Here is a 461,373-nt window from a genome sequence, read left to right as displayed (position 1 = left end):
GTGCGGAATTTCCTCACGAGTCAGGTGTAGAACCTTCTCCCGAATCATCTCAGATACCAAGAAACGTTCTGGGTGGTCAGTGATTTGATCCGCTGGGAAATACTGGAAACCTTCATCCAGATTTTCCTTGAGAATTTCCATGAGACGATTAACATTGTTCCCTTGGGTTGCAGAAATTGGCACAATTTCCTTGAAGTCCATCTGTTGACGGAAATCATCAATCTGTTCCAAAAGCTGGTCTGGATGAACCTTGTCAATCTTGTTAACCACTAAAATGACTGGAACCTTGGCCTGTTTAAGGCGTTCCATAATCATGTCGTCACCCTTGCCTCGTTTTTCATCGGCTGGCACCATAAAGAGGACCGTGTCCACTTCACGAAGGGTGCTATAGGCAGATTCCACCATAAAGTCACCCAAGGCCGTCTTAGGCTTGTGGATTCCTGGTGTGTCAATGAAGACAATCTGCTCTTCTTCTGTTGTATAAATCCCCATAATCTTGTTACGGGTTGTTTGAGCCTTATCGCTCATGATGGCAATTTTTTGCCCCATTACATAGTTGAGAAAGGTTGATTTCCCAACGTTTGGACGACCTAAAATCGCCACAAAACCTGACTTAAATGTCATGTATTCTCCTTATATTCTAAAAAATAAAGTCCCAAATTTTCGGCACAAAGATAATCAATCCTGTCAACAAGGCAAATCCTGACACAAACAAGACTGCCCCTGCTGCCATATCTTTTGCATTCTTTGCCAACATAGAAAAATGATAGTCTGACGCCAAATCCACCACATTCTCAATAGCCGAATTCACAATTTCAAAAGCGATAACCAGACTAATGCTAAGCAAGAGGAAGAGCCATTCTGTCACAGATACTTGGAAAATAAGTCCCGCAAGCACAACAAGGACAGCAGAAGCAAGGTGCTTCTTCATATTGCGTTCTTCCTTGAAAGCCGTCAACAAACCCGTTACTGCAAATTCTAGACTTGCAATCAATTCCCGGTTTTTCCAGCGATTTTTTGAATTATTCTCTTGTAAGTCCATAGGCCGTCAAAATTTCTTCTTGTAAACCAAACATTTCTGCCTCTTCTTCTGGCGTATAATGATCATAGCCATTGATATGCAGAAAACCGTGTACAGCTAAAAAGCCCATTTCGCGCTCGTAGCTATGTCCGTAATCTTCAGCTTGCTCACGCGCCTTATCGATAGAAATATACAATTCACCAATATAGGCATCGAAATCTTCCATCATTTCAGCCAATTCAGGATTGTCCAGTAAGTCTTCCTCATCAAAAACAATCTCTGACTCTGGCTTATATTCTAGGCTGACAACGTCTGTAGGACGGTCAATTCCTCGGTACTCCAAGTTAACCTCATGGACACGCTTATTGTCCACAAAGGTCACAGCCATTTCCTTATTCTGCTTGCCAATTTTTTCGGCAGCAAACTGGAGCAATTCCGTAATCTGCTCCTGCATTTGAGCAGAAACCTGCCCTGTTTCATCAATCATTTCAATATACATAATCTTACATTCCTTTTACGTTTCCATTATATCATAAAACCTATCAATGAGGGGGTTTTAGTGGTATAATGTCCTCAGAAGCTATCAGAGGAATGGAAAATGTTACAAACACCGAAACACATCACTGCCATCATTGAGTCTCATCTGGATCAGATGACTAGACTTGAAAAGCAGATTGCTAGTTATTTTACTCAGTTAGATCCATCTAGCGCCAATCTTAGCCAAGAAAACACTATACAGCAACTCCACATTTCTCCATCTGCTCTTACCCGTTTTGCCAAAAAATGTGGATTTTCCGGTTATCGAGAATTTGTCTTTGCCTTTCAGAATAACCAACAATACTTGGATAAACATTTTGAAAAATTACAGCGGAGCCTAACAAAAAAAGTCTTGGTAGACTATGAGGAAATCCTAACTGCTACCAATAAACTAGTAGATGAAGAAAAATTGGAAGAGATTGCCAAACTGATTGACAGTAGCAAGCGTGTCTATTTTTACGGAATCGGCAGTTCTGGTTTGGTTGCAATGGAAATCAAATCCCGCTTTATGCGACTGGGTGTAGTCTGCGATGCAATTACTGATAAAAATAATCTTATTTGGACAACTACTATTTTAGACCCTAGTTGCCTGGTCATCGGTCTTTCTCTGTCTGGTCAGACAGAAGAGGTCATGGAGCATCTCCACCTGGCTGCTCAAAAGGGGATTCCTACCGCCCTGTTAACAACCAAGAGTTTTCCCCATCCGACTTTTGACCAAATCATTCCAGTCGCCTCTGTTCGCCACCTCAATTACGGCAATCGTATCTCACCCCAAATTCCCCTGCTCATCATGCTAGATATTATCTACGCCTATTTTTTGGCTATTGACAAGGAGAAAAAAGAGAATATTTTCAAGCAAACTATTAGAGAATAATTTATCCATCTTTCTATTTCACAACACTCTTAATAAGACAAAAAGCATTCAAAAATACCCGATAGGTACAGTTTGAATGCTTTTAATTCGCTTAAATCTAACTCTATTCTTCAAGACCAAGAATTTGATTGATTTCTTGGCTATACAGAATAGCCTTACCTCCGAAAATAGCCTGTATTCCTCCTTTTACATCCAAAACAGCCGTTGCACCTATCGACTGAATAACTCCCTTATCCACAAGACCACTATTTCTGAGCGATACTCTTAATCGAGTCGCACAGGCAGTCACATGCTCAATATTATCTGCTCCACCAAGAGCATCGATGATAGCAATTGCATTATCACGAAGACTAGAACCGTTTGATAAAACTTTTTCAGAATGTGATGCTTGATCACTGCTTTCCATACCAGGAACTAGCACGTGAAATTTGGTTACTAAAAATTTGAAAACTAGATAATAAACTGCTGCCCAAAGCAAGCCAACAGGAATCACGTAAATCCAATTGGTTTTGTCATTTCCTTGGAAAACACCAAAAATCAAGTAATCAATAAGCCCACCAGAAAATGAGTTCCCAATACGAATTTGCAGGAGATCCGCAACTAAGAATGATAGTCCATCTAAAAATGCGTGAACAACATATAGCCATGGAGCAACAAACAAGAAAGAAAACTCGATTGGCTCAGTAATTCCTGTCAATAAGGAAGTTAATGCACTACTTGAATAAAAACTACCAACCTTCTTACGATTTTCCTTAGGAATTGCGTGATACATGGCCAAACAAGATGCTGGTAGACCAAAAATCATCGTTGCAAATCGACCAGCAAAAAATCGAGTTCCATAAGTAAATAAGCCTGTATGGTTCGCATCTGCTAATTGAGCAAAGAAAATATTTTGCGCACCTTGGATTGTCTCACCTGCTACCACTTCACTTCCACCTAATGAAGTATACCAAAACATTGGATAGATGGTATGGTGCAAGCCAAACGCACCTGTCAAACGTAATCCAAAACCATATAAGAAGGTTCCAAAACTTCCCATCTCTGCTATTGCCTTACCAAAATCAACTAACAAATTCTGAATCGGTGGCCAAATTATATAAAAAATGGAGCCAATCGCAATTGCTGCAAATGATGAAATAATTGGAATAAAGCGAGAGCCTCCGAAGAAACCAAGAAAGGCTGGTAATTCAATTTTTCGGTATTTATTGTGTAAAGTTGCAACAGTGATACCAATCGCTAAAGCGCCCAAAACTCCAGTATCAATGCTTGCTCCCTTATCTGCAAAAAGAGTTAAAAATCCACTAATAGTAGCCGTATAAACCAAGTATGCAACCCCAGCAGATAGGCCAGCAGTCCCCTTATCAGCATCTGCCAAACCTACAGCAACACCAATTGCAAAAATCAACGCTAAATTCGCAAATACCGCACTACCTGCCGTACTCATGATAGTGAATACAGCTTGCAACCACGCTTGATCCAATACAGGAAATTGTGCTACAGCATTACTATTTGATAAGGCGCCTCCAATTCCCAGTAAGAGACCAGCCACAGGCAAAATTGAAATCGGCAGCATAAAGGCCTGCCCTAGCTGAGAAAACTTCTTAAAATTCATACTCCATTCCTTTCTATAACCTATTTATTATTTATGTAAAGCACTAATAAACCGCTCTGCGATTTCCTTTGGACGTGTAATTGCACCGCCTACAACAATTCCTGCCACACCTAAATCATGAATAATTTTTACTTGGTCAGGATAGTGTATTTTTCCTTCCGCTATCACATCGATACCTGCTCGGCACAAGCGGTCAACCAATTCAATATCCGGTCCCTCCTCCTGCCTACTATAGGATGTATACCCCGAAAGTGTTGTCCCAACAAAATCGATGCCTGCTTCATAAGCAGTTAAGCCTTCCTCAAAGGTTGAAATATCTGCCATAAAAAGTTGTTCGGGGTATTTTTCCTTGATTTGTTTAATGAAATCAACAACATCGAGTCCGTCATAACGCTCACGCTTGGTACAATCAAGAGCAATGACCTCAATATCTAGAGCTGCTAACTCGTCTACTTCTCGCATCGTAGCCGTAATAAAGGGCTCTTGTGGAGGATAGTCTCGCTTGATAATTCCGATAATTGGCAAAGTAGTTACTTCTTTTATCTCCTTAATATCTCGTACACTATTGGCCCGAATACCGACTGCCCCTGCTTCTTGGGCAGCCTTGACTAGTAAAGGCATAATACCGCCTTCTTCCCTATACAGAGGTTCGCCTGGCAAAGCCTGACAGGAAATGATAATTCCATCTTTTATCTGTTCTTTTAGAGCTTCTTTACCGATCTTGCCCATTAATTTCTCCTTTCTATTCTTGAATTCTGGATAGCGCTTACAATATTATTATATAGCACATTAACTTTTTTTCAATCCCAGTTCCTCATTTAAAATCTAATTTCTATTTTGAAAGAAAATAGTCTTCTTTTAAAACTAGTTTCAACATTTTATACCTCTTCTAAAACTAGTTTTAGAAAACAAAGGCCATCTCAAATGTATATTAGGAAAATCATACTTGGTTAATTCAAAAAAACTAGTTAGGATAACGTAAACGTCCTAACTAGTTTTTGATACATATTTTACTGGAACTCCTACAGAGCATAGGCCTGTAATTCTGGATTGATAGGAGTATTGATGAGATTGTTGGCATAATTACAAAGAGTTGCAAGACTGACTCCTAACACCACATCCAAGGCATTTTCAGCCGTGTAGCCCTCTTGGAAAAATTCCTCTAGCAAGGGCTGTCCAACCTTACCTTTTTCATGAATAACAGCCAGAGTAAATCGAGCGAGAACATCTAATTTTGCATCCGTTTCGATGGGAGTTCCCTGGCGTAGAGCTTGTAGAATAACATCTGGCATCTTAACCTGCTTGATAGAAATAGCCGTATGACCTGCCACGCAAAATCCACAGCCATTGGCAAGGGCAGCTGTAATTTGTACCACTTCACGCTCGGTCGGATTCAGACTACTACGGCGATTGATACCACTGACAGTTTGGTAGGTTTCTAGGGCTGTAGGAGAATTGGCTAAAAGACCGATGAGATTAGGAATATAACCGCCATTATTTTTCTTGACAGTCGCAAGGTTTTCTCGTAATTCTGGACTAACAGTCTCTAGAGTATGGATAGGAAAGAAAGCTTGTGTCATAGGCAACTCCATTTCAAAAAATTTCATAGAGTAGGAATAAAAATCTGCTTGGATTCACACCTATACTTCTATGCTTACATTTTATACTATCATAAAGACAGGTATGCTGCTAATATATTTTATCTATCACACCTATAAAAAATTGATAATCCCTTGCAGAAACCACTAGAAAGACTGGATAACTTCGACCAGTTCATCCCAAGCTGTCACCACTTTATCTGCTTGATACGGAGCTATTGGCTCTACTCTCTTTCTATGATTAAACCAAATTGCCTTCCAATTCGCAGCTTTCGCTCCTACCACATCATTTTCAAACGAATCCCCTAGATAACAAATATCTTCGCCTGACATCCCCAAACGTTCTTCCATTAGTTGAAAAATAGCAGGATTTGGCTTTGTGATACCAACTTGTCCAGAAATAAGGACATGTTCTAGCTCAAACCAATTAACTAACCCCATCGTGCGTATCTTTCTCAACTGATGTCTATAAGGTCCATTCGTAATAATCCCCATTGCAATTCCTTGCGCCTGACACCACGAAAATATTTCTGGAAACACTGGATTGAGCTCTATCTGCCCTTGAAAATAATCATAATCTATTTGAATAGCTAAGGCTGTTGCATCAGACACCTGATACCCAAAATCTGCCAAAGCATGTTTCATCCGATAAATATGACTGTCTTTCAGACTCATCTTTCCAATTGCTGTCGCTTCAAATACTTCATCCGCATATCTGCGAAAGGAAAGGTAGAGTGGTTCAATTTGCTCCCTTGCTACTTCAATATGTCTTTCCAAAGCACGTTCAAACGGTTGAATCTGATCATAAAGCGTATCATCTACATCAAAAATTAAGGCTTTCATGAGTCAATTATAGCAAAAAATTCCAGCCAAAGCTTGGAATTTTTAACTGCTTATTACACCTTTGCTTGAATCTCATGCATTTGAGCATATACTCCACCACGTGCAACCAATTCTTCATGTTTCCCATGTTCAATAATTCGACCTTGATCTAAGACAAGAATCTGGTCTGCATTTTGAATGGTAGAAAGTCGGTGAGCAATAATAAAGGTTGTCCGACCTTCTTTCACCACTTCCATAGCATGTTGGATAATTTCTTCCGTCTCCGTATCAATATGAGAAGTTGCTTCATCCAATATCAGAATTTTAGGATCAGAGTAGAGTGTCCGCGCAAAGGCAATCAACTGACGTTCCCCACTTGAAAAGGCCGCCCCCTTCTCAACAACCGGTTCATCAATCCCTTTCTCTAAGCGAGATAGCATAGGCCCTGCACCAACTTTTTCTAGCGCCTGCAGGATTCTTGTTCTATCTGCTTCCTCTTCATTCATGGAAACATTGCTGGCAATCGTCCCTGTAAAGAGATAGGGATCTTGCAAAACAATCCCCATGTGACTGCGCAGGCTTTCACGGGAATAATCACGGATGTTTTTCCCATCAATCAGTACACGTCCCTCCTGTGGATCATAGAAACGATAGAGGAGGTTCATAATAGAAGACTTACCAGACCCAGTATGCCCAACCAAAGCAACTGTTTCCCCTTTTTCTGCCCGAATGGTAATATCTTTCAAAACTGGTCTGTTTTCTTCATAGCTAAAGTTCACATGTTCAAATACGACTTGCCCTTGTTCAACTTCCAAAATACGATCACAGTCGTCCTCCACCTCTTCTTCTAGAAGGGCCATTAGACGCTTACCTGTTTCAAAAGAGCGAAGCATATTTGGGAACTGTTGAACCAGCGCTCCCAAAGCAATGAAGACTCCTTCGATATAGTTAACATAAACAAAGAGTTTCCCAGCTGTGACTCCATCCTGTCCCGCGAGAAACTGATAGCCGACTACTGTTAAAATCGCAGCAATGACTAAATTTTGCAGAAAACCACTCAGATTCCACGTGGCAAGAGACTGGGCCCAGATAATCTTATTATCTGCCCGACGCATCTTGTCAGCAGTCACTTCAAATTCTCTCATGATGCGCTCTTCTTGTCCAAAAAGTTGAATCAAACTTGCACCATTCATGGTCTCATTCACCTGCGTATTGACGTCACTCCTTGCATCATAAAAATCCTTCATTGGCTTGTCTGTCATTTTCTTGTAAGCAAATTGAATGCCGATATAGAGTGGTATTAAGAGTAACATCAGCCAACCGAGACTCCTATTCATGTAAAATAGGACACCGTATGTAAAGAGCAAACGAACAATATTGTTAAAGGCATTAACTAAGGTCCCATAAAATTGTGTCCGCAGGGTTTCTGTATCATTGACAATTCTAGTTGCAATTTTTCCAGCAGGCTTATCATCAAAATAAGAAATAGGCAACCGTTGCATAACATCGTAGGCTTGATTACGCAGATTTTCAGCAATACGATTGGCGCAATGCATGAGTAAACGCATAGATAGGTAGAAGCCAATAGCTCCTAGAATAATCATTCCCATGTATTGAGCTGACTGGTTTAAGAAAACAGCTTCATCAAAGGGCAATCCCTTGCTTAAATCCGTAATCGGTCCATCAATCGCCTGCTGAATCAGCAGAGGAGCCAATCGAACCATGGTCGAAGCCAATAGATAGAAGCCGACAGCTACTATAAATAGCCACTTAACACGACCGATTTGTTTTAATAAAAAACCTAAAATAGTCATTACTCTCCTCCTTCCTGGCTTTGTTGTCGTTGGTATTGTTCATAGTACCAACCTCTTTGGGCAAGCAAATCAGCTGGACGCCCCTCCTCAACGATACGCCCCTCATCCAAGACTAGTACCCAGTCTGCATGGTTGACAGCAGATAGACGATGGGTCACGATGACATTGGTTTTGCCTGCACGTTCTTTTTGAATATTTTGGATAATCTGGCGTTCTGTCCGAGCATCCACTGCCGACAAAGAATCATCTAGAATTAGCAAATCTGGCTTTCGCAGGAAAGCACGGGCAATGGAAATCCGTTGTTTCTGACCGCCAGAAATAGATACCCCACGCTCACCAATCATGGTATCAAGACCATCACTCATCCGTTTTAAATCTTGACTAAAAGCTGCTGTGGCAATGGCTTGTTCAATCTCCTCAGAGCTACTAGCTACTTTCCCAAGGGCAATATTTTCTCCAACAGACCTTGAAAACAAAATGTGTTCTTGTGGAACATAGCCAATTTTTTCCTCTATACTAGAACGTTTAAAGTCTAAAACAGATTGATGATTGATGAAAAAATTTCCCTGACCAATCGGATACTGGCGTAAGAATTGGCGAACCAAGGTCGTTTTTCCCGAACCAGTCTTCCCAACGATACCTACAGTTTGCCCTGCTTTCAGTGTCCAATTGATGTCCTGTAGGCTGGCTCTTTCCGCCTGTGGATAACTAAAGCTATAATTTTTGAAGGAAATACTAGACAGCTCTGCAATTTCCTTAGAACCATCAGCCTCCAAATCATCACCCGTCTCAATCAGCTCTTGTAGTTTTTCGAAAGATGTCTTACCAGTCTGATAAACAAGGATGAAATCTGCTAGTGTCCAAAACGGCTCTAAAAGCGAACCAACATACAATTGAAGGGCAATTACTTGTCCCAAGGTCAGTTGCCCTGCTTTCACGGCTTGTGCCCCCATGAGAAGCACGAAAATAGTAGATAATCCCAAACAGACTGTGGCTAATGGATTATACAATGATTGCAAGGAAGTGATGCGATCCCCACCCTGAGCCAATTGCTTGGTACGAGCTTGAAATTGAGCCTTTTGAGTTGCTTTTTTACTATAAGCCCTAGTCACTCGAATGCCTTCGATGACCTCCAAAACTTCATTATTGAGCTGGGCTACAGCTTCCCTATTGGCATCAATCGCCTTATCTTGTTTTCTCCCGATAAAAAATATACATAGTGTCATGAACAGCATCGGTAGTAAAGCTACTAGCGAAATTTTCCAATCAATAAAGAACATCGTGGGAATGATAAAAGCCAACATACCGCCTGCATAGACGACAATCATAAGACCGTAACCCACCATCTCCATCAGGCCATCCACATCCGTTGAAAAACGAGTCATGACATCTCCTGAGCGGAATTTTTCATAAAATGGAGTCCGCATGGTCACTAATTTTTTAAAGGCACGTTGCTGCATATCAAACTTGAAATTGACAGAGGCCTGAAATAATTTCAGATGCCAAATGAAGGCTGTTGCATAGTTCAGCACTGTTACCAATAACAATAAGGTCATCTCCTGAACCAATATGGCCTGAGTCAATTCATTCTTGGTCAGTATATCGACCATCCGCTGTATGATTTGCGTTGGTAGCAAAAGTGTGGCGTCATAAATAATCAAGGTCACAGCAACCAATAGATAGAGCCACTTATGACGCTTGATGTAGTCAAAAATTAATTGAAACATATATCTCCTTTACAAATCTATAACCTATCATTTGCCACTTTATTCAATAAGCAACAATTGATAGACGTTATACTCAATGAAAATCAAAAGTAGCCTAGGAAACGAAGCCGAAGATAGAACTGGAGTTCATCAAGGCAAGTTGACAACGGATAATTTTGATTTTCGAAGAGTATTACCTTTCTAAGCGCACAAAAAAGCCTAGGGAAGCATTTCACTCCACCTAGGCTTGCGTAAGTCCACAAAAATAGACCAGCTCTTGAACATAGTCGACAATTTTTATCACACCATGGCCACAGTGCTTGATTGTCTCAATGTTTCAAAATATAGCCCACGAAAAACTTCATCAGTTTATCAATGAGCCCTGTTTTCCTGCTTAGAAAGGAGTGTATGATAAAAAATAGCTTGCTGCATGACAAGTTGCTTGTTCATTTGTTTTACTCCTTTCATATTTCTAAGCCCTATTCTACCACAATAAACATTCATGTCAAGGGATTTTTTGACAATTGGGGCGAATTTAGGACAAAAATAAGAAAAAACCTTGTCAAACAAGGTCTTTTGATAGTATTCGATGCTAGTTGCCGGGATTGAACCGGCGACCTCATCCTTACCATGGATGCGCTCTACCGACTGAGCTAAACCAGCAGTACTTGACTAGTATATCATATCTCTAAAAAAAGTCAATGGATTTTTGGGAAATATGGAAAAAAATAAAGAGAAAATAAATCCGAAAATAAGTCGTTCCTAAAAATTATCTGACACTTTTAAGGAATTATGCTATACTATTGTTATAAAAATCACAAAGGAAACGATATGAAACTGCAAAACCTTCAAGTTGGACAATCTTATTTAGTCAAATATTGTCTAACGCAAGATGATATTCGTAAACACTTAGCGCACTTGGGTTTAAAAGTCGGAGAAGAGATTCGCATCATTTCAAAAACCAAGACCAATGCTATTTTCCAAGTCAAGGCAAGCCGTCTAGCCCTAGACAGAGAAATTATTGAATCTCTGGTTTTAATAGAAAAGTCAGCTACGGAAATAATCAATCTATCTGAGGCACCTATTGGTAGCTCAGCTAAGGTCATGGACATCTATGCAACAGGTGCACTCCGTCGTCGCCTCATGGATATGGGACTTACAAAGAACACGCAGCTATTTCTCAAAAAAGTCGCTCCCTTGGGCGATCCAATCGAAATTACCTTGAGAGGATACGAGCTGACACTACGCAAATCCGAAGCGCAAATGATTGGTGTTCAAATCACAAGCGAGGTGAAGAAATGACAAAACACATCGCCCTTGCAGGAAATCCAAATAGCGGAAAAACAACTCTTTTCAACCTCCTAACAGGGACCAACCAACGTGTTGGTAACTGGCCTGGAGTCACCGTTGAAAGAAAATCTGGAACAATCAAAAAGCGAAAGCATTTACTAATTCAAGATTTACCAGGTATCTACTCGCTGTCTCCCTACACACCAGAAGAACGGGTTGCCAGAGATTATTTGATAGCGGACCAACCAGCTGCTATCCTCAACGTCCTTGATGCAACAAACTTGGAGCGAAATCTCTATCTGACCTTGCAGTTATTAGAAATGGGCCTTCCTACTGTTATCGCCCTCAATATGACAGACGCCCTGAAAAGTCAAGGTCGCTCAATAAACAGCGACCAACTCTCCTATCAACTGGGAGTTCCTGTACAGCCTATCAGTGCACTAAAAAAGCTAGGTATATCCCAGCTCCTCCATGAAGTAGAAAAAATTACCAATCAGCAAGCCGAGCCAATCTATCCTCAGTATGATAAGCAATTTGAAGCCGGTCTCGCCCAAGTTATTGACCTATTATCGGATTCCATCCCAAATCATCAAAAACGCTTCTACGCCATTAAGCTACTCGAACAAGATCAAGTCATTCTGGACCAATTGCAACTCAATGCACAAGACATGCTTGATTTGACCGAAATCATTGCCATTTTGGAAAAAATTTACGCAGACGATATGGAAGCCATTATCGTCAATCAACGCTACCAATTTATCGAGAAAATCACAGAACTGGTCACAAAAGACAGCGATAAGGCTTTTAACCTGTCTGATAACATAGACCGACTTGTTACCAATCGTTTTCTTGCCCTCCCTATCTTTGCGGCAGTCATGTGGCTGACCTACTTCCTGTCTATTCAAACGGTTGGTACAATGGGGACGGACTGGGTAAATGATGTCCTATTCGGAGAGCTTGTTCCAGGCCTTATTCAGGAAAATCTAGATCGATTTGAAATCGCTGGCTGGCTACAATCACTGGTCCTTGATGGCATTATTGCAGGATGCGGAGCCATTCTCGGTTTTGTACCACAAATTTTCGTCCTCTTCGTCTGCTTGGGAATCTTGGAAGACATTGGCTATATGAGCCGAGTCGCCTTTGTCATGGATAGGATTTTTAGACGTTTTGGTCTATCAGGCAAATCCTTTATTCCCATGTTGATTTCCACAGGCTGTGGCGTTCCTGGAGTCATGGCAAGTCGGACTATTGAAAATGAACAGGACCGGAAAATTACCATTATGACAGCAACCTTCATGCCCTGTTCTGCCAAACTTCCTATCATTTCGCTGGTAGCCGGTGCTTTCTTTCCTGACAATCCTTGGATTGCCCCAAGCGCCTATTTTGTCGGTATGGCCGCCATCGTCCTATCCGGAATGGCACTAAAAAAGACCAAGCAGCTCGGTGGAGTCGCAAGCCCCTTTATCATGGAATTACCATCTTATCACTTACCGAAACTCAGTACGGTTCTCCGGTATGCATTCGATAAGGCCCTTAGTTTTATCAAACGAGCTGGTACCATTATATTTGTGACCAACATCATTATTTGGTTCAGTAGTTCCTATAATTGGTCTTTACAAATGGTAGAGACAGATGAGAGTATCTTAGCCTCCATTGGACGCAGTTTTTCTCTCCTCTTTGCTCCACTTGGTTTCGGAAATTGGCGAGCAACTGTTGCAGCCATTACAGGTCTCTTAGCCAAGGAAACCGTCATTGCCACCTTTGGTATCCTCTATAAATTAGGAGAAACAACCGAAGAAAATCCCGAACTCTGGGGGCTTTTACAACAAGACTATACAGCATTGTCAGCCTATTCCTTCCTAGTCTTCAATCTCCTCTGTGCCCCTTGTTTTGCGGCTATTGGTGCCATTCACCGTGAAATGGGAGAAGCCAAGTGGACATGGATTGCTATCGGTTTTCAAACAGGTTTAGCCTATGCAAGTAGTTTGGTTATCTATCAGCTTGGTCTTGTACTTATCTACGGACAATTACCAACCGTCTGGACATTTATCGCTATCTTTCTAATTATCACAGCCATCTACAGCCTAGTAAAAAAACCAGCCAATCCCCTTCCAATCGTCACACTAAAAACATTAGAAAAAGGAGAATATTAATGCCTACTCTTATCCTCTTTCTCATCATCGTCATCTTATTTTCTCTTGCTATTCGCAGTCTCATCAAAGGAAAAGGATCCTGCGGAGATTGTTCCTGCGACTGTACTATTAAGCAAGAGATGAACAAATCTTCTCACCATAGACATCCATAACAAAAAGGTCTGCCTCATTATTGTGCAGACCTTTTTACATGTAGCTTGTCTATTAAATTTTTAAGTAGCGGTTCATGGAAATGACTGATCCCAAGGAACCAATAATAATACCAATTACAAAAAGTGCGCCAATCATTCCTGGAACAAAGACATTCATACTAATCAGAGACAAATCTTGACTAGCAAGACTAGCATTTACTGAAGTATAGATCATCTTATAAAGAGAATAGACTAAAACAGAAGGTAAAATAGCTCCGAGGAACCCTACCCAGGCACCTTCCCAGAGGAATGGTCCACGAATATAACTGTTTTTAGCACCAACCAGACGCATAATCTGAATTTCACGGCTACGAGAAATAATGGTAATTCGAATAGTATTGGAAATCAAGAAGACCGCCGTAAAGAGCAATAAACCAGTCGCTGCCAATCCCCAAGTCCGAACTAAATCAGCCAACTTGAAAATACGCTCTGTCTCTACTTCACCATCTCGAACCTCTGTAACACCATCAATTTTTGCAATTTCTGCAGCCACAGATTTAACATAATTTGGATCTGTCGTATCAATGATATAAGCATCGTAAAGTGGATTGGCATCTCCTTGGAATAAGTTCCAAGTGTCTCCCAAGGTAGCTGTTAATTTCTGCAACTGTTCATCCTTACTCGAATAAGTAACAGATTGTACATTTTCTAAGGCTGTAATCTGATTATACACCTTTTGATAATCTGGATTAGCTACCGTCTCTCCTGCTTCGTTCACAATCGTCTCAGCTTGATCAGTTGAGTTCGCTCTCAAGTATACATTGATACGTACATTCTGTTCCAAATCCGAAGCGAGCTTTGCTGTGTTCAAAATAACTGAAGCAAATAGACCAACCAAGGTAAGGGTAATGGCTACAGATGAAATGGCTGCAATCGTCATCCAACCATTTCGCTTCAAACTCTTCAATGACTCAATAAAGTGTCTAAAAAATCGATTACTCATCGTATCCATATTCTCCTTCCGCTTCATCACGTACTACACGACCATCTTCAATCGCAATAACACGATGACGAAGTGTATTCACAATCTGACTATTGTGTGTCGCCATCAAAATCGTTGTCCCCTGCAAATTGATTCGCTCCAATAGATTCATGATTTCCCAAGAGTTTTCAGGGTCCAAGTTACCAGTTGGTTCATCAGCAATCAATACTTTAGGATTATTTACAATGGCACGGGCAATAGCAATCCGCTGTTGCTCACCACCTGAAAGTTCATTTGGGAAAGAACGAATCTTGTGCTTCAAACCAACCAAATCTAAAACTTCCATTACACGTTTCTTGATATTCCGTGGTTTCTCACCGATAACTTCCATCGCATAAGCAATATTTTCAAAGACAGTCTTTTTAGGTAAGAGTTTGTAGTCTTGGAAAACCACTCCTACACTACGACGTAGAAGAGGAACATCTCTCTTTTTAATTTTTGCAAGGTCAAACTTACCAACCTTTAGACTCCCCTTATCGAGCTTTTCCTCCCGATACAAGAGTTTGATAAAGGTTGACTTACCTGCACCAGAAGGACCTACAATGTAGGCAAATTCTCCCGCTTCAACATTGACTGATACTCCGCGAAGGGCAGTCGTTCCGTTTCCATATTTCTTGGAAACGTCTTTCATTTCTATTATTCCCATAGGATTTCCTGTCTTAGACAGTCCTTTCTTTAGATTTGAGAACGTTTTTTTCAAAATACAGTCCGTATTCTCTCAAAAAACTTCCTTGATGAGCGAAAAACTATCTCTTATATACAAGCACCTCACTTGTAAATACAGATTCTTAGCTAATTCGCCATTTTAAATAAGCATCTATAAAGCCGTCCAAGTCTCCGTCCATAACCTTATCGACTTGAGCCACCTCATAACCAGTACGGTGGTCTTTTACCATTGTATAAGGTGTAAAGACATAAGAACGAATCTGACTTCCCCAAGTGATCTCTTTCTTGTCTCCCTTGAGTGAGTCTACTTCTGCCGCTTTCTTCTCCTGCTCCAATTGATACAATTTAGCCTGCAAGAGTTTCATTGCACGGTCTCGGTTTCCATACTGAGTACGGTCAACTGTGGACTGAGTCACAATCCCTGTCGGAATGTGCGTCAATCGAACACCCGTTGAGACCTTGTTGACGTTCTGTCCACCAGCACCTCCTGACCGGAAGGTATCCATCTTCACTTCATCATCTCTGATTTCAATTTCAATGGTATCGTCCAACTCAGGCATTACCTCTACAGATGTAAAGGAAGTATGACGACGCTTAGCTGAGTCAAAAGGTGAGATGCGCACCAAACGATGAACACCCATTTCTGACTTAAGCAAGCCATAGGCGTTTGGCCCAGTAAAGCTTAGAGTCACGGACTTAATACCTGCCTCATCACCAGCTTGATAATCCAATGTTTCTACTGTAAAACCTTTGGCATTTCCATAGCGCTGATACATCCGCAGGAGCATTTCTCCCCAGTCTTGTGCCTCGGTACCACCCGAACCTGGATGGATTTCCAAGATAGCGTTATTGTGATCATAGGGTTCCGACAAGAGCAAGGTCATCTCATAGGCAGTCATGGCTTTGTCCAATTCTGCCAACTTTTCAACCAACTCTTCCCGAACAGACTCATCTTCTGCTAGAAAATCTAGCAAAATTTCAGATTCATCATATAAATCCAACATCTGATGGAAATTTCCATAAGTATTTTTTAATTCATTCAACTCCTGAGACGTCTTCTGGGCTGCCAAATTATCATTCCAGAAATCTGGCTCCGTCATCTTGTTCTCAAGAATGGCAATCTCTTCTTCCAGACCTTCTAAGTCAAAGAGACCCCCTAAAAGAAGTTAATTTTTTGCCAAGTTCTTCAATCTTTTGGCGAATTTCTGCTGTATCCATATACACCTCATTTTTATTCATAATCTTTATTATATCACATTTGTAAATCCTTGACCATGTTGAGAAAGGCTGCTTGCTCCGCTATAACATCATCATTGTCTGATGAAATACCTGCGATAAAGTCTACCATTTCATCATTGGGCTGTTTGACCAATTGCCCCAAGGCCCAGATAGCCGTTGCCATGTGGACCGGATTTTGTTTTTTATCGATGATTTCTAGGAGTTTGGGAATAGCAGAGCGATCATTACTATTAGCCAAGGCTATGATGGCATTGCGCTGGAGAATATTTTTCCCTCGCCAAGAACCAGCAATCATGCCAAATTTTTCCTTGAATTGCCCATTTGACAAGTCCAAGAATGGAATCAGCTCAGGCTCAGCCAAATCAGGGTCGATCTCCACCACAGGTGGACTGGAAATTCCCTTGTTGTAAGGACAACAAATCTGGCAAATATCACAACCATAGATGACCGTCTTGATTTTCTTACGAAACTCCAAGTCCATCATACCCTTATCTTGTGTCTGAAAGGACAGACAGCGACGGGCATTCATGGTCGTATCACCTAATAGACAAGACGTCGGACAGGCTGCAACACAGCGATTGCAATCACCACAATCGTAATCTACTGGTTGATCTGGTTCGATGTCCAGGTTGGTCACTAATTCTCCTAAGAACATGTAGGAACCAAATTCCTTAGAAATGACTAGCCCATTCTTACCGATAAAGCCTATTCCAGCTCTTCTGGCAACAGCAGTATCCACCATGGCACCAGTGTCCACCATGGCCTTATATTCCAAACCATCCGTCAGTTTCTCAATTCCCCGTGCCAAACGCTCCATCTTATCTTGCAAGATATAGTGGTAATCAAGTCCCCATGAACTAGGGGTAATCTTCCCACGTTTGTATTGGGTCTTCTGCGGTTTGACAGGCAGATGGCGTGGATAAGCCACCGCGATAGAAATGATGGTTTTGGCAGATTCTAACGACAGTTTGGGACGGATACGTTCTTCAATGTTCTTATGTTCAAATCCTGACGAACGCCCCTCTTCCTGACTAGCACGAAGTGATTTCTCCAAATAAGCAAAATCATCAGCCGTTGTAAAACCAATCTTCGAGATTCCAATTTCCTGAGATAATTTAATAATCTCTTCCTTAATATTCATTATATTCATTTTAGCAAACTTTGGATATATTTAGCAAGACCTACATAGCTAAATAAGTTATTAATATAACAAAAAGCGTTAGCGCAAAACAAAAAACATTCATACGAACATAGGCCTTCTCCCGCCAAATACTGGTCAAGACATACATGACATTAATACCGATTGCTCCCCCTAAGCCGTTAGCCAGTAAATCGGTTATATCTGCAACTCCAAGCAAAAGAAAATATTGCAGAACCTCAAAGCAGAGACTCACTAACATAATCAAACATAGATTAGCCACCCACGATGCCTTGCGAAATAGCATTTCCATATAAATACCAAAGGGAATAAAACTTACAATATTAAATAGAATTTCTGGAAAATCCAGCACTCCATCATAGACTGCTGTTCCTGCAAACGGAATTAAGTTTATACTAGCATAACCATAGCGTCCATATAAGATGCTCAAGTCCATCTTAAAGACAATCATCCAAGTAAGTAAAAGGAGATAGGCAAAAAATAAAAACATACTCATTTTCTTTGTCTGCATAGAAATTCTCCTCTCAACTAGCATATTTTATCATTATATCATAAATGCTGCTCCATAAAATGTCACTTCTGTGACAAAGCTCGTTCCATATTACAAGTACTTTACATCCTGCTAAAAAACAGAAAAGGAAGACAATACCAAGCCTCCCCTTATTCAAAAAAATATCTTACTTAAAATATCTGATTGCTATGCTGAAAAACCTTATATTGATGGATCTGTAGCATCAAACGCTCAAAGTTCGCCTCCTTACATGCTCGCATGATTAAGAAGCAATCAATAAACTTCCACAAATAAAGTCCCAAAAATAACAAGAACCCAATCAAGATAAATAGCGTAACAAAAGATACTGCAAAAGCAATCAGCTTAGCAAATCCCAATTCTTTATTCCCGACATAAAAACGGTCGACACCAAACTCACCGAAGAAAATAGCCAAAATAAGAGCGACAAGAGGGTGACGCATCTCAACCATCATAAGAACGTTTAAAGCCTCATCATCTAAATCTTCTAGTTCTTTTTGCAGAATGAATAACTTATCAGATGGCAAATAACTGCTTTTACTTAAAATATAATTCTGAAGATAATTCATATAAACTCCTACCTCTTCAAAATTATAGCAGTTTCTTATTCTTCAAGCAAGCCTACAGTGGAAAACAGTGTCAGAAATCGTTTACATATTTTCTTTTTTTGCTATAATGAAACTAGATTACAAGGAGGTTCATATGAGAGTTACTATTCATTATCCAAAACCTATCAAACAACTATCCTCCCAAAAACTTCCACTCCTGGTAGATGGAAAAATTGCTGGGACAGTTACTCAAGGAAAAATTCTAAGCTTACCAATTACACAATCATCTGTTACACTAAGCGTTCGAGGGGATAAAAAATCAAGCATTCAAGTTAAAGACGGCGATAGGGTCCAAATAGTGGAAAGTAGTAGGTACTTCTCCCTCTACTATTTCAGCTTGGCTGTCCTTCCAATTGTCATCTTTTTCCAATTTTCTACGATGATAAAGATAATCCTACTTGCTACATCTCTAATCTTTACATTTTGGGGACAAGGAATCTTCCCAAAATACATTATCAGTACAGAAAAAAGCTCAGACCACTAAATCTGAGCTTTTTCAAATGATATAGTCTTCAGTTTGCTTTTAGTACAAGGCAACGAGTCGCAGGAGGCTGGGCTCAAGCCCAGAACCACTACTCAGAGTTCGTGTCAACATCTCAGCGCAGTGGTTGATTGGCAGATTTGTTCGTGTTTTGCACTCCAAATCTGGCCTAATCAACTGTGCGGGGGTGGGAAGACGAACTCTTTTTATCTTGGTTGAGTTCTTTCCCACTCCCAAGGCGAGTTAACGAAGTAATAAAAGATAAGCTGAATAACTATATTAGATAGCTTTTTCATCCAAGCCCAACTTACGTTGAACAAATTTAACAATTTCTACAACGACAACCATGAGACCTGAACCGATTACTGTTACCATCCATTGAGTTGGTGTCAAGATAGATACCTTGAAGAAGGTATTGAATCCTGGAATCACAACAGTCGCCATCAAGAGCAAGAAGGCTGCTACGATAGACCAGTTAAAGAGCTTATTCTTAAATGGACCAACGGTAAAGATAGATTGGTAAACAGACTTAACGTTGAAGGCATGTACCAACTGAATCAATCCAAGAGTAACATATGCCATCGTAAGAGCATCTGCATGGATTTCTTCATAAGTGCTGTGTTCTGGGTAAAGCAGTGCAAAACCATAGACACCAAGTACTAATGCTGTTTGTAGAATACCCTGATAGACAATAGAGCTCAATACACCACCTGAGAAGAAGCTTGAGTTACGGCCACGAGGTTTGTGCTGCATAACACCTGGCTCAGCAGGTTCAACACCAAGGGCAATCGCTGGAAGTGTATCTGTTACCAAGTTAATCCAAAGAAGATGAACTGGCTCCAATACGTCCCAACCAAAGAGGGTTGCAAGGAAGATACACAATACTTCAGCAGTGTTAGCTGACAAGAGATATTGGATGGTTTTTTGGATGTTTGAGAAGACCTTACGTCCTTCTTCTACCGCTACGATAATAGTCGCAAAGTTGTCATCTGCAAGGACCATATCAGAGGCACCTTTAGATACTTCCGTACCTGTAATCCCCATACCGATACCAATGTCGGCAGTCTTAAGTGATGGCGCATCGTTAACACCGTCACCAGTCATGGCAACAACCTTACCATCATTTTGCCACGCCTTAACGATACGAACCTTATGTTCTGGAGATACACGAGCGTATACAGAATATTGTTTGAAGACTTTCTGGAACTCTTCATCCGTCAATTCATTGAGCTCTGCACCTGTAAATACATGGTCTTCTGTATCATTTGGATCAATAATACCAAGACGTTTCGCAATTGCTTCAGCAGTATCTTGGTGGTCCCCTGTAATCATGATTGGACGGATACCCGCTTCCTTAGCGACACGAACAGCTTCTGCCGCTTCAGGACGCTCAGGGTCAATCATACCAACCAAACCTGAGAAGACAAGGTCATTTTCAACAATGTCAGATTCCAATTCAGGAATAGCATCAACATACTTGTATGCCATCATCAAGACACGAAGGGCTTGTTTAGCCAACTCTTTGTTAGTTGCAAGAATGGCTTGTTTATCTGCATCGGTAATCGGACGAACTGTACCGTTTTCTTCAATTTGCGTTACACGTTTGAGCAACTGGTCTGGAGCACCTTTAACAGCTACGAAGAAGTTTCCAGCAGCTTGTTGGTGAACGGTTGACATCAATTTACGTGTTGAATCAAATGGCAATTCAGCCACACGAGGCTCAGATACCAAGACTTCACGAACGTCAAAGTTTTGATCCAAACCAAATTGAACAAGTGCCGTTTCAGTTGGATCACCGATCAATTTACCAGTTGGGTCAACTTTTGTATCGTTGGCAAAGTTCATAACACGAAGCGTTGTATTGCTTGCATCCAAAGCTTCTTTAGCATCCACCAATTGACCGTTTGTATAAACTTTTTCAACAGTCATCTGGTTCATAGTCAAGGTACCAGTCTTATCTGATGCGATGATTTCAGTTGAACCAAGTGTTTCAACAGCAGGCAACTTACGGATGATCGAGTTACGCTTAGCCAAGACCTGTGTACCAAGCGAAAGAACCACTGTAACAATAGCTGGCAAACCTTCAGGAATGGCCGCAACCGCAAGAGCTACAGAAGTCATAAGAGCAGGTAAGATACCTTCTCCACGTACAAATACCGAAACAGCCATCGTTACCGCAGCAATTACAAGAACTGCATATGTCAAGACTTTTGATAACTGGTGCAAGTTTTGTTTCAATGGTGTATCAGTCTCATCAGCATTGGCAAGCATACCAGCAATATGACCAACTTCAGTGTACATACCTGTATTTGTAACCACACCAAGACCACGTCCGTAAGTAACGTTTGAGTTTTGGTAAGCCATGTTGACACGGTCACCGATTGGTGCATCTTCAGCCAAAACTGCTGACAAATCTTTATCAACTGGTACAGACTCACCTGTAAGAGCTGCCTCTTCGATTTTGAGGGAGTTAGCTTCCAACAAACGCATATCGGCAGGAACAACATCACCTGCTTCAAGCAAGACGATGTCACCTGGTACCAAGTCTTTAGAATCAACCTCGACTACATGATTGTCACGAAGCGCACGCGCAACTGGGCTTGACATGTTTTTTAGCGCCTCAATGGCTGCCTCAGCTTGCCCTTCTTGATAAACACCAAAGGCAGCGTTCAAGATAACCACGGCCAAGATGATAATGGCATCTGTCAAACCGTGTGAACCTTCTGTAATCACCGTCAAGATTGCTGCTGCAATCAAGATAATGATCATCAAGTCTTTAAACTGATCCAAGAATTTAGCTAAGAGTGTGCGTTTTTCACCCTCATCCAATTCGTTACGACCGTAGTCTGCTAGACGTTTGCTTGCCTCATCACTAGACAAACCGTCCAAAGAAGACCCCATGCTTGACAATACTTGCTCTTCGCTCTGTGTATAAAACAAATCGCGTTTTTGTTCTTTTGACAATTTCCTTCTCCTTCTCGGTCTCTTTTTTACCTAACAAATAAAAAAGAGACCTGTCTTATTAAAACAAGTCTCGCTATTTAATATATTGCCGGAAACAAGTCGGATTGACGACAATATCACGGAACTTTCCGCTAGCTACTCCCTCGATTTGTTAACTATTATATCAAAAATCCCGAGAAATTCAAGAATATTTTTCTGGAAATAAGGGATTATTTCCACGAGATTTCCAAATCATAGGAAGCAAAAACTTGCTGGTTCTCCAATCCCTTTAATTCATATTGCAACTGGACACTTTGATCCGAATGGTTTAATTGGTAACGTTTTGTATCGGTCACAAAATGCTGGATTCCTAACGGTGTAGGAATGGTCACAATAGCTTCTTTACCAGAAATGAATCGCATAATAGACTTCGGAGTGGAAAAGCGTGTCATCACTAACTCTTCTTCGTCACATTTTATGACAACTTTTTCAGCTTCATCGTTACTATAAATGAGATAGAGAGTGCCATCTTTTTCCTTAACTTCCACTTGAAATTGCTGATCAACTACCTCAATCTGCCCATCCAAATCAATTTCATTTCGTAAATAAATATCCATAGGTCCTCCTACTATTTTTTAATCCTAGTAACAAAGGAAGAACGAAGCAGAGTAAAGCCTGTATACGCTGCAATGAAGACTACCAAAATTTTTAAATTATTAATATCCAAATTTGATAAGAAGAAAGCGGCTGTCAAAACACCCAGCACCCCACCGACAATGATTCCTGGAACTCCTGGCCAGTTTACTCGTCCTGATTGGATAAACTGCTTGGCACCCGCTGTCATAATCATAGCAGCATTCAACATCATAACTGGAAGAGCAACCGCTGGACTAATTCCCATCAATGAGAAGAAGATTAACTCAGGAGCATAGTTACCCAGTCCCATACTCATCAGCATTCCCACCATAAAATCAAAGGCAATACCAACAGCCAGTTTCCAACCAGTTAAGCCCTTTACTTCATTGGTAAGATCTGCGCCAGGGTTAGTAATCATGCGATAGACCATGAAACAGGCTGCAATAATTAGCAAAATCCCAAGAATTCGTTGAACTTTCTTTGTATCCCATTTTTGAGTTACCTTGGCACCAATAAAGGCACCTGTAAATGCCGCTACTGCCATAGCAATCAGAGTGACCATGTCAACCTCAACTATCGTAATAAACAATAGCGCCTCTACTAAGACTGGTATGATGTGCGCCGTTGTCATGGTCGCAGGAATTTTACGATCGTCTTCCACCAACTTTGTCAGTTTAAACATAGTGGTTGTCGTTGCAAAGGTTCCAATCCCCAAGGTGTCTAGCAAATCAGTAACATAACCGATACCAAACCCTGTCCAAAATTTCTCTTTTAGAGAAATATCGTGCTTTTTAGCATAGGATAGAATTGTGTAAAGCATCCAAAGAATCAGGGCTATAATAAAAACCTGAATAGTTAATAAGATAATTTGATTATTCATTTCTCCATTATACCAAAAGATTCCTTTGGATACATAGCAATATCCTTGTGTTTTAGAAAAATCAGGAATTTATCTCCCTTTTTTGTTATAATAAAACTATGATAGAAAAAGTATTTCGCGATCCAGTTCATAACTATGTACATGTTGATCATGAGCTGATTTATAAACTTATCAATACAAAAGAATTTCAGCGACTACGCCGCATCAAGCAACTAGGGACTACTTCCTATACCTTCCATGGTGGCGAGCATAGCCGCTTTTCGCACTGCCTTGGCGCCTACGAAATCGCCAGACGGATTACTCAAAAATTTGAAGACAAGTATCCACAAATATGGGATACAAATGAGTCCCTACTGACCATGGTTGCTGCGCTACTCCATGATGTTGGACACGGAGCCTATTCTCATACCTTCGAGCGTCTATTTGATACAGACCATGAGGAAATGACCTGTGCTATTATTACTAGTCCAGAAACGGAAATCAATGCTCTGTTGAAACAAGTTTCGCCTGAGTTTCCAGACAAGGTTGCTAGTGTTATCAAACACACCTATCCAAATAAACAGGTCGTTCAACTCATTTCGAGCCAGATTGATGTTGACCGAATGGATTATCTATTACGAGATTCCTACTTCACAGGAGCGAACTATGGTGAATTTGACCTAACTAGGATATTACGTGTCATTCGACCGACAGAAAATGGAATTGCCTTCAAAGAATCTGGTATGCATGCAGTAGAAGACTACGTTCTCAGCCGCTACCAGATGTACATGCAAGTCTATTTTCATCCAGCAAGCCGCTCTATGGAAGTCCTATTGCAGAATTTACTCAATCGTGCCAAACTACTATATACTAGTGAACAGGAGTTTTTTGCACGAACTTCACCTCGGCTATTACCTTTTTTTGAGCATCGTATCCGTCTAACCGACTACCTCAGTCTGGATGATGGAGTTATGAATACTTACTTTCAATCATGGATAGATGGACCAGATCGTATTTTATCTGACTTAGCCCAGCGCTATATCAATAGGAAAGTGCTCAAATCCATCACTTTCAAGGCCGAAGAAGAGGAAGCTTTGGACCGCCTGCGTAGCCTGGTCGCAGATGTCGGGTTTGACCCAGAATACTATACTGCTATTCACCACAACTTCGATTTGCCGTATGACATTTACCGACCGAATGCAGAAAAGAAACGGACTCAAATTGAGATTTATCGCAAAGATGAAACCTTGGTAGAACTATCCTCTCTATCACCAATTGTTCACTCCCTATCAGGCACAATCCACGGCGATAGCCGTTTCTATTTCCCAAAAGAAATGCTAGAAGAAACAGGGATTTTCGCACCTCAAATAGCTGATTTTAACAGCCATATACATAACGATCATTTTATAATTGGAGAATCAAATGAGCATTAAACTTGTCGCCATCGATATTGATGGTACACTACTAAATAGTCAACACCAAATTACAGCTGAAGTACATTCAGCAATCCAAGAAGCAAAAAAAGCAGGCGTTAAAATTGTTATTGCTACTGGTCGCCCCATTTCCGGTGTTCAAGCAATTTTAGAAGAACTCAATCTTACAGAAGCAGGTGACTACGTCATCACTTTTAACGGTGGCTTAGTCCAAGATGCAGCAACTGGTGAGGATATTGTCAAAGATACCTTGACTTATGAGGATTATCTCGACATCGAATCTGCCGCCCGTAAACTCAAGCTCCCAATGCATGCCAGCACCAAGGAAGGTATCTATACTGCCAACCGTAACATCGGTAAATACACCATTTACGAATCAACACTAGTAAGTGCACCCATTTTCTATCGCACTCCTGAAGAAATGGCTGACAAGGAAATCATCAAAACAATGATGGTTGATGAGCCAGAAATTCTTGATGCTGCTATTCCACTTCTACCGACCAGCTTGACTGAAAAGTACAACGTAGCAAAATCAGCACCATTTTATTTGGAAATCACCCCTAAAACTGTTAACAAGGGACAAGCTATCATTCATCTAGCTGAGAAGCTTGGACTAACAATGGATCAAACTATGGCCATCGGTGACCAAGAAAATGACCGTCCAATGTTGGAAGTTGTTGGTAATCCTGTTGTCATGGAAAACGGAAATCCTGAACTGAAGAAAATCGCCAAATACATTACGAAGTCAAATGATGAGAGCGGTGTAGCCCACGCTCTGAGAGAATGGGTACTGAAATAGCCTCTTAAAATATCAAAAAAAAGCATCGGATTCAAAATCCGATGCTTTTTGTTATAGTCTTTTAGTTTACTTTTAGTACTAGGCAACGAGCTGCAGACAGCTTGTACAGTCGAGTGACTGTGCAAGGTTGGAGATAGCACTTGCGGAGCAAGTCACCCCTGAAGAGTACGGCAAAGCGAGTTCACACAATCCAGTGGAGTGTGTGAAGTTGGAAATAAGGAAACGGAGTTTCCTCTTACTTCGAAGTAATAAAAGAAAAACTAAATGACTATATTAGAAGTTCAACAAAGCCAAGAAACTTTCTGCTTCAAGTGATGCACCACCAACAAGCGCACCGTCAACGTCTGGACATGCCATGTATTCAGCAACGTTTGATGGGTTTACAGAACCACCGTATTGAACGCGAACCTTGTCTGCAACTTCTTGACCGAAATCAGCAGCAACAACGTCACGAACAGCTTTACACATGTTTTGTGCATCATCTTTAGTAGCTGATTTACCAGTACCGATTGCCCAGATTGGCTCATAAGCAATAACAAGTGATGCTACTTGTTCAGCAGTCAAGTCTTTCAAAGCTGCAGAAACTTGTGCACCTACAAATTCTACTGCTTTACCAGCTTCGTAAGTTTCAAGTGACTCACCACAACAGATGATTGGAGTCAAACCGTTACGGAAGATTGCATGAGCTTTTTTATTAATATCTTCATCCGTTTCGTGGAAGTAATCACGACGCTCTGAGTGACCGATAACAACATAGTTAACACCCATTTCAGCCAATACTTTTGGAGATGTTTCACCAGTGAAGGCACCTGCATCTTCAAAGTAGCAGTTTTGAGCAGCAACTTTCAATTCAGAATCTTTAGCGAACCACAAAAGAGCGTTCAAATCTACAGCTGGAGCTGCGATAGCTGCTTCAATTTTGTCGCCAGCAGGCAATTTTCCTGCAATTGCCTCAACGAAAGCTTGTGCTTCTTGAGGATTTTTGTTCATTTTCCAGTTACCGGCAATGATTGGTTTACGTGACATTTCACTTACCTCTTCTATATTTATTGTACAAGGTACATTATAGCATAAACTTAGCTAAGATTAAAGAATTTCTGTGCATTTTATGAATACTTACAGAAAAACTCTCTACCCGAAAGTAGAGAGTTACAATTAAGTTGTCTGACTATAATTGTTATTTCTGGGAACTCAATCGAATTAAGCTTCGATTTCTGTAACCATACCTGAACCAACAGTACGTCCACCTTCACGGATAGAGAAAGTAGTACCTTGTTCAACGGCGATTGGGTGGATCAATTCAACGTCGATAGTAACGTTATCACCAGGCATTACCATTTCAGTACCTTCTGGCAATTTGATTGAACCAGTTACGTCAGTTGTACGGAAGTAGAACTGTGGACGGTAGTTGTCGAAGAATGGAGTGTGACGTCCACCTTCTTCTTTAGTAAGGATGTAAACTTCACCTTTGAATTTAGTGTGTGGGTTGATAGAACCTGGTTTAGAGATAACTTGACCACGTTCGATTTCATCACGTTGTACACCACGAAGAAGCACACCAACGTTATCGCCAGCAAGACCTTCGTCAAGTTGTTTACGGAACATTTCAACACCAGTAACAACTGCTTTAGATTTTTCTTCTTGAAGACCAACGATTTCGATTTCGTCGTTGACACGAACAGTACCACGGTCGATACGTCCTGAAGCTACAGTACCACGACCAGTGATTGAGAATACGTCCTCGACTGGAAGCAACAATGGTTTGTCAGTGTCGCGTTCTGGTTCTGGAATGTACTCATCAACTGTGTTCATCAATTCCATAACGATGTCTTCGTACTTAGAGTCACCTTCAAGAGCTTTAAGAGCTGAACCTTGGATAACTGGAAGATCATCACCTGGGAAATCGTATTCTGAAAGAAGGTCGCGGATTTCCATTTCAACCAACTCAAGCAATTCTTCATCGTCAACCAAGTCAACTTTGTTCATGAAGACGATAAGGTGTTTAACACCAACCTGACGTGAAAGAAGGATGTGCTCACGAGTTTGTGGCATTGGACCGTCAGTTGAAGCTACTACAAGGATCGCACCATCCATCTGAGCAGCACCAGTGATCATGTTTTTAACGTAGTCCGCGTGTCCTGGAGCGTCGATGTGAGCATAGTGACGTTTTTCAGTTTCGTACTCAACGTGTGCAGTGTTGATAGTGATACCGCGCTCGCGCTCTTCTGGAGCAGCATCGATAGACGCATAGTCTTTAGGTTGGTTAACTGATGAAGGCAAGCGACGTGCCAATACAGTTGTGATAGCTGCTGTCAAAGTAGTTTTACCGTGGTCAACGTGTCCAATTGTACCAATGTTAACGTGTGGTTTACTACGATCGTATTTTTCTTTTGCCATTTTGGTAAAAGCCTCCAATAAAATATATTTTATAGATAGACAGTAGGCAATACAGTCTAACTTTACCTTACTATTCTATCAAATTGTAGCAGAATTGCAAGCATTTTCTATCGTTTTTTATTTTATCCATGTTCTGCAAGGGCTATTAGCTTCGCTCATAACCTTTTTTATCATCCCATTTTAACCTATTACTCAACTAAAAACACCTCACTTCCGTAGGAATATTGATGTTACCATAGCTACAAGGTGCCACAAATACGAGACTACTGCAACAGACCTTTCTCCGTTCAGTCATCCTACGACTCCCTGGCAAGCCTCTTGCTATAGGTGTTGAAAATATATTGACTATTTTCACTTAATGATGCAGTTGATAATAAGGCTGAATAGGAATGGACGCGCCAATACTAGAAGAATAAATCCAGTCCTTGCCTTCCAACTGAGCAAAGTCTTCTGCTTTTCCTGTTAGGATAATGCCTGCGAACTCCAACTGATCAATCTCTTCTTGTTTGGTAAAGTCGGTGTTACCAAACTTATCGACAAAGGCTTGCAAGTCATCCACAGGTATGTCCAAATACTGCGCTCGTTTCTGATCTCCCGATTCTAAGAACTCTTTCATATAGTCCATACCTGACATATAGTCTCCAGGCATATCCGAAAAGACCAGTTGAATATCCTCTGGATCTAACCCCAAAAGCTGCTCTGGACGATAGTGATAGGTATTTTGTTTCCCTTCTGTCCCTATCCAATACCAATTTTGCTTGAGGTTGCTAGGAATCATCTCCTTGATTTTTGCCAAGCTGTACTTCTTATCAAAGGAAATAGCCACTTCTACTAGTTGACCGCTCATTTCTCTTAGATAAGGCAATTCTTTAGCAATCTCTGACTCACTCCACACGATCTGATTCTTATTGTAAAAAACAGGTACCTTGGTATTGGTTGTATGATCATATAGGTATTTGAGGGTATTCCCAGGTATATGCTGGGCAAAGTCATAATGACTATCAAACAGGTCATAGTAAATTTCATGCTGACCAAAAGCCATTGGGACACCGTCTAAATCCTTGTACAAATCGAAGTAGAGCTTTCCAGAAACATAACTTGTGCTTTGGATTTTAATGCCATCATGATTTATATTTGGATAGGCGATTTCCATTAGCATCGTTTGTTCCCACACCTCACGACCTTCTCGTGCACCGACAATTATTTTTACGGTTTGAACGCCAATCAATAATAAGATAAAACCGATGAGCGATGATAGCCCTATTGTCTTCCATAAATTCTTCCGCTTACTCTTTTTTGTCACTTCTTCAAAAGTCTTCATAGTCATATCCTCTCTCTTCTAATGCTTTCCTTAACTGTTTGCGTCCTCGGTAAAGGCTGATTTTCACCCAACTTTGACCAGCACCTAAAATATGCGCAATCTCCTTGATACTCATATCTTGGAAATAATAGAGGTCAATCACCTGCTGGTACTTACTGGGCAAACCTTCCACCGCTTGATAGAGTTCCTCATAGCCTTCTTGGTCATAGACCAAAAAATTTTCAGGTCTAAAAAAATCCTTTTGTAAAATTTCATGGTAGCATTTGTCTCGCCTGTATTTGTCAATGTAGGCCCGAACTGCAGAACGGTAAAGCCAAGCTCGTAGTTTTTCGAAAGGAAGGACAATATCAGATTCAAGCAATTTGACTAGAACATCTTGGGCAATATCCTGACTGTCAGCTGGGCTGGCTCCTGATTTTTGCAGATAGTAGGAAATCTCCTCTGCAATACCAATAATTTCTTTTTCATATTGATCCAGTTTGGTACTCATACTCAATGAAAATCAAAAGTAGCCTAGGAAACGAAGCCGAAGATAGAACTGGAGTTCATCAAGGCAAGTTGACAACGGATAATTTTGATTTTCGAAGAGTATTATCTCCTCCTTTCACTGATAAAATAAATAAGGGATAATTTGGTTACGCTTTCTTATAATTATTATATATTTTTAGAATAGAAAAAAACAACCTCCGAAGAAGTTGTTTTATGCCTATTAACCTGAGTTGCGCAAACCTGTCGCCACACCATTGATGGTAATATGAATGAGATTCTCTTGTTCTTTGCTCAATTCTCCACGACGAAGACGATGAATTAATTCAATCTGAATATAGTTGAGCACATTGAAATAAGGCATGCGATAATCAAGACTGGCTTTTAGGAACGGTAGTTCTGCTAAAAGCTCATCATTTTGCTCGATTGATAAAATGATTTCTTTGGTCAACTGCCATTCATCTAAAATAAGATGGAAGATATTTCGTACCTCTTCGCTTTCACACATTTTAGCATATTCAAATGCGATATTCATATTGGATTTAGACAATACCATATCCACGTTTGATAGAAGTGAACGGAAGAATGGCCAGGATTCGTACATTTTTTGTAACTTAGACAAATTATCAGGGTGCTTATCAATAAAGCGTTTGAAACTTGAACCAACTCCATACCAACCTGGCAACATAACACGGTTTTGTGACCAGGAGAATACCCATGGAATCGCACGCAAACCACCGATTTCTGTGATGGTTTTTCGAGCCGCTGGACGTGAGCCAATGTTCAGACTTGATACTTCACGAATTGGACTAGCGGCAAAGAAATAATCATAAAAATGTGGATTATTGAACACAAGATCTCTATAAATACGATAGCTATCTGATACAATTTCATCCATGGTTTCGCGATAGCCATCGATTTCATTTGGATCGGTAATCATTTGTGTGACCATACGGTCAAGCGTTGCAGATACCAGCATTTCTAAATTATAGTAGGCTGCGTCTTTGTTACCGTATTTATTGCCTATCACTTCGCCTTGTTCTGTCAAACGAAGTCGGTCCTTGATGGAACCAAATGGCTGAGATGTAATCGCATCGTAGGAAGGACCACCACCACGACCAACAGTACCACCACGACCGTGGAAGAAGGTGATGTTTACTCCGTAGTCTTGACCAATTTGCGTCAATTCATTCTGTGCTTTGTAGAGTGTCCAGCCGGAGGATAGGTAGCCACCATCCTTGTTGGAATCTGAGTACCCAAGCATGATTTCTTGGTAGTATTTATTGCCTGCAATCCAACGTTTCGCTAAATCTAATTGCAGATATTGACGCATGGTATCAGGTGCATTATCTAAGTCCTCAATTGTCTCAAAAAGTGGAACAATCTGAACACGGGCCTTATCGACATCTACTAGACCAACTTCTTTTAATAGGACAGCTAATTCCAGCAAATCAGAAACACTCTCCGAGTGTGAAATAATATGTTGCTTGATGATTTCTTCACCTAGCTTATCTTTCAATTCACGCGCAGCAGCAAAGATAGCCAATTCTTTTTCTAATTGTTCTGACTTTGGCATGTGCGTTGCAGAAAGAATGCGTGGATCAGTTTCCAACTGTTTCAAAAGAACATGGCATTTAGCTTCCTCAGATAAACGGGAGTAGTCTTCTACGATACGGGCAGAAGCCAATAATTCCGCAACACTTGCTTCATGAATAGAAGAGTCTTGGCGCATATCGATACTAGCTAGGTAGAAACCAAACGCTTCAACCGCTTCAAGTAATTCTGTAAAATCACCTTTCAATAGCGCCATAGATTTATTTTCAATCAAAGATTGTTTGATGGCTAATAAATCAGCTTTAAACTCGGCTACATTACTATAGCGAACATCTGACGGCTTATTGTGAACTAGATAATCTCTTGTATTTGCAAGTTTCATCTGAATATAGTGAAAAGCACGACGATAAGGCTCATTTTCACGGTAGACAGAACTATCTTCAGATAAATCCGCCAGCATCTTAACCGCTGTAGATACATTCACAATGGAAGTTGAGAGCGAAAAATTCCGATAGAGTTTATAGAGTTGCTCATCGTAATAATTCATAATGACTTCACACTGAGTCAAGGCTGACAGCTTCAAGGTCTCCGCAGTAACAAATGGATTCCCATCACGGTCTCCCCCGATCCACATCCCCATTGTAATTGGACGAGGGTTATTTAAGGCGATTCCTTTCTCAGCGGCCAAACGTTTGTATTCCCGCTGCAACTTAGTGACAGCCTTAATAAAGGAAGAATTGTAATACTCCATAACGTTTGTGATTTCGTTGGTTACCTTCAACTTCTTCTCACGAATCATATCCGTCTGCATGATAATTTCAATGTAACAACGGAGCTCATCTTCCCATTTGTTTTTATTGAGCAAGCCCAATTTTACATCGCGATAACGACGAAGCAACTCATGAATATGCTTGGTTAAATCAAGCATAGACTGGCGTTGAACCTGAGTAGGATGGGCTGTCAAGACTGGAACAACATTCAACTTTTCAAGGATTTCAGCTGCATTTTCTTGTTTGGAAACCATATCAATTGTTGTTGAAATCTTGCCAAGATAGTCTTGATCAATATTGTTTTGATGGTTGATTTCATAGGCCAAGTCAACATCTTCTGATATATTAATCAAAAGTGGCAAAACAGCAAAGTATCTAGAAATAACTGCTAGTTCATCATTATTCAACTGACTGATAATAGCAATCAATGCCTGATAATCATCCTGACGAGACAATTGAGATAATTCTACAATTTTAGCAAAAGTCTCTGCAGGCATCATTTGAGCTGCTACTTCTTCCAAAATAGATGTTAGAATCGTTACTTCTTCACGGATTGCTTCCTTGTTGTTATAGTTTTCTAATTTTTGAATAGCCATCTCCTACCTCTTTCCTATCTCTAAATTAGCGTACGCTCTATTTCTTCTTCAATTAATCGACGTTTTTCACTAGCATCAATATTCAGAACAAACCCTATCCCGATGGAAATAATCAAAAGACTCGATCCCCCCTGTGACAAGAAGGGGAAAGTTACCCCCGTTGCAGGAATAATTCCTGAAATTCCTCCGATATTGACAAATGTTTGAATCAGAAGCATACCTGCCATTCCAAGTGCCATCATCGCATTAAATGGACTACGAGCACGGACGCCTACAATAATAATTCGAATAATCAAAAAGAACAATAAGGCTAGAATTAAACTAGCTCCGACAAAACCGAGTTCTTCAATGACAATCGAAAACGCAAAGTCGGTGTGGGCCTCTGGTAGATACCCCTTTTTCTCAATCGAATTTCCCAAGCCACGTCCAAGCCATCCACCGTTACTCATCGCATAGTAAGAATGAGTCAATTGAAGACCTGAGTTGGTGGCATTACCAAATGGATCAAAATAGGCCGCAAAACGACGAGCAATATAACCAAAGAGCGGAATTTTTTCCACCGTTTCTACACCCAAAATACGAATCGTTCCTAGAATAACTGTTGAGGCGGCCACAATTCCCAAAACCGCTGTTGAAAACCAGCGATAGGCAATCCCACTCACACTGATCATCACGACCATAATCAGCACAATAATCGTCGCATTCCCCAAGTCTGGCAGTGTCGCAACTAGACCAAGGAGGAGCAGACTGACCACCCGCCAATCTGTAAACTCTTTCGGAATCCAACTTCCTTTAATCAACGATACATAGTCATAAGTCCGAATATCCGCCTGTTGTTTTGCAAACTCATGTGCCAGATACCAAATGATAATTAATTTCAAATATTCTGCCGGCTGCAAGGTTCCTGCGATCGGCAGAGGAATCCAGCCATGAGCCCCGTTAATCGGAGGAAACAACCGAGAAATAGCTAACAGAAATACTTCTACCAAAATAACCGAATAGATAACGGCTTTCTTGCGTAAAAAACTTAATTTCATACGATAAATCGTATAGATTGCTACCAAGCTGACAATCCAGAATCCTGCCTGGTTAATCACTGTTCTAAATGGATTTCCACCATTAATAATTTGCGTAGCACTGGTTGTCGAATAGACCATGACCAACCCAATCACCGATAAGATGAGATAGGGAATCAGTATGGAGTAATTCAACAACTGGCGTTTGTCAATCTTCATTGCTTATCCAACCTTCTTCGAGTATAGCTCTTATTATAGCATACTTTGTATAAAAATACTTATCACTTTCTAAGTTGCTCTGCAAACATTCGGAACTAACTTTTGTCAACAAGAAAAAGGCCGAAGCCTTTCATATCTATTCAAATGTTTCAAGATAAAATTCAATTTCATCCCCATTCGCAACTGTAAGGTCTTTCGCCCCTTTATCAGCCATTTGGCCATTAACTTTATACATCCAGTATGTATTGGTACTCGCATCTTGGCTAACACCATCAATTTCTGTTATCAAACCATTGTCTTCTACAATGTCATGATGTTCTTTAAGTACATCCATGACACTATCACCTTCTTCCGCAGTAACTTCCTGACGATTCTCTTTGTCCTTGGTTGTAATCTGCAAAGTGACTTCAATAGCCGAGTTGCTCTGTTTCTCAGTAGTGTTTGTACAAGCAGCCAAGAAGAGCGAGAAGACAACCGTCAACATAATACTAATTTTTTTCATTTATAAAATCTCCTAAAAATATAATCAATAATTGGATAAAACAAAACTGTTGAAGCAGCGTGTAAACTATCAAAGACTAGACCATTAAGCCAGAAGACGATAGGGGAAATCCCAAACTGTGTAGCAGATAAAAAACTTATCGTTAGCCCATACAAAAAGACAAGAATCCCCGCCAGAAGACTCTGTAGCCACAAGGGAATGCTCTCTTTTTTGATAGAAGGACCAATTGCCAACCACCATATAAATTGGATGAAAGCAAAACTAAGAACTTGCCACAAAACAACTGTTCCAAATCCAAAAAGCAAGCCACTCCCTACCATCGCTAGTATCATCAATGTCCAGCTCTCCAGCAAACTGAAATAGGACAGAACAATGAGGAAAATAGCCGTAAGAGGCTTTATATTGGGAAACGGCCCAAAAACCACCCTTAAAACAATCGTCAAAGAGGACAGAACAACTAGCTGACTAACACATCTTACTTTTTCACTTTTGTCATGCATACCAATTTAGCCTACCTTATTCCCTTTATTATGTCAAGTTCAGATAATCTTTTACTATTTCTTGAATCGTATTTTTTTGATTTTTTCATGATTTTACGGTAGAATTGAGGAGATGAGAAAGAAACTAAATCCGATGATTGTTGTTGGTTTTTTCCTATCCTTCTTTGCTCTTATTTTCATCACTGGGGTGACTGGAAATACTGTAAATAAGACGGAGGTAGCTAACGAACCCGCAGTCACACAATCAAACACCAGTACAAGTTCTAAACCAACAAATTCTAGCTCAAGTTATTACATTGCAAATGCGCTCGAAATGAAACCTATCGTCGACGTTTCTGCTTGGCAGAGACCTTCTGAAATTGACTACGATACCCTTAGCAAAAATATTTCTGGCGCAATCGTTCGTATTCAAAGTGGATCACACACTAAAAACGAAAATACAGCGACTGATAAAAACGGGTTAGATAAATCCTTTGATACCCATATTAAAGAATTCCAAGCAAGAAATATCCCTGTTGCTGTCTATGCCTATGTCACGGGAAATAGTATTGAGAGCATGCAGGAGGAAGCTCGAAGCTTTTATAAGGCCGCAAATAAATACAAGCCGACCTTCTATTGGTTAGACGTTGAAGAATATACCATGGATGATATGAATGCTGGAGTGGAGGCTTTTCGAAAAGAGTTAGAAACTCTCGGTGCTAAAAACATTGGAATTTACGTTGGAACCTATTTCATGGAAGACCACAGCATCAATGTGGATAAATTCGATGCAGTCTGGATTCCTACATATGGTGATGATTCTGGCTACTACAATGCCGCTCCAAATACTGATTTGGATTACGATCTTCACCAATACACATCACGTGGGTATGTCAACGGATTTGAACACCATTTGGATTTAAATCTCATTACTACACTCAAAGATCCTAACGAAGTTTATCAGAAACTATTTACAACACCCGAATAAAATGATACTATTTTACTAATTACATATACACAAAGGAGTGCTTCGGCTGAGATCGCAACTGCGAAATCCTCGAACCTGATCTAGTTAAAACTAGCGTAGGAATTGTGTGCTTTATAGAATGATACTATACTCTGCTATAAAGACTCCTTTGTTGACCATCTACAGAGGAGTCTTTTTATGTCCACATCAAAATTACCCATCCTAGCCGAAATCGCTATCTTTTCTGCAATTGCCCTCGTCTTTGACAAAATCCCGCTCTTTACAATGCCCCAAGGTGGATCCGTGTCTTTAGTCATGCTTCCAATCTTACTGCTTGCTCTACGCCATGGACTAGGGGTAGGGGTTCTTACTGGTAGTATTGTCGGAACTATTCAACTTTTCTACGGTGGCTACTTCCTAAACTTTTTTCAAGTTTTTCTTGACTACACACTTTCTTACGCCGGAATTGGTTTAGCAGGTTTAGTGGCCCCCACCCTATCCAAACAAAAAGATCTTAAAAATGCTACTCTCATCATTACTCTGGCTAGTTTTCTAGGAGGAAGCATCCGATTGATAGCCACCTTCTTATCAGGAATTATTTTCTACGCAGACTACGCCCCAGATGGTATGCCTGTCTGGTTCTATTCCTTTACCTACAATATCAGCTATATTCTTCCTTCCACTGCAATTGCCTCTATTCTGCTCATTTTACTCTATAGAGCAAGACCAGTTTTTTACAATCTTTAATCAAAACTGCCTGCTGGATTTTATCTAACAGGCAGTCTTTTTAATTATTTTTACTTGCTTTATGCTATAATAGGAGCGTTATAATACATTTTGGAGGAAATTATGGCTTCTTGGATTTCAAGAATTATTAAAGGTATGATTATCGCACTCGGCTTTATCTTACCTGGTGTCTCTGGGGGAGTACTCGCTGCTATCCTCGGAATTTATGAGCGACTAATTGGATTTTTAGCAAATATTCGAAAAGATTTCAAGGAAAACTTTCTTTATTTTGTTCCTGTAGGAATCGGTGGAATTTTGGGAATCGCACTCTTTTCATTTCCAGTTGAGTATCTCTTGCAACATTTCCAAGTCCCAGTTTTGTGGGCCTTTGCGGGAGCAATCGTAGGAACTATCCCTAGCCTGCTTAAAGAATCAACTCAAAAGAGCAAACGAGATAGCATTGATTTGGCTTGGTTGATTGGTACATTCATCATTTCTGGTCTCCTACTTTACAATTTAAGCGATCTTGTAGGAACTCTTCCAGCTACTTTTGCTAGTTTTGTATTGGCAGGTGCCTTGATTGCTTTAGGGGTACTTGTTCCTGGACTCAGCCCTTCAAACTTACTATTGATTTTGGGTATCTACACACCAATGCTAAATGGTTTCAAATCACTTGATCTATTCGGTACCTTCCTACCAATCGCAATCGGTGGCGTTCTTGCAATGGTTGCATTTTCAAAAGCAATGGACCACGCTCTGAAAGTATACCATTCACGTGTTTATCACTTTATTATTGGTATCGTCTCATCTTCTACTCTCCTAATTTTGATTCCACAAGCAAGTAATAAAGAATCAATTTCCTATGCTGGAGCGAACTTTGTTACATGGATTGCTGCTATTGTCCTATTTATACTAGGCGCATGGTTAGGGCTTTGGATGAGTAAACTTGAGGAAAAATATAAATAATGGCTAAAAAGGTTAAGATTAAGAAAACCTTGGTGGACCAAATATTAGACAAGGCTAAGATCGATCATGATAGCCTTGTTTTAAATGCCTTAGAAGGTCAACTTCCACCAGGAATTGAAGAACACGAAATTTACAAAACACTGGCATTAACTGGAGATAAAACTGGACCAATTATCGGCATTGTCCCAATCACAGAACACCTGTCTGAGAAAAAATTAGCCAAGATCTCTGGCAATAAAAAAGTGAGCATGATTCCGCAAAAGGCCTTGGAAAAGACAACTGGCTACGTCCACGGTGCCAACAATCCCGTGGGCATTCGTCAGAAGCATAATTTCCCAATCTACATTGATCAGTCTGCCCTTGAACTCGGTCACTTGATTGTCTCTGCTGGTGAAATTGGTCGGTCGATTAAAATTGATAGCCAGGTATTAGCTGATTTTGTAAAAGCTAACTTTGCCGATTTGATCGAGGGGAGGGACTAGACTTGAAAATCTACTTTGTCCGTCACGGTAAGACCGAATGGAATTTGGAGGGACGCTTTCAAGGCTATTCTGGAGATTCAGCTCTCTTGCCTGAATCTTATCAGGATTTAGAAAAACTGGGCAAATACCTTGCTGAAATCCCCTTTGATGCTATTTATTCTAGTGATTTGCAGCGCGCACATAGAACTGCCGTAGAAATTGCCAAAGCCAATCACCATTGCCAAACCGTTCTAACCACGCCACAACTACGTGAATGGAATTTTGGGACGCTAGAAGGAAGCAAGATGGCAATTTTTCGTGCCATCTACCCCAAACAAGCCTGGGCACTCAAACATAATCTAGCACGATTTAAACACGATGTCTTTGATGCCGAATCTGTCCATCAGGTCACACAGAGAATGGTCGATTTTATCCAGTCTCTTCAAGAAGAAAACCTGGAAACAGTCCTCATCGTCAGCCATGGTGCCTTTCTAACCGCTTCTATCCATCGCCTGCTTGGTTTTCCACCAGCCCAACTGCGTCACCGAGGTGGTTTGGATAATGCATCGGTTACTATTTTAGAAACAAGCGATTTCGAAAACTTTACAGAATTAGCTTGGAATGATACCAGCTATAAAGCAAAACAGTAGAATTTTCTGCTGTTTTTTCCTATCCTATTAGCAATTTATACTGATTTTTTCTCTCTTCTATGATAAAATAGAAATAACAGACTTTGGAGGAATAAAATTTTTATGTCAACTGAACATTTTGAAGAATTAAATGACCAACAGATTGTCCGTCGTGAGAAAATGACGGCTCTTGCCGAACAGGGCATTGACCCATTTGGAAAACGTTTTGAGCGTTCTGCCAACTCAGCTGAATTGAAGGCCCAGTACGAAGACAAATCAAAAGAAGACTTGGAAGAATTAGGGCAAACAGCTATCATTGCAGGCCGTATTATGACCAAGCGTGGTAAGGGTAAGGCAGGTTTTGCTCACATTCAAGACCGCGAAGGCCAGATTCAGATCTACGTTCGTAAGGATGATGTTGGCGAAGAAAATTATGAAATCTTCAAAAAAGCAGACCTTGGTGACTTTATCGGTGTCGAGGGAGATGTCTTCAAGACAAACGTTGGTGAGTTGTCTATCCATGCTCGCAAGTTGACTCACCTTTCTAAAGCGCTCCGCCCATTGCCAGAAAAATTCCACGGTTTGACAGACATCGAGACCCGCTACCGCAAACGTTATTTGGACTTGATTACTAACCGCGAGAGCTTTGACCGCTTTGTGACCCGCTCAAAAATTATCTCAGAAATCCGCCGTTACCTTGACGGACTTGGTTTCTTGGAAGTGGAAACACCTGTCCTTCACAACGAAGCTGGTGGTGCTGCAGCTCGTCCATTCATTACCCACCACAATGCCCAAAACATTGACATGGTGCTTCGTATCGCGACAGAACTCCACCTCAAACGCCTGATTGTCGGCGGTATGGAACGCGTTTATGAAATTGGTCGTATCTTCCGTAACGAAGGTATGGATGCGACTCACAACCCTGAGTTCACTTCCATTGAGGTTTACCAAGCTTATGCAGACTATCAAGATATCATGGACTTGACCGAAGGTATTATCCAGCACACTGCCAAGGCAGTTGTCGGTGATGGTCCAGTGACTTATCAGGGCACTGAAATTGCTATCCATGAGCCATTCAAGCGTATCCACATGGTTGATGCTATTAAGGAACAAACTGGCGTGGACTTCTGGCAAGAGATGAGCTTCGAGGAAGCAAAAGCCCTTGCAGCTGAGCACAAGGTCCCTGTGGAAAAACACCATACAGAAGTTGGTCAAATCATCAACAGCTTCTTTGAAGAATACGTTGAAGCAACTCTTATCCAACCAACCTTTGTCTATGGTCATCCAGTAGCCGTATCCCCACTAGCTAAGAAAAACGATGAAGACCCACGCTTCACAGACCGCTTCGAGCTCTTCATCATGACCAAGGAATACGGAAACGCCTTTACAGAATTGAACGACCCAATCGACCAATTGGAACGCTTCGAAGCCCAAGCCAAAGCTAAAGAACTGGGTGATGACGAAGCGACAGGCGTTGACTACGACTACATCGAAGCCCTCGAATACGGTATGCCACCAACAGGCGGCCTCGGAATCGGTATCGACCGCCTCTGCATGCTCTTGACAGACACCACTACCATTCGGGATGTGTTGCTATTCCCTACTATGAAGTAAGCAAGAGTAGCTTGCTAGTATTGTTTTTACTAGAATGTACCAATCGCTCTCCAGTTTTCTTAGCGATTGGCTGAAAAGGTCTACTAGACCTTTTCACTCCCTACAATGAAGTAAGAAACAGTAACCTTCTAGTATTGTCTTCACTAGGATATTCCAATCCCTTTCTAGTTTCTTGGCGATTGGCTGACAAGGTCTACCAGACCTTATCACTCCCGATGATGAAATAAAAACTACAAACTGTTTAACACCGTTACTTAAAACACTCTTGGAAATTCCAAGAGTGTTTTTGCATGCAAAAAATCCCACCCACTTGGTCAGGATTTTCAGGAGATTATAAAAAATATTTAGGATTGGGAGTGGGACAGAACTCAAATAATCATAGAGAGTTCCCCTCACTTCCCAACAGTAGTTCGAGCCTCTATGGTCACTTTCTTATTTTCAGGTGACCAGCTGAAACAGTTCCCCGAACTGTTTCACTCCACTAGACTATTTTGACACAAACTTCGTTTGTTTTATTTCCTCACTCAAACAGTCACTACTCTGACTGTTTGACCTCCCACCCCGCATAGCTCCAAAGGTTCGGGGAACCTTTAATAGTCCACTGGACTGTTAAAGCCAATCAACCACTTCGCTGAGATGTTGACTCCACTTTAGAGAAGTGAGGCTATTATAACGTCCCTCCTTTTTATCTCATCAGTCTTGGGACTGATTCTCTTCTTTCTTAGCAAAATAATCTCGGACAATTGGCGCGACTTCTGTTCCGTAGAGTTCGATAGCACGGAGGACATCTTCATGTGGCATAGAGCCGATTGGGAGATGGAGGAAGAAACGGTCCAAGTCAAGTGTTTCAATTGTCTTAATAATTTTTTCAGCGACTCGTTTTGGATCTCCGACGATGGTTGCACCTTCGTCTGTCAGGGAGTAGAGATATTGCGCCTTGGTCATCTCGCTCCAATGTGGGCGGTCTTTAGCGATATTGTCCATAATTACTTTGGTTGGATGATAGTATTCTTCCACAGCCTTGTCATGGTCGTCTGCAATCCAACCCCAAGAATGGGCTGCAACTTTCGTTTTCTTTGGATCATGACCTGAGTTGCGGGCAACCTTGCGATAAGCATCGACTAAAGGTTTAAAGCGATGGGCACCTGCACCAATGACAGCATAAACAATTGGCAAGCCTTTCTTAGCAATCTTGATGGTGGATTCTACATTGCCCCCAGTTGCGACCCAAATTGGAAAATCTTCCTGAACAGGACGTGGATAGACGGGTTTATTATCGACAGACTGAGTAAAATGCCCATCCCACTTGAGATTTGTTTCCTTGTCAATTTCCAAAAGCATATCTAGCTTTTCATCAAAGAGTTCTTCATAGTCATGGAGATCATAGCCAAACAAGGGGAATGACTCCGTAAAGGAACCACGACCCGCCATGATTTCCGCTCTGCCATTTGACAAAGCATCAATGGTGGTGTACTGCTGATAAAGTCGCACAGGGTCCATGGAGGAAAGGATTGAAACTGCTGATGTTAGTTTGATATGCTTGGTATTGACGGCACCAGCTGCCAGCACAATCTCAGGTGCAGAAACCGCAAAATCTTCTCGGTGATGCTCCCCAATCCCATAAACATCAAGTCCCACCGCATCAGCTAGTTCGATTTCTTTGACTAGCTGGCGAATCCGCTCGTCGTGGCTGTAAGTTTCCCCTGTTTTTTCTAGTGGAGTTGTTTCGCCAAATGTTGAAATACCTAATTCTACCATGATGTGTCTCCTTTGAAATCACTATTTCTTAATTGATGCGTTCATTTTATCTCTAATTAGTGATATAGTCAATTGATTTGCTCAAAAAATAAAACGACTAGGAAAACCTAATCGTTTCAATAGATTATTCATAGCGCAAAGCTTCAATTGGATCAAGCTTAGATGCTTTGTTAGCAGGTAGTACACCAAATACAATACCAACTACCGCTGAGAAAGCCAGACTTCCCAGAACAACAGGAATTGAAACTTCAGCAGTTATTCTTTCTCCCATCGCCTTGCTCACATTGAGCAAGAAGACTATTGTTTGGGCGATTGCGAGACCGATTGCTCCACCAAGAGTGGTCAAGACCATGGCTTCTATCAAGAATTGCATCAAGATATTGCCTCGGGTTGCTCCAAGCGCTTTTCGAAGGCCGATTTCACGAGTCCGCTCAGTTACTGATACCAGCATGATATTCATGACACCGATACCACCCACCAGCAAGGAGATACCTGCAACAGCACCGATAAACAAGGTAACACCAGACATTTGAGATTTAAACTCCTCCAACATGGCTGACATATCATAAATCTCATATCTCGCTTCTTTCAATCCAGTCGCTTTAGTCAGGTAATCTGCAGCGGCCTGACCAACTTCTGTTGCCCGAGTAACATCTTCAACATGGACATAGATTTGAGAATTCTCTTTCATACCTGTTTCAGCAGCCAGCTGCGTATTAGTCATGACGGCATTTCCACCTGAATTCATTCCATAAATAGCTGTCCCTGCTTTTGGATCTTTGTAAACCCCTATTACGAGATAAGCATTGCTATTGACACTAATCGTCTGATTGAGAGAGTCCTCTATAGAACCAAACAACTTCTCAGCTAGTGCCGTATCTAGCATAATCATACGTGAAAAACGACTATAATCGTTAGCTGTAAATTGACGACCAGCTAAAATTTCATATTCTTTCACAGCAAAGTAATTCTGACTGACACCAGTAATGGTGACATTCTCTGCTTTTTTATTGCCTGAGCTGACTTCAGCCATGTTACTGATACTGGAATAATAGCTCGATACACCATCAATCTCTAGCAATCCTTTTAAAGTAGAATCCGTCAAATCTGGCTCTTCTTCTAAGATTGGCTCTTCCGTCGATACTGTTCCAAATGGACCGAAGGCTGTGCTTGAGCTGGAGAAGGCAGTAAAGTAAACTTGAACATTATTTTGATCGCCAGCTAGAGACTTTTCTATACTCTTGGACATCCCTGTACCCATGGCGACAATAATGACAACTGCAGCCACACCGATGATGATACCTAACATCGTAAGAAGAGACCTCATTTTATGAGCCATAATAGATTTGAGGGCGAATTTCCAATTTTCCATCTAAACTCCCTCCCTTCGACTATCTTCGGTAATCACTCCATCACGTAGGACGATTTTTCGTTTTGCGTAAGCAGCAATCTCAGGCTCATGTGTAACCATGATAATGGTCTTTCCTTCATTATTCAACTCCGTCAGAAGTTGCATAATCTGCTCGCCTGTCTTGGTATCTAGGGCACCTGTAGGTTCATCCGCTAAAATAATAGCCGGAGTATTGACTAGTGCACGCGCAATAGCCACCCGTTGTTTTTGACCACCAGACAATTCCGATGGTAAATGCGTCATCCGCTCTGCCAACTCAACTTTTTCAAGATATTGTTGAGCTAGTTCCTTACGTTTGCTTGATGGAACTCCAGCATAAATCAAGGGTAATTCTACATTTTGAAGGGCGTTGAGTTTCGATAAGAGGAAAAATTGTTGGAAAACGAAACCGATTTGGTCATTCCGAACCTGAGCTAATTTTTTCTCAGAAAGTTGACTGACCTCTTTACCTTCTAACCAATAGTTTCCTGAACTGGAACGATCTAAAAGCCCGATGATGTTCATAAGGGTTGATTTACCTGAACCAGAAGGTCCCATAATGGCAAGAAATTCTCCCTCTTCCACCTCTAAATCAATATCCTTTAGAACTCGGAGCTCTTGATCACCATTTTTGTAGGATTTATTGATATTCGTTAATCTAATAAGCTGGTTCTTCATTGGCTTCAACCTCTTTGCCATCTTCGAGATCCGGAGTCGGAATGGTAATAACCTTATCACCTACTGCTATGCCAGCAGTCACTTCCTGGTTCAAAGCATCTGCGTTTCCGAGAGTGACTTCCACTTTCTTAGCTTTTCCATCAACCAGGGTCCACACATAGTTTTTATCTTCTTCTGGAACAACTGCGGACACCGGAATTAAAATGTTTTTACTTGTATTGACAACCTCAATATTTACAGAAAATCCTTGCTTCAACTCACCTAATTCACTAGTTAGAGCTGCCTTAAATGGATATTTAGCACCTGAACCACCAGTTCCTGTTGTAGCTGCGGCACCAGCTTGATCACTAGATGGGTAGTTTGAAATATAGGTAATTTTCCCTGTCCAAGTCTTATCAGGATACACCTTGCTAGTCAGCTTGACCTCTTGATCCACTGCAATATTAGCCAAATCGTATTCTGTCAAACTACCTGTTACTTGCAAACTACCTTGGTTTACAATATGTACAACTGTCTGGCTAGATGTAGAGTTCTTAGAAACAGCCTTATTCACTTCAACAACTGTACCAGCAACGGTACTAGTTACTGTCGCTTCAGTTAAGGCTGTATAGGCTTTATCGACCGCAGCTTGAGCATCTGCGTACGAATCATTCAAGTCTGCCAACTGCATATCTACTGAACGTTGTGCAGTAGCAGTTGCTGCAGCATCTGTTTCTGCATCACCAGTTGTTTGAACAGTTTGACCATTGGTTCTTAAGTCTTCAATTTGGCGACCAATCTTATCACGACCACGAACAGCAGTATCCAAAGCAGACTGCAACTCTGTAGCATCATAGCGAATCAAAGGGGTGCCTACTTCGACCTGAGTACCTGGAGCAACTAGAACCTCACTCAAATCTCCCTTAGACGGATCATAGTAAACATACTGCTCATCTGCTGCTGTAATCGTTCCTGTAAGTAGCGTTGAGGAAGCAATCGAGCCCTCTTTAGCAACAGTATAGGTCATACTCATGGCTACTTCTTCTGAAGACGGTGACGACGTTAGCATATTGCTAAAAATCAAGGCCCCACCTACTAGGGCAACTGCGACTACTCCAAGGCCGCCAAACAAAGCAATTTTCGCTTTCTTTGTCTTTAACATAACAAACTCCTTTTCTTTATAAAACATACTTATTTTGTGTTGTCTATATAATACACAAATACAAGAACAAATGCAAGTTTTTTCCTAACTATTTTATAAAAAGTTCGGCAATTTTCCCACTTACATTTTTGTAAGGTAACGTAGCGGATTTTTGATTGACACACAAAAAAACGTTACAATGAATATAGTTACTGATTTTATTGGAGGAAATTTATGAAAGTGTTTGATATTATCGCTATCGGAGGCGGAAGCGGAGGCATTGCTACCATGAACCGAGCCGCTATGTACGGTGCCAAGGCAGCAGTTATTGAGGGAAGCTATCTAGGAGGGACCTGTGTTAACCTTGGCTGTGTACCCAAAAAAATTATGTGGTACGGTTCTCAGGTAGCAGAAGCTATCCAGCATTATGGACCTGAATATGGATTTACTAGCCAAGAGGTGACCTTTGATTTTGCCACCTTGCGTAAAAATCGCGAAGCCTATATTGAGCGTTCACGCGCATCCTACGGTAATACTTTTAACAATAACGGAGTAGAAGTTATCCAGGGTTTCGCACGTTTTGTGGACAATCAAACGGTTGAAGTCAATGGTGAGCTGATTCGTGCAAAACACATTGTCATCGCAACTGGCGCCAAACCGGTAGTCCCTGCTATTCCTGGTAGTGAGCTAGGGATTGTATCTGACGATGTCTTTGCATGGGAAGAATTACCTTCTTCTGTGGCTGTGATTGGTGCTGGTTATATCGCTGTGGAAATGGCCGGTCTCCTACATGGACTCGGTGTCCAAACTGACCTCTTTGTTCGTGGCAATCGCCCTCTTCGTAGCTTTGATACCTACATTGTTGATGCCTTGATGGAAGAAATGCAACGTACCAATCTTCCACTCCATACCGGGAAAACTCCTGTCAGTCTTGAAAAAACTGATGATGGACAAATCCAGATTAACTTTGCTGACGGTAGTAACCATATTGCTCAGAAGGTCCTTTGGGCAATTGGACGTAAACCAAATATTGACAAACTCAACCTAGAAGCAACTAGTGTTCAACTTACTTCTTCAGGACATATTTCTGTCAATGAATACCAAGAAACAGCTGTACCAGGCATCTATGCCCTCGGTGATGTGACTGGTGAAAAAGAATTAACACCCGTTGCAATCAAGGCAGGTCGCCTTTTGGCAGAACGTTTATTTAACAATAAACCAACCGCAAAAATGGATTACACAACCATCCCAACTGTCGTCTTTTCTCACCCCGCTATCGGAACCGTTGGTCTAACTGAGGACGAAGCGATTGCCCAATACGGTCAGGACAATGTAAAAGTCTATACTTCAGCCTTTACTTCTATGTACACTGCCCTAGAAAACAACCGCCAAATGGCCAAGTTTAAATTAGTAACCGTAGGAGAAAATGAAAAAGTCGTTGGTCTGCACGGCATTGGCTATGGTGTCGATGAAATGATTCAAGGATTCTCAGTTGCTATCAAAATGGGAGCTACAAAAGAAGAATTTGATGCCGTTGTCGCCATCCATCCGACAGGTTCTGAAGAATTTGTTACTATGCGTTAACTCAATTGAAAAAGTCCAGACATGAAGGTCAGCACTGTCTGGACTTTTTCTTATGGTAATATAGCAATTGCTCGCACTGGTGAACCCGAAGCCTTCTCCCAATGAGGAAAAGCGATTGAAATCAATGCGCCTGTTGGTGGTACCTGATCCAAGTTTGCCAATACTTCCAACTGATAAATATCTTTTGATAGGAGATAGTATTCTTCTGGTAAACTTCCTCCGTGTTTGGCTGCAGATACTCCTGAATCGGTATCCAATGTTTCATGACCAACTGCTTTCACCTGACGTTCTTCAATCAAATATTCTAAAGCTTCATGGCTCCATCCTGGTGTACGTTGAACTCCATCTTCGTCTAGATTACGAATGGCATCTTGACTAGGCCAGCGCTTTGACCAATCCGAACGAAAGGCAACAAAAGATTCTGGCGCAATCGGGCCATATTCAGCCTCAAAGTCTAAAATATCCTGCTTAGTTATCTCATAGTCATTATTTTCTATAACAGCAGCTGATTTATCAATAACGTAGAGTGGCAGGAGTAAATCTTTCAAATCAATCTCATCAAGATAACGAGCTCCTTCTACAAAATGAATCGGAGGATCAATATGGGTTCCATACTGCCCCACAACCGTAAATTGTTCGACAAAGAAGCCATCCTTATGAGTAAATAGGGCTTTCTTTTCGAGAGCTGGTAGCGCAGGGAAATGCGGGCTCTTTTCATTGATTTGGTGAGTCAAGTCTACCCAAGTTTTAGATTTAAGAGTACGGTAAATATCAAGTAATTCTGTCATAGAAATTCTCACTTTCTTTTTTATTATTCTAGCATAGGTATAGATTGTTTTACATATAATTTGTTGTTTTTTTACTATATAAGTTTCTTATTAGTTGTTATAAAAATCACCTATAGAGTTGTTACAGCCGATGAAAGAGCATTGACTTTCTTATCCAATCTCACTATAATTTTTGTTAACCATAAATTTTTAAAAGGATAACAAATGAAAACAACTTCTATCAAATCACTTGTTTATATCGCTATTGGAACAGCCTTAATTTCCACCCTTTCACAAATCAGTCTGTCTATTGGACCTGTACCATTTACATTACAAACCCTGGCTATCGGCTTAGTAGCTTGTCTATACAAACCCAAGGAGGCAATTACAAGTGTCTGCTTATATCTAGTTCTTGGCGCTATCGGTTTACCTGTTTTTTCCGGTTTTTCTAGTGGCTTTGCTGCACTCACAGGACCGGCATCTGGCTTTCTATGGGGGTTTCTACTCTACACTATCATCACTTCTACCCTCACTAAATCAGACTCCTCACCAATTACAATTTTTCTAGCCTGCCTACTTGGAACAAGTATCTGTTTCCTTCTCGGCTGTTTTGTATTTAAGCTAGTTTCAGGTGCCAGTTGGACTGACACTATCGGATGGACTGTTCTGCCTTTCATTCTTCCTGATTTAGCTAAAATTACACTAGTCATGATTTGTCATCGTTTATTGCAACCTGTTATCAAAAAAGAAGCCTATTTTACTTAGGCTTCTTTCATTTATTTATTAGCAAACGCATCGAGTAAAACTTGAAATTCCTCATTGCTAAGAGTGATCCCTTTCCCCATCTTGGTATGGTCAGGACTCCAGGTACGGATGTCATACTTGGCTGGTGCTCCATTAAAAGATACTCGATTAAGCTCCTTGGTCCATCCTTTATCATTTTCAGATAAAACCAATAATTTTTCTTCAATTTCAAATGTAAATTCTGCCATTTGTTACCTCCTCACTTATCTATTCGAAAAAGCTTGTCATTTTTATAAAAATTAGATAATATAATTATATCAAGTTTGAAAGGATTATGCCATGAAGAGGTTTTTAGAAGTTATTTTCGAGCAGATCACCGTCTTTTTAGAACATGGCAAAGCTCCTAAGTCTATTGAGCCAGATAGCAAGGAAGAAATCAAGAATAACTTGGAGCTGGCTTTATATAAAAAAGCTGCAGTCCATGTCATCTATGGTGATCGTAGTTTCACAGGTGACATTGTGAAATATGATACCAATCGCCAACGGATTATCATGAAAAATTTCAAACGTCAGGTTACCAGCATTATAAAAATCGAGGACATCAAAAAAGTTACCTTGGTTCCAGATAGCATCAAGACTTCTCAACAACAAACAAAAGGCTGAAATTTCAGCCTTTTGTTTGTTTATGCACGAATAGTTAGGGATTGCCCATCTTCTTGGTAGAGGTTGATGAGACCTGATTTGCAGGCACGGATCATGTCGCCAGGATAGATTTCACGGTCCAGCTTAATAGTTAAGAGTTCCATCGGCTTGTTGGCACGGTCAATCTTTTCTCCATTTGAATCATGCAAGTCCTGAATAGTCGTTTCAAAATGACGGAAACCTGGTCCGTAAAACTCTACTTGGTCGCCTTCGTTGATAACATTACGCTGGCGAATGGTTGCAGTCATGGTTTCCTTGTCAAAAGCCACTACTTCGGCGATGAATTTGTATTCTGGAATCTTACGCCGGGCTCCAAAGAGCTGCTCATTTTCACTCGGCGGGCTATAGTAGAAACCAGTCGCCAATTCACGTTGGGCAACCTTCCACATTTCATCAATCAAATCTTGCTTGATGGCTTCAAACTTTTCTGGACTTTCCAGATAGGCATCTACCGCTGCCTTGTAGCAGTTGGTTACGGTTGATACGTAGTGGACGGATTTCATCCGGCCTTCGATTTTCAGGCTATCGACCCCGTTTTCAATCATGTCTGGAATATGGTCGATCATACACATATCCACCGCAGACATGGAGAACTCCTCTGGGATTTCCCCCTTAATCGAACGGCGTTCTTCGCCAAATGGGAGGTCATAGAGGTTGTACTTCCAGCGACAAGACTGGGAACAGCCGCCACGGTTGGCATCCCGTTTGCTCATGTGGTTGGAGAGGACGCAGCGACCTGAATAAGAAATACACATAGCTCCGTGGACAAAGGCTTCAATCTCCACGTCTGTGCGTTTGCGGATTTCAGCCACCTCTTCCATGGTCACTTCACGGGCTAAAACGACACGGGTTAAGCCCAATTCCTTCCAAAACTCAAAGGTTTCGTAGTTGGTAGATGATGCCTGGGTTGACAGGTGAATTTCAAGACCCGGTGCTTCGGTTGCACAGATAACGATGAGGGCTGGGTCGGAAACGATAACCGCATCCAAGCCCATGTCTCGTAGTTCACGGAACCAAGCTCCCGCTCCTTCTTCATTGCCTTCGTGGGTGACCATGTTGGCAGCTACATAGACCTTGGCTCCACGGGCATGGGCATATTCGATTCCTTCCCGCATCTCATCCATGGTAAAGTTCCCTGCACGGCTACGCAGACCGTAGGCCTGGCCACCGACAAAGACAGCATCAGCACCATAATCAATGGCTACCTTCAATTTCTCCAAAGTCCCAGCAGGTGACAAGACCTCGGGACGCTTTAATGTTTTTGACATAATAAACTTCTTTCTATTTGCAGGATAGAATAACGATGTTGTTTCATTCGGAAACTTAGGGCAGAGCTAACTCTGCCAGGATAGAGTAAGTAAAATAATAAATATATGATTAAACTGAAACTTATTTAACCTTATTGCGGTCAAATTCGTAGAAGCCTGTATCCAAGCCACGTTCAGCTGGATGGAGCTTGCGAACCTGTTCATCCAAAAGGAAGGCCTGATCATAAGTGAATTCGCCTTTTTCAATCAAATCTCTTGCTTGAACAAAAAGCTTAACAATTTCAACAAAGTTCTGACCAGGGCAATAGATACCATCCAGTTTCCAATTATGATAACCATGTTCATCTAATTCTGACAGCTTGGTCATCATATCAATGTCATTGTTGATAAAGATATGGGTACCGTGCTTGTCCTCAAAGATAGAATAGTGGCTATCTGGGTCGCTCGGCTCAGCTAAGAAAAGTCCGCGTCCACGTGACAAATCTGTTTCATCCGCCTTTGTAAAATTGTAGTAATTCTGTAACAAGGTTCGTTTAGAATGGTGAATAACAGAGGCCCCGTAGACCAAGATTTCCGCTGGCATTTCCAAGTTCTTAGCAATATCAAAGAGTTCTTCTGATGGAATCTCTCTTGCCAAAACAGCCTCTACTGCTCCATGATCTTTCCAAAAGTTAATCTGACGGCTGGAAGTCACAAAGACAGACGTATCATAGATTAACTTGAAATTGTAGCCATCACGTTTATTGATATAGAAAATTCCAGTATCTCCGACAACCAGATAATCAACCTTGATTTCCCTCATTAGCTCCATAAACGGTTTGATATTGTCCATCATATCTTGGTGCATGAGGGCATTAGCAGCGACCGTCAATTCCTTCCCTGCGCTATGAACTAACTCTGCTATTTCCCTGAGTTCATCATAGGTAAAATTTGTTGGGATGCGAAGGGCATGATCCTCTTCCCCAACATAAATACGGTCAACTCCTGCTGCAAGCAGTTCTTTGACCTGCTCAATACTTTCAGCTGTTGCTGTAATGATAATTTTTTCCATAAAGATAATTATATCAAAAAGAGAAATATCTGATAAGTGACTACTTGTATTTTAATGTTCAGACTTTTCTAATCTTTCTCTTGTAACATTATTGTAATATAAATGACATAAAAATTCAGCAATGTTATGGTATTCTTTAAGGAGCAGAAAAGGAGACGATATGGCATTAAGACACTATCAGTCCCATGAGTACCAGTACGAAGAGTATATCCCGAAAGAGAAAAAGGCTAATTTTCAAACCTATCAGGCAAAAAATACCAATAAAGAACGTCTAAAGGAATTGTTGTTTTTTGTTAATATCGCATTTTTTAGTTTGATAACAGTCATCGCTAGTTATGTCTATCTATCCGTAGGCATTCCTGTTTTTATTGCCATCATATTGGCAAGTGCGACGGGTTTTCTTGGACTACGTTTGGTTCAAATTGGGCTAAAGAAGAAATTTAAACCCAAACAAGTTATAAGAAAAAATGAATAATGAATTATAAAGGCAGAGAAGTTATCCTCTGCCTTTTTTGAATGAACTACTGCCGTCTGCAAACAATTGATTCTCCGCACCTCTTAATATAGTCTGGTAATTTTCTATTTTATAATCTAAACGATCTAGAGCTTGCTGAATTTCCGACAAACGTGACCGCAATTCTTCCTGTTCCTCTTTTAGTAAATCAATCCGAGCTTCCACAGTACTATCTCCAGCCTGCACCAAGCCCATATACTCAATCAAGCGCTCAATAGACATACCCGCACTCCTAAAACAGCGAATAAATTCCAAAATGGCTACATCATTTTCCGAAAAGTCTCTTACTCCAGAAGATTTTCTTGCAATTTTGGGAATAAGTCCTATCCGTTCATAGTAGCGAATGGTATCTGCCGATAGACCTGTCACTTGACTAACTTCTTTGATATTCATTCCAGGCTCCTTTCTTTGTTTTCGCTTATTATACACCTTGAAGTCCACTCCAAGTCAAGCCATTTTAAAAAAATCTGGGAAATCCCAGATTCTTGCTTACAAATATTCTCCCTTGACCACAAAGAAGGTGCCACGAATTTCGCCTGCTAGTTTGGAGCGTTGGCGGGCAAACTTGAATTTGCCTTCAAATTCTTTGGGAATATCAATGCCATCTGACAATTTGAAACCGACCGCTCGTTTGCCTCCTTCTTCTAGCGTATAGAGGACATTGACAGCCAGGCCATTGTCATAAAAAACAAATGACCAGAGAATACCGTCTACCTCAAGCTGAGCGACATTGAGTGGAGTGTAGGGGAGTTTGATAGTCAGGGGAGTGACTATCAAAGCAAAAGGAGTCTGCCAATACCTTCTCGATGAAGGGCAGGATTTCAGGCTTCTCTTCTGGTGTGTAAACCATATACTCCTGCTTGTATTTGTTCCAGAAATAGCGGGCTTCATTGGCACGCAGACCGGCCAAGACTTCTGCGACTGGACTAGTTTCCAAACCTGTCGTTTCGACTTCTTTGAAATTTACTGTATAAGACATGATTTTCCTTTTATAGTCTTTTAGTTTGCTTTTAGTACTCGCTTCAAAGGTTTGGGGAACCTTTGAAGGCTGGAGATAGTGCGAACCAAGTTCGCTTCAAAAGCCGCAGGCATAACTCAATGCTTTCTTGTTTCTAGGCATTGACTTGAAACAGTCCCCCAGACTGTTTCAATCAGGCAAGGCAAATTCAAACACTACAGTGGAATGTTTGAAGTTGGAAATAAGGAAACGACGTTTCCTCGATCGTCGACGTAATAAAAGATAAACTAAATGACGATAATGAAAAAAAGCACCCGAAGGTGCTAGGTAAGGTCTCCTACCGACTTCACGTTCGAGGTCGGTAGAAAAATTCATTAGGCGTTGAAAGCGTCAGTCAACTGTGGTACCACTTGTTTCTTACGTGAAACGGCACCTGCAAGGAAGGCATGGTTGTTTTCCAACTTGAAGTTGAAAGCTGCTTCTACCTTGTCCATGTTACTACCGAGCGCAAGGATTTCAGAGTTTGAGTTAACGATGTCTGTAATCATGAGGACAAAGTCAGAGTAGCCATTTGCTGCTGATGCTGCTGTCATAGCTGCTTCGATTTCTGCTTGGCGTTCCAAGACTTCAACAATGTCCACTGTGTTGACCTGTGCCACACGCACATCATTTCCGTTCAAACCAAAGGTTTTTGCGTCAATGTCAATCAATTCTTCTGCTGACTTGCTGGCAAGGTTGGTACCTGCTTTCAAGAGTGCCAAGCCGTATTCTTCCAAGTTCACACCAGCAATTTCAGCCAATTCAGCTGCTACTTGTGGATCTGTTGCATGAGTAGTTGGCGATTTGAGCAAGAGTGTGTCTGAAATCAAACCTGATAAAAGAAGTCCAGCTACTTCTTTTGGAGGTGTTACTCCGTTTTCTTTAAAGGCACGGTAAACGATTGATGATGCTGAACCTACTGGCTCCAAACGCATGTATAATGGATTTGCCGTTTCAAAGTTTGCGACACGGTGGTGGTCAATAACAGCTGCTACTTCCACATCCTTGATGTCTGCGATTGATTGTTGGAATTCATTGTGGTCTGTCAAGATGACTTGGCTAACGCCTTCTGCCTTAGCAGACTCAACCACGCGCGGTGCCGTAACTCCAAAATACTCAAGCGCAAAAGCAGTTTCTTCATTTGGTGTTCCTAATGCTACAGCTTCCGCATCACGACCAAACACTTCACGCTCCAAATGAGCCCAACCGTATGATGATGCAATGGCATCTGTATCAGGATTTTGGTGACCAAAAACTAAAAATTTAGACATGTCTACAACCTCATTTTCTAATAATCTTCTTCATTTTACCACAAATAGAAAGACTTGTGAACACGGACGAGTCCATATTTGCCAAACGTTTTCAAAAAGAGTAAGATAGAAGGTAGCAATGCAAAAGGAGAACTATATGAAATTTTCTGAATATACCTATGTCCGTCCAGATTATGAAGCTATCAAGGCTCAGTTTTCTGACCTAACAGACCAGTTGGCTCAAGCAAGTGACTTGGAAACAACTCGCACACTTGTGGCAGCCGTTACAAAATTAGTCAGCTTCATCGATACACAGTACAATCTTTGGATGATTCGTCACACCATTGACATGAACGATGAGTTCTACAATGAAGAAACCAAGTTTTGGAATGAATATTCGCCACTCTTTGAAGAATTGACCACCAACTACTACCGTGTCATTGTTCAGACGCCGTATAAGGAAGAGCTGTCAGACATCTTGCCTCAAACCTTCTTCATGCAGGCAGAAAACAAGCTCAAGACCTTCTCATCTGATGTGATTCCCTTGTTCCAAAAGGAAAATGAATTGACCGATGAGTACAGTAAACTGATTGCTGGTGCAGAGATTGATTTCCAAGGTCAGACTTACAACCTGGCCCAAATGGGGCCATTCGGTCAATCAACTGACCGCGAGGTCCGCAAGGCTGCATCTGCTGCCACAACTGCCTTCTTTGAAAGCAAGGAAGCTGATTTTGACCGTGTTTATGATGAATTAGTAAAAGTCCGCACAGAAATCGCCCAAAAACTTGGCTTCAAGGACTATGTGGAATACGGCTACCTCAAGATGAACCGTTTCGACTACAATCGTGACATGGTCAAGGTCTACCGTGAAGAAATCCTCAAGCACATCGTACCGATTGTGCAAGATTTGCGTCAACGCCAAGCCAAACGCTTGCAAGTTCCAAGCCTCAAGCACTACGACCTCAACCTTGAGTACTTGGATGGAAATGCTATTCCTCAAGGTGACCCTGACTTTATCGTCAGCCAAGCCCAAGACATGTACCGCGAATTATCCGCTGAAACGGGCGAGTTCTTTGATTTCATGATTGAGCATGAACTCTTGGATTTGGTCGCAAAACCAGGAAAAAACAGCGGTGGCTACTGTACCTATATCCCTGACTTCAAGAGCCCATTTATCTTCTCTAACTTCAACGGAACCAGCGGTGATATTGATGTTTTGACCCACGAAGCAGGTCACGCCTTCCAAGTCTATCGTTCCCGTTGGATTCAAAGTCCAGAAGTTGTCTGGCCAACCTATGAAACCTGTGAAATCCACTCCATGTCTATGGAATTTATGACTTGGCCGTGGATGGACCGTTTCTTCAAGGAACAAGTAGATAAGTATAAATTCACCCACTTGGCAAGCGCCCTACTCTTCTTGCCTTACGGTGTCTTGGTGGACCACTTCCAGCACGAAGTCTATGAACATCCAGAAATGACACCAGCAGAACGCAAGGCAACTTGGAAAAAACTCCAAGATCTCTACTTGCCAGACCGTGACTATTCCGAGTCAGAAGCCCTCAACCGCGGTATCTTCTGGTACCGTCAAGGTCATATCTTTGCTAGCCCATTCTACTACATCGACTATACCTTGGCCCAAGTTTGTGCCCTTCAATTCTGGAAACGTACGCAAGTAGATCACGATGAAAATGCTTGGGAAGACTACATCCGCATCTGTGATTTGGGTGGCACCAAGTCCTTCTTGCAAGTGGTTGAAGCCGCAAACCTCCAATCACCATTCAAAGAAGGTGCCCTCGAAAGTACCGCCAAAGCTGCGGCCGATTGGTTAAATGCAGTTAAGGATGATGAACTCTAAAACGCAAAAATCTGAATGAATCAAGTGACTCATTCAGATTTTTTTGATTTAACAAAGTTGATGTATTTTTCCCCAAATGTTTCGATTTGCTCCAAGACCAACTTAAATTCCTGGCCAATCTCACTCAGTTCATATTCCACTTTTGGTGGAACTTGAGCATAGACTTTTCGAGTAATTAAGCCATCTTCTTCTAATTGCCGCAACTGCTTGGTCAAGGTTGCTTGGGAAATCCCTTCTAACCGCCGATGCAATTCATTAAACCGAATCGGTCCGTCCTCAATATGATGCAATAGCAAAATATTCCATTTCCCTGACAAGACTGTCTGCGTTGCCAAGTAAGGACAGGCATAAACATTTTTTGTATGATAATCAGGCATCAAACTCCTCCTTCTTTTCCTTGAATCGCCACATTACTTTAGAAAAAGATAGTGACTATTCAAAAAAATCGTACTTGTATTTTGAACTGTATTTGCTACAATCATACCATAAACTACGAAAGTAGGAAAGAATTTTCTTAAGAGGAGGATATATGTCTCTTATCTCAACTTTCAAAAAAATCTTTACAAAGAAGGAAGAAAAACAAATGAAGAACATCTTATTTATCGTCGGTTCATTGCGTGAAGGTTCATTTAACCACCAAATGGCTAAACAAGCAGAAAGCATTTTAGAAGGTCAAGCTACTGTAAGCTACCTTGATTACAAAGATGTCCCATTGATGAACCAAGACCTTGAGACACCTGTCTTGCCAACAGTCCAAGCTGCACGCGATGCCATTATGGCAGCAGATGCCATCTGGATTTTCTCACCCGTTTACAACTTTGCTATCCCAGGTACTGTGAAAAACTTGATTGACTGGCTCAGCCGTGCCCTTGACTTGTCAGATACTCGTGGTCCATCTGCCCTTCAAGACAAAGTCGTTACCGTATCATCTGTTGCCAACGCTGGTCATGACCAAATGTTTGCTAGCTACCAAGCTCTATTACCATTTGTTCGTATGCAAGTCGTAGGTGAATTTACAGGTACAACTGTCAACCCAGAAGCATGGGGAACTGGAGAATTGGTCTTGTCAGAGGAAGCCATTGCCGGTTTGCAGACCCAAGCTCAAGCATTGTTGGAAGCTTAATGCCTATGTACAATTCCCAATTTGAACTGGGCCATGTCGCCCTCAACGTCCGCGATTTAGAACTCCAAAACCTGTTTTACCAACAAGTCTTGGGGCTCCAAGTTCTCTCCCAAAGCTCAAAGCAGATTGACCTTGGTGTTGGAAAAAACACCCTTGTCCGCCTGATTCAAACAGAGCAGAACGGCGAAGTCAGCCACAGCTACGGCCTCTACCACTTGGCCATTGTCCTACCTAGCCGTGAGGACCTCGGGACCATTTTCCACCACTTTATCGACAATAAGATTCCCCTCCAAGGCGCCAGCGACCACGGTTACAGTGAAGCCATTTACCTAGCCGACACCGAAGGCAATGGCATCGAGATTTACCGCGACCTACCTCAAGACACATGGGATGTCCGTCCAGACGGCCGCATCGTCGGCATTACTGAGCCTATGGATGCAGAGGCTATCTATGCTTTAGGAAAAAAAGCTGACGCTGCCTATCAGATGCCAGCTGGCAGTCGCATGGGCCATATCCATCTATCTGTCCGAGAAAGCGCAGCTTCTAGCCGATTTTACCAAGAGGTCCTAGCTATCGAGGATAAATTCTCCGTCCCATCTGCATCCTGGTTAGCTTCTGGCGATTACCATCACCACCTAGCTGTCAATGAATGGGGAGGAAAAAATCTGAAAACCAGACAAGAAGGCATGCCAGGTCTTGCCTACTATACAGTCATCTATTCCAATCCAGAAGTATTTGAAGCAACCTTGAATCGTGCCATTGCCGCAAACCTAAATCTTCAAAGACTAGACAATAGCGCAGCCTTTGTCGATGTGGATGGCATAAAAACTAAGCTTGTTTTAGAATAATACAAAAAAGGAAGTATCTAGCACTTCCTTTTCTTTGTTTATTTGATTAAGCCAAGATCGTATTTCATTCCCAAAATCCGTTTGACGGATTGGTCAATCCGCTCCTCTGTAATTGTACCAGACTTTACTTGTTCGATAATATAAGGAATTTGACTAGCATAACTTGAAGACAATATCATATCTGTCCCAGCTTGAATGGTCTGCAAGGCACCTGTATCTTGATCTACAAATTGGACCAAGCCTTGCATATCAAAATCATCCGTCATAATGACACCCTCAAAACCAAGCTCATTCCGAAGGATTTTATTGATTTCAGGTGAAATGGATGATGGAACATCATCAATGGCAGATACAATATTGTGGCTAACCATGATAGAGTCTGCACCCGCCTCAATACCAGCTTTAAAGGGAAGAAAATCATTGGCCCGTAATTCTTCTAAACTGCGGTTGTCATAGACCAAATCCGTATGCGAATCAGCATTGTCCCCATAACCTGGGAAATGCTTCAGGGTCGAAGCAAATTGTTCCTCTTTCAACAATGTAACCAATTGACCAATATAGTCTGCGGTGGTTTTTGCATCCTGACCAATGGTTCTATCGTAGATAAAAGATGATGGATTGGTGGATAAATCCGCAACTGGGAAGAAGCCTGCGTAAATTCCCTCTTCCTTTAAAAGACTGGTCTTCTGCTTGGCTTCCGACAAAATCGCCTCAATGCCACCAGCTTGGTACAATGCCAAAGGTGATGCAAAAGGTGTTTCCAGAAGTTGACTAATCCGCGTTACCGTCCCACCTTCCTCATCTGAAGCCATTAATAGCGGCACTTTTGAAAGTGATTGAGAAGAAGCAACCTCTTCTTTAACTTGCTCCAGTGTCTTACCTTCAAAATCACTTGCAAATAAGATATAACCCCCAAAATGATAGGTTTCCAATGCCTCAGTTTGTCCTGCAGATGGCATCCGAGCAAAGATCATCTGTCCGACCTTTTCTTCTAAGGTCATCTGATCTAGATAATTTGCAATCACTTTGTCCCTAGCAGATATTTCTTGGCTAGATGATGTCGTTGCAACTTTGGTTTGCTCCTTTTGTGTTCGATTTCCCAAAAAGAACAAACCTAACATAAGCCCAATAAACAAGAGACAAGTGATACTTGTCCCTAACACATTAAATCTTTTCCGCATCAATCTCCGACCTCTTCACTATTATCCCTTAATTCTATTCAAGTACTCCTGATAGGTTTCTGTCTCCATCAATGCCTTTGCATTTTCCACTCGAGCCTTCGTTGGGGGCTTAGTCCCCTCTAGTGGATAGGGTCTGCCCAACTCACGCCACTTAAATTCACCAAGATTGTGATAAGGTAACACCTCAAAACGTTCGACATTTTTTAAGGTTTTAACAAACTTACCAAGTTCAATCAAGTCCTCATCTCGGTCAGTCAAATTCGGTACCAGGACATGACGAATCCAAACAGGCTTACCAATGTCTGATAGATATTGAGCACATTCTAAAATAGTCTTGTTACTATGACCTGTCACAATGCGATGTTGCTCAGGATTCATTTCCTTAATATCAAGGAGCACCAAGTCTGTTACTTCCATAAGCTGACTATATTTTTCCAAGTAGCGCTCTGTCTTACGGAAAGTCAACGCACAGGTATCCAAAGTAGTGTGAATCCCTTTTTCTTTTGCAAGGGTAAATAGAGCAATTAAAAAATCAATCTGGATGGTTGCTTCACCACCTGAAACGGTAATACCCCCTTCTTTTCCCCAAAACATACGAAAACGCAGGGCTTCATTCAAGACATCTTCTGCCGTTCTCTCAGTCGCTGCTGGATTGACCAGATCCCAAGTATCTGGGTTATGGCAATACTGGCAACGCATGTGACAGCCCTGCATAAAGACTACAAAACGTACCCCTGGACCATCAACCGAACCAAAACTCTCTGTTGAATGAACCAAACCTGTCACTTTACGATAATCAATTTCTGTCATCATCTCATCCTCATCATTTTATAAGACTAGTATATCACAAAAATGAAAACGCTTCTATCATTTACTTTCTTTCTTTCATAACTATCATCTTCCGTAAAAAGAAAGCTAAAAGACTAGGTTGCCCTAGTCCTTATCGGTTTCTTCTTTCTCCAGTGGTGTAATCAAGAGTTTTAATTTTGTTACGCGACCATTTTTTACCTTATCGTTAATAAGAACTAGATGGTGATCTTTACTATCTACTTCAAAGGAAACCTTCTCGTCTTGGCTCGGAATGGTACCGACCCCTGTCAGATAATAACCAGCAATCGTATCAACGTTATCACTTTCCAACTCCATCTCAAAATGCTCATTGAAGTCATTTAAGGTCATATTTCCTTGGACGATATAAGTGTTGTCAGCAATTTCTCGGACAAAAATTTCTGTCTTATCGGTCTCATCATCGATTTCCCCGACAATTTCTTCCAGCAAATCTTCCAAGGTAACGAGACCTGCAACTCCACCATACTCATCTAACAAGATGGCCATTTGATTTTGGGTATTTCTCAATGATGTCAACAAATCATCCACGAAAATCGTTTCTGGAACGAAGAGAGGCTCCTGCATAATGCGGCGGATGTTGAGATTGTCAAAGCCATTACTGAAAGCTTCTGACAAGATTTTCTTGGTATGAATCAAACCAATGATATTGTCCTTATCGCCATCATAAACAGGGATACGTGAAAAATTCTGCTTGAGGATGGCTGCCATGATGGTTGCTGTATCATCCTCAATATCCACCATGAAAGCATCCGTACGGGGAACCATTACTTCACGTGCCATCAGCTCATCTAAAGAGAACACACCCTGAAGCATTTCGATTTCTTCGGCATCTAAGGTTTTCTCACTCTTTGTCAAAATATATTCAATTTCATCCCGTGTCATCTGCTCATCCGCATCATCAAAATTCATAGGAGTAATACGGCTGATAAGATTCGTTGCAGCTGATAATAACCACACGAACGGACTCACAATTTTTCCAAGGAAAATAATCACAGGTGCAGTGACTACTGCCAGATTTTCCTTCATATTCATGGCAATCCGCTTAGGGTACAATTCACCAAGAACGATTGAAACGAAAGTCAACATAGCCAGTGCAAGCCAGTATCCTGCAGTTTGCGCTGTTGTTGAATTCCCCATCCATTTGGCAAATACAGCTCCCAAATCATTAGCCAAGCTGGCACCTGAAAGGATAGAGATGAAGGTAATTCCAACCTGAATGGTTGATAGAAAATTGTTAGGATTCTCTAAAACTTGAAGCAAGCGAATATATTTCTTCTCACCGTCTGCCGCCTTTTGTTCTACTCTTGAACGATTTAGAGAAACAAGCGCCATTTCAGAGGCTGAAAAGAAGGCATTGAACAGGGTCAATAAGAATAAAATTAACAGTTGTAAATAGATGGTCTGACTACCAGGGTCTTCCATGATGTTCTCCTATAATAAAATTTATAACATTTCCATTATACCACAAATTCTAAAAATTAACATATTTCTTGTTATAAATAGTCCCTCATGTCTGTTTATGTTACAATAATCAAAAGGAATAGGAGAACAACTATGATTATTTCGATGAAGAATGTCCACTATAAACGACAAGGTAAAACTATTTTAGAAGACATCAACTGGGAATTTAGGAAGGGAGAGCGTTGGGCTATTTTAGGGCTAAATGGGGCTGGAAAGTCAACCCTCCTTCGTATTTTAATGGCTGAGTTTTGGAAGACATCTGGTGACCTGACTGTTCTTGGAGTGGAGTTTGGCAGGGGGGATATTCCTAGCCTACGCACTAAGATTGGGGTCGTCGGTTCCTTTCTAGCCGAACGATTTCCTATTGATTTGACAGCTGAGCAGATTGTCCTGACTGGAAAGTACAAATCCTCCATCCTCTACCGTGAATACGGTCAAACTGAATTGGATGAAGCCATAGACATGCTCAAAACCATCAAAGCCGACCACTTGATCGGTCGGACCTATGCTAGTTTGTCACAGGGTGAACGCCAACTCCTGCTGATTGCCCGCAGTTTGATGGAAGAGCCGGCTATTTTGATTTTAGACGAAGCAACTGTCGGCTTGGACCTGCTAGCCCGTGAACGCCTGCTCCACCACATTGACTACATCTGTCAACTCCCAACGGCTCCCGCCATTATCTACGTCACCCATCACGCCGAAGAAATCACTGATAATTTCACCCATGTCCTCCTGCTCAAAGATGGTATGGTCTTGGCACAGGGACCCAAAGAAGACATCCTGACACCTGAACTCCTCAGCGATTTTTATGGCAATCAGGTGAAATTGATTGACTTGGGTGAGGGAAGATTGTTCATTAAGCCGATATTATAGATGAAGTTGAATAAAATACCTCTAACCAGATAAATTGGTAAGAGGTATTTTTGTCAGGTGTCATAAGTCACAAATAATTTCAATGAGTCGTGCAGACATAGTAGATTCGCTAAAACAAATCACCTTTAAAGAGTTCGCTAATGGGTTTCCAATGAGCGCGATCCGACATATCTTCTTTCCAACTTGTATTGTTGAACAGCATGCCTATTACTTCTCCAATGCTATTCTTAATAGGGCGAACAAAAGCAAATTTAGCTCCATGGGGATTCGTTTTAGAGTTTTCAGACCATTCTCTCAAGGCTTTAAATTTTGCTTCTGAATATTTATCAATATTTTGTTTATTGCCACCTTTTGTTTCTACAATATATGTAATCCCATCTCTCCCTTTGAAAATATAATCTGGAAAAAATCCTTCTGCTTTGTGACCGTATGCAACTGAAAAATACTTTTCTCCTCTATCCTTACTGCGATACCACCAAGAAACTTCCGACGATTCTTCGAGCCATTTCTCAAATGCAATTTCAGGAGCTTTACTATTAGTCCAGTTGTTTTCGCCATAACCTTTATAGACATTTTTCGTGAAAACTCTCCCTGATTGCCCTTTTATAACTTGGTACATTTCATATTTGGGTAGAATGAACGGAACCAAATCGACTTCGTCATGACTGATACCATACTCCAAGGATAATTGTTTATCAAACAACCCCTGTGCATCTGCATTCTTTACTGTATTCCTGATTAAATGATAATTGTTAATGACAAATGCCATAAATTCTGAAGGTTTGAGGCTTAAAAATCTTTTCTGAGGATGCTCACTTCGGTTAGAAAAAAGCTCAACTAGAATCACGTTGACATCACTAGCTGTATCTCGATATAAATGAGACTGAAGTTTTTGCTGTGCATTAAGTAAATCAAGTCTATTATCTTTGAGATTAACTGTAACGCCTACTTGATAACTTCGAAGTTTGTCAGATAGAATATCTCTTTCTAACTTATCCGATTGAATGAGTTTTTGCCTAATATTTGTTCCAAATTGATAACCAAAACTCTCTAGTTTTTCCTGATTCTGATGACCGTTTTGCTCCACCAAACCGTAATCTTTCTTAAATTGACTTCTAAGGGCTGCAACAATCTCAGCATTCGTCAATCCTGTCCTAGCGTTAGGCTTAACTGACATCAATTGAAAATCTGGAGTACCCTCTTGTAATTCATAAGTCGCAATAAAACTCCCCTCTCCTTGTCTCAAAACATCAGCAATGTAAGATTGATCGTTGGAGTAGATAAAAGCATTATCTAAAATAGGATTATCGTAATGCTTCTGCTGAGGCATGCGACGAATACGTCCAATTGTCTGCAATGTAAAATTAGGTTCGGTATTTAATCTCAGTTTAACTAAAATCTTTGCCCTTGGCGCATCCCAACCAGTTGAGACTGCCTGCTTCATCAATAAGTAATTAACTGGACTATTCGCTTTTTCAATTGAGGAAACATTGATCTTTTCATTTGCCAGCCAGGTAGCTACCTGACTGTCGTCTTGACCAATTTCGGCTAAGTATTCTCGTACTTGAGAAATGAGATTATTACGCTCCTCCTTATTTGCTTTCTTTTCATCAGGAAATTGAATTAAAACCAAGGGATTGATATCTAATCCTAGCTCTTTATAAGCTTGTTTGATATTCCTACGCTTATCATCAGCCGAGTCTAAAAAGTACTGAACCATATTGTCAACTACATCCCCATCGACACCGTCAGGATTGAGTTCAACATTTCGGACAATTAGCCCTTGTGCAATCACGTCCTCATCATTGACTTGTACATTTTCGTATTCACTAGAAGAGGATTTCGGCGTAGCTGATGCTCGAATAATTTTATCCGCACCAAACATGTCAATTATCGGTTGTGCCTTCTCTGTTTGATTTCTGTGTTCCTCATCAATAATCAGAACGAAATGCAAATTTTGTAAACTTGCATCCCTGATAAGAGTTGTAAGATTTTTTGTATCTCCATCCTTCATGGCAAGAGCCTGCTTATTTTTGACCCTCTCCCAATTTAAAAACGTTGCTGTATTTTTTTCAAAACCTGAAATCAGCGCATCGTCTAATGTTTGTGCTTTCACAAAAGTAGCATAGTCTTTTGCCTTGGCCCAAGATTGCTCTTCCAACTCTCCATTACCAGGGGTCAACCATACAAAAACATAATCATAAGGATGTGGATTGTGCTCTATGATTTGGTCCATAAGTTTAATGAGCATCACCGTTTTTCCTGATCCAGTCGGTGCATAGAAAACTGTAGTTTGTTTTTGGGAATAGAAAAATTTATCTTGCAGAGTCTGGACTGCCTGCTCTTGAAAAGGAAATAAATCTATCATATACCTGCCTCTCTCATTTCTTTAGCAAAATAATATTCTGGTACATCAATCAATTCGATACCTTCGAAACGGACTAAATCTGACTTTTCCATCATGGCATGGGATTGCTGACGAACGTAGATCGTTTTTATACCACTCAAATCAAGTTTCCTCAATTCTGAAAGTGAAAATGCTGTTGCTTTATCACTCTCTTTCAAATCAATACCGTGTTCCAACTCTATAAGAGTCTGAACATGATGCAGGAGAGTGTTTTCTAGATCCTCGTCATCTTTGGAAAGGAATTTCGTTTTGAAATATTTTAGATTATGAGGCAAGTCATCTTGGATATTTGTCAATCGTTTGTAAGTCACCTCCTCACAAATATAATTCTCATTATTGGTACAAAGAATATATTTGCGATTCCCACCATCTTCCTTATTCAATTGTGCAACCGCATGACCCGTAGTACCCGAACCAGCGAAGAAGTCTAATACAACTATATTTTTTCTTTTGTTTAAAGTAAGGAGCAATCGTATCAATCCTAAATTCTTTGGATAATCAAATGGTGACTCACCTCCAAATAATTGAGCTAATTGTTGTTTTGCTGATGTCGTCTTTAAATCAATTTCAAATATCTGCTTTTTATTATCAATAATCGCTTCATATTTTCGATTAATCAGTAAATTCTTTATACGGATGGTACTCCTAAGATTTTTTTCATAAATTTTATCATCAGTAAAATCTAAGACATTATCATGGATTAATTCTTCCAGTTTATTCTGAGTATATGTATTCTCTACGAACTCTCCATCTCTGTGACTAATATATCTTATAAAACCTTGCTCAGATAAATCATAATTTAATTCGTCAATATTAATCTCTTTAATAAACCTATAAGCTCTGTCTTGTTTTCTAAAATAAAGTGAATAATGCTTTTCAGACAAAAAATTAGATACTAACTTATTAAAATTATTTTTTCCAACAACGACTCTCCTCCCACTATTATGTACATAATTCCCTTCTTCATCTAACCTCATATCAGATGAGGATTTTGGAATATTTTCAACAAAATATGCTACTTCTCTATTTTTAGAGTAAGCCAAGCAGTATTCGCTTGTGACTGAAGTAAAATTTGAATTTTTTCGTCCTTTTGGATTATTCTCAACAATAAATTGAGATAAAAAGTTTTTTTCCCCAAAAACCTCATCGCAAAGCAACTTCAGTTGTGCTTGTTCATTATCATCAATTGAAATAAATATAACTCCCGAATCTGATAATAGCCTTCTAGCGATTTCCAACCGTTTACTCATAAAGCTTAACCATTTTGAATGGGCATAACCATCTGTTTTATCTACAAACTTATCATTATACTTAAAATCCTTATTACCAGTATTATACGGCGGGTCGATATAAATTACATCTATTCTACCCGCATGAGTTTTCTCTAATAGATGCAAACTGTGTAAATTATCCCCCTCTAAGAGAAAATTGTAATCCTTATCCTCTGGATTTGCTCTTATTTTTCGGGTCTCGTCTTCAATGAAAACAGGAATCCTTGTTTTCATTTCTTCCTCGACCAATTCAGCGTGTTCTTCCCAAACTAATCCATATTTCTTACGATTAAGAAGTTTTATAATTTTATCGAGCTGAACTACATCTTCATTTCGACCGTCAATTCTTGCTTGGTCAATAAGAGCCCTCACATAATCCAAAGCTTCATTTTTCTCGTTTTGACGAGGGAGCTCATTAAAGTCTTTAGGCATTAGAAAACACCCCCAATCTCTATGATTGCAGGTGTTTTAGAGTATTCTGAAAAAAAGTAGTTGTTAGCTACTTGCTTGCTTGCTTGCTTGCTTGCTTGCTTGCTTGCTTGCTTGCTTGCTTGCTTGCTTGCTTGCTTGCTTGCTTGCTAATGGATTGTACCATTTCGTTCTCCTATGTCAAGTAATATTTCAACAATTATATAATTTTTTTCCTACTTTTTCAATCTCTCCACCATCACCAAAAATGGTGGGGTATTGACTTGATTGAGTGGTTTGTAGAGCATGGCTGTAAAGACAGTCTGGTCTAGCTGGCTGATAAAGTCTAAGACTGCATCCTTCTCAAGAGCTCCGCCCTCGTGACCATAGTAAACCATGATGGCTAGGCGACCACCCACCACCAGTCGGTCAAGAACTTTTTCTATGGCTTGAAGGGTGGTTGCAGGCAGGGTGATGACTGACTTATCCGCCGAAGGAAGATAGCCCAGATTGAAAATGGCTGCCTTGCACTCCTCCACATACTGGTCTAGGTTTTCGTGTCCTGTCAAAACCAATTGGGCATTGGTCAAGCCAGCTTTTTCTAGTTTTTCAGCCGTTGTGGTCAGGGCTTGTTCCTGAATATCAAAGGCCACCACTTTTCCTGCTCGCTGGGCTAAAAATAGCGTGTCATGCCCATTTCCCATAGTCGCATCGACCGCTAGGTCCTGATCTGTTAATATCTCATCTAAAAAGGCATGAGCCATGTGTAAAGGTCTAAGCATTTTCTCTCCTTATGCTAATAATCTTATATAATAATCGGTCAAGGTGGCTTCGTCCACCTTTTTGCGTTGCTGCAACCACCAGCTGACCGTCTCCACAAAAGTCGTCACGACAAAATGCACCAGCAAATCCTCTGGAAGATTTCTCTTATCCTGCATGTAATCTTCAGCCACTTTTGGAAAAATATCGTGTTTCAACTCCGCTTCCAGTTCTCTTAGAAAATAGGCATTGCGGGACAACAAAAGGCTGGCAACACGATCTTGATTGGTCCGAAAGTGTTTGAAAATATGAACCAGCAAGGTCTTCACATCCGCATCTTCACGACCTGTAAATAAGTGGTGAAAGAGGTCATGACAAAGTTCTTCCAAAAGAGCCTCTTTACTTGCATAGTGGGCATAGAAAGTGGAACGCCCCACATCTGCCAGGTCAATGACATCCTGCACGCGCATCTCGTCATAGCCCTTATCATTTAATAAGGTCAAAAAAGCCTGAAAAATAGCCCTTTTTGTTTTTGCAATTCGTCTATCCATTTTTCGTACATTTCAAACAATTTGTTCAGAAAAAGACAAACCGTTTCTCTTGTTTCTAGTTTTTCGGCTCATTACAGTGCATAATAAACCTATAAACAGTATAACACAGAAAGGGAATCTCATGTCATCTTCTAAAAATACATTTATCGCTTTTCTCCTCAATCTCAGCTTTTCTATCATCGAGTTTATCTTTGGCTGGCTCTTTGGTTCCAGCGCTATCTTAGCAGATGCTGTTCATGATTTGGGTGACGCCCTCGCCATCGGAAGCTCTGCCATCATGCAAACCTATGCCAACAAGCCTGCTGACAAGGTCTATCCCTTTGGCTACAAGAGATGGAATATTTTGGCCGCTCTCTTGACTTCTAGCATTCTGATTATCGGCTCCAGCTTGATCCTTGTGGAAAACATCCCCAATCTCTTCCATCCCCAGCCTGTCAATCAAGATGGGATGCTGGTACTTGGGATTATCGCTGTCATCATCAATTTCCTTGCTTCTCGTATTGTAAAAAATGGCTATAGCCATACTGAATCCATTCTCAGCTTGCACTTTTTAGAGGATATTTTGGGATGGCTGGCGGTCATCCTTGTTTCCATCATTCTTCAATTTACTGATTGGTACTTTCTAGACCCACTTCTCTCACTCTGCATTGCTATGTTCATCCTCTCCAAAGCCCTGCCAAAAGCTTGGAACAATGTTAAGATTTTACTTGAAACCAGTCCAGAGGGTGTGAACTTGGAAGAAATAAATAAGGCTCTCTTAACATTGGAAAATGTAGAAGAAATTTCTAAGCTGAATGTCTGGACCATGGATGGATATGAACATTGTGCGACTGTGACGGTCAAACTGACAAATCCTGCTGTAGCAGACAAGACCAAAGCAAAAATACGGAATTCTCTCAATTCCTTTGGCATTATCCAGAGTACCATCGAAATTTTGTAAAAAAATTTAAAAAAATATCTCATTTTCCTCCACCCATTTGCGAATAAATAGGTATGAAGACAATTATCCTATTTTTCCTTGGAGCTTCAATCGGCTCCTTCTTGGGATTGGTCATCGACCGTTTCCCTGAACAGTCCATTATCTCCCCCTCTAGTCACTGCAATGCCTGCAAGCGACGGCTCAAGGCTTGGGACCTAATACCCATCCTATCCCAGCTTTCAACAAAATCTAAATGCCGTTACTGCAAGGCCAAGATCCCTTATTGGTATCTGGGACTAGAAGTCTTAGCTGGTCTAGTCGTCCTGCTCTGCCATTTTCAAGTCCTAAACCTAACCGAAACCATTCTCAGCTTAGCAGGGCTAGTTTTAACCATTTACGACATCAAACATCAGGAATATCCTTTTGCTGTCTGGCTCGTTTTTACTTTTACAGCTCTGGTACTCTCCCAGCTCAACTGGCTCTTCTGTGGCTTTTTACTCTTGGCCTATCTAACTGAAAAATGGCAAGTCAATATTGGTTCTGGTGACTTTCTCTATCTGGCAAGTTTGGCCTTAATATGTGGATTTACAGAACTCCTCTGGATTATCCAGATTAGTTCCCTCCTAGGGCTTCTTGTCTTCACTATTTTCAAACCCAAGTCTATTCCCTACGTACCACTCCTTTTTCTTTCAAGCATTCCTATCATTCTGTGCATCTAAATCGAGTTTTTCTCGATTTTTTTGTTATAATAGAAGGCATATTAGAGTTCAACTCCATCAAAATAATTGGAGTGCCTTCTTGATCGGAAGGCAAAAGGAGAAACGTTATGACACTATTTAAGGATGACAGTCTAACCCTGCATACCGACCTTTATCAAATCAACATGATGCAGGTCTATTTTGACCAAAACATCCACAATAAACATGCTGTATTCGAAGTCTATTTCCGTTCACAACCTTTTAAAAATGGCTACGCTGTATTTGCCGGTTTGGAACGCGTTGTAAACTACCTCAACAATCTCAGCTTTAGCCAGACAGACATTGACTATCTGACAGAACTGGGTTATCCGCAGACTTTCCTTGATTACTTGTCCCAATTGGAAATGACTCTCACTGTCCGTTCGGCTAAGGAGGGCGACCTGGTCTACGCTAACGAACCCATTCTTCAAATCGAAGGACCATTGGCACAATGCCAACTAATCGAAACTGCCCTCTTAAACATCGTCAACTACCAAACCCTGATTGCTACAAAAGCTCGCCGTATCAAGGCCGTCATTGAAGATGAGCCCTTGATGGAATTTGGTACTCGCCGTGCCCAAGAAATGGATGCTGCTATCTGGGGTACACGGGCAGCCTTTATTGGTGGAGCATCTGTGACTTCCAATGTTCGAGCTGGCAAAATCTTCGGTATCCCTGTCGCTGGTACCCATGCCCACGCCTTGGTTCAAACATACGGAGATGATTACAAGGCTTTCAAAGCCTACGCTGAAACCCATCATGACTGTGTCTTCCTCGTTGATACCTATGATACGCTTCGTATTGGTGTTCCAGCAGCCATCAAGGTTGCCAAAGAAATGGGAGATAAGATTAACTTCAAAGGGGTTCGGATTGATTCAGGCGATATGGCCTATATTTCCAAGAAAGTTCGTCAGCAATTAGATGATGCAGGTTTTACAGATGCGAAGATTTACGCATCTAATGACCTGGATGAAAATACCATCCTCAACCTCAAAATGCAAAAGGCAAAAATTGATGTCTGGGGAGTTGGTACCAAACTCATCACCGCCTACGACCAACCTGCCTTGGGCGCTGTCTACAAGATTGTATCCATCGAAGATGAAGATGGAAATATGCGTGACACCATCAAGCTGTCTTCTAATGCGGAAAAAGTCTCCACTCCTGGTAAGAAACAGGTTTGGCGCATCACCTCCAAAGAAAAAGGAAAATCAGAAGGGGACTACATCACCTTTGCGGACACTGACGTCACACAGATGGATAGTATCTATATGTTCCATCCAACTTACACCTACATCAATAAAACCATCGAGAACTTTGATGCACGTCCACTCCTAGTTCCTATTTTCGAAAAAGGAAAACAGGTCTATGAACTTCCAAGCCTAGCGGAAATTCAAACCTATGCCAATCAAGAATTTGATAAGCTCTGGGACGAATACAAACGTGTGCTCAACCCACAGCTCTATCCAGTCGACTTGGCACAAGATGTTTGGGATAATAAGATGAACCTCATCAATCGTATTCGCAAACAAACTCAGACCAAATCCATCTAAGAAAGGTATGTTATGACCCTACAGGAAACAATCATCAAAGAATTAGGTGTCAAGCCAAGCATTGACCCCAAAGAAGAAATCCGTCGCTCCATCGACTTTCTCAAAGACTACCTAAAAAAACACCCATTTTTGAAAACCTATGTCTTGGGGATTTCTGGTGGACAAGATTCGACCTTGGCTGGTCGTTTGGCTCAGCTGACTATGGAAGAAATGCGGGCGGAAACAGGTGACGATTCTTATCAATTTATCGCTATCCGCCTCCCTTACGGTGTGCAAGCTGACGAGTCTGACGCCCAAGCAGCCCTAGCCTTTATTCAACCAGATGTCAGCTTAACCATCAACATCAAGGAATCAACAGATGCCATGGTGGCTGCAGTCAATGCAAATGGGCTTACTATGTCTGATTTTAATAAGGGAAATGCTAAAGCCCGCATGCGCATGATTGCCCAATACGCTATTGCTGGAGAACGCAAAGGAGCTGTCATTGGAACCGACCATGCCGCTGAAAATATCACTGGCTTCTTTACCAAGCACGGCGACGGCGGTGCAGACATTCTCCCCCTCTTCCGCCTCAATAAACGCCAAGGAAAACAGCTTCTAGCTGAACTGGGGGCAAATGAAAAACTCTACCTCAAAGTTCCTACTGCAGACTTGGAAGAAGACAAACCTGGCCTTGCTGACGAAGTCGCTCTCGGTGTTACCTATAACCAAATCGATGACTATCTCGAAGGCAAAACCATCGACCCTCAAGCCCAAACCATTATCGAAGGCTGGTGGAATAAAACAGCCCACAAACGCCACCTACCAATCACGATTTTTGATGACTTTTGGAAATAATACTCTTCGAAAATCAAAATCAGACGTTGTTGACTTGATTTGATGACTGAAAAGCTCCTGTGGAGGTTTTCAGCATGTTCCCTTGAAATATAAAAGGAACAGTGTTCTATCTACATCATATCGATACGAACTAGGTTCGCTCTATCTCCAACCTCCAAAGGTTCCCCGAACCTTTGGAGCAAGTCTGATTTTGATTTTCATTGAGTATAATCAAAACCACCAGTCGAACTGGTGGTTTGTTCTACGGCTATAAGCCGCTTGTTCCGGCCAGGGCCAAAGGCCCACTGAAATAGCTTCCTCGCGCACCACTTTCCCGAGCAGGTGCTAAAGCACCATCAGTTTTTTTTCCTGTTGGTTTCCCCTGTAAATGGGTCAACCGTTTCAAACAAAGTGAGCTGGTCCGCTAACCTGTCTTCTTGTAATTGGTTCTGTATGTATTCTGCTATCACTTTTTGATTGCGTCCTACCGTATCCACATAGTAGCCTCTGCACCAAAACTTTCTATTCCCATACCTATATTTCAGATTGGCATGTTTGTCGAAAATCATTAAACTACTCTTACCTTTTAAATAGCCCATAAAACTGGAAACACTCATTTTGGGCGGAATACTAACTAACATGTGGATATGATCAGGGCAGGCATTAGCTTCATGGATAGTGACTCCTTTTCGCTCACACAAATCTCGGATGATCTTTCCGATACTAGCCTTATACTTGCCGTAAATGATTTGACGACGATATTTAGGCGCAAAAACTAGATGATATTTACAATTCCAGCGAGTATGTGATAAACTTTCATTATCCTCTCTCATGAGGTACCTCCTATTTGATTCGATGTAGTGGCGGGGAAACCACTTCTATCTTATCACTTTGGGAGGTTTTTTTAATACCTCGCTAGAAGCTCTACTGAACCACTAGCATAGCTAGTGGTTTTCTGGGGACAAAAATTATCCCCTGACGATAGGCACAACCGTCAGGGGATTTCTTTTATCTACTCTCCAAATAATCCGCAATCGCTGCGACATCCTTGTCTCCTCGACCGGAAACATTGATAATAATGATTTTATCTTTATCTAGTTGTGGTGCTAATCGAATAGCTTCTGCAATCGCATGAGACGATTCAATGGCTGGAAGAATTCCTTCTGTACGACTTAAGGTCAGAAGGGCATTAACAGCCTCATCATCTGTTGCTGCGACATAATTAACACGACCAGTTTCCTTATAGTGGGCATGTTCTGGTCCAACGCCTGGATAGTCCAAGCCTGCTGAAATGGAATAAACAGGTGCAACTCCACCATTTTCATCAAAGAGGGAGATCGTCTTCATACCATCAACCACACCAACTGTTCCCTTAGTCATAGTCGCCGCATGTAGTTCTGTATCAACACCTTTACCAGCAGCTTCTACACCGATAAGCTTGACTGATTCATCTGGTAAATATTGAGAAAATGCACCGATGGCATTGGAACCGCCACCTACACAGGCAATGACATAGTCTGGCAAGCGACCTTCTTTTTCTAAAATCTGACGGCGAGATTCTAGACTAATAATCTTTTGAAACTCATGGACAATCGTTGGATAAGGGTGTGGTCCAACTGCTGATCCCAAAACATAGAAGGCATCCAAATCTGCCATCCAAGCACCGAATGCCGCATCAACTGCCTCTTTCAAGGTTTGCGTTCCATCCGTTACAGCATGAACACGCGCCCCCATCATCTCCATTCGAAAAACATTGAGGCGTTGGCGTTTGACATCTTCAGCTCCCATATAGACATCACAGCCCAAACCAAAGCGGGCAGCTACAGCAGCCGTCGCAACCCCATGTTGACCAGCACCAGTTTCTGCAATCACTCGAGTTTTCCCCATTCTTTTTGCCAATAGAATTTGCCCCAGCACATTGTTTAACTTATGAGAACCTAAGTGATTCAAATCTTCCCGTTTGAGATAGATTTTCGCTCCACCAAGCTCCTTGGTCAATGATTCCGCAAAATACAATGGCGTTTCACGACCAGCATAATCTTTCAGATAAGCTTGGTATTCCGCCAAAAATTCTGGATCATTGCGGTACTGTTCAAACGTTTCCTCCAACTGATCCAACAAAACCTGAATTTGCTCTGGTACAAAACTACCACCAAACTGTCCAAAATAACCTTTTTCTGTCATATAATTCCCTCTTTCAACATTCGCTACAAGAGACCAATAAGGTCAAGAGTTTAATCCTTCTTTACTTATCCTTAATTGCTACGCCATCGTTTCATCTTGATTACCTCGTTTAGATAATAGTCTTTCAGTTTGCTTTTAGTACTAGGCAACGAGCTGCAGGCAGTACTAAAGTACGGCAAAGCAAGTTAACGACGTAATAAAAGATAAACTGAATGACTAAAGGAAAAAGCCCACGCAGGAAAACACATCCTGCGAGGGCGTCAATGGACACGGTGCCACCTCACTTATGGACTCGACTAGAAAAGTCCATAACTTTTTCTCCTCTAACAAGGAGGCGCACGATAAGGGGTGCGGACCGAATTCTCATTGTTTCGAATTCATCGAACCAAACTCGCTTTACTAAACCAGACAATCCATAAAATGGATACGAATGCTTGTTTGGCATCAGCCCATTTCATAAACCTCTATCATCTATTCACACCAACCATAGACTCTCTAAAGACAAAGTGTTTATTACTTTTTCTGATTACTTGTAATTATACGTTACAAAATCGGAATGGTCAAGTAATTTTTAGAAATTTTCTAAACAATTTGAAAATTCAGTTTCCATTGTCTGAATCCATTAAAAACTAACAAAAAGCCACTCTGCTTAAGTGACTTTCTAAAAAACTGTACTCACGAGCGAAGCGCTTATATCAAAGATAGTTTTAACTAGTCAAGGTTATTTTTAAGGGAATACTGACTGTATTTCAAAAAAATAACGATGTGTAGCTTAAACAATAGCTTTAGATGGACATTCTGAACCTGTAACGATAGGTTCTAAGACTCCTATTTGGAAAGGATTATCCCTCTCTTTATCAATGAATAGGTAAAATAGGCTAGTATTCCCCCCATTGTATTGGTCCATAAATCATCGATTTCAAAGACGCGTTGGGCATCAATCAGCAAATCCAGTAGTAATTGTGTGCATTCAATAAAAAGACTGATACAAAAACTATAACGAATCACCGCTCGAAGGCTCCGCCATTCTTCCCTAAGAAACAAAAGAAGAAAAATCAGAGGGAAAAGTAGAAAAATATTAGTGATGTTTTGCAAGAAAATCCATCCTAGGTCCGCCAAACTATCTACCTTGTCCCCGTTGACGATGCTGTTGAAAGGCGTTGGTAAAAGATAGAGACAGCCGATTTGAATAATTCCTGGGGTCGAGAAATCCTTATACTGTGGGTACCAAGTCTGAGGTAGAAAACAAAGTAAAACAATAGCCAGAGCATAGGCTCCAGCTAAGATCTTACAAATCTGTCTTCCTAGCTTGGTCAAGTTTCCATCTGCTTGGAAGAATTTTCTCATGCTCGAATACCTGCCTTTGCTTTTGCGGCTGCAATACGAGCACGTGCTTTTTCACGGTCTTTCTTGAGCGTATTGGAGCGCAATTGACCACAGGCAGCATCAATATCTGTACCATGTTCCTGACGAACGACACAGTTAACACCATTTTTCTTCAAAACATCAAAGAAAGCAAGAGTACGTTCCTTGGTTGAACGACTGTACTGATCATGTTCGCTAACTGGGTTATAAGGAATCAGGTTGATATAAGACAATTTACGGATGTTCTTGGTCAAGTCAGCCAATTCCTGTGCCTGTTCCACTCCATCGTTGACCTCATTGAGCATAATATACTCAAAAGTCACACGGCGGTTGGTCACTTTGATATAGTCTTCGATTGCTTCAAAAAGAACTTCTATAGGGAATTTGCGGTTAATCCGCATAATGCTCGAACGAAGGTCATTATTTGGCGCATGTAGAGATACTGCCAAGTTAACTTGGACACCTTCACGTGCAAACTCACGAATTTTCGGTGCTAAACCTGACGTCGAAACAGTGATGTGACGGGCACCAATTGCCAAGCCCTTGTCGTCATTAACCACTCGCAAGAAGGTCATAACATTATCGTAGTTATCAAGCGGCTCACCAATCCCCATCACAACGATATGGCTAACACGCTCATTCTGATTGCGCTCATCCAAGTACTTTTGTACCAACATAATCTGAGCCACAATCTCACCGCTAGTCAAGTCACGTTGCTTAGGAATCAATCCAGATGCACAGAATGTACAGCCGATATTACAGCCAACTTGTGTCGTTACACAGACAGAAAGACCATAGTGCTGGTGCATAAGAACTGTCTCAATCAACATGCCATCTGGCAGTTCAAAGAGGTATTTGATAGTGCCGTCCTTAGACTCCTGTACAATCCGTTGTTTGAGCGGGTTAACTACAAAATTCTCTTCCAACTTTTCAATCAAAGATTTTGGCAAGTTGGTCATTTCCGCAAAGGATTGAACACGAGAACGGTAAAGCCATTCCCAAATTTGAGTGGCACGGAACTTCTTCTCTCCGTTTTCTAAAATCCAATCAACCAGATTGGCTTGACTAAATGCATAAATTGATGGTTTCATATTTCTCCCTATTTCTGGCGGATAACAAAGTTACGCTTCACTTCATTCATCTCACGCTTGCTCTGCTTACGCTCACGTTTTTGAGAACGCTCCGTTTGACTCGCCTTAACACCAGCATTTTTCATAGTAAAATGACGTTGTTCCGACTGTTTGTTCTGCTGCTTCCCTTTTTTCTGACGGTCATTGCGATTATTTTTGTTTTCTTTTGGCGCAATAGGCTCCGTCCGCTGCTGATTTCTGTTGCGATTGCGAGAACGACTCCGCTTGCGACGAGGTCTATCCTCCTCCTCAGCAGGCAAGTCTTGTGGATTCGGATTGGCTAAGACGAAATAAGCACAACCAAAATTACAATACTCCGTCAAATAGTCGTCCAAGCGGCTGATTTTTAAGTCTGATTTAACATTTTTATCGTCTGTATAGAATCCCCTTAATCTCAGCTGCTCATTGCCCCAATCTCCCACGATATAATCAAACTTGAGCATGAGTTGTGAAAAACGTTGACCAAAAATCGTCTGGTCAAAAGCATTCTTGTAATCTTCCAAAAGGTCCAATTCAATATTTTCAGATACAACCTTATCTCCGACACGAGCAAAACTCGGACCAGGGTATTTATTATAGTTATACATTTCAGGTGAAATTTCTTTTTTCATTTGTCCTCCTATCTTATAAAATCTTCATACGTAAAAATCATTTGATTAATAATCTATCTGGTCAGAATCTAAATTCTAACACTTAACCTTATCATTATAACACGATTTATCTGGAAATTCTTCTACTTTACCATTTAGGAGAAATTTCTGACAATTATAATATTATTCTCTAACAAAAAAGGACGATTTACTCGCCCTTTGTTTTCTTCAAATAATCAATAGCCTCTTGAACCGTTTTCACAGGAACTACCTCAATATCCAATCCTGCTTTCTCCGCAGCTTCCTTAGCTTCTTCATAGTTGGTTTTAGCCTTTGGATCTTCCTTCAAAACTTCCACATCAACTGGATTGTTTGGTACGAAAAAGATACTTGCACCTGACTTAGCTGCCGAAATAACCTTCTTATCAGCACCACCAATGTCACCTACTTTTCCATCCTGCTCGATAGTCCCCGTACCAGCAATAATCCGACCATCACGTAAGTCAGGCTCTGCGAGTTGAGTATAGATGGCAAGTGTAAACATCAGACCAGCACTTGGACCACCAATATCTCCCGTTTGGAAATCAATCGGAATCGAACTTTGAACCTCTGTATGATCTACGAGAGTGATGCCGATTCCGTTTTTGCCATTAGACAATTTGATAATCTTACCGTCCGCAGATTTCTCCTGACCAGCGCTAATATAACCAACTGTTACATCACTTCCTAGTTCCAAGCCACTCACATATTTAATCAAATCAGGAGAAGACTCAAATGTTTTTCCATTGATACTCACAACAGTGTCGGCAATATTAAGAACTTTTTTAAAGGTCGAATCATCCGCCAAGGCAAGTACATAGACACCAAAGAAATCAAGATTGACTTCTTTTCCTGCCAAGGTCAAACCTTGGTACTTCGCCATATTTTGCGATGTCTCCATGTAAAACTGTGCTATACGGAAATACTCTTCATTGTCGGCCCCTCCTGTCATCTCTTCAGAGGAACGAACTGTCGTATAGGGATCAAACTGAGCAGCAAATAGTTGTAAAGCTGTAGCTTGTTGGACTGATACATAGGTGAAGTTGTAAGAGCCATCCTCTTGGTCTATTTGATTGTTCACCGTTAGTACCTGACGAATATCGGCAGCTCCACCTGGACTTTCCAGATAATAAGGCAGACGAACAAAAACGGCAAACCAAATCAAAAGAGTTCCTAAAACAATAGACGCAATTAGGGTTAACTTCCTATTTTTCTTCATTCTTTCTAATCTCCTCACTAACAATTTCTGGAACATAAGGGCCTATGTCCTGTTTGAAATACAGCAATTCTCGAACCTGGCTGGATGATACGAACTTAAGCTCTGGCTTGGCGATTAAATAAATAGTTTCCAAATCTGGCGCCAACTGACGATTGTAAAAATCAAAACTTGACTCGTATTCCAAATCGGTCGCATTACGCAATCCTCGGACCAAATGTGTTACTCCATAGCGCTTAGCTACATCGACTACCAATTCATTTTCAGACAGAACGACCTCGATATTCTCCATTCCTACAAAAAGCTTCTCCAAAATGGCTTTTCTCTCCAAGCCCGTCAAGAGTCCTGCCTTTTTAGGATTGGTAAAAACTCCCACATATAATTTATCAAATAGTCCACTCGCTCGTTCAATTAAGTCCAAGTGTCCATTGGTAATGGGGTCAAATGAGCCCGTAAACAATCCAATCTTATCTGACATATACTGTTACCTTACTAATTCCGTAGAGTTTCTCTTTCCATATCCCCAGCTCTGCTATTTCTTCCGGAAGAGAGACCGCCTTATCCGTTTCGCAGACTACCATGACATCATCTGCTAGTAAGTCACGGCGACAAAGTTCTGTTATCACATCTTCAATTTCCTGCTCTGCATAAGGAGGGTCCAAGAATACCAGGTCGAAAGGACCTTCCACACTGTTCAAAGCCTGTCTAGCTTCCATTGCTAGAAGCTGAAATTTATCTGCTTCCTTAGTCATTGCAATATTTTCACGGATAATGGCTTGTGCTCGTCGATCTCGCTCAACCAGAACTGCTGACTCCATGCCACGAGATATAGCCTCGATAGATAAACCACCACTGCCGGCGTACAAGTCAAGAACTCTACCACCCTCAAAATAGGGACCAATCATATTAAACATGGCTCCACGGACCTTATCCGATGTCGGTCTGGTTGTTTTTCCATCTAACGTTTTCAGTGGTCTTCCACCATAGCTTCCCGATACAATTCTCATAAGGTATATTATAGCAAAAAATGAAGCTCGTTGCTGAAACCAAGTGCACTTCCTGCTTTCCTTTTTGCACCAACTTTTTCAACCTTCTGCTAAATACACTCTCAACCGCTATAGCAGGAAATCATTCTCGCGCTATTCAATAAAATGGTAAAAATAAAAAGCAAGGAAATTCTGTTTTACGCGAAATTCCTCACTCTTATCGTATGTATTTAAACTAGATCGTTACAAGAAAAAATTAGTGTTGAAATACAAATAGCTATTTTTTCCAGTATGCTAATACGCCATAAAGAACCAGTAGCTAAAAAGCCTACGGATTATCTGGTGAACTCTCGTCAGCTGTTGGAACTGTTTCCACTGACTCAACCAGGCTAGTTGTTGAATCTGTCGTTTCCGCCGGGGCTTCAGAAACTGTTGGAGTTTCTACCACAGGTGCTCCTTCACTAGTCGGAGGGACTGAAGTACTTGTACTAGTTGACGCCACGCTGCTTGTATACTGGCTTGTTGAACTCACACTTTGGTTTCCATATATATTTTGATTAGGTACTACATAAGATTCTTGTGAGGTCTCACTAGCTTCAGCAAGGTCCGTTGACTGACTGGTCCCTGTTTCAGATACCTTTTTCTCATCAGCTACTTTTTGGGCTGCTTCCGCCCTGACCAACTCCGCTTTTAGCTTAGCCTGTGTTTGAGCATCTGTCTGCTGTCCCACTAGCTCTTTTACTTGGTCAATCCGTTTCTGTAATGCTGCTTTTTTAGTCGCATCCGTAACCTTGTTTACTGCAGATTGTGCCTCTGCAAGTTTCTCTTCAGTATGTGTTCCTTCTAATACAATGACAGCATTCTCAGCATCCTGAAATACTGTATCAACCGTTTTTTTCTGATTGGGCACTTGCTGTACTGTCTTTGTATCACTTGTTTCGCTTTGAGCATTTTTATACCAACTAGCGCCTAAGCTAATCAATAAAATAAGTCCCATAAAAGAAATAATGCCAATTTCTGCCAATGACAACTTTTCAAATTTCTTTTCCATATTTTTGCCCTTATCCGTCTTATTGCATAAGAAAATACTCTAGCCTACTGACAATGTTACTTAGTCGTTTTTACCTTACCATTCCATCCATTTAGACCATAGCTTAAAATATAGATTTCGTTAAAGCCCTGTTTCTTCAGATGAAGGGCTGCAGGCGTTACCAACTGACCACGATCATTCTCATAGATCAAGACAGGTCTGTCCTTACGCAAAGCAGCTGTAGACTGGCGTAATTGCTGGTAAGGAATATTTCTCGCACCTAAGATATGCTTACGATTAAACTCACTCGGGTCTCGCAGGTCAATCAACTGACCTCCGTGTATCTTTTCTGCAAATTCTGCATTATCAATCACCGTTGCCGCACGGCGCAATCTCCAGTAATTAAAACCCATCCAGGCTCCCAATACTGCCAAAAATACTAAAAATACCCAAAATGTTTCCATCACTCATTCTCCCTTGATTTCTGATACTCTAATTCCAAACGATGTTCACGCCTCAAAACAAGCTCTGCTTCCATATATTCCAACCGATCTAAGACACCTGCCTGATAGATTCTATTTAATTCTATCTGCATCATTTCAATATCGTAGAGACGGTTGCCCATATAGACAATTATACCAAACCGTTTGAGTAATTGTTGTACATCATAAAGTCTTTTCATAAAAAAATTGTAGCAGAATTTTAGGTGTTTTTCAATATAAAAAATCAGTTGAAATTTATGAAATGCTTAAAAAGGATTGGATAAATCACCAATCCTTTACAATTTCATAACCAACCCTTTTCCTGTGCCACCTTAACAGCAGCCGTGCGGTTTTCAGCTCCCAGCTTGGCCAAGATAGAGGTCATGTAGTTGCGGACCGTCCCGTCAGACAGATAGAGCTGGCTGGCGATTTCCTTATTGGACAATCCATTCGCCACCAATTTAAGTAGGTGACATTCTTGTTCCGTCAAGGGACTGCGTTGGGTCAGGAGAATATCCATTAGCTCTGGCGAGTACTCCTTTCGACCCGCCAAGACCGTTTCAATGGTCCGCATAAGGTCCGAAATGGAGCGCTCTTTGAGCACATAGGCATCTACATCAGCCTTGACCGCTCGCTCAAAATAGCCTGGTCGCTTGAAGGTAGTCATGATGACAACCTTGACGGGCAGGGATTTCTCACGCACCCATTCCAGGACATCCAGCCCCGTCTTCTCAGGCATTTCAATATCTAAGAGTAACACATCTACTTGCTCTTTTTCCAAAAGAACAAGGGCCTGACTACCATTTTCTGCCTGTAAAACAGCCTCAACCGCATCTTGAAAGGCCAAGAGCTGACAGAGGGCGTCCCGCAGCATGGCCTGGTCTTCTGCGACTAAGATTCTCATTCTACCACCTCCTCAAGCGGAATTCGTATGGACAGGCGGGTGGGCTGTACCAGAGAAAGAAATTCCAAACTCCCCTGCACTGTCACCAGTCTATCCTTTATGGTATGCAATTCTTGACCGGTTAACTGGGCAAAGCCTACACCATTGTCTTCGTAGTGCAAGACTAATTCTTGCTGGTCTTCTTCAAATATCAAACGGCACTTGCTGGCCTGGCTATGTTTGAGCAGGTTATTGCCCAACTCTCTCAGCACCATGGCCAGTTTGTTCTGGACAGGCAAGCTGAGCTGCTCTGCTATTTCCCCACCCAAAACAACCAAATCCACTCCTGCTAAATCCAACATCTGCTGCAAAATCTGGAGTTCCTCTGCCACGGTATGCTGCTTGAGGGACTGGACAATCTGGCGGACATCCTGCATGGAGTCCTTGGCTAAGGTCTGGAGCTCCTGCACTTCCTTCTTGGCCTGATCTATCTGGTCGTGGTCCAAAAGGGTCTTGACCAGCTCTGCCTTGATGGACAGCATAGCAAAGACATGCCCAAGGGTATCGTGTAAGTCTTGACCGATGCGGTTGCGTTCGTTCTCAGCAAGCAGGAGGTTAATGGAAGCATTTTGCTCCTGAATCCGTTGCTGGAGAGCTTCCCGCTTGGTTTCAATCCAACTGAAAATCAGCAAGGCCAGGCCGAAAAAGTGAATGATGAGTGCAAAGGCCCGCATCTCAAAGGGGACAGGTCCAAAAAGAGCCCAGAGGATAATGGCCAGCAACAAAATCCCATAGGACACCGTTCGATAGGTCGGCCGAGTTTCCTTATAATACCAGCTCAGCATATTGGATAGGTTGAAGATGAAGAGTGAAAATTGCAGATTGCCCCAAAAACTCATGACGGCTATATAGCCAATCAGGTAAAACCAGCCCAGCATGGAATAGAACTTGTGGTCGGTGTAAAAGAGAGAACAATAGACCAGGGCAAAGAGAATGGTTGCTAGAATAACCGCCGTCGGATTTGGACTATACTGGGCGTAATAAAGTGGAAAATAGAGAAAGACCATGCCCACGAAGAACATGAGTGGTATCTTTCTTTTTTCAAAAATCATGGGTCACCTCACTGCTGTTCAGATTTTCTATGAATAGCCAGAGCAATTCCTAAGAAAATTATGGCATATCCTAGGACAATTAGCAAGGATTTCCAGAGAAAAACTCCCTCTTGGGCATAGGTGGTCACCAGCTGATTGACATGGTAGCTGGGCATAAGTTTGCAAATTCGCTGTACCCAGTCAGGAAAGAGGGAGACAGGCATCCAAGATCCACCCATGATAGCCAGAACAAAGTAGAGCAAGTTGGCTACCACCGACATGGTTTGTTCCGACTGGATTTGCACCAAAAGCAAGCCAATGGCTAGAAATACGATAGAAGTTACTAAAAGCAAGAGGGCCGAAATCACCCATTCTTGAGCTGTCATCTCAACTCCCTTGACCAAGCCTCCGACCGCAAAGACAATGGCAATAGAAGACACAAAGCAGAGCAAGACCCGCACCAGTTTGGACAGATAATATTGCCAGATTGGAAGGGGAGAATGCTGGATAAAGGTCAACCAGCTATTGTTTCGATCCTCAGCCAGCATCATAGGAAAGGTAAAGAGGGCAAAGCCCGACATGGAAAAACCTGTCATGGTCAGCATATAGGACTGGATAAAGGCCTTTTGCATGGTCGCATCATCAAACTGGACCGTTGATGAGAAAATCAGAAAAAAGATGACAGGCATGCCGATAGACAGGAGAAAAACTCCCAAACTTCTGGATAATTTGACCGCTTCTACTTGCACCAATGCTTTCATGATTCTTCCTCCCTTGTCTTGTCAAATAAGCTGTTGAGCAGGGTTTTGTTCTGCACTTCTAGGTCCGAAATCCGACAACCTGCTTCCTGCAAACAAGCCCAAACCTGCTCAATGGCACGGGTCTTGAAGCTGACTGTGTCTTGTTTATAGCTGATGTCGTCAATGGCATCTAGCCCCTCCACCACCGTCGCAAAGCGGATTGGCAGTGCTACTTCTTTTTCCTGCTCCTCACTCCGCATGGCAAATGGCGTCGTATCCCGCAAGAGCCTACTCTGGTGCAAGACCAAAAGCCGCTCCGCCGTATGCTCCACTTCCTCGATGTAGTGGCTGGTATAAAAAATGGTCACGCCCTTTTCCTTCAAGTCATGGACAATCTCCCAAAAACGCTGACGGGTCGACGTATCCATGCCCGCCGTCGGCTCGTCCAAAAAGAGCAACTTAGGCTTACCAATCAGGCAAATGACAAAGGCCAAAAGCCGCTTCTGACCACCTGATAGCTTGCCTGCCAGCTGATTTTTTTGCTCTGGGGAAAAGCGGAGCAGGCTGTCGATTTCCACATCTGTCAAACTATCCTTGTAGATAGCTTGGAAAAAGCGGAGCAATTCCTTTACCTTTAAGTCCGTTGGAATAGCATTTTCTTGAGGTAAGACTGCTACTGTTTCTTTATTCGACCGAGCCTGTGGGGCCAGACCGTCCAACAAGACCTGCCCTTTCGTCGCCTTTCTATCGCCTAACAAACAGGACATGAGCGTTGTTTTCCCAGCCCCATTGGGACCAATCAAGGCCACACATTCCCCAGACTGTATCTCAAAAGAAATATCAGACAGAATGGTCCGTCCTTTGATGATTTTTTCTAGTGCTTCTACTTCTATCATCTTGCTACCTCCTACTTCTTGAACATCTTACATAGACAGTATATCTCGAAAAAGGAGACCCCGCTAGAAGCCTTTGTCATGAACACATGTGACAAATGTCATATTATACTCAATGAAAATCAAAAGTACCTAGGAAACGAGGTCGAAGATAGAACTCTGTTACTATCTTGTTTCAAGGTAACAGGCTGAAAAGCTGCACCAGAGCTTTTCACTCATCAAGGCTCTTGACAACGGATAATGTTGATTTTCGAAGAGTAAAAAATAATGCAGCAAAAAAGAGTCCTACTGTGGACCCTTCATCTATTTACAACATAGGCGCTTGACCAAGTTCTGCCTGCAGCATCCAAATATGTTTTTCAATACTAGCCTTAGCCACATTGAAAATGTCGTTGGTTACGCTGTCACCTTCTTCATCACTGACATCAAATCCCTTTTGGAAAAGAGCAGCCAGATAGCGGAACACCTCTACCACACGCGCCAATTGCTCTTCAATCGTTACAGTGTAATCACCAGGAACTTCCTTGAGCTGACTATTTTCACTAAACTCTTTGAGGGTAGAAAATGGTGCCCCACCTAAGGTGATTAAACGCTCACTCATCTCATCCAAATAGCCATCAATTTCTTCCATATATTCATCCATCTTTGGATGCCAAATCATAAAGCCACGACCACGCATATACCAATGAACTTGATGGAGGATAGAATGGGCTACTGATAAATCGGCCACCGCTTGATTCAAAATAGCCTTAGAATCAGCCAGTGATGGACGCGGGCTGAAAGACGCAATTTCTGCTGGAGATTGATAATATTTTTGTTTCATCATATATCACCCTTTCTTTTATTTATAGTTATTATAAATAAAAAAAGAAAAAATTGCAAGAATTATCCCTCATCCTCCTCTGACCTATTGACAGACAAATTCCTTGCTATATTAAATTATATACGTTAGACTAGTAAGTAAGAATAGTATGTGATTTTCTTTTTAGAAAGTCATCGCCCCCATATGTGTATACCAAGGAGGGATTTTATGTCAGAAGAAAAATTTGACGCAAAACTAGAACAGCTATCTGGCTCTGCAAAAGAGGTAATTGGTAAGCTGACCGGCGACAAGGAAATCGAAGTTGAAGGACTTGTTGAGAAAGGAATTGGCAAAGCAAAAGAGCTAGTCGAAGATGCAAAAGATGGGCTTGAAGGTGCCATTAACGGCATCAAAAATGCTTTCGACAAAGAAGAGAAATAAACAAAGAGTTCAATATAGGTAGGATTGCTCGTGCACTGTTTGATAATGAACATTACACTCAATTTGGTCTTTTACCTGTAGCCCGAACAAAAATATGCAAGAGAGGGGAACTCAGGCATTTACCTGTCCAGTCTGCCCTCTCTTTTCGTATGCCACGAAAGGAGAATCTATGAAAAAAATCGTTTTTGTCTGTCTTGGAAATATTTGTCGTAGCCCTATGGCTGAATTTGTCATGAAAGATTTGACAAATCAATTTCATATTGAAAGCCGTGCTACTTCAAACTGGGAACATGGTAATCCTATCTACCCTGGAACTCAGAAAATTTTCCAAAAGCACAATATTCCCTATGACCAGACCAAAACCTCTCAACAAATCTCTCAAGCAGACTTTGAGGAATTTGATGTCATCATTGGTATGGACAGCAATAATGTCCGAGATTTACAGAAAATGGCACCAGCACATGCCCAAAATAAGATTTTTCAATTCGCAGAAAAATCCGTACCAGACCCTTGGTATACTGGAGATTTTGACGAAACCTACGAAATGGTAAAGAAAGGTTGCCAAGACTGGTTGGACAGGTTACAGTCATTTGACCAAGAATAAGATTTTTTATGTAATATTTTTGTAATATTTGTAAAAAAATGGTAAACTATTTCTGACTGAACTGATAATTTCTTACTGTATCCTAGAAAGAACTGATTAGCGTCGGTCAAATCCTATGAAAGAGTAAAACAATGAAAGAGTTCAAATTACCTAGTATAAAATGGCATGATATAACAAGTCATTTCACCCGTCCAAAACTTGAAATCCTCTCCCTTATTATCATCCTCATCTGTGCCCTCTCTGTATTTACAGGACGAATTGCCAGCAAGCAAGCCATGACTTTCAATAATGGCGCCCTACAGTACAACGGTTATGTGGTTGCAAATAAAATGAATGGTCAAGGAAAATTGACCTTTGATAATGGAGATGTCTACGAAGGACAATTTACAAATGGAATTTTCCACGGTCAAGGAACCTACACATCTGCAAGTGGGTGGGTTTATACCGGGCAATTTAAAAATGGCTACGCCGATGGAAAAGGAAAATTGACCACCGAAGGACAAGCCACCTACGAAGGAACTTTTAAACAGGGGATTTATCAATATGAAAATTAAATGGTTATCCGTTATACGTGTGATTGGATTAGTCTTTGTCCTACTCTATCATTTCTTTATCAAATATTTCCCAGGTGGCTTTGTGGGGGTTGACCTCTTCTTTACCCTGTCTGGATATTTGACAACCGCCCTTTTGATTGATGAGTTTGCAAAACATAAAAAAATAGATATTGTCAGCTTTTTCAGAAGAAGGTTCTATCGGATTCTCCCCCCTCTGGTTTTAACGATTCTTTTGGTTCTTCCACTTGCTCTGCTTGTCCGCAATGATTTCATTGCCAATATCGGCAATCAGATAGCCGCTGCGCTCGGATTCATGACAAACTTCTTTGAAATTCTATCAGGTGGTAGTTACGAGAATCAATTTTCACCTCATCTATTTGTGCATACTTGGACACTAGCCATAGAAGTTCAGTATTACCTTGTCTGGGCTGGTTTAGTTTGGTATCTGACTCGCATCTCAAAAAGTGTGGGGAAACTACGTGGATCAATTTTTCTAACATCTATAAGCCTCTTCTCGCTAAGTTTTTTAGCAATGTCTATCTCAAGTTTCTTTGTGGATAATTTCTCAACCATTTACTACTCGAGCTTCACACATACCTTCCCATTCTTCCTCGGAAGCATTCTCGCAACCATCGCTGGTATCGGAAATACAACAACTGCCTTCCAGCAACAAGTGAATACATTGACTATCAAACAAGCTATAGGTCTGTTTCTTGGAGGACTAGGAGTAGAACTTCTTCTTCTCTTTACTCTTCAATTCAGTTCCATCTGGACCTATCTAATTGGTTTTCTTCTATCCAGTTTAGCTACAGCAACTATGATTTTTGCTGCTCGGGTACTTCACGAGAAAACCGAAGATGTCAAAGAACCTGCAATTATCCTCTTCTTTGAAAGTATTTCTTATGGTATCTACCTCTTCCATTGGCCCTTGCTCATTATCTTTACACAACTGACAAATGCCACTATCGCTGCGGGATTATCCTTTGTTTTTTCTACTATCCTATCAACTATTTCCTTCTATATTCTAGAACCATATATTGCTGGTAAAGTAGGAAGCTTGTTTGGATTAGCAATAGACTTAAAACCCTATAAAAAATGGCTTCTTAGCAGCTTTGCTTGCTTGACCATAGTTGGCTTAGGTATCTGTCTGTTTGCACCAAAATTAGGAAGTTTTGAACAAGAGAGTATGGTTAGCAATCTTTATCAAGCTCAGACCCAACTAAATACAACACGATCTGCTGCTGAAAACGCTAAAGCTACTAGTTTTGAAATTCAAAAAGGAGTTATCATCTTTGGCGATTCTGTTACTGTTCGCGCAAGTGCTGCCATACAGACCGCGCTACCAGATGCACAGATCGATGGAACTGTCAGCCGAAATCTCTCTGAAATTGCTAAATTGATAAATCTTTATAAGCAAAATAATAGCTTGAAAGAGACTGTAGTTGTAGCCCTAGGTACAAATACTACGGATAATTATCAGGAACTACTAGACCAGCTAGTCAAAGATTTTCCTAAAGGACGTCGCCTTATTTTTGTCACTCCTTACGATGGAAACTTCACTCCAAGCGAATCCATTTCTTATCAAACCGGTCAATACGAGAAAGAATTGGCTGAAAAATATGATTACATTTCCATTGCAGACTGGTATCAAGTTGCAAAGGATAATCCACCAATTTGGTACAATACCGACCTTGTTCATTTCAATCTTGAAAGTAATGGAGGCGAAGTCTTCGCCCAAACGATAAAAAATGCTGTTGAAGCCGTTGCTGATGGCCCAATCAAAAACTAGATTTATACATCATCATCCTCTGAGAATTTCTCGGAGGATTTTTGCACTATTTTCCGATAAGTCCAGCGCGAACTCTAAGAAATGGCGCTGTGCCTGAGCTCAGTCTCAATAAATCTGCGAAATAAGCCACTTCTACAAAAGACGGCAAATTAAAACTCCTACCTTTTACAGTAGGAGTTGGTGTCAAATTGACTATTTTTGCTTACTTTGGAAACGCCATTCAAAGCGTTTCTGATCGTAAAATGGATACATCATTTGTAAAAGAGTGACGGCAAGTAGCCAACCGCCGATAATATCTGTCGGATAGTGAACCCCAATATAGATACGGGATACAGCTACCAGGACAGCAAGTAGAATCAACACGGCTTGTAGCACCAATCTAGCTATGCCTTTCTTCATCCTCTGGTGAACAATAATAACAACTGCTCCTGCAATCATCATAGTTGATGCAGTATGCCAGCTAGGAAATGAATAACCGATGGTATCAATCAACCATTCAATACTTGGACGCGGACGTTGGTAGACATATTTCAGGGCTGTGGATGCCACACCCATCGCCGCAAAACTAGCAAGTAGGAAATAAGCTTCTATCTTCCATTTTTTATAGTAGTAAAAGATAGCAGCTAGAACCAAGGTAATAGCTAAAATAATAACCGTATTTCCTAAAACAGTAATAGAGGTCCAAAATTGACTGGCTCCACTTGGTAAATTTCCACGAATGGCAGACTGGACAGTCGAGTCAAAACCTGCTAGGGTAGCAGGATAAAATTTTACTACATAGCCCAAGATCACAAAGGCCAGAGCAAAAAAAGATGCGTTTCGTAAATGGATTTGTTTATTCTTCATACAATATAGTTTACCTTATAAAGGTTAAACTTTCTTTAAAATAGGTTGGGCTGCTTTGTAACAGATATAAAATATTGCTGAAAGCACAATCCCTTGTAAAAGATTAAAAGGAAGCACCATCATCAAAAGATAGTTAGTCAGACCCAAGATTTCTTTAATATCAAAATTTGCAAAGGCTGCATAGACAGGCACCGCATAAACGTAATTTAATACCAGCATCACTGCTGTCGAACCAATTGTTGCAACAGAGGCTGCTTTTAAATAATTTTTTATCGCTTGGTCATTTTTCCAGAAATAAGCTACTGCTAAAATGAAAACTGACATAGCTGCAATATTCATCGGTAAGCCAATAATTGTCGATGGTCCCTGATTATTTAAAATCAGTTTGAGAAAAGTTCGTACCAAAAGGATAGCAAAACTAGACTTCATATCTAGAATAAGCAGACCAAATAAAATCGGTACGAGAGAAAAATCCACTTCCAAGAAACTGGCTGTTGGAATCAGCGGAAATTTCAAGTACATGAGCAGAAAGGATACTGCTGAGAGAATGGCGATAATCGTCATTTTGCGTGTGTTTGTCATAAGGTTCCTCCAATTTTTGAAAATTGAAGAAGCGTGGAAGAGCAGGCAAAAAGCCTCCACTTCGTCTTCTCCCATCCAGACTTTACTGTCGGTTGTGGAATTGCACCACATCAGCTTTCGCTCGCAGACTACCAACGGACTATTTTGTTCTAATACTGCCTTAGCTCATCTCGACATACATTCAGTATGGTCTTCGATTCGCTGCCTAGTCTTAAAATAAGATAGCCACGTTTTACACTGCCGGTCGGGAATTTCACCCTGCCCTGAAGACTATTTCATCATACCAAAAAAGCCTTGCATTTGCAAGAGCTTGGTAAGTTTTCACTATTTTAACTTGTCCCCCTCATAGGTGTGAACCAAATCTAGACCAGCAAACTGTTGCTGCCGAAGAGCCTCATATACAATCATACACGCTGTATTAGAGACATTAAGACTACGCACATGTTCATCATTCATTGGAATACGGATAGCCTTCTCTGGATGTTCACGCATAAAATCTTCTGGCAAGCCCTTATCTTCACGGCCAAATAAGAAATAATGAATGTTCCCATCACTATAGTCTTCATCCGAATAGGTTTTATCAGCAAATTTAGATACTAAGTGAACACGTCCTTGTTTGCTGGCATAATCCATAAATTCTGCTAAATTGTCATAGAAGCGAACATCTAACTTATCCCAATAATCTAGTCCTGCACGTTTCATCTTACGGTCATCAATTGGAAATCCCATAGGCTTAATGATATGGAGAGGACTATTGGTTGCAGCACAAGTTCGAGCAATATTGCCTGTATTCTGTGGAATCTGTGGTTCAAATAAGACAATGTGGTTTTTGGCTGTTTCTTCTATATACTCTAATGTTTCAATATTCATAAGGACCTCTCTGGTGACATTTCACTAAATACGAATACCCTTCGAAAATCAAATCCAAACCATGTCAGCTTCATTTTGCCGTATACCATGCTTGTTTTCTAGTTTCTTTTTTTGATTTTCATTGAGTAAAAAGACTCGACTGTCTCCTATGGCAAGAAAGACAAAAAAATAGCCACACTGCCCGGAGTCAAGCTCAGCAAACAGCATGGTGAATGATGATTCATTCACTTAACTCACAACAGGTTTGAGTTAAATCAATGAAATCGTGATACTATTGTAGCTTAAAGAAGGCTGAAAATCAAGAGTTTTGCCCCATTTTTTTCAAATTTTCATAGAAAATGAAAAAGGAGAGCAAATAAACTCTCCTTTCTTACATTTATTCTGCTGCAATCCCTTTTTCCGCAGTCAACTCAAGATTTTCATGGCCTGATTTGCTGTCCGAACCGATATAAACGTCGTAATATTTAACGCGTTTGTTAACGGCAGTAATACTTTCACGTTCAAAGGTTGGAATTGCAAAGGCTTGCTCGAAGGCATATTCTTGCCAAGCTTTGTAGTTTTCAATATTTTTCTGTTCGTCAAATGACTCAGCAGAGGTAATTTTATTTAAAAGTGCTGTGTTTTCATCTGAAACGAAGCGAGTATAGTTGTACATCGCTTCAGGTCCCCACAATGATGTTGGGTCTGGATCTAGGCCGGCAATCCAAGCAGCAAGATAGACATCAATCCCCTCATCATTGGCAGCAATTGATTCATAGAAAGTATTGTACTCAATGGTTCTTCCTGTATAGAGTTCCACATTCAAACCAATTTCTTTCCACCATGTAAGGTATTGTTGTACCATGGTTTCTTGCGTTTCGGTTGATTTCTGTGCTGCAACACTGATGGTAAGTGGTTTTCCATCAGCATCTTCACGCATACCATCTCCATCAACGTCTTTATATCCTGCCTCATCGAGAAGTTTCTTAGCCTTTTCAGGATCATAACTATAGCCAGCTAGTTCTGAATCGTGAACATCTCCAAAGAAAGAGATAATTAGTGAGTTTGTCGGGTGATACAAGCCGTTATATAATTTCTCTCCAATCACCGCATTGTCCAACGCATATCCCATTGCTTGACGCAATTTAACATTATTCATCTTAGCATTAGGATTGGTCACATTTTTACCGCTGGTCTCATCGTACTTACCAAGATTGAAGCCAATATAATTGTAAATACCATCCAGACTACCTAGCAAAGTAATATTTGATAAGTCCTTGTAAGATTCGTACTGGTCTGTTGGCATATCAGCAATATCATAATTGCCTGCTCTCATTTCTGCAACAATCGTATCTGGTGAAACAATATCAATCCTGTAACTATCTAGCTTAACTTTCCCTTTAAAGTAGTACTCATTTGGTACATAGGTCACCGACTCGCCATTGACAATTTCCTTGACCTTATAAGGGCCCATACCGACAACTTTTGCCGTACGAGAATACTCACTTGATTCCCAGTCTTTGACTGCAATATCTTTAAAAATGTGTTTCGGCATGACTAAATAAGGTACTCCCCCACCAGCATACATCATGGATGGAGACATGTCTTTCACTGAGAGAACTACCGTATAGTCATCAACTTTCTTAACACCTGAAATTTCACTTGCTGTTCCAGCCTGAAATTCTTCAAAGCCAACTATATTTGTATAGGTAGTGTCTGCACGAACCCCTGTATAGTCTGGACTAGCTAGTTGTTCGATTGTGAAAATATAATCATCGATGGTGAAGGCTTCCCCATCGGACCACTTATAGTCCTTGCCTGTCAAACTAACGGTAACTGTCTTTGCGTCTACATCAAACTCTGCCTTAGCAAGGCCTGAATCGTCTAACTTACGAGCTGCATCATATCCAAACATAGAAATATCAACCATGTCTGCAAAGGTTGAGTCTACCGCCGTTTGCGATAATTCATCAATTAAGATACCGGTCGAAGGTGCCGAAGCTACCAAGGCATATTTGAGACTCCCGCCTTCAATAGTTTGTCCTTCGTTTGTCACTTCTGAGTTAAATGTCAGAGCAACATCGCTCGTCTTTTCTTTAGTTTGACAAGCTGTTAACGCTGCAATAGAAAGCAGACCGATACCAGTTAAAGCGATGTTTTTCATTCTTTTCATATCTCTACCCCATTTATTTATTTTGAATAGTATAGCACGATTTAGCATAAATATGCAACTATCTTACCAAGAATATTCGCCTTTGAGTACTCTCACTTTCTTCCATTCTAACTAAAAATGATAAGGTATGAAGGTCAAGGCGAACTCCCCTCATCCCTACTGCTTCTTAGTTTTTAATGATAGTCCACCAAGCCCAAGACTCAATGAACTCGGATAAGTATAGTATAGTCTTGTTTGTAACAAAAAGGAGAGTCATTTGGTTTATCTTTGATTACTTTGTTAAATGGCAGACTGTACTTCACGATTGCTACCTAGTATCGTAAGTACAATGTTCAGCCTTCAGAGGCTCCCAAACCTTTTGAGAGAGTACTAAAGGCAACCTAAAAACCTATATTTATACAGAACAAAAAGTAGGTTGCCCTACTTCTGCCTATTTCTTTTCAGACTAAACCTGTCCGGCACAGGATCTTCCCCACCTTCCACAAAGGGATGACAGCGACCAATTCGAGCCAACCCCATCAAAAAGCCCTTGAGTCCATGTTTTTGTAAGGCCTCGATCATATAAGCCGAACAAGTCGGACGGTAGCGACAAGAGGGCGGAAAAAGGGGAGAAATAAATTTCTGATAGAATCGGACCAAGCCGATCAAGAGTCTAGTCATTATTTTTTAACTGGCTTAGTAACAGCCAGGGTATGTAGCTTACTGATGTCTTTCTTGTTGAGCTTGCGGTATTCTCCTGGACGTAGGCCGGTCAAGTCAAGATTACCAAAGCGAGTACGAGACAGCTTATCTACCTGCAAGCCGACAGCCTCAAACATCTTCTTAACCTGGTGGTTTCGACCTTCATGGATTGTTAATTCTACAACTGAGCGGTTCTTAACAGGGTCCACCTTGATAATCTCATACACCGCAGGCTTGGTCTTTTTGCCATCAATGACAACACCACGGGTCAAGGGACGCAAGACTTCCTTGTTGGCAACCCCTTTGACACGCGCCAAGTAAACCTTATCAATCTCATTCCGTGGGTGAATCATCTCATCTGTAAAATCACCGTCATTGGTCAAAATCAAGACTCCAGATGTATCCCAGTCCAAACGACCAACAGGATAAATCCGCTCCTTAACTGTTGGCAACAAGTCCACAACCGTCTTTCTTCCCTTGTCGTCTGACACACTAGAAATAACACCTCGTGGTTTATTGAGGAGATAGTAGACCTTCTCTTCGTTATAAATTGGTTGTCCCTCAACCTCTACCTTATCACCCGATTTGATAACTGTCCCTAGCTCACGAACAACCTGACCATTTACAGTAACTAGTCCTTGTTTGATTAGTTCTTCTGCCTTACGACGACTGGCAACTCCAGCATGGGCAATGTATTTATTAATTCTCATTTTCTAACTCATTTCTTTCTACGAATAGCTCTGTTTCTTCTTGAATCAAATCTATTTCAGACACATCAGGCAATTCTTCTAGACTATTAATTCCCATGTAATCCAGGAAATAATCCGTTGTCACATAGAGATTTGGTCTACCAAGAACCTCTTTCTTACCGTTCTCACGAATGAGGTCAAAGGCCTGCAACTTACTGATGGCACCGCTGGAATTGACCCCACGAATATCATCAACTTCAATCCGAGTAATAGGTTGCTTATAGGCTACGATTGATAAGGTTTCCAAAAGAGCCCGTGACATAGTCTGATTGATTGGTGTTTTGGCATAGATTCGCAAAAGATTTGCATATTCTTTTTTAGTAACCAACTTGTAGCGGTTGGAGGATTCTAAGATGGCTAAGCCTGAGGCTTTGTCTGCCATATATTTCTCACTAAGTTTCTCTAACTGCTGGCTGACAGCTGTCGGCTGCATTTCCAACATCTCTGCCAAATTTCGTAACGTCAAGCCATCCTCACCTGCCACAAAGAGCAGGACTTCGATTTCAGCTAAGCGATTCATCTTCACTCCTTACTAGATAAATATCTCCAAAAGTCTCTGTCTGTTCCAAGACGATTTCATGAACCTTGACCAATTCCAAAGTCGCAAGGAAGATCGTAATCATTTCATTGACATCTTGACTTTCTTGAAAAAGCTGACGGAGTTCAAGGCGTGGACCAGTCTCGAAACGACTGCGAACAAAGTCCATCATGTCTTCGATTTTATATTCATCACAGGCAATGGTCGCATGAGACTGACGAAGGCTTGCCTGTTTTTCAGCCATGACCTTAGAAAAAGCCAGGAAAATATCAATGACGGTCTTATCCTTGGCTAGCTGAACATCTTCATAAATCAAATCTAATTTAGGTTTTGAAAAATAGTTCGCCCGTTCATCATGTTGCTCCCCTAATTTCTCACTGAGAAGCTTGAACTTGCGGTATTCTTCCAACTGGTCCAAAAGGTCCATTTCAGGATCATCTTCGGGATCAATTTGCTCAACAACCTTCGGTAATAACCGACGACTTTTGATGACCATCAGCTGACTAGCCATGAGCATATATTCTCCCGCTACCTCTAAACGCATGGCTTGCAAGGTAGCAATGTAGGCTAAATATTGCTCGATAACCTCTGTAATCGGAACCTCGTAAATATCTACTTGATACTTGGACACCAGGTGTAGCAGGAGATCAAGTGGCCCTTCAAAATCTTTTAATTTTATATCCATTATCTAAATTTTTCCAAACTCATGCTTGTTTTCAGTCCCAACTGCTTGGCGATTTGGTCCAAGGATTTTCCTTCGTCTATCTGTTTTAGAATATACTGTTCTCGTAATTTTTGGGCTGTCCAATCAGGCTTGCCAATGGACTGGACAAATTCTGTCAGACGATTAAAAAACCATTGACGAGAATAGGTCTGTCCCTTCTTATCGAAGACATAGCATCCAGACAGATGAGGCTCCATATAGGGGATCAATTCCTTGGGTAGAGTGAGCACCCGCTTGGTTGCTCCTTTCTCAACTGTCAGGACTTTAAAATCCAGATTGACCTGCTGACTAGTCAGCTCTGCTATTTCACTAGGAGTCAGCCCTAGTAAGGCAATCAAAAGAGCAATCAGTTGCCCATCAAGCCAAGGACTTTCTTGAAAGAGGAGAGTTAAATCCTCACGCTCCAGCTTCTTTTTGACGCTGGCTGGACCTGACATCGTTTGCAATTTATAAAAACGATCCAGGAGATTATTTTCATAAAGAAAGTAGAGAAATTGATTGACCGCTGACATTTTTCTTTTCTGAGCAGCAGGTTTCAAGTCTAGAAGAGACTGCTGATAGACCAAAAGAGACTGTTGGCTAATCTCCCCCTTTGTTACTGTCACAAATTGCTGCAGGTCATAGGTATAGGACTTTTGGCTGTTGACACTGACCTTTTTGCTCTGGATAAAAGATTCAATAGCCTGCTTCATTTCTTGCCTTCTTTTGATGCTAGGGGGAAATTATGCAAGAGAGCATTGATTGCCTTTAAGATGGATTTTCGTGTAATGATTCCCATAAATTCTCTATTTTCCCCAAGAACGGGTAAGAAAGATTGATCTACTAGCTTGCGCATCACTTCTGTCAAATCATAATCCAGACCAACAGTCTCTTCATCTGTCTTTACAATCACAGAAATATCTCTGTTTAACTCATCATCCGATAGTTCATTTTCAGCTTGATATTTAATGATTTCCGTCAAGCCGATGGTGCCGAAGAAACGACCGTCTTCTGTTACCACAGGTACGCGTGAATAGGTCATGTGACTGAGTAACAGTTTTGCATGGTCAATATTATGCGTATCAATAATTACTGCCAATTTATCCGCTGGTGTCAAGAAAGTTTCTTCCTGGTCCAATAAAAAGGCTTCAAATTCTCTTGCAATCATCTTGAAATATCCTTTGTCAATGCTGGGTAAAGTTGGTGCTGTCGATTGTAGTAATCCACATGGAAGTGATCATCATAGATGGTCACAAGAGCATAGAGGCATTCTCTGACCAAACCACGAGGTTGACTAACGGAGCCAGGATTGAGGAAGAGGGTCTTGCCACGCACTTCGGCATCAGGCACATGCAGATGCCCATACAAACAAATATCCGCATCAACTTCCTGAGCCCAGTAGTCCAACCGTTGCCAGCCGTAATTAATGCCATAAAGATGACCATGAGTCTGAGCGATAGTCACACCATCCAATTGAGTAATGAGCTGGTCAGGGTAGCCACCAAAATAGTCGCAGTTGCCGTTGACCACTTGAATACCATCCCACAAGCTATCTTGACTATCTAACTCTGAATCACCATTGTGAAAGATAGCGTCTACCTTGCCAAGATAATGGTTTTTTATCTCTTCTACAATCTGTCTATCCCCATGAGAGTCGCTCATGACTAGGATTGTTTTGCTTGCTCCTGCCATACTGGAAATGCCTCCACTAATTTTTCTAGTGCTTGTGCACGGTGGGAAATCTTATTTTTTTCTTCTAAGGTCAATTCTGCCGAGGTCTTACCTGTTTCGCCTACGAGGAAAAGTGGATCATATCCAAAGCCATTTTCCCCACGGAGGTCCATACCGATAAAGCCTTCCCAGTCCGCTTCGACCACCAAACTCTCACGATTTGGAGCAGCCATGACCAGAGTACAATGGAATTGTGCCGAACGATTTTTCAAGTCGAAGACCATGGCCAACTCGTGCAAGAGCTTGGCATTATTGAGCTCATCTGTGGCATCTGGACCTGAAAAACGTGCAGACCAAACTCCTGGTAAACCACCTAAAGCATCAACCTTCAAACCCGAATCATCTGCCAAGACCATCTTGCCTGTCAGCTCTGCTATGGTTTCAGCCTTGAGCCGTGCATTTTCCTCAAAGGTCATACCTGTTTCTGCTACATCTGGCAGGGCAGGATAATTGTTGAGGTTCTCGACCTGGTAACCAAAGCGCTCAAAAAACTTACGGAATTCCTTAGTCTTACCTTCATTTTTTGTAGCGATCAAGATGGTATCTCCCACGCTTGCCAATCCCTTGTCTTGACCGAAGAAATCGGACATAGGCACACCATCCTTTGGTAAATGAACCAAGAGCAATTTGTCAGCTTCTGTTACCAGAATAGCTCCTTGATGTTGAAGAACTTTAAACTGGCAATTGTTTAACTCATTCAAAATATCACAGGCAAATTGAAAGAGGGCAAATTCAGACTGAAGTTTGATCACTTCAATGTTGACACACTGGTTGAAGTTGTCATCTTCATAATTACCAGCAATCAGTTTGTCAAACAACTGACCAATCTGGTAAATTTCCTGCTCTCTTCCATTTTCTCCAAAGGAACCAAATAGGTTGGCAAAACTAGCCTTTCCGATAAACCAATTGTGTTCATCTCTATATTCGTATATCTTGTCTGTCATAGTTCTACATGCTCCACATGAATATCAATGCCCATCCAGCTTTCAGCAATTTCCTTGAAGGCTGCTGGACTAGCTGTTGTGTAAAATCTGTGCTGAATATCCTTTTCGGTTCGGCTGCGGTTGATTTGAAAATAATTTAATAAAACAGAAATATCTCGCGCACACTCCGCACCACTGTCAATCAACTTGACATCCTTGCCCATGGCATTCTGGATGATGGGGCGAAGCAGAGGATAATGGGTGCAGCCCAAAACCAAGGTGTCCACTTTCCCAACGAGTGGTCGAAGTGTCTCATAAACAACCTTTTTGGCAAGACTGGATTGATGGCTATTGGACTCAACCAGAGGGGCAAACTTGGGACAGGCCAGACTGTCTACCTGCGTTTCCGGAGAAAGGGCCTGAATTTTTTCACGATAGATATCGGATTGAATAGTCATAGCCGTTCCTAAGACACCAACCTTACCAGTTTGCGTTGCCTTAATAGCTGCCGATGCTCCAGGCAAGATAACACCCAAAACAGGAATATCCAACTTTTCCTTGACTTCTTCCCAGGCTACCGCTGTTGCCGTATTGCAGGCAAAAACAATCATTTTTACATTTTTTGTCAAAAGGAAATTGACCAACTGCCAAGTATATTCTCTGATTTGTTCTGCTGGACGGGGTCCATAAGGTGCCCGTGCCGAGTCCCCGATATAAACGATTTCTTCATGGGGAAGTTGGCGCATTAACTCACGCGCAACCGTTAATCCCCCCACACCTGAATCTAAAAAACCTATTGGTCGATTATCCATAATACTGAGAATAGCCAGAAAATCTGACTAGCCTTTCTTTTCTACTCAAAAAATGGGATCTGGGAATGAATATCCCAGTCCCAGTTTGATTATTTTTTCTTGCTTGCCACTTTTTGTTGGCTCTTGATTTGGCGAAGTACTTGTTGTACTTTTGCCTCGCTTGGTTTTTGCCCCATTTGGCTCATCATCAAACGCAAAGCATTTTCATCCAAAACTGGCTTGTCAGCAATATAGTTTTCCACCTGTCTACGTGACAAGTAAATACCCAAGGCTACACCACCTGCAAATGCCAATACAATAAGTAAAATTGCTAAACCTAAGTTCATTTGTCAATCTCCTGACTCTTCTAAAAATAATTCATTCGGAATTGCCCTGCGACAATCTCTTAATGAATCTATTATACCAAATTCAGCAGGCTTTTCCAAGACTTACCTGTCAAATTCAAAACCGTAAATGGTTGCGAAATAATCCTCTGGTGTTTCAGCACGACGAATCATACGCGCTGTGCCATCTTCCTGTAAAAGAATTTCAGAGGAACGCAGACGACCGTTGTAGTTGTAGCCCATGGAGAAGCCGTGGGCACCACTGTCATGAATGACCAAGGTGTCACCTACTTCTGCCCGTGGTAATTCGCGATTAACTGCAAACTTGTCGTTGTTCTCGCAGAGAGAACCTGCCACATCCACCACTTCGATTGGGGCATCTGGGCGTGTGATATTGCTGATATGGTGGTAGGCGCCATAGAAAGCAGGACGCATGAGGTTGGCTGCCGATGCATCGACACCAATATAAGTCCGATAGGTTTCCTTACGATGAAGCACCTTTGTTATCAAGTGACCGTGTGGCGCCAACATAAAGCGTCCCAATTCCGTAAAGATTTTTATATGTCCCATACCAGCTGGCGTGAGAATTTCCTCATAAACCTTACGGACACCCTCACCAATGACAGCAATGTCATTCGGCTCTTGTTCAGGACGATAGTTGACCCCAATCCCACCTGACAGGTTGATGAAGTCCAAGGTCACACCTGTTTCCTCACGGATTTCCAAGGCCAATTCAAAGAGTTGACGAGCTAAGACAGGATAGTAGTCATTTGTTACTGTATTCGAAGCCAGAAAGGCATGAATACCAAACTCCTTGACCCCAAGCTCTTTCAATTCCTTATAGCCTTTCATGAGCTGGTCTTTGGTCATCCCAAATTTAGACTCTTCTGGATGGTCCATAATGTCCGTTCCCAGCGAGAAGACCCCACCTGGATTGTAACGGAGGCAGACCGTTTCTGGGATACCAGCAACGTTTTTCAAAAACTCAATATGCTCATAGGCATCAAGGTTAATGGTCGCCCCAACTTTTCTGGCATAGACAAATTCTTGCGCCTGGGTATCATTGGATGTGAACATGATGTCCTTAAAGCCCAATTTTTCACTCATCAGCACTTCTACATCTGTTGCACAGTCCACTCCACAGCCTTCTTCTTGAAGAATTTTTAAAATAGCTGGAGTCGGAGTCGCCTTGACCGCAAAATATTCCTTAAAGCCTTTGTTCCATGAAAAAGCTGCATTGAGAGCACGCGCCTTCTCACGAATGCCTTTTTCATCATACAAATGGAAAGGAGTCGGAAATTGCTCCGTAATGGTCTCTAAAACTTCTTTACTAACAAATGGTGTCTTGGTCATGTCGCTACCTCATCAAATATTTTTCATATTATATCACAAATATGTGAGGAACTGTAGCTTTCAACTCCACCAAATACTTGCAAAATAAATTATGAGCGCTATAATGTGAATATCATTAAAAAAAGGAGTAATATATGTCAACATTAGATTTTGATTTTACAGAACGCTTGTATGCCAACTATCTAGCTAATCCAAGCCTACAGGCAACCGAAAATGCCGTGAGCCACAACGGACTTTTGAAATCCTTAGAAACACGCCAAAGCGCCATCGACAATGACTATGTCTTTTCAATCGACTTGACCAAGGACGCTGTTTCAAACCAAAAGGCTTCTGGACGTTGCTGGATGTTTGCTGCATTGAATACCTTCCGCCACAAGCTCATCTCTGACTTCAAACTGGAAAATTTTGAGCTATCACAGGCCCATACCTTCTTTTGGGATAAATATGAAAAGTCCAACTGGTTCCTCGAACAAATCATTGCTACAGCTGACCAAGAAATTGGTAGCCGTAAGGTAAAATTCTTATTGGATACCCCGCAACAAGATGGCGGTCAATGGGATATGGTTGTTGCTCTATTTGAAAAATATGGTGTGGTACCGAAATCCGTCTATCCAGAATCTATCTCATCCAGTGCCAGTCGTGAGCTCAATCAGTACCTCAATAAATTGCTCCGTCAAGATGCACAAATCTTGCGAGACCTCCTTGCCAAAGGAGCTTCATCAGAAGAAGTTCAAGTACAAAAAGAAAACTTACTTCAAGAAATCTTTAACTTCCTAGCCGTCAACCTTGGACTCCCTCCACGCAGCTTTGATTTTGCATATAGAGATAAAGACAATGTCTATCACCGTGATACAAATGTAACACCTCAGGCATTCTATGAGAAATACGTTGGTTTGAAACTATCTGACTATGTCTCCATTATCAACGCTCCTACAACTGACAAACCCTACAATAAATCATATACAGTCGAATTGTTGGGGAACGTCGTTGGCGTCCCTGCTGTCCGCTACCTCAATGTAGAAATGAACCGTTTTAAAGAACTGGCTATTGCCCAACTCAAAGCTGGCGAGTCTGTTTGGTTTGGTTCCGATGTCGGTCAAAGTAGCAACCGTCAAACTGGTATTATGGCAACCAACACCTACGACTTCTCTTCAGGTCTGGGTATCCATTTCCATCAAGACAAGGCTGGAAGATTAGACTACTCCGAAAGTTTGATGACCCACGCTATGGTCTTAACTGGTGTTGATTTAGACGACAATGAGCAACCTCTCAAATGGAAAGTAGAAAACTCTTGGGGTGACAAGGTTGGTGACAAGGGATACTTCGTCGCATCAGATAGCTGGATGGACGAGTATACTTATCAGATTGTTGTCCGAAAAGAATTCCTCACACCAGAAGAACTAGCAGCTTATCAAGCTCAACCACAAGTCCTTGCCCCATGGGATCCAATGGGAGCTCTAGCATAACAGACGACATATAAAAAAAGAGGGCACCCCTCTTTTTTTATATGTCATAATTAGTCTCTACTCAAACCACCAAAAATACGGAGTAAGTTGAGGAAGAGGTTGATGAAGTCAAGATAGAGCTGAAGCGCCATGGATATGACCCAACCTTGGCCAACATTACCACCAGTTTGTTCGAAAACATTGCGGATACGTTGGTTGTCATAAGCAATTAAACCTGAGAACACCAAAACAGAAATGATAGACATCATAAAGCTTAGACCTGAGCTACGAAGGAAGATATTAATAGCACTTGCAATAATAATTCCCCATAGAGCTGCACGCAATGCCTGAGCCATACCAGAAAGATCCTTCTTCGTTGTCATCCCAATTACAGCCATGATAGCAAACATGAGAGCTGCTGACACGAAGGCGAGTACAACTGTTTCACTAGTATAGAACATCAAAATCATGCTGATGGTAATCCCATTTGTTACTGAGTAGGCAAGAAACATTGGTAGAGCCATTGGGCTATTTTTAGCTGCCATTGCTGAAGCAGAAACAACCAAGGCAATCTGACCAATCATAATCAGCATCATGATGATGGAACCTGCACTCAGCAGACTAAGCAATAAAGATTGAAAGACGGTCACAGCCAAGAAAGAAACTAGAGCTGATAGACCAATTCCCATGGCAACCACACCATAAATTTTACCGAAGAAACGGTTGAGGGCGGTATTATCCACCTGATTAATAATAAATGAATCGTTATTCATACTATTCTCCTTTAAATCATTTTATTGAAACCGAAAGACCTTACGATTTTTCCACTTGTGTTGTAAGGGCAGACTCCACTCTCTCACAGCCCAATACTTATCCACACATGTCACAATCCAAGATTCCTTGTAGCGAGGAGGAGCGATTGTCGCACCAAACATATGCTTCACAATGATGTCTTCTTCTAGTTTATTGAGTTGAATGAGTTTCTGAGCATTGCGTTTAGCAATTCGTGGATGAACCCAAGCATGGCTCTTGTTGAATTTGGTATCTCTCCAATCATAGAAGAATAAATCATGCAATAGACCACCACGAGCTGTTGACTTGGCATCCCAACCAAATTTTTTCGCAATCTTATAGCTTGTATAAGAGACATTGATGGAATGTTCCAAGCGCGTGGAGTAATAATGATGAGGAATTTTCCCCAATTTTTGCACCTTGGGTGTGGCAATCAAGTGCCCCACGTAATGCATGTATTCTTTATCTTGTTTATATGCAACCATTCGTTAACCTCGTTGGAATATTATACCACACTATAGTACACTTGGCTTAAATAAAGCTAAACAATAGAATGCCCGCCGCAATGGCTACATTGAGGCTTTCCGCCTGCCCTGGCATGGTAATATGGACAAGTTGATCCGCCTCATCGGCTACAAAAGTTGAAATTCCTTGACCTTCATTTCCCATGACCAAGGCAAAACTCGGATTTGGCGTAACTTCCTTATAGTCAACCGACTGACTAGAGAGGGTTGTTGCCAAGATTTGTATCTGATTGCTTTTTAAAGCAGAAAAAATAGCAGTCATCGGCATTCGATAAACTGGCAAGTGGAAATGACTCCCTTGCATGGAACGCAAAACTTTCATATTGTAAATATCTGCCGACTTATCCGATAGGAATACTCCATCAAAACCAGCTGCATCAGCTGTACGAATCATGGTACCAACATTTCCAGGGTCCTGCACATCCTCCAGAACCAAAAATTTTCCTGTTAAGACATCGGGTAAGGTCTGATTTGGTAAGGACAGTTGAGCTACTACCCCTTGCGGTGTCCGTGAGTCTGCCAAATCCTGCATAATATCTGAACTGACAACTGTTACATTGGATAAGCCAGCAACCCGATGAACATGTTCTTCTGATACCAAAATATGTTCAATAGGTACTTTGGCTGCCAAAGCCTCCTCCAACAAATGCCAACCTTCAATCAAATAAGAAGAAGTACGGTATTTTTTCTGTTGTAATTTCTTAACCTGCTTGACCAAATGATTGGCCTTTGAGCGAATGATCTCCATGAATGCCCCTTTTTCTTTTACTGCTCAGCAACTTCAATTTTCCAACGGCTAAATCAATTATCTTGATTTTTGAACAGTCTTACCCAACCATGATATAATAAAGTAAATGTCTTGTCAAAAGGAGAAACTTATGCGAAAGGTAAAAATGATTGCATCTGGTCGTGTGCAAGGAGTCGGCTTTCGTTGGTCTGTTCAATTTTTAGCTGTGGAAATAGGCGACATCTACGGCAGAGTTTGGAATAATGATGATGGAACTGTCACCATTTTAGCTCAGTCAGACAATGCTGAGAAGCTCAGCCATTTTATCCATGAAATTCGGAAAGGGCCTTCTCGTATGGCCAAAGTCACCTATCTCGATGTCACCCTAGCCAACTTCGAAGACTATAAGGATTTTCAGGTGGCTTATAGATAAAACTTGTATATTTTGAACAAAAAAAGTAAAATAGAATGTATCTTGTAAAAAAAGGAATGTATCATTTTGAAAAAGAATAAACGAATTTTATTAACAGGTCTAGCCCTGTCTACGCTAGTATTTCTATCAGGATGTGTGCAGACAAAGAACGGTGTTCCTACTGGTGAAGGTTGGGTCTACAACTTCCTTGTTGCCCCAATGGGAAACCTGATTAAATTCTTCGCGGAAAACCAAGGACTCGGTTTCGGTGTTGCTATCATTATCGTGACATTAATTGTTCGTCTCTTCATCATGCCACTAGGTATTTACCAATCTTGGAAATCAACCTATCAGTCTGAGAAAATGAATTACCTCAAACCAATTTTAGGTCCAATCCAAGAACGCATGAAAAATGCAAGTTCCCAAGAAGAGCAATTGGCTGCCCAACAGGAATACTTTGCTGCTCAAAAACAATATGGTGTCAGCGTGTTTGGTGGAATGGGCTGCCTTCCTATCTTGATTCAAATGCCATTCTTTACGGCACTCTTCTATGCGGCTCGTTACACGGAAGGAATCTCAGAAGCAACCTTCCTTGGCATTGATCTCGGTTCTGCAAGTCTCATTCTAACAGCTATTGCTGGTATCCTCTACTACGCTCAATCACTTCTGATGCAAGTCGGTATGGACGAAGAACAGAAGAAACAAATGAGAGCTGTGGCAATCATGAACCCATTGATGATTGTTATGTTCTCTTGGTCTTCACCTGCTGGTGTTACCCTCTACTGGGTAGTCGGTGGATTTATCGGTCTTGTTCAACAAGCTCTTACAAACTTCATCTTGAAACCACGTATCCGTGCTAAGGTTGAAGAAGAATTTAAAAATAATCCTCCAAAACCATATAAATCAACTATCAAGGATGTAACTCCTAAAGCATCCGCTATCATCGAAGAAAAAACGTCTAAGAAATCAAACCGTAACGCCGGTAAACAACGTTCTAGATAAAAAATCGCAACCATCTGTTTCAGATGGTTGTTTTCTTATATAGTATGTTTAGTTTACTTGCTCCAACTATCTGGGAAATAGTTGGAGGTTGGAAATAGGGAGTGGGAAAGAGCTCAAGCATTCATAGAAGAGTTCGTCAACAATTTTTCTTTTTAAGTTGTTGAGCTGAATCGAACTCTGTTCGCCTCAGTGCTCGTCGAAGAAATCAAAGATATACTAAACGACTATACAAAAAGAGAGAATCTTTCGACTCTCTCCACACCTTATTTCGTTTTTTCAACCTTCAAGATTTTTACATCATAGCTACCAGCAGGGGTTTCAATTGTTGCAATATCTCCTGTTTTTTTACCAATCAAAGCATGACCAATTGGACTTTCATTTGAAATCTTGTTTGCAAAGGCATCTGCACCTGCAGCACCAACGATATGATAGACTTCTTCCTCGGTCTCACCAACTTCTTGAACAGTCACAGTCTTACCAATTGCCACTTCATCCGCAGCAACTGCATCACTGTTTACGATTTCAGCATAGCGAATTTTTGTTTCGATTGTTGAGATTTGACCTTCAACAAATGCCTGTTCATCTTTAGCTGCTTCGTACTCAGAGTTTTCTGAAAGATCTCCGTAAGAACGAGCAATTTTAATACGTTCAACAATTTCTGGTCGACGAACTAGCTTTAGTTCCTCTAGTTCTTTTTCTAATTTTTCCTTTTCTTCCAAGGTCATTGGATATGTTTTTTCTGCCATTTGTCTTTCCTTTTCTTTTATTTTTCATGAAAACAAAATTATGTGGAAAACCACATAATTTTGTTGTAAAAATTTACTCATTATTAAGATGTGCATTTACATACTTAGCAACGTTTTGGTTATGTTCATCAATATTATTTGTAAAGTAAACATTTCCAGTTGTAACATCTGCTACAAAGTAAAGATAGTCTGTTGTGTTGGCATTAATCACTGCCTCGATAGCCGAAAGGCTTGGACTATCCACTGGTCCAGGCATCAATCCTGGTGTCCAATAAATGTTGTATGGTGACTCAATTGATGTATCAATCGCTGCATCTTCTGCTAGAGTTGTTTCTTGACCAAGTTTACCCTGAGCATACAAGATTGCAATATTGGATTGTAGAGGCATTGCTGCATTCAAGCGGTTAAAGAAGACACTTGCAATGTTTCGACGATCTTCATCAGTAGAACCTTCTTTTTCAACCAAAGATGCCAAGGTAAGAACTTCATTTACAGTCAAATTCTTAGCAGTAAGCGTTTCATAATATGGTTGTAAACGATTATCCATCGCGGCAATCATTTGCTCAACGAGCTCTTCGATAGTTGTTTCATCGCTGTATTCATAAACCGCTGGGAAGAGGTAACCTTCCAACTGATAAATAACTCCACTATCAGCAGCTGGTAAGCTGGCAAACAATTTTGGATAAGTAGCAACCATTCGATTAATAAAATCTTGGTTGGTCACAGTAGCCATAAATTGTTCTGTGGTAAATGGTGTTTTATCATTTTTATCTTCTGTCTTGGTATTATCTGTAATAGCCTGAGCAATTTGTGTCAGTGTATACCCTTCAACAATCAAAATCTTACCTGCGGCTTCTTTTTGAGCTGTCGGAGTGCCACTTTCTTGAAGTGCTTTGGCGATGTCGTCCACAGACATATTTTGTTTTAAATTATAAAAACCACTTTGGAAATTATTATAGCTCTTAATTTTAGAGTAGTAATTAAAAATAGTAGCATTCTTAATCAACTTGTTATCAACTAAAATTTTACCAATTTCTAAAGTTGAAGACCCTTCTGGAATCTCTACCTGAATAGCTTCTGTAGCTTTGGTATTGACTGGTTCCAGACTAGACTTTACCCACATATAGCCAGTAAGACCTGTCACTAGAACCGCCACTACAATAATCGACATGATAACAGAGACAATGCGTTTAGCGGCTTTATCCTGTTTTTTACGACGTTGCTTGTTTGCTCTGTGCGACGATGATCGTCTAGACTGTGTTGGTTGCATCTGCTCTTCTGTCGCTGCAACTGGAGCTACTGCCTTCGTTGCAACAATTGTTTCTTCCAGTGAGATAACCTCTGTATCACCCGTTACAGCTGATACATCTTCCGTTGGAAATTCCAAAAATGTATCTTCCAAAGAAGACTTCTCTGAAAGGACAGGCTCAACTGGTTCGGAAACCAATGAGCTTGATGGAGCCTCATCAAATTCTACAGTATTAGCCGCTACAAGGTTTCGTAGCTCTTCCAAGTTCCGCTCCACCGTATCTTGAGGAACCGGACTTGAAATGACTTCTTTTTCAATCACAAAAGTCTCTGGAGTAGCCAAAGTTTCTGATGTTTGCTCTTCAATACTTTCCGTCATCACTTCTGATTCTTGGTGTTCTTCTGGCAAGTATGAATCAGGGAAGGCAATACCTTCTACTTTTACAATTTCAGTCTCTCTATGGGGGGCTTTTTCTTCGGCAAGACTAGGCTGGAGCTCGTTGATAACTTCATTACGCTTATCAACAAGAACATCCGCTGATTGTTCCGCCAAACGTTTCACCTTCAATTCTTCCAAATCTCGTAAAATTTGATCGCGGAAGCTTGAAGACTGCGTGTTTTTTTCATTCGTATCCTTTGTCACGCTGTTACTCCTTTCACACAGTTACTATACATTATATCTTAAAGGCTTATGAATTGCAAGAACTTCCCTTTCTACAAGGCTTTCCAGTACATATCACTCCACATTTGTCCTCCAAATTGTGACAAGGAGGGGCCAAAGTCTTCAAACTGATTCATTTCATAGTAGCCAATCAAATACTCTTTACAGGTCAGGGAAACTCCTTCAAATCCTCCCGCTAAAGCCACTTCTTTTATGGCTGCCAACAAAAGTGTCCCCACTCCCTGGCCCTTATAGGTATCCGCTACGGATAGACTAGCAATAGCTAGGTGACTGCCTGTCGGCATGTCACTCTCTGTCAAGTAAAAAATATCGTCCGTAACAGTCTGCGAAACAGAAGGACAGGATAATAAATATCCTGCTATTTCCCCATCGTGTTCCATTATTAAGCAGGTTTTACTCAAAACATTCAGATATATGGCGAGAACAGACTCAGCTATTTGTTCTTCTTTGGAAAAATTGGCATTTTCAATCAAAACAACTTGTTCTAAATCCGAAGGAGTAGCAAAACGAATTTCCATAATTTTCTCCCTTATATAGCGGAAAAACAGGGGCCATAGGCCTCCGTCTTTCTTTTTATTGGACGTTATTTGTAAGATTTGACAAGAGTCTTTCGAAGGAATATTCATAGGACTGAATATCACCAGCTCCCATAAATACATATACTGCATTGTCATGATCTAAAAGTGGTGAAGTATTTTCAACTGTAACAAGTCCACCTTTTTTGTTGATTTTAGCCGCCAAATCTTCTACCTTAACCTGACCATTGTCTGTTTCACGCGCTGATCCATAAATTTGAGCAAGGTAAACTGCATCTGCTCCATTCAACGCATCTGCGAACTCATCAAGAAGCGCAATGGTACGAGTGAATGTATGTGGTTGGAAGATGGCTACCAACTCCTTGCTAGGATACTTCTGACGTGCCGCATCAATGGTTGCAATAATTTCCGTTGGATGGTGAGCAAAGTCATCAATGATAACAGTATCATTGACAATTTTCTCCGTAAAGCGACGTTTGACACCTCCAAATGTCTTCAAGTGTTCTGCAACCAGTTGCAAATCAAATCCAGCAATATAGAGATTGGCAATAACAGCTGTTGCATTCATCACATTATGCTTACCAAAGGTTGGAATTTGGAATTCTCCCAACTCTTCTTCACCATGGCGAACTTTGAATTGTGAACCACTTGTAGAAGGCTTCAAGTCATAGGCAACAAAATCATTATTGTCTTCCAAGCCATAATAGTAGATTGGAGCATTTGCCGTGATACGACGAAGTTGCTCATCTTCACCAAAAACGAAGAGAGCTTTTTTTACTTGCTTCGCATAATCATTGAAAGCATTGAAAACATCCTCTAGACTGGTGAAATAATCTGGATGGTCAAAATCAATATTGGTAATGATGCTGTATTCAGGATGGTATGGGGCAAAGTGACGTTCGTATTCATCGGATTCGAACACAAAATACTGAGCATTTGCCGAACCGCGACCAGTACCATCACCAATCAGGAAGGAAGTATCTGTGATATTGCGCATAACATGTGCCAATAATCCCGTTGTAGAGGTCTTACCATGGGCACCAGCAACACCGAGGCTCGTAAAACCTTTCATAAATTCACCTAGAAATTCATGGTAACGTTTGTAGGTATAGCCCTGGGCATCAGCATAAGCGATTTCCACATTGTTATCTGGACGAAAAGCATTACCAGCAATCAATTCAACATCTGCTGTAATATTTTTCTCATCAAATGGTAAAATCTGAATCCCAGCTTGTTCAAGCCCGCGTTGTGTAAAGTAGTATTTCTCTACATCACTACCTTGAACCTTATGCCCCATTTGATGCAACATAAGAGCAAGTGCGCTCATACCTGATCCCTTAATTCCGATAAAATGATAGGTTTTTGTCATGTTATTCCTCTTCTATATGTGTCAAATTCAATTCTTGTGCCACTTGGCGATCTCGTTGTTGTCTGCGCTCAGGATAGTTGTAAACCTGACTCTTTCTTAAAAAGTCATACGAATTTTTCTTTATAACCTGCTCCTGTTCTCTATCTTCTTTCTTCAAAGAATAGACAGCTGGCATATCAGCGAGAATATAGTCTGTCTGACGTAGGTTGTCCGCCAAACGTGTCAACCGACCTGCCTTAGATTCAGTTGTTGAAACGACAGGAGGTTTCACCACAACTTTAGCTGGTGCTGGTTTTTCATCTCTTAAGTAGGTTGCTGATCGTTTTTTCTTCAAGTCTTCTCTAGCCTGTTCACGAGCCAACTGCCCCTGTGTTTTCACTGGAGAAGGCTTCGTTTTAGTCAGTTGCTGAAGGCGTTCCTTGCGAGAATAATGGCTTGGCTTAGCTTCAAACAGAGGAGGCAGGAGCTCATCTTCCGTTTGTGCTACTGTTTTTGTCGACGCAACTCGCTGTGAATCGGTAGACCAGCTAAATTCCTTTTCTTGATAAGGTCCCCTGATATTGCTAATCAGGTCGCTCTCATCATATAAACTCATAATTGGATTTTCTCCAACTAGTACCTCATCATCTGCGACTAGTGGAAATCTTTTTTCATGTCTAATCATAAGTCATCCTTTCGAACCCTTATTATACCATACTTAGGCCTTATTTCCTAATTCTACGCTGAGTCAACTGTTTCCGTATCACTCAATCCCTAAAATCTCGCGAATATCCTCAACCGTCAAATTCGCTCGGCTTTCATTACCATCAAGGACTGTTTTGACAAGGTTCTTTTTATTTTCTTGCAATTCTTGAATCTTCTCTTCGATTGTCCCTCTAGTAATCAGGCGATAGCATTCAACCTTTTCAGTCTGCCCCATGCGATGAGCCCGACTGATAGCCTGAGCTTCCACGGCAGGATTCCACCAAAGATCGACTAGGATGACTGTGTCTGCACCTGTCAAATTCAAGCCAACGCCACCTGCTTTCAAGGAAATGAGAAAGGCATCTCGACTTCCTGCATTGAAGGCCTGTGTCATTTCTTGGCGTTGGTTAGCAGGGGTTGAACCAGTCAGAGTATAGGATGTCATCCCAATTTCTCTCAGCTGTTCTTCTATTTTTTCCAGCATATTTCTGAATTGGGAGAATATCAAGACCCTGTGTTCACCTTCTTTTAGCTGCAAGAGTAATTCTTTCAAACTATTAAGTTTGCCACTTTCACCACTAAACTCTTCCATGAAAAGGCTGGGGGTATCGCAGATTTGACGTAAGCGAGTAATTCCTGATAGGATTTCTATCTTGCTACGATTGATTTGAGCATCATCTGCGCCAGCTATTTGAGTCCGCATTTGTTGAAGCTGGGCCAGGTAGATGGCTTTTTGTTCATCTGTCAGTTCATTAAGTACATTGACTTCTATCAAATCAGGTAATTCCTGAAGAACGTCTTCCTTATGACGTCTGAGAACGAAGGGTTGAATGGTCCGCGCAATGTCCTTGGCTGCTAATTTACCGAAGTCTTGTTTGCCTGGCAATAAACCTGGTAAGACAATTTGGAAAATGGACCAGAGTTCCGTCAAATGGTTTTCAATCGGCGTACCTGAGAGGGCAAAGCAATTCCCAACCTCAAACTCACGCAGGAGCTGTGCAATCTTAGATTGGGCATTTTTCATGACCTGCGCCTCATCCAAAATGAGATAGTCAAAGCGTTCCTGTCTATAGAGTGCAACATCCTGTCTGAAGGATGGATAGGAGGTAACTAATACTTGGTGACCATTGGCAATGATCTCTTCACGCTGTTCCTTGTTTCCATGGACAACTGCCACATCTAAACTTGGAGCAAACCGCTTGCACTCATCTAACCAGTTATAAATCAAGCTGGACGGTGCCAATATTAAAACTTTGGAATCTTTTGTCATTCGACTGGACAGAAAGGCGATAGTTTGCAAGGTCTTTCCAAGCCCCATGTCGTCAGCTAAAATTCCACCAAAACCATACGTATCCAGCATAGTCAACCACTTAAGCCCTGTCTGCTGATAATCCCTAAGCGACGTTGTTACTTCCACATCAGGAAGCGGGAACAAATCTGGCTGAGCTAGATAGCTTGCCATTTCCTCAAATTCCTTGGAGAAACTGACTTGGTTAAATTGTGATAAGGATTGAGCCAATTGGTAACCGGCAAGAGCATGGACTTGTACCTGCCCCTCCTTACCATGACGGGCCCGCAGATAGATTAGGGTTTGACTAATTTTCTTGGTTTCCTCATCAAAAACAAATACCTTACCACTCGGGCTAGTATAGTGATCCTCTTGATTCAACAAGGCTGTAATCGCCTGATCGATTTCAGATTGTTCAATACCTGATAAGTCAAACGAAATATCCAAAAGTGAGCCGTTACGCACAATTTCTAATTGAGGTTTGGCTTCAATATATAAAGCCTGGAGCCTTTCTGCTAGATGAACCTGCCCCATTTTTTGTAATATAGGCAATTGTTGTTGGAAAAATGGATAGAGCTCCTGCTGACTAAGAGCCGCTCTCTGGGCATGATATGTCCCCCTAAAGCCAGCTAGACGAATAGCCTGATAAACCCTCTCCAAATGTTGGAAATGGCTGGCAAAAGGCAGGAGAGCCAAATCCTCCTCACTCCTTACCTTACGTCCATCAAAATCCAAAATCAATTGGAGTGATAAACTCTCATTTGCCTCCATCTGAATATGAAATTCTGGCTTGAAATCATGAATGATAAAGCGTTTAGGTGCCTTAACAGTCCCAATTGTCTGCAAATCCAGCAAGCTTAAAGCCAGACGATTTTGGTCAGGGAAATCCACCTGCACCTTTCTCAAACCTGATTCGGTTGGAACAAGTTCGGAAATTTGGTAAATCAGATGTTCTTGATGGCGATTGACACTATAAACCGTGCCATTTACTAAGAGATAGCGCCCATGAAAAAGTGGTCGGACTGTTTTTTCGTGAATAACCATTTCAATCATCTGCGTGTGAACGGTCACCTCAAAATGATAGAGCCCTTCCTCCCCTGTCAACGGAAGAACCATCAAGGAGGAATAGGACTGCTGTTGATAGGAAAAGTTAAAATGTTCTAGCTGATTTAACAGCTCCACCCCCTCCTCAAAATAGGCTTGTGGCAGACGAAAATGTCGTCCAAAATGAGTAAGAATATCCGAATCTATACCAACTTTCTCTGGCACCAAGTTCCAAAGAAAATCTAGGACTGCCTGACTAGGCTCATCAAAATTCTCATAGGCTAATTGCTCATAGTAATTTTTCCCAATTTGATAATGTCCATTGGTCTTGAGCAACCGCAAAAAAGAACCAATGTCCCGCACAATATAGGCACGGGTATCTGGCAAGCGACTGATTTTCAGGGTCCAGTCAATCTGCCGATCATAGGGCAAGAGATTTCCCTCTACAGACAGACGGTATTTGATGCCCAGTTCTTCTGGCTTTGACCCCAAAATCTCATCTAAAAAGAGCCCACCAAAATAGGTCCGACGCACCGTTTCCTTATGCTGATCTCCCTCTTCTTTCCGAGACTGCTCCATATCCTTTCCTGCACGATCATTTTTTAAATAATACTCCGTGGCAGCTAGATGTTGGCAGTAACCCTTTCTTTGAAATAAGTCACAACTACACAGTAAATCACTATCATCATCGCTATAAATAAAGCGTTCTCCCGCAATATCCAGCTCTATCTTTCCATTCTCGCTATGAAGAACGGTTAGTTTCCCAGCCTCATACAAATCAATTCCTTCCTGGCGAATTCGCCCAGGCATCATTCGACTCATTCAACTACCTCTTTTGACTTAGCGCAATCTAAAATATTATCTTTTCATTATAGCATATTTTGTGGCAGAATTCTTTGCCAAGACACCAAAAAAAACACCAGTTCAGTCAACTGATGTTCTTAGACATTTTTCTATAATATAGTGTAACCCGCCACATTTTCTTGATGAAACCAAGGGTTTTATAGAGCCAAAAAAACAGAATAGGCATGAAAAGGAGAGCTAAAACGAGAAAACTCCAGCCCCTTCCTTCCGCAAACATCAGGGAGAAAACTAGCGTTACAAATGTAAGAAAGAAGAGCATCAAGAGATTGGTCAGAAGACCCAACCAACCTAGCCAATAGCGAATTCCAAAGGGAGGGAGTTTCTTTTCATCGAAGTCTGCCAATCCAGTCAAAAACTCCACTAGCAACTCACCAAAAAATTCCATACTAGCCTTCCTTTCTGACCTGTCGATAATATTTGGTTCGTCGAACGAGAGTTTTAATCGCATGTAGGGATAGAAGGCTGAGTGCTGCAGCGCACACCAAAAAGAGGATGAACAGCAAAGTCATAGGTAGCTCAAAACGATTATAGACCATAATCGAACCACCTGTAAAGGCGATAAAATAGGATGCCAAAGTCACAAAATTGAGCCATATACAAGCCGCTAGTCCCAACCAATACCGAGAGCCAAAAGGTTTATACTGACTATCTTCATAGATAATAAAATAGAAAGCTGAGATAGAAAGCAGTATAAAGAAAATTCGCCAAATCGGAAACGCGACCATACTAACACCTCCTAGTCCCATTCTAGCATATTTGCGAATGATTGCAAAGAAAAAAGAGGTTCCCCTCTTTTCATTTCTTACTTACGTTTCCGTGCAATCAGATGAATTGGTGTTCCTTCAAAGACAAAGGCCTTGCGGATTTGATTTTCCAAGAAACGCATATAGGAGAAGTGCATGAGCTCTTCTTCGTTGACAAAGACCACAAAGGTCGGTGGCTTGGTCGCAACCTGGGTCGCATAGAAAATTTTCAAGCGTTTGCCCTTGTCGGTCGGTGTCGGGTTAATGGCAATGGCATCCATGATGACATCGTTAAGAACAGCCGACGGAATACGGGTATTCTGGCTCTCACTGATGGCCTTGATCATTTCAGGAAGCTTGTGCAAGCGTTGCTTGGTCAAAGCCGATACAAAGATAATCGGTGCGTATGACAAATACTGGAATTGGTCTCGAATATCATCTTCCCACTGCTTCATGGTGTGGTTGTCTTTTTCAAGCGTGTCCCACTTGTTGACTACGATAATCATTCCCTTACCAGCTTCATGGGCAAAACCAGCGATGCGTTTATCGTACTCACGAATGCCTTCTTCGGCATTGATAACCATCAATATGACATCGGAACGTTCAATGGCACGCATGGCACGCATAACAGAATATTTCTCCGTATTTTCATAGACCTTACCAGACTTGCGCATACCTGCGGTGTCAATCATGGTAAATTCCTGACCTTCTGGGTCTGTAAAGTGCGTATCAATAGCATCACGAGTCGTTCCCGCAACAGGCGACGCAATCACACGCTCTTCACCCAAAATAGCGTTAATCAAGCTGGATTTTCCAACGTTTGGACGACCAATCAAGCTGAACTTGATAATGTCTGGATTTTCTTCTGCTTCTTGGACTGGAAGATTTTCAATGATAGCATCCAAGACATCCCCTGTTCCGATACCATGTACAGAAGATACTGGATAAGGGTCGCCAAGTCCAAGTGAATAGAAATCGTAGATGTCGTTCCGCATCTCAGGGTTATCGACCTTATTGACAACTAGAATAACAGGTTTGTTTGTCTTGTATAAGATTCGCGATACATACTCGTCAGCATCTGTCACACCTTCCTTGCCTGATACGACAAAGACGATAACATCCGCTTCATCCATGGCAATCTCAGCCTGATGCTTGATTTGCTCCATGAAAGGAGCATCCACATCATCGATACCACCTGTATCAATTAGGGAAAACTTGCGATTGAGCCACTCACCAGTAGCATAAATACGGTCGCGGGTCACACCTTCTACGTCTTCTACGATAGAAATGCGTTCACCAGCGATACGGTTAAAAAGTGTTGATTTTCCAACGTTGGGACGACCAACGATGGCGATAGTTGGTTGAGCCATTGCTCCTCCTCTTCTAATATAGTCGTTTTCGTTTATCTTTTATTACGTCGTTAACTCGCTTTGCCGTACTCCAGTACTGTCTGCAGCTCATTGCCTAGTACTAAAAGCAAACAAAAAGACTATAACTTACAATAGTTTATTTTTTTCTAAAATTGCCCTCGTTTCAGGCTGCTCTGGCTGACCAAACTGGGCAACCATACGCTCCGACCAGGTTTCTGTCTGACGGGTACCTGCATAGTCTGTCTGGACTTGGTCGTAGGTTTGGATGACTTCCACGCTTTGCTCCACATATTCTTCCTGGAAGACAATGGCTTCCGCTGCCAAACGTGGTTTGACAGGGTGGTGTTGGGCTGGCCGACCCAGTGCAATACAGAAAATTGGATAGGTATAATCTGGCAAGTTGAACAGCTCTGCTATTGCCAAGGCCTTATGGCGAATCATACCGATAAAGACCCCGCCGTAGCCCAGGCTTTCAGCTGCTAAAAGGGCGTTTTGCCCTGCCAGGCTCGCGTCAACAGAAGAAATCAGGAGATTCTCTGTTCCTTTGGCATCAAAGTCTGAACCATGGAGTTGAGCCGCCTTGCTGGCACGATGATGGTCGCCCACAAAAACCAGAATGGCCTGAGCCTGTAAAATAGCTGGCTGGGGCACCAAATCAAAGAGAGCCTGTTTTTTCTCCTCCGACTGCACCACAATGATGGAATAAGACTGGAAATTCTTCCAGCTAGACGCAGCTCGCCCAGCTGAAAGAATAGCTTCCAAATGCTCCGCCTCAATGGGCTCTTCCGTAAAACGACGGACGGAAGTATGGTTGAGCATCAAATCAATGGTTTCATTCATCGGCGGTTATTTCCTTTCAAATGCAAATCGCGAGCCAGGTAGCGAATCCGCTCCATAACCCGTTTGGCCTGCCAGGTTTCATCACCAGACTTGCCAGATGCAAAATGCCGTTCCAAATCATCAAAGGAGAAATTGGACGTAAAGAAGGTCGGCAGATTCTCCTGCATACGGTATTGCAGAATAACCTGCAGAACATCATCACGCACCCACGGACTATGTTGCTCCGCTCCAATGTCATCTAGCACCAAGACCTGAGCCATCTTGATTTCATCAATCCGCTCCTTGACAGAACCATCTTTGATGGCATTTTTAATATCGACAACAAAGGTCGGATAGTGGAGCATGGTGGTAGAGAGGTGGTGAATGGTTGATAAACGGTGAGCCAAGTAAGCCATCAAATAACTTTTTCCAATCCCAAAATTACCATATATATAAAGACCTTTTGGCTGTTCATCAAAATGTTTAACAAAAGTAGCAATAGCATCATAAACTTCTTCACGATTAATATCCGTAAAATCCAAGTCCTCACCTGTAACTTTTTTGAGAGCTGGAGGCATATTGATGAGCTGGATACGATTCTTGATAGCTTCCAAACGACGGTATTCGACCAATTCCTCTGTCTCAAGATAGGACACATCCGCATAGCCCTCATTCATGACCAAAACTGGTTGATACCCCTTGGCAATATAGGCTTGGTCTTGCTTGACAAAGAGGTCCCGCTGGCTGATATATTCCAAAAACTTAGAAATGGAGAGGGTGATTTCCTTCTGAGTCAAACCTTCTTTTTTGATAAAAGCAGCGACTTCAGGATCACTCACTATCTCCTGATAGAGTTGCTGATAAGATTTTGGACTTGGATTGGTTGACTGCGACAACCTGTCTTGAACTGATTTCATCAGCTACCTCCCTTACTTTCGTTTTCTAACATTCGTTTTCTAAGTGCTTCCATTCTTGCCTGAGCTTCAGGACTGTTATCCACGACAACCTCTTCCTTACTCCACTCAGGCACATTGCTTTTCTGTGGCTGGCTCGGCTTGGTGACAGCTTGACCTGTCTTCAACTCTCTTAGGTAAAGAACAGCCGCCTCTGCACTGCCAATTCCCTTGTAGGAAAAATCATTGCCCAGCTTCATGGCATATTTTTCATTCAGATTGGCTGAGTCCACCTTGTTAAAGGTATAGAGGACCAAGACATTGATAACTTCATCAAGCAGACCCAAATTGGCCAAATCCGTCAAACATTTTCGTTCTGTTGCGGTCACCGCTGCCTTCCGTTGCTCCTTGATAAAGGACAGGAAGGTTAGGCTGGATTTTGATTTCGCTTCACGTACAATGGCCTGTTCTTGGGCAGTGAGGCTAGCGTTTTCTTTTGGCAATGACTGGCGTGACTGCAGCAAGCGTTTGGTCGAGATCGTCTGTCCAATAGCTGTTGCTTTAGCCTGCCGATAGGTTTCCAACCAGGTCCAGCCTGCCTGCTCTGCTATGTAACTAAGCCCAATAATATCCTCAGCTTCATCCTGAAAAAGAAGCTTGTCCTTGGCCATTAAGGCCTTGAAGGCAGACCAGTCAAAATCATGTTTCGGTTCAAAAACAACTGGAGCCTGCCCATCCATGGTAAAGACCTGAGAAAAGGTTTTGGAAATATTTTGTTCCTGATTTGGTTGGTGGACAAGCAGATTTTCTACACTCGTTTCACCAATTTTTCTAGCAAGAATGTTTTTATACAAGGGCTTGTCTAAAAAACTTTTCAGAGTCAAAGGTGCTTGCAAAGCCAGACCAGTCAACTCTTCTGCACGGTACAGTTGCAGGAGTCCCATGGCAGTCAAGACATCCAAAGCTGTCTCTAAGCGATTCATCCCAAAATCCATGTGGTTAAGTACGCTAGCCCATTTATAACGACCTTGGCCCTGATCGGCAAAACTATAGAAATAATAATAAAGTGCCAAGGCATCAAATCCAATAATGGGCTGGTAACATTGGCTAAGACTGACAATATCGGGGGTAAATGGACTGGTTTTTATATAGGCAAACAGATCATTTGGCTTCATCTTTTGATCCCGTTTTTACCTTACTACCCTTGGAAATCATCTGTTTGAGGAGATTCTCCAATTCTTCCACATCCTTGAAGGAACGGTAAACAGACGCAAAACGCACATAGGTGATTTCATCTAATTCGACCAATTCTTCCATGACCAAATTCCCAATAACATCCGACTCGATTTCACTCTCCCCTTGAGCCCGAACTTTTTGCTCAATCCGATTGACTACTTCATCGATATCATCCGTCGATACAGGACGTTTTTGAGCAGATCGAATAATCCCATTGAAGATTTTCTCCCGTGAAAACTGCTCTCTAGTCCCGTCTTTTTTCACAACGACTAGAGTTTTCTCTTCAATCCGTTCATAGGTGGTAAAACGTTGACCACATTGGTCGCAGGAACGACGACGACGGATGGTATTGCCATCTTCAGCCTGACGACTATCAATGACACTTGATTTCAAACTCTGACATTTTGGACAACGCATACTCTTTCTCCTACATAAACTTTATCACTTCAGTATAGCATAAAAATGACAAAAATAAAAGAAAGCGAGAATTACTCACTTTCTACCAATAATTCATCTTGCTTCTTCAATCGACTGGCAACCCATTCACGAACCAGGCGGTAGACAACCGCAAAGATAGGTGTAAAGAAGACCATACCAAGTAGGCCAAACAAATTACCACCAATCAAGGCTGCAGCCAGGGTAAAGAGGGTCGGAAGACCTACTGATTGACCAACCACGCGCGGATAGATAACATTTCCTTCTATCAGCTGAATAATCTGGAAAAGGGCGATAGACCAGAGTGCCAACAGCGGATTTTGCACCGCCACAAAGAGAGCACTAATCAAACACGCTGAAAAGGGACCGATATAAGGTACAAATGATAGGACCCCAGCCAAAATACCAGCCATGCTGGCATAAGGAATTCCTGAGAGCGAATAACTAACAAAGACAAGCGTCCCAATGATACACGCCTCAACAATCTGACTCATCAAGAATCGGTCATAGGTATCAACAACAACTTCTCCAATATAGTTCACTACTCTGACAGCCTTCTCTGGCAAGGTAGCCTGCAAGAACTTTCTCGTCATCGCCTGCAAGTGTTCCTTGCTCCCTAAAATCGCTAGAGTAAAGAAGAAAGCCATTATCAACGTCATAGTGTTCGAAAAAATCCCCGTCACATTGGACACCAAGCCAGATAAAATTGGTGTGACCAAACTTGAAATAAGTGTCAAATTCTTCAACTGATCCAAAAAGCTGGCAATCTGATCTCCGATTTGTCCCGACAAGAGACCATTTGATTCAAGAAAATTAGTTAGGGCATTTACCGATTTTGGAATGGCTGTGCTGCTAACCGAAACCAGTTCTGAAACAGTCGTCACCAATGTAGGAAGAACAATCACCACCAGTCCTGTCACAATTAAAGCAAATCCAATTAATACTCCAACAATTGCCAAAGACCGCTTGGATTTCTTTAAAAAAGAAATTTTTTCAAACTGATCTTCTAATTTTTTCATGGGAACATTGAGAATAAAGGCGAAAATAGCTCCAATAAAAAGCGAGTTCATACTGCCTAATAATTGTTGAATAGCCCCATAAATACTAGACCAGTTGAGAACAGCTAACAATGTCGCTCCAGATAAGAGTATCAATATGACTTTTTCTTTAAATGATGTATTCATAACTTTTCCATTCTTACTTATTGGCTATTATTTTATCACACGCTTATAGAAAAAGAAAGAGGGAAAGCTTCCCTCCTCTCTACTCTAAATCAATCGCGCATGGCATATCCGACACCACGAACCGTTTTAATATATGAATCTTGATGTGGCAAATCCAGTTTACCACGTAGATAGCGAATATATACATCGACGACATTGGTCTCAGAAGCCGCTTCATATTTCCAAACACGCTCAAGAAGTTGTTCTCGACTAACAGGCTCTGGGCTATTCATTAAGGTCGCCAACAGATCATACTCTCGGCGGGTCAAATTAATCAATTCATCACCTCGAGTCACTGTTCGATTTTGAAAATCAACCTTCAAATCACGATAGGCCGCATGCATGTGAACCTGCTTACAGTTATTGTCAATAAAATCACGACCACGAAAAATCGCAGAGATTTGCTCCACTAAATCACTGATGACAAAGGGCTTCACTACGTAGGAAACAGCATAAGAGAGGACTTCTTCCCCATATTGACTAACTTCTGTCGGCTCAACTACCACAATCATGACCGTGGCTGGTTTTATCGCTAACAGTTCTGTAGCCAATTCCTTGCTGGACATGTCTGAAAGCTGAAAACTCATCAGAATCAAGTCAAAATCCGTTTCATGTGCCAAGGACATAGCCTCTTTCCCTGTCGATGCATAATCAACAAGATAGTCTTTTTTCTGCAATTCCATGGAAACAAAATGCGAGAGATTGCGTTCTTTACCAGCAATCAAAATTTTCTTAGCCATTGTCCATCCTTTTCTATTCTTTCAAATGGTGTAGGAATCGTATTATGACTAGAAAGAAGGGCGCTTCCACGCCCATCTTTTCTATTTTGATTCGCTATACCAGTCGTAATGGAAGATTCCTTCTTTATCTTTACGGTTATAAGTATGAGCACCAAAGTAGTCACGTTGTGCTTGAATCAAGTTCGCTGGCAAGTTTTCAGCACGATAGCTATCGAAGTAGGTAATAGCTGCTGAGAATGTTGGTACAGGAACTCCTGCTTGAACTGCCAAGGCAACAACATCACGAACTGCCTGTTGATACTTAGCTGTTACATCAAGGAAGTACTCATCCAAGAGCAAGTTTGCCAAGTCTTCATCACGTCCGTAGGCATCTGTGATTTTTTGCAAGAAGCGAGCGCGGATGATACAACCTGCACGCCAGATTTTTGCGATTTCGCCAAATGGCAAGTTCCAGTTGTTTTCTTTAGATGCTACGCGCAACTGTGCAAAGCCTTGTGCATAAGACATGATTTTTGAGAAGTACAATGCTTGACGAATTTTTTCTACCAATTCAGCCTTGTCGCCTTCGTATGCAAACGGAGCTGGTTTTGGAAGGACCTTGCTTGCTGCCACACGCTCATCTTTGTAGGTTGAGATATAACGAGCAAATACGGATTCTGTAATCAATGACAATGGCACACCCAAGTCAAGTGATGATTGACTTGTCCATTTACCAGTCCCCTTGTTACCAGCCGCATCCAAAATGTAGTCAACGATTGGTCCATCTTGACCTTGGTCGTCTTTACGTTTCAAAATATCTGCTGTGATTTCAATCAAGTAGCTATCCAATTCGCCTTTGTTCCACTCGGTAAAGATGTCAGCCATTTCATCCACTGACAAACCGAGCAAGTGTTGCATGAGGTCATAAGACTCCGCAATCAATTGCATGTCGCCATACTCGATACCGTTGTGTACCATTTTTACGTAGTGACCAGCTCCATCTGGACCGATATAAGTCACACATGGTGCTCCATCTTCTGGTGCTTTTGCTGAAATTTCTTCCAAGACATCTGCCACCAATTCGTAAGCTTCTTTTTGACCACCAGGCATGATAGATGGACCTTCAAGGGCTCCTTTTTCACCACCAGATACACCTGTACCGATGAAGTTAATACCTGAGTTTGCCAATTCTTTTGAACGACGGATAGTGTCTTCGTAGAAAGTATTACCACCATCGATCAAGATGTCGCCTTCATCCAAGTGTGGCAAGAGCGCTTGAATGGTTGCATCTGTACCAGGACCAGCTTGAACCATAAGCATAATGCGACGTGGTTTTTCGATTGATGCCACAAAGCTTTCCACATCGTAACTTGGTACCAAGTTTTTACCTGGGTTGCTTGCAACAACATCTTCTGTTTTATCAGCAGAGCGGTTGTAAATGGCTACTGAATAGCCACGTGATTCAACGTTAAGCGCAAGGTTGCGGCCCATAACGGCCATCCCTACAACACCAAAATTTGCTTTAGTCATTTGTTTACTCCTCTAATTTGTATCTCTTTTATTATACACCGAAAGCTTAAAATTGACAAGAATTTTCAGATAATTTAACTATCTTGCCAATCTGAGTTAGTCCTCATCGCCAAACAACCCTTGTAATTGGGCAAAAGGACTATTGGCTTCTTTTTTCTCTTGAGCTTTTTGTTGAAAATCTTCCTCAGTCATTAAAGCCCAAGCTTGACCAGATGGTAGTTCCTGTCCAGCTTCTTCTTCAGGTGTCAAGACTTTGATTGGTATAGCCAGTAAAATATTATCTGCTACACTCTCATCAAGGACAATGTGGTCATTTTCTACTACCAGCACCATATCCTCATCAATCAAATCTTGTTCTTTAAGAACTGCTTCATTGGCAACAAAGAGTTCATTGACGTTTTGGACCTCATGCAAAACAACTGGTTGCAGAGAACGACTGGATGCCAAGGTAATATCATAAGTCATCTGATAGTCCAAGAAAAAGAAACCTGATTCAAAACGGATATTTCCAGTGACTTGGACTGGCGACAAGCCTAGAACTTCACCATTTCGAGCTTGCAATTCTTCCTGTAAATCCAAGGTTTTATCAAAGGAGATTCCATCTGGATTTTTCTGAATATCGTAAATATGAAACATTGTATTCCCCTATTCAGCTAGTTCTGTAATGTAGTTATAGACTTCTTGTCCAGCAACTGCACCATTTCCAACTGCCGTTGCAATCTGACGAAGTTGATTTTGACGAATATCACCGATGGCATAGATGCCTGATTGAGTCGTCTCCATCTTTTCATTAGTGATAACCCAACCAGCTTCGTCTGTAATTCCTAAGTCCGCAACGGTATCAGTCATCGGATCCAGACCGACATAGATAAAGACACCACCGAACTCAAGTTCACTGACTTCTTCAGTTTTCACATTTTTGATAACCACGCTTTGTACACGTAAGTCATCCCCCTTGATTTCTTCGACTACGCTATCCCAGATGAAGTTAATTTTTTCATTGGCAAAGGCGCGATCTTGGATGACTTTTTGAGCACGAAGTTGGTCACGTCGATGAACAATCGTCACAGATTCCGCAAATTGTGTCAAGAAGAGCGCTTCTTCAACGGCAGAATCTCCACCACCTACAACCAAGAGTTTTTGCCCACGGAAGAAGGCGCCGTCACAGACTGCACAATATGAGACACCACGGCTATTGTAAGTATCCTCACCTGGAATACCTAACAAACGGTGTTTTGCCCCCATGGCTAGAACGACTGTCTTTGTCTCCAAAACACCATCCTCAGTAATCACTTTCTTAATTTGTCCTTCTTCTTCGATACGGACTAGGGTGCCAAAAATATGGTCCACACCGAATTTTTCCAAGGGTTCAAACATTTTTTCAGCCAAGGCTGGACCTGAAATATGGTCATAGCCTGGATAGTTTTCAATTTCCGCGGTATTGTTCATCTGACCACCATAAATACCACGTTCCAAAAGAGCTACCTTTAAATTGCTACGCCCTGCATAAAGAGCTGCAGTCATCCCCGCAGGACCCGCACCAATTACAACTGTATCGTACATATACTTTTTCCTTCTACGCTTTAAACATTAATAAGATTCCCACTACTCCAAAAGCCGCAATGGGGATTGTCATCACATTAATCATCAACAAATCAAACAAGAAATCTTGTCGTTCTTGCAAGGTTTTATCTACACCCTTTGTCGCACGCCAGATAAACCAGACCAGACTAGAAGTGATAATCAACAAGGAAGCTATTAGCAATCCTTGTAAATAAAAACTTAGAATGTTTTGTAACATCTTTTTCCTCGATTACTTTAAAAGGTTTGACGCTTGGCTTTACGTTCTGCACGACCTTTTGCACGCGCTTCAACTCGCTTGGTCTTGCGACGTTTTTCATCAACAGCCCATTGAATTTTCTTCTTGTAGCCTGGTTTAACTTTTTTCTTTTTCTTCTTGACCAAGCCAATCATTTCCAAATCTAGTTTTTCACGAGATTTTTCACGGTTAGCACGGCGGTCACGGTCGTAGGTATCGACAAATTCGCCATTTTTCATTTCTTTTGGCAAGAATTTGATATTGAGTTTTTCTAGCTCTCGAATATCTGCATCATCGCTTGGCTGATAAAGGGTGATGGCAATGCCTGATAAACCATTACGACCTGTGCGCCCCACACGGTGAACAAAGAAGGAAAGGTCTTGCGGAATGGCATCATTGATGACATGGCTGACACCTTCAATGTCAATACCACGTGCTGCCAAGTCTGTCGCTACAATGTATTGATAATCCAAGTTCTTCACCTGGTTCATAATCCGCTTGCGTTCACGTGGAGGAATATCCCCATGAATCTTTGCAACGCGTAGACCATTCGCAGTCAAATAGCTATGCAATTCATCTGCACGTGTCTTGGTATTGACGAAAATCATGGCCAAATATGGTTGCATGAGCTTGGTTACTTCCAAGATTTGAGCATTACGGTCACGCCCCTTGGTTGAAATCAGCCAGTTTTCAATGGTATCTGAAATGACCGTATGGGTCTTGATTTGTTCCATGACTGGATTGGACAAGTATTTTTTCAAAAACGGTTGGAGTTTCTGCGGAATGGTCGCTGAAAAGACCATAAATTGCAAGTCTTTTGGCAGGCTGCCAGCAATCTTATCAACTGTTTCTAAAAAGCCCATGTCCAAGGTCATATCTGCCTCATCAACCACAAAGGTTTTGGCCTTATGGATAGCCAGGTCACCTGATTTGACCAAATCATAGATACGCCCTGGTGTCCCAACAACAATGTGAGGCTGCCCAGCTTGAAGCTTGTCAATTTGACGGTTCTTATCCGTACCGCCAACATAATTGGTCACACGAACTTCGATGTCCGAATGACTGGCTAACTGACGAGCTGCTTGGTAGATTTGAGTAGCCAGTTCACGAGATGGGGCTGTAATAACAGCCTGAACTTGGTCCAATTCCTCATTTAATTTTTGGAAAATCGGAATCAAGAAGGTATGGGTCTTACCCGAACCTGTTTTTGATTCCCCTATCAAGTCTCGCCCTGACAAAACAACAGGAATCAATTTCTCCTGAACTTCTGTCGGCTGGACAAAGTTAATTTCTTTCAAAGCCTCCTGAATATAAGGCTTGAGTTTCATATCTGTAAATTTCATAGTTCCCTCTTTGGAAGCTGTATTCACAAGCAAAGTGCTTATATAAGAAATCATTTTCGCTAATAAAGTCGTTTTACCGATTGTACTTTGAAAAAACTAACGATGAGTAGTTTGAAAACTAGTCCTATATGGAAACATTGAACTGTGAATACAGGTTCTTAATTATACTGCCTTCTATTATAGCACAAAAACAGCATTTCTGCTGTTTCTGACATTTTATAGATAAAGAATAGCTAGGGTAATCAAGCTCATGATGAGGCCGACTGACCAGAGGAAAAAGTCAACTTTCCACTCGCTCCATTTTTCAGCTTTTCCGGTCAAACCTCCAAGCTCCAAATGGTGATGGAAAGGAGTCATACGGAAGATACGACGACCTTCTCCAAAGCGTTTTTTGGTGTATTTAAAATATGAAACCTGCAACATAACAGAGGACGTTTCAATGACATAGACCAGGCCGATAAGGAGGAGGGTCCATTCCTGACGGAGGGCAATTGAAATAGTTGCCAACATACCACCGAGAGCCAAGCTTCCCACATCCCCCATGAAAATCTTCGCTGGTTTACGGTTATAAACAAAGAAACCGAGCAAGCCACCAATCATGGTCACACAAACTAGAAGAATATCAAATTTTTGCTCATTGAAGGCGATGACAGAGTAAGCTAGAAGGCTGATAACAACTGAGATAGAAGCCAATCCATCAATACCATCTGTCAAATTAACTGCATTTGAAAAACCGACCAGCCAGAACAGAACAAATGGGAAATAGAGAACTCCCAAATGTATCATGTGACCAAATACATTCAATTCTCCGCCACCTGCTCCTCTTACGTGGACAAAGTAGAAGACAATACCTCCTAAAATTTGTAGAGCAAGCTTTTGTTTAGGATTAAGACCTTCATTTATTTTTCGGAAAATTTTTAAAAAGTCATCCAAAAATCCTACTACACCATAAAGGGCAAGGATGAAGAGGATGGCAAGGACACCACCCGTCAACAGTTGAAAGGCCGTTGCAAACAACAAGCTGACAAGAATCGCAACAACGAGAAAAACTGTCCCCCCCATTGTTGGTGTACCTGCCTTAAACTGATGTTGTTTCACATCTTCGTGCATCTGTTGGCCCTCGATGCGTTTGGCTTGATAAAATGTAATAAATCGTGGGATTAAGAGAACGGTTGCTAGAAAAGCGACCAATCCCGACATAAGTGCGAATTGCATGTTAGTCTCCTAAGGTTATTGTTATTTTCTTTGTTTTATTCAAAGCGGTACCGACCTCTACACTTTGGTCGACCACTTTTGAACCCGTTCCTTTATAGGTCACTTCGATACCAGTCCATTCAGCAAATATATCCATATTCTCTTTGGTAATTGCGTACAGGTCTGGCATTTCTTCGAATTTATTTGTCAAGAGTAGAGCCTGTTGGTTGGCGATTACGTTGCTTCCTTTTTCGACTGAAACTTTTTTAATTTCAGCACCGTTTCCAAGGATAACTGGTTGAACTAATTGACGGCGAAGTTCCTCAGCCGACTCGCCTGGTGCCTTACCAATGAGGTCTGGCAATCGATACTCTGTCTCATTAACGACCTGTGCCAATGCTGGTGCAGGTGAATCCAGATTCAGATTGTCTTTCAACAGCATCGCTTCTTTCAATGTAGGACTGACAATGTCACGCCAAGACAGGACATTCAAAACTTCCGGTTGGCGAATGGTCACATACATGATAAATTCAGGATCCTCAGCAGGGATCATGGCTACTACAGAGTTGATGTAGGCACCTTTAATGTACCCTTGACCATCTTCACTGGCAATTTCCGCCGTACCTGATTTGACTGCAATATCATAGCCATCAACTTGAATTGCAGGCCCCTGTAAGTCATGTGAGTAGAGCGTACCATAAACAGGGTCAGTACCGACATTAATCATATAGCGAAGTGTATCATCGGCAGCTTGTTCAGAAACTGGATTTCCCACTTCTTCTTTCGAAGAAACTCTAGCTGTATCTGTATTAGGATTATAAAGAGCTGAGATGAATTTAGGCTCTAGCATAATACCGTTATTCGCAATGGCGGTAAAACTACGAAGCATCTGTGCCTGGTTTGCAGAAATACCCTGACCAAACGATGACATGGCGATAGAAACAATGTTATCCTCTGGTACCATTCCTGGTGCCTCGTCCCCCATACCAAAACGCGTTGGGTAGCCAAAGCGGAATTTAGCGAGGTAATTTAGCCATTTTTCATCTCCCATCTGTTGCTGCAATAAGGTCATCCCAACGTTACTGGATAGGGAGAAGCCTTGCGCATAATTGAGAGTCACAGCTGAATAACCTGCATTGAGGGTCCAGTCATTGATTTTCGCGTCTGCGATAACGTACTCATTATTGGTATAATAGGCATTTGGGTCAAAGGTTCCATTATCGATAGCTGACGCTACTGTTAGCACCTTCATTGTTGAACCAGGCTCAAAGGCCTCTTGGTATAAGAGTGACCGCTCTAGCAGTCCTTCTTGTCCCAGACCTTCTTTGGTATCTGAATCATAGCTTGGCCTTTGGGTCGTCGCCAGTATTTCACCCGTCTTGGCTGAAACCAAAGTTGCATTCGCATATCGCCCTTTGGCGTTATCAAAGAAGGTATTCATATTGGTTTCAAGAGAACGTTGCAGATCGGCTGAAATGGTCGTATAGACATCCTGCCCATTTACTGTCTCCGTTTCAACCTTTTCTGTCCCAGGTAGGACACGACCTTGGCTATCTTTCTCGTAGATAACCTTTCCGTCTTGACCAGCTAGAATATCATTCAGATAATATTCCAAACCACTCACACCCTGTAAACTATGACTACCATCCTTATTTTCAACCGGATTAGCTAACCCGACAAAAATTGAAGCAAAATTTCCATTCGGATACATCCGTCCTGGACTAGCATTGAAGGCAATCCCTTCAATACCTGCCGCCTTCATCTCTTCTTGGATTGAAGACATCGTACTATAGGAGATATTCTTACCTAAGGTCCCAAAGTATACCTGCTTCAGTTCAGGTTGATTCAGCTGCTCCATAACATAAGCCGTCTCCATTCCGAGATGCTTTTTAAAGATTTCTGCTACTTTGCTGAACTGAGAAGACTGCACATACAAAACTTTTTTCAGTTCTGACACATATTCTGTGTCAATGATGGCATAGACTGTATAGGTCGTTGAATCTTCTGCAATAGGAATTCCTGTACGGTCGTATATGGTCCCCCGTTTAGCTTGAACGGTAACTTCACGCTGGTGTACCGCATCAGCTCTTTCTGACAAATCCACCCCAAATTTACTATCGGTGCCGATAATATAGGCAAAGTTGATTAAAAAGAGAAAAAAGACGAAAACCGTCAAAAGAAGTAGGCTCTGTCCTACTCTTCGACGATTTTTTGACGGAACATATCGTTTTTTCAAGACATACCGCAAGAGTTTATTATTTCTTCTGGGCATTATTCGGCTACTCCAATATTGTCATTATTAAAAGTTAATCCAGCTTTTTCAGCAATTTCCATCAATCGAGCTGAACGTGTCAATTCATTGACAGCTTGCTTTGCATCGTTGATTTCAATCTGTTTTTGGCTAATATCTTGATTGATTTTGGCCATCCCAGATTGAAGCTGCAAAAGCCGCGTTTGCATAAAGATAATTCCTATGGCAAGGGCTAATCCAGATAATACGATGCTTGAATAGAAGGCTTTTTCTACACGTGTGAAGGTTCTAATTTTATCACCGATAACCCGCATAGTGGCTTCTCTACGTTTTTCTTGCAACATAGACTCTCTCCTATTTATGTACTTTCTTAGCTACACGCAGTTTAGCTGAATGCGCGCGATTATTTGCCTCTAATTCTTCTTGACTAGGTAAGATAGGCTTACGATTGACCAATTCAAGCGGCGCCTTCAAATCATCTGGAATAAATGGCAAACCTTTTGGAACATCAATCGTACTTGCTTCTTTGAAGAGTTGTTTGGTCAAACGATCTTCTAAAGAGTGGAATGTAATAACAGAAATCCGTCCATCCAGAGCCAATAAGTCAATGGCCTGCTGGATAGATTCATCTGCTGCTCCCAACTCATCGTTGACCTCAATCCGAATAGCTTGGAAAATCTGCTTAGCAGGATGCCCCTTCTTCTTAAGTTCCTTGGCTGGCTTGGCAGATTTGATCAGCTCTGCCAACTCAGTCGTTGTTTCAATCGGCTTGACCGCACGCGCCTGTTCAATCTTACGAGCAATCTGCTTGGAAAATTTATCCTCACCATATTTAAAGAAAATTCGTACCAAGTCGTGATAGTCATAGTTATTGACCACATCATAGGCTGTCAACTGACCATCTCGATTCATCCGCATATCAAGCGGAGCATCTTGTTTGTAAGAAAAGCCACGCTCCCGCTCATCCAACTGTGGACTAGACACTCCTAAATCATAACAAATCCCATCAATCTCTGTTACACCTAGCTCTGCCAAGCGAGTCTTGAGATTGCGGAAATTATCCCTGATAAAGGTCACTTGTCCCTTTTCAATGTAGGATGCCAAGCGAATATGGGCATGATCAATAGCAGTCTGATCCTGATCAAAGGCATAAAGATGCCCCCCATCCGTCAACTGACTGAGCAGATACTCACTATGCCCTGCTCCACCCAGCGTTGCATCCACATAAATTCCATTTGGTTTGATGTCTAACATATCGACTGTCTCATGCAAGAGAACAGTTGTGTGATTAAATTTCTTGGTCATATCTTTTCTATTGTACCACAAATTAAAATAAAAAGTTGTTGCAAACTTTTTACAAAAAAACTGTCAAATATAGTTGACAACTTATATGAACAGGTATATACTAACAGTAAAGAAACATGTCGCATATAGTTGACATCAACAGGGAGGTCTCCCTCATTTTTTACAATCAACTGTCGCATATAATTGACATCGTGCCTAAGGATAGCTAGTCTATCCTCTCTCTTTACCATAGAATGTCGCATATATTTTACACGAAAGGAGAACCAATGAACCGTGTCAAAGATTATCGCCTACTGCTAGGGATTTCCCAGCTGGATCTTGCCAAAGCCATCGGCGTATCCAGGCAAACCATCAACATGATTGAAAATAACAAATACAATCCCTCGCTAGACCTCTGTATCAACCTAGCCAAAGCTTTACAGACCGATCTTAACAGCCTCTTTTGGAATGAATAGAAAGGAAAATATCATGAAAAAGAATACACGCAAAGCCCTTATCTCTACCCTTATTTTTATCCCGCTCTTTGTCCTCTTTCAGCTTTGGGGCAATAGCAGAGCAGACATCCTGCACACCATCAGCCAAGCAACATTCTGGGTGAAAGTATTGATTGCTGGAACTGTCTACTTCCTAGGATTATCTTACCTGCCACTCATTTTTCGTCGTAAGTAAATAGGAGTATCGTATGAAAAAGGAAACCTTTCAAGATAAATTAATCAAACGATTTTACGGTATCGCTGGTCCCCTAGATGAATACCGCAAGCAAGAAGCCTTCCGACTAGGCAATACCTGCTTTATCCTGCTCTTTTGGGGCACCATGGCTCTTACCCTACTGGCACTTGCCCTATCCAAACGCTACCCAGAAGTCGTTGCCTATGGCTACCCAACTGCTCTACTCCTATCCACTCTTTCCTCCAGTATGTATATGACATCCAAGATGCGCCACAGCCAAGTGGACAGTTTAGATGTAGAAGAACTGACTAGTAAGGAACAGAAGCAGCTCAAGGGAGCAAGTTTCAAATTCGCCCTCTATTTCACTACCGTTATGTACATTTGGGTGGTTGTTTTCGGTGCCTGGATGGAGGGGCTCAACCCTCTCGACCATTTATTTGACCTCCGAAAGTTCCTAGCAGCCTGTCTAGGTGGTGTTTTCACGGGCATTGCTCTTGAAATCATGTTACGCAAACGCATGAAAAAGGCAGAAAAACTAACTGTCAGCTCTGCTATTTCCAAAGAAGAACCCAAGTGGCTCCAAACTATGATACGGCACTTCTATGGTATCCGTGGTCCTTTAGACGAGTACCGACGGACCAAGGCAGACACTATCGGCGGACAGGCCTTTATCTACTACTTCTACTTCCTAGCTCTTGGAAATGCCATCGCCTACTTCCTAGCTATCCGCTATTCTCTGGAGGTGGCTACCTACTATCCAATGATCATTGCCTTCTTCAGTATTATCCTAATTGGTATCGTTAATATGCGCACCCTCCATGCTGACCTGCCTCAATATGACGTGGACGAACTAAGCCCTGAGGAAAGACAAGCCCGGCCCCTTAACCCACTTCTCTGGGGATTGGGAGTTGCCCTGCTATCCAGCCTCTTTGCTGGGCTGGCAGACCTCTTTAGCCTCCAGCTTCCCCTACTGGATTCCATCTTCCACGTAAAATCCCTCCTCTTCGGTGGCATGATGGGCCTCTTTGCCAGTCTAGCCCTGTCTGCCATTGCCTATCTGCAAAAACTGGAAGCAGATACTGCCAAGAAAAAATAAGGAGCTGACACCATGAATAAACCTTTTACACCAAAACAAACCTGTCGATTTTTCGTTCTCTTTTATAGTTTACTTTCTGCCTTCTTCATCTACTCTTACATGGTCAATGAGCCAATTAGCGGTTCATTCTTGCTCATGCTACCGACCATTCAAATCATCAAATCCTATAAAACAGCCGAAGAAAAACGCTACTTTCTCATTCAATCTGTCTTTGCACTGTTTGCCATGACCTTGACTTATTCTGTAGGCATTTGGCTAGGGCATGTCAAACCACTTGCCCTCATCCTTCCTGCTGGATTTGCTCTTGCTATTCTTTATCGACTGTATTTCAAAAAGGAGGAAGATAGATGAACAACTTCAACACAAAATTAGTCCTTTCCTTGTTTGTTCTCGCCTATGCGACCATTTGTGGCTTGTTTATCCACAGTTTTCTGACTGGGGACGCCCCACCAATCTTAATCTTACTGTTCACTATTCTTCCAATCGTAAATAGCAACTGGCAAACTACCCGTCCAGAATCAAATGTTGTCCAAAAAGCTATCTATCTTTATCATAAACCGCTGCTCTGGTTTCTCTTTGCAGGTTTTGCCCTAACTTTCTCCATTGGATTTTTCGCTGGGAAAATACAACCACTGCATGCTGGATTTTGGGGAATGTTAGCCATCCTACTTTTCTCTAGATAATTGAAAAAGTAATCTGTATTCAAGATTTTACAAAGCAAATTTTTTTCTATACAATAGACTGTATATGACAATCAAATCTATTCTCAAACAACTCAAATTATTTGATTATATCTTAATCGGATTCACCCTCATCTTATCCTTTCTTCCAGCAATTTTTACCTATGCACATCTGACAACAGATACAAATGAGGCAAAAACGATTGCCTATGTCCGCATCAATGGTGAGGTGGTCGACCAATTTGAATTATCAAAGGACACACCACATCAAGAAAAGACCTACTATCCCAATGAAGGGCAATACAACATCATTGAAGTTGATGGCGAACGCATTCGGGTCAAGGAAGACAATAGCCCAGACCAAATTGCCGTTATGACCAGCTGGATTAGCCAGCCAGGAGAACTCTCCGTCTGCCTGCCACATAACCTATTGATTGAAATAAAATCCGTTGGCGGGGAAAGCACTGACGAAGAAGAACTCATTTTACCACTATAACAAAGAAGACACAGCCTGATGAACGACTGTGTCTTTCCTTTTTAGAAAATAAGGGCTAAAGCAAGTATCACCACATATAGCAGCGCAAAGAGTACAAAACTCTTTACTGCCTCGATAAAGGTTTCCCGTTTGACTTGCTTTTTCAAAAATGTTTCTAGACTCTTATAAGCAGGCAAAACACCGATTAAACCGATCAGTGCCCAGATTGGTAAGAATCCAGTCAGACAGTAGATTATCCACAGCAACCATGGTAAACTTGCCAAGACAAAATACAATTTAAGAGCATTTTTCTTGCCAATATAGTAAACCAGAGTATAACGATGGTTGCGAATATCTTCTTCTAAATCACAGGTATTGTTGGCCAACATGATATTGGCTATCAAACATACCAAGGGAAGGGACATGAAAATAATGTCTATTATTTTGGTCCAAGAGAATTGCAAGGTCATCCACTGACCACTCACCTGACTAAGTAGGAGTAAGTCTGGTTGCTGAATAAATACAGCAAGAAAGAAAATCCCAAATCCCATGGTTACTCCAGAGAAAACTTCACCCAGTGGCATTCTCGAAAGCGGAATAGGTCCAAAGGTATAAAAGATACCAATGAGGAAACAGAGAGCGCCCATCGGCAGGAGGAGCCAACTGGTCCGCCATACAAGGAGTAATGAAACCAGTAGAGAAAAAATAAGTAGGGCAAGGACGATTCCAATCATCTGACGGAAATCTAGAGAGAATTTTCCAATCACATTGCTTTCCTGACGATAGGTTTCATCCTTGGCCTTGTGGTAGTCCATGCTATTGTTGATGGCAGTTGTGCACATGTCAAAGCTAAGAACGGCAATAATGAACAAAAGTGTGTTGAGCCAATTGAAAGCTTGATAGCGATACAGGCTCCATAAAATCCCCAGGGTCATCGGGAAAACACTAGCTACCTTGGTCTTCATTTCAACAAATTCTAGAAATACGGGTAAACTGAGCCCTTTAGTTGATTTATTCATTGACAAGATGATACTCCTCATTTGTTAATTCAAAACTTTCCTTCAAGCCATCACTCAGATGAACGCCCTGCTCCTTATCGATGAAAACAGCTTCTACACCGTCAATCTGATTGATAAAGTCAAGACCTTTTTCCACACCTAGTAAGAAGAGAGTTGTGGATAAGGCATCTCCTTGGATAGATGTTTTGGAAAAGACTGTCACACCTGAAATATCGTTTTCCACAGGATAGCCAGTTTTTGGATCCAGAATATGGTGGTATTTAACTCCGTCCACCTCTAAGTAGCGCTCATAAATACCTGAGGTAACAACCGAATCATGTGTCCCTGGCACAGAACCGACCGTTGATCCACGCACTTGGTCTGGGTCTTGAACTCCAACATTCCAACCATTTTGTGTCGTTGGCGAATCCCCCATAACCACCACATTCCCGCCTAGATTGATGATAGCTGTCGTAATCCCTTTGCTGGCAAATAATTCTCTAACCTTATCTGCAATGTAACCTTTGGAAATGGCTCCTAATTCTAGCGTCATTCCTTCTTTGATAAAGACGGTCTTCTTCTCCTTATCTAAAGTAATGTCTTTATAATTGATAAATGGCAGAGCAGCTTTGATTTCTTCATCACTCGGTTTACGTGCATCCTCATCTCCAATTTTCCACAGATTGCTCACAGCTCCAATGGAAATGTCAAATAGCCCCTGACTTTCTTTACTCATGTCAATAGCTGTTTCAATCACTTCAAAGGTACGTTCATCCACCTTGACAGCTTCTTTTCCTGCTGCCTGATTGATACGGTAGACATCTGCCCCTTCCAAGTTTGTGGACAACAGACTTTCCATCTCCTTGATATAGGAGACAGCTTCATCCATCGCTTCTTCCTGATTTTCATGATAAATGCTCAATTGCACTACTGTGTGAAGTAAGCTTTCACTACGAGTCAACGGAGTTTTCACAACAGATAAACTTTCGTTTTGTTTACCACCACAGGCAACAAGCAAAACCATCAGTAGGCCCACGAACAATAGACTTGCAATTTTTTTCACTGATTTTACCTTCCCCAAAAAATAAGAAGACACAGTAGCCAAACAAGTGCGACTGTGTCTTTTCTGTATAGACTTAATTAGTCAAGTTTTACAGTTTCTGTTTTTCCTTCAGCAGCTGCTGCAAGAAGGGCTTCTGTACTCTTCTTGAAGTCTTCAGAAGTATGAGTTGCACCTGATACAACTTCAACAGCTGAGAGGTCTTGTTTCTCAACCAAAGCTGCATTGAGTTGTTCAATTGCTTCACCAGCAGAAACTCCAGCTTTATCTTTCATGTTTTTGTTGTACTCTTCATTTGCTGATTTAAGACTTCCATCTTCAGCTTCGTAGTCAAATTTTGACTCACTGATTTTTCCATCTTTAACAGTCAATGTGTGAACAATTTTGTAGCCATAATCGTCTTTGCCTGACTCAGCTTTGTAAGTACCATCTTTCAATACTACTGTTTCTGTAGTTGAAGATGAAGTTGAAGTAGATTCTTGTTTAGAACCGCAAGCGGCAAGTGCAAATACCGCACCAAGAACTACCAAACTTTTCAACACAACTTTAGTTGTTTTCATAACAATACTCCTTTTGTAAAGTAAATAGTTTTATATTTATAATGATATACCGAATAAACTAAATTGTCTAGTATTTTTTTAAAAATAATGACTAAAAACTATTGCCACCAAATTTTGCATAGATGCAGTCGATAACTGTGGTATTCTATCTACAAAATTCATCATTTTTTCCAAATAGCTAACAATCAGTTTCTCTGTTTTGGCAATAGCATGTGTTGCAAAAATCCTATCTGTAAGGCTTTCCAACCCTTCTGCCGTAGGGGATTGAATATAGGCCCGCAATTGCTGCTGGATAGACTTGTCTTCTCGCATAGCAAATAGTAGCGGTGCAGTATAGATACCATTTTGAATATCTTGCAATCTAGGTTTTCCTGATGCTGCTACATCCAGCTGATAGTCAATTAAGTCATCTCGTAGCTGAAAGGCCATGCCAAGTGCTTGCCCAGACCGAAAAGCCATGCTACTGTCTTTCCTAGATTGGCCTGGTACAAAGCTCCCCAACTGACAGGCAAGTCCAAATAGAAAAGCTGTTTTTCCTTGAATTTGCTTGAGATAGGCTTTCATAGTCATATTGGCATCAAATTGATTGAGTAGCTGAGATAATTCCCCTCGAAGAATTGTTTCCATCAGCTTATCATTGCCCAAATCCAAATCATCACGTGATACTTCTAGCAAACGAAGCCCTTTTCCAAATAGTCGACTTGAATAGGCAAGAAGATAATCACCCGTGTAGATAGCGATTCGATTAGAAAATTGTTGATGAGCCGCTGTGACTCCCCGCCGTTTATCCGCGCCATCAATCACATCGTCATGAATCAGAGTCGCCAGATGCAGGACTTCTAAATGGGCAGCAAAATATAGCTTTGAACGGCTAATCTTTCCTTCCGTCATTTGTGCAAAGAGCAGACAGAGGCCGGCACGCAGGTATTTCCCTGGTGCCTCTACATATTCAACAATCTTCGCTGTAACTGCTGGATGCAGGACCATCATCTCAGATAAGATGATGGATTTTACCTCTTCAAGTCCCCTCTCAATCTCAGGATAGGTATTCCAAATTTGATGTACCACTAACTTTCTATATTTCCTTTATTTTTTATCCTTGATACGGTAAATATGCTTCGGCTTTCCATAAATCTTCTTGTCTAGGAAACGACCCAACCATGGCATAATCCAGTAGTCTAGACCGAAGGCTCTACCCGCACCGTTCATAAGAGAAATAGCTGCTGGGATGAACCAAATATTTACCCAGTAGAACATGCCTGACAGGCTGAACATAACTACCAAAGCAACGGTTGCAGCAGATACAATCCATACAAAGGCACCAGCAATCAAAGCCAGACCAATACCGATTTCTGCTACTGTCATAAATTTTTGCATAAAGAGTGCTACTTCTTGGTTTGGCATCATAAATTCCATGATAGTAGCAAACCAATCAGGCATTTTGTCCAAAACAGCCATCGGTGCTTCACCATAGGCATAGCTCAAACCAAAAATCGGTTCAGCGGCTTCTGCTGTAGCAGTTGCCGCTTGTGAGGCACTTGAAACCGCCTCAGCAGCAGATGCACCAGATACTGGATCAGCTAACCAAGGGAATGGGAAGACAACTTGATCCCCAAACCATGATGTTGTTCCAAATAGACCAAAGGCTTTCTTGATACCTTCGTAGAGCCATACTGAACCATAAAGGACACGCATTGGCACAGACCAGAGAAGATTTCCTTTGCCTGAAGTATGACCTCCGAAAATGTTTCGCTTATTCTGAATGTCAAAGAATTCATGACGAACATAAGAACCCATGTAGAAGAAACTACGGATGGTAAAGAAGTAGAGTAGGTTTACCATGTGTTTGACAGCCATTGCCATAAAGCCTGACATGTGGTATTTGTCCATCAAGAAGGCTACACCGTAGCGTGCTCCAATAGATACCATAAACCCATCATATTTACCTTTGTAGCTATGTTTTTCGCCACCCTTGATTGCTGCAATAATATTACTTGCCGCAGTATGGCCTGTCTGTTCAGCTGCTTGTACAATCTGTGGAGTTGGTTTCCCTTCTGATTCTTCGAAGTAAACCAAGTCACCAGCTACATAGACATTTTCCTTGCCTTTCGCTTCCATGAACTCATTGGCTACCAAACGACCTGCACGTGCTTTTTCAATACCAAATTCACTTGCGTCTGTATTGGCTTGAACACCAGCTGTCCAAATAGAGGTATAGGTAGGAATTTGACGACCTGATGAAAGTGTCAAGCTATCTTCTTGTACACTTGCTACACCATCACCAAGAACCAATTCAACACCTTTTTTCTCAAGGTATTTGCGAGCCTTGACTTGCTCTTTTTCAGTAACCATAGCCAAGATATTTGGCGTTGCCTCAACAACCTTAAGTGAGAATTCTTTTGGATCCAACTTGAACTCACGTGCCAAAATTGGTACCCAGTCAATCAACTCACCGATCATCTCAATACCTGTGAAGCCAGCACCGATAACGGTAAAGGTTAAAAGAGCGCGACGTTTGGCTTCATCATGCTCACGCATGGCACGATAGCAAGCATCAATCATGTGATCATGCAAACGTTCTGCTGCTTCGATAGACCAAAGTGTAAAACCGTGTTCTTTAACACCTTTCACACCAAAGTCATTAGCCTCACCACCCATTGCAAGGAGCAGGTAATCAAAATCCAGAGTTTGGTGTTCCGCAACTACTTGTTTCTTATCGTAGTCAATCTCAACAACCTTGTCTGTTACTAATTGAACCTTTGGATATTTTTTGAAGATACGTTGAAGGTCATACTTGATTGCATTGGCTTCTACACGCCCTGCCGCAACTTCATGCAACTCTGTCATATAGGTATGGAAAGAGTTCTTATCAATCAAGGTAACTGTTACATCTTGATCCTTTTTAAAGGTTTTCCCTAGCAATCGAGCTGCTGCAATCCCCGCATAACCAGCACCGACAATCACAATATTTTTCGTCACAATGTTTCCTCCTTGTGAAAATCAAAACAAATTACATGTTTTCATTATACCGCATTCCAAGATAGTTGACAAGCGAATTTCAATAATTAGTAATATACAACAAACAAAACTTGCCATAGTGAACAAAAACAAGTATGATAGTAAAATAGATAATCGACTAGAAAGAGTTTTTTCTCTACACCATGAATTCTAAACGTCAAACACTTAACTTTATTACGATGCTGGCAGCTCAGGCAGTTGTCATTTCTTTGATTGAACGACTCATCACCCCCCCATTTGCTTTTGCTCCAGGTGCCAAGCTAGGACTGGGAAATTTGATTAGCTTAATTGCTATTTTTACCCTCCCTACAAAGGATAGCCTAAAGGTTGTCGCACTACGCTTGCTCATCTCAACCTTTCTGGGAGGCACCTTTTCAACCTTCCTCTATGGCTTTGCCGGAACTACTTTGAGTTATGTAGGAATGCTCTCTGCCAAGCAGCTCGGTCCAAACCGTGTCAGTCCTATTGGAATTTCTATTCTGGGTGGGATGTTGCACAATCTTGGTCAGCTTCTTGTTTTTGCTACCATCGCACGTTCTTTCTATGTACTGAACTACCTGCCAATCCTCGCTTTTACAGGAATTTTATCAGGCTTATTGGTCGGACTGGCTGCTACCTACCTCCTCCAAAAGGTCGGACCTTTACGTCACTATCATCAACAAGTCTTAGCAGAATGGAAATAAATCTCCCTAGGTCAACTAAGGAGATTCTTTTTATGGTCCGCACTACTTTTTCATTGCACATAATAATTTCCCCATAATCCCGTTGTCACAAATAAAATGAGCCACCTGAGCCACCACTTATAAACACCACTTATAAAATCCATGGTAATAAAAAATAATGAAACTTTCAAGAAGAGAAAAAATCAGGTTCTTTGCGTGTTTTAGTCGTACATTTTCTTTCTTTTGTGCTACAATATCTTCATCTTTTATTTTTTGAGCAAAGGTAGAATTATGTCACCATTTAGGATCAAACTTTCTCCCAGTCAGCGAATCATTATCAGTTTCTTATTCGTGATTCTGACTGGATCAATTTTACTAAGTCTTCCCATTTCACAAATTAGCACCTCTACAGCAAGTTATTGGGATCATCTCTTCACATCTGTCTCCATGGTTTGTGTAACAGGGCTATTTACCAAAGCCGTTGCTGAAACCTATTCTACTTTTGGACAGATTATCTGTATGATGCTAATCCAAATTGGTGGTTTGAGCTTGATAGGATTCATCGGTCTCTTCGCTTTACGCGGTGGCCGTAAAATGAATTTCATCAATATGGCAACCTTACAAGAGGCTCTAAACCGATCTGACACAAAATATTTTCGTAGCTTCCTCAAATCAGCTTTTGGTTTTACCTTGGCGGTCGAAGCCTTTGGAGCCCTCTTACTTTCCTTCCATTTTGTACCTGAATTTGGATGGGCGAGAGGTTTATTCACCTCGATTTTCGTAGCTATTTCAGCCTTTTGTAATGCTGGTTTTGATAATTTTGGTGCAACTAGCATCATGCGTTATGTGGATAATCCTCTGATTAACCTAACATTAGCCAGTCTCATTATTATGGGAGGTCTTGGATTCTCAGTTTGGTTCGACCTTCAAACACAAATCGGGCAAAAACGTAGCCTACGAAAACTAGGGTTCCATACAAAGATTGTTCTAGGGCTAACAGCTATTATACTAACCCTCGGAACTCTGACAACCTTACTCACCGAATGGAACAACCCTTCTACTATCGGGCAACTATCATTTGGCCATAAATTATTAGCCAGCTTTTTCCAGACGGTCACCATGCGAACCGCTGGTTTTGCCAGTATTGACTACACGAAGGCTGAACCAATCACCCTCTTGCTCTATATCTTTCAGATGATGCTTGGCGGAGCCCCAGGTGGAACAGCCGGCGGTATTAAAATAACCGCCTTCCTAACCTTAGTGCTCTATGCTCGTAGCGAGATTCTCGGTCTCCCTCATACCAACTTTATGGGTCGAACCATCGATAACCTCAGCATCCGCAAAGCTTTTGCGACATTCTCAGTCTTCCTTCTCATGTTCATCATCGGGCTCTTCGCACTTGCCCTAACAGATGACCGACAACCACTTCTATTTTTAATGTTCGAGGTCATGTCAGCACTAGCCACTGTAGGTGTTACGGCCAATCTGACTCCAAGTCTAACCATGGCCGGTCAAGCAGTCATTATGGCACTCATGTTCTTCGGCCGTATCGGTCCACTTTCTATTCTCGCAAGCCTTTCTGTTCGAAAATTATCTAAAACCGAAAGTCTTCAATACGCAAAATCATCTATGCTTGTCTAAAAGGAGAAATCATGCCAAACTATACTATCGGAATTCTCGGTCTGGGAGTTTTTGGTACTACCATTGCAAAAACATTACACAATTACGATTGCAATATCATTGCTATCGATAATCATGAGCAACGTATCAATCATCTAGAACCTATTCTCACGCGCGGTATTGTCGGAGACATCACCGATCGCTCGCTCCTACGTGCAGCAGGAATCGGTAACTGCGATGCTGTTGTTGTAGCTACTGGCGAAAACTTGGAATCCAGTGTTCTTGCTGTTATGCATAGCAAGGTCCTAGGTGTTCCTATGGTCATTGCCAAAGTCAAAGGAACAACTGCGAAAGAAGTCCTTCTTCGTGTTGGTGCCGACAAGGTTATTTCTCCCGAACGCGAAACTGGTATTTCCCTAGCAAAACAATTACTCCACCGCGACACAACCAGCCTCTTTGAGCTCGAAGGCAATGTTTCCATTGTCGAGTTTCACCCGCCAGTAAAATGGATTGGCAAAACACTCGGCGAATTAAAACTCCGCCAACATTATAAACTCAATATTATCGGTTACCGAAGTGGCGAAAATCAGGAATTAAACATCCAACTGACTCCTGACTATGTCTTCAAATCTGACGAACTCATCTTAGCAGTAACAGACCATAATACTGTCGATCATTTTGAAGAGCTGACAAATTAAATAACAAATTTACGCCCTATACTCCGTTCTCAGGAGAAATATTTTATCCCTAGAAAGCCTACTAGACTATCATTTATCTAGTGGGCTTATCATCTGTCAAAAGGAGACGTTATGAATGATTTAACCAAAGGAAAGCCGATTGCGGTTATCTTACAATTCGCTATTCCCTTGTTGATTGGATCTTTTTTTCAACTGGCCTATAATTTTGCTGATTCCATGATTGTGGGGCATACTTTGGGAAAGGATGCCTTTGCAAGTGTCGGTTCGACAGCCAGCCTGATTTTTTTAATCATCGGCTTTGCCCAAGGTGTCACCAATGGATTAACCATTATTTCTGCCCAACGCTTTGGAGCTGGCGACTTAGAGGGGCTTAAAAAATCTTTTGTCCACGGACTCTTCTACGCTTCCCTCATCAGCCTTTTACTAACAGTCTCAGCCTTAGCATTTTTGAAACCTATCTTGGTCTTAATGCAAACGCCTGTGAGTATCATCAACCACTCCCATGCCTTTCTAACGGCCATGTTTGGAGGATTGACCTTTACTATTTTTTATAATTTCCTGTCTTCAGCCCTACGCAGTCTCGGAAACTCTAAAACACCTCTACTTGCTCTAGTTATCGCTTGTTTTATCAATATTGGTCTGGATTTTTTCTTTATCTTAGTCATGAACTGGGGCGTTTTCGGAGCTGGCTTTGCAACTATCCTTGCCCAAGCCTGTTCGGTCCTCTTTCTTATTTTTTACATTATCCACAAGGTACCTCACTATCATATTGGACTAGCTGATTTAAAATTGGATAGGGATAATCTCAAGAAACATGCCCAGCTTGCTTTTCCAATGGGATTTCAAGCCAGTATTATCGCCATCGGAGCCATGACCTTGCAGTTTATGGTCAACCAACTAGGAACAGACGCCATCGCCGCCCAGGCCATTGCCCTTCGTACTGACCAGTTGGCTATGCTGCCCATGGTTAATCTGGGCTTGGCTATCGCAACCTTTACTGCTCAGAACTACGGTGCCAAACTCTATGACCGTATTCGAGAAGGGGTGCGCCACTCATTACTCCTCAGCATTGCTTGGGCCATTGTATTTGCGGTCATTCTCATCTTGGGCAATCGTTTCTTTTCTGGTCTATTTCTGCCAAACGCCAGTCAAACAGTTCTGGACTTGGCTCTTGTTTACTACATCATTAACGGCTCTTGTTACTGGATTGTTGCTTCCCTCTTTATTCTTCGTAGCTTTATTCAGGGACTTGGCAAGGGCTTTATTCCAACACTAGCAGGCTTTGGGGAATTAATTTTCCGAGCAGCAGTCGCCATCATCGGCATGCAGTATTTCGGCTTCTATGGAACCGCCGCCGCTAACCCCGCCGCCTGGATCGGAAGCATCTTGGTCCTCATTCCAAGTTCCATCATCTTTATGAAAAAATTAAAAGCTGACCAAAGTATATAAAGAAAGCGCATGAAACTCTCATGCGTTTTTAAAATAGTATTTTCGTAAGAATTGGATATGAAGGAGATTCCAAAACGTAGCATAGCTGATCGCCACTACAAAAGCTATGCCGTAATGCCAATTAAATTCCAGCACAAGGCTGACAAAAAGGATGATTCCAAGAAGGACCAATAACAAACTACTTGTCTTTTTCTTATCCCACTTAAAATAGGCTAACAAGGGTTGGTCAGGACAAGCTCGCACTTCCTTGAACTGTTTGAAACTAGCTCCAAGACTGGCTCCTGCCGCCCCTATAATTGCACCAGAATAATAGTGAGGAAGGAGGTGGACCGACAAATAAGCGACCGTAACATAGGCAAGCACCAACAAGGCATACATCAGTTTTTTCATGACAAATCCTCCCTGAACCTATTATATCTCTATTTTATCATTTACAAACTAAGTAAACAAGTAAATACATATTCTCAAAAGCACAAAAAAGACTAGAAAACCTAGTCTTTCCTTGTTTATTATCATTTATTCTTAGGAATTTGGATCATCCAAACTACGGCCATGCAAGCCCTTTTCACGTTGGACTTGACGGAGTTTCTCTGGCGTCACATCGTTACCGTCTTCATCAACCAGTTTAATCCCCTCAATATGATGACGGATTGCTCGACGATACCCCTCAATATATTCTTCCCTGAGCTGAGCCTGTTCAACTTTTTCCTCTGGTGTCAAGGTACCAGCTTTTTTCTTTTTAGCCAATTCATTGATCCGATCGATTTTTGCTTGTTCCATGTCTACCTCCTACTTACTATTCAAGAGATTGAAGACGGCCACTGCACTTGCCTTATCCGCCAAGGCTTTCAAGAGAGCCAAACGGTTGGCTTTAACCGCTGCGTCGTCTGCCATGACCATGGTATTGTCGAAGAAGGCCGCGATGACTGGACTCAAAGCAAAGAGTTTGTCCAAATTGCCCGCCATGTCTTCTGTCAACTCCAAGCTAGATACTGCCACAGCAAGGGCTTTTTCCTGGTCGTTTTCGAAGAGAGCCTCGTCAACCGCAGTTGCCTCCGCCTTTTCAGCCAAGTTGAAGACACGTGACAAGTTTTCCACGGCTTCCTTGTAGTCAGCCTCTTTTGATTTTTGGAAAATAGCAGAGCTGGCTGCCAGTTGTAGTCTGACCACAAAGGTTGAGCTGGCAAGTACAGCCTCACGGATGTCTTTCGGAATCGCCTTATCCATCATCTTCTCCACACGGGCACGGATAAAGTCCATCACAGCTGGCTGGTTGTCATAGGTCAAGCTGGCAAAGTTCAAGCTGTAGAGCTCCGCAATCAACTGATCCAATGGAATTTCCCAGCCAAAGGCTTCCAAAATCCGCACGATACCCTGTGTCGCACGACGAAGAGCGTATGGGTCGTTTGAGCCAGAAGGAATAAGACCTACTGAGAAGAAGGAGAGAAGGGTATCAAACTTGTCAGCCAGTGCCAAGACCGCACCGACCTTGCTTTCAGGCAATTCGCCTTCTGCTGAGTTTGGCAAGTAATGTTCACGGATTGCCGTTGCCACCGCAGGTTTTTCCCCTGCAAGCAGGGCATACTTCTCACCCATGATCCCTTGTAATTCGTCAAACTCGCCGACCATACCTGTCAAGAGGTCAAACTTGTAGATGTCCGCCGCACGTGCCACATCCGATTTTTCATCCGCAGACAAACCTGCCAAGTCAGCCAGTTTTTCTGCGATAACTTTGGTGCGTTCCATGTGCTCGTAAAGTGAGCCGATTTTCTCATGGAAGGTCACGACTTTGAGGCGTTCTACCAAGTCAGCAATCTTGAGTTTTTGGTCTTCACGCCAGAAGAACTCACCATCTTCCAGACGAGCCACCAAAACTTTTTCATTTCCTTTGATGACATTATCAATGTACTGGTCATTACCATTGCGGACGGAGATGAAGTTTGGCAAGAGTTTGCCAGCCTTATCACGCACCACGAAGTAACGTTGGTGATTTTTCATAGAAGTCACCAAAACCTCTTCTGGTACTTCCAGGTACTTGGTGTCAAAGGAGCCCATAAAGGCAGTTGGGTACTCGACCAAGTTGAGAACTTCATTGAGTAGGTCCTCATCAATCTCAACGGTCACATTGTGTTTGTCCTCGATAGCCTTGATTTGCTCAACAATCATATTTTGACGCTCTGCGGGGTCTGTAATGACAAACTGTGCTCGCAAGTCCGCCTCGTAAGAATCTGCACTTGCAATCTCAGTTTCATTTCCAAGGAAACGATGACCACGGCTGATGCGAGCGGACGAAATGTCCAAGAAGTCCATATCCAATGCCTCGTCATCCAAGAGAACGGTCAAGGTGTGGACAGGGCGGATGTAGGCGAATTTGTTGGAGGCCCAGTTCATGCTGACAGGGAAGGTCATAGCTTTCAAGACCTCTGGAATGCCCGCCAAGACTGCCTTAGCTGGCTGACCAGCTTCGTGTTTTGTCACGTAGACATACTCTTCACCCTTAATCTCGCGGAATTCGATGTCCACTGTCGTCAAGCCTTTGCCACGGACAAATCCTTCTGCAGCCTTGGTGAAGTTTCCGTCTGCGTCCAAGGCAATCTTCTTAGCAGGTCCCTTGAAATCTTCGGTCAAGTCTGTCTGCTGGTCCGCCAAACCACGCACACGAACAGCCAAACGGCGTGGCGTTGAAAAGACATCGATGCTGTCAAAAGCCAAACGGTTGTCTGTCAAAAAAGTCGCCATGCGGTCACGCAACTGGTGCATGGCTGGGGTTACGATGTAGGCAGGAATTTCTTCCAAGCCAAGTTCAACAAGTAAATTCTTTGTCATTATTCTGCGTCCTCCTTCAACAATTCTGCTCGTGTTGCTTCGTCTAAAAGTGGGAAGCCGAGTTTCTTCCGCTCTGCCACAAAGGTTTTGGCAACGACACGGGCAAGGTTACGGATACGGGCAATGTAACCTGCACGTTCAGTTACAGATACAGCTCCGCGGGCATCCAACAGGTTAAAGGTATGAGAACATTTGAGCACATAGTCAAAGGCTGGGTGAACCAAGCCCTCTTCCAAAGCCCGCTCTGCTTCTTTTTCAAACTTATTGAAGTTTTCAAGGAGCATATCCTGGTCTGATACTTCAAAGGAATATTTTGAATGCTCATATTCTGGCTGAATGAAAATTTCACCGTATTTAACGCCGTCTGCCCACTCGATATCGTAAACGGAGTCAACTTCTTGGATGTAGGAAGCCAAACGCTCCAAACCATAGGTTACTTCGGCTGTAACTGGACCTGTTGCCAAACCACCAACCTGTTGGAAGTAGGTAAACTGCGTAATTTCCATACCGTCCAACCAGACTTCCCAGCCAAGACCAGCAGAACCTGTTGACGGGTTTTCCCAGTTGTCCTCAACGAAACGAATGTCGTGCTCCAAAGGATTGATGCCCAAACGCTCCAAAGACTCCAAGTAAAGTTCTTGAATATTAGATGGCGATGGTTTCATGACCACTTGGAATTGGTGGTGCTGATACAAACGGTTTGGGTTTTCCCCGTAGCGACCGTCAGCAGGACGACGTGAAGGCTCAACATAAGCCGCATTCCAAGGCTCAGGACCGATCGCACGCAAGAATGTGTAGGGGCTCATGGTACCCGCACCCTTTTCCGTATCATAAGCCTGCATGAGCAAGCAGCCCTGCTCATTCCAAAATTGTTGTAAGGTCAAAATAATTTCTTGAAAGGTGAGTTTTTTAGACATATATTTCCTTCTTTCTATTATATTTCAAAATTGCTAGTTCTCCACACTCGGTATGGTTTCCACAAAAACAGCTTGTTCCGCCTGGTCCAGATAGGAACAGGTCATGGCTTCTAGGTCGATGACCCACTTGTAAATGCCTGCTTCTGCTGTTTCTTGGCAGAAGGTAGGGAAATCTGTTTGTCCTGCCTGGTGATTGCGTAAAATGGTCACAAACTGGTCCAGGTTGACTTGATCAGCAACAGGTATCGTTACCTGATAGCCCTGCTTTTCCAGAGTTTGGCCCGCCTTCGAACGATAGACAACCTGGCCAGACTGTATATCCACCGTATTTTCCACCATGCCCAAATTCTTGAAATAGGCAATCAGTTTAGGAAAATCAGGCCCAGTAAACTGTTCATGACCTCGATTGATATTTTCTAAGGTGAACATTGGTCTCCTTTCTTTATAGTAGCTGTCTTTCACCTTGAGATGAAAAACAAGAAATACTCGGTCGGCAGACAAAAAGAACCACATTCTCTTCCCCTGTCAACAGACATAGGGGCGTTGAGAACGCGGTTCCACCCTAATTTATTACTTCATTTGTATGATTCTGATTGAGTCGGACATGGTCACGACTGGGAAAGCGCCAATTATTTCAAGACTGGCTTGGCTTTCACTCTCCCAAGCTCGCTAGACAGGCTTTTGAAACAACCTTCTTTCATGCTTAGTATTGTAGCAGAAAAATCAGCATTTGTCTAGAAAGACCACTATTTATCCGAACACAATCCCGCTGACAAATCCTACAAGGCTATTGCAGGCGTATCGCGATCTAGTAGATATTTTTCTGGTACTACTCCCAAGAATTTTTCTGCGTGTTTACTGATAAAATCAAGGGCATTTTCCAAATCTTCTACTCTATCAGAATTGACCAACTCCATGACCAAGAAAGCATTCTTTGTCTCATCCGTAATCATGGTTCGCTCACCATCGCGCCAATTGAAACAGCGACAAACGGCGCCTTTATCATCCTTATAGCAAACTTCACCTGGTAGAGTTGGATTATTGTTTTCATCACCAATGAGATAGAATTCATCTCCACCCTCAGTGATCGTTAGTTGGAGATTGCCTACAAATGTATCTATATCTTCTGCACCACATGGAAGACCGAAACGCAAACTTGCTGCATTATAAATATCCACTAAGGGTGAGATTGTCGAAACTGGACGGTCACTAGCAGAACGCTTCAAAAGTGCTTCAATACTAGAACGTGCACCTTTTTTTGTTTTGAATTTTTGATAAGCTTGGCGATACGTTTGAATGACTTCATTTTCACTAAAAGTATCTTTTGTGAGAAATTTCTGGGCAATTCCGTTGCTTTCTTCCAGTAATTTCACTAAATCTTCTGGTGATTCTGATGGCGTTTTATAATCTTTCAATAATAGAACTCCAATTTTTGCGTCTGGAAATAGATTCCAAAAAGATGAATCAACAACAAATTGTGACATATTCTTACTCCTTTTTTATACAAAATCAGCACCCTATGAACATCTTCAAAGACCTAACGATGTTCATAAAATGCTGATGCATGACTACCCGGTGGCAGTAAATATTTGGTTGTTTTCATTATAAAGAATCACTATAAGAATGTCAAATATTATCTCAAAATTAGGAAATCTATCCTGAGGTTACCCATCATACAGTTAAAATTTATCCACAAAATTATCTTTATTGATGCGAACGTTTAAGAACATATAAAATGCCGAAAGGAGCGCACACAAAATTAAAACAATCCCAACTGGTTTTAATTCCGGAACGTCATAATTTGCCAAAGCCACTACAGGAATACTCAAAATAATGTAGGGAATTAGCATTGTTGACCCTGTAGCAACATCTACTAAATCTTTGTCGGGCTCCTCAACAAACCAAAGGAATGGTAAACATAAACGAAGCCACTTTGCTCTCTCTGTAAATTCTAAAATTGGTCGAATAAATAGTGTCAGCAACTTGTATCCAGCAAAAGCAACCAAACGATACCACCATAAAAAGACAAGTGCAAGAAAGAGACCAATTAGCCAGGTCCAAATATCAAAACTATCCTCCTTACGACTTTTTGGTGCAAACAAATTCGCCAAGATAACCCCCACTCCTATTTGCGGAACAAGACTGACCCAGGTATCTAAATTAGGATTATCATATCCAATTTTTATATACTCTAAGCCATCGTAATAATAGACATTATTGTTCAAATCAATGTAGGTTCCTTCTTTATAGGGCTGAAGTTCACCTATATTTTTCTTAGCATATTCGTTTGCTGTTTTACGGAATACCATATCCCCTTACCTCCATTTCTATTTTTTTAATACATTGTAAATGGTATTAAATGTAGTCATCTGTTGAATTTGTTCTGCTCGCTGTAGTGTGGCTGCTTGTTGGCGCAACAGTTGGTCATATTGACTTTCTTGATGATACAGATTTAGAGCTTCCTGTAAGGTATTGACACGCCCCTCATTGACATAACCAAGCATTGTTTCAAAAAAGAATGAAGAACTATGTTGCCCCTGTTGCATAATCAATGGATGTTCCTGAGCTTTATGATAGTGCCAACTTTTACACTCTTTTACTTCCTCAAGCCTTTGTTTAATCACTGCACTATCTTCTTGCTTCTTCTGACGCATTCTATTTGCAAAAATACCGATAATAGCTGACAAGAAAAAGAATGTCAAACTCCTTTGAAGATAGCCAGCCCTATCATTACCGAAAACCAATTCACCAATAGCGAAGAAGAGGGTCAAACCAAGAATCCACCACATCCAATTCCCCTTTTTTTCCCTGTTAGACCAGGCAATAAGCACCTCATTTTCCCAATGCAGAGTTGATTCCCATCTACTCATCAAAATTGCTGCATCATAAAGATACCACTTCAATTCATTCACATTGAATTTTTCAAAGAAACCTATTCCGTAAACAGAACGGTACCATTCCTCAGAGGTCATCACTTGGCTAGTCAGATGCCGAACCCTTTCAAGAGTTCCTGCGTTCTCGCCTAATTCACCAACGGCTTTCTCATCTTCCGGCGAGAATACTATTTTATTCATTAGGTAATGCTCGTAAGTTGGGGCATCTTTAGCCGCTTCACTCTTGTAACCGTCGGGAATATCGTAATAACGATACTCTTCAATAATCCTATTTTTCTTTTGCAAATTCTCTGCCTTAAATTGTTCGATTAGTTGCAAATCTTCTTGATCTAGAAACGTTGCCATTTTTACCTCCAAAATCCATCTCTTTTCAATCCATTTATGAGTGTAATATCTACATCAATAAATATTCTCTGATCTATATGCTATTTAAAAATAGCAATATAAGTGACTATCACCAATTCTAATAGCCTGATGATTGCCGCATTTCGAACACATATATTCTCGCTATTTTTGGCTTTTTAGAAAGGCTTGGCTGTAAAGTCAAGCCTTGTTATACTAGTATAACAAGAAATTTGTCAAGTATTTTGCATCAAAAAAGAGGACCAATTTGTCCTCTCAAAACATTTGAAAGTTCTATAATGAAGTTAGCCACCTTACCTTAGTCAAGAATTAGATGTTTCACTATGTTTGAGTAAGTTGATGATTTCATTTGATAACAGGTTTGAAGCTGTTAGGCTAGGTGGCCAAGGCTAATCATAGCCTTGGTTTAGCTGAAAAAACAGGTTCAAGGGTTCCTGTTGTCAAATGAAATGTGATTTAAGGTATAAGAAAACACCTCTGTGCTATACTTGTTGTTCACCACAAACACAAGGAAAGGCACAGAGATGCAAGAACATTATACCCCAAAAGGGAAACATTTGACAATAGATAACCGTCGCTTGATTGAGCGGTGGAAGAATGAAAATAAGTCCAATCGTGAAATTGCAGGCTTATTAGGAAAGGCGCCTCAAACGATTCATAATGAAGTCAAAAGAGGTACAACTTTACAACAAGTGAGAAAAGGGCTATACAAAAAGGTCTATTCTGCCGATTACGCACAAACTGTTTACCAATCCAATCGAAAACGGTCGGTGAAAAAGTTAATTCTAACAAAGGAAATCAGAGAGAAGATCTTACACTATCATAAGCAAAAATTTTCGCCTGAAATGATGGTTAAGAAGAAGCAAGTGAAAGTTGGTATTTCAACCATCTACTACTGGTTTCATAATGGTCATTTAGGATTGACGAAAGCCGACATGCTTTATCCCAGAAAAAGGAAAGGTGTCAAGAAGCAAGCTAGTCCGAACTTTAAGCCGGCAGGTAAATCTATCGAAGAACGTCCTGACGTTATTAATCTTCGCTTGGAAAATGGTCATTATGAAATTGATACCGTCCTACTAACTAAGATAAAAAATTATTGCCTGTTAGTCTTAACCGACCGGCGGAGCAGACACCAAATTATAAGGTTAATTCCAAATAAAACTGCTGAATCTGTCAATCAAGCGCTTACGTTACTATTAGGGGAGCATCGTATTCTGTCCATTACTGCAGATAATGGTTCGGAGTTCAAACGATTGTCTGAGGTATTTCCTGAGGAACATATCTACTACGCACATGCTTACTCTTCATGGGAGAGAGGTTCAAATGAAAATCATAATCGATTAATTCGGAGATGGTTACCTAAGGGAACCAAGAAAACGACTCCGAAAGAAGTCGCTTTTATCGAAAATTGGATTAACAACTACCCTAAAAAATGCTTGGACTACAAGTCGCCAAGTGAATTTCTTTTGGGTGGCTAACTTCAACTTGAAATTTGGGCTCTCAAAACATTACTTATCTATGACTAATCTTTCTCGTCAAGAAATCTCCAATAAACTGGATTACGAAGATGATAACCAAAATCAAAAGAGTTGCTAAAAAGGTCACATCATTATTATACCGTAGGTAACCATATGATAGCGCAACCTGTCCCAAACCACCTGCTCCGATAGCTCCTGCCATGGCAGTATAGCCGACCAAGGAAACCAGGGCAAAGGTCGTCACACGAATCAAGTCAGGCAGACCCTCACGCAGATAGACAAGGACAATATCCCAGAACGTCGCTCCTGAAGCCTGAGCCGCCTCAATGACACCACGGTCCAATTCTGACAAGACCACTTCAACCTGACGGGCAAAGAAGGGAAAGACTGAAAGGGCGAGCGGCACCAAGGCTGCCTCCGTACCAATCGTTTTCCCAACAATAATTTTTGTCAAAGGAGCAATGGCCGCCAACAAAATAATGAAAGGAATGGCACGGAAGATAGAAGCTACCTTATCCAAAATCCAGTAAACCGTCCTATTTTCAATGACACCGCGAGGACCAGTCAAGACCAAGAACAAACCTGAAACCAAGCCCATCAAGCCACCAAAAGCAAAGGAAACAAAGGTCATATAGAGGGTCAAATTAAAATGTGTTAACCAACCTGTCTGACCATCCCAGCCCAATTTATAAATATCTGGAAAATTCGTTTGAATCCATTCTAACATCTAATTTGCTCCTTTCAAAATCGTCACTTCCACGCGCGCCTCCGTCACTGCCTCAATCGCACGGTGCAACTGACCAGGTTCACCTGATAAGATCACTACCATCTCACCAACTGGCGTATGGTCCAAAATTTCAATATTGCCATACAAAATATTGGCAGATACTTGATAGAATTTATACAAATCATTGACAATGGCCGTATCCGTATTGGAACCAGCATACTTGAGTTGCACCAAAATACTGTTTTCAGGCAAATTCTGAACAATATCCTGCTGGTAAATTTTCACCAAGGCCTCATCAATTCCTGTTGCCGTTTTGATGAAATCCTGTGTCAATTCTTCTTTTGGATGAGAGAAGATTTCTAAAACTGAACCCTCTTCAATCAAGTGACCATCCTGCATAACAGCCACACGGTTACAAATATCTTTTACAATCTGCATCTCGTGGGTAATCATAACAATGGTCAAGCCCAATTTTTCATTCAATTCCTGCAAAAGTGCCAAAATCTGCTTAGTCGTTTTCGGATCCAAGGCAGAAGTAGACTCATCAGAAATCAAGATTTTAGGGTCATTGGCCAAGGCACGGGCAATGGCAACACGTTGTTTTTGACCACCAGACAGCTGAGCTGGATAGTTTTCAGCACGGTCAGAAAGCCCAACCAAGTCCAACAACTTAGCAACTTTTTCTTTCTTCTCTTCCTTGCTTAACCCCGAATGCTTAAGGGCAAAGGCTATGTTTTCTTCTGCCGTCATTTGAGCCATCAGATTGAAATGCTGGAAAATCATGCCGATTTCACGGCGTTTGCTCCGCAATTGAGCTGGGGTAAGTGTGACCTTTTCTCCCTCGTAAATCACATCCTCATCGATAGTAATTTTACCCGCTGTCGGCACCTGCAACAGATTGATGACACGGACAAGGGTAGATTTCCCTGCTCCAGAATAACCTACGATACCGTAAATATCCCCTTGATTGATATGGAGGGTCACATCCTTTACCGCTTCGATGGTCCGTTTTTTCTGCTGGAAGGTTACATCAATATTATCTAGCTTAATCATTTCCTTACTCATAACTTGCAATTAACTCCTCTACTAATTCAACATGGCTATAGTAGTCAGCGATGCTGACATTTTCATCACCGGCATGGTCACGACTGTTGGCATTTCCTAATCCAAATCCTGCAATCGGCACACCTAGAGCATGAAAGACTGTGTGCATGGGTCCTGTCCCCGGTGACGTCGGCAAGACAGCAACTCCTTCTGGCGTCAACTTTTTAGCCAACTCAATCACATTGACAATGGCAGGGTGGGACATGTCACTTCGGTAGCTCATTTCCCCCAAAGTGAAGATAACCTCAACTTTGTCAAATCCGTGCTTGTCCAAATGCTGGCGAATCTTGTCCAAAACATCGTGTGGCTCCAAACCAGGCACCAGACGAACTTCCATTTTTGCAGAAGCCTGAGCTGGTATGATGGTCTTGACACCTTGACCAAGATAGCCAGTTGACAAGCCTTCAATGGTAATAGATGGCTCAAAATACAAACGCTTCAGAAACTCACGACGGTCTTCTACCAAGGTTGGAAGAGTCAAGCCATAAATGTCTTTCATAGACTGACTGGTCGCCAGTGCAAATTCTTCCACCAAGGCCAATTCACGCTCATTTGGCTCTTGCACTTGCTCGTAAATACCATCTACCAGGATTCGTCCATCTGCAGCCCGCATGGATTGAAGTGCTGATAATAAATACCAGCTTGCCGAATCAATGACACCACCATAGGAAGAATGAATGTCCAAGTCAGCTGATTTGACCTGAAGATCAAAGGTCACAATTCCCTTATTTCCCCCAGCAATCTCTAGCTGATGTAGACTATTGCGATGCCCCTGCTCCCAGACAAGTAAATCAGCACCGATCAAATGTTCTTTATATTTTGAAAGGTATTTGTCCAAGTCGACAGAAGCTGACTCTTCTGCCCCTTCCATAATAAAAATCACATTGACTGGTAAATGGCCATTCTGTCTAGACTGATATTTTTTCAAGGCCGACAGACGAGCTGTGATATGGCCCTTATCATCATCTACCCCCCGACCATAGATATAGCCATCGGAAATGGTCAATTCAAAGGGGTTACCCTTCTCCCAGACCTGATCGGCATCTGCAGGTACTGTATCATAATGATTGTAGAAAATCAATGTTTTCGCATCTGGCACCGAAGCCTTAAACGTAGCCATGACAAAGGGTGCTGCATAACTATCATCCAAAACAACCTCTGCACCAGCTTCTTCAAACATATCTTTCAAGTAAGTCGCCACATCCAACAAACCAATCTGCTGAGCAAAAATAGATTTCTTTGAAATCAAGACCTTCAACTTTTCAAAATAAGTTTGAATAATCGCATCATTTTCAAATGCTTGAACTTTACTATCTGCCATACTTTCTCCTCATACTCAATGAAAATCAATCAAATCTACTAACCAAAATCAAATATTCTCCCACATATCTGACTTTGGTTAAGAGATTTTTTCTTATCTCTATAAAAACAGATAGAGGGCTGAACAATTCTGTCCAGTCCTCGACCTATTTACATTTTACCAAACTGGTTCATCCATACCGTCTGAAGTCTCTTCAATAACTTTTTTCACTTCATCCGTGTGGTAGGCTTCGATAATTTTCTTAATCGCTGCTGCTTGCTCTGATTTTTCCCAATCGCTACGAGCTGCAATCAAGTTGTACCACTGTTTTGAATTTTCATCTTTTTGCTCTTTGTAAAGGGCATTTTTGTAATCCAAACCAGCTTCCAACACAAATGTGTTATTTACAACTGCTGCATCAACTGAGCTAAGTGAGCTTGCTGTTTGGCTTGCATCCAACTCAGTAATTTTCAAGTTTTTCTTGTTTTCAGTAATGTCAGCAATCGTTGCCAATTCTGTACCAGATACACCAACCTTGATCAAACCAGCTGCTTGAAGAAGGTAAAGAGCACGACTTTCGTTTGTTGGGTCGTTTGGAACCGCAATTTCTGCACCATCTGGAATTTCTTCCACTTTAGTGTACTTATTTTTTCCATCAGCTGTACCTGAGTAAAGACGGATTGGTGCGATATAAGTATCCGCAATAGCAACCAAGTCTTCACCATTTTCTTCATTCCAGTTATTCAAGAAGTTATAGTGCTGGAATGCGTTGATGTCTACCTCATTTTCAGCTACTGCCTTGTTTGGTTGTGAATAGTCTGTAAATTGAGTGAATTCCAACTTCACTTCGTCCCCGAGAATTTCTTGAACTTTATTCCAACGAGCTTCTTCCGACTCACTCAAGCTCATCACACCTACTCGAACAGTTGTTGCAGATGAATCTGAACTTGAAGAAGAGTTACCACATGCAGCAAGTACACCTACTGATAAAGCAGCTGTTGCCAAACTAAACAATTTTTTTAATTTCATAAAATGATCTCCTTAAATTAGAACTGTATCTATCTTAACACAGAATTTTCTTTCTGACTAATTGACTTTTTTTATAGAAAGTTATAACTTTTCGTTATAACAAATACCCTTGCAATTATAAGCATTGATAATAAAAAGAGGGATACCCCTCTTAAAATATATCTACTAAATACTGAAACAGGTCTCGATGTTGCTTACAATCATTGTACAAAAATTCTGGATGCCATTGGATACCAAACAAAGCTTGGTTCCCCCTACTTTCATAAGCTTCTATCGTACCATCCCTAGGATCCAAACCTGTCGCCACCAGTCCTGGAGCCAATTCTTTGATTCGTTGCTGATGGAAGGAATTAATAGGGCTCCCCTGGGCAAACAGTTGACCGATTCGGCTTTTAGGTTTCACTTGTAAACGATGGGAGGTCCCCGCAATACCATCTTGCCAATGATGAGCCACCTCTTGCTCCAAGCTTCCGCCTAGAGCAACATTCAGCAACTGCATCCCTCGGCAGACTGCAAAAATTGGTTTTCCCTGACGAAGGGCTTCCTCAATCAAAGCCAGTTCAAATTCATCCCGTTCCAAGAGGTAATCATTACTATCAATCAAACGCTCTTGACCGTATAGACTTGGGTCTACATGCTGACCGCCTGATAAAATCAACTTATCAATCATGTTGATATAGTCCTTGGCTAAGTCAGGGGTTCCCATAGGAATAACCATCGGTATACCACCAGCCTGACGAACACCATCTGCCAATTCACTCGCAACAGTTACATAAGTTCTACCAGATTTAGTTGGAAATTCTTGCTCGTTTCCTGAAATTCCAATGATAACTTTTCCCATAAAAAGCCCCTTTCTTTCATTTTTTCCATTGTAGCATGGCTACCTAGCCCTGTCTAATATAGAAGTTTTATGGGCTGATAAAAAATAACTATCAGACCGACCAATAAACTATTGCCCACAAGCATGAGCTTGCCTGTTACCCTTCCATAGATAAAATCTATACCAGGCTTAAGAAAAGGCTATGCTGAATCCAGCATAAAAAAGGTAAGCTTGATAAACAGGCGTTTTTTCAAGCTTTTATATAGAAGAAATATCATAAAACGCAGTTCCCTTTCAATCCGTTATAGCCAAAAGTTATAACTTTCTCTAAAATTTTACAATTATACAAGAGTCGTTTTTTCTGTTAGGATAGGGGCATAGAAATATTTTGGAGGAAAAACCATGACTACTACTATTATCGGCTTCCCACGTATCGGAGAACACCGTGAGTTAAAATTTATCACTGAAAAATACTTTAGAAATGAAATTCCACAGGAAGAGCTTTTGCTTGCTGCCAAAGAATTGCGTGCTAAACATTGGAATATTGTAAAAGAGGCAGGCATTACTGAAATCCCAAGCAACGACTTCTCCCACTATGACAATGTTTTGGATGCAGCAGTACTATTCAACATCGTACCTAAAGCAGTTCAAGAACTTGACTTGACTGACCTTGAAAAATACTTCGCTCTTGCACGTGGTTATCAAGGAGAAAAAGGGGACGTTCGTGCTAGACCGATGAAAAAATGGTTCAATACCAACTACCACTATATCGTTCCAGCTATTGAAAAAGACACAGAAATCAAACTAGCCGGTCATAAGATTTTCGATGAATTCCAAGAAGCAAAGGACTTGGGTATCACAACTCGTCCAGTTTTGATTGGTCCATTCACACTCTTACAATTAACTGATTTTGAAGAAGGTTTAACTGCTACTGATTTCGTTGATAGCTTAGTTGCAACCTATGGACAAGTCTTTGAAAAATTGGCAGAGCTTGGTGCTGAAAAAATCCAGCTGGACGAACCTAGCTTGGTCAAGGATTTGACTGCTGAAGAAAAAGCCCTTTTCCTAAACATCTACCAAACTCTCTTGGCTGATAAGAAAGGCTTGCAAGTCCTCATCCAAACCTACTTCGGTGATGTGCGTGATATTTACACAGAATTGACAAACCTACCTGTTGATGCCATCGGTCTTGACTTTGTAGAAGGTAAGGAAACGGCTACACTTGTTGCGACAGGTTTCCCAGCTGACAAGACCCTCTACGCTGGTATCGTCAACGGTAAAAATATCTGGCGCAACAACTACGAAAAGAGCCTAGCTGTTTTGGATGCTATTCCAGCTGAAAATGTCGTCATAACAACTTCTTGCTCCCTTCTTCATGTACCATTTACAACTGCTAATGAAGAATTTGAGCCTGCTATCCTCAACCACTTTGCCTTTGCAGTTGAAAAATTGAGCGAATTACGTGATTTGGATGCCATCCGTAACGGTCAAGGCGAAGTTGCTCTCACAGCTAACAAAGAGCTCTTTGCTCTTGAACGTGTGGGGCGTGACACAGCACTTGCTGACCGTCTTGCAAGTTTGACAGACTCAGACTATACACGCCTACCAGTCTTTGCAGAGCGTGAAGCCATTCAACGCGAGAAGCTAAACTTACCACTTCTTCCAACAACAACGATTGGCTCTTTCCCTCAAACCAAAGAAATCCGTAGCACACGCTTGGCTTTCCGTAAAGGAAATATCTCAGAAGAAGAATACGATGCATTTGTTAAAACTCAAACAGATGAGTGGATTGCATGGCAGGAAGAAGTTGACTTCGATGTCTTAGTTCACGGTGAGTTTGAACGAAACGACATGGTAGAATACTTCGGCGAAAACCTGTCTGGTTACCTCTTCAGTAAGAACGGTTGGGTACAATCATACGGTATGCGTGGGGTAAAACCACCAATCATCTGGGGTGATGTAACACGCTTGAACCCAATTACTGTCAAATGGTCTAGCTATGCTCAAAGCCGTACAAACAAACCAGTTAAAGGTATGTTGACTGGACCTGTAACCATCCTCAACTGGTCCTTCCCACGTGAAGACATCTCTATCAAAGAATCAACACTTCAAATTGCTCTCGCTATCAAGGAAGAAGTTCTTGACCTTGAAGCAGCGGGGATCAAGATTATTCAAATTGACGAAGCAGCCCTTCGTGAAAAACTACCACTCCGTCGTAGCGACTGGTACAGCGAGTACCTTGACTGGGCAATTCCTGCCTTCCGTTTGGTACACTCAACTGTTGCACCAGATACACAAATTCACACTCACATGTGCTATAGCGAATTTACAGACATCATTCCTGCCATCGACAATATGGATGCGGATGTAATTTCCTTTGAAGCTAGCCGTTCAAATCTTGTTATCCTAGATGAACTCAAGGCTAAAAACTTCCAAACTCAGGTAGGGCCTGGTGTCTATGACATCCACTCTCCACGTGTCCCTGCCGTTGATGAAATTGCACACACTATTCAAGCCATCCTTGCCAAAGTACCGAAAGAAAAAGTCTGGATTAACCCAGACTGCGGACTCAAGACTCGTGGCGAATCAGAAACAAAAGCTAGTCTTATCCACTTGACTCAAGCAGCTAAGGCAGCCAGAAAGGAACTCTAATTTATGATCGGTCAAACCCCAAGTCTCTCATTTGAAATTTTTCCTCCAAAACCAGCAGTAGGCAATGAAAAGATTATCCAAACTCTCGATGAGATGCAAGGTTTGGCCCCTCATTTTATCAGTGTTACATGCAGCAATAACAATTTGAACGTAGAAGAGACGACTGTCAAGTTGGCTAACCATGTTCGCAATGAATTGCACATTCCAACTATCGCGCATTTGCCAGCTGCTTACTTGACAAAAGAAAAGGTCCGATCCGTTCTTCATTCTCTCGATGAAATTGGTGTGCATCAGATTTTAGCACTTCGTGGCGATATTATTGAAGGTCTTCCCCCTAAAGAGGACTTCCAGTATGCAACTGACTTGATTTCCTTTATCAAGGAAGAAGCTCCACATTTTGACATTATTGGAGCCTGTTATCCAGAAGTACATCCAGAATCACCAAATTCTGTCTCAGACATCAAAAATTTGAAAAAGAAAGTTGATGCCGGTTGCTCAACCTTGGTAACTCAACTCTTCTTCGATAACGAAGCATTTTATAACTTTCAGGAGAAATGTTCTCTAGCAGACATCGAAGTGCCTATTATCGCAGGTATTATGCCTATCATCAACAGGAATCAGGCACTTCGACTCTTGAAAACCTGTGAGAATATCCACCTCCCTCGTAAGTTTAAAGCCATTTTAGAAAAATATGAGCACAATCCTGAATCCCTACGCGCAGCTGGCCTAGCCTACGCCGTTGATCAGATTGTCGATTTGGTGACCAATGATGTGGCTGGTATCCATCTCTACACTATGAACAACGCTGAAACAGCACGCACCATCCATCAGGCAACTCATTCGCTATTCAAACATTATAGTTAGAAAACTCCCCCTGAGCCCAAGCTCAGGGGTTATTCTATGCCCTGTGACTCCCAAAGACTACATGATAAATTTTTCACCCCATCATGACATTAAACCAGCAGATGTCTAGGTATGTGACATCTTGCTTACAATAACGAACAGCCATTTAAAATACAGTCACAAGGAGTAAAAATGGCACTAAGAGAAGACAGAGAAACGACGAAATGGAAAAATAAACTCCGTCCGTTTGCAATTTACAACATTCAAGACCGTATTTTATTAACTGAAGCACATTGATTCCCATATATTTTAATCGTAAATAAAAAAACTGACCTTCAAATGAAGATCAGTTCAAGGATAATAAACAGATTACAAGATGGCTAGAATGATGAAATTCAGAATAAATAGAGCTGTGGCTCCCCAAAGGATTGGGTGAATTTCTTTAGCCTTACCTGTTGATACTTTCACCAAGCAATAGAAGATAAACGCTGCTGCAATACCGTATGAGATTGAGAAGCAAAGCGCCATGAAGAAGGCTGCAAAGAAGGCTGGAAGAGCGTCTTCGAATTGGCTCCAATCCACATCTAGGAATGATGAAACCATCATGACACCGACAATAATCAAAGCTGGAGCAGTTGCCGCTGCTGGTACAATACCGATAAATGGCAAGATAAGAATTGAAAGAAGGAAGAGAACCGCTGTTGTAACAGCTGTCAGACCAGTACGACCACCTGCAGAGATACCTGCAGCCGATTCAACATATGTCGTTGTATTTGAAGTACCAAATAGTGCACCGATAGAGGTACCAATCGCATCTGCAAAGAGGGCCTTGTCCATCTTAGAGTTAAAGCCTGTACCATTTTCGAGAGCTTTCTCATCTTCTTCTGAGAAAATACCAGTCTTACGACCTGTACCGATAAAGGTACCAAGTGTGTCAAAGGTATCTGACAAGCTGAATGCAAAGATAGTCATCAAAACAAGTGGTAGACGGCTTGAATCAGCAAAGAGAGATGACAAACCACCAAAAGCAGCCAAGAAAGTTGTACCCAACTCTGAGAAAGCAGAGCCGATATTGTTATTTGCAAAATCAATTGCTGAAAGGTCAACAACACCTGCTGGAATTCCAGCTACAGTCGTTGCAATAATACCAATCAAAATTGCACCACGCACGTTCTTAATAACCAAAACAGCTGTCAAGAGGAGACCAAACACTGTCAAGAGAACACTTGGTTCAGTAAAAGTTGAAATAGACGGGACAACACCTCCACCTGCAAAAACAGAGAAAACACCGTTTGAGAATGTTTCAGCTGTTGCATCTGCCGGAGCAACACCATTTACAGTAATAATATCTGAACCAGATGTCAAGAAGGTGATTAAATTAGAGTTTTTAAAACCAAGATAGGCAACAAAAACCCCGATACCTCCACCGATGGCATGTTGCAAGCTAATCGGAATCGCCTTAATAATGCTCTTACGAACCTTTGTAACGGTAATAAAAACGTTAAACAAACCGCAGAGGAAAACCATTGCCAAAGCTTCTTGCCAAGTAAAACCAAGACCGATAACCACTGTATAGGTAAAGAAGGCATTCAACCCCATGCCTGGTGCCAAGGCGTAAGGTACATTAGCAAATAATCCCATAACAAGCGTTGATACAGCACTCGCAATAATAGTCGCTAAAAAGACTGCCTGAGTCGGCATACCTGCCACACTCAATACGCTCGGGTTAACGAACAAAATATAGGACATGGCAAAGAAAGTCGTAAGACCTGCCATAATTTCTGTTGAAACCGTCGTTCCGTGTTCTTTCAATTTAAAAAATTGATCCATTTTTCATTTCTCCTTTAATTTACGAACGATAAAAACATTATAATCAAAAAATATTCTAATTTCAAGTTTTTTAATCTTGAAAACGTTATTTTGTTTATTTTCAGTCTTTAACATTCGTAAATAACGAACATTAAAAAGTTGCGGACGATCTATGAAAAATTTATTGCTTCTTTGCTTTTATTATCTCCTTTTGTTATACTGGAAATTATTAGTTCAAGATGTGGTTACCTACAAGTACTATTCTTTGACGCATAAAACAATTTCTCAGCAGTCTAGCTACTACCTAAACACTACTTGCTATTAAAAACTAGTATAACGAATCTAGAAAGGAATGCTATTAAATATGAAGAAAAAAATCATTGCTATCGATTTGGACGGTACATTGCTCAATAATGATAGTCAATTATCTGATTATACCATCTCAACTATAAAGAAGGTCCGCCAAGCAGGACACACCGTTCTTATCGCCACAGGTCGCCCCTATCGAATGGCTGAAAAATATTACCACCAACTAGAACTGGATACTCCCATGATTAATTTCAACGGTTCTTTAGTTCACATCCCTGGAAAGAAATGGCAATGGGAACAAAATATTTTAATCGACAAAAAATACCTACTCGAATTTCTAAAAGAAGAAGAAACGTTTGAGGCAGATTTTATTGCCGGTGAATACAAGAATAAATTCTACATCACTCAAAAGAACTTAGACAAGATTGATCCGGCTCTGATGGGGGTTGAACAGATTACTCCAGATACACTCATCAGACCTGAGTTAATCACTAGCGATCCTCATTCCATCCTTATGCAAACTCGTGCAACTGATAAGTATGAACTTGCAAAAGAAATGAATGCCTATTTCAAAGATGAATTAGAAATCAATACATGGGGTGGACCATTAAATATCCTCGAAACTTGTGCAAAAGGTGTCAATAAGGCAACTGCTCTGAGCTATGTTCTTAACCTCTACCAAGCCACTCCTAGCGACTTAATTGCCTTCGGCGATGAGCACAACGATGTTGAGATGCTAGACCTAGCAGGAACAGCCTATGCCATGAAAAATTGTAGCGATACACTTCGTCCACATGCCGACAGATTGACAGCATTTGCTAATTTTGAAGATGGTGTCGCACGTGAACTAGAAAACCTATTTTTATAGACATCAAAAAACCTGATAAACTGTCAGGTTTTTGTCATATTCGTTGCATATTTTTATCACTTTTCTGAAACCAACTTATGAAAAATTTCGGAAATATTTTGCACTTTTAACATAATTCCTCTTGACAAATGCACTGAAAACGTTTTATAATGTTACAGTTCGAACATGAAAGCCCATTCAATGGTTTTTACATGAACAAGAAAAATTTAGGAGGATCAATAATGAGTATTGGAATCATTATTGCAAGTCATGGCGAATTTGCTGCTGGTATTCATCAGTCAGGTTCAATGATCTTTGGCGAACAAGAAAAAGTACAAGTTGTTACTTTTATGCCAAGTGAAGGTCCAGATGATTTATACGCTAAGCTAAATGCTGCCGTGGACGCATTCGATGCCGATGATGAAGTTTTGGTTTTGGCTGACCTTTGGAGTGGTTCACCATTCAACCAAGCAAGCCGTGTAGCTGGTGAAAATCCAGATCGTAAGTTTGCTATCATCACCGGTCTAAACTTGCCAATGCTTATCCAAGCTTACACAGAGCGTATGATTAACGCTGCTGCTGGCGTGGAAGAAGTTGCGGCAAACATTATCAAGGAAGCCAAAGATGGTATCAAAGTTCTTCCAGAAGAACTTCAACCAGCTGAAGCTGCTCCTGTTGCCGATGCTGCTCCTGTTGCACTACAAGGTGCTATCCCTCCAGGTACTGTTATCGGTGATGGCAAGTTGAAAATCAACTTAGCCCGTATCGACACTCGTCTCTTGCACGGTCAAGTGGCGACTGGTTGGACTCCTGCTTCCAAAGCAGATCGTATCATCGTTGCATCAGATACAGTTGCCAAAGATGAATTGCGTAAACAACTCATCAAACAAGCTGCACCTGGTAACGTAAAAGCGAACGTTGTCCCAATCAAGAAATTGATTGAGGTTTCTAAAGACCCTCGATTCGGTAACACTCACGCCTTGATTCTTTTCGAAACTCCTCAAGAAGCTCTTGAAGCAATTGAAGGTGGTGTTGAAATCAAAGAATTGAACGTTGGTTCTATGGCTCACTCAACTGGTAAAACAATGGTTAACAACGTATTGTCAATGGACAAAGATGACGTTGCAACCTTTGAAAAATTGCGTGACCTTGGCGTTGAATTTGATGTGCGTAAAGTACCAAACGATTCGAAGAAAGACTTGTTTGAACTTATCAACAAGGCAAACGTTCAATAAATCGATCTGTTAGTATAGAAAGGATTACAACATGTCAGATATTACACTTATTTCTGCAATTCTCGTTGTCATCGTTGCCTTCTTCGCTGGTCTTGAAGGTATCCTTGACGAATTCCAATTCCATCAACCATTGGTAGCTTGTACCCTTATCGGTCTTGTGACTGGTAACTTGGCTGCAGGTGTTATGCTTGGTGGTTCTCTACAAATGATTGCACTTGGTTGGGCAAACATTGGTGCAGCCGTTGCTCCTGACGCTGCTCTTGCTTCTGTAGCTGCTGCAATCATCATGATCAAAGGTGGCGACTTCTCAACTGAAGGTATTGCCGTTGCAACAACAACTGCTATCCCTCTTGCCGTAGCTGGTCTTTTCCTTACAATGATCGTTCGTACTATCTCAGTCGGTCTTGTACACGGTGCTGACAATGCTGCTAAAGATGCAAACTTCGCTGCTGTAGAACGTTACCACTTGTTTGCACTTCTCCTTCAAGGTTTGCGTATCGCAGTTCCTGCAGCTCTTCTTCTTGCAATTCCTGCAGAAGCTGTTCAATCAGTACTTGAAGCAATGCCAGCTTGGTTGTCAGGTGGTATGGCCGTTGGTGGTGGTATGGTTGTTGCCGTAGGTTACGCTATGGTTATCAACATGATGGCAACTCGTGAAGTATGGCCATTCTTCGCACTTGGTTTTGCCTTTGCCGCTATCAGCCAATTGACACTTATCGCACTTGGTGTTATCGGTGTTGCAATCGCGCTTATCTACCTCAACTTGTCAAAACAAGGCGGATCAGGTAACGGTGGTGCTTCATCTAACGACCCAATCGGCGACATCCTTGAAGACTACTAAGAGAAGGGAGATTCATCATGTCAGAAAAAATTCAACTTTCCGTAAGCGATCGTAAAAAAGTTTGGTGGCGTTCAACCTTCCTTCAAGGTTCATGGAACTATGAGCGTATGCAAAACTTAGGTTGGGCTTATGCAATGATCCCAGCTATCAAAAAACTTTACACTAAAAAAGAAGATCAAGCTGCTGCTCTTGAGCGCCACTTGGAATTCTTCAACACACACCCATACGTTGCTTCACCAATCCTTGGTGTAACTCTTGCCCTTGAAGAAGAGCGTGCTAATGGTGCTGAAATCGATGACACAGCTATCCAAGGTGTGAAAATCGGTATGATGGGACCTCTTGCTGGTATCGGTGACCCAGTCTTCTGGTTTACTGTTCGTCCAATCCTTGGTGCTCTTGGTGCTTCACTTGCACTATCTGGAAATATCATGGGACCAATCATCTTCTTCCTTGGCTGGAACATCATTCGTATGGCCTTCCTATGGTATACACAAGAATTTGGTTACAAGGCTGGTAGCGAAATCACTAAAGACATGTCTGGTGGTATCCTTCAAGACATCACTAAAGGTGCTTCAATCCTTGGTATGTTCATCCTTGCCGTTCTTGTTCAACGTTGGGTATCTATTACTTTCGCTGTAAATCTTCCTGCTAAACAATTGTCAGAAGGAGCTTACATCGTCTTTCCAGAAGGTACTGTTACTGGTGCTGAGTTGAAAGGTATTCTTGGTCAAGCTCTTAGCGGACTTAGCCTTGAACCAACTCAAGCTCAAACATTACAAGGTCAGTTGGACAGCTTGATTCCAGGTTTGATGGGACTTCTCCTTACTTTCCTCTGCATGCACTTGCTTAAGAAGAAAGTAACACCAATCACAATGATTATCGGTCTCTTCATCGTAGGTATTCTTGCTCGTTTCTTCAACATTATGTAATCAAGGACCCCGCTCTTGCGGGGTTTTATGATATAATGAATATCTAGGAAGGGAAGCACTATGGCACAATCACAAAATACAAGCGTTGAACTCCAAACCACAGGGGTTTCCTACATGGGCTTTGGTGGCAAGGTTGGAAAATTTCTAATTGGTGACAAGGCACTTGAGTTCTACCCAGATAGCAACGTTGAGCGCTTTATCCAAATTCCCTGGTCAGAAATGACTAGCATTGGCGCAAACGTTTCTGGAAAAGTAATCAGCCGTCATTTTGAAATTTATACAGAAAAAAGTCGATTCTTGTTTGCCTCTAAGGATTCTGGTAAGATTCTTAAAATTGCCCGTGAGCATATCGGCAATGAAAAAGTTGTGAAATTACCGACTCTTCTGCAAACAATCGGCAGAAAAATTTCGAATCTATTTGCCAAAAAATAAAAAATCAAGTATAATAGTAGAAACGGATAAGTAGCTTCTAGCTCCTTTCAGAAAGTCTGCGGTCGCTGTGAGCAGATAGGAAAAAGTTGTGAAATTCTACCGTTATGAAATTATCAAAATACAATCAAGTGCACAGAATGTGAAGCTGGATGGAACCGCGGTAAATATCGCTCCAGCATCTCTCATTCTGTGTTTTTTTATTCTAAAGGAGACATCTATGCTAGATATCAAACGTATTCGTACAGATTTTGACGGAGTTGCTGCCAAATTAGCTACTCGTGGTGTGGCTGCCGAAACATTGGCAAACATCAAGGAATTGGATGCAAAACGCCGTGAAATCTTGGTTACCGTAGAAGAATTAAAAGCAGAGCGAAACACTGTTTCTGCGGAGATTGCCCAAGCAAAACGCAACAAGGAAAATGCCGATGACAAGATTGCGGCTATGCAAAAATTGTCTGCCGATGTTAAAAACTTGGATGCTGAACTCTTGGAAATTGATGAAAAACTAAATGCCATCCTTACAGTTCTTCCAAATACGCCGCACGATTCTGTCCCTGTTGGTGCAGATGAAGAAGAAAACGTGGAAGTTCGCCGTTGGGGAACACCGCGTGAATTCACTTTCGAGCCAAAAGCTCACTGGGATTTGGGGGAAGACCTAGATATTCTGGACTGGGAACGTGGTGCAAAAGTCACTGGTGCCCGCTTCCTCTTCTACAAGAACTTGGGTGCTCGCTTAGAACGTGCCCTCTACAACTTCATGTTAGACGAGCATATCGCAGAAGGCTACCAAGAAATCATCACACCTTACATGGTCAACCACGACTCTATGTTCGGTACTGGTCAATATCCTAAGTTCAAGGAAGATACTTTTGAGTTGGCAGACACTAACTTCGTCCTCATCCCAACTGCGGAAGTGCCATTGACCAACTACTACCGCAACGAGATTTTGGAAGAAAAAGACCTGCCAATCTACTTCACAGCCATGAGCCCATCTTTCCGTTCTGAAGCTGGTTCTGCTGGTCGTGACACCCGAGGTCTTATCCGCCTTCACCAATTCCACAAGGTTGAAATGGTCAAATTTGCCACACCAGAACAGTCTTATGATGAATTGGAAAAAATGACCGCAAACGCAGAAAATATCCTCCAAAAACTAGGTTTGCCTTACCGTGTTTTGGCCCTTTGTACAGGTGATATGGGCTTCTCAGCTGCTAAGACCTATGACTTGGAAGTCTGGATTCCTGCCCAAAATGCCTACCGTGAAATTTCTAGCTGTTCTAACACAGAAGATTTTCAAGCCCGTCGCGCTCAAATCCGCTACCGCGATGCTGCTGACGGCAAAGTTAAATTGCTCCACACCCTCAACGGTTCTGGTTTAGCAGTTGGTCGTACCGTGGCTGCCATCCTTGAAAACTACCAAAACGAAGACGGCTCTGTCACCATTCCAGAAGTACTCCGTCCATACATGGGTGGGGTAGACGTGATTAAGCCGTAACCTCTACGGGAGGTAAAAATGAAAAAGATGATGTTACTTGCCGGAGTCCTCTTGAGTCTGTCCTGCTTCTCTGCCTGCCAGAAGGAGACAAACTCTACTATCACTACTTCAACCAGTCAAGAAACCTCTAGTACCACTACTATCAGCTCTGAAACTAGTACTAGTTCGAGCAGTCAAGATGAAACAACACAAACTTCTTCCAGCCAGCACCAGCAAGCCCAACCTGTCCTTGATATCCTTGGCATTCAAGCAGGTGATTATTCTAGCCTAGTTGGCACTTGGAGAGACAACCTTGGAAATACATTGACTTTCGATAAATATGGAGCGTTGGCAGAATATCCTACTGTAAAAATGGGACCAAATTCTAATATTCGCAACAATGTTTTGGAACTATCTGTCCAAAATTCCGAACAAACGGGTAGCTTCAGGATAGTCTTTATCCCTCAAAACATCGCCTATTCTCCTACCTACGAAGATGGTACAAGTAGTCCAGATACTTCTGACACTAGTAAAGATCGGATCCTCATCGGACAAAATATTATCAATTCAAATCCAGACTATGTCTATTATCGTGTTGACACACCGTAGAAAAGTAAACAATCAGCTCTTCCACCTGAGAAGAGCTGATTTTCTTATGACTTATAAATAGTAGAAAGCCACTACCGACCAGGCATTATTATTGATAAAAAGTATTGCCCTAGGATCAATCAAAATTAGAACAAAAGATGTTGCCGTTGTCCATTTGACTAATAGAAATGTCTTTTTATTTCCCTGAAATCCACTTCTCCATATAGACCATATCCATGCCTTCCTGCTCAGGCTCGGTTTTGATAGCCTTGTAGCCGAGTTTTTCGTAGAAAGCAACTAATCTAGGCTCCTGCAAGACAGTACAGAGTACCCAACGCTTAACCGTTGGATAAAGTTGTTCTAACTCTAACATGGCCTTGTGACCATAGCCTTTTCCTCTGTGGTCTGGATCAATGCCAATCAGACCTAGCCAGCCCTGGTCTGCATCTTCAGCGACCGTTGTTCGCACTAAACCGACTGTGTGCCCTTCCTCAACAATCTTGTAGTAGGTGCAATTTGGTCGTGCAAAGCGTGACTGGAAATAGTCCATGGTTTCAATGGCAGGGTTGTATTGGTCCTGATAGGTTTCATACAAGGCTGCAAATGCTCGGTGTTGAATGGGCAATAATTCTTCTGCGTTGGATAGTTCTGCTTTTACTAACATGGAAAACCTCCCGAAAATTATTTTATCCATTGTATCAAATCTAGCAAAAAAATACTAGGTCTTCCTAGTATTTTCTAAAGCGTTGATAGCGGTTTTCGAGTAGTTGTTCAAGTGGTAAAGCTTGTAGGTGAGCCAACTGACTGACCAGGTTTTCCTTGATGTCAGACAAGACTTCCTTGGTCGCTCTGCCATTTTCCAAAACAACCCGATCGACCACTTGGAGTTTCTCCAACTCATAAGAAGTGATTTTCATCAGTTCTGCCGCTTCCATGGCACGACTACCATCTTTCCAGAGGATAGAGGCGAAACCTTCAGGGCTGAGGACGGCGTACATGGAGTTTTCCAGCATCCAGACCTGATCTGCGACTGCTAGGGCAAGGGCTCCACCAGAACCTCCCTCGCCGATGATAATGGCGATAATAGGCACCTTGAGGTCGCTCATCTCCATGAGGTTGCGGGCAATGGCCTCGCCCTGTCCACGCTCCTCAGCACCGACGCCTGGATAGGCTCCAGCGGTATTGATAAAGGTGACAACGGGACGACCAAACTTCTCCGCCTGCTTCATGAGACGAAGGGCCTTGCGGTAGCCTTCTGGGTGGGGCTGACCGAAGTTGCGTTTGAGGTTGTCCTGAAGATTCTTCCCTTTCTGGATACCGATAACTGTCACAGGCTGACCTGCTAGAAAGCCGATACCACCCACAACTGCTCCGTCATCGCGGAAATTCCGATCGCCGTGCAGTTCGATAAAGTCATCAAAGAGTTGTGTGGCATAGTCCAAGGTCGTCAGGCGAGCTTGGTCACGTGCCAAACGGATCATACGTGCTACATCACTGGTCATCTGACACCTCCATGCATTCTCAACAAGCGACTAATGGTCGTTGGCAAGTCCTGGCGTTTGACAATGGCATCGACAAAGCCGTGTTCTTGTAAAAATTCAGCCTTCTGGAAATCATCTGGTAGATTTTCACGTACAGTTGATTCAATCACCCTACGGCCTGCAAATCCAACCAGAGTCTGTGGCTCTGCCAAGATAATGTCGCCTTCCATAGCAAAACTAGCTGTCACACCTCCTGTTGTCGGGTCTGTCAAGACTGTCAGGTAGAAGAGGCCAGCATTGGAATGGCGTTTCACAGCTGCCGAAATCTTAGCCATTTGCATCAGGCTCATAATGCCTTCCTGCATCCGAGCACCGCCAGATGCAGTAAAAAGGACGACTGGCAATTTCTCTTCAGTAGCCAGTTCAAAGAGCCGGGTGACTTTCTCACCGACCACCGTTCCCATAGAAGCCATGATAAAGTGCGAATCCATGATTCCAAGGGCAACTGGTTGTCCTCCGATTGTCGCCTTTCCTGTCAAAATAGCCTCGTCCAAGCCTGTCTTTTGACGGGTGGCTGCCAATTTTTCTAGATAATTAGGGAAGTCCAAGGGATTTTTGGTTTCAATCCCTGTAAACAATTCCTCGAACGAGCCTTCATCTGCTGTCAAAGCCAAGCGTTCCTGGGCTGTAATCCGGAAATTATAGGAACAGTGTTGACAGGTTTTCTCTGGTCCCAAGTCCTTCTTGTAGAGGATTTCCTTACAAGCTGGACATTTGGAAAAGAGTTCGTCTGGCACCTCTGGCTTTGCTTGAGGTGCTGACTCTATCCGCGAACGATTGGGGTTGATGCGGATATATTTGTCCTTTTTGCGAAACAAAGCCATAGCATTCTCCTAGTTTACTTTTTTAGTTCTTCTTGATAGCGGGGTAAAAATTCTTCCATAAGGTAGGCGGTGTCGTAATCACCAGCTACCACACGCTTATCGGAAATCAAGTCCAGCTGGAAGTCAGTATTGGTCACCACTCCGTCAATTTCCAATTCGTAGAGGGCCCGCTGCATCTTCATCAGGGCTTCAAAGCGATTTTCCCCGTGCACGATAACCTTGGCAATCATGGAATCGTAATAAGGTGGAATGGTGTAGCCTGGATAAACAGCTGAATCCACACGCAAACCAACGCCACCACTTGGTAGATAGAGATTGGAAATCTTACCTGGACTCGGGGCGAAGTTGAAGGCTGGATTTTCAGCATTGATACGACATTCAATGGCATGGCCTGTAATCTGCACATCTTCTTGACGGACGCTGAGTTCCTGACCAGTCGCGATCTTGATTTGCTCCTTGACAATATCCACACCGGTCACAAATTCGGTAACTGGATGCTCCACCTGTACCCGTGTGTTCATTTCCATGAAGTAAAATTCGCCCTTGGCTTCGTCCAAAAGAAACTCAATAGTTCCTGCATTTTCATAGCCAACTGACTGGGCAGCTCGCACAGCTGCTTGACCGATACGGTCCCGCATAGTCTGACCAATGGCGATAGACGGAGCTTCTTCCAAAACCTTCTGGTTGTTGCGTTGAAGAGAACAATCCCGTTCTCCCAGATGAATGACATGACCATGCTGGTCTGCCAAAATCTGTACTTCAATGTGGCGGGCTGGATAGACGACACGCTCCATATACATGGCTCCGTTGCCAAAGGCTGCCTTGGCTTCGCTGGAAGCTGATTCAAAGGCAGGCACTAGGTCTTCGACTTTTTCCACCTTACGAATCCCCTTACCGCCACCACCTGCCGACGCTTTGAGCATGACAGGGTATCCAATCTTTTCAGCAATTTCAAGGGCTTCTTGGCTGGTCAAGACCTCGCCGTCTGAGCCTGGAATGACAGGCACTTGAGCCTTAATCATCTCTGCCCGAGCATTGATTTTATCGCCCATGGTATCCATGACCGTCCCAGAAGGTCCGATAAATTTGATACCAACCTCTTCACAAAGGGTGGCGAATTTGGAATTTTCACTCAAAAATCCAAAACCGGGATGAATAGCCTGGGCACCCGTTACAACAGCCGCCGAGATGACCGCCTGCATATTGAGATAGGAGTCTGTCGAACGAGCAGGTCCGATACAGATAGCCTCATCTGCCAACATGGTGTGGAGAGCTTCCTTGTCAGCTTCTGAATAGACAGCCACCGTCGCAATCCCCAACTCCCTGGCCGCACGAATAATCCGCACCGCAATCTCACCACGATTGGCAATCAAAATCTTCTCAAACATGATGAATCCTATCTCCTTTTAGATATTATTTACCAATAGCAAAAGTCAACACCCCCGACGCAGCCAGTTTTCCGTCCACTTCTGCCTTTGCCTCAACGACCGCAATGGTTCCACGGCGTTTGACAAATTTAGCTGTCATGATCAACTGGTCACCAGGTACAACTTGCTTCTTAAATTTAACCTTGTCCATGCCGGCATAAAAAACCAGCTTGCCCTTATTTTCTTCCTTGGACAATTCCAAGACACCTGCGGTTTGCGCCAAAGCCTCCATGATGAGAACACCTGGCATGACAGGATAGTCTGGAAAATGTCCGTTGAAGAAGGGCTCGTTAATGGTTACATTTTTGAGGGCGACAATCTCATCTTCTGATACTTCAAGGACACGATCGACCAAGAGCATAGGGTAGCGATGAGGAAGAGCCTCTTTAATTTTCAAAATATCAATCATTTGATGCGTACCAATCCTTGTCCAAATTCTACAACGTCCTGGTTGCCCACCAAAATCTCTGTGACCACACCGTCACGGTCAGCAGGCACTTCGTTCATGACCTTCATGGCTTCGATAATCATGAGAGTCTGCCCTTTTTTGACCGTATCGCCAACTGCTACAAAGGCTGGCTTGTCAGGGGCTGGTGACAAATAAGCCACGCCGACCAAGGGACTTTCCACTACCGTACCTTCTGCCACAGAGCTTGCACCTGCTTCTACTGGAGCTGGCTCACTCGTTTCAACTGCTGGCACAGAGGCTGGGCTTGCAGGAGCTACTGGAACAAGCGGAGCTTCTACCGCTGGACTCGGAACCGCTGTCGCCTGCTTGTTCTTACTAAAGTGCAAGGTTTCCCCAGCATTGCTATATGAAAATTCTCGCAAACTTGACTGGTCAAATTGACTCATCAAGTCCTTTATTTCTGTAATATTCACTTAAGCCTCCCAACGTTTGAAAGCAATCACCGAGTTGTGACCTCCAAAGCCAAATGTATTTGAAATGGCATGGCGGATTTCCATATCACGCCCCTGTCCATAAATGACATCTGCTTCAATATCTTCAGATAATTCTGTCGTACCTGCTGTCTTTGGTGCGTAAGAATGACGCATGGCCTCAATGACTGCTGCCGCCTCAACTGCACCCGCTGCACCCAACAAGTGACCAGTGAAGGACTTGGTGGAAGAAACTGGCGTGTTCTTGCCGAAGACGGATACGATAGCTTGGCTTTCCCCTTTTTCATTAGCCGGTGTCGAAGTACCATGGGCATTGATATAGTCAATATCAGCTGGCTCTAAACCTGCTTCTGAAATGGCCAACTTCATGGCCTTAATAGCACCCAGACCTTCTGGATGTGGAGAAGTCATGTGGTAAGCATCGCAAGTATTTCCATAACCAACGATTTCAGCCAAAATCGTCGCCCCACGCGCCTCTGCGTGTTCCAAACTTTCCAATACTAAAACCGCAGCCCCCTCTCCCATAACAAAACCATTGCGGTCCTTGTCAAATGGAATAGACGCACGTTCTGGATCCTCAGTAGTCGACATAGCTGTCAAAGCTTGGAAACCACCGATTGCAAATGGAGTAATGGCTGCTTCTGCTCCACCTGCCAACATGACATCTTGGAAACCAAACTTGATTTCACGGAAGGCTTCTCCTAAGGCATCATTTGATGAAGCGCAGGCTGTGATGATACACTTGCAGACACCATTTGCACCGACCTGCATAGCAATATTTCCAGCCGCCATATTTGGCAAGGCCTTTGGAAGAGCCATGGGACGAATGCGTTTTGGACCTTTTTCATTCATCCGAGCCACTTGCTCTTCAATTTCCAAAATACCACCGATACCTGTTGATAAGATAACGCCAAAACGGTCACTATCCACTGTCTCTGTATCCAGCTGTGCATTAGCAATCGCTTCTTTAACTGCATAGAGTCCATAGAGCGAGTAATTATCGTAGCGATTTGTATCCTTTTTAACGAAATATTTGTCAAAAGGAAAATCTTTTAATTCCGCAGCATTATGGACCGAATATTCACTGGTATCAAACTTGGTAATCTTTCCGATCCCAATTTTCCCTGATTTCAAACTATCCCAGAACTCCTCTGGCGTATTTCCGATTGGAGATGTCAGACCGTAGCCTGTTACTACTACACGATTTAATTTTGTCATTTTCAGTCCTTTCTCATTAGGAAACTTACTGCATGGTCAAGCCGCCGTCAACCGCAATCACCTGTCCTGTTAGATATTCTTGCTTGGCAAGGAATACAGCAACATCAGCTACTTCTTCTGTCGCACCAAAGCGTTTCATAGGAATTTGTGCAGTCATAGCTTCTTTAATCTTGTCAGATAAAACATCTGTCATATCAGACTGGATAAAGCCCGGCGCAATCGCATTGACACGAACATTTCGCCCAGCAACCTCACGGGCAATGGCTTTAGTAAATCCAATCACACCTGCCTTAGAAGCAGAATAGTTGGCCTGTCCAGCATTTCCAATCAAGCCAGATACACTTGATAGATTGATAATAGCGCCCTCACGAGCCTTTGTCATTGGTTTCAAAACAGCCTGCGTCATATTAAAAGTTCCAGTAAGATTTACCTTCAGAACCGTATCAAAATCCTCTTCTGTCATACGAAGAGCCATTCCATCTTTGGTAATCCCTGCATTGTTGACCAAAATATCAACGCTACCGAGGGTTTCGATAGCTTCTGCTACCATTCGTTTGGCATCTTCCGCGCTTGAAATATCTCCTGAAATAGCTAGGACTTTCACACCGTAATCTGCAAAGCTATCCAGAATATCTTGCCCTAATTGACCACGACCGTTCAGCACCACATTGGCACCAAGACTGGCAAACTTATGGGCAATAGCCAAGCCGATTCCTCGACTTGAACCTGTTACAAAAACATTTTTATTTGTTAATTCCATGATTCCTCCTCATGATTTATTCAATACTATTTGTAGCCCCTCTATATCTTCAATTGCTACAACATGCGCCGTCTTATCGATTTTCTTGACAAATCCTGATAAAACTTTACCTGGACCGATTTCAATAAAGTTAGTCACACCAGCTTCCTGCATGGTTGCGATTGACTCATAGAAACGAACTGGTTCCATCACTTGACGGGTCAAGAGGGACTTGATGTCCTCTTTTTTCATGACCTTGGCTTCCGTATTACCGACCAACTCTACTTGGAAGTCCGCAAATTCCACTTCTTCCAAGGCCTGAGCCAATTGCTCCGAAGCTGGTCGCAGGAGAGCCGTGTGAAAGGGGCCAGATACATTGAGCGGAATCATCCGCTTGACACCTGCTTCCTTCAGCAATTCAACCGCCTCATCCACTGCAGCCACCTCGCCTCCGATGACGATTTGGGCCGGTGTGTTGTAGTTGGCTGGGGAAACAATGCCAGAGGTAACTTTTGAACAAATTTCTTCAATCAAGTTGACATCTGTATTGAGAACAGCAACCATCTTACCAGTTCCTGCTGGCGCAGCCGTTTCCATATATTCACCACGCTTAGCGATCAGGGCAATCGCATCTTCAAAGGCCAAAGCTCCCGATGCCACCAGAGCTGAATATTCTCCCAAGGATAGACCAGCTACCATATCAGGTTGTACTCCCTCTTCTTCCAGCAGTCGAAAAATAGCCACAGAAGTGGTCAAAATAGCAGGCTGGGTATAGCGAGTCTGATGTAATTTATCCTCTTGATTGTCAATTAGGTCGCGAATGTCATACCCCAGAATCTGACTAGCCTGGTCAAACGTTTCTCTAACTATCGGGAAATATTCGTAAAGGTCGCGAGCCATCCCCACTGTCTGAGACCCTTGACCTGCAAAAAGAAAAGCTGGCTTTGTCATCCTATTCTCCAACCGAAGCCCAACGGCTTGCCTCTTCTTTAATCGCTTTGGCTGCTCCATAATAGATGTCCTTCAAAATATCTTCACAAGATTCTTCTTTAGAAACTAGACCAGCAATTTGACCAGCCATTACAGAGCCATTTGTTACATCACCATCAACAACTGCATTGCGGAGTGCTCCTGCACCAAGTTCTTCAATAGCATCTGCCGAAATTTTACCTGCCAAGAAATCTTTCTCTGCAGCTGCATAAGCAGATGACAACTTATTCTTGATAGCTCTCACAGGATGTCCAACAATAGAAGCAGATACAGTTGTATCAATATCCTTAGCTTTTAAAACTTTTTCCTTATAAGCCTGATGGGCATTGGACTCTGTAGCTACTACAAAACGAGTTCCAACTTGCACCGCTTCTGCACCCAACATGAATGCTGCCGCTGCACCTGCACCATCTGCAATACCTCCAGCAGCAATAACAGGAATAGATACGGCTTCAACAACCTGACGAACCAAGGTCATGGTGGTCAATTTACCAATATGGCCTCCGGCTTCCATACCTTCAGCAATAACAGCATCTACCCCTAATTTTTCCATGCGTTTCGCAAGGGCTACACTCGGTACAACAGGAATAACTGTAATCCCTGCAGCATGGAGACGTTCCATATACTTCCCTGGATTTCCTGCTCCTGTAGTGACAACTTTCACACCTTCTTCGATGACCAAGTCAACAATGTCATCCGCAAAAGGAGACAAAAGCATGATATTGACACCGAAAGGCTTGTCCGTGATAGATTTAACCTTGTCAATATTTGCCTTGACCACCTCTTTGGGAGCATTTCCTCCACCGATGATTCCTAGACCACCTGCATTAGATACGGCACCAGCCAAATCTCCATCAGCTACCCAAGCCATACCACCTTGAAAAATTGGATACTTAATATCGAGCAATTCTGTTATTTTCGTCTTCATAATTCCCTCATCTTTTTTCTTGCTTACCTAATCATTTGAATATCAAATCATTAGGTAAACAAGTGAAGGGTTGCCCCCTCACTCAAAAAATAGTTTGATATTTCAATGTTTTGATTATCAAAGTATTTGATTTAAGAAAAATGCTCACCAGCACTTTTCTTAGCTATCCTCTTCCTTATATTATCTTTGAAATAAGGAGAGGAATACTATAGTCTTTCAGTTTGCTTTTAGTACTAGGCAACGAGCTGTAGACAGTACTGGAGTACGGCAAAGCGAGTTAACGACGTAACAAAAGATAAACTGAATGACTATAATTATTTTGTTTTTTCTTCAACATAAGCAACCAAATCGCCTACAGTTGTCAAACCTTCTTCAGTATCGATTTGAATATCGAAGGCATCTTCGATTTCAGAGATAACTTGGAAAAGATCCAATGAATCTGCATCCAAATCTTCAAAGGTTGTTGTAAGGGTTACTTCTTCAGCATCCTTACCAAATTCTTCAACGATGATTTCCTGTACTTTTTCAAATACTGCCATGATAAATGTCTCCTTTTGGAAAATAAAATATTTTAATCTTGCCTAGGGCAAGGAATTAACTAAAGTTGTAAGAGTAGAGTTCCCCATGTGAGGCCTCCACCGAAACCAGCCATGAGAACAGTCTGGCTTCCATCCAATCGCAACATTCCGCTCTCTACACATTCTGATAAGAGAATGGGAAGACTTGCTGCGCTGGTATTGCCATATTTATCCATATTTGCTGGAAATTTTTCACGCGCCACTCCCAATTTACGCGCCATCTTATCTAGGATACGTATATTGGCTTGATGGAGCAGGAAATAATCAACACAATCCACAGTCATATCAGCTTGTTCTAGCAGCTCTGCCATGGTTGCCGTAACATCCCTCGTAGCAAATTCAAATATAGCTCTGCCCTCCATTTGGATAAAGGGTTGCTGACGGCTTTGTGTCGAGAATGGCGTCTCTTTCTGATCTATCCCTGCTGTCAGACTAGCCCCTCGACTGCCATCCGTTCGCAAGATTTCTGCTAAAAAGCTCGGTTGTTCACACGCTTCCAGCAAAACTCCTCCAGCACCATCTCCAAATAAAACAGCCGTTGATCGATCCGACCAGTCGACAGACCTAGATAGGGTCTCAGCTCCAATGACAAGTCCTCTCTTATAGACTCCTGAAGCAAGCAATTTTTCTGCTGTTGATAGCGCAAAAACAAATCCTGAACAAGCTGCAACGAGATCATAGGCAAAAGCCTTTTTCGCACCAATTGCTGCTTGGACCATAGCTGCCGTAGATGGCATTGAAGCATCTGGAGTAATCGTTGCTACGATGATGAAGTCAATTTCACTAGCATCTAGCTGAGACTTTTCCAGTAATTTTCTAGCAACTTGACTAGCCAAATCACTCGTCGTCTCTCCAGTAACAATGTGCCGTTGACCGATACCTGTACGGCTACGAATCCACTCATCACTGGTCTCCATTCGTTGAGCCAAATCATCATTGGTCACAATCTTCTTCGGAAGATAGTGGGCCACCTGACTGATTTTAGCATGGTTTCTCATTTCAAATCCTCCAAGAAGTGATAGAGTTTCATGAGTCCTTTCTTCATTACCTGATACTCTGCATCATCCATACCATCTGTAATCTGCTTAACCATTTCATTGTGAAATCGTTGATGCAAACGATAGACCAGTCGACCTTTTTTGGTCAGGTAGAGATGAACAACTCGCCGATCTTTGGTCGAACGAATACGTTCCACGTATCCTTTTCTTTCCAAATTATTCAAGCTAGTTGTAACAGTACCTAAGGTTACCATCAAAGTCCGAGCAACATCACTCGGAGTAGCTCCATCAATACTTCCTATCACATCAATCGTGTGCATTTCCTTAATCGAAATATCATTGAATCGGCTACCACGCAGACTTGTTTCTTCAATCACCAACACATTGTTAAAAATGGCCGTTAGATATTCATTTACTTTTGGATCTTCCAAAACAGGCCTCCTTTACTTTGATAGTCAAAGTATAAACCATAAAACTTTGATTGTCAAACATTTTTTACTAATTTAAAAATTAATCTCCCGTAAACACTGGTCTACGTCGTTCTGCATGCGCTCGAACTCCCTCTTTAAAATCCTCTTTATAGGCCAATGTTTCTTGCAAATCCAGCTCTAATCGGCGATAAGACTCCCAGTCTTTAAATTGACTTTCCCATGTCAGTTGTTTGATTGCTGCATAAGAATTTACTGAGCTTCGCAAGAGTTTTTTTATGACCTGGGCAACCGTCTTTTCTAGTTTTTCTGGCTCTGCCAATTTATAAATAATCCCATATTCTAAAGCCTTATCCGCTGATAAGCCCTCTCCAGTCATCGCCAAGTGACTAGCACGATTTGCCCCAATAGCACGACTCAGTAGAAAGAGCCCCCCCGCATCCGGCGCAAGTCCAACACCTACAAAGGCTTGGATGAATTTTGTCTTGCTGGAGGCAATAACAAAATCAGCTGCCACCGCCATATTAGCCGCGGCTCCAGCCACTGCCCCATCTGTCACCATAATGACCACTTTAGACAATTTCTTCATCGCAAACGAAATATCATTCACCAGCTCTGCTATTTTTACCAAAGAAGCAATATCATCATCATCAACTGCACGTTTCATCTCAACTAAATCTCCACCCACGGAGAAAATGTAACCCTGTGCTTGAATTTGTAAAATTTTGACGGAGGCATCCCCTTCTGCAAGGCGGATTGCTTCTAAGATTTCTTCACACATAGGAATATTAAAACCATTTGCCACTTCCGGTCTGTTTAAAGTTAGAATCGCTACGGAATCAATTACTTCATAACGAATTGTTTGGTAGGCCATTCCCTTGCTCCTTTCAAAATAGTTTGATTATTAAAAGATTTGAACATCAAACTTCAAATTCTTGTTTTCCATTGTAACACAGTTTTTACAATTGTCACTTTTTTTCTAGCAAGGAAAGTGTGACGTCCGAAAAAGATGGGGGCTATCCTCGAAATATAAAATTTAGATATGCTAGAAAATAACGTGTCTAAGAACCTACATTCACACACAAAGCGCCTTGGCTTTTTCGCTCATCAAGGCAATTTTTGAGGGAAATACTGACTGTATTTTGAAAAAAACAACCTCAATATGCAAGTCTGAACTGTACATATAGGCTCTAAGTTTAATTTACAACTTTCATTTTTTCACGTTAATACTTTTGGAAGATTGAACTGGATTCTGAGCTAGAAACACCATTTTTCACCGAGAACTAATACTTGGACTACAATATAATATTTCTTAAAATCGCAATAAATCAAAGGCATCTTCAAGATTGTCTACCAATCTATCTGCTTTCGACTGATCAATTCCATAATGCTGGTCTCGAATAGCCCAAACTGTCAAGCCTGCTTTTTTAGCCGCTTCAATTCCCTTAGCACTATCTTCGAATACTAAAATGTCCGATTTAGCTACTCCTGTTGCACTGGCTGCTTTCACATAAACTGCGGGATCTGGTTTTGGGGCCTCACAATCCATCGCTGAGAAAACATGACTAAAGTGAGAGCGTATACCAGCATCTAATAGAGCACGTTCGATTTCTGAACGGTCGGTATTTGAAGCCAAAACTACAGGAATACCTTGGATAGTTAGTCTCTCCAATACCGCTTTAACTTCAGGAAAAATCCTCTCTGCATAAGGGGTAGGTCGCTTTTCTTTATACACACGATATTCTTCTTCCAAGGCAGGGACATCCCAGTTATCATAATCATCCCCTAAAATCCGTTGCCAAATTTGACTAGCCCTTCCACCGACAAATATAGATGGATCCAAATGATCAACCGATAAACCTTTTGTCGCTAAAAAATTCACTCGACGTTGAAAATAGAATGTTTCTGTATCAAAAAGTACACCATCCATGTCGAAAATAATTGCTTTTACCATACTCGCCTCCTATTACTTTAATTGTAACACAGTTGAAAGAAAAAAATGTTTTTCTGAAATTTTCACGCTTGTCTCTTGTTCGTTTTTCGATAAAATTCTTGGCAAGATTTGTCTGAACATACTGACAATTTCACATCATTCTGCTATAATAGAAAAAAATATCCAAGGAGATGAGAATGAAAGTTATTAAATTTGGGGGAAGCTCACTTGCTTCAGCTGGACAGTTAGAAAAAGTTTTCAATATTGTTCAATCTGATTCAGAACGTCGCTTTGTTGTTGTGTCTGCACCTGGAAAACGCAATGCCGAGGATACTAAAGTTACTGATGCGTTGATTAAATATTATAAAGAATATGTTAACGGAAAAGATGTGACTGCCAGTCAAGAATGGATCATCAACCGTTATCAAGCAATGGTTGACGAACTTGGTTTCACAGCTAACAGCATGAAGAAAATCGCAGACAGCATCATCTCTTTGGCCAGCCTACCAATTGATGATAACGAATTCCTTTACGACGCATTCTTAGCAGCTGGTGAAGATAATAATGCCAAATTGATTGCCGAATATTTTACCCACAGAGGATTGCCTGCACGCTATGTCCATCCTAAAAAAGCTGGTATTATCGTCAGCTCCGAACCAGGAAATGCTCGCATTTTGCCTTCAAGTTATGACAAAATCGAAGAGCTTCGTGATACAGATGAAGTACTCATTATCCCAGGATTCTTCGGTGTAACTGTTGATAACCAGATTTGTACCTTCTCAAGAGGTGGATCGGATATTACAGGTTCCATCATTGCTGCCGGGGTCAAGGCTGACCTCTATGAAAACTTTACAGATGTCGATGGTATTTTTGCTGCCCATCCTGGCATCATTAAAAATCCACATTCAATCAAAGAATTGACCTATCGTGAAATGCGAGAATTAGCTTATGCAGGTTTCTCCGTCCTCCACGATGAAGCCCTCCTTCCTGCCTATCGCGGGCGGATTCCATTGGTTATCAAAAATACCAATAACCCAACTCACCCTGGTACCCGAATTGTACACAAACATACCGAGCAAACAGTTCCTGTTGTCGGCATTGCCGCAGACGATGGTTTTGTCAGCATTAACTTGTCCAAATACTTGATGAACCGTGAAGTTGGTTTTGGTCGCAAGGTATTGCAAATTCTCGAAGATCTCAATATTCGCTGGGAGCACATGCCGACCGGGATTGACGATTTATCCATCGTAGTCCGTGAGCGTGAATTGACTCCTATTAAGGAAGAAGAGATCCTTCGTCAACTCAATACGAAAATGGAAGTTGACAAGGCCGAAATCGAACATGGTTTATCTATTATCATGATTGTTGGTGAAAATATGAAGAGCCATGTCGGTGTAACAGCTACCGCTACCACCGCCCTCTCTAAACAAAACGTCAACTTGGCAATGATTTCACAGGGAGCCAGTGAAGTTTCTGTCATGTTCGTTGTCAAAACCGAAGAAAAGAAACGCGCCCTGCACGCACTCTATGAAGCTTTTTTTAACGAGCAATAATCACAACGAGGTCGATCATTTCCCTCTTCATACTCTTCGAAAATCAAAATCAGACATTGTTGACTTGATTTGATAAGTGTCAATCTCCAAAGTTTTCCAAAACCTTTGGAGATTGTCTGATTTTAATTTTCATTGAGTACCAATTAAAATTTGAATAAACAAAAATAGCTTAGAATCAACGTTTCTGACGATGCAATTCTAAGCTATTTTTTAGGCTTTTTATACGAAAACTCAAAGTTAAGTGTCAACATCTCAGCGCAGTGGTTGATTGGTTTTAACAGTCCAGTGGACTATTTTAGCCCGAGCCAACTGCTTGGAAGTGAGGGGAACTCTTTTTGACCTAGTCGAATCTTTCCCACTCCCCTTGCATCGAAGTAATAAAAGTCAACTAAATGACGATATTTGTATTATAGACAATATCTAGGTAACACTTCTATAATATTTTACCCTTCTATTCTAGCAAAAGAGGTGAATTATCGTCACTTTTACTATCGCTGTTATTCAAAAATTCGAGGTAGGCGATCTGTCAAAAGACAAACAACCTCGTAATTTATGGTTCCGATGCGATCAGCCCACTCCTGAACAGAGATCGTTTTATCTCCATCTTGACCGATTAGGGTGACTTTTTGACCAAGTGGATAAGCATGAGGTAAACGAATGGTGATCTGGTCCATCGAAATACGCCCTACAATTTCACAGGCCTGCCCATCGACTAAGACTGATAAGCCCTGTAAGCTTCGTACGAGACCATCTGCATATCCTATCGGAACGGTCGCAATCCATTCTGAGGCGGTGCTGTGATAAGTAGCTCCGTAGCCAATTGTTGTGCCAGCTTCAACCTGCTTTACATGAACAATTTCAGATACGAGAGATAAGGCTGGTTGAACCTCAAACGGGAGTTCTAGTACTCGTCCACTTGGATTAAGTCCATAAAGAATGTTTCCCAAACGAACCAGGTTAAATACTGTATCGGCATGCCAAATGCTTGTTGCTGAATTGCTGGCATGAATCCAGCGCGGAGTAATTGGTAGAACATCCAAAAATTCTTTAAAAACAGACAGTTGACTCTCGAAGTGCGCCTGATCAACCTCATCCGCAGTAGCAAAATGAGTATAGACTCCTTCGATGTCATACTCTAATTCTTCAAGGGTAGCAATCGCTTGTAGCAAATCGGCTATTTTTCTAAAACCAATCCGCCCCATACCAGTATCTAGCTTAAGATGGACAGTTAGACCAGATAAATCCGCCTCTAAGTCTTTTGCATCTTGCAACCAGTCCAGACTGGCAACTGTCACACTGATATTGAGTTGATGAGCTACTGGTAAAAAACGTACAGGAACCACTCCTAAAATCAAGATAGGGTGCTCGATACCTGCTTTACGTAGCTCTAATGCTTCATCCAAATTCGAAACACAAAAACCAGCTGCTTGACTGGATAACTTTTTCGCTACCGCAACAGCTCCATGACCATAAGCATTCGCTTTAACAACAGCAAATGCTTCGGTCTTCGGAGGCAAATTGGTCATTACTTGCTCGAAATTTTCCGCAATCGCATCTAAGTTAACCCGAATTTGCGTGGGTCGATGTTCACTTTCAATCATCTTTCTCCTCCAAAATCACACTAGCTTGTACAAAATTTCCTGAATGGCTAATGCTGAGCCAAATATTCCCATCAAAGGGACTCTTCGTCACATAGGGAACTCCTTTGCTGGTATTAAGAATTTCAATATCATGAAATCCTATCTTACCAATGCCTGTCCCCAAGGCCTTGGTCAGCGCTTCTTTGGCTGACCAACGTCCAGCTAAATATTCTAACTGACGGCGACCAGACAAACTTTGATACCGTTCAAATTCTTTCTCTGTGAGAATCTTTTTGGGAAACCCTTGGTGTTTGATTCTGGCACTTTCAATCGCCTCCATCTCCTGAAGGTCAATGCCATGTCCTACTATCATTAATCGGTCTCCTTTTGCATAGTCTTTTCATTTATCAAAATAAACGAACTGACTCTAGTGACTTGTCTAAAAATTGCAAAAGGACTGGACAGCCGTCCAGTCCACGCGTCATTCCTATTTACGGCCGTGACAATTTTTAAATTTCTTACCAGATTGACATGGGCATGGATCGTTACGATCAACACCTTCAAAAGATACATTCTCCTGAATTGCATGCGATTGGTTCGGCATAATATTCTTAACAGCTGTCGTATGTGCTTCTTGACTTGTGCGCTCACGCTCAATATTGTCATGAATTTGCGCCTTCATCATCAAGCGGGTTACTTCAAACTCGATAGCCCCAATCATATCGTTAAACATAGTAAATGCTTCTGATTGATATTCAACGATTGGATTGTTTTGAGCGTATCCACGAAGACTGACTGCATTGCGCAATTGATCCAAGGCATCAATATGGTCTGTCCATTTGTTATCCACAACACGAAGGATAAGAACTTTCTGGAATTCGCGTACACGTTCTTCATCGCGTAATTTTTTCACTTGCGAATCATAGACTCTCAAGGCACGTTCATAGAGCTCTTCGACAATCTCTTTCTGATTCATTGCTTCAAAAGTAGCTTTACTCAAGGTATCATCTTCAACGAGATTTGCATGCGCAAATTTGATAATGCCATCAATAGCTTCATCTTTCGAACCAAGGAAGTGACCAGCAACTTGGCGTTCAATCGTCCGTTTCATCATCGCTTTGATTTCAGGAGCCAAATCACGGTCAGCAGTAATAACATCCTGGCGTTGGCGATAGATGATTTCACGTTGCTCACGCATCACATCGTCATATTGAAGGACTTGTTTACGTGAGTCGTAGTTGTTCCCTTCCACACGCTTCTGAGCAGATTCAACTTGACGCGTCAACATTTTAGACTTGATAACAGACTCTTCTTCTGTTAGATTCATACGCTCCATAAATACTTTGATACGTTCTGAACCAAAGCGTTTCATCAAGTCATCTTCGAGAGATAGATAGAATTGTGATTCACCTGGGTCACCTTGACGACCTGAACGTCCACGAAGCTGGTTATCAATACGACGACTTTCATGGCGCTCAGTACCAATAACACATAGCCCACCAAGTTCACGTACACCTGGACCTAACTTAATATCGGTACCGCGTCCCGCCATGTTGGTCGCAATAGTGACCGCACCACGCTGACCAGCATTCATAATAATCTGCGCTTCACGATAGTGGTTTTTAGCATTCAATACTTCGTGAGGGACACCTGCAGCAACCAATTTTTGAGAAATCAAATCAGAAGTTTCAACCGCAACTGTACCAACCAAGACAGGTTGCCCTTTCTCATAGCGTCTCTTCACATCAGCAATAACGGCATTGAATTTGTATTCTAGACTTGGATAGAGTAAATCTTCGTGGTCAACACGCGCGATTGGGCGGTTAGTTGGGATTGGTACAACACGGATGTTGTAGATTTCACGGAATTCTTCCTCTTCTGTTTTACCAGTACCCGTCATCCCTGATAATTTTTTATACATACGGAAAAGGTTTTGGTAGGTAATAGAGGCACTTGTCTTAGACTCGTTTTGAACCGGTACACCTTCCTTAGCTTCGATGGCTTGGTGAAGTCCATCAGAATAACGACGCCCTTCCATCGTACGACCTGTAAATGGATCGATAATCATGACCTCTTGGTCTTCATTGACCAGATAGTCAATATCATAGGTCATGATGTAGTTGGCACGAAGTGCATTATCCAAGAAATGGGTAATGGCTACATTTTCAATATCGTAGAGGTTATCTAACTTGAAGAATTTCTCTGCCTTGTCAATACCTGAATCAGACAGACCAATCGTTTTAGATGGAATGTCAATGATGTAATCTTCTGTTGTCAAAGATTTAACAAGATTATCTGCCAAGAAATACAACTGGTTTGTTTCAGAACCTTGTGCACCAGATACAATCAACGGCGTACGAGCTTCGTCAATCAAGATTGAGTCAACTTCATCGACCAAGGCGTAATTGAGAGGACGTTGAACCATGTCCTCTGCGCGCACAACCATATTGTCTCGGAGGTAGTCAAAACCAATCTCTGAGTTGGTCGAATAAGTAATATCGCAGTTATAAGCCTCACGTTTTTCCAAGGGGGATTTAGCAGCTAAGTTGATACCAACTGATAGACCAAGCCATGAGTACAATTCACCCATTTCAGTCGCATCACGAGTAGAAAGATACTCGTTAACCGTCACTACGTGAACACCTTGACCAGACAAGGCATTCAAATAAACAGGCATCGTTGCAGTCAGAGTCTTACCTTCACCTGTACGCATTTCTGGAACGTCACCGTTGTGAAGAACGATTCCTCCCATAACCTGAACCTTGTAGGGATAGAGCCCCAATACACGTCGAGCTCCTTCACGGACTACCGCATAAGCTTCGTACAAAAGATCGTCGAGAGATTCGCCGTTATTGTATCGCTCCTTAAATTCTGCTGTCTTAGCTTGCAACTGTTCATCAGTCAGCGCTTCCATTTCATCGGCATACGAGAAGACCTTGTCTGCCATTTTCTCAAGTTTTCTTAGCTCTCCCTTATCATTTTCAATGAGAGAACGAAGTACATTTGTTACCATATCATTCATCCTATTTCAGTTTTAGTCGATAATATATTGTAGCAGAAAACCAGTCAATTTTCAAGGTTTGCCCCTAGGATACACAGTATTCTTAGATAAAAACACAATAAAACAAACAAATCTGGAAAAATTTCTACACAGTAATATTATATTACCAAAAAGTGTATGGTTAAGATGCTAATTACTAAAATAAATTCCAGGATACCATCCTCTATCTCTAGTAAAAATATACCATTTAAAATTTTAAAAAAATATGTACTATTGCCCCAAAAATGTGAACGATTTGGCATTTTTTTCTTCTTACAAGTAGTATAATCTGATTGTACAAGTAAATATGTAAAAAGGAGAGGAAAATGTATACCAAGAAAATCGCTCTTAAACAACTAGCCATATCTAGTACTACAGTGGCCATAGTGAGTAGCCTATGGGGAAGCCAGCCTCCTATAGTTTACGCAAATGATGCATCGACGGTATCTGTTCAATATCACTATATTGCACAAGATGAACTAACAAGTTCAGAGAAGGATTCTGTCTTATCTAAGCTGAAAACTGTCTCACCTTCCAAAGAAACAGCGACGGAAAATCAAACAATCTATCTCATCTACAAGACCGAACCTAAAAAAATATTTGGGATTCTTCCAGCTACAGGGGAGACTGGGATTAATCTATTAACGATTGGAGGGGGACTTCTTCTAGTTCTAGGAATAAGTTTGGCCGGAAAAGGCAAAAAGAAAAGGATTATTTCATCCATCCTTCTTCTGACCGCCACTGGTTCTGTTCTACCGATCCAGAGCATCCAGGCTCTAGAAAGCAATTTACTTGCAGGCTACAATCAGGTTCATCAGCTAAAAATCGGAGACCAACTTCCTGATCCAAGTAACATAAAGCAGTATCAGTATGTAGGCTATGTCACTGACAAGGATATAGGTCCGCAATCTACCGAGAATAAAGAGAGCTCTTCCACAACTGCATCATCTCAGCAGCAAGATAGTACCGATAGTGCTATAAATAATGAAACCTTGCTCTTCAATCTAAAAAAATTAGATCCAACAAGCGACAACCAGCAACTAAGAAAGGCTGCCAACAATATGGGCGCAGACCACAAATTGGCCAGTAGTAAAATGATCAGCCTTGTCCCCATGGCCGACAAAACCATTATTTCTGACATACAGGGAAGAGAGGAAAACATCAATACACTCCTAGCTCACTTTGAAGATGGCAGCATCTTATTTTTCCCACTCCAATATACAGAAAACAAAGATAAACGTGCTTACTACCAAGTAGCAGATTGGGGAGTTACTTATTCACCTCTCCAAACATTACAGGACTACTCTGACATTCTAGACAAGGTAGTTCCAAGCCTACAAGCGGTTGAATTTCGTTCTGAAAATATGTATACTGCTCTCTCCATTACAGAAAATCAAGAGCAGCAAATGGACCGTCTATATCTAGAAGAACCATTTAACAAAGTTAAGACAAATATTCGTGACTATCTAAAAAAAGCGTTAATAAATGATGAGTCTGTTAAACTAGATGATCCAGAATCAGTCACACAAACCATTCGTACCATCGAAGAGAATAAAGAAATTATCTTACTCAGTTTAGCCTACCTCGATAGATGGTATGATATTGATTACGGAGAAATTAATAGCAAGGAATTAACAATGTTCCATACGGATTTCTTCGGAGGAGAAGCGGATTCACTAGATGCTCTCATAACTTTTGGACAAAATGACTACCAGAGTTACAGTCCGCAAAGAAGTTATTTTTCCTATGCAGAGAACTTTGCATCTGTCACAGACAAGGCTTCCCTGACTGATTTCCTTGAAGCCTATCGAGAAATCTTTTTACCTGAAATGTCTGATAACGATTGGTTCAAACAAACGACAGATGCCTTTATCGTAGAGACTAAATCTACCGTTCTTAGCGATGAAGACAACAGCAGACTAAATGTCTATGAGCGATTAAAAGATCCTCAAATCCCTGAAGAAGTGATTACGCCTCGTATCCGCGATACCTATCCAAATATGTTGCTTCCACTATTAACAACGAGCGAGGACAATGTTTACATCATTTCAAACCTATCAAATCTCATCTTTAGTTCCTACGATCGTTACATTGATCAATCTCTAAAACTAAGCAATCCCGAAGTCTATCAGGCCGAACTCTCCAAAATAAAAGAACAAATCCTGGCAGATGCCGAGTTGTATCGTGCTCATTACGACATGTGGTACCGTATCCTGCCTGATTATCATAAGCATACCTTACTCTACTTCCAGCCAGTATAGGGAGGACACGGAAATTACGCCTACGACGCCTCTTCTTACGCTTGGAAAGGTGTTTGGTATTCCGATACAGGCAAACTCACTCCTGAATTTGTTGAGAAAATGCAAAATGACGCTAGCGCTGAGACAACAGCTGCCATTCAAGAGGTTTTCGGTCCTTCTGGAACCTACTTCCTTCCTGAACTCACTTGGGCCGGTGCTTATGCTTGGAGACAGGAAGTCAACTTTGTCATCACACCATTACTCGGAACAGATGGCGCCGTAACACTCACGCACGAGATGGTTCACGCATTTGATTATGATAAATTCTTACTCGGTCATAACCGAAGAGCTGGCATGCAACTTGAAGCATTTCCTGAAGGAATGTTACAAGCACCAGACCGCGTCGACTACCCAATCATCGGCTTTAATTCTCTATCTGATTATTCAGGTTATACTGGCACTCGCTACCACAATGTTAGTCCTGAACGCTTCCAAAATTCAACAGATTTACAACAATATATGCAGGGCTTATTCGATCTCATCTACACATTAGAATACGCCGAAGGTACAGCTATTTTAAAACAGGATAAAGATACTCAACGCCAATGGTTTCACAAGTTAGAAACGAAAGAAAAACTCATCCCAGGTGCGGAAGAGTATGGACCTTACGGAGTAAACCTTAAACGTGATTTCACAGATGAAGAATGGAATAGCATCGAGCTAAAAACTGTTGATGACCTTGTTGATAATGATGTGACCGTCCGTCGTGAATCTGCAAATCGCATTGAACGAGACCCTGATAATCCTGAAGAGGTGATGAACAACGGCTATCACAAACTAAGTCTCTTTGCTCCTATCTGGGCTACCGCAACAACCGAGCGTGTTCCTGGTGATCTTTCTTTTCGACGTACAGCATTTGAACTTCTAGCTGAAAAAGGATATGAAAATGGCATGGTACCTTACATGTCTAACCAATACAAACAAGCAGATAGCGATGTCGTTCCTGATTCACTCATCTTTGCCAATATTCTCCCTGAATACAATGGCGATTATAAGACTTTCAAGAAAGCGATGTACCAAGAACGCGTCCAAAAACTTGCTTTCCTAAAACCTGTTACCATCAACTATGATGGGCAGGAACTCACGGTAGCCAACTATGAGCAATTGCAAGAATTGATGGATCAAGCTGTCCTAGCCGATATTGCAGCAGGTAATTTTACAACAGAAAATACGAAAGTTTCTGAATTAAAAGGATTGTTACACGATGCCTATCTAAAACTTACCGATGATTATAGAACGAGTATTTTTACAGAATAAGAAAAAAGTTAGGGATTATTTCTAGTCCCTAACTTTTTATATTACTTTTCTGATACCTGTTTTGCCAAAGCAAAGTTTCCAAGAGTTGCAGAACCATTTTCAGCAACAGCTGGCGTTACGATATATTCTTTGACATCTGGTGTTGGGAGATAATCGTTCATCAAACCGACAAACTTCTCACGTACACGATTAAGCATGTGCTCTTGAGCCATAACTCCTCCACCAAATACAATTACTTGTGGACGATAAAGCAAGGTTGCCTGTACTGCTGCTTGAGCAATGTAGTAAGCCTGCACATCCCAAACGTCTGAATTTAACTCGATCAATTCACCACGAATACCTGTACGGCCTTCAAGAGAAGGACCCGCAGCTAAGCCTTCCAAACACCCATTGTGGAATGGACACATCCCTTTAAATTCATGTTTTACATCGTAAGGGTGTAGGGCAACGTAAGTATGACCCGCTTCGGTATGACCCAAGCCACCGATAAACTCACCATTCTGAATAGCACCTGCACCAATACCTGTACCGATTGTATAGTAAACTAAGCTCTTTACCCCTTTACGAACCAATGTTTCACCAAAAGCTGATGAATTCACATCTGTCGTGAAGTAGAATGGAATGTTAAATTCCTTAGCAATCAGACCAAGTAAATCAATATTTGACCAGTGTGGTTTTGGTGTCGAAGTGATATAACCATAAGTCTGTGAGTTTTGATCAATATCAATTGGACCGAAAGAACCTATCGCAATACCTGCCAAACGATCTTCATAGCGCTTGAAGAATTCAACCGTTCTCTCAATCGTTTCATAAGGAGTTGTCGTTGGAAATTGCGTTTTTTCAACAACTTGAAAGTTCTCATCGCCTACTGCACAAACAAACTTTGTACCACCAGCTTCTAAGCTACCATATAATTTTGTCATTTGATTGTCTCCAAAATTTTTATCACTTTTATTATAACATATAAGCAAACAGAAGAAAAAGGCTGAAAGCCTTTTTCCTGTTAGTTATGTAGTAGAGTCATGCTCTACAAATCGATTTTATATAAGATTACTTAGCTACTTTCAAGAACTCTACACCGTGAGCGATTGTTCCCTCTGCAAGTGGAGATACTTCTGCAAAATCAGCTGTGTTGGTCACGATGATCATGGTTGTATCATCAAGACCTGCTTCAGCAATCTTAGCTGCATCAAATTTAGCAATCGGAGTACCAGCTTTTACTTTATCGCCAGCTGCTACTAATTTTTCAAATCCGTTACCGTTCATTGATACAGTATCAATACCGATGTGAATTAAAAGTTCAGCACCAGACGCTGTTTTCAAGCCGTAAGCATGGCCTGTTTCAAAAGCAATTGTTACTTCTGCATCTGCTGGAGCGTAAACAACACCCTCAGACGGTTTAACAGCCAAACCTTTACCCATAGCTCCTGATGAGAAGACTGGGTCATTAACATTTTCAAGGGCAACAACATCACCTGAAAGTGGAGATACAAGAGTTTCTTCAGCTACAAGTCCTGTTTCTGCTTCTTCAAGCGTTTCAGCTGTTTCTTGTGCTGAAGTACTAGGCTTTTTTACTTCTTTCTCCTCATCTTCATAACCGAAGAGGTAAGTAAGAGCAAAACCAAGAGCAAATGATACAGCAACCATAAGGATGTATGGAAGAATTTGACCATTACCTGCGTAAAGTGTCAAACCTGGGATGATAGTAACACCCATACCTGTACCGGCAAGACCAAGAAGAGATGCTACAGCACCACCGATGGCACCAGCAACCAATGAAAGAAGGAATGGTTTGCGGAAACGCAAGTTAACACCGAAGATAGCTGGCTCAGTAATACCGAGGAAGGCAGAAAGAGCTGCTGGGAAAGCAAGAGCTTTCAATTTAGGATTTTTAGTTTTCACACCAACCGCTACTGTAGCAGCACCTTGTGCTGTCATAGCTGCAGTGATGATAGCGTTGAATGGGTTAGCACCAGTGTTTGCTACCAATTGAGCTTCCAAGAAGTTGAAGATATGGTGAACACCTGATACAACGATAACTTGGTGAACACCACCGATAAGGAGACCACCAAGACCCATTGGCAAGTTCAAGATAGCTTGTGTACCAGCCAAGATATAGTTTTCAACCACGTGGAAGACTGGACCAATGACAAACAAGCCAAGAATAGACATTACAAACAAGGTCACGAATGGCGTTACCAAGAGGTCAAGAACTTCTGGAACAACCTTGCGGACAGCCTTTTCAAATTTAGCACCAATCAAACCGATGATGAAGGCTGGCAATACTGAACCTTGCAAACCTACAACTGGGATGAAACCGAAGAAGATAGTTGGTTTCACATCGCCACCTGATGCTACAACCCAAGCGTTTGGCAACTGACCCGCAATGAGCATCATACCAAGAACGATACCGATTGTTTGGTTACCACCGAATACACGGAAGGTCGACCATACTACCAAGGCTGGCAATACGATGAATGCTGTATCTGTCAAGATTTGTGAGTAAACGTTCAAATCTTCTGGAAGAGTATAACCAAGAGCTCCAAGAAGACCACGAAGACCCATGAAAAGGCCAGTTGCTACGATAGCAGGAATGATTGGAACGAATACGTCACCGAAAGTACGGATAGCACGTTGGAAAGCATTACCTTGCTTAGCAGCTTCAGCTTTTTGCTCACCAGTAGTCGCTGTTGGCAAACCAAGGGCAACCACTTCATCGTAGATTTTGTTTACTGTACCAGTACCAAAGATGATTTGGTATTGACCAGAGTTGAAGAAAGCACCTTGTACTTTTTCGATGTCTTCGACTGTATCCTTGTCGATTTTTCCTTCATCAACAACCATGACACGAAGGCGAGTCGCACAGTGGGCAACACTGCGTACGTTCTCACGTCCACCAAGGGCGTCAATGACTTTTTTTGCAATTTCTATATTATTCATCTTGCAAAAATCTCCTTATTAAATATTTTTTTATTTTTTGAAAGTGTTTTCAAACTTTCGATGGTTTTATTATATCACTTTTATAAAATATGTCAAACGTTTATCACATTTTTTTTTGAATTTCTTAAAAACATTGTTAAAGCTTGATTTTTTACAAGAAAACGTTTACTATATTAATGAAAAACTAGAAAATTTGGAGAAAATTATGGCATTTACAACAGAGGAGCGTTACAGGGCTTATGCTGACTGGACACCCGAATATATTGAAAAAATAAAGAAGAATACAGAGAGTTCACCTTGGAGGACAAATTTCCACATTGAAACACCACATGGACTGTTGAATGATCCAAATGGATTTTCTTATTTTAATGGAAAGTGGACGCTTTTTTACCAATACTTCCCATTCGGTGCTGCGCACGGATTAAAATCTTGGGTCCATACAGAGTCAACGGATTTGGTCCATTTTGAAGAAACTGGTACGGTTATGTACCCAGATACACCACTTGATAGCCACGGTGCCTACTCTGGATCTGCCATGGAATTTGGCGACAAGCTCTTCCTCTTCTATACTGGAAATGTCCGCGATGAAAATTGGGTTCGCCATCCATACCAAATCGGTGCCTTGATGGATAAAGATGGTAAGATTGAAAAGATTGATAAAGTCTTGATTGAGCAACCAGAAGATACCACGGACCATTTCCGTGATCCACAAATTTTCAACTATAAAGGGCAATATTACGCTATTGTCGGTGGACAAAATCTGGATAAAAAGGGAATTGTCAAACTTTATAAAGCTGAAAATAACGACTACCTCAACTGGTCCTATGTTGGTGACCTAGATTTTGCCAATGATATGACCGCTTATATGATGGAATGCCCAAATATAGCGTTCGTTGGTGAGCAACCCATCCTTCTCTACTGTCCACAAGGCTTGGACAAAGAAGTATTGGACTATGGCAATATCTATCCAAATATGTATAAGATTGGTCAGAGTTTCAATCCTGAAACAGCAAGCATTGTCGAACCGAGTGAATTGATCAATCTGGACTATGGTTTTGAGTGCTATGCAACCCAGGCCTTTAATGCACCAGACGGTCGAACTCTATCTGTTAGCTGGTTGGCTCTTCCAGATGTGGAATATCCAACCGATGCTTATGACTACCAAGGCTGTCTGTCATTGGTTAAAGAATTAACCATCAAGGACGGTAAGCTCTACCAATATCCAGTCGATGCTATTACCAGTCTTCGTAAAGAAGCTCAGCCATTTTCAGCCCAAAAAGAAACCAATAATGTTTACGAATTAGAACTTGATTTTTCAGCGGGCACGAAGCATGAAATCGTATTGTTCGCAAATGAAGAAGAAAAAGGCTTGGTCTTGTCTGTAGACACTGAACAAGGCCAGATTACATTAGACCGTGGCAACTGTGGTCAGCCATTCGCACTCGATTTCGGTACAAGTCGCTCTTGCGAGATTTCTCCAGGAGCTCTTACAGCCAATATCTTCATCGACAAATCTGTCTTTGAAATCTTTATCAATAAAGGAGAGAAAGTATTTTCTGGTCGTGTCTTCCCTGATGCGGATCAGTCTGGTATCGTCATTACGACTGGTAATCCGACCGGAACCTACTACCATTTAGATTATGGTCGCAAAACTAACTGATGTCGCACAGTTAGCTGGGGTCAGCCCAACAACTGTCTCGCGCGTTATCAATAAAAAAGGATACCTATCTGAAAAAACCATTCGCAATGTCGAAGAGGCTATGCGTGAACTAGGCTACAAACCTAATAATTTAGCTCGTAGTTTACAAGGTAAATCTGCAAAATTAGTTGGTCTCATCTTCCCAACAATAAACAATATTTTTTATTCTGAATTGATTAGCCATTTAGAAAAAGAGCTTTTTGATCGAGGCTATAAAACCATTATTTGCAATAGCCAGCACGAGTCCGATAAGGAACGTGAGTATCTGGAAATGTTAGCAGCTAACCAAGTAGATGGGATTATCTCGGGCAGTCACAATCTCGGTATCCAAGACTACGACCGTGTCGTAGCTCCAATTATCGCTTTTGACCGCAACCTCTCTCCTTCCATTCCCATTGTCTCTTCCGATAATTTTGCTGGCGGGGTATTAGCTGCCCAAACCTTACAAAAAGCGGGATGTCACAATCCATTAATGATTACCGGAAACGATGATTCCAATTCACCTACCGGCCTTCGCCAAGTAGGTTTCACATCTATTTTGAACAAAGCCGAAGTTTTTCATATCTCCAGTGATTTCTCACCTGTGCGCAAGGAGATGGAAATCCGAGCCATTCTTGAAAAACAAAAACCAGATGGTATCTTTGTATCTGGCGATGCAACGGCTATGCTGGTATGGAACGTCATTCGTTCATTGAAACTGTCTATTCCAGAAGATATTAAATTGATTGGTTATGATGGAACAAGTTTCATCGAAAACTACTATCCTCAATTGACAACCATCAAGCAACCATTAACCGAAATAGCTAGACTGCTGGTTGAACTGTTGGTTGATAAAATCGAAGGAAAAAAACTGACAAAAACTGACTATATCCTGCCGATTAGCCTACTAGCAGGAGCTAGTATATAAAAAAAGCTGTGCCTAATAAAAATTAGGTACAGTTTTTTTATGATACATTCTCTTGTTTCTCAAGTAAAAAAGAAGCTCATCAGGCTTCTTCTTTAATAAACTGGCTCAAAACTCCATTGACAAACTTAGCTGAAGATTCATCAGAAAATTCTTTAGCCAATTCAATAGCCTCGTTAACAGCAACACGGTCTGGCGTTTCTTCGAAATGTAAGATTTCAAATAGACCTAGTCGCATGATATTCTTGTCAATCAAGGTTAAACGGTCTAAGGTCCATCCTGCTTTTAATCGGCTAGATAACTCCTTATCCAAGTCATCACGATAGTCTGCGACACCATTGACAAGGTTAAGGAGAAAGAGCGGAATTTCAACTCCTTCTTGCTCTTCCTCTCTATCATAAAGATAAGAAAACTGAGCTGCCTGAACAGGTTCTTGACCAAATTCAAGTGATACGATTGCCTGCAAAGCGCACTTACGCAGGGCATGTCTGTTATTCTTCATCAAGGAAATCCTCTCCGAATAAATCTTTCAATGCTGGTTTTGGTGTTTTATCAGGAACAATGCCGCTGACATGGATATTAACCGCAGCCACTTGAACTTCTGCATAGTTGTAAACTGCTGTCTTGACTGCACGCTGGATGTCCATTGATACGGCAGGAACATTTACACCATATTCTAGATAGACGTAAATATCCGCAGTCACTCGACCTTCCTCGTCAGTTTCAAGATAAACACCTTTATTTAACGATGTTTTTGACCAACTGTCTGCTACACGCTTATTTTGAAGGGAATGTACTCCATCAACTTTCGCTGCAGCAATGCCTGTAATTACTTCAAGGACGCGAGGTGCGATAACAATCTCGCCTTGATATTCTGTTGTCATAGGCTCTCCTTTCTTAAGAGGAAACGATTAAGCACGTGATACGTAAGTTCCTTCTGCTGTGTTGATAACGAGTTTTTGACCTGCTTCGATAAAGTCTGGTACGTTGACGACAAGACCTGTTTCCATCGTAGCTGGTTTACCTGAACCTGTAACAGTCGCACCTTTGATAGATGGTTGTGTTTCTGCAACGACCAATTCAACAGTTGTTGGTACAGTAACACCGATCACTTCTGTTCCGTAGAACTGGATCTTCACATCGGAATTCTCCAAGATATAGAGCAATTCTTCTTTGATGGTCGCTACTGGAATTTCATACTGATCGTAAGTCTCAGTATTCATGAAATAAGCTGTGTCATCCATTTGGTAAAGGTACTGTGCTGGAACTGTTTCGATAATAGCTTGTTCAAATTTTTCATCTGGACGGTAAGTTGTATCGAAGGTTGAACCTGTACGTACATCACGCAATTTCATACGCATGATGGTGTTTCCTTTACCTGGTTTGTGGTGGCTTGCATCCAAAACTTTAATCAATTTACCTTCAGCTTCGAAGGTCATACCTGCTCTAAGTTTACTTGCTTCAATCATTGTATTGAATACCTCTTCAAATTTTATTTATTCGTTTTATTCTACCACAAACTGTCAAATTTCTCAAATGACAATCAATTCCTTGGGTGCTAATGTCAAGACTTCACAACCGTTTTCCGTAATCAATAGGTCATCTTCGATACGGACACCATATTTGTCATCCAAATAGATACCAGGCTCATCCGTCAAGACCATACCTGCCTTGATAGTCTCGTCAGATTTTCCAAAATACGGATATTCATGAATATCCAAGCCGATACCGTGACCGATGCCGTGTGTAAAGTTGGCTCCGTAACCCGCCGCATTGATAATCTCACGAGGAATAGCATCAAACTCGCGGTAGGTGACGCCTTCTTTGGCCTGCTCAATTAAAGCCTTATTGGCACGCAAGACCACATCGTAAATCTCACGCTCTTGATCAGTCACATGACCGATATGGATGGTCCGTGTCATATCGCTGACATAATGCTGGTAATAGCAACCAAAATCCAGCGTCAAGGTCTCACCCGTTTGGATAACCTTTTCAGACGCTCTTCCATGAGGCATAGCAGAGCGGTAGCCAGATGCCACGATGAACTCAAATGATGCCCCTTCTGCACCGAGTTGACGCATGCGGTGGTCAAGGAAATGATTGACGTCCATCTCAGTCGTCTGACCTGGTTTGATAAAGTCAAGAACATCAATAAAAGCCTGATCCGAAATTTGACATGCACGGCGAATGGTCGCAATTTCTTTCTCATCCTTAATCATGCGCAAGTCTTCGATAAAGTTTGACATAGCAACTAGTTGATAACCTTCAAAAATGCTGGTCAGACTTTGATAGAAACCATAGGTCACCTCGCTATCAAAACCAATGGTTTCAAGTCCATCTTCCTTAATCACCTTTGCAATCTCTTCAAGGGCAAAACGACTCTCAATAATATCAAAACCTTTTACTGATGCCTTGGCTATCAAAGTATAACGCGAATCAGTCACAAACAAGCGACGCTTGCCACTGATGAAGACTGTCGCCTCCGTTCCCCAAAAACCAGTTAGGTAGTAAATATTGTTTTGACCAGTCACCAAGATTCCATCAACAGTTGATTGAGCTAATTTTTCTTCGAATTTTTCAAGTCTTTTTTGCATCCTATTCCTCCAATGATTTTTTAACTATTATAGCAGAAATACAGACAAATACCAATTCTTTCTAGCAGATAGAGAAAAAGCCGCCAGAGCGACTTTTTACTTCAACTTCGTTTTCAAATACTGGCCTGTAAAGCTGGCTGGGTTATCCGCCACTTCTTCTGGTGTTCCTGTCGCGACAACGGTACCGCCACCGACACCGCCTTCTGGTCCCATGTCGATAATGTGGTCTGCTGTCTTAATCACATCCAGATTGTGCTCAATGACAAGGACAGTGTTGCCGTCATCAACAAAACGAGCTAAAACTTTTAACAATTGAGCAATGTCTTCGGTATGCAGCCCTGTCGTTGGCTCATCCAAGATATACAAAGACTTACCAGTTGATCGCTTGTGAAGTTCAGATGCCAATTTCATCCGTTGGGCTTCACCACCTGACAGGGTTGTCGCAGGTTGTCCAAGAGTAACATAACCCAAGCCCACATCTTGAATGGTGCGGAGCTTCCGTTCAATTTTTGGAATATGTTTAAAGAATTCCACCGCATCATTGACCGTCATATCAAGGACCTGAGCAATATTTTTCTCCTTGTAGTGTACTTCCAAGGTTTCCGAGTTGTAGCGGTGGCCATGACAAACTTCACAAGGTACAAAAACATCTGGCAGGAAGTGCATTTCAATCTTGATAATCCCGTCACCAGAGCAGGCTTCGCAACGACCACCTTTGACGTTAAAGGAGAATCGCCCCTTCTTGTAGCCACGGATTTTCGCTTCATTGGTCTGGGCAAAGAGGTCACGAATATCGTCAAAGACACCTGTGTAGGTAGCTGGGTTGGAACGCGGTGTCCGTCCAATCGGGCTTTGGTCAATATCAATCAGGCGGTCCAAGTGTTCAATTCCTGAAATGGATTTGAACTTGCCTGGCTTGTCCGAATTGCGATTGAGCTTCTGAGCAATGGCTTTTTTCAAAATGGAGTTGACCAGAGTTGACTTACCAGAGCCAGATACCCCTGTCACCGCAACAAATTTTCCGAGTGGGAAACGAACCGTTACATCTTGCAGGTTGTTTTCCTTGGCACCTGTTACCTCCAGGAAACGACCATTTCCGACACGGCGTTCGAGAGGCACCGGAATTTCACGTTTGCCAGACAGGTATTGACCTGTGATGGATTTCTTGTTTTTAGCTACTTGGGCAGGCGTTCCAGAAGCCACGATTTCTCCGCCAAAGACACCCGCACCTGGACCAATGTCAATCAACCAGTCCGCCTCCCGCATGGTGTCCTCATCATGCTCCACCACAATCAAGGTATTGCCCAAATCACGCATCTTTTTGAGACTAGCAATCAGACGGTCATTGTCCCGCTGGTGCAAACCAATCGATGGCTCATCCAAGATGTAAAGAACACCAGACAGGTTAGAGCCAATCTGAGTCGCCAGACGAATCCGCTGACTCTCACCACCAGAAAGGGTTCCTGCTGCTCGTGAAAGAGTTAGATAGTTGAGACCAACGTTATTAAGGAAGGACAGGCGGTCCTTGATTTCCTTGACAATCGGTGTCGCAATGGTGGCTTCATTTTCAGACAAGGTCAGATTTTCAATGACTTCCAGATGATCCGCTACGGACAAGTCAGACAACTGCCCGATATGAAGTCCCTTCTCACCACCGACCTTGACAGATAAGGCTTGGTCATTGAGGCGATAGCCGTGGCAGGTCCCACATGTCAATTCATTCATGTAAGTCTTCATGACTGTCCGTGTATAATCACTATTGGTTTCACGGTAGCGGCGGTTAATGTTGGTAATCAAGCCCTCGAATGGAATATCGATGTCTCGGACCCCACCGAACTCATTTTCATAATGGAAATGGAATTCTTTTCCGTCAGAACCGTTGAAAATCAGGTTCTTCTCCTCTTCCGTCAATTCCTCGAAAGGCTTGTCCATATCCACACCAAAATGGTTCATAGCTTGCTCCAGCATCTGAGGGTAGTAGTTGGAAGAGATTGGATTCCAAGGAGCCAAAGCACCCTCACGCAAGGTCTTGCTGGCATCTGGGACAATCAAATCTGTATCCACTTCCAGCTTCATGCCCAAACCGTCACAGTCGCTACAAGACCCAAAAGGAGCATTGAAAGAGAAGAGGCGAGGCTCCAACTCAGGCACCGTAAAGCTACAAACTGGACAGGCGTAGTACTCGGAGAAAAGCAGTTCCTTATCATCCATGGTATCGATGATGACATAGCCGTCCGCAATCCGCAGGGCCGCCTCAATGGAGTCAAAAAGTCGCGAACGAATGCCTTCTTTGATGACAATCCGATCGACCACGACTTCAATGTTGTGAGCCTTGCTCTTGGACAACTCAGGCACTTCTGACACATCATAGACATCGCCATTGACACGGACCCGAACGTAGCCGTCCTTCTGCACTTTCTCAAAAATGGTCTTGTGCTGCCCTTTTTTCTTTCGCACAATCGGAGCTAGGATCTGCAAACGCTGGCGTTCTGGCAATTCCAAGACCTCATCGACGATCTGCTCCACCGAAGAAGCTGCAATCGCCCCGTGCCCATTGATACAGTAAGGCACACCGACCCGAGCATAAAGCAGGCGGAGATAGTCATTGATTTCCGTTGCCGTTCCAACCGTCGAACGCGGGTTACGCGAGGTTGTTTTTTGGTCTATGGAAATAGCAGGGCTGAGACCCTCGATGGAATCCACATCAGGTTTGTCCATGTTGCCCAAGAACTGACGAGCATAGGCAGACAAAGACTCTACGTAGCGACGTTGACCCTCGGCATACAAGGTATCAAAAGCCAAACTTGACTTACCAGACCCCGACAAACCAGTCACCACCACCAACTTCTCACGCGGAATGGTCACATCAATATTTTTCAAATTATGGGCACGCGCCCCATGAATCACAATATTTTCTTGCATAACTTAAGATACAAAGGGCGTCAAATGCACAGTCAAAATAGGAAACTGACGATGTGTCTGAAAGACACAAGGAAGTTTATCTTTTTGACACCGCATTTAGCCCGTGTTCATTTCCTTTCTAATATAAGTGCATTCACAAGATAACTGGTGACGGTCGATTAACTCCGCGTCACCAGACGAAACTGCCTATGGGCAATTCCTATATCTTGTATTAGCTCGATTTTCAAAAAATATCGTTTTGAAAATCTCACGTCAAGAAACCGTATAAAAACTCGACGCTTTTAGCACGCATTCAATTCCTTTCTAAAGATACAGAGGGCGTTGTAACAGTCTGGGAGACTGTTACAATCGGGAAATAAGAAAAACGCAGTTTTCCTCATTACACCAACATCATTAGCCCGTGTTCAATTCCTTTCTAATATAAGTGCGTTCACAAGATAACTGGTGACGGTCGATTAACTCCGCGTCACCAGACGAAACTGCCTATGGGCAATTCCTATATCTTGTATTAGCTCGATTTTCAAAAAATATCGTTTTGAAAATCTCACGTCAAGAAACCGTATAAAACTCGACGCTTTAGCACGCGTTCAAATCCTTTCTTAAGAGGCTATAAGCTATGGTATACGGAACAAGGAAAAGTCCGTACAACTTATTCGCTTAAATGTCTACATATTATAACACATTTCTATATAAAACCTTTCCGAAACTGCACATTTTTTGGTATAATAGAGGTTGCGTTAACGCAACAAAGATAAAAGGAGGGCAAAGATATGAAACAAATTTTTCTATCAACCATGACTGATTTAGAAGAAATCCAAACCTTTGAACCAGGGGCTTGGATTAATTTGGTCAACCCCTCCCAGAGCGAGTCTATGGAAGTGGCTGAACACTATAAGATTGACATCGCTGACCTGCGAGCACCGCTCGATGCGGAAGAATCCTCTCGTATCACCGTCGAAGATGACTATACACTCATCCTGGTCGACGTCCCAATTCTTGAAGAACGAAACAACAAGACATATTATATTACTATTCCTTTGGGAATTATTCTAACAGATGATGCGATTATCACGACTTGTTTGGAACCACTGCCACTGTTTGAGCAGTTTATCCATCGTCGTCTACGGAATTTCTTCACTTTCATGAAGTCTCGTTTCGTTTTCCAAATTCTCTACCGCAATGCTCAACTCTACTTGTCAGCCCTACGGACCATTGACAGAAAGAGCGAAGAGATTGAGAAGCAACTCCATGAGGCTACTCGAAATGAAGAATTAATTGTACTCATGGAATTGGAAAAAACCATCGTCTACTTCAAGGCTTCCCTCAAAACCAATGAGCGTTTGGTCAAAAAACTTGCTAGTTCCTCACGTCTACTCCGTAAGTATGAAGAGGATGAGGATTTGCTTGAAGATACCTTGGTCGAAACCCAACAGGCCATTGAGATGGCAGACATCTATGGTTCCATCCTGAACTCTATGACCCATGCCTTTGCTTCTATCATTTCTAACAACCAGAATACCATCATGAAAACCTTGGCATTAGTGACAATCGTTCTCTCTATCCCAACCATGGTCTTCTCTGCATACGGTATGAACTTTAAGGACAACATCATTCCTTTTAACGATATTCCCTATGCTTTTTGGTGGATTATCCTCTTCGCATTTGCAATCAGCCTATCACTTACCTTCTACTTCATCCGTAAGAGATGGTTTTAACCTAAGGAGATTAACATGTCATTTACAGAAATCAACGGATTAACAAAAAAGAACCAAGAATTTATCCATATTGCGACCAACCAACTGATTAAAGATGGAAAGTCTGATAGCGAAATCAAAGAACTCTTGGAAGAAATTTTACCAACTATCATTGAAAAGCAAAAAACTGGCGTGACTGCCCGCAATCTCTATGGAGCACCAAGTGAGTGGGCTGCTAGTAAGACAATTTCTGAACAGGAAAAGAAAGACCAAGTGGAATACAATGAAAATCCATGGTTGATGTGGCTAGATTCTAGTCTTTTCATGCTTGCAATTATTGCTGGTATCAATGGTTTGATGAATCTTTTTGGCCAAGGTGCACAGTATGGGCTATTAACTTTATTTGTCATCGGTTTCGGTGTTGGTGCAGGGATGTACTTGATGTACCATTTCGTTTATAGAGAACAAATTAAAACTGGGCAACGTCCTAAATTGCTGAAAGCTATCGCTTTTCTCGGACTTGCTACGCTGGCTTGGTCAGTCGTTTTCATTCTAGCAGCACTAATTCCAGCCGCATTTAACCCAGTTCTCCCTCCGCTTGTTACTATTCTTATCGGAGCTGCTGCTTTCGGTGCACGCTACCTCTTGAAAAAGAAATATAACATTCGCAATGCCATGTCCCCAGTTCAATAATAAAACAAAGCGATTGGAATATTCCAGTCGCTTTGTTTATCTATACAGTCCAGCTATCAAATCGCCCGAGAACTTTATTCGATGTCACTTGTCTATGCAATCTACTGAAACAGTCCATACTGTTATTGCGCCTTTCACATTTCTAGAGCGCAAGAAAAAATCGCCACACAGGGCGATTGCACCTTTCCAGTTTCTAGGGCACAAGCTAAAAAGACCCGTCAGGGTCTTTTTACTAATCTTCGTTTACGAATGGTAAAAGAGCCATAACGCGAGCACGTTTGATAGCTGTTGTTACTTTACGTTGGTTTTTAGCTGAAGTTCCAGTTACACGGCGTGGAAGGATTTTTCCACGTTCAGAAATGAAACGGCTAAGAAGCTCAGTATCTTTGTAATCAACATATTCAATTTTGTTAGCTGCGATATAGTCAACTTTTTTACGGCGTTTGAAACCGCCACGACGTTGTTGAGCCATGTGTGTTCTCCTTTATATTATTATTTTCAGACCTAGAATGGTAGGTCATCGTCTGATATGTCCATTGGATTACTTGTTCCAAATGGACTTTCTTCTCGAGCGAAGTTTGGTGTAGATTGTGCAGGCGCTTGATAAGGCGAGTTATAGTCATTTCCTCCAGCAAACGAGTTGCCAGCTGAATAGCCTCCACCTTGACCTTCACGGGCAGTACGGCTTTCCAAGAGTTGGAAACTTTCTGCAACTACCTCAGTAACGTAGACACGTTGCCCTTGCTGATTGTCATAGCTACGAGTCTGGATACGACCTGTAACACCAATCAGAGCACCTTTCTTAGCCCAATTCGCCAAATTCTCAGCTTGTTGACGCCAAATGACTACGTTGATAAAGTCCGCTTCACGCTCACCGTTTTGATTTTTAAAATTGCGGTTAACCGCCAAAGTAAAAGTCGCAACAGCTTGATTAGACGGAGTATAACGAAGTTCTGCATCACGGGTCATACGACCAACCAATACTACATTATTAATCATACAACACCTTCTTACGCGTCAAGTTTGACAATCATGTGACGAAGAATGTCGCCGTTGATTTTTGACAAACGGTCAAACTCTTTAAGAGCTTCATCGTTGTTAGCTTCAACGTTAACGATGTGGTACAAACCTTCGCGGAAATCTTTGATTTCGTATGCAAGGCGACGTTTTTCCCATGCTTTTGATTCAACGATAGTTGCACCGTTGTCAGTCAAGATAGAGTCAAAGCGTGCTACCAAAGCGTTTTTAGCTTCTTCTTCAATGTTTGGACGAATAATATAAAGAATTTCGTATTTAGCCATTGATATGTTCCTCCTTTTGGTCTAATGACTCATGGTCTAGCCACGAGTAAGTGAGGGATACTCACAGAAAATAATTATACCATAATATAGAAAATGTGCAAGCGAAAACAGTTTTCCGAAAACATTTTCACAAAAAATAAAGACTGCCCAAACAAAGGGCAGCCCTATGGATTAAGCTACAATTGCTTTTGCTACTTCTTCTGTTGTCATGCGTGAGAAATAGTGTGTTGTGTCGATTTCTTGGAGTTTCGCTAGGACATCTACGTACTCGTACCGAGTGCCAACCAGCAAATCTTCAATATCCGATACATCACCAATACCGAAGAAGTCTCCGTAAATCTTGATAGATTCGATCACAGATTTTTCAGCCTTGATGTAGGTTGTGATTTTACCAGCTGGGTAACGCACGCTACGCTCCACTGTGTATTCTGGTGTTTGACCGTAGGTCCAATCCCATGTCGCAAACTGGGTATCACGGATTTCTTGGATACGAGCCAAGTCATCTTCTGACAAGACGTACTCGTCCATGTCTGGGTATTCTTGCTTCATCTGGTTGAGAATGGCGTCCTTGAACTCCAAGACGGTCATCTTCTCTGGCAGTTCGTTGTTGATGTTGGTCACACGGGCACGGACTGACTTGACCCCCTTGGACTCGATTTTATCCTTGCTGACCTTGAGGGCACTTGCGAGGACTGACATATCCACATCAAAGAGCAAGCAACCGTGGTGCATCATGCGCCCTTTAGCATAGGCTTGGGCATTACCACAGATTTTCTTGCCGTCAATTTCCAGGTCATTACGGCCGGTGAAATTTGCCTCAACACCCAGTGTTGCTAGGGTATCAATCACAGGCTTGGAGAAGGTTTTGAAGTCAAAAGCTCCCTCGTCTGCCTTATTAGATATAATGGTATAGTTGAGATTGTTGAGGTCATGATAGACAGCGCCACCACCTGACAGACGGCGAACAACATGGATGCCTTTTTCGTCTGTGAATTCCTTGTTAATTTCTTCAATAGCATTCTGGTGCTTACCGATAATGATGGCTGGCTCATTGATCCAAAGGATAAAAATCTCGTCAATATCTGTTAATTCCTTGAAGGCATAGGCTTCGAGGGCGATGTTATAAGCTGGGTCATTGCTGTTGTTTACGATGTATTTCATGCAAAACTCCTTTATTGTTAACTAATTTTTATTATAGTGGAAACGATAACAAAAGACAAGTCCGAAGACCTGTCTCTCATATTTTATTCCACATCAGCTCCATTTGTAGCGATGACTTTTTTATACCAATCAAATGATTTTTTCTTAGAGCGTTTGAGAGTGCCATTTCCCTCATTGTCCCGGTCAACATAAATGAAACCGTAGCGTTTTTTCATTTCGCCAGTTCCAGCAGAAACTAGGTCAATACAGCCCCAAGTGGTGTAGCCCAAGAGCTCCACACCATCTTCGACAATGGCGTCGCGCATAGCTAAGACGTGTTGACGGAGGTAGTCGATACGGTAATCGTCTTCCACATAGCCATTTTCATCTGGCGTGTCAACTGCTCCCAGACCATTTTCCACCACAAAGAGTGGCTTTTGGTAGCGATCCCAGATAGAGTTGAGGGTAATGCGGAAACCGAGTGGGTCAATCTGCCAGCCCCATTCCGATGCGTCTAGGTAAGGATTTTTAATGGAAGCAAAGATATTGCCTGCTGTTTTTTCCTTCTCTGCTGGATCGCCAGATGCAACACGGCTAGAGTAGTAAGAGAAGGAAATGAAGTCCACCGTATGCTCTTTCAGGAGTGCTAGATCTTCGTCGGTCATTTCAATCTCAATGCCTGCACGTTCCCATTTCTTCTTGGCATAGTTTGGATAATAGCCACGCGCCTGAACATCAATGAAGAAATAATTTTCACGGTCTTCTTGCAGACCTTCCCAGACATCACGTGGGTGACAGGTGTGTGGGTAGTATTGACCTGCGGCCAACATACAGCCAACCTTGTTTTCTGGGTCAATTTCATGGGCCAATTTTGTGGCAATGGCTGAGGCAACAAGCTCGTGGTGGGCAGCTTGGTATTTGACCTGTTCCACATTTTCGCCTTCTTCAAAATAGAGACCAGCCCCCATAAATGGTGCATGGAGAATCATGTTGATCTCGTTGAAGGTCAGCCAATATTTGACCAAGCCCTTGTAGCGTGTGAAGAGGGTACGGCACAGGCGTTCGTAAAATTCAAGCATCTTACGATTGCGCCAGCCACCGTAGGCCTCAATCAAGTGCATTGGACAGTCAAAGTGGGTAATGGTCACAAGGGGCTCAATGCCGTACTTGTGGCACTCCTTAAACAAGTCTTCGTAGAATCGCAAGCCTTTTTCGTTCGGCTCTAGCTCGTCTCCCTTAGGGAAAATACGGGACCAGGCGATGGATAGACGATAGGTCTTAAAGCCCATTTCACCAAAGAGGGCAATATCCTCCTTGAAATGGTGGTACATGTCAATGGACTCTTTGGCTGGGTAGAAATAGCCATCCTCAAAATCAAACATCTTCTTACGACCAGTGATAATAGCACCACGGTCTTCACCAATTGGAACTACGTCAACATTGGCAAGTCCACGCCCGTCCACATCATAGGCACCCTCACATTGGTTGGCAGCTGTTGCACCACCCCATAAAAATCCTTCTGGAAATACTTTTGTTACTGTCATCTTTTCTCCTTTTCCTAGCTTTGTTGTTGATAAAGAATCTCTCTGTTCACAGGGTCAACGACACTGACTAGGTCATACTTTCCATCCTCATAATCAAAGCTCAATATGGCACAATTACGCATCCGAACTTGCGGATAATCTGTCAATACCTGTCTGAAAAATTGGGCTATGGCAGCTCCATGACTAACCACTAAAACGGATTGATTGTCAGCTTCTTCCATGATTCCCCCAATGGTTTCGACCATTCGTTGTCGGACATCTTGATAAGACTCTCCTCCAAAGGTGACAAAGTAATCACCGTAGCCAATATCTCCTTGGAGAGGTAGATTAAGATATTCCTGTTGACCCTCGAAAGCTCCAAAATCCTGTTCTTTCAAGCCTTTCAAGCGAATATAGTCCATCCTCCCTGTAACCAATTCAGCTGTGTCACAGGCACGTTCGGTTGAAGAATAGATTTTATCGAACTCAATCCCTTGCTCTTGAAAATACTGGTGAGCAGCTAGTGCTTGCTCTTTTCCCAAATCTGTCAAGGGAGAATCGCAGGCCCCTTGAATCCGACCCTGTTGATTAAACCGAGTTTGTCCATGGCGCATTAAGTACAATTTTGTTGCCATTTTCCTCCTCCTTACAAATCAATCACTTGATTGAGGACAGGATTGATTACTTTGACTAAGCGAATCTGGTCCCCATCGTATTCTAACTGGCAAATGGCACAGTTGCTAAATCGGAAATCAGCTGGAAGTTCGATTTTGTGGTGCAACATAAAACCCCACATGGCTGCACCATGACTGACAGCCAACACCGTTTTTTCATCCTGTCCTGACACCGTCTCTTCTACCGTCTGAGCTACTCGTTGTCCGACTGTACGAATATCCTCACCTCCGAAAGGCACCAAGAGGTCTTCAAATGAATTGGCTCCTCTTCGAAACTTGGGCAAAAGCATTTCAGGTTGTGCTTCGAAAATGCCGAAATCCATTTCTTTGAGCCCTTTTAATTGCTGGACATTCTCCTGACCTGACACAATCTTGGCAGTATCTGTCGCACGTTCCTGTGTGGAAGAATAGACTGCACCAAACTGGATACCTTGCTCAGCAAAGTAATTCTTAGCCGCCTGTGCTTGCGCTCTGCCATTTTCCGTCAAAGGAGAATCGCAAACGCCCTGTACACGACCTTGGGTGTTAAAAAGTGTTTCCCCATGGCGCATCAAATAGATTGTTTTTACCATAGAACCTCCTAGTCATTCAAAATGCTTGCTCCATTACTTGCGATAAGGTCCTTATACCAGAAGAAGGAATCCTTCCGTGAACGGTCAAAGCTGCCATTTCCTTGGTCATCCGCATCTACATAAACAAAACCGTATCGTTTGGACATTTCTGATGTTGAAGCTGAAACCAAGTCCGTACAACCCCACCAGGTGTAACCCATGAGTTCTACCCCATCTTCGATGGCTTCATACATTTGTTCCACATGTTTGCGAAGGTAATCAATCCGATAATGATCGTGAATGGAACCATCCTTCTCAACCGTATCCAAGGCACCTAGGCCATTTTCCACAATGAAGAGAGGAACTTGGTAACGGTCGTAGAGTTTATTGAGTGTGAGACGGAGGCCGACAGGATCAATCTGCCAACCCCAATCGGAGGCTTCCAGATATGGATTGGCTTCGCCTAGAATCAAGTTTCCTGCTGTCGCTTTTTGCTCTGGCGTTTGATTATTTGGATGGCGGGTAACAGAAGTCATGTAGTATGAAAAACTCATAAAATCCACGGGATATTGTTTCAAAATCGCTTCATCGCCTGGTTCAAAGTGAATGGTGATATTATTTTCCTTGAAGAAGCGATTCATGTAACGCGGATATTCCCCACGCACTTGAACATCCGAGTAAAAAAGGTTAGATTGGTCTTTTTGTAGCGCGTACATCATATCATCTGGATGACAGGTTGCTGGATAGGCTTCCATACGGGCCAGCATACAACCAACCTTGTTTTCTGGATCAATCTCATGAGCAACTTTTGTTGCTAAACTAGAGGCGACAAACTGATAGTGGACTGCTTGGTACATTTCATCCAAGTGCAACTGACCATCTTCAAATAGCAAGCCGCCTGATAAATAACCAGTCATACCAAGGATATTGATTTCATTGAAGGTTAGCCAATACTTGACCTTGCCCTTGTAACGATTGAAAACTGTTTCTGCATAGCGAACGAAGAAGTCAATCACTTTGCGGTTCTTCCAACCGCCATATTCCGTCACCAGATGAACTGGGAATTCATAATGCGAAAGGGTCACCAAGGGTTCGATGCCGTATTTATTGAGTTCATCAAAGACCTTGTCGTAGAATGCCAAGCCTTCTTCATTTGGCTCTAATTCATCACCTTTCGGGAAAATACGTGGCCAAGCAATTGAAAGTCGGAAGGTTTTAAAGCCCATCTCCGCATAGAGTGCAATATCTTCTTTATAACGATGGTAGAAATCAGAGCCCCAACGTTTTGGATAGAGTCCTTCCTGGTCTGCCAAGGCAAATTCCACATCGGTCCGCGAAACAGGCTTACCAAAGTGGCTCATATCCTTACGCTTGTCGGGATCGACTGCTACATAGGTATCGGATGTGGCAGGACCACGACCGCCCAAGTTCCAACCACCTTCGTACTGATTGGCTGCTGTTGCACCACCCCAAAGAAATCCTTTTGGAAATTGTTTTTTTGACATTACTTGGTTCCTTTACACTGTTAACTCAATTTGAACACCTTCAAATCCCAGCACACATGATTCGTAGTAGCCATCGCCAGTCACCCGTGGTCCACTAAGAAGTGGGTAACCTGCAGCAACAAGTCGCTCTGTTAATTCATTCACAGCTTCCTCACTCCTTAGACTAAAGGCTAAATGAATGAGTCCTAGATGATTGAGCTGGCTTGGTTTGTCTACCACATCGTCCCTGGTCATAATTTCCAGTCGAGCCCCGTCTTCAAAGGTAAGAAAATAGGATTTGAAACTGGTTTTCTGATTATGGTAGAGTTGATTCGATTGAGCATGGAAATAGGTTTCAAAGAAATTACGCATACCTTCCAAATCCTGAGTGTAGATTGCTACATGTTCTATCCTCATGTTGTACTCCTTCCTTAAAGAAAAACGGCAAGTAGCCGTCTTCTTTATTCGACATCTTCACCATTGCTGGCAATGACTTTCTTGTACCAATAGAATGAATCTTTTGGTGTTCGGTCAAGTGTTCCATTTCCAGCATCGTCCATATCCACGTAGATAAAGCCGTAGCGTTTCCGCATTTCACCTGTTCCTGCTGACACTAGGTCGATACAACCCCAAGTGGTGTAGGCAATCAAGTCTACGCCGTTGGCAATAGCATCTGCCATGGCATTAACATGGGCACGATGGTAGTCGATGCGGTAATCATCATGGATAGAGCCGTCTTCTTCCACCGTATCAAAGGCTCCCAAGCCATTTTCCACAACCATGAGTGGAATTTCATAGCGGTCGTACATTTTTTCAAGGTAGTATTGGAGTCCAGACGGATCGTGTGCCCAGCCCCAGTCAGAGTAAGTCAAGTAAGGGTTTTTGGCACCTGCCGAGAAGTTGCCAGAAACGGTATCCTCTGTCTGATGAGTCGTCACAACGGTAGACATATAGTAAGAGAAGGTGTACATATCAACTTTCCCTTTGGCCAGGACTTCTAGATCATCCTCCGCCATTTCAACTACTACATTGTGTTCTGCCCAGAGACGTTTGGCATAGGTACCGTATTTTCCTTTGGCCTGCACATCGCCACAATAGTAGATGTTTTGCTCCCAAGCGTGTTGGTTGGCAAGAATATCTGCTGGATCACAGGTGCCTGGGTAGAAGGTGATACCACAAATCATGTTCCCAATTTTATTTTCTGGATCAATCTCATGCCCAATTTGAACAGCCTTGGCAGAGGCAACAAATTGGTGGTGGAGGCTTTGGTAGGCATCTTGATAATCCTGGTCCGTCATGTCATCACCAAAGAGGTCCAAGAACATGATGCCACCGTTGATTTCATTGAAGGTCAACCAGTATTTAACAAGGCCCTTGTATTCCTTGAAAATGGTTTCCGCATACTTGACATAGAAATCAACAAGTTTGCGGTTTTTCCAGCCACCGAAACGTTGTTCTAGGCTAAGCGGTGTATCAAAGTGCCAAATGGAAACCAGCGGCTCAATGCCATACTTGCGGCATTCTTCAAAAACAGAACGATAGAAATCAAGACCTGCTTGGTTTGGCTCAGCATCATCACCATTTGGAAAAATCCGTGCCCATGAAATGGACAAACGGAAAACAGAGTAGCCCATTTCTGCGAAGAGCTTGATGTCTTCTTTGTAGCGGTGATAGAAATCCACAGCCTTGTGGTTTGGATAATAATGGTCTTCTAGGACTGCATAGGTTGCCCCTTCTGGCAGATGTCCGCCAGCATGCCCCATAGAAGCATACTTGCCTGGCTTGCCATCCTTGTCAATGTAGGTTGTATAGCGAGGGCTGTTAACAGAACCTCCTGTTGTAACGTCTGTCTGGACCAAACCGCGTCCGTCTACATTATAGGCACCTTCTGCCTGGTTGGCTGCAATAGCTCCTCCCCAGAGGAAATTTTTTGGAAATCGTGACATAAGTTTCTCCCTTATCTTTTTTCTGATAAATATAGTATAAACAGATTTGAAACCCTTTTCTTCTCAAATAATATGCTATAATGGTACTATCCTACGAATTGGAGAATTGTATGCAACCACCATTGACGGATAACAACTTCAAACACGCAGTTGACTATGATAGTCAATTATTGCCTTACAAGTTTTATCACACCAGTGTCATGAACGGGATTCCTGATGTTCTTTTTCATTGGCACAATGAATTTGAAATCAACTATGTTTACGGAGGGACAGCTCGCTACCATATCGACTACGATTATTTCAATAGTCAGGCTGGCGACATTATCCTTATTCGGCCCAATGCTCCGCATTCCATTCACCCGATTGAACAGCGGGGGCACGAGACCGATACCCTCCTCTTTCATCTGGATATGCTGGGGGCTTCTCACTTGGACAAAACCAGCATGCTCTATCTCCAACCCCTGCAGACGGATGTCTTCAAGTGTGTTCCACGCATCCAAGCCCAAGACCCAGGCTATGCAGAAATCAGACAGTGCTTACTAACCATTTTCGAATTGGTCAGACACCAGCCACCCTACTTTGAACTACCACTCAAGAGCCGACTATTTGACCTCTTCTACCTGCTCTACCGCCACCGCTACATTGTCCGAAAAAATACCGATGATATGTATCGGAAGAATGAAAAACTGCGGTTGTTGATTGAGTACATCCAGCAACACTATGCGGACAACTTAACCATCGAACAACTGGCAGACCGAATGGGCTATACCAAAACTCACTTTATGACAGTCTTCAAGCAACAAACTGGAACTTCCTGTATGGAATTTATCATCCAAATCCGACTGCGAGCCGCTACCGAGCTCCTGACTAACACCCTCAAACCAGTACTAGAAATCGCCACCGAAGTTGGATTCAATAACCTGTCCAACTTCAACCGCCAGTTCAAGCAATACTACCACACCACCCCTAGCAACTACCGCAAACAATTGCGGAAGAATAGGGCCTACACCAATTTTGATAAATAATAGAAAGGACTAGGGCCTCCGTATTTGGTTGAACTGAATACGGGCTACGGACTGGGACAAAAAGATAAACGAGAACTGGACGCTTGCGTCGTCGTTCTGTTTCCTACGTCATTTAGTTTTTCTTTTATTACTTCGTTAATTCGCTTTGCCGTACTTCAGTACTGCCTACAGCTCATTGCCTAGTACTAAAAGTAAACTAAAAGACTCTATTTTGTCTGTGTCCGCATAACGCCCTTTATATCTTAGATTATGATCACCATGCACCTCTACTATACTGGACCAGCTGACAATGCGCGTGCCTTCGCTCAGGAAATGGAAGCTAGTGGCATTGCGGACCGCATTCGCCAACAGGCTGGCAACCTGCGTTACCAATACTTTTCTCCGCTCGACGATCCCCATTCCATCCTCTTGGTTGATAGTTGGACGGACCAAGCCGCTCTGGATATCCACCATGCTTCCCCTATGATGCAGGAAATCCTAGACCTGCGCAGCAAGTACCAGCTGACCGTGACAGCAGAACGCTATAGCAGTGATGAAGATGGGATTCCGGAGCAAGATAAGGAGTTTCTTAATCGCTAAATAAAATTCAAAAATAAAGCGGTCGGCACAATTGCCAACCGCTCTATTTTTATTTCACAGTTGTCAACAGGTAATCACCACTGTTGATTTGGCTTTCTTGGGTTACCAAGATGTCCTCGTAGTCAGCTGTGTTGGTCACGATAATTGGAGTGATGACCGGAAGATCAGCTGCTTTAATTTGGTTGAGGTCAAATTCTAGTAGTTTCTGACCGGCTTCTACCACATCTCCTACTTGGACAAAGGACTCAAATCCCTTACCTGCAAGAGAAACGGTATCCATACCAATATGGATAAGAAGCTCTGCTCCATTTTCAGTACGAAGACCAATAGCATGTTTAGTTGGGAATACAAGAGTTACTTCAGCCTTGGCTGGAGAGACTAAGATGCCATCCAATGGATCAATTGCAATCCCTTTGCCCATAGCTCCTGAAGCAAATACAGCATCTGGAACATTTTCCAATTTCACAACCTTACCAATCAGGGGACTAGCAATAATTTCTTGCTTGATTTCTTTTAATTCTGGGATAGATTCCTTAGTTGATTCAACGGACTTTTTTTCAGTTGGCTCTCCGTACAAGTAAGGAACTGGAAGAGCCATTTGGATAGCAAATGAAGCGACGATAGCTGCTACTGTTAAACCGATTGCAGCAATCATTCCTGACATATCTCCGTTGGTTGGATTAACAAGCGATGGATACAAGAAGACCCCCATACCTCCGATTGAATAGCCCAACACATTAAAGAACATCATCGCAGCTCCGATTATACCTGAAACAGCACATGAGATAAAGAATGGAGTCTTCATTGGAAGAGTAACACCGTAAATAGCTGGCTCAGTGACACCAAAGATGGATGAAACAAAGGCAGGCATCGCAACTGTTTTCACCTTGGATTCTTTTGTCTTCAACATAATAGCTAGAAGAACACCTGTTTGAGTAAAGTTTGGAAGCAAGGCTGGAACAAGAATTGCAGACATACCGTTTGAAGCTACTTGCATGATTGCCAATGGTACTACTGCCCAGTGCATTCCAAACATAACCAAAACTTGCCACGCTGCTCCAAGAACCAAGCCGTAAAGAATTGGGCTGAAATTCATGATAGCTGTGAAGGTATTAGATAGAATATCAGAGATAAAGTTGGCAACTGGACCCACCACTAAGAAGGTTAATGGAACTGCCACCAGAATGGTCACAAATGGGACAACAAAAAGTTTGACAACATCTGGTGTGACTTTACGGATATTTTTCTCGATAATAGATGCCACCCAAGTTGCGAGAATAGCTGGAATAACTGTTGACAAGTAGCTACCTGCTGTTGGCAAAACAAATGGAATACCAAACACATTATCCAGTCCAGCTTCCTTCAATGTTGCAAGTGAGCCCGGTAAGGTTGGGTAGATCAAGGCCATACCGATTGCTAGGGCAGTAAATTCATTCATCTTGAATTTACGTGCTGAAGTTAGTGCAACTAGCAAAGGTAAATATTGGAAGAATCCGTCGCCCGCTGCGTTTAAGATTGCATAAACTGCGCTGTTATCACTTGTCATGCCTCTGGAAGCCATGATAGCAACAATACCTTTGATGATACCTGCTGCTGCAAGAGGACCTAGGAAAGCTTGAAAAATACCAGATAGGAGATCAACAAACCTCTCAAAGAGATTTCCTTTCGGTCCGTCGCCTTCGTCAATATCCAAAGCACCGTCCCCTGAAATCCCAGCAACTTTTTGCACCGCTGCATAAACATCTGGTACATGGTTACCGATAACGACTTGGTATTGTCCACCAGCTTGTACAACTGTCACAACACCATCACGCGCCTTCAAGTAGTCTGTATCTGCCTTGCTCTCATCTTTGAGACCAAAACGAAGACGAGTCACACAGTGCTTGAGACTGCTGATGTTTTCTTTTCCTCCGACATGAGCTACTATATCTGTAGCTAAATCTGTATAATCCTTTGCCATTTTCCGGCCCCTTTCTTTTCTGGAAAAACAGAAAAACCTAAACATATACCAAACACTACCTCTTGACCCAAGCCAAAAAGAGTATCTTGTATATATTTAGGTTTTGCCTGCTTACCAGTAACAATCCTTTTGTTGAGATTATAATAACACATTGCAAAATTTTTTGCAAGCGTTTTCTGAAGTTTTTTTTGACTTTTTTTCTAACTTGTTTTTAAACGCTGGATATGAATAGTCAAATAGACTTGTTCATCTTTTGACATCTCAAATTGATAAACCTCCGCAATATGCTGACGAATCTTAGTCGTACAAGCAAACGAGTCAGGATAGTTAGCCTTTACCTGTTCATACAGAAAGGCATCATTTTGCCCCTCTATAACACCATTGGCCACACGTTGAGCAAAATACTGGATATGTGTTACAAATCGATGATAACTTGTATCTTCTTCATAGCTGACAGAGCCAAAATGCAAGCGAACAATATCTAAAATTTGTGTGACAATCTTACTGATGATTTGAGTCTCTTTCCCAAATGCACCATTTTTCTGAGCATTCACCAGATGAAGAGCAATAGACGAGGCCTCTCCCTTTCCTAGTTCCAAGCCTAAACGTTCCTGCACCAACTGCAAGGCTTCTAAGCCAATTTGGTATTCCTTCGGATAAAACTTACGTACTTCCCAAGACAGCGGATTCTCAATAAAGATACCTTCACGGCATCGCTGAAATACAAAATGTAAATGGTCTGCTAAGGCTAGATACAAAGACAAATCAAACTGAACTTCTAAAGTTTCTTCTGCCCTATTGATAATGGCATTGACTACTTCCACTTCACTGCTCTCCATTTGCAGGTACAGACTTGATAAATCTGATTGTTGATAGTCATTTTGTAGCACAAAGGTTTTCTCGATTTTACTGGTGTCTAATTCTTCCCCTGCTTTTTTCTGAAAACCTAATCCTTTTCCCATGACAATCAACTCACGGCCCTGCTGATCTATTGCTTGAATGACATTGTTGTTATAAACTTTTTCAATCTGCATCTACTTTACCGCCTCTTTATTCAACTGATAAAAAAGAACCTAAACACATAGCAAATAAGACTGTCGCCAGACTATTCACTATCTGCTTAGGTTTTGCCTGCTTATCAGTAACAATCCTACTCTTATCTTATCAGATTACAAATCGTTTTGCAAGCGGTTTAAAAATCTTATTTGTAACGCAGTTTATAGAACAGAATAATACCAGATAAAACAAAGGAAATACTATTCGCAACGATGAGTGCCGCATCTCCTATCAAAATGCCATGGATTAACCATAGACCGATACCTGTGACAGACATACTATACATTCCGAGTGAAATAGCCTGAGTTTCCTTCGTTTTTACTACCTGTATGACCTGTGGCAAAAATCCAAAAGTTGTCAAGCAAGCCGCTACAAATCCAATCATATTACCCCCTCCTGTTTTTCTAACAATCCCAATTTTTCGAAAGCATTATAGAGACCGTCATGTTCTACATCGTCCGTCACCATATCAGCCATAGCCAAGATTTCCGCTCCGCCATTTCCCATAGCGACACCAATCGCACAGTAATCCAGCATAGGGATGTCAATCTTAGCATCTCCAAATGCGATGGTATCCTCTTTTTTAGCTCCAAGGTGTTCCAACAAAACATCAATCGCATGTGCCTTGTCAATATCTTTGACACCCAGATCTCCAAAAAGGGCTGTTTCTCCGCGGCCTCCCCAGGTATTAGCTACTAACTGTGGAAACGCCGCCTTGGAGTCCAAATGATCCAGATAGGAATCGAGTACAAAACTGATTTTATTCAAATCATTTCGGTACAATTCTCCATCAAATACCATTCCATGCATAACATCTTCTACTTCTTGATTAGCGACCTCCTCAGCTGTTTTTCCCTTGTTCATGGCATAAATTTTCATGGTTTCGCGAGCTCGTTCGCGGAAATTCTCACTTGCAAAGAGGCCATTGTTGCTTTCCAAGTAAAACTCTAGCCCTCGTTCATGGAGCCAGTCTACAACAGCTTTTGCATCTTCCTTAGAAATGAGTTGGTGCATAACGACCTTTCCCTGATGCTCTACATAGGAGCCGTTGCCACCAATCATTCCGTCCAGGCCAATTTCCCACAATTCTGGCTGCATCTCTGCCCGACTGCGACCAGTACAGACATAGACCATGTGCCCATTTTCACGAGCTTGTCGAATAGCCCGAACAGCTGATTCTGGAATCCGATTGTGGTAGTCTACCAAGGTCCCGTCAACGTCTAAAAAAATAATCTTGCGCATCTTTATTCTCCCTGCCTTTTTTCTACTATAAGTATAGTCTGTTTTTCTACCAAATAACAGTCAAAAACTGCGAAAGATTGATACTATTGTATGAAAAAATAGATGTGGATTTGTATGACCAATTTCATAATGCGGATGAGTTCTTTTCAGAGAGAAGGTGGTAGAGTGCCCCGATTAGATTTGCATCCCCCGCAAATTGACAAGGGAGAATATCAACAGGAGTAAGCATAGGACCAATAAACGGCAAGTCACTAATCAATTTATTATACCTGTTTTTAATTTCCTCAACTACAATTGGTTGCGCACTGATTCCTCCTCCAATTACTACTCTCTCTACATCAATAATAGCCTGCATATTATAGATGAATTGCGCTAGGTAATCACAGAATTGGTGAAATGGTTTCAACGCTCGCCCATTACCTTGATTAATGTACTCAAATACCTTTTTTCCATCTTTTTTATCAGGCAAGCTTAGTAGAGTTGCAACAGCTTCGATCATTCCAACTGGCGAATATTTTTTTCCTGCTAAGTGATCTAAATCTGAAAATTCATCATTTGGGAGGAAGAAACTAAATTCACCGGCTTGATAGTGACTGCCTTGAAGTAATTGGTGATTCAGAATAATTCCTCCTCCCAATCCTGTACCTAAAACTAAGGCTACTCCATTTGGAGTATCTGTCAAATTTCCTTTCCATTTTTCAGCAAGTGCAGCTGCTTTTCCGTCATTAATTACAGAAATAGGAAGTCCTGTCTCCGTTTTCAAATATGAACGCATCTGAAATTCATGAAGATAAGGTAAACTCCCACCAAAATATATAATCCCATTCTCACTGTCAACCTTTCCAGGACAGGATACTGCAATTCCTTCAATAACAATATCTTTGCTAAGATGTTGACAAATATCCTGTAGACATTTTTTAAAATCTGCTAAATTTTTAGGAGTGCGTGTTTTTTCTTTAAGCAGTATCTCACCATCTTCTAATAACAAGCCATACTTTATAAAAGTACCACCAATATCAATTGAAATATATCGACTCATATACTAGCCTCTCATTCTTTAAACTACTGAAAAGAAAGCTCTTTCGAGCTCTCCTTTCTAACTTTTCACTACACTAATTAACTCTTTGCGAAGACTAATCAGCTCTTCATGTACATCAATCAATTCCTCAGAAATAATCCTAAAGGACTCTGCACTCATCAGCTGATCTTCAGCATGCATTAAAATTAGTTTTAATTCTAGCGCCTCGTTACTAGCCTCTTTCTGAATCAGTCCAGCATGGGCCTTGTGCCCTTCAAGAAATGATTTTTCACCTTCCTGAAGCATTTCTTTAGCACGGTCAATATTTCCAATCTTTGCTTCTTGAATTGCTTCAATATAAAAAGAGCGTGCCGAACCAACAGAGGCAATTATTTGAAAGGCAACTAATTCTACTCCTTCCATAATGAACTCCCATCTAATCTCCTAATAGTTCCTGAACATGTTTTACAACTTTTTCACCATTCATTGTTCCATATGCCTGAATGTCTACTGCTTCAACAGGTTTATTCGGAAACATACCTTTTACTTTGTTCAAATTGAAACGAATTTGTGGACCAAGTAAAATAACATCCGCATCTTCCCCCTTTTCCTCTACAGAGGTTACTGGATGTGCCTCAACTTCCATTTCATAATTGATGCTTATTGCATATTCACGCATTTTATTCATTAACAAACTAGTAGACATACCCGCCGCACAAATCAATAATACTTTACGCATAAGAATACTCCTTTATTTTTATCTTCTAAGCTGCCTGTTCTTCTTTAAGAGCTTGGTTATCAGCTACTTTAAAGAATGGATACCAAAGGAAAAATTGAACGATGATAACAATAATAATTGCCAAACCTAATTTCCAACCACCTGTAATAAATGGGCCAATGAATGGTGGCATTACCCATGGAAGAGAAACAGTTGGATTAAATGCTGACCCTACGCCAAATACTTCTAATGCTACCAAACCAATAAGACCACCCACTAAACTATTTAAAATCATTGGAATGAAGAAAATAGGATTTAACATAATCGGAACACCGAAAATCATTGGCTCGTTAATATTAAAGATATTTGGAATAACCGCCACATTACGTAGGGCTTTATATCGCTCAGACTTCGCTGTAAACATAGCAAATGCCAATGAAAGAGTGCTTCCTGTTCCTCCAATATAACAGAAAGAGTAAATTAATGAGAAGGTTAAGAACGGTAATTCTGCAGATGGTGTTCCAGCCAAGAAAGCCTCTGTATTAGCTGTCCCGGCAGACATAAGAACAGGGATATATACACTAAGAATTGGTGCTGGGTGAATACCAAAGAACCAACAGAGGTTCATAAAGGCATGGAATGCAATCATGGACCAAGGGTTAGCTCCCAAAAGCATTACTGGTTTTGAAATAACATTTGCTACTAAATTAAAGATATCTCCATAAGGAGTTAGTGCAGCTAGATAACGAACAGCAAAGACACCAACAAATAAAATCATAGCAACAAAGGTTGGACTTAGTGACTCAGAAACATTCGGTGGTACTGAAGCGGGGAGTTTCAAGCGAATATTTTTCTTCATCAGTTTTGAGTAACTAATGGCCATAATAATCGCAGTTATCATACCTACAAATATACCATTACTTCCCAAATTGGTTTGAAGTAAACCTGCAATTGATTGTTCACCTAATACGATATTTTGAGGCTGAAGTACGATAAATGCTGCTAGTGCGAGCAAAGCAGCTGTCATACCATTTTCTTTTTCATTCTTCGCATAGTGGTAAGCAACAGCTGGAACAATATACAAGGCCGTCATACTTGAAGTACCTGCAACAATATCCAACATATGTTGTCCTAGACTAGTTGAAGTTAAGAATGCCTGCCATGCTGGAATGGGTAAGTTTCCTAATATCGCAAACGCGGCAACACCCAAGGTAATTGGCATTGTCGACATTAAACCAGCTGTTAGAGCACTAATAATCTTACTCTCACTTAGTTTTTGTGCAAATGGTCCCATCACACGCTCTAGACCTGATTGCATTGTATCTAACATTGACATTTTAGATTCCTCCTTTGTGGTAATTTATTTGTGTTGATCATTTAACCATTCAAATAGATTTTTGTACGTTTTTCCGTTGTAACTTGCTTCAGAAGCCCCTCCTTTTGCAGCATTATTAGGTATAAATCCTGATAAATCTTGCACTCCCTTAATAGCTGAAATATCCTGTATTCCCTCAACTTGATTATTGAAGAAATAAATCCACGACCAGTGTCCCAAATACGAAGTTCCCGGGAGGTCAGCCCCTTCAACAGTCTCAAAGTAAGAGAACCACTTATTATCTGCTCCGCTATCAAGTAATGCCTTATAAACAGGTAAAGCATAATTTTCTGGTTTTACAATCGTATCATCTGCCGAGTGAATAAACCACATTGGTAAATGCTTAATGGTTTCTAGTTTTTCTTGATTAAACCAAACAGTATCTTTTCGAACGGGTGCAAATCCTGTCAGTGACTCTGCACTTTCAACCATTTTATAGGTTCCGTCAGAATTCTTTTCATAGTCATAATAGGAGTACGCCGCCGCCTGCGGAACAAGGGCTGCAAAGTAATCTGGATTGTGAAGTGCCAAATTCAGTGTCATGTAACCTCCGTTCGAGCAACCTGCAAGATAGATACGATTCATATCAATATCCTCGTTTGTAGCCACATATGCTTTGATTGCATCCATTAATGCTTCCGTGTAACGTGATACACCTGCTCCTTGACCATTAGTCCCATCTCCTTCGTCCATCCAATAGGTAGGAGTTTGAACTGCTAAAACATATGCTCCTGTTTGCTCCCCACTTGTAAAGTAGTTTTGAATCTCTTCTCGTGCCAAAGCCACAACTTCATTACCAAGGAGAGTAATATCTGTATCAGTACCTCCCTCTCCTTGTCCATGTAACCAAATAATTAATGGATTTTTACTCTTACCTACTAAACTATCTGGTTGATAGGCTGTATAATGTAAAGTAACTTCTTCCTCCTTACCAGTAATTTCATTAAGATAATTACCCGAAAACTCTTCTCGGATTGCGAAGCGTTCTGTATCTTTTGAAAAACGCTGATTAATGAAATCTCCTTCTTTTTCTAAAACTACCGTTCCAGCTCCATTCGTTACTTCTAACCCTTCAATTGTAACAGGATAGGTCTCACTCCAATTGTTTTGAAAGGTTTCAAAACTAAATGTAAAAGGTAAAGCATTGGACTCTGGTTTCTCAAAATTATAAGTAATACCTAAATCAATTCCAACATATTGACTTTCACCAGAAGATACCTCGTTTCCTTTCTCATCTGCCAGATAGACTGACTTGATATCTCTGTCAACACTTGCAGTCGTTACCTTCAGGGATTCTGTACCAACTTCTTTAACAGCCTTGTCCAATTTTACTAAAACCTGTGATACAGCCGGTCCAAATTCATAACCCTCAACTTGAATACTCACACTTTCAATTGTGGGTTCCGATGAAGATGATACTCCACCGTCAGAACAGCCTGCTACAAATAAACATAAGCCTGACAAACATGTAGCCATTGTTTTATGTATTTTCATAGTCAATCCTTTCTATTGCTCAAAGTCTAGACCATTTGTTTCAATTACTTTTTTATACCAATAAAAGCTATCTTTCCGAGATCGTTTCAAACTTCCTTCACCGCTATCGTCACGATCAACATAAATCATGCCATACCGTTTTCTCATTTCTCCTGTCCCCGCACTCACTAAGTCAATGCATCCCCAAGGAGTATAGCCAATTAGATTCACACCATCCAAATTAATCGCATCAGCCATAGCCTGAATGTGTCCTCTCATATAATCGATTCGATAATCATCGTGGATACTGCCGTCCTCTTCAACCTTATCTTCATAACCTAATCCATTTTCAACAATCCATAATGGAAGATTGTACCGTTCCCACAAGGTATTCAAGGCGATTCGTAATCCAATCGGATCAATTTGCCAACCCCAAGCATTGGCTTTCAAATAAGGATTTTTTACTCCCATTGCAAAATTTCCACCTTGCTCAGCCGCTTTGACTGAGCTTGCAACGTGGGTTGAGTAGTAAGAGAAACCGATGAAGGCTACTGTTCCATCTTTTAAGATTTCTAAGTCCCCTTCCTCCATTTTGACAACTACACCATTGCGTTCATATTCTTTCAATTTATAGGTTGGATAAACCCCACGGCATTGAACATCTGAATAGAAATGACCCCAATGACTACCTTCCATGACCATTAATTGATCAGCAGGATTACATGTTTCACCATAAGTAACTCCATAAGCAATCATCATGCCAACTTTTGCATTTGGAGATAGCTCTCGGGCGAGTTGAACCGCTTTTGCACTGGCGATAAACTGATGATGGGCTGCTTGGGCCTTACTTTGTTCATCAGATTTAATCAAGCCACCTCCCATATAGGGAGCCATACCAATGATATTGATTTCATTAAACGTCATCCAATACTTTACTTTGTCCTTATACTCAGTAAATAATACGCGACAGAGATTAAGATAAAAACCGACTACTCTTCGGTCTAACCATCCTCCATATGTATTGGTCAAGTAAAGCGGAGTCTCATAATGTGAAATCGTTACCAATGGTTCAATATTATATTTTTGACATTCATCAAAAATCTTATGATAGAAGGCAATTCCCTCTTGGTTTGGTTCTGTATCGTCTCCATTTGGAAATATTCTAGCCCAATTGATAGATAACCGGAAACATTTAAAGCCCATCTCGGCAAATAATGCAATATCTTCCATGTAGTGATGGTAGAAATCGGTTGCAACATGTGAGGGATAGTACTCACCTTCTACTACATCAAGGATTGCTCCTTCCGGAACACTCATTGTTGCACCAAACCCCATCCCAGTACTTCCAGTTTCGCCGGTTTCTGGGATTCTCCAAGTCACTCTACGTGCAACTGTATGACTACCATTCGTCATGACATCACTGGTATTGAGACCTTTCCCCCCTTCTCGGTATCCACCTTCATATTGGTTTGCTGCAGTTGCACCACCCCACAAAAAATTTTTAGAAAACTGACTCATAGCCAAATTTCTCCTTTCACTTTGTTCTGTTCTATGTCTATAATATAGCCAATCATGATGAAAATAACAAACTAAACTATTTCCATTTAGTTCCTCATTTTTATACACTAAATCCAAATTCAATACACTAAAGCTAAAAAAATAAAAACTCTTGATAACTTTTCAATCAAAAGAATGAAAAATAAAACCAAGAGTTTTTATACACTAATTATTTTTTATACACTTAAAACAACTAGATTTCTTTTATTATACTTATAATATTTGCATATTCATCTTCAGGTATTTGAATTTCGAACTCCTCTTCTAAAACTAATAATATATCTTGTAGTTTATAGTATAGACGTTTGTGTTGACTAATAATCCGATTTTTGTTTGGATTTTCTGGTAAAAGACCTCCGGTTTGCAACCGACTTATCAAAGCAGCAATATGAACAAACAAACCTACTTCTTGGTCTGCTTTCAAACTACTAGATATTTTCTTTATTTTTCGAATACAAGTCGGCAAATACCTTTTTAGACTAGTAACATCTAATGAAGGTTGTTGCTCTTTTAAATAGAGATAAATTTCTTCATAGTTATGATTAAGTGACTCATCGCCTTTTCCTAAATACATTGCAACTTCAAGCTGTTCAACCGGCGTACTATATAAAGTCGCTATTGAAACAAATGGTATTCCAAATATATGTGGATTATAGGTTCCAACAATACAAACTATCTCAAAACGCTTTTTCAATCTCCGCAAAGTTGCAAAAAGCTGCCTCTTGTCACTCATTGCTAACGCTATGACATCCGTATCATTCAAATTACTTCGTTGCTCAATATAATCTTTCATGACCTTAGCTGCTCCCTCACCCGACATACAAAGTGTAACAATTGCTCTAGGCTTTGCCTCTCTAGAATGAATTTGTTGAGTAAGATGTATGGTAGAGTTCATTCCATCTAAAATTGTACTCTGCAATTCCTCCAATGAAAGATCATCATCAACTCTCCTAGCAGTTTCTAGTGCAATAAGAGTTACTGGTATCTGTATGAAACGAATATGGATACCAGTTTCTTTAGAAATCGTTTCAAGCATAGTACGTATAGAACCCATATCATAAATAACTAATACCCCTCTTCCTTCATCAATTTGCTGAACCAATTTTTTTAATTCATCATATACAACTTTCATTTCCTTATCCAGTTGCATATCATAAGAGTGTAATCGACTATATGTCAACAAGCTTTCAACAACTTGAACAATTGATTTTGCAATGCCACTTCCATGCATTGCCACTAAGGTCGCTACTTTATCGGATTTGGATTTGGACTGAATTAAAAAATAAGTTATAAAACCAACTTCACTTTTCTCCAATACCCTACCAGCTGAATCTTCTAATCGATGAAGAAAATTCTCAGCTAGGTGAAACTCTTCCGGATAGGAAGACTTTATCTCCCCTAATTTTTCAGCTGATAGTACCTGTCCTTTTATCTGAGACAAACTAGCATTTAAATGGAGAGCCAGAGCCTGAATCAGGGAGGTTGAAAAAATCTTCCCCAATTTTTGACTTGCCTCAAGTAAAAAATTTTCCACATCTTCTAGCAGTAGTGGTCCCACAATCTTTTCTAATGCTTCTCTTTCAAATAAATTCTCCTCTTGTTTTTGGGTAAACCTTTCTAATTGAACTGATATTGACTCAGAGATAACTGTTTGAATCTCAAGATTTGATAATCCTTGATTGTTCAACTCTAGCTCACGATTTTTTAACTCTAAATAAATATTGTCAAAGTGATTTTTCTCATTATTTGCAATTCTTACTTTTTCCTTACCTGAAAAAATATAGGTGTAGGTATCGGGAATAATCTCTTCGATTTCCTTTCTAAACTGGCCATAGAATAAAAAACCTTTTCGAACTTCCGCTGGAAAATCTCCTAAAAAAATACTCACTCGTTCCGCTTTTCTATGTAAATCACGCATAAATGCTGTTGCACAAGCCAACTGTATATCTTTCTGCAATTGATCAATATTGTTTTTACATTTATAGAGCATTAAGCAACGCAATATTTCTGAGGAAATAACAATTTCTCTCCCCATTCGTTCAGCTTCAATACTAAAAAAGAAATTTACAAATTCAAAGCGGTCAAGTAGAGGCCGGTTTTCTAAGGAAGGGAACTCCAACTTTACAGGAAAAACATCTGAAATGACATCCCACATCACTCCAGTGACTTTTTCTGACACAGAACAGACAAGATAAAAATTTTTTTGAGGGTTGGTTGCTAATTCTAGAATGCGATTTCTAGTTTCTGAAGGTAGATATTCCAAATTATGAATCACAAGCATCCCCAAACTTTCTAATTTATCTCCCTCTACTGAAGTTTGAGTAGATTTTTCTAAAATAGTAGATAATTTTGTAAACTGCTCCTCCTTCTTTCCATCCATTACTTTCAATATAGCATTTTTTGAAATCAACTCTGCACGAAGCGCAAATTGATACATAGACTTAGCAAAATAATCTCTCCCTGTCCCTAAATCTCCGACAAGAAGTACTGATAAGCTCTTACTTGGATATAGCATACTTGCCTTAGCCAATTCTATATTATTCTTCATGCTACCACTTGAATATCCTATTACTTGGTGAAATACATTTGGCTCATCGAGAGTTAATCCCTCTTCTGGCAATTTATAAAGTACAGGTCTTCCATTTATTTTCACTAATCTTTTTTCATCAACAAGTTCATTCAATATACTCGACATATTTGTACGTTGAAATGACAATATAGAAGCCAACTCACTTGTAGATATTCCATTTTCAAATTCCTTAGATTGAGAAAGCAAATACTTATAAATAATTTCTTTATTTTTTTTCATACCAATACCTCTTTATATGTAAAATTTTATCAAATATTAATCTAAAGAACAACACACATATATTTGCAAAAAAAAGAAAGCCACATGGACTTTCTTTTCATTTATTATATTATTTACGTTTTGGTGGGTTGTGAATCGCCACACCAAGCACATCTAGGAAGGCTTCGTACATCACTTCTGAGAAGGTTGGGTGACCGTGGATTGATGCTGCCACGTCGTCAACTGTCAATTCAGATTCCATGATGGTTGCTGCTTCGTTGATCATTTCAGCTGCAACTGGACCGATGATGTGAACACCAAGGATTTCATGGTATTTCTTCTCAGCGATAACTTTAACGAAACCATGTGCTTCGTTAGAAGCAATAGCACGACCGTTACCAGTGAAGCTGTTGCGACCGATAAGGATGTTTTCTTTACCGTGTTTCTCGATAGCTTGGTCTTCTGTCAAACCAACCATAGCGATTTCTGGGTGTGTGTAAACCGCTGCTGGTGTGAAGTCCAATTTAGCTTTATGGTGGTTACCGTGGATCGCATTTTCAGCCGCCACTTCACCCATACGGTAAGCAGCGTGTGCCAACATCTTAGTACCGTTGACATCACCTGGTGCGTAGATACCAGGGATAGATGTTTCTTGGTATTCGTTGACCTTGATACGACCGCGGTCCAATTCAAGGTTAAGATTTTCAAGACCAGCCAATTGTGGTACACGTCCGATTGAAAGAAGGGCTTTTTCAGAAACGATTTCTGAACCGTCGTTCAATTTGATTGTCAATTGGTTGTTGGCTTCAACGATTTCAGATACACCAACGGAAGTCAAGAATTTCATACCTTTCTTAGAAAGGACTTTTTGCAATTCAACAGACACTTCGCGGTCCATACCTGGAATGATACGGTCAGCCATTTCAACAACGGTTACTTCTGTACCGTATGATGCGTAAACCAAACCAAGTTCCACACCGACTACGCCACCACCCATAACAGTGAGTGACTTAGGAATTTCACGCAAGTCAAGAATATCATCAGAAGTCAATACCAACTTAGAATCAATACCTGGGATGTTGATGCGTGATACTTTAGAACCTGTTGCAAGAATGATGCTACGACCTTTGATAACCTTGTCGCCAATAACAACAGTCTTATCAGGATTTACTTGACCAAGACCGTTGAAGATAGTCACTTTATTAGCTTTCAAGAGACCTTGAACACCACCAGTCAAAGTCTTCACAACCTTGTTCTTGAAGTCAACTGTCTTGTCCATATCAACGGTGTAGTTAGTTGAAGCAAGGTTGATACCACGCTCAGCTGCGATCTTCAAGCCGTCAAGGATTTCAGCGTTCTTAAGGTAGGTCTTAGTTGGGATACAACCCTTGTTCAAGCAAGTACCACCAAATTCTGATTTCTCAACAATAGCGATTTTACCGCCCAATTGAGCACCACGAATAGCTGCGTAGTAACCAGCAGGACCACCACCGACAACAACCATGTCGTACTCGTCAGCTGCCAATTCAGCCTTAGGAGCTTGTGGAGCTGCTGCAGGAGCTGCAGGTACTTCCAAACCAGCTGCTTTCAAGTCAGCAGTTGCTTGAGCAACCTCAGCTGGAGCAGGTGCAGCACCCACTTCAACAGTTTCACCTTCTGCACCAAGGTAAGCAATGACTTCTGTTACAGGAACAGTTGCACCGTTACCGTGAACGATTTTCAAAAGAACACCTGATTCTTCCGCTTCCAATTCCATACTTGTCTTGTCTGACATCATCTCCAAGATAACATCACCCTCGTTGACAAAATCACCCTCTTGTTTTTTCCACTCGATGATTTCGCCTTCTTGCATATCTACACCAAGTTTCGGCATAATAATTTCAATAGCCATATTTAAGATACCAAGAGCGAAGAGAAAGCGACTGAAAAATTAGGAAATCGTAGAAAATCCTGATTTTCTAAACGATTTATCTATTTTTCCGAGCTTTCCGCTCGGGTTCAATTGCTAAAACTCTCTCGCTCTTATTCCCTTTCTTTATTTTCTATTCAGAAATCTACATTCCTTTATTTTTGACCAATAAAAACCTTATCAGATCAATAATTCCAATGGGTTTTCCAGCAAGTTCTTCAAGTCAACCATGAACTTAGCACCATTCATACCATCAATGATACGGTGGTCAATGGTCAAGCAGAGTGCCATGATTGGACGGATTTTGATTTCGCCGTCGATAACAACTGGTGTTTGAACAGTTGATGCTACACCAAGGATTGCTGAGTTTGGTTGGTTGATGATTGGGTTAAAGGTTTTAGTACCAAACATACCCAAGTTGGTGATAGAGAAGGTAGAACCTGACATTTCAGCCCCCTTCAACTTACCAGATTGAGCCTTCTTGATAACATCTTTCGAAGCCACCACAAAGTCAGACAAGCTCATCTTATCTGCGCCGTGAACAACTGGCACCACCAAGCCATCATCTAGACCTACTGCGATACCAAGGTTGACGAACTTGTGTAATTCGATTTCTTGAGCATCGTTAATCAAAGATGCGTTCATGTAACGGTGTTCTTCTTTCATCAAAGTACGAACAACCGCAAGACCAATTAAGTCTGTAAAGGTTACTTTCAAACCAGTCTTATTCATGATTGGCTCAAGGACTTGCTTACGAAGTGCCATGAGGTTGGTCATGTCAATATCGTAGTTAAGTGTAAATGTCGGAGCAGTCAAGTAAGAGTTGACCATACCTTTTGAAATAGCCTTACGCATTGGGCTCATCTTGATGATTTCAACGCCTTCTGGCAATTCTTTAGCTGGTTTTTCTTCTGCTTTTGGTGCTGGAGCAGCAGTTTCTACAGCTGCAGGAGCAAGTACTGCAAGAACGTCGTTCTTGACAATCTTACCGTTGACACCTGAACCTATAAGGGTTGACAAGTCAACACCTTGGTCTGCTGCAATACGGGCTGCAAGCGGAGTTGCTTTGGGAGCGGCTCCCTTGAAGTCTTCGACGTCAACCTTGTGGACACGACCGTTAGCACCTGTTCCTGGAACAAGACCCAAATCGATTCCAAGCTCACGCGCCAATTTACGTGCTGCTGGAGTCGCACGAACCTTGCCACCACCTTGTGGTTTGGCAGCCGCTGCAGGAGCAACAATCACTGGTGTACGACCTGCAGGTACTTCTTCAATAGCCGCTGCTGGTTCAACAGCAGGTGCAGCTGAAGCGTCGACTTCAACCGTCTCACCTTCAGCACCGATGTAGGCAATAACTTCTGTTACAGGAACGGTAGCACCGTTTCCGTGAACAATTTTCAATAGGACGCCTGACTCTTCTGCTTCCAGCTCCATGCTGGTCTTGTCAGACATCATTTCCAAGATGACGTCGCCTTCATTGACGAAATCGCCCTCTTGTTTTTTCCACTCGATGATTTCACCTTCTTGCATGTCCACACCGAGCTTAGGCATAATGATTTCAATAGCCATAATTATGATACAAAGAACGTCCAAATGCGACCGAATTTTAGGAGTCCAACGCAGGATGTTTCACATCCAAGGCGGACTATCTAAATTCCGAGCATTTAGTTCGTGTTCTAATCCTTTCTTTCAGTTTCTTACCTTGTCAAGAACCAAACCAGACTTCGATAATCGAAGTGGCTTAATTCTTTTCCAAGCATTCTTAGTCATGCTAGAACACTTTATTTCTAGCATATTAGGGTTATCGTCTTTCCGATTGCTTTTCTGGCAAGTCAATTTGGTGCAGGCATAACCGACCTTAGGCAAGCCAAATCAATACAGCCAGAAAAGATAAGCGAATGACGATAAGATTAACCCTTGTTTACTTGCTTGTAGATTGCCGCTTTGATTTTCTCTACGTTTGGCAATACTGCGTTTTCAAGAATGTTTGCGTAAGGAACTGGTACATCGTCTGAAGCGATACGGATGATTGGTGCATCCAAGTAGTCAAAGGCTTCGCTTTCTGTGATGATTGATGCGATTTCACCGATGAAACCACCTGTTTTGTAAGCATCGTTAACCAAGATAACCTTACCAGTTTTCTTCACAGATTCGATGATCAATTCTTTATCCAATGGGATAAGAGTACGTGGGTCAACCACTTCTACGCTGATGCCTTCTGCAGCCACTTCTTCAGCCGCTTTCAAGGCACGTTCCAACATACGACCGTATGAAATGATGGTTACATCTGTACCTTCACGTTTGATTTCACCCTTACCAAGTGGAATGTAGAAATCTGGGTCCAAGTTCACTTCTTCTTTTTTACCGTAAAGAGCTTTTGGCTCCAAGAAGATAACTGGGTTGTTGTCAAGGATAGATGACTTCAAAAGACCTTTTGCATCGTTAGCTGTACCTGGTGCAACAACTTTGATACCTGGGATGTGAGTCAACCAAGCTTCAAGAGATTGTGAGTGCTGTGCCGCTGAACCGATACCTGAACCAGATGCCACACGGAAGGTTACAGGTGTTTTCAAGCCACCACCAAACATATAGTTGGTTTTAGCCGCTTGGTTAACAATCGCATCAAGGGCAATTGTGATGAAGTCCATGAAAGTCAAGTCAACGATTGGACGAAGACCTGTTTGAGCCGCACCAACCGCAGAACCTGCGATTGCTGCCTCAGAGATAGGCGTGTCGCGAACGCGTTTTGGACCAAATTCGTCCAACATACCAACAGATGTACCGAAGTCACCGCCGTAGATACCGACGTCTTCACCCATCAAGAATACTTTTTCATCCTTACGCATTTCTTCGCTTTGAGCCAAGTTAATCGCTTCACGCAAGGCCATTACTTTTGTTTCAGCCATTTTAAAATTTCTCCTACTTATATCAAAAATTTTCTTCAATCTGAACAGTAGACTAGTCTACGAAAACATCTTCGTAAGCTACTGAGATGTCTGGATCTGGGCTTTCTTGTGCGAATTTCACAGATGCTTCTACTTGTTCTGCAACTTGTGCTTCGATGGCATCCAATTCTTCGTCTGTCGCAATCTTGTTTTCTGTCAAGTATTTGCGGTATTTCTTAAGTGGGTCTTTTGCTTTCCACTCGTTAACTTCTTCTTTTGTACGGTAGACACCTGCGTCGGCAGTTGAGTGACCAAACCAGCGGTATGATTCAACCTCAACCATTGCTGGTCCGTTTCCTGCACGAACGTACTCGATGACTTCTTGCATTTTTTCATAAACGGCAATAACGTCGTTACCATCCTCAACATAGTGACCTGGAATACCGTATGCTGCTGCACGTTGGTAGAGATGAGGAATCTTAGTTGAGTAAGAAATATCTGTTGAGATACCGTAACGGTTGTTTGTAATGAAGAAGATAACTGGCAAGTTCCAAACTGCCGCCAAGTTCATTGATTCATGGAAGGAACCTTCGTTAGTAGCTGAATCACCTGAGAAGGCAATAACAATGTTATCTGTACCAAGGTATTGTTGCGTAAGGGCTGCACCAACTGCAAGGGCATAACCACCACCTACGATACCGTTTGAACCAAAGTTTCCTTTTTCAACGTTTGCCAAGTGCATAGAACCACCACGGCCTTTTGATGTACCAGTTGCCTTACCAGCAAGCTCAGCCATCATGCCATTGATGTCAATACCTTTTGCAATAACGTGACCGTGACCACGGTGATGTGAGAAGATGATGTCCTCATCTGTCAATCCAGCAATAGGTCCAACAGCTGCAGCTTCTTCACCGACTGAGAAGTGAGTCATACCTTGTACGAAACCGCGACGCACTAATTTATTTAATTTCATATCAACATCACGGATTTGTTGCATTTTCAAGAACATGTCCAAATGTTGTTCTTTTGTGATAGATACCATAATTTCCTCCAAAGGTTTTTCTCTTTCTGTACTATGATAGACCAATATTTCACAAATGGCAAGTAATTGAACCGTTTTCTTTTTACAGAAATTTTCGTGAAAACCTTGATTTAGTGCGTTTTTTCACAAATTCCAAAAAGATTTATTTTCCTTGTTTGAAACTTTTTTCACAAACTTTAAAATGAGCTTGCACGCCGTCTTTCTTTCTGTTAATATAGGTACGGAGGTTCTTATGGAATTCGATTTATTTCTGATGATTTGTAACTACGTAGGCACTATCGCATTTGCTGTTTCGGGGGCCGTAAAAGGATTTAAGAAAAAGTTAGATATTTTTGGAATTAGCTTGCTCGGCATCATTACCGCCGTTGGTGGGGGAATTATTCGAGATACGATGGCCAATCGCATTCCTACTGCTTTGACTGATCCTACAGCCATCTATTTATCTCTCGGAGTAGCGATTAGCATGTACTTGATTGTTATCAATCTAAAGCAGGACAAACCACTTGATAAGAAGATGATTCATTTCCTTTCCCAGACAAACCTTATCTTTGATGCAATCGGTCTAGCCATCTTCGCCCTCATTGGAGCCAGTACTGGCATCTCTCTCCAGCTAAACGCTCTAACCAGTGGTATTCTGGCAGCTTTGACAGGTGTCGGAGGCGGAATCGCCCGTGATTTACTCGTCAATGAAACACCTATTGTTCTTAAAGAAGATGTCTATGCTGTCCTTGCATTTTTCTCAGGAGTCCTCTATCATCTTTGCGTTGTAAATTGGAAATTACCACAAATTCCAACCTTCATCACCATTTTTACCATTTCTTTAGTCATTCGATTATTGGTAATTAAATACAAAATCAATCTTCCCAATATGGAAAGCAAACGAAAGGTCTGAGTTCGTTAACTCAGACCTTTTTGTATTATTATTGATTACCAGCCACCGTGACCACCTGCACCTGGTCCTGTTGCTGTGATTTGAGTAATCTGCTCACCGTTAACTGTCACAGTACCTCCTGTCAATTCAGCAGTTCCATCGAAGTCAAAAGCAGATTGAGCTGTTACATCAATTGTACCACCGGAGATATAAATGTCTCCATTAGCATCAAAGGCATCCGTATCTCCACTACCTACAGCCACTTTCAAGTCACCACCAGTTACCTTGATAAAGATATCTGATGACGTTGTACTTGCCGCATTAATAGCATCATCTGAACCATAAACATCTAATGTACCACCATTAATCGTGATGTTAGTACCTTCAAGTGCCTCAGCAGATTCTGATACTGTAATGGTACCGCCATCAATTGTCAATGCTGTTTCTGCTTTAATAGCATCATCGCCTGCCTTAACCGTGATATCACCACCTGTAATCGTTGTGTATCCTTTGGTTGTATCTGTATCATTGGTTGACTTGATACCATCACCACCTGCTGTTACATTGATTGTACTACCATTGATTGTCAATGAATCCTTACCACGGATACCATCATCCACTGCAGTGACGGTAATGTTTCCTGAATTCACGACAAGGTCGTCCGTCGATACAATACCATCTTGGAAGTTCCCCTCAACTGTCAAGCTACCATTACCAGTGATGGTCAAATCTGCTTCAACATGGATAGCCCCCTCAATATTGGTGTCTGTATGATTGCTGCTATCTTTCACTGTATTCGTCGTACCATCTTTGATTTCCAATTCAACATTATCAGCATTAATAACATTGATTGCTGCAGTACCTGAACTTGAAATCTCAGCACCTGCTAGAATGATGCGAACATTGGCATCTGTTTCAACCGTTACACCAGCTGTTGTTGAACCAGTCAAAATATAGGTTCCTCCCTCAGTAATTTTCAAGCCATCATTTGAAAGCGTCACTTCTGTCGTTGGAAGGGCTGACCAGTCAATAGATGACGAGCTCGAATCTGATGAAGTGCTATTATTTGAAGTTGTCGCTACACTTGTCTGACTAGTTGCTGCTGAACTTGAAGTCGTCGTTGAACTTGAAGTAGATGAACATGCTGCTAAGACACCAAGACTCATAAGAGTAACACCAGAGTAAAGTAATTTTTTAAGATTTGTTTTCATAATAAAGATTCCTTTTCTTTCTTTAGGAAGTCGTATCCCTTCCTGATATGCTCCCAGTTTACCTTTCCTTCCTAAAAGAAAGATTAAAGATTGCCAAAAGAAAACTTAAAGTTCTTAGGAACTACAAAAGGCCGGGAAACCCAGCCTAGGAATAATCATTGATAAAATCTATAGCTTAACCCAATGCAAGCTTTTCAACTCAAGCAAAGGAGAAGTTTCAGGGTTGGTATCTGATTCAGAAATGCGTTTTAAACCTGGAATCATCGCATTGTATTGATAAATGCGAAAAATACCATCTCCTTCAAATAAGTATGTTCCATCCTGTAAAGGACGAAGTAGGGCGTCCGGTCCAATTTCAAATCCAAGATTGCGGAAATTATCCACCAAACGTAGACTCTCATCGGCAAGCTGAGTATAGAGGTCAATTAAGACATATTCTCCCGACTTGTCCAAAGCTAGAAGCAGCTCCTCTGTACCATCATGGTTGACATCATACAAACTATAAAATATTCCACTGTATTCTTGCCCCTGGCTAGTTAATAAGCTCAGATAGCTACTGACCTCATCCTGATTGATTGCCTCAGCAGGCTGCCCCATATTCGCTTGATAACGAGCAATAACTGATTGGTATACTTCACTTAGCTCAGGAGTGGTCACTGAGGATACTTGCGTTTCGGAGATAGATGCTATTGTTGACGCTTGCTGCAAACTAGAACTATCTGAAACTTGGCTTGAAGCACTAGAACTAGAACTCTCACCACCTTTTACCTGATTAGACTGACAAGCAGCTAATAGTACAACCGTGGACACTAACATCAGTTTACTAATAAATGTTTTCATAACTTCCTCCTGTGCTCTATCTTTGGTCTTAGTATAACATCTTTCCGAAGGCTTGTAAACGCCACCATATATGGACAAAGCATCCGAGCCAGAAAAAGCCGAATGTTTCCATCCGACTTTTGTTGTTAATCTTTCTGATCAAGAGCACGCAACATTTGGTCAATTTTATTGCCGTACTCAATTGATTGGTCTTTTTCAAAGACCAAATCCGGAATTTTATAAAGAGTTAACTTACGACCAAGTTCTCTCTTAATGGTTCCCGTCGCTTTTTCAAGACCCGTTTGTGCTTTTTGATTATCGGATGCCAAATTACTCATGATTGTGTAGTAAACCTTGGCCATTGACAAATCGCCGACCATCTGAACATCTGTAATAGTCACTCCCTGCACACGTGGATCACGAACTTTCTTTTGCAAAATCTCATTGACTTCGCGCTTGATTTCCATCCCGACACGGTCTGTACGAAAATGATTCGCCATATTCTTTCCTTTCTTAGATGATAGAAAAGCTGAGTTTCCCCAGCTTGAATAATCCAAGTAGATTAAAAACTATTGCTTTAAAACCTACTAAATCTATTAAATTATCACTTCCTCGACAAAATCACTTGTCTATGATTTTGACAATGAGAAAATATTATTTTTTGATTTCTTCCATGATATAAGCTTCAATGGTATCATCAACTTTCAAGTCGTTGTAGTTCTCAATCATCAAACCACCCTCTTGGGCATTACCAACTTCTTTCACGTCATCTTTATAGCGTTTCAAACTAGCTAGTTTACCATCAAATACTACAACACCATCACGGATAACTCGAACACTTGAATCACGGGTAACTTTACCACGAACAACCATGAAACCACCGATCGTTCCAACTTTGGATACCTTGAAGGTTTCACGAATGATTGCCTCACCAATGATTTTTTCTTCATATTCTGGGTCAAGCATACCTTTCATGGCGTCTTCCATCTCTTCGATAACCTTGTAAATGATGCTGTGAAGACGTACTTCAACATCATCTGCTTCAGCTTGGCTACGTGCTTCAGCTGTTGGACGAACGTTGAAACCAATCACAAGAGCATTTGAAGCTTCCGCAAGAGTAATATCTGATTCGTTGATAGCTCCGACTGCAGAGTGGACGATATTGACACGTACTCCCTCTACTTCAATCTTTTGAAGCGATGATGCAAGTGCTTCAACTGAACCTTGTACGTCAGCCTTGATAATCACATTAACTGACTTAACCTCACCTGCTTTAAGGGTATCAAAGAGGTTTTCAAGACTAACTCGTTGCGTTGCTTGACGCTGTTTAAGAAGAGCACGTTTAGCACGTTCTTCACCTGCTGCACGAGCTGATTTCTCATCCTCGTAAACTGCAAAGTGATCGCCTGCCATAGGAGCTTCGTTCAAACCAGTAATAGATACCGGTGTAGATGGACCAGCAGTTTTAACACGACGACCAAGGTCGTTTGTCATGGCACGAACACGTCCAAAGGTATTTCCGACAACGATTGGGTCTTGAACATTAAGTGTCCCTTGTTGAACGAGGAGGGTTGCAACCGCACCTTTCCCTTTATCCAAATGCGCTTCGATAACTGTACCAATTGCACGAACAGTTGGGTCTGCCTTCAGTTCTTGAATTTCAGCAACCAAAAGAACAGTTTCCAACAATTCATCAATGTTTTGGTTAAACTTAGCTGAGATTTCTACAAATTCAGATTCTCCACCCCAAGCGGTTGAGATAACACCGTGCTCAGCCAATTCACCGATGACACGCTCTGGGTTTGCACCTGGCTTGTCAATCTTGTTGATAGCTACAATGATTGGCACATTAGCTGCTTTTGAGTGGTTGATAGCCTCGATCGTTTGCGGCATGACACCATCATCTGCTGCAACGACTAGGATGGTCAAGTCGGTAACAGATGCTCCACGTGCACGCATAGAAGTAAAGGCCGCGTGTCCTGGAGTATCCAAGAAGGTAATTTTCTTACCAGCTTCCTCAATTTGGTAGGCACCGATATGCTGTGTGATACCACCAGCTTCTCCAGTAGCAACACGAGAATTACGTAGGGTATCCAACAAGGTGGTTTTACCGTGGTCAACGTGTCCCATGATAGTCACAACAGGTGGGCGTTCTGTCATCTCTTCTTCATTGAGGTAGCCCTCTTCTACGAAGAAACGCTCAATATCTGCGTTATCGACCTCTACCTTTTCTTTCGCTTCAATACCATAATCAACCATGAGGAGTTCGATAGTATCTCCATCCAAAGATTGGTTTTGAGTCGCCATAACTCCCATAAGGAAGAGTTTTTTCACAATTTCAGCAGGTTCACGTTTGATCCGTTTTGCAATTTCTGCGACGGTCATGCCAGCAGTGTATTCAAATTCAGTTGGCAATTCGTGGAACTTGCGTTCTGTGACAGGTTTGGCAGGTTGGTTAGCCTTGCCTTTTTTATTTTTCTTGTTGTTATTCCAGTTACTTGTTCTTTGATTTCTCACTTGATTTTGACTATTTCGATTTCTTTGTTGTTTCCGTGGACCATCTTCTTCGTCACTATTAAAGTCACGTTTTTTATCTGGTCGAGCTTGTTTTTTACGACGGGTATCTACAGTAGTTTCTGCAACTTGCTCTGGTACCGATGCAACAGGTGCAGGCTTCACAAATGGTTTGCTTTCCACAACCGGTTCTTCAAACTTAATTTCTTTTGGCTTCTTAGGTTGCTTTTTAGCTTCCTGAGCCTGACGAAAACGTTCTTCACTGGTACGAGCATACTCCGCATTTTGTTCTGCTTTCAAAGCAGCAGCACGCGCTTTGAAGTCAATTTTAGGTCCTGCTGGTTTTGCAGCCTCTCTTTGTTCAAAGCGAGCTGACTGACCTGAACGGTTGTCCTGACGACGGTTGTCACGATTATCGCGACGATCACCAAATCGGTTGTCTTTCCGCTCTTCTGAACGCTGGTCACGACGATTGTCGCGTCGATCATTTCGCTCATTGTTTGAACGTCCCTGACCTTGTTGACGGTTGTCACGACGGTCCTGACCAGATTTAGCTTGACCACCTTTTCCTTGACCCTGAGCTCGCTTAGCAGCCTGCTCTTTGGCACGTGCTTCACGTTCTGCCTTAAAGTTTCGACTCTGTGGACGATGTGGAGCTGATTGTACTGCACTTGTCGCAACTTCTTCTTTTACTACTGGCTGTGTTTCCTTAGCTTTTTCTACCTTAGCTGTTTCCACTTTTGGAGTTTCATCAACCTTCTCAGGCTTGCTAACTTTTGCCGCAACTTTAGTTGCCTCTGATTTTTGTCCACCAAAGCTTTCTGCAAGGCGTTTAGCACTTGCTTCATCTACGCTTGAAGCATGGCTCTTGACTTCAAAGCCCAATTCTTGAGCCTTAGCAACAACTTCCTTACTGCTTACGCCTAATTCACGGGCTATTTCATTCAATCTCTTTTTAGACAATGCCTTGTCCTCCTGTTCTATTCCATAATAGACCTCATCTTCTTTGTAAATCCAGCGTCTGTCACTGCAAGAACTTTTCTAGCCTTGCCGACAGCTGCACTCAATTCCAGTGTTGAAAACACTGTTACAACTTCTACTTGATAGGTATGACTTTTATCTGTTACTTTTTTACTTAAATTTCCAGCAGCATCTTCGGCTAAAAACACCAACTTTGCCTGCCCTTTTTGAATAGCTTCAACAACCAGGTCCTCACCCGAAACCAGGCGACCAGCTCGCTGGGCCAAACCTAATAAATTTAAGATTTTCTGTCTCTTATTCGAGTCCAAGTTCTCTCCTCTTGATCTTATGATCAACGTAGGCAATTAATTCATCGTAAAATTCTTCGGCCACTTCCATACTAAAGGAACGATCGAAGACACGACGTTTCTTAGCTTGGCTTGCCTCATCATTATCAAGCTTGATATAAGCCCCACGACCATTTGCCTTGCCTGTTGGATCGATAAATACTTGACCTTCTTTATTTTTTACAATACGGAGCAAATCCCGTTTGTCGATGATTTCACCGGACACCACAGACTTGCGCAAGGGTATTTTTCTAGCTTTTGCCATGGTTGCTCCTTTTGCCTTATTCTTGTTCTTCTTCGACTTCTTCTACAACTTCGTCTGTTGCATATTGAGTTGCTTCAAAAGCTTCATACTCCGATGCTGACTTGATGTCGATACGGAATCCCGTCAAATGCGCTGCCAAACGAACGTTTTGACCACGGCGACCAATTGCCAATGACAACTTATCATCTGGTACAACGACTGTAGCATGCTTCCCATCTTCCGTGTCAAACAATACTTGGTCAACTTCAGCAGGTGCAAGGGCATTGTAGATAAATTCCGCTTCATCAGCTACCCACTCGATAACGTCAATATTTTCCTCAGTAGGAATCATACGGTCATTCTTAGCATCATAACGAGCTGGATGGAATTTGCTAGTGATTTTCTTGATATTTGAACCACCACGACCAACGATAGTACCGATGGCATCCACGTTTGGATTATGGCTACGAACAGCCACTTTCGTACGGTCTCCAGCTTCACGGGCAACACTCATGATTTCAACTGTTCCATCGTATACTTCTGGAATTTCCTGTTCCATGAGACGTTTGATCATTTCTGGATGGCTACGGCTGACAAATACGTTAACACCACGACCATTGTCTTCTACCTTGTAGACATAGACTTCGATGCGATCATGGGATTGGAAAACCTCACCAGGAATTTGATCCTGTTTTGATAACTGAGCTTCAATTGTACCAAGGTTGACATAGATAAAGCGATTGTCGAAACGCTCTACCGTACCTGACATGATTTCATTTTCATGTTGCTTGTAAGTATTGAAGGTAATGGCACGCTTTTGTTTGCGCATCTTTTCCATGATGGTCTGTTTAGCTGATTGAGCAGCTACACGTCCAAATTCCGCTGGGTCTTCTTGGAATTTAATTTTGTCACCCATTTCATAAGCTGATGAAATAGCCAAGGCATCTTTTAGACTAATTTCTAGTCGGCTATCAAATACTTCATCTACTACTTCACGAACAGTAAATACATGGAAATCGCCTTTTTTCTCGTCAAATTCAATCACTGCTGATTCTGATTGACCATAACGGCGTTTATAAGCTGAACGAAGCGACTCTGTAACTGCATCAATGATATCCGCTTTGTTAATACCCATGTCTTCCTCTAAAATACGGAAGGCTTCTAGCATTTCTTTACTCATGTTGTTTTCCTTTTGCGCTCAAAAGGTCCTTTCTTAAAGTCTAATATCTTTTAAAATACTCATGAAAGAGCATTATAACTTAACAGCCAAACGGGCCTTAGCCACCGTCTGGTAAGGAATAGTCACTTCCTTCTTACGAGTTTTATCCATATACTCCATAATCAGGTCTGTTCCATCAAAGGAGAGCAAAGTTCCTTCGAAAACCTTGATTTTATCAATTGCCTGATAGAGCTTGACATGGATGTACTCTCCAACTGCCTTTTCAACAGCATCTGCCGTTTTTAAAGGACGTTCCAAACCTGGACTTGTTACTTCCAACATATACTGCTCCGGAAATGGGTCTGGCTTAATCGTATCCAAAATTGGGCTAATGACTTCTGACAAATCTGCCGTATCTTGAAGAGAAATCCCTCCCTCTTTATCGACAAAAATGGATAAAACGTAGTCACCGCCCATCTTACCATATTCCACATCTACCAACTCATATGGAGCTTGAATTGCGGGGGTAATTGCTGCTGTGACCAAATCAATAATTGATGACATAAACACCTCCTACTTTTACAGTCGCTAGAAATACATTACTCAAATAGTTCGCACTATCCAGGACTCTCTATTTCCTTTGACAGTAAACTCCCTTGTACTATCATTCATTCTATATACAGAAATCCGTGTACAGGGAAAGGGTTGACTGACGCCAACCCCTTTTCTCATTATTCACTTCCATTATTCTATCATATCTATCCCTATTTGTAAAGGAAAACGATGGATTATAGTCATTTAGTTTATTCGACAAAGGAAAAAGGTCTCTGCTAGACCTCTTCTCATTTTCCACTAAGGGAATTATTGAAACTGTGCTTCCACACGATAGATGACCTGACCCTTGTTTGAGAATTTCTCCTCATACTCTGTCATAACGTTGCCTTCCAAACCATCAGCATGCAAATCTAGCCAAACTTGCTTCAAGACCATGCCATATTGAGAAAAACTAGCCAGGCTATACTCAAACAGACCACGATTATCTGTTTTGAAGTGGATTTCTCCCTTCTCAGGTAGGATTTCCTTGTAGGTATCCAAGAATGACTTGTAGGTCAAACGACGTTTCTCATGACGTTTCTTAGGCCATGGATCTGAAAAATTCAGATAAAGCTGATCTATTTCTGCCGGTGCAAAATAGTTGGTCAAACTCGAACCATCCACCTGCAATAATTTTATATTTGGCAAGCCAGCTTCAAGCACACGGTCCAAGGCATAGCTTAACACGGTCATCTGAATATCAATACCAATATAGTTAATATCTGGATTTTGCGCAGCCATACCAGTGACAAAGCGACCTTTACCAGAACCAACTTCTATGTGGATAGGATTATTGTTTCCAAAAATCTCTGCCCATTTCCCCTTACATTCCTCTGGATTGGAGATAACATACTGGGGATTGTTTGCTAGAAGCTCACTTGCTCCCTTACGATTTCTAACTCTCATACTTCCTTATAGAAACTCTGACGGAATTGCCGTAGAGCATAAATTTCTTTATTTGCAGCCAAAACATTGTAGCTTTCTACATGCTTAGCAATTTGGTTTAGGTAGCCAAGCTGGCCATACCAATAAACCTTATTTAATACTGTGCTGTTATATTTGTAGCCATAAGCCCGAAGCCACTCTTCCCAGGACTGACGAGGAATATAATGCGTCAAAATATAGGCAACATCCAACATCCGATCCGTTACACAAGCGGTCTCCCAATCTGTCAAATACACCAAACCAGACGTCGTTTCTACCCAGTTACTATGATGCAAATCTCCGTGAACAAATGTTGCCACCTCTTGACGGAATCTTGGTAGATTATTCAATAAATCTTGGCAGATAGATTGCAGATAAGAATTCTGTCCCAATCTAGTTGGCGCCTCTTTTTGCCAACGATAAACCAAATCCTGAGGTTCCATATAGGTATAATTCATCTGCAAAGCCTGATTGAGCAAAATACGAGAATAGTGCATTCTCACCAGTATTTGACGAATCTGTTTACTAGTCATATCTTGACGCTCCAAGGTACGACCATTCAACCACTCCTGCTCTACACGATGCCCCATTCCTACTTCTCGATTTGCTGACAAAACGGGTGGTGTAATTTGCTCACGCGCAAGAGCAGACACTATCGGAGGCATCTCATACTTCACAAAGACTGGCGTTCCGTCTGACCGTAGGCCTTTAAACGCTTTGCCACTATTTCCTGCAATAGACTGTAATTGTAGCCCACTGGTATCAAACTGCATGCCTTTCCTCCTTTAAAAATTCCTTACTATTTTACTAATTTTCGTCTATTTAGTCAATCAATTTTTTTAATTTTAGAGGCAAATATATTTCATGCAAGAAAATCCCCACGAGAAGTAAGACGACTACCATAGTATTCTCTTTAGAAAATAGCAGAGCAAAGCCCAATTCTACCAGTAATAGACTGTATAAAATCACTCTAAGCAAATTCTGAAGACCGATTTTCTTGGAATCTTTCTCCAAAGGATACAGTTGTGTTACAAATTGATAATCATAGTGCTTGTAAAGCCCCAACAACTGGAAGACAAGCAAATAATGAAAGACTAAAACTAGGCCGATGGATAACCACGATTCTTCGATGGCAAATAGAGACAAAATCGCCAACAACAGTAGACGTATCGTCAAGCCCAAGTAGTCTCCTGAACGCAAGAAAGCCCGTAAGTAGAGATAAAACCAAGTCTGTCTCAACTTGACAAGACGCAAGATTCCATTGAGATAGCTTCTCGGTCTAACTGTCGTGCTGATGCCTTTAACCGTCGTAAACAAGGCAAAGAAACGTAAAATAGACTGTTTCCTTTTTTGTTCATCTTGAATAGCCTTAGACCAGTCCAATACTCCCTGTGACTGATAAGCCGCTAATTGGCGCTTGACAAGAAGACATTTTAAAGCCAACAAAGTAAGAAGACCAGCTACAATCATCCACACCGGTAAACCCAGTTTCAAATAGATTGGTAACAAAACAAGCTGAACCACCACCTGTATAGAGGACCAAAACAAGACCGTGCGTCTGGCCGCAACCTCGAGTCCTTGCAGAATGTCTTTTTCCTTGGTCAATAGGAAGATTTGATCAGCTTCTTCTAAATAAGTCGCAATTCTTCCGGACAATAGCACCAGTAGACTGATTGCAAAAACCACCAAAACAATCGGCAACGGATTCTCAGGGAATGACAACAATAATTGACGGTATTGCAAACTCAAAAAGCCTAATAAAACCATGAGAACCAAAACAAAATGGTCATTCAGAACATAGCGCAGATACTTGGAACAACGATTTAAAAAATCTAGTCGGCGTTGTTGAAACAATTCTTTCATCCAGCCACTCCTTCTTGCGTCAAGGCCAGATAAATTTCGTTCAGACTTGCACCATCCATACCAAATGCGCTTTGTAGTTCCTCCAAATTTCCAGTTGCACGGACCTGTCCCTGATGTAAAATCACAAAAGAGTCGCACATTTTCTCAGCTGAGTCAAGAACGTGAGTGGACATGAGAATGGAAGTGCCCTTAGATTTTTCTTCCTCCAAAAGAGCTATCAAGTCAGAGATAGCCACAGGGTCTAATCCCAGAAAAGGCTCATCAACAATCAGCAGACTCGGCTCCACCATAAAAGCACAAATAATCATGACCTTCTGCTTCATTCCCTTTGAAAAATTGACAGGAAACCAGTCCATTTTTTCATCCAAGCGAAATAGTTTTAACAAGTGCTCAACACGTCCCCAAGCTTGCTCCCAAGATAAATCATAGGCCATTGCTACCACTTCCAAGTGCTCTTTGAGGGTTAGTTCTTCATACAAACTTGGTGTTTCAGGGATAAACCCAATCTTCTTCCGATAATTTTCAGCCCCTTGTAGCAAAGTTAGGCCGTCAATTGCAATCTGTCCTTGATAAGGTGTCAAAAGACCGATAATTTCCTTAATAGTCGTTGATTTCCCTGCACCATTTAAACCAATTAGACCAACTAATTGACCATCCTCAACCGTAAAAGATACATCTTTCAAAACTGGGATATTGACATACCCTCCAGTTACATTTTTTACTTCTAACATACATTTCTTCCTACAATTTGATATAATTATTATAACAAAAATCCCAGAAAGAGGTTGCCATTATGTCGGATTGTATTTTTTGCAAAATTATCTCTGGAGAAATACCAGCTTCAAAAGTCTACGAAGATGACCAAGTATTAGCCTTTTTAGACATCACTCAGGTCACAAAAGGACACACATTGGTCGTCCCTAAAAAACACTACCGAAACGTGCTTGACATGGATGAAGAAGCTGCAGCTACACTCTTTTCTGTTGTGCCATCCATCGCCCGTCAGTTAAAAGAAAAACTTGGAGCTAGTGGTCTAAACATCGTTAATAACAACGAGGAGGCCGCTGGACAAACCGTCTTTCATACACACATCCATCTCTTACCACGCTTTAACAATCAAGATGGATTGAACATTCAATTTAAAGCCAACGACCCTGACTTCCCAGCCCTGGCTCAACTGGCACAAGAGCTCTATCTAGGAGAATAATATGAAACTTCGTAATATCATTTTAGCTGTAAGTGCCGCTACCGCCAGCTTCCTTGCAGTCACGCATCGGGATAAAATTGCCAAAGAAGTACAGGAAACCAAACAACTTCTATCAGATATTCAATTGAGCAAGGACAATATTCAGGAGCAACTTGTCATTATCCAAAGTTTTCAAGAACCCTTGCAGGAAATGGCTTCTGACTTACAATATAAGACTCGAGTCTATCAGCAAAGCATTGCAGGAAACTTGGAAGAAATCCAACAGATTCTCAAAAAATACCAGAATGAGAATAACACGAGGCCGGGCAAAAAGCCCAGCGCCACTTCTTAGAGTTCGAGTCAACATCTCAGCGCAGTGGGAAGACGAACTCTTTTTAGACCAGTCGACTTCTTTCCCACTCCCATTTCCAAACATCATCATTTAGTCTCTCTTTTATTACTTCGACGTAAGAGGAGACTCTGTTTCCTTATTTCCAACATCAAACACTCCACTGGATTGTTTGAACTCGCCTTGCCTAACTTCAGTTATACCTGCGGCTTTTGATGTGAACATCGTTCACTTTATCCCCAGTCTCCAACTATCTCCCAGATAGTTGGAGCGAGTACTAAAAGCCTATAAAAATATAAAAAATTGAAGAAGTTTGCGAAAGACAGCAAGTCATTAAACTCTTAGAAACATTGATATTTCGACGTTTCTGAGAGTTTTTTATTTTCAACATAAAGAAAAAAGATTGAAGAACATTGTCCAAAATGGACTTTTTCTTCAATCTGAGAGGTTGCAAACGCCCTCTATTTTTATAGGCTTTTTGTACTCGCTCGTCAAAGTAATAAAAGAAGAACTAGATGACTACATTATTGTGACCCGTTTTCATCACCAAGTACTGGCTCTGTTGAAAAATCGGTTACCTGCTCTTCTGTTGTCACAGTCGTAGTAGCCGATGGACTCCCTATTTCCGGATCCAAGCTTTCTGCCCATGGACTTGCTTCTAACAGCAAGAGATTTGTATATACATCATAAACGTTGATTGGACTTGGTAATCCCATCTGTCCTTCGTAGACCTTCACGTTTGTGACTAAGTCGGTCTTTTCTTCTAAGCCGATAGATTTTTTCAAAATATTTTGCATTTCCAATAGATGTTCACTGGTTGGTAATTGATAATAGATTTCATCAACCATTTGATCCACACCGCGCAACTGATAGGAATTCAACTTAGAGACCGAGTCTTTATAACCCAAAAGGCTTGGAATTGTCGCAGGACTAATCTCAATGTTGGTTCGCATATTATTGGAGATGGCGGTCAGAATCTTCTTATACTGGGTCAAACCATCTAACTGGAGGAGTTTTTTTATAATAGCCGTGATAACTTCTCGTTGGCGTCTCTGACGTCCGATATCCCCCTCAGGATCATCATAGCGCATCCGAGCATAAACCAGCGCCTGATCCCCATTTACCAACTGTTTCCCCGGCTGAACAATAGAGGTGTAGGCAGGCTCATGTTCCGAAATGGATATAGGGAAGCCAAGAGTATTGTTTACCTCAATACCTCCAACCGCATCAACAAGCTCAATCAGACCATCCATATTTATTTCGATATAGCGGTCAATGTTAATATCCATCATCTTTTCGATCGTGGCAATGGCCATCGGTGCCTGTCCGTAGCTATAAGAATGATTTAGTTTTTCAACCGTTCCTGAAGACTCCCCATTCGCTTCTGCAATCTCGACCATAATATCACGAGTCAAGCTCATCATATTGGTTTCCTTAGTCTTAGGATTAACAGTTACCAAAATCATCGAATCACTACGACCACCCTCCCAATCTCCCCCACGGGTTGCTTGGTCCATATCCACCCCCATCAGTAGGATGGTTAGGGGCTCTGTCGCATCAATAGGAGTGATTTCTTTTTCTCCATCTAGCTGCTTATAGGTTTTTGAAATAGTACCTGTAGAAAAATTTAACAAGCTGGCTCCATATATTAAGCCGGCACCTAGTGTTAAACCAACAATAGCCAAAGACATTAAGAATATTTTTTTTCCAATTGTCATACTTCACCAATTAACTTGCCCATATAATAAAGATCAAGCCATTCTCCTTCATCTGTTCTAGCCCCACGTACCTGGGTTCCTTCAATGTTGAATCCTAGTTTTTGGTATAAATGTACTGCCGCCTGATTGCGAACCTGAACCGTTAATTCCAAACGTTTCAATACATCCATTTCCTCTGCCCAATGCAATACTTCCTCCAGTAAAATCGTCCCTAGACCGTGACCCCAATAGGCTTTTTTTACTGCAATAAAAATATTTCCGATATGGCTAATGCGAAACTGCTTAGAGGACTTAACAGAAATTGCGCCGACGACTTCCGAACCAACCTTAGCCAGCAGGCACAATTCACGAGGATTTTCGATTCCTGCTTCGAAGATGGTCTCCATTTCATCAACACTAAATCGAAAACCAGTCTCATCCATGACCAGATAATCCGTTTCTCTAGCAACTTGATTCATAAAATCAATAAAAGCTGCTGCATCAGCTGGTTCAGCTTCACTAAAATACACTTCTTTTTCAGACATTTTGGAACTCCTTTGCTAAATCGCTACTTTGAGCCCCATGAGATTCGACTGTCAATCGTCGACCATCTCCCTCTTTCTCTATACGAATGAGCAAATAGTCATCAAATAGACTGACATCCAGTAATTCTCCCCACTCGATAACCGTTAGACCACCTCCATAGAGAAAATCATCCAAATCAATCGAGTCAGGATCATCTCCAATTCGATAAACATCTAAGTGATAGAGTGGCATGGTCCCCTCATACTCTCGAACAATCGTATAAGTAGGACTCTTAATCATCTGTTCAATTTTTAAACCCTTGGCCAAACCCTTGGTCAGAGTTGTTTTCCCAGCACCCAAATCCCCTGATAATACTAGAACTTGATTTGGCTTACAGGCTTTTCCAATTCTCTCACCAATGGCAATCAATTCATTTTCATTCTGACTATACATGTCTTTAATTATACCATAGCCCCAGTAGTTTGTCATAGGTCTACTGGAAATTGTAGACAAGTCAACAGAAAAAATCGCAAGCCAGAGCCTGCGATTTTGTTTATTCTACGCTGAAAAGATATGGGTAGACTGGTTGATTTCCTTGATGGATTTCGACCTCGACATCTTCAAATTGTTCTTCTAGCTGTTCAGCAAGAGTTTGAGCCAATTCTTCATTACCATCTTCACCGATATAGATCGTCACGATTTCGCTATCTTCATCGAGCATTTTCTCAAATGTAGCGACAAGTGTTTCCATCATATCTGGATTAGAAACCACAATCTTGCCATCAACCATACCAAGGTTGTCATTCTCATGGATTTCAAGACCGTCAATGGTTGTATCGCGGACCGCAGTTGTCACGCTACCACTTTTCACCTCTGCAAGCGATGCCGTCATGGCTTCAAAGTTGCTTTCCAAATCACGACTTGGATCAAAAGCAAGCAAGCTAGTAAAACCTTGTGGTAGGGTCTTGGTTTCCACAACCTTAACCGCAACTTCTGCAACTTCTGCTGCAGTCTGAGCCGCCATCAAGATGTTCTTATTGTTTGGCAACAAGATGACATTGCGGGCATTGACCAATTCAATAGCATTGACAAAATCTTCTGTTGATGGGTTCATGGTCTGACCACCTGAAATCACATAGTCAACACCTTGTGATTTGAAGATTTCTGTCAAACCGTCCCCAGCAGCTACCGCAATAATAGCATACTCTTTTTGTTCAGCCGGTTTTTGGAAACTTTCTTCTTTCTCAACCTGAGCTTCATGTTGCTCACGCATATTATCCACTTTTACCTTGACCAAGCTACCATATTGAAGACCCGCTTGCATGACCAAACCTGGATCTTCTGTATGGACATGGACTTTAACGATTTCATCATCGTTGACCACAAGGAGGGAATCCCCAAGGTCGTTAAGGTAGTTACGGAATTCTTCATAATCAAAGTCCTTGACATAAGTAGGACCCTGGCGAAGAGCCACCATGATTTCGGTACAGTAACCAAAGGTAATATCTTCAGTCGCTACATGACCTGCAACTGACTTGTGGTGCTCAGCATTGATCATTTCAGACATAACAGCAGGTGTCGCCTCAAAATCTTCCGAAGCAATATACTCACCTGTCAAAGCTGACAAGAAGCCTTCATAAATGTAAACAAGACCTTGTCCACCTGAATCGACAACACCAACTTCCTTCAAGACTGGAAGCATCTCTGGCGTTTTCTTAAGAGCACGATTAGCACCGTCAAGAGTAGCACGCATGACCTCAACCGCATCATCAGTCTCTTCTGCCTTTTTCAAAGCAGCAGTGGCTGCCCCACGAGAAACAGTAAGAATTGTACCTTCAACTGGCTTCATAACGGCTTTATAAGCCACTTCTACACCATGTTGAAAAGCTTGCGCCAAATCCTTACCGTCCAATTCAACCTTGCCTTTAACAGATTGACCAAAACCGCGGAACAATTGCGACGTAATAACACCTGAGTTTCCACGAGCTCCCATCAACAAGCCCTTAGAAAGAATTTGTGCAACTTCTCCAACAGTAGAAGCAGATTTATCTGCCACTTCTTTAGCACCATTGGTAATAGTCATCCCCATGTTGGTACCAGTATCCCCATCTGGAACTGGGAAAACATTGAGTGAGTTCACATATTCGGCTTGTTTATTCAGACGAGTTGATGCTGCCTGCACCATTTCTTGAAATAAACTAGTTGTAATTTTAGACACAATTATTCTCCTACGACTTTGATATTTTGGATAAAGACATTGACGGCATCTACAGAGATACCTAGTTGATTTTCCAAGTTGAACTTAACGCGTTCTTGGATATTGCGAGATACTTCACTGATTTTTACACCGTAGCTCATCACAGTATAAACATCGACTGCAATGCGACCATCTTCCAAGGTCTTGATCACAACACCTTTAGAATAATTTTCTTTTCTCAAAAGTGCTTGAAAATTATCCTTAATCGCAGACTTACTAGCCATCCCAACAACACCGAAAATCTCAGTCGTAGCACCGCCAACAACTGTGGCAATCACGTCATCAGTCAATTCGATTTGGCCGTCTTTAGTATTGATTTTAACAGTCATAATTCGTTACCTCAAATAGTTTTATCACTCCATTTTACCACATTTTCTGCTTTCTGTAAAAAACAAGCTTGTTACATCGGATTTTACAAAAAAAGAGTTCCCAGAGGAACCCTTTTCACAATTAACCTAAACGCTGCTTAGCATCTGCTGCACGTTGGAAAGCTTGTCCGACATAGTTGATACAGAGCATCATCACAAGGATGAAGATGGCTGCTGGCAACCAAATCCATGTCTTGTTTTCCAAAATATCTGCATTGCGGGCATTGGCAATCAAGGTACCCAAACTTGGTACTGTCGATGGTAGACCGAAACCAAGATAAGTCAACGAAGTCTCGATACCGATATTTCCCGCAAAGTTCAAGGTCAAGTTAACGATAATCAATGAACTTAAGTTTGGTAAAATTTCACGGAACATAATCATGAAGTCGCTTGTTCCCAATGTTTTTGATGCATTAACATAATCCAAGCTTGCCTCTGACAATGTCCTTGTACGGAATAGACGAGCCTTGGCTGTCCAGTAAAAGGCACTCATGATGAGAATGAAGTGATAGATCGTATAGTTCTTGATAACTGTCACGAACACAATGATCAACATAGTCACCGGCAAAATCATGATGAAATCGACAATACGCATCAAGAATCCGTCCAAGCGACCACCGTAATAACCAGAAATCAAACCGATAGAGATACCAACGATACTAGTAATAATCGTAATGGTAAAACCGATAATGATCGAGTTACGAGCACCGATAATCAGCTGACCAAAGATATCTTTACCACCTTCATCTGTCCCCAAGATATAGCCGTTAACACCTGGTTCCAAGTAACGTCCCAAAAGGTTGACTTTCATAACTTGTTCTTGATCCAACAGAAGCGCTCCGATAAAGACTGCCAAGAGAACCGTCACTAAGATAATCAATGAGGTCAATGCAAGTCGATCCTTCATAAACTCCCGCGCGATGACACGGAAGCCACCTGGAGGAGTTGAAGCAGATTGTGCTTGTTTTTTATTTTCTTTACTCACCTTACTCCTCCTTCTATTTCACACGGATACGTGGATCCACGATACTCATGATAATATCTGAAATCAATGTCCCCAACAAGGTACCCATACCAAATATCAACAACAAAGCCAAGATGACACTATAGTCACGACTAGAAATCGAGTTAAAGAATAACTGACCGATACCTGGATAAGTGAAAATATTTTCAATGAAGATAGAACCACCAATCAACCCTGTCAATTCATAGCCCAAGAAAGATGCAATTGGCAAGATAGAATTACGGAAGATATGACGGTTATAAACAACTCTCTCAGGAACACCTTTGGCACGAGCTGTACGAACATAGTCCTGGCTCTTCGCATCGATAATCCCCGTACGAAGATATTGAATAGTGACTGTTGTTGACAAAATTGCCATTGTAATCGCTGGCAGAATCATGTGGTGTAAGCGACTGAGAATGGCTGCAAATCCTGCTACACCACCGTCAATCGACCCACGCGTTGGGAACCAACCCAAACTAAAGCCAAACATCCAAAGCATAAGGATGGCAAAAACGAAAGTTGGAGTTGAAAATGTCAAGAAGTTATACACGCCAATGATTTTATCTGCAAGCGAGTTTTGGTAACGACCTGCAATCATCCCCAATGGAAGGGCAATCAAATAAGTCAACACCATCGTCAATAAAGACAACCAAATAGTGTTGTTTAAACGTTGCATGATAACATCAACAACAGGTTGCTTGAAGAGGATACTTTGACCAAAATCCCCCTGCAAAAGATTACCAATCCAACGGAAATATTGAACAGGGATTGGGTCATAGTAACCTGCCGCAATCCGTTTTTGTTCGATGATTGCTGGATCGATATTTGGGTCAATCAATCCTGTAAAGGGATCCCCCGGCATCATCTTCGCAACAAAGAAAGCAATGATGCTCAAGATAATAATCTGCGGAATCATCATGAGTAAACGACGTAATACTGTTTTCCACATCTTAGTTCTGACCTCCTTCTGGAAGGGCTACTTGATGAGTTTCTGAGAAGGATCTCAAATCGTACACACGACCGTTTTCATCATAGTATTGACCTTGCATTTCTTGATACTCTTTTTCAGCAGCCAAACGTTTTTCTTTATTCTTCAAACGGTTGACTGGGTCAATCGTTGGAATCGCAGACAACAAACGTTTAGTGTAAATATGTTGTGGATTATTATAAATATCGTTCTTATTTCCTGTCTCTACGAAACGTCCGCGATACATGATGAACAATTCATCACACATGTGTTGTACAACACCGAGGTCATGGGAAATAAAGAGATAGCTAAGCTTGAACTCATCTTGGATACGTTTCATATAGTTCAAGACCTGTGCCTGAACAGACAAATCCAAGGCAGAAACCGGCTCATCAGCAATAATCAAACGAGGGTTACTAGCCAAGGCACGAGCAACACCGATACGTTGGCGCTGACCACCTGAGAATTCATGAGGATATTTAATCAGGGCTTCTTCATTTAGACCGATTGTATCCAAGAGATGAAGAACCTTTTTCTTTTCTTCATCTGGAGATAAGCGGTCAAAGTTACGGATTGGTTCCGCAATGATGTCCAAAATACGTTTTTTCGGGTTAAAACTTGAAAGAGAATCTTGGAAAATCATTTGAACGTCACGATTAAAGTTTCCTTTTTTACCACGTGATTTGTTGGTTACATTTTGTCCCTCATAGATAATCTGACCAGAAGTGGCACGCTCTAAACCGATAATTGCCTTACCAATGGTTGATTTCCCAGAACCTGACTCACCTACCAAACCATAGGTTTTTCCTTCTTCAAACTCAATATTAACGCCATCGACAGCATAGACATGATCCGTCACACGGTTAAAGAAGCCACTACGAATTGGATAATGGACTTTTAAATCTTTTACTTCAATAAATCCCACTACTAGGCCTCCCCTTCAAAATAGAATGTCTCATGGCAGGTACAACGAACAAAGTGATTTGGACCTACCTCGTGCATGCTCGGATTCTCTTCATGAGCCTCTGCTCCAATCCACGGAATACGTGGAGCAAAACGGCAACCCTTACGAACCATTTTTGTAATCGGCGGCACAATACCTTCAATAACATGAAGATCGCCTCCTTCGCTACCTGATTGAGGATTTGACTTCAAGAGCGAACGTGTATATGGATGTTTTGGATTGGTAAAGAGTTCTTCTACTGGCGCTACTTCGACAAACTGACCACCGTACATGACAGCCACACGATCAGCAGTCTCTGCAACTACTCCCAAGTCATGGGTAATCAAAATAATACCCGAACCTGTCTCCGCTTGAATATCATTTAAGAGATCCAAGATTTGTGCTTGAATTGTAACATCCAAGGCTGTTGTCGGTTCGTCCGCAATAATAATTGGCGGTTTACAAGACAAGGCCATCGCAATAATGATACGCTGACGCATACCACCTGAAAGCTCATGTGGATACTGTTTAAATGTCCGCTTAGGATTTGGAATACCTACCTGAGCCAAGAGTTCCAAAACTCGCTCTGTACGAGCATTGGCATCCAAATCAGTGTGATAGAATAGCGCCTCATCAATCTGTGCACCAATCGTCATCAATGGATTCAGAGAAGCCAAGGGATCTTGGAAAATCATACCAATATCATTACCACGTACCGTATTGTACTTGGCTTCATCCATGCCAATCAATTCCATATCGTTGTACTGGATGCTTCCTGTGATTTTGGTATTCAACGGGTTATGCAAGCCCATAATGGTCGTTGCCAAAGTTGATTTACCACAACCAGATTCCCCTACAATTGCCAAAATTTCATTTTTTTGCAATGAGATGTCAACACCGTCAACAGCGTCAAAATAATCATCTCCAATACGGAAACCGACGTGTAAATCTTTAATGTCTAAAAGCGGTTTTTCGGTAGCCACGCTTTTTCCTCCTTTATGTGCCAGCTAATCAAGCTCAATCAATTCAATATCCTTACGATTATCAAGTTCATATAATGTTTGATTAACTGACTTTATATAACTACTCTAGAATAACATATTTCTATCAATTATCGTTTGATAGCGGTTACCCAGAAGTAAAAAATGTACGTATATCCAATCATAAATCAAGACCATCCCTATTACTGTCTCAATTAGAAATTGAGTAGGTTAATGTGATCCATCTTGAGTTTTTGTTAGTAGTGACTCATTTTTTGTGTACTGAGTCTACTATACCACAATTATCTGAAAATTCCAATAGCAATCTGAAAAAAGCCAACCAAGTTGGCTTTTTCAAATTCTATTGTCTTCTTGCAGACTATTCTGCTACACCTTTATCAGCTGTAAGTTCGATACCCTCATAAGCAATACCGTTTCCTGAAGCTGAACCATAGTTAGTGTCATAGTTTTTCACACGTTTGTTAAGTGCTGTAACCTTTTCAGATTCAAATGTTGGAATAGCAAATGCTTGTTCGTAAGCATATTTTTGCCAAGCCTTATAGTTCTCAACATTTTTCTTATCGTCAAATGATTCTGTTGAGCTAATTGCATTCAACAATTTAGTGTTTTCATCAGACACGAAGCGTGACATGTTGAAGGCAGCGATAGGACCCCAAGTACCTGTTGGGTTTGGATCATAACCTGTTGACCAACCACCAGCGTACATATCGATAGCAGGATCATTTGCTTGAACAGCTTCGTAGAATGTATTGATTTCAACTGTACGGCCTGTGTACAATTCAACGTTCAAGCCAACTTCTTTCCACCAAGCAATGTACTGTTGTACAAGCGCTTCGTTAGCTTCAGTACGTTTACGAGCAGCAAAGGTAATCTTGAATTCCTTACCGTCTTTGCCTTCACGGATACCATCGCCATCTACGTCTTTGTAACCAGCTTCATCCAAGAGTTTTTTCGCTTTTTCAGGATCGTATGAATAACCTTCCAACTCTGAATCATGAATATCGCCGAAGAATGAGATAATCAATGATTTTGCAGGGTGGTAAAGACCATTGTACAATGACTCACCAGCTGTCTTGGTATCAATCGCATAGGCAATCGCTTGACGAAGTTTCACATCATTCATCTTAGCATTTTTATCCATGACGTTCTTCTCAGCAGACTCGTCATATTTACCAAGGTTGAATGAGATATATTCATAAGCTGAGTCTAACTGACCAACGATATTCAAGTTAGAAGCATCCTTGTATGAATCCAACTGGTCAACAGGCATCTCAGCGATGTCATAGTTACCAGCTTTCATCTCAGAAACGATTGTATCTGGAGATACAATATCAACCTTCAATGAGCTTGTTTTTGGTTGTCCCTTGAAGTAGTATTCGTTTGGTACGTAAGTGATAGACTCACCGTTTACGATTTCCTTGATTTTCCAAGGTCCCATACCAACAAGTTTAGCTGTACGTGAGTACTCGCTCTTTTCCCAGTCTGCAACAGGGATGTCTTTATAGATGTGTTCTGGTTGGATATAGGCTGGGACATCACCACCCGCATACATCATTGAAGGTGACATTTCTTTTACAGTCAATTCTACTGTGTAGTCATCAATTTTCTTAAGACCAGAGATGTCAGAAGCTGTTCCAGCAACAAATTCTTTCATACCTTCAATGTTCAAGAATTTATCATCAAAACGAACACCTGTATAGTCTTTGCTTGCCATTGACTTGATAGTAAAGATGTAGTCATTGATAGTAAATGGCTCACCATCTGACCACTTGTAGTCCTTACCTGTCAAGCTAACTGTAATTTTCTTACCTTCTACATCAAATTCAGCTTTAGCAAGACCAGAATCATCCAACTTACGATCTCCATCGAAACCGAACAGTGAGATATCAACAAAACCACCAAATGTTGAGTCAGTTGTATTTTCAGTCAACTCGTCAATCAAGAGACCTGATGAAGTTGTTGGTGATACCCATGCGTATTTCAACTGAGCATCAGACACTGCTGTTCCATCTTGTTTTACTTCAGATGGGAATGACAATTCCTGTTTTGCTGCACCTGATTGTTTTGAACCACATGCTGCAAGAACAGATGCTGAAAGGAGAGTCACACCTGCAAGTGCAAAAAGTTTCGTTGTCTTTTTCATAAAACACCTCTGTTTTCTTTTTGTTTGACACTTATTACTATGTCTTATAAAAATCATTATATCATAAAATTTTCTTAAATAAAGTCTTTTTGTCAGAAAATTTTGTAAAAACATAATTTTTCAGCATTTTCTCATTTTTTACATATTTTTTCCAAATTTTTCTCACATTTCTTGTGATATAATAGAATAAAATAACAGCCAAAGGAATGATTATGCGTAAATTTTTACTAACACTCACTACAGTTATTGCTCTTTTTTTCACTTCCACACCTATTTTGGCAGAAGATTTTTCTGTTGCAGCCAAGCATGCTATCGCGGTTGAAGTAAGTAGCGGCAAAATCTTGTATGAGCAAGATGCCGAAACCAAAGCAAGCATTGCTTCTATCAGTAAGACATTGAGCATTTACCTGGTCTACGAAGCACTGGCAAAGGGGGAAATCACTTTAGATACTATGGTAGATATTTCTGATTATCCCTATAGCCTCACTTCTAATACAGAATTAAGCAATGTCAACCTAGATGAACGTTCCTATTCAGTAAGAGACCTATTAAACGCTTCTTTAATAACATCATCCAATAGTGCTATTATTGCTCTGGCAGAAAAAATAGCCGGTAGCGAAGCTGCATTCGTGGATCGAATGAAAGCAAAAGTCCAAGAATGGGGAATTACTGACGCAAAGATTGTCAATGTATCCGGACTAGACAATACCGACTTGGGTGAAAATATTTATCCAGGTTCCAGTCCCGAAGATGTAAATATGTTTTCAGCCTTAGATGTTGCTATCATTGCAAGACGATTAATACTCGACTATCCTCAGGTACTTGACATTACCTCACTAAACGCCTACGATTTTGGTGGCTACACTTACTATAGCACCAACCAAATGCTAAGCGATGGTACTCACGCTCGTGGAGGGGTTGACGGCTTAAAAACAGGGACCTCAAACTCAGCAGGTTCAAGTTTTCTTGCAACAACTCAACAAGCTGATATGCGCATTATCACAGTAGTATTGAATGCCACTGATGGGCTGACCTCTCCAGAAAATCGATTTGTCGCGACAAATGATTTGATGAACTATGTTTATTCTAACTTTTCGCTTGTTACGCTAGTAAAAAAAGGGGAAGCTTTTGAAGGTAGTAAGATAAAGGTTTTCAATGGTGAAAAAGAAACAAGTCCTGTTGTTGCGGCAGCAGATTTAACTGTTGTTCAACGAAATCAAACTGATAATGTCCCCACCGCAACTTTCACAACGGATATAAAAGAAATTGATGCTCCCCTCAAAGCAGGGACCTTGGTTGGCAAACTGCAACTGAAAGATCAAGACCTCATTGGAAAAGGTTATATTTCCGAGCAAGCTAGTGTCGATATGATTATCCCTAGCGATATGAAAGAAGCATCCTGGCCTTTCTCTTGGTGGAATCAATTTGTCCGCTATGTCAATGAAAAATTATAAAAAAATAGTATGTCGAACGATTTTCGACATACTATTTTTTTATCGCAGAGTGACATCCGCTACTCCTCTTCTCCTACTTCAGTAGGGAGTTTGACGGGCTCAAACAGCTTTAAAGCTGTTTGAGTCACAAGGTTAGCTGAATTACAAAGAGGAGCGTTGGCATTTCAATGTAGAGTAGCTTTCGCTACTCCTTATCTCCCACCTCGGTTGGAGATTGAGTTGGAGGGAGTTCCTGCGGAACTCCTCACTACATATCATTTTCTTACAGAAAATGACGAGCGTGGAAGGCATGGAATTGTGATAAGGTTATTATGATTACAAAGAAGAGCGACTGCCGTCGCTCCTCATCTACTACTTCCCTTCCTTGGAGAGAGTTCCTGCGGAACTCCTTATTACATATCGCTTCCTTACAGGAAGCGACGTCAGTAGGATAAAAATAGTCTCCCAGACTATTTTTATCCTACTGACCCCTCCATTTCATAGGCAATCAGTCTGTTGAGTTCGACTGCGTATTCCATTGGGAGTTCTTTGGTGAAGGGTTCGACAAAGCCCATGACAATCATCTCTGTGGCTTCGAATTCGGATAGGCCTCGGCTCATGAGGTAGTAGAGCTGTTCTTCTGAGATTTTTGATACTTTAGCTTCGTGTTCGAGGGCCACTTGTGAGTTGTGGATTTCATTAAATGGAATGGTGTCTGATTTGGAAATATCATCCATGATAATGGTGTCACACTCGATGTGGCTGATAGATTTGGCTGAGTTTTTAGCAAAAGTGACTTGACCACGGTAGTTAACTTCTCCACCGCCTCGGGCAATGGATTTGGATACGATAGAAGATGAAGTCCGTGGTGCATTGTGGATCATCTTGGCTCCGGTATCTTGGACCTGACCTTTGTTGGCAAAGGCAATGGACAACATAGTCCCTCGAGCTCCTTCACCCTCCAAGTAAACCGCAGGGTATTTCATGGTCGTCTTAGCACCAAGGTTTCCGTCAATCCACTCAACTGTGGCATTTTTCTCGGCACGGGCACGTTTGGTTACCAGGTTATAAACGTTATCTGACCAGTTTTGAATAGTGGTGTAACGCATATAGGCACCTTCGTGGGCAATGATTTCCACAATGGCAGCGTGGAGGCTGGCCGTTGAGTAAGTCGGAGCGGTACAGCCTTCTACGTAGTGAACGCTTGCTCCTTCATCCACGATGATGAGGGTGCGTTCAAACTGACCTGTTCCCTCGTTGTTGATACGGAAATAGGTTTGGAGTGGAATATCCAACTTAACGCCTTTTGGTACATAGATGAAGGTCCCACCTGACCAAACCGCTGAGTTGAGGGCAGCTAGTTTATTGTCTGATGGCGGAACGAGTTTTCCAAAGTACTTTTTGAAGAGTTCTGGGTGTTCCTTGAGGGCCGTGTCGGTATCTGTAAAGATGATACCGTGCTTGTCGTACTCTTCCTTCATGTTGTGGTAGACCACTTCTGATTCGTACTGGGCAGAAGCTCCTGCCAGGTAAGCACGCTCAGCTTCTGGAATACCGATGCGTTCAAAGGTTTCCTTGATTTTGTCTGGCACATCGTCCCAGCTACGTGCTGGCTTATCCGACGGTTTTTGATAGTAAACAATATCATCAAAATCCAGTTCAGACAAGTCGGCTCCCCAGGTCTGCATAGGCATTTTCTTAAAGGTTTCGTAGGATTTCAAACGGAATTCCAACATCCATTCAGGCTCGCCTTTGATACGGGACATTTCACGAATGACTTCTTCGCTCAAGCCCTTACCAGTCGAAGCCACCAGTTCCACGTTTTCATCATGGAAACCGAATTTGTATTCCCCAAGGTCAATCGGGGTTGGTTCAATTCTTTCTTCTGACATAATATAAGATACTAAGCCCAAAAAGTATGAAAATAACAGTTACGCTCTCTTAAATACTTGCTGGGCCTGTTCAATTTCAATTCCAATCAGAAACTGAACAATCCTTTCTGTATGATTTTCGTTTTTTGTTTATTCGATGGTGCTCAGTCAGCACTTTCACTATGTTCGATTGCTTTCTTCAAGACACTAAACTTGGTTGGGACTAAAGTCCCTAACCAAGTAACGCAAGGTTCTAATCAACCTTGCTAAGTGGCTTACTAATTCGCTGATTTTGGTATTGTCGACCAAAATCGCTCATGTCGCTGTCCCCCTTCATTCAGCACTGTCACTGCGTTCTAGTGCTTTCTTCAGGGCATTCCATGGAAGTGTAGCACACTTGATACGTTGAGGGAATTTGGCAACGCCTGCGAGAAGTGAGGCGTCTCCCAGTTCCTTCTGACGTGTGTCTTCTTGTCCCTGGACCATTTGTGAGAAGATTTCTGCCAGTTCTTGAATCTGACTGATTTCTTTACCAAGGACAGCCTCGGTCATCATGGAAGCCGACGCGGTTGAAATGGTACACCCAACTCCGTCAAAAGCGATGTCGGCAATCCGACCATTTTCAATCTTGACTGACAATTCAATCACATCGCCGCAGGTTGGGTTGTGGAGTTCTAGCTTTTCCACCCCATCCAAACTTCCGCGATGACGAGGCGACTTGGAGTGTTCAGACACAACTGCCATATAAAGAGAATCTAATCTAGATAGGGCCATTGAAAAACTCCTTTGTCTTGATGATTGCCTCAACCAACTTATCACAGTCGGCCTTGGTATTGTAGATGTAAAAACTTGCTCGCACGGTGGCTGGCACCTGCAAATATCTGAGAAGCGGTTGGGCACAATGGTGGCCAGCCCGCACAGCAACACCTTCATAGTCCAGAGCAGTTGCCACGTCATGTGGATGCAAGTCGTCCAAGTTAAAGGCGATAACTCCCGTCCGCTTGGACAGGTCCTGACTACCATAAATGGTCAAGCCTGGAATAGCCTGCAATTTTGGAAAGACATAGTCAGCCAGTTCCGCCTCGTGGGCCTGGATAGCGTCCATGCCAATTTCCGTTAGGTAATCAATGGCTGCTCCCAGACCAATGGCACCTGCAATGTTGGGCGTTCCTGCTTCAAACTTCCAAGGTAATTCTTTCCAAGTGGCTGACTGCTCATAGACAAAATCAATCATCTCGCCGCCGAATTCAACAGGCGACATGAGATTGAGCAATTCTTCCTTGCCGTAGAGAATGCCAATTCCTGTTGGACCTAACATCTTATGACCTGAAAAGGCATAGAAGTCCACGTCTAATTCTTGCACGTTGACGGCCATGTGGGGAACTGACTGGGCTCCGTCCACCACCAAGTAGGCACCGACTTGATGCACCAGCTCTGCTATTTCCCCAATAGGAGCCACGCTGCCTAGGACATTGGATACGTGTGCTAGGGAGACAAACTTGGTCTTAGAAGACAGTAGCGACCGCAGGTGGTCCATGTCTAGCTCGCCGTCTTTTAGGGTCACATAGCAGAGCTTAGCACCTGTTTGCTGACAGGCTTGCTGCCAAGGGATGATATTGGAGTGGTGCTCTTGAACCGAGATGATCACTTCCTGGTCTGGCTGGAGAATTTCCTTTGCAAACTGAGCCACCCAGTTAAGACCGGTTGTCGTTCCTCTGGTAAAGAGGATTTCCTTGCTAGACTTGGCCTGGATAAAATCAGCCACCTTCTGCCGAGCCGCCTCATAGCGAGCCGTTGCCCGTTCCGAAAGGGTGTGAACGCCACGGTGAACATTGGCATTATCCTTCTGGTAATAATCCGCCAGCACATCTAGTACCTGCTGCGGTTTTTGAGTGGTCGCCGCATTGTCCAAATAGACCAGCGGCTCATCGTTAACAACTTGGTCTAGGATTGAAAAATCCTTGCGAATGCGTTCCAAATCCATATCTTATCTCTTTGTTAGTTTTTCTTCAATCACGGCAATCAACTGGTCACGAACTTCCTTGACAGGAATTTCGGTAATGACTGCGCCAAGGAAACCGCGAACAACCAAGCGTTCAGCAGTTGCTCGGTCCAGACCGCGACTCATGAGGTAGTACATATCTTCTGGGTCAACCTGACCGATTGAGGCTGCGTGTCCGGCTGTGACCTCGTTCTCATCGATAAGGAGAATTGGGTTGGCATCGGAGCGAGCCTTGTCAGACAGCATGAGGACACGGCTTTCTTGCTGGGCATCTGCACCTTTAGCACCACGAACAATGTGTCCGATACCATTGAAGGTCAAGGTTCCGCTTTCTAAGATAACCCCATGTTGCAGGATGTGTCCGACCGAATTATGACCATAGTTGGTCACGCGGGTGTCAACACCTTGGACCTGACGACCAGATGAAAGGCCGACAACTTTGAGGTTAGCATGACTGCCGTTTCCTTTCAATTCGCTGTCCAAATCGGCAACCACATTTCCTTCGTTGAGCAGACCAATCGCCCAGTCAATCGTTGCATCGTTTCCGAGATAGCCACGACGGTTGAGGTAGGTATCCAAATGCTTACCAAGGCGGTCAATGGCCGCAAACTTGATTTGGCTACCAGCAAGAGCAATTACTTCTACAACAATATTGGCTGAAGTCACTGCTGCTCCGTCGCCTAAACTTTCAAAACGCTCCAGGTAATTAAGCTTGGCATTTTTTCCAGCGATGATGAGGACACGTTTGTTAAAGGCAACTGAACTAGTGCTGTCTTGGTAGAAAAGGGCCTCAACTGGCTGGTCGATTTCAACATTATCTGGTACGTAGAGGACAGCTGTTGCGTTAAAATAAGCTGTGTTGTAAGCCGCTAACTTGTGCTCGTCGTAGGCTACGGCAGCGCCGATGTATTTTTCAAGCACATCTGGAATGATGTCCATAGCCGATGCGAAGTCTGTAAAGACTACACCCTTCTCTACAAGGTCAACCGGCAACTGCTCTAGAACAGTTTGGCTGCCAACCTGTACCAACATAGGATTGTCACCGATAGCAGTAAAATCTGGAACAGCCCCGATTTCATCATTTGTGGCTAGGCTTCCGTCACCCAAATTCCAACGATGAAACTTGACCCGCTCGATAACCGGCAAGTCCAGCTCTGCTATTTTGTCAAAAGCCTTAAGACGCAGGTCTGTCAACCAAGTTGGTTCTGCCTGTAAGGCTGAAAATTCTTGAATTTTTTCTTTGGTCATAGCTTCCTCCAAAGACTTAAATGTCATCTTCTTTGTAGTCAATGCCAAGCTCAGCTGCAACTTGGACATAACCTTCTTTTTCCAAGCGTTGCGCCAATTCTGGTCCGCCTGAAAGCACGACACGGCCTTCCATCATGACATGGACAACGTCTGGTGTGATGTAGTTGAGCAAGCGTTGGTAGTGGGTGATAATCATGGCACCGAAGCCTTCACCACGCATAGCATTAATTCCTTTTGACACGACTTTAAGCGCATCAATGTCCAATCCTGAGTCAATCTCATCAAGAAGGGCAAAGGTTGGCTCCAACATGAGCAGTTGCAAAATCTCATTGCGTTTTTTCTCACCGCCTGAGAAGCCTTCATTGAGGTAGCGCTCTGCCATTTCCTCTTTCATGTTGAGGAGTTCCATTTTTTCATCCAACTTGGTAATGAAATCGCGGACAGAAATCTTGTCCTCATCTTCCTTACCAGCATTCATAGCAGCCCGAAGGAATTCTGCATTGGTGATGCCTGGAATTTCTGACGGGTATTGCATAGCCAAGAAGAGTCCCATACGGGCACGTTCATCGACTTCTAATTCTAAAATATTGACACCGTCAAACAGAATTTCACCTTGGGTCACTTCATAACTTGGATTGCCCATGATGGCTGCTGAAAGGGTGGATTTCCCTGTTCCGTTCGGTCCCATGATGGCTGCAATTTCACCTGTTTTAAGGGTCAAATTCACACCCTTCAAGATTTCTTTGCCTTCAATTTCCACATGAAGGTCTTTGATTTCTAATACTGACATGCTGTGCTCCTTTTCATTTTTGTCCTCTTCAAAAACCACATTAACTGACCAAGCAAACTAGATACACCGATAAGACTCAACTTTGGCAATAGGAAAGAACCCGACCATTCATAGAAGAGTTCGTCAACAAGTCTTTATTTCTAGTTGTTGAGCTGAAACAGTCTATTCCCAGACTGTTTCACTCCACTGGGCTGTTAACCACTACTGCGCTGAGATATTGACGCCAACTTTGAGAAGCGGTGCGGGGCTTGAGCCCAGCCTCTTTTCTTGTTAATGATGATTTTCAGTGAGTGTTAATCTATAAAATAGTCTTTTCTGACAATTTTAATTAACCATATCCACTATATTATATCAAAAAAAGAGCCTGACGGCTCTTATCTTGTTTAGAAAGATTCTTATTTTCTTTTTTTCTCTTCGTAGCACTTTTTATACTTTGCGATTTTTTCTTGACGGTAACTGCTATTACCAATAAAACGAAGAAGATTGAGCAACGGAGTTCTATTGACACCAAAGATGCCAATCAATTCACAGAGAATCTCAATCCCCAGTCCCATGGTCACCAATAGGAGAATACCCCCTATTCGACTCGAAACATTGAGCAAAAGAGAGGTCAGGGAGAATAAGAAAGAGATGGCGTAAATCACCAATACTGTGCCACGATGAGTAAGTCCCAGAGAGAGCAAGCGATGATGCAGATGCATCTTATCTGCTTCATAGATTTTTTGCCCAGACAATTTTCGACGAATGATAGCTACTACAGTATCCGTAATAGGCACTCCAAGAATAATCATCGGAGTAACCACTGCAACAGCTGTCGAATTTTTCAGTCCTTGAAGCGACAAGACTCCAATCATAAACCCAATGAAAAGGGCTCCTGTATCGCCAAGATAAATGATGGCGGGATTATAGTTATAGGGTAAAAATCCTACAATCGCCGCAACCAAAACAAAGATGGTTAAGGTCAAAAAAATATTGCTATCATGCAAAAAGAAATAAGACACAATTCCCATCGTTGTCAAGGAAATAATCGATACTCCCGAAACCAGACCATCCAGACCATCAATCAAGTTGACTGCATTCGTAATGGAAACAATCCAAAGGACCGTTAATAGAAAAGAGAGCCAGACAGGAAATTGAAGGAAAGGTCCTCCAAAAGGAATCTTAAAGCTATCAAAACGAAATTCCGTAAAAATCCAAATGATCGTCGCTGCAGCTAGAATACCAAACATTTTAGGAGCAGGCTTTAGCTCCTTGACATCATCAATGAATCCCGTAAGAACGATAATGCTGGATGCTAGGACCAGGGGCCAGATATAATGCAAGTAAGTGCCATGGTAATTGACACGGGTAACAATTCCTGGTAAAAACCATAGGACAGAAATGGTAAACGCCACAAAGATGGCCAGCCCTCCCGCTGAAGGCATGGGCACCTTATTTATCCGCCGTGCATTTGGATTATCGACTGCTCCAACCCTCAGGGACATAAAACGAACCAAGGGGGTCGCAATGGCTGATATGATCATGGTTGTAATAATGACCATTATGTATTTTAGAGCAAAAGGAATCATACTGTCGGAACCTTCCTAAGCTCCTCGATTGCCGCAAGCGGAAGCATCAAAGTTCCGTGTTCTTGTAAAGCAGGTCTGGTCAACTTCGTATCATTGGTAAATTCCAACATTCGTGAGAGAATGTAGCCTGGATACTGCTTGGAACGATTTTCTACATTGATAAGAACGGTCAAGTAGTAGTGACCATCCATTTTATATAATTCCGATTCTTCTACTGGATAATCAACCGTACCAACAAAAGTAAACAGATCCTCTATCGTTGGAAATTCCAAGATATAGTAAATATAGCGCTCCTGCTCCTCTTCATCTGCTTCTTCCTCTTGCTCTACCTCTTCCAAATGACGAACGGCTGTTGCATCCGGTGCACTTTTCTCACGAACGGTTTGCTCCAAACTCTTGAAAAACTCATCTGGAGTCATACTTGCGACATCACCAAGTTCCGACAAATCTGTAAATTCATCGAAATTCAAGCTCTGATCCAAATCAGACTTGGTAACAAAGATGTCCACCCGATCTGGCTTCGGAGTCACACGAAAACTCAGCATACCGCTTTCTCGGAAAGTCATTGGTAAATCCAATTCATCCAAAACAGTATAGAAGAACTCCTCTGTCTTTTCTTGCGGAATGAGAAAGTCCGAAAGTTCCATTCCTCTCTCTTCCAAATCATCTAATTTTATAGTGATTTTCAAGGTTGAATCACTAATTTGCTTTACTTTCATAACTACCTCATTCATTGATTCATCAATTTCTTAAAATTGATTGATCATTTTCAATACTCATACATATCTTCCACCATTATACTAAAACCAAGCTCGAAAGACAAAAGAAAAGCAGGTCTCCCTGCTCTTAAAATAAAAATGTGATAAAGGCATAAACCAATAAAATCGCACCTAAAATGATACGGTAGTAACCAAAAACTGTGAAATCATGTTTTTTAACAAAGTCTGTCAAGAAACGAATAACAACTAAGGATACCAAGTAAGCCGTCACACTAGCGACTAACAAGAGCCATACCTGCTCCATATTCAGGCTATTGCCATCTAAGAAATATTTAACAGCCTTCAAGCCACTATAACCAAACATGGTTGGAATCCCAAGGAAGAAGGTAAAATCTGCCGCCACAGATCGGCTGGTCCCCAAAATGATCGCTCCCAGAATGGTCGCACCTGAGCGACTAGTCCCCGGAACGATACTTAAGACCTGGAAACACCCAATCAACAAGGCAGTTTTATAAGACATTTTCGCTAAGTCCGTCACCTGTGGCTCTACACCTCTGTTACGGTTCTCAATCCAAATAAAGGCAATACCGTAGACAATCAAAGCAATCGCAATCGGTACCATAAAATTGAAGTGCGCTTCAAACCAATTATCCAACGGGACTGCAATTAGGATGGACGGAATACAGGCAATGACAACCTTGGCCCATAATTGCCAAGTCAATTGAATATCACGCTTGGTTTTTCCAGACTGGAATGGATTCAATTTTTTAAAGTAAATAGTCATAACTGCTAGAATTGCTCCTAGCTGAATGACAATATTAAACATTTCTAGGAAGTTCTTACTTTGGTTTAATTTCACGAACTCTTGAACCAAAATTAAATGCCCAGTTGAAGAAACTGGCAACCATTCCGTTACCCCTTCAATGATTCCTAAAAATATAGCCTTCAACAATTCCAATAGCATAAAAAGCTCCTTTTCATCAATTCTCTACATTATATCATAAAAAAACTCCCTATTCAATAGTACAAGGATATTGAAATTTGTCAGAATTTTTAATAAAATGGTGTAATAGCATTTTAAAGGAGACATTATGAAACGTAAACTCAGTATATTTCTGCTGATCCTAATCGCTGTTTTTTCTGTAACAACAGGGGTTCGGGCAGACGAATACCTGCGGGTCGGTATGGAAGCCGCCTACGCACCATTTAACTGGACCCAAGAAGATGATAGCAACGGTGCTGTTCCTATTGAGGGAACCAATCAATTTGCCAACGGATATGATGTTCAGGTTGCAAAAAAAATCGCTGCATCCATGGACAAAGAACTCTTGGTTGTTAAAACCAAGTGGGAAGGGTTGGTCCCTGCTCTTACATCGGGTAAAATCGATATGATTATCGCCGGTATGAGCCCGACAGAAGAGCGCAAGAAAGAAATCGCCTTCTCAGATAGCTACTACACTTCAATTCCTACCCTGGTTGTTCGTTCTGATAGTCAGTACGCAAACGCAACCAGCTTGGCAGATTTTGCTGGCGCAAAAATCACTGCCCAGCAAGGGGTTTACCTCTATGATTTGATTGACCAAATTGAAGGGGCTAACAAACAGACTGCCATGGGAGATTTCTCCCAAATCCGTCAAGCTTTAGAATCTGGCATTATAGACGCCTATGTTTCTGAACGTCCAGAAGGTCGTACAGCAGAAGCTGCAAATAAAGCTTTCAAAATGGTTGAATTGTCAGACAGTTTTGAAACCAATGCCGAAGACGTGACCATCGCTGTCGGTATGCGCAAAGATGACGCTCGTATCACTCAGGTCAACGAAGTCTTAGCAACTATTTCAGAAGAAGAGCAAATCGCACTTATGGATGATATGATTGAAAACCAACCCGTTGAAGAAGCCAGCGAGGGCGAAACACCTAGTTTCTTCGCCCAAGTTTGGAATATTGTTGTTAACAACTGGCAACAACTTCTGCGCGGAACTGGGATGACATTACTCATTTCCATCCTCGGTACAATTATCGGTACTGCTATCGGTCTCCTCATTGGTGTCTTCCGTACAGCTCCAAAAGCAGCAAACAAGGCACTTGCTATTGGTCAAAAAGTGCTCGGTTGGATTATCAATATCTACATCGAAATTTTCCGTGGTACGCCGATGATCGTACAATCCATGGTTATTTACTATGGTACCGCCCAAGCATTCGGACTCAATCTTGACCGCACACTTGCCGCTATCTTCATTGTATCCATCAACACAGGTGCCTACATGAGTGAGATTGTCCGCGGTGGTATCTTTGCCGTCGATAAGGGCCAATTTGAAGCTGCGACTGCTCTCGGATTTACCCATAATCAGACCATGCGTAAGATTGTCCTTCCACAGGTTATTCGTAACATCTTACCAGCGACTGGTAATGAATTTGTCATCAATATCAAAGATACTTCTGTATTGAACGTTATCTCAGTTGTTGAACTCTATTTCTCAGGAAATACTGTCGCAACCCAAACCTATCAATATTTCCAAACCTTTACGGTTATTGCTATTATCTACTTCATTCTAACCTTTACTGTGACACGTATCTTACGCGCAGTTGAAAAACATTTTGATACAGATACATACACAACAGGTGCAAACCAAATGCAAGTCGAGGTGCCACATGACTAAAAATGTAATTCTTGAAATCAAAAATCTAAAGAAATCATACGGACAAAATCAAGTCCTCAAAGACATCTCTATTAGCGTTGAAAAGGGCGAGGTTATCTCAATCATCGGTTCATCTGGTTCAGGAAAATCAACCTTCCTCCGATCTATCAACCTTTTGGAAACACCAACTGAAGGACAGATTCTATACCACGGACAAGATGTTTTGGCTAAAGGATATGATTTGACGACTTACCGTGAAAAACTAGGTATGGTATTCCAATCCTTCAACCTTTTCAACAATCTAAATGTATTGGAAAATGCCATTGTAGCACAAACTACGGTACTGAAACGAGATCGAGCTGAGGCAGAAAAAATCGCCAAGGAAAACCTCAACAAGGTTGGCATGACCGAACAGTACTGGCAAGCCAAACCAAGTCAACTCTCTGGTGGACAGAAACAACGTGTGGCCATTGCACGCGCCCTATCTGTTGACCCAGAAGTTATCCTCTTTGATGAGCCGACTTCTGCTCTCGATCCAGAGATGGTTGGGGAAGTTCTTAAAACCATGCAAGATTTGGCAAAATCAGGATTGACGATGCTTATCGTAACTCACGAAATGGAATTTGCCCGTGACGTATCTGACCGCGTTATCTTTATGGATAAGGGTGTCATCGCCGAAGAAGGCAGCCCACAGCAAATCTTTGAAAATCCACAAGAAGAACGTACACGTGAATTCCTTCAGCGTTTTCTTGGATAAACTCAATCTGTTCCATAGAAGACTATTACTTACCAGTTTCAAAGCTGGTAAGTTTTTTTATACAAAAAAAGAGGAATCGCAAAATTCCTCTTTTTGGACATCTCTAAATGAAACCATTTAGATTAGTTTTCAAATTTCTTGTGGTTTTTGTCGTAAAAATCAATCAGACCCAAGGCAGTTGCAAATGAAATATTGTCAATCTTAGCGCGACCTTGTGCAAGAGCGATAACTGACATTTCACGAGCATTTGTTTCCTTACTGATACGGTAACCTGTGATTTTCTTTTCACGAACCCAGCCGACAACAGCGGCTACTTTTTCGTAACTAGTCATTAGAAACCCCTTTCTTTTTTATTCGTGCAATTTAGTATAATATGTTTTAACCTATTTTGTCAAGTAAAATGTTCGCTTTTTACCATCATTTTGCCCTAAGAGATGATAGTATTTGCGTCCTTATGTCTTCGATCCCCTCCGGATTCCCCGGAAGGAAGATAGTTTGATTACCTCCTTGTGCAAAATTATTGAGAGTATCCAAGTATTGGTTGGTCAGCAAGATAGACATAATCTGCTCTTCAGATAGGCTAACATTTGATTCTTTCAGTTCACGAATCGAATCTGCCAGTCCGTCTACAATCGCCTTACGTTGTTGCGCAATACCTACACCATGCAAGCGATCCTTTTCAGCTTCCGCTTCTGCTGCTGTGACAATTTTAATCTTGTCAGCTTCTGCCAATTCCTGGGCCGCAACCCGTTTCCGCTGAGCTGCGTTAATTTCATTCATAGATTGTTTAACCTCGGCGTCTGGCTCTACCTTGGTAATTAAGGTTTTGACAATAACATAACCGTAGGTTGACATTTCTTCTGCTACTTGTTTTTGTACCTCAAGTGCAATCTCATCCTTTTTCTCGAAGAGCTCATCCAGGGTCAATTTAGGTACAGATGAACGCAGGGCATCTTCAATATAGGACTTAATCTGTGCTTCTGGGTGCATGAGCTTGTAATAGGCATCCGTCACATTATTTTCATTTACTCGATATTGAGTTGCCACATTCATTGTGACAAAAACATTATCCTGCGTCTTGGTTTCTACCACAATTTCACTTTGCAACATCCGCAATTGAATGCGGGCTGCGATGACATCAACTCCAAATGGTATTTTAAAGTTAATACCTGAAGTAGATGTTTTTTGGTATTTCCCAAAACGCTCAATAATAGCGACCGTCTGCTGCTTGACAACGTATAGCCCTGAAGCAATCAAAATCAAAGCAATCAGTACAAAGAACAAGAAACTACCAATAAAAACAATTGGACCAAGCACCATAATGACCTCCTAAACTAGCATTTTATAAAGCGAATCATTTTCATGAAGATTGATGTACTGGGGATCAAACTCTTCCAAGCGAGAAATAAACTGCGTATAATCTGTTTTATCTCCTAGGGCAATACCGATTAGAACCGGCCCTGTTCCCTTATTGGCACGTTTGATATATTCAAAACGAGTAATATCATCATTTGGCCCTAGAATATCATTTACAAATTCACGAAGAGCCCCTGGACGTTGTGGAAAATTAACAACAAAGTAGTGTTTAATTCCCTCGTAGATAAGCGCACGTTCCTCCATTTCCGGCATCCTGTTGATGTCGTTATTACCACCAGAAATGATACAACAAATGGTTTGCCCCTTGATTTGGTCCTTGACTACCTCAAGAGCTGCAATCGTTGCTGCTCCTGCTGGCTCAGCAACAATACCCAGCTTAGAATAGAGGTCTAAAATAGTCCCAGAAATCCATCCTTCATCCACACCAATCAGGCGATCTACGTATTTCCGAGCCACTTCGTAGGTCGACTTACCAACTTTCTGTACCGCAATACCGTCAGCAAATTTATCAATTTGGTCTAATTTAACCGGACGACCTTTATCAAAAGCCGCTTTCATTGACCGTGCCCCACTTGCTTCAACACCAACAATCTTAATTTCAGGTGCATGTTCTTTCAGATAGGCCGAAACGCCTGCAACCAGACCACCTCCTCCTATGGGAACTAAAATTTGGTCAAAACTAATGGTTTGCTCTTCCGCTTCTTCCAAGATTTCATAGGCTACTGTTCCCTGACCAGCCTGCACATTTTCATCATCGAATGGGTCTATAAAGGTTTTCCCACTTTCCTGAGTATAATCTTGTGCCGCCTTGGCTGACTCATCGAAGGTATCTCCTACGAGCCGAATCTCTACGTAGTCTCCTCCGAAAAATTTAACCTGCCCTATTTTTTGTTGCGGAGTTGTAATGGGCATGAAAATCGTAGCAGGAATTTGCATTTCCTGACAGGTATAGGCCACACCTTGAGCATGGTTTCCGGCCGAAGCACAGACCACTCCGCGTGACTTCTCATCATCTGTCAATTGTGAAATAGCATAATAGGCTCCTCGAATTTTAAAAGAGCGAACACGCTGTTCATTTTCTCTTTTTAAATAAATAGTTGCACCATATTTTTCCGACAAGTATCGACTATAATCCAAGGGGGTACGTACTACCACGCGCTTAAGAACGGAGTATGCTTGTTCTACATTTTTTGCTGTAATCATAGTTCCATTAATTTCTTTCTATATTTATTGTACCAATATTCCCTGAAAAATCCTAGCAATTAGACTTATATTCAAGCTACTAGCATGTTATTCAACAGAAAACGAATGTTTAATTTTATAAAAATCTATTTATGAACAAAATGGGCAAAAGAGCTGGGAAAACCAGCTCTTTTATTCATTTTCGGAGATAGGGGAAAAAGGGAATGACATCCCCTCATCTGCCAACTCAAACCTTAAATGTATTGCCATCACTCAAAGTAAAGCTGACTATCACCCTATCTACCTTGATAGTGTTTAATTATAGATTTTGAATGCGTCGTCATCATTGCGTCCGACAAATGGCATTGCTTTGCGGAGTTCTGCACCTACTTTTTCGATTTCAAGATTCTCTGCTTCTTTACGATAAGCTTCCATACGTGGACGGCCTGCTTTATAGTCATTTACAAAGTCATTTGCAAATTTACCAGATTGAATATCTGCAAGGACTGCCTTCATGTTTTCTTTGACTTGGTCTGTAATTACACGTGGGCCTGATACATAGTCACCAAATTCAGCAGTGTTTGAGATAGATTGGCGCATTTTCTTAAAGCCACCTTCGTAGACAAGGTCAACGATAAGTTTCATCTCGTGGAGAACTTCGAAATAAGCCAATTCTGGTGCATAACCTGCTTCTGTCAAGACTTCAAAACCTGCCTGCATAAGGGCTGTCAAACCACCGCAGAGAACAGCTTGCTCACCAAACAAGTCTTCTTCCGTTTCTTCCTTGAAAGTTGTTTCTAGAAGACCAACACGGGCTGAACCAACACCTTTTGCCCAGTCCATCGCAATATGTTTTGCATTGCCAGTTGCATCTTGGTAAACAGCATAGAGGGCTGGTACTCCAAAACCTTCTTCAAAGGTACGGCGGACCAAGTGACCTGGACCTTTTGGTGCACACATGAAGACATCCACATCTGCTGGTACCTTGATAAATTCAAAGTGAACGTTGAAACCATGGGCAAAACCAAGGGCATTGCCCGCTTCCAAGTTTGGAGCGATTTCTTCATTGTAAAGGTCTGCTTGGATTTCGTCTGGAGCCAAGATCATGATGACATCTGCTTGTTTTGCCGCTTCTGCTACTTCAAAAGTTTCAAAACCGTCTTCTTTTGCCTTATCAAATGACTTACCTGCACGCACACCGATGATGACATCGTGTCCTGTATCACGCAAGTTTTGGGCATGGGCATGACCTTGTGAACCATAACCGATAACGGCGATACGTTTACCGTCAAGTGCTGCTACTGTTACATCTTTTTCATATTGCATTGTTACTGTCATAAGATTCTCTTTTCTATTTTTTTATTTATAAGGTTGGATGCTCAAAGAAAATGAAGGCTAGACTAGGCGAAGTAGGCGAAGATAGAACTAACGTTCATCAAGCCAAGTCAACGCAGTATAGGATTGATTATCGAAGAGGATTAGTCTCTACTAAAGCCAGTCGCACCCGTTCTTGCGATATTCTTAATGCCGTAAGGCTGAATCACGCGCAGGAGGGCGTCAATCTTATCTCCATCACCTGTCATTTGGATGGTAATAGAGTGAGGTGCCACATCGACAACATTTGCTCTAAAGGGTTGGATAATCGCTAAAATTTCTGCTCGTTTTGTTGGCGGAGCTGAAATTTTGACAAGAATCACCTCACGCTCTAAGTGGGGTATGTCCGTTAAGTCACGTACTCGAACCACATCAATCAAGCGGTTCAGCTGTTTGATGATTTGTTCGACCTCATCGTGACTGGCCACGTCTACAATCACCGTCACACGTGAGATGCCATCTACTTCTGTTGGGCCGACGGAGATGGACTCAATATTGATTTGGCGACGAGATAGAATACCCGTAAAGCGGTTGAGGACGCCTGATGAATTTCGTAATTTAGCTGTTAACATTCTACGCATTGAACTTCACCCCCAACATCTCTGCATTACTCTTACCTGCTGGCACCATCGGTTGAACATGTTCACGATTAGAAATATGAACCTCTATGAGCATTGGTTTATCTTCTAAGATAACTTTCATGTCTTCACTTAGAGTCGCTGGATTGTCAAAACTATAATGACTAATGCCATAAGCTTCTGCCAACAATTGGAAATTCGGTTCATCGTCAAATACAGATTGGCTACGACGCTTTTCATAGAAGGATTCCTGCCATTGACGAACCATTCCAAGAGAGTGGTTATTGATCAATACAACCTTAATCGGTACACCATAGCCATTCAAAATAGCCAATTCTTGGTTGGTCATTTGGAAGCCGCCATCACCAACAAAGATGATTACTTCTTTATCTGGATTGGCTAATTTGGCGCCGATAGCTGCAGGAATACCAAAGCCCATGGTCCCCATGCCACCAGATGTTACAAGTTGACGTGCATGTTTGTAGGGGTAGAATTGGGCAGCCCACATTTGATGCTGACCAACATCTGTCACGACAATGGCATCCCCTTGCGTCAACTGACCAATTAATTCAATTGCCGCCTGTGGCTTAATAACCTTTTCATCTTCATCATACCAAAATGGCGCCCGACGTTTGTTTTCCAATACTTGTGCCGTCCAATCAGCATAGCCTGTTTCAACTGTTTCTAAAGCAAGTAGAGCTTTCAAAGTTGCCTTAGCATCGCCTACTACTGGAATAGCCGTTTTGACAACTTTACCAATTTCTGCGGGATCAATATCAATATGTGCTACCGTCGCATTTGGCGCATAGGTTGTTGGATTTCCTGTTAGGCGGTCATCGAATCGCGCTCCAATATTAATAATGTAATCAGCCTGATCCATAGCCATATTGGCAGCGTATGAACCGTGCATCCCCCCCATAGCCAAGGATAATTCATGCTCAATGGGCATTGCACCTAATCCAAGGAGGGTTGAAACTACTGGAATACGGTAGCGCTCTGCAAAGGCAACTAATTCTTTATTGGCATCTGCATAATTGACACCACCACCAGCCAATATTACTGGTTTTTGAGCTTGACTAAGCTGTTTCAAGATTTTCTTAACCTGCAAACCATTTGGTTCAATCGTTGGCTGATAACTTGGCAGGTGTAGAGTTGGGTCATGATAAAAATCAACAACTCTTTCTTGGATGTCTTTTGGAACATCAATAACAACGGGACCCGGTCTACCTGTTGTTGCAATATAGAGAGCTTCTGTGATGACTCTAGGAATATCTGCCGTATCCCGAATTTGGTAATTGTACTTGGTAATCGGCATTGTCATCCCCAAGACATCTGCTTCCTGAAAAGCATCTTTACCGATACCACGTGTTGCGACTTGACCAGTAAAAACTAAAAGAGGAACACTATCACCCATTGCGTCCGCAATTCCAGTAATGGCATTGGTAGCTCCTGGCCCAGAGGTTACAATGGCTACGCCCACCTTTCCTGATGATTTAGCGTATCCTTCGGCCTCGTGGACCGCTCCTTGTTCATGACGAGCCAAAATATGCTGGATTCCCTCATATTGATAGATAGCATCATATAGAGGCAAAACTGCCCCACCAGGATAACCAAAAACAAGGTCTACTCCCAGCTGATGCAGGGTGTCCAAAATGAGATAGGACCCCGAACGCGGTTGGTCTAGTTGAATTTCTTGCACGAATATTCCTCCTCTCTGCAAATTTGTTATCTACTATAATATCACAAGGAAGTAGAATGTCAAGGAATTTTCTGAAAATTCCTACATTTGTTCGTTTTCTTAACTATTTCCTAACATTTTCTTAAGCAAAACTTAAGCAAATCCCTTGACCGGCTTGGTTTCAGCTTGCTTTCAGAAAACATCAGTATAGTAGTTCCACTAAGAAAATTAAATGAGGTTTAGGATATGTATTATGTAGTGATACCGGCTTACCAGCCAGATGAAAAATTAATCCAACTATTAGAAATAATGAAAAACAGGCTAAATTGTCAGGTCATCGTTGTGGATGATGGTAGTACTGGCGCATCCAAAAATATTCTTGAAATCGCCAAAACCTATGCAATTGTTCTACACCATGATGTCAACAAAGGAAAAGGCCAAGCCTTGCGAACAGCCTTTAGTTTCATCCAAGATTTGAGAAAACCAAGTGTTATCGTAACTGCTGACGCAGATGGTCAACACGCTGTGAATGATATTGACCGCATCGCACGTGCAACTATGAATCTGCCAAGTCGCCTGATTCTTGGTGTTCGTCAATTTACCAAAGACATTCCCTTTCGGAGTCGTTTTGGTAACAAACTAACCAGAGTATTGTTTAGACTGCAAACTGGTGTCAATGTGTCCGATACACAAACAGGCTTGCGTGGATTCCATACTGACTTAATTCCATTCATGTTAGATATTGAAGGCGACCGCTATGAGTACGAGATGAACATGTTAACTCAGGCAAGTCAACGCTATAAAATTACGGAAGTCCCAATCCAAACCATTTATATCGATGATAATGCCAGTTCGCATTTTCGTCCCATAAAAGATGGACTGCTCATTTACAAAAATCTCTTCAAATTTGCCCTAGCATCTTTTGGTGGATTTCTAGTTGACTACGGAGTATATGCACTTGCCTTATTGCTACTCACTAGCTTACCAACTGCTGCACGCTTATTGGTCGCAAACACGATTGCTCGCATTTGTAGCGCTACCTGTAATTTTGCACTTAATAAGAAATTAGTCTTTAACAACGAAGAGAGCATCGCACGAACAGGCGCAGGCTACTTTACACTAACCTTTGTCCTCTTCCTTTGCGATACAGCCCTCCTCTATCTCTTCCACCAAATTCTAGGACTCAACCTCTACATTGTCAAACTTGCAGTTGGTATCTTCCTTTTCCTAGCTTCTTGGTTTGTTCAAAAGAATATTATTTTTAAAGAAAGGAAATCATTTTCCCATGAAATTGCTTAAAAAACCCTTTGTCTACGCATCCATCTTCGGAATGCTTTTGACAGGAGGCTTTACTTACTCCATGTTAAAAACCTTCGTCATTTCTGAAGCGATAACAACCGTCTCAGCAAGCAATGCTACTTCTACGAGCGGGCAGAATACGACCGTAGCTTCGTCTTCCACCACTGCCACAACAGCAACCAATGTATCTACCACTGATACTAGTTACTCTGATGATAATATTCAGATAAATTTAGAGACGATTACCACCAATAACACAACTGTTTACGTCGCAGATATTCAAGTCAGCTCACCCGAGTATTTAAAAACAGCACTTGCACAAAACACTTACGGTACAAACGTAACAGCTAAAACCTCAGAAACAGCGGCAGCAAACAATGCCATTCTAGCGGTTAACGGTGACTACTACGGAGCCAACTCAACTGGTTATGTTATTAAGAATGGGGTTCTATATCGAGACACCGTTCGGGACAATGCATCTTATGGCGACTTGGCCATCTACGCAGACGGCTCATTTGAGGTCATTTATGAAAATGAGATTACCGCCCAAGAATTGATTGACAAGGGCGTTGTCAACCTCTTAGCATTTGGTCCATCATTGGTCGAAAACGGCGAAATTGTCGTTGATACTTCAACAGAAGTCGGACGTGCAATGTCATCCAACCCTCGTTCTGCTATCGGGATTATCGATGAAAATCATTATATCATCGTCGTAGCAGATGGACGTACGTCTGAAAGCGAAGGACTCTCTCTCTATCAATTGGCTGAAGTTATGAAACAATATGGTGCTCAAACTGCCTACAACCTTGATGGCGGTGGTTCATCTACTCTTTACTTCAACGGTCAAGTTGTTAACAACCCAACAACAAATGGAAATACTATCTCAGAAAGGGCGGTGAGTGACATTGTCTACATCGGTTACTAATTCAACTACAAGAGTTTCAAGAACATTTATCTCCTACTTAGCAATAACAGCTTTCCTGTTTATTTTCAGTCGAATCTATGAAAGGCTCAGCTATGGCGAAGTCTCTGTCTTTATGCATTATATGTTCTGTGTACCATTAATAGGCGGAGCTGTGCTACTCGGTCTGCTGCAACTTATACCTACTCTTTCACGTCTCGCCTATAATTTGTGGAATTCTGGCGTTGCAACTATTACAGCTGGTTGTCTTCTCCGAGGCATTATCAACCTATCTGGACGTTCAACTACCTTAGATCAACCTTATTGGTACATCGGCGCAGCCTTCCTAGTTCTATCGTTAGTCGGTCTTTTCATCAATCCATCCGCAAACAATCGTCGAAAAACGACCACTTAATCTACAAATAAATGATAAGGGCACTTAAAATTCTTAGGTGCCTTTTACTGTAGAATAAATTGTTGAAAAATTCGGAAATTTCCAATTATTTATCAAATCTTTTATCGTTTCTTTCATATCTATGATATAATGGGTAAAATAAGATATGGAGAAGAAAATTATGACCGATACAAACAAACTTAAAGACTTTCGACATCGCAGTTCTGTCTATGATTCGATGGTCAAGTCACCCAACCGTGCCATGCTTCGCGCAACAGGAATGACCGATGATAGCTTTGAAAAGCCTATTGTTGGGGTTATTTCGACATGGGCTGAAAATACCCCCTGTAACATGCACCTTCATGACTTTGGAAAATTAGCCAAAGAAGGGGTAAAAGATGCAGGCGCTTGGCCTGTTCAATACGGTACCATCACCGTTGCAGACGGAATCGCTATGGGAACTCCTGGTATGCGCTTCTCCTTGACTTCCCGTGACATCATAGCCGACTCTATTGAGGCAGCTATGGGAGGGCACAACGTGGATGCCTTTGTCGCAATTGGCGGCTGTGATAAAAACATGCCTGGTTCTATGATTGCTATCGCCAATATGGACATTCCTGCTGTATTTGCCTACGGTGGAACCATCGCTCCAGGAAACCTCAATGGTAAAGATATTGACTTGGTTTCTGTCTTCGAAGGAATCGGAAAATGGAACAATGGTGACTTAACTGCTGAAGAAGTTCGTCAGATTGAGTGTAATGCCTGTCCTGGACCTGGTGGTTGTGGTGGTATGTACACTGCCAATACCATGGCTACTGCCATTGAGGTAATGGGCATGTCTATTCCTGGCTCTTCTTCTCACCCTGCTGAATCTCCTGAGAAGAAGGCTGATATTGAAGAAGCTGGTCGTGCTGTTGTACGCATGCTAGAACTTGGCATCAAACCATCTGACATTATGACGCGTGAAGCCTTTGAAGATGCTATCACTGTAACCATGGCACTCGGTGGCTCAACCAACGCTACGCTCCACCTTCTAGCCATTGCCCATGCTGCTAATGTTGAATTAACACTGGAAGATTTCAACGATTTCCAAGAACGAGTACCTCACCTAGCTGACCTCAAACCATCTGGTAAATACGTTTTCCAAGACCTCTATAATGTCGGCGGTGTCCCTGCTGTTATGAAATACTTGCTCAAAAACGGCTTCCTTCATGGCGACCGCATCACATGTACAGGTAAAACCGTTGCTGAAAACCTAGAGAATTTTGCAGACTTGACTCCAGGTCAAGATGTCATCATGCCACTCGAAAATCCAAAACGTGCAGATGGCCCACTCATCATCCTCAAAGGTAACCTTGCTCCTGAAGGTGCCGTTGCCAAGGTTTCTGGTGTGAAAGTCCGCAACCATACAGGTCCAGCCAAGGTCTTTGATTCTGAAGAAGAAGCAATCGAAGCCGTCTTGACCGATGAAATCGTAGATGGCGATGTAGTCGTTGTCCGCTATGTTGGACCCAAAGGCGGTCCTGGTATGCCTGAAATGCTATCCCTTTCTTCCATGATTGTCGGAAAAGGCCAAGGTGACAAGGTAGCCCTTCTAACAGACGGTCGTTTCTCTGGTGGTACCTATGGACTGGTCGTTGGACACATCGCACCTGAAGCTCAGGATGGTGGACCAATTGCCTACCTCCGTACAGGTGATTTGGTGACGGTTGACCAGGATACCAAAGAAATCACCATGCACGTTTCTGACCAAGAAATCGAAGAACGCAAGAAAACCACTGTCATTCCACCACTCTACTCTCGTGGTGTTCTCGGTAAATACGCCCACACCGTATCCTCTGCCTCTAAAGGAGCCGTTACCGACTTCTGGAGACCAGAACGTACGGGGAAAAAATAAGGAACTCAACGACCCTGTCCTCGCGGCAGGGTTTTCCAAAAGGAGAAAAATGAAACTAAACGTCGAACTCTCCCGCTTTCGAGTCAAAGAAGGGAAAACTGCCAAAGTGGATGAATGGATGGCCTTTCTCAACGAGCACATGGAAGACACCCTTCTGACTCTTGAAGGAGAGAAAATGTATATCGAAACCATCTTCCGTGAAGTACTGGACGACCGCGAATACCTCTACTGGTACTCTGTCCAAGCCGAAGGAGGGATTGAAGTCGAAGATTCAGAATCCTATATCGACAAAAAACATTTAGAATACTGGGAAGAATGCATCGACCCGAGCTATGGCATGGTCGATTTGGATCCGCAAGTTATCATGATTCCAAAGCCTGTTTATGAAACCATAGAAGAACTAAATAGACAATACGATGAAACATTTAAAAAGTGAGGCTGGACAGAAAGTCCAGCCTCACTTTTCAGAGTTCGTGTCAACATCTCAGCGCAGTGGTTGATTGGCTTTAACAGTCCATTGGACTGTTAAAGGTTGGAGATAAGATTTGCAAAGCAAATCTCAGCAATTCATGTTTTACACTCCAAAACTGACCATTACGACTGTTGCGAACAGAATTCGCTTTATCTCCAGCATCAAACTGTCAGGGAGACAGTTTTGTAGCGAACTCTGTTCGCCCTATCTCCAGCCTCCAAAGATTCCCCGAACCTTTGGAGCTATGCGGAGGTGGGAGTGAAATAGTCCAGTGGACTATTTTAGCCCGAACCAACATATTTGGAAGCGAGGGGAACTCTTTTGATCGTCGAGTTCTTTCCAGCTCCCATTTTCTTTTTATTTCGGACTGATACCAAGCGTAATACGTCCGAGACGGCTGATACGGGTCATCTTCCAAGCAGGAGACCAGACAATCTCTACCTGTGCATCGTTTATACCATCAATCGTTTTCAAGGCTGTAACCAATTCACCAGGCATAGTATCCGCACAAGAACAACCTGAATCTGTAAAGGTCATGACAACCTTACAAAAACCAGCTTCATCTAAATGAATCTCATAAATCAAACCCAAATTGTAGATGTCTAGTTCAATTTCAGGATCGTAAATGGATTCTAAAACCTCTATCAACTGTTCTGATACAGTTAAGGCTCGTTCATTAATCTGAATATCTTCTCTCATTAGCTTTCTCATCTTTCTAATTTGTATCATTTTCTCATATTTTTTATCAATTTTCAAGAAAAATTTGCAAATTCTGAATATTCAAAAAAGAGGTTTGATTGAAACCTCTTTTTAATGATTAGCCTTCTCTAGAATCGACGTAATAGAGAATAGAGAATGGCTAGTGTAACTAAGAAAATGATGGTTTTATAGAAAAGACCTCGTCTTTTCTTATCCGGTTTTGGTTCAACGTAACGAGCTTCTTGAATTTGTTGAGTGATTTCATCTTCTAATAGTTGATTTTTTTTTGTCATCAAAAGCCTCCCCTAGCCTAAGATAGCTACATAGTTTTCTACAAATTCATTACTTGTATGAGTGCGCTGTTCAACGACCTTGTCAGTCAGTCGCCCAGCATTCGCATTCAGTAGTTCTACTAATTTGTGTGGTTCTGCCTGTGGTACAATATGATTTTTAATAATTAACGAAGCATTATGAACAGTATTTTCAAAAGCAAAAATCACCATGTTTTGCTCAAAGGCTTTCCGAACCACTTCCATTACTTGACTTCCATGATTGATATCCAAATAGATGTCACAGGTATCATATAATCGTTCAAGCGCCCTTTGTGAAATATTTGGGTAAAGTTGAACATTGTCCTTGGTATCAAAAGCCATCAAACGCTGTGACATTTCAGTCAAGGCAGCAATATGGAATTTGAAATTCGGCAGAGAAGTCGTCAAATAGTCCAGTTGCTCAATCTGATCCGAGTTTGTAAAAATGAAAATGTCTTGCCGGTTCTGATTCTCACGTCTTTGAGGGTAGATATAGCCAAGATACACTAACTTTTCAGCCTGTTCTGCAGGCAGAAGCGTCCGCATCTTGTCAAAAGTAGCCTTATCCTGAACCACGACGGTCTGGGTGCGTTGAGTCGCACTAGCCAGTAAAATTTTCATATTACCAGGAATGTCATCTCCTATCGTTTCCTGCCAGAAAAGAATATCCTGTCCTGGTTGTGGCATATTGTAAGATAGGAAAAAAGGAGTCGACAGGGAATTATACCAAATTTGCGAAGTATCCCAGCCCATCTCTTTAAAGTAGTGTTTTAAAAATGCTACACGATTTTCAAAAAAATGAGTCTTTCCTTGCCAATTTAGGATAACATCGCCAGTCATAAAGTTTTCTACAATGACTTCCAAGCCTTCGCGAGTAAAATAACTACGCGTTGTTGCCTTTTGTTCTGCAGTAAAATAGGTCCGAGCATAGAGCCAGCCATATTGATTGTAGTGGTCTGTAAAACGAACTTTTTCATTCTTATCCATCCAATCAACATTCTTCACATGTCGTAAATGCTTGGGCTCTGCATAGAAAATTTTCGCACGTTTTTCGCTATATTCCCAGATTTCTCCCTCACCATTAGTACCTGTAATTTCCCAGAATGGTGGCACCTTTATCTGATTAAAATAAAGAGGTTTTCCGTGACCGGCTTCCATCTGGCAATAGTATGAATAAACGGATGTCACACCTTCTGGCAAAAAACCATCATCGTTGATGGCAACAGTAGAGCCTGTAAGCCCTGCTTGCTTCAAGGAGTAGTACAAATCTTGACTAGCTGTATGAAAATAATCAAATAATAAAATCATCGCTTACACCTCCTCGATAAATGTTTGCCAAGCTTCTTCTAGACGACTGGTTAGAAATTCTTCTGCCCGCTTGTAAGAAGCCTGATGCCAGGCATCCAATTGGTTAGATTGATACAGTTGAATCAAGCGCTTCGCAAATTCTTGTGCATAGATAATGGCATCATCTGGGTCCTGTCTCGGAATAAGAGAACCGTTTTTTTCATTTTCAACAAAGGTTTGGTTCCCGTACGGAACATCCAGACCAATAATCGGCAAACCTGAGCCGATAGCTTCCATCAGAGTCAAACCGAAGCCTTCACTAGTTGAGGCTGTCAGATATACTTGATACTGCTGATAAATATCAGTCAAATCATGGTGTCCTTTGAGATGAATATAACTTTGTGCTTGATGTTGCTCAATCATGCTTGCCAACTTCGATTGCTGACCACCAGCACCATAAATATCAAATGTTAGGTCAGGTAGTTGCTTCTGCGCTAAGACGACACCCTCAACTAACCAATCAATATGTTTTTCTGCAGCTAAACGTGAACAGGTAAGAAGCGAGAATGGACGTCTTCCTTCGGCTGAATGACGTAATTTATCTAAACTACCGACTGGCAAGACAAAAATAGCTGGATCTAAATTTGTATATTTTTTAAATTGAGCAGACAGCGTATCTTTCTGAGCCTGGGTGGATGTGATGAAGGCGTCAATTTTATCAGCATTGGTAAACTGATATTCATAATAATTATTCCAGAGAATGGTATCCTCTGTCATTGAATTAATGTTGTAGTGTTCTGCATGAATCACAACAGCAACCTTTGCAGCTCCCTTATGACGAAGAATAGCTTGACCTGTTCCCGTCGCTCGATCCACAAGAATAATATCTTGACTGGTCAACTGCAAACAATCCAACATATAGCCAATCAATTCTTCTTTTGAAAATAAAATCGTATCCTTGAAACGGAATAGAGACTTTTCACCATCACAGTTTTCTTCATAGGCTACACTGCCATCTTCATTGAAGAATGTCCGTTGATACAACTTAGGCTGATTGTCTACTGGTGCATAGTATTCAGAGAACATTTTTGTATAACTAAAATAGTCTTTACGAATAAGTTTCCCTTTGGATAGGTATTCGACACGTTGCACATAGTCTGGGTGATCTTTTCTCAAAAAACCAACGGCTACAATGCCCTTTTCCTTATCTTCATAGCGGATAGAGTCATTGTTTTGTGAGATTTTAACCATGCCAGATGATAAACTCGATTCAAACTGACCAATGGTATAGGTTGTCGATCTGGTTTTCACATCAGTAAAAAATCCATACAGCCATACTACTTCCTCATCTTGAAAACCAATATTAGCTGTATAATGTGCAAGGTTTTCACCTTGGAACATATCCGTAAAAATAAATTTACTGTCTTGCTGAATATTTCTTAGTATGCTCGCGCGATAGGCTTGAGCATACTCAACGCCACTACTGGCCCAACCGATACCTCGGTTGATATTGTAAATTGTCATTCACTTTCCTCACTTCACCTTATACAAAGTAAATAGAGAATCTTCCCTCTTTATCTACTTCGATAGTACTTAACATGATATTACGTACAATTTTCTGCTGAATTTGTCGAGTCATTTCCTTGTAGGAGCGCAAAGATTCTTTGTAGTACTCGGAGACACTTCCTTTTTGTGCTGTTGAACGCGTCGTTATCACACCTTTCAACTGTTGCAGCGTATCTACCTCTTCAATCCAAGCTTCATCAATAGCCTTTAAAACTGCCAATCGATAAAATTCAGACATCCCCTCATGTGTTTGAACAATACGAGCTTTCTTCTTCATTTCCTTTTTAAAGATTAGAAAAAGTAGGTCCTCAATTTGGGTATCACTAGCAAGAAGCAAATCTTCAGGTATTTTTTTAAATTCGTAGGTAAAGTTGTCCAAAATATAGCGTCTCAATTGATGAGGGCTACGTTTGGGATGGGTCTGTAAGAAATCTCCAATGACTTCAAATACAATTTTCTCTACCTTAGCCGACAGATCCACGTCTTCTAACATGAGTTTATCCCTAAGAGTATATACCTTATTCCGCTGGATGCGCATGCTCTCATCATATTCGATCGTAAAACGACGGGAACTAATCGCCCCATCCTCACTTTTTGTTTGAGCATGCGTAAGTGCACGTTTGAAGCGTTTCGATTTTAAGGGCTGTCCATAATTCCTTCGTTCGGTGTTGTTATTTTTCTTAAAGTACTTTTTAACCCACTCAGGTCCATTATTGACTAGCAACTCATCTTCCAATGAGACAAAAAATTGTGACATCCCCGGTTCACCCTGACGTCCTGAACGACCTCGCAACTGCCAGTCCATACGACTGTTGGGCATCCGCTCTGTTCCGATAACTGCTAACCCGCCAAGTTCAGCCACTCCTTGACCAAGTTTGATGTCCGTTCCACGACCAGCCATAATAGTTGCACAAGTTACAGTTCCATATTGTCCCGCTTCTTGAATAATAAGCGCCTCTTTGGCAACATTATTAGCTGTAAGGGTACTATGCGGAATTCCTTCTTGCAACAACATCTTAGAATAAATTTGCGTGATTTCTACAGTTCCTGAAATTAATAATACAGGCTGCCCCTTCGCATGAAGTTTTTTTACCATCTCAATGGTGGCATATAACTTCTCTGGTAGGGTGGCATATATCTTATCCGGGTAGTCAATGCGCTGGGTCGGTTTATTTGTCGGAATAGAAACTACAGGAACATGATACGTTTCAATCAATTCATCTTCAGCCTGATGTCCAGTTCCAGTCATTCCTGCGATTTTCGGAAACATGTTAAATAGACTCTGATAGGTGACTGAGCCCATCGCTCGACTTTCCTTAGTCTTCTTAACCTTTTCTTTTGTCTCGATAGCTTGGTGAATACCGGATTGCAAACGCGTTCCTTCTAATACCCGACCTGTCCGATTATCCAACAGTTTGATTTCATCATCCTGCACGACATAATCAAAGTTTTTCCGATAAAGATAATGAGCGCGGAGAGCCAAGTTAATATGGCGATTCAACTCCCAACTTTCGGATGAGTAGAGTTCATCTATAGCAAAGTAGGATTCTGCATAGTCATTCCCTTTATCTGTCAGATAAACTTCTTTTTTATCTGGGTCAAAAAAGAATTCCTCCCCTTCTTTTAAGGTTAGAATGAACTGATTACAAATATCAAATAGGTTTGACTGCACTCGTGGAAAACCCGAAATAATCAACGGTGTCTGAGCACTGTCTAGTAAGACGGCATCCGCCTCATCAACGATTACATAGTTAAAGTCTCGTAGGAATTTGCCTTCTGCAGATGACGCAAGATTATTAGAGAGATAATCGAAACCAAGTGTTGCACTAGTTGTATAGGTAATATCTGCCATATAGACACTTTCCCTATCTTCTTCTGAATCTTGATTTGTATCAGTATCTTCTTCCTTCGCACCAATCCCAACGGTCAAGCCTAGGAACTGATAGACTTTTCCCATTTCCTCCCCATCACGAACAGCGAGGTAGGCATTGGTGGTTACTAGTATCGCTCCCTTACCCATTAGTGCATTTAGGTAAAGGGGCATTGTTGCAGTTAGGGTCTTTCCTTCTCCGGTACGCATTTCTGCAATACAACCTTGGTGGAGGGCGATGCCTCCCATGACTTGAACTTCGTAGGGAAACTGCCCTAGTATGCGGTAGCAGGCTTCCCTCACAGTTGCAAAAGCCTCTACCAACAAATCATCCAAAGTCTCCCCTTGTGCAAGGCGTTCTTTGAATTTTATTGTCTGACCAGAAAGCTCTTCATCGGTCATTTGGCGATACTCAGATTCTAGTTTAATAATTTTTTTAGTGATACGCCTAATTTTAAACAACCTAATTCTATTTAAAAAAGATAACCTATGGTTCACATTTATTTTCTCCGTAGCGCCTTGACTCCTGTATTAAACACTTCACAAATTCCACATCCTCTGGGTATCTCTCCCGAGCATAATACCCTCTAGCCACTTTCGGCAATCGAAATGATTTTCTTCCTTCCTTACAATAAAGAGCAAGGTGAGAGAATGCAACACTCTGACAGCCAGCACTCTTCAAAGAAATGGTATAGGTATAGGCATCCTGCGGAAACATAAATACCTCCTCATCTTTTTTTAAAATCATTAGTCCAATCGCCTCCCCTTGACGGTTGAAAAAATCTAACTGAAGGTACGCCCGTCCCTCCGGCTCTACCTGAAATTTTTGAACGATAGAGTACGTTGCCCCCGGCTTCAACAAGGGCAAATCAGGTGCCTTACGACTCTGTTGATAATTAGTAGAAGATAACCATTTTTTAATAGTCTTTCCCGATGCAAATCTTTGATTTTCAAAATGTACAAGTTTACCTACACGGTGAATAACAGAACCATACAGATAGTCCAAACCACTCGCTGTATCCCCCCAATATATATTTTGAACCAAATACCCTTCCATTGGTCTCACTCCCTTCCAAAATCATTCTTCAGTATATCTCGATACTGAGCGCCAAACCATCGGTTTATCGCTCGGCTGTTGTCATTATGACGCCCTTCATATCCCTTCGCAAAAATATGAGCCTCCGTATTTGCTAAATGTTCTACCAGCCGTTCCAAAGCTCGACCATCGTAATCATCTTGCTCCATATAGGCAATCGCAAATTTAGTTCGTGCAAAATCTACCGGGGCAAATGTATCCCAGAAATATTGATTAAAACGATCAATAGCCATTTGATCTGAACCACCAACAATATTTCTCATCATATCACCACTTGTTTCAAATTCATCTGGTCTTTTCAGCTTTAAATTAGCTACAGTATCTCCAAGATTTGTAAAAGGTTTGCCGACGACTACTGCATGTGGTTGAAAATGCGCTGCATAATACAAGGCACCAAAAGCTCCCATGGATAATCCCGACAAGATTAACTGGTCCTTACGAAAACTCAAATAATCCAGAGCATTCTGTACCGCTGCTTTCACATAATTTTCCAATTCTTCCGTCCCTGAATAGAAACAACCTCCTTCAAGACGTGGATCCGCAAAGAGAATAAAAGGTGCCTTCATCAACTTCATCATGCGGAAACCTTCAAATCCTTCTGCTCCGCGAAAACCTGAAAAATAAACATTTAAAGGCGGTTTCAAATCTCCGGGATTAAAATAAGAAAAAATCTCCTGCCTTCGACTATCCGAATAACGTGTCCCACCAAGTACAAACCTCCCCAAACCTTCTCTGGAATAACGCCAATGCGTGACGCCACATTTTAAACGTCCAGTACCTTTTGCTGCTAGTGAAACTGCATAATAGCCAATCATAGCATCACTTTCTAAAACATAGGGTTCTTGGAGCTGAGATTCTTCAATATAATAAGTTTTATAAATTTCTCCAATTGATCCTTTTACAAAAGCTGTAACTTCTAAACGGATATGACAATCTCCTGACTTTATATATTCAGGCCACAATTCTAATGACATAGAAAAGGATGGTAGATTCAAACGAAAAGTAAACAGGTTTTCAAAATCCGAACCAAAATCACCATCAAATACCACTCCAACATTTCCATCATAATGGACAGCTCCATTAAAATTAGGATTCACATCTATTTCTGGAATTTTTAACTTAGCTCCATATTGACCTCTAAATAGATTTTTTGACAAATAAGCTATCAGATCACTAGGCTTATCAAATTGTGGTACCTCTCGCAAAACTTTTTGACGACAGATCCCCATCGCTTCTTGTTCCGTAACAAAAACACCTTGTACTTTGAACAAGGAATAAGCCTCAATGGCATTGGAAAGCCCCTTAAGACTATCCTCTTTTACCGAAGATGTCAGTAAAACACCATCAAAATGCAGATGAGGTTGTTGTGATTTTTCTAGCTCTTCTACTGATAATTTTTCTAAGGCTGCAGTTTCTAACTGATGTAAAAATGCCGAAACTTGCTCTTCCTTTACCCAGTGCCATTCCACTGCTTCCGGTAAAACAACTCCTTCCGACCAGTCCTCTTCACCAATTTGCAATAACTTCATTGTCTATCTTCCAATAATTCTTTCCATTTTGCAATAATACGACCACCAGTATAGTCACCCATTTTCTGAACAGCGTAAACCAGAGAACGATTCCAATTACTCAAACCATCAAAATAGAACTCAATTGCCTCTCCTATTTCTGTCACATCTTTGACAATCCAGCCATTTTCACCATGCGTTACATATTCTGTTGAGATACTATTAATTTGAGGAATGCCTGCACTAATACTAGCAATTTGCGTATATAAATGCGGAGTGAGACTTAAGTCAATAACTATCCTTGTCAGGTCTAACTCCTTAATAATTTGACTTTCATTTGTAAAAGCAGAAAAAGTAATAGCTGTCAATTCCAGCTTTTCATCTTCCTCTAGATTATTTTCGCCAACACCCTCCGACACTGATGTGAAGCGTTCAAGAGAATGGTGTTGACGAATTTCCTCCAGCACTTCCTCCGACAATCTATCCAAGTGATGAGTCGGTTCATAGGTTACTACATGAAGTTCTATGAGCGGATTAGCGGCCATTACGTTTAATAAAATCGATATCGCTGTACGATATACGGATTCTTCAATGCCATCAATCAAAAAATAAATAAGCAATTCTTTCACCGTCTGACTCTTTCCCAAACGAAGGCGGGTATCAAATGGCGTTACTCTCGTCACATTTCTAACTCCAAGAGAATGCTTATTGATCTCATCCAATAAAGCAACTTCCGTAGCTTCCGAATCTGTAACAACTAGACTAGCATCTTCTAGCACACGCTTCAGCGCTGATGTATCTGTCAAATCGAATCGGTATCCAAAAAAGGAGAAAATTTTTCTATAACCACTAAATTGCTGAATCATCAAATCATTATGTCTATGATCCGCTGCAATAACCAAGGTATCATCTGGCAATAACACTTTCTGCTTAAAAACAGTCAAACGCTCACGAAATAGCTCTTCCCAAGAATCATAAAATTTCTTTCGAAAGCTCTTGTCTGCTTCAGAATGAATTTCTATCCTATGCTGTTCTTCACTCAAATACTCACGTACCTGCCAGACACCAAATTCATTCAAATAATCCTGATGACTAGCTACCCCATTTGAAAAGTACTTTATGCTAGATAGAAAACCTCTATCATCAAAGAAAAACTGTTTTACATCTCGCCCCTCTTCCAAGAAATGAATACGAAGAAGATTTCCATCTTCTGCAAAATGTATATCTGCCAAGTGTTTATTACCCAGTCGCGCTATGACCATAAATGGTGTATAAGTAAAATTCACTCCATGCGGCCAACCTAACTCTTTAAACTGGATAGACCTTGTATCTTCTCTATGAATATTTTGAATATCATCAAAAAATGACCAATATTTACTATTCAGCAGATCCTGCTTATGTAAAAAATAACGTAACTGTGGTTGATAACAGAGAAGGATGAAAGCTGACTCCTCTTTAAAATCTTGAAACATCTTCATCTGGTTAATAGAATCGTCAAAACTCATACTCTCGAAAACACGAAACCATAGTGGCGCTTCCACAGACCATTGACGCTCACCACTATACCATGAAGGAATAAAATAATACATGCATGCTCCTCTAAATCAAATCACCGTACCGCTTCCACGTTAGCATAACATCAATTTGTTCAATAACTCCCAACATTAAGGTGGTTATGATATAAATATTATTAACCAACAAGGCAATCCCCACCTGTCCCGATTGCTTCCAAACAAAGACCATAGGAATCCCCCCAATTAAACAGGTATAGATTGCACCAATGACAGCCAGCCTCCATATATAACTTTCAATATATTTCTTCGTCGCAAGACCGGGTCGAACTCCTTCTATAAAATCTCCATTCTTTTGCATTTCTTCCGCAATTTCACCTGAATCTAAATTAAAATAGGCAAATCCGATAGCGAGAATAAATAAGAGGAAAATATAAAAGAGAATTCCTGGTAAATCTGATAGTCCGAATTGCAGCGAAAGATCATGAATCCATTCTTGCTTAGGAAAAAATGTTCCTAGTGCAGAAAAAACAAGTGTTGGGAGGACCATCAATGTCATAGCATACATGAATGGCATCCCCCCTGCAGGTGTAATTTTAATAGGTATGTAAGTCTCTTCCGCCAGCGAACTGACAATCATAATCCTTCGAATTGGAATACGGTACTCTGCTCGATAAACTTTAATTGTAAGAGCAATCAGCAGACTAGAACCAAGACCAATCAATAATAATACAAGCATCCATTCGACTATACTGAAGCGACTACTCTTAATCAGCTGCACCACATTTGTCAAAAATGCTAATGTCATATTCGAAATAATAATGACAGATGCTCCTCCTATCCCTTTTCGGACATTTAGATTTGCTAACCACATCAAAACAAAGCTTCCTGCAACCATCACAACTATTGAAGTCAAACGCGGTAACCACTCGCTGTTCATTCCCAAAAACGAAACATTGTAAAAATCACTAGCATAGGTAAGGCCTAAAGATTGAATAAACGCAATAAGAAGCAATAAAAACATCTGACTAACATGGAGTTGTTTTCTAGTCCCCGTCTTTACTAAGTCAAACAGACTTAAAAAACGCCATAAAATCATACTTGTCATCCAAGGTGCAAGTCCTAGTGAAAATAAATTATATGTAGAAAAATTTCCTCCCGATACCATGGCGAGAGCATCCAATGAATTAGTTAAATTATAGCTGTGGACTACTCCAGGATGAAGCGGTAGAGTGCCTAGTGGAGTATACTTTCCCAGCATATAGACTAAAACAATCCCTATAGCCCAGATTATCTTCTTCAAAACTAAAGACCCTTGTATTTTTCTAGCTAACTGTGCAAGCATTTTCTTCTCTTCAATCTTTCCATCATATCTGAAATACTATCTATTCTACACATAAGAATGATTCAAGTATGCAATTTTATCAAACCAATCCATCCTATGACTCACATCAGCCCAAGATAGATCCTTTCCACCTCAACGACTCCCCCACTTTTCCAGGATAGTTAGTATCTGCATGCATTTTTTGTACTCCTGCATTTGACCTGCTACTAAAAAACTTTCCTTGTGAAGTTGTAGCCTCCACTTATAGGCTATCAGTTCCTCTTTTATATCAAAACCAATCAGGCTGAGTAGTGTCACGCGCTCTTCTATACTCCGAAGCGGAAAAACCTGAGTCCTATTTACCGTCCTTGTAACACTTGTTGACCGTTTGCGGTGGTAATATAAGGCTACATTGCTAAAAACAATCCTATCTGCCACCAAGTATAATCTCCATGTTGTATAATCATCCTCCACTTGTTCGTCCTCTGGATAAGAAATATTCTCAAACAGTTCTGACTTATATAACTTCCCCCAAGGAACTGTAAAACATTGACAATGACCATTGTACTCCTGCCTAAACCATTCCTGTGGGGTATAGACTGTTTGAAAGTAGTCTTCACTACGAATATGAAATGCAAAACTACTTTTTTCTTCTATAAACTGCGTAAAATTCACAATAGCAATATCCGCAGCTTGCTCCTTTAAAGAATAATATAAATATTCAATATAATTTGGTTCCAACCAATCATCATTATCAACAAAGAGAATGTAGTCTCCCGTGACCATGGACAGGGCTGTATTCCGAGCCGCTCCTACGCCACTACCGGGCTTTTTGTGAACTAAGCGAATACGACTATCTATCTGGCGGTAGGACTCACAAATCTCTGCACTGTTGTCAGTAGAGCCATCATTGACCAATATCAACTCTATATGTGAATAGGTTTGCTGAAGAATACTATCAATACACTGGTTTAAATAAATTCCTGCATTAAAAACCGGTACGATAACTGACACTTTCTCCATTAGTTCCCTTTCTTTTGATACGCTTCATAAAGTTCTAATTTTGTACAAATCATTCTGTACAATTCGATTTGTCCTGCATATAAAGCATCGCTTCGGCACTTCTTCAAGCGTCCGACATAAGATTCAATTTGTGCTGAAGGATCATAACCCAATGCAACCAACAGAGTAATTCTTTCTTCTGCATTGGACACCATGGAAGCAATGTCCTTATTCATAGTCGTCCGCGATAAGCCTTCAGGGCGTTGGGAATAAAAGTATAACCCCTCATTGATAAAATGAATTTGATTAGCTTTCAAGTATACCTTATATATTGTTGCATCATCTTCTCTCAAGCGCCCCACTGGATAACGAATCCCTTCGAACAATTCTCGCTTAAAAAGTTTTAAATGGGAGAACGTAAAAGCAAGATGCATGTTATACCGCATAGTCCCTTCTAGGTCTAACCATTCTTGTATCGTATAGATTTTCTGAAAATAATTATCTTGATTATGGTAAAACATAAAACTTTTTCTTTCTTCATTGAAGGAAGTAAAGTTTGTCGCAGCAATATCTGAACCTGTCTCAATAGCAGCGTCATACAAATGTTGAATGTAGTTTTCATCTACAAAGTCATCTGAATCAATGAAAGTAATATAAGTTCCCGTTGCCTCTTCGATTCCTCTATTGCGAGCCGCCGAGACCCCAGCATTTTCTTGATGAATGACTCGGATACGACTATCTTTTTGGGCATATTCTTCTAAAATAAAGGAAGAGCCATCTGTAGATCCATCATTAACCAATATCAGCTCCAAATTATTATACCGTTGTTTAAGCAAAGAGTCCAAACAGCGTGCGAGATAGGTTTTTACATTATAAACAGGGACAATCACACTAACCACTTCCGAAACCCTTGCCCCATTTCCTGCTTCCCTAGGGATTTCTACCCCAACACATGACACAATTTGCTTAAAGTACTCATCATCAGCAACATCCTCAATATTTTCATCATAATTAAACTCTGCGGTATGCTTATGAGATAACTTCACTTTCGTCTGCGCATTCATCTTATACCATTCATATTCCGAATCAATATGTCCCAAATCAATTGCACGATAACCTCTTTTCGACAATTCCACTGTCAATAACTTAGCTGTAGGTCCAAGCATAAGAAGAATCAATTTTTCTTGACCATATTTCAAAATTTCATCTATAATTTGATCGTAAAAAGAAAAGGCATCATGAGACGGACAAATAATACGAGACACTGACTTAGCCTGAGCAAACAAATCGTTTCCCATACCTGAACGCGAAGTTACACCTTCAACTAACAAAATGTCTTTCCCACGCCAGAGTTCCTTAATTGCTTCAAAATATTCTCCTGATTGAGTTTTATCTTTCAAATCTATATACGGACGAGATAAGAAGGTAGAACCATACCAGTCTGACTGACACTCTTTCTCATAAAATTCATGGTACTTAGCAAAATGTTGCTCCCAAAAATAGCGTGCATTGCTATTATAACGCTCTATCTTTTGAAAAACATCGGGTAGACAAACCAGCAAATCCTTATCGCTTGGCGTCTGTAAAATGAATTTTAAGGCCCTAGCCAAATCATTATTGTAGGATTGATAAGGAATACTATTCCCCATAATTAAATCAATTTCACCATCTCCAAAACGGACAACTGAACTGTTATTTTCCTTAATATAGTTGAGACTTTCCAAAATGGTGAGCACTTTAATTTCTTCTAGTTTTTTCATAATTTCTATTTACATAAAGCTTTATAAACAGCGTCGACTAAGACTTTCCGGGTAAAGAAGCCCTGTCGCACCATAGGACTGAACTCTCGAACACATTCAACCATTGTCTGATAATGTTCCGGTCTCATAGCCTCTATCATTCCAGTCGCCTCTTCCAAACTGTCAACTAATATTCCTAAACGATTGCGCTCAATGATTTCCTGATTGGCAATACCTTTCTGCACAACAACTGGAATTCCTGCTGCAATAAACGCACCCAACTTATATGGACAATAGAGTTTTTGATACCCCTTATCATGATCGTCCATCCAAACCAGTCCAAAGCCACCCGCTGACATTTCCAGAAGCAATTGCTCATCCGGTCGATAGGAAAAATGTTGAACTCGTTCAGGCAAATTCTCTGCCTGTCGTGCATAGAGATTTAGTTGAAGACTTGAGGACCAACTTTTGACAAAAGAGAAACGTTCTGGTGAGCCTGGAAAATGAATTTCCTTTTTGAAGTGCGCAGGTAATTGAGGTGACTGAGTCGGATGATCCCACATCCCTTGGATGATTATTTTTTCCACGGATAGACCGTGTTCGCGCAATACTTCAAACATTTCCTGACTCGGTACTATGACTACATCAGCCTGATTATAATAAGCAATAGTACGATCCATCAAATAATAGTTACCCGCAAACATAAGAGGAACGACATCGTGAATAAAAACAATAATCTTTATCTGATAGGCACGCAGTTTCTCCATCACCTTTTCGTCAAAAGCAGTTGTATTCCAAGTAGGCGTTTGGAAAATAACGACATCCCCTTTGCGTAAACCTGCAACTATCCCATCTAAACGCTTACTCAATTCTTTAGGACTATCTATGTCTATAGGGTATGCGTGAATCGCCATTTCTCGATAACCTAATGACATAGCGATATCCGTTACCATATTTTGACATATTTGAGCTGTGCTGGAAGCCGCATGTCCGTTTAAATTTGTAATATATACTCGCATTAATCTTTCCTATACTTATCTAGTAAACGCATCCGCCACTCTAATTCTCTGTAAGCAGCAATATCTCCATTTTTTAATTTACTATCCCGATTGATTTGGGAACGCCATTTAAACGCCTTGACTTCTTGAGAAATATCAAACCCTATTAAAGAAAGGACTTCAAGCCGTTCTGCAACAGGAATTGTTGAATAGATTGTCGCCAGGTCTGCTTGCTGAGTCATGGAATTTCCACTAATCCGATAAACCAAGCTAGCCCTGTGCATATAGGCAATTTTATTCGCAAGCAAATAGAGTTTCCATGTCGTCCGATCATCCTCTCCAAAGCCATCTATCGGATACTGGATAGTATCAAATAAAGATTTTTTATATATTTTTGACCATGGTACAGTAAAACACATACTTAGATTATGACCTATCCCATATTGATAGGCAAACCATTCCTCGGGTGTATATACCGCTTCGTAATAGTCAACTGGCGCAATATGTAAATTGAAGCTACCTGTAGACTCATCAAATTGAGTAAAATTGCAAATAGCAATATCACTATCTGTCCGTTGCAATAGACTGTACAAATCACTAATATGATTTGGATCAACCCAATCATCTGCATCAACAAAAACAATGAATCCGCCAGTCGCAACCTCTAATAATGTATTTCTAGCCGCTCCAAGCCCTTCATTCCTTCTTTTATGCACAATTCGAATCCGACTATCCTGTTCTCGTAACTGTTCACAGATAAAGGCGGTTTTATCCGTAGACCCGTCATTGACAACAATAATTTCTAATTCACTGTAATCTTGTTTTATAACTGATTCTACGCATTGCCTCAGGTATTTTTCCCCATTATAGACTGGGATAAGCACACTAATTTTTTCCATTTACTTCTCCTACTCTCCCACTTAGCATATCACAGAAAGGACATTCCCTATATTCAATATGATGCAGTCTATCCAAAATCTCTGTTTTCCTTTTCTCACATATCCTATACCATTTCAGATAATATCAATAAGAACAAGGGAAATCCACATTCAAGCCTCGCTACTTTGTTTCGCTCACTATAACCTCCATTTTTGTAATTCCAATCAAATAACCTTGGTTATAACTATATAAACATAGATAAGACGACGCAACACCATCACTTTCTTCACTTACTCAAAAAAACAAAAACTATCCTCACTTTAAAACTAATTGATTGTGACTAGTATTCGATTTGGTCAATATCACTCCGTTTATTCTTATTCCTACCATCGCAATCTCTTGTTCATTATACTAATTTACCTGAGTTGATCCAGTAACGTTTCATAAAGCATCCAAGTCAAATACTTCTCATCATCTGTCAAACTATTATTTACAATATTACTTGCATTTGGCGGAAGATTACCACTCAATATACTCTCTGATAGTATTGGCGGAACTGCCGCTTCGCCCTCTGTTCGTTCAAGGCTTTCTATCAAATATCTATGAAAACCAGTATCACATGCTGTATACATAAAAATATCTGATTCTCCTTTGTCTGCAACATTGTTGCTTCCTAAATAAGTCGTCTTACTAAAATTAGAAGACCCTGTCGCAACGCCTGTAATTTTAATTTTTCCTATAAAATACCTTAGCGTAGAAATATTAACATCAATTTCATCAGGAAACATACACTCGCTATCAATCACTTTTCCCAAAAACACCATTTTCTTGTGATCTCTATTTGTTGCACAACTATGATTTTTTTTAAAATTTATAATATTTATTTGCTTGTTTCCTAACTCTGATCGGTGATTAGCTAAATTCCTATCATTCCCATTTTTATCCACCCCATTCATTCCTGCCGTAATTCCCATTATCTTATACTGACTCTGCTTGCACCATCCAGATAGCAAATCATCCAGAAATTGTTGCGTGGTAGTAATTCGATTACTTAAGTAACCTGGAGAAACAATGATAATCTCAGGTCTAGTATTACATATATAGTCCTTCAATGTCGTCGTTAAACGAAATGGCGCCTGTTCTCTTAATCCTTTATGAGTAAATAAAGTATACATACTATTCCTTTCTTTTCAGCTCATTAAATAACACCCAGTATTCTTTTCATTGATTTCGGAAACTTATCCACCAATAATCACTAGAGATTACACAAAATAATACCTTTACTTTCTTTAGTTAGAGCATCTTTTAACATGAAAACTACCAGCCGATAAACCTTCGTACCTTTATTGTATCACCACTTATAAAAATGTCAAATCATATTAATGCATGCCGTTAAAATAGAGGCGAATGTGCATCTTCTCCTCTACATTTTTTATCCATTCCCAATTTTCCTTAAACAGCACTTTTGATTCAAACACTATCATTCTTGTCAGTTTTCAAAAATAAAAAGCGTCCTCGAGACAATCTCATGAGGACTACAAAAGATTTGCATCCGTATTTGCGGAACAGGACTGCTGGTAATCTTATGGCGGTCTTGATTTACCATATAAGCACACCACAAAAACATGTATTATTAAATATAATAGATTAAAAAAGACAACTTAAGAAGAAAATTTCAGGAGCTACCATTATTTTATCACAGAAAAACACAAAAGTATTCCTAATTTCTCGGACAAAGGAGTTTTACTTATCTAAAACAACAACTTTGCTCAATTGGCATTCAATACCAACCGTGAATTGTAGCATCAGTCAAAAGTGTAAGATATTCCCAAAATATGGAACAAGCAAGAACACTATTTCAGAGACTCTAACGCATAGCGACACTATCACAACGAAGACTTATGTCAATACTTCAAACATTGTTCCAATGTCTGTTGGCGCAATTGCCTACCGCAATCTTAAAAAGTAATGGTGTGAATTCGGTGTGAAAAGTGGTGTGAATTTTGCTAAAAAAAATTCAAAAAAACACCCCATGGTGGCAACCATGAAGTGTTGTTCTGCTGTATTGTAGCTGGTTCTTAACGTTTAGAGAACTGGCTAGCTTTACGAGCTTTCTTAAGACCTGGTTTCTTACGTTCAACCATACGAGCGTCACGTGTAAGAAGGCCTGCGCGTTTCAATGAATCGCGGAAGTCTGGGTCTACTTGAAGCAATGCACGCGCGATACCGTGGCGGATCGCACCTGATTGACCACCGTAACCACCACCGTTCACGTTAACGAAAACGTCGTATGAACCTTGTGTTGAAGTTACTGCGAATGGTTGGTTGATAACCAAACGAAGGTCAGCGTGTGGGATGTACTCTTCTACATCTTTTTTGTTTACTGTGATTTTACCAGTACCTGGGACCAAACGTACGCGTGCAACCGCGTTTTTACGACGACCAGTACCTGTGTATTGTGCTTGTACCATTTAGATTACGTCCTTTCCCTTAGATAAGACCTGAAATATCAAGTACTTCTGGTTGTTGTGCAGCGTGAGTGTGCTCAGCACCTACAAACACTTTCAATTTCATGCCTTGTGCACGACCAAGTGTGTTGTGTGGAAGCATACCTTTAACTGATTTTTCAATCAAACGAACAGCGTTTTTAGAACGCAATTCACCAGCTGAGATTGATTTCAATCCGCCTGGGTGGTTTGAGTGAGTGTAGTAGATTTTATCAGTTGCTTTTTTACCAGTCAATTTCACTTTCTCAGCGTTGATAACGATAACGAAGTCACCAGTATCAGTGTGAGGTGTGAAAGTTGGTTTGTTTTTACCGCGAAGAACGCTAGCAACTACTGCTGAAAGGCGTCCAAGAGGTACATCAGTAGCATCTACTACATACCATTTACGTTCAACTTGGCCTGGTTTAGCCATAAATGTTGTTTTGTTCATGATTTCTCCTATACGAATCGTTTTTGTTTACTGGGCGGATGTTCCGGTCCGCGGGTATTTGGAAGGTTCCGGGGCCTTTCAAATGGGGTAAACAATACCGTCTACCATTTTATCAAATCTACTAGTCTCCGTCAAGCTATTTTACTTTACTTTTTTTATTTTTTGAAAGATAGCAGAGCTGCTGAGAATGAAAGCCTTATCAGTTTTATTTTCCTTACTGACCTAGCTGTCCAGGCAAGACCAGCTTTTCCTTATAAGGGAAGGTTTTATCAAATTCTTCCAAGACCAATTCATCCACCGTGTAACCCGGCGGATCTGTAAACCACCAGTCCCGGCCTTCCAGAACTTCTGGTCGGAACAACTTGACCAAGAAATAATCAGCTTCTGGGTCCGCCTGATAGCGAATGCCGACCTCCTTACCCTTGACAAAACCAAATTGACTGTAGTAATCAGGAGAGCCTGTAATAGCCACCAAGACTGCTCCGCTATTTTCCGCCAAAGCCAGCGAATACTCCAAAAGTGCCTGACCGTAACCGCGGCCTTGCTGGTCTGGCGAGATGCTAAAGGGACCAAAGGTCAGACTGGGCAGGCGAGTGCCGTCCGCTGTGACCTCCGACGCGACATAGAGGATATGCCCCACCAGCTGACCGTCGGCTTCCGCGACAAGATTGAGGTCTTTTATGACGTGTTTTTGCTTTCGTAACTGATGCACAATCAGATGCTCAGTAGCACTCAGATAATAGTCCTTCAGTTTACTTTTAGTACAAGGCAACGAGTTGCAGACAGTACTGGAGTACGGCAAAACGAGTTAACGATGTAATAAAAGATAAACTGACGGACGAAAGACATTCCAAAAAGCCTCCCGTGTTGGCTCTTCAACCGCCCGATGATCCTTTTCTTCTTCTTTTCTGATGATTAGTGACATCTTATCTCCTTTTGATTATCCTATTCTACATAAGTCGTCATCACACAAAAAGGGACACATCTTTGCAAGAAATATCCCTTAGAATCTAGGCTCTCATTTCTGTCCCAATTGATAAAATAGCTAGGACTCCTGTCCCTGTATGAGTGGCAATAACTGGTCCTAATTCTGTCAATAGAACATCAGAAACACGGTCGTCTTCCAATAAACTAGATTTGACGCCCTCTGCCGCCTCAATATCACCCGTATAAGCAACCATGACTGTAGAATGATCCAAGTTGTCCAAGGTCAGGTTCAGCATTTCTTTAATTCCTTTTTTACGACCACGGATTTTAGCAATAGGCACAAGTTTCCCTTCTACATCTAGCGAAAGCAGAGGTTTGATATTCACTAAGCCACCAATAAGGCCTGCTGTTTTCGATAAGCGACCACCACGCACCAGGTGGTTAAGGTCATCGACCAAGAGGTAGGTCCGTAAGCGCGGCACCAAATCTTCTACGATTGCCTTAGTTTCCGTCAAAGTCTTACCCTCAGCACGCGCCTCAACGGCCTTCATGACCAAGTAGCCTTCTCCAATGGTCGCTGCCTTTGTATCAACGATGGTGATGATTGCTTCTGGATATTGATCCATAACCATATCTCGTGCAATGACTGCACTCTGGTAGGTCCCTGAAAGAGCTGCTGAGAAAGCAAGATAAAGCACCTCTTGACCTTCCTTGGCTGCTGCCTCAAAAACTTCTTCAAACTGACCAACATTGACCTGACTGGTCGTAGGTTGACTGCCAGAAGCCATTTTCTCCAGCAAATCTGCTGAGGTCAAGCGGTTTTCACCGACTGTTTCATAGGTTACGCTGTCTAGGTTAATGGTCAAACCAAGCACGGTCACATCGTTTTCTTGGACCCAGCTGATTGGCAAATCCGATGTCGAATCGGTTACGATTGTAAATGTCACTCTTTCATTTCCTCCATCATTTCTCTTAAGGCTTGAAAATTCCCATCTGACCAGGGATTGAGCCGTGGGGTGTAGAGCTCTACCTGATCCACAAACTTGTCCAAGTCCTTTTTGATGACCCTGGTTCTTTCCTCCAACTCACGCGCCGAAACCCGTAAGGCCCCTTGTGAAAAGACCACCCATTGTTCGTTGAGGTCGCTGGTTGCGACGGAAACCTGCTTGCGACGGTCACTATTGAGCTGGGCACTGAGCCGTTCAATGTAGCTATCTGCCGTCTCTTCCTCTTCTGTAAAAATGACCGATACCTTGAATTCGTCATACTGCTGGCGAAGACCTGGCACATGGTGGGCATCAAAGACACAAATCACCTTGATCTGTTCAAAAGCTGCGTAGTGAGACAAGGTGCGAAGCAAGGTCGTTCTGGCCGCATCCAAGTCTCCCTTTTTAAAATCTTGCTTGGTGGCCTGCCAAAAGGCAATCATGTTGTAGCCATCTACAATGAGAACTTTTTCTTTCATTTAGATTTTCTTCCGAAATACTTCGTACATCAGCACGGCTGCTGCTACGCTGGCGTTGAGAGATTGGACATGGCCCTTCATAGGAATGGTAATCATCTCATCCACCTGCTTTTTGATATTACTGGAAATCCCTTTACCTTCGTTACCAATAATGAGGGCTAGTTTGCCAGCCGTATTCCACTTGTGGCTTGGGGTTCCGTTCATATCGGTACCAAATACCCAGAAACCTGCCTCCTTGAGCTTATCAAGGGTTTGGCTGAGATTGGTCACTCGGGCAATTGGGACATGGGCCACCGCACCTGTGGAAGTCTTAGCCACAACGGGCGTCACGCCAACTGCTCGGTGCTTGGGAATGATGATGCCTGCTACCTGAGTGGCATCTGCGGTCCGTAAAATCGAGCCCAAGTTGTGGGGGTCTGTCAGACCGTCCAAGATGAGAATGAGAGGATTGTCTTCCTGCTCTGCTTTTTCCAGAATGTCCGAAAGGTCTGCATAGGCGAACTCGGAGACCCGCAGGACAAAGCCTTGGTGGACGGCACCTTCTGTCATGTCGGACAGGGTCTTCTTCGGCGTCCAAGAAATCGACACCTTCTTCTCTGCCGCCAATGCCTTGATTTTTTCTACATTTTTTCCGCGCAAATCATCCTGAATGTAGAGCTTGTTGCCAGTGTTGGCCTCCAAACTCTCCACCACAGCATGTACGCCGTATACAATATCATTATGTTCCATAAGAGTATTATAGCATAGGTCGAGAGGATAAGAAAAGAAGAGTCCTCAAACTCTTCTCAGTCTTTGATTCTCCCCTCCCAATCAATCGCACCATTTTCATAGGCTTCTTGGTAGAGGAGTTGGGAAAGGGTGAGTTGGTCCAGTTGGGCGTAGAAGGCCGCTAGACCGTTTTCTAGGGTGGTGCGAATCTTGTTCTCACTCTCTTCGACATGGGCTTGGTCATCAAAGATGCTATGAGAGAGGTGCTTAAACTGAATGGTGTCCTCGTGGAGCTGCAAGGCATAGAAGACATCTTTCAGACTAATCTCCTCAATGGACCGCCCCAGCTGGTAACCGCCTGCCTTGCTGGCATTGGCAGAAACCAGACCTGCTTTTGAGAGTTTCATGAGGATTTTTTTCAGGTAAGAATCCGACACCTGTAAGACCTGGCTGAGCACGTGGCTCTTGACAGGGCGGTGATCTTCTTGTAAGGCTAGGATAATCAGTACATAGACTGCTTGTTCGACACTTTTGTTGATTTTCATTGATCCTCCAAGGCACGTTTGCCTGCTCTTAGAATGGTGGCATAGAGGGTCTTAGCCATTTTCCCTGCTAGGCGGTTGGCTAGCTTTTGACCGACTGGTGTGAGCACCTCAATCTCAATAGTCCAAGTGACATTTGTCTTCTGCTCTGCTATTTTTTCAAACGCAATCTCCGTAAAATCCTGACGGACAGCTGGAAAGGAGTGATTGACCTTGTAAGAAATTGAGTCGTTGGGGCTGACGGCCGTGATTTCCTCTCGATACCAACCTGCTATCATGATAATATCACGCTGGGAGCCTTTTGTCCATCGGCTTTTTCCCAGCCAAGCGGAGCGAAAAACTATGGCCGAGGCCGTAAAGTTTTCGGACTGGTAAAACCAGGTAAAGACTTTATCGAGAGGAGCCGCGATTTCCTGACTGATACGAACACGTTCGACCGGCATTTATTTCACCATTTTTGAAACCAGCTCGTCTGCCACCTCGGTCACCAAGACAGGTCTCATGTTTTTCACGAACAGACCAAAGAATTTGAAGACAGGAACGAGTTTAGCGAGGGCATCGCTGCGGCCATTACCATAGACAACTGTTGGCTCAACCACCTCGGTGCGAATGCCACTGGCACGGAGTTGGTCTGCGATGTGTTTTTTGCCGTCTAGGAAGGATTTTGGTCCCAAAAGACCGCCGATAAAGCCCATAGCTTTGACTTGCTTGTCCTTGGCAATCTGCAACATAACCTGAGCTGGCTTGTCATTGACCGCTTTAAAGGCAACTGGGTCGCTTTCTGGGCGACCAACAAAGTCCACAATGTAGTCAACTTGGTCTGGTAGGACGGCTGCCACTGCTTTATAATCCGACACATCCATCGCAAAATTATAAATACGAGAGTTGACAAGCTGGTTTTTGCCAGAGCGTGAGATGACATAAAAGACAGCACTTGGGTCTTTTTTGAGCCATTTTTCTGTTACATTGCGGCCGATATAGCCGTTTCCGCCGAGTAATATTACGTTTGTCATATTGTTTTCCTGCTTTCTTTCTCTTTCTTAGGACTTTTAAAATCCTTGGTTATCAGTATATATCCAAAGACTTTTTTTGTCAACGGTTTTGTTTGTATTTTTGAAAAAGAAATTTTAACATGTGATATACGATGTGGTATGCTAAGCTTTATCAACTTGTCCGTACAAACGGACGCAAAAAGGAGAATGTATGACACTTATTTTGGGAATTGTGGCAGGGCTGATTGCCTTTGCTATTGGTGGTTTATGGTATGGTTTGATTTTCCGTGATGCTTGGATTGAAGCCTCTGGCATTGACATGGCTAAGGTAGAAGCTGACCGTCAGGCTGGGAAAAACGGCCAAAAGGAAATGATGATTGCCTTGACCATTGAAGTTTTGACTGCTGTTGTGGCGATTTTCTTCATCAAGACCCTTGATGTTTCACCACTCCACGCAGCTGGCGGCATGGGCGTGATTGCAGTGCTTGCTTCATTGAAAAACTATGTCTTTGAGCAACGCCCTATTAAACTCATCCTCATCAACGAAAGCTACAAACTGGTCTGCTACTTGGTAGTCGGAATCATTGCCTTGTTTGTATAAATCAACAGTCAGGGGAGTGACTGTTGATTCTTTATGGTACAATAAAAAGAAGACTAAGACCAAAGGAGCCCCCATGTCCCTCTCCCTCCGAACGATTAAACTAATATTTGCTACCGTACTGGCTATTTACCTAGCGACCGCCCTAGGTTTGTCCTATGCGACGGCAGCTGGCATCATCGCCATTCTCAGCGTCCTCGACACCCGCAAGTCCAGCTTCAAAATGGCCCGCAACCGCCTCTTTTCCACCCTCCTGGCCCTGACCATAGCCGTCCTTACCTTCGCCCTCTTTGGCTTTGGCATCTGGACCCTAGGCATCTACCTAGCCCTCTACGTCCCTCTGGCCTACCGATTCAACTGGGAGGCTGGCATCGCCCCCTCGACCGTCCTCGTCACCCACCTCTTACTAGAGCAAGATATTTCTCTGATTTTTTTAGGAAATGAGCTGGCGCTTTTTCTGATTGGGGCAGGACTGGCACTCTTGTTTAACCTCTATATGCCCTCGCAAGAAAAGAAAATCGAGGCCTACCACGACCAAGTCGAAGACCTGCTCAAGCAGATTCTCCTCCGCTTTGAAGCCTTTCTGCTCAACGGCGATGGACGAAACGAGGCAGCATTGATTACGCAGCTGGATAAGACCTTGGATGAAGCCCTCAAAGTCGTCTATCTAGACCGCCACAACCAACTCTTCCAACAGACCAACTACCAGGTCCATTACTTTGAAATGCGAGCTGCACAAAACAAAATCCTGCGGACCATGGCAGGAAATATCAACAAATGTTTGCTAGAAGGCAGAGAAAATGTCATCCTGTCCAGCCTCTTCGAGCGAGCAGCCCAGCAACTAAGCCGAGAAAACTCCGCCAAGGAACTGCTCCTGGACATCGAACTCTTCCATGCCACCTTCCGCGAGCGACCTCTGCCACAAACCCGAGAAGAATTTGAAACCCGTGCCACCCTCTTCCAACTCCTACACGACATGGAGGCCTTTATTCGCCTCAAGGTTGACTTTTATGAGGTTTATAAAGATGAAGATGAGGGTAGTGAAAAAGGAAATTAAGATGAATCGCAATTTTTACTTCTATCTTTCAAAATTGATGTGCCTCTGTAAATAAATATCTATGACTACTATATTATACGGAGGGACCATGACTATTATTACTTATGCACTGATTCTCGGTATTTCAACAAGTATCGATTATTTCCTAATTTTATTCCTTTTATTTTCACAGGCAAAAAAACCAGGTGAAAGACGCACAATCTATTTTGGACAACTACTTGCTAGTTTTATACTCATTCTCTTAAGTTCGACCCTTAGCCAAGTTGCCAATGTTTTTCTAGCTGACTGGATCCTTGGTCTGCTCGGCTTCGTCCCTATTCTACTAGGGGTTAGAATCCTTTTTGAAAACGAAGCAGAAACAGAGATTCCTGATAGCAAAATCGGACTACTATCTATCATTTTTATTTCATTAGCATCGGGAGTAGATAATTTAGGAATATTCACACCCTATTTTACAACTTTAAGTACCTTAGAAACGCTCTTAACTGCTGGCCTGATCTTGCTAGAGACAGTCGCCATTTGCTACCTAGCAGAAAAATTTGGGAGTCTCCATAGCATTTCTGAATTCATAGAAAAATATGAAAAAATGATTCTTCCAACCATTTTTATCATATTAGGAATCTACATTTTATTCGAATTCGGAACAATGACCTACCTACTGCAATTACTAACATAAGAAAAAGAACCGTCAGTTTAAACCGACGGTTCTTCTATTTTCCCATAAAATTCATCCAATACTTGATTGTGCAAATGCAAGAAAGACAAGCCCATCATGACCGTATTCCCTGCGACTGCAATGATAAATTCCTCCTTGGCGGACACCTTCCCTAGCCAAATGGATATAATCAAAATGAGATTGTAAAGAAAGATATAAAGAGCTGTTAAGCGAATTTTTCTAAGTAGTATCTTCATAGGAACCCTCCTGTAAGTATCTTTTCTATATTTATTATATAGAATTCAGTAAACAAAAACAAGGAATTATATGTTCCTAGCCAAAAACCGCCAGATTTTCATCTGACGGTCAGGTGTTTTATGAACAAATTATAGAAGATTAAACAATGGCTTGATCTGTTTCATCATCAAAGAAATGAGCTTTATTGAGGTTGAAGGTCAAGCGCACCTTGTCTCCTGGATTGTGGTAATCACGCGCATCTACACGAGATACAAATTCTGTATTTCCTACTTTAGAGTAGAGCATGGTTTCCGCACCAAGAAGCTCTGAAACGACAACTTCTGCTTCCACGATAGAAGATGGATAAGTGTCCAACTCCAATTGTGAAGCTTTAATGTCTTCTGGACGGATACCCAATGTAAATGATTTACCATTGTAGCCTTTTTCTTCCAAGTGCTTGCGACGACCTTCTGGAAGATCTACTTTGAAACCATCTCCAACAAGCACACCCTCTTGAAGAGTCACTGTAAAGAAGTTCATTGCAGGACTACCGATGAAGCTGGCAACAAATTTGTTTACAGGTTTATTGTAAAGCTCTTCTGGGCTACCAATTTGTTCGATACGACCGATTGTACCTGTACCTGCTTCATTCTTAGTCGCAGACATAATAACAATACGGTCAGCCAAGGTCATAGCTTCTGTCTGGTCGTGCGTTACGTAAATCGTTGTTGCACCAATACGACGGTGGATTTTAGCAATCTCTGTACGCATGGATACACGCAATTTGGCATCCAAGTTTGACAAAGGCTCATCCATAAGGAAGACTTTTGCATCACGGACAATGGCACGACCCATGGCAACACGTTGGCGTTGACCACCAGAAAGGTCAGCAGGTTTACGTTGCAAGAATTCTGTCAAGCCAAGAATTTGTGCTGCTTCTTCCACACGTTTTTTGATTTCATCCTTGCTGTATTTACGCAATTTCAAACCGAAAGCCATGTTGTCAAATACAGTCATGTGTGGGTAAAGGGCATAGTTCTGGAATACCATGGCAATATCACGGTCTTTTGGTGCCACATCGTTCATCAACACGCCGTCGATGTAAGCTTCACCTTCTGTAATATCTTCCAATCCAGCAATCATACGAAGAGTAGTTGATTTACCGCATCCTGAAGGACCTACGAAAACAATAAACTCTTTATCTTTAATATCTAGATTAAAGTTTTCAACGGAATAATGCTCGCTATTTGGATATTTTTTATAAATATTTTTTAAATTAAGTTGAACCATGTTCAAGCCTCACTTTCTTTGATAGTTTTATTGTAAATGAAAGCGTTTTATTTTTCTAGGTCAAGGTGAACAAAAAGAACACAATCTTTTGTACAAGTTGCACAAAAGACTGTGTTACTGAAATAGTTTACTTTTCAAAAATTCAATGAGCCCTTTGGGATTTTCAGGAGAAAAAGGGACGATGCGATGGGCGGCATTCTCAAAGGCTACAACGCTTTTCTCATCATTAGCCCTATTAGATACTTAAATCCATGATAACCATGTAGCAAACTGCCAAATCCGTCAATTCCTTGAGCTGTAATCCCGTCCAATCAAACCATTTGTCCAAGCGATACTGCAACGTATTTCGATGGATATAGAGAGACTGGGCTGCCTTGGTTATGACCGCACCTTCTTGCCAAAGAGCTACAATTTCCTTTTCTAGCTGCTGGTGGGCAATCAAACTAGCAAGTCCTTCTCTCAAAACGGGGTGGAGTTGACCTGCCCAAAGATAGAGCTGACCGAAGGTAAGCAACCGTGATTGATGATGGCTGCTTCGCCAATGGTGAAAAAGGGATTGTTCAGCTTCGATTAATTGTGGCCAAGAGTGTACCAATTTGGCTGGCCAGATTTGCCCTAAAAACAATGTGATTCTTAGACCAAAATCGAACTCCATGGTAGCAAGGGTGTCACGCAGTATTTCTTTGACATCAAAAAGAGGTGCCTGATGTAGAATGAATAGGTAATCCTGTCCATTGCCTGTATAGTAGCCTTGGAGATTGGGGAGGAGTTTGGCCATCATATCAAGCCAGGCTACCTTTCCATCTTCATCGGATACATGGCCTACATGAGCATGAATAACCTGTAGCTTTTCCAAGGTTTGTGGAAGAGGACCTCCCCCTTGGAAATAGCGTCCCCAAGGATGACCTTGTTCTGCGCTCGAGTCATTCATCAGCAAGTCAATCAGTTCGATTTCTCGATCTGTCAAATCCTTGCGTTCAACGGAAAACCAAGTATGATCAGCCAGAGGCAACTGGATACTTGCTCCGCTTTCTGTCTTTTCAAATACAAGCCTTCCTTTTGGAAATAGGTGCTGCAATTCTTCCCTTTTGCTCATCTCGCCTCCATCTCATTCTGTCTGTAATTGACCGATTTTCTGTCGGTAATTTTTGGGAGATTCCCCACAAATGCGTTTAAAAATCTTATAGAAGTAGCCCACATTCGTGTAACCAACTTGAAAACAAATTTCTTCGATTCCCAACTGACTGTTCAAGAGAAGCTGCTGGGCTACCTTGATTCGCTGATGATTGAGCAATTCTGCAAAAGTATGCCCAGTCTCTTTTTTGATAAGTTGACCTAGGTAAACCGTATTTAGGTAGAGATGAGCACTCATATCTTTCAAAGACAATTCCTCTGCAAAGCGTTCACGAACAATCGTAACAACTTCCTGTACATGAGGACTATAAGTGGAACTCTCGGAAAATTTTTTCAGATAATGACAAAAATACTCCATTAGTTGATGTAAATCTCGACTAGCTTCTACCTTTACATAGAAATCTTCCAAGCGCTGATGGTCTTCTTCATTAAAATAGTAAAACACATCCGACATCATCTGATTAAAAAATTGTTTTGTTAGGTAGACTGCCGGAGTGGTTTCTCGCAATTTATCAGCCAAATGTGGTAAAACATCAACGATTTTTGCCAATTTTCCTGCACGTAGAAGCGGTTCCATATCTTTATAGAGTTCTGTGGTAGTAGCCGTTAAATCTTCTGATAGTTGCCTATAAAATAAGCGCCTCTCTACCTTATCAATCAACTGCCGTATGGTCATCGTCGGGGTGACTTCTTCTGTATATAGACTACCCTCTGGTCGACTTTCTGTCAACTGAAAATAGTAGACTTGATGTAAAATATTTTTTTCACGACAGTAGCCCATTGGGTTTGGAGTCTCTCTAGCGGCAAACCATGTTTTCTGGGAGTGACTTAATAACTCGCTCGCTGTCAGGGTTCCTGCCAAGAAGCCCTTGGTATATTCCCTATCTGTCTCTTTCTTCAACGTTGGTAGCTGTTGGAGCAGCTTAGCCAGTTCTTGTTTATTGATGGGCTTAAGGAGATAATCCATTGCCCCGAGGGAGATAGCTTTACGGGCATATTCGAATTCTTGAAAGCCAGACATGATGATAATATGGGTATCAGGCGATTGTTCTTTCATTCGTCGAACCATTTCTAGGCCTGTCATATCTGGCATGCTGACATCGGTCAGGACAAGGTCCACAGTATGCTGTGAAAAATAATCCAGCGCTTCTTCGGCGTTCTCTGCCGTATAAACAATCTCGACATTGTATTCATGATAAGGGAGAAGATGCTTCATCCCTTCCAAAATCATATATTCGTCATCAACTACTAACATCTTATGCATCATGCTCATCTCCTCGGGGGAAGACACCTTCAAATAAGATTGAATAGGTCACCCCTTCCCCTTCTTTAGAATCTAATTCTATCTGGTAATGGTCTCCAAAATAGAGAAGTAACCGCTCGTGAACGTTTCGTAATCCGATTGATTGTGACCGATTTTCTTGCGACAGTTCTCGACTTGCCAAGAGGTGTTTGTAGGCTTCTAGGGTTTCTGCGTCCATTCCCTTACCATTATCTCTGATGAGAATTTCCATATCCTGTCCACGCTTGAGAGCTTTGACACTAAGCGCATTGTCTTTTCGTTTGAGGTCTACTCCATGGACAAAATAATTTTCTACAAGAGGCTGGATGACAAAACGAGGAATTTCAACTCTTTCGCACCCAGGATCCATTTGATAGGCATAGGCAATGGAACGAGGATAGCGGATTTGACAAATGTAGCTATGTTTTTCGCAAAATGAAAGTTCTTCTGCCACCGTTGTCATTTTTGCCTGTGTCACACTACTGCGAAGCAAGCTTGAAAATTCATAAATCATATCCCCTAGCTCATCCATCTGCTTGCTGACTGCATACATACGGAAAAATTCCAAGGTATTGTAGAGAAAATGGGGGTTAATTTGGGCTTGTAAGGCTCGCATATTGGCATCTTTCTGAGCTAACTGCAAGCGATAGATGTCTTGAATACTCTGGTCCATAGCATCCAGCATCTGATTGATTTCTGATGAAATGACATACATTTCCTGCTCTTTATTGTCCGTCTGTAGACGAAGATGCCTGTCTTCGCCACGAATCTGTTGCATGGTATCAACAATGTCCAGTACTTGGACTTCATATCGTTTAAACACCCTTCTCAGGACCAGTAGTAAAAGAGCAACGAGGCAACTACTTCCTAGAAAAATGATTCCGACTAGGCTACCAACTTTTTCAATAGCATGTTGCTGGTCAACTCCAACTGCAATTTGCAAATCCCCACTCATTCGATAGGAGAGCGGAGGCGAGGCAACATCTGGTCGTAAGCTATAAAATTCCCGATCCAGAGAATCTTGAACTCTAACGGTCATGGGGAGATCCGTCTTACGTTGGATATATTGCTTCAGTAAATCCGCATCGATGGTGACATAGATGGTCGCAATACCTTCTGTTGTCGACGGAGAAAATAAGGTCATCGAGATACTATGTTGCGGAGCCTTGTAATTTTCGGCCGTGACCTTTTTACCAGACTTTAAGTCAGAGGTAGAAACAAAGACAGTATTTGCATCCATCGGAGCAATATCGACTCCTTCTACGAAGGGATAATAGAGATAAAGAGTGCGAACAGAATCCTGCAAGGAAATCCGTTTGACCATCAGGTGAGGGTGACTCAGTAACCAGACCTGGTACTGAGAAGGAGATAATTGAAAATAGTGATAAAGACTGTCTAGACGATCCCTGTCCGTAATGTAGTCTGCTAGATAATTCCCAACCCGTCCTTGATAATAATCCAACTCCTCTTTTAGACCATCTGCTACTTCCTGTTGAATGCGGATGCGATTGGTGTCATACTGATACCAGCTGATGTAGGAAAGAATACTGGCAAAGAAAATGACAATCCCAATCACTAATAAAGAATAACTTTTCAAAAGAGTATGAATTAAAACTTTTTTCATAAGTAATCCTTGTCAACTTGCTTGTACACTGGATCAAAGGCATCATAGAGAAATAAGAGCCATAGGACCGGTAGGAAGAAGAATAAAATCAAGGGAAGTTTGAATAGCATGAACCCACAGACGAGACTGCCTAACAAAAATTTGACCAGGGCTTTCCAATCAAGAAAAAGCGAGACAGCTGCCAACTGTAAGCCTGTTTTTAGACTAAATTCAAAATGTACTTGAAGTTTTAAAAAGAGAGCATAGAGCGCAAAAACATAGAAAAGACCAAAAGCATTTGTAATAAGAACTGCTGGCATCCACCAGGTCTGGGGCAATTGAATCAAGAGCCAAATGCCGCTAAATAAAAGACCAATCAATAAGAGGACAAGACCGAGGCCAAGGTTAAGCCGAATAAAATGCTCTTTAAAATAGCCAAACGCCTCTCGAAAATGGTACTTAGATGCATCCATATGATAGTTATCGTAGAGGTAAAGTATCGTTCCATTTGCTGGTGAAATGCCCAGCACTACGCCTCCTAGCAATAGAAGAACCAAATAGATGGCACTCAATTTCATGAGGAAGAAAAGAAGAGTAAAAAGCCTGTCTAACCACCCTAACATTGTATATTCCTCCTTTTTTATCTATTTTATCAAAAATCGGTGTTTTTTGTATATATTAACATAAAACAAATGCAAAAAGGTTGGATGTTGAACCCAACCTCTTTTCACACTTCATCACCTGTATCAAATTATTTATTCGCTAAAAACTCATCGTATTGTTTTTGCATTTCTTCTTTTACTTTTTTGTAGGATTCTTCTGCTTCCAATTTTTTCAGCATTTCTGGAACAGCAACATCAGGATCCACAGTACCAGTATTGATACTTGCTGCATATTGGCTCATGATATTTTGGATACTTGTAATTTCAGTCTTAACTGCATCAGCATTGAAGTTGAAGCCAAGAAGTGGAGACTCTTCTGCACCTGCCAGCAATTCTTCTGCTTTTTTCACATCTTCATCTGTTACCTTGTCAGTGATGTACAGAATTTGGCTATTACCTGTGTTCCAAGCTGACATACGAGTATCGCCTTTGTAACCATCCAACAACTTAATACGATTTTCAGCACTTGGGTCTTTTTCCCAGTTGACTCCCTCTGGACCAAATACCAAGCCGTTCAGCAATTCTGGATTTGTATTGATAAGAGTCAATACTTCCATAGCTTTTTCTTTGTTCTTAGATGTTTTTGAAATGACAAAGTTTGCTACTTGGGTAGAGCCGCTTGTCTTATAGGCAGATGTGATTGGTTTAGAAGTAATCTTATAGCCTGCAACTGTTGAAAGGAGGCTATCACCAAAGTCAGCTGGTCCTTGTGTTTCTTCACGAACGAACCAGTTGGCTACATCAAGTGAGAAGGTTGCGTCAGTAGTCGCTGCATCTGCCATAATGTAGCCAGCCTTATAGTATTTGTGAATGGTACGAAGGTTATCCATGTGACGGTCCACTTCAAATGGGTTTACCACTTTTGTAGTGTCGCCTTTCAAGTCGATAGCAAATGGTAACTCATTTCCAGCTGGATATTCCAAACCGTCTGTTGATGGTTTGCTAGATTTTACCCAGGCAAATGGTGTCACATCTGCTTCTTTTTCTTTGATGGTTGCCAACATGCTTTCCACATCATCGTAGCTATCTACTTTGGAAATGTCAAAACCATACTTATCAACCATGTCTTGGTTGAAGGAAAGCATCTGTTGACTAGCTACGTTACCGATGACAGGGACTGCGTAGATTTTCCCGTCGATGGTATTTCCTTTGATGTAGGCAGGGTCAATAATGTCATAGAGAGCCTTGCCTTCTTTCTTGTAAAGTTCTGTTAAATCAGCATAAGCTCCTTTTTGCGCATTGATAATATAGTTGTCTGCAAAGGCAATATCATATTCCTCACCAGATGAGGTAATAATGGCCATTTTATCCTTATAATCACCCCATGAGATATACTTGATGTCTAGATGGGCACCTGCTTCTTTTTCGATAATCTTATTGGCATTTTCCAAAAGAACATCAATGTTTTTCGGTGCGTCTCCGATTTGATACATGAGGATGTTTGTCAATCCATCTTCTGTTGTAGCGCTACTTGATGCGGTCTTATTTCCAGTCAGACTACCACAAGCGGCAAGGGCAGCTGCGGACGCAAGTGTCACGCAGGAGTAGGCAAATTTTTTCCATGTTTTCATTTGGCTGTTCCTTTCTATTTTTTTAGATAATGAAGTATGGAATACGATTGTTAAGATAGAGTGATGTCTCTACTCCTTGACTCCGCCAATTGTCAAACCTTTGACAAAGTAACGTTGGAAGAAAGGATAGAGACAGGCAATTGGTAGAGTCGATACGACCACAATAGCCATACGTGTTGCTTCTTTTGGAAGGGCCCCTGCAACTTCTGAGGACATGGCCGCTGCCGCGGCAGCATTTTCAGAAAGATATTGAATGTTTGCTTGAATTTTCATCAGCAGGTATTGGAGGGGGAAGAGGTTATCGCTCTGGATATAGAGGAGAGCGTTGTACCAGTCATTCCAAAAAGCGAGGGCTGTAAAGAGAGCGATGGTTGCGATACCTGGTAGGGTTAATGGCAAGCAGATTTGGAAGAAAATCCGAAATTCACTGGCCCCGTCAATCCTGGCGGATTCGATAATAGACTCAGAAATAGTCTTTCTAAAGAAGGACCTCATCACCATGATATTGAAAGGAGACAGTAGCATGGGTAGAATCAAGGCTGCCACTGTATCTTTGAGATTTAAAAACGAGGTCATGACGATATAGGTTGGAATGGTCCCTGCGCTAAACAGCATGGTAAAGAGAGCCATCAGGGTAAAAAATCGTCTGTATCTGAAACTGTTTCTCGAAATGGCATAGGCGTAAAGAACGGTGAAGAAGACATTCAAACTCGTCCCTACAATGGTCACAAAGAAGGTGATAAAGAGGGCTTGGAGAATCTGATCTTTCAATTGAAAGAGATATTCATAACCCGCCAAACTCCATTGCTCTGGCCAGAAAGAATAGCCGTTGATAGCCAAGCTTGTCTCATCTGTCATAGAAATGATGATAACAAATATGAAGGGAAGGGTACAAGATAGGGCAAATATCCCTAGTAAACTTGAGAAAAATAGATCTGTTTTCTTACTAAATGAATGAATAGAAACAGAAGTGATTTGTTTCTTTTTTTTCATACTCCCCTCCTAGAATAAGGCTGATTCCTTATCAAAGCGACGAACAATCAGGTTGGTCACTACCACCAAGATACAGCCGACAACAGATTGATAGAGACCTGCCGCGATAGCCATACCGATGTCCCCTGTTCCTGCAATGCCACGATAAACGTAGGTATCAAGGACTTGAGTCACATTGAAGAGAGGACCTGAATTTTTCGGAATTTGATAGAAAAGGCCAAAGTCTGCTCGGAAGATATTTCCGACAGCCAGAATCGTTAAAATAGTCATCAGAGGCATTAACTGAGGAAGGGTGACATAGCGGATGCGTTGCCACTTGGTCGCTCCATCCACAATCGCAGCTTCATAGTAGGTTGGATCAATGCCCATAATGGTTGCATAATAAATAATACTGTTGTAGCCCAAACCTTTCCAAATTCCTAAGAAAAGCAAAATGAAAGGCCAATAGGTCGGTGTGCTGTACCAGTTGATAGGATCCATCCCCATGCCTTTGAGAATATTGTTTATCAATCCTTTATCTGGACTCAAAAATGCGTAAACGAAGAAACTGATAATGACCCATGAAAGGAAATAAGGGAACAAGGTTGTGGTCTGGTAGATCTTTACCAGCTTCTTCGACCGCATCTCACTAAAGATAATGGCAATACCTACTGCAAATATTAGCCCTAACACGATAAAACCAAGATTATATAAGATGGTATTTCTTGTGATGATATAGGCATCGGATGACTGAAATAGAAATTTAAAATTATCCAATCCTATCCACTTACTTTGGATGAGACTATCCCAAAAGCCGTTTCCTGTATGACGATAGTCCTTAAAAGCAATCACATTGCCAAATACTGGAATATAGAAAAATAGAATGAGCCAGATGACTCCTGGCAATACCATTAGGAAAAAAATGGCATTTTGTTTTAGATTTTTTATGAGGTCTTTCATCATAGCTCCTTTCTATTATGAACCTTTACATTATTAGTTTACTCCTGATTGGGCCAACTGTGAATTGCCACATTATAGGCAAAATTCTACAAATTATAGGTGTATATAACAACCGATATATCTTCTGTAAAAAACAAAGAAAATCTGGGTTGCCAATCAACATTTGCATAAAAAATCGAGCCCTTTCGAGCTCGAATATCACTAGGTTGTGTAGATGGTCGAAGCCGTCGCAATAATCTGCCATTGGTTGGCAGTTGTCGCACGAAAGCCCTTGTCCTGATGGAAGTCATCGTAAGGGAGAAGAGGCACTTCTAGTTCATCTAGTTTAGGCACTTCCTTGTTCAGATAGGCTTGCAAGCGCTGGATTGCTCGGCGAATGCGGGCATCCAAGCCCCCTAGGCGAATGTCCACCGTATCCAGACCAAACACCTTCTTCTCTACCATCCATTGGTAGCTGAGCGCTTGATAAAAGCTTTCTAGGTCTATTCTTAGTTGCTGCAAACCGTCAACTTGCTCTGCCAAGACCTGACGATTTCCTTCCTGATAGGCCTGACGAATATCTGCCGAAATTGCCGCCTTGGTCGCCAAAACCTGACACAACTTAGCCTGAGTATCAAAGAGATAGGCATAGCCCTTGGCTCGGCTTCCAATCTCTGCCAATCTAGGCGCTAATTCCTGATAAAAGGCACTGTCTTTTTCGGCATCAATATGCTCTTGCAACAAGGGGCAGAGAATATCCTGATACAAGATATAGCGACTAGGGTTGAAGCCGTGATGACCTGGACCAGGGTGGCTAGGTGTCTTATTTGGCAAATCCAATTGCTGGAAGTCATCTAGGGAAACTTGGTGTAGTTGATAGAAATGCCCAGCCAGACAGTCCAAATTTCCTCGGTACTGGAGTTCTGCCCAGGCATGAAGACTCGGCAAGATCGAGAAGGTGGCGCATTCCCCACCATTATCTCCCCAAGCAGTCACCGTCACTTCTTGGACACCATACTCTTGGCAGGCAGCATGGGCTTCTGGCGCAATCCGCATACTGAAATCATTATCAGGAGTAAAACCAATCCACTTCCAAGCCCCACCAGCAAAGGCAATCTGTTCTCCCAACTGCTGATGACTTGCTAGTTTTTGAGCATAACTCTCACGACTGGTCTGATAGTAATCCCAATAAATCAAGGTCACTCTGTCCTTGAGGCGATCCAAGTAAGCCTGAATTTCCGAATCAATTTCCAACTGACCGGTGTAATCCTTGCTCGCTGTCAACAACTGGAAGAACATATCACTCCACATACTACAATGGAAGCCATACTTGTCAGCAATATCCAAGACCCGTTCCAAGTGTTGACACATAATCAGACTTCGTTTCTGATAGCCATGTTGATTGAGGTATTGACCCAGCCCAACCAAGTGAGCCTCATCCATACCGATGTTAATAGTCCGTGTTTTCAGATGGGACAAGGCCTCAAACATCTTATCAATCAAGGCATAGGTCCTCTCATCCCCAATCAAGAGAATATTGTCCACATCTCGAATGGCCTGAATAGATGATATATTCCACTTGAGGTAGGCAATCAGATGGGCCAAGGTCTGGATGCAGGGGATAAATTCCATACCGTAACGGTGGCACTCCTCCTCAATAGCCTGCAATTCTTCTCTTGTATAGGCTCCTCGGAAATAGCCAAAATAGGGTTCCTCACGCAGTTGGTAGGTATCTTCCATATAAAGTTGGAAATGGCTGTAGCCCATCAAGGCCAGTTGTCTAATCAAAATCTTACTGGCTTCAACCGTCAGGACAGCATTTCGAGAACAATCTTCCATAAAACCGAGTTGACGGTAGGCAGGTCTTTCCTGGATCTGTATATCAGTCTCGCCCTGAGCCAGCTGACTGGCCAAAGCAAGCAAGCCTCGATAAATCATGTGTTCTTTGGGCGCACGGACACGGTAAGAACCTGCTGAACCTTCAATCCGCAAACTCTCCTTGCCATCGACTTCAAGTTCTAACTGGCAATCCAAACCCAGCCCAGAACAAATCTCTTCCAAGACCCTCTCCGACTGCTGTAACGAATGGTTTATCTGTAACATCATCATTTCTCCTTATTGTAGGGTCTTCATATAAGCACCCATGAGATTGGCATCCTGCTGATAGTGACAGGCACGAATAGCAGGTAGATAAGGAAATTCTTCTGGATATTCCCTTTGTATAGCCTCTAGTTGCTCCTGAATGGCTTGGATAAAGACTAGACTCTGGCTGATAGAGCCGCCGATTGCCAGCACTTCTGGCTCCAGGAAATAGGAAATATTTAAAATGCCATAGGCCAGATTGCGTGTCATTTCTTCAATGGCTAATTGACATACCTCATCTCCCTGTTCTGCTAGTTCAAAAATCCGCTTCCCATTCCAATCTTCCACAGCTTCCTCATATTGACTAGCAACCTGTCTGACCAAACTTCCAGTAGACGCAAGTTGGGACCAGTTTTTGAGAAGTCCCTTTCCAGTAGCAATCAGCATATAGCCAAATTCGCCACCGAAACCTTGTTTCCCACGGATGAGTTTTCTATCCACAATCAAGGCACCACCAATGCCTGTCCCACAGACGACACAGGCAAAGGTCGATAACTGGTCATCAACAGCCAATTCACTCAGACCGACACAATTGGCATCATTTTCCAAATATACAGGACAGCCATACTGACTTAATAAGTCATACCAAGATACACCATGGATATAAGGAACGGCACTCAGCCCCTGGATAATACCTGTTTCAAGGTCTACCGCCCCAGGTATACTGAGGGAAATGGCCTCCAAGCCGTCTACCGGCTGAATAAGACTGTCCATAAGCGCCAACAATTCTGCTAAACTGGCCGGTGTTGCCCATTCCTGTCGATGGTTGATCTGCTTATCTGAACCAATCAGGGCCGCCTTTATGCCCGTACCTCCAATATCAAAACAGGCTACTACCATATTCTTTCTCCTTTTCAAGATAGCCAATGACCTCTGTTCGGATTGCCTGAGGTTCAATCCTAGCCGGCAAAACCTCTAGTGGTTCTTCTAGCAAATCAACCCCTTCAGTCCACTCACTCCAGCCTGCTAACTGTTCCTGGCTCATATTGTAGTAACGGAGCAGAATGCGGTCCGAAGTTTCTGCCACCTTCAAAGAAGTCACGCATAAGCGGTCCTCTTCCAGTGCTGGATGACTCAAAAACTGATGATCACACGGCAGATGCCCACTATGGCTGGTTACTTGTTTGGTTAGCAGGTTTCCTTGGAAGGCTTGTGCTCTTTGGAAGCTGGCAAAACCTTCCTCTACCGAGCAAATTTCAAGGGCATAGTCCAACTGACATTCCCTCAAACACTGGGCTTCTGGTGTTGGGAAGTAGCCCCAATCTCCCAGCTCTCCAGTCGCACGAAGTAGTGTCAAAGCTATCTTGCCCCTGTCTAGGATTTCATACTCATGTAGGCCCTTACTCGAAACGGTCATGGCTTGTCGACCATCTGATAGACAAATAAAGCTGCGGTGACGCTGAGGATTGGACGGATTTTCCCAGGCTCGATGAGGCTGATTTGGACGTTCAACGACTTCAAAGATGGAATCCGCCAAGTGGTTCTCAGCTTCTATACCAATATCAAAGACTGCTCGTAAGCGATGGTCCTTGATTTGGTTGTGGAAATTGGTCTGGATGCGGATTTGTGGTTGATGGCGGTAGAGGGTCAGATAGGTAGTAAGAAGCAGGTCTTTCTTTTCCTGACTCCTTTGAGAGGTTCGATGTTTAAATTCTACCAGGCGCTTCTGTTCATCTTCCAGACTTGTTTCCATAGCTATAGGCAGTCGCAAACGATGAATGACCTTGGCAATGCTGACTGCTTCTGTTTGGTAGACAAGACCGAAGTCCTCTATCTGACCATAGATCGGTTGATCATTTTTAGGCGCCATAAAGATGTATTCATTACCCAAATCTCCACAATCTTCAAACCCTAGCCAATCTTTATAGGCTTGACCAGTTCTCTTGTCTTCTAGCAAGAGCTGACCATCCACCACGTCGATACGGTAGTAATCATTCTCAAACTGTTCACTTAAACGGCTATTCACCCTAGTGTTACCAATCGGCTTGACCTGATAGGTCTGCCATGAAAATGGTGCCTGATTTTCCACTACAAAGCGGACACGAATCTGACGAGCAAAATTGGCAGAGCGAAAAGCATCTTTTGGTAAATCGTAGCGGAAGTTGACACCTAGATCTTCAATTGTTGCCTCAAGCTCTTGGCCTTGACTGGTAAAGAGACCCAAGGCTGGCAGAGAAATAGCTGCCATGGATTGGAAGTGTTGGTCTAACTGCCCATCTCGGAAATCTTCCTGTTCAACAAGCAAATCAACTTCCACTAGCTGGGTTTGTCGGCAGGCTGTAGTATTGAAAACCGTAAATAGCAAGCCGTCTAATTGGCTAGAATCCACCTGCTTTTCCCACCTGTCTAGGGAGCGCTGGCTCAGGAAATGAGCGACTTGCTTGACCTTCTTAAAGCGAGTTTCCATCTCACTATGCACCTGGTCTACGCTACAGCCACAGATGCTATCATGGGGGGCATTCTGCAACAAGAGTTTCCAGGCATAGCGCAACTCATCTCTGGGCACCTTATCTCCTGTCATCACCACCAAGGGTTCTACAACTTGTTCCAAGAGCTGACTGGCTTGGTCATTGGCCTGCTTGAGATAGATTCTCGAAGAGGCCGTATTTGCCAAGGTGTACCAGCCATCTGTTTCCTGGCTAGTCAATTCTCCCTTGACGCGGCTAAGGTCCTCGGGTAACTCTTCCTTGACAGCAGCTATGTATTCTTCAAAGCTTGAATGAACAAAGTCTATATCTGGGTACAGTTTTCGGGCCAGTCGTAATGCTTGGCTGAGATTTTTCTGGACAGGCTGGTGATCACAGCCATTCATCAGCAGATAGTGGGAGGTTGAAGCGTATTTGCGGACATCTGCCAATTTTTTCTCCCAGAAAACACGCGCTTCCTCCTCATCAACTGGGATTTCATTGCCATTGCTGTACCAGTTAGCAAATAAAATTCCCAGAACCTGACTGCCATCTGCCCCCTCCCAAATCATCTCCGAGAAAGTGGACTGGAATTGGTCATCTCCCAGAACCTGATTATCAAAGCCAACTGGTTTGACCCCACGACCAAACAAGGCCACATCTATACCAGCCTGACGCAGTAGCTGAGGAGCCTGACCCATATTTCCAAAAGTATCTGGATAGTAGCCAATCTTCGGAGCCCGTCCCCACTTCTTGCTTTCCAAGTGGCCCAGAAGGGTATTGCGCATATTGGCCTCGCTGGTGATGAGGTAATCATCCTGCAAGATGTAAAAGGGTCCAATAATCAGCCGACCGTCCTGAATGTATTTCTTCAATAACTCTCGATTCTGCGGACGAATTTCCAGATAGTCATCTAGGACAATGGTCTGACCATCTAGATGAAAACTCCGAAACTCAGGATCTGTTTCAAATAAGTCAAATAGGTCATCAAATAGCTCTACTAAGCGCATCCGATGTTCTTCCAAAGGAAGATACCACTCCCTATCCCAGTGGCTATGTGAAATAATATGAACCGTTTCTTTTCCCATTTTATTCCTCCGGTCGTATATCATAATAATCTAAAACCAATTCGCAAAACATCATATTTGCCCAGGAGAACCACTCCCTAGAGTAAAGCGTCGGATCATCCACATGGAAACTCTCATGCATCAGCCCAGTACCGCCATCACAGGCCACCATGGTATCCAATAAGCGCGCTTTTTCTTCCTTGTCATCCGTCGTCAATCCTTGAATAGCCAAGGCAATCGGCCAAATATAGCGATAGAAGGTATGACTGGAACCAAGACCCGCAGCATAGTCTCCCTCGTAGTAATAGGGATTTTCTTGACTTAAAATAGTCCGACGGGTTGCCAAATAGATAGGATCATCTTTGGAACAATATCCTAGATAGGGAGCCGCCAACAAGCTAGGGACATTGGGATCATCCATGATCGACTGATTGCCCAATCCGTCCACTTCATAGGCAAAAATAGTTTCTCCCGCCTGATTCTTGGTCAGCCCGAAGGTCCGAATCCCCTGGTCAATTTCCTGCGCCAACTGTCTGGCACCTTCAGCCAAATCTGAGAATTCCTCACTGGCAAACAGCTCTGCTATTTCTCCTAAATAGCCCAAGACGACGACCGCAAACATATTTGAGGGGATGAGGTAAGGGTAGATACAGGCGTCATCGCTTGGACGAAAACCAGACCAGGTCATCCCTGTATAGGCGCAGGGAGCACCTTTCCCTTGGTGCGTGAGGGTATCCTCTAGCCGGTCAGTGTCCCGTTCAAAGCTATAAGGGGAGTTTTCATGGTGTTGCTCCAATTTCCAGAGTTGAACAATTTTTTCAGCTGCCCCAAAGAAGGTCTGGTTAAAATGACTGGTTTCCCCTGTCGCTTTCCAAAGTAGATAGGCTAGTTGAAGGGGGTAGCAGAGGGAATCCACTTCATATTTCCGCTCCCAAATCCAGGGACCCATCTGAGTGTGGTCGGTCTGGTGCCCCCGCCCATTGGCTGCCTGATTAAAGGCATTGGCATAAGGATCCATCAAAATAAAGGCCATTTGCCTCTCTACCAGACCTACAATCATCTGGCGCAATGTCTCATCCTTGCCTGCTAGGGCTAGATAGGGTTTGACCTGGGCTGTCGAGTCCCTCAACCACATGGCTGGAATGTCCCCTGTTAAGACAAAAGTAGTCCCATCCTCCAGCTGACTAATGGTCCTATCAAGCGTATCCGTATAACACCTTTCAAATACACTCCCCCAACTTGGGTGGTCTGCTGTTTTCTTCTGAATGTCCGTTAGCCAGTGCTCTATGATTTCTTTTGTGTAAAACATGATTTCTCCTTTTCATCCTTTGCTCAGACTTCTTCCAACCTCTATCTGGCAAGTCCCTATCATTTTCATTAGACACAAGGTTCCTAGTATCAGTCTATACAATTCCATATGCAAATCCTATACACAAATTAAACGCATTTTTACACAAATATTGCCAGTTTCGGAAAACGCTTTCTTTTTGCTCGCTTTCTCTATATAATAAGGAGACACCACTTATTATCAATATCGTCTTTTAGTTTACTTTTAATACTCGCTTCAAAGGTTTGGGGAACCTTTGAAGGCTGGAGATAGTGCGAACCAAGTTCGCTTCAAAAGCCGCAGGCATAACTCAATGCTTTCTTGTTTCTAGGCATTGACTTGAAACAGTCCCCCAGACTGTTTCAATCAGGCAAGGCGAGTTCAAACAATCCAGTGGAGTGTTTGAAGTTGGAAATAAGGAAACGGAGTTTCCTCTTATGTCTAAGTAATAAAAGTCAACTAAATGATGATAAAATAAAAAAGAAAAGGATAACCTATGCATACCTCCATCGTTTCAACCATTGACACCCGCTATGGTACTTATAACTCACATGCCTTTTCAAATGGAAATACCCTACCATTGACAGGGGTCCCTTTCGGCATGAATTATTTTGCTCCCCAGACCAGCGACCAGACTGGAAACTGGTGGTTCAATCCCTATGAACCTGTCTATCAAGGCATTCGCTTGACCCATCAACCCAGTCCTTGGTTGGGAGATTTTGCCTCCCTCCTATTGACGCCTGTCACAGGCGAATTAAGCCGAGATAGCCTCTTTCACCGTCAATCTAGCTACCAACTGGATCAGGCTGTTTTCCGACCTGACCTTCTTCAATTACAATCCAACCGCTATCGCTTGATAAGCCGTTTAGCTCCCAGCCGATACGGAGCCAGTTTTGAGATAGCGTCTTTTGCTAACCAGCCTGTCGGAATAGTCTTCTATTCATCTGGAAAATCCATTTATCGACTGCTCAATCCTCATCAATTGCTCATTCAGATTTTTCAGGTCAGCGCCTGCCAATCCCCTGATTTCTGCATGTATGCTCTCCTAGAATTTGAAGAGGAAATAACAGAATGCTATCATCTGGTCAAGGATCGCAAGATAGCTAAAACGGAAGTGGTGGGAGAAGATTTGCACCTTCGCATCAACTTCTCAAACACTTCTATCAAGGGGCGTTTGGCTACCTCTTTTATCAGCCCTGAGCAGGCCGCCTTTCTATTGAAAGATGTTCCTGACTTCCCCCAAGCCCAAAAACAAGCTGAAAGCACCTGGAACCAACTACTGGGCCGTATTCAGATTCGTGACAAAAAAACAGAAGACATCAATTTCTTCTACCACTGCCTCTATCGTTGCCTACTTTACCCACAGACTTTCTATGAACCTAGTCCTGATGGACAAGCCATTCATTTTGACCCCATCAGCAACCAGGCCAAACTAGGCAAATTTTTCACCAACAATGGCTACTGGGACACCTTCCGTTCCTCCTATCCTCTGCTTTCACTTATCTACCCAGACTATTTGGAAGAGTTTCTCCACGGCATTCTCCAACACTATCGAGATACTGGATTTTTACCCAAATGGCTATCACCAGACGAACGCGGTATCATGCCGGGAACCCTTGTAGATGGAGTCATTGCTGATGCGGCCTGCAAGGGACTTGTTCCTGATTTGATGGAAGAGTTTCTCCAGGCCATGATTGAAACCAGTCAAAAGACCGATGCAGATCAACGTTACGGTCGCCATGGCAGTCAGATTTACCGCCAGTTAAACTATCTCCCTCTTGATTTCAATGAATCTGTGAGCCATTCTCTTGATTATGCCTACAGTGATTGGGCTATCAGCCAAGTAGCAGAAAAACTGGGGAAGGACCAACTGGCTAAGCAGTACGCTCAAATGAGCCTGGGCTACCGACAGCTGTTCGATGACCAAGCAGGGTACATACGCGCCAAGGATAGACAGAAACAATTCCGAGCAGACTTTTCCTCGCTAAGCTGGGGAAGAGACTATGCCGAATGTTCTGCCCTACAAGCAACCCTGTCCGTCTTTCATGACATCGATGGACTGATAGAATTGATGGGCGGAAAAGAAGCCTTTACCACCTACCTCATCCAACTGTGCAATCAGGAAGCTTATTTCTTACCTGAACAATACGGCTATGAAATTCACGAAATGTCGGAAATGGCGCAAGTCAATCTCGGTCAGCTGGCTATTTCAAATCAACCGAGCTTCCATATCCCTTACCTTTTCCAATGGTCCACCAAACCAGAATACACTAGTCTGCTCATTCACAAAATCAGACAAACAGCTTTCAAGACAGGTTTTCAAGCCTATCCAGGTGATGAGGATAATGGTAGCCTTTCAGCCTGGTACATTTTCTCCTGTCTAGGCTTCTATCCTGTCTGTCCAGGAAAAGCTGACTACCAAATCGGACTTCCGCATTTTAAGGAAGTAGACTTGCTACTTGCAGATCAGCACACGCTGACCATTTCTACTCCAAAGAGCGATGCAAATTTCCAGTTTGTCAAGCAAGTTTCATTAGACAAACAAGTCATCCAAACCATCAAGCATAATCAGTTAGTGACAGCTAAGTGTCTGGAATTTGACCTATCTATACTTCCAAGCATAGAGGCATACTCTTAGAAAAATAAATAGTCAGGGAGCAAACCCTGACTATTCATTTTATTCACCTTGCTTTCTGAGCTTAGCTAACTGAGATAGGCCAGCCAGAGCCATACCAACTAACCCAAGAAGGACATACTTCTCCTGATAGGTATCACCAGTTTGTGGAAGACCGCTCTTCTGCAGAGAAGCATCTCTGATCTGCTTTTCAACCTGCGGGCTATTTTCTACCATTAAAGTCTTCTCCTGCTGGATAGGCAAACCGCTGCCGACCTCCACTATTTTCGGCTGACTCTCATTAGCAACTGTTCGTGAATACAGCTCGCGACGGCCATCACTATAGACTAGGTGAGCTACCATCATTTGACCATCCGCCCCCTCCTGAACAATTCGCTCTTTGCCCAGTGGCAAATCAGTGCTGGTCCGTTTGATGACTTGTCTCGGCACCAGCTCATAGGTCAAATCCATCCTCGGTTTTTCAGGAGCCAGTAAATTCTTAGGTTCCATCGAATCTCTTGTACCGACATGCGTTACCAGACTAGACTGTTCAAACAAATCAGTCCATTCATTGAGCAGCTCCTTCATCTCATCTGGACGAATACTATCTGAACCCAAAATTTTCTCAGTTTTTTCAAGTAAAGAACTCAGCTCAGAAGAATTTATAGGCGTATCTATTCCTTTCACCTCTTGGATTAGCTGATTGAGACGCCCAAGATCTGCTTGGTAAAGTTTCTCCCCATCCAGCTCCCCTAACTGTTTCTCTAAAAGAGTTTGAGCGGCTTCAACCTGCTCGACTGTCCGATTGGTATCTGCTACCACAGACTTAGCTTCTTCCAAGGCAGTTTGCAAGGCAAGTTGTGTCTGCTCACTAGAATAGAGATAGGCTGTTTGAGTTTGTAGAGCCTCAATTTCTGCTATTTTCTGTTTTAGATACTCATCATTGACGATTGGCTTCGGTGAAACAAGGACATCAAATGAAGTCTCCAAACCAGCATACCGCAAACCTAGGCTCTGACGCCCCTCTTTACGGGAATCGAAACCAACAATTTCTACTCCAGCTTCTGTCAAAGAGAAGGACTGAGTTGACTCATCGTCATAGATAATAACAAATCGACCATTTGTGACATCCAAATCATCTCCTACAACATACTGCACTTTTGGTAACTGTTGGATTTCTAGACCGACTGCTTTTTTCTCACCTTGGGCTATATCTTCAACAACATATACCGTCAGTGGCTGAGCAAGTGTTTCGCCTAGATAAGAAACGGTCAATGTTTGTTCACCTAATTTTTGCGGATCATATCCCCTTACTGTAACTGCCGGATTGGTGGTATTCACTCGTTCAGCAGGCCAATCTCCTTCAAAAGCTACACGGAATTGTGCTCCTGCAAGCGATAAAGGACTACCTTGTCGGTAAACTTTTTTCTCTAGGGGAGCTATCCATTCCATCGCTTTCACGACTTTTTCACCTTGCGGTACGCGAATGGCCAATAGATTGCTCCAATCCTTTCCTTCCTCCAGAGTACGGTAGTAAATGAACTCAGGCAGGGACTCAAAGCGAATCGGGTCGAATATAAGATTTCCTGACTCTGTCGATTCCAATTCTGCCAGTGGTTTTACGGCATCTGGGCTAGAATAAAGCGCTATTTTCCGATTGGCAGGGACATCCTTGAAACCTACTTGAATCTGATGATTACCGAGATGGCGAGCAACAGCATGGGTCATCGGAATGTTTGGTGTCTCCATGTCCAATTCTTCATACATGCGCCAATTATAAATACGAATGGCCTTCCAAGGAGTACCATTATCAGAAGTCAAGACATCCAAACGCCATTCCTGCGCTCGAATTGGCTTGTCCAATACGATGTCTGTCACATGATCACGATTGCCACGAACTTCTTTGGCTAACACCCAATCACCATTCTCATTTTTATAATAGAGATCGAAATCCTTGGTGTTCATTAAGCCATCATTGACCGATTCACCACCTGCACCAGCATGATCCATAGCCCATCGCACGACTGTCCGAGGTTGGGTCAAACGAATATCTACATGGCCACTCAACTGATGGGAAGACCATTTATCTGACAGACTGGTGATGGTCCCATTCAACATGCCCTCAATGCCTTCTCCACCTTCTTTTTTTGCAAAACTTGAACCGATGACTTCTGCTCCGAGAACAATGTTTTCTGCCAATGGTTTAGGAAGGCTAGTATCTTTCACCGTCATTTCCCAATCAAAGATAAACTCCCCTGCTTCCGAACGCAAACCGTTTTTCCCAACGGCATGAACTTTCAAAGCTTGGGTTCGACCTTCTGCCTGAGCAGAACGAACTAGCTGAGGGAGGTAAATCCTTGTATTAGAAGAACCTGTCAGCAATTTCCACTGTCCGTCAACCTGCGCATAGACTTCATAATAGTCTGCATCATCTGTCCCTGTAAAGCTAATCACAGCTTCAGCATCTTGGGCATTCTTCAATCGCTTAGCAAGGACTTGGCCATCTTTCGGTGCAGTAGGTGAAGTTTCTTGGTCATAAATAGCCAACTGCCCTAAACGAAAATCAAAATCCGACAGCGCTGCTTCATTTTCAACAACCACTTGGATACCGTACACTGTCTTTCCTGCCAGACTAGATAAATCAAAGGTCTGATCTTGCCAATCTCCTGATAGTTTAAGCAAGCGCCACGCTTCTTTATTCGCAAATTGATAATCTGGTTCAAGCGCTAGAGCTAGGGAGATATTTGCACCTTGCCCTCCTTTGTGCGCAACCCTTAAACGACTTGTTTCTGATAGAGGAATCTTGGTGGAATACAACTTAACTTCCTGCTTACCATTTTTTTCCAAATCGCCTGTAAAACGAAGAGAGTTGCCCCCATTATAGGCATCATCAAAATCATAAGCCGCAGCAAGCTTTTCACCACTTGCTTCAATCCACCACCGCCAGGTTGGTAAAATACCAGACACAGAGCGATAATTCCATTCCCCATCTTTGGCAACCTTGCCATCTACAAACCATTTTTTCCCGTGCCCTGTATTAAAGGAACTATTGAAATTACTGCTTGTAATAGCCGTCTTATCCGCAATGAGATTGGCCAAGCCATACCAATTTTTATCCGAAGGTTTCTGCTTGGTTGGATCACCTTGATAGCCTGTAAAGAAGATATTCTCGTTCTCATGATAATCCTCACCCGTCGCACCCAAACTTGTAATGGTATCTGGCGCAAACAGACCGAGTGATAATTTCAATTTCCCATTTTCATCAAACAGAGCATCCCAGTTAATTTGCGTTTTGTAAGAGCCTCCCCGTTGCAATTCAAATCCAGCAAAAATATCAAATGGATCTCGACCGATTCGTTTCGCCACTTCAATTGAATAGTTATTTTTCGCCCGTGTCCAGTTAAAATTCGCAAAGAAACGATCCGCAGGGACCTTGTCTCCTTCCTTTTCCATAAACGGATAGTTGTATTCACCCAAACCATCTTCGTGATAGCGACCATATTCGTAGGTCATGGCATCATACCAAGAATACGTAATCGGATAACCAATCGATTCTGCATATTCCTTGGTATAGAGCATGAAGTTTCTCATTGTTTCCCCTAGTGGTTGAACCAAGCTTCCTGTAGTCTCTTGATTAATGAAATAACCATCGAAACCATAGTATTTTGCCATATCTACCAACTTACGAGCCACAGGAAAACTTCCATCAGGATCCTGTCTCATAGAAGCCACAAACTTCTCTTGGTCTTCAATACTACTGGACCAATTGTAGAAAATCGTTCCCAAAACAGGCACACCATTACGGTGTCCAGCATCAATAACGTCTGGGCTAGGAATCAAGCCTTCCCAAAACACCATTGAATCAATATACTGCCAATAATCAAAAGCATAGGCTTTAAACTCTTCTCCCCCAACAGAGGCATGGTCTTTCGCCTTAGAGTTGGTATTTGAAAGAGCTTCTACCTTTGCATTCTCATTGGCTCTCTCATTGACGACATGCCCTCTAAAGCGCTCAACCAACTCTACAGAAGCGCGGTTCAAATCATCATCTGGACGAGCCCCCGGCTCCCAAGCAAGCACCTGATCCCAGTTATCAAACTTAATCTCTTTCGGACGAATTCCTTGATCCTCTACCTGAGGAAAATCAGAAAGCAACAGACCAGAATCCGAAGAATCTACCTCTTTATCTTCCGCTTCCTCTGTTTCCTCTAGTTTATTTTCTGGATTATCAGACGGAGTTGAAGGCAGTTTTTCTTCGTTACTATCTGATACAGATGCTTCTCCATTCAACTCTTCGGTCACCGCTTTCTCATCTGCTGAAATTGGTGATATTCCTTCCTCAGCTTCGGTCTTTTCCACATGTTCGTTCCCTACCGAAGAGAGCTCAACAGCTGGCTCTGACAAGCTGTCCACATTTTCTAGCTGGTCCGCAGAAACCTGTGTTCCAAATAAGGTCGCACCAATCAAAACAGAACAGGCACCTATTGTAAATTTTCGAATACCAAATCGCTCACGTTTGTCGAAATCACATTTTGTCATATTTTCCTCCTACACAATTGTAGTGCAACAGCTGTTCTCACTTTCCTCCTTTCCAGATCATAGTTGGCACATGCTACCTTTGATAGAATAGCTATCACACGAAGTTTATCAGGTTTTATTAATTCCATTGTACAGAGGAAAAATATGACCTTCAAGCCCTCATGGTCCCCTTCTTTAAATCAGATAAAAAGAACTTTAGTTTAGAGAAAACAAAAAAGAGGAAGTTTCCCTCCTCATTGTCTTAGTTAATTATTTTCTACAAAATCAATACACCAGCCCACCAGTTCATCCAGGCGTTCCATCTGCTCGGTCATGTGCAAATAGCCCAAAACCGCCTCAAAACCTGTGGACATTCGATAGGTGACTACGTCCGCATTCTTAGCCTTGGTGTGGCTATGGCTATTCCTTCCCCGCTTGTAGATTTCTTCCTCTTTTTCGGTCAATAGCTGAGCTTCTAAGAGGGCAGAAATCAGACTTGCCTGAGCCTTGGCCGAGACGTATTTGTTAGCCTCACCGTGCAATTGATTGGGCTTGGTCAGCCCTTTGAAGATCAAGTGCCGTCTGATATACATGGAATAGACAGCATCCCCTTCAAAAGCCAGGGCAATTCCATTGATGAGATTGACATCTACTGCCTTAGTCACGTGTCCACCTCACACCATCCTTGGTATCCAAGAGCTTGATGCCCTGGGCCGCCAATTCATCACGAATGCGGTCAGCCGTCGCAAAATCACGATTGGCACGCGCTGCTTGACGTTCTTCTATTAATGCTTCAATCTCGCTGTCCAAGACTTCTTCTTCAAAGACAATACCGAACACTTGCAGCATGTTTCCAAAGGCTTCTTTTACAGTTTCATCGTAGTTGCCAGAGTTGATCCATTTGGCAAAGTCAAAGATAGCCGTAATCCCATTTGCCGCATTGAAATCATCATCCATTGCCGCTTCAAAGGCTGCCAAATGCTGATCAAGAAGAGACTTATCCACAGAGTTTTGCACAGGTTGTGTATAAGTATTTTTCAGATATTTGAGATTGATTTCCGCATCTGAAATAGCCTTCTCAGTGTAGTTGAGTGGACGGCGGTAGTGCTGGGTCGATAGGAAGAATCGCAAGACCTGACCGTCAATTTGCTCCAACATATCATGGGCTGTCAGGAAATTGCCCAAGGACTTGGACATCTTCTCATCATTGATATTGAGCATGGCATTGTGCATCCAGTAGTTGGCAAAGGTTTGCCCTGTTTTGCACTCAGACTGGGCGATCTCATTGGTATGGTGAGGGAATTCCAAGTCCGCACCACCACCGTGAATATCAATGGTATCTCCCAAAATCTCTGTCGCCATAACCGAACACTCGATATGCCAACCTGGACGACCTGCTCCCCAAGGACTTTCCCAAGAAACTTCGCCTGGCTTGGTAGTTTTCCACAGGGCAAAGTCGAAAGGATGCTCCTTCAATTGACCTTCTCCCTCAACACGACCAGAAGCCCCAGCTTCTAAGTCAGACAGGGTTTTGTTGGCCAAACGAGCATAATTGGCTGCCTTTTCCACACGGAAATAAACATCGCCAGCCGCTTCATAGGCGTAACCCTTGTCAATCAAGACCTGCACAAAATCAATGATTTCGTCCATGTAGTCAATAACGCGCGGATTTTTAGTTGCTGGTTTGACACCTAACTTTGCCACATCTTCCTTGAAGGCTGCGATAAACTTATCAGACAGTTCCTTGGTTGTCATGCCAGCTTCATTAGCAGCTTTGATAATCTTGTCATCCACATCCGTAAAGTTAGAAATGTAAGCTACATCAAAACCACGGTATTCAAAATAGCGGCGGATGGTATCAAAAGCCACGACACTACGGGCATTTCCGATATGGATATAGTTGTAAACCGTCGGACCGCAGACATACATCTTGACCTTGCCCTCTTCCAAGGGCACAAAGTCACGCAAACTGCGAGTCATGGTATCGTAAATTTTAATCATAGTTTCTCCATTACTTCTGAGTATTCTTTAGGACTTGATACTTTTGATACAATTTTACTAGCCAATAAGCTGTCACTGCCAGCCAAATCATCCCTAGCTGCCAGTTTCCTTGGGAAAACTTAAGGATAGATAGAATTGTTCCACCGATGGAGGTCAACACATAAGGCCAGTTTTGTCTTACTAATTTTTTTAACATGATGTACTTTCTAATTTTCTTGCAACGGTCTTATCCGTCGGTTCAATAACTACAGGACTTGATTCAAATTCTTCTAGAAGCATATCAACCTTCTTTCCTACAAATGCGACGAATGGTGGCTGGCTTCTCGTAATTCTGCAAGCTTAGTCGTGTAGTGTTCACGGCCATCTTCCATGTCATGAATGACCTTCTCATCTTTTTGACCATGCACACGGACAATCTTAGCTGGCATGCCGACCACTGTCACATCTGCTGGAACATCGGCTAGGACAACGGCAGCTGCACCCACTTTAGCATTTTCCCCGATTTCAACAGGTCCAATAACCTGTGCGTGTGCAGAGACAAGAGCACCCTTTCGGACAGTTGGATGGCGTTTACCCGTATCCTTTCCCGTTCCACCAAGCGTTACGCCGTGGTAAAGCATGACACCAGACTCAATAATAGCTGTCTCACCGATAACCAAACCAGCTCCATGGTCAATGAAGACCCCCGAAGCAATCTCGGCACCTGGATGAATCTCAATATTGGTCCAAAAGCGCCAAAATTGGCTGTGCATCCGAGCCAAGAGTTTAAAGCCTTTTTTCCACATCCAATGGGACAGACGGTGGGCAGCCAAGGCCTTGACACCTGGGTAGGTCAAAAGAACTTCCAAGGTCGTCCGTGCTGCCGGATCTTTTTCTTTTACAATCTCAATGGTGTCCTTCCACCAACCCATAGTCACTCCTTCTAGCGAGAAGACAAGCCCGCTACCGAACTTGTCTACTCAGCTTATTTCTTTTCAACCTTGTGGAATTTGAATTCACCAAAGTTGTTATCTTTTTTCTCTTTGTTGTCTTTATGACGGCGTGGTCTGTCAGAACGTTCACGTTTTTCTGGTTCCACGTAGCCTTCTGGTTTTGGTAGAAGAGCTTTCATAGAAGCATCAATACGTCCCTTATCATCAATTTTTATCACCTTAACATCTACAACATCGCCAACCTCAACCAAATCTTCTGGTTTATTGACACGTGTCCAAGCCATTTCAGAAACGTGAACAAGGGCATCTGTCTTGTCAAAGAGGTTAACAAAGGCACCGAATTTCTCCAAACGAACAACTTTTGCCTGGAAGACTTCGTCCACTTTTGCCTCACGAACAAGACCTGCGATGATTTCCTTGGTCCGCTCAATCGCATCGCGATCTGGTGAGAAGATCGCCACAAGACCGTCTTCGTCAATATCGATTTTCACGCCAGTTTCTGCAATAATCTTATCGATGGTTTCGCCACCCTTACCGATAACAATCTTAATCTTATCTACATCAATCTTGATAGTGTCAATCTTCGGTGCAGTTGGTGCCAAGTCAGGACGAACTTCTGGGATCGTCGCTTCGATAACATCAAGGATTTCAAAACGTGCCTTCTTAGCTTGTGCTAAGGCTTCTTCCAAGATTTGTGGTGTAATACCGTCAATCTTAATGTCCATTTGAAGGGCTGTGATACCGTCACGGGTACCCGCCACCTTGAAGTCCATGTCGCCAAAGTGGTCTTCAAGACCTTGAATATCGGTCAAGACAGTATAGTTGGTGCCGTCTGAAATCAGACCCATGGCAATACCTGCAACTGGTGCCTTGATTGGCACACCACCTGCCATGAGGGCAAGGGTCCCAGCTGTGATAGAAGCCTGTGATGAAGAACCGTTTGATTCCAAGACTTCTGCTACCAAACGGATAGCGTAAGGGAAGTCTTCCAAGCTAGGCAATACCTGCTCAAGAGCACGCTCACCAAGAGCACCGTGACCAATTTCACGACGACCTGGTGCACCATAGCGACCAGTTGAGCCAACTGAATATTGTGGGAAATTGTAGTGGTGCAAGAAGCGTTTCTTGTACTCATCATCCAAACCGTCGATGATTTGGGTTTCGCCCATTGGAGCCAAGGTCAAGACAGAAAGAGCTTGCGTTTGACCACGGGTAAAGAGACCTGATCCATGAACATTTGGCAAGAAGTCTACTTCTGCGTCCAGCGGACGAATTTCATCCACACGACGACCGTCTGGACGGACCTTGTCTTCTGTAATCAAACGACGAACTTCTGCGTGCTCCATGAGTTCCAAGATTTCATGGACATCACGCATGATACGGTCAAATTCTTCGTGCTCAGCGTATTTTTCTTCGTAGGCTGCGATGACGGTCTCACGAACGGCATTGGTCGCATCTTCACGGGCCAATTTTTCTTCTACCTGCACCGCTTTTTTCAAATCGTCATTGTAAGCTGCAACAATCTCAGCCTGCAATTCTGGATCCACTTGAAGAAGTTCCACATCTGCCTTTTCCTTGCCGACTGCTGCTACGATTTGATTTTGGAAGTTAAGGAGTTCTTGAATGGCCACATGACCTTTCAAAAGAGCTTCCAACATGATGTCTTCTGACAATTCTTTGGCACCAGACTCTACCATGTTGATGGCGTCCTTGTTACCAGCTACTGTCAAGTCAAGGAGAGACTCTTCCATCTGTGCCTTATCAGGGTTGATGATGAGTTCACCATTGACATAGCCGACCTGGACACCTGCGATTGGACCGTTGAAAGGAATGTCTGAGATTGCCAATGCCAATGAAGAACCAAACATGGCTGCCATTGGAGCAGAAGCATCTGGATCATAAGAAAGCACTGTGTTGATGACTTGTACTTCGTTACGGAAGCCTTCTGCAAACATTGGACGAATCGGGCGGTCAATCAAACGAGCTGTCAAGGTCGCATCAGTTGACGGACGGCCTTCACGCTTCATCCAGCCACCTGGGAACTTCCCTGCGGCATACATTTTTTCTTCATAGTTAACTTGGAGCGGGAAGAAATCGCCCGTCGCCATTTTCTTGGACATAACTGCCGCTGTAAGGACTGTTGAGTCGCCATAGCGAACAACAACCGCACCATTGGCTTGTTTGGCAACCTGGCCAGTCTCAACGACCAATTTCTTGCCAGCAAAAACCGTTTCAAATACTTGTTTTGACATGAATTGTCTCCTATTTTTTCTGAAATTTTTCTTGCGTGTTTTCTACAAAAGACAATCAAACAAGCTTGTTTCACTCTCTTTTGCACAAAACCACGCATACTTCTTATTTTATCATATTTGACGGAAAATGTGGGGAATTGAGGAAGGAATTTGGGGGAAAATATAACCTGCTATATAAACAACCGAACGAAACGAATACTCTTCAATCAAACGAAGAACACCCAGCTTTTTCCGAGTACTACACTTCCATAATGGAACATAAGAAAAACTGCCAATGTCCGAAGACATGGCAGTTTCCTATATTAACGACGGAGTCCGAGTGAGTGAATCAATTCACGGTAACGGTTTACGTCTGTGCGGCGTAGGTATGCTAACAAGTTACGACGGCGACCGATTTTTTTCATCAAACCACGGTAAGTAGCGTGGTCTTTTTTGTGTTGTTTGATGTGGTCGTTAAGGTGGTTGATTTCCCAAGTAAGTACTGCTACTTGTACTTCAACTGAACCTGTGTCGCCTTCATGACGAGCATATTGTGCCATGATTTCATTTTTTTTCTCTTTTGAGATTGCCATGATATGTTCTCCTTTGTTTTGAGCCTAATCCGAGTGACAGGTTGGCGACCTGTAACCAAGAAAAAGCTAGATTTGTCCTTCAGGACCTTATCCATTCTATCAAGGAATGGCTCTTTTGTCAACTGATTTGAGAAATAGCTGAGCTGCTCTGCTATTTTCAAAAAAGCCAGCCGAAGCTGACTTTCTGCTTGTATATCACATTTACTCAGCCTTTTCTGCTTTTGGCAAGATAAGATTGAGGATAATACCTACAATGGCTGAGAGGGCTGTTCCTGAGAGGGTGATGGCACCGATGTTGAGAACTGCTCCACCAAGACCCAATACCAGCATTGAGCTTGCAATAATCAGGTTGCGGACTTGACCGAAATCAACACGGCTTTCAATCAAAACTTTCAAACCGTTTGAGGCGATAACACCGTAAAGCAAGATAGACATACCACCAAGAACGGCACTTGGAATAGTTGAGATAAGGGCTGTAAATTTACCCAAGAATGAGAAGGCAATGGCAATCAAGGCTGCATTACGGATAACCGATACCGATGCGATGCGAGTCATACCGATAACCCCTGTATTTTCACCATAAGTCGTGTTAGCAGGTCCACCGATAAAGGCAGATACAGCAGTCGCTACACCATCTCCAATCAAGGTACGGCTGAGGCCTGGGTCTTTCAAGAACTGGCGGCCGCAGATTTGGCTGAGAACGGTGTGGTCACCGATATGCTCAGCTACTGTTACAACAGCAATTGGTAAGATAGCAATCATTTCTGGACCGAAGTAGAAATTGTACGACTTGAAGGCACCTGTTTCAAATGGTAGGTAGAAACCTGGTAATTCAAACCAAGCTGCTTCCAAAACGGGTGTGAAGTCAACCAGGCCAAGACAGAGGGCAATCACATAACCACCGATGATGGCAATCAAGAAAGGAACAATCTTGGCGAAACCTTTCCCTTTGGTATTGACAAAAGCAGCAATCAAGAAGGTTGCAATCGCCACGACGACGTTTTTCCAGTCGCCGTCTGCGACGAAGCCTGCTGAAGTCACGGCAGAGTTGGCAAGACCAAGTCCAATCACGATAATCATTGGTCCGATGACAATCGGTGGCAAGAGGCTGTCAATCCACTTAGTACCGATAACTTTGACAAGTGCAGCGATCAACACGTAAATCAAGCCGACGAAGAAAACACCTGTCTGGGCAGCTGACACATCCCCACCCATTTCCTTGATAGCAAGCGCCATAGCTGAGATATAGGCAAAGGAAGAACCTAGGTAAACCGGCACCTTAAACTGTGTCGCTACTTGGTAAATCAAGGTCCCGACACCTGATGCAAAGAGGGCAACCGATACGGGCATACCGAGAATCAGCGGCACCAAAATCGTCGCACCAAACATAGCAAACACGTGCTGGAAACTCAACAAAATCCCTTGAAGCGGTGCTGGTTTCTCATGGACATCAAACAAAAGATTGGCTTTTGTACTCATAATTCTCCCATTCTGGGTACACAAAAAGACCCAGACTTTCTAAATATACATAGTCATAGGCCCTTAATAATTTTTCCTGTTGTCTTTCTCACCTCACGGGATGAGTTTAAAAACCTACGCTTTTGGTATTGTAACACAAGCCCTTACTTTTGGCAAGAGATTTTTTATTTTTTGTTCTCTTAGGGGAAATGGCAGAGCGGGATGAGAACTCCATTGCTTATTCGAGTTCATCTGCCAGCTCTTTTTCCATCTGCTTCTGACGGTACTTATTCGCCCAAGAGAGAAGATTCGCCAGTAAGAAAATGAGACATGTGATAGAAAGAAAGAATATCAAAATCACCACCCAAAAATGCCAATCCCAGATACCAGTATAATGCTGTCCATAGGTCTGGTAGTTGGTCCAAGCCATTACAATCGTTGTCCCTGCAATCACCCCTCCTAAGTAAAGGTAAGCCTGCCAAGTAGTTCCTCTTTCCATATCAAGCCCCTTCCTCCAATAACCGTAAAAGAGATAGATTGAAACGACCAACATGGCAATCAGTTCAAAAACATAGGTATCAAACGGCCATTTTAATACCAGACTTTTGATGAGAAATGAGAGAGGCAAAAGAATATTCATTGTCCTGCCCACCCAGGCAAAGACTTGGTTTTCTTCTTGTTGAACACGTTCATCAGTCACAATTTTTTTCATCAGTTGGTTCCTCCCAAAATAATTGATCTAAACTTTTTCCTAAGCAGTGGCAAATCGATAGACAAAGACTTAGACTAGGATTGTATTTCCCCGCCTCAATCAGACCGATGGTCTGGCGGGTCACTCCAATAGCCTCTGCCAGATCCCCTTGGGTCATATCTTTTTCCACACGCGCCAACTTTAACCGAAGATTTTTCATGCCATAGCCATCCTCCTGTACATTCTTATAACCTTATTATACACTATATTTTTCATTTTGCAATATATACATTGCATTTTGTTTGATTTTTTTAGCAAAAAAAGAAGACAAAACTGCCTCCTTAAAATATCTATGCACCTCTCCGCTTATTCCACACTCTTAATCCGTTTCTTAATCTTCTGACTAAACTCAATCATTCTCCGCTTTTCCTCCGGCCAGATTTTGGTCACGCGGTCAACAGCAATTATGAAGATGATTACCGCAGCATAGTCCTTGGCTTTTTCAATCAGACCAACACTTTCAGCAACTACTAAAAGTAGATAGAATGTGAATAAAATAGTTCGTTTGGGCAGAGCCATCAAAAACTCAATCCCTGCCTTATAGCCCAGATAAATCTGCCGATTAAGCCCTTTGGCCTTTTCCAAACGACGATTGAGAAAGGCACGAATCCGCTTGTAAAACCAATCCGAAGTCAGAAAAAGTGATTGGGCACCAATTACAATCAAAGAAACATTATTGGCATGTTCTTCCTTAAGCCCGAGCGCTCTAGTCACAACGTAGGTCCAATCACCATTATCAATACAGATAAAAATAGTAAAGTAAACAACCGCTCCCGCTACTATAACAAGGGGAAGGGCACGGATATATTTCAACATATAATAACCTCTCTTGGACAAATCTTAGAACCTATATTCATAAACAAAGTGTTCTTATGCAAGAAATCGTTTTTGCTCATCAAGGCATTTTTTGAAGGAATACTGACTCTATCACCATTTAGTTTCACTTTATTGCTTCGACGAGTAAAAAGCTCCTGTGGCTGTTTTCGCCTACCACCTAATTGGTCAGGAATTTCCTTTCCTTATCTCCACCTTCAAACACTCCAATGGAAGCGATGAATTGTGAACACAGGTTCTTATATATATTGTAATATGTTATACCAAATACGGTCAAGCAGGGGCTAGAATTTCAGATACGACAACTGTACATCCTTAGCATTTTTTACTTACCCTAAAAAAAAAGAAGATCACATATGGACCTTCTTCTCTTTTCATCTAAGTAAGCTAATAAAATAACTCTTATTTTTCCTCTTTTAGCACCAGATTTAATACCAAGGCTGCCAAGGTCCCTGTTGAAATACCTGATGAGAAGACCATTTGAAGAGCTGATGGAAGATGACTCAATAATTCTGGACGAACGGTCACTCCAATCCCAAGCGCAAAAGCAATAGAGATAATCAAGAGCTCACGGTCCCCAATTTTAACTGTTGCAAGAGTCTTAATCCCTTGGGCAGCAACCAAACCGAACATGATAATCCCAACACCACCAAGAACAGGCTGGGGCATGATGGAAATCAAGGCTGATAATTTTGGAAAGACACCAAGTAAGGTCAAGATAATACCTGCTAAAATCATGACATGACGACTAGCAACTTTTGTCAAAGTAATGAGGCCAACGTTTTGTGAGAAGGCTGTATTTGGACCAGCCCCAAAAATACCGGCAATTAAGGAACCAACGCCATCTGCCAGAACACCATTTGCTGCCCGCTCAGAAGAAATCTTTTGATTTGAGGCTTCTCCAATGGCCATCATAATCCCCACCGTTCCAATCAAAGATACAACATAAGCAGGAATAAAGGCTAGAATAGAAGATAGGTCAAATTTCACACCATAATGGAAAATTTTAGGAAGAGCAAACCAGGCTGCTTCTCCAACAGCAGACATGTCTACTTTTCCAAGCAGAATACAGAGGACATATCCAAAGACCATCCCAAAGAAGACTGACGCTGTTTTCAGCATTCCTTTACCATAATGATTCAATGCCAGAGTAAAGACCAAGACGATAAAGGCAATACCGATATTTTCAACTGAAGCATGGTCTGAAGCGCCAGCTCCACCAGCTGCCCAGTCCATACTTACTGGCATGAGGGTAATACCGATGAGGGAAACAACAGTCCCCGTAATCAATGGCGGAAAGAAGCGCATCAAGGGTTTGACAAAACGACTGAGAGCAATCTCTACAAATGAACCAGCAATGGTTGCTCCTACAATACCAGCAATTCCCAACTGACTACCAACGCTGATTGCTGGATTGGCAAAGGTAAAGTCCGTTCCCATCATACCAGAGACACGTGAACCTACTGGCCCCAAACCTTTAGATTGCAAAATGGTAGCAATACCAGCAACAAAGATAGAGGCTGATACCATAATAGAAGTATCTTCTACCGATAATCCCAAGGCACTTGCAACGACAAGAGGCACTGCAATGATTCCTGCAAAAGCAGCTAAAATATGCTGAAAAGCAAGCAAAACTGCCATCCCTTTGGGTGGTTGTTCATCAATTCCGTAAAGCATCCCTGAGGAATGTTCATTTGTTATTTTCTGAGACATGAGTTCTCCTTCTTTATTCCTAAATAATGGTATTAGTCTATCAGAAAACATAATCATTTTCAATACATTTCACTACCCAAAACACAAAACGTTCGTGTTTTTTAGAATTTTTTGTCAATGTATACAACATTTCAATCCGAAAATTCGTTTATTGTTTTGATTTTGGCAAAAAAATGCTATAATACACAAAAGTAGCATTTGGAGGAGAAGATAAACATGAAAGCTTTGGAAGCACGCATTTTAAAAGATGGTCAGGTATTAGGAGAAAACATCTTAAAAGTTGACTCATTCTTGACCCATCAGGTTGATTTTCGCTTGATGAAAGAAATGGGGCAGGTCTTGGCAGATGCCTATCGCTCTAAAGAAATTACCAAGGTTGTCACGATCGAAGCCTCGGGTATTGCACCAGCCGTCTATGTTGCAGAAAGCTTAGATGTGCCAATGATTTTTGCTAAAAAGCATAAAAATATTACTATGACCGAAGGCATTTTGACCGCCGAAGTCTATTCATTTACCAAGCAAGTCACCAGCACCGTTTCTATTGCAAGTAAGTTTTTGTCGCCTGAGGACCGTGTTCTAATCGTTGATGACTTTTTGGCCAATGGACAAGCAGCAAAAGGCTTGATTGATATTATCAAACAGGCTGGGGCGCAAGTGGCCGGGGTTGGTATCATCATCGAAAAGTCCTTCCAAGACGGTCGCCAGCTCTTACTGGATGCAGGTGTCCCTGTTACTTCACTCGCTCGTATTGAAAAATTCCAAGATGGACAGGTTGTTTTTGCAACTGCGGATATTTAAAAGGACTTGCTTCCAATCGGGAGCAAGTCTCTTCTATATATCTATAATTCCACACCAAAGACTTCTAATTGCTTTAATTCGGCAGCAGTCAACCTGCGGTATTCTCCAAGCGCTAATTTTGAATCTAAGCGAAGAGGCCCCATGGTCAATCGTTGCAAGTCTGTCACCGTCTTTCCGCAGGCCTGTACCATGCGTTTGACCTGGTGAAATTTCCCTTCTCGGATGGTGATGTCAACGAGTGAAGTCTGCTTAGCTTCATCTGTAGAGAGGATGGTCAACTGGGCTGGCTGACAGGTAAAGTCTTTCAGCTCTATTCCTGCCGCAAATCGTTCGACATCCTCTTGGGTCATAATTCCGTCAACCTGGGCACGGTAGAGTTTATCAACATGTTTTTTCGGAGAAAGCATGGCATGAGCCAGCTGACCGTTGTTGGTCAAGAGGAGCAAGCCATGGGTATCGATGTCCAAGCGCCCAACTGGAAAAACTTCCTTCTGGCGAGCTGTATCATCTAGCAGGTCCAAGACAGTCCGATGACGGTCATCCTCGGTTGCTGAAATAACTCCTTTGGGTTTGTTCAATAAATAATAAACAAAGGTCTCATGGCTCAAGACATGGCCTGCTACTGCAATCTGGTCCGTCTTTTCGTCAATCTGTTGCTTTGGGGACGTCTCTACTTGGCCATTGACTGTGACTTGCTTGTTTTTCAGGACTTTCTTGACTTCTGTCCGACTTCCAACACCACAATCCACTAAAAATTTATCTAATCGCATACGAGTTTCTTTTCCATTTTGATATAGTCTGCTTGCTGTTCTCTTTCTGTAAATCCAAGAGCATGAAAGAGGGTTTGAGCTGCTTGATGAAAGGTGGCAACTATCAGTTTGATACTAGCTGGCTGAACATGTTCCACTATGTAGTCTTCAATAGTCTGATAGAAAGCCCTGCCATTTCCCTGACCTGTCAAAGAAGGTTTCATGCCCAAACGAATGTCAACGGTCTCGCCATCTTGATCAATACAGAAATAGCCCATGAGGGCGGCATTGCGAATGACTGCAAAAAAGCGGTCCCCACGCGCCTCCGGTGAAATCATCTCTGCATAGGTATCGGGATCTGCACTAATCGTATAGGCATCCAAAGGTGGTTGATAGCGCCATTGGTTAGCAATTTCCAATGCCAGATCCTGGGGCAGGGGCATGATGTAAAAGTAATCCATTCTTCGGAAATTTTTTGCCAAATTTTTAATCCGACGGTTTTGGGTGGCGTAATTATCTGTCTGATAGACATAATCCACATAGCCCAACTGATAAGAGGGAATCATGTCTTTAAAAATCAACTGAACATCCTCGGGAAAACGGAGTATTAATTCATTTAAGCGGTTGTTTTCTAACATAGGAATATTATACCAAAAGAGGCTGGGCTCAAGCCCAGCGGCTACTACTCAGAGTTCGTGTCAACATCTCAGCGCAGTGGTTGATTGGCAGATTTGTTCGTGTATTACACTCCAAATCTGACCTAATCAACTGTGCGGGGGTGAGAAGACGAACTCTTTTTTAGACCAGTCGAGTTCTTTCTCACTCCCACTTCTTCAGTTGTTTATAAATCAAGCCAGCGCTTATCAAGGCACAGCCGATGGCATAGATACCAAAGGCTCCTGTTGGGGTTGGGTTGAGTTTTTCCAGATAAGTCGGCAAGATAGCAGATGTGGCACCACCGATATTGCAACCCATAAGGACGATTGTCATGACCGCATTAAGCAGGGCCTTAGGCGCTCGGTCTGTTACCTGACTAAAGACAATGGTTAGAATGATGCTGTAGAAAAATCCTGACACCATGCCACCGAGTCCCAGCACCCAGAGATTATCCGCAAAGGCAATGCCGACAACCGCAAGTCCAAAAACCACGTAGGAAACCGCTAAAAGCCAGCCCTTCAAACGACCAACCAGGCTACTAAAGACCGTCCCTGCCACAATCCCCATGACCTGCATAAGACTGAGAATCAGACTGGCTTGCTGAGCAGTACCGATGTCCTTTGCCAAAACAATCTGAGGAATACGAATGGTCAGGAAGGTATTGACATTGATAACAAAGAAGGCTAAGAATGCCAGATAAATGCCCATCATCCACATGGTCTTGTCCAGTTTGACCTTGGGCGCATTCTCCTCAACCTTTACCTCCATACGAGCCAGCAATTCCTCCTTGGGAACAAAGAGAAGGAAGAGAGCCAAGATGACCAAGGCAAAAAGGTAGACCAAGAAGGCAGGTTGCCAACCAAACTGGGTCAACCAACCGACAAGGAGGGTAAGCCCTGCGCTTCCCAAAACCTCTGCTGAACCACGCAAGCCCATCATCTGCACCCGCTCCTGACCGGTGAAAAAATTACCGATGATATTAATAGCACGCGCATTGATCAAGCCAATCCCCAAACCAAGCAAGATACGAGCCAATAAAATCAGAGGATAAGCAGTTAGAAACATGGGCAAAGCTCCGCCGATGGCCATAAGCAAAAGCCCTGCAATGATAATGTTTCGTTCTGATAAGAAACGGACAACTAGACCGTTTGCCAATAGAGTAACCATAATAGCAAAGGAGGTCACCGTAATTAAGTTTTCCACCTGGGCCGCTGCAATTCCCTGCTGGGCAAAATGCTCAATCATCTGCGGAATAGCTGGCGAGACAGCAAATGTCGAAACCAACATGGTGGATAGGGCCAGCAAACTGGCTTTTTCTAAAATTCTTTTCATTTTTCTCCCTTTCAACGTTCGTCTTTTACTAGTATAACAGATTTGAAAGCGAATGGATAGAAAAGTCCGACTTTTATTCTCTCCCATTTCATGCTATACTTATCTTAACTATATTCAAAGGAGAGAATCATGTCTGTTATTGAACGATTGACAAAAGCTGCCCATTTGATTGACATGGATGACATCATCCGTGAAGGGCATCCAACCCTACGCCAGGTCGCTGAAGAAGTTGCATTTCCCCTATCTGACCAGGAAATTATTTTAGGCGAAAAAATGATGCAATTCCTCAAACATTCGCAGGATCCAGTCATGGCGGAGAAGATGAAACTCCGTGGCGGAGTTGGTCTAGCAGCGCCTCAGATTGACGTTTCCAAACGCATCATTGCTGTCTTGGTTCCAAACCCAGATGACGAAGAAGGCAATCCACCTGCCCAAGCCTACTCTCTACAAGAGGTTATGTACAACCCTAAAATCGTGGCACATTCTGTCCAAGAAGCAGCTATGGAAGGGGGCGAAGGCTGCCTATCTGTTGACCGCGAAGTCCAAGGCTACGTAGTCCGCCACGCGCGCGTGACTGTTGACTACATGGACAAAAACGGAGAAAAACACCGCATCAAGCTCAAAGGATTTAATGCCATCGTGGTCCAACACGAAATCGACCACCTCAACGGTGTCATGTTCTACGACCGCATTGACCCAGAACACCCATTTGCCGTTAAAGAAGGCATGTTGGTGATTGAATAAACATAAGAAACTGACTGAAAAATTTTCGGTCAGTTTTTTTTATGAAAATAGCAGAGCTAACTGCCTAAAAATTTCCTGCCCATCCAAAATCAGGTCTTGAAAGAGGAGGTAGTCCAGCAGAGCCAGCAAACCAGTTAGCAGGATGAAGACGACCAAGCGGTTTGAAAAGCGAACCTGCAAAAGATGATTGAGACTGGCTAGAACAATTTCCAAGACAAGCAAGCCAAGCACCATCCACAAGAGATAAGGGGCATTTGGAAGGAACCAAGCCCAGAGTTCTTGTCCCCTCAGGTGTTCTAGAAAAATCCCCCTCTCCGAATGGGAAAGCAAGACAAGACCATCTTCCAGATAACCAATTCCTCCGACCAGACTATTAACTAGGAAAAGGCTGGCTAGAAAGAACACTGTAAATCCTAGTGCCTGCCCCAGTCCCAGCAACCACTTGGTGACTAGAACCTTGCGCAAATCCACAGGCTGGGTCTGATAGAAACGCCAGTTTTTCCCTGCAACCTCCACCGCCTTACCCCGACTGCCAATCCAAACCGCCAGCAAGAGCACCAACAAATAGGCCGGACCATCAAAGAGAGAGCGCAGACTGCCAATACCTGACAAATCTCTGGAGCGGTCCCAAGAAGGATCGTCTACTGGAACTAAGGCATCATTGGTATCAAAACGATTTTCCAAGCTGGTCAAAATAACATCCTTGCCCCGCTTAGTTGCAGGCACCCCAGCCTCCATCAGCTGTTGCCAGTAATACTGACTGACCTGATTGCGAGTCTGGTAACAGCGAAGATTATCTACCGTCTGGCTGGCCCCAATATCACCATTGGCAAAAGCCTTTTCCTCTCTAGCCCATAGATAGACCTGCTCTGCCTCCAGCATAGCAAGGTGACTAGCTGGCAGAGCCTGAGGTTTTTCCTGATAAACCTGCCATTGCTTGACATAGAGGTCCTTATAGACACGATATTCTTGCAAGAGACCAAGCCTCAGCTCCAACTCCTCCTGATAGCTCGTGTCCTCTTTGACCAACTGCCTCAGACGGTTGATTTCCGACTGCAAACTCTCCACATAGGCCCCATCTTGCTCATAGGACTGGGCAACCAACTCCATCGAAACCCTCTCCTCCTGGGCAACCTCTTGCTTTCCTAGTCCCGTCAGTAGGGAAAATAGCAGAGCTAGGATCAAGTTTCCTAAGACGAGCCCTTTCCAAGAATTGAGCCGACTAAGGATGAGAACATCAAAAGACCAAACCCTGTCTAAAGGACCTGTGTCTAACTCCTTCTGATGCTCCACGGTCAGAACCAGCCTTTTCTTTTCTGTCAGCAGATAATAAGCCACAAAAAGTCCAATGGTCAGCAGGAGAAAGACATCCACCGCTACAAAGACCTGTGAAAATGCAGCTGTGTCTAAAAAACCAGGAAAGGCAAGCAAGGGCAGAATTTGACCTGACCAACCAGCTACTGCACCTGCCTGATAGGAAAGCCCCAGAGCTAACAGTAACCCCGTCACCACAAAAGTCAGCCGACTAGCTAACAAGTGGTCCAAAAATCCAAAAAGTAGGCAAATAGCTAGGAGTAAGATTAGCCAAAAACCAAGCAAGATAAGCCCGTAAAGCCAAGAGCCTATCAACTGCCTCTGACCCAAAATCTCAACAGGAGCTTGAAAACTAGATACAGCCAACTGACCTGTCAGCCCATCATAGACCAGGATAAAAAGTAAACCTATCCCCACAGCCAGCAAAAGCGAAAGCAAGGAAGCAACCAAACGCCTCATCCCCTGCAAACTCAGACTATCCCATTGTCGCAACTGCCAAACTTGATGCGCAGGTGTCTTTTCTGCCAGCTGATTGGCAAGCAGAAAACCAAGCACCAAAAATACAGGAAGAAAACCAAACAAACTTTCTAAGTAGGCTTGAACAATACGACCTGTTGACCAAGCCTTGTTTTCAGGACCATCAGGCAATTGGTAGGCAAGCAACCAGTCATTCCATCTGGCCAAACGCTCGACTTCACTAAGCGTCAAGGATTGCCGCGTTTGAAAAAGCTGCCGATTGCGACTGATAAAATAGTCCAAATCCTGATACATGAGTTTGCGGTAGTTGGGGATAGCTTCAAACTTCCCATCATCTAAGGCCTGACCGACACTTTCTATATCGGATTTCAAGCCCAGCATCCGTGGTGCTTCTTCTGACTCCTCCTCAATTTTTATATCTGCCAAGACACTAGCCAATTCACTCAGTTCTTCTTTATAGGTTTCCACATAGGTCACTTGGTGGACTTGGCGCTGAGAAATAGGAAGATAGGCCAGACCTAGAAAACCCAGCACGAGCAAGCAGTAGAGAGGCGACCAGAGAATTTTCTTGATTTCAAAGTTCAGCCTCATATCCCCTCACCACCTTCCTCCACATAGAGATCACGATAGAGGGATTCCATATAGTCGCTGGCTTTTGTAATCCCAGTCACCTGCTGGATTGGAATACGATCCAAACAATCCAGTAAATCTCGCTCGGGTAAGAAGATTTCCACCAGACCCTGCTCTGCCTTTTTCCACAAGAGTTGAGGATAATCCCGTAAAAATTCCTGAACCTGTTTGGAGTTTTCCACAGCAAGATGGTAATCATAATCCGCCGTCAACTCCACTTCTGTGGCAATCAACTTGCTGGCCTTGAGAAAATAAACCTGATTGGTCAGCTTCTCAATCTCCGACAAATGGTGGGAAGAAAGCAAAATCGCAACACCTTCTGCCTGTAAATTCAGAAGAAATTCCCGTTGCTGGATGATATTGGTCGGGTCCAAGCCGATGTGGGGTTCATCCAGCAACAAGAGCTTGGGCTTGGGAAGGACAGCCATGGCAAAGAGCAGCTTCTGCTTCATACCCATGGAATAGCCAGCCACCCGCTTTTTGACATAGTAGCCCATCCCCAACTCTTCCACTAGGACATCCACTTCCTTCTTCCCCATCTTATGGGTCGCAGCCACATAGGTCAGATGGTCATAACCCGTCAACTGTGGATAAAGTGCTTGGGCATCCAACATGACAGACATGTCCTGAAAAATCGCTCGGTCACTATTGGGCCGACTATTGATAGTTACCGACCCACGGTCAGCGGTTTCTATATTGCTGATGATATTCAGCAGAGTGGATTTCCCCACACCATTGGGACCAACTAGGGCCACCAAGTCCCCCGCTTGCAACTCAAAGGACACATAGGACAAGACCTGGTGGGCACCGTATCGCTTGCAGACATCAACTACTTTTAGCATAGAAACTCCTTTCTTAGAGAAATGGCAGAGCGAAACAACAGCCTTTCATCAGCTTATTATTGGCTAGACTACTTCTTGAAAGCCTTATACAGCAAATAAAGCCCCACAAGAAAGCCTAGACTAGCAGCAGGTTTTAAAAATAGCACATGGATAAATGAATTTAGCCAGAGCCAAATCTCTCTATCTACAATCTGAATCGGGTCCATATGAAACAATAGGACACTACACGAAAGAACAATGACACTACTTAAAAATAAAGTATTTTTATCAATCTGTTTCATTAGGTTACTCCTTTTATCAGCCTATTTTCTATATACAAAAAACAATATTTTCACATTATTATGATATACTATTTTTGTAAATATTGTTTATTTTGTTACATATTTTCACAGTTTTTGAAAGGAGTAGTTTATGCGGTGGGATTACGGAAGTGTTTATAAAAGCATTCGGAAAAGCAAACGTTTGAGTCAAGAGCAAGTATGTGGAGATTTTATCAATCGGACTACTTTGGTTCGTTTCGAGAAAAATCAAACTATTCCCAGCTACGAACTCATGCGATTCTTGCTCAAGCAAGTTGATATGACCTTCGAGGAATTCGAATACCTCTGTAACTACTATCAACCTAGCCAACGCCAACAATTGCTCTATGATATAGATAATCTCAGGAATCCTACCACTAAGATGATGGAGGATTTGATAAAGCGTTGCCACGACCACTTGAACAAAGAACCAGATGATGGTCCTATCCGTCGAAAATGCCAACTTTTAGAAACCGTAGTAGCCATTCGAAAAAGCACTTCTTTCAATCAGATTTCCGAAGAAGCTGAAACCCTTTCAAAACTTCTGTGGTCAGAGCTAGAACGATATGACAACTGGTACCATAACGATATTATCTTGGTCGGCACTCTTCTGTCTAAGATTTCTTCACTTGATAGCCTTGAAGAAACTGCCAATCTTCTTCTAAAACGATTAGAAAAATACAAGGATTACAAGCGAATCCAGCCCACCATACTATCTTTCTACCAACAACTATCCCTTTTTACCCTTGAACAAAAACAGTACAGCAAGTCTACTTTTTTTGCCACCAAACTCATGGAACTAGCCAAGCAAGAAAAACGCTATGACCAACTAGCCCGTGCCTATGTCTACCTAGGCATAGCCCAAAACAAGCAGGAACTGATTGACAAAGGACTACAAATCTTGGAATTGACGGACGAGCAAGCACTTCTCGACAACCTCCAATTTCTTATCAAACAACACCAAACTGACTGAAATCTTCAGTCAGTTTTTTTGTGGTACTAAAAAACGACCCTTTCGGATCGTTCTACATTATCTTAATAATATTCCCCTTGTCTATAGTCCCAAGAGTTGAAGTGGTCTGACAGGTGCATCATGATTTTATCGATGTCCAGACCCTTACGGATGACAACTGGGCATGGGCTGATAGAACGGCTATCTGCACCTTGTTCTGGAATCAGTTTACCATCTTTGTCTACCATAGATACCATAACCCCTTGCTCATAGCGAGTTTCAATGGTCTTGTCTGGTTGGATAGATGCCACATAATCATCCGCCTCAATAATCAAGTCTACTTTAGACGCGATACGCTCACCGATACCTTCTACCTTACCACGATTTCCCTTACCTGACGGGTTAGCAGATGAAGCGTAGACCATGCGGCCTTCTTTTTCCCACATTTCCTTGGCAATTTGCTCGCCAGCCACACCAAACTTGATAACAAAGCAAGAAGTACCACGAACGTCGGTCATCAACTCTTCACGACCATCGCCATAAGCCTGCAACTTGGCATAAGCCTCTGGTTTCCAAGGCAGGATACAACCCAACAAAATGTCCTCATCCCAATGTTTTTGGTAGAAGGCATCAATCTCAGGAGTCAACTGAGCCAACTCACGCAGCTCCTCCATGCTACCACAAAGGACCACGCCCGGCTTATTACGCTTGCGCTCTTTAGCGTCAAATTTACGTTCCAAACCAGCCTTGTCAGACGTCATGATGATGTAACCAACCTTAGTCGGACAGACAATCACGCCCCCCTCGCCCTTGATAATGTCAAGACCTTCTTGTGAAAGTGTGCCATCCCAGTGAATTTGTTTCGTCATAATAATTTCCTCTTTTCCTTTATTTCATAGCAGAGCGACCTGCATGTTTTCTAATATATTTAGTTTTGCCAATAACTAGGCCTGCTCCCCTCATACTCAGCAATCAAATCCTGATACTGTAATGTAATACCAATATCATCCAAGCCATTGAGCAACTTGTGTTTCCAGTCCTGTTCGATGTCAAATGGGAATTCCCCAAAAGGCGTCCGTATCAATTGGTCTGCCAAGTCAACCGTGATTTCTTGGTCTGGAGCCAGCTGAGCCAGTTGGTCCCTGACTTCTTTGGGCTGGATAATGGGCAGAATCCCATTGTTCAAGTCATTGTTGTAATGAATATCCCCGAAGGAGCCTGCAATGATGACCTTGAAGCCATAATCTGCCAGAGCCCAAGCAGCGTGTTCCCTAGAGGAACCTGCTCCGAAGTTATCCCCAGATATGAGGATACTAGCCCCTTGATACTCAGGCTGATTGAGAATGAAATCAGGATTATCCGTGTAGTTATCATCCAAGTACCGCCAAGCATAGAGCAGATACTTGCCAAAACCCTTTTTGTCAATCAGCTTGAGAAACTGCTTGGGCAGGAGCTGGTCGGTATCAATATTATCATTCATGAGCGGAACGGTCGTTCCTGTCCATGTGGTAAATTGGTGCATTAAACTCCCTCCTTGAGAATGTCTAGCTGTCTAGTGTCGACAAATCGTCCATAAAGCGCAGCTGCGGCAGCCATAGCAGGACTACACAAGTGGGTCTTGGCCCCAAAGCCCTGGCGGTCTTCAAAGTTTCGATTACTTGTGGAGGCACAATGCACACCTGCAGGCACCTTGTCTGGATTCATACCCAGACACATGGAGCAACCTGGATCTCGCCACTCAAAACCAGCCTCCATAAAAATCTTGTCTAGACCAAGCTTTTCTGCAGCTCGCTTGACAGGGCGACTGCCTGGTACGACAATAGCCGTAACCTGCTCTGCTATTTTCCGCCCCTTAACAATCCTAGCTGCCAGCTGCAAATCGCTGAGGCGAGCATTGGTACAGGAGCCTAGGAAGACATAGCCGACGGGAATGTCCGCAGCCTTTTGCCCAGGAGCTAAGTCCATATAAGCGTAGGCCCGCTCGTCGTTGTGATCACGGATAGCTGGGAAGGTTTCATCGAAACTAACCCCCATAGCAGGCGTCGTTCCCCAAGTGACCATCGGTGCTAAGTCTGACACATCAAGGACCAGGTGCTTGTCATAGACCGTGTCCGCATCCGAGTAGAGCTCCTTCCAGTCTGCCACCGCCGCCTCAAAGTCCGCTGGTGCACACTCACGACCTCGCAGGTAGTCAAAAGTGGTCTGGTCTGGAGCCATAATGCCCATCTTAGAGCCGAACTCAATGGACATATTGCAAATAGTCATCCGCTCTTCCATGCTGAGTCGGTCGATGACTGGACCAGCAAACTCCACCACATGACCCAAACCACAATCCACGCCGTAGCGGGCAATCAGAGCCAGGATAAAGTCCTTGGCATAGACACCTGCTTGGGCCTGACCGACAAACTCCACTAGGAGTCGCTTGGGTTTGACCTGCCAAATGGTCTGGGTAGCGAGAACGTGCTCCACTTCAGAAGTACCAATCCCAAAGGCAATGGCACCAAAGGCTCCGTGTGTCGCCGTATGACTATCTCCGCAGACAATGAACTTACCTGGCTGGGTCCTGCCTGTTTCTGGTCCAACCATGTGGACAATCCCCTGATGTTCCGAACCGTGGGCTGCGTGGGGAATGCCGAAATCTTCTATATTCTTCGCCAAAGCATCCATCTGAGCCTTGGAAATGACATCACGGATATTGTGAATATCAACGGTTGGCACGTTGTGGTCAAAAGTCGCAAAGGTCAAGTCTGGTCGCCGAACCGGTCGCCCTGTATCCCTCAATCCTTGAAAGGCCTGGGGACTGGTCACCTCGTGGACATAATGCTGATCGACATAGAGGAGCTGGGGCTGACCTTCCTGCCCTGTAATCACATGGCGATCCCAGAGCTTATCGAAAATGGATTTGCCACTCATGGTGACCTCCTTTCAAGCTGTTCAATAACGGCCGCTGTCATTTCTTTGGTAGAGGCGGTCCCACCTAGGTCTTTAGTGAAAATCCCCTGCGCAAAGACTTCTTCAACTGCCTGGCGAATGCCCTGACCTGCTTGGATCAAATCAAAACTTTCTTCCAGCATCATGGCAACAGATAGAATCATACTGACAGGATTGGCAATGCCCTGACCTGCAATATCGGGTGCCGAACCATGGATAGGTTCGTAGAGACTGGGACCTGCCACCGCATGACTAGCAGAAGGCAGAACCCCTAGCGTTCCTGTTAATACGCTGGCCTCATCCGACAAAATATCTCCGAAAAGATTTTCCGTCACCAAGACGTCAAATCGACTAGGATTGGTAATCAAAAGCATGGCTGCACTATCCACCAACTGGTGCTCTAAGGTCACATCTGGGTAGTCCTTAGCCACCTCATCCGCTACCTTCCGCCACAATTTTGACGTCGCCAGTACATTTTGCTTATCAATGCTGGTGACTTTTTTTCGTCTTTTTTGGGCTAGGTCAAAGGCAGAGCGGACAACTCGTTCGATTTCCTCAGCTTGATAGGTATTGCTATCGCTGGCTTGGTCTGTCTCCAGAATATGCTCTCCAAAATAAATCCCACCTGTCAACTCCCGTACCATAACCAAATCCACACCGTCCAGCCGGTCGGCCTTCAGAGGAGAATAGTCTTTTAGGCTATCAAAAATTTTGACCGGACGGATATTGGCAAAGAGACCCAATTCCTTCCGAAGTTGAAGCAGCCCTTGTTCTGGGCGAACAGCTGCATCATCATATTGAGGGCTACCGATAGCTGCTAACAAAATCGCATCCGCCTGACGGCAGGCTTGTAAGGTAGCATCTGGTAGAGGATGGCCAGCCGCATCAATCCCAGCGCCACCAAAAGCCCTCTCCTCAATCTCATAATCAAATCCTACTTGCCCAGCAACAGCCTCGAGGACTGCTAGGCCAGCCTCCATGATTTCAGGACCGATTCCATCACCAGCCAAGGCTACAATTTTTTTCGTCATATTTCCTCCTAGCTAGTTGGCAACTCTTTCTCAGATAGTTTCTTATCAATCTGTCCGCTATTTTCTTTCTGTACCATGACATTGGCATGAATATAGGCAATTGCAGAAGCTTTCAATACGTCAAAGTCAATACCAGAGGCGTTAAAGACGGTTTCCGTTGCCTTGTTTTCTACGGCGACAAGCACACGCGCTTGGGCATCAATTCCATCGGTAATGGCATCGATATGGTAGCATTCCAAGCTGATCTCTTGGTGGAAGAATTGGTCAATGGCATTAAAGACAGCCTCAACCGAACCCTTGCCTGATTCCACAACAACCACTTCTTCCTCATCTTGATTGATAAAGATGACCTGAGCCTGAATACTTCCGTCAGACTGACTATCCAAACGCAAATCTTTAAATTGGAAACCATCACGATTGCTGATTTCTGTCCCAGCTACCAAGGCACGAATATCTGCGTCCGTGATTTTTTCTTTCTTGTCCGCCAGATTTTTAAAGCGAGCAAACAAACTAGCAACATCACTTTCTTCAAAATACAAGTCTAATTCCTTTAGCTTTTCCACAAAGGCATGGCGACCAGATAGTTTCCCCAGTGGCAGAGAATTTTTCTTGACCCCTACCAACTCAGGTGTAATGATTTCATAAGTCAATGGATTTTTCAAGACACCATCTTGGTGGATACCTGACTCGTGAGAGAAGGCATTGCCACCGACCACCGCCTTATTGCGTGGAATGGCAATCCCAGAAAAGCGAGATACTAATTCCGAAGTATTGAGCGTTTCCTTTAGGACAATCGGACTGGTCACATCGTAAAAATCTTTCCGAATTTCAAGGGCAACAGCTACTTCTTCAAGGGCCGCATTCCCTGCCCGCTCACCGATACCGTTGATAGTTCCCTCGACACGACCTGCACCGTTTTTAATAGCTGAAAGAGTATTGGCAACAGCCATACCGAGGTCATTGTGGCAATGGGGACTGAAAATAATCTCACGGTCCGATTTGACGTTGCTTGTCAAGTAACGGAAAATTTCTCCGTAGTGCTGAGGAGTCGTAAAGCCGACTGTATCTGGAATGTTGATGTAGGTCGCACCGGCATCTACCGCTGTCTGCACAACTTGAAGCAAATAATCCAACTCAGTCCGTGTCGCATCCTCTGGCGAGAACTCGACCACCTCAAAACGCTCACGGGCATAGCTGACATGTTCAGTGATTTGCGCCAAAATTTCTTCTTTGGTCTTTTGAAGTTTAAATTCACGGTGAATGGGACTGGTCGCAATGAAAACATGAATCTGCGGATACTTGGCATCTTTCAGAGCCTCATAACAAGCATCAATGTCTGATTTGACTGACCGAGCCAAGCCTGTCACAGCCGTCTTGGTCATAGCCGCCGCAATCTGACGAACCGCTTCAAAAGAATCAGGACTGGCAGCTGGGAAACCCGCTTCAATGGCAGAAATCCCCCATTTCTCCAACTGCTTGGCAATGGTCACTTTTTCCTTGATAGAAAAATTCACACCCGGCGTCTGTTCACCATCCCGTAAAGTCGTATCTAAAAATTCAATCACACGCATAAGAATACCTTTCTAAACAACCTTCAACTTAAAAATATAAAATAACTCGGTAGCTAATTCATTAGTCTAAAGTTCTTGACAGTCCATTCAACTTACTTTTAGTACTAGCTCCAACAGTCAGAGTAGTGACTGTTGGAGGTGGGAAATAGAGCGAACTTGGTTCGCATCAAAAGCTACAGTCAGAGTAATGACTGTTGAAGGTAGGAAATAGAGCGAACTTAGTTCGCATCAAAAGCCGAAGACAGCTTGCATAGTCCAGTGGACTGTACAGGTGGGAAATTTGACTTGCAAAGCAAGTCACATCCGTGGTGTACGGCAAAGCGAGTTCAAATAATGATGAAATTATTTGAAGTTGGAAATAAGGAAACGAAGTTTCCTCATTCGTCGAAGTAATAAAAGTAAACTAAATGACGATAAAAAGAAAACACCTCGAGGATAACTACCTGCGAGATGTTGTCAACAGCGCCCGCTTGGTAAGCCAAACAGGACTAATGCTACCTAGTGCACTAGCCCAACCGTCGCAACAACAAAGTAAAGTTTGTAGTGACTGGTTTCATTTGACTTTTTCCTTTCAGTGTTCTGGAACCTGTATTCACAGTTCAGCACTTCCATCTAAGGCTAGTATTTCAGCTACTCATCGTTAGTTTTTTTCAAAATACGTCAGTATTCCCTCAAAAAACTGCCTTGATTAGCGAAAAACCATCTCTTATATGCAAGCACTTCACTTGTGAATACAGGTTCTTGGTTGTTTACAATAATACCTTACTTTTTTTCACTTGTCAATACAAATGTTGTAATTTTCTGAAAAATCCGAACAATGCGGCAATTCGCGCAAATTCCTCCATAAATAAAAACCAAACCTCATCCGAAGTTTGGTTTTACAGTTCATTTTAATTCCGTCTGGAACTGCTAAAAATTGCCACCAGCAATACTGCTCCAAAGACTGACGGTACCAGGGCCATGCCAGCAAATTGTGGTCCCCAATCACCAAAGAGTAACTGTCCAATCCACGAACCAGCAAGCCCAAGGATAATATTCCCCAGACAACCACGACGGTCATCTGACGAAGTAAGAGCACCTGCAATTAAGCCAATAATGGCACCTGCGATAATACTTGTTAACATCTTGTATTCCTCCTATTCTTACAAAATGGGAGTGGGAAAGAACTCGACTAGGTCAAAAAGAGTTCGTCTTCCCACCCCCGCACAGTTGATTAGGTCAGATTTGGAGTGCAAAACACGAACAAATCTGCCAATCAACCACTGCGCTGAGATGTTGACACGAACTCTGAGAAGTGACACTGGGCTTTTTGCCCAATTTCCTTCAAATATCATTAGATAGCCCACTCACCGTCACGGAAGATTGGTACACGGGTACCGTCTTCACGGATACCGTCAATGTTCATCTTATTAGAACCAATCATGAAGTCCACGTGAACATCTGAGCGGTTGAGACCAGCTTCTTTCAACTCTTCTTGGCTCATTTCTGTACCACCTTCGATAGAGAAGGCATAGGCTTGACCAATCGCCAAGTGGTTTGAGGCATTTTCATCGAAGAGGGTGTTGAAGAAAGTCACACCTGATTGAGAAATCGGGCTCTTGTCTGGCACAAGGGCAACTTCACCGAGACCGCGTGCACCGGCATTGTCAAAGACCAATTTCTTCATGACTTCGTCGCCTTTTTCAGCTGTTACATCCACGATTTCACCATCTTTGAAGGTTACTTTGATGCCTTCGATGATGTTACCATTGTAGCTGAGTGGTTTTGTTGACGTTACATAGCCATCTGCCACACGGTAGTCAGGTGCTGTGAAGACCTCTTCTGTTGGCATGTTGGCAATAAAGTGTTCACCTTGGGCATTGACCGAACCAGCCGCTTCCCACAAGTGATTCTTCGGCATACCAAGAACGAGGTCAGTTCCTGGTGCTGTGTAGTGCAATTTGACAAACTGCTCGTCGTTAAGGACCTTAGCCTTAGCCACCAAGCGTGCCTCATGCTCTTCCCAAGCCTTGATTGGATCTTCTTCGTAGATACGGCAAGTCTTGAAGATTTGATCCCAAAGGAGGTCCACTGCCTCTTCGTCAGACGCTGCATTTGGAAAGACTTTTTTAGCCCATTCCAAACCAGAGGCTGCACCAAGTGTCCAACTAACCTTGTTAGCTTGCGTTGCTTGACGCATTGGCTGCAATGCTTGGCTGAGTGCACGAGCGTTGCGAGACAATTTCTCTGGATCAACACCGTCGTAAGCTCCCGGATCTTCAGACAAGACAACCAAACGGCTTGCCTTGCGCTCTAGGAGGTAGTTCATTTCAGTAACACGTTGTGGATGAACTTGTTCCAAGAGTTCCACATCAACATTGACCAAACGTTCACGCGCAATCACATCGTCCAACCAGTTGACCAAGACTTCCTTAGCACCGTGAGCATAAGCCTCTTTGACAATCAAACGTGCCAACTCAGCCTGATCCACACCAATTGTCAATTGAATCGTGTGACCTGGCTGCACATTGATACCTGTTGAAACCAAGAGTTTAGCATATTTAGCGAGATTTTCTTTAAAATTTGGTAATACCATCTTTTTCTCCTTTGTACTTTGAAATACCCTATTATTGTATCATATTTTAAGCTAGACAGATAAAAAAACTTCCTGCCGATACAGGAAGTTGGAAAGGTTAGCTCTGGAAGATAGTTGAAGCTTGGAGACGAAACGAACGGAGTTCGTGTCAAAAAGCCGAAGGTATAATCCCGCTCCTCTCTTGTTTTAAGGGAGCCGGCTGTAAAACTCCACTGGAGCTTTACACTCATCATATCAAGTCAACAACGTCTGATTCCATCGCAGGGTAAAGTTTTCAGTTTGCTTTTAGTACTAGCTCTAACTGTCTGGGAGACAGTTAGAGGTTGGAGATAAAGCGAACGAAGTTCGTGTCAACAGCTGAAGGCTGCTTCAACAGTCAGGGTAGTGACTGTTGAAGGTTGGAAATCTTACTTACGATAGTAAGTAACGCTCGTAACGTACGCCGAAGCGAGTTCAAACAATCCAGTGGAGTGAAACAGTTCGGGGAACTGTTTCAGCCTGAGCCCAAAAACGCAAAAGCGAGGTTGAAGTTGGAAATAAGGAAACGAAGTTTTCTCATCTGCCGACGTAATAAAACAAACTGTAAATATGTATACTCAATGAAAATTGAAGTCAGACTAGGCGACGCAGATGTAGATAGAACTTAAGTTCATCACATCAAGTCAACAACGTCTGACTTCAATTTTCGCAGAGTATTAGTTACCAAAAACCTTTACACGGTCCCCATCCGCCATATAGTCTTTGTCTGCTGCTGGAGCTGCGATGCTTCCGAATGGTGCTTGTGCACGGAGTTTCCAGTTAGCTGGGATACCGTATTTTTCAGCAACTTGTGCGTCAACCAATGGGTTGTAGTGTTGTACGTTCATGCCGATATTTTTCTCAGCGAAAGCCAACCATACTGCGTACAAGTTGATACCGTGAGCTTGTTCAGACCAGATTGGGAAGTTTTCAGCGTAAAGTGGGAAGCTTTCTTGCAGGCCTTTAACCACGTTTTGGTCTTCGAAGAACAAGATAGTACCAGCACCAGCCGCAAAACCAGCCAAACGACCTTTTGTGCCTTCAAAAGCTTCTGCTGGCGTTACTTTTTCTAATTCGCTGTAGGCAATTTCGTTCCAAAAAGCGTCTGATTCAGCTCCGAAAAGTACAACGGCACGGCTTGATTGTGAGTTGAAAGCTGATGGAGATTCTTTCATGGCTTTTTCTACAAGCGCTACTACTTCTTCGTTTGATACTGGCAATTCTTTACCAAGTGCATAGATAGAACGACGAGTTTCTTGAAGTTTTGCAAAGTTTGACATAGGATTTCCTCTTTTCTAATTGTTACTACATAGTAACTTTTATCACTATGTAGAGATTATATACCTATCAAAAACATTAGTCAAGAGTTTTGACTTCTTTTTTATAAAAAAATTCACTGCTTCCAAAAGAAACAGTGAACAAGTTTAAAACAAATCATCAAAGAGACTGAGCTGGTTATCCTCTGGCATTTTACCGAGGATGCCCATTTCATCCATTTTTTCAACCAGTGTACCTGACAATCCACCACGCTTACGGAGTTCTGTCTTAGAGAGGAATTCTCCCTCTGCACGCGCCGCCACAACCTGCTTGGCAACGTTCTCTCCCAGACCATCCATAGCGACAAATGGTGGGATAAGGGTATCTTCTTCAATCAAGAAGTCGGTCGCATGAGACTTGTAAAGGTCCAATTTGCCGAACTTGAAGCCACGTTCCAGCATCTCATTGACCAATTCAAGCGTGGTGTAGAGGTCCTGCTCAACGTTTGAAGCCTCATTGTTTTTCTTCTTGAGGGCGATTTCTTCCATCTTAGCCTTGACTTTATCTAGACCGCCTGACATGGTCGCCAAATCAAAGGCCTTGGCACGAATAGAGAAATAAGCACAATAGTAGTAAAGTGGGTGATGAACCTTGAAATAAGCAACCCGCAAGGCCATCATAACGTAGGCAGCCGCGTGGGCTTTAGGGAACATGTACTTGATTTTCCCACAGGATTCGATGTACCAGTCTGGCACCTTGTTATCCTTCATGGCTTGAATGTAGCCATTTCGCTCTTCCTCGGAAATCTTAAGCCACAAGCCCTTCCGCACCCGCTCCATGATATTAAAGGCCATCTTAGGTGGCAAACCTGCGTGCATGAGATAAACCATGATGTCATCCCGACAACCGATAACCGTGGATAGGTCGGCAATTCCTGCCTTAATCAAGTCCTGAGCATTGCCCAACCATACGTCTGTACCGTGGGATAGACCAGACAGCTGCAAGAGTTCTGCAAAGGTGGTCGGTTTGGTCTCCTCCACCATCCCCCGTACAAAGTTGGTCCCGAATTCCGGAATGCCCAGCATACCTGTCGGTGTCCCAATCTGCTCTGGTGTAACTCCCAGAATTTCTGTACCTGAGAAGAGGGCCATCACTCCCTTGTCATCGGCAGGAATGGTCTGCGGATCAATGCCTGACAAGTCCTGCAACTTGCGAACCATGGTCGGATCATCGTGACCCAGGACATCGAGTTTCAAGACGTTTTCATCAATATCGTGGAAGTTAAAGTGGGTAGTCTGCCAGTTGGCCGTCACATCATCGGCAGGATACTGAACAGGTGTAAAGTCATAGACATCCATGTAGTCAGGAAATACGATAATTCCCCCTGGGTGCTGACCAGTCGTCCGTTTGACACCGGCCGCGCCAGCAGCCAAGCGTTCTACTTCCACATCTCGATAGAATTTGCCATAATCCCGCTCATAGCCTCGGACAAAACCATAGGCAGTCTTAGCAGCTACCGTACCTACCGTTCCTGCACGGAAGGCATTTTCCTCCCCGAAAATATCCCGAACATCCAAATGGGCAGAGGGTTGGTCATCCCCTGAGAAGTTCAAGTCAATATCGGGAACCTTGTCTCCATCGAAACCAAGGAAGGTCTCGAAAGGAATGTCCTGACCATCTTTTTTATATTTGGTCCCACACTTTTCACAATCCTTGTCTGGCAGGTCAAAACCTGAACCATAGGAACCGTCTGTGATAAATTCACTGTGTTGACAATTTGGACAGACATAGTGAGGAGGCATAGGGTTTACCTCGGTAATCCCAATCATGGTCGCAACGAAACTGGAGCCGACAGACCCCCGTGAACCCACCAGGTAGCCCCGCTCGTTGGAACGGTGCACCAACATCTGCGATGCCAGGTAAATCACGGCGAAGCCATTACCCAGAATGGACGTCAATTCCTTCTCAATTCGCAGGTCAATAATATCAGGCAGAGGATTGCCGTAAATTTCAAAGGCTTTTTGATAGGTTAATTCCGCAACCGTTTCCTCGGCCTTCTCAATATAAGGCGTGTAGAGGTCTGTCTTGACTACCTGAACATCTTCAAACCGATCGAGCATGGCATTGGGATTGGTAATGACAATCTCACGGGCCAGACTTTCTCCCAAGAAGGCAAATTCGTCCAACATCTCGCTGGTCGTTCTAAAGTGAGCCTTAGGTAGTGGAGCTGGTTGGGCATTCTCACCATTTCCGATGGTCCAGTTAATCGGTGCCCCTTGACCTAGAGCACGAACAATGATTTCCCGATAGATTTCCTCTTCGGGGTCAATATAGTGAACATTTCCTGTCGCCAAAACTGGCAGACCTGCCCTACGTCCTACCTCAATCAACTGCTTGATAGTCTCTTCAATCTCTGCCATGTCCTTAAACTGCTCCTTGGCAATCATAGGAGCATAGAGGGCAGGTGGCATGACTTCTATAAAATCATAATAGGCTGCCGTTTTAACCGCTTCATCTATCCCTTTGGAAAGCAAATCATCGAAGACCTCGCCCTCTTGACAGGCTGTTCCCAATATCAAACCTTCACGATGGGCATTGAGAACGGTCCGTGGAATACGTGGAACTCCCTCAAAATACTTGGTATTGGAAAGAGAGACCAGTTTGAACATATTTTTCAAACCAACTTGATTGATCACATATAACGTGGCATGCTTGACACGAGCCTTCTTATAGGAATCCTCCGCAATCAGCTCCGTATTTAGCTGGTTGAGATTGGTCAAATTGTGCTTCTCCAGAGCATCTTTTAGGAAGATGAAGAGCAGGCGCCCTGTCGCCTCCGCATCGTAGTTGGCCATGTGGTGATGTTCAAGAGCAACACCAAACCGCTTGGTGAGAGGACCTAAACCATGACGCTTAAAGTCGGGGTAGAGGTTACGAGCAAATTCCAAGGTATCAATGACAGGCTGGCTAATAATAGGTAGGCCTGCTCGTTCATAGTTGACATTCATAAAGCCAACGTCAAAGGTCGCGTTGTGGGCAACCATGACGGAATCTTGACAGAAATCTTGAAACTCCCGCAGGACTTGTTCCAGAGGTTTAGAACCGCGCACATGCTCATCAGTGATTCCTGTCAGATCTGTTGTAAATTGACTGAGCGGATGACCTGGATCGATAAACTCATCAAATTCTGCAATAATATTGCCCTTGTGCATCTTAGACGCCGCAATCTGAATCAGGGCATTGTTGACTGCAGATAGACCGGTTGTTTCCACGTCAAAGACCACATAGGTTGCTTCGGACAGGACTACATCTGCTTCGTTGTAAGCAATGGGCACAGAGTCCTCGACAATATTGGCCTCCATCCCGAAGAGCGGCTTAATCCCAGCTTTACGGGCAGCATGATAGCCATGGGGGAAGGACTGGACATTGCCATGGTCAGTAATGGCCACCGCCTTGTGTCCCCAAGCCGCAGCACGTGCCACCAAGTCCTCAACAGCAGGCAGGGCATCCATGGTAGACATATTGGTATGAGCATGAAACTCGACCCGTTTCTCCCCTTCAGGCATAAGGTCCTTACGGATTTCCTTCTTGACCTCTTGGACTTCCTGCACGTTCATAGTCAAATCACGAGTGAAATTATTGGTTTCCACATTTCCACGTACCCGTAGCCAGTTGCCCTTTTTGACCATATCAAACTTCTGGGCCTCTTCCTCATTCTTAGCCCACTTCTGCAAGGTGAAGGACGAAGTATAGTCGGTCATCTTAAAGTTGATAATGACCCGTCCCGTCTTGGTCGTCTTCTGCTCAACCTCAAAGACCAGCCCCTCAAAGACAATCCGGTTCTCCTCACTATCCACCTCAATCATAGGAGTAATCTCAGCCTTTTCGATATTGACCTTGGCAGGACGATTTTTCTTATATTCTGGGACAAATGGCTGAGCTGCCTCTGGTGGTGGCGCCATTTGAGCCAGTTGTTCAAGGGCCGCCAAGTTTTCTTCATTAGCTTGCTGGTAAATTTCTTCATTTTGCGCATGGAAAATCTCCGCTTGTTGCTGCGTCATTTCCTGACAGACTTGGATGTCCACCGCAAGATTGCCAAAACCAAATCGCTTGTATTGTTCCACAAGATTTGGCAGATGATTCTTCCGAAAATGATCTGTGTCAATGGTTTCAGGACCTTTTATCCACAAAACACCATCTCTATAAGTCACCTCTAATGGCTGAAAAAGAGCCTTGAAGCCTGCACTCTGGCACAAATCTTCCGTAAAAGCTTCTGGATAATAAGCTTCTACCAAACCAGCTTCAAAGGCCTCCGCATCGCTGACAATAGAAAATTGAATCTTATTGCCCACCTTTTCAAACTCCGTCGCCAAACGAGCCTTGAAGAGTTGATAGTCCATGAGCGGCAAGGGGGTTTCAAAACGGAAGGTAAATTCCCAGAGTTTGCTGACCTTGTGCAAGACTACTTTCTCAATCGTTGCAGTCGAAAAAGCCCCTGATTGTCGTGCATCAAGAGGCATTCCGATTTGTTGTAGCAAGAGTTGAAACTTATCTGACATACTTATTTCCTTTGTAGTTCGTTAGAAACATTTTACCATAAATGAAAGAATTTTTCTTGGACTAAGCCAGGGACTTTTCTGGCAGGACACCACCATTTAAACTGGGAGTGGGACAGAACTCGACCAATCTAAAGAGTTTGTCAACAATTTTTCGTTTTAAGTTGTTGAGCTGAAACAGTCTATCCCCAGACTGTTTCACTCCCACCCCCGCATAGCTCCAAAGGTTCGGGGAACCTTTGGAGGTTGGAGATGAAGCGAACTTTGTTCGCAACAGTCGTAATGGTCAGATTTGGTGTGTGAAACACGAACAAATCTGCCAATCAACCACTGCGCTGAGATATTGACACTAACTTTGAGAAGCGTGGCAGGACTTTTTGCCCAGCCCCTTCGTGTTATAATAGAGATAGAAAAAAGGTAGTTGCGTCAACAACTACCCAACGTAGAACCGTTAAAAAGACGGTGGCTCGTTAATTTTAGCTAAAGAAATAGCCGTTACTTACCAAAGTATGGACAGCTATTTCTTTTGGTCATTTTCTTTGAAGATTTTATAGCACAAGCTGACTAAAGCAATGGTAAAGCTACCTAAAGCTAGAATCGTTTGTACAACTTCAAAAGCTGAAACTAGCCCCGACGTTTTATTTTATAGGTATGAAATCCCCAGTATGCCACTGCCTTTTAAACTTGCTTTTTCAAGCTTTCGTGTTATAATAGAAATAGAAAAAGGCAGTTGCGCTAACAACTACCCAACGTAGAACCGTTAAAAAGACGGTGGCTCATTAATTTTAGCTAAAGAAATAGCCGTTACTTGCCAAAGTATGGACGGCTGTTTCTTTTGGTCATTTTCTTTGAAGATTTTATAGCACAAGCTGACTAAAGCAATGGTAAAGCTACCTAAAGCTAGAATCGTTTGTACAACTTCAAAAGCTGTCAAAAGAATGCTCCCCCCTTTCTGTTAGATTTTGATGAATTGCCCATAGGCATCACCTCACTTTCAGAAAATCGAAAGCCACCGTCTTCACTTTTCTACTAAATAATTATACCATAAACTTGATAAAAATATGAACACAGAACAAAATCCTCAGAGCGCTTTCCGAGGATTTTGTTTATTTATATTGTGAATTTTTCAATACCTAGTTATTCCAGCGTACTTACTGAACATAAATACGACAAGATTGACCTGATAAACTTTCTATAAGTGGCTTACCTGTATTTACATTTGTAAATTGTTCTAAAGCTAATGTAGCAAGCTTTTTAGGATTTTTTAGTTCAAACCAAGTATAATTTGACTGACTTTCTTGGTTCGTATTAAATTGTGACGGATTTCGGTAGCTAGAGTTTGGCATTCTGTTCTGAAACTCATCAAAATCAACTATAACGGCCTCAAATCCTCTTGAAAAATCGCCTGGTGTCAAGATGATTTTTCCTGGCTGTTTTCCACTACCAATCTTCGTAACATTTTCAGTCGGCACTGTAAACAAAACTCTGCCGCCGTTATTTATTGCATGAAAATAGTGGGCATCCAATACACTTCTAGCAAGCATTTCACCATTGCAGCGGTCTCCCAATTTATAGGCCACAATTAGATTTACATCCTTTTTATTTTCTACGTGATTACTCATCCCTACTCTCCTTTCCGTCTCACTCCTACTGCCAATCCGAGCATACCCAATCCTGCTCCGTTGTCGCCACTCCCGTATCAATGGCTTGCGCTACTTGACTGGCTTCATCAACCACTGCCTGCGCATCTGCACATCCTGAGCAGTGACCGGTTGGCTACTGGTCGTCGAACTGACAGCTTCCGCCTCTGCTGGACGAGTGGCTGTGACGATTTCGTCTGCTTGGACTTCGCTTCCAAAAACAGATAAACCTGTCGCAAGGACGAGTCCGGTCAATTGTTTTTTCTTTGTCATCTTATCATCCTTCTGAATCGTTTTATGACAAAGTTTTTGTTTATCAGTGCCATTCTCCTCCCTGACCATTTTTGTCAAGGTATTTTGTCTAAAAAATAGAAAGAGTGCACGAAAAACCTCTATGGGAAACCCCCTAGAGGTGGATGTTCTATGAAAAGAGGAACCTACCAAGCCGCAGCTTCTGTCGGTGCTTCTAAAAAGTCCAGCCATTTTTGATCCTTGACACGACAGAGGGTGACAGAAATTCCTCCCATATCTAGACTAGTCATAAACTTACCTGTTTTTATATAGGAAAGCTGTAAACCTTCTAGTTCTAGAAATTGGCAAATGTCGTTCAAAAAGATTCCTTGCTCAACCTCGGACATAGATCCAAGATTATTGACCAGGAGGATGTAGTCCTCCCCCTCCTTCCAGCGGAATTTTAATTTTAATTTGTTCACAATTTCGTTGGCTAACTGCTCAGAGGATTCAAAACGAACGGTCCGATAGCCTTCTTCTCCATGGATACCGATGCCGTAAGATATTTGCCCCTCCTCCAAATCAAACAAAGGCAGGGCAGCATTGGGCAAATAGGCCGACTTGGTTGCAAAACCGATGGTCGCAATTTCTGTTGCCAGAGACAGTCCCAGCTGTTCCAATTCATCCAGGCTATAGCCAGTAAGGGCAGCAGCTCCTAATATCTTATGAAGTAGAATAGTCCCTGCAAGCCCCCTATGCCGCATACGGAAATTATCCTTGGTATCGACCGAAATATCGTCATGAGATACGATGTACTTGACTGCAATTCCCTCCTGCCGAGCCGATTCGATGGCTTTTCTAAAAGAGACAAGGTCTGCCTCAAAGTTTTTTACAATCAGAAAAACTCCCTTGCCCTTATCTACTGCACGAATGGCTGCCAGGACTTCTTCAGCAGTTGGTGGAGTAAAAATCTCTCCATAAACTGCTGCAGTCAGCATTCCTTTACCGACGAAGCCAACATGGGCTGGTTCATGACCAGAACCACCGCCAGAAACAATCGGAATCTGTTCCCCATTTTGTCTTCTTTGCAGAACAATCGGAAGCCCCTTCACTTTCTTCACTTTAGGATTGGTTCGACAGAAACCATCCAAATAATCTTCAATAATTGTTGCCTGTCTATTTCTAATAAACACCATATATTAACTCCTACAAAATCAAAAACGACTCGCGAACAAGAGCCACCATTTGCTTCCAATAACTGTGAATCTGACAAGGCGACTGCGTCAGTCCTTCCTTTATCAGTCCAATCCAAGCATTAACATGATAGAGAATCAAAAAATGCTTATCCTGTTGGGAAATCATTTTACCCTCCTGAAGCTGGTATTCGTTGATAATTTTCTCCATCAAAACCATAAAGTAGCCTTCTAAATAGCTGACAAAATCATTTTGCCCCTTAATCTCAAAGAGTTGCCTGTAGAAAGATTGGTTACTCTCGATGTAGTACAAGAGCTCATCCAGAAGCTTGATTCCACTAATATAGGTCAGATTGTCAGTTACCTGCTCCTGCAATTCTGTTTCAAATATCCAGTCCAGTAACTCATACTTGTCTAAAAAATGGTTGTAAAAGGTTTGACGACGAATCCCTGCTTCCTGCATGATGTCGACAACTGAGATTTTATCAAAGGATTTTTGGGATAGCTGTTTTTTAAAAGCCTTTGCAATCCTTTTCTTTGTAATCAACGAGGTTGGCATATGTCACTTCCTTTCGCTTCCTCTTTATTATACCCTATCATGCTTTTCTTTGGAACAAAAGGGACACATTGGACAATCTGTCCCTTCCTTTTTTCTTTTGGACAATGTAAAATGAAAGCGCAAACAAAAACAAAGGAGTTTTCTCATGAAAAAAATTATCAATCAACCCGAACATGTCGTTGATGAAATGTTAAAAGGACTTGTCTTTATGCACCAAGATCTTGTCGATCGTATCGATGGATTTGATGTGATTATCCGCAAGGCCGAAAAATCTGGTAAAGTCGGCATCATCTCAGGAGGTGGCTCTGGTCATGAACCTTCTCATGCAGGCTTTGTCGGCAAGGGCATGTTGTCCGCCGCTGTATGTGGCGCAGTATTTACCTCACCAACACCAGACCAAATCTTGGAAGCCATCAAGGCTGCTGACGAGGGTGCGGGCGTCTTTATGGTCATCAAAAACTACTCTGGCGACATCATGAACTTTGAGATGGCGCAAGAATTGGCGGAAATGGAGGGCATCGAAGTAGCCAGTGTCGTTGTGGACGATGACATCGCTGTGGAAAATAGCCTCTATACCCAAGGCCGTCGTGGGGTAGCAGGTACCATCCTTGTCCACAAGATTCTCGGTCACGCTGCAACAACTGGCAAATCCCTAGCAGAAATCAAGGAACTGGCTGACCGTCTCGTCCCACAAATCAAGACTATCGGCTTAGCCCTATCAGGCGCTACTGTACCAGAAGTGGGCAAACCAGGCTTCGTCCTTGAAGAAGATGAATTTGAATATGGTGTCGGTATCCATGGCGAACCTGGCTATAAGAAAGAAAAACTCCAACCATCTGCTAAATTGGCTGAAGAATTGGTTGAGAAATTGGCAGAAGGCTTCGATATTCAAGATGGCGAGCACTATGGTGTCCTTATCAACGGTCTCGGCGCTACCCCTCTCATGGAGCAATATGTCTTTGCCAACGACGTTGCTCAATTGCTGGCTAAAAAAGGTGTTGTCGTTGACTACAAGAAAATCGGTAACTACATGACATCGATTGATATGGCTGGACTGTCATTGACCTTAATCAAACTAGAAGACCCAAGCTGGATTGACGCTTTGCAGGCCCCTGTTGAAGTGGTAGCTTGGTAGGAGAAAGACTATGGATGCAAAACAAGCATTACTCTGGATGGAGACATTCAACAAGAAAATTCAAGAAAACAAAGATTATTTGAGTGAGCTTGACTCTCCTATCGGAGATGGAGATCACGGGGGCAACATGGCGCGAGGAATGGCTGCCGTCATGCAGGAGCTATCTGAAAAAGACTATGAGACTGCCGACCAAGTCTTTAAGGTGGTTGCCATGCAACTTCTCAGTAAGGTTGGCGGTGCTTCCGGTCCTCTCTACGGCTCTGCCTTTATGGGTATTACCAAAGCCAGTCAAGCTGGCGCTGATTTGGCAGACATGCTTCAAGCAGGTTTGGACATGATCCAAAAACGTGGCAAGGCTGAATTAGGCGAGAAAACCATGGTAGACGTTTGGATTCCTGTTATTTCTGCCCTAAGAGAAAGCCAACTGACAGCGGAAATTATCCATAAAGCCGTTCAAGGAACAAAGGATATTGCTGCAACCAAGGGACGCGCGTCCTATGTTGGAGAAAGGTCTATTGGACACATTGATCCAGGCTCTTTCTCATCTGGACTTCTCTTTGAAGCCATGTTGGAGGCAGGACTATGACAAAGGTTGGTATCTTACTCGTATCCCATTCAAAAAATTTGGCCCAGGGAATCATTGACCTAGTATCTGAAGTCGCAAAAGATATTCCCATTACCTACTGTGGCGGATTAGAAGATGGTAGCATCGGTACTAGCTTTGAAATCGTACAAGAGCGAGTTGAAGCAAACCCTGCTGATACCCTCCTTGCCTTTTTCGACCTAGGTAGCGCCCGAATGAACATGGAACTTACTGCCGATTTTACAGACAAACAAATTCTTATCCAGACCGTACCAGTCGTCGAAGGTTGCTATACTGCCGCAGCTCTCTTGCAGGCTGGAGCTGACTTGGAGACTATTCTTGAGCAATTAAAAGAACTGACAATCAATAAATAGGAGGTCATTATGAATCTGATTGGAGAATTACTTGGAACTTTCATACTAGTATTACTTGGAAACGGTGTGGTTGCATCCTGCATCCTCTCTAAAACCAAGGCTGAAAATAGCGGCTGGCTGACCATCGTACTAGGATGGGGCATCGCTGTAACAATTGCCGTCTACGTATCAGGAATTTTTGGACCTGCCCACCTGAATCCAGCTGTCACTATCGCAATGGCATCTATCGGCTCCCTACCATGGGCTCAAGTCCCAGGCTTCCTACTTGCCCAATTTGCTGGAGCAATGTTGGCATCCATCGTCCTCTATCTCCATTTCTACCCACATTGGCAGGAAACAAAAGATAGCGGAACAATCCTTGCTACCTTCTCTACTGGACCAGCTCTTCGTCACACAGCTTCAAACTTGCTCGGCGAGGTTCTTGGCACAGCTGTCTTAGTCATGGGAATCCTTGCAATTGGTCCTAACAATGTCAGCGCTGGTCTCGGCCCAATCATCGTGGGACTTATCGTATTTGCAATCGGCTTCTCACTAGGATCTACAACAGGCTACGCAGTCAATCCTGCTCGTGACCTTGGTCCTCGTATCATGCATGCCATCCTTCCAATTCCTAACAAGGGAGATTCTGACTGGTCTTATAGCTGGATCCCAGTTGCTGGCCCAATTCTTGGAGGAGTCACAGGAGCTATCCTCTATAACCTCCTACTAAATATGTTATAAAAAAATAGGCTTGGGTGACTAGAACCAAGCCTATTTTATCAACAAAGACTTGGCTATCATCAACCAAGTTTTTTTCTGTTATTCATTTTCTTTTGTAAGGATTTGAAGGGTTTCAAGGAGTTGGTCCACATGGACTTCCACAGTATCACCTGTGCCCTTGATTTTCACTTCGACGATGCCGTCCGCTGCTTTCTTACCAACTGTCACACGGATTGGCAAGCCAATCAAGTCACTGTCAGAGAACTTAACGCCGACACGCTCATTACGGTCGTCTGTCAAGACTTCATAGCCTGCACCAACCAAACTTGCTTCGATAGACTGAGTCAATTCCATTGCCGCTTCATCTTTGACATTGACTGGAATCAAATGCACATCAAATGGTGCCAATTCTTTAGGGAAGTTGATTCCCCAAGCGTAACGGTATTCGCCTTTTGGTGTCTTGTTAACAAAGAGGCGAGCGTGTTGTTCAAGAACGGCTGACAAGAGGCGGCTAACACCGATTCCATAGCATCCCATGATAATCGGCATAGAACGACCATTCTCATCCAAGATGTTGGCGTTCATGCTGTCAGAATAGCGTGTACCGAGTTTGAAGATGTGACCAATCTCGATACCACGGGCAAAGTTGAGAACCCCGTGTCCATCTGGAGAAGGTTCGCCTTCCTTGACTTCACGAATGTCCACATACTCAGTCACTTGGAAATCACGCCCTGCATTGACACCTGTGTAGTGGAAACCGTCTTCGTTGGCACCGACAACAGCATTTTTCACATCTTGCACCTTGCGGTCTGCAATAATCTTGATGTTTTCTGGCAAGCCGACTGGTCCAAGGGAACCAAAACCTGCACCGAAGATTTTTTCAGCATCCGCTGGGCCTGCTACATCAAAGAAATCTGCTCCGAGGTGGTTTTTCAACTTGACATCGTTCACTTGATCATTACCAACAAGGAGGGCAACAACTGGCTCGCCATCTGCCATAAAGAGCATGGTTTTGATAGTTTGCTCTTCAGCGACATTCAGGAAGGCAGCAACTTCGTCGATGGTTTTGGCATCTGGCGTCGCTACTTTAACCAAGTCTTCTTCGACGACAACTGCTGTACTTGGTTTGTATTCGCTAGTCGCCATTTCTAGGTTGGCAGCGTAGCCTGATTCGCTAGAGTAGGCGATGGTATCTTCACCAGACACAGACCATGCCAAGAGTTCTGCTTTGATTGCTTCAAGAACATCCTCTGGTATTTCCTCAAAAGAAGCAACCGACTTGTCCAAGACAACCCAACGGTCCAGGTCAGTACGGTCTGGAGTAATAGCCATAAACTCCTGGCTATCCTTACCACCCATGGCACCACCGTCACCGATGATAGCTTTGAACTCCAAGCCTGCACGAGTGAAGATTGCCTCGTAAGCCGCCTTGTAGTCATCATAGGTCTGGTCCAAGCTCTCATAACTAGCATGGAAGCTGTAACCGTCTTTCATGATGAACTCACGACCACGGAGAAGACCGTTACGAGGGCGTTTTTCATCACGATACTTAGATTGGATTTGGTAGATGTTAAGCGGCAACTGTTTGTAAGACTGGACCGCATCACGCGCCAAAAGGGTCACTGTTTCTTCGTGAGTTGGTCCCAAGATAAAGTCAGAACCTTCGCGGTTTTTGAGCTTGTAAAGATCGTCGCCATATGTTTCGTAACGACCTGACTCACGCCAAATGTCCGCTGACAAGAGAGCTGGAGCCAAAAATTCAATAGCATCAATCTTATCAAACTCCTCACGCATGATATTTTTTGCTTTTTCAATCACACGGTTAGCCAATGGCAAGTAGCTGTAAATACCAGCAGAAATCTGACGGACATAACCCGCACGTAACATCAAAGCGTGGCTAATCACCGACGCATCCGAAGGCATCTCCCGCAAAGTAGGGATAATCATTTTAGACTGTTTCATAATTTAAGATACAAAAGCGTCAAGAAAACCGTATAAAAATAGGCAATCAACGCAGTGCCTATCGGCACAAGGCGATTGGTCTTTTTTACTAGGTTTTTAGCTTTTGTTCAATTCCTTTCGTAGTTTACTTGATTAGGAATCACAGAAGTCACTTATCTGAACCCTCGCTGACGCTCGAGTTCAAATATGAAAACTCTCTGTTCCTTTCTTTTTCGTAGTTTTCAGAACATCCTGCGTTTAGCACGCATTCAATTCCTTTCATAAATTTCAAATTATCTTAGAAGAAGACTCTTATAATATCATTCCAAGTGACTACTATCATAAGAACCACCATAACGGCTACACCTGCTAGAGTGATATAAGATTCCGTCTCTGGTTTGAGTGGTTTTCTGCGAATAGCTTCCAGAATATTCATAACAATCTTACCACCATCCAAGGCTGGAATTGGAATCAAATTGAAGATTCCAAGGTTAATGGAGAGCGCAGCCATTAGCCCCAATACAGAAACCAAACCAAATTCAGCCGCTTGGGAACTTACTTTATAAATAGCAACCGGTCCCCCCAACTGCTTAACATCAAAGTTTGCAATTAGATTCTTCAAAGCTGTCACAACCCTAAGAGCTGTCGCTCCCGCTTCTTGGAAACCACCGACAATTTTATCAACGAAACCAGTTTTCAAAATCGGTGAGATACCAATTCGATAAGCCCCATCTACTTGTTCAGCAGTAACGGAGACATGACGGTTTTTCCCATCATGCTCAACAACCAAATCAAAGCTTGGGGCTGTTGTTGCATCTGTCGCTGCTTTGCTAATAATCGTTGCAACTTCTGTGTAGCTGTCTGTCTTGTTCCCATTGACCGAAAGAATCTTGTCCCCTGTAACAACACCTGCAGCCTGCAAAGCACCACCTTCAGTAATACTTACTGCATTGCTTGATGGGTTGGCAACCCCGCCTTGCATGAAGAACAAAATAATAAATACTAGAATCCCTAGAATAAAATTATTCATGGGCCCCGCAAAGTTGGTCATCAACCGACCCCAGACTGTCGCATTTTGATACTGAACATCAAGTGGAGCAATCCGAACTTCTGTTCCATCTTCCTCTACAATCGTGGCATCGTGATCAACCTTATAGGTCTTGCTTTCTTCCAAGACCAAGCCTGTGATTTCCAATTTTTCTTCAAAGTCAAAACTGGTTACATTCATTGGCAAACTGAGACTATCCAGTTGCTTACCAGACAAATTAATCCGCGTCACAACACCAGCTTCATTCAAGCTGAGGCTGGCAGGACTACCTGTCTTAATCTCTGTCTTATCTTCACCCCATCCAGCCATTCGAACATAGCCACCTAGAGGAAGAATACGGATGGTGTAAAGCGTCCCATCCTTACCTGTATGAGCGAAAATTTTGGGACCCATCCCAATCGCAAATTCCCTCACAAGGATACCCGCTTTCTTGGCGAAGTAGAAATGACCAAATTCATGGACAACTACAATCACACCAAATATAAATATAAATGCTAAAATTCCCTTCATAGTACCTCCTTAAAATAATCCAAAGAAGTGCATGATTGGAAAGACAAAAATCATACCGTCAAAACGATCCAGGATACCGCCGTGTCCTGGAATAATTTTTCCAGAATCCTTCACACCAAAATGGCGTTTAATAGCACTTTCTACTAAGTCTCCGAATTGTGAGAATATCGAGAAAATCACAACCAACAACATCATCATGCCAAATGAATAGCCAGCCAACAAGGACTTATCGACAATCAAGAAAATGATAGCAACTACCACCGCAGAAAGAATGCCGCCAACAAAGCCTTCAACCGTTTTATTCGGTGAAACCTTGGGCAATAATTTTCTCCGACCAATCTGACGACCGATTAAGTAGGCGCCAATGTCTGTTGCCCAGACTAAACAGAGGGCAAAGAAGACTTTATTGAGCCCATCCATACGAGCCAGTATCAAACTATGAAAGCCGATACCAACATAGAAACTTGAGGCAATTGGAAAGACCACATCGGAATAGTTGTAATGGCCGATATTAAAAACCGTCGAACCAAGCAGTAAAAATACTACAATGGCGTAGGCTGTGTAGTTTCCATCCGTCGGTAAAAATGTCAGATAATTCTGGAGCGGAAGAGCCAAGACTAAACTGGCCAACATAGCTAAGACACCCTCGATAGAATTTGGTGCTAGGCGATGCATTTTAATCAATTCAGCCGTAGCAATGATAGCTAACAGGCCTACAAAAAATTGAAATGCCATCCCACCAGCCAACAAAAAGGGAATGAAAATAGCTAGAGCAATGCCGCCAAATATCACTCGTTTCTGTAAATCGTTTGTCATACCTTCTCCTTATACACCGCCAAAACGTCTGTGGCGACGGTTGTATTCTTTAATCGCTAATTTAAGTGCTTCTCCATCAAAATCAGGCCAAGCAATATCTGTAAAGTACAGCTCGCTGTAGGCTGTTTGCCACGGCAGGAAGTTGCTAAGACGAAGTTCACCACTTGTACGGATAACTAGATCGGGATCGCGTAACGTTGGTGATAAGGTTCCTGTATAGAGGTAATCCGCTATTAATTTCTCATCAATATCACCAGGATTGAACTTGGCATCCAAGACATCTTGCGCAATAGCCTTGACTGCGCGAGTCACCTCATCACGACCGCCATAGTTCAGAGCGAAATTGAGAATCAAACCAGTGTTATTCTTCGTTTTTTGTTCAGCTTTATAAAGCGCATTGAGAGTCGGAACAGGAAGTTTGGAATGGTCACCAATCATCTGAATTTTGACATTATTGGCATGGAGTTCAGGAACATACTTATCATAAAACTCCACAGGTAGATTCATGATAAACTTCACTTCTTTTTCCGGTCGAGACCAGTTTTCTGTAGAAAAGGCATAGACAGTCAACACCTTTACTCCCAAATCAGAAGCCGTCTTGGTAACCTTTTGAAGTGCATCCATACCAGCCTTATGCCCCATAATACGTGGCTGCATCCGCTTTTTCGCCCAACGGCCATTGCCATCCATAATCACAGCGATATGCTTAGGGACTTCAATTGCTGTTTCAATGCTTTCTTTCTTTTTAAAATTAAATTTAAACATGGTATTTTCCTTATTGTATAATCGTTTCATTATACCATATTTTTACCTAGGATAGCAAAAATCAGGCAGGGCTAAAACAAGAGAAAACCAAGGTTTCCCTCGGTTTTTCATCCTTATTCTTCAATTGCAGATTCTGGAGTCGCTTCTGTCGTTTCAACTGCCACTTCTTCAACAACTGCAGATGTAGTACCTGAACTTGCTACACGATTACGAATAGCACCACGTTCAAATGTCAAATAAACACCATCAACATCGAGAACAACCTTTTTATCATCGATTTCATCGACAATACCAAATAGCCCACCAATGGTCACAATTTCATCACCTTTTTTGATTTGATTTAGTGCTTCTTGACGTTGTTTTTGTTGTTTACGTTGCGAATAGAACATAAAACCAATCATGGCAACCATGACAAGCGGCAAAAATAAACCTTCCATTTGTTTACCTCTTTTATTGTTTGATAAGCATGATTATATCAAATTCTGGACAAGAAAGCAAAGTTCGACCAAACATAAAAAAGACCGAACTTTCGTTCAGTCTTCGCACACTATTTTGCGCTCCATACACTCTCAAGGATATTAGTCTGTTCACGACCAGGACCTACTGAGAAGGTTGAGATACGAACGCCTACCAATTCGCTGATACGACGAACATAGTTGCGAGCCGCTTCTGGCAATTCATCCAGGCTACGCACACCTGTGATGTCTTCAGACCAACCTGGCATTTCTTCATAGATTGGTTTGCAACGTTTGAGTTGCTCCAAGCTTGCTGGGTAGTGGTCAATACGCTCACCATCCAAGTCATAAGCCACGCAGATTTTCAACGTTTCAAGACCTGACAAGACGTCAATCGAGTTGAGGGACAAGTTGGTAATACCTGACACACGGCGGCTATGGCGCATCACCACTGAGTCAAACCAACCGACACGGCGTGGACGGCCAGTTGTCGTACCGTATTCCTTACCGATTTCGCGGATACGGTCTCCGATTTCATCGTGCAATTCAGTTGGGAATGGTCCGTCACCAACACGGCTAGTGTAGGCCTTACATACACCAACAACCTTGTCAATCTTGCTTGGGCCGACACCGCTACCGATGGTCACACCACCAGCAACTGGGTTTGAAGAAGTAACGAATGGATAGGTACCTTGGTCAATATCCAACATAACCCCTTGCGCACCTTCAAACAAAACACGTTTACCTTGATCGAGGGCATCGTTCAAGATAACAGAGGTATCTGTTACATACTTTTTGATTTCTTGACCATAAGCATAGTATTCTTCAAAGATTTCATCAAACTCAATCGGAGTTGACTCATACATTTTCTCAAACAAACGGTTTTTCTCAGCCAAGTTTGTTCTCAAACGCTCCGCAAAAATCTCCTTGTCCAAGAGGTCTGCAATACGGATACCAACACGGGCTGCCTTGTCCATGTAAGCAGGACCGATACCCTTGTTGGTTGTACCAATCTTGTTCTCACCTTTAGACTCTTCTTGCAACTGGTCCAATTTGATGTGGTAAGGCAAGATGACGTGTGCGCGGTCTGAAATCCGCAAATTATCTGTTGTCACACCTGAATCATGGAGATAGTTGATTTCCTTCACCAAAGATTTTGGATTGACAACCACACCATTACCGATTACAGAAATCTTTTCTGGGAAGAAGATTCCTGACGGAATCAAGTGCAATTTATATTTAGTGCCATCGATAACGATAGTGTGTCCAGCGTTATCACCACCTTGATAACGTGCGATTACTTCAGCATTAGCAGACAAGAAGTCTGTAATTTTACCCTTACCTTCGTCGCCCCACTGGGTTCCTACAACAACTACTGATGTCATATTCACTCTTTCTCTGAACTGGCTAACCAGCCCAGCCTTTCTTCTACTTCTGGCAGGAATCTCACCTGCAAGTTTCGTTTTACACACTATTCTATCAAAAAACGAACATTTTTTCAAGAAATTCCAATAATTTCATATATGGCGAATGTTTTTATTTTTTTAAAAGTATATTTCAAAAAAATCCGATTAAATACATGAGATAGACATTTGTAAATATGCTTTTGACAGAGAAATCCGAAGTCTTTGTTTGCTTTCAATGATTTTCAGTACATTTTTCACGAGAAACGTAGCAGAAATTTGTATTTGCCCTCCAATCTAGATAAAATTGGAATAAGACTTTGACAGAAATATAAAGGACTTAGTATGTTACAAAAATTATCACCAAACAGCCCCATTCTTCAGGCTACTTTTGGAATTGAGCGCGAATCACTTCGCATCAATTCAAACCACAGAGTTGCACAAACTCCCCATCCTCATAAACTGGGTTCTCGTAGCTTCCACCCCTATATCCAGACAGACTACAGCGAGCCACAGTTAGAGTTGATTACACCAATCGCTCAGTCGACTAAGGAAGCGCGTCGCCTACTGGGAGCCATTACAGATGTTGCCGCACGTTCTATGGATAAGCAAGAATACCTCTGGCCCCTATCCATGCCACCTGTGATTTCAGAAGAGGAAATCCAAATTGCTCAACTAGATAGCGACTATGAGTACCAATATCGTGTCGGTTTGGGGGAACGCTATGGTAAGCTCGTCCAATCTATGTCTGGCATCCACTATAATTTTGAATTAGGAAAAGACTTAACCCAACAACTTTTTGAATTAAGCGAGGAAACAGACTTTATCGCATTCAAAAATACCCTCTACCTCAAATTAGCACAAAACTTCCTCAACTATCGTTGGCTCTTAACCTACCTATATGGAGCAAGTAGCCTAGCCGAAAAAGGATTCCTAACTACGGAAGTCGGTTGCGTCCGTTCCATTCGTAATTCCAAGTACGGCTATGTCAACTCCGATGATGTTCATATTTCCTTTTCTTCTCTTGAACAGTACGTGGCTGACATCGAACAAGCTGTCCAATCTGGTCAACTATCCGCTGAGAAGGAATTTTACTCAGCTGTCCGCCTCCGTGGTGCCAAGACTAGCCGTGACTACCTCAGTAAGGGGATTTCTTATTTAGAATTCCGTTCCTTTGACCTTAACCCCTATGACCCGCTTGCTATTAGTCAGGAAACCCTTGATACAGTCCACCTCTTTATCTTATCTCTTCTTTGGCTAGACCAACTGACAGATGTTGATAACACCCTATCAAAAGCAGATATACTGAACAACCTCATCGCCCTTAGCCACCCACACACACCTCTACCTAGCGAGGCCGATGCCACGCCAATCTTGACGGCCATGAAAGCCATAGTTGCCCACTTTGGACTGGATGACTACTATGGCCAGCTCATTGCACATGTAGAGGCCGCTCTTCAAGACCCACATCTGACCCTTTCCGGAAAAATAGCAGAGCAGGTTGAAGATGGGTCTCTAGAAAAGTTTGGTCAGCAGCAAGGACAAGTATTCCATGACTATGCTTGGACAGCCCCTTACGCCCTCAAGGGCTATGAAAACATGGAACTCTCCACCCAGATGATTCTCTTCGACGCCATTCAACTGGGCTTGAACGTGGAGATTTTGGATGAAGAAGACCAATTTCTCAAACTCTGGCATGGTGACCATGTCGAGTACATCAAAAATGGCAACATGACCTCCAAGGACAACTACGTCATTCCTCTCGCCATGGCCAACAAGGTCGTGACCAAGAAAATCTTGGACCAGGCTGGTTTTCCAGTACCTGCGGGAGCTGAATTTGCAAACAAGACAGACGCCCTGCGGTACTACGGACAGGTAGCCAGCTCTGCTATTGTTGTCAAACCAAAATCCACCAACTTCGGCCTAGGCATCTCTATCTTCCAGGAGCCAGCCAGCCTTACGGACTATGAAAAAGCCCTTGACATCGCCTTTTCAGAAGACAGCCATGTACTAGTGGAGGAATTCGTGGCGGGGACCGAGTACCGTTTCTTCGTCCTGGACGGCAAGTGCGAGGCTGTCCTGCTCCGCGTCGCAGCCAATGTCGTGGGGGACGGTAGCTCAACCATCCGTGAATTGGTGGACCAAAAAAACCAAGATCCACTGCGTGGGCGTGACCACCGTTCACCGCTGGAAATCATTAACTTGGGCGACATCGAACTGCTTATGTTGGAGCAACAAGGCTACACACCCGATACAGTTTTGCCAGAGGGCGTTCAAGCCTTTCTGCGTGGCAATTCCAATATCTCAACGGGTGGCGACTCCATCGATATGACCGACCAGATGGACGAGTCCTATAAGCAACTGGCCGCTGATATGGCGACTGCCATGGGAGCTTGGGCCTGTGGTGTGGACTTGATTATCCCCGACCGCACCAAGCCAGCCAGCAAAGACAAGCCCAACTGTACCTGCATCGAACTCAACTTCAACCCTGCCATGTACCTGCACACCTATACTTACGCAGGACCTGGACAGAGCATTACACCGAAGATTTTGAAAAAATTGTTTCCAGAACTATAGTTTTCCATTTTCCTTACTTTGTTAGTATTTACTTCAAAGATTCGTGGAACTCTTGAAGGCTGGAGATAGGGCAAAGTACATTCGCCTCAATAGCGGCAGGTTGCTAGAACATTCTAGGTTGGAAATAAGACTTGCCTCTCTATAAAGTACGGCAAAGTGAGTTCAAACAAACCAGTGGATTGTTTGAAGCGGGAAATCCAGAAACGGACTTCCTCTTGCGCCGAAGTAAAAAAAGTCAACTAAAGGACTATATATCTGCTTTGCCCCTTTCTTCCTTCACAAAACCTCCCAACTAATATTAAACAAAATGAATATGGCACCAAGATAATCATTTATATCTCGGTGCTTTTTTATGAACTAACTCCCTGTATTCAGTCCAATCGTTCGCTTATTGTTTTATTTTCCAATGTATTTTTACTATTTCATTTGAATTTTTAAAAATATCCGTATTATATCCAGAAAAAGTATTCCAAACGACTCATTTTTTGTTAAACTATATGTATATAACAACCTCAGACGTTTTGATAACGTCCATATATAACAAAAAGGAGTTTTATATGAAGATTAGAAACCGTTCTCTCTTCTATACCGTAGGTTCTGTAGCGGTAACAGCCGGACTCTTATTTAGTCTTGCCACTTCGCCTATACCATCTGTGCATGCTACTGAAGTGGCGATAGAGAATTATCCGTCACTTGCAATAACCAAGTCGGAAGTCACGATACAAGGCTATCTTATTGCACCACTTAATAGTAGCGGAACTGCTTTTGACACTACTAACAAAACAAATCTAGCCCTTGGTGCAAGCATGGATACTGCGGCCGCCGACACTATCCCTATTCAACTAAAGGAACCACTTCGCAGCCAATTCAACCTCGTTGATCATCCCGAACTAGTCGGAAAATTGGTTCGCATCACAGGAACTAGCGATACATACATGAAGCGAGCTGGGATCAAACCAGCTACAGCGATTGAAATCGTAGATTCATCTTCTACTAATGTTCAGCCACCAACCAGTGAAAATACGACTACCGAGTCAAGTGACCTTGTTTCTACACCGATTGCTACTGTTCGTTCCGGTGCACAAGGAACAGAGTACACAGTCTCTGGTAAAATTATTAGCCTAGTAAACGGTTGGGGAGGAAATGGTTTCTACCTCCAAGGTTCTGACGGCGCTGGTATCTATATCTACCCTGGGGCTGCCTTGGGCTATCAGCCTGGTGATACCGTTCAATTAACAGGAACATTGGGTGAGTATAAAGGCGAACTCCAACTAACCACAGTTAGCAACCACAAGGCTATATCTGAGCATTTCAACACTCCTATTACAGAAACAAACATCGCTCAGTTAGCAACGCAAGCACAGGCAACACTAGTTTCTCTAAAAAACTTGACTGTCGGAGACATTCAAAGCGATAGCTATCAAAATTCTACCTTTACTGTAACTGACTCCGAAGGACAAACTGTGGATGTGCGTTTAGATAGTCGAACAGGTATCAAAACAGCTGATCTTTTGAACCATATCAACAAGGGAGATAAAATTAATCTAACCGCTATTTTATCCACCTATAATGGAAAAATACAATTAAAACCATTTGACCTCTCTCATTTTGAAGTCGTTGAAAAGGCAACAACAGAAACAGCACCAGGCAAGACCGAAACTGTAACAGTCGGTCACATTCAAGGTGCAAGTCACCAATCACCTCTGGTGAATCAATCTGTGATTCTTAAAAACGTCGTAGTAACCTACGTTACCTCTGCCAATAACTTCTACGTGCAAGATGTCACCCCAGACGGAGACGTCAAAACATCTGACGGTATTAATATTTTTACTGACAAATTAAAAACAAATGTCAAGGTAGGAGATCTTGTCACTATCGCAGGACGTGTAGAAGAATACCTCGGAAAAGGTTATACAGAACGTGGGGAAACAGACTTAACCATCACACAAATTCGAGCTACTGAAGTAACTGTGGATGGGACTGCACCTGTACCATCTCCTATAGTCCTTGGTCTTGATCGGACTATCCCAGCAGATATTATTGACAACGACGGTTTGGCTCAATTTGATCCAGAACAAGATGCACTCGATTTCTGGGAATCCGTTGAAGGCATGGTGGTTGCCGTTGATGATGCAAAAATCCTCGGCCCACTAAAAAACAAGGAAATCTATGTCACTCCTGCCACTAGTCAACTTCCTTTAAACAATGTCGGAGGCGTCAACCTTCGCCCTGAAGGGAATAATACCAATATCATTCCACTACTTTTGAAAAATGGAAAACAGATCGTCAAATCAGGAGACTATTTTACCGGTCGTATTGCTGGACCAGTTACCTACTCTTACACCAATTATAAGGTCTATGTAGATGATAGCACCCTTCCAACCTTGCACGAAGGAGCTACAAAACCAGAAACAACAACCATTATCCCAAATGATGACAAGCTGACTATCGCTTCTTATAACATTGAAAACTTCTCTGCTGACAGTAAGTCAACATCAGACGCTAAAGTCCAACGCATTGCCAAATCCTTTGTTTCAGACCTACATTCTCCAGACATTATCGGATTGATTGAAGTGCAGGACAACAACGGTGCTACAAACGACGGTACAACTGATGCTAGTAAGAGTGCTGAGCGCCTGATTGCAGCTATTCAAGCAGCCGGCGGACCAACCTATACCTATGTGGATATTGCTCCTGAAAACAACAAAGACGGCGGACAAGAGGGAGGCAATATTCGCGTCGGCTTCCTCTACAACTCCAAACGTGTCAGCCTATCTGACAAACCAATCGGTACCGCAACACAGGCAGTAGCTTGGGAAAACGGCGAACTCAATCTCAGCCTGGGTCGAATCGACCCAACCAACCCTGCTTGGGCAGCTGTCCGCAAAACACTTGCAGCTGAATTCGTCTTCAAAGGCGAGAAAGTCGTTGTCCTTGCCAACCATCTCAACTCAAAACGCGGTGACAATGGTCTCTACGGAAAAATCCAACCTGTCAGCTTCAAGTCCGAAGAAAAACGCCACATACTGGCACAAATTATCGCTGATTTTACAAAAGCAGGCTTAACTCAAAATCCAAATGCTAATATCGTTATGCTAGGCGACTTCAATGACTATGAATTTACTAAAACCATAGAAATTTTAGAAACAGGAGGAATGGCTAACCTCGTTAGTCGTCACGATGCATCCGATCGCTTCTCTTACTTCTATAACGGAAATAATCAGTCTCTTGACAATATGCTAGTATCAACTAACTTATTGGAGCGCTATGCCTTTGATATGGTCCATGTCAATTCAGCCTTTATGGAAGAACATGGCAGAGCTTCTGACCACGATCCGCTATTGGTACAACTGGATGTGACAAAGGCACAAGAACCAACTCAACCAGAACCAAGCGACAAGCAGACAGATGACTCAGGAACAGTCAATAATAGTGATGGCAATGGTACGACCAACAATAACAAGCCAACAAATCTTTCAACTTCTAATCAAACATCTGTAAATACTGATGACCGTTCTGGCACTACAGACAAGGGACAAACAACCGTGACCCCTACTGCCAAAAACAGTCAAAAGAAAATCCTTCCAAAGACAGGAGGAGAAACAAGCTTTGTACTTATCACAATCGGTCTCGTATTCTTGAGCGCCTGTCTTGTCAAAAAACAAAAAGAATCCTAATCATTTTTTGAGCTTGAAAGCATGACTTTCAGGCTCATTTTTCTACTGCTCCACCTCCACTTGTGCTATAATTAAAGTTATGGATAAAATTATTAAAACACTATCAAAAAGCGGGCATTTCCGTGCCTTTGTGCTAGATAGCACAGAAACCGTGAAAACAGCCCAAGAAAAACACGACACTATGGCGTCGTCCACCGTTGCTCTGGGTCGCACCCTCATTGCCAATCAAATTTTGGCTGCCAATGAAAAAGGCGATACAAAAATCACCCTGAAAATCTTGGCCAGCGGTGCTGTTGGGGCTATCATCTCCGTTGCCAATACCAAAGGTCAGGTCAAGGGCTACATTCAAAATCCAGACTTGGATTACAAACGGACCTCAACTGGCGAAGTCATCGTTGGGCCTCTTGTGGGCAATGGTCAATTCCTGGTTATCACAGACTACGGAACAGGTCATCCTTACAACTCTATGACGCCATTGATTTCTGGCGAAATCGGTGAAGACTTTGCCTACTTCCTGACAGACAGCCAGCAGACCCCATCTGCAGTAGGACTTAATGTCTTGTTGGACGAAGAAGATAAGGTCAAGGTGGCTGGCGGATTCTTGTTGCAAGTTTTACCAGGTGCAACTGAGGCTGAAATTGCCCGTTTCGAGAAACGTATCCAAGAAATGCCTGCCATTTCAAGCTTGCTGGCTTCTGAAAACCATATAGAAGCTCTGCTATCCGCCATTTATGGCGACGACGACTTCAAACGCCTGTCAGAAGAAGAAATCGGTTTTGTCTGCGACTGCTCTAAAGACCGCTTCCTCGATGCTCTGGCCAGCCTGCCAAAAACGGACCTGCAAGAGATGAAAGAAGAAGACAAGGGCGTGGACATCACCTGTCAATTCTGCCAGACCCATTACCACTTTGACGAAAACGATTTGGAGGAACTCATCAATGGCTAATCTCAATACCCCTTTCATGATTGGTGATGTGGAAATCCCCAATCGCTGCGTGCTGGCCCCAATGGCTGGCGTGACCAACTCGGCCTTCCGCACCATTGCCAAGGAAATGGGCGCAGGCCTGGTCGTTATGGAAATGATTTCTGAAAAAGGCCTTCTCTACAACAATGAGAAGACCCTCCATATGCTCCATATTGACGACAACGAATACCCTATGTCTATCCAGCTTTTCGGCGGCGATGCCGAAGGACTGAAACGGGCTGCCGACTTCATCCAAACCAACACCAAAGCTAATATCGTGGATATTAACATGGGCTGCCCTGTCAACAAGGTCGTTAAAAACGAAGCTGGTGCCAAGTGGCTCAAGGACCCCGACAAGATTTACCACATCATCAAGGAAGTGACCTCAGTCCTCGATATTCCCTTGACTGTTAAAATGCGGACGGGTTGGAACAATACCGACCTAGCGGTTGAAAATGCCCTGGCCGCAGAAAGTGCCGGTGTGTCTGCCCTGGCCATGCACGGACGGACTCGCGAGCAGATGTACACAGGAACTGTTGACCTGGAAACCTTGACCAAGGTGGCTGGCAGCCTGACCAAGATTCCCTTCATCGCAAATGGTGACATCCGTACTGTAGAAGATGCCCGCCAACGAATCGAGGAAGTCGGAGCTGATGCCGTCATGGTCGGACGGACTGCTATGGGAAATCCTTACATCTTCAACCAAATCAACCACTATCTTGAAACAGGAGAAGTCCTGCCCGACCTCTCCTTCGATGACAAACTCAATGTCGCCTTCGACCACCTGACCCGATTGACCAATCTCAAAGGCGAATCCATTGCCGTACGTGAATTCCGTGGTCTTGCCCCTCACTACCTCCGTGGTTCAGCAGGTGCTGCCAAAATCCGTGGTGCCGTTGCCCGAGCAGAGACTATCGAGCAGGTCCAAGAACTCTTTGACCAAGCTAGAGAAGCCTATCAAGAACGGATCACTAAGTAAGAAAATCTGAATAAATCAACACTCACTAATACAAAAACGCATAAAACCAAGGTTATAACCTGATTTTATGCGTTTTTTCTGTATGATTACCTTATTCCTGCTCAGCAAAAAAAGTCAACAAAGGCAGGGGCAATGTAGTCTCGATACTTCTCTGGACTCTCGCGAATGAGGGTCGCTGAAATACCAAATTTTCTAGGACTATAATGAGCTTGATAGCCTCGACTTTGCAGTTCCTGAGCGTATTCTTCCTCAGACACATAGAAGACTGGTACTTGATGTTCAGACAAATCAAATAAACCAAGCAAGCGGTCTAACCAAAGGTCCCAACCATCTGGATAGGGAGGCAAGTCCGTTTCATCCAGGGCACGAACTTCGACAAAATCATCACCCTCAAACTGCCCTTGAGCAAATTGAAATCGTTTGGTCAAATCTAAACCAATCAAATCCCCACGGTCCTTGTCATATCCTGACACCACAATACAAACCTGACCACAGGCCAACTTTGCTCGCTCGATCAAATCCAAATGTCCCTTGTGCATGGGAGCAAAGGTTCCGAAAACAACAGCTATGGTTTGATTCATAGATTTCCTTTCTACTTGCTAAAGAGGCGAGCAAGCTCACCTCTCCAACTATTTCATCCTTTTTTCAAAACGGAAGAACAATTCTGCATCTGGAAAGTCAGGCACATGTTCCATTGGATGGGCAGGATTGAAAAATTCTACAATCTGAAAGCCACATTTATTGACATAGAAATGAATATTACGTACCTCAAAATGCGGAGTGTGTGTTTCCCACACTTCCGTATCTGGATAAGCTTGCTCAATAGCCTGCCAGATGTTTAAACCCAGACCTTTGCCCTTATGATTGCCATCGACAAACAAGAGGTCCAAGGAGTTGCGCTTAGTTTCTAAATCAATCTGCACAACGACACCGCCAACCAATTCATTCTCCCAGTAGACCTGAAAAGCTTGAGCCTTTGGGGCAAGCAGGCTTTCCAAAATCTCCTCACGGCTAATTACCTCTTGACCCTCTGGCATTTCCTCTGCCAAGGCTTCTAAAAACGCAGCTTGATTGCGGCGGATAAATTCCTCACGCTCTTCTTCCAGAAGCGGTCTTAGTTCTACCATTTTTCCTCCTATTTGACTATATGGTCTCTTAGTTTACTTTTAGTACGAGGCAATGAGCCACAAGCATAACTGAAGTTAGGCAAGGCGAGTTCAAATACTCCTGTGGAGTGTTTGAAGTTGGAAATAGGGAAACGAAGTTTCCTCGTACGTCGAAGTAATAAAAGAAAAACTAAATGACGATATCAAACTTGAGCTCTTCGCCCTTGACCCCAACCTTCAAGGTCGAGCCAGTAGCCAAGTCACCACGGAGCAACATTTCTGCTAACGGATCTTCCAATTTGGTTTGTAAGAGTCTACGAAGTGGACGAGCCCCCATTTCTGGGTCGTAACCTTGTTTAGCCAATAACTTGAGAGCTGACGGTTGCAGTTTAAGGGTAATTCCTTTCTCAGCTGTTATAGCTAACAACGGTTTAATCATGACCTTGACAACATCCTGCATATGAGTTTCCGTTAGGCTATGGAAGACAACTTTCTCGTCAATACGGTTGATAAATTCTGGACGATAGGCTTTTTTCAATTCCTCAAAAATACGTTTCTCCACTTCCTTGTGGTCCTTAGATAAATCAAGGGCACCAAAACCAACTGTCTTATCATCACGAAGGGCTGTTGCTCCAAGGTTTGACGTCATGATAATAATGGTATTTGAGAAATCAACCTTACGTCCCTTACTGTCTGTCAGAACACCATCATCCAAGACCTGCAAGAGAACATTGAAAATATCTGGATGAGCCTTTTCAACCTCATCAAAAAGAAGAACAGAATAAGGTTTGTTACGAACTTTCTCCGTCAATTCGCCACCTTCTTCATAGCCCACGTAGCCCGGAGGGGCACCGTTTAAACGGCTGGCTGCGAATTTCTCCATGTATTCAGACATATCAAAACGGATAAGAGCAGATTCGTCATCAAAGAGAACTTCTGCCAAGGCCTTAGCAAGCTCTGTCTTACCAACACCAGTTGGTCCCAAGAACATAAAGGAACCAATCGGTCTGCGACCTGTACGAATCCCTGACTGATTACGGCGAATAGCTCTGCTAACTGCAGAAATAGCTTCTTCTTGACCGATGACACGTTTATGCAGTTCTGCTTCCAAATTCAGATATTTCTTGGTATCTGACTGACTGAGCTTGGCTACAGGAATACCTGACAAGTGGCTAAGTGTTTCTAAAACATCTTCTTCTGTTACTTCAAGGTCATAGTTTTGACTAGCCTCGGCATCTTCTTTCGTTTTAATCAAAAGCTTGCTGACAGTCTTATATTTTTTATCCATCAGGGCCTTGTCAATACTCGTCAGTCCCGTTTCCTCAGCCTGCCCTTTCACTCGATTTTGTACCGTTGCACTGGCTTCATCCAACAGATCAATGGCAGAATCTGGCAGGTTTTTACTGGTCAAATACCGCTTAGCGTAGGTCACAGCAGTCTCAACAGCTGCTTGTCCAATACGGACCCTGTGGTATTTCTCAAAAGTACCTTTTAAACCAGTCAAAATGGCAATGCTATCTTCCACTGTCGGCTCTTCAATGGTCACTTTGGCAAATCGACGAACCAGGGCTGCGTCTTTCTCAATATGCTTTTGGTACTCTGTCTGAGTCGTCGCTCCGACTGTACGGAGGGTGCCACGAGCAAGAGCTGGTTTGAGGATATTGGCTGCGTCCAGTGTCGAATCAATCCCTGACCCTGAACCCATAATGGTATGCAACTCATCGATGAAGAGGATGACCTGACCATCTTCCTCGATGTCGTTGATGATATTATTCATCCGTTCTTCGAAATCACCACGGAAACGAGTTCCAGCGATAACGTTCATCAAGTCAAGTTCCAAAACCCGCATCTTAGCCAAGCTGACAGGGACATCACCTGCAGCAACACGTTGAGCAAGACCCAAAGCAAGTGCAGTTTTTCCGACACCAGCATCACCAACTAGAACTGGGTTGTTCTTGGTTTTACGTGATAGAATTTGGATCATCCGTGCAATCTCAGCGTCTCGACCGATGACAGGTTCAATCTTCCCTTCACGCGCCAAAGCTGTCAAATCACGAGTGTAGTCTTCTAATCCACCACTTTGAGGTGCTGGGGGCATTCCCATCATCTGTCCCATATTAGTAGGTTTGGCTTTGCCACCCTTCATCACACTGCGGATAGCTTTAAGGTCCTCTTTGGTAAATCCCGCACGTGCCTCCAAGTTTTTACGCAAGTCCAAGAAACGAAACTTATCATCTGAGTCTTCAAAATAAAAACCTACCTTGTCCAAAATCTGACTAGCTGTTGACCGCTTGTCCAACAACATAGCCATAAACAAATGCTCCGTTCCCAGCTCCTTAGCCTTGACAACTTCTGCAATTTTCTTGGCAAAACTAGCCGTTTCATCCAAACGTTTAGAAGATGGTAAAATACGAAAACTATCCAACTCTTCACGATAGACCTTGTCGGTCACAACAAAAGTTGCATGTTCATAGTCAGAAATTGAAATAGGATATTCTGCCAAAACAGCGCCGGCGACTGTATCATGGTTGATAACGAAAGACAAGAGCACATGCCAGGTTTCCAAGTAATCACAGGCATAACGTTGGGCCACTAACTGGGCATCTTCAAAAACCCGTTGTAAACCAGTTGAAATTTTCATGAATTATTCCTCTTTCCTATCTAAACGTCGTAGTATTTGACGCATCATGCGTGCTCGAATAGTACTTGCATCTTTTCCTAATATTTCATCAGATCCTGTGGACAAAAAGAGATTGCCTTCTCGTTCTGTCATCAATCCTTCATCAAAAAGGAGCTGTAAAATATCCGCATAAACCGTCGCAGACAACTGCTCACCCATATTGTTTAACAAATCATGGACCAGTTCGTGCTTATCCGAAAAGGTAATCCGCCCAATTCGGATATAACCACCACCACCACGCTTACTCTCAACAATATAGCCACGGCTGGCTGTAAAACGAGTTTTAATGACGTAGTTAATCTGACTTGGCACCACTTCAAACCGACTGGCCAATTCACTTCGACGCAACTCAGCTACACTGACTTGGTCCAAGATGGCTTTGATATGCTCTTCTATATAATCCGATGTATTCTTCATCGCCATAGTATCGCCTCTTTCTTTGACTATCTTTGACCATTATACCTTAAAATGACGAATTTTGAAAGCAAAAGCCTAGCAACTAGCGTAGCAGAATTTTGAAATCTGCTCTGCTTTATCCTATAATAAAAGAAAAATAGAAAGGACTAGGGTCTCCGTATTTGGTTGAACTGAATACGGGCTACGGACTAGGCCAAAAAGATAAACGAGAACTAGTCGTCGTTCTGTTTCCTATTTTGTCTGTGTCCGCTGAAGGCCCTTTATATCTTATACCATGAACTTTCAAGCTTACATTCAAGACTTTACAAGTGTGACTGTGGAGCAGGCACAGAACCTTCTAGCTGCAAAAGAGGGGGCTGTTCTCTTCATCGGACGAGCAACCTGCCCTTACTGCAACCGCTTTGCGCCAAAACTCCACAAGGTCGCCCAAGACAAGCATGTGACCGTCCACTTCCTCGACTCCAGCCAAATCAGTCCTGAACTCCAGGCCCTCCGCGACCACTACCAAGTTCCTACCGTCCCAGGCCTCCTCGTCGCTAAACCAACTGGCGTCCAAGTCCGCTGCGACTCCAGCATGACGGAAGAAGAAATTGTGACTTTTATTCAAGGCTAATGCTAGACATTTCCTACCAAGCCAACACCTTCCACATCTCTCATCACGGAAGACCAGTCGGTAGCATCCATACCTACAGTAACCCCTACCACCAGACCAATATCTATCTGCGACTAGATTTAGTTGATTTTGATTGCACCATAGCAGAGCAGCTCTTCCAGTCCCTACAGACTTCCTTAGGCGGAAAACCTCTTCAGGTTATGCTCTCCTCTGCAGAGCAGGAAAGAATCCATTTCCTCACCGCAGCTGGCTTTGTCTGCAAACGGAAATGTTACGAGTTTGAAGTGACCAAACAAGACTACCTTGGTCCAACAGGCACTACCAACCTAGACATAGCCCGCAAAGGCACCGCACCTTATCAAATAGCCTGTCAGCAAATTTTTGACTACTATCAAACAGTCCACCAAGACATCAATCCTTGGACTGCCAGTCAAGAAGAATTTGAAAAGGGCTTACCTGATCTGGTTTATACAGACTCAGAAAACTGGGCCTTCGTAGAAAACAACGAAATTGCCTACGTATGCGGAAAAGATGAACAAACTTTTGATTTCTTCATCCAAACAGTTATTTGCCAACTATTTGAACAGTATGAGCAAATTAGCTTTGAGGCTGATGACTGCGATCCTATCGCCATGCGTTTAGCTGACCAATTCCGACAACCAAACAAGACTAGCTGGGATACTTATATTTTAGAAATCTAACAAAAAGCACCGACCACAAGGCCGGTGCTTTTTAAGGAGATTATGAAAAATATTTAGGATTGATACTAGTATAACCGAATCAAACATAGCCGACATCCGCCCTAAGACCGATTTTACAAAAAGAACTCCCTTTCGGAAGTTCTTGAGTTGTCGAGTAGTCTTTCAGTTTGCTTTTAGTACTAGGCAACGAGCTGCAGGCTGTACTGAAGTACGGCAAGGCGAGTTCAAATACTCCAGTGGAGTATTTGAAGTTGGAAATATGGAAACAACGTTTCCTCGCTCGTCGAAGTAATAAAAGATAAAATGAAGACTACCAATTATTTACCAAGAGCTGCTGCCATCGTAGCTGCAACTTCTGCTTCAAAGTCGTTTGAAGCTTTCTCGATACCTTCACCCACTTCGAAACGAGCAAATTCTACAACTGAAGCGTTCACTGAGTTCAAGTAAGCTTCAACTGTTTTGCTGTCGTCCATGATGTAAACTTGTGCAAGAAGTGTGTAAGCTTGGTCAACTTGAGTGTTGTCAAGCAAGAAGCGATCCATTTTACCTGGGATGATTTTGTCCCAGATTTTTTCTGGTTTGCCTTCTGCTGCCAATTCTGCTTTGATAGCTTCTTCAGCTGCTGCAATCACTTCGTCAGTCAATTGAGCTTTTGAACCGTATTTCAACAATGGCAATGCTGGTTTGTCAACCATTGCACGGCTTTCGTTGTCTTGTTCGATTTTGTGGTTGATTTGTGCCAACTCATCTTTAACGAATTGCTCATCCAATTCAGTGTAAGAAAGAACAGTTGGTTTCATCGCAGCGATGTGCATTGAGATTTGTTTTGCAAGAGTCTCATCTCCACCGTCGATAACTGAGATAACACCGATACGGCCGCCGTTGTGTTGGTATGCACCAAATGCTTGAGCATCTGTTTTTTCAACCAAAGCAAAGCGACGGAATGAGATTTTCTCACCGATTGTTGCAGTTGCGTTTACGTATGCTTCTTCAAGCGTTTCACCTGAAGGCATAACCAATTTAAGAGCTGCTTCGTTGTCAGCTGGTTTACCTTCTGCAATTACTTTAGCAGTAGTGTTTACCAATTCAACGAATTGAGCATTTTTCGCAACGAAGTCTGTTTCAGCGTTGACCTCAACCACTGCTGCTACGTTACCATCAACGTAAACACCAGTCAAACCTTCAGCTGCTACACGGTCAGCTTTCTTAGCTGCCTTAGCCATACCTTTTTCACGAAGCAATTCAATTGCTTTTTCGATATCGCCTTCTACTTCAACCAATGCTTTTTTAGCGTCCATAACGCCAGCACCTGATTTTTCACGCAATTCTTTAACGAGAGCTGCTGTAATTTCTGCCATGTCTATTCTCCTTGTTTGTATTTATAAAATAGAGGAGCGGGCTCAGCCCTGCCCCTCTAGGATTGTTTTTGTGTTTGATAAATGATGTAGAATGTACTCGGACTAAAAAGCTAGAATTTAGATAAATCTAACGCTTTTCTTAACGCCTTCGTTACTTATTTTCCTTCTACAACTTCAACCAATTCTTCGATTGATTCTGTAGATGCTGGCTCAGCTGCCAATTCAGCTTCAACTGCGGCTACGCTGTCTTCACCTTGGTTACCTTCGATGATAGCGTCAGCCATTTTAGCTGTGATCAATTTAACAGCGCGGATAGCGTCATCGTTAGCTGGGATGATAACATCGATATCATCTGGATCTGTGTTTGTGTCAACCATCGCTACAACTGGGATACCCAATTTTTTAGCTTCTTTAACAGCGATTTGCTCTTTGTGTGGGTCAACTACGAACATTACGTCTGGAATGCGTGGCATGTCAGCGATACCGCCCAAGAATTTTTCAAGACGAGCACGTTGTTTGTTCAACAATGCTACTTCTTTCTTAGGAAGCACTTCGAAAGTTCCATCTTCTTCCATACGGTTGATTTCTTTCAAACGAGCGATACGTTTTTGGATTGTACCCCAGTTTGTAAGAGTTCCACCCAACCAACGGTGGTTGATGAAGTATTGACCAGCGCGGATAGCTTCGTCTTTAACAGCTTCAGCAGCTTGTTTTTTAGTACCTACGAACAAGATAACTGCGTCGTTTGCTGCAGCGTCACGGATGAATTCGTAAGCTTGGTCAGCCAATTTTACAGTTTGTTGCAAGTCGATAACGTGGATACCGTTACGCTCTGTGAAGATGTATTTAGCCATCTTAGGATTCCAGCGACGAGTTTGGTGACCGAAGTGTACACCAGCCTCAAGAAGTTGTTTCATTGAAATTACTGCCATGAGTATTTCTCCTTTTTGTTTTTTCTCCTCTCCCGAACTTCGACTTGCAGCCCAACCTTTCGGCAACAAGACCACAATTGGTCCGAGATGAGTATTTGTTGCACAGCAACTCTATTATGATACCAAAAAAACTAACAATTTTCAAGTGAAATATTTACTTTTATCATCTGCCCACCTCAGACATCCGACAAGAACTATCTGAAGTGGATTCCAGACACTCCGATTTCAATTTCTGGGTCACAAAACTTAATGTAGGGCACAATCTTGGACTCGTTGTAGACCTTTGGTCCAAAGGTGATTTTCTTGATTTTGACATGTCCACCCTGCTCGACATAGAGTCGCGGAACTCCATCTCCAGTCTCATCCAGCAATATCTTGTCACTTTTTAGGTCGGCATACTTTAATAGACGAACTTCGTTTTCAGTCACATAATCTGCTGATTTAAAGAGAAAACGGATTTCCTCCATTATCTGATAAATCTCTTTCTTTTGAGATGAAGCTGCGAAAATATCTTTTAAATTCGCCAACTCTTTTTCGATTTTTTCGAGTTCATCTGGTTTAAATAAATTACCATACAAATTCGTGTCAGACATATAACAGATTCGATAGGGAGCAAAGCGCTCTGCCTCTTTGGAAGACGAAGTTTTTTGTTCATCCTGACTATCTGCTTCCTCTTCATATTCTTGCAGCTTCAAATCGTTTGCCCTAGCAATCAGCTCGTGTTCTGCTAGGCTATTTTTTACTTCAAACAGGTCATCATGTAAGGTTACACAAATCCCTTTTCCGTCTCTACCATACTGAACCCACATGGGCAAGTGATCAGATTCTGTCGTCAGGCTCATCAGATAAAAAGGACTCACTTGATCAACGTTCTCTTCCTCTGCCTCTAACCATTTATGCAACAACTTGCCCTCTTCAGGGTCGTTCATATAGTTGGCATTGTAGAAGCGGTAACGACCTGCCATCTCAACCTTGCCATTCTTTCTAATCATTCTTCCATCATCATCTTTTTCACCCAACAAAATCTTTGGAAGGGTTTCAAGAGCAGTATAGTGACTCAGATGAGTAAGGTCTTTTTGGTTGACACGGAGAAGATGAAGAATGGTCTTGCAGGCTTTGGTCGCCTTAAACAAATGGTCAATGTCCTTGTCTTTAGCCTTATGAAGCATATCTAGCCAGTAAGCATACTTGCTCTCACTAAGCTGCTCTTTGCAGACTGATAAAAATTCTCGGACATTTGCCCAATTTTCTGAAGTATAAAAATAGCAATCGGTTGCTTTAATAATTGCAGTGGCTTCAATTCCATTCAAAAGATCGATAAATTCGGACTCTAACAAGGTTTCGATCAATAAACAGAGTTTTTCCTCATTACCCTGTGAGAAGAACATTAAAAAACGTTCCAGCAGCGAATGATGTTTCTTTGGGAACCGATCATTCATGTATGAAAGGGCTTGGGCGAAGGCTACTTTTGCCACTTCTTTTCCCTCTTCCTTACCACCGATGATCAACTGAAGCCTAGCTGTTTGCTCCGCAATTCCAATAGACTTTGGAAACTGTTTAAGTATTTCTTCAAGTTTATCAGAAATCTCTCTCTGTTCTCCTAGCTCTTTTTCAACGCTCAAATTTACCAAACCTTGAGCATATACCAGAGCGATAGATGAGTCCTCTGGAAAGCGGCTAGACAAGGTAGCCAGTTCTTTTACCGTTTGTTCACAACCCTCTAAGTCCTGCTTGACTGTCAAGTTTACTAAACCTTTGGCATATTCCAAGGCAATGAACGGATCTTCGGAAAAGCGTATAGAAAGATGCCACAATTCTCCAACTGTTTGCTCACGACCCAATAAATCTTGTTTAGCACTCAGGTTCACCAAACCTTGGGCATATGCCAGAGCAGTAGAGGAATCCTCGGAAAAGCGGCTAAGCAAGGTAGCCAGTTCTTTTACCGTTTGTTCACAACCCTCTAAGTCCTGCTTAACTGTCAAGTTAAACAAACCTTGGGCATATTCCAAAGTAATGAACGGATCTTCGGAAAAGCGTATAGAAAGATGCCACAATTCTCCAACTGTTTGCTCACGACCCAATAAATCTTGTTTAGCACTCAGGTTCACCAAACCTTGGGCATATACCAGTGCAATATCTGAGTCATCAGGAAAACGACTAGACAAGGTAGCCAGTTCTTTTACTGTGTGTTCACGACCCAATAAATCTTGTTCAGCACTCAGGTTCACCAAACCTTGGGCATATTCCAGTGCAATATCTGAGTCATCAGGAAAACGACTAGACAAGGTAGCCAGTTCTTTTACCGTTTGTTCACAACCCTCTAAGTCCTGCTTAACTGTCAAGTTAAACAAACCTTGGGCATATTCCAAGGCAATGAACGGATCTTCTGAAAAGCGTGTGGAAAGATGCCACAATTCTCCAACTGTTTGCTCACGACCCAATAAATCTTGTTCAGCACTCAGGTTCACCAAACCTTGGGCATATGCCAGAGCAGTAGAGGAATCCTCGGAAAAGCGGCTAAACAAGGTAGCCAGTTCTTTTACCGTTTGTTCACAACCCTCTAAGTCCTGCTTAACTGTCAAGTTAAACAAACCTTGGGCATATTCCAAGGCAATGAACGGATTTTCTGAAAAGCATGTAGAAAGATACCACAATTCTCCAACTGTTTGCTCACGACCCAATAAATCTTGTTTAGCACTCAGGTTCACCAAACCTTGGGCATATACCAGTGCAATATCTGAGTCATCAGGAAAACGACTAGACAAGTTAGCCAGTTCTTTTACCGTTTGTTCACAACCCTCTAAGTCCTGCTTAACTGTCAAGTTAAACAAACCTTGGGCATATTCCAAGGCAATGAACGGATCTTCGGAAAAGCGTGTGGAAAGATGCCACAATTCTCCAACTGTTTGCTCACGACCCAATAAATCTTGTTTAGCACTCAGGTTCACCAAACCTTTGGCATATGCCAGAGCAATAGAGGAATCCTCGGAAAAGCGGCTAAACAAGGTAGCCAGTTCTTTTACCGTTTGTTCACAACCCTCTAAGTCCTGCTTGACTGTCAAGTTTACTAAGCCTTTAGCATATTCCAAGGCAATGAACAGATCCTCGGAAAAGCGGCTAAACAAGGTAGCCAGTTCTTTTACCGTTTGTTCACAACCCTCTAAGTCCTGCTCCACTGTCAAGTTTACTAAACCTTTAGCATATTCCAAGGCAATGAACGGATATTCTGAAAAGCATGTAGAAAGATGCCACAATTCTCCAACTGTTTGCTCATGACCCAATAAATCTTGTTTAGCACTCAGGTTCACCAAACCTTGGGCGTATACCAGTGCAATATCAGAGTCATCAGGAAAACGACTAGGCAAGTTAGCCAGTTCTTTTACCGTTTGTTCACAACCCTCTAAGCCCTGCTTGACTGTCAAGTTTACCAAACCTTGGGCATATACCATTGCGATAGCTGAGTCATCAGGGAAACGACTAGATAACTCAGATAGGCGATTTACACTTGTTTCACAATCGGATAATTCCTGAAAGGCTGTTAAATTCAGTAAGCCTCTAGCATAAACCAGAGCTGTTGTCTCATCTGGCTGTTCTTGGTACAGTTTGTATAAGTCTTCCAGTATAGGCTGTTTCTCTTCTAACTCTCTAGCCCTCAAATCAGCCAGAAGAGTTTTCATCTTTTCAATATGAATTTTTGTTTTAGACATAGGGACATCTCTTTCATTTTTCTACTATCAATATATCATAAATTTCTCCTACTTTCCATTAGGAATGGTAGATTTTTACAGGACTTGTCATTCTCGTGTTGACTTTCGGCTTTTTTTTCGGTAAAATAGTTTCTGTTATGGCGGTATAGCCAAGTGGTAAGGCACGGCTCTGCAAAAGCTTGATCGTCGGTTCAAATCCGTCTACCGCCTTTTAATATTCGAAAAAACCTAGGAATCTCCCTAGGTTTTTTGCTATTCTTTTCGTTTCAGATTTCCTAGAGCCATAGCTCCACCAAATAGACTTAACAAGGCACTCATGAAGACGCTTCCAAGGCCATCCCCAGTTTGAGGCAGTTTCCCACTAGTATCCGCCGCTAATGCACCTGTCTCTCCTCTTCCGCTTCTTTCAAAGAATTCTCTGTGAGATACGGACACTTCTATTTTCTCATCAGAAATCCCTAATGCCTCCTCATGTTTTGTAAGTCCCCCCAAATGCTCCACACCATCTTCTCTTGTATCGCCAGTTAACAGCGCGATTTCAGTGGATTCTGTTTGCGGAGCAAGTGAATTATCTTCTTTTGGCAGTGGTACCTGCACTTCCGATTTCGGAATAGGAATGCTAGGGGGTTGATCCTTATCTGATTGCTCCACATGAAGGTCTTTTTCAGGAACCTGCTCAGATACCTCCTTGTCATTTAACCGTACCTTATATTTCTTCACAAGAGCATTTCCAAAACTGTCACTCAAATCAAGTTTGACTGTATCCCCGTCTTTCAGACTATGTAGCTCATAGCGAAAGGCTTTTTCATTATTTCCATACTGCCTCCAGAAGCCTCCTCGAGCTACAAAATCTTCGTTGATCTTCAAGGACCAATAAATTCCATTATCCTCGGCGCTTCCGGTGAGTATCAAGTGCCCATCGGCATCTGCTAGGAGAACTCCTGCATACTGATTTTCCTCGTCTTCATCTTCTTCACTATCCACTACCTGTCTTTCCAATGGTAGCACCTCATTTTCCAGCTGTAAAACAGGTTTTTCTGTATCAACCAACATCTGATATTTCTTCGTGTAAGTCAACTCATCCGCCTCATTGTACACACTTATATCCACAACATTTCCCTCTTCAATCAGAGTAACTGGATAGGTCAACTTGCCATCCTCAAAATAGCGTTTTTCACCACCATTGATGCGCACAGAATGAGCTTGTTCGGTTTCTGCTTCTATTTCAAATGTAAATAGATAAGTCCCATCTTCTTGCTTTTTGAAGTCGACCAACTCGCTATCTAGCTCACGACCAAGACTTTCTTTATTGAAACGAATCGGGTCAATCAACCAGTTATTGACAGTAATCGGAACTTCTGTTTCCTCCTCCTCATCCAGACTCTCTGGACTTGTATTGATACGAAGGTCCTTTAATTTATTGCCCTTCTCATCTACCGCTGTTAACATGATGGCTCTAGGAAAATCAGATTTAAAGAAGTCTTGCTCAAAACTACCGTCTTCTTTTACATCTATGATTTTCAGCTCTCCCTTACCAATGTCTAGATTGGAATAGTAAAGTTTGATGTCCTTAGGAAGACTAACATTATCACTCACTTTCCCCTTCAATGTAAAGCGTCCGTTTTTACCAATCTGGATAACCTCTTCATCTTTTTCAATATCAAGATCAATCGTCGGCTTTTCATTATCTACCAAATAATTCAAGGTTTTAGTATAAATAGGGTTGCCATCCTTATCTTTCAAGATTAATTCAAAACTATGACGTCCATCTGATTGCTCTGGAATCTGGAGGGATAGTTGACCATTCTCCAGAGAGTGATTCACAGCCTGAGCGTCCAAGTTGGCCTGCACATCGGAAACTTGCGCTGAGACGTTCGCTTTAATTTCCACAGTTTTCTTACTGCGAATTGCCATCAAATCTTCCAAATTTTTAAACTGGATTACAGGCACCACTAAGTCTTTTTCAACAGCAACCACATTACCCGCTATATCCATCACCTCAACACGGAGATGATTTTTAGCATCGAGTGGCAGTTCCACTTCTTTGAGATGGTAATGTAGTTGACCTGCATCATCTACAACCTTTTCAACAAGAAGATTTTCTCCATTTAGATTCGCTCGAATCTCCCAAACTTTATTATTATCCTTGGCTGTGACGACCAGTTCTCTATGGCTGGTTAGACGATTGGTATCAATCGCGACAATTTCTGGCTTTTGATTATCAATTTTGACTGGCAGATAGGTATACTGATAGGCCCCATTTTCTTTATTTTTTACCCGCAATCTAAAGAAATATTGTCCTTCCGGTGCTGGTATATTTTCATCCTTGCTTACATCGTACACTTTCCCATCCCAACGGTGTAATTCTATCGGAGTACGAAGCTTGGAATACTCCGAAAGACTTTCAAAATAATCTACATAGCGAACACGAGACAGCATGGTTCCTGTATCAATCCGCCTCAAAACAGGAGCATCTTCTGTAGCTTCTTTTACAATATCCAAATCATAGTTGGTAATATCCCTCAATAGCGCAAATCGAACAAAGGCATTCCCAATCTGACTATCCGAATGCTGGTTTTGAATTGCGATATTGTCTGGATTTAGAGGCGATTGATTATCTTGAATCTTTTCACGCCCAAGTTCAATATAGCGCCCAGACTTATTGTGTTTATAGCTAGATAAAACCGAGGTCAGTTTCAATTTAGAACTGGTTTCCCAAGCCGGTGCATCAACAATCCTTTCTTTTGACCAGTCACCCACAAAGCCAAAATAAGGAATGCTGATGTCCGACTGCCCTTCCGTCAATGATTTGAAGTAAATATACCCTTCTGCAAACTGGTCTTTCGCTTCTCCTGCATCCAATCTCAGGCGAATGGTTTTCTTCTCTTTAGGACCCAGTTGAATGGATTGCTCAGAAAGATGAATACTCGAACCCTTGATTTCTGTCGCATGAATCTCTTTAACTACTTTTCCAGAACGTCCTATTCTATCAACAGGAACATCTTGACTAGTTAATACTTTCCCAGCTGAAATAGCAAAGCTTCTTTGTTGGTTTCCCAGATTTTCCAAGGTTACCTCAAATTCTGTCTCACGCCCTATTTCTTTTAATTCCACCCCTCCTTTTAGACGGTGGTGAAGAATCACATCTGTTTCAAAGGCTCTATCGATCTGCAACAGACCAGCACCTTGTTGTCTCGGGGAATTTTCCAAAGCATGCCCAGATGAATCTAGAACATCAATCAAAGGGGTAGCAGTATTCATCAAAATGATTCTCAGCAAATCCATCCTAGTCATGCCTTCTGGCGGTGTCATTTGGCGAATCCGTGGCAATAAAAGCGCACTGGCCCCCGCCACAATTGGCGAAGCCATCGAAGTCCCTGACATGGAGCCATAACGATTGTCATTCAAGGTTGCGTAAACATCCTCTCCTGGTGCCACTATCTCTGGCTTCAATTCTAAGTTGACCGTAGGCCCCCAACTAGAAAAGCCTGATACAGTCGGCACTTCAATCAACTTCTTCATTCCAATTGTAGGTCTGAGAACCAAACCAGTGTTGCCTTGCGATTGGTTGGCAACTTCTAATAATCGCCTTCCATCTTCCCCACTAAGACTGATTCCCCAGATAGAGGAATAAGAAAGCAAAGTCTTATCATCTACCAATAACTGATGGGTCCTATAATAATCCTTGTTCCATCCCTGATCTGTGTTTATCACAACAAGTCCAGCAACATCCTTGAACTTCAAATTACGAACGGCATCTTTCAAGTCAAACTTATCTTTTTTGATAATCGCTACTTTACCAGCCAAATCAAGCCCCTGCACTTCTTCCCAGCGACCATTTCCAGCATCTACAAATTCATATTTTCCCTCTGTAAGCGTTGTATAGCCAATAGGATAGTAGCCAAAAGACTGCCCATTCAGCATAAATTCTCGTTGAACAAGATGGGTATTTCTCGCCGAACCAACCGCGATAACTGCGGGAGTCGCTGCCACACCAACTGTTGTTGCCGTATCCACAGCTCCTAAGGCATTATTTGTATGCAGGTCAAAGGAGGTGTCTGAAGAGGAGGCGCCAGCATTACCAATAGCTGCTGTAATGATAATCCCCTTTTCTGCTGCCCTCTTAGCAATCGTGTAGTAAGCATTCCCCGGCAACCCGCTATCATAATAACCAACACTCAAACTGATGACATCTGCCCCGTGTTTAATAGCATCTTCAATAGCAGCATAAGCAGCATCCTCCGTCTCAGCCTTATAATTTTTAGGGTCATTTGAAAAAATCTTGTAGACTAGCAGTTGTGCGTTGGGAGCAATCCCATCAATCCCCTGCTTAGACGCAACTTCTTCGTCTGTTGCATTTCCAGCCAGAGTTCCTGCAATGTGCATGCCATGTGGTTCGTTGGTATCATCGTAGAGATTATCGTTACCAGATACGTAATTATAGCCATGAGGGACTTTTAGAGTGTATGCCCCTGTCGTAGATGGAGTAATTTCCTTGATTTTAGGGACGACACCTTCATCCAACCTCATGTCTTTGTGCTTAATATCCAAACCAGAGTCAATGACTGCAATCACCATTCCGCGACCATCTGTCTGGTATTTAGAACTTGCTTTTAAGGCACCAACCAGCTCTTTAGCAGTATGAAGAGTCGGTCGGATACGGCGACTCTCTTCCAAAGAAGTTAATTCAGCAATGGCTTTTATATCAGGCAAGCCTTCTCGCCCCGCCTCTACAGATGCTCCCGTTAAAACCTCCTTATACTCATGAACAATTTTAACGCCATCAATTTTCTTTAATTTATCCAATACAAGATTTCGGTTCTCTTCGGAAAATTGTAAAATATAGCGCCCTGTTGTCACCTCTTCTGGCTCAAGCTGTGATTCCTGCGGGATTGTTTGAGGAACACTAGCTTCTTTTCCACTAATGTCTTCTTTTTCCCTTGACTCATCTGTTGTCTTACCAGCTGTTGTTTTTATCTCGGTCGCAGCTCGATCTGTGAGAAGACCTGATTCTTCATCTGCCTCTGTGTCTACAACTTCTTCGACCACTCCCTCTTCAACAACTGGCTCATCTGATAATAACCCATCTTCTTTTTTCTCTACCACAGAATCTTGCTTACTGTCCATACCCATTGCGACCGCAACCGTAGACTCCAATCCTTCTCCACTAGTATCTGCATGAACCATCGGAATACCAGTGATAAAAAATCCTATTGATACCGATGCCACACCGACACTTAACTTCTTGATGCTAAAGCGTTGTTTATTCTCAATTTGAGACCACTTCTGTTTCATAAAACCTCCGTTTTTAACATTGATTAATTTATAAGTTAGGTATACCTAATTCTATAAAATTTTTAAATCTTTGGCAAGGTTTTTTTGAATTAGCCTCAAAAACAAGAAAAAGCACAGGTCTCCCTGCGCTTTAACAACTTATTACAACTCAGCAATCTGGCTCAAGTTAACTTCAGCAATGGTGTCATTACCAAACATAGAGATAACCATTTTGACCTTGTTGTTATCAATTTCTGTAATTTTACCTGTGTAGTCTGTGAAGGCACCGTCGATGATACGAACAGTATCGCCAACTTTCACATCAATATCAAATTCTTGAACTGTTTGTCCCATAGACACCAAGATTTGACGGATTTCTTCTTCCAAAAGTGGAGTTGGTTTTGAACGGTTACCGTGTGAACCCACGAAACCTGTAACGTTTGGCGTGTTACGAACCACAAACCAAGCTTCATCAGTCATAACCATTTCAACCAAAACATAACCAGGGAAACGGTTTTCTTCTACTTCCTTGACCTCACCGTTCTTTTCAACCTGAACAGTCTGAGTTGGAATTTCTACACGGAGGATGTTTTCCAACATGTTATAAGTGTGAGCACGTTGGAGCAAGTTTTCCTTCACTTTATTTTCATATCCTGAGTAGGTCTGTAAAACAAACCAGCCTTTATCAAAACTATCGTACATTGTTACTTCCTTTCTTTGGAAACACGGAATTTTTAGACGCTAAAAAAAGCCCGAAGGCTTTCGCTTTTCCTTATTATATCACTTCCATTTTACAAATGGCAAGTATTTTCTAGAAAAGATTGATCAAGCTCATGATTCCTCGTGACAAAATCAAGTCAAAGAGGTAAACCACCGCTACGAAAAAGGCAGTATATTCCACTACAGACACGAAATCCGTCCAGCTCTGCTTACGAGTTGGCCAAGACGTATCTTTTAAAATGCGGATAATGTCTTTGATAAATTTCATGCGCGACTCCTATCTGGTTTCCTTGTGAACAGTGTATTGTCCACAGTGTTTACAAAATTTATTTACTTCTAACCGTGTTGGCTTGGGATTGCTCGAAAGGCTGATTGAATAGTTTCGAGAACCACAAACAGTACAGGCTAGGCTTGCTTTTTTTAGTGCCATAAAGCCCTCCATCCTTTTCATTCTACCATGTTTTTATGGATTTGACAACTCTCCAAACCAAGACGTAATGTTATCCCACAAGGTTTTTGCTCGTTCTGGTAACTGGGCATCGATTAGATTTTGTTTGGTTTGCTCAATCAAGTTTTTCGCCTGATCTGAAATTTCTTGTACCTGTTCTTGACCAAGGCTTGATTCAGTTTGCGCAGCTTCATCTGGAGCTACTTCTACAATACCATTTTGTGCATAGGCATTTTCTACTTCGAACTGAGTTCCTGCAGTATATGGCAAGATTGAATTGGCTACAGTCTGGAAGACCGACGGAGCCATCCAGTAGCTACTGCTATCTATATAATGATTTTCATCTGTCTGCTCAAAACCAACCCACTGACTGATGACCAAATCAGGTGTGTAGGCAATATGCCACTGGTCATTGACAAGATTGACATCAAAACTCGTTTCGGTTGTTCCTGTTTTCCCGGCAATATAATAATTGGCCGCATCTGCTGTCACTCCCGTACCATTGGTATAGGTACCAAGCATCATTGCTGTCATCTTATCTGCGACAGAACGGTCAATCACCTTGGTACTTGTTTCTCGATGCTCTGCTAAAACCTTTCCACTAGCCGTTTCAATACGAGTGATGAGGTGGGCATCCTTCATCACACCCTTATTCGCAAAAGTAGCGTAGGCCTGGGCCATTTGCAGAGGATTAGTCTCCACTCCAGAACCAATTGAAACACCCAAAACTTTCTCGACATTTTCCATATCAAGTCCAAACTTTTGTCCATACTCGAAGGCTTTGTCAATCCCCAAGGTGTTCACTATATAAGCTACTGGTAAATTGTAAGAGAGAGCCAAAGCTTGATACATTGGAATGGTATCGGAAGTCGAATAATCATAGTTATGCAAGGTGTAATCGCCGTAGGTTTCTGTATGGTTATCCAGAGCCATATCAATCGACCAGCCCGCCGCTACTGCTGGAGCATAGGCAACAAGAGGCTTGATTGTTGAACCAGGACTGCGCTTGGCTTGTGTCGCAAAGTTGAAGGTCCGAAAGACCGCATCCTCTGAACTGTTAACTCGACCAACCAAGGCACGAACTCCACCAGTCGTCGGATCAAGAGCTACGCTGGCAGCCTGAGCATGGGTACCATCAAAACTTGATGTCGGGAACATGGTCTCATCATCAAAAATCACCTGCATACTGGCTTGAGAATTTTGATCCATCTCTGTGTAAATCCTATAGCCGTTATTAATAATGTCTGATTCTTTCAGTCCGTATCGCTCAATCGCCTCAGCAATCACAGCATCAAAATAGGATGGATAGGAATAATTACTTTGTTTCCCTGTATAGGTATCTGAAAGCTGACTGGCTAGGTCTACTTGGAAACCTGCATCTGCAGTTGCTTGATCAATATAACCAGCATTGACCATGTTTTGCAGGACTGTATCCCGACGATTAACTGCATTTTCTAGGGAATAATAAGGATTATAAATCTCAGGTCCCTTGAGCATACCTGCAATGACGGCCGCTTGCTCAAGAGTAAGATCACTGGCTGGAATACCGAAGTACTTTTGGCTTGCATCTTCCACTCCCCAAACACCATTCCCAAAATAGGCGTTATTGAGATACATGGTCAAAATTTCTTGCTTGCTGTACTTTTTATTGATTTCCAGAGCCAAAAAGAATTCTCGAGCCTTTCGACTGATGGTCTGATCCTGAGTTAAAAAGGCATTTTTTGCCAATTGCTGGGTAATAGTTGAACCACCTCCAGACCGACCTAACGTCAAGGCAGCCAAAATTGTACGCTGGTAATTAATTCCTGAATTTTTGTAGAAGCTCCGATCTTCTGTAGCGATGACGGCATTCTCTAAATTATCGGAGACAGCATCCAGCTCTACATAGGTCCCCTTCTGACCTGACAATGTCCCAGCTTCCGCACCATCTTTATCGTAAATAATCGTTGTAGCTTTTAGTGCCTGCTGTAAATCACCAACATTAGCTGTCTTTGCAAGGAAAAATAGATAGCCACCTACTGTAAGAACTGTCAGGACCATTAAAATGATTAAAATTTTAGTCAGTTGGTAACGGCGCCAAAATTTACGAATCGGCTCCGGAATACGTGATTTTTTCTTTGGTTTATCAACAGAGCCACGATTTCCCCTGCGGCGACGGCTAGGTCGGTCTTCATGATCAATTTGGAAATCTTCTGGAACTTCAATCGGCTGATGTTGCAAATCGTCCATACTTTACCTCTTTCTAGTGAATTTTGTACCATTATACACCATTTCGTAAAAACTAGCAGAAAAAAGCCTGCGATAACTTGTGACAACAGACAGGGAATTTTTTCCAAAAATATGATAAAATAGGGTCATTCTGAACAAAGAAGAGGATTCCCATGACACAAGTATATGACATTACCATCATCGGTGGCGGACCAGTCGGTCTCTTCGCCGCCTTCTACGCCCACCTCCGTCAAGCCAAGGTCAAAATCATTGACTCCCTTCCCCAACTGGGTGGCCAGCCTGCCATTCTCTATCCTGAGAAGGCTATTTTGGATATTCCGGCCTTTCCAAGTCTGACGGGACAGGAGTTGACCGACAACCTCCTTGCCCAGCTGGCTCCATTTGACACCACCATCTGCCTCAATGAAACTCTGACCGCCATTGAGCCAGGAGAAGTTATTACCCTAACAACTAACAAGGGCAGCCACCAGACCAAGACCCTGATTATCGCTATGGGTGGCGGGGCCTTCAAGCCACGTCCACTGGAGATTGACGGTGCCGACAGCTTTGACAACGTCCACTACCACGTGTCCAACATCCAGCAGTATGCCGGCAAGGACATCGTCGTCTTGGGTGGCGGTGACTCTGCGGTCGATTGGTCCCTGGCCTTTGAAAAAATCGCCAAGACCACTCACATCGTCCACCGTCGTGACAACTTCCGAGCCCTCGAGCACAGCGTGGAAGAGCTCAAGCAGTCCAGCGTCAGCATCCACACACCTTTTGTCCCTAAAGGGCTCTCTGGGGAAAATGGCAGAGCTTCTAGCATTCATTTTGACAAGGTTAAGAGCGAGGACAAGCTCAGCCTGTCTTTCGACCACCTCTTTGTCAACTACGGTTTCAAATCATCTGTCGGTACGCTGAAAGAATGGGGCTTGGAACTCAATCGCCACCGCATCGTGGTCAACAGCAAGCAAGAAACTTCTGTTCCTGGTATCTATGCTATCGGTGACTGTTGTTTCTATGAAGGAAAGGTTGATCTGATTGCGACTGGACTGGGCGAAGCCCCAACCGCCGTCAACAATGCCATGAACTACCTCAATCCAAATGAAAAAGTGCAACCCAAGCACTCAACCAGCCTATAAGATGAAAATTGACATTCGCATTCCCCAAGCCTTTCCACAACTGACTGTCAAGGAAGTCTTGGAAGATTATTTTCTCATTCCCAGAAAAATCCGCCACTTCCTCCGTACCAAGAAGCATGTCCGTGTCAACGGAGAGCTGATAAACTGGCAGAGTCCGATTGCTGCAGGCGACCTGCTAGAATTGACCTTTGACCAGGAAGATTATCCTGAAAAAAGCATCCCTCTGGGGCAGGCGAACTTGGTGGAGGAACTCTATCAAGATGAGCATTTGATTATCGTCAACAAGCCCGAAGGCATGAAAACCCACGGCAATGAGCCGACGGAAATCGCCCTGCTCAACCATGTATCCGCCTATGTCGGTCAGACCTGCTATGTGGTCCACAGGCTGGATATGGAAACCAGCGGAGCCATTCTCTTTGCCAAAAATCCCTTTATCCTGCCCATTCTCAATCGGCTTTTGGAGGACAAGGTCATCTACCGTGACTACCTGGCCCTCTGCCAAGGTCAGCTAAGAAAGACAGACTGGACTATCACTGATAAAATCGGACGGGACCGACACGACCGCAGAAAGCGGGTGGTCGACAACCGCAAGGGACAGGGAGCTTTGACCCAGGTCCGCCTCTTGAAGACCCTTGGCAAAAATAGTCTCGTTTCCTGTCGCCTTCAGACAGGGCGGACACATCAGATTCGGGTCCACCTAGCCCACCATGGTCATGCCCTAATTGGTGACCCGCTTTACAGTCGAGTCGCTGCCCCCCGCCTCATGCTCCACGCCCAAAAACTCAGCTTAACGCATCCACTGACACTCGAAGAAATCAGCGTGGAAGCACGATCGGAGAGTTTTGAGAAAGTCTTGAAAAACATGAAATAAATAGCTGTACCCTTAGAGCTCTATATCCCTATTTCACTGGACTAATCCAGTGAATTTTTTTATGCTTCCACTAACCAAAAAGTCCAGACAAGTTGACCCTGTCTGGACTTAAAACTCTACTCTGGCACAACAACCTTCAAACGAATATCTGTCGGCTGTAATACTTTTTGAACTTGCACAAGGAAAGCAAGACCATTGTCTGATGGGGCATACTGAAAAGTCAGGTTGATAACCTTTTCTGTAAAGTCATCCCCATATCCTTCCTGACTATCGATCCTATCAATGACCTTCTGACAATGCTCAATGTAGGATTGGAGACCAGATAGGCTACGTTGAGTATGAAGATTATGACTCATAATAGTATTCCTTACTCGTTTATACTTTGCAAGCTTTTCACGACTATTGATAATACAACTAAGCAAATACTCATCACTCATTACTGTTGCCCTCCAATTTTTGCTCGATAATAGACTTCTGTTCCAGACTTGGTAAGGTATCATCGGGAAGAATGGTCTCAACCCGAGTTGCGTAGGCAGAGGCAAAACCGAAAACAACCACAATAATCGCAACCGAATAAACTAGAAAAACCCTTTTTAGAAAGGCACTAGAAACTGAGTAGCCCTCTGTCGAATACTGCTTCAGCTCAGGTTGTTTTTTCTCTAAGATATTTTTTGGTAAAAAATAGGGTCTAAAAGCTGTCATGGCCACAGATAAAAACACTGTAATCCCTATAGAATTGTACATTTGTGTTCTTGCACCAATTGCTGTAATATAAAGCATACTTGAAAACAAGACCAGCCCAAAAACAATAAACAGAATCAAGGATACCTGAGCATCCTTCTTCAGTTGTAAGAACTCTTCTACTGTCATTTTTTCTTTTTGCATCCTACTCTCCTATTCTATTTCTTTGGTAATTTTCAACTTGACCCTGTCTGGGTTTACAAGTTGCATCAAAAAAATTATGTAACTTGGGATTTTTGAATCCATTACTTAGCCATAAACCAAAAGTAAATTAAGACGATTTAAACAAAACCTACTCTCCCAAACTTTCCTTATATCGCTTGGATTCTTTACCATACCAGTCTTCAATGCTATATCCTGAGAGAATACGATAGTCTTCCATATATTTATTAATATAAAATCCTTGAATACAACTAAACACTATTGCTACTGAAAAATAGAAAAGTAATATAGGCCCAGCAATCCCAAAAATCATGACTAAACTTCTTAGAATATCATTCTCATAAATCCCTTCACCTTTATTAGGTAAAAAGAGACGAAACAGAACGAAGGGAAAGACGATTAAGCCACCATATTTCCTCCCTAAGACAACAAACTTCTCCATCACATCATTTAAGGGATTGGAAACCGATTGGTTTCCATATAAGCCATTCAAAACTTCCTTCTTAAACCATAGGTATCTTTCTACGATTACAAAAATTATGATAGACAGGTTCAGAATGACTGCAATTAGCGAACCAAAAAACATAGCTGAACCAATAGTAAATAGAACAATTGCTTGAAAATTAAGTAAACTCATCATCAAGAACATATTCTTATTAAAATAGTAATAAGATAAAATTCGACTGTGGCGTATCTTCCTTGTATCAAATAAGTAAAGAACAATCACAACAAGGCCTAACCAAAGTGGGATTGAGAATAGAATTTCCGCATCTACATATAGTATCTTCCCAACTTCTTTATCAGAGTAGGGGCCAATAAAGGAAAATAAAAACATAAAAAACTCGACCGTTAAAAATCCCAAAATTTTCTTTTTGTAGCCATTTTTTTCAATATCTTCTAGGGAAGTCTGTATATATTTATCCGTTACAAGATTCATACTCTCTTCTAAAGAGGCATTCCATACTGTTTTTTTCATTTTTACTCATCCTTATCAGATTATAATATTTGTTTATTATACCTAAAATCCAGACAAGATAATCCTGTCTGGATTGGTTTATGGCAACATCTGATAGGATGAGCTCTTAGTTATATCTCTTTTTCTTAATTCCTTTCCGTTCACCAGACTTTCCTCGATGGAATTGGCAATTGACTGATCTGCTTGACGAAAGGCTTCTGCCACCATGTTCAAGTAGCCATCCAACTGCTCAACTGTCGAAACAATCTCTTGACTCACTGACTTAAGCCGACTAGTAGTGGAGGCCACCTTTTCTTTCGAAGCATCATCAGAATCGAAAAAGTCTGCGCTATCAGCGATCATCCCAGACATATCCTCATAGCTGGATTTGATGCTCAAAATCTGGTTAGGGTTGATACTCTTTTGACTAGTCATTGTTGTACTCCTCTGGCTTCTTGGCATAGGTCGCGATGTCCTCGAACTTAGTAATCCGGTGGTCTTCACCGTCGAACGTCGAAATCCCATCTAGGTAAGCTTGATCATAGAACTTCAAACCGCTATTCATAAACAACTCTTCTGTCGCTATGATTCCCTCTTGATTGACGATTGTATTATCCACAACCTCATAGAGCGTATAAGCTTCCGCATCTTCCTGGTCAAGAATGACAGCCGCATGGACATCCACATCCCTCAGATTGATCGAGCCATCATAGAGCTCGGTCTTTCTTGACCCATCACCTATAAACAACAACTGAGATTCTCCTTCTACATAAGTACTCAAGTTAAAGTATTCTCGGTTGGTTAGTTGTGGCTTTGTATAGGGTGCTTCCCCCTCGACCAGGCCTGTATCCAGATTAAGTAGAAGCCCCTTTTCTATACCATCCTTCCCAACGGAAATGTAGGTATAGTTGGACTCGCCAATCTGAAAGAGATTGTCAAATCTCCCTGCACCATAGACCTTGTAGTTCTCATCCTGCAGATAGGCCAGACTGACCTCCACAAGGTCAATCCGCTTCTTCGTTAGGCTCGGTGTTCTCAGATCATAGACATCCAAGTAGATATACTCATCCTCTCCCAACTCCTTGATCGTTGGATCCGGGTAGCGACTTCTCTTCTTAAGGACTTTTCGAATCAGATAATTCTTATTGGCGGCTGGAAATTCTGAACCTTCACTTCCCGCTTGTTCCACCTCATCCTGATTGGTCACCTTCCAGTCAACGACGATACCATTCCCATCTGCCACAAAGCGGTAGTCTTCCACCTCTAAGACTGGGGTAATAATGTAATCCTTAAAGAGTTTATCTTCCTCAGGCTTTACGGCATGTGCTTCTGTACAGGCTGACAGGAGGAAACAAAGGGAAAGTAGCCCTATTACTTTGTGAAAAAACTTGTTTTTTTCCATCGAATACTCCTCCTTTTCATCATCTATTATCTCCATAGTGGTTTTCCATATAGGTATTTAAAGCATCCAAGTTATCTTCTCCTATTTTTTCTGCAACTTCTTTAAACTCAACCACTTGGTCTGCCGACATGGTAGACAGACTCAGATCCACTGGCTTCTCTGTCTGGGTCTTGGGATCGAGATAGGTCTCCTGACCCAACAGATAGGCTCGTAACTCTGGGTCATTCGAACTTAGTATGTCATCTAATATTTCTTCTTTGATGCCTTGTTCTTCCGCAAACTTGGTCAAGCCATAATCGTCAAACTCCCTGAGACGCTGATAGGCATTGAAGTCGTAGTAGCTAGAGGTGCTAGCCACACTCTTGCTTGGGTAAACACTACCATTCTGACCTTGGCTATCCAGCTGCCCAAAGGGATCTTCGGTATCAGTGGAAATACTCCAGCCTCCCTGGTCGAATAAGAGCTTCAAGAAGTCTTGAGTAGCTTCATCGCCTTTTTTATCCAACTCTCCCATCAACTGTTCAAACTGTTGCTGATGCCCTAGGATTTCGATTGCCACATCAAGCCCCTTAGAAGTTACCTGTGAATATTTCTGGATGGTTTCTGGCTCCAAGTCTTGGCCTGTCTTGTTCTTGTAAAGTTCCTTGACCTTCTCGTAGGAACTATCCGCAATGGCCTTACCCTTAGAAGCGGCATCTGCCTTATCCGTTCCAGAAAGCGATGCCAAGGCCTCTGCTCCCTGAAGAGCCATAGCTCCATATGGATGAAGGGAGATTGTACCTTTAACAATCGATTCTATTGTATTGGAAGTCAGTTCCTTCTTAGCCTCTATCCTCTCTTGTTTTAATTCAAAAAGGCGCTGATCAACTTCTCCACCCAAACTTGAAAGACGACTTTCGCCTAAGGATGAGATATATTCCTCACTTTTCCTCTGTCCCATATTATTCCACATCTGAATGGTTGGCGTACCATAAATTGAGTTAAGATGGTTGCGATGCACTTCAAATGTTATATCATTCCCTTTGTCAATAGAAATCTTGGCACCAATCTGGGTATAGTCATGAATATCTGGTGCACCTTCGACTCCAAAATCTTTTTTCTCTTTGCTGATGCCGATACGTAAAAACTGTAAACTATTGACCAGACCTGTCCCCTTGTTCAAGGTTTCAAGTTGGTGTTCATAGGCTTCCATCTCAATTTCATAGAGTGCCATCTGGGCTTGATAATCCGCTATCTCCTTGGCATTGCCACCGTCTGGATAAACAGGTTTGTTTTGATAAAGCTCATGCATCTGGTTTAACAAAGTGACAGCTTTGATATCCTCCACAATCAAGAGGCGATTAGTAAAAATATCATTCTGACCCACATCATTGACACTCATGGCGATTGTTAGATGATTTAGCTTAGCCACTCCACCTTGAGCAGTCCACTGATTGATTTCCTCTGCTATGACACTATACATGGAATCGCTGATGGCATTCGGATTGACCGCCATCACATCTCCTGGATAAGGACCTATGATTGCCTCTAAGGCTTGGGCATCCGTTTTTGATGTCACCGCATCCAGATACGGAACGACCTCCCCCGGTGCCAAGCTCCCATTCTGAATCGCCGTCGCAATGCTTGCTGCTGGAATCTGGATCACAGACTGCGCATTAGCCAACGGTCCCTTTAAACTCTCAAAGTTTTGTATGACAAGATCCAAATCCCTCATAAAGGACTCATAGGCCTCCTGAAGCCTCTGGTCCATCTCTGTCCGACGACGACCTGCTTCCATCAGATTTGCTTCCATCCCAGAAACCTTTCCATTCAGTGAAAAATCACTAATATCTAAAGCATCCGATGCCTGATTCATGGCAGATTGAAGCTTATTTTTAACCTCCTGAATGTGATCAATTTGTTCACCAGTCAACTTTCCTGAAACGCTACTAGCCCCTGCATCATCCGTCCAGGCTCTAGTCTGAAAGCCCAGCCCTCTCAATCGATCCTCATAGTGACTAATTGCTTGCGCATAAGAATCAAGGACGGTCGGGTAGGTGTCAAAAACCGTAGCCTGAACCTGATTCAACTTGGCCAAAAAGGCTGAAATAGCCTCAGCCTGCTCCCCATCCACTTTCATCTGGAAGCTGCGATAAGTGGAGCCTATTGCACTTCGATAATTATCCGAAAAACGGCTGATCGAGCTCCCAAAATTGGATAAGCCTGATAAATTACTTACACTTATTCGTGCCATACTTCCCTCCTCTTCTAATCATCTGCCATCGCCAATGCCTCTTGTAACATATAAATGGAGCGGTCATAAGAGGCTATACTGGTTTCATACTGACTAATCTTCCGATCAATCTCCTCTAAAAAGAATTCTTTCTGGGTCTTGAAATACCGTTCTACTGACTTGGTTTCCTCTTTCTCCCTATCGGTCATTTCCAGATAGGGAGTTCCTGCCAGATGGTATTGTGATTTGATAGCCTCATGGCTATTCAAAACATACTTGACCGTGGTACTTGTTTGATAAAGCCTTATCCGAGCGTTTCGCAACTTGGCGATCTTTCCTCTCAATTTGTTTCTTTGACCTCTGTAATAAGAAATATTTGCACGTATCTCTGCTTTTCCCATTACGACCTCCTCTCTATCCTACGCTAACCTTTATCTTCGTCGCTTGCTTATCTACAATATAGTAGCTTTCTTGTGGTCCTAAATTCGACTCTCGAAGAGGCTTGTTGCTGGCGGTGACGATTGTCTGGTCACTTAATTTCATACTCAAAACAGCTTGACCAACGGTCTTGACCGCTTTTGATACACTATCCAATTGCCTACTCAAGCTCATATCACTAAAGACAAGAACTCCGTAGCCAACCTTATGACCTTTTTCTAAAATCTCTACCAAGAGTTTTTGATGTTCCCCGTCAAGCTGACCGACCCATTCTGGCAATTGATAGAGGAATATGCTTAGATCGTGACCTGTTTCTTCGCTCTGCATGCGCTCTTGGATCCGTTTATCCAAAGCTTCAATCATCTCATGCATAGCTTCTACACTGGTCAATACGGTTACTCCTGACTCAACCTTTAGCGAATGCAATTCTGGTGCAAAAACAAGCATAGACTTTTGAGCTTCTTGATGAACTGCGATTAGTTCCTGCATCATGCCTGACACCTGCTCTGCTTGGTCACCTAATGTCAGAAGTGGTCCTTTGTTAATCTTCCAACTCACAGCCTCCACCGTCTCCAGATCCAGTCCAAGTGGAATCTGACCAGAGGCGATGGCTTTCTGAACACTAGCACGACTGAGGAAGTCCTCTCGGGTCAGCTCCTCTGGCACCATTGGGATAGCTTCTGGAACCTGACCCGTCCAAGCAGCCTTCTGACGACTCACTTCCTCACGCATCTGATCCACCAGCTCTATGTCGTGGTCCACACGAAGGGGAAGTGCCAACTGGAGGCTATAAACCTCCTCTCCCTTATAGAGGGCACGTCCCTTAATATCCTCTATATCCGCAAGACCAGTAGACCCAACAACACTGCGGACTTCTGTCTTATCGTGTTGCTTCAAAGTCAACTGGTGCTTGAAGTTAGAGTAGAAGGTCGCACGAAGGTTGGCCTGACGACTAGCCGTCACCACAAGGTGAAGACCAATGGCCTGACCCTCACGAGAAATGCGGGTCAAGAGTTTGAGTAATTCTGCCTCAAAACTCTCATCCTTCATAGACTCAAAGCTATCCAAGGCAATGACAATACGTGGCTCCACCTGTCCTGTCAACTGACGGTACATGGACAAGGTGCCCACACGATGTTCCGTAAGCAATTTCTTGCGACGGTTGATCTCCTTCTCCAAAAGACGGATAAACTTACCAATCTTCTCTCCCTGATCCAAGAGGAAGACATCCGCCACATGTGGTAAATCCCCCATTGGAACCAGACCACTCGTCCCAAAGTCCATCAGATAGATATGGAGTTCAGATGGGCTATAGTGACGAGCTAGATCCAAGACCGTAGTCTGTAAGAAAGTAGTCTTACCGGTCGCTGGAGCCCCATACATCTCCATAAAGGTCACCGTTTCAGGGATAGAAGACTTGAGGTTCTGTAGGTGGTTAAGCGGAGCTAAACGGCGCACCAAGGTCTCCTTATCATAGCCGACTGGGAAGTGGTCCAAGGCAAAGTCAATCTCACGCAACTGACCTTCCTCCATGACTAGCTGACCAGTGTTTCGATCCTTGATGTTAATGATGGTCTTGATATTCTCAGACAGAGAAGACAGAACATCCTGCACAAAGACCAGGCTACAGCCCAGCTCCGTCGGATCCTCTGTGAAGAACTCCATGATGACATGGTCCAAAATCAACTTCTCATCCGTCACCAAGACCTCATAGTGAGGACTGAAGAGGGGCTGTTTTTTGAAAAATGGCAGAGCTACTCACTTTATTCAAAGAGAAAAACAACCTAGTGACCTGTATTTCATTGCTTTTTCTACCTCCATTTTAAACAAAGTCTAGCCTAGCTTCTTATGTGTCAAGGAAGAATATTACCTTTCCATTATACCAAAAAATCCAGACAAGGTAATCTTGTCTGGATAGAAATAACTTGAGTAAACCACCGAAATGGTCCTACTTCAAATCAAAGTCTTATTTGACTTGTTTACGGGGAATTTGTAAATCAGACTCCCATTGTCCGTAGATCTCCATAAATCGACTTTCTTCGTCATCGGAATAGCCTTTGAAAAGCTACCTAATTTTTGATATTCTCTAAAGTAAATCTAGGATAAGTTATCTTACCAACTTCATTCCTAGCAATTTTACGGTATTCTTCTTCTTGACCATCTACATAGCCTTCAAACCAAATTGTTTTAATATCTTCCTCATTAAAATAATAAAACTGGTTATCAGCTGTTCCTTGAGGATAAATGCATCCTGAATAATCGAAATATCCAATTTCTCCTTGATTATCATATAGGGGGAATCGGCTTACTATCATTAATTTGACTTGACCATTATTTAGCTGTACAACCGTTCCAATTGGTAAATATTTCATCATATATACTCCTTTTTGATTTTATGTAAAACAAACATGCGCTTGAAAATCTGGTATTTTGCCAAAAGTACTGTACAAACGAACATCCCCAACGAAAGAAAAAGGAAAATAAATAGATGCATATTTAAATACAAAATAGCAAAAATCAATGTTACTAGTAAAAATACTATAAAAAATTTTATTAAGGTATTATTCCGTTTCGTAGCATCTATTAACACTTCTTCAAGCGATATGTTTTCAAAATGATATTCTTCCACTTCCAAAATAGTATGAGGGAATTTTCGATAAATCCATTCGACTGATAAAAAGACAACCAAGAAACCAACTAATAAAAGTGGTAAACTCGCTTGAAAATTTTTCGAATCAAAACTGTTACCGCAAAAGTCATACCCGCTGGAATTTTCCACCCATTTGATTCTGTGTCATCTTCTTCAGTAGCAATATAGAATGGCTTCTGTAAATCTTTGTGGATTAGTAACGCACGTTTTCCAATTGCACCAATAACATGGTAATCTCTTAATTTGACTTTCATATTTACCCCTTCTAACCGATTGCAGAACCGAGATTATTAAACCACCCAGAAACGGCATCGCCGACATCTTCAACAATTTCTTTAGCTTTGTCTACTGCATTGTCAACATGCTCTCCTATATAGGTGTCATAGATGATAAATATTTCATCGAATAAGCTCTTTTTTAATTTTATGTAAAATAAACATACGCTTGAAAATCTGATTTTTTGACCATAACGCAAAGCAAAAAAATGACAGTACTGAGAATAAAAGGAATAGAAATGAGTTTATTTTAAAGTAAAGCAATCCGAATAGAAGAGTGAAAATGAGTAAAACAATTAGAATCAACAGCATCTTGTTGTTACGCTTTTGATTTTCATTGACAAATGTTAGAAGAGCTTCATCATCTGAAAAAGTATACACATCAACATCGTGTGTCTCCTCTGCATAGCGTCGAAGAACCCATTCAACCGAAAAATAGACCAAAACAAAACCAATTAACAGAAAAATTGGATTTGGGGTCATGTTCCTTGAATCCAATCTTCGGATCAACATCGTCGTTGCAAACGTCACACCAGTTGGTACTTTCATCACACCACTTCTAACCTCTACGTCTTTTTGACTAACATAATAAGGCAACGTGTAGTCTTTACTAATAAAAACAGACTTTTGACCAAATCCCCCTATTACAAAATAATTATTTGGATTAATTTTCATATAACCTCTTACTCCAATCAACCGAAGGCAGAACCTAATCCACCAAACCAGCTAGATACGGCATCACCGACATCTTCAACAATTTCTTTAGCCTTGTCTACTGCATTGTCAACATGTTCTCCTATATAAGTGTCATATACTGCATCAAATACGGCTGTTCCTACAATAGATAGCCCTATACCTATTGCGAAGCCTGCTATAGTACCTAACACCGCACCAGTTATAGTCCCTACACCAGGAATTGCAACAGTACCAATCGCTGCACCAATTTTTGCTCCAGCGATAGCTCCAACTTCTCCAGCAGAAAAACTAATTCCTACATGTGCAGCTGTCTTAATAGCTGAATTTGTCCGACTGGTTCCTTCGCTAACTTGACTTTCATAATCGTACACAATTGTAAGCGTTTTGATTAACCCAGCATTTCGTGATAGAAAATTTACCACAGAGCCTGCTCGAATGGCATTATTCGTTACAGCCTGCGTACCAGAAAACGCAAGGTCATCTACCATCGAGCTAGCATATTGTATATTTCCATACGGTGTTCGAACACTAAAGTAATTATTAGCCTGTAAAGCAAGGTCATCGATGGACTGTGATAGATTTCCTGAAACAGCATTAATAGCATGTAGAGAAGCAGAGGGATTATCTGCTATCTCTTCCAAAGATGAAGTAATAATATCGTATGTAATACTACCAACCGAAACATTTTCTTTCAACTGATTCCAAACTTCTTGAAGACTTGCTTCTAAGTCACTATCCTCAACTCCAGAGGCTGATAATGTTGTTGCTAAGATTAGTTTGACAACATTATCAGGTAACTCAGTTTCTCTATGGGTTGAAGCATAGGCTAATATAGTATTAATGTCAGCCTCAGAAAGTTGTTCCCCACTATTAAGCTTATTGACAACTGTATTAAACGCTTCAGTCTGGGCTGCTTCCCTCTCCTCCAACTTCCTGAAATCCGCTGGACTAGAAGTATCTCTCATCCGCTCGGTACGTTCCTTCCACCTATCATCAAGATCCTTTTTCCAAGCCATCTTGTCGGGGATGCTGAAACCACCCTGACTAGCGTGTTGCCCAAAACTACTTCGGACTTCCGAAAAGCCACTGGTGATAGACTGTTTAAGTCGAGCCAAGTCCGAAAAAACGGAGGCAGACTGACTATTAAAGGTTAAGAGCCTGTCCAACTTCTCCTGCTCTTTCTGTAGGCTGTTGTTGGTGATGCTCATAGCACTGTGGAGACTGTTAAGTGAGCGAAAATTAAGGATATCCTCTCCCATCAAACGATTGTAAATATAAGACTGATGAGCAAGACTGGCTTGATAAGAGGCGATGTTGGCACGCAAAACCGATTCATACTCTCGATTAGGATATTTTGGGGAAATTGCCGAGCTTCCCTTCCTGTTTCAAAACTGGAATAAAATAGTCATCCTAACCCCATCTTCCAAACAAGCTCCGCTTTAGACCAGGTCTAGCCTCTCAGTTTATTTATCAATGAAGAATCTACTCTTCCATTATACCAAAAAATCCAGACAAGTTGACCTTGTCTGGATTCTGTTATTAATTAGGCAATAATTTGTATGCGTCATATTCTTAAATGGATACTCTACTCCTGCCAACTGTTTACTGGACAGTTTAAACTCTAATCTTATGACTAACAACTTGTAAACTAAACAGTTCCTTTGGGATATGGAGAATGTTCAATCATTTGATTATATTGTTTAGCAAATAGTTTTTCATCGTTATTTTCATAACCTCTAAATTTAATTTCTTGAACATTCTCTCTATTAAAAAAGAAAACATTGTCAGGGGTCATCATTCCTTGAGGAATCAAAACCGCACCATAGTCATAATAGATTTCTTCATCATTTTCAACGACTATACTTGCTCTTGCAATAATTACCAACTCTGTGCCGTCTCCATTTCTTAATGTAACGACACTGCCTAACGGCAAAATTTCTTCAACCATATTCTATTCCTTTCCACTTACAAATTAATCTTTAGCCTTGGATTCCTTACCCCATTTAATCTCTCGCTTTTGGTATTTACCTACAAGATTCATGAAACGTATTGGATTATTTTGCCAGATTAGAAGTACCAAACTGAAAGGCATAATCCCCAATAATGATAGCATTATTATTTCACTACCAATACTTGAACTATTCAAAATTAACGGCAAAATTGTATTTTGAAATATAGGGAAACAAGCAATATTTACTAAAAATATCATCGATACAAAAAGCCAACAAACTACTATTTTACCAGTTGTCACCTTTTTATCACTAAAATTACGCCAGATTAGATTATTATAAACCGCCACCCTAAAGTTTTGTCGGTTGGTAGGTTGTGCTTGTTGAACATTTTTATAAAGTGCTCTCTCTAAAAGCCATACCATACCAATAAATTCAAAAAGCCAAGTAACCCCTAAAAAAATCAAAGTTCCATAGCTATAACGACCTCCAAATGGGTTGGCAACCGTGAAAAAACTGGTCCCACCGCCTACGATAAGAAAACCCACCAATAGAGGGATAAAGCGGTTAACCTTACCAGCTCCTTCTGTATTGAGCAGTTGACTTTTGGGAGCTGACAGTGCTAATTGCCTCTCCGTATCAAAATAAACTGCACCATTTTCAGACTCACCAATATAAATAATTTTTCTTAAAAACATATACTCACCATAAAGCCCAGTTATCCCCGTCCCAATCATTACGTACTAAACCATCGTATAGTGTATTCACTATACCTCCAAACACATAACCTGCGGCAGCTCCTGCGATTGTGCCAACCACTGGTATTGGTATCAAAGAACCTATTGCAGCACCAACATAAATTGAGCCAACAGCAGTTGCAGTGTGAGCAACTCCATCAACTGTCGCATTAACTGTACCATATTGATCAACTCTGTCAAAGTAAGTTGTAACACCATCAAATATAGCCAAAGCGCCTCCCAGAGTTCCAACACTCTTGAGAGCTCCTTTCGCCCCACCACCTTTGACAATTTTCCCAGCACCATTTATCAGTTCATCTGCACTCCTAGCCACTTTAACATTCTTAAAACGACTTACTTCTCCACTAACCTGTCTCCAAGTTTTATAGCCAGTTTTAGAGTACGTTGTAGAAACTGGTTTACGCCACCAAGTTCCATTCTTTATTTTCTTAATACTAGCAAGGGCCTCCGTACCAGCTAAACTTCCAGTACTTAGGTAACTAGCACCTTTAGCATAAGAGCTAGCACCCCCAACCTCATGAACCATAAGCGCATTACTAACTATCGAGTCAAGCAAGTAGTCTGGACGTTCCTGTATAAAATCTTCAATGCTAGCAATATCTTCCTTGCTTAATTCTCCTCCATTTTCTAACTTTTTTACTACTTCCTCATATTTTCGAATGATTGCGTAAACTTCCGTAGCTTTCTGGATAGACGGTGCAAGAGTCAGATGCGGATTTTCATGTACATATCGGTTAATGACACGAATATCCTCTTCTGTCAACTCCTCGCCCTTCTCCGCTTTCCTTACAACTGCTTCATATCCAGACCGAATGGCATCAACACGTTCCTTCCACCTATCATCAAGATCCTTTTTCCAAGCCATCTTGTCGGGGATGCTGAAACCACCCTGACTAGCGTGTTGCCCAAAACTACTTCGGACTTCCGAAAAGCCACTGGTGATAGACTGTTTAAGTCGAGCCAAGTCCGAAAAAACGGAGGCAGACTGACTATTAAAGGTTAAGAGCCTGTCCAACTTCTCCTGCTCTTTCTGTAGGCTGTTGTTGGTGATGCTCATAGCACTGTGGAGACTGTTAAGTGAGCGAAAATTAAGGATATCCTCTCCCATCAAACGATTGTAAATATAAGACTGATGAGCAAGACTGGCTTGATAAGAGGCGATGTTGGCACGCAAAACCGATTCATCCAAGCTTTCATCCCCTACAATGGACTTATATAAGCTCCCAAGTTGGCTCGCACTCTGACTCAACTCTTCTGAATAGAGAATCAAGCCCTGGGCCAAGGACCTTAAAACATCTTGACCAAAATCCTTGGCATTGGTATAAGCCTGACCCTGCAAACTACCAGCACTGTAAAATTGGTCCAAGGAACTGATTACTTGTTGCAGGCTGGCAATCCGTTGCCCTGATATATCCTTTACTGAGGAAATATGAGTATTCATACTTACAAGATTAACTTTTACCATTCTCTTCCTCCTTCCCCGCAGAAGCCCCTAAACTGAGTTTCTGCCTTTCATAATATAAATCGTCTAAAACCCTCTGAAGCCGCACTTCTTCCTTAGTTAAGCTTTCCTGATGGGTGATGATGCTCTGTGAAACCCCACGAATTCCATCCTCAAATAGTCCTATGAGTTCACAGACTTCCCTTGAATCAGGAGATCGAGCTTCTATCTCGCGTAAATGAAGCAGGACCTCCCCACGACCATTGACGACATCTTCTTCCAACATCTGATAATGATGCTTCGAACGGACCAAGTCATCTAAGCGTTCCTGTGTTTTTCTTTCCTCTGTGTACAGTGTATCTATTTTCTTTGTTTCAGCCATAAACACTCCTTAAAACAAACCTGCTCGAGGGGTGAAATCGGCACTATATGATGGGGCTAGGACTTCGATTTGCTCCATAATTTGACTACTCAATCGAGCATCTACCGCCTGGAATTCCTGATCCGTTTGTTGGATTAAGCGTACAAACTGCATTAGCTGGCTTGCCAGCTGGTCTGTATCATTGTTTTCTTGATCAATAGCACTGGAGGCAGAATCCTTGCCTAAGTATTCACTACCATAATCCTTTTCGCTCAGCCCATGACCCGCTAATCGTGTTGCGGCCTGACTAATACTCGTTGCACACGATTGAGCTGTGTAGCTATTATTCTCTATCATATCATCCTTCTCCCTTCCATTGGCTTATTTTTATCAAGTCATATTGACTGCGATTGTGGAGATAGACTTCATCCATAGCAGGGTGTGACTCCTTGCTATTGTAGACCTTATCCACAATGCTTTGGTCATTTAATTTCATTCCAAATAGGAATTGTTGAGCTTGCTCACGCAAGACTTTAACAGCCGCATCCGTCTTAACTCCGATAAAGTTATACAAGCCACCAACAACTAAGTGTAAGCCAACCTGTGGACCTTGAGATAAAAGTAAAGCCATCTTGTCTTGACTAGCACCCGTCATAGATAGGAAGCTCTCATAGTTAGAAATCACCACAAAGAAATGTTCAGTAAAGCCTTCTGCTTGTCTCCGTTCCAGTTCATACAGAAGTTGCTCAGCCATATCTGAAATCAGGGACTGACCTGAGAGATAGGTTTTACAGTTCCCTTGATGATGAGCAAACGTTCCTGCTGTGTCGATTAACATAACTTGGTAAGATGTCAACTCTTGCATGGTCTTCAGTAAATGCTCGCCAATTGCTTGCACCTGCTCTTCTCTATCTGACAGGTAAACAAAATGCTTAAAGCGGTCAAGCTTCAAACCAACACTTTCCACATTCTCAAAGTCTAGTCCGATTGGTAGCTCACCACCTGCGACAGCTTCTTGCACGCTTGCTAGACCTGCAAACTCTTCAAAACTCAGGCTCTCAGGCATGACTGGTATGCCTTCTGGTAGTGCACCAGTCCAAGAAGCAGCCATGGTTTTTGCCTCATCCTGTACAGCCTGCACCAGACCAAAGGAGTCCTTGGCATAGGCTGGAAGGGCTACTTGGAAGACCTCAACCTCATCCAAATGAACCAAGCCTCGACCAGGAACCTCTTCCATCACATGTTGGTGACGACCGACAATGGTACGAGATTCGACGTCATCCGTCAATTTCAATGCCAAACGTGTTTTCAGACTGGCTTGTAAAGCTGGGCGAAGAGCCCCACTGCGACCAGCTGTGAGGACCAGGTAGATTCCGAGGCTGGCTCCTTCACGTGCCAGAGTTTGTAAGAGAGTCTCCATTTCAGCTCCAAGGCTTGCCTCTTTCAAACCATCAAAATTATCCAAAACCAAGAAGATAACAGGAAGCTCGTCTCCACTCGCCTGTCGATAGAGGGTGAGATTTGGGACGGCATAGCGACTAAATGCCGCCTTGCGCTTAGCCAACTCATCCTTAATCCGACGCATGAATTTGGTCAACTTCTCTGTATCCTCCGCCATCAATAGATCCGCAGTATGAGGCAGATCTCTCAACGGCAAGAGTCCGTTGGTACCGAAGTCCAAGAGATAGAAGTGTAGCTCCTCAGGTGTCAGTTGGCGTGCCAAGTCCATCACTAGGGTTTGAACAAAGGTCGATTTCCCCATACCTGGACTAGAGAAGAGGGCGATGTGTCCATCCTTTTCAAAGTCATGTTCCAAGACTTCTTGGCTCTGGCGACTTGGAATATCCACCATCCCCAAGCGTGCAACCAGACCACTTGCCTGTCCCCACAAGTCCTTGAAACCTTGTGGTCGTAGATCTTGCAGGAAGATTTCCTTAGAAAGCGGAGGCAACCATGGTTGCGGCAGGGCCTGGATGGACAGGCGCTCTGTCAAGGCTTTCAGCTTACTTACGATAGCTTGAAGCTCACTCGGAACCTCCTTGATGGACTCAGCCTGATCCAGACCTGACAGGTCTTGGTTGAGAATCTCATATTGACCGATGTCATTGATGGCATAGATGGTATGGTCCTCAATCCCCTGCTCATCCTTATCTGGCTGGTATTCAGCCCCAGACCAGGCAGACTGGAAGAGTTCATAGACTTCATTATTTCCGACCTGCAGATAGCCACGACCCACCTGGGTAATCTCAGCCGCATCTGGCGTCTTAAGCATCTCCATGGAGTCACTCCGATCTGCCACCTTGAGCGCCAGCTTGAAGCGAGAGTTGGACCAGATCTGGTCATCCACCACACCAGATGGCTTCTGAGTGGCAAGGATTAGGTGAATACCCAAACTCCGACCGATACGAGCGGTTGAGACCAGCTCCTTCATAAAGTCAGGTTGGTTGGTCTTGAGCTCCGCAAACTCATCGGAGATCAAGAAGAGATGAGGCATCGGCTCACTCACCTCACCCAGCTTGTACTTCTTCTGGTATTGATTGATATGGTTGACATCATGGGTCGCAAAGAGACGTTGACGGCGCTTCAGCTCCGCATTGATGGACACCAAGGCCCGCATAGACTGGGCACCATCCAAGTTGGTGATGGTCCCAAGTAAGTGAGGCAGGTCCTTGAAGAGGTTGGCCATGCCCCCACCCTTGTAGTCGATGAGGAGAAAGGCCACATCATGCGGATGGAAATTAACCGCAAGGCTTAAGATATAAGACTGGATGACCTCTGACTTACCAGAACCCGTGGTACCTGCCACCAAACCGTGCGGACCATGGGCTTTTTCATGTAAGTTCAGATAGACAATATCCTCCTTGCCACGCAGACCCAGAGGTACCGCCAAACTCTTATAAGGCGCATGCTTTTCCCAACGACTGACAACACCCAAGTCCTCAAAGGTCTCAGCCCCGTACATCTCCATAAAGGTCACCGTTTCAGGGATAGAAGACTTGAGGTTCTGTAGGTGGTTTAGCGGAGCTAAGCGGCGCACCAAGGTCTCCTTATCATAGCCGACTGGGAAGTGGTCCAAGGCAAAGTCAATCTCACGCAACTGACCTTCCTCCATGACTAGCTGACCAGTGTTTCGATCCTTGATGTTAATGATGGTCTTGATATTCTCAGACAGAGAAGACAGCACATCCTGCACAAAGACCAGGCTACAGCCCAGCTCCGTCGGATCCTCTGTGAAGAACTCCATGATGACATGGTCCAAAATCAACTTCTCATCCGTCACCAAGACCACATAGTGAGGACTGAAGAGGGTCGACTCCCGATTGGACTTGTCTTCCTTTTGAGCCCTGCGCAGTTTCAAAATCTGATTGAGCGAGTTGAGCACCTGATCATGGGTCCTCTGGTTATAGACGAAGCCACGCACATTCATGTCCTGCAAGGTCGCATGAGGCAAGAACCGCATCCAATCCCACTGCTCCTTCTCCTCCTCTGGCATAATGGTAATAAACTGCACATCATGATAGGAATGGAAAAGTGCTATTTGGTTGACCATGAGTTGGAGCTGCTCAATCACCAAGGCCCGCGGACCAATATAGCCGACAGGACCATGGGACAGATTGGCCACAATGGGCATATCTGAAATGGTCTTGTTTTGTTCATAGAGTTGGAAACCCTCCAACTCCAAGGGATCCCGCTTGCCCGACCGTTCCGTCTGAGCATAGGACAGGTCATAAGACACCGGAACCTCACCCAGACCCAAGCGATAATACAAGAAATCAAAATGAAGAGGCGTCTTCTCATAGATCCGATGGTGGTAGTTATCTGCCAGATCCACCAAGGTCTCAATAGCAGGATAATGGTAGATCTGACCATCTTTCTGCGACTTGGTCAGACCAGCCAACTCCTTGGCCTTATCAGCCAGATAGTCATGATAGAGCCCCTCTCGGTCTCTCAGCTCTTTCTGATAATCCTTTCTCCCCTTTATATAGCCAGCAATGGACATCCCCAACGTCACAATCGACATGGCGATGGTCGCAAGCACGTAGAGACCACGAGGTTGGAAAATCATGATAACCAATGTAATCCCCACCATCATAAGAGGAGGCAAGATTAATTTCAACAAACTGTCAGACGGTTTTGAAGGTGCATTCGAAGGCGCATTGATAGCCACCCTGTCTTCTGAACTCCTATAGATAATCCGTGGAGAACGATGGTAGTCTGGATAATCCTCATAAAAAGCATAGCGCGATGCGGACTTACGAGCCAACTCATCACTAGCCTCTACAGGACCCGCAACCAGGACCTCATCTGCATAAAATTTGAAAAAAGTATCCTCAAAAGCAAGCTCGTCTCCAAGAGCCAGCTCCATTTCCCCCTTCTCCATCAAAAGGTTATTGATATAGATGGAGCCCGCCAAACGATAAAGCATCCATGACTGGTCACTACGTTTGAGCAAGACATGGCAACTTGACCCTGCAAGGACAAAACTATTGCCCGCATGCTGGCCAATCGTTAATTCCTGCTTATCCAGAGGGTCTAGGATCACCTGCTCCGACGGAAGAAGATAGACCACGCCCCCCGCCAAAGACATACCAGATACAAGCTTTCCTTCCACTCCATCATAGTCATAGCAAACTTGTGCTTCATCTAACCAAATCGTCAAGGGAGTATCCAGTGAGGAGACAAAAACCTGTGCCTTTTCTGTGCCTTGAAAAAGAATCTTTTTCCCAACAGACACTTCCGCCACATAGCGAAAACCATCTTTATAAAAAACTACTGTCTCTGCCATAGCTTACTCCCCACTCGAGCTCGATGGACTCGTCGATGATGGCTCTGTAGAAGAGGTTGAACTAGACGTCGAACTTGTACCTGTTTCCACCTGTGACCCATCTTCATTCAAAATCGTAGTTCGGGTATCCCAATACTTTTGATACTCCGCTTTCAACTCATCCAAGGTTGTTTCCCGCTCTTCTCCCGACAAAGTCGTATTTTCACGAACCTGTTCCATTTGCTGGTAAAGAGCATACAAAATCAAATCCGAATCATCCAAACGCTTGGCCAAATCCAAAGCTTCTTGACTATTACCACGACCAATTTCAATCCAGTAGTCCAAGTATTGCTCATCTGATTTTAGCGTTACATTATTTAAGATAACAGAACGTTGTTCATTACTCAAATCAAACCCTTGGATGTAGGCATAGGCAAGAGTGTATTTTTGAGTGTAGGGAAGATTAGAAACCTCTACCCGCTCCAACTCACTAATCACCCCAGGATAGTCCACCTTGATGAAGGCCGTATCCGCATCCAGCATTTTTTCCTTGAAAGGATTGTGCATGAAAACTAGATAAATCAGCGGCAAGACCAATAATCCTGCCAGGGCAGAAAGCCAGATGGTCGCATAGCGATAGAGACGGTGCTTAGAGCGAGAAACCCTTGTCAAAGTCGCCTTCTCCTCCTCCAACTTATCCTGAAAATAGCCCTGCAAAAGTCCTTCCAAACTATCCATATCCTCTGCCTTGCGAATGGTATCTAAGAACTCCGGTACAGGAACCACATCCAGCGCACCATTGTAAAGATCCATAAAATCATGCTCTGTAAATAAGGCAAGGATATAAGATTTTAATTGCTTCAACAAATCCGCAGCATCCAAGGTCTGAGGCACCATCTTCTCCGGGATAGCCCGATAGGCTAGTTTGGCCCGACCATCCTTAGTAATAAAGACAGATGACGGATGCACGAAAAAGGTGATTGGCAATTTCAAAGCCTGCTTCAATTCTAAAACATTGAGAGAAAGTCGTAGTTTTTCAGAGACCTCTTTCTCCTTCATGTCCTCAAAGGTTTGCCCAAATGCATCCAGATGATAGGTGAAATGAACAGTATCTTCATCCACCGTCATTTCCTGTTGTAAAAATTGAGGGTGGTGCAGATCCAACAAGAGCAGGTCAGATAGCTCTTGCGTTGCCACATCAGACCGTTTTACATCAAGGTGCCACTCTTTATCACCCTTTAAAAAGACAAATTCCTGTCCACCAAAGACAAATGTTTCTTCTTTCACCCTAAACCTCCAAAACCTCTACAATATCTCCCGTTGTCACAGGATAATCGGCTAATACTTTCCCTTCGTCCAAAACGAACCCCTTATTAACAACATGGAGTTGGTATTTTTTTCTAGCATTCTCTTTTTCGAAGATGCTATCCAACTCCTTGATTAATCTCCTAACCTCAATGTGAGTCGGAATCCGTAAGTCCCTGATTCGTCCTCCATCATGTAAGGTAACATTGATATGCGTCTCCATCTCATCTCCTCCAATAGACCACTAGAAGATTATTCCTGGCCTACTTCATCCTTACCCATCAAATAGGTTGCTAAACTTGCAAGCAATAGAATGCCAACTACAATAGAAGCAAAAAACAGGCCAGAGAGAAGCCCTGCTGGAGCTCCCTCTGTCCCACTATCTACCTTGGTTGTCATCACCTTATGGGTCCGAGTATCAAACAAGGTCCCCACTTGCAAAATATCCGTGCTTGGTTTCTCACCAGTTTGGAATAGGCTATTTAGCTGATGCTCTAATAAGACTTGATCAGCTTCTTTTTTGGCAGTCAATTCTGCTTGATCTGGTGCCAAAAACAAAGATTGGACCAGTAAATCCTGACTACCTATTTTCTTTTCTTTTTCTACTTCAATGCGTGAACTATCAATTTGAAGACTATTGTCTCCAAGTTCGGACGCTTCTATCCCAACCGGAAGAAAGAGAACCAGGCAACTAAGAACAAGTGCTATCTTTTTCATTTAATCCTCTTTTTTATTTAGGAATTTTTCCACATCAACAAAAGCACTCAAGCCAGCAAAACCAAGCCCCAATACGAGCGCCGTAGCAATCACTGTCAGACTGGCAGCTTCGCCATCAAAGTAACCAGATAAACTATTTTCTAAAACAGAAAGAGGGTTGATGGCTTTCAGTGTTGCAGGCAGGCCTGTCAAACTAGCAGTTGTACCAATGGCATTGGATAGGTAAATAAAGCTGATAACCATGAAGAAGCTAATCCCCATGCCAAGTCCTTTGGCATTTTTTATCAATAGATACTGACCTTGTGCTAGTAATAGGCTAAACAAGGTAATCATCAGCACCCAAGTCGGGATCAACTCGCTATCAATCTGCAACTGTTGACTTGATACAACCCCGATCAATCCACCGACCAGAAGTGATAGAATGCTGAGCACAGTCACCGTTACTAAATCTGTATCCTCGAGACGGCTCACTTTAAACTTATCTTTCACAGCCTTAATCACACGATGAGTACCAAAAACATAAGCTGCAAACAAGGCCACCATCTCCAAGAGTAAAATCCAGGTGAAAGGTCTGTAGGTGTTGACTGTTGCTTTTACAGATGAAGACGATTCTGTCAATGGTGCGGACAAGAAATCCAAAATCACTTCATTGGGCACGCCATTGTCATAGGTATTGCTTAAGACAGAAGTGAAGGTTTTTACAAAGTCGCCATTTTCAGCCAATTCTGATTCAAACCTCTCCATCAGGGCAGTTGCCTCAGAAGATAGATTCTCTCCGCTTTCTTGAGCAGCCTGTACATCATTAGTAAATGTAGTGAAGACAGTATTGACATTAGTCGCCTCCTCAACGTTCTGTTCTGAAAGGGATTTTACCTCACCTGTGATAGAAAGAGAAGCATCCAATTCAGTAGCGAGCGCCGCAAGTTCTGTATCATGCGTTCCTTGAAGAGCAGTTTGTTGCTCTTGACCATCTGCAATAGACTGAGCTCGTGCCTTAACATCCTCCAAAAATGCCAGCTGATTCGCTATCTGTTGAGCCAAATCACTATTTGTCGTGCTGATATATTGGAGTTGATCTTTTAATTCTTGTTTGCGTCCTTCTAACTCAGCCAATCTTTCTTTCAAAGCTTGATCTTGTGCACGCGCTTCAGAATAGGATTGTAAATTAGCTGTAATGGAGCTCGTGACTAAAGAAGTCAACAGGGATTTCGCGTCTTGGTTGAAGAAACTATCCGTCAAACTGCTACGTTCACCAGTTACAGTATTAACAGGATAATATTGATCTAATAAACGATTAGCTTGATTATACTTGGAAATGATTTCACTAACTTTTGCAGCATAAGCAACCTCTGCTTTACGATAAGCTTCCTGTTCTTTTAAGAAGTTTTCCCAATCAAATCCTGCTGTTGTGACTTCCAGATTATTAACACTTACTTTGACACTCCCCTGCGCCATCTCAGTTGTCGTGACGGGTGTACCAGTGGACGGTGACGTAGTCGATGCAGTATTCTCTTCCGATGAGCTCGAACCCGTCGTTGACGAAGTTGAGGTTGAATCCGTTACTACCGTTGTTGAAACCGTGGTCGTCTGACTCTTTTCATATTGGAGAGTGACGGTTACTGTATTATCCTTTTGCAAAGCAACAACTTCACTAGGATTAGTATAGCTATTGCCATTCAATTCCCAAGATACCAAATCAAACCCGCTAGGAATTTCTAAAGAAAGAGTGGCACGAGTTGTTGGAGTAGGAATTTTAAAATCTGCAGCAGCTTGAAGATGCGGTTCTAACTCTTTAGCAAGAGCCTGTAATTCTTTCAAATCATTAGAAGCTACAAAGTGTTCACCAAAATGCGCTTGCGCAAATGCTGCGTCAAATTGAATCTGACTCGCTGCCTTTGGATCCAATTTGTTTAAATCAGCAGTCAGATCTGCAGGAGTCAAGCTTGGTAAACCTGCCAATTGATTCAAAATCAACTGGTCTAAGCTCGTTTGATAGGATGCTAGAGAAATCGGCAACTCTGTACTCTTACCCAAAACCGCTCCAATGTGGATTGCTTCCAGACTATCGCCATAGTAAGTGGTTAAATGTGTTTCAGCAAAGTCAGAAATCGCAGCCTCATGCTCTGCTAATTTCGTACTCTCAGCTTCAATTGCTACCTGTAAATCGGCAATGGCTTGATCCAACTTTTCAACCAAACCAACATAGCCACTAGCTTCACCCGTCTCGTCTATCGCTGCTGCCCCCAACTGCCCCGAGAGCACCTCTTGGGTTGTTTTAATCGTTGCAAACAACTGATCCGTTTCAGCACTGAGTACAGAGCTATTCATTGCTAAAAGCGAAGCTGAAAATTCTTCCTGTGATAGTTTTCCCTGATTTCGTTGTTCAATCAAGGTAGCTAAATTATCTTTTAGTCCCGTCTGAGCAGTATTTAGGCTATCATATGCCGTCACATTGCCAGAAAGCGCTTCTTTCAAAAGATTATTAGCTGCCAATGTTGAATCAGCCGTCGAAGTCAAATTCGGAAAAAGTGTCTTAAAATCAACAGCTGTTTGATAGAGATTGTTCCTAAAAACAGCAATATTGGTCACCTTTGTATCTGACAAGGTCTGAACATTTCGTTGTGCCTGATAAAGATTCCCGAGAATGCTAGCCATATACATATCAATCAGCTGACTCTGTAGGTCTGCAATAATTCCTTTTGCCACCTTAACAGCTTCATTCTCTACCTGCAAATTACCATTTGCATTAATCTTATACGTGATTGTCGCTTTATCCACATTGGTATTGTTGATATCCAAGATTTTTGTTGAAAAATCGCTTGGGATGGTCACAACCAATTGGTAAAGCCCTTCTTTTAACCCCTTGTCAGCCGTACCACGACTGACAGTTGACCAGTTATGGGCAGTATTTTTTTCGATATTTTTTGCATAACTAGCACCAAGATTATATTCCGTACCATTTAGGGTTACAGTATTATCTTCATTGACCAAGGCAACATCCAGCTTAATATTTTGTTGCCCTGCTTCTTGCTCTTTCTTGGAAATACTCGTGTTGTTCTGAACGGCAATATTTAATCCAATGATAGATAGAAGCAAAAGTAAGACCAGCAAAGCATTTCTCCCATACTTCAAAATGCGCTGTTTATCCATTTTTCATATCTCCTTCATTTCGATAAAAAATAGGAAGGCTGGCGCCTTCCTAGCATTTGAACTTCGTCAACCCTTAGCCATTGATTTGCGCTGCAATGTCTGCATCTGTTTGCTCGATAATGTCAGCAACTTTATTCAATTGGGCATTGATATCTCGAAGCAACTCAGAAAATTCAACAATTTTTGGCTTAAGCGCTTCAAATTGAGCATCAAAACTGTCAAAAGCTGTACCTTCCCAGTTTTCACGAATAACAGATTGCTCATTTGACAAAGATGATAAAATAGCATCAATGTTATCTGAACCTTCTGTATAGCGAATCGCAGAAGTACGGAGCTCATCTGGGGTTAATTTAATACGTGACATATCGTTCTCCTTTTGTCTTATAATTACTAGTCCATTATATAATAAAAAAGTAAATAATACAACCATATATGCAACTTTATTTGTAGAAAAATAATTATTTAGCCAGGTCAAAGCATAATTGTAAAAATTTTATACTATTTTGACTGCAGAACAAAAAAGATTGAAGGAAGATGTCCGAAACGGACCTTCCTCCAATCTGAGCTGAAAATTCAGCTTTTTTTATGCACGAATAATCAAAAGAGAGACTAGTTTAGCTCTCTTTGAGCGCAGGTTGGTAAATGTTATTCAAAAATATTTCCCAACTCTACATCAACTCGGTTTTCCTTGACATTGATGTCGGTCACAGCGAGCAAAGATTTGTAGTTAGCTACGCTACGGTCCCCTTTTTGGTTTTCTGCAAAGACAGCCACGCCTACCAAGGTTGAGTCAAACTCAGACAAGAGGCTAATCATACCATTGATGGTGCCACCATTTTTCAAGAAGTCATCGACGATCAAGACACGGCTTCCTGCCTTCAAACTACGCTTAGACAGGAACATCTTTTCGATACGGTCACTAGATCCTGACACATAGTTGACAGAAACGGTTGAACCTTCTGTGATTTTCAAATCACGACGCACAATAACAAACGGTACATTAAGGACATTGGCAACAGCATTGGCCAAAGGGACACCCTTAGTCGCAACTGTCATGACTGCATCAATCTTTTCATCTTTGAAAGCATCTGCAATGATACGACCGACATTTTTCAAAATATGCGGTGTAGACAGCAAGTCAGATGAATAGATATAACCGCCTGGCAAGATACGATTACTTTCAGCCATCTGATCACGAAGGGCCTGTGCAATTTCGACGGACTCTGCCTTAGAGATTGATGGAGTAAAAACAACTCCTCCACTGGCACCAGTAATGGTTTCAATATGCCCGATAGAGCTTTCCTCAAAAGCCTTTTTAATGATGGCAATATCCTCTGAGATAGATGACTTGGCAGATTCATACTTTTCCGCAAAGGTATTCAAACTAGTTAATTCATAAGGGTGGTTGATGAGGTAATTGGAAATGACAACCATACGCTCACTTCTTCTTAATTTCATAAAATCATCCTCTTTCACTTTTTTCTATTATATCACAATAAACTACAAAAAGCGAACTTTTTTGATTAAAAAGTCCGTCTTTTTCGTATTTTGTTTATCGCTTACATATACCACTTTGGAAGATGATGATTAAAATATTCATACCATTCAGAAATCTTCTGCGCTTGCAACTTCATCAATGAAATTTGTTCGGAATCTTGATGTTCTGCCCAAGAAAGAGCGCCTAAACTGTTTACTGTTAAGTATAGAGCTAAAAGTCTCCAAAATTCCTCTGGAATAGCACCGTCAAAATAGGCATCTACCTGACCACGCGCAAAGGCTGGAGACAAATCTGCCGTGAAAATCAAACGGTTGAATTCTTCCCAGGGATCTCCTATATCGTAGCGATCAAAGTCTAAGATTTTTAGTTTTCCATCTCTTCCCAGTAGAAAATTCCCTGTATGAAAATCTCCATGATGGTAGGCAATCTGTCTCCCTTCAAGCAAGTGACGATTGGCCTGGACAAAGTCTATCATAGCTTGACCATTTGGATAGGAATGACTAGTTGCTTGGTAGGCCTTGATTTTACTGTCAATCTTAGCCTGATAAAAACTGTTCCAGTCCCGTTGACTTTGGTCAATCGGTAGGGCATGCAAGGTTCGCAAAAACTGTCCAGCCTGACAGCCCAAATCATACAAGACAGAATCAGACAGATCGGAAGCCACTTCATTCATGTCCTGACCTTCCACCCATTCATAGAGGGTGTAGACTGACAAGTCATCCGCCCAAAAACTTAGTGGCTCCGCCACAGGCAAACCTTGATCAAACAGTTTTTCAACTAACTGAAACTCTAATCGCTTAGCCTCATAGGCTGGTCGCTCTGCTATTCTCAACAGACCAAAGCGACCATCTTCTAGCTGGACCTTGTACTTTTGGTCCGTGGACCAGCCTTTGGTGAGGGGCTGTCGAGACACTATCCTAACTGCCATCAGTCGATATTGGGCTTATAAAAGGCTCGGTTATCCATGGCAAAGATGCGGTTGGTCATCTCACCTGGGCCGACCTTGTCCAAGGCCGATAGCATCATCATCATTTCCGCATCAATGTTGTCAATCATGTGGAGGATTTCCGCCTCCATAATCTGCGGACGGACAGGGCTACCATATTCCAAGAGGCCGTGGTGGCTGAGGATAACGTGGCGCAGAACAGTCACTTCTTCCAGACTATCATCAATGCCCAATTCCACCAAAACCTTGGTAATCTCTTCATCAATTAGGGAAATGTGTCCAATCAAATTGCCACGGACAGTGTAGCCTGTGTTATCAGGGCCTGTCAGTTCAATCACCTTGGCTAGGTCATGCAGCATGATTCCTGCAAAGAGCAGGCTCTTGTTGAGCTGAGGATAAATATCACCAATTTTATCTGCCAAGCGGACCATGGTCGCTGTATGGAAGGACAAACCTGAATAGAAGGCATGGTGATTGGTCTTGGCCGCTGGATAGGAATAAAATTCCTTGTCGTACTTGCTGTAAAGAGCACGGACAATCCGCTGCCATGTGGCATTTTCGATGCGGAAAATCATCTGGCTCAAATAGTCCTTGGTATCCTTGACATCCACAGGTGGCTTTTCCTTGAAATCCGCAGGGTTGTTTGGTTCGCCAGCTTTTGGCAAACGGAGAACCAATTGATTGACTTGGGGTGTATTATTGTAAACTTCACGGCGACCCTGCATATGAACTACAGTTCCAGCAGTAAAATCCTTGATTTTCCCTGGTTGGGCGTCCCAGACCTTGCCTTCAATCTCACCAGTATCATCCTGGAAGGTCAGAGCTAGGTAGTCCTTGCCAGCCCGTGTTTGACGGACTTCTGCGGTCTTGATGAGATAGAATCCTTCGAAGAATTCATCTTTTTTCATTTGGTTAATTTTCATTATCTTCCTCATCTAATGGGGACAAGCCAAGCAGTCCCTTGGTTTGGTCATCTTCGTACAGGTCAATGGTACGAAGACTACGCTCGATAGCGTTGGTGCGAGTGGTTAGGAGTTTGTCAATATTGCTGCTGGCCTGATTGAGTTGCTTTTGGGCTTTGACCAAGAGGTCAGAAAACTTGCCAAATTCCAGCTTGACATTGCCCAAGACCTTGGAAATATCATCGGCCGACCGTTGAATATTGAGGGTTTTAAAGCCAACGGAGAGAGAATTGAGCAGGGCAGAAAGAGTGGTCGGTCCTGCTACCACGATATTTTCCTGACGGCGTAGGTCATCAAAGAAAATGGGATTGCGGACCACTTCTGAATACAGCCCTTCGGTTGGCAGAAAGAGCACACCAAAGTTGGTAGTTTCAGGCGGATTGAGGTACTTGCTCTGAATATCCTTGGCAAAACGCTTGATAGCCGCCAAGAGATTTTTCCGATGGAGGTCAATCTGGTCCTTGTCCCCACTTTCGTAAGCATCCTCCAAGCGGTAGTAATCCGCCAGCGGAAACTTAGAATCGATTGGCAAGTAGATATAGTCGCCTTCCGTCCGTCCTGGTAGCTTGACCGCATACTCCACGCGCTCACTAGATCCTGAAACCGTGGCAAACTCTCGCTCATATTGGCTAGGTGTCAAAATATCCTCGATAATCTGTCCCAGCTGCAATTCACCCATGATGCCACGGGTTTTGGTCCCAGACAGCACCTTGTTAAGACTACCCACATCACGTGCCACCGTCTGCATTTCTCCCAGACCACGATTGACCGATTCCAATTGCTTGGACACCGTTTCAAAAGAGGCTTGTAGGCGTGTTTGCAGGGTTTTCTCCAGCTTTTCCTCAACTGTCTGCCGCATCTCTTCCAGGCGTTTTTCATTGGATTCCTGAATGGCCTGCAAACGGCGGTCGGTGGCATCTCGCGTTTCCAAGTGGCTCTTATTCAGCTCTTGACGGATGTCGGTTAGCTGTTGGTAAAGCTCCGTGCGGAGTCTTTCCACTTCCTGATGAATGGCTTGCTGCTGTTTGAGGGTTGCATTTTCTAGTTGATAGCTGAGCTGATCAGACAAGTTGTCTGCTGTGTCTTCTGCCTGATCTTGCAAATGCAGGGCCAAGCTCTGCCATTTTCCATAAAGAAAAACCAAGGCAAGCAAGACCAGTATCAGCAAAATAAGTAATACAATATCCATCTAATCCTTGTCCTTACTGTAGATAAGGACCACGTAGCCCTTATCCAGTTGAATGTCTATGTCTCTATCTATAAATTCGTTAGAGGAATAGCATTTTTTGAAAAAATAATTGCTGGCATCCAGCGGGTACTTGGCATGACGAATGGTCAGGCGACTCTGGTCCGACGGCATAAAGGAGATGTACTTCATGTCGTCTATCGGCGAAAGCCTATGGCTTCCTGCTGGCCGAAAACGAATGATGTTCTGACTGTCCACCAGCTCAATCTGCTCCATATAGGTTGCCAAGTCAGGCTCTACAGCCAGAAAGAGATTGGTCATCATGTGATCCATGCGGCCACCCAAGGCTCCGTATATGCGAACCTGGGCCTGCGGATAGGCCTTGAAGATTTCCTTTAAAGCCAGCTCCAAATCTGTATCATCTTTTTCAGCAGGAGCTTGCAAAAAACGCTCTGCTTGATCCTTTATCCGCCTCAACTCCTCAGAAGTCACCGAGTCAAAATCACCGATAGCCCAGTCAAGAGGCAGGGAATGGTCCAGAAGACGAAGAGAGCCTGCATCTACCCCCACATAGAGGTCGGCAGGCTCGGGAAGGCAGTCAAAGGAACCGCCTGCAATGACAGCAATCTTAATCATGGAGGGCAGCTCTCAATTTGGCAACGTTGGCATCCAAGTCTCCTTTGAAGAGATAGGAACCAGCCACAAAGACATTGGCACCCGCATTTTTGGCTGAATGAATGGTCTTGTCGTCAATCCCGCCGTCCACCTCGATGTCAAAGTTCAAGCCCTTGGCTTCACGGAGTTTGACCAAGGCCTCAATCTTCTCAGCCACTTCTGGAATGTAGGCTTGTCCACCAAAACCTGGGTTGACCGTCATGAGAAGCACCTGGTCCACCAAGTTAAGCACAGGCTCAATGGTCACAAGGGGTGTACCTGGATTGATGACTACACCCACCTTCATACCAGCGGCACGGATTTTCTGCAAGGTCCCATGCAGGTGAACCGTTGCTTCTGCATGAATGGTTAAAATATCTGCACCCGCACGTGCAAAGGTCTCAATATGATTTTCAGGATTGGACACCATGAGATGGCAATCAAAAACCAGCTTGCTATGAGGACGCATAGCCGCAACCACATCCGCCCCAAAGCTGATATTTGGCACAAAATGACCGTCCATGACATCAATGTGCACATACTCCACACCTGTCTTTTCTAGACGCTTGAGCTCTTTTTCAAAATTTGCATAATCTGCCGCCAAAATAGACGGTGCAATCTTATAATGTGACATACAGAACCAACTTTCTATTTGAATTTCTTACTTACCTTGGTATAGGTTTCACGCTGATTTTGGATTTCGCTGAGGAATTGGAGATAATTGTCAAAGCGACTTTGGGAAATGGCAGAGCTGGCAACAGCTTCCTTGACCGCACAATCCGGCTCATGGGTGTGGGTACAGGTCCTAAATTTGCAGTCCTGGCTGCTTTCCGCAATCTCTGGGAAACAATCTGTCAGAGCCTCAGCCTCCTTGACTTCATAGTCTAGGGATGAAAAACCTGGCGTATCCGCAATTTTCCCACCGAAGACATTGTAGAAGCTGACCGCACGAGTGGTATGGCGACCACGTCCCAGACTATCTGAAATAGCCCCTGTTTCTAAGGCTAATTCTGGTGCAATGCGGTTGAGTAGGGTTGATTTTCCAACCCCTGTCTGCCCCATAAAGACCGTCACCTTATCCTGCAATAATGGCGTCAATTCCTCCAAACTATAGACAAACGGATAGCCAATTTTCTCATAGATAGCCTTGAAGACATCAATTTCCGTCCGATCTTCTACCAAGTCCATCTTAGAGATATAGATAATGGGATCCATGTCCTTCTGTTCCAAAAGCACTAGGAAACGGTCTAGTAGATTGGCATTAAAATCAGGTTCCTTAGCCGACATGATAACCACCGCCTGATCGATATTGACGATAGGAGGTCGAACCAAACTATTTTTCCGCTCATGAATCTTTAAAATATAGCCTTCTGAGTTTTCCTCAGCAGAAAAGTCCACAAAATCACCCACATAGGGCGTTTGGCCTTTCTTACGAAAATTTCCTCTGGCTCTGGTTTGATAAATCTGTCCATCCGCCTCGACATAGTAAAAACCAGCCAAGGCCTTGATAATTCTTCCTTGCAATGAAGACTCCTTTGTTTGTACTTGTTCCTATTATACCAAATTTCCTACAAAAAAACCGCAAGCGGTTTCGATTTTACACTTTACTCTAGTCATTTCAATGTAAAAATAGTATAATAAAAAGCAAGCGGAGGTGGTGGAACGGCAGACACGCATGCTTCAGGCGCATGTGCCCATCGGGTGTGAGGGTTCAAATCCCTTCCTCCGCATTATTTATAAAGGAACACCCCAAGTCAGAATTATTGGCTTGGGGTCATTTTTATATTTTCTCGCTCAATTTCCCATCACGCATTTCCAAAACGTGGTCAAACATGTCTAGGATGGCGGGGTCTGATTGGTGCAAGATAGTAATGATAAGTTTGTCCTCCAGCTGCAAGAGCTTGGTCAAAACCTGCTTGGTCAGGGCAGGATCTAAATGGGCGGTCGGTTCATCCAAGAGCAAGAGATCCTTACCACTCATCAGGGCACGGAGCAGACACAGGATATTTTTTTCGCCACCACTCAAGAGACTGGGGTCTGTTGTTGTACGCAAGGTGTCCTGCAAACTCTCTGGCAAGCTCTTCAACAAGCCAAGCATGACATCTCTTCCCTTCTCATAGGTTCCAAAAACAGACACATTGCTTTCAAAATCGGTATGGTAAAGATGCTCAAATTGGCTGAGATAGAAGGCGGTAGCTGCTTCCATTTCATGTGAAACATCATGTTCCAGATAGGAAATACTTCCCTTGTCCAGAGCTAGTTCTCCTGCCAACACTCGTAGAAAAGTGGATTTCCCGCTGGCTGACGGACCAATGATGGCATACTTTTTCCCCTTGTCAAACCGATAGGAAAAATCGGTGACTGCTAATTCTCCCACATGATAAGACACATCCCTGACTTCTAAGGCTGTCACATTGGGATAGCTTGGCACTTGCTCAGACAAGACCTGACCAACAAGATAGTCTTCTAGGTTGGCAACCGTTTCCTTGGTTGAATGGATATAATTGACATCCAAGAGAATGTATTTCATGGGATAGATGAAATTTTCAACATAGCTAAAAGTCGCAATGGCAGCACCGATGGTCAGCTCTTTTTGTAGCAAGAGGTAGCCGACCAAGCCAAAAGCTGTTAATTGCACCAAAAACATGGAAAATCCATTGACGACATTAGCCAGGGTCTTGAATTGCCCAAAGCGAAAACGGGCCTGCTCACTTTCTTCTACTGACTGATGGTGGACACGGCTGATGGAGCCGAAGGTTTCACTATTAACACGGTTCTTAGCAGAAAAGAGGTCAGTTACCACCTGAAAATAACTTTCCAAACTCTGTAAAAATGCCCGCTGCCGCTGAGAAAGGGGGCCAGAAATCCACTTGGGAATGAAGACCGCCAAGGCAGACGATAGAATAATCCCAACCGCAACCAGCGGATGAACAAAGAGAAAGAGGGAAACTGCATAGATAAGCATGCTCAAACTAGAGCGGATAATGTCCATGAGAGGACTCAGATAACTCTCCTCAATGGTTTCCAAATCGTTGTCAAAAATGGACAGATAGGCAGAGACATTCTTCTCCGAAAATTTGGATAAAGGCTGTGATAACAAGCTGTTTGCCAGGCCTTTTTTAGCCGTGACATAGAAACCCTGAGACACCTTCCACTCATAAACCTGGGAAATGTACTGAAAAACTGAATTGGCAATGATGGTCAAAGCGTAGGCCAACAAGAGCCAGACAAGTCCTGTCCAGCCCATCTGAAAAATATGGTCAAAAAGATACTTATTTAACTCCGGCAAAACGACATTGGTCAAACTATATAAGATATGGAAAACCAACTGAATGGCAATAACAAACCTCAATTGATAGATGATTTTTTTCATAACTCCTCCTAGATAGGAACAATCTGACAAAAATTAATTGCTCTCCCCAATCCGTACCACCCCATCATAACGGCTAAGAACCTCATCGGACACACGGTGGGAAATATGGATGAGCGTCTTATCAGCTAGTGAGGTAAGGTAGGTTTCAATTACTGTATAGGTTTCCTGATCCAAGGCAGATAGACTTTCATCCAGCAACAAGACGTCCTTATCTTGTAGCAAGGCACGAATCAAGAGCAGGCGTTGCTTTTGTCCGCCAGACAGTCCACTATCGTCACTGATTTCCTCGCTCAAAGAAGCATAACTTGGAAAACGACTGTCAAGATTCATGGTCTTAATGAGGAACATCAGCCTATCTTCTGAAACATCCCGTCCCATGGTCAAGTTGTAAAGTACAGTATCATGGAAAAGGGCTCCCTCTTGTGGCAGATAGGCAATCTTATCTTGAATGGCTTGGTAGGACAAGTCTGAAAGAGAGGTTTTATCAAAGTAAATATCCCCTGCTTGCAGTTGGCTATTCTTGGTCAAAATAAGAGCCAAGGAAGATTTGCCAGAACCACTTTCCCCAAGAATTAAATACTTCTTGCCACGTTCAAACGCTACGGTCAGGTCTTCAAAGACCTGCTTCTCACCGATGGCATAACTAGCCTTGACCAGTTGCATGCTCTGGAAAGCTGAAGCTAGTTCCTGCCCCTTCGTTTCTTGCCCCAAAGTAGATAGCTCAAACTCTTGCTTCAATTCCTTAACGGCATGCCTGTCCAAAAAGGCTGCCGCAATGCTATTAATGGGATCCACCAACTGCTCTGAAATAGTCAGAATAGCTGTCAAGCCACCGATGGTCAAGGCGCCAGAGAAGACCTGAAAACCACCGATAAAGATAATCGAAAGAGTGGTCAGATAAAAGACGAAACCGACTAAGAGCCGCATGGTTACTGTCGTTCGATTGGCCTGATTGACCTTGTCATTGACTGCTTGATAGCGATCGTTCAGCCCATCTAAAACCTGCTGTCTTTGGCGGCTATTTTTCACTTGCAAATAACCTAGAAAGACATCTGAAACCCTTGTATTATAGACCTGCTGACTGTCCGAAATCGCCTCCTGATTGAGCCTTCTCCGCTTTTTAAACAAATAGGGAATCACAACTGGCAAGAATGAAATCAGAATCAAGAAAATAGCGGTCAGACCATCCAAGCTAAGAAGGGCCAAACTGGCAATGCCAAAGGTACAAGCACCTTGAAAAATCGTAAAGAAAGCGTCGTAATAGTCTTCTTTCACCGTCCCCAAATCATTATTGAGCTGGGAAATATAGGCCCCCGCCCCCTGCTCAACAAACTGCCTAAAAGGTAAATCAAAAATTTTCCCAATAAAGGTCGCCTGCAATTGGAAACCTACTTGATTGAGATAGCTGACATTGGCAATCTGACGAATGTATTCAAAGACCAGCATGACAAGGACAGTTAGCCCCATCAGCACAAAACAAGACACAAAGGCTTGTCTATCTCCAGCCGCAATAGCATCAATAATATAACGATATTGGTACAGAAAGCCAACATTGAGCAGGGCTACTGCAAAAATACAAGATAAGGTTAGCCAAAAATTCCTCTTTTTCATTTCCCCTCCACCGTTGAATAGATTTTTAAGTAAAACAATAAAAAATCTGTATTAAACAAAGTTATTATACCACAACTCGCCATGTTTGTGTCCTTTTTCACATAAAGAAGAAACCAAGCCAGCTATCTGACTTGGTCTATTTTTATTCTGTCGTTTCAGTCGCCACATTGAAAAAGTCTTTGTATTTCAAAAGGTAGCCTTTTCCTGTGGATAGGTCATATTGGACCAGTTTGAGTTCTTCTGCAACTTTCGCATCCCGCTCAGCCTGTCCTACTCGGTCCTTATGAAGCACTTCTGTCAGGAGGGCATAGTAAGGACTGACCTTGTTATTGGTCGTCTCCAGCATAAGAGCATTCATGTCGCTAGAATTGACCAAATCATAATGGTAGTCTTCTGTTTCAAAATTACTCCACACGAAATAATCTGTCTTGTACTGCGCGCTTGGGTCCGTCACGAAAGCAGACTCTGGATACAAACCTGGTAGGTGGTCCCCGTAAAAAACAACTGTCACTTTCTTATCCAAGGTCTTAAGCTGGTCTAGAAAATCCCTTGTTGCCTGATCCGTAAAGGATAGGAGGCGAACATAGCTGGTCAAGTTTTCATTTTCCTCAGCCGTGAAGCCCTCACCCGAAGCTGTTATACCTGCAGGCTCTAGAGAATTCCACTGAACATGGTTCTGCATGGTAATAGCAGAGACAAATGTATTTGTTCCTGAACGTACCTGCTCCAAAATCAAGTCATAGGTCTTCTTGTCACTGACAAAATTCCCCTGATAATCCTCAGCCGTCACAGTAAGAGGATACTTGGCACTATTGAGAGTGTAAAATTGCTCAATCCCCAACTGCTTATAGATAGAATTTCGGTTGTAACTGGTATCGTAGTAAGGATGGATAGCGATACGATTATCTGCCGGATAGAGGTCACTGATACTTGGTAACTTCTTCATATTTGGCGCCACATCTAGATAGACTGAAGAAATGGATGAGCTGTAATTGTAGAAGGGCAGACCACTGTAGACCTGAAACTCGATATTAGCCGTACCACCACCATAGTGGTCACTCTTCATCAAGCCACTGGTAGTCTGGCTCATGATGTACTCAATATTTGGAAGGACATTTTGACTAAGGGTCACGCCTGGAATCCGATGCGGGTCAGCCAAACTCTCACTAAGAATGTAGATTACCGTCTGGTCAGTCAATTGACCTGTCCGTTCTGCATTGATTTCCTCAGCCAAGGCGGTGTACTTCTTCACAATAGCCTTCATGGTCTTCTCAGAGTAATTCTCAGGCATTTCCATACTGGTCTTGCTGAGTTGCTGCAACCAGAGGAATGAAAGAGTGCGATAACGAGCTACAAAAGCATATCCCTTCCAGTCCACGTTACGCCAGTTATTAACCTGAGAAAGAATAGGAATCCAACCAACAATCTTGTGGTCTTTTTCATTGCGAATTGCCCAGCCCATTCCCAAAATTAGGGATACGATGACTGAAATTCCTGCCAATCGTTTCCAGATAGAAGCGACGATCCTTCCTTGGAAGTACTTTTTGTGAATACGTCGGTAGATAAACACAAGGAGGACTATAAAGACGAGCGATACCAAGACAACACGTAGACTGATGAAGCTGAGAATCATCCCCATATTACCAATCCATTTGAAGTCATTGGGCGTCATTGGCTCCGAACGGTAGCGGAATTTGAGGAAATTAGCCGTAATCAAAATGACGTTTAGACTAGCAATCACGGCAACAGATAAGATTTGACGGTTGATAACTAGGCTAATGATGACATTGAGGAAAAAGAGGCAGGCAATTTGGAAGACAATCGCACCTGGAAAGAGGTGGCGTGTGAAATAAGAACCCGTTCCCCCAGCCATAGAAGCCTGATAACCAATATGCGATAGCGTAGCCAGTGCCAAACTGATAAAGAGCATGCTGTGAACATTGGTTCGATTGGCCTTAAACTCTACAAATGCCTTATGAAGATAGCGAAGAAAAATGTAGGTCCCTATAAAATGAATAGGTGCAAACAAGGGTGTCTGGCTGAAAAACTCTATGTAAGAACCTTTCTCAACCAAACTCTCATAATGGCTATCTTTCCAATAAGATATAGCTAGTGGACTGAGAGAAAGTAAGCTGGTCAAGAGCAAATAGCCATCTGGCACCAGATGACTGGCCGACCACTTGCTTAATTTATCTCGAATGCGACTATTCTTCCGCCATAAAAATGCCAACAAGATAGGCAGAAGCAACATCAAAAGCAGTTCAAACTGAAAGAGATTATTACGGAAAATATTCCAGGGTTGATACTTCTTGGCATTGAGCCGATAGACCAGGTTGACAAGATATAGAAAACCTAGAAAATAGCCGACATACTTGGCAAAGGTTTTGGTCTTTACAAACTTCTCATATTTATCAAGCAAGGCCAATACATAAAAGGTAAAAATAGAATAGGCAAGCAGGGGCAGAGGAATAAACCAGAGCGGAAAAGATACACCGCTTAACAAAAGGGCCCGCCCCATCGCCAGCAAAACGGTCATAATCATAACCAGAATAAATTGCTTGCTTGCCTTGGGATTGATTTGTTTCATAACATTTCTCTCTTAGGAAAGATTTGATTTTCGATAGGCAAAGATATAGTAAATCAACCAGAGTAGCCATCCAGTCAAACTGATAAAGATAACTGGCATTAACCACCACTGTTGCTTGTAGGATAGGACAAGGGTATTCTGCCCTTTCTGGCTGGTAACCCTTGGTACACCAATAGCGGAAAGCCCCATTTCTTCCCTATCCAAGACCTGGTCATTCAAAACCAGCTGACTATCTTGGTAGACAATGATTGGCACAGCTGTTTCTTCTGCTTCTGACGCCGTCCAAGTTACCACTAGCTGATCACCATCAACTGCTTTGGTAAAGTCTTGATTTGGTAAAATCACTTGGTCACGATAGGTAAAATAGGTATTGTCCGACTCTTCATTGGTCATATGTTCCGTTCTATCTGACAAGTCTGGTACATAGTCTGGCGTTGATTTCTGAGCAATGTGGATAAATTCGCCCAAGTCTTTAGAATGGAAAGAAGCTCGTAACTCTTCCGTTGTACCGTACAGAGTCGTATGAATGCGTTTTTGCAGGAAGGTATCGCTGTAGTAATGCCCATTGATTTCCTTAAAACTCTGATTCCAGAGGAAACCAACCGAAATAAGTAAGGAGGCAAGGGCCACACCTGAAAAGATTTTCTGCAGTTTGTCGGACAAGCCAGACACCTGGACTCCTACGACTGCCAATAAAAGAGCATTGGCGTAGAGGAAAAAGCGGAAAGGAAATTGAATCAATTCGACAAGTGTGATTCCTTTCCCTGCAAACAACTGCCAAGGGAAGAGGTTGGTTGATAAGATCAAAAACACTGCGTAGGTCAGAGCAAGACCACCCAGAACCAGCGATTGTTTCTTCCAATTTTTCACCAAAAAATAGAGATAGATTCCAAAGAAAATTGGCAAGGGATATGGATAGTATAGAAAGGCTGTTTTGAGCCAAGTTACGGTATTGAGGACAAATTTCTTGTTAACAAATGGTGGCACCAAGGTGTTGGTCGCATTGATATAAACAAGCGGCAACCAAATATTGATGGTCAGAAGCAAGAAAATGCACACCGAAAGGGCTACTTGTCCAATAATCTTCATTTTTTGGTCTGATTTCCACCAACCAATCAGGAAGAGAACACCATAGGCAATGACCAAGAACAAGGTTGATAGCATATGAACCTGCAACATGAGCCCTACCGCTCCTGCCATGAGGAATATCGGTACTTTTTTAGTCTGTAGGAAACGAACCGCAGGAATCAAACAAAGTGGAAAGAGGGCCACTCCCCAGCTGGTAAATCCTTGAGTTGCCCACCAATACTGGATGGAGTAGGTCGTTACAAAGAAGAGGGCCAAGAGGATAGAATGAGCATATTTGACCTTGACCTCACGCATGAGGAAATAGAGGGAGGTTGCACTCAGAGTTCCCAAAAGAAGGTTGGATAAAATCTGATAGCGGAACCAGGTCCCACTTAAAAGAACTAGAGCTCCTTGTAGATAGGCAAAATAAGGCCCATAGAGAGCATTGACAATCCGTCCTGACTGCTGATAGCCATACAAACTGATAATATAGGAGAAATTCCCCTCCTTCATCTGCATAGCCGCATCATAGAAACGATTGTAGTGGAAAATCAAGTCCGCACCTGTCACCATGCCCTTGGTCAGCAAGTGAGGAACCAATAATAATAAAGAAAAGCCCACAAATAGGCCAATGGCAACTAGATGGGGATGCTTTTTTAACATGTTTTTAAACATAAGGATACCTTCATAAAAAAAGAGGGAAACCCTCTCTTGTTTTTGTAAATATTCTGCCAATTTGCAGACAATATTTTTCAAAAGTTAGTTACATTTCAGTATAGCAAGCTTTCTCCCCACTGTCAACGAACAAGGCAAGTAGAAAACTACTATAATTCTAAATAAACTAAATATTGATTGCAGATTTCTCCACAATCAAATATTTTTTTATAAGCCAACTTCCTGAAGGCTGTCAGACAAACGTGCGAAGTCAGCCATGGAAAGTGCTTCTCCACGGACACTGGCTTCCAGCTCTGCCATGCCAAGTGCCTGCGTCAGCTTGTCCTTGACTTCTTCGGACTTGCCGAAATGGTTGGTCAGGTTGTTCCACAAGGTCTTGCGGCGGTGCACAAAGCTGGCCTTGGACACCCGGAAGAAGAAATCTTCATCCTTGACGCTCACCAGAGGTTGCTCGCGGCGGACCATTTTGAGAATGGCGGAGTCCACGTTTGGTGCAGGCACAAAGACGGTCCGAGGCACGATGAAGGCTACCTTGGCAGTCATGTAGTACTGGACCGCAATGGACAGGCTACCGTAAGCTTTGGTGTTGGGCTCGGCAGAAATGCGGTCGGCCACCTCCCGCTGCATCATGACCACGAACTCGCTGAAGGGAATCTTACTCTCAATCAGGTGCATGAGGATAGGAGTTGTGATGTAGTAGGGCAGGTTGGCCACGACCTTGATGGGCAGGTCAGGATTCTTGAAATTCTGAATCTGGGTCTGCAGGTCGGTCTTCAGGATGTCTTGGTTGACCACGGTCACATTATCAAAGCGACCCAAGGTGTCCGCCAAAATCGGAATCAGGCGGTCGTCAATCTCAAAAGCCATGACCTCAGCAGCATTTTCCGCCAAAAACTCGGTCAAGGCCCCAATTCCAGGACCAATCTCGATGACATTGACATTTCGGTCAATCTCTGCCGTGTCCACAATCTTCTGTAAAATATTGGTATCGGTCAAAAAGTTCTGACCGAAAGATTTCTTAAAGGTAAACCCGTGGCGTTCAAGGACGGCACGAGTAACGTTTTTGTCTGCGATTCTCATGTGTTTTTCTCTTTTCTTGCCCGATAACTCTCTGGACTTGTATAGTATTTAAAAAATAAAAAATTATTGCCGGATTTGTCAATCATACTTTTCAAAGAAAGGTTAGCATTTGTAATCAGGTGATTTTTTGTAAAGTAAGCAGCTACTTCGCTACCATTATTTAGAATTTGCCAGACAACATTATTTCCTCTGATACTCGGTAAATAGGTCTTAGCTTCTAAAAATTTGATTAAACCAGTTACAGTAATGTCACTAGGGATGTCAATTTCGCCAGAATGTGGCAAAACATCGTCACCCATAGAGACGGAAGTCCTATCTACTTGTATTTTCATTTTATTCTCCATCTTCTACGTGGCAATCATCAAACTTTTTGCTCACTTTTTTCATGGTCTCGAAAGATTCTTGACTAACATAACAACCAGCTTCATGATACTGAGTTCCATTGATAATGTAGTCAAAGATTGAAATCATATTTCCAGCAGGTTCAATCATACCACTCCACTTTTCATCAAAGACCATCCTCAGACGCTTCCAATCTGTAAAGATTGAGATAGCCTCCCGATTCTCTTTCCCTTTTCTAGTCGGAAGATTAAACTTCGACCCTTGTTTAAAGGTAGACTCCTCTTTCCCATCTAATCTCTCTAAAAAATGTTTATCATGCTGCATGGGAATGAGGAAGGTAGCCCTTGGTATTTCTCTGGACAAAAATCCATAATAAAGCCCGTAAACCAATTCTTCATCTTTCGTCTCAGGTTTCCCCATCTGCCCCATCAGGAGCAACCAACGGACTATATTGGGATTGGTTACTGGTACTTGAATTTCTGGAATTCCACTAAAATCGGGTTTTGGAACCAACTCTTTCGCCCAGACTACTGTATCTTTGGATTCAATAAAAACCCCGAGTGCTCCATTTAGGTAAAATTCAGTCCCTAAAGCGTTGGTAATTCCTTCACCATCTTCCCCTTTTTCGACCTTTCGCAAAGTCACATCCGTCCGCTTAGCTTCTGTTAATTTCTCCATTACATAGTTATAGCGTTCCTCATCCACAATCTGTATCAACGGGTCCGTACAAAGGAATGAACCATCTTCTCTTCGGAAGGTTTCAGAGTAGAGTTGGGCTTCTCCAGTCCTAGTCGATTGGAGAATATAAATCCTGTCAGCTGCTAAAAGTTTATCCTTGACGATACCTCTTAGCACCTGAATTTTTTGCTGATTTTCCTCAGTTTCCTCTGCAGAAAAGGCTTTGTCATTTTTCCTACAATAATTAATAAACAGCCCCACTAACTCAGCAACATCAGATAAGCTAGCTTTCTGAATATCTTCGTTTTTTAAAATTACATTTTGAAATCCAATAAAACCATCTGCTAACGCTCTAAGATAAGCTTCTTCTTTAAAATCAGAGCTAGCAGCAGAATTATATAGGACTAGTCCTACTTTTGCAAGTTCGTTATCAGTCAGAATTACTCTTAGACTACCTTTTTGATTGGTCAAGACTTGCATTGCAGTTTGAGATTGCTCAATTTCCTTAACCGTTGCAACATAATCCCTACCTCCCTTAACAAAAGTAAGCCTATCACCCACCTTTATTGTACCATAAGCCTGACCAGATAAAATGACTTCCCCAGAACCTTGCGAGTTAAAGACCGCTTCTACACCAAAAGCAACTGGCTGCTGGGGAGCTGTTGTCACTTCTGTCATCTCATCTTTATTCTTTTTAAAAAAACCAAATAATCCCACCGCACTCTCCCATCTTTCATTAGTTTATGTTTCTCACTTCAATAACTTTACATAATCACTCTTGGTCGCAAAAAGATGGCCCACTCGAACTTCATTTTTCACCATGCGATAGAGGGCAATGTAGTCTTTTCCAATGACATAGCCTCGGGTTAGATGTGGCGGGTCTATCTGCTTACCAAAACGGTTATCGGCGTTAAAACCACGTTCAGGAAAAATTTGCAAACTCTCCAATGCTTCGACAATCATCCCAATTCGTCTTTTGGCAATTTCTTCTGAGAACTGTTCCGAAAAATAGGCGTAAATATCTGCCAATTCCTTCTCCACTGCTGGAGCAAGTATCACTGAATATGACTCAAATTCCATACTTCTCTTTGACGCTTTCTAGGCTGATCCCTTGACCTGCCTCAATTGCCTTCTGATTTTCCTGGATTTCCTTCTGTAACTGTAAAAACAACTCTTCTCTTTCCAACTCTTCTTCTGTCAGAATGGGCAACTCATTTTTTACAGCAATGTTTTGCAAGAAGAGGTTAAAACCAGCAGTCAAATCCAGCTGGTTCATAGCAAATACTTCCTTGGCTTTTTCTAAAAGTCTAGAATCAGTTTTAAAATTTACTTGGGCATCCTTCTTTATAGTTATCAATCTAGTCTACCTCCTAGTTGTCTATATTGTAACACGAATAGATGTCAGTAGCAATCTTCAAAAAAGCAGAAATAGTAACATTTCCGCTCTAGATTGTTTATCTCCCCAAATCATCAAAATAATAGAGATTCAAAAATTCTTCCTCAGTAACTAGACGTTCAAAATTGTAAAACCAGCGATAGACTTCCACGGCTGGGCCATCAAACTCTACCCTGTCGTCCATTTCTTGCACACCGGCAATATGAAACAAACGGCTCTGCTTCCAAATACCATCCGCATTGACATAGTCATCTTTAACTAGACCACGCAAATAGTCTGCTAGTTTGTCCTTATCAACCTGCTCATCCTCCCAAACAAGGACATTAGCCGGCAGCAAGTAGGTCACTTCTTCATAAGATGAATAATTTTCATAAGAAGGTTCAAACTCGTTTTTGACCAAGCACTTAACAGCGTAGACCCTATCCATGATAGCTCTCCATTGCCTCCTCAACTTCCGCCAGACCAATCCCAAACAGCTCCAAGCGTTTGAGCAGTTGCTTGCCGTTGCAATAGCCGATGCGCAGCTTCTCTCCCAGATATTCCCTCCGCTTGCGACTGTCGCCGCCCATAAGGAGCCCTAGGCGCATCAGATCGGACTTGGCGATGTCAAAGTTATTTTCATCATCGTAGTAACCACGCACGCCTGCGAGGGCTTTTTCCAAGTCCTCAAAGTTGGCGTGCTCAATACCCAAGGACCGCCCTTTTGTTTTGGACTGGGGCCGAGCCTCGTCCCGCTGTAAGAAGGCGTGTTTGACCGTGGGAATGGCTTGCATAATCATCTTCCGAATCCGCTCCCCATTGTAGTCTGGGTCAGTAAAGACAATAACGCCACGCAGGTCATGGAGTTTCTCGATGCGTTCCAAGTCATCGTCTGATATGGCAGAGCCTCTGGTTTCGTAGGTATCCACCTCGTAAAACCGTTTCAAGTTTGCCGTGTCGTCCTTGCCCTCAACAACGAGGACTTCTTGTATCTTAATTTTCTGAGTCAATTCTGAACAGGCTCCTTGCATTCTCGTAGGTCGCTTTCGCCACTTCTTCGACCGACTGGTTGCGAAGCTGGGCCAGCATATCCACCACATATCTGGTGTAGCCGGTGCGATTTTCCCGACCACGCTTAGGAACTGGGGCCAGGTAGGGCGCATCCGTCTCGACTAGGATTTTTTCTAGGGGCAATGCTTGCGCCGCTTCCTGAAGTTCGACGGCTTTCTTGAAGGTCACCACTCCCGAGAAGGAGATGTGCATACCCAAGTCCATGAAGGCCTGAGCCTCCTCTAGCGTACCAGAGAAGGAATGCATGATGCCTCCGCGCGGACCGACGCCGACTTCCTTGATGATCTGGTAAGTATCTTCTAAGGCATCACGAGTATGAACCACGAAGGGCAGATCCAACTGCTTGGCCAAATCCATCTGTCGCTTGAAAACACGAGCCTGAGTATCCTTATCCGCCGTCATCCAGTAGTAGTCCAGCCCAATCTCCCCCAGGGCAATGACCTTAGGATGTTTGAGTGCCTCTAGCAAGTAGCTTTCTACTTCCTCATCATAGGTGCCAGCCTCTGTCGGATGCCAGCCCAGTGTCAGATAAATTTCAGGGTGCTGGTCAGCAAGCTCCATAGCCTTGTCAATGGTTGCTCGGTCAAAACCGACCACATTGTGGAGGGTGACCCCCATTTCCTTGGCAAAATCTAATTCTTCTTGGACCCGACCGTCAAACTGCTCTACGTTGAGGTGGGTGTGGGTGTCAAAAATTTGTATCATCGTTCCATCACTTTCTTTCCTACTATTGTAACATATTTCGGAAGATTCTTATGAGAAGAAAAAAACCAGCAGACTCGAGTTTCTGCTGGCTTCTCTTTTCATCTTCTTATGCTACTGTAAGAACTTTACGTCCCTTACGGCGACGAGCAGCTAACACGCGACGGCCGTTTTTAGTTGCCATACGGCTACGGAAACCGTGTTTACGCGCGCGACGGATTTTACTTGGTTGAAAAGTACGTTTCACGATGAATACCTCCTCTTAGATTCTTGTATTCGTTTAGCCGGCTAGTTTTGATCAGTTACTAAACATACCAAACTATTTTATATAAATTCTGTTCGTTTGTCAAGCTATTCTGCCATACTTTTAGGAAAGAATCAGAAAATCATTGAAAAAAGAGGACTAGCCTCTTTTTAATCATGATTCCCTTCAATATCTACAACGACATATCGGTTCGGCTCGCTACCTTCTGAATAGCTTGTCAAACCGTCCATTTTAGAGATAATGCGGTGGATAATTTTACGTTCGCTACTTGACATCGGATCTGTATGGTAGGCTTCCTGCTCTGCCAAAACACGTTCTGCCAATTTTTGTGCGTAGCCTTGAAGAACCTCTGCGCGGTGTTCTACATAATCATTCACATTGATTGTAATATAGAAATTACGCTCATAACGGTTGTATAAGAAGTTCTGAGCCAAAAGTTGCAAAGCCTTTAAGACTTTTCCGTGATAACCGATAACACGACCTGGTTCATTGGTATCCACTTGAATATTGATTGTACGGCGATTATGACTTGTATCAATACGCGCCTCAACATCCATATCATCCAGAATTTCTTGTACATAAGCTGTCACTTCTGAAACAACTTGTTCAATATCATACTGGGGCTCAATCTTAATATCTAAATCAGCAAAATTATCTGCTTGATTTTCTGAGACGACTTCTTGATTTACGTCTTCCTTAGCAGATGTTGTTGCATCTGTAGTAGTTAGTAAATCTTCTGAAAGAATTTCAATCCGACCTGTTTCTTCCAAAATCGTTGTCGCTTCTTTTTCATTTTTCAAGATCTGCGCTTTAATATCATCATCAAGCGTTTGACCAGACTTTTCAAATTCTTTCACCGCTGCAACAACTTTTCCTAGGTCAATCGTAGCCTCTGAAACGCTTTTTACTGGTTCATTGAGGTCGTTAATTTCACTTGGAACGCCACGAACTGCTTTCTGATTAGCCTTAACAACCGTTGTTTCATTGATAACATCAATATCCACAATCGCTGGCTTTTTACCGAAACCAAGGAAACCTTTCTTCTCACGCGCAACCACAGTAATATGTGCTTTTTTTCGAGGAATATTCAGCTCTACCAAGCCATTCTGGATGGCCTCTTCAACACTTGCTCCTGTAAATTTCATCTTCTCTCTCCTAGTTTTCCTATTTCTTTTTCTGTGCTTTTTTCTGTGCCCGTCGAATTTTTGCCTGACGTTCTTTTTCCGCAGCAATTTTCGCTTGACGCTCTGCTATTATTTTAAACGGATTATTGAACACCAAGGTTTGAGCAACCTGATAGGCATTTGACACCGTCCAATACAAAGCCACCCCACTAGCAGCTGCCACAGCAAAGAAAAAGATTATCACGGGCATGACATAGGTCATAATTGTCATAGCCATATTCTTCTCAATTGCTGATTTATTGGTCAACCATGAGCTGAGGAATGTAAACACTGCAGCCAGAATCGGCAAAATAAAGAACGGATCCGGCTCCCCAAGATTTAACCAAAGGAAGTGACCTACTTTCAAGGCTTCAACACGTGTCAGAGCTTGAAAGAGGGCCAAAAGGATTGGCATTTGAATAAAGAGCGGAATCATGGACGCCCTCATGCTGACGCCATTCTCTTTGTAAAGAGCTTGCGTTGCTTCATAGAGCTGCTGGCGACTTTCCATATCCGTTCCCGGATACTCCGCTTGCAACTTTTTCAGCTGAGGTTGAAGCTCCTGCATCTTCCGTGAGGAATTCATCTGTATTTGGAACAAGGGCAACAGAAGGGTTCGAATTAAAATGGTAAAAAGTATAATACCGATTCCAATTTGACCGTTGATAGATAGGAACTGAATAATGCTGGCAAACCAGTAAATTAATCTATCCCACGCATCTGTAGATTGACTGGTCACTGGCCCTGTTCCGCAGGCTGTTAAAACAATTAGAGATACTACCAGTAGACCTGCCCATTTAACTTTCTTTTTCAATCACAACACCTTCCTGGTATAGTTTAGCTAGTTTCAAAACATGGATGAGGTTTTGCTTCATTTCTTGATAGGACAATTCCTCTACACCTTTTCGAGCAATGATAACAAAGTCATCTGCTACCAGTTGATGTTGGCATTCAATTAAGATGTGACGAATCCTGCGCTTAATCTTATTTCGCATGACAGCGTTTCCCAATTTTTTGCTGACAGATAAACCTACTCGGAAATGCTTCTGCTCTTTAGGTAATCGGTAGACAACAAACCTCCGATTGGCGACATTGTTTCCTTTTGTAAAAATGTCATTAAAATCTCGTTCACGCTTGACACGATAGCTTTTTTTCAAACTGCCACTCCATCTTTCAAAATTACTTCTATTATACCACAAAATTCAAAAAAGCCAATAAACATACCGTTTATAGGCTTTTTGCGTTCTGAATTTCCTCTTTGGCACTTTTCAACTGGTCTGTAATCGATTCAAAACCTGTCCCGCCAAGGGAATTTCTGCGACTGACAGCAACTTTGGAGGACAAGGCATCATAAATATCTGCTTGAATAAGAGGCGAAATAGCTTGATAGGTCTCAAACGATACATCTTGGAGATAGTATCCTGCCTTGCTACACTCCAAGACCAGTTTTCCAACAATCTCATGCGCTTGGCGGAAGGGCAGACCTTTACTAGCCAAGTAATCCGCTAATTCAGTTGCATTTGAAAAATCCTTCTCTGTTGATTGAGCCATCCTTTCCTTATGGACCGTCATCAATTGCAACATCCCTGCCAAAATATCGATAGATACTAAAATCGTTTCTGCCGTGTCAAACATGCCTTCCTTGTCTTCCTGCAAGTCCTTATTATAGGTTAAAGGCAGGGATTTCATGACTGTCAGTAGGCCAACTAAGTTCCCATATACTCTACCTGTTTTCCCCCGAATCAGCTCAGCCATATCTGGATTTTTCTTCTGAGGCATGATGGAAGAACCTGTTGAAAAGGTATCGGATAGGGTGACAAATTGGTATTCATGTGAACACCAGTTAATGATTTCTTCACACAAACGCGACATGTGCATCATGAGGATACTGGCATTCGACAGAAATTCCAGGATAAAATCACGGTCAGACACAGCATCAAGAGAATTACTATAGGGCTTGGCAAATCCCATTAAATCAGAGGTCATCTGACGGTCAATCGGAAAGGTCGTCCCTGCCAAGGCTGCCGCACCAAGTGGGGATAGATCTGTATGCTGCATGTTGAATGCAAAGCGCTCACTGTCTCGGCTGAACATGTTGTAATAGGCCAACAAGTGCTGAGCAAAGCTGATAGGCTGGGCATGTTGCAGGTGGGTATAGCCGGGCATGATTGTTTCCACATGCTCCTGTGCAAGGTCTACTAAAACCTGACGTAGGTTGGTCAATTTGTCTACCACTTGAAAGAGGGTATCCTTCAGATAGAGGTGCATATCGGTCGCTACTTGATCGTTACGAGAACGAGCTGTGTGGAGTTTACCTGCAACTGGACCTATTTTCTCCGTCAATAGACTTTCTATATTCATGTGAATGTCTTCGTTTCGAATATCAAACACTAACTTGCCAGCCTCGTAGTCTGCCAACAATTCTTCCAGACCAGTTTGAATAGCCTGGGCTTCTTCAAGCTTGATAATCCCTGTGGCTCCAAGCATCTGTACATGAGCCAGTGAACCTTGAATATCATACTTGGCCAATTTTTGGTCAAAGCGAATGGAGGCTCCGAATTCTTCAACCCATTCCTCAAGACTGGCTTCAAAGCGACCTCCCCATAATTTCTTTGCTTCCATAAGCTCCTACTTTCTAGCTCTTTTTATGAATTTCCGCATTGACCTTGGTTGGTAATCCCCAAAGCTTGATGAAACCAACTGCTGCATCTTGGTCAAAAGTATCTGCACTGGTATAGGTTGCCAAATCTTCATCATAAAGGGAATTTGGAGATTTCCGAGCAACTACTTTGGCTGATCCCTTATACAATTTCACTTTTGCGGTGCCATTAACAACTGCCTGGGTCTGAGCAAGATAGGCCTTCAAGGCATCTGTTGCAGGATTGAACCACAAACCATTGTAAATCAAGTTAGAGAGTTCATTTGAAACAATCGGTTTGAAATGCGATACTTCCCGTACCAAGGTCAAATCTTCAATTTCCTTGTGGGCTGTCAGAAGGGTAATAGCACCTGGACACTCATAAATTTCACGTGACTTGATTCCGACTAAACGATTTTCCACGTGGTCAATCCGACCCACACCATGCTTACCAGCAATGACATTGAGTTTTTGAATGAGATTAGCCAGACTTAACTCTTCACCATTTACAGAAACGGGAACACCTGCCTTAAACTCAATATCCACATACTCAGGAGTATCTGGTGCATTTTCTGGAGAAGTAGTGATGCCAAAAGCATCTTCTGGCGCTTCATTCCATGGATTTTCTAAAACTCCGCACTCATTGGCACGACCCCAGAGGTTTTGGTCGACCGAGTAAGGACTGTCCAGGTCAGCAGGGACTGGTACACCATTTTCCTTGGCGAAGATAATTTCCTCTTCACGCGCCCACTTCCATTCACGGACAGGAGCCACGACTTTCAAGCTTGGATCCAGGGCTGCAATGGCTACCTCAAACCGCACCTGGTCATTGCCCTTACCAGTACAGCCGTGAGCGATAGTGGTTGCTCCTGTCTTATGAGCCATTTCCACCAACTTTTTAGAAATCAAAGGACGGCTGAGAGCCGATACCAGCGGATATTTTTGCTCATAGTAGGCATGGGCTTGTAGGGCTGGTAGGACATATTCTTGGGCGAATTCTTCTTTTACATCCAATACATGGGACTCAATAGCACCAATTGATAAGGCCTTATCATGAATAAAGTTGAGGTCCTTGCCCTCTCCAACATCCATACAAACCGCAATGACATCATAGTCTTTCTTCAACCAAGCAATTGCAACTGAAGTATCAAGACCACCTGAATAAGCTAAGATTAATTTTTCTTTTGTCATAAACTTTCTCATTTCTATATATATTAGCAAATAAAACTTAGTGACTATTATAGTGTATATTTATACTTTTTGCAACATATTTATGCAAATTTTCTTAAAAAATGAATAAATATCGTACATTTCCAGAAAAATTTCCAAAAAAAGCTAGAGAATATTCTCCAGCTTCTAAAATATATTCCTCATCATAACTGATTATGGTTGATAAATTTTCCGTTCTTTTAACATTTTCCAGAAATAATAAGCTAAACTAAAATCAAGCAATCCATGAATAGCCGAACCAACACCCACCAAGCCAAGCATCGTTATCCAGTAGGTAGCAGAAGTTTGTTCCCCCGACGTAAGTACCATCACCACAATATATTCTCCTAGACCATGTAGGAGATTAAGCCCAATTCCTAATAGTAAAAAGCGCTTAGAGTCCATAAGAATCGGAAAACGCTTGACCAAGACCGCACCTAAGGTAAGGAAGAACAGATGCGTAAGCGCTCGAAATACAATAACGATTGGAAAACCTGCGAGGAAAAAGCCTAAACTGGAACCTAAAGCAACAAAAATAGCAGTAGCTGGTGAAATAAACATGGCTATAAACAAAGGAATGTGACTAGCAAGTGTATAGGATGCTGGGCCAATAATGATTTTAATCGGCATCATTAAAGGTATTAAAATGGCAAATGCGGTTAAAATTGCACTAATTGATAGCTGCTTAACTGAATTTTTAGATGATCGTGTTAATTGGGACATTAGGCACCTCTCTTTCTATTGGTTTGATTATAAAACAAAATCTTACAGGTGTCAAGACACCTGTAAGATTTATTGATTTTCTAGTAAAATACCTGCATGTTTTAAAGCTGCTGAAAGTTCATTATAGGCTTGCACAGATGGGAAAGAGACTGTATGTGTATGAACTCCTTCTGTTAAATTACTCAGTAACACACCTTGGTATTGACCCAAGGCATCCAAAAAATGATCCCTATCTTCTAAACTTGCAATATTCAGCTTGCCTGATAATAAGCCGTAAATGGGATGCTCAATTTCAACATCTAATATTTGAGCTCCACCCTCTAGCAAGATTGTCAATTCTTTTTCTACCTCTTCTGGACCATGTTGACAAGCTATCTTTCGAATGTAGGCTCCTTCAGTAGATGGCAAAGAAGATTGGAGTAAGTACCCTCTCGGAGTTGCCAAGACAGCTTCTCCCTCCGCACGAAGCAAGGCTACATCTCCAACAATTACTTGCCGACTCACTCCAAATTCTTTCGCCAGATAATTAGCCGCAAGGGGATCGAGGCTTTCTCGTAAAAGGGATAGGATTTTCTTACGTCGTTCTGTTGCTTTCATACACATTCCTTTCGTACACTTTTTTCCATTATATCAAAATTCCTGTAAATCAACCTTTCCTCAACCAAAAAACGGAAACTGCAGAACAGTCTCCGTTAGCATCTGCTAGTTTAGCAATGCTTGAATAGCCGCAATGTCCAAACGCTTCATGGTCATCACAGTCGCATTCACAGCCTTGACCTTTTCTGGACTTGCTGTATCGTATGCCTCCATCAAAATCCGCGGCACAATTTGCCAGGAAATCCCAAACTGATCCTTGGCCCAACCGCAAATCTCCGCTTCTGGAACTGCCGATACCTTCTCATACCAGCTCTCCGCTTCTTCCTGACTATCTACATAAACCATGAAGGAGAAGGCTTCGTTGAAAGAGGCCTCACCGCCATAGCCGTGGTCCATAGCGATGATTTTTTGATCTCCGATGAAAAGCTCCGCATAATTCAACTTGGCAGCAGCCACCGCAGCCTCACCTTCGCCATAGTAAGACAAGCGACCAAGACGAGCTTGAGTCAGCTTATCCTTGTAATAATCTAGCATAGGTTGGGCTAAACCGACCTGGTCCTGCGAGAAGAGCAGACAGATGTCGAAGCTATAGGGCACATCCAAATCGGGTTCATACGAAAGCTTCCAAGACAGACCAAAGCGGTCTTCCAGCCAGACATAGTAAGGGCTGAAGGGATATTCCGCCAATGGCATAAGCACACGACCACCGTCTGATAGCGCCTCATAAAGACGGCTTACGTCATCCTTACTCGCTACATTTACCATGAGCGACATAGACTCGTTGAGCTTAAAATACGGCCCTGCACTAATCGCTGCCAGAGTCATGCCCCCCAGCTGGAATTGGACCAAGTCAGAGTCGCCAGAAGGCGTATCCGTAATGGTATAGGTCCAGTCAATCTTGCCGCCGAAAAGGTCCACATAGAACTCTACAGCTTCTTTTGCCTCTGTATTGTACCAGAGATGTGGGATTATGGTTTGCATTGATTTCTCCTTTGAATTAGTAGCCCCAGTATAACACTTGTCCGTACAAAAACAAAACATGTTGCTTTGCACTTATAGATGTGCTATACTGAATAACTACAAAATTGACAGGAGAATGAAATGGAAACTTGGAACGCCTACACAGCCGACGGTCACTTGACCGACCACACCCTCCTACGCGGAGAAGCCATTCCCGACGACCTCTACCACCTAGTCGTCGAGTGCATCGTCCGCCACCGTGACGGTAGCACCCTCTTCATGAAACGCGACAGCACCAAGCCCTCCTACCCTGACTATTATGAAGCGACAGCAGGAGGATCGGCTTTGTTTGGGGAAATAGCAGAGCAGGCCATTTTACGCGAAGTCCGCGAGGAGACAGGCATTGAACTGACAGCGACCCAACTCCGCCACCATACACACTTTGTTGCCCATGACGACCAGTGTATCTTCCACTGCTACTGGGCTGAAACCGACTGGGACAAATCTGCCATCCAACTCCAAGCCTGCGAAACCAGCCACTACACCTGGGTCCCGCAAGAAAAACTGAAAGATTTCCTGGAAACAGAGCTAGTCATTCCAAGGCAGAAGGACTATGTGGAGAGGTTGTTTTTAGAAAGCTAAATCATGACCACCCGTCAAACGGGTGGTTTGAACAAGGGCTGTAAGCCCACATCACCAGCCAGCGCCTAAAGACGCTGGCTTTCACTTTGTTCAAGCCTCACTGCTTTTGACTCGTCACTAGCCTC

At 42.4% G+C, this 461,373-nt stretch carries 432 protein-coding genes, 3 tRNA genes, 6 pseudogenes and 2 riboswitches (1 of these 443 only partly in view); of the genes and pseudogenes, 95 read left to right on the top strand and 346 right to left on the bottom strand.

Translation table 11 applies throughout. The annotated features are described in order from the left end of the window. The 3 genes in view from era to ybeY are tightly spaced (at most 16 nt apart) and all read right to left on the bottom strand, a layout consistent with a single transcriptional unit that may run on beyond the window. Nucleotides 1–624, bottom strand: partial view of a GTPase Era gene (gene era / locus K5Q22_RS02205; RefSeq protein WP_002935752.1) — the 5' portion only. 276 nt of this gene lie to the left of the window's left edge; 624 of the gene's 900 nt are visible here — the first part of the coding sequence; its start codon is at nt 622–624; its stop codon lies beyond the left edge, outside the window. A gap of 16 nt (nt 625–640) precedes the next feature. Beyond that, nucleotides 641–1,042, bottom strand: coding sequence for a diacylglycerol kinase family protein (locus K5Q22_RS02200; protein WP_012027339.1), 402 nt, complete (start codon nt 1,040–1,042; stop codon nt 641–643). Continuing rightward, the gene (gene ybeY / locus K5Q22_RS02195; RefSeq protein ID WP_002935749.1) at nt 1,023–1,520 is read right to left on the bottom strand and encodes an rRNA maturation RNase YbeY; all 498 of its coding nucleotides are present in this window, start codon (nt 1,518–1,520) and stop codon (nt 1,023–1,025) included. Before ybeY ends, K5Q22_RS02200 begins: the two co-directional genes overlap by 20 nt. 99 nt (nt 1,521–1,619) lie before the next feature. Between ybeY and K5Q22_RS02190 the strand changes: the two genes are divergently transcribed. After that, the gene (locus tag K5Q22_RS02190) at nt 1,620–2,432 is read left to right on the top strand and encodes a MurR/RpiR family transcriptional regulator (RefSeq protein WP_015646589.1); all 813 of its coding nucleotides are present in this window, start codon (nt 1,620–1,622) and stop codon (nt 2,430–2,432) included. A gap of 103 nt (nt 2,433–2,535) precedes the next feature. Here K5Q22_RS02190 and K5Q22_RS02185 read toward each other — a convergent pair whose 3' ends face one another. From K5Q22_RS02185 to K5Q22_RS02155, 7 genes are all read right to left on the bottom strand, one after another. Beyond that, nucleotides 2,536–4,044: a PTS transporter subunit EIIC gene (locus K5Q22_RS02185; protein ID WP_136646815.1), complete on the bottom strand. Its 1,509-nt coding sequence runs from the start codon at nt 4,042–4,044 to the stop codon at nt 2,536–2,538. A 27-nt stretch (nt 4,045–4,071) separates the two neighbouring features. Then, entirely contained in the window at nt 4,072–4,773 is a 702-nt protein-coding gene (locus tag K5Q22_RS02180) for an N-acetylmannosamine-6-phosphate 2-epimerase (RefSeq protein ID WP_205013271.1), read from the bottom strand. A gap of 293 nt (nt 4,774–5,066) precedes the next feature. Continuing rightward, nucleotides 5,067–5,624 carry a carboxymuconolactone decarboxylase family protein gene (locus K5Q22_RS02175; RefSeq protein ID WP_105123935.1) on the bottom strand — a complete coding sequence of 186 codons (558 nt, stop codon included), beginning with the start codon at nt 5,622–5,624 and terminating at the stop codon, nt 5,067–5,069. Nucleotides 5,625–5,789: 165 nt separating this feature from the next. Next, the gene (locus K5Q22_RS02170; protein WP_205013272.1) at nt 5,790–6,485 is read right to left on the bottom strand and encodes an HAD family hydrolase; all 696 of its coding nucleotides are present in this window, start codon (nt 6,483–6,485) and stop codon (nt 5,790–5,792) included. A 53-nt stretch (nt 6,486–6,538) separates the two neighbouring features. After that, nucleotides 6,539–8,278, bottom strand: coding sequence for an ABC transporter ATP-binding protein (locus K5Q22_RS02165; protein ID WP_105157369.1), 1,740 nt, complete (start codon nt 8,276–8,278; stop codon nt 6,539–6,541). After that, a complete protein-coding gene (locus K5Q22_RS02160; RefSeq protein ID WP_205013273.1) occupies nt 8,278–10,005 on the bottom strand; it encodes an ABC transporter ATP-binding protein in 1,728 nt (575 codons plus the stop codon). The genes K5Q22_RS02165 and K5Q22_RS02160 overlap by 1 nt, the downstream gene beginning before the upstream one ends. Before the next feature lie 569 nt (nt 10,006–10,574). Next, nucleotides 10,575–10,647 (bottom strand) — tRNA-Thr (locus tag K5Q22_RS02155). 168 nt (nt 10,648–10,815) lie between these two features. On the opposite strand from K5Q22_RS02155, the gene K5Q22_RS02150 reads away from it, so the two are divergent. The 3 genes from K5Q22_RS02150 to K5Q22_RS09700 are packed head-to-tail and all read left to right on the top strand — an operon-like array spanning nt 10,816 to nt 13,579. After that, nucleotides 10,816–11,286, top strand: a complete 471-nt coding sequence (locus K5Q22_RS02150) for a ferrous iron transport protein A (RefSeq protein WP_205013274.1) — start codon at nt 10,816–10,818, stop codon at nt 11,284–11,286. After that, nucleotides 11,283–13,427, top strand: coding sequence for a ferrous iron transport protein B (gene feoB, locus K5Q22_RS02145; RefSeq protein ID WP_205013275.1), 2,145 nt, complete (start codon nt 11,283–11,285; stop codon nt 13,425–13,427). Before K5Q22_RS02150 ends, feoB begins: the two co-directional genes overlap by 4 nt. Beyond that, nucleotides 13,427–13,579: a FeoB-associated Cys-rich membrane protein gene (locus K5Q22_RS09700; protein WP_105119105.1), complete on the top strand. Its 153-nt coding sequence runs from the start codon at nt 13,427–13,429 to the stop codon at nt 13,577–13,579. The genes feoB and K5Q22_RS09700 overlap by 1 nt, the downstream gene beginning before the upstream one ends. A gap of 52 nt (nt 13,580–13,631) precedes the next feature. On the opposite strand, the gene ftsX is transcribed toward K5Q22_RS09700, so the two are convergent. The 6 genes from ftsX to K5Q22_RS02115 form a co-directional block, all read right to left on the bottom strand. Beyond that, a complete protein-coding gene (gene ftsX, locus K5Q22_RS02140; RefSeq protein ID WP_029184932.1) occupies nt 13,632–14,561 on the bottom strand; it encodes a permease-like cell division protein FtsX in 930 nt (309 codons plus the stop codon). After that, nucleotides 14,554–15,246, bottom strand: a complete 693-nt coding sequence (ftsE, locus tag K5Q22_RS02135) for a cell division ATP-binding protein FtsE (protein ID WP_002936190.1) — start codon at nt 15,244–15,246, stop codon at nt 14,554–14,556. The genes ftsX and ftsE overlap by 8 nt, the downstream gene beginning before the upstream one ends. Nucleotides 15,247–15,388: 142 nt before the next feature. Then, a protein-coding gene (prfB, locus tag K5Q22_RS02130; RefSeq protein ID WP_105095241.1) for a peptide chain release factor 2 occupies nt 15,389–16,484 on the bottom strand; the annotation gives its coding sequence in 2 pieces (ribosomal slippage) (nt 15,389–16,411 and nt 16,413–16,484; 1,095 coding nt in all). Between the two features lie 34 nt (nt 16,485–16,518). Further along, a complete protein-coding gene (queG, locus tag K5Q22_RS02125) occupies nt 16,519–17,646 on the bottom strand; it encodes a tRNA epoxyqueuosine(34) reductase QueG (protein ID WP_205013276.1) in 1,128 nt (375 codons plus the stop codon). A gap of 40 nt (nt 17,647–17,686) precedes the next feature. Continuing rightward, nucleotides 17,687–18,175, bottom strand: coding sequence for a VanZ family protein (locus K5Q22_RS02120; protein WP_105121853.1), 489 nt, complete (start codon nt 18,173–18,175; stop codon nt 17,687–17,689). A 170-nt stretch (nt 18,176–18,345) separates the two neighbouring features. After that, the gene (locus tag K5Q22_RS02115; RefSeq protein WP_205013277.1) at nt 18,346–18,762 is read right to left on the bottom strand and encodes a TM2 domain-containing protein; all 417 of its coding nucleotides are present in this window, start codon (nt 18,760–18,762) and stop codon (nt 18,346–18,348) included. Nucleotides 18,763–18,895: 133 nt separating this feature from the next. Between K5Q22_RS02115 and K5Q22_RS02110 the strand changes: the two genes are divergently transcribed. Continuing rightward, the gene (locus K5Q22_RS02110; protein ID WP_205013278.1) at nt 18,896–19,285 is read left to right on the top strand and encodes a hypothetical protein; all 390 of its coding nucleotides are present in this window, start codon (nt 18,896–18,898) and stop codon (nt 19,283–19,285) included. Nucleotides 19,286–19,561: 276 nt separating this feature from the next. Here the strand turns inward: K5Q22_RS02110 and K5Q22_RS02105 are convergent, their stop codons facing one another. The 3 genes from K5Q22_RS02105 to K5Q22_RS02095 all read right to left on the bottom strand — a co-directional run bounded on the left by K5Q22_RS02105 (nt 19,562) and on the right by K5Q22_RS02095 (nt 23,741). Beyond that, nucleotides 19,562–22,246 carry a cation-translocating P-type ATPase gene (locus K5Q22_RS02105; RefSeq protein ID WP_024406707.1) on the bottom strand — a complete coding sequence of 895 codons (2,685 nt, stop codon included), beginning with the start codon at nt 22,244–22,246 and terminating at the stop codon, nt 19,562–19,564. Nucleotides 22,247–22,455: 209 nt separating this feature from the next. Beyond that, the gene (locus K5Q22_RS02100; RefSeq protein ID WP_205013279.1) at nt 22,456–22,842 is read right to left on the bottom strand and encodes a DUF1934 domain-containing protein; all 387 of its coding nucleotides are present in this window, start codon (nt 22,840–22,842) and stop codon (nt 22,456–22,458) included. An 11-nt stretch (nt 22,843–22,853) separates the two neighbouring features. Next, nucleotides 22,854–23,741, bottom strand: a complete 888-nt coding sequence (locus K5Q22_RS02095; protein ID WP_205013280.1) for a sulfite exporter TauE/SafE family protein — start codon at nt 23,739–23,741, stop codon at nt 22,854–22,856. Between the two features lie 98 nt (nt 23,742–23,839). Between K5Q22_RS02095 and K5Q22_RS02090 the strand changes: the two genes are divergently transcribed. Together K5Q22_RS02090 and yidA are read left to right on the top strand one after the other, a co-directional pair. Then, complete coding sequence (locus tag K5Q22_RS02090) at nt 23,840–25,153, top strand: HD domain-containing protein (protein ID WP_002936179.1); 1,314 nt, start codon at nt 23,840–23,842, stop codon at nt 25,151–25,153. Next, complete coding sequence (gene yidA / locus K5Q22_RS02085; protein WP_024377408.1) at nt 25,143–25,952, top strand: sugar-phosphatase; 810 nt, start codon at nt 25,143–25,145, stop codon at nt 25,950–25,952. The genes K5Q22_RS02090 and yidA overlap by 11 nt, the downstream gene beginning before the upstream one ends. 273 nt (nt 25,953–26,225) lie before the next feature. Here the strand turns inward: yidA and tpiA are convergent, their stop codons facing one another. From tpiA to K5Q22_RS02065, 4 genes are all read right to left on the bottom strand, one after another. Next, complete coding sequence (gene tpiA, locus K5Q22_RS02080; RefSeq protein ID WP_004298713.1) at nt 26,226–26,978, bottom strand: triose-phosphate isomerase; 753 nt, start codon at nt 26,976–26,978, stop codon at nt 26,226–26,228. A gap of 174 nt (nt 26,979–27,152) precedes the next feature. Continuing rightward, the gene (gene tuf / locus K5Q22_RS02075) at nt 27,153–28,349 is read right to left on the bottom strand and encodes an elongation factor Tu (RefSeq protein ID WP_012775011.1); all 1,197 of its coding nucleotides are present in this window, start codon (nt 28,347–28,349) and stop codon (nt 27,153–27,155) included. Nucleotides 28,350–28,704: 355 nt separating this feature from the next. Beyond that, the gene (locus K5Q22_RS02070) at nt 28,705–29,676 is read right to left on the bottom strand and encodes an anti-sigma factor (RefSeq protein WP_205013281.1); all 972 of its coding nucleotides are present in this window, start codon (nt 29,674–29,676) and stop codon (nt 28,705–28,707) included. Then, complete coding sequence (locus tag K5Q22_RS02065) at nt 29,657–30,160, bottom strand: RNA polymerase sigma factor (protein ID WP_205013282.1); 504 nt, start codon at nt 30,158–30,160, stop codon at nt 29,657–29,659. The genes K5Q22_RS02070 and K5Q22_RS02065 overlap by 20 nt, the downstream gene beginning before the upstream one ends. 5 nt (nt 30,161–30,165) lie before the next feature. Between K5Q22_RS02065 and K5Q22_RS09695 the strand changes: the two genes are divergently transcribed. Then, nucleotides 30,166–30,300, top strand: a complete 135-nt coding sequence (locus K5Q22_RS09695; protein ID WP_260619255.1) for a hypothetical protein — start codon at nt 30,166–30,168, stop codon at nt 30,298–30,300. A gap of 79 nt (nt 30,301–30,379) precedes the next feature. On the opposite strand, the gene ppc is transcribed toward K5Q22_RS09695, so the two are convergent. From ppc to K5Q22_RS02045, 4 genes are all read right to left on the bottom strand, one after another. Continuing rightward, nucleotides 30,380–33,076, bottom strand: coding sequence for a phosphoenolpyruvate carboxylase (gene ppc, locus K5Q22_RS02060; RefSeq protein WP_205013283.1), 2,697 nt, complete (start codon nt 33,074–33,076; stop codon nt 30,380–30,382). A 20-nt stretch (nt 33,077–33,096) separates the two neighbouring features. Then, on the bottom strand, nt 33,097–34,311 hold the full coding sequence (ftsW, locus tag K5Q22_RS02055; protein WP_011922075.1) for a cell division peptidoglycan polymerase FtsW: 1,215 nt from the start codon (nt 34,309–34,311) through the stop codon (nt 33,097–33,099). A gap of 136 nt (nt 34,312–34,447) precedes the next feature. Next, on the bottom strand, nt 34,448–34,813 hold the full coding sequence (locus tag K5Q22_RS02050; RefSeq protein WP_024418011.1) for a DUF4430 domain-containing protein: 366 nt from the start codon (nt 34,811–34,813) through the stop codon (nt 34,448–34,450). Beyond that, nucleotides 34,810–35,145 (bottom strand): preprotein translocase YidC, encoded by a 336-nt coding sequence (locus K5Q22_RS02045; RefSeq protein WP_239514812.1) that lies wholly within the window; start codon nt 35,143–35,145, stop codon nt 34,810–34,812. The genes K5Q22_RS02050 and K5Q22_RS02045 overlap by 4 nt, the downstream gene beginning before the upstream one ends. A gap of 280 nt (nt 35,146–35,425) precedes the next feature. Here K5Q22_RS02045 and K5Q22_RS02040 point away from each other — a divergent pair, with 280 nt between their 5' ends. The 6 genes from K5Q22_RS02040 (at nt 35,426) to lysS (ending at nt 40,655) form a co-directional block, all read left to right on the top strand. Further along, nucleotides 35,426–36,280 (top strand): glycoside hydrolase family 25 protein, encoded by an 855-nt coding sequence (locus K5Q22_RS02040; protein ID WP_024406698.1) that lies wholly within the window; start codon nt 35,426–35,428, stop codon nt 36,278–36,280. A gap of 23 nt (nt 36,281–36,303) precedes the next feature. Then, nucleotides 36,304–36,399: riboswitch (TPP riboswitch) on the top strand. Nucleotides 36,400–36,457: 58 nt separating this feature from the next. After that, nucleotides 36,458–37,006, top strand: coding sequence for an energy-coupled thiamine transporter ThiT (gene thiT / locus K5Q22_RS02035; RefSeq protein ID WP_205013285.1), 549 nt, complete (start codon nt 36,458–36,460; stop codon nt 37,004–37,006). Nucleotides 37,007–37,108: 102 nt separating this feature from the next. Continuing rightward, the gene (locus K5Q22_RS02030; protein ID WP_015646566.1) at nt 37,109–37,951 is read left to right on the top strand and encodes a DUF368 domain-containing protein; all 843 of its coding nucleotides are present in this window, start codon (nt 37,109–37,111) and stop codon (nt 37,949–37,951) included. Beyond that, complete coding sequence (locus tag K5Q22_RS02025) at nt 37,951–38,433, top strand: aminoacyl-tRNA deacylase (protein ID WP_205013286.1); 483 nt, start codon at nt 37,951–37,953, stop codon at nt 38,431–38,433. The genes K5Q22_RS02030 and K5Q22_RS02025 overlap by 1 nt, the downstream gene beginning before the upstream one ends. Before the next feature lie 2 nt (nt 38,434–38,435). Then, nucleotides 38,436–39,062 carry a histidine phosphatase family protein gene (locus K5Q22_RS02020; protein WP_205013287.1) on the top strand — a complete coding sequence of 209 codons (627 nt, stop codon included), beginning with the start codon at nt 38,436–38,438 and terminating at the stop codon, nt 39,060–39,062. A 102-nt stretch (nt 39,063–39,164) separates the two neighbouring features. Further along, nucleotides 39,165–40,655, top strand: a complete 1,491-nt coding sequence (lysS, locus tag K5Q22_RS02015) for a lysine--tRNA ligase (protein ID WP_024380363.1) — start codon at nt 39,165–39,167, stop codon at nt 40,653–40,655. 693 nt (nt 40,656–41,348) lie between these two features. Here the strand turns inward: lysS and K5Q22_RS02010 are convergent. From K5Q22_RS02010 to K5Q22_RS01995, 4 genes are all read right to left on the bottom strand, one after another. After that, nucleotides 41,349–42,413, bottom strand: a complete 1,065-nt coding sequence (locus K5Q22_RS02010; protein WP_205013288.1) for an LLM class flavin-dependent oxidoreductase — start codon at nt 42,411–42,413, stop codon at nt 41,349–41,351. Nucleotides 42,414–42,537: 124 nt separating this feature from the next. Next, nucleotides 42,538–43,785, bottom strand: coding sequence for an ABC transporter permease (locus K5Q22_RS02005; protein ID WP_044681089.1), 1,248 nt, complete (start codon nt 43,783–43,785; stop codon nt 42,538–42,540). Continuing rightward, nucleotides 43,786–44,481 (bottom strand): ABC transporter ATP-binding protein, encoded by a 696-nt coding sequence (locus K5Q22_RS02000; RefSeq protein ID WP_024406691.1) that lies wholly within the window; start codon nt 44,479–44,481, stop codon nt 43,786–43,788. Next, on the bottom strand, nt 44,462–45,622 hold the full coding sequence (locus K5Q22_RS01995; RefSeq protein ID WP_205013289.1) for an efflux RND transporter periplasmic adaptor subunit: 1,161 nt from the start codon (nt 45,620–45,622) through the stop codon (nt 44,462–44,464). Before K5Q22_RS01995 ends, K5Q22_RS02000 begins: the two co-directional genes overlap by 20 nt. A 213-nt stretch (nt 45,623–45,835) precedes the next feature. On the opposite strand from K5Q22_RS01995, the gene gorA reads away from it, so the two are divergent. Further along, a complete protein-coding gene (gorA, locus tag K5Q22_RS01990) occupies nt 45,836–47,185 on the top strand; it encodes a glutathione-disulfide reductase (protein ID WP_044681823.1) in 1,350 nt (449 codons plus the stop codon). A 50-nt stretch (nt 47,186–47,235) separates the two neighbouring features. Here the strand turns inward: gorA and K5Q22_RS01985 are convergent, their stop codons facing one another. Next, entirely contained in the window at nt 47,236–47,973 is a 738-nt protein-coding gene (locus K5Q22_RS01985; RefSeq protein WP_013730222.1) for a cyclase family protein, read from the bottom strand. A gap of 204 nt (nt 47,974–48,177) precedes the next feature. On the opposite strand from K5Q22_RS01985, the gene K5Q22_RS01980 reads away from it, so the two are divergent. Beyond that, on the top strand, nt 48,178–48,717 hold the full coding sequence (locus tag K5Q22_RS01980) for a biotin transporter BioY (protein WP_205013290.1): 540 nt from the start codon (nt 48,178–48,180) through the stop codon (nt 48,715–48,717). A gap of 11 nt (nt 48,718–48,728) precedes the next feature. Here the strand turns inward: K5Q22_RS01980 and K5Q22_RS01975 are convergent, their stop codons facing one another. Further along, nucleotides 48,729–48,944, bottom strand: a complete 216-nt coding sequence (locus K5Q22_RS01975; protein WP_004194749.1) for a YdbC family protein — start codon at nt 48,942–48,944, stop codon at nt 48,729–48,731. 91 nt (nt 48,945–49,035) lie between these two features. Between K5Q22_RS01975 and K5Q22_RS01970 the strand changes: the two genes are divergently transcribed. Next, the gene (locus K5Q22_RS01970) at nt 49,036–49,359 is read left to right on the top strand and encodes a hypothetical protein (protein WP_024384625.1); all 324 of its coding nucleotides are present in this window, start codon (nt 49,036–49,038) and stop codon (nt 49,357–49,359) included. A gap of 20 nt (nt 49,360–49,379) precedes the next feature. Here K5Q22_RS01970 and K5Q22_RS01965 read toward each other — a convergent pair whose 3' ends face one another. Further along, entirely contained in the window at nt 49,380–50,666 is a 1,287-nt protein-coding gene (locus K5Q22_RS01965) for a U32 family peptidase (protein WP_014637579.1), read from the bottom strand. Nucleotides 50,667–50,787: 121 nt separating this feature from the next. After that, on the bottom strand, nt 50,788–51,717 hold the full coding sequence (locus K5Q22_RS01960) for a peptidase U32 family protein (protein ID WP_024384623.1): 930 nt from the start codon (nt 51,715–51,717) through the stop codon (nt 50,788–50,790). A gap of 160 nt (nt 51,718–51,877) precedes the next feature. Here K5Q22_RS01960 and K5Q22_RS01955 point away from each other — a divergent pair, with 160 nt between their 5' ends. After that, nucleotides 51,878–52,192, top strand: a complete 315-nt coding sequence (locus tag K5Q22_RS01955) for a DUF3270 domain-containing protein (RefSeq protein ID WP_024384622.1) — start codon at nt 51,878–51,880, stop codon at nt 52,190–52,192. A 21-nt stretch (nt 52,193–52,213) separates the two neighbouring features. Here the strand turns inward: K5Q22_RS01955 and nmlR are convergent, their stop codons facing one another. From nmlR to K5Q22_RS01940, 3 genes and pseudogenes are all read right to left on the bottom strand, one after another. Continuing rightward, the gene (gene nmlR / locus K5Q22_RS01950) at nt 52,214–52,624 is read right to left on the bottom strand and encodes a stress response transcriptional regulator NmlR (RefSeq protein WP_105116062.1); all 411 of its coding nucleotides are present in this window, start codon (nt 52,622–52,624) and stop codon (nt 52,214–52,216) included. A gap of 96 nt (nt 52,625–52,720) precedes the next feature. Then, nucleotides 52,721–53,210 (bottom strand): annotated as a pseudogene (locus K5Q22_RS01945) (phage tail protein). Nucleotides 53,211–53,563: 353 nt separating this feature from the next. Continuing rightward, nucleotides 53,564–54,499, bottom strand: a complete 936-nt coding sequence (locus K5Q22_RS01940; RefSeq protein WP_205013291.1) for a manganese-dependent inorganic pyrophosphatase — start codon at nt 54,497–54,499, stop codon at nt 53,564–53,566. A 136-nt stretch (nt 54,500–54,635) separates the two neighbouring features. Here K5Q22_RS01940 and K5Q22_RS01935 point away from each other — a divergent pair, with 136 nt between their 5' ends. Beyond that, nucleotides 54,636–56,333, top strand: a complete 1,698-nt coding sequence (locus tag K5Q22_RS01935; protein WP_205013292.1) for a M3 family oligoendopeptidase — start codon at nt 54,636–54,638, stop codon at nt 56,331–56,333. 29 nt (nt 56,334–56,362) lie between these two features. Here K5Q22_RS01935 and K5Q22_RS01930 read toward each other — a convergent pair whose 3' ends face one another. Next, nucleotides 56,363–56,710 carry a helix-turn-helix domain-containing protein gene (locus K5Q22_RS01930; protein ID WP_105136384.1) on the bottom strand — a complete coding sequence of 116 codons (348 nt, stop codon included), beginning with the start codon at nt 56,708–56,710 and terminating at the stop codon, nt 56,363–56,365. 206 nt (nt 56,711–56,916) lie between these two features. Here K5Q22_RS01930 and K5Q22_RS01925 point away from each other — a divergent pair, with 206 nt between their 5' ends. Both K5Q22_RS01925 and K5Q22_RS01920 read left to right on the top strand, forming a co-directional pair. After that, the gene (locus K5Q22_RS01925; protein ID WP_024406679.1) at nt 56,917–57,456 is read left to right on the top strand and encodes an NADPH-dependent FMN reductase; all 540 of its coding nucleotides are present in this window, start codon (nt 56,917–56,919) and stop codon (nt 57,454–57,456) included. Between the two features lie 5 nt (nt 57,457–57,461). Beyond that, the gene (locus K5Q22_RS01920) at nt 57,462–58,304 is read left to right on the top strand and encodes a VOC family protein (RefSeq protein WP_205013293.1); all 843 of its coding nucleotides are present in this window, start codon (nt 57,462–57,464) and stop codon (nt 58,302–58,304) included. A 38-nt stretch (nt 58,305–58,342) separates the two neighbouring features. Here K5Q22_RS01920 and K5Q22_RS01915 read toward each other — a convergent pair whose 3' ends face one another. The 3 genes from K5Q22_RS01915 to K5Q22_RS01905 all read right to left on the bottom strand — a co-directional run bounded on the left by K5Q22_RS01915 (nt 58,343) and on the right by K5Q22_RS01905 (nt 61,756). Further along, nucleotides 58,343–59,485 (bottom strand): glycoside hydrolase family 3 protein, encoded by a 1,143-nt coding sequence (locus K5Q22_RS01915; protein ID WP_202846415.1) that lies wholly within the window; start codon nt 59,483–59,485, stop codon nt 58,343–58,345. 21 nt (nt 59,486–59,506) lie between these two features. After that, a complete protein-coding gene (gene pflA, locus K5Q22_RS01910; RefSeq protein ID WP_024401711.1) occupies nt 59,507–60,298 on the bottom strand; it encodes a pyruvate formate-lyase-activating protein in 792 nt (263 codons plus the stop codon). 120 nt (nt 60,299–60,418) lie between these two features. Then, on the bottom strand, nt 60,419–61,756 hold the full coding sequence (locus K5Q22_RS01905; protein ID WP_002942867.1) for a hemolysin family protein: 1,338 nt from the start codon (nt 61,754–61,756) through the stop codon (nt 60,419–60,421). Between the two features lie 132 nt (nt 61,757–61,888). On the opposite strand from K5Q22_RS01905, the gene K5Q22_RS01900 reads away from it, so the two are divergent. Continuing rightward, on the top strand, nt 61,889–62,668 hold the full coding sequence (locus K5Q22_RS01900) for an ABC transporter ATP-binding protein (protein WP_205013294.1): 780 nt from the start codon (nt 61,889–61,891) through the stop codon (nt 62,666–62,668). A gap of 109 nt (nt 62,669–62,777) precedes the next feature. On the opposite strand, the gene K5Q22_RS01895 is transcribed toward K5Q22_RS01900, so the two are convergent. From K5Q22_RS01895 to K5Q22_RS01880, 4 genes are all read right to left on the bottom strand, one after another. Continuing rightward, the gene (locus K5Q22_RS01895) at nt 62,778–65,033 is read right to left on the bottom strand and encodes a DEAD/DEAH box helicase (RefSeq protein ID WP_114867030.1); all 2,256 of its coding nucleotides are present in this window, start codon (nt 65,031–65,033) and stop codon (nt 62,778–62,780) included. Beyond that, the gene (locus tag K5Q22_RS01890) at nt 65,033–66,778 is read right to left on the bottom strand and encodes a site-specific DNA-methyltransferase (RefSeq protein ID WP_029171494.1); all 1,746 of its coding nucleotides are present in this window, start codon (nt 66,776–66,778) and stop codon (nt 65,033–65,035) included. Before K5Q22_RS01890 ends, K5Q22_RS01895 begins: the two co-directional genes overlap by 1 nt. A gap of 212 nt (nt 66,779–66,990) precedes the next feature. Then, the gene (locus tag K5Q22_RS01885; RefSeq protein ID WP_029171493.1) at nt 66,991–67,536 is read right to left on the bottom strand and encodes a class I SAM-dependent methyltransferase; all 546 of its coding nucleotides are present in this window, start codon (nt 67,534–67,536) and stop codon (nt 66,991–66,993) included. Between the two features lie 9 nt (nt 67,537–67,545). Continuing rightward, complete coding sequence (locus K5Q22_RS01880; RefSeq protein ID WP_024384600.1) at nt 67,546–68,064, bottom strand: TetR/AcrR family transcriptional regulator; 519 nt, start codon at nt 68,062–68,064, stop codon at nt 67,546–67,548. Nucleotides 68,065–68,185: 121 nt separating this feature from the next. Between K5Q22_RS01880 and K5Q22_RS01875 the strand changes: the two genes are divergently transcribed. The 4 genes from K5Q22_RS01875 to nadE all read left to right on the top strand — a co-directional run bounded on the left by K5Q22_RS01875 (nt 68,186) and on the right by nadE (nt 72,107). Next, nucleotides 68,186–69,004, top strand: a complete 819-nt coding sequence (locus K5Q22_RS01875) for a cation diffusion facilitator family transporter (protein ID WP_205013295.1) — start codon at nt 68,186–68,188, stop codon at nt 69,002–69,004. 53 nt (nt 69,005–69,057) lie between these two features. After that, on the top strand, nt 69,058–69,702 hold the full coding sequence (locus K5Q22_RS01870) for an A24 family peptidase (protein ID WP_024384598.1): 645 nt from the start codon (nt 69,058–69,060) through the stop codon (nt 69,700–69,702). A 107-nt stretch (nt 69,703–69,809) separates the two neighbouring features. After that, a complete protein-coding gene (locus K5Q22_RS01865) occupies nt 69,810–71,270 on the top strand; it encodes a nicotinate phosphoribosyltransferase (RefSeq protein ID WP_024384597.1) in 1,461 nt (486 codons plus the stop codon). A gap of 12 nt (nt 71,271–71,282) precedes the next feature. After that, on the top strand, nt 71,283–72,107 hold the full coding sequence (gene nadE, locus K5Q22_RS01860; protein WP_205013296.1) for an ammonia-dependent NAD(+) synthetase: 825 nt from the start codon (nt 71,283–71,285) through the stop codon (nt 72,105–72,107). Nucleotides 72,108–72,442: 335 nt separating this feature from the next. Here the strand turns inward: nadE and tnpA are convergent, their stop codons facing one another. The 16 genes from tnpA to K5Q22_RS01780 all read right to left on the bottom strand — a co-directional run bounded on the left by tnpA (nt 72,443) and on the right by K5Q22_RS01780 (nt 85,541). Beyond that, on the bottom strand, nt 72,443–72,919 hold the full coding sequence (tnpA, locus tag K5Q22_RS01855) for an IS200/IS605 family transposase (protein ID WP_205013297.1): 477 nt from the start codon (nt 72,917–72,919) through the stop codon (nt 72,443–72,445). Between the two features lie 175 nt (nt 72,920–73,094). After that, entirely contained in the window at nt 73,095–74,270 is a 1,176-nt protein-coding gene (trpB, locus tag K5Q22_RS01850; protein ID WP_029179798.1) for a tryptophan synthase subunit beta, read from the bottom strand. 828 nt (nt 74,271–75,098) lie between these two features. Beyond that, a complete protein-coding gene (locus tag K5Q22_RS01845) occupies nt 75,099–75,617 on the bottom strand; it encodes a VanZ family protein (protein WP_205013298.1) in 519 nt (172 codons plus the stop codon). Then, nucleotides 75,614–76,726, bottom strand: coding sequence for a 23S rRNA (adenine(2503)-C(2))-methyltransferase RlmN (rlmN, locus tag K5Q22_RS01840; RefSeq protein ID WP_024406668.1), 1,113 nt, complete (start codon nt 76,724–76,726; stop codon nt 75,614–75,616). The genes K5Q22_RS01845 and rlmN overlap by 4 nt, the downstream gene beginning before the upstream one ends. Before the next feature lie 8 nt (nt 76,727–76,734). Then, nucleotides 76,735–77,376 carry a YutD-like domain-containing protein gene (locus K5Q22_RS01835; protein ID WP_024399656.1) on the bottom strand — a complete coding sequence of 214 codons (642 nt, stop codon included), beginning with the start codon at nt 77,374–77,376 and terminating at the stop codon, nt 76,735–76,737. A gap of 187 nt (nt 77,377–77,563) precedes the next feature. Beyond that, nucleotides 77,564–78,613, bottom strand: a complete 1,050-nt coding sequence (locus tag K5Q22_RS01830; RefSeq protein WP_014638484.1) for a SepM family pheromone-processing serine protease — start codon at nt 78,611–78,613, stop codon at nt 77,564–77,566. Continuing rightward, nucleotides 78,600–79,088 (bottom strand): pantetheine-phosphate adenylyltransferase, encoded by a 489-nt coding sequence (gene coaD / locus K5Q22_RS01825; RefSeq protein WP_002939048.1) that lies wholly within the window; start codon nt 79,086–79,088, stop codon nt 78,600–78,602. The genes K5Q22_RS01830 and coaD overlap by 14 nt, the downstream gene beginning before the upstream one ends. After that, nucleotides 79,078–79,617, bottom strand: a complete 540-nt coding sequence (gene rsmD / locus K5Q22_RS01820) for a 16S rRNA (guanine(966)-N(2))-methyltransferase RsmD (RefSeq protein WP_014638485.1) — start codon at nt 79,615–79,617, stop codon at nt 79,078–79,080. Before rsmD ends, coaD begins: the two co-directional genes overlap by 11 nt. Before the next feature lie 307 nt (nt 79,618–79,924). Further along, nucleotides 79,925–80,647 (bottom strand): serine protease, encoded by a 723-nt coding sequence (locus K5Q22_RS01815; protein WP_205013299.1) that lies wholly within the window; start codon nt 80,645–80,647, stop codon nt 79,925–79,927. Between the two features lie 56 nt (nt 80,648–80,703). After that, nucleotides 80,704–81,090 carry a rhodanese-like domain-containing protein gene (locus K5Q22_RS01810; RefSeq protein WP_004194735.1) on the bottom strand — a complete coding sequence of 129 codons (387 nt, stop codon included), beginning with the start codon at nt 81,088–81,090 and terminating at the stop codon, nt 80,704–80,706. After that, nucleotides 81,090–81,308 (bottom strand): YqgQ family protein, encoded by a 219-nt coding sequence (locus K5Q22_RS01805; RefSeq protein WP_004194736.1) that lies wholly within the window; start codon nt 81,306–81,308, stop codon nt 81,090–81,092. Before K5Q22_RS01805 ends, K5Q22_RS01810 begins: the two co-directional genes overlap by 1 nt. Nucleotides 81,309–81,412: 104 nt before the next feature. Then, the gene (locus tag K5Q22_RS01800; protein WP_205013300.1) at nt 81,413–82,012 is read right to left on the bottom strand and encodes a response regulator transcription factor; all 600 of its coding nucleotides are present in this window, start codon (nt 82,010–82,012) and stop codon (nt 81,413–81,415) included. Next, nucleotides 82,009–83,103, bottom strand: coding sequence for a sensor histidine kinase (locus tag K5Q22_RS01795; protein ID WP_205013301.1), 1,095 nt, complete (start codon nt 83,101–83,103; stop codon nt 82,009–82,011). The genes K5Q22_RS01800 and K5Q22_RS01795 overlap by 4 nt, the downstream gene beginning before the upstream one ends. A gap of 8 nt (nt 83,104–83,111) precedes the next feature. Then, nucleotides 83,112–83,843, bottom strand: coding sequence for an ABC transporter permease (locus K5Q22_RS01790; protein ID WP_205013302.1), 732 nt, complete (start codon nt 83,841–83,843; stop codon nt 83,112–83,114). Then, nucleotides 83,840–84,718: an ABC transporter ATP-binding protein gene (locus K5Q22_RS01785; RefSeq protein ID WP_205013303.1), complete on the bottom strand. Its 879-nt coding sequence runs from the start codon at nt 84,716–84,718 to the stop codon at nt 83,840–83,842. Before K5Q22_RS01785 ends, K5Q22_RS01790 begins: the two co-directional genes overlap by 4 nt. A gap of 304 nt (nt 84,719–85,022) precedes the next feature. Then, nucleotides 85,023–85,541, bottom strand: a complete 519-nt coding sequence (locus tag K5Q22_RS01780) for a DNA starvation/stationary phase protection protein (RefSeq protein ID WP_205013304.1) — start codon at nt 85,539–85,541, stop codon at nt 85,023–85,025. A 204-nt stretch (nt 85,542–85,745) separates the two neighbouring features. On the opposite strand from K5Q22_RS01780, the gene K5Q22_RS01775 reads away from it, so the two are divergent. From K5Q22_RS01775 to K5Q22_RS01760, 4 genes are all read left to right on the top strand, one after another. After that, the gene (locus K5Q22_RS01775) at nt 85,746–85,958 is read left to right on the top strand and encodes a CsbD family protein (protein WP_002942806.1); all 213 of its coding nucleotides are present in this window, start codon (nt 85,746–85,748) and stop codon (nt 85,956–85,958) included. A 169-nt stretch (nt 85,959–86,127) separates the two neighbouring features. Next, the gene (locus tag K5Q22_RS01770) at nt 86,128–86,562 is read left to right on the top strand and encodes a low molecular weight protein-tyrosine-phosphatase (RefSeq protein ID WP_205013305.1); all 435 of its coding nucleotides are present in this window, start codon (nt 86,128–86,130) and stop codon (nt 86,560–86,562) included. A 131-nt stretch (nt 86,563–86,693) separates the two neighbouring features. Beyond that, nucleotides 86,694–87,116, top strand: a complete 423-nt coding sequence (locus tag K5Q22_RS01765; RefSeq protein ID WP_012027608.1) for a membrane protein — start codon at nt 86,694–86,696, stop codon at nt 87,114–87,116. Further along, nucleotides 87,106–88,905: an acyltransferase family protein gene (locus K5Q22_RS01760; RefSeq protein WP_205013306.1), complete on the top strand. Its 1,800-nt coding sequence runs from the start codon at nt 87,106–87,108 to the stop codon at nt 88,903–88,905. The genes K5Q22_RS01765 and K5Q22_RS01760 overlap by 11 nt, the downstream gene beginning before the upstream one ends. Nucleotides 88,906–89,097: 192 nt before the next feature. Here the strand turns inward: K5Q22_RS01760 and K5Q22_RS01755 are convergent, their stop codons facing one another. The 15 genes from K5Q22_RS01755 to K5Q22_RS01685 all read right to left on the bottom strand — a co-directional run bounded on the left by K5Q22_RS01755 (nt 89,098) and on the right by K5Q22_RS01685 (nt 101,168). Beyond that, a complete protein-coding gene (locus tag K5Q22_RS01755) occupies nt 89,098–89,751 on the bottom strand; it encodes a phosphatase PAP2 family protein (RefSeq protein ID WP_099870528.1) in 654 nt (217 codons plus the stop codon). A gap of 24 nt (nt 89,752–89,775) precedes the next feature. After that, a complete protein-coding gene (locus tag K5Q22_RS01750; protein ID WP_024384582.1) occupies nt 89,776–90,333 on the bottom strand; it encodes an ECF transporter S component in 558 nt (185 codons plus the stop codon). Nucleotides 90,334–90,392: 59 nt separating this feature from the next. Continuing rightward, a riboswitch (FMN riboswitch) is annotated at nt 90,393–90,608 on the bottom strand. A gap of 49 nt (nt 90,609–90,657) precedes the next feature. After that, complete coding sequence (locus K5Q22_RS01745) at nt 90,658–91,203, bottom strand: tRNA (cytidine(34)-2'-O)-methyltransferase (RefSeq protein ID WP_044764268.1); 546 nt, start codon at nt 91,201–91,203, stop codon at nt 90,658–90,660. A gap of 376 nt (nt 91,204–91,579) precedes the next feature. Beyond that, complete coding sequence (locus K5Q22_RS01740; RefSeq protein ID WP_205013307.1) at nt 91,580–93,355, bottom strand: oligopeptide ABC transporter substrate-binding protein; 1,776 nt, start codon at nt 93,353–93,355, stop codon at nt 91,580–91,582. Nucleotides 93,356–93,775: 420 nt separating this feature from the next. Next, on the bottom strand, nt 93,776–94,015 hold the full coding sequence (yidD, locus tag K5Q22_RS01735; RefSeq protein WP_024406654.1) for a membrane protein insertion efficiency factor YidD: 240 nt from the start codon (nt 94,013–94,015) through the stop codon (nt 93,776–93,778). After that, nucleotides 94,015–94,746 (bottom strand): pseudouridine synthase, encoded by a 732-nt coding sequence (locus K5Q22_RS01730; RefSeq protein ID WP_012027615.1) that lies wholly within the window; start codon nt 94,744–94,746, stop codon nt 94,015–94,017. The genes yidD and K5Q22_RS01730 overlap by 1 nt, the downstream gene beginning before the upstream one ends. Then, nucleotides 94,736–95,305 carry an SMC-Scp complex subunit ScpB gene (gene scpB, locus K5Q22_RS01725; RefSeq protein ID WP_002939233.1) on the bottom strand — a complete coding sequence of 190 codons (570 nt, stop codon included), beginning with the start codon at nt 95,303–95,305 and terminating at the stop codon, nt 94,736–94,738. The genes K5Q22_RS01730 and scpB overlap by 11 nt, the downstream gene beginning before the upstream one ends. After that, the gene (locus K5Q22_RS01720) at nt 95,289–96,008 is read right to left on the bottom strand and encodes a segregation/condensation protein A (protein WP_205013308.1); all 720 of its coding nucleotides are present in this window, start codon (nt 96,006–96,008) and stop codon (nt 95,289–95,291) included. The genes scpB and K5Q22_RS01720 overlap by 17 nt, the downstream gene beginning before the upstream one ends. Further along, on the bottom strand, nt 96,008–96,739 hold the full coding sequence (gene xerD, locus K5Q22_RS01715; protein WP_205013309.1) for a site-specific tyrosine recombinase XerD: 732 nt from the start codon (nt 96,737–96,739) through the stop codon (nt 96,008–96,010). Before xerD ends, K5Q22_RS01720 begins: the two co-directional genes overlap by 1 nt. After that, nucleotides 96,736–97,194, bottom strand: a complete 459-nt coding sequence (gene cbpB, locus K5Q22_RS01710; RefSeq protein ID WP_012027618.1) for a cyclic-di-AMP-binding protein CbpB — start codon at nt 97,192–97,194, stop codon at nt 96,736–96,738. The genes xerD and cbpB overlap by 4 nt, the downstream gene beginning before the upstream one ends. Beyond that, on the bottom strand, nt 97,191–97,718 hold the full coding sequence (locus tag K5Q22_RS01705; RefSeq protein ID WP_024398407.1) for a metallophosphoesterase: 528 nt from the start codon (nt 97,716–97,718) through the stop codon (nt 97,191–97,193). Before K5Q22_RS01705 ends, cbpB begins: the two co-directional genes overlap by 4 nt. Beyond that, nucleotides 97,691–98,701 (bottom strand): nucleoside-triphosphate diphosphatase, encoded by a 1,011-nt coding sequence (locus K5Q22_RS01700; protein ID WP_205013310.1) that lies wholly within the window; start codon nt 98,699–98,701, stop codon nt 97,691–97,693. Before K5Q22_RS01700 ends, K5Q22_RS01705 begins: the two co-directional genes overlap by 28 nt. Next, nucleotides 98,698–99,492, bottom strand: a complete 795-nt coding sequence (gene racE, locus K5Q22_RS01695) for a glutamate racemase (protein WP_024381678.1) — start codon at nt 99,490–99,492, stop codon at nt 98,698–98,700. Before racE ends, K5Q22_RS01700 begins: the two co-directional genes overlap by 4 nt. 89 nt (nt 99,493–99,581) lie before the next feature. Further along, nucleotides 99,582–99,818 carry a YneF family protein gene (locus tag K5Q22_RS01690; RefSeq protein ID WP_024384571.1) on the bottom strand — a complete coding sequence of 79 codons (237 nt, stop codon included), beginning with the start codon at nt 99,816–99,818 and terminating at the stop codon, nt 99,582–99,584. Between the two features lie 102 nt (nt 99,819–99,920). Then, entirely contained in the window at nt 99,921–101,168 is a 1,248-nt protein-coding gene (locus K5Q22_RS01685) for a diaminopimelate decarboxylase (protein ID WP_205013311.1), read from the bottom strand. A gap of 134 nt (nt 101,169–101,302) precedes the next feature. Between K5Q22_RS01685 and pepC the strand changes: the two genes are divergently transcribed. After that, nucleotides 101,303–102,634 (top strand): C1 family peptidase, encoded by a 1,332-nt coding sequence (gene pepC, locus K5Q22_RS01680; RefSeq protein WP_205013312.1) that lies wholly within the window; start codon nt 101,303–101,305, stop codon nt 102,632–102,634. A gap of 50 nt (nt 102,635–102,684) precedes the next feature. On the opposite strand, the gene K5Q22_RS01675 is transcribed toward pepC, so the two are convergent. The 3 genes from K5Q22_RS01675 to K5Q22_RS01665 are packed head-to-tail and all read right to left on the bottom strand — an operon-like array spanning nt 102,685 to nt 104,677. After that, a complete protein-coding gene (locus K5Q22_RS01675) occupies nt 102,685–103,386 on the bottom strand; it encodes a Bax inhibitor-1/YccA family protein (RefSeq protein ID WP_205013313.1) in 702 nt (233 codons plus the stop codon). A gap of 21 nt (nt 103,387–103,407) precedes the next feature. Then, nucleotides 103,408–103,890 carry an HD domain-containing protein gene (locus K5Q22_RS01670; protein ID WP_002942738.1) on the bottom strand — a complete coding sequence of 161 codons (483 nt, stop codon included), beginning with the start codon at nt 103,888–103,890 and terminating at the stop codon, nt 103,408–103,410. 46 nt (nt 103,891–103,936) lie between these two features. Then, nucleotides 103,937–104,677, bottom strand: a complete 741-nt coding sequence (locus K5Q22_RS01665; protein ID WP_024380299.1) for an RNA methyltransferase — start codon at nt 104,675–104,677, stop codon at nt 103,937–103,939. Between the two features lie 130 nt (nt 104,678–104,807). Between K5Q22_RS01665 and K5Q22_RS01660 the strand changes: the two genes are divergently transcribed. Then, nucleotides 104,808–105,089 carry an acylphosphatase gene (locus K5Q22_RS01660; RefSeq protein WP_002942735.1) on the top strand — a complete coding sequence of 94 codons (282 nt, stop codon included), beginning with the start codon at nt 104,808–104,810 and terminating at the stop codon, nt 105,087–105,089. Nucleotides 105,090–105,155: 66 nt separating this feature from the next. Beyond that, complete coding sequence (yidC, locus tag K5Q22_RS01655; RefSeq protein WP_024417731.1) at nt 105,156–106,070, top strand: membrane protein insertase YidC; 915 nt, start codon at nt 105,156–105,158, stop codon at nt 106,068–106,070. Nucleotides 106,071–106,333: 263 nt separating this feature from the next. On the opposite strand, the gene greA is transcribed toward yidC, so the two are convergent. The 24 genes from greA to rsmH all read right to left on the bottom strand — a co-directional run bounded on the left by greA (nt 106,334) and on the right by rsmH (nt 131,411). Continuing rightward, nucleotides 106,334–106,816 carry a transcription elongation factor GreA gene (greA, locus tag K5Q22_RS01650; protein ID WP_024384565.1) on the bottom strand — a complete coding sequence of 161 codons (483 nt, stop codon included), beginning with the start codon at nt 106,814–106,816 and terminating at the stop codon, nt 106,334–106,336. Nucleotides 106,817–106,889: 73 nt separating this feature from the next. Continuing rightward, nucleotides 106,890–108,707: an endolytic transglycosylase MltG gene (gene mltG, locus K5Q22_RS01645; RefSeq protein WP_205013314.1), complete on the bottom strand. Its 1,818-nt coding sequence runs from the start codon at nt 108,705–108,707 to the stop codon at nt 106,890–106,892. A gap of 71 nt (nt 108,708–108,778) precedes the next feature. Further along, nucleotides 108,779–109,264 (bottom strand): GNAT family N-acetyltransferase, encoded by a 486-nt coding sequence (locus K5Q22_RS01640; protein ID WP_205013315.1) that lies wholly within the window; start codon nt 109,262–109,264, stop codon nt 108,779–108,781. A gap of 55 nt (nt 109,265–109,319) precedes the next feature. Further along, nucleotides 109,320–110,651 (bottom strand): UDP-N-acetylmuramate--L-alanine ligase, encoded by a 1,332-nt coding sequence (gene murC, locus K5Q22_RS01635; protein ID WP_024378795.1) that lies wholly within the window; start codon nt 110,649–110,651, stop codon nt 109,320–109,322. Nucleotide 110,652: 1 nt separating this feature from the next. Continuing rightward, nucleotides 110,653–111,315, bottom strand: a complete 663-nt coding sequence (locus K5Q22_RS01630) for a hypothetical protein (RefSeq protein WP_205013316.1) — start codon at nt 111,313–111,315, stop codon at nt 110,653–110,655. A 78-nt stretch (nt 111,316–111,393) separates the two neighbouring features. Next, complete coding sequence (locus tag K5Q22_RS01625) at nt 111,394–114,489, bottom strand: DEAD/DEAH box helicase (protein ID WP_205013317.1); 3,096 nt, start codon at nt 114,487–114,489, stop codon at nt 111,394–111,396. 106 nt (nt 114,490–114,595) lie between these two features. Next, the gene (locus K5Q22_RS01620; RefSeq protein ID WP_205013318.1) at nt 114,596–114,916 is read right to left on the bottom strand and encodes a hypothetical protein; all 321 of its coding nucleotides are present in this window, start codon (nt 114,914–114,916) and stop codon (nt 114,596–114,598) included. A gap of 1 nt (nt 114,917) precedes the next feature. After that, complete coding sequence (locus tag K5Q22_RS01615) at nt 114,918–115,256, bottom strand: MFS transporter (RefSeq protein WP_205013319.1); 339 nt, start codon at nt 115,254–115,256, stop codon at nt 114,918–114,920. Nucleotides 115,257–115,333: 77 nt separating this feature from the next. Next, nucleotides 115,334–116,644 (bottom strand): ribosome biogenesis GTPase Der, encoded by a 1,311-nt coding sequence (gene der, locus K5Q22_RS01610; protein WP_099810276.1) that lies wholly within the window; start codon nt 116,642–116,644, stop codon nt 115,334–115,336. 126 nt (nt 116,645–116,770) lie between these two features. Beyond that, nucleotides 116,771–117,484 (bottom strand): NADPH-dependent oxidoreductase, encoded by a 714-nt coding sequence (locus tag K5Q22_RS01605; RefSeq protein ID WP_205013320.1) that lies wholly within the window; start codon nt 117,482–117,484, stop codon nt 116,771–116,773. Beyond that, nucleotides 117,481–118,380, bottom strand: coding sequence for a primosomal protein DnaI (gene dnaI / locus K5Q22_RS01600; protein WP_205013321.1), 900 nt, complete (start codon nt 118,378–118,380; stop codon nt 117,481–117,483). Before dnaI ends, K5Q22_RS01605 begins: the two co-directional genes overlap by 4 nt. Further along, nucleotides 118,380–119,531 carry a replication initiation/membrane attachment protein gene (locus K5Q22_RS01595; RefSeq protein WP_205013322.1) on the bottom strand — a complete coding sequence of 384 codons (1,152 nt, stop codon included), beginning with the start codon at nt 119,529–119,531 and terminating at the stop codon, nt 118,380–118,382. Before K5Q22_RS01595 ends, dnaI begins: the two co-directional genes overlap by 1 nt. After that, nucleotides 119,518–120,009 carry a transcriptional regulator NrdR gene (nrdR, locus tag K5Q22_RS01590; RefSeq protein WP_105107285.1) on the bottom strand — a complete coding sequence of 164 codons (492 nt, stop codon included), beginning with the start codon at nt 120,007–120,009 and terminating at the stop codon, nt 119,518–119,520. The genes K5Q22_RS01595 and nrdR overlap by 14 nt, the downstream gene beginning before the upstream one ends. 71 nt (nt 120,010–120,080) lie before the next feature. After that, nucleotides 120,081–121,211 carry an AI-2E family transporter gene (locus tag K5Q22_RS01585; RefSeq protein WP_105183464.1) on the bottom strand — a complete coding sequence of 377 codons (1,131 nt, stop codon included), beginning with the start codon at nt 121,209–121,211 and terminating at the stop codon, nt 120,081–120,083. 89 nt (nt 121,212–121,300) lie between these two features. Continuing rightward, entirely contained in the window at nt 121,301–121,990 is a 690-nt protein-coding gene (locus K5Q22_RS01580; RefSeq protein ID WP_012027645.1) for a DNA-binding response regulator, read from the bottom strand. An 81-nt stretch (nt 121,991–122,071) separates the two neighbouring features. Then, on the bottom strand, nt 122,072–123,499 hold the full coding sequence (gene gndA, locus K5Q22_RS01575; RefSeq protein ID WP_002942698.1) for an NADP-dependent phosphogluconate dehydrogenase: 1,428 nt from the start codon (nt 123,497–123,499) through the stop codon (nt 122,072–122,074). A gap of 96 nt (nt 123,500–123,595) precedes the next feature. Then, on the bottom strand, nt 123,596–124,135 hold the full coding sequence (locus K5Q22_RS01570) for a DUF177 domain-containing protein (protein ID WP_172078276.1): 540 nt from the start codon (nt 124,133–124,135) through the stop codon (nt 123,596–123,598). 9 nt (nt 124,136–124,144) lie between these two features. Then, nucleotides 124,145–125,062 (bottom strand): thioredoxin-disulfide reductase, encoded by a 918-nt coding sequence (gene trxB, locus K5Q22_RS01565; protein WP_205013323.1) that lies wholly within the window; start codon nt 125,060–125,062, stop codon nt 124,145–124,147. 13 nt (nt 125,063–125,075) lie between these two features. After that, nucleotides 125,076–125,300, bottom strand: a complete 225-nt coding sequence (locus K5Q22_RS01560) for a DUF4059 family protein (RefSeq protein ID WP_002936682.1) — start codon at nt 125,298–125,300, stop codon at nt 125,076–125,078. 17 nt (nt 125,301–125,317) lie between these two features. After that, the gene (locus tag K5Q22_RS01555; RefSeq protein WP_024406634.1) at nt 125,318–126,661 is read right to left on the bottom strand and encodes a DEAD/DEAH box helicase; all 1,344 of its coding nucleotides are present in this window, start codon (nt 126,659–126,661) and stop codon (nt 125,318–125,320) included. Nucleotides 126,662–126,877: 216 nt separating this feature from the next. Next, the gene (mraY, locus tag K5Q22_RS01550) at nt 126,878–127,876 is read right to left on the bottom strand and encodes a phospho-N-acetylmuramoyl-pentapeptide-transferase (protein WP_024376390.1); all 999 of its coding nucleotides are present in this window, start codon (nt 127,874–127,876) and stop codon (nt 126,878–126,880) included. 1 nt (nt 127,877) lies between these two features. Next, the gene (gene pbp2X / locus K5Q22_RS01545) at nt 127,878–130,127 is read right to left on the bottom strand and encodes a penicillin-binding protein PBP2X (RefSeq protein ID WP_205013324.1); all 2,250 of its coding nucleotides are present in this window, start codon (nt 130,125–130,127) and stop codon (nt 127,878–127,880) included. Then, nucleotides 130,127–130,450 (bottom strand): cell division protein FtsL, encoded by a 324-nt coding sequence (ftsL, locus tag K5Q22_RS01540; protein ID WP_024384544.1) that lies wholly within the window; start codon nt 130,448–130,450, stop codon nt 130,127–130,129. Before ftsL ends, pbp2X begins: the two co-directional genes overlap by 1 nt. A 10-nt stretch (nt 130,451–130,460) precedes the next feature. Then, a complete protein-coding gene (rsmH, locus tag K5Q22_RS01535) occupies nt 130,461–131,411 on the bottom strand; it encodes a 16S rRNA (cytosine(1402)-N(4))-methyltransferase RsmH (RefSeq protein ID WP_205013325.1) in 951 nt (316 codons plus the stop codon). Nucleotides 131,412–131,677: 266 nt separating this feature from the next. Between rsmH and K5Q22_RS01530 the strand changes: the two genes are divergently transcribed. From K5Q22_RS01530 to K5Q22_RS01505, 6 genes are all read left to right on the top strand, one after another. Further along, nucleotides 131,678–131,866, top strand: coding sequence for a helix-turn-helix transcriptional regulator (locus K5Q22_RS01530; RefSeq protein ID WP_002942681.1), 189 nt, complete (start codon nt 131,678–131,680; stop codon nt 131,864–131,866). Nucleotides 131,867–131,879: 13 nt separating this feature from the next. After that, nucleotides 131,880–132,080, top strand: a complete 201-nt coding sequence (locus K5Q22_RS01525; RefSeq protein ID WP_105121496.1) for a hypothetical protein — start codon at nt 131,880–131,882, stop codon at nt 132,078–132,080. A 13-nt stretch (nt 132,081–132,093) separates the two neighbouring features. Beyond that, nucleotides 132,094–133,176, top strand: a complete 1,083-nt coding sequence (locus tag K5Q22_RS01520) for a DUF3278 domain-containing protein (protein ID WP_205013326.1) — start codon at nt 132,094–132,096, stop codon at nt 133,174–133,176. Between the two features lie 12 nt (nt 133,177–133,188). Next, nucleotides 133,189–133,527, top strand: coding sequence for an MFS transporter (locus K5Q22_RS01515; protein ID WP_205013327.1), 339 nt, complete (start codon nt 133,189–133,191; stop codon nt 133,525–133,527). Next, nucleotides 133,524–133,859, top strand: a complete 336-nt coding sequence (locus tag K5Q22_RS01510) for a hypothetical protein (RefSeq protein ID WP_205013328.1) — start codon at nt 133,524–133,526, stop codon at nt 133,857–133,859. The genes K5Q22_RS01515 and K5Q22_RS01510 overlap by 4 nt, the downstream gene beginning before the upstream one ends. A gap of 64 nt (nt 133,860–133,923) precedes the next feature. Beyond that, the gene (locus K5Q22_RS01505; RefSeq protein ID WP_044676928.1) at nt 133,924–134,352 is read left to right on the top strand and encodes a NusG domain II-containing protein; all 429 of its coding nucleotides are present in this window, start codon (nt 133,924–133,926) and stop codon (nt 134,350–134,352) included. A 41-nt stretch (nt 134,353–134,393) separates the two neighbouring features. On the opposite strand, the gene menA is transcribed toward K5Q22_RS01505, so the two are convergent. The 5 genes from menA to K5Q22_RS01480 all read right to left on the bottom strand — a co-directional run bounded on the left by menA (nt 134,394) and on the right by K5Q22_RS01480 (nt 139,928). Continuing rightward, nucleotides 134,394–135,350, bottom strand: coding sequence for a 1,4-dihydroxy-2-naphthoate polyprenyltransferase (menA, locus tag K5Q22_RS01500; protein ID WP_205013329.1), 957 nt, complete (start codon nt 135,348–135,350; stop codon nt 134,394–134,396). After that, complete coding sequence (locus K5Q22_RS01495) at nt 135,343–136,392, bottom strand: FAD:protein FMN transferase (protein ID WP_002938004.1); 1,050 nt, start codon at nt 136,390–136,392, stop codon at nt 135,343–135,345. The genes menA and K5Q22_RS01495 overlap by 8 nt, the downstream gene beginning before the upstream one ends. A 77-nt stretch (nt 136,393–136,469) precedes the next feature. Next, the gene (locus K5Q22_RS01490; RefSeq protein ID WP_015647284.1) at nt 136,470–136,949 is read right to left on the bottom strand and encodes an FMN-binding protein; all 480 of its coding nucleotides are present in this window, start codon (nt 136,947–136,949) and stop codon (nt 136,470–136,472) included. 78 nt (nt 136,950–137,027) lie between these two features. After that, nucleotides 137,028–138,017 carry a polyprenyl synthetase family protein gene (locus K5Q22_RS01485; protein WP_024406624.1) on the bottom strand — a complete coding sequence of 330 codons (990 nt, stop codon included), beginning with the start codon at nt 138,015–138,017 and terminating at the stop codon, nt 137,028–137,030. A gap of 18 nt (nt 138,018–138,035) precedes the next feature. Further along, complete coding sequence (locus K5Q22_RS01480) at nt 138,036–139,928, bottom strand: NAD(P)/FAD-dependent oxidoreductase (protein ID WP_205013330.1); 1,893 nt, start codon at nt 139,926–139,928, stop codon at nt 138,036–138,038. Nucleotides 139,929–140,110: 182 nt separating this feature from the next. On the opposite strand from K5Q22_RS01480, the gene K5Q22_RS01475 reads away from it, so the two are divergent. From K5Q22_RS01475 to K5Q22_RS01460, 4 genes are all read left to right on the top strand, one after another. Beyond that, entirely contained in the window at nt 140,111–140,650 is a 540-nt protein-coding gene (locus tag K5Q22_RS01475) for a Gx transporter family protein (protein WP_012027668.1), read from the top strand. A gap of 270 nt (nt 140,651–140,920) precedes the next feature. Beyond that, a complete protein-coding gene (locus K5Q22_RS01470; RefSeq protein WP_024406622.1) occupies nt 140,921–142,270 on the top strand; it encodes a TrkH family potassium uptake protein in 1,350 nt (449 codons plus the stop codon). A gap of 11 nt (nt 142,271–142,281) precedes the next feature. Then, a complete protein-coding gene (locus K5Q22_RS01465; RefSeq protein WP_014638537.1) occupies nt 142,282–142,947 on the top strand; it encodes a TrkA family potassium uptake protein in 666 nt (221 codons plus the stop codon). Nucleotides 142,948–143,058: 111 nt separating this feature from the next. Continuing rightward, nucleotides 143,059–144,396: an MATE family efflux transporter gene (locus K5Q22_RS01460; RefSeq protein ID WP_205013331.1), complete on the top strand. Its 1,338-nt coding sequence runs from the start codon at nt 143,059–143,061 to the stop codon at nt 144,394–144,396. 18 nt (nt 144,397–144,414) lie between these two features. On the opposite strand, the gene K5Q22_RS01455 is transcribed toward K5Q22_RS01460, so the two are convergent. From K5Q22_RS01455 to K5Q22_RS01420, 8 genes are all read right to left on the bottom strand, one after another. Then, on the bottom strand, nt 144,415–144,786 hold the full coding sequence (locus K5Q22_RS01455) for a hypothetical protein (protein WP_205013332.1): 372 nt from the start codon (nt 144,784–144,786) through the stop codon (nt 144,415–144,417). 132 nt (nt 144,787–144,918) lie between these two features. Then, nucleotides 144,919–145,176: a DUF896 family protein gene (locus K5Q22_RS01450; protein WP_002942632.1), complete on the bottom strand. Its 258-nt coding sequence runs from the start codon at nt 145,174–145,176 to the stop codon at nt 144,919–144,921. Between the two features lie 9 nt (nt 145,177–145,185). Further along, nucleotides 145,186–147,222 (bottom strand): glycine--tRNA ligase subunit beta, encoded by a 2,037-nt coding sequence (gene glyS / locus K5Q22_RS01445; RefSeq protein WP_205013333.1) that lies wholly within the window; start codon nt 147,220–147,222, stop codon nt 145,186–145,188. Continuing rightward, nucleotides 147,222–148,139, bottom strand: coding sequence for a glycine--tRNA ligase subunit alpha (gene glyQ, locus K5Q22_RS01440; RefSeq protein ID WP_024399607.1), 918 nt, complete (start codon nt 148,137–148,139; stop codon nt 147,222–147,224). The genes glyS and glyQ overlap by 1 nt, the downstream gene beginning before the upstream one ends. Nucleotides 148,140–148,172: 33 nt before the next feature. Continuing rightward, nucleotides 148,173–148,652: a DUF1398 domain-containing protein gene (locus K5Q22_RS01435; protein ID WP_205013334.1), complete on the bottom strand. Its 480-nt coding sequence runs from the start codon at nt 148,650–148,652 to the stop codon at nt 148,173–148,175. A 266-nt stretch (nt 148,653–148,918) separates the two neighbouring features. Then, nucleotides 148,919–149,623, bottom strand: a complete 705-nt coding sequence (locus tag K5Q22_RS01430; protein ID WP_205013335.1) for a B3/4 domain-containing protein — start codon at nt 149,621–149,623, stop codon at nt 148,919–148,921. 195 nt (nt 149,624–149,818) lie between these two features. After that, a complete protein-coding gene (locus K5Q22_RS01425; RefSeq protein WP_205013336.1) occupies nt 149,819–150,448 on the bottom strand; it encodes a hypothetical protein in 630 nt (209 codons plus the stop codon). 18 nt (nt 150,449–150,466) lie between these two features. After that, nucleotides 150,467–151,378, bottom strand: a complete 912-nt coding sequence (locus tag K5Q22_RS01420; protein WP_205013337.1) for a hypothetical protein — start codon at nt 151,376–151,378, stop codon at nt 150,467–150,469. Nucleotides 151,379–151,920: 542 nt separating this feature from the next. On the opposite strand from K5Q22_RS01420, the gene K5Q22_RS01415 reads away from it, so the two are divergent. Beyond that, the gene (locus tag K5Q22_RS01415; RefSeq protein ID WP_114866097.1) at nt 151,921–152,874 is read left to right on the top strand and encodes an IS30-like element ISSpn8 family transposase; all 954 of its coding nucleotides are present in this window, start codon (nt 151,921–151,923) and stop codon (nt 152,872–152,874) included. A gap of 34 nt (nt 152,875–152,908) precedes the next feature. Here the strand turns inward: K5Q22_RS01415 and K5Q22_RS01410 are convergent, their stop codons facing one another. From K5Q22_RS01410 to K5Q22_RS01390, 5 genes are all read right to left on the bottom strand, one after another. Then, nucleotides 152,909–153,601, bottom strand: coding sequence for a methionine ABC transporter permease (locus K5Q22_RS01410; RefSeq protein WP_105116425.1), 693 nt, complete (start codon nt 153,599–153,601; stop codon nt 152,909–152,911). Beyond that, the gene (locus tag K5Q22_RS01405) at nt 153,602–154,666 is read right to left on the bottom strand and encodes a methionine ABC transporter ATP-binding protein (protein ID WP_205013338.1); all 1,065 of its coding nucleotides are present in this window, start codon (nt 154,664–154,666) and stop codon (nt 153,602–153,604) included. Continuing rightward, on the bottom strand, nt 154,659–156,026 hold the full coding sequence (locus tag K5Q22_RS01400) for a M20/M25/M40 family metallo-hydrolase (RefSeq protein WP_205013339.1): 1,368 nt from the start codon (nt 156,024–156,026) through the stop codon (nt 154,659–154,661). The genes K5Q22_RS01405 and K5Q22_RS01400 overlap by 8 nt, the downstream gene beginning before the upstream one ends. Nucleotides 156,027–156,182: 156 nt before the next feature. Next, nucleotides 156,183–157,034 carry a MetQ/NlpA family ABC transporter substrate-binding protein gene (locus K5Q22_RS01395; RefSeq protein WP_024384525.1) on the bottom strand — a complete coding sequence of 284 codons (852 nt, stop codon included), beginning with the start codon at nt 157,032–157,034 and terminating at the stop codon, nt 156,183–156,185. 151 nt (nt 157,035–157,185) lie between these two features. Next, nucleotides 157,186–157,875 carry a gamma-glutamyl-gamma-aminobutyrate hydrolase family protein gene (locus tag K5Q22_RS01390; protein WP_024406611.1) on the bottom strand — a complete coding sequence of 230 codons (690 nt, stop codon included), beginning with the start codon at nt 157,873–157,875 and terminating at the stop codon, nt 157,186–157,188. Between the two features lie 381 nt (nt 157,876–158,256). On the opposite strand from K5Q22_RS01390, the gene metE reads away from it, so the two are divergent. Beyond that, nucleotides 158,257–160,506: a 5-methyltetrahydropteroyltriglutamate--homocysteine S-methyltransferase gene (gene metE / locus K5Q22_RS01385; RefSeq protein ID WP_205013340.1), complete on the top strand. Its 2,250-nt coding sequence runs from the start codon at nt 158,257–158,259 to the stop codon at nt 160,504–160,506. A 3-nt stretch (nt 160,507–160,509) separates the two neighbouring features. Further along, the gene (metF, locus tag K5Q22_RS01380; RefSeq protein ID WP_024412215.1) at nt 160,510–161,370 is read left to right on the top strand and encodes a methylenetetrahydrofolate reductase [NAD(P)H]; all 861 of its coding nucleotides are present in this window, start codon (nt 160,510–160,512) and stop codon (nt 161,368–161,370) included. Nucleotides 161,371–161,718: 348 nt separating this feature from the next. On the opposite strand, the gene K5Q22_RS01375 is transcribed toward metF, so the two are convergent. Then, nucleotides 161,719–163,179 carry an NCS2 family permease gene (locus K5Q22_RS01375; RefSeq protein ID WP_205013341.1) on the bottom strand — a complete coding sequence of 487 codons (1,461 nt, stop codon included), beginning with the start codon at nt 163,177–163,179 and terminating at the stop codon, nt 161,719–161,721. A 343-nt stretch (nt 163,180–163,522) separates the two neighbouring features. Between K5Q22_RS01375 and K5Q22_RS01370 the strand changes: the two genes are divergently transcribed. The 7 genes from K5Q22_RS01370 (at nt 163,523) to K5Q22_RS01340 (ending at nt 169,831) form a co-directional block, all read left to right on the top strand. Beyond that, the gene (locus K5Q22_RS01370) at nt 163,523–164,335 is read left to right on the top strand and encodes a Cof-type HAD-IIB family hydrolase (protein WP_024388466.1); all 813 of its coding nucleotides are present in this window, start codon (nt 163,523–163,525) and stop codon (nt 164,333–164,335) included. A 221-nt stretch (nt 164,336–164,556) separates the two neighbouring features. Continuing rightward, a complete protein-coding gene (locus tag K5Q22_RS01365) occupies nt 164,557–165,549 on the top strand; it encodes a PTS sugar transporter subunit IIB (protein WP_012775315.1) in 993 nt (330 codons plus the stop codon). A gap of 31 nt (nt 165,550–165,580) precedes the next feature. Continuing rightward, nucleotides 165,581–166,390 carry a PTS mannose/fructose/sorbose transporter subunit IIC gene (locus K5Q22_RS01360; RefSeq protein ID WP_024384519.1) on the top strand — a complete coding sequence of 270 codons (810 nt, stop codon included), beginning with the start codon at nt 165,581–165,583 and terminating at the stop codon, nt 166,388–166,390. Between the two features lie 17 nt (nt 166,391–166,407). Next, nucleotides 166,408–167,319 (top strand): PTS system mannose/fructose/sorbose family transporter subunit IID, encoded by a 912-nt coding sequence (locus K5Q22_RS01355; protein ID WP_014736293.1) that lies wholly within the window; start codon nt 166,408–166,410, stop codon nt 167,317–167,319. Between the two features lie 60 nt (nt 167,320–167,379). Then, nucleotides 167,380–167,751: a DUF956 family protein gene (locus tag K5Q22_RS01350; protein ID WP_044679250.1), complete on the top strand. Its 372-nt coding sequence runs from the start codon at nt 167,380–167,382 to the stop codon at nt 167,749–167,751. 217 nt (nt 167,752–167,968) lie between these two features. Beyond that, a complete protein-coding gene (gene serS / locus K5Q22_RS01345) occupies nt 167,969–169,243 on the top strand; it encodes a serine--tRNA ligase (RefSeq protein ID WP_100881669.1) in 1,275 nt (424 codons plus the stop codon). Nucleotides 169,244–169,261: 18 nt separating this feature from the next. Then, nucleotides 169,262–169,831, top strand: coding sequence for a DUF6287 domain-containing protein (locus K5Q22_RS01340; protein WP_205013342.1), 570 nt, complete (start codon nt 169,262–169,264; stop codon nt 169,829–169,831). Nucleotides 169,832–170,006: 175 nt separating this feature from the next. On the opposite strand, the gene K5Q22_RS01335 is transcribed toward K5Q22_RS01340, so the two are convergent. The 15 genes from K5Q22_RS01335 to K5Q22_RS01265 form a co-directional block, all read right to left on the bottom strand. Next, nucleotides 170,007–170,474 carry a GNAT family N-acetyltransferase gene (locus K5Q22_RS01335; protein ID WP_205013343.1) on the bottom strand — a complete coding sequence of 156 codons (468 nt, stop codon included), beginning with the start codon at nt 170,472–170,474 and terminating at the stop codon, nt 170,007–170,009. 64 nt (nt 170,475–170,538) lie between these two features. Continuing rightward, entirely contained in the window at nt 170,539–171,312 is a 774-nt protein-coding gene (locus K5Q22_RS01330; RefSeq protein WP_105136350.1) for an acetyl-CoA carboxylase carboxyl transferase subunit alpha, read from the bottom strand. Then, nucleotides 171,309–172,175 (bottom strand): acetyl-CoA carboxylase, carboxyltransferase subunit beta, encoded by an 867-nt coding sequence (gene accD / locus K5Q22_RS01325; RefSeq protein WP_205013344.1) that lies wholly within the window; start codon nt 172,173–172,175, stop codon nt 171,309–171,311. Before accD ends, K5Q22_RS01330 begins: the two co-directional genes overlap by 4 nt. A 14-nt stretch (nt 172,176–172,189) precedes the next feature. Then, nucleotides 172,190–173,563, bottom strand: coding sequence for an acetyl-CoA carboxylase biotin carboxylase subunit (locus K5Q22_RS01320; protein WP_205013345.1), 1,374 nt, complete (start codon nt 173,561–173,563; stop codon nt 172,190–172,192). 25 nt (nt 173,564–173,588) lie between these two features. After that, nucleotides 173,589–174,011, bottom strand: coding sequence for a 3-hydroxyacyl-ACP dehydratase FabZ (gene fabZ / locus K5Q22_RS01315; RefSeq protein WP_024378919.1), 423 nt, complete (start codon nt 174,009–174,011; stop codon nt 173,589–173,591). After that, complete coding sequence (gene accB, locus K5Q22_RS01310; RefSeq protein WP_205013346.1) at nt 174,008–174,484, bottom strand: acetyl-CoA carboxylase biotin carboxyl carrier protein; 477 nt, start codon at nt 174,482–174,484, stop codon at nt 174,008–174,010. The genes fabZ and accB overlap by 4 nt, the downstream gene beginning before the upstream one ends. Then, nucleotides 174,485–175,720, bottom strand: coding sequence for a beta-ketoacyl-ACP synthase II (gene fabF / locus K5Q22_RS01305; RefSeq protein ID WP_205013347.1), 1,236 nt, complete (start codon nt 175,718–175,720; stop codon nt 174,485–174,487). Nucleotides 175,721–175,745: 25 nt separating this feature from the next. Then, complete coding sequence (gene fabG, locus K5Q22_RS01300; RefSeq protein ID WP_105140052.1) at nt 175,746–176,480, bottom strand: 3-oxoacyl-[acyl-carrier-protein] reductase; 735 nt, start codon at nt 176,478–176,480, stop codon at nt 175,746–175,748. Nucleotides 176,481–176,489: 9 nt separating this feature from the next. Further along, nucleotides 176,490–177,410 carry an ACP S-malonyltransferase gene (fabD, locus tag K5Q22_RS01295; RefSeq protein ID WP_205013348.1) on the bottom strand — a complete coding sequence of 307 codons (921 nt, stop codon included), beginning with the start codon at nt 177,408–177,410 and terminating at the stop codon, nt 176,490–176,492. A gap of 1 nt (nt 177,411) precedes the next feature. Continuing rightward, nucleotides 177,412–178,377, bottom strand: a complete 966-nt coding sequence (gene fabK / locus K5Q22_RS01290; RefSeq protein ID WP_044674417.1) for an enoyl-[acyl-carrier-protein] reductase FabK — start codon at nt 178,375–178,377, stop codon at nt 177,412–177,414. A gap of 314 nt (nt 178,378–178,691) precedes the next feature. Continuing rightward, nucleotides 178,692–178,916, bottom strand: coding sequence for an acyl carrier protein (locus K5Q22_RS01285; protein ID WP_205013349.1), 225 nt, complete (start codon nt 178,914–178,916; stop codon nt 178,692–178,694). Between the two features lie 59 nt (nt 178,917–178,975). Further along, nucleotides 178,976–179,953 (bottom strand): beta-ketoacyl-ACP synthase III, encoded by a 978-nt coding sequence (locus K5Q22_RS01280; protein ID WP_109371854.1) that lies wholly within the window; start codon nt 179,951–179,953, stop codon nt 178,976–178,978. Then, nucleotides 179,950–180,384 carry a MarR family winged helix-turn-helix transcriptional regulator gene (locus K5Q22_RS01275; RefSeq protein WP_012775319.1) on the bottom strand — a complete coding sequence of 145 codons (435 nt, stop codon included), beginning with the start codon at nt 180,382–180,384 and terminating at the stop codon, nt 179,950–179,952. Before K5Q22_RS01275 ends, K5Q22_RS01280 begins: the two co-directional genes overlap by 4 nt. 79 nt (nt 180,385–180,463) lie before the next feature. Beyond that, nucleotides 180,464–181,255, bottom strand: a complete 792-nt coding sequence (locus K5Q22_RS01270) for an enoyl-CoA hydratase (RefSeq protein ID WP_105147684.1) — start codon at nt 181,253–181,255, stop codon at nt 180,464–180,466. Nucleotides 181,256–181,693: 438 nt separating this feature from the next. Continuing rightward, complete coding sequence (locus tag K5Q22_RS01265; RefSeq protein WP_024412224.1) at nt 181,694–182,335, bottom strand: HAD family phosphatase; 642 nt, start codon at nt 182,333–182,335, stop codon at nt 181,694–181,696. 176 nt (nt 182,336–182,511) lie between these two features. On the opposite strand from K5Q22_RS01265, the gene K5Q22_RS01260 reads away from it, so the two are divergent. Next, nucleotides 182,512–183,867: an aspartate kinase gene (locus K5Q22_RS01260; protein WP_002942489.1), complete on the top strand. Its 1,356-nt coding sequence runs from the start codon at nt 182,512–182,514 to the stop codon at nt 183,865–183,867. 497 nt (nt 183,868–184,364) lie between these two features. Here the strand turns inward: K5Q22_RS01260 and alr are convergent, their stop codons facing one another. The 3 genes from alr to secA form a co-directional block, all read right to left on the bottom strand. Then, nucleotides 184,365–185,468: an alanine racemase gene (gene alr, locus K5Q22_RS01255; protein ID WP_205013350.1), complete on the bottom strand. Its 1,104-nt coding sequence runs from the start codon at nt 185,466–185,468 to the stop codon at nt 184,365–184,367. After that, on the bottom strand, nt 185,461–185,820 hold the full coding sequence (gene acpS / locus K5Q22_RS01250; protein WP_012027718.1) for a holo-ACP synthase: 360 nt from the start codon (nt 185,818–185,820) through the stop codon (nt 185,461–185,463). The genes alr and acpS overlap by 8 nt, the downstream gene beginning before the upstream one ends. A 114-nt stretch (nt 185,821–185,934) precedes the next feature. Next, complete coding sequence (gene secA, locus K5Q22_RS01245; protein WP_002938259.1) at nt 185,935–188,460, bottom strand: preprotein translocase subunit SecA; 2,526 nt, start codon at nt 188,458–188,460, stop codon at nt 185,935–185,937. 353 nt (nt 188,461–188,813) lie between these two features. On the opposite strand from secA, the pseudogene K5Q22_RS09690 reads away from it, so the two are divergent. Continuing rightward, nucleotides 188,814–192,044, top strand: a pseudogene (locus tag K5Q22_RS09690) (ZmpA/ZmpB/ZmpC family metallo-endopeptidase). Nucleotides 192,045–192,085: 41 nt separating this feature from the next. Here K5Q22_RS09690 and scrK read toward each other — a convergent pair. Both scrK and K5Q22_RS01225 read right to left on the bottom strand, forming a co-directional pair. Further along, complete coding sequence (scrK, locus tag K5Q22_RS01230; protein WP_024401092.1) at nt 192,086–192,967, bottom strand: fructokinase ScrK; 882 nt, start codon at nt 192,965–192,967, stop codon at nt 192,086–192,088. Nucleotides 192,968–193,094: 127 nt separating this feature from the next. Then, nucleotides 193,095–194,984: a PTS beta-glucoside transporter subunit IIBCA gene (locus tag K5Q22_RS01225; protein WP_205013353.1), complete on the bottom strand. Its 1,890-nt coding sequence runs from the start codon at nt 194,982–194,984 to the stop codon at nt 193,095–193,097. A gap of 205 nt (nt 194,985–195,189) precedes the next feature. On the opposite strand from K5Q22_RS01225, the gene K5Q22_RS01220 reads away from it, so the two are divergent. Both K5Q22_RS01220 and K5Q22_RS01215 read left to right on the top strand, forming a co-directional pair. Next, entirely contained in the window at nt 195,190–196,644 is a 1,455-nt protein-coding gene (locus K5Q22_RS01220) for a sucrose-6-phosphate hydrolase (RefSeq protein ID WP_105134661.1), read from the top strand. Beyond that, the gene (locus K5Q22_RS01215) at nt 196,625–197,590 is read left to right on the top strand and encodes a LacI family DNA-binding transcriptional regulator (RefSeq protein WP_002942449.1); all 966 of its coding nucleotides are present in this window, start codon (nt 196,625–196,627) and stop codon (nt 197,588–197,590) included. Before K5Q22_RS01220 ends, K5Q22_RS01215 begins: the two co-directional genes overlap by 20 nt. Before the next feature lie 79 nt (nt 197,591–197,669). Here the strand turns inward: K5Q22_RS01215 and nusB are convergent, their stop codons facing one another. The 5 genes from nusB to uvrA form a co-directional block, all read right to left on the bottom strand. Continuing rightward, complete coding sequence (nusB, locus tag K5Q22_RS01210) at nt 197,670–198,089, bottom strand: transcription antitermination factor NusB (protein ID WP_002938276.1); 420 nt, start codon at nt 198,087–198,089, stop codon at nt 197,670–197,672. Next, the gene (locus tag K5Q22_RS01205) at nt 198,079–198,471 is read right to left on the bottom strand and encodes an Asp23/Gls24 family envelope stress response protein (protein WP_002942446.1); all 393 of its coding nucleotides are present in this window, start codon (nt 198,469–198,471) and stop codon (nt 198,079–198,081) included. The genes nusB and K5Q22_RS01205 overlap by 11 nt, the downstream gene beginning before the upstream one ends. A 27-nt stretch (nt 198,472–198,498) precedes the next feature. Continuing rightward, nucleotides 198,499–199,056: an elongation factor P gene (efp, locus tag K5Q22_RS01200; protein WP_002942436.1), complete on the bottom strand. Its 558-nt coding sequence runs from the start codon at nt 199,054–199,056 to the stop codon at nt 198,499–198,501. A 63-nt stretch (nt 199,057–199,119) separates the two neighbouring features. Further along, a complete protein-coding gene (locus K5Q22_RS01195) occupies nt 199,120–200,181 on the bottom strand; it encodes a Xaa-Pro peptidase family protein (RefSeq protein ID WP_044669182.1) in 1,062 nt (353 codons plus the stop codon). A 96-nt stretch (nt 200,182–200,277) separates the two neighbouring features. After that, nucleotides 200,278–203,103, bottom strand: coding sequence for an excinuclease ABC subunit UvrA (gene uvrA / locus K5Q22_RS01190; protein WP_205013354.1), 2,826 nt, complete (start codon nt 203,101–203,103; stop codon nt 200,278–200,280). Nucleotides 203,104–203,873: 770 nt separating this feature from the next. On the opposite strand from uvrA, the gene K5Q22_RS01185 reads away from it, so the two are divergent. Together K5Q22_RS01185 and K5Q22_RS01180 are read left to right on the top strand one after the other, a co-directional pair. After that, on the top strand, nt 203,874–204,818 hold the full coding sequence (locus tag K5Q22_RS01185; protein ID WP_002939248.1) for a magnesium transporter CorA family protein: 945 nt from the start codon (nt 203,874–203,876) through the stop codon (nt 204,816–204,818). 15 nt (nt 204,819–204,833) lie between these two features. Further along, nucleotides 204,834–205,490, top strand: a complete 657-nt coding sequence (locus K5Q22_RS01180) for a DUF1129 domain-containing protein (protein WP_012027735.1) — start codon at nt 204,834–204,836, stop codon at nt 205,488–205,490. A 232-nt stretch (nt 205,491–205,722) separates the two neighbouring features. On the opposite strand, the gene rpsR is transcribed toward K5Q22_RS01180, so the two are convergent. The 10 genes from rpsR to K5Q22_RS01130 all read right to left on the bottom strand — a co-directional run bounded on the left by rpsR (nt 205,723) and on the right by K5Q22_RS01130 (nt 214,109). After that, nucleotides 205,723–205,962 carry a 30S ribosomal protein S18 gene (gene rpsR, locus K5Q22_RS01175; protein WP_002939250.1) on the bottom strand — a complete coding sequence of 80 codons (240 nt, stop codon included), beginning with the start codon at nt 205,960–205,962 and terminating at the stop codon, nt 205,723–205,725. A gap of 32 nt (nt 205,963–205,994) precedes the next feature. Further along, nucleotides 205,995–206,489 carry a single-stranded DNA-binding protein gene (locus tag K5Q22_RS01170; protein ID WP_015647334.1) on the bottom strand — a complete coding sequence of 165 codons (495 nt, stop codon included), beginning with the start codon at nt 206,487–206,489 and terminating at the stop codon, nt 205,995–205,997. 11 nt (nt 206,490–206,500) lie between these two features. Next, a complete protein-coding gene (rpsF, locus tag K5Q22_RS01165; protein WP_002942403.1) occupies nt 206,501–206,791 on the bottom strand; it encodes a 30S ribosomal protein S6 in 291 nt (96 codons plus the stop codon). Between the two features lie 171 nt (nt 206,792–206,962). Further along, nucleotides 206,963–207,952 carry a lipoate--protein ligase gene (locus K5Q22_RS01160; RefSeq protein WP_105140666.1) on the bottom strand — a complete coding sequence of 330 codons (990 nt, stop codon included), beginning with the start codon at nt 207,950–207,952 and terminating at the stop codon, nt 206,963–206,965. Between the two features lie 83 nt (nt 207,953–208,035). Further along, nucleotides 208,036–209,475: a 6-phospho-beta-glucosidase gene (locus K5Q22_RS01155; RefSeq protein ID WP_205013355.1), complete on the bottom strand. Its 1,440-nt coding sequence runs from the start codon at nt 209,473–209,475 to the stop codon at nt 208,036–208,038. Between the two features lie 14 nt (nt 209,476–209,489). Then, complete coding sequence (locus K5Q22_RS01150) at nt 209,490–210,089, bottom strand: histidine phosphatase family protein (protein ID WP_205013356.1); 600 nt, start codon at nt 210,087–210,089, stop codon at nt 209,490–209,492. Nucleotides 210,090–210,100: 11 nt separating this feature from the next. Beyond that, nucleotides 210,101–210,700, bottom strand: a complete 600-nt coding sequence (locus K5Q22_RS01145) for a histidine phosphatase family protein (protein ID WP_105134654.1) — start codon at nt 210,698–210,700, stop codon at nt 210,101–210,103. A gap of 8 nt (nt 210,701–210,708) precedes the next feature. Continuing rightward, on the bottom strand, nt 210,709–212,184 hold the full coding sequence (locus K5Q22_RS01140) for a glycoside hydrolase family 1 protein (protein ID WP_205013357.1): 1,476 nt from the start codon (nt 212,182–212,184) through the stop codon (nt 210,709–210,711). Between the two features lie 12 nt (nt 212,185–212,196). Further along, a complete protein-coding gene (locus tag K5Q22_RS01135) occupies nt 212,197–212,580 on the bottom strand; it encodes a VOC family protein (protein ID WP_205013358.1) in 384 nt (127 codons plus the stop codon). 44 nt (nt 212,581–212,624) lie between these two features. Beyond that, nucleotides 212,625–214,109 carry a family 1 glycosylhydrolase gene (locus K5Q22_RS01130; protein ID WP_024406577.1) on the bottom strand — a complete coding sequence of 495 codons (1,485 nt, stop codon included), beginning with the start codon at nt 214,107–214,109 and terminating at the stop codon, nt 212,625–212,627. Between the two features lie 110 nt (nt 214,110–214,219). On the opposite strand from K5Q22_RS01130, the gene K5Q22_RS01125 reads away from it, so the two are divergent. Both K5Q22_RS01125 and K5Q22_RS01120 read left to right on the top strand, forming a co-directional pair. After that, on the top strand, nt 214,220–215,134 hold the full coding sequence (locus tag K5Q22_RS01125) for an AraC family transcriptional regulator (RefSeq protein WP_105119149.1): 915 nt from the start codon (nt 214,220–214,222) through the stop codon (nt 215,132–215,134). 249 nt (nt 215,135–215,383) lie between these two features. After that, complete coding sequence (locus tag K5Q22_RS01120; RefSeq protein ID WP_202821265.1) at nt 215,384–215,713, top strand: putative quinol monooxygenase; 330 nt, start codon at nt 215,384–215,386, stop codon at nt 215,711–215,713. A gap of 49 nt (nt 215,714–215,762) precedes the next feature. Here the strand turns inward: K5Q22_RS01120 and K5Q22_RS01115 are convergent, their stop codons facing one another. The 15 genes from K5Q22_RS01115 to K5Q22_RS01045 all read right to left on the bottom strand — a co-directional run bounded on the left by K5Q22_RS01115 (nt 215,763) and on the right by K5Q22_RS01045 (nt 234,736). After that, nucleotides 215,763–217,673 (bottom strand): beta-glucoside-specific PTS transporter subunit IIABC, encoded by a 1,911-nt coding sequence (locus tag K5Q22_RS01115; protein ID WP_205013359.1) that lies wholly within the window; start codon nt 217,671–217,673, stop codon nt 215,763–215,765. Nucleotides 217,674–217,873: 200 nt separating this feature from the next. After that, nucleotides 217,874–218,707, bottom strand: coding sequence for a BglG family transcription antiterminator LicT (gene licT, locus K5Q22_RS01110; RefSeq protein ID WP_029171013.1), 834 nt, complete (start codon nt 218,705–218,707; stop codon nt 217,874–217,876). A 167-nt stretch (nt 218,708–218,874) separates the two neighbouring features. Beyond that, the gene (locus tag K5Q22_RS01105; RefSeq protein WP_029171014.1) at nt 218,875–219,114 is read right to left on the bottom strand and encodes a SemiSWEET transporter; all 240 of its coding nucleotides are present in this window, start codon (nt 219,112–219,114) and stop codon (nt 218,875–218,877) included. After that, a complete protein-coding gene (locus K5Q22_RS01100) occupies nt 219,111–219,971 on the bottom strand; it encodes an HAD family hydrolase (protein WP_205013360.1) in 861 nt (286 codons plus the stop codon). The genes K5Q22_RS01105 and K5Q22_RS01100 overlap by 4 nt, the downstream gene beginning before the upstream one ends. A 124-nt stretch (nt 219,972–220,095) precedes the next feature. Beyond that, the gene (locus K5Q22_RS01095; RefSeq protein ID WP_205013361.1) at nt 220,096–221,010 is read right to left on the bottom strand and encodes an ROK family protein; all 915 of its coding nucleotides are present in this window, start codon (nt 221,008–221,010) and stop codon (nt 220,096–220,098) included. 57 nt (nt 221,011–221,067) lie between these two features. Beyond that, complete coding sequence (locus K5Q22_RS01090) at nt 221,068–221,412, bottom strand: PTS lactose/cellobiose transporter subunit IIA (protein ID WP_205013362.1); 345 nt, start codon at nt 221,410–221,412, stop codon at nt 221,068–221,070. A gap of 13 nt (nt 221,413–221,425) precedes the next feature. Then, the gene (locus tag K5Q22_RS01085) at nt 221,426–221,728 is read right to left on the bottom strand and encodes a PTS sugar transporter subunit IIB (protein WP_205013363.1); all 303 of its coding nucleotides are present in this window, start codon (nt 221,726–221,728) and stop codon (nt 221,426–221,428) included. Nucleotides 221,729–221,753: 25 nt separating this feature from the next. Beyond that, nucleotides 221,754–223,043 (bottom strand): PTS sugar transporter subunit IIC, encoded by a 1,290-nt coding sequence (locus tag K5Q22_RS01080; RefSeq protein WP_205013364.1) that lies wholly within the window; start codon nt 223,041–223,043, stop codon nt 221,754–221,756. A gap of 24 nt (nt 223,044–223,067) precedes the next feature. Continuing rightward, nucleotides 223,068–224,576 carry a prolyl oligopeptidase family serine peptidase gene (locus K5Q22_RS01075; RefSeq protein ID WP_239514814.1) on the bottom strand — a complete coding sequence of 503 codons (1,509 nt, stop codon included), beginning with the start codon at nt 224,574–224,576 and terminating at the stop codon, nt 223,068–223,070. 12 nt (nt 224,577–224,588) lie between these two features. Continuing rightward, complete coding sequence (locus K5Q22_RS01070; RefSeq protein ID WP_205013365.1) at nt 224,589–226,073, bottom strand: glycoside hydrolase family 1 protein; 1,485 nt, start codon at nt 226,071–226,073, stop codon at nt 224,589–224,591. A gap of 232 nt (nt 226,074–226,305) precedes the next feature. Further along, complete coding sequence (locus tag K5Q22_RS01065) at nt 226,306–228,921, bottom strand: PRD domain-containing protein (RefSeq protein ID WP_205013366.1); 2,616 nt, start codon at nt 228,919–228,921, stop codon at nt 226,306–226,308. Nucleotides 228,922–229,030: 109 nt separating this feature from the next. Beyond that, nucleotides 229,031–230,791 carry a dihydrolipoyl dehydrogenase gene (gene lpdA, locus K5Q22_RS01060; protein WP_205013367.1) on the bottom strand — a complete coding sequence of 587 codons (1,761 nt, stop codon included), beginning with the start codon at nt 230,789–230,791 and terminating at the stop codon, nt 229,031–229,033. A 198-nt stretch (nt 230,792–230,989) separates the two neighbouring features. After that, nucleotides 230,990–232,378 (bottom strand): dihydrolipoamide acetyltransferase, encoded by a 1,389-nt coding sequence (locus tag K5Q22_RS01055; RefSeq protein WP_205013368.1) that lies wholly within the window; start codon nt 232,376–232,378, stop codon nt 230,990–230,992. Nucleotides 232,379–232,719: 341 nt separating this feature from the next. Then, nucleotides 232,720–233,715 carry an alpha-ketoacid dehydrogenase subunit beta gene (locus tag K5Q22_RS01050; protein WP_002942393.1) on the bottom strand — a complete coding sequence of 332 codons (996 nt, stop codon included), beginning with the start codon at nt 233,713–233,715 and terminating at the stop codon, nt 232,720–232,722. 52 nt (nt 233,716–233,767) lie between these two features. Continuing rightward, nucleotides 233,768–234,736, bottom strand: a complete 969-nt coding sequence (locus K5Q22_RS01045) for a thiamine pyrophosphate-dependent dehydrogenase E1 component subunit alpha (RefSeq protein ID WP_013730549.1) — start codon at nt 234,734–234,736, stop codon at nt 233,768–233,770. A 232-nt stretch (nt 234,737–234,968) separates the two neighbouring features. Here K5Q22_RS01045 and K5Q22_RS01040 point away from each other — a divergent pair, with 232 nt between their 5' ends. Next, nucleotides 234,969–235,628, top strand: coding sequence for a trimeric intracellular cation channel family protein (locus tag K5Q22_RS01040; RefSeq protein WP_024401072.1), 660 nt, complete (start codon nt 234,969–234,971; stop codon nt 235,626–235,628). A 35-nt stretch (nt 235,629–235,663) separates the two neighbouring features. Here K5Q22_RS01040 and K5Q22_RS01035 read toward each other — a convergent pair whose 3' ends face one another. The 12 genes from K5Q22_RS01035 to K5Q22_RS00980 all read right to left on the bottom strand — a co-directional run bounded on the left by K5Q22_RS01035 (nt 235,664) and on the right by K5Q22_RS00980 (nt 246,973). Then, a complete protein-coding gene (locus K5Q22_RS01035; RefSeq protein WP_205013369.1) occupies nt 235,664–236,818 on the bottom strand; it encodes a carbohydrate-binding domain-containing protein in 1,155 nt (384 codons plus the stop codon). A gap of 168 nt (nt 236,819–236,986) precedes the next feature. Beyond that, nucleotides 236,987–237,658: a colicin lysis protein gene (locus tag K5Q22_RS01030; RefSeq protein WP_205013370.1), complete on the bottom strand. Its 672-nt coding sequence runs from the start codon at nt 237,656–237,658 to the stop codon at nt 236,987–236,989. A 125-nt stretch (nt 237,659–237,783) separates the two neighbouring features. Continuing rightward, a complete protein-coding gene (gene rbfA, locus K5Q22_RS01025) occupies nt 237,784–238,137 on the bottom strand; it encodes a 30S ribosome-binding factor RbfA (protein WP_002942382.1) in 354 nt (117 codons plus the stop codon). A gap of 154 nt (nt 238,138–238,291) precedes the next feature. Further along, nucleotides 238,292–241,114 carry a translation initiation factor IF-2 gene (gene infB / locus K5Q22_RS01020; protein ID WP_105139093.1) on the bottom strand — a complete coding sequence of 941 codons (2,823 nt, stop codon included), beginning with the start codon at nt 241,112–241,114 and terminating at the stop codon, nt 238,292–238,294. 17 nt (nt 241,115–241,131) lie between these two features. Then, nucleotides 241,132–241,440, bottom strand: a complete 309-nt coding sequence (locus tag K5Q22_RS01015) for a YlxQ-related RNA-binding protein (protein ID WP_002942377.1) — start codon at nt 241,438–241,440, stop codon at nt 241,132–241,134. Next, the gene (gene rnpM / locus K5Q22_RS01010; protein ID WP_002942375.1) at nt 241,427–241,723 is read right to left on the bottom strand and encodes an RNase P modulator RnpM; all 297 of its coding nucleotides are present in this window, start codon (nt 241,721–241,723) and stop codon (nt 241,427–241,429) included. The genes K5Q22_RS01015 and rnpM overlap by 14 nt, the downstream gene beginning before the upstream one ends. Nucleotides 241,724–241,739: 16 nt before the next feature. Further along, nucleotides 241,740–242,882 carry a transcription termination factor NusA gene (gene nusA / locus K5Q22_RS01005; RefSeq protein WP_014638606.1) on the bottom strand — a complete coding sequence of 381 codons (1,143 nt, stop codon included), beginning with the start codon at nt 242,880–242,882 and terminating at the stop codon, nt 241,740–241,742. Between the two features lie 72 nt (nt 242,883–242,954). Next, nucleotides 242,955–243,425, bottom strand: coding sequence for a ribosome maturation factor RimP (rimP, locus tag K5Q22_RS01000; protein ID WP_205013371.1), 471 nt, complete (start codon nt 243,423–243,425; stop codon nt 242,955–242,957). 297 nt (nt 243,426–243,722) lie between these two features. Next, nucleotides 243,723–244,361 carry a tRNA (guanosine(46)-N7)-methyltransferase TrmB gene (trmB, locus tag K5Q22_RS00995; RefSeq protein WP_002939002.1) on the bottom strand — a complete coding sequence of 213 codons (639 nt, stop codon included), beginning with the start codon at nt 244,359–244,361 and terminating at the stop codon, nt 243,723–243,725. Then, nucleotides 244,358–245,152 (bottom strand): cell cycle regulator CcrZ, encoded by a 795-nt coding sequence (gene ccrZ / locus K5Q22_RS00990; RefSeq protein ID WP_002942360.1) that lies wholly within the window; start codon nt 245,150–245,152, stop codon nt 244,358–244,360. The genes trmB and ccrZ overlap by 4 nt, the downstream gene beginning before the upstream one ends. A gap of 49 nt (nt 245,153–245,201) precedes the next feature. After that, on the bottom strand, nt 245,202–246,242 hold the full coding sequence (locus K5Q22_RS00985) for an ABC transporter permease (protein WP_205013372.1): 1,041 nt from the start codon (nt 246,240–246,242) through the stop codon (nt 245,202–245,204). Continuing rightward, nucleotides 246,239–246,973, bottom strand: coding sequence for an ABC transporter ATP-binding protein (locus K5Q22_RS00980; protein ID WP_205013373.1), 735 nt, complete (start codon nt 246,971–246,973; stop codon nt 246,239–246,241). Before K5Q22_RS00980 ends, K5Q22_RS00985 begins: the two co-directional genes overlap by 4 nt. A gap of 62 nt (nt 246,974–247,035) precedes the next feature. On the opposite strand from K5Q22_RS00980, the gene K5Q22_RS00975 reads away from it, so the two are divergent. Together K5Q22_RS00975 and K5Q22_RS00970 are read left to right on the top strand one after the other, a co-directional pair. After that, nucleotides 247,036–247,449, top strand: a complete 414-nt coding sequence (locus K5Q22_RS00975; RefSeq protein WP_024411979.1) for an HIT family protein — start codon at nt 247,036–247,038, stop codon at nt 247,447–247,449. A gap of 1 nt (nt 247,450) precedes the next feature. Beyond that, nucleotides 247,451–247,780 (top strand): chemotaxis protein, encoded by a 330-nt coding sequence (locus K5Q22_RS00970; protein WP_205013374.1) that lies wholly within the window; start codon nt 247,451–247,453, stop codon nt 247,778–247,780. A 521-nt stretch (nt 247,781–248,301) separates the two neighbouring features. On the opposite strand, the gene K5Q22_RS00965 is transcribed toward K5Q22_RS00970, so the two are convergent. From K5Q22_RS00965 to K5Q22_RS00920, 10 genes are all read right to left on the bottom strand, one after another. Then, the gene (locus K5Q22_RS00965) at nt 248,302–249,495 is read right to left on the bottom strand and encodes an LCP family protein (RefSeq protein ID WP_024379502.1); all 1,194 of its coding nucleotides are present in this window, start codon (nt 249,493–249,495) and stop codon (nt 248,302–248,304) included. Continuing rightward, nucleotides 249,492–250,019: a GNAT family N-acetyltransferase gene (locus K5Q22_RS00960; RefSeq protein ID WP_024406553.1), complete on the bottom strand. Its 528-nt coding sequence runs from the start codon at nt 250,017–250,019 to the stop codon at nt 249,492–249,494. Before K5Q22_RS00960 ends, K5Q22_RS00965 begins: the two co-directional genes overlap by 4 nt. Continuing rightward, nucleotides 250,012–250,452, bottom strand: coding sequence for a tRNA (adenosine(37)-N6)-threonylcarbamoyltransferase complex ATPase subunit type 1 TsaE (tsaE, locus tag K5Q22_RS00955; RefSeq protein ID WP_024376437.1), 441 nt, complete (start codon nt 250,450–250,452; stop codon nt 250,012–250,014). Before tsaE ends, K5Q22_RS00960 begins: the two co-directional genes overlap by 8 nt. Before the next feature lie 100 nt (nt 250,453–250,552). Beyond that, nucleotides 250,553–252,217, bottom strand: a complete 1,665-nt coding sequence (locus tag K5Q22_RS00950; protein WP_205013375.1) for a DAK2 domain-containing protein — start codon at nt 252,215–252,217, stop codon at nt 250,553–250,555. A 2-nt stretch (nt 252,218–252,219) separates the two neighbouring features. Next, a complete protein-coding gene (locus tag K5Q22_RS00945; RefSeq protein ID WP_002939192.1) occupies nt 252,220–252,585 on the bottom strand; it encodes an Asp23/Gls24 family envelope stress response protein in 366 nt (121 codons plus the stop codon). A 121-nt stretch (nt 252,586–252,706) separates the two neighbouring features. Next, nucleotides 252,707–253,609: an ABC transporter permease gene (locus K5Q22_RS00940; protein WP_029171026.1), complete on the bottom strand. Its 903-nt coding sequence runs from the start codon at nt 253,607–253,609 to the stop codon at nt 252,707–252,709. 13 nt (nt 253,610–253,622) lie between these two features. Further along, a complete protein-coding gene (gene opp4B, locus K5Q22_RS00935) occupies nt 253,623–254,579 on the bottom strand; it encodes an oligopeptide ABC transporter permease (RefSeq protein WP_074391669.1) in 957 nt (318 codons plus the stop codon). Between the two features lies 1 nt (nt 254,580). Continuing rightward, on the bottom strand, nt 254,581–255,522 hold the full coding sequence (locus K5Q22_RS00930; protein WP_029694475.1) for an ATP-binding cassette domain-containing protein: 942 nt from the start codon (nt 255,520–255,522) through the stop codon (nt 254,581–254,583). Nucleotides 255,523–255,524: 2 nt separating this feature from the next. Beyond that, nucleotides 255,525–256,523, bottom strand: a complete 999-nt coding sequence (locus K5Q22_RS00925; protein ID WP_002942324.1) for an ABC transporter ATP-binding protein — start codon at nt 256,521–256,523, stop codon at nt 255,525–255,527. A 376-nt stretch (nt 256,524–256,899) separates the two neighbouring features. Beyond that, a complete protein-coding gene (locus K5Q22_RS00920; protein ID WP_205013376.1) occupies nt 256,900–258,684 on the bottom strand; it encodes an oligopeptide ABC transporter substrate-binding protein in 1,785 nt (594 codons plus the stop codon). 212 nt (nt 258,685–258,896) lie between these two features. Between K5Q22_RS00920 and pbp3 the strand changes: the two genes are divergently transcribed. Beyond that, the gene (gene pbp3 / locus K5Q22_RS00915; RefSeq protein WP_205013377.1) at nt 258,897–260,138 is read left to right on the top strand and encodes a D-alanyl-D-alanine carboxypeptidase PBP3; all 1,242 of its coding nucleotides are present in this window, start codon (nt 258,897–258,899) and stop codon (nt 260,136–260,138) included. A 455-nt stretch (nt 260,139–260,593) separates the two neighbouring features. On the opposite strand, the gene sufB is transcribed toward pbp3, so the two are convergent. The 8 genes from sufB to K5Q22_RS00875 form a co-directional block, all read right to left on the bottom strand. Further along, on the bottom strand, nt 260,594–262,009 hold the full coding sequence (gene sufB / locus K5Q22_RS00910; RefSeq protein WP_205013378.1) for a Fe-S cluster assembly protein SufB: 1,416 nt from the start codon (nt 262,007–262,009) through the stop codon (nt 260,594–260,596). 312 nt (nt 262,010–262,321) lie between these two features. After that, nucleotides 262,322–262,762, bottom strand: coding sequence for a Fe-S cluster assembly sulfur transfer protein SufU (gene sufU, locus K5Q22_RS00905; protein ID WP_105151095.1), 441 nt, complete (start codon nt 262,760–262,762; stop codon nt 262,322–262,324). Beyond that, nucleotides 262,749–263,972 carry a cysteine desulfurase gene (locus K5Q22_RS00900; RefSeq protein ID WP_205013379.1) on the bottom strand — a complete coding sequence of 408 codons (1,224 nt, stop codon included), beginning with the start codon at nt 263,970–263,972 and terminating at the stop codon, nt 262,749–262,751. Before K5Q22_RS00900 ends, sufU begins: the two co-directional genes overlap by 14 nt. A gap of 3 nt (nt 263,973–263,975) precedes the next feature. Then, a complete protein-coding gene (gene sufD, locus K5Q22_RS00895) occupies nt 263,976–265,238 on the bottom strand; it encodes a Fe-S cluster assembly protein SufD (RefSeq protein ID WP_205013380.1) in 1,263 nt (420 codons plus the stop codon). A gap of 16 nt (nt 265,239–265,254) precedes the next feature. Beyond that, nucleotides 265,255–266,028: a Fe-S cluster assembly ATPase SufC gene (gene sufC / locus K5Q22_RS00890; protein ID WP_002938165.1), complete on the bottom strand. Its 774-nt coding sequence runs from the start codon at nt 266,026–266,028 to the stop codon at nt 265,255–265,257. 395 nt (nt 266,029–266,423) lie between these two features. Next, nucleotides 266,424–267,596, bottom strand: a complete 1,173-nt coding sequence (locus tag K5Q22_RS00885) for an MraY family glycosyltransferase (RefSeq protein WP_205013381.1) — start codon at nt 267,594–267,596, stop codon at nt 266,424–266,426. Continuing rightward, a complete protein-coding gene (gene mecA / locus K5Q22_RS00880) occupies nt 267,593–268,315 on the bottom strand; it encodes an adaptor protein MecA (protein ID WP_002938171.1) in 723 nt (240 codons plus the stop codon). Before mecA ends, K5Q22_RS00885 begins: the two co-directional genes overlap by 4 nt. Nucleotides 268,316–268,442: 127 nt before the next feature. Continuing rightward, complete coding sequence (locus K5Q22_RS00875) at nt 268,443–269,279, bottom strand: undecaprenyl-diphosphate phosphatase (protein WP_205013382.1); 837 nt, start codon at nt 269,277–269,279, stop codon at nt 268,443–268,445. A gap of 127 nt (nt 269,280–269,406) precedes the next feature. Here K5Q22_RS00875 and K5Q22_RS00870 point away from each other — a divergent pair, with 127 nt between their 5' ends. Both K5Q22_RS00870 and K5Q22_RS00865 read left to right on the top strand, forming a co-directional pair. Next, nucleotides 269,407–270,972 carry an ABC transporter substrate-binding protein/permease gene (locus tag K5Q22_RS00870; protein WP_205013383.1) on the top strand — a complete coding sequence of 522 codons (1,566 nt, stop codon included), beginning with the start codon at nt 269,407–269,409 and terminating at the stop codon, nt 270,970–270,972. After that, nucleotides 270,965–271,708 (top strand): amino acid ABC transporter ATP-binding protein, encoded by a 744-nt coding sequence (locus K5Q22_RS00865; RefSeq protein WP_012775335.1) that lies wholly within the window; start codon nt 270,965–270,967, stop codon nt 271,706–271,708. Before K5Q22_RS00870 ends, K5Q22_RS00865 begins: the two co-directional genes overlap by 8 nt. Nucleotides 271,709–271,830: 122 nt before the next feature. On the opposite strand, the gene K5Q22_RS00860 is transcribed toward K5Q22_RS00865, so the two are convergent. From K5Q22_RS00860 to K5Q22_RS00835, 6 genes are all read right to left on the bottom strand, one after another. After that, nucleotides 271,831–272,040, bottom strand: coding sequence for a hypothetical protein (locus tag K5Q22_RS00860; RefSeq protein WP_009910800.1), 210 nt, complete (start codon nt 272,038–272,040; stop codon nt 271,831–271,833). Nucleotides 272,041–272,125: 85 nt separating this feature from the next. After that, on the bottom strand, nt 272,126–273,028 hold the full coding sequence (locus K5Q22_RS00855; RefSeq protein WP_205013384.1) for an SPFH domain-containing protein: 903 nt from the start codon (nt 273,026–273,028) through the stop codon (nt 272,126–272,128). Nucleotides 273,029–273,037: 9 nt separating this feature from the next. Further along, nucleotides 273,038–274,288, bottom strand: a complete 1,251-nt coding sequence (gene ilvA / locus K5Q22_RS00850; protein ID WP_002937416.1) for a threonine ammonia-lyase IlvA — start codon at nt 274,286–274,288, stop codon at nt 273,038–273,040. 294 nt (nt 274,289–274,582) lie between these two features. Then, nucleotides 274,583–275,605 (bottom strand): ketol-acid reductoisomerase, encoded by a 1,023-nt coding sequence (ilvC, locus tag K5Q22_RS00845; protein WP_009910803.1) that lies wholly within the window; start codon nt 275,603–275,605, stop codon nt 274,583–274,585. A gap of 140 nt (nt 275,606–275,745) precedes the next feature. Continuing rightward, nucleotides 275,746–276,222 carry an acetolactate synthase small subunit gene (ilvN, locus tag K5Q22_RS00840; protein WP_024412902.1) on the bottom strand — a complete coding sequence of 159 codons (477 nt, stop codon included), beginning with the start codon at nt 276,220–276,222 and terminating at the stop codon, nt 275,746–275,748. Beyond that, nucleotides 276,215–277,918 (bottom strand): acetolactate synthase large subunit, encoded by a 1,704-nt coding sequence (locus tag K5Q22_RS00835; RefSeq protein WP_205013385.1) that lies wholly within the window; start codon nt 277,916–277,918, stop codon nt 276,215–276,217. Before K5Q22_RS00835 ends, ilvN begins: the two co-directional genes overlap by 8 nt. Nucleotides 277,919–278,143: 225 nt before the next feature. On the opposite strand from K5Q22_RS00835, the gene K5Q22_RS00830 reads away from it, so the two are divergent. The 5 genes from K5Q22_RS00830 (at nt 278,144) to K5Q22_RS00810 (ending at nt 282,824) form a co-directional block, all read left to right on the top strand. Next, nucleotides 278,144–279,196: a bifunctional glycosyltransferase family 2/GtrA family protein gene (locus K5Q22_RS00830; RefSeq protein WP_024412901.1), complete on the top strand. Its 1,053-nt coding sequence runs from the start codon at nt 278,144–278,146 to the stop codon at nt 279,194–279,196. Continuing rightward, nucleotides 279,183–280,121 (top strand): phosphodiester glycosidase family protein, encoded by a 939-nt coding sequence (locus tag K5Q22_RS00825; protein WP_205013386.1) that lies wholly within the window; start codon nt 279,183–279,185, stop codon nt 280,119–280,121. Before K5Q22_RS00830 ends, K5Q22_RS00825 begins: the two co-directional genes overlap by 14 nt. After that, nucleotides 280,096–280,512: a hypothetical protein gene (locus tag K5Q22_RS00820; protein ID WP_205013387.1), complete on the top strand. Its 417-nt coding sequence runs from the start codon at nt 280,096–280,098 to the stop codon at nt 280,510–280,512. Before K5Q22_RS00825 ends, K5Q22_RS00820 begins: the two co-directional genes overlap by 26 nt. Before the next feature lie 160 nt (nt 280,513–280,672). Further along, nucleotides 280,673–282,388 (top strand): dihydroxy-acid dehydratase, encoded by a 1,716-nt coding sequence (gene ilvD, locus K5Q22_RS00815; protein ID WP_024401284.1) that lies wholly within the window; start codon nt 280,673–280,675, stop codon nt 282,386–282,388. Nucleotides 282,389–282,437: 49 nt separating this feature from the next. Then, on the top strand, nt 282,438–282,824 hold the full coding sequence (locus K5Q22_RS00810; RefSeq protein ID WP_205013388.1) for a DUF6176 family protein: 387 nt from the start codon (nt 282,438–282,440) through the stop codon (nt 282,822–282,824). Between the two features lie 393 nt (nt 282,825–283,217). On the opposite strand, the gene K5Q22_RS00805 is transcribed toward K5Q22_RS00810, so the two are convergent. The 14 genes from K5Q22_RS00805 to K5Q22_RS00740 all read right to left on the bottom strand — a co-directional run bounded on the left by K5Q22_RS00805 (nt 283,218) and on the right by K5Q22_RS00740 (nt 299,825). After that, a complete protein-coding gene (locus K5Q22_RS00805; protein WP_205013389.1) occupies nt 283,218–283,559 on the bottom strand; it encodes a metal-sulfur cluster assembly factor in 342 nt (113 codons plus the stop codon). 128 nt (nt 283,560–283,687) lie between these two features. Continuing rightward, entirely contained in the window at nt 283,688–283,852 is a 165-nt protein-coding gene (locus K5Q22_RS00800; RefSeq protein WP_153308473.1) for a hypothetical protein, read from the bottom strand. A 12-nt stretch (nt 283,853–283,864) separates the two neighbouring features. Continuing rightward, a complete protein-coding gene (gene gtfB / locus K5Q22_RS00795; protein WP_205013390.1) occupies nt 283,865–285,178 on the bottom strand; it encodes an accessory Sec system glycosylation chaperone GtfB in 1,314 nt (437 codons plus the stop codon). A gap of 3 nt (nt 285,179–285,181) precedes the next feature. Beyond that, nucleotides 285,182–286,681 carry an accessory Sec system glycosyltransferase GtfA gene (gene gtfA / locus K5Q22_RS00790; RefSeq protein WP_029171037.1) on the bottom strand — a complete coding sequence of 500 codons (1,500 nt, stop codon included), beginning with the start codon at nt 286,679–286,681 and terminating at the stop codon, nt 285,182–285,184. A 19-nt stretch (nt 286,682–286,700) separates the two neighbouring features. After that, complete coding sequence (secA2, locus tag K5Q22_RS00785; protein ID WP_205013391.1) at nt 286,701–289,091, bottom strand: accessory Sec system translocase SecA2; 2,391 nt, start codon at nt 289,089–289,091, stop codon at nt 286,701–286,703. After that, nucleotides 289,081–289,650: an accessory Sec system protein Asp3 gene (gene asp3, locus K5Q22_RS00780; RefSeq protein ID WP_024406530.1), complete on the bottom strand. Its 570-nt coding sequence runs from the start codon at nt 289,648–289,650 to the stop codon at nt 289,081–289,083. Before asp3 ends, secA2 begins: the two co-directional genes overlap by 11 nt. Before the next feature lie 5 nt (nt 289,651–289,655). Next, entirely contained in the window at nt 289,656–291,218 is a 1,563-nt protein-coding gene (gene asp2 / locus K5Q22_RS00775) for an accessory Sec system protein Asp2 (RefSeq protein ID WP_205013392.1), read from the bottom strand. After that, nucleotides 291,215–292,786 carry an accessory Sec system protein Asp1 gene (gene asp1, locus K5Q22_RS00770; protein ID WP_205013393.1) on the bottom strand — a complete coding sequence of 524 codons (1,572 nt, stop codon included), beginning with the start codon at nt 292,784–292,786 and terminating at the stop codon, nt 291,215–291,217. The genes asp2 and asp1 overlap by 4 nt, the downstream gene beginning before the upstream one ends. A 10-nt stretch (nt 292,787–292,796) precedes the next feature. Further along, on the bottom strand, nt 292,797–294,053 hold the full coding sequence (gene secY2 / locus K5Q22_RS00765; RefSeq protein ID WP_205013394.1) for an accessory Sec system protein translocase subunit SecY2: 1,257 nt from the start codon (nt 294,051–294,053) through the stop codon (nt 292,797–292,799). A gap of 132 nt (nt 294,054–294,185) precedes the next feature. Beyond that, the gene (locus K5Q22_RS00760; RefSeq protein ID WP_205013395.1) at nt 294,186–295,055 is read right to left on the bottom strand and encodes a glycosyltransferase family 2 protein; all 870 of its coding nucleotides are present in this window, start codon (nt 295,053–295,055) and stop codon (nt 294,186–294,188) included. Beyond that, nucleotides 295,055–296,794 carry an SP_1767 family glycosyltransferase gene (locus K5Q22_RS00755; RefSeq protein WP_024406525.1) on the bottom strand — a complete coding sequence of 580 codons (1,740 nt, stop codon included), beginning with the start codon at nt 296,792–296,794 and terminating at the stop codon, nt 295,055–295,057. Before K5Q22_RS00755 ends, K5Q22_RS00760 begins: the two co-directional genes overlap by 1 nt. 5 nt (nt 296,795–296,799) lie before the next feature. After that, nucleotides 296,800–297,726 (bottom strand): nucleotide sugar synthetase-like protein, encoded by a 927-nt coding sequence (locus K5Q22_RS00750; RefSeq protein WP_244227752.1) that lies wholly within the window; start codon nt 297,724–297,726, stop codon nt 296,800–296,802. Nucleotides 297,727–297,791: 65 nt separating this feature from the next. After that, a complete protein-coding gene (locus K5Q22_RS00745; RefSeq protein ID WP_024406523.1) occupies nt 297,792–298,670 on the bottom strand; it encodes a glycosyltransferase family 2 protein in 879 nt (292 codons plus the stop codon). 396 nt (nt 298,671–299,066) lie between these two features. Then, nucleotides 299,067–299,825, bottom strand: coding sequence for a hypothetical protein (locus tag K5Q22_RS00740; RefSeq protein WP_205013396.1), 759 nt, complete (start codon nt 299,823–299,825; stop codon nt 299,067–299,069). Nucleotides 299,826–300,487: 662 nt separating this feature from the next. On the opposite strand from K5Q22_RS00740, the pseudogene K5Q22_RS00735 reads away from it, so the two are divergent. Then, nucleotides 300,488–300,619, top strand: a pseudogene (locus K5Q22_RS00735) (site-specific integrase); the annotation flags it as partial. Between the two features lie 109 nt (nt 300,620–300,728). Here K5Q22_RS00735 and rpsI read toward each other — a convergent pair. From rpsI to K5Q22_RS00690, 9 genes are all read right to left on the bottom strand, one after another. Beyond that, nucleotides 300,729–301,121: a 30S ribosomal protein S9 gene (gene rpsI, locus K5Q22_RS00730; RefSeq protein ID WP_074413404.1), complete on the bottom strand. Its 393-nt coding sequence runs from the start codon at nt 301,119–301,121 to the stop codon at nt 300,729–300,731. Between the two features lie 19 nt (nt 301,122–301,140). Next, complete coding sequence (gene rplM, locus K5Q22_RS00725; protein ID WP_002876943.1) at nt 301,141–301,587, bottom strand: 50S ribosomal protein L13; 447 nt, start codon at nt 301,585–301,587, stop codon at nt 301,141–301,143. A gap of 214 nt (nt 301,588–301,801) precedes the next feature. After that, entirely contained in the window at nt 301,802–302,299 is a 498-nt protein-coding gene (locus K5Q22_RS00720) for a GNAT family N-acetyltransferase (RefSeq protein WP_205013397.1), read from the bottom strand. Between the two features lie 298 nt (nt 302,300–302,597). Next, nucleotides 302,598–303,461, bottom strand: coding sequence for a DegV family protein (locus K5Q22_RS00715; RefSeq protein WP_024406516.1), 864 nt, complete (start codon nt 303,459–303,461; stop codon nt 302,598–302,600). After that, complete coding sequence (locus K5Q22_RS00710) at nt 303,458–303,979, bottom strand: NYN domain-containing protein (protein WP_024406515.1); 522 nt, start codon at nt 303,977–303,979, stop codon at nt 303,458–303,460. The genes K5Q22_RS00715 and K5Q22_RS00710 overlap by 4 nt, the downstream gene beginning before the upstream one ends. Further along, complete coding sequence (gene rlmB, locus K5Q22_RS00705; RefSeq protein WP_172027122.1) at nt 303,980–304,708, bottom strand: 23S rRNA (guanosine(2251)-2'-O)-methyltransferase RlmB; 729 nt, start codon at nt 304,706–304,708, stop codon at nt 303,980–303,982. Nucleotides 304,709–304,764: 56 nt separating this feature from the next. Continuing rightward, nucleotides 304,765–305,232: an Rrf2 family transcriptional regulator gene (locus K5Q22_RS00700; RefSeq protein WP_205013398.1), complete on the bottom strand. Its 468-nt coding sequence runs from the start codon at nt 305,230–305,232 to the stop codon at nt 304,765–304,767. Further along, nucleotides 305,229–305,672, bottom strand: coding sequence for an SRPBCC family protein (locus K5Q22_RS00695; protein ID WP_141597278.1), 444 nt, complete (start codon nt 305,670–305,672; stop codon nt 305,229–305,231). Before K5Q22_RS00695 ends, K5Q22_RS00700 begins: the two co-directional genes overlap by 4 nt. Continuing rightward, the gene (locus K5Q22_RS00690; protein ID WP_172035615.1) at nt 305,673–306,242 is read right to left on the bottom strand and encodes an NAD-dependent epimerase/dehydratase family protein; all 570 of its coding nucleotides are present in this window, start codon (nt 306,240–306,242) and stop codon (nt 305,673–305,675) included. A gap of 190 nt (nt 306,243–306,432) precedes the next feature. Here K5Q22_RS00690 and K5Q22_RS00685 point away from each other — a divergent pair, with 190 nt between their 5' ends. The 3 genes from K5Q22_RS00685 (at nt 306,433) to K5Q22_RS00675 (ending at nt 308,552) form a co-directional block, all read left to right on the top strand. Next, nucleotides 306,433–306,822, top strand: a complete 390-nt coding sequence (locus tag K5Q22_RS00685; RefSeq protein ID WP_205013399.1) for a DUF1761 domain-containing protein — start codon at nt 306,433–306,435, stop codon at nt 306,820–306,822. Nucleotides 306,823–306,895: 73 nt separating this feature from the next. After that, the gene (locus K5Q22_RS00680; RefSeq protein WP_044680221.1) at nt 306,896–307,876 is read left to right on the top strand and encodes an aromatic acid exporter family protein; all 981 of its coding nucleotides are present in this window, start codon (nt 306,896–306,898) and stop codon (nt 307,874–307,876) included. Between the two features lie 88 nt (nt 307,877–307,964). Continuing rightward, the gene (locus K5Q22_RS00675) at nt 307,965–308,552 is read left to right on the top strand and encodes a cadmium resistance transporter (protein ID WP_024406511.1); all 588 of its coding nucleotides are present in this window, start codon (nt 307,965–307,967) and stop codon (nt 308,550–308,552) included. Between the two features lie 17 nt (nt 308,553–308,569). Here the strand turns inward: K5Q22_RS00675 and K5Q22_RS00670 are convergent, their stop codons facing one another. The 13 genes from K5Q22_RS00670 to K5Q22_RS00610 all read right to left on the bottom strand — a co-directional run bounded on the left by K5Q22_RS00670 (nt 308,570) and on the right by K5Q22_RS00610 (nt 325,144). Next, entirely contained in the window at nt 308,570–308,788 is a 219-nt protein-coding gene (locus K5Q22_RS00670; RefSeq protein ID WP_205013400.1) for a hypothetical protein, read from the bottom strand. A gap of 139 nt (nt 308,789–308,927) precedes the next feature. Then, entirely contained in the window at nt 308,928–310,058 is a 1,131-nt protein-coding gene (locus K5Q22_RS00665) for an ABC transporter ATP-binding protein (RefSeq protein ID WP_002938838.1), read from the bottom strand. Nucleotides 310,059–310,293: 235 nt separating this feature from the next. Beyond that, a complete protein-coding gene (locus tag K5Q22_RS00660; protein WP_205013401.1) occupies nt 310,294–311,154 on the bottom strand; it encodes a helix-turn-helix domain-containing protein in 861 nt (286 codons plus the stop codon). Between the two features lie 12 nt (nt 311,155–311,166). Next, a complete protein-coding gene (locus K5Q22_RS00655; protein ID WP_205013402.1) occupies nt 311,167–312,459 on the bottom strand; it encodes a response regulator transcription factor in 1,293 nt (430 codons plus the stop codon). Continuing rightward, nucleotides 312,449–314,098: a sensor histidine kinase gene (locus K5Q22_RS00650; protein WP_205013403.1), complete on the bottom strand. Its 1,650-nt coding sequence runs from the start codon at nt 314,096–314,098 to the stop codon at nt 312,449–312,451. The genes K5Q22_RS00655 and K5Q22_RS00650 overlap by 11 nt, the downstream gene beginning before the upstream one ends. Then, a complete protein-coding gene (locus K5Q22_RS00645; protein ID WP_205013404.1) occupies nt 314,095–314,700 on the bottom strand; it encodes a DUF624 domain-containing protein in 606 nt (201 codons plus the stop codon). Before K5Q22_RS00645 ends, K5Q22_RS00650 begins: the two co-directional genes overlap by 4 nt. A 128-nt stretch (nt 314,701–314,828) precedes the next feature. Continuing rightward, complete coding sequence (locus tag K5Q22_RS00640) at nt 314,829–316,310, bottom strand: ABC transporter substrate-binding protein (RefSeq protein ID WP_014638653.1); 1,482 nt, start codon at nt 316,308–316,310, stop codon at nt 314,829–314,831. A 69-nt stretch (nt 316,311–316,379) separates the two neighbouring features. Continuing rightward, nucleotides 316,380–317,303 (bottom strand): carbohydrate ABC transporter permease, encoded by a 924-nt coding sequence (locus K5Q22_RS00635; protein WP_012027800.1) that lies wholly within the window; start codon nt 317,301–317,303, stop codon nt 316,380–316,382. Nucleotides 317,304–317,312: 9 nt separating this feature from the next. Then, nucleotides 317,313–318,242, bottom strand: a complete 930-nt coding sequence (locus K5Q22_RS00630; protein ID WP_012775341.1) for a sugar ABC transporter permease — start codon at nt 318,240–318,242, stop codon at nt 317,313–317,315. 201 nt (nt 318,243–318,443) lie between these two features. After that, nucleotides 318,444–320,324, bottom strand: coding sequence for a beta-N-acetylhexosaminidase (locus tag K5Q22_RS00625; RefSeq protein ID WP_398578135.1), 1,881 nt, complete (start codon nt 320,322–320,324; stop codon nt 318,444–318,446). A 12-nt stretch (nt 320,325–320,336) separates the two neighbouring features. After that, the gene (locus K5Q22_RS00620) at nt 320,337–321,203 is read right to left on the bottom strand and encodes an ROK family protein (RefSeq protein WP_205013406.1); all 867 of its coding nucleotides are present in this window, start codon (nt 321,201–321,203) and stop codon (nt 320,337–320,339) included. Further along, nucleotides 321,184–323,856, bottom strand: a complete 2,673-nt coding sequence (locus tag K5Q22_RS00615; protein WP_205013407.1) for an alpha-mannosidase — start codon at nt 323,854–323,856, stop codon at nt 321,184–321,186. Before K5Q22_RS00615 ends, K5Q22_RS00620 begins: the two co-directional genes overlap by 20 nt. A 1-nt stretch (nt 323,857) precedes the next feature. Continuing rightward, nucleotides 323,858–325,144: a glycoside hydrolase family 125 protein gene (locus K5Q22_RS00610; protein ID WP_205013408.1), complete on the bottom strand. Its 1,287-nt coding sequence runs from the start codon at nt 325,142–325,144 to the stop codon at nt 323,858–323,860. A gap of 514 nt (nt 325,145–325,658) precedes the next feature. On the opposite strand from K5Q22_RS00610, the gene K5Q22_RS00605 reads away from it, so the two are divergent. Continuing rightward, nucleotides 325,659–327,800 (top strand): GH92 family glycosyl hydrolase, encoded by a 2,142-nt coding sequence (locus K5Q22_RS00605; protein ID WP_205013409.1) that lies wholly within the window; start codon nt 325,659–325,661, stop codon nt 327,798–327,800. A 39-nt stretch (nt 327,801–327,839) separates the two neighbouring features. On the opposite strand, the gene K5Q22_RS00600 is transcribed toward K5Q22_RS00605, so the two are convergent. The 11 genes from K5Q22_RS00600 to K5Q22_RS00550 all read right to left on the bottom strand — a co-directional run bounded on the left by K5Q22_RS00600 (nt 327,840) and on the right by K5Q22_RS00550 (nt 342,807). Beyond that, a complete protein-coding gene (locus tag K5Q22_RS00600) occupies nt 327,840–332,315 on the bottom strand; it encodes an endo-beta-N-acetylglucosaminidase (protein ID WP_205013410.1) in 4,476 nt (1,491 codons plus the stop codon). 245 nt (nt 332,316–332,560) lie between these two features. Continuing rightward, complete coding sequence (locus tag K5Q22_RS00595) at nt 332,561–332,959, bottom strand: Mini-ribonuclease 3 (RefSeq protein ID WP_205013411.1); 399 nt, start codon at nt 332,957–332,959, stop codon at nt 332,561–332,563. Then, nucleotides 332,952–334,295: a cysteine--tRNA ligase gene (gene cysS, locus K5Q22_RS00590; RefSeq protein WP_205013412.1), complete on the bottom strand. Its 1,344-nt coding sequence runs from the start codon at nt 334,293–334,295 to the stop codon at nt 332,952–332,954. The genes K5Q22_RS00595 and cysS overlap by 8 nt, the downstream gene beginning before the upstream one ends. Nucleotides 334,296–334,588: 293 nt before the next feature. After that, nucleotides 334,589–335,206: a serine O-acetyltransferase gene (gene cysE / locus K5Q22_RS00585; protein WP_024400199.1), complete on the bottom strand. Its 618-nt coding sequence runs from the start codon at nt 335,204–335,206 to the stop codon at nt 334,589–334,591. A 53-nt stretch (nt 335,207–335,259) separates the two neighbouring features. Beyond that, on the bottom strand, nt 335,260–337,479 hold the full coding sequence (pnp, locus tag K5Q22_RS00580; RefSeq protein ID WP_205013413.1) for a polyribonucleotide nucleotidyltransferase: 2,220 nt from the start codon (nt 337,477–337,479) through the stop codon (nt 335,260–335,262). 302 nt (nt 337,480–337,781) lie between these two features. After that, nucleotides 337,782–338,051, bottom strand: coding sequence for a 30S ribosomal protein S15 (rpsO, locus tag K5Q22_RS00575; RefSeq protein WP_002938849.1), 270 nt, complete (start codon nt 338,049–338,051; stop codon nt 337,782–337,784). A 201-nt stretch (nt 338,052–338,252) separates the two neighbouring features. After that, entirely contained in the window at nt 338,253–339,530 is a 1,278-nt protein-coding gene (locus tag K5Q22_RS00570; RefSeq protein WP_205013414.1) for a uracil-xanthine permease family protein, read from the bottom strand. 217 nt (nt 339,531–339,747) lie between these two features. Further along, nucleotides 339,748–340,221 (bottom strand): DUF6773 family protein, encoded by a 474-nt coding sequence (locus tag K5Q22_RS00565; protein ID WP_029187700.1) that lies wholly within the window; start codon nt 340,219–340,221, stop codon nt 339,748–339,750. Continuing rightward, nucleotides 340,202–340,420, bottom strand: coding sequence for a helix-turn-helix transcriptional regulator (locus tag K5Q22_RS00560; protein WP_105113856.1), 219 nt, complete (start codon nt 340,418–340,420; stop codon nt 340,202–340,204). The genes K5Q22_RS00565 and K5Q22_RS00560 overlap by 20 nt, the downstream gene beginning before the upstream one ends. 146 nt (nt 340,421–340,566) lie before the next feature. Continuing rightward, nucleotides 340,567–341,076: a hypothetical protein gene (locus K5Q22_RS00555; protein ID WP_002942154.1), complete on the bottom strand. Its 510-nt coding sequence runs from the start codon at nt 341,074–341,076 to the stop codon at nt 340,567–340,569. 420 nt (nt 341,077–341,496) lie between these two features. Next, nucleotides 341,497–342,807 carry a nucleobase:cation symporter-2 family protein gene (locus K5Q22_RS00550; RefSeq protein WP_205013415.1) on the bottom strand — a complete coding sequence of 437 codons (1,311 nt, stop codon included), beginning with the start codon at nt 342,805–342,807 and terminating at the stop codon, nt 341,497–341,499. Nucleotides 342,808–343,023: 216 nt separating this feature from the next. On the opposite strand from K5Q22_RS00550, the gene K5Q22_RS00545 reads away from it, so the two are divergent. Further along, nucleotides 343,024–343,605 carry a xanthine phosphoribosyltransferase gene (locus K5Q22_RS00545; RefSeq protein ID WP_172115492.1) on the top strand — a complete coding sequence of 194 codons (582 nt, stop codon included), beginning with the start codon at nt 343,024–343,026 and terminating at the stop codon, nt 343,603–343,605. 41 nt (nt 343,606–343,646) lie between these two features. Here K5Q22_RS00545 and K5Q22_RS00540 read toward each other — a convergent pair whose 3' ends face one another. The 3 genes from K5Q22_RS00540 to K5Q22_RS00525 all read right to left on the bottom strand — a co-directional run bounded on the left by K5Q22_RS00540 (nt 343,647) and on the right by K5Q22_RS00525 (nt 346,343). Then, the gene (locus tag K5Q22_RS00540) at nt 343,647–344,375 is read right to left on the bottom strand and encodes a pseudouridine synthase (RefSeq protein WP_205013416.1); all 729 of its coding nucleotides are present in this window, start codon (nt 344,373–344,375) and stop codon (nt 343,647–343,649) included. After that, nucleotides 344,366–344,992 (bottom strand): GNAT family N-acetyltransferase, encoded by a 627-nt coding sequence (locus K5Q22_RS00535; RefSeq protein WP_239514819.1) that lies wholly within the window; start codon nt 344,990–344,992, stop codon nt 344,366–344,368. Before K5Q22_RS00535 ends, K5Q22_RS00540 begins: the two co-directional genes overlap by 10 nt. Before the next feature lie 181 nt (nt 344,993–345,173). Continuing rightward, the gene (locus K5Q22_RS00525) at nt 345,174–346,343 is read right to left on the bottom strand and encodes an MFS transporter (protein WP_205013417.1); all 1,170 of its coding nucleotides are present in this window, start codon (nt 346,341–346,343) and stop codon (nt 345,174–345,176) included. 129 nt (nt 346,344–346,472) lie between these two features. On the opposite strand from K5Q22_RS00525, the gene def reads away from it, so the two are divergent. Next, nucleotides 346,473–347,087, top strand: a complete 615-nt coding sequence (gene def / locus K5Q22_RS00520; protein ID WP_205013418.1) for a peptide deformylase — start codon at nt 346,473–346,475, stop codon at nt 347,085–347,087. A gap of 39 nt (nt 347,088–347,126) precedes the next feature. On the opposite strand, the gene K5Q22_RS00515 is transcribed toward def, so the two are convergent. The 3 genes from K5Q22_RS00515 to K5Q22_RS00505 form a co-directional block, all read right to left on the bottom strand. Further along, on the bottom strand, nt 347,127–349,469 hold the full coding sequence (locus K5Q22_RS00515) for a hypothetical protein (protein ID WP_205013419.1): 2,343 nt from the start codon (nt 349,467–349,469) through the stop codon (nt 347,127–347,129). Continuing rightward, nucleotides 349,466–350,350 carry an ABC transporter ATP-binding protein gene (locus K5Q22_RS00510; protein WP_205013420.1) on the bottom strand — a complete coding sequence of 295 codons (885 nt, stop codon included), beginning with the start codon at nt 350,348–350,350 and terminating at the stop codon, nt 349,466–349,468. Before K5Q22_RS00510 ends, K5Q22_RS00515 begins: the two co-directional genes overlap by 4 nt. Before the next feature lie 68 nt (nt 350,351–350,418). Beyond that, on the bottom strand, nt 350,419–350,631 hold the full coding sequence (locus K5Q22_RS00505; protein ID WP_205013421.1) for a hypothetical protein: 213 nt from the start codon (nt 350,629–350,631) through the stop codon (nt 350,419–350,421). 130 nt (nt 350,632–350,761) lie between these two features. Between K5Q22_RS00505 and K5Q22_RS00500 the strand changes: the two genes are divergently transcribed. Next, entirely contained in the window at nt 350,762–351,622 is an 861-nt protein-coding gene (locus K5Q22_RS00500) for a helix-turn-helix transcriptional regulator (protein WP_205013422.1), read from the top strand. Between the two features lie 62 nt (nt 351,623–351,684). Here K5Q22_RS00500 and K5Q22_RS00495 read toward each other — a convergent pair whose 3' ends face one another. From K5Q22_RS00495 to dhaS, 15 genes and pseudogenes are all read right to left on the bottom strand, one after another. Beyond that, entirely contained in the window at nt 351,685–352,470 is a 786-nt protein-coding gene (locus tag K5Q22_RS00495; protein ID WP_105143697.1) for an L-threonylcarbamoyladenylate synthase, read from the bottom strand. 59 nt (nt 352,471–352,529) lie between these two features. Beyond that, nucleotides 352,530–353,123, bottom strand: coding sequence for a 3-isopropylmalate dehydratase small subunit (leuD, locus tag K5Q22_RS00490; protein WP_205013423.1), 594 nt, complete (start codon nt 353,121–353,123; stop codon nt 352,530–352,532). Further along, nucleotides 353,123–354,514 carry a 3-isopropylmalate dehydratase large subunit gene (gene leuC, locus K5Q22_RS00485; protein ID WP_105136447.1) on the bottom strand — a complete coding sequence of 464 codons (1,392 nt, stop codon included), beginning with the start codon at nt 354,512–354,514 and terminating at the stop codon, nt 353,123–353,125. The genes leuD and leuC overlap by 1 nt, the downstream gene beginning before the upstream one ends. Next, the gene (leuB, locus tag K5Q22_RS00480; RefSeq protein WP_205013424.1) at nt 354,511–355,563 is read right to left on the bottom strand and encodes a 3-isopropylmalate dehydrogenase; all 1,053 of its coding nucleotides are present in this window, start codon (nt 355,561–355,563) and stop codon (nt 354,511–354,513) included. The genes leuC and leuB overlap by 4 nt, the downstream gene beginning before the upstream one ends. An 8-nt stretch (nt 355,564–355,571) precedes the next feature. Continuing rightward, nucleotides 355,572–357,134: a 2-isopropylmalate synthase gene (locus tag K5Q22_RS00475; protein ID WP_205013425.1), complete on the bottom strand. Its 1,563-nt coding sequence runs from the start codon at nt 357,132–357,134 to the stop codon at nt 355,572–355,574. Between the two features lie 890 nt (nt 357,135–358,024). Next, nucleotides 358,025–358,258: a GlsB/YeaQ/YmgE family stress response membrane protein gene (locus K5Q22_RS00470; RefSeq protein WP_002938398.1), complete on the bottom strand. Its 234-nt coding sequence runs from the start codon at nt 358,256–358,258 to the stop codon at nt 358,025–358,027. A 209-nt stretch (nt 358,259–358,467) separates the two neighbouring features. Beyond that, nucleotides 358,468–359,709 (bottom strand): aminopeptidase, encoded by a 1,242-nt coding sequence (locus K5Q22_RS00465; protein WP_024395668.1) that lies wholly within the window; start codon nt 359,707–359,709, stop codon nt 358,468–358,470. A 695-nt stretch (nt 359,710–360,404) separates the two neighbouring features. Next, a complete protein-coding gene (locus K5Q22_RS00460; RefSeq protein ID WP_024401684.1) occupies nt 360,405–361,007 on the bottom strand; it encodes a nitroreductase family protein in 603 nt (200 codons plus the stop codon). 144 nt (nt 361,008–361,151) lie between these two features. Beyond that, entirely contained in the window at nt 361,152–365,543 is a 4,392-nt protein-coding gene (locus tag K5Q22_RS00455) for a PolC-type DNA polymerase III (RefSeq protein WP_024407263.1), read from the bottom strand. Nucleotides 365,544–366,057: 514 nt separating this feature from the next. Continuing rightward, nucleotides 366,058–366,138 (bottom strand): putative holin-like toxin, encoded by an 81-nt coding sequence (locus tag K5Q22_RS00450; RefSeq protein WP_074391932.1) that lies wholly within the window; start codon nt 366,136–366,138, stop codon nt 366,058–366,060. A gap of 231 nt (nt 366,139–366,369) precedes the next feature. Further along, nucleotides 366,370–366,524, bottom strand: a pseudogene (locus K5Q22_RS09830) (putative holin-like toxin); the annotation flags it as partial. A 167-nt stretch (nt 366,525–366,691) separates the two neighbouring features. Next, a complete protein-coding gene (locus K5Q22_RS00440; RefSeq protein ID WP_205013426.1) occupies nt 366,692–367,162 on the bottom strand; it encodes a hypothetical protein in 471 nt (156 codons plus the stop codon). 90 nt (nt 367,163–367,252) lie between these two features. Further along, on the bottom strand, nt 367,253–367,453 hold the full coding sequence (locus K5Q22_RS00435; protein ID WP_024384498.1) for a hypothetical protein: 201 nt from the start codon (nt 367,451–367,453) through the stop codon (nt 367,253–367,255). Between the two features lie 164 nt (nt 367,454–367,617). After that, on the bottom strand, nt 367,618–368,607 hold the full coding sequence (gene dhaQ / locus K5Q22_RS00430; protein WP_205013427.1) for a DhaKLM operon coactivator DhaQ: 990 nt from the start codon (nt 368,605–368,607) through the stop codon (nt 367,618–367,620). 10 nt (nt 368,608–368,617) lie between these two features. Then, nucleotides 368,618–369,163: a dihydroxyacetone kinase transcriptional activator DhaS gene (gene dhaS, locus K5Q22_RS00425; protein WP_014638686.1), complete on the bottom strand. Its 546-nt coding sequence runs from the start codon at nt 369,161–369,163 to the stop codon at nt 368,618–368,620. Nucleotides 369,164–369,308: 145 nt separating this feature from the next. Between dhaS and dhaK the strand changes: the two genes are divergently transcribed. Genes dhaK through K5Q22_RS00405 form a run of 4 tightly spaced genes read left to right on the top strand, consistent with a single transcriptional unit; the run spans nt 369,309 to nt 371,975 of the window. After that, nucleotides 369,309–370,298 carry a dihydroxyacetone kinase subunit DhaK gene (gene dhaK / locus K5Q22_RS00420; protein WP_105142570.1) on the top strand — a complete coding sequence of 330 codons (990 nt, stop codon included), beginning with the start codon at nt 369,309–369,311 and terminating at the stop codon, nt 370,296–370,298. 10 nt (nt 370,299–370,308) lie between these two features. Continuing rightward, the gene (gene dhaL / locus K5Q22_RS00415) at nt 370,309–370,884 is read left to right on the top strand and encodes a dihydroxyacetone kinase subunit DhaL (protein ID WP_024407268.1); all 576 of its coding nucleotides are present in this window, start codon (nt 370,309–370,311) and stop codon (nt 370,882–370,884) included. Then, complete coding sequence (gene dhaM / locus K5Q22_RS00410; protein ID WP_205013428.1) at nt 370,881–371,255, top strand: dihydroxyacetone kinase phosphoryl donor subunit DhaM; 375 nt, start codon at nt 370,881–370,883, stop codon at nt 371,253–371,255. Before dhaL ends, dhaM begins: the two co-directional genes overlap by 4 nt. 9 nt (nt 371,256–371,264) lie before the next feature. Continuing rightward, nucleotides 371,265–371,975, top strand: a complete 711-nt coding sequence (locus tag K5Q22_RS00405) for an MIP/aquaporin family protein (RefSeq protein ID WP_205013429.1) — start codon at nt 371,265–371,267, stop codon at nt 371,973–371,975. Between the two features lie 78 nt (nt 371,976–372,053). Here K5Q22_RS00405 and K5Q22_RS00400 read toward each other — a convergent pair whose 3' ends face one another. From K5Q22_RS00400 to K5Q22_RS00375, 6 genes are all read right to left on the bottom strand, one after another. Further along, a complete protein-coding gene (locus K5Q22_RS00400; RefSeq protein ID WP_205013430.1) occupies nt 372,054–373,916 on the bottom strand; it encodes a proline--tRNA ligase in 1,863 nt (620 codons plus the stop codon). 277 nt (nt 373,917–374,193) lie between these two features. Further along, complete coding sequence (gene rseP, locus K5Q22_RS00395) at nt 374,194–375,453, bottom strand: RIP metalloprotease RseP (RefSeq protein ID WP_105143703.1); 1,260 nt, start codon at nt 375,451–375,453, stop codon at nt 374,194–374,196. 9 nt (nt 375,454–375,462) lie between these two features. Further along, on the bottom strand, nt 375,463–376,269 hold the full coding sequence (locus K5Q22_RS00390; RefSeq protein WP_172093091.1) for a phosphatidate cytidylyltransferase: 807 nt from the start codon (nt 376,267–376,269) through the stop codon (nt 375,463–375,465). Between the two features lie 9 nt (nt 376,270–376,278). Then, entirely contained in the window at nt 376,279–377,034 is a 756-nt protein-coding gene (locus K5Q22_RS00385) for an isoprenyl transferase (protein WP_024384492.1), read from the bottom strand. A gap of 113 nt (nt 377,035–377,147) precedes the next feature. Continuing rightward, nucleotides 377,148–377,471 carry a preprotein translocase subunit YajC gene (gene yajC / locus K5Q22_RS00380; RefSeq protein ID WP_014638693.1) on the bottom strand — a complete coding sequence of 108 codons (324 nt, stop codon included), beginning with the start codon at nt 377,469–377,471 and terminating at the stop codon, nt 377,148–377,150. A 110-nt stretch (nt 377,472–377,581) separates the two neighbouring features. Continuing rightward, nucleotides 377,582–378,874: an adenylosuccinate synthase gene (locus K5Q22_RS00375; RefSeq protein ID WP_002937782.1), complete on the bottom strand. Its 1,293-nt coding sequence runs from the start codon at nt 378,872–378,874 to the stop codon at nt 377,582–377,584. A 363-nt stretch (nt 378,875–379,237) separates the two neighbouring features. Here K5Q22_RS00375 and gshAB point away from each other — a divergent pair, with 363 nt between their 5' ends. The 4 genes from gshAB (at nt 379,238) to dusB (ending at nt 387,089) form a co-directional block, all read left to right on the top strand. Further along, entirely contained in the window at nt 379,238–381,469 is a 2,232-nt protein-coding gene (gshAB, locus tag K5Q22_RS00370; RefSeq protein WP_202846781.1) for a bifunctional glutamate--cysteine ligase GshA/glutathione synthetase GshB, read from the top strand. Between the two features lie 557 nt (nt 381,470–382,026). Next, complete coding sequence (locus K5Q22_RS00365; protein ID WP_205013431.1) at nt 382,027–385,146, top strand: DUF6359 domain-containing protein; 3,120 nt, start codon at nt 382,027–382,029, stop codon at nt 385,144–385,146. 79 nt (nt 385,147–385,225) lie between these two features. After that, a complete protein-coding gene (gene hslO, locus K5Q22_RS00360) occupies nt 385,226–386,092 on the top strand; it encodes an Hsp33 family molecular chaperone HslO (RefSeq protein WP_024389203.1) in 867 nt (288 codons plus the stop codon). Further along, complete coding sequence (gene dusB / locus K5Q22_RS00355) at nt 386,085–387,089, top strand: tRNA dihydrouridine synthase DusB (protein ID WP_024384488.1); 1,005 nt, start codon at nt 386,085–386,087, stop codon at nt 387,087–387,089. Before hslO ends, dusB begins: the two co-directional genes overlap by 8 nt. A gap of 101 nt (nt 387,090–387,190) precedes the next feature. On the opposite strand, the gene K5Q22_RS00350 is transcribed toward dusB, so the two are convergent. The 4 genes from K5Q22_RS00350 to K5Q22_RS00335 form a co-directional block, all read right to left on the bottom strand. After that, nucleotides 387,191–387,670: an adenylyltransferase/cytidyltransferase family protein gene (locus tag K5Q22_RS00350; RefSeq protein ID WP_024384487.1), complete on the bottom strand. Its 480-nt coding sequence runs from the start codon at nt 387,668–387,670 to the stop codon at nt 387,191–387,193. Between the two features lie 48 nt (nt 387,671–387,718). Then, a complete protein-coding gene (locus tag K5Q22_RS00345; RefSeq protein ID WP_024384486.1) occupies nt 387,719–388,216 on the bottom strand; it encodes a GNAT family N-acetyltransferase in 498 nt (165 codons plus the stop codon). Between the two features lie 169 nt (nt 388,217–388,385). Continuing rightward, nucleotides 388,386–390,836 (bottom strand): ATP-dependent Clp protease ATP-binding subunit, encoded by a 2,451-nt coding sequence (locus K5Q22_RS00340; protein ID WP_205013432.1) that lies wholly within the window; start codon nt 390,834–390,836, stop codon nt 388,386–388,388. 3 nt (nt 390,837–390,839) lie between these two features. Continuing rightward, nucleotides 390,840–391,298 (bottom strand): CtsR family transcriptional regulator, encoded by a 459-nt coding sequence (locus K5Q22_RS00335; protein WP_002937810.1) that lies wholly within the window; start codon nt 391,296–391,298, stop codon nt 390,840–390,842. A 268-nt stretch (nt 391,299–391,566) separates the two neighbouring features. On the opposite strand from K5Q22_RS00335, the gene traF reads away from it, so the two are divergent. Together traF and K5Q22_RS00325 are read left to right on the top strand one after the other, a co-directional pair. Then, nucleotides 391,567–391,905 (top strand): conjugal transfer protein TraF, encoded by a 339-nt coding sequence (gene traF, locus K5Q22_RS00330; protein WP_205013433.1) that lies wholly within the window; start codon nt 391,567–391,569, stop codon nt 391,903–391,905. Further along, on the top strand, nt 391,905–392,606 hold the full coding sequence (locus K5Q22_RS00325) for a GNAT family acetyltransferase (RefSeq protein WP_205013434.1): 702 nt from the start codon (nt 391,905–391,907) through the stop codon (nt 392,604–392,606). Before traF ends, K5Q22_RS00325 begins: the two co-directional genes overlap by 1 nt. Before the next feature lie 317 nt (nt 392,607–392,923). Here the strand turns inward: K5Q22_RS00325 and tsf are convergent, their stop codons facing one another. The 3 genes from tsf to K5Q22_RS00310 form a co-directional block, all read right to left on the bottom strand. Beyond that, the gene (gene tsf, locus K5Q22_RS00320) at nt 392,924–393,964 is read right to left on the bottom strand and encodes a translation elongation factor Ts (protein WP_205013435.1); all 1,041 of its coding nucleotides are present in this window, start codon (nt 393,962–393,964) and stop codon (nt 392,924–392,926) included. A 155-nt stretch (nt 393,965–394,119) separates the two neighbouring features. Next, a complete protein-coding gene (gene rpsB, locus K5Q22_RS00315; protein WP_012775356.1) occupies nt 394,120–394,896 on the bottom strand; it encodes a 30S ribosomal protein S2 in 777 nt (258 codons plus the stop codon). A gap of 194 nt (nt 394,897–395,090) precedes the next feature. Further along, entirely contained in the window at nt 395,091–398,603 is a 3,513-nt protein-coding gene (locus K5Q22_RS00310) for a DUF2971 domain-containing protein (RefSeq protein ID WP_205013436.1), read from the bottom strand. Nucleotides 398,604–398,742: 139 nt separating this feature from the next. Here K5Q22_RS00310 and K5Q22_RS00305 point away from each other — a divergent pair. Beyond that, nucleotides 398,743–398,813, top strand: a tRNA-Cys gene (locus K5Q22_RS00305). A gap of 42 nt (nt 398,814–398,855) precedes the next feature. Here the strand turns inward: K5Q22_RS00305 and K5Q22_RS00300 are convergent. The 5 genes from K5Q22_RS00300 to pbp2a all read right to left on the bottom strand — a co-directional run bounded on the left by K5Q22_RS00300 (nt 398,856) and on the right by pbp2a (nt 407,274). Continuing rightward, nucleotides 398,856–403,898 carry a S8 family serine peptidase gene (locus K5Q22_RS00300; RefSeq protein WP_205013437.1) on the bottom strand — a complete coding sequence of 1,681 codons (5,043 nt, stop codon included), beginning with the start codon at nt 403,896–403,898 and terminating at the stop codon, nt 398,856–398,858. 141 nt (nt 403,899–404,039) lie between these two features. Beyond that, nucleotides 404,040–404,579 carry a transcription termination/antitermination protein NusG gene (gene nusG, locus K5Q22_RS00295; protein WP_002940254.1) on the bottom strand — a complete coding sequence of 180 codons (540 nt, stop codon included), beginning with the start codon at nt 404,577–404,579 and terminating at the stop codon, nt 404,040–404,042. Nucleotides 404,580–404,688: 109 nt separating this feature from the next. Continuing rightward, nucleotides 404,689–404,865, bottom strand: a complete 177-nt coding sequence (gene secE / locus K5Q22_RS00290; RefSeq protein ID WP_002940255.1) for a preprotein translocase subunit SecE — start codon at nt 404,863–404,865, stop codon at nt 404,689–404,691. 9 nt (nt 404,866–404,874) lie between these two features. Then, the gene (gene rpmG, locus K5Q22_RS00285; RefSeq protein WP_002940258.1) at nt 404,875–405,027 is read right to left on the bottom strand and encodes a 50S ribosomal protein L33; all 153 of its coding nucleotides are present in this window, start codon (nt 405,025–405,027) and stop codon (nt 404,875–404,877) included. A gap of 33 nt (nt 405,028–405,060) precedes the next feature. Further along, on the bottom strand, nt 405,061–407,274 hold the full coding sequence (gene pbp2a / locus K5Q22_RS00280; RefSeq protein ID WP_105136509.1) for a penicillin-binding protein PBP2A: 2,214 nt from the start codon (nt 407,272–407,274) through the stop codon (nt 405,061–405,063). A gap of 152 nt (nt 407,275–407,426) precedes the next feature. Between pbp2a and K5Q22_RS00275 the strand changes: the two genes are divergently transcribed. Together K5Q22_RS00275 and K5Q22_RS00270 are read left to right on the top strand one after the other, a co-directional pair. Next, nucleotides 407,427–408,395, top strand: a complete 969-nt coding sequence (locus tag K5Q22_RS00275) for an NAD(P)/FAD-dependent oxidoreductase (protein ID WP_205013438.1) — start codon at nt 407,427–407,429, stop codon at nt 408,393–408,395. Between the two features lies 1 nt (nt 408,396). Beyond that, on the top strand, nt 408,397–409,266 hold the full coding sequence (locus K5Q22_RS00270) for an RluA family pseudouridine synthase (RefSeq protein WP_205013439.1): 870 nt from the start codon (nt 408,397–408,399) through the stop codon (nt 409,264–409,266). 116 nt (nt 409,267–409,382) lie between these two features. Here K5Q22_RS00270 and K5Q22_RS00265 read toward each other — a convergent pair. From K5Q22_RS00265 to rsgA, 30 genes and pseudogenes are all read right to left on the bottom strand, one after another. Further along, nucleotides 409,383–409,616: pseudogene (locus K5Q22_RS00265) on the bottom strand (DUF6572 domain-containing protein); the annotation flags it as partial. A gap of 79 nt (nt 409,617–409,695) precedes the next feature. After that, complete coding sequence (locus K5Q22_RS00260) at nt 409,696–410,151, bottom strand: hypothetical protein (protein ID WP_024407290.1); 456 nt, start codon at nt 410,149–410,151, stop codon at nt 409,696–409,698. A 148-nt stretch (nt 410,152–410,299) separates the two neighbouring features. After that, a complete protein-coding gene (locus K5Q22_RS00255) occupies nt 410,300–411,145 on the bottom strand; it encodes a hypothetical protein (RefSeq protein WP_024407291.1) in 846 nt (281 codons plus the stop codon). Between the two features lie 78 nt (nt 411,146–411,223). Beyond that, a complete protein-coding gene (locus K5Q22_RS00250) occupies nt 411,224–411,559 on the bottom strand; it encodes a hypothetical protein (RefSeq protein ID WP_024407292.1) in 336 nt (111 codons plus the stop codon). After that, nucleotides 411,552–412,526, bottom strand: coding sequence for a hypothetical protein (locus K5Q22_RS00245; RefSeq protein WP_032504884.1), 975 nt, complete (start codon nt 412,524–412,526; stop codon nt 411,552–411,554). The genes K5Q22_RS00250 and K5Q22_RS00245 overlap by 8 nt, the downstream gene beginning before the upstream one ends. A gap of 19 nt (nt 412,527–412,545) precedes the next feature. Then, a complete protein-coding gene (locus tag K5Q22_RS00240) occupies nt 412,546–414,759 on the bottom strand; it encodes a hypothetical protein (RefSeq protein WP_205013440.1) in 2,214 nt (737 codons plus the stop codon). 14 nt (nt 414,760–414,773) lie between these two features. Beyond that, nucleotides 414,774–415,139 carry a hypothetical protein gene (locus K5Q22_RS00235; protein ID WP_029172850.1) on the bottom strand — a complete coding sequence of 122 codons (366 nt, stop codon included), beginning with the start codon at nt 415,137–415,139 and terminating at the stop codon, nt 414,774–414,776. A gap of 13 nt (nt 415,140–415,152) precedes the next feature. Beyond that, nucleotides 415,153–416,904: pseudogene (locus K5Q22_RS00230) on the bottom strand (FtsK/SpoIIIE domain-containing protein); the annotation flags it as partial. A gap of 341 nt (nt 416,905–417,245) precedes the next feature. Further along, nucleotides 417,246–417,551 carry a DUF4176 domain-containing protein gene (locus tag K5Q22_RS00225; protein WP_024383283.1) on the bottom strand — a complete coding sequence of 102 codons (306 nt, stop codon included), beginning with the start codon at nt 417,549–417,551 and terminating at the stop codon, nt 417,246–417,248. Nucleotides 417,552–417,873: 322 nt separating this feature from the next. Then, complete coding sequence (locus K5Q22_RS00220) at nt 417,874–418,080, bottom strand: hypothetical protein (RefSeq protein WP_024411719.1); 207 nt, start codon at nt 418,078–418,080, stop codon at nt 417,874–417,876. Between the two features lie 144 nt (nt 418,081–418,224). Continuing rightward, on the bottom strand, nt 418,225–418,776 hold the full coding sequence (locus K5Q22_RS00215) for a hypothetical protein (protein WP_024411718.1): 552 nt from the start codon (nt 418,774–418,776) through the stop codon (nt 418,225–418,227). Nucleotides 418,777–418,793: 17 nt separating this feature from the next. Beyond that, nucleotides 418,794–420,122 (bottom strand): hypothetical protein, encoded by a 1,329-nt coding sequence (locus tag K5Q22_RS09680; RefSeq protein WP_253219421.1) that lies wholly within the window; start codon nt 420,120–420,122, stop codon nt 418,794–418,796. Between the two features lie 323 nt (nt 420,123–420,445). Next, nucleotides 420,446–420,745 (bottom strand): DUF4176 domain-containing protein, encoded by a 300-nt coding sequence (locus tag K5Q22_RS00205; RefSeq protein ID WP_205013441.1) that lies wholly within the window; start codon nt 420,743–420,745, stop codon nt 420,446–420,448. Nucleotides 420,746–420,769: 24 nt separating this feature from the next. After that, nucleotides 420,770–421,444, bottom strand: a complete 675-nt coding sequence (locus K5Q22_RS00200; protein ID WP_205013442.1) for a hypothetical protein — start codon at nt 421,442–421,444, stop codon at nt 420,770–420,772. 4 nt (nt 421,445–421,448) lie between these two features. After that, nucleotides 421,449–422,969, bottom strand: coding sequence for a T7SS effector LXG polymorphic toxin (locus K5Q22_RS00195; protein WP_221868553.1), 1,521 nt, complete (start codon nt 422,967–422,969; stop codon nt 421,449–421,451). Further along, complete coding sequence (locus tag K5Q22_RS00190; protein ID WP_205013444.1) at nt 422,956–423,327, bottom strand: hypothetical protein; 372 nt, start codon at nt 423,325–423,327, stop codon at nt 422,956–422,958. The genes K5Q22_RS00195 and K5Q22_RS00190 overlap by 14 nt, the downstream gene beginning before the upstream one ends. Before the next feature lie 9 nt (nt 423,328–423,336). Then, nucleotides 423,337–423,663, bottom strand: a complete 327-nt coding sequence (locus K5Q22_RS00185) for a TIGR04197 family type VII secretion effector (protein WP_029170918.1) — start codon at nt 423,661–423,663, stop codon at nt 423,337–423,339. Between the two features lies 1 nt (nt 423,664). Then, entirely contained in the window at nt 423,665–428,092 is a 4,428-nt protein-coding gene (essC, locus tag K5Q22_RS00180) for a type VII secretion protein EssC (protein WP_205013445.1), read from the bottom strand. 3 nt (nt 428,093–428,095) lie between these two features. Then, nucleotides 428,096–429,358: a type VII secretion protein EssB gene (gene essB, locus K5Q22_RS00175; RefSeq protein ID WP_105134283.1), complete on the bottom strand. Its 1,263-nt coding sequence runs from the start codon at nt 429,356–429,358 to the stop codon at nt 428,096–428,098. 1 nt (nt 429,359) lies between these two features. Next, nucleotides 429,360–429,599: an EsaB/YukD family protein gene (locus K5Q22_RS00170; protein ID WP_024413501.1), complete on the bottom strand. Its 240-nt coding sequence runs from the start codon at nt 429,597–429,599 to the stop codon at nt 429,360–429,362. Nucleotides 429,600–429,628: 29 nt separating this feature from the next. Further along, nucleotides 429,629–430,093, bottom strand: coding sequence for a type VII secretion protein EssA (gene essA, locus K5Q22_RS00165; RefSeq protein WP_013730613.1), 465 nt, complete (start codon nt 430,091–430,093; stop codon nt 429,629–429,631). Then, nucleotides 430,094–433,243, bottom strand: coding sequence for a type VII secretion protein EsaA (esaA, locus tag K5Q22_RS00160; RefSeq protein WP_205013446.1), 3,150 nt, complete (start codon nt 433,241–433,243; stop codon nt 430,094–430,096). Nucleotides 433,244–433,316: 73 nt separating this feature from the next. Continuing rightward, nucleotides 433,317–433,607 (bottom strand): WXG100 family type VII secretion target, encoded by a 291-nt coding sequence (locus K5Q22_RS00155; protein ID WP_013730614.1) that lies wholly within the window; start codon nt 433,605–433,607, stop codon nt 433,317–433,319. A 281-nt stretch (nt 433,608–433,888) separates the two neighbouring features. Continuing rightward, nucleotides 433,889–434,701 (bottom strand): pur operon repressor, encoded by an 813-nt coding sequence (gene purR, locus K5Q22_RS00150; protein ID WP_002938438.1) that lies wholly within the window; start codon nt 434,699–434,701, stop codon nt 433,889–433,891. Nucleotides 434,702–434,802: 101 nt separating this feature from the next. Then, entirely contained in the window at nt 434,803–435,669 is an 867-nt protein-coding gene (locus K5Q22_RS00145) for an aminoglycoside phosphotransferase family protein (protein WP_205013447.1), read from the bottom strand. After that, nucleotides 435,669–436,610, bottom strand: a complete 942-nt coding sequence (locus K5Q22_RS00140; RefSeq protein ID WP_171997160.1) for a 3'-5' exoribonuclease YhaM family protein — start codon at nt 436,608–436,610, stop codon at nt 435,669–435,671. Before K5Q22_RS00140 ends, K5Q22_RS00145 begins: the two co-directional genes overlap by 1 nt. After that, complete coding sequence (locus K5Q22_RS00135; RefSeq protein WP_205013448.1) at nt 436,600–437,838, bottom strand: DNA recombination protein RmuC; 1,239 nt, start codon at nt 437,836–437,838, stop codon at nt 436,600–436,602. Before K5Q22_RS00135 ends, K5Q22_RS00140 begins: the two co-directional genes overlap by 11 nt. Then, nucleotides 437,839–438,471 carry a thiamine diphosphokinase gene (locus K5Q22_RS00130; protein WP_205013449.1) on the bottom strand — a complete coding sequence of 211 codons (633 nt, stop codon included), beginning with the start codon at nt 438,469–438,471 and terminating at the stop codon, nt 437,839–437,841. Beyond that, nucleotides 438,464–439,123 carry a ribulose-phosphate 3-epimerase gene (rpe, locus tag K5Q22_RS00125; RefSeq protein ID WP_024407309.1) on the bottom strand — a complete coding sequence of 220 codons (660 nt, stop codon included), beginning with the start codon at nt 439,121–439,123 and terminating at the stop codon, nt 438,464–438,466. Before rpe ends, K5Q22_RS00130 begins: the two co-directional genes overlap by 8 nt. A gap of 14 nt (nt 439,124–439,137) precedes the next feature. Then, nucleotides 439,138–440,013, bottom strand: coding sequence for a ribosome small subunit-dependent GTPase A (gene rsgA, locus K5Q22_RS00120; protein WP_205013450.1), 876 nt, complete (start codon nt 440,011–440,013; stop codon nt 439,138–439,140). 124 nt (nt 440,014–440,137) lie between these two features. On the opposite strand from rsgA, the gene K5Q22_RS00115 reads away from it, so the two are divergent. After that, nucleotides 440,138–440,219 (top strand) — tRNA-Leu (locus tag K5Q22_RS00115). A 50-nt stretch (nt 440,220–440,269) separates the two neighbouring features. Here K5Q22_RS00115 and K5Q22_RS00110 read toward each other — a convergent pair. The 21 genes from K5Q22_RS00110 to K5Q22_RS00010 all read right to left on the bottom strand — a co-directional run bounded on the left by K5Q22_RS00110 (nt 440,270) and on the right by K5Q22_RS00010 (nt 460,627). After that, nucleotides 440,270–441,862 carry an ABC transporter ATP-binding protein gene (locus tag K5Q22_RS00110; RefSeq protein ID WP_205013451.1) on the bottom strand — a complete coding sequence of 531 codons (1,593 nt, stop codon included), beginning with the start codon at nt 441,860–441,862 and terminating at the stop codon, nt 440,270–440,272. 33 nt (nt 441,863–441,895) lie between these two features. Beyond that, nucleotides 441,896–443,473, bottom strand: a complete 1,578-nt coding sequence (locus K5Q22_RS00105; RefSeq protein WP_205013452.1) for an ABC transporter ATP-binding protein — start codon at nt 443,471–443,473, stop codon at nt 441,896–441,898. A gap of 142 nt (nt 443,474–443,615) precedes the next feature. Next, a complete protein-coding gene (locus K5Q22_RS00100; protein WP_205013453.1) occupies nt 443,616–446,060 on the bottom strand; it encodes an LTA synthase family protein in 2,445 nt (814 codons plus the stop codon). A gap of 12 nt (nt 446,061–446,072) precedes the next feature. Continuing rightward, the gene (locus K5Q22_RS00095) at nt 446,073–447,803 is read right to left on the bottom strand and encodes a hypothetical protein (RefSeq protein ID WP_205013454.1); all 1,731 of its coding nucleotides are present in this window, start codon (nt 447,801–447,803) and stop codon (nt 446,073–446,075) included. A 207-nt stretch (nt 447,804–448,010) separates the two neighbouring features. Further along, nucleotides 448,011–448,883, bottom strand: a complete 873-nt coding sequence (gene rsmA, locus K5Q22_RS00090) for a 16S rRNA (adenine(1518)-N(6)/adenine(1519)-N(6))-dimethyltransferase RsmA (protein WP_172053677.1) — start codon at nt 448,881–448,883, stop codon at nt 448,011–448,013. Then, nucleotides 448,880–449,215, bottom strand: coding sequence for a hypothetical protein (locus K5Q22_RS00085; protein WP_167786620.1), 336 nt, complete (start codon nt 449,213–449,215; stop codon nt 448,880–448,882). The genes rsmA and K5Q22_RS00085 overlap by 4 nt, the downstream gene beginning before the upstream one ends. A gap of 1 nt (nt 449,216) precedes the next feature. Beyond that, nucleotides 449,217–450,620, bottom strand: coding sequence for an SseB family protein (locus K5Q22_RS00080; protein ID WP_205013455.1), 1,404 nt, complete (start codon nt 450,618–450,620; stop codon nt 449,217–449,219). A gap of 33 nt (nt 450,621–450,653) precedes the next feature. Continuing rightward, complete coding sequence (locus K5Q22_RS00075) at nt 450,654–450,983, bottom strand: type II toxin-antitoxin system RelE/ParE family toxin (RefSeq protein ID WP_205013456.1); 330 nt, start codon at nt 450,981–450,983, stop codon at nt 450,654–450,656. Then, complete coding sequence (locus tag K5Q22_RS00070; protein WP_205013457.1) at nt 450,973–451,260, bottom strand: toxin-antitoxin system antitoxin subunit; 288 nt, start codon at nt 451,258–451,260, stop codon at nt 450,973–450,975. The genes K5Q22_RS00075 and K5Q22_RS00070 overlap by 11 nt, the downstream gene beginning before the upstream one ends. Before the next feature lie 97 nt (nt 451,261–451,357). After that, on the bottom strand, nt 451,358–451,726 hold the full coding sequence (locus K5Q22_RS00065; RefSeq protein WP_205013458.1) for a hypothetical protein: 369 nt from the start codon (nt 451,724–451,726) through the stop codon (nt 451,358–451,360). After that, complete coding sequence (rnmV, locus tag K5Q22_RS00060) at nt 451,719–452,288, bottom strand: ribonuclease M5 (RefSeq protein ID WP_205013459.1); 570 nt, start codon at nt 452,286–452,288, stop codon at nt 451,719–451,721. The genes K5Q22_RS00065 and rnmV overlap by 8 nt, the downstream gene beginning before the upstream one ends. Further along, nucleotides 452,272–453,054: a TatD family hydrolase gene (locus K5Q22_RS00055; RefSeq protein ID WP_205013460.1), complete on the bottom strand. Its 783-nt coding sequence runs from the start codon at nt 453,052–453,054 to the stop codon at nt 452,272–452,274. The genes rnmV and K5Q22_RS00055 overlap by 17 nt, the downstream gene beginning before the upstream one ends. A gap of 106 nt (nt 453,055–453,160) precedes the next feature. Then, nucleotides 453,161–453,298 carry a 50S ribosomal protein L34 gene (gene rpmH / locus K5Q22_RS00050; RefSeq protein ID WP_002939016.1) on the bottom strand — a complete coding sequence of 46 codons (138 nt, stop codon included), beginning with the start codon at nt 453,296–453,298 and terminating at the stop codon, nt 453,161–453,163. Between the two features lie 167 nt (nt 453,299–453,465). Further along, nucleotides 453,466–454,461: an RNA-binding cell elongation regulator Jag/EloR gene (gene jag, locus K5Q22_RS00045; protein WP_013730624.1), complete on the bottom strand. Its 996-nt coding sequence runs from the start codon at nt 454,459–454,461 to the stop codon at nt 453,466–453,468. A 19-nt stretch (nt 454,462–454,480) separates the two neighbouring features. Beyond that, nucleotides 454,481–455,293, bottom strand: coding sequence for a YidC/Oxa1 family membrane protein insertase (locus K5Q22_RS00040; protein ID WP_029170980.1), 813 nt, complete (start codon nt 455,291–455,293; stop codon nt 454,481–454,483). Then, nucleotides 455,277–455,636 (bottom strand): ribonuclease P protein component, encoded by a 360-nt coding sequence (gene rnpA / locus K5Q22_RS00035; RefSeq protein WP_004194560.1) that lies wholly within the window; start codon nt 455,634–455,636, stop codon nt 455,277–455,279. Before rnpA ends, K5Q22_RS00040 begins: the two co-directional genes overlap by 17 nt. A 70-nt stretch (nt 455,637–455,706) precedes the next feature. After that, nucleotides 455,707–457,101, bottom strand: coding sequence for an argininosuccinate lyase (gene argH, locus K5Q22_RS00030; protein WP_205013461.1), 1,395 nt, complete (start codon nt 457,099–457,101; stop codon nt 455,707–455,709). 13 nt (nt 457,102–457,114) lie between these two features. Next, the gene (locus K5Q22_RS00025) at nt 457,115–458,308 is read right to left on the bottom strand and encodes an argininosuccinate synthase (RefSeq protein WP_205013462.1); all 1,194 of its coding nucleotides are present in this window, start codon (nt 458,306–458,308) and stop codon (nt 457,115–457,117) included. Nucleotides 458,309–458,500: 192 nt separating this feature from the next. Then, on the bottom strand, nt 458,501–459,049 hold the full coding sequence (locus tag K5Q22_RS00020) for a hypothetical protein (RefSeq protein ID WP_105139658.1): 549 nt from the start codon (nt 459,047–459,049) through the stop codon (nt 458,501–458,503). 69 nt (nt 459,050–459,118) lie between these two features. Next, nucleotides 459,119–459,646, bottom strand: coding sequence for a transcription repressor NadR (locus tag K5Q22_RS00015; protein ID WP_014638731.1), 528 nt, complete (start codon nt 459,644–459,646; stop codon nt 459,119–459,121). Nucleotides 459,647–459,751: 105 nt separating this feature from the next. Continuing rightward, complete coding sequence (locus tag K5Q22_RS00010) at nt 459,752–460,627, bottom strand: VOC family protein (protein WP_205013463.1); 876 nt, start codon at nt 460,625–460,627, stop codon at nt 459,752–459,754. A 120-nt stretch (nt 460,628–460,747) separates the two neighbouring features. Here K5Q22_RS00010 and K5Q22_RS00005 point away from each other — a divergent pair, with 120 nt between their 5' ends. After that, nucleotides 460,748–461,248, top strand: coding sequence for an NUDIX domain-containing protein (locus tag K5Q22_RS00005; protein ID WP_205013464.1), 501 nt, complete (start codon nt 460,748–460,750; stop codon nt 461,246–461,248). Nucleotides 461,249–461,373: the final 125 nt, after the last annotated feature.

The sequence above is a fragment of the Streptococcus sp. 2018162 genome (assembly GCF_019754175.1).
Classification (GTDB): domain Bacteria; phylum Bacillota; class Bacilli; order Lactobacillales; family Streptococcaceae; genus Streptococcus; species Streptococcus hashimotonensis.
This window is presented reverse-complemented; position numbering and strand designations above follow the sequence as displayed.

Excerpts from the sequence above, each read along its gene's own strand:
- K5Q22_RS01630 (WP_205013316.1), bottom strand. The coding sequence starts at position 111,315 with ATGATTAGACATGAAAAAAGATTTCCACTAGTCGCAGATGATGAGGTA.
- K5Q22_RS00755 (WP_024406525.1), bottom strand. The coding sequence starts at position 296,794 with ATGAAAAAACTAGAAGAAATTAAAGTGCTCACCATTTTGGAAAGTCTC.
- K5Q22_RS00650 (WP_205013403.1), bottom strand. The coding sequence starts at position 314,098 with ATGAAAAAAGTTTTAATTCATACTCTTTTGAAAAGTTATTCTTTATTA.
- K5Q22_RS00985 (WP_205013372.1), bottom strand. The coding sequence starts at position 246,242 with ATGAAAGAATTGTTTCAACAACGCCGACTAGATTTTTTAAATCGTTGT.
- K5Q22_RS00675 (WP_024406511.1), top strand. The coding sequence starts at position 307,965 with ATGACTATTATTACTTATGCACTGATTCTCGGTATTTCAACAAGTATC.
- K5Q22_RS02095 (WP_205013280.1), bottom strand. The coding sequence starts at position 23,741 with ATGAATAATCAAATTATCTTATTAACTATTCAGGTTTTTATTATAGCC.
- xerD (WP_205013309.1), bottom strand. The coding sequence starts at position 96,739 with ATGAAGCAGGCTATTGAATCTTTTATCCAGAGCAAAAAGGTCAGTGTC.
- secE (WP_002940255.1), bottom strand. The coding sequence starts at position 404,865 with ATGAAATTTATCAAAGACATTATCCGCATTTTAAAAGATACGTCTTGG.
- K5Q22_RS01195 (WP_044669182.1), bottom strand. The coding sequence starts at position 200,181 with ATGCAAAAAAGACTTGAAAAATTCGAAGAAAAATTAGCTCAATCAACT.
- K5Q22_RS01800 (WP_205013300.1), bottom strand. The coding sequence starts at position 82,012 with ATGAGAATCTTAGTCGCAGAAGACCAGGCCATGCTGCGGGACGCCCTC.
- K5Q22_RS00335 (WP_002937810.1), bottom strand. The coding sequence starts at position 391,298 with ATGGCGATGAAGAATACATCGGATTATATAGAAGAGCATATCAAAGCC.
- essA (WP_013730613.1), bottom strand. The coding sequence starts at position 430,093 with ATGAAAAAGATAGCACTTGTTCTTAGTTGCCTGGTTCTCTTTCTTCCG.
- K5Q22_RS01475 (WP_012027668.1), top strand. The coding sequence starts at position 140,111 with ATGAATTCTAAACGTCAAACACTTAACTTTATTACGATGCTGGCAGCT.
- K5Q22_RS01330 (WP_105136350.1), bottom strand. The coding sequence starts at position 171,312 with ATGACCAGTGATGTAGCACGTATGATCCGTTTGGCACGTGACCAAGCT.
- murC (WP_024378795.1), bottom strand. The coding sequence starts at position 110,651 with ATGACAAAAACCTATCATTTTATCGGAATTAAGGGATCAGGTATGAGC.
- K5Q22_RS01620 (WP_205013318.1), bottom strand. The coding sequence starts at position 114,916 with ATGGAATTTTTTGGTGAGTTGCTAGTGGAGTTTTTGACTGGATTGGCA.
- K5Q22_RS01775 (WP_002942806.1), top strand. The coding sequence starts at position 85,746 with ATGTCAGAAGAAAAATTTGACGCAAAACTAGAACAGCTATCTGGCTCT.
- K5Q22_RS01270 (WP_105147684.1), bottom strand. The coding sequence starts at position 181,255 with ATGGCCTACCAAACAATTCGTTATGAAGTAATTGATTCCGTAGCGATT.
- queG (WP_205013276.1), bottom strand. The coding sequence starts at position 17,646 with ATGAATATTAAGGAAGAGATTATTAAATTATCTCAGGAAATTGGAATC.
- K5Q22_RS00185 (WP_029170918.1), bottom strand. The coding sequence starts at position 423,663 with ATGATAGAGAATAATAGCTACACAGCTCAATCGTGTGCAACGAGTATT.
- glyQ (WP_024399607.1), bottom strand. The coding sequence starts at position 148,139 with ATGTCTAAAAAACTCACCTTTCAAGAAATTATTTTGACCTTACAACAA.
- rseP (WP_105143703.1), bottom strand. The coding sequence starts at position 375,453 with ATGAAGGGAATTTTAGCATTTATATTTATATTTGGTGTGATTGTAGTT.
- menA (WP_205013329.1), bottom strand. The coding sequence starts at position 135,350 with ATGAATAAATCAACTAAAGGGCTCAGTTTACCCGTATTTCTAGAATTT.
- rbfA (WP_002942382.1), bottom strand. The coding sequence starts at position 238,137 with ATGGCGAATCATTTTCGTACAGACCGTGTCGGGATGGAAATCAAGCGC.
- K5Q22_RS00170 (WP_024413501.1), bottom strand. The coding sequence starts at position 429,599 with ATGGAGACGCATATCAATGTTACCTTACATGATGGAGGACGAATCAGG.
- K5Q22_RS01505 (WP_044676928.1), top strand. The coding sequence starts at position 133,924 with ATGACAATCAAATCTATTCTCAAACAACTCAAATTATTTGATTATATC.
- pbp2a (WP_105136509.1), bottom strand. The coding sequence starts at position 407,274 with ATGGACGATTTGCAACATCAGCCGATTGAAGTTCCAGAAGATTTCCAA.
- rsmD (WP_014638485.1), bottom strand. The coding sequence starts at position 79,617 with ATGAGAATTGTATCGGGAAGCTATGGTGGAAGACCACTGAAAACGTTA.
- K5Q22_RS00460 (WP_024401684.1), bottom strand. The coding sequence starts at position 361,007 with ATGTCAAACTTTGCAAAACTTCAAGAAACTCGTCGTTCTATCTATGCA.
- K5Q22_RS01160 (WP_105140666.1), bottom strand. The coding sequence starts at position 207,952 with ATGAAATACATCGTAAACAACAGCAATGACCCAGCTTATAACATCGCC.
- K5Q22_RS00385 (WP_024384492.1), bottom strand. The coding sequence starts at position 377,034 with ATGTTTAAATTTAATTTTAAAAAGAAAGAAAGCATTGAAACAGCAATT.
- fabZ (WP_024378919.1), bottom strand. The coding sequence starts at position 174,011 with ATGATTGATATTTTGAAAATTAAAGAGGCTCTTCCTCATCGCTACCCT.
- K5Q22_RS00495 (WP_105143697.1), bottom strand. The coding sequence starts at position 352,470 with ATGACGAAACAAATTCACTGGGATGGCACACTTTCACAAGAAGGTCTT.
- K5Q22_RS01130 (WP_024406577.1), bottom strand. The coding sequence starts at position 214,109 with ATGTCACGATTTCCAAAAAATTTCCTCTGGGGAGGAGCTATTGCAGCC.
- K5Q22_RS01395 (WP_024384525.1), bottom strand. The coding sequence starts at position 157,034 with ATGAAATTAAAAAAATTGTTTAGTTTGGCAACAGCTGCTTTATCAGTA.
- K5Q22_RS00505 (WP_205013421.1), bottom strand. The coding sequence starts at position 350,631 with ATGAAACAGATTGATAAAAATACTTTATTTTTAAGTAGTGTCATTGTT.
- K5Q22_RS00345 (WP_024384486.1), bottom strand. The coding sequence starts at position 388,216 with ATGGTAGAACTAAGACCGCTTCTGGAAGAAGAGCGTGAGGAATTTATC.
- rsmH (WP_205013325.1), bottom strand. The coding sequence starts at position 131,411 with ATGACCAAGAAATTTAATCACACAACTGTTCTCTTGCATGAGACAGTC.
- K5Q22_RS00205 (WP_205013441.1), bottom strand. The coding sequence starts at position 420,745 with ATGGTTGAAGAAATTTTGCCGTTAGGCAGTGTCGTTACATTAAGAAAT.
- racE (WP_024381678.1), bottom strand. The coding sequence starts at position 99,492 with ATGGATAATCGACCAATAGGTTTTTTAGATTCAGGTGTGGGGGGATTA.
- K5Q22_RS01705 (WP_024398407.1), bottom strand. The coding sequence starts at position 97,718 with ATGGCAGGAGCAAGCAAAACAATCCTAGTCATGAGCGACTCTCATGGG.
- K5Q22_RS00220 (WP_024411719.1), bottom strand. The coding sequence starts at position 418,080 with ATGAAAGTCAAATTAAGAGATTACCATGTTATTGGTGCAATTGGAAAA.
- essC (WP_205013445.1), bottom strand. The coding sequence starts at position 428,092 with ATGGCAGAGACAGTAGTTTTTTATAAAGATGGTTTTCGCTATGTGGCG.
- K5Q22_RS00515 (WP_205013419.1), bottom strand. The coding sequence starts at position 349,469 with ATGAGGCTGAACTTTGAAATCAAGAAAATTCTCTGGTCGCCTCTCTAC.
- ftsX (WP_029184932.1), bottom strand. The coding sequence starts at position 14,561 with ATGAGTAATCGATTTTTTAGACACTTTATTGAGTCATTGAAGAGTTTG.
- K5Q22_RS02010 (WP_205013288.1), bottom strand. The coding sequence starts at position 42,413 with ATGGTAGAATTAGGTATTTCAACATTTGGCGAAACAACTCCACTAGAA.
- trmB (WP_002939002.1), bottom strand. The coding sequence starts at position 244,361 with ATGAGAGTTAGAAATCGTAAGGGAGCAAGTGAGCTTCTAGCAAACAAT.
- K5Q22_RS00920 (WP_205013376.1), bottom strand. The coding sequence starts at position 258,684 with ATGAAAAAGACAACGAAACTTTTTGCACTTGCAGGTGTGACTCTCCTT.
- K5Q22_RS01435 (WP_205013334.1), bottom strand. The coding sequence starts at position 148,652 with ATGTGGTTCTTTTTGTCTGCCGACCGAGTATTTCTTGTTTTTCATCTC.
- rimP (WP_205013371.1), bottom strand. The coding sequence starts at position 243,425 with ATGTCATCAATTATTGATTTGGTCACAGCAGCAATTACCCCCGCAATT.
- dhaL (WP_024407268.1), top strand. The coding sequence starts at position 370,309 with ATGGATGCAAAACAAGCATTACTCTGGATGGAGACATTCAACAAGAAA.
- argH (WP_205013461.1), bottom strand. The coding sequence starts at position 457,101 with ATGGAAGCAAAGAAATTATGGGGAGGTCGCTTTGAAGCCAGTCTTGAG.
- metF (WP_024412215.1), top strand. The coding sequence starts at position 160,510 with ATGATCGGTCAAACCCCAAGTCTCTCATTTGAAATTTTTCCTCCAAAA.
- K5Q22_RS01150 (WP_205013356.1), bottom strand. The coding sequence starts at position 210,089 with ATGGCAACAAAATTGTACTTAATGCGCCATGGACAAACTCGGTTTAAT.
- K5Q22_RS02160 (WP_205013273.1), bottom strand. The coding sequence starts at position 10,005 with ATGTTTCAATTAATTTTTGACTACATCAAGCGTCATAAGTGGCTCTAT.
- K5Q22_RS01410 (WP_105116425.1), bottom strand. The coding sequence starts at position 153,601 with ATGTTAGAATGGATTCAAACGAATTTTCCAGATATTTATAAATTGGGC.
- K5Q22_RS00130 (WP_205013449.1), bottom strand. The coding sequence starts at position 438,471 with ATGATTAAGATTGCTGTCATTGCAGGCGGTTCCTTTGACTGCCTTCCC.
- K5Q22_RS00670 (WP_205013400.1), bottom strand. The coding sequence starts at position 308,788 with ATGAAGATACTACTTAGAAAAATTCGCTTAACAGCTCTTTATATCTTT.
- K5Q22_RS01690 (WP_024384571.1), bottom strand. The coding sequence starts at position 99,818 with ATGAACTTAGGTTTAGCAATTTTACTTATTGTATTGGCATTTGCAGGT.
- gtfB (WP_205013390.1), bottom strand. The coding sequence starts at position 285,178 with ATGATTTTATTATTTGATTATTTTCATACAGCTAGTCAAGATTTGTAC.
- K5Q22_RS01140 (WP_205013357.1), bottom strand. The coding sequence starts at position 212,184 with ATGTCAAAAAAACAATTTCCAAAAGGATTTCTTTGGGGTGGTGCAACA.
- K5Q22_RS01055 (WP_205013368.1), bottom strand. The coding sequence starts at position 232,378 with ATGGCTATTGAAATCATTATGCCTAAGCTCGGTGTGGACATGCAAGAA.
- yidA (WP_024377408.1), top strand. The coding sequence starts at position 25,143 with ATGAGCATTAAACTTGTCGCCATCGATATTGATGGTACACTACTAAAT.
- K5Q22_RS00375 (WP_002937782.1), bottom strand. The coding sequence starts at position 378,874 with ATGACATCAGTAGTTGTTGTAGGAACCCAGTGGGGCGACGAAGGTAAG.
- K5Q22_RS00110 (WP_205013451.1), bottom strand. The coding sequence starts at position 441,862 with ATGAAAAAAATCATCTATCAATTGAGGTTTGTTATTGCCATTCAGTTG.
- K5Q22_RS01215 (WP_002942449.1), top strand. The coding sequence starts at position 196,625 with ATGGTCGCAAAACTAACTGATGTCGCACAGTTAGCTGGGGTCAGCCCA.
- K5Q22_RS01890 (WP_029171494.1), bottom strand. The coding sequence starts at position 66,778 with ATGCCTAAAGACTTTAATGAGCTCCCTCGTCAAAACGAGAAAAATGAA.
- K5Q22_RS01515 (WP_205013327.1), top strand. The coding sequence starts at position 133,189 with ATGAATAAACCTTTTACACCAAAACAAACCTGTCGATTTTTCGTTCTC.
- K5Q22_RS01365 (WP_012775315.1), top strand. The coding sequence starts at position 164,557 with ATGAGTATTGGAATCATTATTGCAAGTCATGGCGAATTTGCTGCTGGT.
- K5Q22_RS00740 (WP_205013396.1), bottom strand. The coding sequence starts at position 299,825 with ATGTATACTTTATTTACTCATAAAGGATTAAGAGAACAGGCGCCATTT.
- K5Q22_RS00005 (WP_205013464.1), top strand. The coding sequence starts at position 460,748 with ATGGAAACTTGGAACGCCTACACAGCCGACGGTCACTTGACCGACCAC.
- K5Q22_RS01045 (WP_013730549.1), bottom strand. The coding sequence starts at position 234,736 with ATGGTATCTATCACAAAAGAACAACATTTGGACATGTTCTTGAAAATG.
- K5Q22_RS01745 (WP_044764268.1), bottom strand. The coding sequence starts at position 91,203 with ATGAATATTGAAACATTAGAGTATATAGAAGAAACAGCCAAAAACCAC.
- acpS (WP_012027718.1), bottom strand. The coding sequence starts at position 185,820 with ATGATAGTAGGACATGGCATTGACCTTCAGGAGATGGAGGCGATTGAA.
- K5Q22_RS02025 (WP_205013286.1), top strand. The coding sequence starts at position 37,951 with ATGGCTAAAAAGGTTAAGATTAAGAAAACCTTGGTGGACCAAATATTA.
- tsaE (WP_024376437.1), bottom strand. The coding sequence starts at position 250,452 with ATGTATAGTCAGAATGAAAATGAATTGATTGCCATTGGTGAGAGAATT.
- K5Q22_RS01700 (WP_205013310.1), bottom strand. The coding sequence starts at position 98,701 with ATGACAGACAAGATATACGAATATAGAGATGAACACAATTGGTTTATC.
- K5Q22_RS00350 (WP_024384487.1), bottom strand. The coding sequence starts at position 387,670 with ATGAATCAAACCATAGCTGTTGTTTTCGGAACCTTTGCTCCCATGCAC.
- K5Q22_RS02180 (WP_205013271.1), bottom strand. The coding sequence starts at position 4,773 with ATGGGCAAGATCGGTAAAGAAGCTCTAAAAGAACAGATAAAAGATGGA.
- K5Q22_RS01795 (WP_205013301.1), bottom strand. The coding sequence starts at position 83,103 with ATGATTTTTGAAAAAAGAAAGATACCACTCATGTTCTTCGTGGGCATG.
- opp4B (WP_074391669.1), bottom strand. The coding sequence starts at position 254,579 with ATGTGGAAAACAGTATTACGTCGTTTACTCATGATGATTCCGCAGATT.
- dusB (WP_024384488.1), top strand. The coding sequence starts at position 386,085 with ATGGCTAATCTCAATACCCCTTTCATGATTGGTGATGTGGAAATCCCC.
- fabD (WP_205013348.1), bottom strand. The coding sequence starts at position 177,410 with ATGACAAAGCCAGCTTTTCTTTTTGCAGGTCAAGGGTCTCAGACAGTG.
- glyS (WP_205013333.1), bottom strand. The coding sequence starts at position 147,222 with ATGACAAAGAATTTACTTGTTGAACTTGGCTTGGAAGAAATTCCTGCC.
- K5Q22_RS01225 (WP_205013353.1), bottom strand. The coding sequence starts at position 194,984 with ATGAATAATATAGAAATTGCAAAAAAAGTCATTGACGCCCTTGGTGGA.
- K5Q22_RS01120 (WP_202821265.1), top strand. The coding sequence starts at position 215,384 with ATGATCACCATGCACCTCTACTATACTGGACCAGCTGACAATGCGCGT.
- yajC (WP_014638693.1), bottom strand. The coding sequence starts at position 377,471 with ATGGAAGGTTTATTTTTGCCGCTTGTCATGGTTGCCATGATTGGTTTT.
- K5Q22_RS01740 (WP_205013307.1), bottom strand. The coding sequence starts at position 93,355 with ATGAAAAGAATGAAAAACATCGCTTTAACTGGTATCGGTCTGCTTTCT.
- K5Q22_RS01925 (WP_024406679.1), top strand. The coding sequence starts at position 56,917 with ATGAAGAACATCTTATTTATCGTCGGTTCATTGCGTGAAGGTTCATTT.
- K5Q22_RS02070 (WP_205013281.1), bottom strand. The coding sequence starts at position 29,676 with ATGACTATGAAGACTTTTGAAGAAGTGACAAAAAAGAGTAAGCGGAAG.
- K5Q22_RS01720 (WP_205013308.1), bottom strand. The coding sequence starts at position 96,008 with ATGGATATAAAATTAAAAGATTTTGAAGGGCCACTTGATCTCCTGCTA.
- gshAB (WP_202846781.1), top strand. The coding sequence starts at position 379,238 with ATGTTACAAAAATTATCACCAAACAGCCCCATTCTTCAGGCTACTTTT.
- nmlR (WP_105116062.1), bottom strand. The coding sequence starts at position 52,624 with ATGAATATCAAAGAAGTTAGTCAAGTGACAGGTCTATCGGCAGATACC.
- K5Q22_RS00960 (WP_024406553.1), bottom strand. The coding sequence starts at position 250,019 with ATGTCTGAAAAAGAAGTGTATTTTAGTGAAGCTGAACCAGCTGATGCA.
- K5Q22_RS09695 (WP_260619255.1), top strand. The coding sequence starts at position 30,166 with ATGAAAATCAAAAGTAGCCTAGGAAACGAAGCCGAAGATAGAACTGGA.
- uvrA (WP_205013354.1), bottom strand. The coding sequence starts at position 203,103 with ATGCAAGAAAATATTGTGATTCATGGGGCGCGTGCCCATAATTTGAAA.
- serS (WP_100881669.1), top strand. The coding sequence starts at position 167,969 with ATGCTAGATATCAAACGTATTCGTACAGATTTTGACGGAGTTGCTGCC.
- K5Q22_RS00570 (WP_205013414.1), bottom strand. The coding sequence starts at position 339,530 with ATGAGTACAAAAGCCAATCTTTTGTTTGATGTCCATGAGAAACCAGCA.
- dnaI (WP_205013321.1), bottom strand. The coding sequence starts at position 118,380 with ATGAAATCAGTTCAAGACAGGTTGTCGCAGTCAACCAATCCAAGTCCA.
- K5Q22_RS00135 (WP_205013448.1), bottom strand. The coding sequence starts at position 437,838 with ATGGATATTGTATTACTTATTTTGCTGATACTGGTCTTGCTTGCCTTG.
- K5Q22_RS00475 (WP_205013425.1), bottom strand. The coding sequence starts at position 357,134 with ATGCGTGTGATTGAATTTTTAGATACGACTTTACGGGATGGTGAACAG.
- K5Q22_RS00065 (WP_205013458.1), bottom strand. The coding sequence starts at position 451,726 with ATGGATAGGGTCTACGCTGTTAAGTGCTTGGTCAAAAACGAGTTTGAA.
- K5Q22_RS01460 (WP_205013331.1), top strand. The coding sequence starts at position 143,059 with ATGAATGATTTAACCAAAGGAAAGCCGATTGCGGTTATCTTACAATTC.
- K5Q22_RS01185 (WP_002939248.1), top strand. The coding sequence starts at position 203,874 with ATGAAACAAATTTTTCTATCAACCATGACTGATTTAGAAGAAATCCAA.
- K5Q22_RS01425 (WP_205013336.1), bottom strand. The coding sequence starts at position 150,448 with ATGGTATTCCGTAAAACAGCAAACGAATATGCTAAGAAAAATATAGGT.
- K5Q22_RS00240 (WP_205013440.1), bottom strand. The coding sequence starts at position 414,759 with ATGGCACGAATAAGTGTAAGTAATTTATCAGGCTTATCCAATTTTGGG.
- K5Q22_RS02045 (WP_239514812.1), bottom strand. The coding sequence starts at position 35,145 with ATGATACTAGCGATGGTAGGGAGTGGCTTGCTTTTTGGATTTGGAACA.
- K5Q22_RS00665 (WP_002938838.1), bottom strand. The coding sequence starts at position 310,058 with ATGGTTCAACTTAATTTAAAAAATATTTATAAAAAATATCCAAATAGC.
- nusB (WP_002938276.1), bottom strand. The coding sequence starts at position 198,089 with ATGAAGAATAACAGACATGCCCTGCGTAAGTGCGCTTTGCAGGCAATC.
- K5Q22_RS01970 (WP_024384625.1), top strand. The coding sequence starts at position 49,036 with ATGAAGAGGTTTTTAGAAGTTATTTTCGAGCAGATCACCGTCTTTTTA.
- K5Q22_RS00140 (WP_171997160.1), bottom strand. The coding sequence starts at position 436,610 with ATGAAAATTAACCAAATGAAAAAAGATGAATTCTTCGAAGGATTCTAT.
- pbp2X (WP_205013324.1), bottom strand. The coding sequence starts at position 130,127 with ATGCCCAGAAGAAATAATAAACTCTTGCGGTATGTCTTGAAAAAACGA.
- lysS (WP_024380363.1), top strand. The coding sequence starts at position 39,165 with ATGTCAACTGAACATTTTGAAGAATTAAATGACCAACAGATTGTCCGT.
- K5Q22_RS01525 (WP_105121496.1), top strand. The coding sequence starts at position 131,880 with ATGAAAAAGAATACACGCAAAGCCCTTATCTCTACCCTTATTTTTATC.
- ilvA (WP_002937416.1), bottom strand. The coding sequence starts at position 274,288 with ATGATTACAGCAAAAAATGTAGAACAAGCATACTCCGTTCTTAAGCGC.
- K5Q22_RS01280 (WP_109371854.1), bottom strand. The coding sequence starts at position 179,953 with ATGAGAAACCATGCTAAAATCAGTCAGGTGGCCCACTATCTTCCGAAG.
- K5Q22_RS00540 (WP_205013416.1), bottom strand. The coding sequence starts at position 344,375 with ATGCGATTAGATAAATTTTTAGTGGATTGTGGTGTTGGAAGTCGGACA.
- K5Q22_RS01865 (WP_024384597.1), top strand. The coding sequence starts at position 69,810 with ATGACACTATTTAAGGATGACAGTCTAACCCTGCATACCGACCTTTAT.
- K5Q22_RS01870 (WP_024384598.1), top strand. The coding sequence starts at position 69,058 with ATGAAGACAATTATCCTATTTTTCCTTGGAGCTTCAATCGGCTCCTTC.
- leuB (WP_205013424.1), bottom strand. The coding sequence starts at position 355,563 with ATGACGAAAAAAATTGTAGCCTTGGCTGGTGATGGAATCGGTCCTGAA.
- K5Q22_RS00085 (WP_167786620.1), bottom strand. The coding sequence starts at position 449,215 with ATGAAAATACAAGTAGATAGGACTTCCGTCTCTATGGGTGACGATGTT.
- K5Q22_RS01080 (WP_205013364.1), bottom strand. The coding sequence starts at position 223,043 with ATGTCAATGTTAGATACAATGCAATCAGGTCTAGAGCGTGTGATGGGA.
- K5Q22_RS00830 (WP_024412901.1), top strand. The coding sequence starts at position 278,144 with ATGTATTATGTAGTGATACCGGCTTACCAGCCAGATGAAAAATTAATC.
- K5Q22_RS00525 (WP_205013417.1), bottom strand. The coding sequence starts at position 346,343 with ATGAAAAGAATTTTAGAAAAAGCCAGTTTGCTGGCCCTATCCACCATG.
- rlmB (WP_172027122.1), bottom strand. The coding sequence starts at position 304,708 with ATGGAACATAATGATATTGTATACGGCGTACATGCTGTGGTGGAGAGT.
- K5Q22_RS00710 (WP_024406515.1), bottom strand. The coding sequence starts at position 303,979 with ATGAAAGAAAAAGTTCTCATTGTAGATGGCTACAACATGATTGCCTTT.
- mecA (WP_002938171.1), bottom strand. The coding sequence starts at position 268,315 with ATGAAAGTAAAGCAAATTAGTGATTCAACCTTGAAAATCACTATAAAA.
- K5Q22_RS00440 (WP_205013426.1), bottom strand. The coding sequence starts at position 367,162 with ATGAGTAATCACGTAGAAAATAAAAAGGATGTAAATCTAATTGTGGCC.
- ftsL (WP_024384544.1), bottom strand. The coding sequence starts at position 130,450 with ATGTTGCAAGAAAAACGTAGAGAAGCCACTATGCGGGTTATCGGTGAT.
- rpsO (WP_002938849.1), bottom strand. The coding sequence starts at position 338,051 with ATGGCAATCTCAAAAGAGAAAAAAAATGAAATCATGGCACAATATGCT.
- K5Q22_RS00900 (WP_205013379.1), bottom strand. The coding sequence starts at position 263,972 with ATGGATTTGGAACGCATTCGCAAGGATTTTTCAATCCTAGACCAAGTT.
- K5Q22_RS00655 (WP_205013402.1), bottom strand. The coding sequence starts at position 312,459 with ATGATGCATAAGATGTTAGTAGTTGATGACGAATATATGATTTTGGAA.
- K5Q22_RS01520 (WP_205013326.1), top strand. The coding sequence starts at position 132,094 with ATGAAAAAGGAAACCTTTCAAGATAAATTAATCAAACGATTTTACGGT.
- K5Q22_RS01665 (WP_024380299.1), bottom strand. The coding sequence starts at position 104,677 with ATGGAGATCATTCGCTCAAAGGCCAATCATTTGGTCAAGCAGGTTAAG.
- K5Q22_RS00635 (WP_012027800.1), bottom strand. The coding sequence starts at position 317,303 with ATGAAAAAAAAGAAACAAATCACTTCTGTTTCTATTCATTCATTTAGT.
- K5Q22_RS00400 (WP_205013430.1), bottom strand. The coding sequence starts at position 373,916 with ATGAAACAGTCTAAAATGATTATCCCTACTTTGCGGGAGATGCCTTCG.
- nusA (WP_014638606.1), bottom strand. The coding sequence starts at position 242,882 with ATGAGTAAAGAAATGCTAGAAGCCTTCCGTATTTTAGAGGAAGACATG.
- rpsI (WP_074413404.1), bottom strand. The coding sequence starts at position 301,121 with ATGGTACAAGCACAATACACAGGTACTGGTCGTCGTAAAAACGCGGTT.
- K5Q22_RS00610 (WP_205013408.1), bottom strand. The coding sequence starts at position 325,144 with ATGTTTTACACAAAAGAAATCATAGAGCACTGGCTAACGGACATTCAG.
- K5Q22_RS01765 (WP_012027608.1), top strand. The coding sequence starts at position 86,694 with ATGAAAGAGTTCAAATTACCTAGTATAAAATGGCATGATATAACAAGT.
- K5Q22_RS02030 (WP_015646566.1), top strand. The coding sequence starts at position 37,109 with ATGGCTTCTTGGATTTCAAGAATTATTAAAGGTATGATTATCGCACTC.
- K5Q22_RS00970 (WP_205013374.1), top strand. The coding sequence starts at position 247,451 with ATGAAACTTCGTAATATCATTTTAGCTGTAAGTGCCGCTACCGCCAGC.
- trxB (WP_205013323.1), bottom strand. The coding sequence starts at position 125,062 with ATGTACGATACAGTTGTAATTGGTGCGGGTCCTGCGGGGATGACTGCA.
- ilvN (WP_024412902.1), bottom strand. The coding sequence starts at position 276,222 with ATGCGTAGAATGTTAACAGCTAAATTACGAAATTCATCAGGCGTCCTC.
- K5Q22_RS01760 (WP_205013306.1), top strand. The coding sequence starts at position 87,106 with ATGAAAATTAAATGGTTATCCGTTATACGTGTGATTGGATTAGTCTTT.
- K5Q22_RS01670 (WP_002942738.1), bottom strand. The coding sequence starts at position 103,890 with ATGGTTGCATATAAACAAGATAAAGAATACATGCATTACGTGGGGCAC.
- gndA (WP_002942698.1), bottom strand. The coding sequence starts at position 123,499 with ATGACTAAAGCAAATTTTGGTGTTGTAGGGATGGCCGTTATGGGCCGC.
- K5Q22_RS00275 (WP_205013438.1), top strand. The coding sequence starts at position 407,427 with ATGACACAAGTATATGACATTACCATCATCGGTGGCGGACCAGTCGGT.
- K5Q22_RS02005 (WP_044681089.1), bottom strand. The coding sequence starts at position 43,785 with ATGGAAAATTGGAAATTCGCCCTCAAATCTATTATGGCTCATAAAATG.
- licT (WP_029171013.1), bottom strand. The coding sequence starts at position 218,707 with ATGCAGATTGAAAAAGTTTATAACAACAATGTCATTCAAGCAATAGAT.
- K5Q22_RS00245 (WP_032504884.1), bottom strand. The coding sequence starts at position 412,526 with ATGGAAAAAAACAAGTTTTTTCACAAAGTAATAGGGCTACTTTCCCTT.
- K5Q22_RS02115 (WP_205013277.1), bottom strand. The coding sequence starts at position 18,762 with ATGAATTATCTTCAGAATTATATTTTAAGTAAAAGCAGTTATTTGCCA.
- K5Q22_RS09700 (WP_105119105.1), top strand. The coding sequence starts at position 13,427 with ATGCCTACTCTTATCCTCTTTCTCATCATCGTCATCTTATTTTCTCTT.
- K5Q22_RS01430 (WP_205013335.1), bottom strand. The coding sequence starts at position 149,623 with ATGTCACAATTTGTTGTTGATTCATCTTTTTGGAATCTATTTCCAGAC.
- K5Q22_RS00745 (WP_024406523.1), bottom strand. The coding sequence starts at position 298,670 with ATGGAAAAAATTAGTGTGCTTATCCCAGTCTATAATGGGGAAAAATAC.
- K5Q22_RS00100 (WP_205013453.1), bottom strand. The coding sequence starts at position 446,060 with ATGAAACAAATCAATCCCAAGGCAAGCAAGCAATTTATTCTGGTTATG.
- cysS (WP_205013412.1), bottom strand. The coding sequence starts at position 334,295 with ATGATTAAAATTTACGATACCATGACTCGCAGTTTGCGTGACTTTGTG.
- K5Q22_RS00805 (WP_205013389.1), bottom strand. The coding sequence starts at position 283,559 with ATGAGAGAAGATATTCAGATTAATGAACGAGCCTTAACTGTATCAGAA.
- K5Q22_RS02090 (WP_002936179.1), top strand. The coding sequence starts at position 23,840 with ATGATAGAAAAAGTATTTCGCGATCCAGTTCATAACTATGTACATGTT.
- K5Q22_RS01835 (WP_024399656.1), bottom strand. The coding sequence starts at position 77,376 with ATGAAAAAAGAAATTTCACCTGAAATGTATAACTATAATAAATACCCT.
- sufU (WP_105151095.1), bottom strand. The coding sequence starts at position 262,762 with ATGGCCCTATCTAGATTAGATTCTCTTTATATGGCAGTTGTGTCTGAA.
- K5Q22_RS01090 (WP_205013362.1), bottom strand. The coding sequence starts at position 221,412 with ATGGAAGGAGTAGAATTAGTTGCCTTTCAAATAATTGCCTCTGTTGGT.
- K5Q22_RS01095 (WP_205013361.1), bottom strand. The coding sequence starts at position 221,010 with ATGAGTCGATATATTTCAATTGATATTGGTGGTACTTTTATAAAGTAT.
- K5Q22_RS01370 (WP_024388466.1), top strand. The coding sequence starts at position 163,523 with ATGAAGAAAAAAATCATTGCTATCGATTTGGACGGTACATTGCTCAAT.
- K5Q22_RS01285 (WP_205013349.1), bottom strand. The coding sequence starts at position 178,916 with ATGGCAGTATTTGAAAAAGTACAGGAAATCATCGTTGAAGAATTTGGT.
- K5Q22_RS01450 (WP_002942632.1), bottom strand. The coding sequence starts at position 145,176 with ATGGAACAAGCAAAAATCGATCGGATCAATGAATTGGCTAAAAAGAAA.
- asp2 (WP_205013392.1), bottom strand. The coding sequence starts at position 291,218 with ATGAAGTTATTGCAAATTGGTGAAGAGGACTGGTCGGAAGGAGTTGTT.
- nrdR (WP_105107285.1), bottom strand. The coding sequence starts at position 120,009 with ATGCGTTGTCCAAAATGTCAGAGTTTGAAATCAAGTGTCATTGATAGT.
- K5Q22_RS01135 (WP_205013358.1), bottom strand. The coding sequence starts at position 212,580 with ATGAGGATAGAACATGTAGCAATCTACACTCAGGATTTGGAAGGTATG.
- sufD (WP_205013380.1), bottom strand. The coding sequence starts at position 265,238 with ATGACCAAAGAAAAAATTCAAGAATTTTCAGCCTTACAGGCAGAACCA.
- hslO (WP_024389203.1), top strand. The coding sequence starts at position 385,226 with ATGGATAAAATTATTAAAACACTATCAAAAAGCGGGCATTTCCGTGCC.
- K5Q22_RS01260 (WP_002942489.1), top strand. The coding sequence starts at position 182,512 with ATGAAAGTTATTAAATTTGGGGGAAGCTCACTTGCTTCAGCTGGACAG.
- K5Q22_RS01555 (WP_024406634.1), bottom strand. The coding sequence starts at position 126,661 with ATGAAATTTACAGATATGAAACTCAAGCCTTATATTCAGGAGGCTTTG.
- K5Q22_RS00095 (WP_205013454.1), bottom strand. The coding sequence starts at position 447,803 with ATGTTTAAAAACATGTTAAAAAAGCATCCCCATCTAGTTGCCATTGGC.
- fabK (WP_044674417.1), bottom strand. The coding sequence starts at position 178,377 with ATGAAGACGAAAATAACAGAATTGCTCGATATTAAGTATCCAATTTTT.
- K5Q22_RS02110 (WP_205013278.1), top strand. The coding sequence starts at position 18,896 with ATGAGAGTTACTATTCATTATCCAAAACCTATCAAACAACTATCCTCC.
- asp1 (WP_205013393.1), bottom strand. The coding sequence starts at position 292,786 with ATGTATTATTTTATTCCTTCATGGTATAGTGGTGAGCGTCAATGGTCT.
- coaD (WP_002939048.1), bottom strand. The coding sequence starts at position 79,088 with ATGTCAGATAAGATTGGATTGTTTACGGGCTCATTTGACCCCATTACC.
- nadE (WP_205013296.1), top strand. The coding sequence starts at position 71,283 with ATGACCCTACAGGAAACAATCATCAAAGAATTAGGTGTCAAGCCAAGC.
- K5Q22_RS01770 (WP_205013305.1), top strand. The coding sequence starts at position 86,128 with ATGAAAAAAATCGTTTTTGTCTGTCTTGGAAATATTTGTCGTAGCCCT.
- K5Q22_RS00695 (WP_141597278.1), bottom strand. The coding sequence starts at position 305,672 with ATGCCGGTCGAACGTGTTCGTATCAGTCAGGAAATCGCGGCTCCTCTC.
- trpB (WP_029179798.1), bottom strand. The coding sequence starts at position 74,270 with ATGACAGAAAAAGGTTATTTTGGACAGTTTGGTGGTAGTTTTGTACCA.
- K5Q22_RS01880 (WP_024384600.1), bottom strand. The coding sequence starts at position 68,064 with ATGGATAGACGAATTGCAAAAACAAAAAGGGCTATTTTTCAGGCTTTT.
- rpsR (WP_002939250.1), bottom strand. The coding sequence starts at position 205,962 with ATGGCTCAACAACGTCGTGGCGGTTTCAAACGCCGTAAAAAAGTTGAC.
- K5Q22_RS00630 (WP_012775341.1), bottom strand. The coding sequence starts at position 318,242 with ATGAAAGACCTCATAAAAAATCTAAAACAAAATGCCATTTTTTTCCTA.
- sufB (WP_205013378.1), bottom strand. The coding sequence starts at position 262,009 with ATGTCAGAAGAAAGAATTGAACCAACCCCGATTGACCTTGGGGAATAC.
- ccrZ (WP_002942360.1), bottom strand. The coding sequence starts at position 245,152 with ATGCAGTTTGATACCAGTGGGCTACAATTACAGTCTATTGCAGGAAAT.
- K5Q22_RS01155 (WP_205013355.1), bottom strand. The coding sequence starts at position 209,475 with ATGACAGTAACAAAAGTATTTCCAGAAGGATTTTTATGGGGTGGTGCA.
- gtfA (WP_029171037.1), bottom strand. The coding sequence starts at position 286,681 with ATGACAATTTACAATATCAACCGAGGTATCGGTTGGGCCAGTAGTGGC.
- K5Q22_RS00535 (WP_239514819.1), bottom strand. The coding sequence starts at position 344,992 with ATGTTAGAAAACAACCGCTTAAATGAATTAATACTCCGTTTTCCCGAG.
- scpB (WP_002939233.1), bottom strand. The coding sequence starts at position 95,305 with ATGAATCGCTTAGCTGAAATCGAAGTCCTGCTCTTTGTGGCAGGTGAG.
- K5Q22_RS00105 (WP_205013452.1), bottom strand. The coding sequence starts at position 443,473 with ATGAAAAAGAGGAATTTTTGGCTAACCTTATCTTGTATTTTTGCAGTA.
- K5Q22_RS01465 (WP_014638537.1), top strand. The coding sequence starts at position 142,282 with ATGCCAAACTATACTATCGGAATTCTCGGTCTGGGAGTTTTTGGTACT.
- K5Q22_RS00200 (WP_205013442.1), bottom strand. The coding sequence starts at position 421,444 with ATGTTTTTAAGAAAAATTATTTATATTGGTGAGTCTGAAAATGGTGCA.
- K5Q22_RS01390 (WP_024406611.1), bottom strand. The coding sequence starts at position 157,875 with ATGGGAAAAGTTATCATTGGAATTTCAGGAAACGAGCAAGAATTTCCA.
- mraY (WP_024376390.1), bottom strand. The coding sequence starts at position 127,876 with ATGCAATTCGCACTTATGTCGGGATTGGTCGCTTTTCTAGCAACCGTT.
- K5Q22_RS01905 (WP_002942867.1), bottom strand. The coding sequence starts at position 61,756 with ATGGAAGACCCTGGTAGTCAGACCATCTATTTACAACTGTTAATTTTA.
- K5Q22_RS02185 (WP_136646815.1), bottom strand. The coding sequence starts at position 4,044 with ATGAATTTTAAGAAGTTTTCTCAGCTAGGGCAGGCCTTTATGCTGCCG.
- K5Q22_RS01470 (WP_024406622.1), top strand. The coding sequence starts at position 140,921 with ATGTCACCATTTAGGATCAAACTTTCTCCCAGTCAGCGAATCATTATC.
- K5Q22_RS00645 (WP_205013404.1), bottom strand. The coding sequence starts at position 314,700 with ATGTTAGGGTGGTTAGACAGGCTTTTTACTCTTCTTTTCTTCCTCATG.
- K5Q22_RS01035 (WP_205013369.1), bottom strand. The coding sequence starts at position 236,818 with ATGAAAACAAATCTTAAAAAATTACTTTACTCTGGTGTTACTCTTATG.
- K5Q22_RS01530 (WP_002942681.1), top strand. The coding sequence starts at position 131,678 with ATGAACCGTGTCAAAGATTATCGCCTACTGCTAGGGATTTCCCAGCTG.
- K5Q22_RS01180 (WP_012027735.1), top strand. The coding sequence starts at position 204,834 with ATGTCATTTACAGAAATCAACGGATTAACAAAAAAGAACCAAGAATTT.
- K5Q22_RS01205 (WP_002942446.1), bottom strand. The coding sequence starts at position 198,471 with ATGACAACAGAATATCAAGGCGAGATTGTTATCGCACCTCGCGTCCTT.
- K5Q22_RS01560 (WP_002936682.1), bottom strand. The coding sequence starts at position 125,300 with ATGTTACAAAACATTCTAAGTTTTTATTTACAAGGATTGCTAATAGCT.
- rlmN (WP_024406668.1), bottom strand. The coding sequence starts at position 76,726 with ATGAAACCATCAATTTATGCATTTAGTCAAGCCAATCTGGTTGATTGG.
- K5Q22_RS00155 (WP_013730614.1), bottom strand. The coding sequence starts at position 433,607 with ATGTCACGTATTAAATTAACCCCAGATGAGCTCCGTACTTCTGCGATT.
- secA (WP_002938259.1), bottom strand. The coding sequence starts at position 188,460 with ATGGTAACAAATGTACTTCGTTCTCTCATTGAAAATGATAAGGGAGAG.
- K5Q22_RS01615 (WP_205013319.1), bottom strand. The coding sequence starts at position 115,256 with ATGGTCGCGTTTCCGATTTGGCGAATTTTCTTTATACTGCTTTCTATC.
- K5Q22_RS01400 (WP_205013339.1), bottom strand. The coding sequence starts at position 156,026 with ATGGCAGATAGTAAAGTTCAAGCATTTGAAAATGATGCGATTATTCAA.
- K5Q22_RS00545 (WP_172115492.1), top strand. The coding sequence starts at position 343,024 with ATGAAAGCTTTGGAAGCACGCATTTTAAAAGATGGTCAGGTATTAGGA.
- dhaQ (WP_205013427.1), bottom strand. The coding sequence starts at position 368,607 with ATGGTGTTTATTAGAAATAGACAGGCAACAATTATTGAAGATTATTTG.
- dhaK (WP_105142570.1), top strand. The coding sequence starts at position 369,309 with ATGAAAAAAATTATCAATCAACCCGAACATGTCGTTGATGAAATGTTA.
- pnp (WP_205013413.1), bottom strand. The coding sequence starts at position 337,479 with ATGTCAAAACAAGTATTTGAAACGGTTTTTGCTGGCAAGAAATTGGTC.
- K5Q22_RS01980 (WP_205013290.1), top strand. The coding sequence starts at position 48,178 with ATGAAAACAACTTCTATCAAATCACTTGTTTATATCGCTATTGGAACA.
- K5Q22_RS00810 (WP_205013388.1), top strand. The coding sequence starts at position 282,438 with ATGAAACTAAACGTCGAACTCTCCCGCTTTCGAGTCAAAGAAGGGAAA.
- rnpM (WP_002942375.1), bottom strand. The coding sequence starts at position 241,723 with ATGGCAAAAGCTAGAAAAATACCCTTGCGCAAGTCTGTGGTGTCCGGT.
- K5Q22_RS00145 (WP_205013447.1), bottom strand. The coding sequence starts at position 435,669 with ATGGCAGTTAGGATAGTGTCTCGACAGCCCCTCACCAAAGGCTGGTCC.
- K5Q22_RS01085 (WP_205013363.1), bottom strand. The coding sequence starts at position 221,728 with ATGCGTAAAGTATTATTGATTTGTGCGGCGGGTATGTCTACTAGTTTG.
- scrK (WP_024401092.1), bottom strand. The coding sequence starts at position 192,967 with ATGACAAAATTATATGGTAGCTTAGAAGCTGGTGGTACAAAGTTTGTT.
- K5Q22_RS00875 (WP_205013382.1), bottom strand. The coding sequence starts at position 269,279 with ATGCTATTGGAATTGTTGAAGGCTATATTTTTAGGAATCATTGAAGGG.
- K5Q22_RS00260 (WP_024407290.1), bottom strand. The coding sequence starts at position 410,151 with ATGCAAAAAGAAAAAATGACAGTAGAAGAGTTCTTACAACTGAAGAAG.
- K5Q22_RS00885 (WP_205013381.1), bottom strand. The coding sequence starts at position 267,596 with ATGATTCCTTTTGCTCTAAAATACATAATGGTCATTATTACAACCATG.
- K5Q22_RS02165 (WP_105157369.1), bottom strand. The coding sequence starts at position 8,278 with ATGACTATTTTAGGTTTTTTATTAAAACAAATCGGTCGTGTTAAGTGG.
- gorA (WP_044681823.1), top strand. The coding sequence starts at position 45,836 with ATGAAAGTGTTTGATATTATCGCTATCGGAGGCGGAAGCGGAGGCATT.
- ilvC (WP_009910803.1), bottom strand. The coding sequence starts at position 275,605 with ATGACAGTAACAATGCAATATGAAAAAGATGTAACAGTAGCAGCACTT.
- K5Q22_RS02120 (WP_105121853.1), bottom strand. The coding sequence starts at position 18,175 with ATGCAGACAAAGAAAATGAGTATGTTTTTATTTTTTGCCTATCTCCTT.
- secY2 (WP_205013394.1), bottom strand. The coding sequence starts at position 294,053 with ATGCTTGCACAGTTAGCTAGAAAAATACAAGGGTCTTTAGTTTTGAAG.
- ppc (WP_205013283.1), bottom strand. The coding sequence starts at position 33,076 with ATGGCTATTCAAAAATTAGAAAACTATAACAACAAGGAAGCAATCCGT.
- K5Q22_RS00455 (WP_024407263.1), bottom strand. The coding sequence starts at position 365,543 with ATGTCAGATAAGTTTCAACTCTTGCTACAACAAATCGGAATGCCTCTT.
- K5Q22_RS01810 (WP_004194735.1), bottom strand. The coding sequence starts at position 81,090 with ATGGAAACATTTTGGGTATTTTTAGTATTTTTGGCAGTATTGGGAGCC.
- K5Q22_RS01915 (WP_202846415.1), bottom strand. The coding sequence starts at position 59,485 with ATGCGGAAAAGATTTAATGTGTTAGGGACAAGTATCACTTGTCTCTTG.
- K5Q22_RS01975 (WP_004194749.1), bottom strand. The coding sequence starts at position 48,944 with ATGGCAGAATTTACATTTGAAATTGAAGAAAAATTATTGGTTTTATCT.
- K5Q22_RS00565 (WP_029187700.1), bottom strand. The coding sequence starts at position 340,221 with ATGAAAAAAATTGTGACTGATGAACGTGTTCAACAAGAAGAAAACCAA.
- K5Q22_RS01420 (WP_205013337.1), bottom strand. The coding sequence starts at position 151,378 with ATGGCAACGTTTCTAGATCAAGAAGATTTGCAACTAATCGAACAATTT.
- K5Q22_RS01660 (WP_002942735.1), top strand. The coding sequence starts at position 104,808 with ATGCGAAAGGTAAAAATGATTGCATCTGGTCGTGTGCAAGGAGTCGGC.
- K5Q22_RS02150 (WP_205013274.1), top strand. The coding sequence starts at position 10,816 with ATGAAACTGCAAAACCTTCAAGTTGGACAATCTTATTTAGTCAAATAT.
- K5Q22_RS01805 (WP_004194736.1), bottom strand. The coding sequence starts at position 81,308 with ATGAAAAGACTTTATGATGTACAACAATTACTCAAACGGTTTGGTATA.
- accD (WP_205013344.1), bottom strand. The coding sequence starts at position 172,175 with ATGGCTTTGTTTCGCAAAAAGGACAAATATATCCGCATCAACCCCAAT.
- K5Q22_RS01780 (WP_205013304.1), bottom strand. The coding sequence starts at position 85,541 with ATGATGAAACAAAAATATTATCAATCTCCAGCAGAAATTGCGTCTTTC.
- traF (WP_205013433.1), top strand. The coding sequence starts at position 391,567 with ATGAACTTTCAAGCTTACATTCAAGACTTTACAAGTGTGACTGTGGAG.
- dhaS (WP_014638686.1), bottom strand. The coding sequence starts at position 369,163 with ATGCCAACCTCGTTGATTACAAAGAAAAGGATTGCAAAGGCTTTTAAA.
- tsf (WP_205013435.1), bottom strand. The coding sequence starts at position 393,964 with ATGGCAGAAATTACAGCAGCTCTCGTTAAAGAATTGCGTGAAAAATCA.
- K5Q22_RS01105 (WP_029171014.1), bottom strand. The coding sequence starts at position 219,114 with ATGATTGGATTTGTAGCGGCTTGCTTGACAACTTTTGGATTTTTGCCA.
- K5Q22_RS00865 (WP_012775335.1), top strand. The coding sequence starts at position 270,965 with ATGACTAAAAATGTAATTCTTGAAATCAAAAATCTAAAGAAATCATAC.
- K5Q22_RS01640 (WP_205013315.1), bottom strand. The coding sequence starts at position 109,264 with ATGGAAATTCGTTTTGCTACTCCTTCGGATTTAGAACAAGTTGTTTTG.
- rplM (WP_002876943.1), bottom strand. The coding sequence starts at position 301,587 with ATGAACAAAACAACATTTATGGCTAAACCAGGCCAAGTTGAACGTAAA.
- K5Q22_RS01570 (WP_172078276.1), bottom strand. The coding sequence starts at position 124,135 with ATGTTTCATATTTACGATATTCAGAAAAATCCAGATGGAATCTCCTTT.
- K5Q22_RS02040 (WP_024406698.1), top strand. The coding sequence starts at position 35,426 with ATGAGAAAGAAACTAAATCCGATGATTGTTGTTGGTTTTTTCCTATCC.
- K5Q22_RS01145 (WP_105134654.1), bottom strand. The coding sequence starts at position 210,700 with ATGGTAAAAACAATCTATTTGATGCGCCATGGGGAAACACTTTTTAAC.
- leuD (WP_205013423.1), bottom strand. The coding sequence starts at position 353,123 with ATGCACCAATTTACCACATGGACAGGAACGACCGTTCCGCTCATGAAT.
- K5Q22_RS01405 (WP_205013338.1), bottom strand. The coding sequence starts at position 154,666 with ATGAGTAAGGAAATGATTAAGCTAGATAATATTGATGTAACCTTCCAG.
- rpsB (WP_012775356.1), bottom strand. The coding sequence starts at position 394,896 with ATGGCAGTAATTTCAATGAAACAACTTCTTGAGGCTGGTGTACACTTC.
- K5Q22_RS00680 (WP_044680221.1), top strand. The coding sequence starts at position 306,896 with ATGTCCCTCTCCCTCCGAACGATTAAACTAATATTTGCTACCGTACTG.
- K5Q22_RS01585 (WP_105183464.1), bottom strand. The coding sequence starts at position 121,211 with ATGAATACATCATTTAAAGAAAAAGTCATATTGATACTCTTATCTGGA.
- K5Q22_RS02175 (WP_105123935.1), bottom strand. The coding sequence starts at position 5,624 with ATGACACAAGCTTTCTTTCCTATCCATACTCTAGAGACTGTTAGTCCA.
- K5Q22_RS00235 (WP_029172850.1), bottom strand. The coding sequence starts at position 415,139 with ATGGGAAAAGCAGAGATACGTGCAAATATTTCTTATTACAGAGGTCAA.
- K5Q22_RS01955 (WP_024384622.1), top strand. The coding sequence starts at position 51,878 with ATGGCATTAAGACACTATCAGTCCCATGAGTACCAGTACGAAGAGTAT.
- K5Q22_RS00625 (WP_398578135.1), bottom strand. The coding sequence starts at position 320,324 with ATGTTACAGATAAACCATTCGTTACAGCAGTCGGAGAGGGTCTTGGAA.
- K5Q22_RS00700 (WP_205013398.1), bottom strand. The coding sequence starts at position 305,232 with ATGAAAATCAACAAAAGTGTCGAACAAGCAGTCTATGTACTGATTATC.
- K5Q22_RS01675 (WP_205013313.1), bottom strand. The coding sequence starts at position 103,386 with ATGAATAACGATTCATTTATTATTAATCAGGTGGATAATACCGCCCTC.
- K5Q22_RS01995 (WP_205013289.1), bottom strand. The coding sequence starts at position 45,622 with ATGTTAAAGACAAAGAAAGCGAAAATTGCTTTGTTTGGCGGCCTTGGA.
- K5Q22_RS01875 (WP_205013295.1), top strand. The coding sequence starts at position 68,186 with ATGTCATCTTCTAAAAATACATTTATCGCTTTTCTCCTCAATCTCAGC.
- K5Q22_RS00685 (WP_205013399.1), top strand. The coding sequence starts at position 306,433 with ATGACACTTATTTTGGGAATTGTGGCAGGGCTGATTGCCTTTGCTATT.
- ftsE (WP_002936190.1), bottom strand. The coding sequence starts at position 15,246 with ATGGGAATAATAGAAATGAAAGACGTTTCCAAGAAATATGGAAACGGA.
- K5Q22_RS00615 (WP_205013407.1), bottom strand. The coding sequence starts at position 323,856 with ATGGGAAAAGAAACGGTTCATATTATTTCACATAGCCACTGGGATAGG.
- K5Q22_RS00500 (WP_205013422.1), top strand. The coding sequence starts at position 350,762 with ATGCGGTGGGATTACGGAAGTGTTTATAAAAGCATTCGGAAAAGCAAA.
- K5Q22_RS01965 (WP_014637579.1), bottom strand. The coding sequence starts at position 50,666 with ATGTCAAAAACATTAAAGCGTCCCGAGGTCTTGTCACCTGCTGGGACT.
- K5Q22_RS00690 (WP_172035615.1), bottom strand. The coding sequence starts at position 306,242 with ATGACAAACGTAATATTACTCGGCGGAAACGGCTATATCGGCCGCAAT.
- K5Q22_RS00760 (WP_205013395.1), bottom strand. The coding sequence starts at position 295,055 with ATGGAGAAAGTGTCAGTTATCGTACCGGTTTTTAATGCAGGAATTTAT.
- leuC (WP_105136447.1), bottom strand. The coding sequence starts at position 354,514 with ATGAGTGGCAAATCCATTTTCGATAAGCTCTGGGATCGCCATGTGATT.
- K5Q22_RS00640 (WP_014638653.1), bottom strand. The coding sequence starts at position 316,310 with ATGAAAACATGGAAAAAATTTGCCTACTCCTGCGTGACACTTGCGTCC.
- K5Q22_RS01340 (WP_205013342.1), top strand. The coding sequence starts at position 169,262 with ATGAAAAAGATGATGTTACTTGCCGGAGTCCTCTTGAGTCTGTCCTGC.
- efp (WP_002942436.1), bottom strand. The coding sequence starts at position 199,056 with ATGATTGAAGCAAGTAAACTTAGAGCAGGTATGACCTTCGAAGCTGAA.
- pflA (WP_024401711.1), bottom strand. The coding sequence starts at position 60,298 with ATGATGACAGAAATTGATTATCGTAAAGTGACAGGTTTGGTTCATTCA.
- K5Q22_RS00465 (WP_024395668.1), bottom strand. The coding sequence starts at position 359,709 with ATGGTATTACCAAATTTTAAAGAAAATCTCGCTAAATATGCTAAACTC.
- K5Q22_RS00600 (WP_205013410.1), bottom strand. The coding sequence starts at position 332,315 with ATGACAAAATGTGATTTCGACAAACGTGAGCGATTTGGTATTCGAAAA.
- K5Q22_RS00020 (WP_105139658.1), bottom strand. The coding sequence starts at position 459,049 with ATGTCCCAATTAACACGATCATCTAAAAATTCAGTTAAGCAGCTATCA.
- K5Q22_RS01685 (WP_205013311.1), bottom strand. The coding sequence starts at position 101,168 with ATGACCAAGACACCATTTGTTAGTAAAGAAGTTTTAGAGACCATTACG.
- def (WP_205013418.1), top strand. The coding sequence starts at position 346,473 with ATGTCTGTTATTGAACGATTGACAAAAGCTGCCCATTTGATTGACATG.
- K5Q22_RS00965 (WP_024379502.1), bottom strand. The coding sequence starts at position 249,495 with ATGACAATTGGAAAAAAAATATTCTTAATGTCTTTGGCTATTGTTGGT.
- K5Q22_RS01900 (WP_205013294.1), top strand. The coding sequence starts at position 61,889 with ATGATTATTTCGATGAAGAATGTCCACTATAAACGACAAGGTAAAACT.
- K5Q22_RS01455 (WP_205013332.1), bottom strand. The coding sequence starts at position 144,786 with ATGAAAAAACTGATGTATGCCTTGTTGGTGCTTGCCTATGTTACGGTC.
- K5Q22_RS01985 (WP_013730222.1), bottom strand. The coding sequence starts at position 47,973 with ATGACAGAATTACTTGATATTTACCGTACTCTTAAATCTAAAACTTGG.
- rsmA (WP_172053677.1), bottom strand. The coding sequence starts at position 448,883 with ATGAGAATCGCAGACAAAAACGTTACTCGTGCCGTCCTTGAACGCCAC.
- K5Q22_RS00975 (WP_024411979.1), top strand. The coding sequence starts at position 247,036 with ATGTCGGATTGTATTTTTTGCAAAATTATCTCTGGAGAAATACCAGCT.
- rpsF (WP_002942403.1), bottom strand. The coding sequence starts at position 206,791 with ATGGCTAAATACGAAATTCTTTATATTATTCGTCCAAACATTGAAGAA.
- nusG (WP_002940254.1), bottom strand. The coding sequence starts at position 404,579 with ATGTACGATAGTTTTGATAAAGGCTGGTTTGTTTTACAGACCTACTCA.
- K5Q22_RS02190 (WP_015646589.1), top strand. The coding sequence starts at position 1,620 with ATGTTACAAACACCGAAACACATCACTGCCATCATTGAGTCTCATCTG.
- K5Q22_RS01580 (WP_012027645.1), bottom strand. The coding sequence starts at position 121,990 with ATGGCTAAGAAAATTTTGATTGCTGGTAAAGAACGCAATCTCTCGCAT.
- pbp3 (WP_205013377.1), top strand. The coding sequence starts at position 258,897 with ATGCGTAAATTTTTACTAACACTCACTACAGTTATTGCTCTTTTTTTC.
- K5Q22_RS01065 (WP_205013366.1), bottom strand. The coding sequence starts at position 228,921 with ATGAAAAAAAATAAAGAAATTATTTATAAGTATTTGCTTTCTCAATCT.
- K5Q22_RS01490 (WP_015647284.1), bottom strand. The coding sequence starts at position 136,949 with ATGAAAACAACTAAAGTTGTGTTGAAAAGTTTGGTAGTTCTTGGTGCG.
- K5Q22_RS00215 (WP_024411718.1), bottom strand. The coding sequence starts at position 418,776 with ATGAAAATTAATCCAAATAATTATTTTGTAATAGGGGGATTTGGTCAA.
- K5Q22_RS01930 (WP_105136384.1), bottom strand. The coding sequence starts at position 56,710 with ATGCCTGATTATCATACAAAAAATGTTTATGCCTGTCCTTACTTGGCA.
- sufC (WP_002938165.1), bottom strand. The coding sequence starts at position 266,028 with ATGTCAGTATTAGAAATCAAAGACCTTCATGTGGAAATTGAAGGCAAA.
- K5Q22_RS00010 (WP_205013463.1), bottom strand. The coding sequence starts at position 460,627 with ATGCAAACCATAATCCCACATCTCTGGTACAATACAGAGGCAAAAGAA.
- K5Q22_RS00980 (WP_205013373.1), bottom strand. The coding sequence starts at position 246,973 with ATGTTAGAAGTAAAAAATGTAACTGGAGGGTATGTCAATATCCCAGTT.
- K5Q22_RS00825 (WP_205013386.1), top strand. The coding sequence starts at position 279,183 with ATGAAATTGCTTAAAAAACCCTTTGTCTACGCATCCATCTTCGGAATG.
- K5Q22_RS01320 (WP_205013345.1), bottom strand. The coding sequence starts at position 173,563 with ATGTTTGAGAAGATTTTGATTGCCAATCGTGGTGAGATTGCGGTGCGG.
- K5Q22_RS01595 (WP_205013322.1), bottom strand. The coding sequence starts at position 119,531 with ATGAAGCCAAATGATCTGTTTGCCTATATAAAAACCAGTCCATTTACC.
- jag (WP_013730624.1), bottom strand. The coding sequence starts at position 454,461 with ATGAAATTTACAGGAGCAAGTGTTGAAGAGGCCATCCAGAATGGCTTG.
- K5Q22_RS01265 (WP_024412224.1), bottom strand. The coding sequence starts at position 182,335 with ATGGTAAAAGCAATTATTTTCGACATGGATGGTGTACTTTTTGATACA.
- K5Q22_RS01040 (WP_024401072.1), top strand. The coding sequence starts at position 234,969 with ATGGAATTCGATTTATTTCTGATGATTTGTAACTACGTAGGCACTATC.
- K5Q22_RS00510 (WP_205013420.1), bottom strand. The coding sequence starts at position 350,350 with ATGCTAAAAGTAGTTGATGTCTGCAAGCGATACGGTGCCCACCAGGTC.
- K5Q22_RS00855 (WP_205013384.1), bottom strand. The coding sequence starts at position 273,028 with ATGGTGCTTGGTCCAATTGTTTTTATTGGTAGTTTCTTGTTCTTTGTA.
- K5Q22_RS00870 (WP_205013383.1), top strand. The coding sequence starts at position 269,407 with ATGAAACGTAAACTCAGTATATTTCTGCTGATCCTAATCGCTGTTTTT.
- K5Q22_RS00190 (WP_205013444.1), bottom strand. The coding sequence starts at position 423,327 with ATGGCTGAAACAAAGAAAATAGATACACTGTACACAGAGGAAAGAAAA.
- K5Q22_RS00550 (WP_205013415.1), bottom strand. The coding sequence starts at position 342,807 with ATGTCTCAGAAAATAACAAATGAACATTCCTCAGGGATGCTTTACGGA.
- K5Q22_RS01845 (WP_205013298.1), bottom strand. The coding sequence starts at position 75,617 with ATGAGAAAATTCTTCCAAGCAGATGGAAACTTGACCAAGCTAGGAAGA.
- tnpA (WP_205013297.1), bottom strand. The coding sequence starts at position 72,919 with ATGAGAGAGGATAATGAAAGTTTATCACATACTCGCTGGAATTGTAAA.
- K5Q22_RS01790 (WP_205013302.1), bottom strand. The coding sequence starts at position 83,843 with ATGAAAGCATTGGTGCAAGTAGAAGCGGTCAAATTATCCAGAAGTTTG.
- K5Q22_RS01605 (WP_205013320.1), bottom strand. The coding sequence starts at position 117,484 with ATGAATGAAACCATTGATTTGATGCTCAACCATACTTCCGTCCGTCGT.
- K5Q22_RS01375 (WP_205013341.1), bottom strand. The coding sequence starts at position 163,179 with ATGGATCAATTTTTTAAATTGAAAGAACACGGAACGACGGTTTCAACA.
- dhaM (WP_205013428.1), top strand. The coding sequence starts at position 370,881 with ATGACAAAGGTTGGTATCTTACTCGTATCCCATTCAAAAAATTTGGCC.
- K5Q22_RS00555 (WP_002942154.1), bottom strand. The coding sequence starts at position 341,076 with ATGTTGAAATATATCCGTGCCCTTCCCCTTGTTATAGTAGCGGGAGCG.
- K5Q22_RS02100 (WP_205013279.1), bottom strand. The coding sequence starts at position 22,842 with ATGGATATTTATTTACGAAATGAAATTGATTTGGATGGGCAGATTGAG.
- fabG (WP_105140052.1), bottom strand. The coding sequence starts at position 176,480 with ATGGAATTAACAAATAAAAATGTTTTTGTAACAGGTTCAAGTCGAGGA.
- K5Q22_RS00945 (WP_002939192.1), bottom strand. The coding sequence starts at position 252,585 with ATGACTGTTAAAATCAATACTAAAGACGGCCAAATCGAATTGACTGAT.
- ybeY (WP_002935749.1), bottom strand. The coding sequence starts at position 1,520 with ATGTATATTGAAATGATTGATGAAACAGGGCAGGTTTCTGCTCAAATG.
- K5Q22_RS00325 (WP_205013434.1), top strand. The coding sequence starts at position 391,905 with ATGCTAGACATTTCCTACCAAGCCAACACCTTCCACATCTCTCATCAC.
- K5Q22_RS00620 (WP_205013406.1), bottom strand. The coding sequence starts at position 321,203 with ATGGTAGTAGCCTGTTTTGATATTGGAGGTACGGGCATAAAGGCGGCC.
- K5Q22_RS00750 (WP_244227752.1), bottom strand. The coding sequence starts at position 297,726 with ATGGTAACGGATATCGCTATGTCATTAGGTTATCGAGAAATGGCGATT.
- K5Q22_RS01050 (WP_002942393.1), bottom strand. The coding sequence starts at position 233,715 with ATGGCTGAAACAAAAGTAATGGCCTTGCGTGAAGCGATTAACTTGGCT.
- K5Q22_RS01935 (WP_205013292.1), top strand. The coding sequence starts at position 54,636 with ATGAAATTTTCTGAATATACCTATGTCCGTCCAGATTATGAAGCTATC.
- cysE (WP_024400199.1), bottom strand. The coding sequence starts at position 335,206 with ATGGGTTGGTGGAAGGACACCATTGAGATTGTAAAAGAAAAAGATCCG.
- cbpB (WP_012027618.1), bottom strand. The coding sequence starts at position 97,194 with ATGATTGCAAGAGAATTTGAAGCCTTTTTATTGGACCAGGAAGAAACT.
- K5Q22_RS00470 (WP_002938398.1), bottom strand. The coding sequence starts at position 358,258 with ATGTTAACAAGTATTATCGCAGGTGCCATTATTGGCTTAATTGCAGGT.
- esaA (WP_205013446.1), bottom strand. The coding sequence starts at position 433,243 with ATGGATAAACAGCGCATTTTGAAGTATGGGAGAAATGCTTTGCTGGTC.
- K5Q22_RS01220 (WP_105134661.1), top strand. The coding sequence starts at position 195,190 with ATGGCATTTACAACAGAGGAGCGTTACAGGGCTTATGCTGACTGGACA.
- alr (WP_205013350.1), bottom strand. The coding sequence starts at position 185,468 with ATGATTGAAAGTGAACATCGACCCACGCAAATTCGGGTTAACTTAGAT.
- K5Q22_RS02000 (WP_024406691.1), bottom strand. The coding sequence starts at position 44,481 with ATGAAGAACCAGCTTATTAGATTAACGAATATCAATAAATCCTACAAA.
- K5Q22_RS01960 (WP_024384623.1), bottom strand. The coding sequence starts at position 51,717 with ATGGAAAAAATTATCATTACAGCAACAGCTGAAAGTATTGAGCAGGTC.
- K5Q22_RS01940 (WP_205013291.1), bottom strand. The coding sequence starts at position 54,499 with ATGTCTAAATTTTTAGTTTTTGGTCACCAAAATCCTGATACAGATGCC.
- K5Q22_RS00405 (WP_205013429.1), top strand. The coding sequence starts at position 371,265 with ATGAATCTGATTGGAGAATTACTTGGAACTTTCATACTAGTATTACTT.
- K5Q22_RS00560 (WP_105113856.1), bottom strand. The coding sequence starts at position 340,420 with ATGAAAAATCTTCGGTTAAAGTTGGCGCGTGTGGAAAAAGATATGACC.
- K5Q22_RS00300 (WP_205013437.1), bottom strand. The coding sequence starts at position 403,898 with ATGAAACAGAAGTGGTCTCAAATTGAGAATAAACAACGCTTTAGCATC.
- K5Q22_RS00660 (WP_205013401.1), bottom strand. The coding sequence starts at position 311,154 with ATGAGCAAAAGGGAAGAATTGCAGCACCTATTTCCAAAAGGAAGGCTT.
- K5Q22_RS00365 (WP_205013431.1), top strand. The coding sequence starts at position 382,027 with ATGAAGATTAGAAACCGTTCTCTCTTCTATACCGTAGGTTCTGTAGCG.
- K5Q22_RS00225 (WP_024383283.1), bottom strand. The coding sequence starts at position 417,551 with ATGATGAAATATTTACCAATTGGAACGGTTGTACAGCTAAATAATGGT.
- K5Q22_RS01625 (WP_205013317.1), bottom strand. The coding sequence starts at position 114,489 with ATGAGTCGAATGATGCCTGGGCGAATTCGCCAGGAAGGAATTGATTTG.
- K5Q22_RS00250 (WP_024407292.1), bottom strand. The coding sequence starts at position 411,559 with ATGACTAGTCAAAAGAGTATCAACCCTAACCAGATTTTGAGCATCAAA.
- K5Q22_RS00800 (WP_153308473.1), bottom strand. The coding sequence starts at position 283,852 with ATGACAAAAAAAAATCAACTATTAGAAGATGAAATCACTCAACAAATT.
- tpiA (WP_004298713.1), bottom strand. The coding sequence starts at position 26,978 with ATGTCACGTAAACCAATCATTGCCGGTAACTGGAAAATGAACAAAAAT.
- K5Q22_RS02050 (WP_024418011.1), bottom strand. The coding sequence starts at position 34,813 with ATGAAAAAAATTAGTATTATGTTGACGGTTGTCTTCTCGCTCTTCTTG.
- K5Q22_RS01885 (WP_029171493.1), bottom strand. The coding sequence starts at position 67,536 with ATGCTTAGACCTTTACACATGGCTCATGCCTTTTTAGATGAGATATTA.
- K5Q22_RS00055 (WP_205013460.1), bottom strand. The coding sequence starts at position 453,054 with ATGATACAAATTTTTGACACCCACACCCACCTCAACGTAGAGCAGTTT.
- K5Q22_RS00025 (WP_205013462.1), bottom strand. The coding sequence starts at position 458,308 with ATGACAAAAGAAAAATTAATCTTAGCTTATTCAGGTGGTCTTGATACT.
- K5Q22_RS00310 (WP_205013436.1), bottom strand. The coding sequence starts at position 398,603 with ATGTCTAAAACAAAAATTCATATTGAAAAGATGAAAACTCTTCTGGCT.
- K5Q22_RS01360 (WP_024384519.1), top strand. The coding sequence starts at position 165,581 with ATGTCAGATATTACACTTATTTCTGCAATTCTCGTTGTCATCGTTGCC.
- K5Q22_RS00340 (WP_205013432.1), bottom strand. The coding sequence starts at position 390,836 with ATGAAAATTTCAACTGGTTTACAACGGGTTTTTGAAGATGCCCAGTTA.
- asp3 (WP_024406530.1), bottom strand. The coding sequence starts at position 289,650 with ATGGAAGGGTATTTGGTTCAAAATATATATTGGGGGGATACAGCGAGT.
- K5Q22_RS02170 (WP_205013272.1), bottom strand. The coding sequence starts at position 6,485 with ATGAAAGCCTTAATTTTTGATGTAGATGATACGCTTTATGATCAGATT.
- ftsW (WP_011922075.1), bottom strand. The coding sequence starts at position 34,311 with ATGAAGATTGACAAACGCCAGTTGTTGAATTACTCCATACTGATTCCC.
- K5Q22_RS00195 (WP_221868553.1), bottom strand. The coding sequence starts at position 422,969 with ATGGTAAAAGTTAATCTTGTAAGTATGAATACTCATATTTCCTCAGTA.
- K5Q22_RS01350 (WP_044679250.1), top strand. The coding sequence starts at position 167,380 with ATGGCACAATCACAAAATACAAGCGTTGAACTCCAAACCACAGGGGTT.
- K5Q22_RS01170 (WP_015647334.1), bottom strand. The coding sequence starts at position 206,489 with ATGATTAATAATGTAGTATTGGTTGGTCGTATGACCCGTGATGCAGAA.
- K5Q22_RS00605 (WP_205013409.1), top strand. The coding sequence starts at position 325,659 with ATGCATACCTCCATCGTTTCAACCATTGACACCCGCTATGGTACTTAT.
- fabF (WP_205013347.1), bottom strand. The coding sequence starts at position 175,720 with ATGACAAAATTAAATCGTGTAGTAGTAACAGGCTACGGTCTGACATCT.
- K5Q22_RS00270 (WP_205013439.1), top strand. The coding sequence starts at position 408,397 with ATGAAAATTGACATTCGCATTCCCCAAGCCTTTCCACAACTGACTGTC.
- K5Q22_RS00435 (WP_024384498.1), bottom strand. The coding sequence starts at position 367,453 with ATGACAAAGAAAAAACAATTGACCGGACTCGTCCTTGCGACAGGTTTA.
- K5Q22_RS01355 (WP_014736293.1), top strand. The coding sequence starts at position 166,408 with ATGTCAGAAAAAATTCAACTTTCCGTAAGCGATCGTAAAAAAGTTTGG.
- feoB (WP_205013275.1), top strand. The coding sequence starts at position 11,283 with ATGACAAAACACATCGCCCTTGCAGGAAATCCAAATAGCGGAAAAACA.
- K5Q22_RS01335 (WP_205013343.1), bottom strand. The coding sequence starts at position 170,474 with ATGTTAGTAAAAGCAGAACTATCCAACGCAGAAGAATTATTGCCCATT.
- K5Q22_RS01415 (WP_114866097.1), top strand. The coding sequence starts at position 151,921 with ATGCAAGAACATTATACCCCAAAAGGGAAACATTTGACAATAGATAAC.
- K5Q22_RS00015 (WP_014638731.1), bottom strand. The coding sequence starts at position 459,646 with ATGAAAGCAACAGAACGACGTAAGAAAATCCTATCCCTTTTACGAGAA.
- yidD (WP_024406654.1), bottom strand. The coding sequence starts at position 94,015 with ATGACTAGACTCTTGATCGGCTTGGTCCGATTCTATCAGAAATTTATT.
- ilvD (WP_024401284.1), top strand. The coding sequence starts at position 280,673 with ATGACCGATACAAACAAACTTAAAGACTTTCGACATCGCAGTTCTGTC.
- rpmG (WP_002940258.1), bottom strand. The coding sequence starts at position 405,027 with ATGGCACTAAAAAAAGCAAGCCTAGCCTGTACTGTTTGTGGTTCTCGA.
- der (WP_099810276.1), bottom strand. The coding sequence starts at position 116,644 with ATGGCTCAACCAACTATCGCCATCGTTGGTCGTCCCAACGTTGGAAAA.
- K5Q22_RS00390 (WP_172093091.1), bottom strand. The coding sequence starts at position 376,269 with ATGACAAACGATTTACAGAAACGAGTGATATTTGGCGGCATTGCTCTA.
- K5Q22_RS01510 (WP_205013328.1), top strand. The coding sequence starts at position 133,524 with ATGAACAACTTCAACACAAAATTAGTCCTTTCCTTGTTTGTTCTCGCC.
- K5Q22_RS01115 (WP_205013359.1), bottom strand. The coding sequence starts at position 217,673 with ATGGCAAAGGATTATACAGATTTAGCTACAGATATAGTAGCTCATGTC.
- K5Q22_RS01070 (WP_205013365.1), bottom strand. The coding sequence starts at position 226,073 with ATGAGTCAGTTTTCTAAAAATTTTTTGTGGGGTGGTGCAACTGCAGCA.
- lpdA (WP_205013367.1), bottom strand. The coding sequence starts at position 230,791 with ATGGCTATTGAAATTATTATGCCGAAACTTGGTGTAGATATGCAAGAA.
- K5Q22_RS00255 (WP_024407291.1), bottom strand. The coding sequence starts at position 411,145 with ATGAAAAAAACAGTATGGAATGCCTCTTTAGAAGAGAGTATGAATCTT.
- K5Q22_RS01075 (WP_239514814.1), bottom strand. The coding sequence starts at position 224,576 with ATGAAAATACATAAAACAATGGCTACATGTTTGTCAGGCTTATGTTTA.
- greA (WP_024384565.1), bottom strand. The coding sequence starts at position 106,816 with ATGGCAGAAAAAACATATCCAATGACCTTGGAAGAAAAGGAAAAATTA.
- K5Q22_RS00860 (WP_009910800.1), bottom strand. The coding sequence starts at position 272,040 with ATGACTAGTTACGAAAAAGTAGCCGCTGTTGTCGGCTGGGTTCGTGAA.
- K5Q22_RS02065 (WP_205013282.1), bottom strand. The coding sequence starts at position 30,160 with ATGAGTACCAAACTGGATCAATATGAAAAAGAAATTATTGGTATTGCA.
- tuf (WP_012775011.1), bottom strand. The coding sequence starts at position 28,349 with ATGGCAAAAGAAAAATACGATCGTAGTAAACCACACGTTAACATTGGT.
- K5Q22_RS01125 (WP_105119149.1), top strand. The coding sequence starts at position 214,220 with ATGCAACCACCATTGACGGATAACAACTTCAAACACGCAGTTGACTAT.
- purR (WP_002938438.1), bottom strand. The coding sequence starts at position 434,701 with ATGAAATTAAGAAGAAGTGAGCGTATGGTTGTCATTTCCAATTACCTC.
- K5Q22_RS01920 (WP_205013293.1), top strand. The coding sequence starts at position 57,462 with ATGTACAATTCCCAATTTGAACTGGGCCATGTCGCCCTCAACGTCCGC.
- K5Q22_RS01755 (WP_099870528.1), bottom strand. The coding sequence starts at position 89,751 with ATGAAGAATAAACAAATCCATTTACGAAACGCATCTTTTTTTGCTCTG.
- thiT (WP_205013285.1), top strand. The coding sequence starts at position 36,458 with ATGTCCACATCAAAATTACCCATCCTAGCCGAAATCGCTATCTTTTCT.
- pepC (WP_205013312.1), top strand. The coding sequence starts at position 101,303 with ATGTCAACATTAGATTTTGATTTTACAGAACGCTTGTATGCCAACTAT.
- K5Q22_RS01750 (WP_024384582.1), bottom strand. The coding sequence starts at position 90,333 with ATGACAAACACACGCAAAATGACGATTATCGCCATTCTCTCAGCAGTA.
- K5Q22_RS01785 (WP_205013303.1), bottom strand. The coding sequence starts at position 84,718 with ATGATAGAAGTAGAAGCACTAGAAAAAATCATCAAAGGACGGACCATT.
- K5Q22_RS01830 (WP_014638484.1), bottom strand. The coding sequence starts at position 78,613 with ATGAAGAAAAATAGGAAGTTAACCCTAATTGCGTCTATTGTTTTAGGA.
- rpe (WP_024407309.1), bottom strand. The coding sequence starts at position 439,123 with ATGTCACATTATAAGATTGCACCGTCTATTTTGGCGGCAGATTATGCA.
- K5Q22_RS01100 (WP_205013360.1), bottom strand. The coding sequence starts at position 219,971 with ATGCGCAAGATTATTTTTTTAGACGTTGACGGGACCTTGGTAGACTAC.
- K5Q22_RS00075 (WP_205013456.1), bottom strand. The coding sequence starts at position 450,983 with ATGGAATTTGAGTCATATTCAGTGATACTTGCTCCAGCAGTGGAGAAG.
- K5Q22_RS01030 (WP_205013370.1), bottom strand. The coding sequence starts at position 237,658 with ATGAAAACATTTATTAGTAAACTGATGTTAGTGTCCACGGTTGTACTA.
- K5Q22_RS01730 (WP_012027615.1), bottom strand. The coding sequence starts at position 94,746 with ATGAGAATTAATAAATACATTGCCCATGCTGGAGTTGCCAGTCGTCGT.
- K5Q22_RS01815 (WP_205013299.1), bottom strand. The coding sequence starts at position 80,647 with ATGGAAAAGAAATTTGAAAAGTTGTCATTGGCAGAAATTGGCATTATT.
- metE (WP_205013340.1), top strand. The coding sequence starts at position 158,257 with ATGACTACTACTATTATCGGCTTCCCACGTATCGGAGAACACCGTGAG.
- K5Q22_RS02200 (WP_012027339.1), bottom strand. The coding sequence starts at position 1,042 with ATGGACTTACAAGAGAATAATTCAAAAAATCGCTGGAAAAACCGGGAA.